General features: G+C 30.8%; 306 protein-coding genes, 2 tRNA genes and 6 pseudogenes (2 of these 314 only partly in view). 42 read left to right on the plus strand and 272 right to left on the minus strand.

Annotated elements, in window-relative coordinates:
• The 5 genes from CLOCEL_RS11735 to CLOCEL_RS11755 all read right to left on the minus strand — a co-directional run.
• Positions 1-21 carry the start of a DUF6075 family protein gene (locus CLOCEL_RS11735; RefSeq protein ID WP_010075404.1) on the minus strand. It extends 396 nt beyond the left edge of the window, so only the first 21 of its 417 coding nucleotides appear in the window; it begins with the start codon at positions 19-21; the stop codon falls past the left edge of the window.
• Positions 22-23: 2 nt separating this feature from the next.
• Positions 24-1001, minus strand: coding sequence for a DUF3991 domain-containing protein (locus CLOCEL_RS11740; RefSeq protein ID WP_010075405.1), 978 nt, complete (start codon positions 999-1001; stop codon positions 24-26).
• A gap of 279 nt (positions 1002-1280) precedes the next feature.
• Positions 1281-1667 (minus strand): VOC family protein, encoded by a 387-nt coding sequence (locus tag CLOCEL_RS11745; protein ID WP_010075406.1) that lies wholly within the window; start codon positions 1665-1667, stop codon positions 1281-1283.
• A gap of 245 nt (positions 1668-1912) precedes the next feature.
• Entirely contained in the window at positions 1913-2188 is a 276-nt protein-coding gene (locus CLOCEL_RS11750) for a hypothetical protein (protein ID WP_010075407.1), read from the minus strand.
• Positions 2189-2289: 101 nt separating this feature from the next.
• Positions 2290-2556 carry a hypothetical protein gene (locus CLOCEL_RS11755; RefSeq protein WP_010075408.1) on the minus strand — a complete coding sequence of 89 codons (267 nt, stop codon included), beginning with the start codon at positions 2554-2556 and terminating at the stop codon, positions 2290-2292.
• A 415-nt stretch (positions 2557-2971) separates the two neighbouring features.
• Here CLOCEL_RS11755 and CLOCEL_RS11760 point away from each other — a divergent pair, with 415 nt between their 5' ends.
• The gene (locus CLOCEL_RS11760) at positions 2972-3448 is read left to right on the plus strand and encodes a hypothetical protein (protein ID WP_010075409.1); all 477 of its coding nucleotides are present in this window, start codon (positions 2972-2974) and stop codon (positions 3446-3448) included.
• Between the two features lie 95 nt (positions 3449-3543).
• Here CLOCEL_RS11760 and CLOCEL_RS11765 read toward each other — a convergent pair whose 3' ends face one another.
• The 7 genes from CLOCEL_RS11765 to CLOCEL_RS23115 all read right to left on the minus strand — a co-directional run bounded on the left by CLOCEL_RS11765 (position 3544) and on the right by CLOCEL_RS23115 (position 15079).
• Entirely contained in the window at positions 3544-4521 is a 978-nt protein-coding gene (locus CLOCEL_RS11765; protein ID WP_010075410.1) for a hypothetical protein, read from the minus strand.
• A gap of 59 nt (positions 4522-4580) precedes the next feature.
• Complete coding sequence (locus CLOCEL_RS11770; RefSeq protein WP_010075411.1) at positions 4581-6395, minus strand: reverse transcriptase domain-containing protein; 1815 nt, start codon at positions 6393-6395, stop codon at positions 4581-4583.
• A gap of 546 nt (positions 6396-6941) precedes the next feature.
• Positions 6942-12272: a DEAD/DEAH box helicase family protein gene (locus CLOCEL_RS22800; protein WP_049785859.1), complete on the minus strand. Its 5331-nt coding sequence runs from the start codon at positions 12270-12272 to the stop codon at positions 6942-6944.
• A 10-nt stretch (positions 12273-12282) separates the two neighbouring features.
• A complete protein-coding gene (locus CLOCEL_RS11780; RefSeq protein WP_010075415.1) occupies positions 12283-13263 on the minus strand; it encodes a ParB N-terminal domain-containing protein in 981 nt (326 codons plus the stop codon).
• Positions 13260-14039 carry a ParA family protein gene (locus CLOCEL_RS11785; RefSeq protein WP_010075416.1) on the minus strand — a complete coding sequence of 260 codons (780 nt, stop codon included), beginning with the start codon at positions 14037-14039 and terminating at the stop codon, positions 13260-13262. The genes CLOCEL_RS11780 and CLOCEL_RS11785 overlap by 4 nt, the downstream gene beginning before the upstream one ends.
• 720 nt (positions 14040-14759) lie before the next feature.
• Entirely contained in the window at positions 14760-14909 is a 150-nt protein-coding gene (locus CLOCEL_RS23110) for a hypothetical protein (protein WP_010075417.1), read from the minus strand.
• A 32-nt stretch (positions 14910-14941) separates the two neighbouring features.
• On the minus strand, positions 14942-15079 hold the full coding sequence (locus CLOCEL_RS23115; protein ID WP_010075418.1) for a hypothetical protein: 138 nt from the start codon (positions 15077-15079) through the stop codon (positions 14942-14944).
• A 304-nt stretch (positions 15080-15383) separates the two neighbouring features.
• Between CLOCEL_RS23115 and CLOCEL_RS11795 the strand changes: the two genes are divergently transcribed.
• Positions 15384-15749, plus strand: coding sequence for a helix-turn-helix transcriptional regulator (locus CLOCEL_RS11795; RefSeq protein ID WP_010075419.1), 366 nt, complete (start codon positions 15384-15386; stop codon positions 15747-15749).
• Positions 15750-16047: 298 nt separating this feature from the next.
• Here CLOCEL_RS11795 and CLOCEL_RS11800 read toward each other — a convergent pair whose 3' ends face one another.
• From CLOCEL_RS11800 to CLOCEL_RS11825, 6 genes are all read right to left on the minus strand, one after another.
• Positions 16048-18936, minus strand: a complete 2889-nt coding sequence (locus CLOCEL_RS11800; protein WP_013291737.1) for a calcium-binding protein — start codon at positions 18934-18936, stop codon at positions 16048-16050.
• 270 nt (positions 18937-19206) lie between these two features.
• Complete coding sequence (locus CLOCEL_RS23695) at positions 19207-20904, minus strand: calcium-binding protein (RefSeq protein ID WP_013291738.1); 1698 nt, start codon at positions 20902-20904, stop codon at positions 19207-19209.
• Positions 20855-23617: a calcium-binding protein gene (locus CLOCEL_RS23520; RefSeq protein WP_341271464.1), complete on the minus strand. Its 2763-nt coding sequence runs from the start codon at positions 23615-23617 to the stop codon at positions 20855-20857. Before CLOCEL_RS23520 ends, CLOCEL_RS23695 begins: the two co-directional genes overlap by 50 nt.
• Positions 23614-24045, minus strand: coding sequence for a calcium-binding protein (locus CLOCEL_RS23525; protein ID WP_013291740.1), 432 nt, complete (start codon positions 24043-24045; stop codon positions 23614-23616). Before CLOCEL_RS23525 ends, CLOCEL_RS23520 begins: the two co-directional genes overlap by 4 nt.
• Positions 24046-24160: 115 nt before the next feature.
• The gene (locus CLOCEL_RS23130) at positions 24161-27460 is read right to left on the minus strand and encodes a calcium-binding protein (RefSeq protein ID WP_013291741.1); all 3300 of its coding nucleotides are present in this window, start codon (positions 27458-27460) and stop codon (positions 24161-24163) included.
• A 270-nt stretch (positions 27461-27730) separates the two neighbouring features.
• A complete protein-coding gene (locus CLOCEL_RS11825; protein ID WP_013291742.1) occupies positions 27731-29410 on the minus strand; it encodes a calcium-binding protein in 1680 nt (559 codons plus the stop codon).
• 289 nt (positions 29411-29699) lie between these two features.
• Here CLOCEL_RS11825 and CLOCEL_RS11830 point away from each other — a divergent pair, with 289 nt between their 5' ends.
• Positions 29700-31427 carry a recombinase family protein gene (locus CLOCEL_RS11830; protein WP_010075424.1) on the plus strand — a complete coding sequence of 576 codons (1728 nt, stop codon included), beginning with the start codon at positions 29700-29702 and terminating at the stop codon, positions 31425-31427.
• Here the strand turns inward: CLOCEL_RS11830 and CLOCEL_RS11835 are convergent.
• From CLOCEL_RS11835 to CLOCEL_RS11925, 19 genes and pseudogenes are all read right to left on the minus strand, one after another.
• Positions 31404-32192, minus strand: a pseudogene (locus CLOCEL_RS11835) (FAD-dependent oxidoreductase); the annotation flags it as partial. The gene CLOCEL_RS11830 and the pseudogene CLOCEL_RS11835 overlap by 24 nt on opposite strands.
• Positions 32189-33169, minus strand: a complete 981-nt coding sequence (locus tag CLOCEL_RS11840; protein ID WP_010075426.1) for a sulfide/dihydroorotate dehydrogenase-like FAD/NAD-binding protein — start codon at positions 33167-33169, stop codon at positions 32189-32191. The pseudogene CLOCEL_RS11835 and the gene CLOCEL_RS11840, both read right to left, overlap by 4 nt.
• Positions 33170-33324: 155 nt before the next feature.
• The gene (locus tag CLOCEL_RS11845) at positions 33325-34689 is read right to left on the minus strand and encodes a CCA tRNA nucleotidyltransferase (RefSeq protein WP_010075427.1); all 1365 of its coding nucleotides are present in this window, start codon (positions 34687-34689) and stop codon (positions 33325-33327) included.
• A 320-nt stretch (positions 34690-35009) separates the two neighbouring features.
• A complete protein-coding gene (locus tag CLOCEL_RS11850; protein WP_010075428.1) occupies positions 35010-36083 on the minus strand; it encodes an undecaprenyldiphospho-muramoylpentapeptide beta-N-acetylglucosaminyltransferase in 1074 nt (357 codons plus the stop codon).
• A 107-nt stretch (positions 36084-36190) separates the two neighbouring features.
• A complete protein-coding gene (locus CLOCEL_RS11855; RefSeq protein WP_010075429.1) occupies positions 36191-37855 on the minus strand; it encodes a sensor histidine kinase in 1665 nt (554 codons plus the stop codon).
• A gap of 91 nt (positions 37856-37946) precedes the next feature.
• Positions 37947-39743, minus strand: a complete 1797-nt coding sequence (gene recJ / locus CLOCEL_RS11860) for a single-stranded-DNA-specific exonuclease RecJ (protein WP_010075430.1) — start codon at positions 39741-39743, stop codon at positions 37947-37949.
• Positions 39744-39769: 26 nt separating this feature from the next.
• Entirely contained in the window at positions 39770-40810 is a 1041-nt protein-coding gene (gene hydE, locus CLOCEL_RS11865) for a [FeFe] hydrogenase H-cluster radical SAM maturase HydE (RefSeq protein WP_010075431.1), read from the minus strand.
• Positions 40811-40832: 22 nt separating this feature from the next.
• On the minus strand, positions 40833-42971 hold the full coding sequence (locus tag CLOCEL_RS11870; protein WP_010075432.1) for a heavy metal translocating P-type ATPase: 2139 nt from the start codon (positions 42969-42971) through the stop codon (positions 40833-40835).
• Between the two features lie 24 nt (positions 42972-42995).
• Positions 42996-44210 carry a M16 family metallopeptidase gene (locus CLOCEL_RS11875; RefSeq protein ID WP_010075433.1) on the minus strand — a complete coding sequence of 405 codons (1215 nt, stop codon included), beginning with the start codon at positions 44208-44210 and terminating at the stop codon, positions 42996-42998.
• A 98-nt stretch (positions 44211-44308) separates the two neighbouring features.
• Positions 44309-44872 carry a DJ-1 family glyoxalase III gene (locus CLOCEL_RS11880; RefSeq protein ID WP_010075434.1) on the minus strand — a complete coding sequence of 188 codons (564 nt, stop codon included), beginning with the start codon at positions 44870-44872 and terminating at the stop codon, positions 44309-44311.
• Positions 44873-44890: 18 nt separating this feature from the next.
• Entirely contained in the window at positions 44891-47761 is a 2871-nt protein-coding gene (locus CLOCEL_RS11885; RefSeq protein ID WP_010075435.1) for a DNA topoisomerase IV subunit A, read from the minus strand.
• Positions 47762-47775: 14 nt separating this feature from the next.
• Positions 47776-49707, minus strand: a complete 1932-nt coding sequence (locus CLOCEL_RS11890; protein ID WP_010075436.1) for a DNA gyrase/topoisomerase IV subunit B — start codon at positions 49705-49707, stop codon at positions 47776-47778.
• Between the two features lie 217 nt (positions 49708-49924).
• On the minus strand, positions 49925-51982 hold the full coding sequence (locus CLOCEL_RS11895; protein ID WP_010075437.1) for a polysialyltransferase family glycosyltransferase: 2058 nt from the start codon (positions 51980-51982) through the stop codon (positions 49925-49927).
• 236 nt (positions 51983-52218) lie between these two features.
• Entirely contained in the window at positions 52219-52563 is a 345-nt protein-coding gene (locus CLOCEL_RS11900; RefSeq protein ID WP_010075438.1) for a hypothetical protein, read from the minus strand.
• Positions 52564-52661: 98 nt separating this feature from the next.
• Complete coding sequence (locus CLOCEL_RS11905) at positions 52662-53492, minus strand: flagellin N-terminal helical domain-containing protein (protein WP_013291744.1); 831 nt, start codon at positions 53490-53492, stop codon at positions 52662-52664.
• 377 nt (positions 53493-53869) lie between these two features.
• Positions 53870-54694: a flagellin N-terminal helical domain-containing protein gene (locus CLOCEL_RS11910; RefSeq protein WP_013291745.1), complete on the minus strand. Its 825-nt coding sequence runs from the start codon at positions 54692-54694 to the stop codon at positions 53870-53872.
• A gap of 159 nt (positions 54695-54853) precedes the next feature.
• Positions 54854-55678, minus strand: a complete 825-nt coding sequence (locus tag CLOCEL_RS11915; protein ID WP_013291746.1) for a flagellin N-terminal helical domain-containing protein — start codon at positions 55676-55678, stop codon at positions 54854-54856.
• A gap of 319 nt (positions 55679-55997) precedes the next feature.
• Entirely contained in the window at positions 55998-56339 is a 342-nt protein-coding gene (locus CLOCEL_RS11920) for a hypothetical protein (RefSeq protein WP_010077577.1), read from the minus strand.
• A gap of 259 nt (positions 56340-56598) precedes the next feature.
• A complete protein-coding gene (locus CLOCEL_RS11925) occupies positions 56599-57423 on the minus strand; it encodes a flagellin N-terminal helical domain-containing protein (protein WP_013291747.1) in 825 nt (274 codons plus the stop codon).
• Between the two features lie 403 nt (positions 57424-57826).
• Here CLOCEL_RS11925 and CLOCEL_RS11930 point away from each other — a divergent pair, with 403 nt between their 5' ends.
• Positions 57827-58768, plus strand: a complete 942-nt coding sequence (locus CLOCEL_RS11930; RefSeq protein WP_013291748.1) for an IS982 family transposase — start codon at positions 57827-57829, stop codon at positions 58766-58768.
• 103 nt (positions 58769-58871) lie between these two features.
• On the opposite strand, the gene neuC is transcribed toward CLOCEL_RS11930, so the two are convergent.
• The 11 genes from neuC to CLOCEL_RS11985 all read right to left on the minus strand — a co-directional run bounded on the left by neuC (position 58872) and on the right by CLOCEL_RS11985 (position 69807).
• On the minus strand, positions 58872-60032 hold the full coding sequence (gene neuC / locus CLOCEL_RS11935) for a UDP-N-acetylglucosamine 2-epimerase (RefSeq protein ID WP_013291749.1): 1161 nt from the start codon (positions 60030-60032) through the stop codon (positions 58872-58874).
• Positions 60029-61024: an N-acetylneuraminate synthase gene (gene neuB, locus CLOCEL_RS11940; RefSeq protein ID WP_010074445.1), complete on the minus strand. Its 996-nt coding sequence runs from the start codon at positions 61022-61024 to the stop codon at positions 60029-60031. The genes neuC and neuB overlap by 4 nt, the downstream gene beginning before the upstream one ends.
• Positions 61014-61688, minus strand: a complete 675-nt coding sequence (locus CLOCEL_RS11945) for an acetyltransferase (protein WP_242655152.1) — start codon at positions 61686-61688, stop codon at positions 61014-61016. The genes neuB and CLOCEL_RS11945 overlap by 11 nt, the downstream gene beginning before the upstream one ends.
• Positions 61689-61737: 49 nt before the next feature.
• Positions 61738-62793 carry a nucleotidyltransferase family protein gene (locus CLOCEL_RS11950; protein ID WP_010074443.1) on the minus strand — a complete coding sequence of 352 codons (1056 nt, stop codon included), beginning with the start codon at positions 62791-62793 and terminating at the stop codon, positions 61738-61740.
• A gap of 17 nt (positions 62794-62810) precedes the next feature.
• Entirely contained in the window at positions 62811-63980 is a 1170-nt protein-coding gene (locus tag CLOCEL_RS11955) for a LegC family aminotransferase (protein ID WP_010074442.1), read from the minus strand.
• Positions 63981-64017: 37 nt separating this feature from the next.
• A complete protein-coding gene (locus CLOCEL_RS11960) occupies positions 64018-64998 on the minus strand; it encodes an NAD-dependent 4,6-dehydratase LegB (protein ID WP_010074441.1) in 981 nt (326 codons plus the stop codon).
• Between the two features lie 160 nt (positions 64999-65158).
• Entirely contained in the window at positions 65159-66970 is a 1812-nt protein-coding gene (locus tag CLOCEL_RS11965) for a motility associated factor glycosyltransferase family protein (RefSeq protein WP_010074440.1), read from the minus strand.
• A gap of 399 nt (positions 66971-67369) precedes the next feature.
• Positions 67370-67639, minus strand: coding sequence for an acylphosphatase (locus CLOCEL_RS11970; RefSeq protein ID WP_013291750.1), 270 nt, complete (start codon positions 67637-67639; stop codon positions 67370-67372).
• A gap of 28 nt (positions 67640-67667) precedes the next feature.
• Positions 67668-68066, minus strand: coding sequence for an RrF2 family transcriptional regulator (locus CLOCEL_RS11975; RefSeq protein WP_010074438.1), 399 nt, complete (start codon positions 68064-68066; stop codon positions 67668-67670).
• 194 nt (positions 68067-68260) lie between these two features.
• Positions 68261-68335: transfer RNA gene (locus CLOCEL_RS11980), tRNA-Gln, on the minus strand.
• 245 nt (positions 68336-68580) lie between these two features.
• A complete protein-coding gene (locus CLOCEL_RS11985; RefSeq protein ID WP_010074437.1) occupies positions 68581-69807 on the minus strand; it encodes a hypothetical protein in 1227 nt (408 codons plus the stop codon).
• 358 nt (positions 69808-70165) lie between these two features.
• Here CLOCEL_RS11985 and CLOCEL_RS11990 point away from each other — a divergent pair, with 358 nt between their 5' ends.
• Both CLOCEL_RS11990 and CLOCEL_RS11995 read left to right on the plus strand, forming a co-directional pair.
• On the plus strand, positions 70166-71296 hold the full coding sequence (locus CLOCEL_RS11990) for an FIST signal transduction protein (protein WP_242655154.1): 1131 nt from the start codon (positions 70166-70168) through the stop codon (positions 71294-71296).
• Positions 71297-71312: 16 nt separating this feature from the next.
• Positions 71313-72296 carry a methyl-accepting chemotaxis protein gene (locus tag CLOCEL_RS11995; RefSeq protein ID WP_010074435.1) on the plus strand — a complete coding sequence of 328 codons (984 nt, stop codon included), beginning with the start codon at positions 71313-71315 and terminating at the stop codon, positions 72294-72296.
• A gap of 123 nt (positions 72297-72419) precedes the next feature.
• Here CLOCEL_RS11995 and CLOCEL_RS12000 read toward each other — a convergent pair whose 3' ends face one another.
• Together CLOCEL_RS12000 and CLOCEL_RS12005 are read right to left on the minus strand one after the other, a co-directional pair.
• Complete coding sequence (locus CLOCEL_RS12000; RefSeq protein WP_010074434.1) at positions 72420-73424, minus strand: bifunctional glycosyltransferase family 2/GtrA family protein; 1005 nt, start codon at positions 73422-73424, stop codon at positions 72420-72422.
• Positions 73425-73450: 26 nt separating this feature from the next.
• Positions 73451-74368, minus strand: coding sequence for a phosphodiester glycosidase family protein (locus CLOCEL_RS12005; protein WP_010074433.1), 918 nt, complete (start codon positions 74366-74368; stop codon positions 73451-73453).
• A 287-nt stretch (positions 74369-74655) separates the two neighbouring features.
• Between CLOCEL_RS12005 and CLOCEL_RS12010 the strand changes: the two genes are divergently transcribed.
• Entirely contained in the window at positions 74656-75369 is a 714-nt protein-coding gene (locus tag CLOCEL_RS12010) for a YukJ family protein (RefSeq protein WP_242655155.1), read from the plus strand.
• 126 nt (positions 75370-75495) lie between these two features.
• Here CLOCEL_RS12010 and CLOCEL_RS12015 read toward each other — a convergent pair whose 3' ends face one another.
• The 12 genes from CLOCEL_RS12015 to CLOCEL_RS12070 all read right to left on the minus strand — a co-directional run bounded on the left by CLOCEL_RS12015 (position 75496) and on the right by CLOCEL_RS12070 (position 92500).
• Positions 75496-76119, minus strand: a complete 624-nt coding sequence (locus tag CLOCEL_RS12015; RefSeq protein WP_010074431.1) for a hypothetical protein — start codon at positions 76117-76119, stop codon at positions 75496-75498.
• Between the two features lie 311 nt (positions 76120-76430).
• Positions 76431-79040 carry a bifunctional acetaldehyde-CoA/alcohol dehydrogenase gene (adhE, locus tag CLOCEL_RS12020; protein ID WP_013291751.1) on the minus strand — a complete coding sequence of 870 codons (2610 nt, stop codon included), beginning with the start codon at positions 79038-79040 and terminating at the stop codon, positions 76431-76433.
• Between the two features lie 716 nt (positions 79041-79756).
• On the minus strand, positions 79757-81586 hold the full coding sequence (gene glmS / locus CLOCEL_RS12025; protein ID WP_010074428.1) for a glutamine--fructose-6-phosphate transaminase (isomerizing): 1830 nt from the start codon (positions 81584-81586) through the stop codon (positions 79757-79759).
• 539 nt (positions 81587-82125) lie between these two features.
• Positions 82126-83538 carry a PTS mannitol transporter subunit IIBC gene (locus CLOCEL_RS12030; protein ID WP_010074427.1) on the minus strand — a complete coding sequence of 471 codons (1413 nt, stop codon included), beginning with the start codon at positions 83536-83538 and terminating at the stop codon, positions 82126-82128.
• Between the two features lie 163 nt (positions 83539-83701).
• Positions 83702-84865, minus strand: coding sequence for a mannitol-1-phosphate 5-dehydrogenase (locus CLOCEL_RS12035; RefSeq protein WP_010074426.1), 1164 nt, complete (start codon positions 84863-84865; stop codon positions 83702-83704).
• 1 nt (position 84866) lies between these two features.
• The gene (locus CLOCEL_RS12040; RefSeq protein WP_010074425.1) at positions 84867-85301 is read right to left on the minus strand and encodes a PTS mannitol transporter subunit IIA; all 435 of its coding nucleotides are present in this window, start codon (positions 85299-85301) and stop codon (positions 84867-84869) included.
• A gap of 1 nt (position 85302) precedes the next feature.
• Positions 85303-87363: a BglG family transcription antiterminator gene (locus CLOCEL_RS12045; RefSeq protein ID WP_010074424.1), complete on the minus strand. Its 2061-nt coding sequence runs from the start codon at positions 87361-87363 to the stop codon at positions 85303-85305.
• 297 nt (positions 87364-87660) lie between these two features.
• On the minus strand, positions 87661-88080 hold the full coding sequence (locus CLOCEL_RS12050) for a GNAT family N-acetyltransferase (protein WP_010074423.1): 420 nt from the start codon (positions 88078-88080) through the stop codon (positions 87661-87663).
• 101 nt (positions 88081-88181) lie between these two features.
• Positions 88182-88961: an HAD family hydrolase gene (locus tag CLOCEL_RS12055; protein WP_010074422.1), complete on the minus strand. Its 780-nt coding sequence runs from the start codon at positions 88959-88961 to the stop codon at positions 88182-88184.
• A gap of 309 nt (positions 88962-89270) precedes the next feature.
• Positions 89271-90206, minus strand: a complete 936-nt coding sequence (locus CLOCEL_RS12060) for an adenosine deaminase (RefSeq protein ID WP_010074421.1) — start codon at positions 90204-90206, stop codon at positions 89271-89273.
• 350 nt (positions 90207-90556) lie between these two features.
• Positions 90557-91144 (minus strand): CAP domain-containing protein, encoded by a 588-nt coding sequence (locus tag CLOCEL_RS12065; protein WP_010074420.1) that lies wholly within the window; start codon positions 91142-91144, stop codon positions 90557-90559.
• A gap of 222 nt (positions 91145-91366) precedes the next feature.
• Complete coding sequence (locus tag CLOCEL_RS12070; protein ID WP_010074419.1) at positions 91367-92500, minus strand: hypothetical protein; 1134 nt, start codon at positions 92498-92500, stop codon at positions 91367-91369.
• A 575-nt stretch (positions 92501-93075) separates the two neighbouring features.
• Here CLOCEL_RS12070 and CLOCEL_RS12075 point away from each other — a divergent pair.
• Positions 93076-93516 carry an Arm DNA-binding domain-containing protein gene (locus CLOCEL_RS12075; RefSeq protein ID WP_010074417.1) on the plus strand — a complete coding sequence of 147 codons (441 nt, stop codon included), beginning with the start codon at positions 93076-93078 and terminating at the stop codon, positions 93514-93516.
• A 1216-nt stretch (positions 93517-94732) separates the two neighbouring features.
• Here the strand turns inward: CLOCEL_RS12075 and CLOCEL_RS12080 are convergent.
• The 38 genes from CLOCEL_RS12080 to CLOCEL_RS12265 all read right to left on the minus strand — a co-directional run bounded on the left by CLOCEL_RS12080 (position 94733) and on the right by CLOCEL_RS12265 (position 130251).
• Positions 94733-95269, minus strand: a complete 537-nt coding sequence (locus CLOCEL_RS12080) for a fasciclin domain-containing protein (RefSeq protein WP_010074416.1) — start codon at positions 95267-95269, stop codon at positions 94733-94735.
• Between the two features lie 574 nt (positions 95270-95843).
• Positions 95844-96152 (minus strand): hypothetical protein, encoded by a 309-nt coding sequence (locus CLOCEL_RS22005; protein ID WP_013291754.1) that lies wholly within the window; start codon positions 96150-96152, stop codon positions 95844-95846.
• 42 nt (positions 96153-96194) lie between these two features.
• The gene (locus CLOCEL_RS23530) at positions 96195-96461 is read right to left on the minus strand and encodes a GNAT family N-acetyltransferase (RefSeq protein ID WP_087943105.1); all 267 of its coding nucleotides are present in this window, start codon (positions 96459-96461) and stop codon (positions 96195-96197) included.
• 971 nt (positions 96462-97432) lie between these two features.
• Positions 97433-99526, minus strand: a complete 2094-nt coding sequence (locus CLOCEL_RS22010) for an SNIPE associated domain-containing protein (protein ID WP_013291755.1) — start codon at positions 99524-99526, stop codon at positions 97433-97435.
• Between the two features lie 1089 nt (positions 99527-100615).
• Positions 100616-103117 (minus strand): DEAD/DEAH box helicase, encoded by a 2502-nt coding sequence (locus tag CLOCEL_RS12100; protein ID WP_013291756.1) that lies wholly within the window; start codon positions 103115-103117, stop codon positions 100616-100618.
• 1 nt (position 103118) lies between these two features.
• On the minus strand, positions 103119-104579 hold the full coding sequence (locus CLOCEL_RS12105) for a trypsin-like peptidase domain-containing protein (RefSeq protein ID WP_013291757.1): 1461 nt from the start codon (positions 104577-104579) through the stop codon (positions 103119-103121).
• Positions 104572-105852 carry an MBL fold metallo-hydrolase gene (locus CLOCEL_RS12110; RefSeq protein ID WP_013291758.1) on the minus strand — a complete coding sequence of 427 codons (1281 nt, stop codon included), beginning with the start codon at positions 105850-105852 and terminating at the stop codon, positions 104572-104574. The genes CLOCEL_RS12105 and CLOCEL_RS12110 overlap by 8 nt, the downstream gene beginning before the upstream one ends.
• A gap of 671 nt (positions 105853-106523) precedes the next feature.
• Positions 106524-107438 carry an N-acetylmuramoyl-L-alanine amidase gene (locus CLOCEL_RS12115; RefSeq protein WP_010074649.1) on the minus strand — a complete coding sequence of 305 codons (915 nt, stop codon included), beginning with the start codon at positions 107436-107438 and terminating at the stop codon, positions 106524-106526.
• A 41-nt stretch (positions 107439-107479) separates the two neighbouring features.
• Positions 107480-107920, minus strand: coding sequence for a phage holin family protein (locus CLOCEL_RS12120; RefSeq protein ID WP_010074650.1), 441 nt, complete (start codon positions 107918-107920; stop codon positions 107480-107482).
• Between the two features lie 60 nt (positions 107921-107980).
• Positions 107981-109000, minus strand: a complete 1020-nt coding sequence (locus CLOCEL_RS12125) for a hypothetical protein (RefSeq protein WP_010074651.1) — start codon at positions 108998-109000, stop codon at positions 107981-107983.
• A 3-nt stretch (positions 109001-109003) separates the two neighbouring features.
• Positions 109004-110107 (minus strand): siphovirus ReqiPepy6 Gp37-like family protein, encoded by a 1104-nt coding sequence (locus tag CLOCEL_RS12130; protein ID WP_010074652.1) that lies wholly within the window; start codon positions 110105-110107, stop codon positions 109004-109006.
• Between the two features lie 3 nt (positions 110108-110110).
• The gene (locus CLOCEL_RS12135) at positions 110111-110971 is read right to left on the minus strand and encodes a phage tail family protein (protein WP_010074653.1); all 861 of its coding nucleotides are present in this window, start codon (positions 110969-110971) and stop codon (positions 110111-110113) included.
• A gap of 63 nt (positions 110972-111034) precedes the next feature.
• A complete protein-coding gene (locus CLOCEL_RS12140) occupies positions 111035-113485 on the minus strand; it encodes a phage tail tape measure protein (protein WP_010074654.1) in 2451 nt (816 codons plus the stop codon).
• Positions 113486-113500: 15 nt separating this feature from the next.
• Complete coding sequence (locus tag CLOCEL_RS22830) at positions 113501-113647, minus strand: hypothetical protein (RefSeq protein ID WP_010074655.1); 147 nt, start codon at positions 113645-113647, stop codon at positions 113501-113503.
• 55 nt (positions 113648-113702) lie between these two features.
• On the minus strand, positions 113703-114083 hold the full coding sequence (locus tag CLOCEL_RS12145) for a hypothetical protein (RefSeq protein ID WP_010074656.1): 381 nt from the start codon (positions 114081-114083) through the stop codon (positions 113703-113705).
• Between the two features lie 22 nt (positions 114084-114105).
• Positions 114106-114660 (minus strand): major tail protein, encoded by a 555-nt coding sequence (locus tag CLOCEL_RS12150; protein ID WP_010074657.1) that lies wholly within the window; start codon positions 114658-114660, stop codon positions 114106-114108.
• Positions 114661-114675: 15 nt separating this feature from the next.
• Positions 114676-115002 carry a hypothetical protein gene (locus CLOCEL_RS12155; RefSeq protein WP_010074658.1) on the minus strand — a complete coding sequence of 109 codons (327 nt, stop codon included), beginning with the start codon at positions 115000-115002 and terminating at the stop codon, positions 114676-114678.
• 1 nt (position 115003) lies between these two features.
• Positions 115004-115384, minus strand: coding sequence for an HK97 gp10 family phage protein (locus tag CLOCEL_RS12160; protein WP_010074659.1), 381 nt, complete (start codon positions 115382-115384; stop codon positions 115004-115006).
• A gap of 2 nt (positions 115385-115386) precedes the next feature.
• Positions 115387-115683: a phage head closure protein gene (locus CLOCEL_RS12165; protein ID WP_010074660.1), complete on the minus strand. Its 297-nt coding sequence runs from the start codon at positions 115681-115683 to the stop codon at positions 115387-115389.
• Positions 115673-115948, minus strand: a complete 276-nt coding sequence (locus CLOCEL_RS12170; RefSeq protein WP_010074661.1) for a head-tail connector protein — start codon at positions 115946-115948, stop codon at positions 115673-115675. The genes CLOCEL_RS12165 and CLOCEL_RS12170 overlap by 11 nt, the downstream gene beginning before the upstream one ends.
• Before the next feature lie 104 nt (positions 115949-116052).
• A complete protein-coding gene (locus CLOCEL_RS12175; protein ID WP_010074662.1) occupies positions 116053-117111 on the minus strand; it encodes a hypothetical protein in 1059 nt (352 codons plus the stop codon).
• A 157-nt stretch (positions 117112-117268) separates the two neighbouring features.
• Positions 117269-118471: a phage major capsid protein gene (locus CLOCEL_RS12180; RefSeq protein ID WP_010074663.1), complete on the minus strand. Its 1203-nt coding sequence runs from the start codon at positions 118469-118471 to the stop codon at positions 117269-117271.
• Between the two features lie 20 nt (positions 118472-118491).
• Positions 118492-119091 (minus strand): HK97 family phage prohead protease, encoded by a 600-nt coding sequence (locus CLOCEL_RS12185; protein ID WP_010074664.1) that lies wholly within the window; start codon positions 119089-119091, stop codon positions 118492-118494.
• Positions 119051-120253, minus strand: coding sequence for a phage portal protein (locus tag CLOCEL_RS12190; protein ID WP_010074665.1), 1203 nt, complete (start codon positions 120251-120253; stop codon positions 119051-119053). The genes CLOCEL_RS12185 and CLOCEL_RS12190 overlap by 41 nt, the downstream gene beginning before the upstream one ends.
• Before the next feature lie 15 nt (positions 120254-120268).
• Positions 120269-121927, minus strand: a complete 1659-nt coding sequence (locus tag CLOCEL_RS12195; RefSeq protein ID WP_010074666.1) for a terminase large subunit — start codon at positions 121925-121927, stop codon at positions 120269-120271.
• Positions 121924-122295: a hypothetical protein gene (locus tag CLOCEL_RS12200; protein ID WP_010074667.1), complete on the minus strand. Its 372-nt coding sequence runs from the start codon at positions 122293-122295 to the stop codon at positions 121924-121926. Before CLOCEL_RS12200 ends, CLOCEL_RS12195 begins: the two co-directional genes overlap by 4 nt.
• Positions 122296-122384: 89 nt before the next feature.
• On the minus strand, positions 122385-122723 hold the full coding sequence (locus tag CLOCEL_RS12205; RefSeq protein WP_010074668.1) for a hypothetical protein: 339 nt from the start codon (positions 122721-122723) through the stop codon (positions 122385-122387).
• Positions 122724-122740: 17 nt separating this feature from the next.
• Positions 122741-123055 (minus strand): hypothetical protein, encoded by a 315-nt coding sequence (locus tag CLOCEL_RS12210; protein ID WP_010074669.1) that lies wholly within the window; start codon positions 123053-123055, stop codon positions 122741-122743.
• A 130-nt stretch (positions 123056-123185) separates the two neighbouring features.
• On the minus strand, positions 123186-123374 hold the full coding sequence (locus CLOCEL_RS12215) for a hypothetical protein (protein ID WP_010074670.1): 189 nt from the start codon (positions 123372-123374) through the stop codon (positions 123186-123188).
• Between the two features lie 209 nt (positions 123375-123583).
• Complete coding sequence (locus tag CLOCEL_RS12220) at positions 123584-124156, minus strand: tyrosine-type recombinase/integrase (RefSeq protein ID WP_041707262.1); 573 nt, start codon at positions 124154-124156, stop codon at positions 123584-123586.
• Positions 124157-125405: 1249 nt separating this feature from the next.
• Positions 125406-126161, minus strand: coding sequence for a DNA adenine methylase (locus CLOCEL_RS12235; RefSeq protein WP_010074674.1), 756 nt, complete (start codon positions 126159-126161; stop codon positions 125406-125408).
• A 231-nt stretch (positions 126162-126392) separates the two neighbouring features.
• A complete protein-coding gene (locus CLOCEL_RS12240; RefSeq protein ID WP_010074675.1) occupies positions 126393-126770 on the minus strand; it encodes an ArpU family phage packaging/lysis transcriptional regulator in 378 nt (125 codons plus the stop codon).
• An 18-nt stretch (positions 126771-126788) separates the two neighbouring features.
• Complete coding sequence (locus CLOCEL_RS23135) at positions 126789-126947, minus strand: hypothetical protein (RefSeq protein WP_010074676.1); 159 nt, start codon at positions 126945-126947, stop codon at positions 126789-126791.
• A 29-nt stretch (positions 126948-126976) separates the two neighbouring features.
• On the minus strand, positions 126977-128263 hold the full coding sequence (locus CLOCEL_RS12245) for a replicative DNA helicase (RefSeq protein WP_010074677.1): 1287 nt from the start codon (positions 128261-128263) through the stop codon (positions 126977-126979).
• Between the two features lie 21 nt (positions 128264-128284).
• On the minus strand, positions 128285-129157 hold the full coding sequence (locus tag CLOCEL_RS12250; protein WP_010074678.1) for a replication initiator protein A: 873 nt from the start codon (positions 129155-129157) through the stop codon (positions 128285-128287).
• A gap of 216 nt (positions 129158-129373) precedes the next feature.
• Positions 129374-129679 (minus strand): hypothetical protein, encoded by a 306-nt coding sequence (locus tag CLOCEL_RS12255; RefSeq protein ID WP_010074679.1) that lies wholly within the window; start codon positions 129677-129679, stop codon positions 129374-129376.
• A gap of 14 nt (positions 129680-129693) precedes the next feature.
• The gene (locus CLOCEL_RS12260) at positions 129694-129996 is read right to left on the minus strand and encodes a hypothetical protein (RefSeq protein ID WP_010074680.1); all 303 of its coding nucleotides are present in this window, start codon (positions 129994-129996) and stop codon (positions 129694-129696) included.
• 57 nt (positions 129997-130053) lie between these two features.
• Positions 130054-130251: a helix-turn-helix transcriptional regulator gene (locus CLOCEL_RS12265; RefSeq protein WP_242655156.1), complete on the minus strand. Its 198-nt coding sequence runs from the start codon at positions 130249-130251 to the stop codon at positions 130054-130056.
• A 208-nt stretch (positions 130252-130459) separates the two neighbouring features.
• Between CLOCEL_RS12265 and CLOCEL_RS12270 the strand changes: the two genes are divergently transcribed.
• Genes CLOCEL_RS12270 through CLOCEL_RS12280 form a run of 3 tightly spaced genes read left to right on the plus strand, consistent with a single transcriptional unit; the run spans position 130460 to position 132522 of the window.
• Positions 130460-130819, plus strand: coding sequence for a helix-turn-helix domain-containing protein (locus CLOCEL_RS12270; RefSeq protein ID WP_010074682.1), 360 nt, complete (start codon positions 130460-130462; stop codon positions 130817-130819).
• A 21-nt stretch (positions 130820-130840) separates the two neighbouring features.
• Positions 130841-131320 (plus strand): ImmA/IrrE family metallo-endopeptidase, encoded by a 480-nt coding sequence (locus CLOCEL_RS12275; protein WP_010074683.1) that lies wholly within the window; start codon positions 130841-130843, stop codon positions 131318-131320.
• A 26-nt stretch (positions 131321-131346) separates the two neighbouring features.
• The gene (locus CLOCEL_RS12280) at positions 131347-132522 is read left to right on the plus strand and encodes a tyrosine-type recombinase/integrase (RefSeq protein WP_010074684.1); all 1176 of its coding nucleotides are present in this window, start codon (positions 131347-131349) and stop codon (positions 132520-132522) included.
• 178 nt (positions 132523-132700) lie between these two features.
• Here the strand turns inward: CLOCEL_RS12280 and CLOCEL_RS12285 are convergent.
• Positions 132701-132775: transfer RNA gene (locus CLOCEL_RS12285), tRNA-Glu, on the minus strand.
• 364 nt (positions 132776-133139) lie between these two features.
• Here CLOCEL_RS12285 and CLOCEL_RS23140 point away from each other — a divergent pair.
• Positions 133140-133313, plus strand: coding sequence for a hypothetical protein (locus CLOCEL_RS23140; protein ID WP_010074686.1), 174 nt, complete (start codon positions 133140-133142; stop codon positions 133311-133313).
• Positions 133314-133329: 16 nt separating this feature from the next.
• Here the strand turns inward: CLOCEL_RS23140 and CLOCEL_RS12290 are convergent, their stop codons facing one another.
• From CLOCEL_RS12290 to CLOCEL_RS12385, 20 genes are all read right to left on the minus strand, one after another.
• Positions 133330-136809 carry a multifunctional 2',3'-cyclic-nucleotide 2'-phosphodiesterase/3'-nucleotidase/5'-nucleotidase gene (locus tag CLOCEL_RS12290; RefSeq protein ID WP_010074687.1) on the minus strand — a complete coding sequence of 1160 codons (3480 nt, stop codon included), beginning with the start codon at positions 136807-136809 and terminating at the stop codon, positions 133330-133332.
• 208 nt (positions 136810-137017) lie between these two features.
• Positions 137018-138730 carry an ABC transporter ATP-binding protein gene (locus CLOCEL_RS12295; protein WP_010074688.1) on the minus strand — a complete coding sequence of 571 codons (1713 nt, stop codon included), beginning with the start codon at positions 138728-138730 and terminating at the stop codon, positions 137018-137020.
• A 276-nt stretch (positions 138731-139006) separates the two neighbouring features.
• A complete protein-coding gene (locus CLOCEL_RS12300; RefSeq protein WP_010074689.1) occupies positions 139007-140287 on the minus strand; it encodes a hypothetical protein in 1281 nt (426 codons plus the stop codon).
• Complete coding sequence (locus CLOCEL_RS12305) at positions 140280-141401, minus strand: DUF58 domain-containing protein (RefSeq protein WP_013291762.1); 1122 nt, start codon at positions 141399-141401, stop codon at positions 140280-140282. The genes CLOCEL_RS12300 and CLOCEL_RS12305 overlap by 8 nt, the downstream gene beginning before the upstream one ends.
• A gap of 8 nt (positions 141402-141409) precedes the next feature.
• Positions 141410-142369, minus strand: a complete 960-nt coding sequence (locus CLOCEL_RS12310; protein ID WP_010074691.1) for an AAA family ATPase — start codon at positions 142367-142369, stop codon at positions 141410-141412.
• A 463-nt stretch (positions 142370-142832) separates the two neighbouring features.
• Positions 142833-149276: a calcium-binding protein gene (locus CLOCEL_RS23535; RefSeq protein ID WP_013291763.1), complete on the minus strand. Its 6444-nt coding sequence runs from the start codon at positions 149274-149276 to the stop codon at positions 142833-142835.
• A 327-nt stretch (positions 149277-149603) separates the two neighbouring features.
• Positions 149604-150101: a metallophosphoesterase family protein gene (locus CLOCEL_RS12320; protein WP_010074694.1), complete on the minus strand. Its 498-nt coding sequence runs from the start codon at positions 150099-150101 to the stop codon at positions 149604-149606.
• Positions 150102-150270: 169 nt separating this feature from the next.
• On the minus strand, positions 150271-151440 hold the full coding sequence (locus tag CLOCEL_RS12325) for a patatin-like phospholipase family protein (protein WP_010074695.1): 1170 nt from the start codon (positions 151438-151440) through the stop codon (positions 150271-150273).
• A 154-nt stretch (positions 151441-151594) separates the two neighbouring features.
• Positions 151595-153148 (minus strand): MutS-related protein, encoded by a 1554-nt coding sequence (locus tag CLOCEL_RS12330; protein ID WP_010074696.1) that lies wholly within the window; start codon positions 153146-153148, stop codon positions 151595-151597.
• A gap of 368 nt (positions 153149-153516) precedes the next feature.
• A complete protein-coding gene (locus CLOCEL_RS12335) occupies positions 153517-154512 on the minus strand; it encodes an isocitrate/isopropylmalate dehydrogenase family protein (RefSeq protein WP_010074697.1) in 996 nt (331 codons plus the stop codon).
• 126 nt (positions 154513-154638) lie between these two features.
• On the minus strand, positions 154639-155790 hold the full coding sequence (nifV, locus tag CLOCEL_RS12340) for a homocitrate synthase (protein ID WP_010074698.1): 1152 nt from the start codon (positions 155788-155790) through the stop codon (positions 154639-154641).
• 338 nt (positions 155791-156128) lie between these two features.
• Entirely contained in the window at positions 156129-156623 is a 495-nt protein-coding gene (locus CLOCEL_RS12345) for a histidine phosphatase family protein (RefSeq protein ID WP_010074699.1), read from the minus strand.
• 33 nt (positions 156624-156656) lie between these two features.
• Complete coding sequence (locus CLOCEL_RS12350; RefSeq protein WP_010074700.1) at positions 156657-157193, minus strand: ribonuclease FAU-1 family protein; 537 nt, start codon at positions 157191-157193, stop codon at positions 156657-156659.
• A 128-nt stretch (positions 157194-157321) separates the two neighbouring features.
• Positions 157322-158203 carry an SPASM domain-containing protein gene (locus CLOCEL_RS12355; protein ID WP_010074701.1) on the minus strand — a complete coding sequence of 294 codons (882 nt, stop codon included), beginning with the start codon at positions 158201-158203 and terminating at the stop codon, positions 157322-157324.
• 222 nt (positions 158204-158425) lie between these two features.
• Positions 158426-159040, minus strand: a complete 615-nt coding sequence (locus CLOCEL_RS12360) for a P-loop NTPase fold protein (RefSeq protein WP_013291764.1) — start codon at positions 159038-159040, stop codon at positions 158426-158428.
• 333 nt (positions 159041-159373) lie between these two features.
• Complete coding sequence (locus CLOCEL_RS12365; RefSeq protein WP_010074703.1) at positions 159374-159685, minus strand: DUF6483 family protein; 312 nt, start codon at positions 159683-159685, stop codon at positions 159374-159376.
• A 20-nt stretch (positions 159686-159705) separates the two neighbouring features.
• Positions 159706-160629 carry a cysteine synthase A gene (gene cysK, locus CLOCEL_RS12370; RefSeq protein WP_010074704.1) on the minus strand — a complete coding sequence of 308 codons (924 nt, stop codon included), beginning with the start codon at positions 160627-160629 and terminating at the stop codon, positions 159706-159708.
• A gap of 24 nt (positions 160630-160653) precedes the next feature.
• A complete protein-coding gene (locus CLOCEL_RS12375; RefSeq protein WP_010074705.1) occupies positions 160654-161085 on the minus strand; it encodes an RrF2 family transcriptional regulator in 432 nt (143 codons plus the stop codon).
• 90 nt (positions 161086-161175) lie between these two features.
• Positions 161176-162336 carry a tRNA uracil 4-sulfurtransferase ThiI gene (thiI, locus tag CLOCEL_RS12380; protein WP_010074706.1) on the minus strand — a complete coding sequence of 387 codons (1161 nt, stop codon included), beginning with the start codon at positions 162334-162336 and terminating at the stop codon, positions 161176-161178.
• Positions 162333-163472: a cysteine desulfurase family protein gene (locus CLOCEL_RS12385; RefSeq protein ID WP_010074707.1), complete on the minus strand. Its 1140-nt coding sequence runs from the start codon at positions 163470-163472 to the stop codon at positions 162333-162335. Before CLOCEL_RS12385 ends, thiI begins: the two co-directional genes overlap by 4 nt.
• A gap of 187 nt (positions 163473-163659) precedes the next feature.
• Between CLOCEL_RS12385 and CLOCEL_RS12390 the strand changes: the two genes are divergently transcribed.
• Entirely contained in the window at positions 163660-164526 is an 867-nt protein-coding gene (locus tag CLOCEL_RS12390; protein WP_010074708.1) for a YitT family protein, read from the plus strand.
• 222 nt (positions 164527-164748) lie between these two features.
• Here the strand turns inward: CLOCEL_RS12390 and CLOCEL_RS12395 are convergent, their stop codons facing one another.
• The 15 genes and pseudogenes from CLOCEL_RS12395 to CLOCEL_RS12455 all read right to left on the minus strand — a co-directional run bounded on the left by CLOCEL_RS12395 (position 164749) and on the right by CLOCEL_RS12455 (position 247032).
• Positions 164749-165450, minus strand: a complete 702-nt coding sequence (locus CLOCEL_RS12395; protein WP_010074709.1) for a TraX family protein — start codon at positions 165448-165450, stop codon at positions 164749-164751.
• A gap of 421 nt (positions 165451-165871) precedes the next feature.
• Positions 165872-195448, minus strand: a complete 29577-nt coding sequence (locus CLOCEL_RS12400) for a non-ribosomal peptide synthetase (protein WP_013291765.1) — start codon at positions 195446-195448, stop codon at positions 165872-165874.
• A 446-nt stretch (positions 195449-195894) separates the two neighbouring features.
• Positions 195895-197196, minus strand: coding sequence for a diaminobutyrate--2-oxoglutarate transaminase (gene ectB / locus CLOCEL_RS12405; protein WP_010077592.1), 1302 nt, complete (start codon positions 197194-197196; stop codon positions 195895-195897).
• 104 nt (positions 197197-197300) lie between these two features.
• Complete coding sequence (locus CLOCEL_RS12410; protein ID WP_010077593.1) at positions 197301-199034, minus strand: ABC transporter ATP-binding protein; 1734 nt, start codon at positions 199032-199034, stop codon at positions 197301-197303.
• Complete coding sequence (locus CLOCEL_RS12415; RefSeq protein ID WP_010077594.1) at positions 199012-200823, minus strand: ABC transporter ATP-binding protein; 1812 nt, start codon at positions 200821-200823, stop codon at positions 199012-199014. Before CLOCEL_RS12415 ends, CLOCEL_RS12410 begins: the two co-directional genes overlap by 23 nt.
• A gap of 242 nt (positions 200824-201065) precedes the next feature.
• On the minus strand, positions 201066-205247 hold the full coding sequence (locus CLOCEL_RS22015; protein ID WP_341271465.1) for an amino acid adenylation domain-containing protein: 4182 nt from the start codon (positions 205245-205247) through the stop codon (positions 201066-201068).
• Positions 205248-205294: 47 nt separating this feature from the next.
• Positions 205295-214876, minus strand: a pseudogene (locus CLOCEL_RS22020) (non-ribosomal peptide synthetase); the annotation flags it as partial.
• Between the two features lie 14 nt (positions 214877-214890).
• Positions 214891-227499 (minus strand): annotated as a pseudogene (locus CLOCEL_RS23870) (amino acid adenylation domain-containing protein); the annotation flags it as partial.
• Positions 227500-227682: 183 nt separating this feature from the next.
• The gene (locus tag CLOCEL_RS12425) at positions 227683-237378 is read right to left on the minus strand and encodes a non-ribosomal peptide synthetase (protein ID WP_242655157.1); all 9696 of its coding nucleotides are present in this window, start codon (positions 237376-237378) and stop codon (positions 227683-227685) included.
• 682 nt (positions 237379-238060) lie between these two features.
• Positions 238061-239572 carry a HAMP domain-containing sensor histidine kinase gene (locus tag CLOCEL_RS12430; protein WP_010075445.1) on the minus strand — a complete coding sequence of 504 codons (1512 nt, stop codon included), beginning with the start codon at positions 239570-239572 and terminating at the stop codon, positions 238061-238063.
• On the minus strand, positions 239562-240257 hold the full coding sequence (locus CLOCEL_RS12435) for a response regulator transcription factor (RefSeq protein ID WP_010075446.1): 696 nt from the start codon (positions 240255-240257) through the stop codon (positions 239562-239564). Before CLOCEL_RS12435 ends, CLOCEL_RS12430 begins: the two co-directional genes overlap by 11 nt.
• A 195-nt stretch (positions 240258-240452) precedes the next feature.
• Entirely contained in the window at positions 240453-242111 is a 1659-nt protein-coding gene (locus tag CLOCEL_RS12440) for an FMN-binding protein (RefSeq protein ID WP_010075447.1), read from the minus strand.
• Between the two features lie 94 nt (positions 242112-242205).
• On the minus strand, positions 242206-243246 hold the full coding sequence (locus CLOCEL_RS12445; RefSeq protein ID WP_010075448.1) for an FAD:protein FMN transferase: 1041 nt from the start codon (positions 243244-243246) through the stop codon (positions 242206-242208).
• Positions 243247-243625: 379 nt separating this feature from the next.
• Positions 243626-245950 (minus strand): putative bifunctional diguanylate cyclase/phosphodiesterase, encoded by a 2325-nt coding sequence (locus CLOCEL_RS12450; RefSeq protein WP_010075449.1) that lies wholly within the window; start codon positions 245948-245950, stop codon positions 243626-243628.
• 161 nt (positions 245951-246111) lie between these two features.
• Positions 246112-247032, minus strand: coding sequence for a chemotaxis protein (locus tag CLOCEL_RS12455; protein WP_010075450.1), 921 nt, complete (start codon positions 247030-247032; stop codon positions 246112-246114).
• Between the two features lie 621 nt (positions 247033-247653).
• Between CLOCEL_RS12455 and CLOCEL_RS12460 the strand changes: the two genes are divergently transcribed.
• Positions 247654-250587 carry a YhgE/Pip domain-containing protein gene (locus CLOCEL_RS12460; protein WP_010075451.1) on the plus strand — a complete coding sequence of 978 codons (2934 nt, stop codon included), beginning with the start codon at positions 247654-247656 and terminating at the stop codon, positions 250585-250587.
• Positions 250588-250706: 119 nt separating this feature from the next.
• Here CLOCEL_RS12460 and CLOCEL_RS12465 read toward each other — a convergent pair whose 3' ends face one another.
• The 9 genes from CLOCEL_RS12465 to CLOCEL_RS12505 all read right to left on the minus strand — a co-directional run bounded on the left by CLOCEL_RS12465 (position 250707) and on the right by CLOCEL_RS12505 (position 258419).
• Positions 250707-251414, minus strand: a complete 708-nt coding sequence (locus CLOCEL_RS12465) for a DUF421 domain-containing protein (RefSeq protein ID WP_010075452.1) — start codon at positions 251412-251414, stop codon at positions 250707-250709.
• A gap of 247 nt (positions 251415-251661) precedes the next feature.
• Complete coding sequence (locus CLOCEL_RS12470; protein WP_029169222.1) at positions 251662-251943, minus strand: hypothetical protein; 282 nt, start codon at positions 251941-251943, stop codon at positions 251662-251664.
• Positions 251940-252173 (minus strand): hypothetical protein, encoded by a 234-nt coding sequence (locus CLOCEL_RS12475; RefSeq protein ID WP_029169223.1) that lies wholly within the window; start codon positions 252171-252173, stop codon positions 251940-251942. The genes CLOCEL_RS12470 and CLOCEL_RS12475 overlap by 4 nt, the downstream gene beginning before the upstream one ends.
• Before the next feature lies 1 nt (position 252174).
• Positions 252175-252528: a hypothetical protein gene (locus CLOCEL_RS12480; RefSeq protein ID WP_010075453.1), complete on the minus strand. Its 354-nt coding sequence runs from the start codon at positions 252526-252528 to the stop codon at positions 252175-252177.
• Positions 252529-252540: 12 nt separating this feature from the next.
• The gene (locus CLOCEL_RS12485; RefSeq protein ID WP_010075454.1) at positions 252541-252777 is read right to left on the minus strand and encodes a hypothetical protein; all 237 of its coding nucleotides are present in this window, start codon (positions 252775-252777) and stop codon (positions 252541-252543) included.
• Between the two features lie 225 nt (positions 252778-253002).
• Positions 253003-253407: a hypothetical protein gene (locus CLOCEL_RS12490; protein WP_010075455.1), complete on the minus strand. Its 405-nt coding sequence runs from the start codon at positions 253405-253407 to the stop codon at positions 253003-253005.
• A 474-nt stretch (positions 253408-253881) separates the two neighbouring features.
• Positions 253882-255735 carry a methyl-accepting chemotaxis protein gene (locus CLOCEL_RS12495; RefSeq protein ID WP_013291770.1) on the minus strand — a complete coding sequence of 618 codons (1854 nt, stop codon included), beginning with the start codon at positions 255733-255735 and terminating at the stop codon, positions 253882-253884.
• A gap of 100 nt (positions 255736-255835) precedes the next feature.
• The gene (ilvA, locus tag CLOCEL_RS12500; protein ID WP_010075457.1) at positions 255836-257074 is read right to left on the minus strand and encodes a threonine ammonia-lyase; all 1239 of its coding nucleotides are present in this window, start codon (positions 257072-257074) and stop codon (positions 255836-255838) included.
• 163 nt (positions 257075-257237) lie between these two features.
• A complete protein-coding gene (locus CLOCEL_RS12505) occupies positions 257238-258419 on the minus strand; it encodes a Wadjet anti-phage system protein JetD domain-containing protein (protein ID WP_010075458.1) in 1182 nt (393 codons plus the stop codon).
• A gap of 268 nt (positions 258420-258687) precedes the next feature.
• On the opposite strand from CLOCEL_RS12505, the gene CLOCEL_RS12510 reads away from it, so the two are divergent.
• A complete protein-coding gene (locus CLOCEL_RS12510; RefSeq protein ID WP_010075459.1) occupies positions 258688-260067 on the plus strand; it encodes a TrpB-like pyridoxal phosphate-dependent enzyme in 1380 nt (459 codons plus the stop codon).
• Positions 260068-260172: 105 nt separating this feature from the next.
• Here the strand turns inward: CLOCEL_RS12510 and CLOCEL_RS12515 are convergent, their stop codons facing one another.
• From CLOCEL_RS12515 to CLOCEL_RS12525, 3 genes are all read right to left on the minus strand, one after another.
• Positions 260173-261114, minus strand: a complete 942-nt coding sequence (locus CLOCEL_RS12515) for an IS982 family transposase (protein ID WP_010077629.1) — start codon at positions 261112-261114, stop codon at positions 260173-260175.
• Between the two features lie 190 nt (positions 261115-261304).
• Positions 261305-261466 carry a rubredoxin gene (rd, locus tag CLOCEL_RS12520; protein WP_010075460.1) on the minus strand — a complete coding sequence of 54 codons (162 nt, stop codon included), beginning with the start codon at positions 261464-261466 and terminating at the stop codon, positions 261305-261307.
• 191 nt (positions 261467-261657) lie between these two features.
• Positions 261658-263718: a beta-galactosidase gene (locus CLOCEL_RS12525; protein ID WP_010075461.1), complete on the minus strand. Its 2061-nt coding sequence runs from the start codon at positions 263716-263718 to the stop codon at positions 261658-261660.
• A gap of 108 nt (positions 263719-263826) precedes the next feature.
• Here CLOCEL_RS12525 and CLOCEL_RS12530 point away from each other — a divergent pair, with 108 nt between their 5' ends.
• The 3 genes from CLOCEL_RS12530 to CLOCEL_RS12540 all read left to right on the plus strand — a co-directional run bounded on the left by CLOCEL_RS12530 (position 263827) and on the right by CLOCEL_RS12540 (position 267559).
• Positions 263827-264654, plus strand: coding sequence for an AraC family transcriptional regulator (locus tag CLOCEL_RS12530; protein ID WP_010075462.1), 828 nt, complete (start codon positions 263827-263829; stop codon positions 264652-264654).
• Positions 264655-264764: 110 nt separating this feature from the next.
• Complete coding sequence (locus CLOCEL_RS12535; protein WP_010075463.1) at positions 264765-266282, plus strand: alkaline phosphatase; 1518 nt, start codon at positions 264765-264767, stop codon at positions 266280-266282.
• Positions 266283-266506: 224 nt separating this feature from the next.
• On the plus strand, positions 266507-267559 hold the full coding sequence (locus tag CLOCEL_RS12540) for a YibE/F family protein (RefSeq protein WP_242655158.1): 1053 nt from the start codon (positions 266507-266509) through the stop codon (positions 267557-267559).
• A 218-nt stretch (positions 267560-267777) separates the two neighbouring features.
• Here the strand turns inward: CLOCEL_RS12540 and CLOCEL_RS12545 are convergent, their stop codons facing one another.
• The 5 genes from CLOCEL_RS12545 to CLOCEL_RS12565 all read right to left on the minus strand — a co-directional run bounded on the left by CLOCEL_RS12545 (position 267778) and on the right by CLOCEL_RS12565 (position 274898).
• On the minus strand, positions 267778-269889 hold the full coding sequence (locus CLOCEL_RS12545) for a glycoside hydrolase family 36 protein (RefSeq protein ID WP_010075465.1): 2112 nt from the start codon (positions 269887-269889) through the stop codon (positions 267778-267780).
• A gap of 253 nt (positions 269890-270142) precedes the next feature.
• Positions 270143-270583: a hypothetical protein gene (locus tag CLOCEL_RS12550; RefSeq protein WP_010075466.1), complete on the minus strand. Its 441-nt coding sequence runs from the start codon at positions 270581-270583 to the stop codon at positions 270143-270145.
• Positions 270584-270802: 219 nt separating this feature from the next.
• Positions 270803-273394, minus strand: coding sequence for a 3'-5' exonuclease (locus tag CLOCEL_RS12555; RefSeq protein ID WP_242655159.1), 2592 nt, complete (start codon positions 273392-273394; stop codon positions 270803-270805).
• A gap of 292 nt (positions 273395-273686) precedes the next feature.
• Positions 273687-274274, minus strand: a complete 588-nt coding sequence (locus tag CLOCEL_RS12560) for a hypothetical protein (RefSeq protein ID WP_010075469.1) — start codon at positions 274272-274274, stop codon at positions 273687-273689.
• A gap of 285 nt (positions 274275-274559) precedes the next feature.
• Entirely contained in the window at positions 274560-274898 is a 339-nt protein-coding gene (locus CLOCEL_RS12565) for an arsenate reductase family protein (RefSeq protein WP_010075470.1), read from the minus strand.
• A gap of 285 nt (positions 274899-275183) precedes the next feature.
• Here CLOCEL_RS12565 and CLOCEL_RS12570 point away from each other — a divergent pair, with 285 nt between their 5' ends.
• The gene (locus CLOCEL_RS12570; RefSeq protein ID WP_010075471.1) at positions 275184-275615 is read left to right on the plus strand and encodes a GNAT family N-acetyltransferase; all 432 of its coding nucleotides are present in this window, start codon (positions 275184-275186) and stop codon (positions 275613-275615) included.
• 219 nt (positions 275616-275834) lie between these two features.
• On the opposite strand, the gene CLOCEL_RS12575 is transcribed toward CLOCEL_RS12570, so the two are convergent.
• The 24 genes from CLOCEL_RS12575 to CLOCEL_RS12680 form a co-directional block, all read right to left on the minus strand.
• A complete protein-coding gene (locus CLOCEL_RS12575; protein WP_010077600.1) occupies positions 275835-277052 on the minus strand; it encodes an IS256 family transposase in 1218 nt (405 codons plus the stop codon).
• A gap of 312 nt (positions 277053-277364) precedes the next feature.
• Complete coding sequence (locus CLOCEL_RS23250) at positions 277365-277517, minus strand: hypothetical protein (RefSeq protein WP_010075472.1); 153 nt, start codon at positions 277515-277517, stop codon at positions 277365-277367.
• Positions 277518-277600: 83 nt separating this feature from the next.
• Positions 277601-278047, minus strand: a complete 447-nt coding sequence (locus CLOCEL_RS12580; RefSeq protein ID WP_010075473.1) for a GNAT family N-acetyltransferase — start codon at positions 278045-278047, stop codon at positions 277601-277603.
• A 115-nt stretch (positions 278048-278162) separates the two neighbouring features.
• A complete protein-coding gene (locus CLOCEL_RS12585) occupies positions 278163-278843 on the minus strand; it encodes a DUF5680 domain-containing protein (RefSeq protein WP_010075474.1) in 681 nt (226 codons plus the stop codon).
• A 105-nt stretch (positions 278844-278948) separates the two neighbouring features.
• Positions 278949-279995 carry a S66 family peptidase gene (locus tag CLOCEL_RS12590; protein WP_010075475.1) on the minus strand — a complete coding sequence of 349 codons (1047 nt, stop codon included), beginning with the start codon at positions 279993-279995 and terminating at the stop codon, positions 278949-278951.
• A gap of 61 nt (positions 279996-280056) precedes the next feature.
• Positions 280057-280554 carry a hypothetical protein gene (locus CLOCEL_RS12595; protein ID WP_242655160.1) on the minus strand — a complete coding sequence of 166 codons (498 nt, stop codon included), beginning with the start codon at positions 280552-280554 and terminating at the stop codon, positions 280057-280059.
• Between the two features lie 359 nt (positions 280555-280913).
• A complete protein-coding gene (tnpA, locus tag CLOCEL_RS12600) occupies positions 280914-281387 on the minus strand; it encodes an IS200/IS605 family transposase (RefSeq protein WP_013291772.1) in 474 nt (157 codons plus the stop codon).
• 189 nt (positions 281388-281576) lie between these two features.
• Complete coding sequence (locus tag CLOCEL_RS12605) at positions 281577-282485, minus strand: helix-turn-helix transcriptional regulator (protein WP_013291773.1); 909 nt, start codon at positions 282483-282485, stop codon at positions 281577-281579.
• Positions 282486-282544: 59 nt separating this feature from the next.
• On the minus strand, positions 282545-283108 hold the full coding sequence (locus CLOCEL_RS12610) for a hypothetical protein (RefSeq protein ID WP_010075478.1): 564 nt from the start codon (positions 283106-283108) through the stop codon (positions 282545-282547).
• A 264-nt stretch (positions 283109-283372) separates the two neighbouring features.
• Positions 283373-284116, minus strand: coding sequence for a protein kinase family protein (locus CLOCEL_RS12615; RefSeq protein WP_013291774.1), 744 nt, complete (start codon positions 284114-284116; stop codon positions 283373-283375).
• Positions 284117-284120: 4 nt separating this feature from the next.
• On the minus strand, positions 284121-284522 hold the full coding sequence (locus tag CLOCEL_RS12620) for a zinc ribbon domain-containing protein (RefSeq protein WP_010075480.1): 402 nt from the start codon (positions 284520-284522) through the stop codon (positions 284121-284123).
• Positions 284523-284720: 198 nt separating this feature from the next.
• A complete protein-coding gene (locus CLOCEL_RS12625) occupies positions 284721-285974 on the minus strand; it encodes a 4Fe-4S dicluster domain-containing protein (RefSeq protein ID WP_010075481.1) in 1254 nt (417 codons plus the stop codon).
• A gap of 234 nt (positions 285975-286208) precedes the next feature.
• A complete protein-coding gene (locus tag CLOCEL_RS12630; RefSeq protein WP_010075482.1) occupies positions 286209-287396 on the minus strand; it encodes an MFS transporter in 1188 nt (395 codons plus the stop codon).
• The gene (abc-f, locus tag CLOCEL_RS12635; RefSeq protein ID WP_010075483.1) at positions 287380-289284 is read right to left on the minus strand and encodes a ribosomal protection-like ABC-F family protein; all 1905 of its coding nucleotides are present in this window, start codon (positions 289282-289284) and stop codon (positions 287380-287382) included. The genes CLOCEL_RS12630 and abc-f overlap by 17 nt, the downstream gene beginning before the upstream one ends.
• Positions 289285-289627: 343 nt before the next feature.
• On the minus strand, positions 289628-289786 hold the full coding sequence (locus tag CLOCEL_RS23255) for a hypothetical protein (protein WP_010075484.1): 159 nt from the start codon (positions 289784-289786) through the stop codon (positions 289628-289630).
• A 315-nt stretch (positions 289787-290101) separates the two neighbouring features.
• Positions 290102-291385, minus strand: a complete 1284-nt coding sequence (locus CLOCEL_RS12640; RefSeq protein ID WP_010075485.1) for an O-acetylhomoserine aminocarboxypropyltransferase/cysteine synthase family protein — start codon at positions 291383-291385, stop codon at positions 290102-290104.
• Between the two features lie 345 nt (positions 291386-291730).
• A complete protein-coding gene (locus CLOCEL_RS12645; RefSeq protein WP_010075486.1) occupies positions 291731-292357 on the minus strand; it encodes a DUF2812 domain-containing protein in 627 nt (208 codons plus the stop codon).
• Between the two features lie 28 nt (positions 292358-292385).
• A complete protein-coding gene (locus CLOCEL_RS12650; protein WP_010075487.1) occupies positions 292386-292700 on the minus strand; it encodes a PadR family transcriptional regulator in 315 nt (104 codons plus the stop codon).
• A 359-nt stretch (positions 292701-293059) separates the two neighbouring features.
• Positions 293060-296779 (minus strand): family 43 glycosylhydrolase, encoded by a 3720-nt coding sequence (locus CLOCEL_RS12655; protein ID WP_010075488.1) that lies wholly within the window; start codon positions 296777-296779, stop codon positions 293060-293062.
• Positions 296780-297545: 766 nt separating this feature from the next.
• The gene (locus tag CLOCEL_RS12660; protein ID WP_013291775.1) at positions 297546-303938 is read right to left on the minus strand and encodes a family 43 glycosylhydrolase; all 6393 of its coding nucleotides are present in this window, start codon (positions 303936-303938) and stop codon (positions 297546-297548) included.
• On the minus strand, positions 303910-304230 hold the full coding sequence (locus tag CLOCEL_RS12665) for a response regulator (RefSeq protein ID WP_013291776.1): 321 nt from the start codon (positions 304228-304230) through the stop codon (positions 303910-303912). The genes CLOCEL_RS12660 and CLOCEL_RS12665 overlap by 29 nt, the downstream gene beginning before the upstream one ends.
• A 10-nt stretch (positions 304231-304240) precedes the next feature.
• Positions 304241-305275 (minus strand): response regulator, encoded by a 1035-nt coding sequence (locus tag CLOCEL_RS12670; RefSeq protein ID WP_010075510.1) that lies wholly within the window; start codon positions 305273-305275, stop codon positions 304241-304243.
• Positions 305247-306452: an HDOD domain-containing protein gene (locus CLOCEL_RS12675; protein WP_010075511.1), complete on the minus strand. Its 1206-nt coding sequence runs from the start codon at positions 306450-306452 to the stop codon at positions 305247-305249. The genes CLOCEL_RS12670 and CLOCEL_RS12675 overlap by 29 nt, the downstream gene beginning before the upstream one ends.
• A complete protein-coding gene (locus CLOCEL_RS12680; RefSeq protein WP_010075512.1) occupies positions 306445-307743 on the minus strand; it encodes a PAS domain-containing sensor histidine kinase in 1299 nt (432 codons plus the stop codon). Before CLOCEL_RS12680 ends, CLOCEL_RS12675 begins: the two co-directional genes overlap by 8 nt.
• A gap of 253 nt (positions 307744-307996) precedes the next feature.
• Here CLOCEL_RS12680 and CLOCEL_RS12685 point away from each other — a divergent pair, with 253 nt between their 5' ends.
• Positions 307997-309745 carry a methyl-accepting chemotaxis protein gene (locus CLOCEL_RS12685; protein WP_010075513.1) on the plus strand — a complete coding sequence of 583 codons (1749 nt, stop codon included), beginning with the start codon at positions 307997-307999 and terminating at the stop codon, positions 309743-309745.
• 248 nt (positions 309746-309993) lie between these two features.
• Here CLOCEL_RS12685 and CLOCEL_RS12690 read toward each other — a convergent pair whose 3' ends face one another.
• The 9 genes from CLOCEL_RS12690 to CLOCEL_RS12730 form a co-directional block, all read right to left on the minus strand.
• Entirely contained in the window at positions 309994-310713 is a 720-nt protein-coding gene (locus tag CLOCEL_RS12690; protein ID WP_010075514.1) for a lysoplasmalogenase family protein, read from the minus strand.
• Positions 310714-310777: 64 nt separating this feature from the next.
• Positions 310778-311812 carry a protein-glutamate methylesterase/protein-glutamine glutaminase gene (locus CLOCEL_RS12695; RefSeq protein ID WP_010075515.1) on the minus strand — a complete coding sequence of 345 codons (1035 nt, stop codon included), beginning with the start codon at positions 311810-311812 and terminating at the stop codon, positions 310778-310780.
• Between the two features lie 9 nt (positions 311813-311821).
• Entirely contained in the window at positions 311822-312637 is an 816-nt protein-coding gene (locus CLOCEL_RS12700; protein WP_010075516.1) for a CheR family methyltransferase, read from the minus strand.
• 130 nt (positions 312638-312767) lie between these two features.
• Positions 312768-314495, minus strand: coding sequence for a methyl-accepting chemotaxis protein (locus CLOCEL_RS12705; protein ID WP_010075517.1), 1728 nt, complete (start codon positions 314493-314495; stop codon positions 312768-312770).
• A 21-nt stretch (positions 314496-314516) separates the two neighbouring features.
• On the minus strand, positions 314517-315005 hold the full coding sequence (locus CLOCEL_RS12710) for a chemotaxis protein CheW (protein WP_010075518.1): 489 nt from the start codon (positions 315003-315005) through the stop codon (positions 314517-314519).
• Positions 315006-315023: 18 nt separating this feature from the next.
• Positions 315024-317039, minus strand: a complete 2016-nt coding sequence (locus CLOCEL_RS12715; protein ID WP_010075519.1) for a chemotaxis protein CheA — start codon at positions 317037-317039, stop codon at positions 315024-315026.
• A gap of 56 nt (positions 317040-317095) precedes the next feature.
• Positions 317096-317449: a response regulator gene (locus CLOCEL_RS12720; protein WP_010075520.1), complete on the minus strand. Its 354-nt coding sequence runs from the start codon at positions 317447-317449 to the stop codon at positions 317096-317098.
• A gap of 234 nt (positions 317450-317683) precedes the next feature.
• Entirely contained in the window at positions 317684-319375 is a 1692-nt protein-coding gene (locus tag CLOCEL_RS12725) for a methyl-accepting chemotaxis protein (RefSeq protein ID WP_010075521.1), read from the minus strand.
• A 62-nt stretch (positions 319376-319437) separates the two neighbouring features.
• A complete protein-coding gene (locus CLOCEL_RS12730; protein ID WP_010075522.1) occupies positions 319438-320352 on the minus strand; it encodes a DUF2804 family protein in 915 nt (304 codons plus the stop codon).
• A 534-nt stretch (positions 320353-320886) separates the two neighbouring features.
• Between CLOCEL_RS12730 and CLOCEL_RS12735 the strand changes: the two genes are divergently transcribed.
• Positions 320887-322302: a UDP-N-acetylmuramoyl-tripeptide--D-alanyl-D-alanine ligase gene (locus CLOCEL_RS12735; RefSeq protein WP_010075523.1), complete on the plus strand. Its 1416-nt coding sequence runs from the start codon at positions 320887-320889 to the stop codon at positions 322300-322302.
• Positions 322295-322639, plus strand: coding sequence for an LNS2 domain-containing protein (locus tag CLOCEL_RS12740; protein ID WP_010075524.1), 345 nt, complete (start codon positions 322295-322297; stop codon positions 322637-322639). The genes CLOCEL_RS12735 and CLOCEL_RS12740 overlap by 8 nt, the downstream gene beginning before the upstream one ends.
• A gap of 144 nt (positions 322640-322783) precedes the next feature.
• Here the strand turns inward: CLOCEL_RS12740 and CLOCEL_RS12745 are convergent, their stop codons facing one another.
• The 9 genes from CLOCEL_RS12745 to CLOCEL_RS12785 form a co-directional block, all read right to left on the minus strand.
• Positions 322784-324145: a UDP-N-acetylmuramoyl-tripeptide--D-alanyl-D-alanine ligase gene (locus tag CLOCEL_RS12745; protein WP_010075525.1), complete on the minus strand. Its 1362-nt coding sequence runs from the start codon at positions 324143-324145 to the stop codon at positions 322784-322786.
• Between the two features lie 43 nt (positions 324146-324188).
• Entirely contained in the window at positions 324189-325508 is a 1320-nt protein-coding gene (locus CLOCEL_RS12750) for a YheC/YheD family endospore coat-associated protein (RefSeq protein ID WP_010075526.1), read from the minus strand.
• 16 nt (positions 325509-325524) lie between these two features.
• Positions 325525-326829: a YheC/YheD family endospore coat-associated protein gene (locus CLOCEL_RS12755; RefSeq protein ID WP_013291777.1), complete on the minus strand. Its 1305-nt coding sequence runs from the start codon at positions 326827-326829 to the stop codon at positions 325525-325527.
• An 81-nt stretch (positions 326830-326910) separates the two neighbouring features.
• Positions 326911-328287 (minus strand): YheC/YheD family endospore coat-associated protein, encoded by a 1377-nt coding sequence (locus CLOCEL_RS12760; RefSeq protein ID WP_010075528.1) that lies wholly within the window; start codon positions 328285-328287, stop codon positions 326911-326913.
• Positions 328284-329570, minus strand: a complete 1287-nt coding sequence (locus CLOCEL_RS12765; RefSeq protein ID WP_010075529.1) for a YheC/YheD family protein — start codon at positions 329568-329570, stop codon at positions 328284-328286. The genes CLOCEL_RS12760 and CLOCEL_RS12765 overlap by 4 nt, the downstream gene beginning before the upstream one ends.
• 282 nt (positions 329571-329852) lie before the next feature.
• Positions 329853-330353 (minus strand): GNAT family N-acetyltransferase, encoded by a 501-nt coding sequence (locus CLOCEL_RS12770; RefSeq protein ID WP_010075530.1) that lies wholly within the window; start codon positions 330351-330353, stop codon positions 329853-329855.
• Between the two features lie 160 nt (positions 330354-330513).
• Positions 330514-330960 (minus strand): hypothetical protein, encoded by a 447-nt coding sequence (locus tag CLOCEL_RS12775; protein ID WP_010075531.1) that lies wholly within the window; start codon positions 330958-330960, stop codon positions 330514-330516.
• A 157-nt stretch (positions 330961-331117) separates the two neighbouring features.
• Complete coding sequence (locus CLOCEL_RS12780; RefSeq protein ID WP_010075532.1) at positions 331118-331528, minus strand: YkvA family protein; 411 nt, start codon at positions 331526-331528, stop codon at positions 331118-331120.
• A 137-nt stretch (positions 331529-331665) separates the two neighbouring features.
• Positions 331666-333438, minus strand: coding sequence for a hypothetical protein (locus tag CLOCEL_RS12785; protein WP_010075533.1), 1773 nt, complete (start codon positions 333436-333438; stop codon positions 331666-331668).
• 402 nt (positions 333439-333840) lie between these two features.
• On the opposite strand from CLOCEL_RS12785, the gene CLOCEL_RS12790 reads away from it, so the two are divergent.
• On the plus strand, positions 333841-334782 hold the full coding sequence (locus CLOCEL_RS12790; protein WP_010077629.1) for an IS982 family transposase: 942 nt from the start codon (positions 333841-333843) through the stop codon (positions 334780-334782).
• 149 nt (positions 334783-334931) lie between these two features.
• On the opposite strand, the gene CLOCEL_RS12795 is transcribed toward CLOCEL_RS12790, so the two are convergent.
• From CLOCEL_RS12795 to CLOCEL_RS12815, 5 genes are all read right to left on the minus strand, one after another.
• On the minus strand, positions 334932-335330 hold the full coding sequence (locus CLOCEL_RS12795) for a hypothetical protein (RefSeq protein ID WP_010075534.1): 399 nt from the start codon (positions 335328-335330) through the stop codon (positions 334932-334934).
• Positions 335331-335742: 412 nt separating this feature from the next.
• Entirely contained in the window at positions 335743-339495 is a 3753-nt protein-coding gene (locus CLOCEL_RS12800; protein WP_010075535.1) for an alpha-L-arabinofuranosidase C-terminal domain-containing protein, read from the minus strand.
• Between the two features lie 267 nt (positions 339496-339762).
• Entirely contained in the window at positions 339763-341610 is a 1848-nt protein-coding gene (locus CLOCEL_RS12805; protein ID WP_010075536.1) for an APC family permease, read from the minus strand.
• Positions 341611-341843: 233 nt separating this feature from the next.
• Positions 341844-342698, minus strand: coding sequence for a DUF2971 domain-containing protein (locus tag CLOCEL_RS12810; RefSeq protein ID WP_010075537.1), 855 nt, complete (start codon positions 342696-342698; stop codon positions 341844-341846).
• A 277-nt stretch (positions 342699-342975) separates the two neighbouring features.
• Complete coding sequence (locus CLOCEL_RS12815) at positions 342976-344337, minus strand: dockerin type I domain-containing protein (RefSeq protein WP_010075538.1); 1362 nt, start codon at positions 344335-344337, stop codon at positions 342976-342978.
• 296 nt (positions 344338-344633) lie between these two features.
• Between CLOCEL_RS12815 and CLOCEL_RS12820 the strand changes: the two genes are divergently transcribed.
• Positions 344634-345482, plus strand: a complete 849-nt coding sequence (locus CLOCEL_RS12820) for an AraC family transcriptional regulator (RefSeq protein WP_010075539.1) — start codon at positions 344634-344636, stop codon at positions 345480-345482.
• A gap of 39 nt (positions 345483-345521) precedes the next feature.
• Here CLOCEL_RS12820 and CLOCEL_RS12825 read toward each other — a convergent pair whose 3' ends face one another.
• Both CLOCEL_RS12825 and CLOCEL_RS22835 read right to left on the minus strand, forming a co-directional pair.
• Positions 345522-346379 (minus strand): hypothetical protein, encoded by an 858-nt coding sequence (locus tag CLOCEL_RS12825; RefSeq protein WP_010075540.1) that lies wholly within the window; start codon positions 346377-346379, stop codon positions 345522-345524.
• A gap of 74 nt (positions 346380-346453) precedes the next feature.
• Entirely contained in the window at positions 346454-346612 is a 159-nt protein-coding gene (locus CLOCEL_RS22835; protein WP_010075541.1) for a hypothetical protein, read from the minus strand.
• 849 nt (positions 346613-347461) lie between these two features.
• On the opposite strand from CLOCEL_RS22835, the gene CLOCEL_RS12830 reads away from it, so the two are divergent.
• Entirely contained in the window at positions 347462-349588 is a 2127-nt protein-coding gene (locus CLOCEL_RS12830) for an RICIN domain-containing protein (RefSeq protein WP_010075542.1), read from the plus strand.
• Between the two features lie 182 nt (positions 349589-349770).
• On the opposite strand, the gene CLOCEL_RS12835 is transcribed toward CLOCEL_RS12830, so the two are convergent.
• The 4 genes from CLOCEL_RS12835 to CLOCEL_RS12850 form a co-directional block, all read right to left on the minus strand.
• Positions 349771-350244, minus strand: a complete 474-nt coding sequence (locus CLOCEL_RS12835; protein WP_010075543.1) for an NUDIX domain-containing protein — start codon at positions 350242-350244, stop codon at positions 349771-349773.
• 344 nt (positions 350245-350588) lie between these two features.
• Positions 350589-351128, minus strand: a complete 540-nt coding sequence (locus CLOCEL_RS12840; protein ID WP_010075544.1) for a hypothetical protein — start codon at positions 351126-351128, stop codon at positions 350589-350591.
• 104 nt (positions 351129-351232) lie between these two features.
• Positions 351233-351709: a chemotaxis protein CheX gene (locus CLOCEL_RS12845; protein ID WP_010075545.1), complete on the minus strand. Its 477-nt coding sequence runs from the start codon at positions 351707-351709 to the stop codon at positions 351233-351235.
• Between the two features lie 490 nt (positions 351710-352199).
• On the minus strand, positions 352200-352517 hold the full coding sequence (locus tag CLOCEL_RS12850; RefSeq protein WP_010075546.1) for a hypothetical protein: 318 nt from the start codon (positions 352515-352517) through the stop codon (positions 352200-352202).
• Between the two features lie 327 nt (positions 352518-352844).
• On the opposite strand from CLOCEL_RS12850, the gene CLOCEL_RS12855 reads away from it, so the two are divergent.
• Positions 352845-354587: a glycosyl hydrolase gene (locus CLOCEL_RS12855; RefSeq protein ID WP_010075547.1), complete on the plus strand. Its 1743-nt coding sequence runs from the start codon at positions 352845-352847 to the stop codon at positions 354585-354587.
• A gap of 33 nt (positions 354588-354620) precedes the next feature.
• The gene (locus CLOCEL_RS12860; RefSeq protein ID WP_010075548.1) at positions 354621-356954 is read left to right on the plus strand and encodes a glycoside hydrolase family 9 protein; all 2334 of its coding nucleotides are present in this window, start codon (positions 354621-354623) and stop codon (positions 356952-356954) included.
• An 87-nt stretch (positions 356955-357041) separates the two neighbouring features.
• Here CLOCEL_RS12860 and CLOCEL_RS12865 read toward each other — a convergent pair whose 3' ends face one another.
• Positions 357042-357407 (minus strand): response regulator, encoded by a 366-nt coding sequence (locus tag CLOCEL_RS12865; protein WP_010075549.1) that lies wholly within the window; start codon positions 357405-357407, stop codon positions 357042-357044.
• A gap of 711 nt (positions 357408-358118) precedes the next feature.
• Here CLOCEL_RS12865 and CLOCEL_RS12870 point away from each other — a divergent pair.
• Positions 358119-359609, plus strand: coding sequence for a methyl-accepting chemotaxis protein (locus tag CLOCEL_RS12870; protein WP_010075550.1), 1491 nt, complete (start codon positions 358119-358121; stop codon positions 359607-359609).
• Positions 359610-359905: 296 nt separating this feature from the next.
• On the opposite strand, the gene CLOCEL_RS12875 is transcribed toward CLOCEL_RS12870, so the two are convergent.
• Together CLOCEL_RS12875 and CLOCEL_RS12880 are read right to left on the minus strand one after the other, a co-directional pair.
• Positions 359906-362755 (minus strand): response regulator, encoded by a 2850-nt coding sequence (locus CLOCEL_RS12875; protein WP_010075551.1) that lies wholly within the window; start codon positions 362753-362755, stop codon positions 359906-359908.
• Between the two features lie 17 nt (positions 362756-362772).
• Complete coding sequence (locus CLOCEL_RS12880; protein ID WP_010075552.1) at positions 362773-363843, minus strand: HD-GYP domain-containing protein; 1071 nt, start codon at positions 363841-363843, stop codon at positions 362773-362775.
• Positions 363844-364336: 493 nt separating this feature from the next.
• Between CLOCEL_RS12880 and CLOCEL_RS12885 the strand changes: the two genes are divergently transcribed.
• Positions 364337-364810 carry a complex I 24 kDa subunit family protein gene (locus tag CLOCEL_RS12885; RefSeq protein WP_010075553.1) on the plus strand — a complete coding sequence of 158 codons (474 nt, stop codon included), beginning with the start codon at positions 364337-364339 and terminating at the stop codon, positions 364808-364810.
• A gap of 16 nt (positions 364811-364826) precedes the next feature.
• On the opposite strand, the gene CLOCEL_RS12890 is transcribed toward CLOCEL_RS12885, so the two are convergent.
• The 17 genes from CLOCEL_RS12890 to CLOCEL_RS12970 form a co-directional block, all read right to left on the minus strand.
• Positions 364827-365582 (minus strand): ATP-binding protein, encoded by a 756-nt coding sequence (locus tag CLOCEL_RS12890; RefSeq protein WP_010075554.1) that lies wholly within the window; start codon positions 365580-365582, stop codon positions 364827-364829.
• A complete protein-coding gene (locus CLOCEL_RS12895; RefSeq protein WP_010075555.1) occupies positions 365579-366325 on the minus strand; it encodes a 2Fe-2S iron-sulfur cluster-binding protein in 747 nt (248 codons plus the stop codon). Before CLOCEL_RS12895 ends, CLOCEL_RS12890 begins: the two co-directional genes overlap by 4 nt.
• 46 nt (positions 366326-366371) lie before the next feature.
• Positions 366372-366887, minus strand: a complete 516-nt coding sequence (locus CLOCEL_RS12900) for a 4Fe-4S dicluster domain-containing protein (RefSeq protein ID WP_010075556.1) — start codon at positions 366885-366887, stop codon at positions 366372-366374.
• A 2-nt stretch (positions 366888-366889) separates the two neighbouring features.
• Positions 366890-368767 carry an anaerobic carbon-monoxide dehydrogenase catalytic subunit gene (cooS, locus tag CLOCEL_RS12905; protein ID WP_010075557.1) on the minus strand — a complete coding sequence of 626 codons (1878 nt, stop codon included), beginning with the start codon at positions 368765-368767 and terminating at the stop codon, positions 366890-366892.
• Positions 368768-368838: 71 nt separating this feature from the next.
• Positions 368839-370689: an NADH-quinone oxidoreductase subunit NuoF gene (nuoF, locus tag CLOCEL_RS12910; protein WP_479723141.1), complete on the minus strand. Its 1851-nt coding sequence runs from the start codon at positions 370687-370689 to the stop codon at positions 368839-368841.
• 607 nt (positions 370690-371296) lie between these two features.
• Positions 371297-371527, minus strand: a complete 231-nt coding sequence (locus CLOCEL_RS12915) for a hypothetical protein (protein WP_010075561.1) — start codon at positions 371525-371527, stop codon at positions 371297-371299.
• Positions 371514-372611, minus strand: a complete 1098-nt coding sequence (locus CLOCEL_RS12920; RefSeq protein ID WP_010075562.1) for an aldose epimerase family protein — start codon at positions 372609-372611, stop codon at positions 371514-371516. The genes CLOCEL_RS12915 and CLOCEL_RS12920 overlap by 14 nt, the downstream gene beginning before the upstream one ends.
• Before the next feature lie 594 nt (positions 372612-373205).
• A complete protein-coding gene (locus CLOCEL_RS12925; protein WP_010075564.1) occupies positions 373206-374015 on the minus strand; it encodes a response regulator transcription factor in 810 nt (269 codons plus the stop codon).
• A gap of 3 nt (positions 374016-374018) precedes the next feature.
• Complete coding sequence (locus CLOCEL_RS12930; protein ID WP_242655161.1) at positions 374019-375647, minus strand: sensor histidine kinase; 1629 nt, start codon at positions 375645-375647, stop codon at positions 374019-374021.
• Between the two features lie 178 nt (positions 375648-375825).
• Positions 375826-377094 carry an extracellular solute-binding protein gene (locus CLOCEL_RS12935; protein WP_010075566.1) on the minus strand — a complete coding sequence of 423 codons (1269 nt, stop codon included), beginning with the start codon at positions 377092-377094 and terminating at the stop codon, positions 375826-375828.
• A gap of 233 nt (positions 377095-377327) precedes the next feature.
• Positions 377328-378914 carry a glycoside hydrolase family 43 protein gene (locus CLOCEL_RS12940; RefSeq protein WP_010075567.1) on the minus strand — a complete coding sequence of 529 codons (1587 nt, stop codon included), beginning with the start codon at positions 378912-378914 and terminating at the stop codon, positions 377328-377330.
• A 71-nt stretch (positions 378915-378985) separates the two neighbouring features.
• Positions 378986-380011 carry a sugar ABC transporter substrate-binding protein gene (locus tag CLOCEL_RS12945; protein WP_010075568.1) on the minus strand — a complete coding sequence of 342 codons (1026 nt, stop codon included), beginning with the start codon at positions 380009-380011 and terminating at the stop codon, positions 378986-378988.
• 55 nt (positions 380012-380066) lie between these two features.
• Positions 380067-381098: an ABC transporter permease gene (locus CLOCEL_RS12950; protein WP_010075569.1), complete on the minus strand. Its 1032-nt coding sequence runs from the start codon at positions 381096-381098 to the stop codon at positions 380067-380069.
• Between the two features lie 2 nt (positions 381099-381100).
• The gene (locus tag CLOCEL_RS12955) at positions 381101-382594 is read right to left on the minus strand and encodes a sugar ABC transporter ATP-binding protein (RefSeq protein WP_010075570.1); all 1494 of its coding nucleotides are present in this window, start codon (positions 382592-382594) and stop codon (positions 381101-381103) included.
• A gap of 1163 nt (positions 382595-383757) precedes the next feature.
• On the minus strand, positions 383758-385716 hold the full coding sequence (locus tag CLOCEL_RS12960) for a X2-like carbohydrate binding domain-containing protein (protein ID WP_010075571.1): 1959 nt from the start codon (positions 385714-385716) through the stop codon (positions 383758-383760).
• An 805-nt stretch (positions 385717-386521) separates the two neighbouring features.
• Positions 386522-387046, minus strand: a complete 525-nt coding sequence (locus tag CLOCEL_RS12965; protein WP_010075572.1) for a 3-isopropylmalate dehydratase small subunit — start codon at positions 387044-387046, stop codon at positions 386522-386524.
• A 15-nt stretch (positions 387047-387061) separates the two neighbouring features.
• A complete protein-coding gene (locus CLOCEL_RS12970; RefSeq protein WP_010075573.1) occupies positions 387062-388348 on the minus strand; it encodes a 3-isopropylmalate dehydratase large subunit in 1287 nt (428 codons plus the stop codon).
• Between the two features lie 573 nt (positions 388349-388921).
• Here CLOCEL_RS12970 and CLOCEL_RS23540 point away from each other — a divergent pair.
• Positions 388922-389242, plus strand: a pseudogene (locus CLOCEL_RS23540) (substrate-binding domain-containing protein); the annotation flags it as partial.
• A gap of 953 nt (positions 389243-390195) precedes the next feature.
• Here the strand turns inward: CLOCEL_RS23540 and CLOCEL_RS12980 are convergent.
• The 11 genes from CLOCEL_RS12980 to CLOCEL_RS13020 all read right to left on the minus strand — a co-directional run bounded on the left by CLOCEL_RS12980 (position 390196) and on the right by CLOCEL_RS13020 (position 403126).
• Positions 390196-390858, minus strand: a complete 663-nt coding sequence (locus tag CLOCEL_RS12980; protein WP_242655272.1) for a hypothetical protein — start codon at positions 390856-390858, stop codon at positions 390196-390198.
• 256 nt (positions 390859-391114) lie between these two features.
• Positions 391115-391429, minus strand: coding sequence for an RHS repeat-associated core domain-containing protein (locus tag CLOCEL_RS23875; RefSeq protein WP_081446454.1), 315 nt, complete (start codon positions 391427-391429; stop codon positions 391115-391117).
• Positions 391405-391686, minus strand: coding sequence for an RHS repeat-associated core domain-containing protein (locus CLOCEL_RS23780; RefSeq protein WP_010075576.1), 282 nt, complete (start codon positions 391684-391686; stop codon positions 391405-391407). The genes CLOCEL_RS23875 and CLOCEL_RS23780 overlap by 25 nt, the downstream gene beginning before the upstream one ends.
• A 34-nt stretch (positions 391687-391720) precedes the next feature.
• A complete protein-coding gene (locus CLOCEL_RS23785; protein WP_010075577.1) occupies positions 391721-392485 on the minus strand; it encodes a hypothetical protein in 765 nt (254 codons plus the stop codon).
• A gap of 26 nt (positions 392486-392511) precedes the next feature.
• Positions 392512-393372, minus strand: coding sequence for a hypothetical protein (locus tag CLOCEL_RS12990; RefSeq protein WP_157629741.1), 861 nt, complete (start codon positions 393370-393372; stop codon positions 392512-392514).
• Complete coding sequence (locus CLOCEL_RS12995; protein ID WP_010075579.1) at positions 393293-394309, minus strand: DUF6531 domain-containing protein; 1017 nt, start codon at positions 394307-394309, stop codon at positions 393293-393295. The genes CLOCEL_RS12990 and CLOCEL_RS12995 overlap by 80 nt, the downstream gene beginning before the upstream one ends.
• Positions 394310-394375: 66 nt before the next feature.
• Positions 394376-394864, minus strand: a complete 489-nt coding sequence (locus tag CLOCEL_RS13000) for a DNRLRE domain-containing protein (protein ID WP_010075580.1) — start codon at positions 394862-394864, stop codon at positions 394376-394378.
• A gap of 80 nt (positions 394865-394944) precedes the next feature.
• Positions 394945-395613: a hypothetical protein gene (locus tag CLOCEL_RS13005; RefSeq protein ID WP_010075581.1), complete on the minus strand. Its 669-nt coding sequence runs from the start codon at positions 395611-395613 to the stop codon at positions 394945-394947.
• Positions 395614-396026: 413 nt separating this feature from the next.
• Positions 396027-398837, minus strand: a complete 2811-nt coding sequence (locus CLOCEL_RS13010) for a cellulase family glycosylhydrolase (RefSeq protein ID WP_010075582.1) — start codon at positions 398835-398837, stop codon at positions 396027-396029.
• 635 nt (positions 398838-399472) lie between these two features.
• Complete coding sequence (locus CLOCEL_RS13015; protein ID WP_010075583.1) at positions 399473-401446, minus strand: glycosyl hydrolase; 1974 nt, start codon at positions 401444-401446, stop codon at positions 399473-399475.
• A gap of 363 nt (positions 401447-401809) precedes the next feature.
• Positions 401810-403126, minus strand: coding sequence for a hemolysin family protein (locus CLOCEL_RS13020; protein WP_010075584.1), 1317 nt, complete (start codon positions 403124-403126; stop codon positions 401810-401812).
• 471 nt (positions 403127-403597) lie between these two features.
• Between CLOCEL_RS13020 and CLOCEL_RS13025 the strand changes: the two genes are divergently transcribed.
• Entirely contained in the window at positions 403598-404431 is an 834-nt protein-coding gene (locus CLOCEL_RS13025; protein ID WP_242655273.1) for a substrate-binding domain-containing protein, read from the plus strand.
• A gap of 93 nt (positions 404432-404524) precedes the next feature.
• On the opposite strand, the gene argC is transcribed toward CLOCEL_RS13025, so the two are convergent.
• Positions 404525-405472 carry an N-acetyl-gamma-glutamyl-phosphate reductase gene (gene argC / locus CLOCEL_RS13030; protein ID WP_010075587.1) on the minus strand — a complete coding sequence of 316 codons (948 nt, stop codon included), beginning with the start codon at positions 405470-405472 and terminating at the stop codon, positions 404525-404527.
• Between the two features lie 338 nt (positions 405473-405810).
• On the opposite strand from argC, the gene CLOCEL_RS13035 reads away from it, so the two are divergent.
• Positions 405811-405999, plus strand: coding sequence for a hypothetical protein (locus CLOCEL_RS13035; RefSeq protein ID WP_010075588.1), 189 nt, complete (start codon positions 405811-405813; stop codon positions 405997-405999).
• A 126-nt stretch (positions 406000-406125) separates the two neighbouring features.
• Here the strand turns inward: CLOCEL_RS13035 and CLOCEL_RS13040 are convergent, their stop codons facing one another.
• From CLOCEL_RS13040 to CLOCEL_RS13050, 3 genes are all read right to left on the minus strand, one after another.
• Entirely contained in the window at positions 406126-407301 is a 1176-nt protein-coding gene (locus tag CLOCEL_RS13040; RefSeq protein ID WP_010075589.1) for an amidohydrolase, read from the minus strand.
• A 604-nt stretch (positions 407302-407905) separates the two neighbouring features.
• On the minus strand, positions 407906-409711 hold the full coding sequence (locus CLOCEL_RS13045) for a Kelch repeat-containing protein (RefSeq protein ID WP_010075590.1): 1806 nt from the start codon (positions 409709-409711) through the stop codon (positions 407906-407908).
• Positions 409712-410406: 695 nt separating this feature from the next.
• The gene (locus CLOCEL_RS13050) at positions 410407-410823 is read right to left on the minus strand and encodes a VOC family protein (protein WP_010075591.1); all 417 of its coding nucleotides are present in this window, start codon (positions 410821-410823) and stop codon (positions 410407-410409) included.
• A gap of 279 nt (positions 410824-411102) precedes the next feature.
• On the opposite strand from CLOCEL_RS13050, the gene CLOCEL_RS13055 reads away from it, so the two are divergent.
• Entirely contained in the window at positions 411103-412155 is a 1053-nt protein-coding gene (locus tag CLOCEL_RS13055; protein WP_010075592.1) for a galactose ABC transporter substrate-binding protein, read from the plus strand.
• Positions 412156-412279: 124 nt separating this feature from the next.
• Here CLOCEL_RS13055 and CLOCEL_RS13060 read toward each other — a convergent pair whose 3' ends face one another.
• The 10 genes and pseudogenes from CLOCEL_RS13060 to CLOCEL_RS13100 all read right to left on the minus strand — a co-directional run bounded on the left by CLOCEL_RS13060 (position 412280) and on the right by CLOCEL_RS13100 (position 422243).
• Positions 412280-412978, minus strand: a complete 699-nt coding sequence (locus CLOCEL_RS13060; protein WP_010075593.1) for a DUF1905 domain-containing protein — start codon at positions 412976-412978, stop codon at positions 412280-412282.
• Positions 412979-413294: 316 nt separating this feature from the next.
• Positions 413295-413417: a hypothetical protein gene (locus tag CLOCEL_RS23700; protein ID WP_278184397.1), complete on the minus strand. Its 123-nt coding sequence runs from the start codon at positions 413415-413417 to the stop codon at positions 413295-413297.
• 44 nt (positions 413418-413461) lie between these two features.
• Positions 413462-415516 (minus strand): DUF2264 domain-containing protein, encoded by a 2055-nt coding sequence (locus tag CLOCEL_RS13065; RefSeq protein WP_010075594.1) that lies wholly within the window; start codon positions 415514-415516, stop codon positions 413462-413464.
• Between the two features lie 18 nt (positions 415517-415534).
• Positions 415535-416656, minus strand: coding sequence for a glycoside hydrolase family 88 protein (locus tag CLOCEL_RS13070; RefSeq protein WP_010075595.1), 1122 nt, complete (start codon positions 416654-416656; stop codon positions 415535-415537).
• 118 nt (positions 416657-416774) lie between these two features.
• Positions 416775-417569, minus strand: coding sequence for an AraC family transcriptional regulator (locus CLOCEL_RS13075; protein WP_010075596.1), 795 nt, complete (start codon positions 417567-417569; stop codon positions 416775-416777).
• A 557-nt stretch (positions 417570-418126) separates the two neighbouring features.
• On the minus strand, positions 418127-418633 hold the full coding sequence (locus CLOCEL_RS13080) for a hypothetical protein (protein WP_010075597.1): 507 nt from the start codon (positions 418631-418633) through the stop codon (positions 418127-418129).
• A 200-nt stretch (positions 418634-418833) separates the two neighbouring features.
• Positions 418834-419469: a nuclease-related domain-containing protein gene (locus tag CLOCEL_RS13085; RefSeq protein ID WP_010075598.1), complete on the minus strand. Its 636-nt coding sequence runs from the start codon at positions 419467-419469 to the stop codon at positions 418834-418836.
• A gap of 35 nt (positions 419470-419504) precedes the next feature.
• Positions 419505-420425 carry a MutS-related protein gene (locus CLOCEL_RS13090; RefSeq protein ID WP_010075599.1) on the minus strand — a complete coding sequence of 307 codons (921 nt, stop codon included), beginning with the start codon at positions 420423-420425 and terminating at the stop codon, positions 419505-419507.
• Positions 420426-420966: 541 nt separating this feature from the next.
• Positions 420967-421434 (minus strand): annotated as a pseudogene (locus tag CLOCEL_RS13095) (TY-Chap2 family putative peptide chaperone); the annotation flags it as partial.
• 320 nt (positions 421435-421754) lie between these two features.
• A complete protein-coding gene (locus CLOCEL_RS13100; protein WP_010075601.1) occupies positions 421755-422243 on the minus strand; it encodes a GNAT family N-acetyltransferase in 489 nt (162 codons plus the stop codon).
• A 585-nt stretch (positions 422244-422828) separates the two neighbouring features.
• Between CLOCEL_RS13100 and CLOCEL_RS13105 the strand changes: the two genes are divergently transcribed.
• The gene (locus CLOCEL_RS13105) at positions 422829-423377 is read left to right on the plus strand and encodes a DUF6512 family protein (protein WP_010075602.1); all 549 of its coding nucleotides are present in this window, start codon (positions 422829-422831) and stop codon (positions 423375-423377) included.
• A gap of 81 nt (positions 423378-423458) precedes the next feature.
• On the opposite strand, the gene CLOCEL_RS13110 is transcribed toward CLOCEL_RS13105, so the two are convergent.
• The 13 genes from CLOCEL_RS13110 to CLOCEL_RS13170 form a co-directional block, all read right to left on the minus strand.
• Positions 423459-428153: a non-ribosomal peptide synthetase gene (locus CLOCEL_RS13110; RefSeq protein ID WP_010075603.1), complete on the minus strand. Its 4695-nt coding sequence runs from the start codon at positions 428151-428153 to the stop codon at positions 423459-423461.
• Entirely contained in the window at positions 428150-428476 is a 327-nt protein-coding gene (locus CLOCEL_RS13115) for a phosphopantetheine-binding protein (RefSeq protein WP_010075604.1), read from the minus strand. Before CLOCEL_RS13115 ends, CLOCEL_RS13110 begins: the two co-directional genes overlap by 4 nt.
• 24 nt (positions 428477-428500) lie before the next feature.
• On the minus strand, positions 428501-430108 hold the full coding sequence (locus CLOCEL_RS13120) for a non-ribosomal peptide synthetase (RefSeq protein ID WP_010075605.1): 1608 nt from the start codon (positions 430106-430108) through the stop codon (positions 428501-428503).
• Positions 430109-430142: 34 nt separating this feature from the next.
• Positions 430143-430997: a 3-hydroxyacyl-CoA dehydrogenase family protein gene (locus CLOCEL_RS13125; RefSeq protein ID WP_010075606.1), complete on the minus strand. Its 855-nt coding sequence runs from the start codon at positions 430995-430997 to the stop codon at positions 430143-430145.
• A gap of 32 nt (positions 430998-431029) precedes the next feature.
• Positions 431030-431263 (minus strand): acyl carrier protein, encoded by a 234-nt coding sequence (locus CLOCEL_RS13130; protein ID WP_010075607.1) that lies wholly within the window; start codon positions 431261-431263, stop codon positions 431030-431032.
• Positions 431264-431275: 12 nt separating this feature from the next.
• On the minus strand, positions 431276-432262 hold the full coding sequence (locus CLOCEL_RS13135) for an electron transfer flavoprotein subunit alpha/FixB family protein (RefSeq protein ID WP_010075608.1): 987 nt from the start codon (positions 432260-432262) through the stop codon (positions 431276-431278).
• Between the two features lie 5 nt (positions 432263-432267).
• Positions 432268-433014, minus strand: coding sequence for an electron transfer flavoprotein subunit beta/FixA family protein (locus CLOCEL_RS13140; protein WP_010075609.1), 747 nt, complete (start codon positions 433012-433014; stop codon positions 432268-432270).
• Between the two features lie 11 nt (positions 433015-433025).
• The gene (locus CLOCEL_RS13145; RefSeq protein ID WP_010075610.1) at positions 433026-434159 is read right to left on the minus strand and encodes an acyl-CoA dehydrogenase family protein; all 1134 of its coding nucleotides are present in this window, start codon (positions 434157-434159) and stop codon (positions 433026-433028) included.
• Positions 434160-434172: 13 nt separating this feature from the next.
• Positions 434173-437367: a beta-ketoacyl synthase N-terminal-like domain-containing protein gene (locus CLOCEL_RS13150; protein WP_010075611.1), complete on the minus strand. Its 3195-nt coding sequence runs from the start codon at positions 437365-437367 to the stop codon at positions 434173-434175.
• An 80-nt stretch (positions 437368-437447) separates the two neighbouring features.
• The gene (locus tag CLOCEL_RS13155; protein ID WP_010075612.1) at positions 437448-437831 is read right to left on the minus strand and encodes a phosphopantetheine-binding protein; all 384 of its coding nucleotides are present in this window, start codon (positions 437829-437831) and stop codon (positions 437448-437450) included.
• A gap of 46 nt (positions 437832-437877) precedes the next feature.
• Entirely contained in the window at positions 437878-439104 is a 1227-nt protein-coding gene (locus tag CLOCEL_RS13160) for an ACP S-malonyltransferase (protein ID WP_010075613.1), read from the minus strand.
• A gap of 45 nt (positions 439105-439149) precedes the next feature.
• A complete protein-coding gene (locus CLOCEL_RS13165) occupies positions 439150-440145 on the minus strand; it encodes a 3-oxoacyl-[acyl-carrier-protein] synthase III C-terminal domain-containing protein (protein WP_010075614.1) in 996 nt (331 codons plus the stop codon).
• Positions 440146-440177: 32 nt separating this feature from the next.
• Positions 440178-440567, minus strand: a complete 390-nt coding sequence (locus CLOCEL_RS13170; RefSeq protein ID WP_010075615.1) for a hypothetical protein — start codon at positions 440565-440567, stop codon at positions 440178-440180.
• A gap of 128 nt (positions 440568-440695) precedes the next feature.
• Here CLOCEL_RS13170 and CLOCEL_RS13175 point away from each other — a divergent pair, with 128 nt between their 5' ends.
• Positions 440696-440875 (plus strand): transposase, encoded by a 180-nt coding sequence (locus CLOCEL_RS13175; protein WP_010075616.1) that lies wholly within the window; start codon positions 440696-440698, stop codon positions 440873-440875.
• A gap of 741 nt (positions 440876-441616) precedes the next feature.
• Here CLOCEL_RS13175 and CLOCEL_RS13180 read toward each other — a convergent pair.
• Positions 441617-442117: a hypothetical protein gene (locus CLOCEL_RS13180; RefSeq protein ID WP_010075617.1), complete on the minus strand. Its 501-nt coding sequence runs from the start codon at positions 442115-442117 to the stop codon at positions 441617-441619.
• 341 nt (positions 442118-442458) lie between these two features.
• On the opposite strand from CLOCEL_RS13180, the gene CLOCEL_RS13185 reads away from it, so the two are divergent.
• Complete coding sequence (locus CLOCEL_RS13185; protein ID WP_010075618.1) at positions 442459-442629, plus strand: zinc-ribbon domain-containing protein; 171 nt, start codon at positions 442459-442461, stop codon at positions 442627-442629.
• A gap of 338 nt (positions 442630-442967) precedes the next feature.
• On the opposite strand, the gene CLOCEL_RS13190 is transcribed toward CLOCEL_RS13185, so the two are convergent.
• A complete protein-coding gene (locus CLOCEL_RS13190; RefSeq protein ID WP_010075619.1) occupies positions 442968-448634 on the minus strand; it encodes a pectinesterase family protein in 5667 nt (1888 codons plus the stop codon).
• Between the two features lie 527 nt (positions 448635-449161).
• Between CLOCEL_RS13190 and CLOCEL_RS13195 the strand changes: the two genes are divergently transcribed.
• Both CLOCEL_RS13195 and CLOCEL_RS13200 read left to right on the plus strand, forming a co-directional pair.
• On the plus strand, positions 449162-450022 hold the full coding sequence (locus CLOCEL_RS13195) for a helix-turn-helix domain-containing protein (protein WP_010075620.1): 861 nt from the start codon (positions 449162-449164) through the stop codon (positions 450020-450022).
• A gap of 72 nt (positions 450023-450094) precedes the next feature.
• Positions 450095-450424 carry a hypothetical protein gene (locus CLOCEL_RS13200; RefSeq protein WP_010075621.1) on the plus strand — a complete coding sequence of 110 codons (330 nt, stop codon included), beginning with the start codon at positions 450095-450097 and terminating at the stop codon, positions 450422-450424.
• 69 nt (positions 450425-450493) lie between these two features.
• On the opposite strand, the gene CLOCEL_RS13205 is transcribed toward CLOCEL_RS13200, so the two are convergent.
• Both CLOCEL_RS13205 and CLOCEL_RS13210 read right to left on the minus strand, forming a co-directional pair.
• A complete protein-coding gene (locus tag CLOCEL_RS13205; protein ID WP_010075622.1) occupies positions 450494-451306 on the minus strand; it encodes a hypothetical protein in 813 nt (270 codons plus the stop codon).
• A gap of 102 nt (positions 451307-451408) precedes the next feature.
• Positions 451409-451657: a hypothetical protein gene (locus CLOCEL_RS13210; RefSeq protein ID WP_010075623.1), complete on the minus strand. Its 249-nt coding sequence runs from the start codon at positions 451655-451657 to the stop codon at positions 451409-451411.
• A gap of 260 nt (positions 451658-451917) precedes the next feature.
• Here CLOCEL_RS13210 and CLOCEL_RS13215 point away from each other — a divergent pair, with 260 nt between their 5' ends.
• Positions 451918-452160: a hypothetical protein gene (locus CLOCEL_RS13215; protein ID WP_010075625.1), complete on the plus strand. Its 243-nt coding sequence runs from the start codon at positions 451918-451920 to the stop codon at positions 452158-452160.
• Between the two features lie 564 nt (positions 452161-452724).
• Here the strand turns inward: CLOCEL_RS13215 and CLOCEL_RS13220 are convergent.
• The gene (locus CLOCEL_RS13220; RefSeq protein ID WP_010075626.1) at positions 452725-455013 is read right to left on the minus strand and encodes a protein kinase domain-containing protein; all 2289 of its coding nucleotides are present in this window, start codon (positions 455011-455013) and stop codon (positions 452725-452727) included.
• 138 nt (positions 455014-455151) lie between these two features.
• On the minus strand, positions 455152-456156 hold the full coding sequence (locus tag CLOCEL_RS13225) for an SEFIR domain-containing protein (protein ID WP_010075627.1): 1005 nt from the start codon (positions 456154-456156) through the stop codon (positions 455152-455154).
• A 304-nt stretch (positions 456157-456460) separates the two neighbouring features.
• Here CLOCEL_RS13225 and CLOCEL_RS13230 point away from each other — a divergent pair, with 304 nt between their 5' ends.
• The 3 genes and pseudogenes from CLOCEL_RS13230 (at position 456461) to CLOCEL_RS23790 (ending at position 458237) form a co-directional block, all read left to right on the plus strand.
• Positions 456461-456859 (plus strand): helix-turn-helix domain-containing protein, encoded by a 399-nt coding sequence (locus CLOCEL_RS13230; protein ID WP_010075628.1) that lies wholly within the window; start codon positions 456461-456463, stop codon positions 456857-456859.
• A gap of 193 nt (positions 456860-457052) precedes the next feature.
• Positions 457053-457415, plus strand: a pseudogene (locus tag CLOCEL_RS13235) (ImmA/IrrE family metallo-endopeptidase); the annotation flags it as partial.
• A gap of 624 nt (positions 457416-458039) precedes the next feature.
• On the plus strand, positions 458040-458237 hold the full coding sequence (locus CLOCEL_RS23790) for a hypothetical protein (RefSeq protein ID WP_029169231.1): 198 nt from the start codon (positions 458040-458042) through the stop codon (positions 458235-458237).
• 226 nt (positions 458238-458463) lie between these two features.
• On the opposite strand, the gene CLOCEL_RS13245 is transcribed toward CLOCEL_RS23790, so the two are convergent.
• Both CLOCEL_RS13245 and CLOCEL_RS13250 read right to left on the minus strand, forming a co-directional pair.
• Complete coding sequence (locus tag CLOCEL_RS13245) at positions 458464-461349, minus strand: DEAD/DEAH box helicase (RefSeq protein WP_010075631.1); 2886 nt, start codon at positions 461347-461349, stop codon at positions 458464-458466.
• Positions 461350-461351: 2 nt separating this feature from the next.
• A protein-coding gene (locus CLOCEL_RS13250) for a DNA methyltransferase (RefSeq protein WP_341271449.1) crosses the window boundary here: on the minus strand, positions 461352-461373 show its 3' portion. The gene runs 1778 nt beyond the window's last position; only the last 22 of its 1800 coding nucleotides appear in the window; the start codon falls outside the window, past its right edge — the gene reads right to left on this strand; the stop codon is at positions 461352-461354.

A 461373-nucleotide genomic window follows, 5' to 3' on the forward strand; every position in this document is an offset into this window, starting at 1 on the left:
CCCATTGTTTAAAAATTTCACTTTTATACCTCCATCTCCATTACTTCATTTTCACAATACAAAGTATTTAAATTTTTCTTACTTTCTAAGTTCAAAACTTCCAGATGTCTTAGTAGATCCTCGTTAAAATCTTTACTCTTTGGCTTATGTCTTGAAATTTCATAACTGTCTTTATACTTGTTATAGATTTCTTTACAAGCAAAATGCCCTGCTTCGTCATTATCGAGGCAGAGCATTATCTTATCTATATTCGGATTTTCTTTTAAATAGTACTCCAGTGCTTTATCAGAAACACCACCAAGAGAAATACAATGGCTGCTAAAGTTATCTATGTTATATAACTTGATTAAGGTAAGATAACTTAGTAGATCAATAGGAGCTTCAAATATGCATAAGGTTTTATTCTTTCCTTCCATTGAGAAAGGATAGGATTTATCTGAGTTTTTAACATCACACCTAAAGGATTTACCTACCGTATTGGTACTTCTTATGCTTGCATACTTTGGAACTCCTTCTTTGTCATAACCTAAAAAAACACAACTTTTATGAGTATTCTCATAAATTTTGTGTTTTTGTACAAACTCATTAACTATAGCTTTATCGATTCCCCTGGTATGTATTAAGTAAGCAAAAATATGTTTATAAGTATTGTTTTTCTCTGGTAGAATAAATTCTCCTTTTTCTTCTTCCTCATGAACTTCTGGTGGCTCGTATTTAACAATTTCATCAGTGTTTCCAAGAAGATGTTTTACAGCTTCAACCCAGGTTCTACCTTCTAATTGCATAACAAATTGAATTATTCCACCACCCATATTCTGCGAAAACCAATTCCATTTACGTCCATCAGCATTTATGTATAATCCTCCAAAACCTTCTATTTTAAAGGTTCTCGGTGTAGCTTGTTTAACATTGTATCCCATTGATGTAGCATAGCTGATAATATTGATATCATTGGCACGAGCTATTTCTTCATCTGTAAACAGTAGCTCTTGTTTTTTCATTGCTTATCACCTCCTTTCATTTTGATTTAATACTTATATATCAAATTTCAAATCTCGAAACCTGGAAGATTTATTGTATATAAAACTTCTCACTAGTTTAGTATTACGTAGTATCTTAAATAAAAAATATCGCAAATCTATTCTTCATTCCTGAATAGTGCGATATTCTAATTTATTATTAAATTTTTAGATGTAACAATACTTATATCCTACTGTATAAATTGAAATTTGTTAGTTTCGTGTTTTGCTCATTTTACTCCTATTACTCCAAAAGTCGCCCTACACAAATAAGCACCATCTAATGCCATATTTATCAATGAAATCTGCCATAAGTGAACTGTATTCACATGGTGCAAGCGGCATTAAAATTTTAGCATCAGTTTTTAACACTTCATATGCTTTCCGCACCTTTTCTTCGTTACCTTCTCCATAATGCAAACAAAACTGCATTACGTTGCCCGTAACCGTTTCCTCACCAATAATGGCATATTCTGAATTTCGTTCTGCCACAGCTAAAATTTCCCCTTGAATATCAAGCTCTGAATGAAAAAATGTTCCATCTTCATTTGGATAACTGCTAATGAGAACAGCATCAAAAGCCTTTTGGTAAAGGGCTACCGCCTCATCACTTCTTGTAACATATGCTTGCATCATTGATCTTTTCATAACGACCAATCCTCCCTTTATTACATATATAATTTTTTTAGTTATTCCTTTGTCATCTACACAAATATAATAATCCACAGTTCAAAAACAAATTACTATTTGCTTTTTAGTTAATTATATCATATTTTGTAAACACCTCACTATTTAGTTTTCAAAGAAGATTTTATAATTTACTGTGTGAAATATACCAATTGTACAACAAGTACACATTACTCCATATTTAATATTGCACCTATATGCATAATTTATAATTGATATTCTGCTTCCTTTTCTAAACTGTCTTCATCTTCCGTTGATTTAGCTGCATCTTCATCTATAATAACCTCATTATCCTTTTTATCCATATCAAGCAAAGCATTTAGTTCAAATTGACGAGCAAGCTTTACCTTTAATTCTTCCTCATATTGAAATGGTTTCGCAAATTCAATCTTTGATTGTTCTAAATTTCTTTCATGCTCTAATACCTTTCCTTTCTGTTTTTCTACCCTACTTTCAAGATTACTTAAAGTATTTTCAATCATGCTTAAAAACCTTCATCCTACTAAAATTACGTAAAAAAATATCGCAAATTCATTTTTGAATAATGCGATATATGCTCTGTTATTTTATCAATTTATAAATATTAAAATACTGATAATATAGGTGGATAGATAGCACAAGTTATCATGAATACTAATAATATCACTGCTGACATTATTAGTGCTATTCCTATGATTTTTATCTGATGCTGATAATATTTGTTTGTTGCTTTTTTATATTTCGGTATATAAAACCATTTATACTTAGACCAATAAAAATCTGCACCTACTATATCTGGCTTCCGTAACGAAAGTATACCCAAGAGCGTTAAAATTATAGTTGTAACTATCAAAACTTTAATTATTTCCAAAACATTGCCTCCCTTATAGTTTCTTGCTCAAAAGCTTCTGAAATTATATTTATTATAATATTTTCATTAATATGTAAATATTATATCACATTTATTTAGCTATTGTCGTTATGGATTCCCGAGTATATGTTAGTTCTGGATCTTTCTTACGCCTGCATATTAATATAACTTTGTTCATTTTATACCCATATCTTTAGAAAGTTTTAATTATTATTTTTATTGCTAAATAATTAATATCTTCATTAATTTACATCTTCTTTGCTTCTAAATACATTCATATTCCTTTTATTTAGAGAAATTCATAGCACACTTTATACATTTATTGTATAATTACATAATTAATATCAATAAATTACATACATAGAAAATCTCTTAGTAATTATTATTGAAATTTATTTAAAAAGGTGGAATTCTGTTGAAAAGAAATTATGTACGAATTATATTGATACCGCTATTAATAGTAAGTCTAATTTTAAACATCTATAATTATATTGACAAACAAGAAAGAATACATCGAGCAAACGATACATTTCAATATGCTGTAGGTATAACTAGTAGTTGTTTTGGAAATGGCTATAATGAAAAGGATGAAGAAACCAAAATCGATAGTTATATGAGGCTATTGTCTAATTTAGATACTGCATCATCTATATATCCATTTACTTCTTATTATGATAAAGGTAATTCTAATGACGAAATATCCAATTCATTACACTATCTCAAACTTTGTGTGAATACTCCTGATAAGAGATCCACTCTAATTATTGAAAAAGGTGAATCACTCTCTAACCATCTGACTTACATCATTACAAATATAGATGATAAAAAAAGTTGGCAAGCAGTTTTTGAAATAGCCTATGAAACTTTTACTGGTATTAAGCCAACTTTTTGATTTAAAAGGTAGATCTAAAAACTCTACCTTAATTACTTCTTTCTATTTTTGTTTATATCAAATCATCAAACCTATCTATGTTTTCAAGTTTATATTTAAGCTAATTCAAGCTCATCATACACTTCTGAAATATTTTCTTCCTGTTGTTTAACTACATCATCATCCATAATCACCTCATCATCCTTTTTATCCATATCAAGTAATGCATTTAGTTCAAATTGACGAGCAAGCTTTATTTTTAAATCTTCTTCATACTGGAATGGCTTTTCAAATTCAACCTTTGATTGCTCTAAATTTCTTTCATGCTCTAATACCTTTTCTTTCAATTTTTCTACTCTGCTTTCAAGATTACTCAATGTATGTTCAATTCTAAGCATATTACCATGAGGACTATCTCCAAGCTCTATTGAATACCTTAACTGTCCCTTAATGATAAGTTCATAGGTTTCATAAAAGTTTTTCCTTTTTAGCAACAGGTCAAAAGCTCCAATTGTTCCAACTTTAAGTTCTCCCTCTTTAGGAACTTTTTCATAGATACTTTGAAGCATTAAACCTGCCTTTTCTCTTTCATCAAAAGTTATGCCGTTAATAACAATAGAAAACTCTTCGCTTTTGCTTAAATCTCTATTTTTAATATCTTCAGTAATAGCTTTTATTTTCTCCTTAGCTTCTTCTATAAGTTTTGGATACTTATATGTAAAGTTATCTTCCATAGTATATTTCTTGCTGTCATAGGCTGATTTAAGCACTCTTAATCTAGATATATCATTATCTATGTCCATCTTTTCTTTTATCATAGGATTACCTGTTGCTAATGCTTTAACTTCCGCAAAGGATAAAACAGTTTCATCGATATCTTCACAGTTTCTTGCCACAGATTTTGAAGTCATTATTTGAGTTATGAATCTTTGCTTTTGCTCTACAATATTCCATAAATAAGCGTCAAATGTATTCTTCGTAACGTATCTATAAATATTAACCTCACTATTCATATTACCTTGCCTTATAATTCTTCCCTCACGCTGTAGGCTAAGCACCCAACGCCTTTCCATATTTCTATGGTAGGTTTTCAAGTACTCGCCCCCAAACCGTACTTACACCTCTCAATGTATACGGCTTTCCATTTATAAACTTAATCTAACTTGCCACAATGTAATTTTTTATGACATTCTAAACACAGTGCCAATGTTTTTCGTCTCCTTGCTATCATAAGAGTTTCCCAGAAATTTTTTCCTTGTAAGTCCTTTAATTTCCTTATGTGATGTATTTCTATTGTGGCATTTTCTTTGCCACATATTTCACATTTATTTGCTCTTAACCTTTCAATTAGACTTGTGCTGCTAAAATATTTAATACCATCTGGTATTAAATCAGCATTTTTCCTTAGACATTCCTTTTGTCTCTTAAACCCTTCATTATAAAAAAGTCTTACTCTTTCAATACCTTTTGAATTTTTATATCTAATTCCAAAGTCTTTATTAATTCTAAACTTTTCTATAATATCTGCTTTTGTAGTTCTATATTTTGTTGCATAGGTTTTATACATACTATACTCCATAATATATTTGAAACTGTTAATAATTGAACTGTTATTGGCAATGCAATAATAATTATAAAATCCTCGAATTTCAGAATTATATCTATCTAAAATTTCTAAATCATCACAATCTTTCATATTATATCGTGCAGTAGGTTTCCAAACTTCCTTATCTTGGTGATAAGTTAATTTCATGGCACTATAATCAATCAAACGCTTTTTTATTATATCTGTTGATACCTCTAAGACCACCCTACCAGTATAATTCCTAACTAATCTGCCAGCCTTATCACGTTTACTTAGATTGCTTTTTCTAACATATATTTTATAACTTAGAAAATTTGCTTTATCTTTTGCATTAGTAATTAGCGTTTTTTCTTCTGATAGTTCAAGTTGTAGTTTTTCAGCTAAGAAAGTTTTAATATCTTCTTTGATTTTTCTACATTCTTCCTTACTACCAATTACGCCGCATAACCAATCATCTGCGTAACGGATATATATTAACCTTTTATATTCCGTATCCATAGGATTTCCATATGGTATAAAAACTCTTGCTTTTTCCAACTCTCTTATTTTTGTTATTGCTTTATATTTTTCGGTTTCATTAACAGCTTTACTAAATTCTACCCTGGCAAGTCTAAGAGCATCTTTATTTTGACGGTATTCTAAGGTTACTTCTCTTCGTTTACCATTTCTAAATAATTTAACATATTCTTTCATGTACTTATCAAATTTATCTAAATAGATATTTGCAAGTATTGGACTTATGATTCCGCCTTGAGGGCAACCAGAAAATGTCTTATGAAAAGTCCATTCTTCCATATATCCTGCATTTAAAAACTTCCGTATTAGCCTCATAAATCTTTGATCATTTATTCTTTCGCTTAAAATGTTAATCATTTTATCATGATTAATGTTATCAAAAAAGCTTTTAATATCGCCTTCAATAAACCATTTTACACCAGTAAAAGTTGCTTGTATTTTAGAAAGTGCAGTATGACAACTTTTGTTTGGTCTGAAACCGTGTGAAGTTTCTTCAAAATATCCTTCGTAAATTGACTCAAGTATCATTCTAATGACTTCTTGTAGCAATTTATCTTCAAAAGAAGGTATTCCAAGAGGACGTAATTTCCCATTTTTCTTAGGAATATATGTCCTGCGAGATGGTTTAGGTTGATAACTTTCATTTCTTAGCGAATTTATTATATTAGTTATTCTTTTCAAGCTCATACCATCAATTGTTTGATTGTCTGTGCCTTTTGTCATGTTTCCTTCATTTGTATAGATTCTTTGATAAGCAGTTAAATACATTTCCTCATTATAAAGTAAGCGATATAATCGTTCATACTTATAATTCTTATTATTACTGTGTTTTGTTAGACTTATTAACATGTTTTGAGGATTTCTCATAGTGTCTCACACACCTTCCTTAATTAATGTTAATGTTATAAACTGTTCTCCTTCGCCACGTACAAGGCTTTCCCTTGCTCAGACTACTACGAGAACTCCGTTACCATATCAAATATTCATAAGCCTTTTGCTTAATAGCTTGAATTTCAAGCATTTTGATTTAGGTAATCTCCGTTTAGTTACATAATAACTTAGCTTGATAAATTGTCGGATACGACTTTCACCCTTTTATGCTTATTGCATATATGCTGTAAATTCCTATGCCCCTAATCCTCGAACAGTGAAAAAGGGGATTTACAGTATGAGGATTTATAGCTATCTTACCTCACAGTCCCGACACAGACCATTTAGGCTATCGTTCAATCAGTTTAGATTTTATCCTCATATTTATCATTTCATCCTACCATTCAGTCGTGGTTTGATAACTAACCAACTTATGGCTTTTACCGACATGCTATTTTCCTTGATATTTGATTTCTCTCACAAGTCAATCGGTAGATGACAGACTATCTAGGACATGTCTGCTACTTTGCTAAAGTAGATTTATTATGCACCCATTACGGACGCACGTTCTATATCGCTTGGTCGATATGGACAATCTAAATGATGAAGTGCTATAAGCCTGTCCTGTATGTTTGTTCCTGTGCCCATTTTAGGGGTACTCCCTATAATCACTCTTTTATTACCTGACCTCATATCAGAAAACATTTGCTCACGCTGAACTTCATTTTTAGCATCATGTATAAAGCAGACTTCATCTTCCTTCATTCCTAGATTTATAAGTTCTTGCTTTATGTAAGGATAAATAGAAAAACGCCCATCATTATTAGGCGTTCCAACATCACAGAATACTATTTGGGTTCCTTTTATATCTTGAGATTTTATGTACTCTTCATATATATTTTCTATACATTTATTAACCTTTGATTCTGGATCATTATCTGCACTGCTTACTAAAAGTCTTGGATCTGTTCCCAGAATTCTTGCTTCATTTGTAATTTTCAGCATGTTGTCAAAGGCTGGGTCAACTGCTCCATTTCTTATTCTTTCTGCTCTAGTTACAAAGTCTTGCATAATATCTTTTGTAAATTCACTAGGTTCAGAAGCTACTAAAATATACTTATCATTCTTTAACTTTGGAACTGGCAGCTTTAACATATCTGCTGTTTGAACATCTGCCATATCCTTAAATAAAGTCATTAACTCAGGAAGATTTGTAAACTTTGAAAATCTACTTCTAAATCTATAACCAGATCCTTCAGGTGCTAGCTCTAAAGAAGATACTACTTCACCAAAGTTAGCTGCCCAGGCATCAAAATGATGTATACCTCTTTTTTCAAGCTGATGATTTTGAAGATATCTCTGCATTACATACATTTCTACCATAGAATTTGATAGGGGAGTTCCTGTTGCAAAAATAACTCCACGACCTTCATTAAGTTCTTGAATGTACTGACACTTCATAAGCATATCACTTGATTTTTTAGCTCTTGTATTGGATATTCCAGCAACATTTCTCATTTTAGAAAATGTGGCACAATTCTTATACGAATGTGCCTCATCAACAAAGAGACAATCAATACCTAGTTCCTCAAAATTTATAACATCATCTTTTCGTGATTCATCGAGTAAGCTCTTTAGATCTGTTTCAAGAGACTTTTTAAATCTCTCCATTTGCTTAATTGACCAATTCTCACCTCGTTCTCTTTTAGTTTCTTCAATGGCATAAGTCATTTGATTAATTTGATCATTAAGCATTCTTTCTTGTCTTTCCTTTGATATTGGTATTTTCTCGAATTGAGTATGACCGATAATAACAGCATCATAAGCTCCTGTAGCTATTCTGCTTACAAATCTTCTGCGATTCTGTTTCTCAAAATCTTTCTTCGTAGTAACAAGGATATTGGAAGAAGGATAAAGCCTTAAAAACTCTGCCCCCATTTGTTCTGTTAAATGATTTGGCACTACATAGATACTCTTTTTAGCAAGTCCTAATCTCTTAAGCTCCATTCCACTGGCAATCATCTCGAAGCTTTTCCCAGCACCAACACAATGTGCTAGTAGTGTACTTCCTCCATAAAGAGTTCTTGCTATAGCATTAACCTGGTGTTGTCTAAGCTTAATATCTGGATTCATTCCTGGGAATGTAAGATGTGAACCATCATATTCTCTAAGTCTGATATTATTGAAGTTTTCGTTATAGAAATTAACATACTTCTTTCTTCTTTCAGGGTCTCTAAATATCCAACTCTTAAACTCTTCCTTAATTTGATTTTGCTTTTCTCTAGCTAACATGGTTTCCTTTTGGTTAATAACATATTTTACTTTATCACCATCATCAACTCTATCCTTTACCGTTACGGTTCTAAGATTTAAGCTTTCCTCAATGATATAATAACCACTTAGTCTTTTCGTTCCATAAATTTCTGTTGCTAATATAGAATTACTATCTACACCTTTATTCTCTATGGTCCAGGAAGCGTTATAACTATTGTAATGCACCTGAACTTCATTGTTAGCATAACGTGAATTAAAGTTCTGACAATATCTCGGAGTTCCTAAAGTCTCATAGATAAACTTTTCTATATCAGCTTCTTCAATCCAAGTAGTACCTATTCTAATATCAATTTCACTAGCTTCAAGATTCTTTGGTTTAACTTTTTCTAAGGCATCAATGTTACTATCAAATAACTCAGGATTTGTTTCTGCATAAATTTTAGCAATCTTTAGTTTTTGTCTTACATTGCCACTTAGATATTGATCTTGTGTTTCCCATCCTAGTAAAGAATTATCTTTATCATAGTGTTCAGGATTTAAAAAGATATGTCCTTTAAGTTCTGACAATAATTCTTCCTCACTTTTATGATAAAGCTGTGTCATTAAAGGTATATCAACTTTACCTTTCTCATTTAAGCTAACAGTAAGAGCTTCTAGTGCTGTATCTACCGATGTGATTTTCTCCAGTGGTCTTATGGTTTGCTTAGTGAACATATCAGCTTTTTTAACATTTCCATCGTCGTCTACGATTTCTAAGGATGAAAGCAATGGATAGTCGTTATCCTCCCTAAAAGCCGAGTTATTTGTTTTTGATGTTATAAATCCTAGCTTTTTTACAAAGTTATCATATCTTTCATTTAATACTTCTTGCTTTAATTTTAATTCTTCCTTTGTGCAGCCTTTTGTTTGAATATCAATAATTTTTCTTGTTATTTCTCTTATACCATGAAGCCCTTTAATTCTGTCTAATGCTTTCCCTGTAATATCACACTTCCTCATAATCGCATTTTCTCGATAATATAGTTTGCCTTCAACAAAAGTGTAAGTATAGTTTCTTACGTTAGGGTCAGCAGAAATAACATCTTCTTGGCTCTCTTCTTTTCTTTCATAACCTTCAATATTAGCACTTAAATTTTTAACAGCTTTATTTAAAGAATCGGAAAGATTAAAGTTTTCATCTTCATTAATCAATGTTGTATATCTGCTGTTTTCACCAAACATCCTTTTATCGAAAACCATTTTACCAAGAAGCATTTCTGGATTATCAATAAAGTATTCATTTACTGGAATCTTATCTTCTGTTAATCCAACATGAAGCCAATTAGGTTCACTTACAGCTACTCTTTCTCTCTTTTGTAGAAACAATATATCTGCTGTAACTTCTGTATTTGCATTAGCTTTAAAGGCTGTATTCGGAAGCCTTATAGCTCCAACTAAATCAGCTCTTTGAGCAATATATTTTCTAACTGAAGGATTTTCCTTATCAAGAGTTCCCTTGCTAGTTATAAAAGCAATTATCCCTCCTGGTCTTACCTTATCTAAAGCCTTACCAAAAAAATAATCATGAATCATGAAATTATGCTTATCATAAGTTGGATCATAAAGCTTGTAATCTCCAAAAGGCACATTTCCAATGGCAACATCAAAGAAGTTATCTGGATAATCTGTTGTTTCAAAACCTTGTATCTTTATGTTTGCCTTTTGATAAAGCTGTTTTGCTATTCGTCCTGAAATATCATCAAGCTCTACACCATAAAGTTTTGATTTATTCATTGTATTTGGAATCATTGAGAAGAAATTTCCTACACCCATTGCAGGCTCTAAAATATTTCCTTCCTTAAAACCAAAATTCTCTAAAGCTTTATAAATATTCTCAATGATTAATGGATCTGTATAGTGAGCATTAGGGGTTGATGCCCTTGCACTGTTGTATTCTTCTTCTGATAATAAACCTTTAAGTTCCGCATATTCATTACTCCATGAACTAGAATTTTTATCAAAAGCTTGTGGCATTCCACCCCAGCCAACATATTTTGCAAGTGTTTTCTGCTCCATTGCAGTTGCAAGTCTCTTTTCTTTTTCAATTGCCTTTAAGGTTTTTATGGCTTCAACATTATTCTTAAATTTTGTCTTAACACCGCCAACTCCAATTTCATCTTCTGGACTATATCTATAGTTCATTTTATCTTCAATAGGAGTTTTTAATTGTCCTAAATCAACTTCTTTTGGCTCAATGTTTTTATCATCAAAGTGGTTGCTCTTATTATCATCAGCTCCATTAACTTCACTGTTTTCAATCCAATTTAAAACTCCTGGCTTATAATTATCAAGAGCATTATTTTTATAAGCTTCCCAGGAACTTTCTTTAATCTTTTCCTGGTCTACTGTGATTTCAGTTTCTTTTTCATTATTTTCATAAATAAAAAAAGAGCCACTACTATGTGACTCAAAAATATCTAGCTGCTGTTGATTTATCTCTCTTTGAACACTATTTCCTTCAGAACTATTTCCTCCGCTGCTGCCTTCACTTGTTCCCTGTGTCTGTAGGTTTCCATTGTGTTCTCTGGATTCTTTATTGGATTTTCCTTTAACATCTGTTCCATGATTATGTTCAGTCTCTGATGAGCTTCTTCGTTGACCTTGTGCATTGTCTCCATCAGTTCCCCTTTCATCAGCAGAAGACTGTATCTCTGATAATGATTGTCCTTTAAATAATTCATCGCCATCTGTCCGTATTTCCCTAGTGGTTTCTGGTCGTCCTTCTCTTCCTTGGATATTTGAAGCTTCGGATAAAGTATTCCATCCACTTCCTCGTATTCTAGCTCTAGTGGTTCTTTCATTGTTCTTCACCATCCTTTTTTCTTTAATGATTTCAGTTATTTCTTGCTCAAATTCCTTAAGTATTTCTCTTGAAACACTTAAAGCAGCATTGCCCAATTTTAAAGTAAAGGGCAATGTATTAAAATGACTTACAAGATTAAAACAATCAACATTCTTATATACCCTTGATTCTATTCCACATCTTTTAGCTACAATATAATGAATACTATCAATAACTGTATCCATAAAGTTTTGTCTTACACCTTGATCTGGAAGATTATTCAGCCAAGAAGCTTCTATATCTCCTTTAAAATCTGTGATATATTCTGGTATATTGATGTTTACCTTAAGCTCTGCTAAATCACTTATTATATTATCTAGCTTATCATAATTAACCCCATATTTCATGTTAATTCTTCCTATCAGTTCCTTTTCAATATCTTTATCCAAGGACCATAGTTTAGGAATTGTATTAGGATAACCATGGGTATCACTAATATCAAATAAGTAGTCTAGCTTTAGATTCTGTCTCCTTGTATCAAAAACTGCTATACTTCTAACACCTTTGTTTATGTACCTACCTATTTTCTTATTCCAAATATCCATTGTAGCTACCATAGTTGCATTAGGTCTTTGAGCATAAATTAAAATAGCATTGTCAAAGTTATATTTGTATACTTTTGATGCAAAGTTTAAAAAGTCTTTCCATTCATCCTTGCTACTGGTTACTGTTTTAGTAATCTTAGCATAAATGTCTTTTACTTCGGTAATTCTCTTCATCTAACCCTCCTTATTTTTCATTGTAAAAATATAATTCCAAAGCTCTTTCAATAGTTTCTTCAATCTCTGTCTGCTTTGTTTCTGCCGTAAAAAACCTATTGATAAGCTTAGGTTTCAATTTAATAGTTCCTGGTTTATTTGTTTTTGGTTTCTTATTTAAATCTCCTGAGAGAATAGAATAAGCTGTTTCTTGGTTTAACTTTTTACTTTCTGAATAGATCCTTAAGGTTTCTGCTTTTTTCATATCAACCTTAAAGTTGTTTTCTGATAAAATTTCTTCTACAATATCTTGCTCTTCATTATTTAAATATGAAAGTTCTACTGCTGCAACAAAGGGTATTTCTTCAACATCTAACCTTTCTTTCAATTCCAGTATAAGGTTACATATTCTCAAATACCTTGATACAGTTCTTCCTGAAAGCTTATAACTTTTTCCTGTTTCATCAACACTTGTTAACTTCTCGCCAAGTTGGCGAGAAGTTTCCTCAGCCTTGATTTCATCAGCCTTGAGATAGGTTTCAATTTCTTTTAAAATATCTGTCCTTTTACCTTGAGAAGCTAAAGCTTTATGATGTTGTTGCAATGCAGTTGCTCTTTCAGAATGAAGCATATCACTAAAAGAACGCTGCATTAAATTAGTTTTAGTCACAATAAGCATAGCTTCATCATCTTGAAGGCTGTCCTTAATTATAACTGGAACTTTTAATAACCCAGCTTTCTTAGCTGCATTCACCCTATTGTGTCCTGACAAAATCTCATATTCTGTTCCAATTGGTCTTATAATTATAGGAACAATAACACCAAACTCCTTTATACTCTTGACCATATTATCAAAGCGTTCATCATCATATAATTTGAAAGGATGATTCCTGTACGGAATTAGCTTTTCTATTTCAACTTCATCAACTGCTACTTCATTTTCTCGTTCATCTTTAGATTCATCCATGCCAAACATGTCTGCTGCTAAACTCATCAGTTTCTTTTCACTCAAATTTCAACAACCTCCTTTGCAAATTCAACATAAGCTCCAGATACTTTATTCTTAGGATCATACTCAATAGTACTCTTGCTTTTCATGTTAGCTTCGCCAACCCTAACAGAAGTAGGTATCTTATTTCTAAATATATTGATATGGCTTCCGTAAGCTTCCTGAATTATCTTCAAAACCTCCTTTGATAACTTCATTCTTTCTGCGTACATAGTTAAAAGTATTCCATCTACCGATATCTTAGGATTGATTCTTTTCTTAACCCTAATGATATTTCTTAAAAGTAGCTCTAAACCTTTAGCAGAAAGATATTGAGGAGTAACAGGTATCATTACACTATCACAAGCAGCTAAAGCGTTTATAGTTAACATCCCTAGTGATGGAGAACAATCAATAATCACATAATCATAGCCATCTTTTATCTCATCAATTATGGATCTTAGCACTTGCTCTCTACTCATCACATTAACTAACGCTACTTCAATAGCTGACAACTCTAAGTTACATGGAATTAAATCAAGATTTCCCATTGATATTATGTAATCTTCTTTACTTGGTAAATTCTTTTCCTCAATAGCCAATGCCATAAGATTATATATAGTAGTTTGAATATTATCAGTGTTATCATAACCAAAACATACCGTTAAGCTACTTTGTGGATCAAAGTCTATAAGTAAAACTTTCTTTCCCATTTGAGATAATGCATATCCTAAGTTAAGCGTCGTAGTAGTTTTTCCGACGCCTCCTTTTTGATTTACGATAGAAATTACCTTACCCATTTTGTTTATTCCACCTTTCCTAAATTGATATTAAACCAAGAAATTCTATAATCTAAAATTCCTTGGTTCAGTATCAATAGATAAGGTCAAGAAAATCTCCTTGACCTTATAAACCATTGACAGTATTGTATTTTTTCTTACCCCAATACAAGGAACATTCCAAGCTACTTGTGATTAGCAAGTATCATAAGCTTTTCAATTAAAGCCTCAATCACTATGTGAAAGCTATCTTCCATAGGATACTTAGGACTAGATAGAAGTATCATTATTTCCGTGGATAGATTATCGCAAGCAGATTTATCAAATCTGTTTTTAGTAGGAGTTTATCGCTCTTTTCACATTAGTAAAAGTCCTGGCGTTCCCCTTTCATCGCTTTCAGAATTCCTCTGCTATCCAGTAACGTACTTGAAATGTTGTATCAAATTTTCAAAGAACAGGTAAGAACATATGTAAAAATGTCCTCACTGTATAGCCTTGGGTTAAAAAATAGGTTTATGAACATCTAATTGGGGTACAAGATGCCATAAATACAGGTGCTCTCCTAAATTTCTTTTTTCATGTTACAAGGCTATATAGTGAGGACACTTATGATCTACTCATAAGTTTGCGTGCCCTCTCAAGGTCATATCTATCTTCTATTAATGGTGACTTATTGTTTCCAGTATCTTATTTGATTTATAATTCCAACTTTCTATTGAATGACTAAATTAATCTCTATCTTTATGCCGTTTGACCATTTTCTAATACTTTAATTAAAAAGCCTAATTGCTCCGTAGTTAATTTTTCTGCTACTATACTTGCCATAACTTCAGCATATTTTTCTTCAAGCTCAGTCATATCTTTAGGAAGTATTACTGTAACTGTGCTCATATTGTAATCCCCTTATCTTTTAATACTTATAATTAAATTTTATGTTTGTCCTCAATTTTGGTTACAGATGTTTGTGTGATTTTTCTCTCGTTTTGAGTGTGTGCTTCTGCTAAAAAATCAACTTCCTTAAGAAGTTGTTCCTGCCTTATTAGAATATCTTTAGTTTTCATATGTTCCCTCCTTGTACATGGGTTGTACAATTTCCATTCAACTATTATGAAATAAAAAAAGTTCACTTTTATATTTATACTTTTCAATACTTTTCTTAAGTTATCAATAAATTCTTATTTAACTATATTTTCTCTCATTTTGAGAGAAAAGTAAAACAACCAATTTGCCTGAAATGGAAAAATATTTTCATTATACTTCAAATTGCTCTTAATATCTATTTTTCTCTCGTTTTAAGAGAAAAATAGATATTTTCTCTTGATTTGTGAGATTTTTTAAATTATCATATAAAATGAGGTGGAAAATATGAGCACAATATTCTCAAAGAAATTGAAGGATTATCGTAAAGAATTAGAAACCAAACATCAAGAAAAGTTTGGGCAAGTTAGATTAGCAAATGAATTGGGTATCAGTAAAGGTATTATTGGAGATTTAGAACGTGGGACAAGATTACCATCTAAAAAAGTATTAATAAAGTTAGTAGAGCATAGTGGTAAATCAATAAACTATTGGATGGATGGCATAGAAGAATACGAAGCCCCAAACAGTGTAGATTTAGTTCTAGACAAAATGATTGAAAAAGGCTTAATAAAGGATATTAACATTGATGATGATGCATGGGAAATCATTAAAAAAGCAGTTTTATTAGAAATTGAAAGAAAGCTTAAGTAAGCAGGAGCTATTTTTTTCCTGCTTTTCTTTTTTGTATCAATTTATCTATCTCTAGCAGTAGCTCTAGTTGTTTCTCGGTTAACGTCTTTTTTTTCATATGTAACCCCATCAATATCTAGTGGCTAAATTTATTATACATCAACCGAACATATGTTTGCAATATTTTTGGATTATTTTTCTTTATCTAGACATTATTTTTATGGATTACAAGAATAATCAATTAAAGATATTTCATAAAATATAAGAAGCCCTGGAATATAAAACTTCAGAGCTTCTTAATTAAAAACTAAATATTATTCTAGTTATTCATATTTACTAATATATCTGTTGTTATATCTGAGGAAGTTGATGTGCCAGTAATATTAGACACGCTTGAATTTGGAGTTCCACTTAGTATTTCAACAGCTTTTTCTAAGTTAATATTATAAGTTGAAACATACTTACCTGCTATTACATTATTAACATCTTCTGATGTTAAAGTTTCACTATTCATAAATTCTATCCCTTCCAAAGAATATTTGCCATAGTTGAAATATCCTGAAATAGTCGCTGAATCAGTAGTCTCATTTAGTTTTATGATCAAATCTGTATTAGTTTTTATGAAAGTAGTCTCAGATAAATTAACATCAGTAAATGATAGTTTGTCATTATCAGTGTCTAGACTACTTGAGTTGTATATTATATCTTGGCCGTCTCCTTTTCTAAATACATAAACGTCTTGTCCGGCTTCGCCATATAGAGTATCATTTCCAAGTCCACCTTCTAAGATGTCATCGCCTACTCTTCCATATAAAATGTCATTTCCTACTTCTCCGTATAAACTATCATTTCCGGCTCCTGCTATTATTGTGTCTATTCCGGCTCCGCCATATATCTTGTCATTTGCATTTTCTGTCCTTAATGTATCATCTCCACCATAACCATTCATCGTTACTGGTCCTGCTGCATATAAGCTATCTTTTTCTTCAGTTCCATTTGCGTATACTATGCTATTCCTAATGGTATTGATGTCCCATGTTGTTCCATCTTTGAATTGAATATTTTCTATTTTATACAAGTCTGCTGTAAAGTAATTCTGTATTCTCACGCTATCTGTACTATCGTTTACAGCAATAATTAAGTCGTATCCAGTACAATTTAAGGACACTTCACTTGCAGCAATATCTTCAAATTTTAAGGTATCAATAATTGTGTTAGCTTCCCCTGAATAATCAACTATGATATCTTGTCCGTCTCCTTTTCTGAATACGTAAGTATCACTTCCTGCTCCGCCAGTTAGTGTATCATTTCCTTTTTCACCATCTAAAATATCATCCCCGATTTCTCCGTTTAGAGTGTCATCCTCACTTCCACCCTTTAAGATGTCTTTTCCAGCACTTCCTCGTAGAGTATCTTTTCCGGCTCCGCCTTCTAAAGTATCGTCTCCATTGTTTCCAACTATTGTATCGTCTCCATTGCCTCCGTATACTTTATCATTACCAGCTGATCCATTTAAGGTATCATTGCCATCAAATCCATTGATTATTACATTTCCTATAAATTCATTTTCTCCTGAACAATATCCACTTATTTGTTCGTTTGAATTTGTTCCATTTATGTATACGTAACCTTTCATAATTGCATTAATATCTAATACCACACCATCTTGGAATTCTATCTTTTCAACTTTATAATCATTGCTATAAAAATAGCTCAGTATCCTTACGCTATCGCTACTTCCATTTACAGTAATGACTAAGTCATAAGCACTCTTATTCAAAGTTACTTCTGTTGAGTCGATATCTTCGAACCTCAACGTATCTATAATTGTATTATTTTCCCCTGCAGTATCGTTTATAGTATCTTGTCCATCACCTTTTCTAAATACATAAATGTCTTGTCCGGCTTCGCCATATAGAGTATCATTTCCAAGTCCACCTTCTAAGAGATCATCTCCTTGTCCTCCGTGTAAAATGTCGTTTCCTTCGCCTCCATATAATAAATCGTCTCCGCCATATCCATAAACTGTATCATCAGAAGCTAGAGCAAATATAGTCTCGTTTTTACTTGAAACTGTTATTATATCTTTGTCAGGAGTACCATATACTAACAAAGTATTTATCGCTTTTCTATCAAAAATAATCCCATCAGCTAAAATAAACTTTTCTATTTGATAATTTGTGCTTTTGTAAAAATTATTTATTACTAATTTATCCTCAGTACCTTTAATCGTAATCTCTAGGTTATCAACACTCCTGATAAAACCAATACTATTTATATCTATTCCTTCTCCAAACTTTATTGTATCAATAACACCTGTGGCTTCATCATAATCCTCAATTACCATGGTTCCATAGCCAAGGTTAAATATATATGTATCATTTCCAACTCCACCATTTATATAATCACTTCCGCCTTTTCCATCTATAAAATCTGCTCCAGATAAGCCACTTATTTGATCTGTATTCACACTACCAATTATATTATTCTTTCCTATAGTTCCTTCTATAGTTCCGTTCCCCGTAACATATGTATAATATGAAGCAATAAACTGACTATTCCAAACGCTTTCGTCATAAAAATCAATTTCCTGTATTTTATAATGTTCAAGTGAATAATAATTTTTTACTATTATCTTATCACTTATACCTAATATTCCTATCTCTAAATCATTACCTGTCTTTGTAAAAGCTATATTCTTAGGTAATATTCCTTGTCCAAATCTAATGGTATCTATAATTTCTGAAGCTTTCTCATCATCCTCAATAATAATTACACCAAAACCGATATTATAGATAATAGGTTCCTTTTTAATTCCACTTAATTTTTCTATAGTGCTTTTATCCCATATAGTTCCATCATAAAATTGAATTTTTTCTATTCTATATTTTTCATCATAGTAGTAATTTGAAATAGTAATGTAATCATCTGTTCCGATAATTGATATTCTTAAATTGTCTCCAACTCTTTTAAACTGTAAGTCACTATTAGTAATATCTTCCCCAAAGATTATTGTATCAATTATACCAACAGTGCTATCAGAATCCATTATTAAATCATGACCATACCCACGTTTAAATATGTATGTGTCATTTCCCTTTCCTCCTAGTAAAAGGTCATTTCCTAATCCTCCATCTAAAAGATCATTTCCTATGTTGCCGGTTAGTTGGTCATTATTTTCTGTTCCTATTAATTGATAATCTTTCATAATTTCTCCCCTTTTCTACAATTTATATCATTTTATTGATATACTTGTATTTTAACATCATATATATACTAATACAATTTATTGATATTTAATTATAATTTGTAATAAACTCATTAGTATACGGTGAGTTTATATATTTAAACTTGAGTTCCATCGAAAAGCTTTTGGATATAAAAGTTACTACCAATTTAATAAATGCATCATAACAAAAGCTCTGAAATATAAAATTTCAGAGCTTCTGGAGTAAAAGAGTAAATACTAAGTATTATTCTAACTATTCATATTTAATAATATATCTGTCATTATATCTGAGGAAGTTGACGTGCCAGTAATATTAAAAATGCTTGGGTTCGAAGCTTCGCTCAGTATTTCAATGGCTTTATCTAAACTAATGTTATACTGTGGTATTGTATGAGAAACATACTTTCCTAATATTACATTGTTCACATCTTCTGGCGTTAAAGTTTCGCCATTCATAAATTCTATTTCTTCCAAAGAGTATTTTCCATAGTTAAAATATCCTAAAATAGTTACTGAGTCAGTAGTCTCATTTAGTTTTATGATTAAATCAGTATTGGATTTTATGAAAGCAGTTTCAGACAAATTAACGTCATTCAATGATAGTTTATCATTATCAGTATCTAGGCTACTTGAGTTGTATATTATATCTTGTCCATCACCTTTACTAAATATGTAAGTATCATTTCCGGCACCACCCTCTAAATAACCACCTCCGTTTTTACCATCTAAAAGGTCATTGCCATTTTCTCCATACAGGTAATCTTTTCCTTCTCCTCCGTCTAAGATATCATCACCATTTCCACCATATAGTTTGTCGTCACCGTCCTCTCCATATAAAAGGTCATTTCCTCCATTTCCATAGACCTGATCATTTCCAGTGCCTCCATAAATTTTATCATTACCTGCTCCGGATCTTAGTGTATCATCACCTTCATATCCATTCATGATCACCTCACCTTCTGCATTTAGACTATCAATACCGACTGTTCCATTTGAATATACTAAACTGCTCTTAATTGTATTGATATCCCATACTGTTCCATCTGCAAATTGGATTTTTTCTATCTTATGCAAATCTGAAGAGAAATAGCCTTGTATTGTTATGCTATCCTTACTCTCATTTAACTTCATTATTAAATCATATCTATTGCAATTTAAGCTTATTTCATTTGGATTTATATCCTCAAGTTTTAATGTATCAATAATTGTATTAGCTTCCCCTGAATACTCGTATATGTTTACTTGTCCATAACCTTTTCTAAATATATAAGTATCAACTCCAGCTCCACCCTCTAAATAACCACCTCCGTTTTTACCATCTAAAAGGTCATTGCCATTTTCTCCATACAGGTAATCTTTTCCTTCTCCTCCGTCTAAGATATCATCACCATTTCCACCATATAGTTTGTCGTCACCGTCCTCTCCATATAAAAGGTCATTTCCTCCATTTCCATAGACCTGATCATTTCCAGTGCCTCCATAAATTTTATCATTACCTGCTCCGGATCTTAGTGTATCATCACCTTCATATCCATTCATGATCACCTCACCTTCTGCATTTAGACTATCAATACCGACTGTTCCATTTGAATATACTAAACTGCTCTTAATTGTATTGATATCCCATACTGTTCCATCTGCAAATTGGATTTTTTCTATCTTATGCAAATCTGAAGAGAAATAGCCTTGTATTGTTATGCTATCCTTACTCTCATTTAACTTCATTATTAAATCATATCTATTGCAATTTAAGCTTATTTCATTTGGATTTATATCCTCAAGTTTTAATGTATCAATAATTGTATTAGCTTCCCCTGAATACTCGTATATGTTTACTTGTCCATAACCTTTTCTAAATATATAAGTATCAATAATTGTGTTGGCTTCCCCTGAATAATCAACTATGATATCTTGTCCGTCTCCTTTTTCTGAATACGTAAGTATCACTTCCTGCTCCGCCAGTTAGCGTATCAGTTCCTTTTTCACCATCTAAAATATCGTCCCCAATTTCTCCGTTTAGAGTGTCATCCTCACTTCCACCCTTTAAGATGTCTTTTCCAGCACTTCCTCGTAGAGTATCTTTTCCAGCTCCGCCTTCTAAAGTATCGTCTCCATTGTTCCCAACTATTGTATCGTCTCCATTGCCTCCGTATACTTTGTCATTACCAGCTGATCCATTTAAAGTATCATTGCCATCAAATCCATTGATTATCACATTTCCTATAAATTCATTTTCTCCTGAACAATATCCACTTATTTGTTCGTTTGAATTTGTTCCATTTATGTATACGTAACCTTTCATAATTGCATTAATATCTAATACTACACCATCTTGGAATTCTATCTTTTCAACTTTATAATCATTGCTATAAAAATAGCTCAGTATCCTTACGCTATCGCTACTTCCATTTACAGTAATGACTAAGTCATAAGCACTCTTATTCAAAGTTACTTCTGTTGAGTCGATATCTTCGAACCTCAACGTATCTATAATTGTATTATTTTCCCCTGCAGTATCGTTTATAGTATCTTGTCCATCACCTTTTCTAAATACATAAATGTCTTGTCCGGCTTCGCCATATAGAGTATCATTTCCAAGTCCACCTTCTAAGAGATCATCTCCTACTCTTCCGTATAGAATGTCATTTCCTACTTCTCCGTATAAACTATCATTTCCGGCCCCTGCTATTATTGTGTCTATTCCGGCTCCGCCATATATCTTGTCATTTGCATTTTCTGTCCTTAATGTATCATCTCCACCATAACCATTCATCGTTACTGGTCCTGCTGCATATAAGCTATCTTTTTCTTCAGTTCCATTTGCGTATACTATGCTATTCCTAATGGTATTGATGTCCCATGTTGTTCCATCTTTGAATTGAATATTTTCTATTTTATACAAGTCTGCTGTAAAGTAATTCTGTATTCTCACGCTATCTGTACTATCGTTTACAGCAATAATTAAGTCGTATCCAGTACAATTTAAGGACACTTCACTTGCAGCAATATCTTCAAATTTTAAGGTATCAATAATTGTGTTAGCTTCCCCTGAATAATCAACTATGATATCTTGTCCGTCTCCTTTTCTGAATACGTAAGTATCACTTCCTGCTCCGCCAGTTAGTGTATCATTTCCTTTTTCACCATCTAAAATATCATCCCCGATTTCTCCGTTTAGAGTGTCATCCTCACTTCCACCCTTTAAGATGTCTTTTCCAGCACTTCCTCGTAGAGTATCTTTTCCGGCTCCGCCTTCTAAAGTATCGTCTCCATTGTTCCCAACTATTGTATCGTCTCCATTGCCTCCGTATACTTTGTCATTACCAGCTGATCCATTTAAAGTATCATTGCCATCAAATCCATTGATTATTACATTTCCTATGAATTCATTTTCTCCTGAACAATATCCATTTAATTGCTCATTGGAATTTGTCCCATTTATGTATACGTAACCTTTCATAATTGCATTAATATCTAATACTACACCATCTTGGAATTCTATCTTTTCAACTTTATAATCATTGCTATAAAAATAGCTCAGTATCCTTACGCTATCGCTACTTCCATTTACAGTAATGACTAAGTCATAAGCACTCTTATTCAAAGTTACTTCTGTTGAGTCGATATCTTCGAACCTCAAAGTATCTATAATTGTATTATTTTCCCCTGCAGTATCGTTTATAGTATCTTGTCCATCACCTTTTCTAAATACATAAATGTCTTGTCCGGCTTCGCCATATAGAGTATCATTTCCAAGTCCACCTTCTAAGAGATCATCTCCTACTCTTCCGTATAGAATGTCATTTCCTACTTCTCCGTATAAACTATCATTTCCGGCTCCTGCTATTATTGTGTCTATTCCGGCTCCGCCATATATCTTGTCATTTGCATTTTCTGTCCTTAATGTATCATCTCCACCATAACCATTCATCGTTACTGGTCCTGCTGCATATAAGCTATCTTTTTCTTCAGTTCCATTTGCATATACTACGCTATTCCTAATGGTATTGATGTCCCATGTTGTTCCATCTTTGAATTGAATATTTTCTATTTTATACAAGTCTGCTGTAAAGTAATTCTGTATTCTCACACTATCTGTAGTACCGTTCACAGCAATGATTAAGTCGTATCCAGTACAATTTAAGGACACTTCACTTGCATCAATATCCTCAAATTTTAAAGTATCAATAATTGTGTTGGCTTCCCCTGAATAATCAACTATGATATCTTGTCCGTCTCCTTTTCTGAATACGTAAGTATCACTTCCTGCTCCGCCAGTTAGCGTATCAGTTCCTTTTTCACCATCTAAAATATCGTCCCCAATTTCTCCGTTTAGAGTGTCATCCTCACTTCCACCCTTTAAGATGTCTTTTCCAGCACTTCCTCGTAGAGTATCTTTTCCAGCTCCGCCTTCTAAAGTATCGTCTCCATTGTTCCCAACTATTGTATCGTCTCCATTGCCTCCGTATACTTTATCATTACCAGCTGATCCATTTAAGGTATCATTGCCATCAAATCCATTGATTATTACATTTCCTATAAATTCATTTTCTCCTGAACAATATCCACTTATTTGTTCGTTTGAATTTGTTCCATTTATGTATACGTAACCTTTCATAATTGCATTAATATCTAATACCACACCATCTTGGAATTCTATCTTTTCAACTTTATAATCATTGCTATAAAATAGCTCAGTATCCTTACGCTATCGCTACTTCCATTTACAGTAATGACTAAGTCATAAGCACTCTTATTCAAAGTTACTTCTGTTGAGTCGATATCTTCGAACCTCAACGTATCTATAATTGTATTATTTTCCCCTGCAGTATCGTTTATAGTATCTTGTCCATCACCTTTTCTAAATACATAAATGTCTTGTCCGGCTTCGCCATATAGAGTATCATTTCCAAGTCCACCTTCTAAGAGATCATCTCCTACTCTTCCGTATAGAATGTCATTTCCTACTTCTCCGTATAAACTATCATTTCCGGCCCCTGCTATTATTGTGTCTATTCCGGCTCCGCCATATATCTTGTCATTTGCATTTTCTGTCCTTAATGTATCATCTCCACCATAACCATTCATCGTTACTGGTCCTGCTGCATATAAGCTATCTTTTTCTTCAGTTCCATTTGCGTATACTATGCTATTCCTAATGGTATTGATGTCCCATGTTGTTCCATCTTTGAATTGAATATTTCTATTTATACAAGTCTGCTGTAAAGTAATTCTGTATTCTCACGCTATCTGTACTATCGTTTACAGCAATAATTAAGTCGTATCCAGTACAATTTAAGGACACTTCACTTGCAGCAATATCTTCAAATTTTAAGGTATCAATAATTGTGTTAGCTTCCCCTGAATAATCAACTATGATATCTTGTCCGTCTCCTTTTCTGAATACGTAAGTATCACTTCCTGCTCCGCCAGTTAGCGTATCAGTTCCTTTTTCACCATCTAAAATATCGTCCCCAATTTCTCCGTTTAGAGTGTCATCCTCACTTCCACCCTTTAAGATGTCTTTTCCAGCACTTCCTCGTAGAGTATCTTTTCCAGCTCCGCCTTCTAAAGTATCGTCTCCATTGTTCCCAACTATTGTATCGTCTCCATTGCCTCCGTATACTTTGTCATTACCAGCTGATCCATTTAAAGTATCATTGCCATCAAATCCATTGATTATTACATTTCCTATAAATTCATTTTCTCCTGAACAATATCCACTTATTTGTTCGTTTGAATTTGTTCCATTTATGTATACGTAACCTTTCATAATTGCATTAATATCTAATACCACACCATCTTGGAATTCTATCTTTTCAACTTTATAATCATTGCTATAAAAATAGCTCAGTATCCTTACGCTATCGCTACTTCCATTTACAGTAATGACTAAGTCATAAGCACTCTTATTCAAAGTTACTTCTGTTGAGTCGATATCTTCGAACCTCAAAGTATCTATAATTGTATTATTTTCCCCTGCAGTATCGTTTATAGTATCTTGTCCATCACCTTTTCTAAATACATAAATGTCTTGTCCGGCTTCGCCATATAGAGTATCATTTCCAAGTCCACCTTCTAAGAGATCATCTCCTACTCTTCCGTATAGAATGTCATTTCCTACTTCTCCGTATAAACTATCATTTCCGGCTCCTGCTATTATTGTGTCTATTCCGGCTCCGCCATATATCTTGTCATTTGCATTTTCTGTCCTTAATGTATCATCTCCACCATAACCATTCATCGTTACTGGTCCTGCTGCATATAAGCTATCTTTTTCTTCAGTTCCATTTGCGTATACTATGCTATTCCTAATGGTATTGATGTCCCATGTTGTTCCATCTTTGAATTGAATATTTTCTATTTTATACAAGTCTGCTGTAAAGTAATTCTGTATTCTCACACTATCTGTAGTACCGTTCACAGCAATGATTAAGTCGTATCCAGTACAATTTAAGGACACTTCACTTGCATCAATATCCTCAAATTTTAAAGTATCAATAATTGTGTTAGCTTCCCCTGAATAATCAACTATGATATCTTGTCCGTCTCCTTTTCTGAATACGTAAGTATCACTTCCTGCTCCGCCAGTTAGCGTATCAGTTCCTTTTTCACCATCTAAAATATCGTCCCCAATTTCTCCGTTTAGAGTGTCATCCTCACTTCCACCCTTTAAGATGTCTTTTCCAGCACTTCCTCGTAGAGTATCTTTTCCAGCTCCGCCTTCTAAAGTATCGTCTCCATTGTTCCCAACTATTGTATCGTCTCCATTGCCTCCGTATACTTTGTCATTACCAGCTGATCCATTTAAAGTATCATTGCCATCAAATCCATTGATTATTACATTTCCTATGAATTCATTTTCTCCTGAACAATATCCACTTATTTGTTCGTTTGAATTTGTTCCATTTATGTATACGTAACCTTTCATAATTGCATTAATATCTAATACCACACCATCTTGGAATTCTATCTTTTCAACTTTATAATCATTGCTATAAAAATAGCTCAGTATCCTTACGCTATCGCTACTTCCATTTACAGTAATGACTAAGTCATAAGCACTCTTATTCAAAGTTACTTCTGTTGAGTCGATATCTTCGAACCTCAACGTATCTATAATTGTATTATTTTCCCCTGCAGTATCGTTTATAGTATCTTGTCCATCACCTTTTCTAAATACATAAATGTCTTGTCCGGCTTCGCCATATAGAGTATCATTTCCAAGTCCACCTTCTAAGAGATCATCTCCTTGTCCTCCGTGTAAAATGTCGTTTCCTTCGCCTCCATATAATAAATCGTCTCCGCCATATCCATAAACTGTATCATCAGAAGCTAGAGCAAATATAGTCTCGTTTTTACTTGAAACTGTTATTATATCTTTGTCAGGAGTACCATATACTAACAAAGTATTTATCGCTTTTCTATCAAAAATAATCCCATCAGCTAAAATAAACTTTTCTATTTGATAATTTGTGCTTTTGTAAAAATTATTTATTACTAATTTATCCTCAGTACCTTTAATCGTAATCTCTAGGTTATCAACACTCCTGATAAAACCAATACTATTTATATCTATTCCTTCTCCAAACTTTATTGTATCAATAACACCTGTGGCTTCATCATAATCCTCAATTACCATGGTTCCATAGCCAAGGTTAAATATATATGTATCATTTCCAACTCCACCATTTATATAATCACTTCCGCCTTTTCCATCTATAAAATCTGCTCCAGATAAGCCACTTATTTGATCTGTATTCACACTACCAATTATATTATTCTTTCCTATAGTTCCTTCTATAGTTCCGTTCCCCGTAACATATGTATAATATGAAGCAATAAACTGACTATTCCAAACGCTTTCGTCATAAAAATCAATTTCCTGTATTTTATAATGTTCAAGTGAATAATAATTTTTTACTATTATCTTATCACTTATACCTAATATTCCTATCTCTAAATCATTACCTGTCTTTGTAAAAGCTATATTCTTAGGTAATATTCCTTGTCCAAATCTAATGGTATCTATAATTTCTGAAGCTTTCTCATCATCCTCAATAATAATTACACCAAAACCGATATTATAGATAATAGGTTCCTTTTTAATTCCACTTAATTTTTCTATAGTGCTTTTATCCCATATAGTTCCATCATAAAATTGAATTTTTTCTATTCTATATTTTTCATCATAGTAGTAATTTGAAATAGTAATGTAATCATCTGTTCCGATAATTGATATTCTTAAATTGTCTCCAACTCTTTTAAACTGTAAGTCACTATTAGTAATATCTTCCCCAAAGATTATTGTATCAATTATACCAACAGTGCTATCAGAATCCATTATTAAATCATGACCATACCCACGTTTAAATATGTATGTGTCATTTCCCTTTCCTCCTAGTAAAAGGTCATTTCCTAATCCTCCATCTAAAAGATCATTTCCTATGTTGCCGGTTAGTTGGTCATTATTTTCTGTTCCTATTAATTGATAATCTTTCATAATTTCTCCCCTTTCCTACAATTTATATCATTTTATTGATATACTTGTATTTTAACATCATATATATACTAATACAATTTATTGATATTTAATTATAATTTGTAATAAACTCATTAGTATACGGTGAGTTTATATATTTAAACTTGAGTTCCATCGAAAAGCTTTTGGATATAAAAGTTACTACCAATTTAATAAATGCATCATAACAAAAGCTCTGAAATATAAAATTTCAGAGCTTCTGGAGTAAAAGAGTAAATACTAAGTATTATTCTAACTATTCATATTTAATAATATATCTGTCATTATATCTGAGGAAGTTGACGTGCCAGTAATATTAAAAATGCTTGGGTTCGAAGCTTCGCTCAGTATTTCAATGGCTTTATCTAAACTAATGTTATACTGTGGTATTGTATGAGAAACATACTTTCCTAATATTACATTGTTCACATCTTCTGGCGTTAAAGTTTCGCCATTCATAAATTCTATTTCTTCCAAAGAGTATTTTCCATAGTTAAAATATCCTAAAATAGTTACTGAGTCAGTAGTCTCATTTAGTTTTATGATTAAATCAGTATTGGATTTTATGAAAGCAGTTTCAGACAAATTAACGTCATTCAATGATAGTTTATCATTATCAGTATCTAGGCTACTTGAGTTGTATATTATATCTTGTCCATCACCTTTACTAAATATGTAAGTATCATTTCCGGCACCACCCTCTAAATAACCACCTCCGTTTTTACCATCTAAAAGGTCATTGCCATTTTCTCCATACAGGTAATCTTTTCCTTCTCCTCCGTCTAAGATATCATCACCATTTCCACCATATAGTTTGTCGTCACCGTCCTCTCCATATAAAAGGTCATTTCCTCCATTTCCATAGACCTGATCATTTCCAGTGCCTCCATAAATTTTATCATTACCTGCTCCGGATCTTAGTGTATCATCACCTTCATATCCATTCATGATCACCTCACCTTCTGCATTTAGACTATCAATACCGACTGTTCCATTTGAATATACTAAACTGCTCTTAATTGTATTGATATCCCATACTGTTCCATCTGCAAATTGGATTTTTTCTATCTTATGCAAATCTGAAGAGAAATAGCCTTGTATTGTTATGCTATCCTTACTCTCATTTAACTTCATTATTAAATCATATCTATTGCAATTTAAGCTTATTTCATTTGGATTTATATCCTCAAGTTTTAATGTATCAATAATTGTATTAGCTTCCCCTGAATACTCGTATATGTTTACTTGTCCATAACCTTTTCTAAATATATAAGTATCAACTCCAGCTCCACCCTCTAAATAACCACCTCCGTTTTTACCATCTAAAAGGTCATTGCCATTTTCTCCGTACAGGTAATCTTTTCCTTCGCCTCCATCTAAGATATCATCACCATTTCCACCATATAGTTTGTCATCACCGCCTTGTCCATATAAAAAGTCATTTCCTCCATTTCCATAAACTGCATCATTTGAACCTAAAGCAATTATTGTTTCATTTTTATCTGAAGCCCTTATTGTGTCAGCATTCGGTGTTCCATACATAATTAGACTATCAAAAACATTTTTATAAAATGTACTTCCATCATTAAAGATAAAATTTTCAATCTGATATCTTTTATCTTTGTAAAAATTACGAACTATTAATTTATCATTTGTACCTTTAATGCTTATTTCTAAATTATCAATAATCCTTAAGAAAGTAATATTTTCAATATTTATTCCTACTCCAAATTTTATTGTATCTATAGCTCCTATCGCTTCATCATAATCCTCTATTGTTATAACTCCATAGCCACGATTAAATATATATGTATCGTTCCCCCTTCCTCCTATTAAAAGATCATTTCCTAATCCTCCATCTAAAATATCATTTCCTGTATTGCCAGTTAGTTGATCGTTGTTTTCTGTTCCTATTAATTGATAACCTTTCATAATTTATCCTCTTTTTTCCTATAATTTATATCATTTTATTGATATACTTGTATTTTATCATCATATATACTCCAATACAATTTATTGATATTTGGTTATTAATTTGAAATAATGTAATTAATACTAAGAATCTCAATATATTTTAATGAAGAAATATCCTTATAACTTATATGTTATTGACTTACAATAAACCCAATCTTATAATTAAACTATATCGAACTTGTGTTCTGATATTTATTATCTTAAATTTTTCAATATATACTAGTTTTAAAAGAAAGGATTATTAAAAATGAAAACCGTAGCAATATATAGTAGAAAGTCAAAATTCACAGGCAAAGGAGAATCTATAGAAAACCAAATTCAAATGTGCAAAGACTATATTACACAAAAATATGGAAATAGCCTTACTTTTCTTGTTTATGAGGATGAGGGCTTTAGCGGTGGATCACTGGAGAGACCCAAATTTAAAAAACTTATGAAGGATATAGCTACTAAGAAAATAGATGCATTAGTATGCTATAGATTAGATAGAATCTCTAGAAATGTATCAGATTTTTCTTCGACACTTTCTCGTCTTCAGGATTATAATTGTGCTTTTATAAGTATTCGTGAAGAATTTGACACTTCTTCTCCAATGGGCCGTGCTATGATTTATATAGCTTCAGTATTTGCACAACTTGAACGTGAAACTATAGCAGAAAGAGTTAAAGACAATATGCTGGAATTAGCTAAGGCAGGTAGGTGGACAGGTGGAAAAGTACCTCTTGGTTTTGTATCTGAGCGCATTAAGAATATTGATGAAAATGGAATGCAACGTGAGTATACTCTACTAAAGATAAATAAAGAAGAAATGAACTTTGTCGAGTTTTTGTATAAAAAATATCTAGAATTAGGAAGCTTACATAAGTTAGAAGGTTATATAACCGAAAATGAATTAAAGTCTAGAAATGGTATTATGTTTGAAAAATCTACTTTAAAGATCATATTACAAAATCCTATATACGTAAAAGCAAACAATGAAGTAGTAGAGTATTTAAATAGTAATGATTGGACTGTATATGGAGAAGCTGATAATATCCATGCTTTTTTGAGTTATAATAAAACAGAACAAACATTTAGAAACGGAAAATATACAAAAAGGCTCAAGGATAAAGAAGAAAGATTTGTTGCATTAAGCTCTATTGAAGGATACATTGAACCTGCCCTATGGTTAGATGTACAAAGACAATTTGATAGAAATAAAGATAAGTTTCCTCGACTTGGGAAAACTCACAATGCTTTATTAGTTGGTAAATTACTTTGTGGTGAGTGTAACGAATATATGCTTGTTCAACATGGTAAACTTTCACCAGTGACTGGGAAAAAGAATTTTTACTATAATTGTTCATTAAAAAGAAAATCCCATAAAAAATTATGTTCTAATAAAAATGCGAAAGCTGATTATATAGAAAAACTAGTACTCAATAGTTTAAAGCTTATTGGGAAATCAAAAAAGGTCTTCTTAGAAAAGTTAAAAATAGAATATAAAGCTAGACTAAAGGATATAGATTCTACAACTGAAATCATTTCATTATCAAAATCTCTTGAAGAAAAGAAAAAACAAATTGATAACTTAGTAACTAAGCTTTCCTTTGCTAGCGATATAGAAGATATCCTTCTTGATAAGATAAAGTTATTAAAGAGTGAATGCACCGATATTGAAACAAAAATTAGAAAGATTGAAGACAAAAATAAGAAAACTAAGATAGATGACCTAAATGCAGATATTATACTTTCACTTTTAAGTGAATGTGAGAGAATTGATACGCTTTCAAGGGATGAGCAAAGAAAACTTATATGTATGCTTATTGATAAGGTATATTGGTATGGATCGGATAATGAAAGTGGCAATGGAAAAGTTAAAATTAAATTCTTAGTTGGCAATGATGATAATTCTATAGAGTTTGATATACCTGAAGGAAATCTAGGTGAAAAAAAGTTGCAGTTTTGTTCACCTAGCATTTCCAGTATCAAGTAAAATTAAGTTTTCAGCAAACTCCTTAAGTGCATATTGTTGGCATACCTTACTCTTTAACTTATCCATGTTTACATCTTCCTCTGGCACCTTTAAAATAACCAAACCTTTTTCATCAAGTTCTTTTACTATTTCTTCAGATAAAGTTTCCTTCATCAATTTACATGATCCACTCATTGCACCAAAAATATCATCAGCTCTCATGCCTTGTAAGTCTGGTATACCAGCTCTAGCACTTAAACTTACTCTCGGTCCAAAGCATGGACACCTTAAGATACACATAACACAACCATTTCCATACTTTAAGCAGTTTCCCATTGGGCCTGTAGAACCCGTAGCTTCTATAAATACATCAGCATTTATACTAGTTCCATCACTTAACACGACAGATTCAATTTTTCCTTCACTGCACTTTACGTCAATTGCTCTTGTTCTGAGAAATATATTAATTCCTTCATCTTCTAATTTCTTTTTTACTAAAGGCTCTATTTTGTTAACGTCGTATAATGAGGCATGGTCATTTCCAGGAAAATATACATTTGTATGTCTAGAGGTACTATCACAAATTTCTACCAAATCACCAGCCCCGAGGGCTATAAGTTCTTCTGCTGCTGTATACCTCCCATTATTTCTTATAATTCCACCTACATTTCCAAGTCCAAGAAGCATATCTGTCTTTTCATATAGTTCCACTTCAGCGCCTATCTTCTTAGCTACCAAAGCTGCAGAACATCCGCCCCAACCGCCTCCTATAACTACAACCTTCATAATAGCCATCTCCCCTCAAAGATATATTTTGGGTCAACTTGTACTTTACATAACTTCTTAATGATTCGCCCATCATATCTAGCAGTACAAGAACCACAAACTCCTTCACCACAACACATTTTTGCATTGTTAGAGCATCCGTACTTAACTACATCTCCAAATTTATTTATAATATTACTAATAAGAATATCAGGACCAGATATATAAATTAACTTTATGTCATTCTTAATTAGATCTTCTATTTCCTCTACAACTTCCCCTGATAAATCTGCGTCATTCATTGTATTTAAACTCTTTATTTGTACATTAAAATGCTTTAAGTAATCAAGTATTTTTTCTTCCTTTATATCGCTAGGATCAATAATTACTTCTAACTGGTTATTGTTTGCTAACATTCTTTTTATAACTTGGGTTGTGCAAGCAAATCCAATTCCTCTAAATATTATAGCTGCCTTCTCATTTTTAAGATTTTTTATATTTTTTAAGCCTAAAACTCCATTCCAATATGGGCCTCTAACAAATAATTTATCGTTAATTTCTAACTTACCAATTGCTTTTGTTTTTACTCCTCTAATTTCTAGCGCCATGTAAAGAATATCTTCCTCATCGTCTGCTTCAATTATGGATATTGGAGCATCAAAAAAAACACTACTATTTTTAGTTCTCAAAAAAACAAAGCTTCCAGGATCTTTAAGTTTTTCTACAAGGTGATGAGGTACTTTTACCTCTATAGCAATATAATTATCTCCTATAATACTTTTATTAACTATTGTACCTTCATAAGTTGATCTTCTTTTTACCGCTTTATTTCCATTAGTTTTAAGAGTATTGTATACGCAGACTCCCTTCCAGTTCTTGCAATCGCAAAAAGTAGAACCTTGGAGATGACTACAGATTATGCAATCATGGGATTCTGCCAACGGACAGGGACAATATTCAGTACCACTATCAATACAATCCTTTATTTCATAGTCCATTATTTTTCCTCCATACACTTGCACTCAATATTAGTTTATTCATCGAATTAATTATGGTGATTATTGAAATAAGAACAAGTTCTATTGATTTAAATAGACTAAAAACCTCTACTGACTTTTTATGTCCATGTAGAGGTTTTTATAACAATAATATCTCAAATTTCTCTTGTATCCATTTGCTCTTTGACTTTACCAATAAGAATATGTTTTTCATTTATCTCTGGTTCATTAATTACCATATCTAATAACGTATTAAGAATTTCTCCAATGAATTTTCCCGGTTTTACCCCAAGCTTAATTATATCTTCTCCTTTTACCGCTAAATCTTTTATAGTAAAGCATTGGTTACTAGAAATTATTTCATAAAATTCTTCTTTAATTCTTACAATTTCTTTCATACCTTCATTAATATCATTTTCACTTTGTAATTTGATTTTTGCTTCTTTTATCTCAACTAAAGCTTTGAAATTTTCAATTCCTGTTGTATTCAGAATTCTTTTTATAGCTACTTTATCGCTTATTATAACCTCTTGATATTTCGCTAAAACTAAAACTCTCTCTATTGTTTTATTATCATATTTCATTCTTTTTAATATGTTACTTGCACAGTCTTGTGATGTAGTGGAATATTTACACTGATTTGGCTTTACTAAAGTATCTTCTAGATTATATGAAAATTCATTTATGTAATTAATTAATATCGCCCATCTTAAAGAAAGTTCTTTTTCAATTGACTGTAGAAGTTCTATTAAATATACATGTGAATATATACTGATATCTCCTTTTTTCTTAGACCTTTCAAAACAATTAGCTAATTCACCAAAAAAATGTTGCAAAAGTCCATTTTCATATAGTTGAAATAATTGCACTAAATTATTTGACAAAAGAATCTTATTAAATTCTTCTCTAATTCTCTCTATAGATACCTGCCTAATATTGACGCTTAAAGCTTTAATGGCTTCACTAGTTTCTTTTTCTATTTTGAATCCTAATTGAGCTGAAAACCTATGTGCTCTCAACATTCTCAATGCATCTTCTTCAAGTCGTTTTTTAGGTTCCCCTACAGCTCTAATGAGTTTTTTATCTATATCTTCTTGTCCATTAAAGTAATCAACTAACCCAACTTTATCATTATATGCCATAGCGTTAATAGTATAATCTCTTCTTTTTAGATCTTCTTCTAAGGATTTAGTAAATTTAACTTCACTTGGATGTCTAGAATCTTTATATTCACCATCTATTCTATAAGTTGTAATTTCAAAAGGTTCCTTCTCTATAACAACCGTTATCGTCCCATGCTTTATTCCCGTTGGAACAGTAGTACAGCCTTCAGAATTAAATAATTCGATAATTTCTTCTGGTTCTGCACTTGTGGTAATATCCCAATCCTTTGGTTTTATTCCTAAAATGCTATCTCTAACACATCCACCAACTATGAATGCTTCGTGATTAGATCTATATAAAATTCCCACTATCTTTTTCACTTTATCAGGCATTTTAATATTAATATTTCTTGTCATGTATACTCTACCTTTCACAATTGTATAATCATCACACTATATGATTTCCATTATTAAAACTTCCTCAGAGTCCTATAGACATATTGAAAAATCAATATAACCTACGAATCTTTTTTATTAAAACTTATATATATACTACAATAATGTCTCTACATTAAGTACATATAACGTTTATCAAATCAATGTCGATTTTTAATCAGATCATATATAAATAAGTAACTAGCTTCGGCTTAAATAGTACTTATATTATACTTCAATAAAAATAATGAAGTCCAGCTTAAGTAAATTAATTAATCTACTTAAGTCTGGACTTCTTATAATTATTTTTTAGTATAGGAAGTTATAACTTTAATAATATTATCTACACCATTTTTTTGAGCAGATTTCTTCATAGCCTCAATATAGTGTCCTTTACTTATATTAAGTTTATCAACTTTTTCAAGGAGAAGTTGTTTTGTTAAATCTTCTTCTTGTATAACCATGCTATATCCATTCTTTTCAAAGGACTCAGCATTTAATATTTGATCTCCTCTACTAGATGCTTTAGATAAAGGAATCAAAATGTTTGGTTTGCATAAAGCAAGTAGCTCAAAAATTGCATTTGCACCAGCTCTTGATATAACAAGATCAGCTGCAGCCATATAATGCTTTAGTTCCTCTTTCACATATTCAAATTGTTTATAACTACAATTATTTTTAATAGATATATCTATATTTCCCTTACCACAAATATGAACAATGTCATATTTAACTGTAAGCTCATTAAGAGCTTCTCTAATGATATCATTAATAGCTTTTGAACCAAGACTTCCACCAATTACAAGTATAACTGGCTTGCTACCAGTAAATCTTAGAAGCTTCAAGCCTTTAGTCTTGTTTCCTTCCATTATTTCTTCTCTTATTGGTGTTCCAGTAATGACTCCTTTGTCATTTTTTATATGTTTAACAGATTCCGAAAAAGTTACACATACTTTTGTACAATATGGTATCGAGATTCTGTTTGCAAGGCCGGGAGTCATATCAGATTCATGAGCTATCGTTGGAATCTTTAAAAAACCTCCAGCTATTATAACTGGTACTGCAACAAAACCACCTTTTGAGAAAATGATATCTGGCTTTTCTTTTCTAATTATTTTTATGCTATCAAATAGTCCTTTTATTACTTTAAAAGGATCTGTAAAATTTTTAATATCAAAGTATCTTCTTAACTTTCCGCTTGAAATAGGAAAATATTTAATTTCTTCTGCTTCTATAATTTCTTTTTCTATTCCATTCTTTGATCCAATATAAACAACATCATAACCAAGATCCTTTAGCTTTGGAATTAATGCTAAATTAGGGGTTACATGCCCTGCTGATCCGCCTCCGGTCATGATTATTTTATACTTACTCATGGTATCAACTCCTTAGTATTACTGCTTACTATTATATAAGGGTTGTAACCTTGTTACAAATATATTTTTAAATTTTATAGTTTATTATAAATATATGTAGTAATTTTTTATTTTATCACATCAGAAAATTCAATTATAGCTTTTTTCCCTAAAGCACTATCTGAAATTTCTTTAAGTTCTTCTTGAACATCGCCTTTACTTATCCTTGGTAATTTTACTGTAAATGTAGTGCCCACACCTTCTTCGCTATCTACAGAAATCTCTCCATCCATAAGGTCTACTAACTTTTGAACTAAAGATAAGCCAAGGCCAGTACCTTCTGCATTTCTAGTAAGTGAATTATCCACTTGATAAAACCTATTAAAAATAGTGCTTATTTTTTCTTTTGGAATTCCAACACCTTGATCTTTAACTGATAAAATAAAATGATTTTCTGTAAAATCCATAGTTACAAAAATCGATTTGTTATCATTTGAAAATTTAATAGCGTTGGATAATAAGTTCAAAACTATTCTCTCATATTTTTCCTTATCGACATGCACATATACTTCTTCTTCATAAGTATCAAAAACTACATTAACATTTTTCATATTTGAATGATAAATTACTGATTCTACAATATCTTCAGTATTGCTAACGATTTCTGTATTAGTAATATTTAAAACCATATATCCTGCTTCTAACTTGGAAATATCCAAAATATTATTAACAAGCTTTAAAAGCCTTCCTGTATTTTTATTGATTCTAGTTAACGTCTTGTCCAAATTTTCAGTTATTTCAGTTTTATATATCTCGTTAGCAAGCTGAATAGATGAATATATTAATGTAAGGGGCGTTCTTAATTCATGCGATATAAGATTAAAAAATTCATTTTTCATAAAATTTACTTTTTCTAGTTCTAAACTATGTTTAATTTCCTTTGTCACGTCTATTCCATATAAGTAAACATATTTTATTTCACCATCACGATTTTCATAAGGTATAAACTTTAACCTATAATATACTGTCTTATTATTTTCATCAACTACAGCAATAGGGTCATAATTCTTAGGACAGCGAGTAGCATCAAGTTCCTTGAAAACCTCCATTAAGGTTTCATGCATGGTTTGATCTTGGACTTTAAAAATATTATTGATATATCCGGAATTTAATCTCATTGCTTTCTTCATTTTTTCATTTATGTACTTCATTTCTCCAGATGGAAATAAGTACACACATAGTGGCAAATCAATATTATTAACGATTTCATCGATGAAAAATTTTTGTTCTTCTGAAATCATCTCATTAATAGTAGCTTCAGTTACATCATTAAGTGTAATAATAGTTTTAGAAGTTTGCAAACTATTATCTTTTTCTTCCACGATTGTAGAAGAAATGCTTATATATTTTACTTTATCTTTAACTTGTATTTTTATTGCCTTCTTTTTCAAGATTTCATGTTTAAGAATGTATTCATCATATATATTTATTATATCTTTTGAGTATTTTTTAATTTCTTCTCTATTTTTATATGTTAAATCCTTTTCAATACTTACGTCATTAAATTGGAATATTTCTTTTGCAGCTTTGTTTAAAAAATTAATTTTAAACTCCTCGTCTAAAAGTATAAAGCCCTCAGATATGCTATTAAGAATAAAGCTTAAATCTAAATAATTCTCTTTATTTTTATTTTTTGCTCTTTTCATAATATCGTAATTGAACTTTAATTGAATAGAATAGTCTATCAGCTCTTCTATCTTTATATCTCGAATTTCGTCATTTTGAGATTTCATTGAAAACCTCCTTAAAAATATAATAAGCTTTGATAGTCTAATTCTACTCTATTTTTATGGAAAATTAAACACTTTTTTTGAAATATTTTGATTATTTTGATATTCTTAACTCATGTACCTTGAGTTGAATTTTCTTATTTCCTTTATATTCGTTAAATTCAGGGGTATATATTATGTCTAATCTTAAATCTTGTGGTATATTTATTAAATATCCAGTACTATATGGTAAAAGTTCTCCATAATTGTCATTTACCCAATTTTCTTCTATTATTTCCATTAATTCTAGATATTTTTTAAAGGCTACTGCATCAATCCTTCTTCCTTGAACATTGAAAACTAGTTTTAAAACTCCGTTATCACTTCCAAAGACCATTGCCTTTTCTAATAAAAGATTCTTATCTCCAAATAAAGGTGTGCTATTGCCTTTGCCAAAAGGAGCAAGTTCACCTATATCATAAATAATGCTATCATCTATCTTATGTGAACTTAGTGGGAAATCAATAACAACCTTTGGTATCATATCTTCATCAGTAAGAATGCACTTGCCGTTTAGTGTCTCTCTTAAAGGCTCAATATTTTCTTCTTTGAGAGACATTCCTGCAGCCATGGGATGTCCTCCAAACTTATCTAAAAGATTTTTACACTTTAATAATTCTTCGTAAATATTATATTCCTCAATGGACCTTGCGGAGCCTTTAACCCCTTCTACAGCTTTTGTCAAAATTATTGTAGGTTTATTATACTTTTCTCTTATCCTACCAGCAATTATTCCAGCAATACTTTCGTGAATTGTCGGTTCGTAAACCACAAGTACTTTATCATTATAATAATCACCTAATTCGATTTCTTTAACAACTTTTTCAACACCTTCAGTGGTCATATCTTGTCTTGTTTTATTTAGATCAACAAGTTCTTTGGCCAAATTCTCGGCTATTTCCAATTCTTTTGTTAATAGTAACTCAACTGCCATTTTAGCATTTTCAAGCCTACCTGTAGCATTTATACAAGGTCCCATAACAAATCCTATGGCATAAACAGAAATTTCTTTATCTAAACTTAACGTAAACTTCCTTAATGAATTAATTCCAATATTTTTACTATTATTTATGGATTTCAATGCATTTTTTAGAATAACCCTATTTTCATCAATTAAATCAACTACATCACACACTGTTGCAATACCTGCAAATTGCAGATATTCATTATAAGCTTCTTTATAGTCAATCTTTCTTTTTATAAATAGAGCAACTGCAAATTTAAATGCTATCGATGCACCACACAAGTATTTAAAAGGATAATTACAATCGCTTCTTTTGGGGTTTATTATAGCATCGGCATTAGGCAATATTTCTTTTCTCTCACCTTTTTCATTTTCTTCAAAAGGCAAGTCATGATGGTCCGTTATGACAACTTGGAATCCAATTTCCTTAGCATATTTTACTTCTTCAACAGCAGCAATTCCATTATCTACTGTTATAATTACTGAATTTCCTTGTTCCCTTAAGACCTCTATAGATTTTTTATTTAATCCATAGCCTTCTTTCTCTCTATCAGGGATGTGATAAGTAACTCTAGCACCAACTCTTTTTAAAGCCTTAAACATTATCACAGTACTAGTAACGCCATCAACATCATAATCACCGTATATTACTATTTTTTTTTCTTCAAAAATAGCTTTTATAATTATTGATGTAGCTAAATCCATATCTTTCATGAGAAATGGATCATACATCTCATCTATACTTCCTTTTAAAAACTTCTCAACTTCATCTTTATCTCTAATTCCCCTGTCCCACAATAACTTTGCTATAATTGGAGAAATAAAAGAATCCGTTGCTAATTTCTGAGCTGCCTTTGTCATGGGCTTAATAGTCCATCTTTTTATCATAGTTCTACACTTCTTTCTCTAGGTGTTTATACATCAGAATTCAACTGTTTTCTTCTAAAACCTTTTGTTTTAGAAATAGCCTTTCCTGCTCTTAAGATTTTTCCAGTTATACATGAAACACAATGTGAAGGTGTATCTCCTATACATATCTTACCAGGGTATAGTGCATAAAGTGCTCTATATTCCCCTTCTGTTATGTTTGGCATAACTACATTTGCACCACTTTTTAAAGCTAAAATTCTACCTTCTTTCTCTAAAGTCTCCATTGCAGTAGTAGCTGGGATATTTATATCTGGCATTAAAAGCCTCATAATTGCCATGATTTTTCTAGCTGTTTTAAAATCTCCGCCCTTTGCATCTTTCAAAGGAGTATCTTCATTTGGTATAAAGGGTCCTATTCCAACCATATCCATGTCTTCTTCTTTAAAGAAAAGAATGTCTTCAGCATAAGATTCTAAAGTTTGTCCAGGCAGCCCTACTAAGATTCCTGAACCAACTTCATATCCTAAAGCTTTTAAATCTCTTAAACACCTTTTTCTTTCATCATGACTCATCCCTGGATCCATATCCTCATAAAGTTTTTTATCTGTAGTTTCTATTCTAATCAAATATCTGTCAGCACCAGCTTCCTTCAAAGCTTTATATTCTTCATAACTTTTTTCGCCTATACTCAAGGTTATTGCTACATCTAATTGCTTTATTTCTTTTATGATTTCACTTAATCTTTCTACTGTAAAATAATCATCTTCTCCGCCTTGGAGTACAATTGTATTGTAGCCATAGCTAACAGCTTTCTTGGAAAAATCTAAAATTTGTTCCTTTGATAATCTATATCTCTCTATATTGTTATTTTCTCTTCTTAAACCACAATATAGACAATTTCTTTTACATACATTAGTAAACTCTAAAAGTCCCCTTAACTCAACTTGATTTCCTAGATATTTTTCTGTGACTCTATTTGCTGCTGAAAAAAGTTCCTCATCATATTGATCATTTTCAAGAATCAAAACTATTTCTGACTTCGATAGACAATGGGTTTCTTCAGCTTTTTTTATTAAATCTAACATCTGATCCTCTCCTAAATTCAGTTTACTTTATCTTAAATGTTGAACTTTTTATCCTCATACAGTTTAATACAGCTAAAAGTGTCACTCCTACATCAGCAAATACAGCTTCCCACATAGCGGCAACACCAAAAGCACCTAGGACTAGAACCACGCTTTTTATACCTAATGCTAAAATAATATTTTCTATGATAATCTTTTTTGTATATTTAGATACTTTTATTGCATAGCTAAAGCTTTCTAAGTTATCCCTTAATAAAACAATATCAGATGCTTCAATTGCCGCATCAGAACCAATATTTCCCATAGATATACCTATATCAGCTCTTGCTAGCACCGGTGCATCATTTATACCATCACCGATAAAAACCACTGTACTATTCTTTTTAGTGATGATTCTCTCCATCATCTCCACCTTATTCTGAGGAAGTAACTCAGCATACATCTTGTTAATGCCCAACGCTTTTCCTACTAACTCTGCACTTTGTTTTTTATCTCCAGTAAGCATAATTATATTATTTATTTTCATTTTTACAAGGTCCTTAATAACCTTTTTTGATTCTTCTCTGATTATATCATCAAAAACAACTTTACCTAAATATTTATTTCCTAAAGCTATATATACAATAGTTCCTTTTATATCATCTATACAAGAAATATTTAACCTTTTCATAAGCTTTATACTTCCTAAAATTAGTGTCTCATCCTTATATCTCACCTTTACACCATAACCAGGTATCTCTACATAATCTTTTAATAAGTTTTTGTCTACTTTCCCTTTATAGTTATTCAACACAGATTTTGCGATTGGATGGTTTGAATAAAATTCGCCATGTGCCAAAATTTCTAGCAACTCTTCTTTTTTAATATTGCCACTCGGAATTATCTTAGAAATATCAAATACTCCTTTTGTTAAAGTACCTGTCTTATCAAAAACAACCGTATCTACTCTAGACAGACCTTCAAGATAATTTGATCCTTTTATAAGAACACCATTTTTAGAAGCAACCCCTATCCCCATGAAATAACATAGTGGTATAGATAAAATCAATGCACATGGACAAGATGCAGCTAAAAAAACCAGTGCTCTATGAAGCCATAATTGAAAACTTCCTATTTGTAAGAGATAAGTAGGAACAATTATCAATAATAAAGCCAGTGCTACAACAATAGGAGAATAAATTTTCGAAAACCTAGTTAAAAACCTTTCTGTTTTGGCTTTATTATCCGTAGAGTTTTCTACTAGTTCCATTATTCTTGAAACTGTAGAATCCTCGTACCTTCTTATAACTCTTAACCGCACAGGAGAAGATATATTTATAAATCCGCTAAGTAAAACTTCCTGGGGTTTAATTTTTTTAGGTAAGCTTTCACCAGTAAGTGAAGAAGTGTCCACAGTAGTATTTCCATCAATGACAATTCCGTCTATAGGTACTCTTTCTCCTGGCTTAATCAAAATAGTATCATTGACCATTAACTTTTCTGGACTTATATTAATTATTTCATCATCAACTATCTTATTAGCACTTTTAACCTTCAAATTTAAAAGTTCTCTTATGGAGGCTCTAGATTTTGTTACTGAAAAGCTTTGAAACAGTTCACCAGCACAGTAAAAAATCATTACAGCTGAAGCTTCTGGAAATTCCCCTAAATATATGGCACCTAAAGATGCTAAGGTCATTAAAGTATTCTCATCAAATATTTCGCCTCTAAAAAGATTTCTTAAAGCTTCTCCTATAACAGGATATCCCGATATTATGTAAGCTCCTAGGTAAAAAATTATCTTTTGTGTATTGCTAAATATACTCATCAACGGCAACATAAACATAGCCGTTGCTACAGCTATCCTTATTATCTCACTAATACTAATTTCTTGTTCACAATGACTACAACCGCAACTACAATGTTCATGGTGATGCTTTTTTACATCACAGGTACAATTACTGTGACTATGCTCATGATCATGACCACAACTGCATTTAGCTTCTTGCCTCTTTTCACTTTTCCCCAATACTCTATCTTCAATTTCATTACTATGATCCATAGAATTTAATTGTTTATATCTATTTTCTTTTATTTCATAGTCTTTATCTCTATTAAAATTCTCTTTTGTATCATGGTAATCTTTTAGAAGTATAATCTTCCCCTTGAATTTATCGGTCATTTTACCTCCCTTATGGGGTATTTGCTAATCATGTCCTCTTAGTATTTCAATAGTAGCATTATTAAACACTTTATTTACAACCTTAATTATATCTTCTCTTGTAATACAATCTAATTCTTGAACTTCTTCATAAAATATTTCACAGTTATCAAACATCGTTTCATAGGTCGATAATTCCTTTGCTAGTTGAATTGACTTTTCTATGAATAGTTCCCTTTTTACCATAAAGGATTTTCTAATATCCTTCAATCTTTCATTATCTATAATTAATTCCTCTTTTGAATTTTTAATCAGTCTATCAATCACTTCCACAACATCATCTATATTCTTAGTAGAGGTTGAAACATATAGATTATATGTTTTTATATCTCTTTCATATCGTATAGCTGATGAAACATCATAAGCAAACCCTTTTAAGGTTCTAATATTATGGTACAGCTTACTACTAGTTCCTTGTGCAAAGTAAGCATCAAACAATCTTAATGCCTTCATTTCTTTTTGATTTAAATGATGGATAGGAAATGAATACTGAATTTTGCTACCACTAAAAACTTTATTATCAATAAATACCCCTGGTTTATTAGTTTCATAATAAGGTTTATGTATAGTGCTTGGTGTTTTATTCCAATTCTCAAGATATTTTCGTGAAATATCCAAAACCTCTTTTTCAGAAAGGGAAGTTACAAAAGCAATTACACAATTAGACGGAACATAGAATTTATTATAAAATTCTTTTATATCTGATAACTTAATACCATTCAATGTTTCTTCATTACCAATTATTAATTCCTTAATTCTTCTTTTACTAAAGGAGTTTTTATAAAGTAAATCCTCACAATGTTGATCATTATCCTCTGACCATTCTTGTAATTCTTCCTTAATAACATTCATTTCTTGCTGAAAACCCTCTTCTTTAAATGATGGATTTACTAATATATCACTATAGACCATAAAGGCATTGTCTAAATCTTCATTTAAGGCAGTGCCATAATATATAACATAAGGATAATTTGTCATTGCATTATTAAATCCAAAATACTTATCGCATAGAGTATTTATTTCTAATTCATTTTTAGTACTTGTTCCCTTAAAAACCATATGTTCTGTAACATGTGCTAGTCCTAGCTTTTCATCTTCTCTCACAGCACCAGCATCTAATGAAATGCAAAATGACGTCAAGTTTGTATTTCTATATTCATAGATAATCTTAATACCATTTTCTAAATAAAACTTTTTCAAAGTTACCTCCTAAAATAAAAGGCTGTCTCTAGATATAAGCTAATAAAACTTACAGAAAGCTTATTAACTTAACTTACAGACAACCTTATATTATATTTTTAAATATTCTTATTGTAGAAATTCACCATCATACCTTCTCTAAGAGCTTCTGATTGATGCTTACCTATTAGTAATTCAATAAGCTTTAACGAAAATTCTATAGCTGTAGCTGGACCTCTACTAGTTATTAAATTTCCATCAACTACAACTATCTCTTCCTTATAGTCAAAAGCATTTTGATTTTCAAGACTTCCTGGATAAGATGTAATTTTCCTTGTTCCCACAACTTCAGCTTTTTCAAGAACTATAGGTGCTGCACATATTGCCCCAATAAACTTATTTTTATTATTAAAATCCTTAACTAAGTTTATAACTCTATCATCTGCTCTAAGATTAGTGGATCCTGGCATTCCACCTGGTAAAACTATTATGTCATAATCTTTAAAGTTAACTAAGTCAAAATCTTTATCTGTTTTTATTTCAATAGCATGGGCGCCGACTACATTTTCACCATATAATGAAACCATATCGCATTGAACCTTACCTCTTCTTAAAACATCAACTACAGTTAATGCTTCTATTTCTTCAAACCCTGTAGCAAATAACACTGCTGCTTTTTTCACATTTATCACCTCTCAAAATTATTTTTGGTTTATCTTAATTATATAATCTTCAAGTCCAGCAATAAATATATTTTTACCTCTTGTAGCACGATTTTGAATCGGTAAATCGCTGAGATTATAATCTTTTTCCTCTTTATTTTTTGTAGTTATCTTAATATAATGATCATTATCACTTATAGTATTTCCATAAATAACAAAATCCTCATCTTTTAAGGATATACCAATAACTCCTGAAGCAATTTTACCCATTTCATTCACATCGTTGCAATTAACTCTTATGGCCATTCCTTTTTGGGTTACCAAAACAAAATTTTCAGCTTCATTTTTTATAAGAGAAGCACCAACTAATTCATCACTATCGTTTTTAAGCTTATAACCTTGAGAGCATAAATATTCTCCCTGATATTCTTTTAAGGATGTCTTTTTTACATAACCTCTCTTAGAAAAGAAAATAATATAGCTGTCCTCTTTAAAGTCACTTACATTGATTATTCCAATAAATTTATTAGATTTATCAATTTCCCCAAAGCTATTTACGATATTAAATGGTTCCGTAACATTTTCTAATACATTTGACGCAATATTAAGTACATTTCCTTCACTAGTTATGATGATTAATCGAGCTTCACTATCAGTATAAACTGCCTTAGAATTTTCTTTACCCTTTGCACCAACTTTAAGTTCACCTTTACTTGTAAGTTCAACTCTAAATCTCTTTATCTCAGGTTTTATTTCTATATACTCAGCTTTTTCTATGGAATCCTTAGCTGGTATAGTAGCTAGCATAGTTCCTTGAATCATTCTGTCACTATCATCAAGCTTTGGTTCATTAACTGTAAAAGTTAGACCTTGGCTTGTTAAGATTTGTACAAATCTTTCTTCTCTTTCACAATCAAAAATCTCTACAGACACAAGCTTTTGGTCTTCCTTCAGTTTAATAGCCATAAGTTTCGTATATGAAGAGGCGAATTTACTCAAAGAAGTTTTCTTTATAATACCTTTATTGGTTATAAACTGAACATTAAATGGTCCGCTAAAATCTTTTATAGATAAAGCAGTTACTATTCGCTCGCTATCAAGATTCATTCCTTTAATAATAGTATCAAGTCTTTCGCCCTTTTCCTTCCACCTAAGTTCTGGAATAGCATTTCCTTTGAATTGATACATATTTCCGTTATCAGTGAATACTAATATGGTTTCAAGAGTATTAGAACTTATAATAAATCTATTGTAATCTCCTTCTCTATACTCTATATCTTGAGGATTAGAATTTGATCTCACATAAGTCTTTTGAGGAACTCTTTTAATATATCCTTCATTAGATAGAGTTATTACAATATCTTCAACTACTATCAATTCGTCCATATCTATTTTAGCTTCATTTTCATCATCTATAATCTGTGTTCTTCTAGCATCTGCATATTTGTCTTTTATTTCTAAAAGTTCCTGCTTTATAACATTTAAAAGTTCTCTTTCACTATCCAAAATATTTTTTAGCTTCCTTATCAATTTACTTAATTCTTTATATTCTTTCTCAAAGGCTGTTATCTCCAAACCTGTAAGCCTATAAAGCATAAGTTCTAATATTGCTGTAGCTTGAAGTTCTGTAAAATCAAATTTTGCTATAAGGTTTTGTGAAGCATCACTTTTAGACTTAGAAGATCTTATAGTTTCGATTATTTGGTCCATAATATTTATAGCTTTTATAAACCCTTCAACAATATGGAATCGTCTTTCAGCAATCTCTAATTCTTTTCTAGTCCTCCTTGTTACAACCTCTTTCTGATGCTCTATATAATGCCATAACATAGTTCTTAATCCCATTGTTTCAGGCTTACCACTAGCAATAGCAACCATATTAAATGGAAGGTTAACTTGTAATTCTGTCTTTTTCAAAAGATATTTTAGTATTTTATCCCCTTGCATTTCATCAACAGATTTTTTAAATTCTATTACAGCTCTAATTCCTGTCCTATCTGATTCATCTCTTATATCTGCTATTCCTTCTAAAGCCTTAGAATGTTTCTTATCAGCAGTCATTTCAGAAATACTCTGTAGTAATCTAGCCTTATTTTTTCTAAATGGGAATTCAGTGATTACAACTCCCAATCTTCCGTTTTCTAATTTTTCTATTTTTGTTTTTGCTCTTAAAGTAACCCTTCCATTACCACTTTCGTAAGCAGATAATATTGAATCCTTACCTATCAAAATTCCACCAGTAGGTAAATCTGGACCTTTAATATGGTTCATTAGTTCCTTTGTAGTAATATCCTTATTATCGATAAAAGCTAAAGTTCCATCAATAACTTCTCCTAAATTATGAGGTGGTATATTTGTAGCTAACCCAACAGCGATACCGAATACTCCATTTACAAGGAGATTAGGATATTTTGCTGGTAAAACTTCTGGCTCCAATTCCGAATCAGAGTAGTTATTAACCATATTAACAACATCTTTATCTATATCCTTTAGCATTTCAAGAGCTAAAGGAGTAAGTCTAGCTTCAGTATAACGCATAGCAGCGGCACTATCTCCATCTATAGAACCCCAGTTACCATGTCCATCGATTAGTGGCTTTCTTGTAGTGAAATCCTGAGCAAGAATTACCATTGCATCATAAACAGAGCTATCTCCATGAGGATGAAATTTTCCCAAAATGTCTCCGACAATTCTTGCAGACTTATAATAAGGTCTATCAGGATAAGCTTTTAGAAGATGTGCTCCATAAAGAATCCTTCTGTGAACAGGTTTTAATCCATCTCTAACATCCGGTAGCGCTCTATCTCTTGCAACCTCAACTGCATAAGGAAGGTAATTTTCAGGCATCGCTTCTTCAAGAGGAACCTGTATGATGTTACTATCAGTAGGTATATCAATCTTTTTAGCCATAGCATTGTTCCTTTCTAAAATTCAGCATATTTATACATATAATTTTTTCTCGGCTCAACAACTTCTCCCATTAGAAGTGATACCATTTTTTCTGCCTTTGCTGCATCTTCTATGGTTATCTGATAAAGGGTTCTAGTTTCTGGATTTAAGGTTGTTTGCCAAAGTTGTTCTGGATTCATCTCCCCAAGTCCTTTATACCTTTGTATTAAAGCACCTTTTCCGATCTCCTTTTTAACACTTTCTAACTCATCATCACTATATGCATATTTATGTATTTCACCTTTTTTACTTTCCTTATAAACCTTATATAACGGTGGTTGCGCCATATATAAATGTCCATTGGCAATAAGAGGCCTCATATATCTATATATATAAGTCATCCAAAGTGTTCTTATATGGTATCCATCTACGTCTGCATCACTCATTATTATTATCTTATCGTACTTCAAATCCTTTTCATCATAAGCATCAAGTATACCTGTTCCTATAGCAGTATTGAATATCTTTAATTCCTCACTACCTAAAACATTCTCAAGCTTTTGCTTTTCCGTATTCATTATTTTACCCTTTGAAGGCATGATTGTCTGGAAACGCCTATCTCTAGCTTGTTTTGCTGAACCACCAGCAGAATCTCCCTCAACAACTATAAACTCACTTATAGCTTTATCTTTTGATGTACAAACTGCGATTTTACCTGCAAGTGGAGCAGCTCCTTTACCAACCTTTTTTCTCTCAAGTTCATTAATCTTTTTTATCTTCTCTTTTCTTGCAGCTGTTGCTAGAGCGTTATTGATAAACATAGAAGCTAACTCTTTATTATCCTCTATCCACTGACAAAGCTTAGTATAAGATAAATCATTCATCATAGTAGTAGCTTCACTATTACCTAACTTTGTTTTCGTCTGGCCTTCAAAGATAGGGTTTGTAAGGTTTATTTTTACTATTGCAGTAAGCCCTTCTCTTAAATCTTCTCCGTCAAAATCTTTATCCTTTATAATACCAAACTTTTTCCCACAATCTTTAAAGGCTCTTGTCATGCCAGTTTTAAAACCTGTCTCATGTGTTCCTGCCTCTGTAGTTGGTATATTATTTACATAGCTCATTATTGTTTCTGTAGTTGAATCTGTAAATTGCATACATACCTCAGCATACATTTTTACATTTCCTATTTCTCTTTCTCCAGAAATCAATATAGGCTCTTTATGAAGGCATGTCTTAGCTTCGTTTAAGTAATCTATAAAATCAAGAAGCCCTCTTTCTGAAAAATACTCTTTTCTTACTTGTTCCTCGCCTCTATCATCTATCAATTCAAGAAAAATACCTTTATTTTGGAAAGATATTTCTTTTAACCTTTCATCTACTGTATCAAACTTAATATCTATAGTAGAAAACACTTCTTTATCAGGTAAAAATGTTACCTTTGTTCCTGTCTCATTTGTTTGACCGATTACCTCAAGGTTGGTAACAGCTGTACCTGGCATAACCTTCTTAAGCTTTTTATCATAAGCATATTCAAATCTTTGCTTAAATATTTTTCCATCCTGACATACTTCTACTTCTAACCACTTTGATAAAGCATTAACTACAGCTGCACCAACACCATGAAGTCCGCCAGAAGTTTTATAGTTACTAGAATTGAACTTTCCACCAGTATGAAGTTCTGTATAAACCATTTCAACTCCAGTTTTTTTCTTTATTGGATGAATACCTGTAGGAACTCCCCTACCATTATCCATTATAGTAATACTCTTATCTTTATTTAATATTATCGTAACCTTATTACCATACCCATTAGTAATCTCATCTATAGAGTTATCCAGAATCTCCCAAAGGCAATGATGAAGCCCTTTAGATCCTGTTGAACCAATATACATACCTGGTCTTACTCTTACTGGTTCTAATTTCTCAAGAGAGGTTAAGGATGTAACGTCATAACTATTTCCCATCTCCTTAGGTCTCCTCCTATTATTTAATCACAATAGATATTTTAATGTATTGTTAAGCTATAGTAAAGAGATTTTCAATAATTACAAGAACAAAAGTTCGTTACTTTATAAAATATCACTATCTACTACAAAAATTTCTGACAAGACCTCAAAATACTTTAAGTAAAAAATAAAGCCATTATAGATGATCTTCAATCTATAATGACTAACTTATTTCTTACTTTACTTGTTCAAAAACTTCTGATAATTGATCTATTGTTTCAGGTAAATAAATCTTTTTGTGAAAATTATTTTCTAATTTTTCAATAATCTTATATAAAAATTTTAAATCTTCATGGTATCCAAATTCTTTAATAATTTTTTCAAGTAATATATAACTATTATTTTCTGCACTATACTTTTTTCCTATCATAAAGTCTGTAAGAATAGCAGTAGAAAAATATGTAACAAAAACCCTTGGTTTTGATTGATTCTCCATAAGTTCATTAAGTCTTAATAATTCCCAAGGCAAATCAGAATTCTCCATTATAGTAATACTAGTATTATTATACTTACTTATATCAATCCTTGGATGCTTTTTAACGAAAGTTTTCTGCTTATCTAAAACATTTAAGATCGATGCTTGCATAGTAATTTCATCTTCTTTGGTAAATAATTCTGAATATTCAAAATATTGATCGAAAAATAATACGCCCTCCTCCATTGGTTTTGGATTATAATTAAATAATAAATTTAACTTTTGTACTATTGGCTTTAATTTTTCTTTTTCGGGCATCTGAATCTCCCTTACAGGTTGCTCAAATTCAGAGATAATTAAATCCTTGTTATAAACCCATACTTCATCTGCAAAATCTAATTTTATCTGACGTGCTGTATATCCTCGATTTATTATATACCCTGGAAGAAATTCTTTTATAAAATAGGTCATAAGACCTTCATCAGTTAAAATCATCTTTGTATTTGGATTTATTAAAGAAATTATCGATTCATTTAAAGGTGTTCCAAAAGTAAAATAATGAAGAGTTCCACACTCTAAAAAAAGTTCTTTATACTCCTCTGCTGAATGGCTATCCAAAACTCTTTTTTCATCAAATAATATCACTTGGTCCCAAATACAAGATTTTTTAAGATTCTCATATAATTTTTCCGCACTTTCAATGAGGTTGCTAAGAATTAAAACTTTTTTCTTATCCTTATAATATATTTCAGATAAGATAGCTGATGTAAATAAGTGATATACAGTAACACATGAAAATAGAACCTTATCCCTATCGATATTTGCTATGCAATACTCTTCATCTAAAGACTTTATAGCAGCTAATGCTGTGTTAGGAACTTTAAGTGTTTCGTCATTTTTTACAAACTCAGAAATATCAGCTAACAACAAAGGAAGCCTATAGTCCTTATTTTTTTTCTTTTCACATTTAAATCCTGCTATATCTTCAGCTATAGAATAAAATAAACTTTCACACCATTGATTTATGAGTGCGTCTTTCTCAACATTAGTCATCAACTTTAAAACAGTATAATACACCCAACTTTCTTCACTACTTCTCTCCAAATAGGTAAAAAATAATTCTTGCTTCTCATGAGAAGCTATCAATTGTCTATTAACATAAAAACCATGGCCAAACTTCATAAATTCAGACCATAATCTAAAATAATCTACTTTATAATTATCTAAAAAAGTTTTTTTAAATGAACTTTTAAATATAACTCCACTACATTGATTTAAAAAATTAACTTTATGATCCTTCAATAGTTCAGCAATAGTATTTTTAGAAATCAAATTTCCAAGCACAGAGTTATCGTTTTCATTTTTAGGTTTAAATATTTCATCCTCTATATTATTTAAATCTGCATTATCACTAGCAACAAAAATAATTTTCTCACTTTCTAAAATAATATTCATCATTGTTTCTATTCTTTGTGTTGAAAATTGAACTTCTGATAATATTATATTCATATACTCGCCAAGAGCTCTATCAGATAATTCTTTTATTGACTCATCGATATTGTCATATTTTTCATAAATAATTTTTCTATCACTACTTATGTACGCTGTGAGTTCTGTATCATCTTCTATACAACAATCCCCCACTAGTATTTCGACTTTTCTATATGTTTCATCTTTTATACTATTTATAATTGGCATAATATTTTTATTTTCTTCATGCCTTATTATTATTATAGATACCAAAGAAACGTCATAATTAATTATCTTTTTCTTTAAGTGATGTTTTATTTCTTTTATACTATTTAGATGTTTTGCCATTTTGTCCTTACGTTACGCAAGTAACGACTCCTTTTAGTGATATTACACCTAGTCTATTGTTACTATATGATAAACAAATAGTTAAGTTTTAGTTAAGTTTTATAACTGTATTATAACTCAAATAGATTTTGTATGTCTATATAAAATAAAAAACAGTACCATAGATACTGTTTTCTTACTTTATATTGAATTCTACATTTATATTATTACAGCTTAAACAATTTTCAATATGTTTATTAATCAATAAATTCCTCTTCAATTTTAGTAATAATCGGCTCTATCTCATAAGTCAATAAGTCAGCAATTAACGTATAATCCCCTGATTCAATGGCTAAAACCAATTCTTCTAGTATAGGATTTATACTCTCTATATCTAATATCCCTAAAAATAAAGTAGAAGCGCCACTCAAGATAATATTAATATCATCAATTATATTAATTATTCCTAAGTTGCCTTTTGGAATATCATCTTCGCGATAATAATTTGAAACTTCTTTTATACTATCTTTAACACTTTTTAAAAATTCAAGGGTAGTGTCTTTTTCTTCAGGTGCTATTTGATCTTTCAAATGGTTACTCATCTATAAATTAGTCCTCCTTTTATGTTATCTATAAAAATGTATATTCTTTTGAAATAAAATAAACCCTGCCACATGGCAGGGCTTATATGTACTATAAATTATCTTAATAATTGAAGTACGTTTTGTGGTGCTTGGTTTGCTTGAGCAAGCATAGCTTGTGCAGCTTGTTGAAGAATATTATTCTTTGTAAAGCTCATCATTTCTTTAGCCATGTCTACGTCTCTAACTCTTGATTCTGCTGCTTGTAAGTTTTCTGAAGCATTATCTAAGTTAGCTATTGTGTGCTCTAATCTGTTTTGGTTAGCTCCAAGATTTGATCTTTGAGTTGAAACTATTTTTATAGCATCGTTTATTTTTGATATTGAATCTGTTGCTGAAGTATTTGTAGATATTCCTAATGATGATACTTTTAATGTTGATGCAGCCATACATCCAATGTTTACTTCTAATGTTAAATTAGCATCAGAGTTTGCTCCGATTTGTAATTTAACTCCAGTACCAGGAGAAGATAAAGAACCATTTAATAAGTTCTTTTCATTGAATTGAGTTGTGCTAGCTATTCTATTGATTTCTGTTGCTAGAGTTTTTATTTCAGCACCGATAGCTTGTCTATCAATAGTAACGTTTGTATCGTTAGCTGCTTGAACTGCTAATTCTCTCATTCTTTGTAGTATGCTTTGTGTTTCATTTAAAGCACCTTCAGCTGTTTGAATTAAAGAAATACCATCTTGAGCATTTCTTGAAGCTTGGTTAAGACCTCTGATTTGAGCTCTCATTTTTTCAGAGATTGATAAACCTACAGCGTCATCTCCAGCTCTGTTGATTCTTAAACCTGAAGATAATTTCTCCATTGATTTTGCAGCACCACCATTATTGATGCTCATGTTTCTTTGTGCATTCATTGCATTTAAATTGTGATTAATAACCATAGTAAAATTCCTCCTTGATTTTTACTCAGCACTTCCATGTGCCTATATTTTTTTAGCAAGGTTTCCCTTACATTAACTATATCGTATGCTATTTTATTTACTTTACACCTTTTTTTATTTTTTTGAAATAATTTTTACTTTTATACAATTAATATTACAGTTAATTATTCTAATAACTGTAATATACCCCTGCAAGTATTGTCAATTACGATACCTCCTAACCTCCTATATTTTTTTCTTTTGCCATTATTAATAATTTGCATATTTTATAAAAGTTTTTTGTTCAGCACTAAAACATTTTCTACGCTGGCATAGAAAATGTTTTTCAGCTATAAATAAAAAACTCACCATAATAGGTGAGTTTTTTATTATATAGACTATCTTAATAATTGAAGTACGTTTTGTGGTGCTTGGTTTGCTTGTGAAAGCATAGCTTGTGCTGCTTGTTGAAGAATATTATTCTTTGTAAAGCTCATCATTTCTTTAGCCATGTCTACGTCTCTAACTCTTGATTCTGCTGCTTGTAAGTTTTCTGAAGCATTATCTAAGTTAGCTATTGTGTGCTCTAATCTGTTTTGGTTAGCTCCTAAGCTTGATCTTTGTGTTGATACTGTCTTTATAGCAGTATTTATTGATGTTATTGCAGCTGTTGCACCGCTGTTTGAAGAAACTGTAATTGAACTTATTGATAGAGCAGCCGAATCCATTTTTCCAATTTTAACTTCTAGTGTTAAATTAGCATCTGAATTTGCTCCAATTTGTAGCTTTACTCCTGTAGTAGATAAAGAACCATTTAATAAATTCTTTTCGTTGAATTGAGTTGTATTTGCTATTCTATCAATTTCAGTTGTTAATGTTGTAAGCTCTGATTTTATAGCATCTCTATCAACAGCAACATTTGTATCATTTGCTGCTTGTACTGCTAATTCTCTCATTCTTTGTAGTATGCTTTGTGTTTCATTTAAAGCACCTTCAGCTGTTTGGATTAAAGAAATACCATCTTGAGCATTTCTTGAAGCTTGGTTAAGACCTCTGATTTGAGCTCTCATCTTTTCAGAGATTGATAAACCTGCAGCGTCATCTCCTGCTCTGTTAATTCTTAAACCTGAAGATAATTTTTCCATTGATTTTGCAGCACTACCATTGTTGATACTCATGTTTCTTTGTGCATTCATTGCGTTTAAATTGTGATTAATAACCATTGTTTTTTCCTCCCTGATTTTACATTAGCACTTCCATGTGCTTCTATTTTATAGTCTATTTTTAACATTATATTTTTTATAGTTTTTTCAATACTTTTGACACATCAATAATTCAGTTTCTAATCATTAATAATAACTTTATTTATAAATATAAATTGACTATCTTAATAATTGAAGTACGTTTTGTGGTGCTTGGTTTGCTTGTGAAAGCATAGCTTGTGCTGCTTGTTGAAGAATATTATTCTTTGTAAAGCTCATCATTTCTTTAGCCATGTCTACGTCTCTAACTCTTGATTCTGCTGCTTGTAAGTTTTCTGAAGCATTATCTAAGTTAGCTATTGTGTGCTCTAATCTGTTTTGGTTAGCTCCTAAGCTTGATCTTTGTGTTGATACTGTTTTTATAGCACTATTTATTGATGTTATTGCAGCTGTTGCAGTACCGTTTGATGCAACATCTAACCCTGAAATTCCTAGTGCTGATGCAGCCATTGAACCTATTTTGATTTCTAGTGTTAAGTTAGCATCTGAGTTAGCTCCGATTTGCAGTTTAACTCCTGTAGCTGCTAAAGAACCAGTTAATAAATTCTTTTCGTTGAATTGAGTTGTCTTAGCTATTCTGTCAATTTCAGTTGTTAATGTGTCAAGCTCTGATTTTATAGCAGATCTATCAACAGCAACGTTTGTATCATTTGATGCTTGTACTGCTAATTCTCTCATTCTTTGTAGTATGCTTTGTGTTTCATTTAAAGCACCTTCAGCTGTTTGAATTAGTGATATACCATCTTGAGCATTTCTTGAAGCTTGATTAAGACCTCTGATTTGAGCTCTCATTTTTTCAGAAATTGATAAACCTGCAGCATCATCTCCAGCTCTGTTAATTCTTAATCCTGAAGATAATTTCTCCATTGATTTTGCAGCATTACCATTGTTTATACCCATATTTCTTTGTGCATTCATTGCATTTAAATTGTGATTAATGATCATTGCTTTTCCTCCCTGATTTTGCTCAGCGCATCCTTGTGCTTTGTATTTTGTAAGTTCGCCCTTACACTACATTTATCGACATAATTTATTTCTACTTTACACTTTTCGACACATTTTTTCTTTTAATTTTCTTTTTATTTTTTTCATTTAATCAAAAACGTTTCACAACCTATATTGCATCCATATTTAAGTCAATATTTGGTTTCAATTTAAAGTACTATATTGAAACTGATTTTCTCCTTAAATAATAAAAGAACCCACATTAAAGTGAGTTCTTTTATTATTAATTATCTTAATGATTTGAATTATGTTTTTTAATTTATTCTATTTGTTCTTCAAAGTTTTCCGCAAGTTTAGAAATTATTGGAACAAATTCATAAGTTATTACATCTCCAATCAATATATTATCCTGAGATTCCATAGCCTCAAATAATTGGCCAATCAAAGAATTAAAAGCTTCTGAATCATATTTTTTATAAAATATATTATTAGCTCCCGATATTATAATATTAAAATCATCTATAATGTTTATAATATTACTATTACCTTCAATTAGGTTATTTTCATAATAATATTCAGCAACTTCTTTAAGCTTTTCATTAAGATTTCTTAAGAATAAAATAGTTGTTTCAAGTTCCTCATTCGCTAATTTATTGTCCATATAATAAAGTCCATCCTTTCGTCTACTGGGAAATTAAATTATACCGTGCTACGTTTCAGGTATATAATTAAAGTTAACTAGTTTATATCTAGTATTATTCTAATCTCGATTTTTATTATATTGTTTTTATGCTTATATAAATCTCTAGTAATAAAGTATCCATATTCTTAATGAGATTAATTTTAGTAATATATTTAAATAAAAGCCTTGCATAGCTCAAGAAATTCTTGGTCTATAACAAGGCTTTTATTTGATCAAATTATCTTAATAATTGAAGTACATTTTGTGGTGCTTGGTTTGCTTGAGCAAGCATAGCCTGTGCAGCTTGTTGAAGAATGTTATTCTTTGTAAAGCTCATCATTTCTTTAGCCATGTCTACGTCTCTAACTCTTGATTCTGCTGCTTGTAAGTTTTCTGAAGCATTATCTAAGTTAGCTATTGTGTGCTCTAATCTGTTTTGGTTAGCTCCTAAGCTTGATCTTTGTGTTGATACTGTTTTTATAGCACTGTTTATTGATGTTATTGCAGCTGTTGCAACACCATTTGATGCAACATCTAATCCTGAAATTCCTAGTGCTGATGCAGCCATCGAACCTATTTTAATTTCTAGTGTTAAATTAGCATCTGAGTTAGCTCCGATTTGCAGTTTAACTCCTGTAGCTGCTAAAGAACCAGTTAATAAATTCTTTTCGTTGAATTGAGTTGTCTTAGCTATTCTATCAATTTCAGTTGTTAATGTGTCAATCTCTGATTTTATAGCAGATCTATCAACAGCAACATTTGTATCATTTGCTGCTTGTACTGCTAATTCTCTCATTCTTTGTAGTATGCTTTGAGTTTCATTTAAAGCACCTTCAGCTGTTTGGATTAAAGAAATACCATCTTGAGCATTTCTTGAAGCTTGATTAAGACCTCTAATTTGAGCTCTCATTTTTTCAGAAATTGATAAACCTGCAGCATCATCTCCAGCTCTGTTAATTCTTAAACCTGAAGATAATTTCTCCATTGACTTTGCAGCAGAACCATTATTGATGCTCATGTTTCTTTGTGCATTCATTGCGTTTAAATTGTGGTTAATAATCATTATATTTTCCTCCTTGATTTTGAAAATCGCACATCCTTGTGCTTTTATTTAGTAATTTTGCCCTTACACTGTATTTATCGACAGTATTCAACTTTACTTTACACCATTCTATGAATTTCTTCATTATTTTTTCATCATTTCGCCAATCCCTTATATATAATCACTTTTTATCTTCTGATTTTAATTTATATCAATAATAAAAAAAAACAATTCTCTATCTATAATAAATAGATAGAGAATTGTTTCTTTTCCTTAATATTTATTTAATACATTGTTAAATGCTAAATTAACCCGTTGTGCTAGTTAAATACGCTGGCAATACTTACAAATAGAAAAACTCCAGCATATTTGCTAACCTATCATTAAAAAACACCACTAATCTAATGATAGGAGGCTAACCTATATGCCAGAGTTTAATAAAGATTCTACCATAACAATAAATGACTTAAAAGATTTTATTGTTGTCACTTATGTTATAATTGATGACTTTTACCAAAAAGTAACTCCAACATTTATTAAAAATCGTCGTAACATCGCTAAATCAGTAATGACTGATAGCGAAATAATTACGATTTCTTTAGTAGGTGAACTCTTAACCATTGACTCTGAAAAAGCATGGTTTGGATTTTGCTCTAAAAACCTACGAGACTTATTTCCCAACTTTTGTAGTAGGCCGAGGTTTCATAGAGTTAGAAAGTCATTATTTCGAGTCATTGATGAAATTCGTAAAGAGTTAACGAAATTTCTTAACTATCAATATGACCGAATAAGAATTGCAGATAGTATGCCAATTCCTGTGTGTAAGTTTGGGAGAGCTCATTTCCATAAAGCTTTTAAGCCGGAGGCTGCCTACGGGCGATGCGCTTCGAAAAAAGAAACATATTATGGATTCAAATTACATGCTTTAGTAGCCCTCGATGGCTATATCACAGATTTTACTGTAACAGCAGCAAATATTGATGACAGAGATGTCGTCTGGGAACTCACAGCTAATTCAGAGATTGATATACTAATAGGTGATAAAGGATATATAGGTCAAAAAGTTGCTTCGCAATTAAAAGAAACAAGGTACATTCGTCTTTTAACAATAAATCGTAACAATAGTAAAACTAAACTTTTAAAACCTTTTAGGCAGTTGATATTCAAGGCTCGTCGTAGAGTAGAAACTACTTTTTCTCAGCTCTCCGAGCAATTAAATATGCAGAGGGTTCTTACAAAATCAACTTGGGGATTTGCCACAAGAATATCAAATAAAATATTAGCTCATAATCTTTGCTATTTTATAAATAAATTTTTTAATATAGGTATAGAAATATCAAAGATTAAAGAATTAGTATTCGGATAATAATTTCCAAAAACAGTATATGAGACAATAGGATAGGACTGCCTAAAATCATGGTATAAATATCCTTTTAATGAAAACTTATCTGCTAGCACAACAGGTTAAATTAAAAGTTTATATCATAAAAGCTTTTCTTTAGTTCTATCGTTTCTTTAAAAGTTCTTTTAATTATATCTATAATACTAGAAGAAGTATTACCTTCCCCGTATGGATCTGACATCTTTTGCATTTTTATTATAAACTCATCTGACATCATTTTTTTAATAGCTTCATAAATGCTATTTATATCAATGTCACAATCTATAATAGACGCCGTTCTAAGTCTTCCTTTTTGTCTATCTCCAATATTAACTGTTGGCTTTTTAAATATTGGTGCTTCAATTATACCACTAGAAGAGTTACCTAATACAAAACCACAATGCTTCATTGCACTTAAATACTTCATTTGTCCCATTGATGTAAATGCTATAGCTTTTTTAGGATTTTCTATAACATACTGATCAATCATTTTATTAATTTCTCTCCCATTGGTATCAGCATTAGCCTTTGTAAATATCATATTCAAATCTTGAAATTTATCTAAAACTTTTAACAAATTAGCAAATTGTTCCTTTGGAGAAGCCTCATCTAAAGTAACTGGATGATAAGTTATTAGAGCCGTTTTATTTGTAACTTTAAAATCAATAACTGCTTCAAGCTGTTCTTTTGTTAATAACTTTAGATTCTTTATATTTTCAGCGCCTAACGCACCTACATTAAAAACCCTAACTGGATCTTCACCTAATTGAATAATACGTTTTTTATATTCCTCTGCACATGCAAAATGAATATAACTCATTTTAGTTATACTATGCCTTATAGCATCATCAAAAGCACCTTCAGTAAGTTCTCCTCCATGAATATGAGCAATAGGAATTTTCATAATCATCGCAGCTTCCGCCATAGCTAAAGCTTCATACCTATCCCCTAAAATTACAATCAAATCTGGTTTAATTCTTTCAAGCACATCTGCAAAACTAATTAATCCAAGTCCCATAGATTTTACTATGCTAGTTGAGGTATCTGAACTTAATAACATTTCTACCTTCTCATCAATGTTGAAACCATCTTCTTCAATTTCCTTATATGTAAGTCCAAACTCCGTGGATAAATGCATTGCTGTAACCACAAGTTTAAGTTCTAATTCATTATCTAAAGATATTTTTTTTATCAACGGCTTTAAAAGTCCATATTCCGCTCTAGTTCCTGTTAATACACATATTCTCATAATTCGATCAACTCATCTTCATCAAAATCTCTTTTAGCAAAAGTTCCAATTACTCCATCCCATTTCATTGGACTAATGCCATTTCCCGGTCTTTTAACAGTAAGGTTTTCTTCCGTAAAAATCTCACCTTTCCTTATAGACCTTTTAGCAACAATACTTTTTCTAGCTATATCTTTATTTTTAATTTCTGAAGAAGACGGCATTTTCGACTCACTACCTAATGCACTTTCAATATTCCTAATGGCCTTAACCATTGCTTCAAGCTCATCTGGTTCTAAACTTGCTTTATGATCAGGGCCCTCCATTGTTTTATCTAATGTGAAATGTTTTTCTATTACTGTTGCTCCTATTGCTACTGCCGCAATAGGAACTTCTATACCTAAAGTATGGTCAGAATATCCTATTTCCACATTAAAAGTATTTTTAAGTACATTCATAGCCCTAAGATTTACATCTGTCATTGGAGTAGGATATTCAGTATTACAATGAAGTACTGTTACCTTTGGGACATCTGTTAATTTTTCTAAAGCTTCTTGAATTTCTTTTAAATCACTCATACCAGTAGATATTATCACTTCTTTTTTTAGTGAATTTATCTTTCTTAAATACGGTAAATTAGTAATTTCTCCAGAAGGAATTTTAAACAATTTCATATCTAAATTATCTAAAAAATCAATGCTTTCCATATCAAAAGCAGTGGAAAGAAACATTATATCACTATTCTCGCAATAAACTTTTAAAGCTTTAAAGTCTTCATAAGAAAGTTCAAGTTTTCTAAGCATTTGAAGTTGACTTTCTTCTGAATTTGTTGCTTTCTTTTGATACTCTGCTTTATTTGCAAATTTAGAAACTAAATTTGCAGATTTAAAAGTTTGGAATTTTACTGCATCAACACCAGCTTTTTTTGCTTCATCTATCATTTTGTAAGCTAAGCCAATATCTCCATTATGATTAACTCCAGCTTCAGCTATTATAAAAACTTTATTCTCCATGCTTACCTCCGTCCAAAATCTCTGCTGGTTTACACACAACAGTAGTATTTGCTAAAACATCCTTTACCACAAAAGCACCTAGCCCAACAATGCTACCTTCTCCTAAAGTACATCCTTGCATTATAGAAGCTCTAGCCCCTACAAGAACCTCTTTTTCTATAGAGACATTTCCAGATACAGCACTTAAAGGATTGATAACAGAAAAATCATCAATCCTTGTATCATGACCTATTGTGCAATTATTATTTATAAGTGAGAAATCTCCAATCGTTACATCATTAGAAATAGTTACTCCTGGAGCAATTACATTACCATAGCCAAGACTAACTCTTGATAATATATTTACTGATGGATGTATTATATTAGGGAAAACAATACCTGGCAGATCTTTTAATACTTTCTCAAAAACTTTTCTTTTAACTTTTGGAAAGCCTAAAGGTAAAACAACTCCTACAACTGGATAATCTTTTATAAATGTTATTAAATCATCGTCAGAAACAACAGAATACCCATGAATTTCACTTATACTTTTATTGTCAACAAAAGCAAGAAATTTATAAACATCATTTCTGTTGTATTTATTTATATCATCAATAATATCTTTGGCCTCCATAGAAGTGCCACCAGTTCCAATTATTAAAGTAGGAAGTCCTTCCCATTTCATTTTTTCACCAACCATTCAATTATTCTTTAAAAAGTGCATATAATATTACTTATTGAACACCTAGAGCATTTAACATATTTTCCATTTCTTCTATCTGTCCCATATCAAGCCATGATTTATCACTTACAGGATATACTCCGACTCTTTTACCTATTTTAATATAATCTTCCGCTAAAGTTGGGAGATCATAGAAAGTATCTTCTGGAACGTCAAAAAGAACTTCTGGTTCTAAGATATACATCCCTGTGTTAATTAAATAGTTAAACTCTGGTTTTTCTGTTGAACCTTTCATTGATCCATCATTATTTAATTTGATAACTCCATAAGGAATAGTAATATTTTTTAAGGAAGATACAATAGTAATCTTATTTTCTTGCTTTTTATGAAAATCTAAAATATCTGCATAATCAGCATCAATTAACACATCACAATTAGACACAAAAAATGTTTCTCTTATCGTATCTTTAAGCAATGATAAGCTTCCCCCAGTTCCAAGTGGCTTTTCTTCCTCTACATAAAAAACGTTATAATTCTTATCAACTTCTGAAAAATAAGATTTAATCATATTTTTTCTATAGTTCACTGTTAAATGAAAATCCTTACACCCAAACTTGTTAAAATTATTAATAATCCTTTCAATAATAGGAGTATCACCTATAGGAATTAATGGTTTAGGAAGAATCTTTGTATATGGGTATAATCTAGTACCTTTACCTCCAGCCATGATAACCACTGGGTTATCAATAGTTCTCGAGTTTTTAATATGTTCACCCATTTCATCATTCCAAAAAACTACTCTTATAACGACTTTTTTCTCATCAACTATAGGTAATGCGGTAATAAGATATTGTTGCATTACGTCCTTAGCTCTATATTCCTCATTACTCATCAAGTATTTTGGTTCTCTATTCATGATGGTTTTCACAGGAGCATTCAAGTCTCCATTTTTCAAAATCCATCTTCTTATATCTCCATCAGTTAATGTTGCTATTAATGCCATACTTTCATCAACAACGAAAAGTATCTTTCTTGCGCTGGTATCAATTTTCTTTAGTGCAGCAATAATAGTCATTTCCTTATCTATCATCATATTAGCAATATCCATAACATACTCCTCTACTGTTATTCTGATAATTCTTTTAAAATTGATAATACATACTGTACATCATCATCTGATAAATTACTGCTACATGGAATACTTAAAATCCTATCAATATAATATTTTGCTTTTTCGATGTTATAAGCAAAGGATTCTTTATAGGGTTGTTGTTCATTTATAAGTCCCCATATTGGTCTTGTTTGAACACCTTTTTCATTTAAATGCTTTAACAATTCATCCCTACTATACTTAAAATCATCTGCAATAAATAAAGAGTAAAACCACTTATTTGATCTTATATTTTTGTTAAAAGGTAGAATACTTAATCCTTTAATATTCTCTATTCCCTTTTTATATGCTTCATAATTCTTCTCTTTTGTTTTGATAAAATCTTCTAATTGCTGAAGTTGTGCTTTTCCTAAAGCAGCTTGTAAATTAGTCATTCTATAATTATATCCAATATCATTATGAATATAATATAGTACATCATCCTTTGCTTGAGTTGATAAATATTTCGCCTTTTTCAGTAAATCATTGTTTGTACTAACTAGCATACCACCACCACCAGTAGTAATGATTTTATTTCCATTAAAAGAGTAAGCACCAAAGTCACCGATAGTTCCTGCAAACTTACCCTTATATTCACCAGTTTCATAATAACTACCTAAGGCTTCAGTAGCATCTTCTATAACTTTAATATTATAAGCCTTAGCGATTTTCATTATTTCTTCCATATCAGCTAAGTTTCCAAAAACATGAACTATTACAATTGCTTTAATATGCCTTTTAGAAATCTTATTTATCAATTTTCCGTTTACAAAATCGCATTGCGTATCAATAAAACTCTGAAGCTTTATTACATCTATGGTTAAAGAATCATCACAATCCATAAAAACTGGCTCTGCATGTAAATACTTCACAGGGTTTACTGCTGCAATAAATGTTAAAGTAGGAACAATTACTTCATCATCACTTTGAACGTCAGCTAATCTAAGTGATAAATGTAATGCTGCAGTACCACTTTGGCAAGCTACTGCTTCAGGCATCTTAAGATATGAAGCAATATCCGTTTCAAAATCCTCAATATATTTTCCGCCTGTGGAAACCCATTCACTTTCAACAGCGTTAGTCACATATTCTAATTCTCTTCCATTAAAATTAGGTACACTAAGTGGGATAAATCTTTTCTCCATATATTTCACTACTTTCTTTTTTCGTAATCATTATGTACTAAATGTTGTAAATATCTATCTTATATTTATCTAAGTTATTTTTTAACCAATTAATTGTCTCAGCAATTCCTTCTTCAAAGGAGTACTTTGGCTCCCAATTTGTTAAAGACTTAATCTTTTTATTTGAACCTAAAAGTCTTTCTACTTCACTCTTTTCTGGTCTTATTCTGTCATCATCACAGATAATTTTAGCCTTAGGATTGATTTGTCTTATTAATTCACTGGCAAGTTCCCCAATTGAAATTTCATTTTCAGTTGCTATATTTATCTCTTCTCCAATAGCTTTTTCTGATTTTGCTATCTCAATAAATCCTCTCGCTGTATCCTTAACATAGTTAAAATCTCTTGTTGGTGTTAATGACCCTAATCTAATTTCTTCTTTTCCCGCCAATAACTGAGTTATGATAGTTGGTATTACAGCCCTTGCTGATTGTCTTGGTCCATATGTATTAAAAGGTCTTACAATGGTTATTGGCATATTGAAACTTCTATAAAATGATTCAGCAATTCTATCCGCTCCAATTTTTGTTGCAGAATAAGGAGACTGACCTTGGAAAGGATGTTTTTCATCAATAGGAACATATTGTGCTGTTCCGTAAACTTCTGAGGTCGATGTAACGAGTACTCTTTCAGTATTCAAATCCCTCGCTGCTTGAAGCACATTCAACGTTCCTTTTATATTTGTATCAACATAAGAATCTGGTGAGTGATAACTAAATGGAATCGCTATTAATGCTGCTAAATGAAATACTTCATCAATTCCTTCCATTGCTTTTCTTACACCATTTGGATCTCTTATATCTCCAGTAAATACATCAATTGAATTTAATTTATCCTTTGGAAGAGTATCTAGCCACCCCCAAGTATTAAAAGAGTTATAATAAGCAAAAGCTCTTACATCATATCCCTCCTCTAAAAGAAGCTCCGTAAGATGACTTCCTATAAATCCATCTGCACCTGTTACTAATACTTTTTTCATTGCTGTCCTCCATTTATACTTATTCTTAAAACTACAACAAATTTCTATATGACTATTCAAAAATCAATATGAAATATGAAGAGTCTTTAGTGAAACATCTATACTATAAATATTTTACCAACAATTACATTGCTTTAACTAAAATACTATAATATTATCTTTAATTATTTAACTTATCTAATTCGTCTTTTATAATCGGAATGGCATATTTTACCTGATCATTAATACCTTTATATAAAAGTTTTCCATGATTATATATTTTATCGATCTTCTCTTTATAAGTTTCTTTTCCATTAAGCAAAAACTTTGAATCATTAATTGCTCGATGTACTGTATCAGCTAATAGATAATCTACAAATACCACTTTGTCATTTCTTTCCATTATGAATTCATCAATTTTATCAAGTTTCTTCAATGTACTATCAACTTCTGCAGTTTTAAACCTATTAATCGTTTTTAATTTTTCATTAAGTTCTAGAGCTTTATTCATCTTGCTAGAAACTTTTTCGAGATAACTTAAACTATCATCCAAAACTTTTTTAACTATATCAAGATCCAAGATATCCGCTACTTGGCCAAAGCTTGGAACTTCAATTTCTTGTCTATCATAATATTCTTCTATAGTTTCTTTTAACGTTCTAACTTCTGTGCCCTTAATATGAGCACCACCCTCAGTAGCATTTATGTACTTGAACTCTTTATAATACTCTAGTATATCCTCTAGAACTAATCTAAAATAATCTAAAGACTGAGAAGTTCTTACAAGACCACCAAAGACATCTTTTACGTATTTATCCATATCTCCTGCAACTTTTTCAAATTTTTCTGCATCCGCAAACTTTTCTTGAATAAATTTTGCATTATCAGCATGGACTTTTTCATTTGTATACGCCAAATCTTGACCAATGAATATTATAGGATTACATCCACAGTGAATTGCAAACCTGGTGCAGGAGTGAGCAACAGAACCTCCGATCGAAATGTTTTCAGTTTCTTCCTTGGCAATTTTATTAATGAAACCAGAATGAGAATAGAATATTCTTTTACCTTTATGCAATTCTAAAACCTTATGTGAAATTATTTCTGAATGAATTAAAGGTATATCATATTTTTCTAGTAAATCTGAGACTAAAGCGTTAGATTGTTCAGAGTTATCAATAATACTCATATAATCTGGGATTATACCATTCTCAACTAGAGGTCTTAATGTTCTTCCGCCACATATTATAATAAATTTTCCTTTAGCTTTTTTTAGTTCTTTAATATTTTTATCTAAGGAAGGTCCAGCAGATACTATAACAGCTGGAATATTTTCATGAATATTTTTATATCTATTTATAGAAGTTTCATTACATAGATATCTCAAATTTCTTACAGTCGATTCGAACCACGCTTTAGAAAACTTCACAGCAGTATTTTTATTAAATATCGCACTTCTTATACCATCTCTAATTAATCCTGTAATCTCCAAAACCTCTTTAGGAAATATAGTAGTATATCCTGGATGATTAATAATCTTAAATTGATAAAAAGCATTTTTTTGTATACTCTCTTCGATATTTATGGTTCTACCTTTCTCAAAACAAAAAATATTTATATTTTGTCCATTCAAGCAATCTACATTTCCATCTGTATCCTTGTAGAATTCTTGTAACTCTGAGTACTTTTCGCTTTTAGCATATGTTTCAAATATTTCTTTGTTTGGCTCTACTACTAAAAGTTTCATAGTAGAATTCATCTTATCTTTTAGCCGTTTTATATATTCTCCAGTTCCAAGTCCTATGACTAAAACAGTAGCAAAATCTTCCAGTTCCCCAATATCTTCGATAATTTTATTTATATCATTCTCAGCATTATATTTACTTCCTAAGTATCTTGATTTATTTTCTATGCTTAATTTAACGATATCATAACCGTCTTTACTTTTTTCATAAACTACTTCTATTTTTTCATCTAAACTATGTTCTTCCATATTTCCTCCCCAAAATTAATATGTTTAATATATCGTTTAATCTTATAAATTCTTTATAAATAATCCCTGTGACTATGTTACATAAAGGGAATAGTTTGCATTATTGAAAATTATACTATACCTTAATTATAATAACAAATAAATATTACAATAATTATAACAAAGTAGTTATTCATTTTAAAAGATATTCCCGCATTTATTCTTTTCCTCTTATACATTCCTTATACAAGAGACTACCCACCATAAAATATAGGAATTATTAAATATATAATATCCATCTTCTCAGTAATATTATTCATAAAATAAAATATAGAGACTATAACATAGTATTATTGATACCTGTTCCTAAATCTCCATATTTTTAAATCATATACAATTTCAGTTCAAAACTATCAACAGTTATCTTACTTTCATTTCTTTTTCAGTATGTATAATAGGAATTTCTTTCATAGAATAATCCTCTACTTTTGAAAAACCATTACCTGATTTTACTGCATCGAAAAACAAGTTTAAATTTCCCTCTGTTCCTTGGGCTTCCATTTGAACCAATCCATTTTCTAAATTCTTTACCCAACCAGTTATTGAAAACTTCATAGCACTTGTAGCACAAAAATACCTAAAACCCACAAACTGCACTCTTCCAGTAAAAAATAGCAAATACCTTTTCATCTGACACACCAAAACCTTTCAAAAATCATTATAACAAATCGCTAATTTTTCTCGATCTTAGTTCTTTTAATAAACTTTCTTGAATTTTCCTAAGTTCCATACTTATATTGCATTTTCCTTTGCGGTTATTTGAACAAAGTTCCTTATCTTGAATACACTTATTAAGAATAATTGGACCTTCAATTGCTTCTATAACACTGGCCATTGTTATATCCTCTGGGTTTGTAGCAAGAGCATATCCACCATTTATTCCTCTATAAGACCTTACCACATGTGCTTTGGTAAGTTTTCTAAGTAATTTAAGAAGAAATCTTAAAGGTATATCACAACTTTCTGCTATTACCTTTGCCTCAATTTTATTTGGATATTTTTCCGCAATATTTACTACAGCTCTTAATGCATAGTCACTTTCTTGTGTAATTTTCATAGTTATCACCTTTTTGAGTATTTATTTATACATAATGTATTAATCTTAAGATGCTACTTTCATCTTAGCTATTCATATTATAAATTAAATCACACCAATTATGTATAGTAAATATAATTATTGAATTTACTATAAAAAAAACAGCATCTTCAAGTTAATCTTAAAAATACTGCTTTTATAATGAGTTTTATGTATGGCTGGGATAGTAGGATTCGAACCTACGGATACCAGAGTCAGAGTCTAGCGCCTTACCGCTTGGCGATATCCCAATAACAATTCATTAAACGATTAAAAAACATATCATTCAAATGACATTAATTATATTATCATAATAATTACATTCTCGCAACCCTAAGATTATTAAGGATATTACAATTTAATATGTTCCCCTATAAAACAATATATTCATACATAAAACGATAACTAGAAAAAATAAATACATTTAAACCTTGATAAAAGTCACTTTTGAATATAGCTTGTCTTTGAATGGTTAATAAAAACACACACAAGGAAATTATTCGATGATATTTTTCACAATTGCCTTTGAACTTTTATCCATTACTACAAATGATTCTCCATTACTATTTTGAGCTGAAATATTATTTATAATATATGATGAGTTACTAATTATAACACCTTCACTTTTGCCAACAGGGAAACATTTTATATTGTCTATTCTAACACTTTTAGTGTTTTTACCTTTCCCTACTTCATCTAAAAATACATCGCATTTCACATTAGGTCTTATAGTATTTACATTTTTAACTGTTATATTTTTAATTATTGTATCACTACATTTATTTAACCAAACACCTTTTAACTCTTTGCTTTGCTTTATACTGTCACTATCTTCTATACTACTCTTCATCTTATATGCATCTGCTCCATATTCATCTACTTGAATCTCACCTATGATATGCCTATTTCCTGTAAGGTATACCCCATGCACATCAGATTTTTTAACCCAAATCTTACCTATAAATAAATTAGAAGGGTTATTACTTGCTCCATCTATTTCTACTGCTGCCACGTTGTTATGTCCTGCAGAATCCAAATCATCTACTTCGATTAATTTACACTTCATATTTGTAGTACCAGGACTAATATGAACCCCTCTACCTTTTATATTAGGGTAATCTGTAGCTTTTAACCCATCTGATTTGACATGTATAGCATCTACTGTAAGACCATCAACATTACGAGTTCCAAATCTGTCATATGTAACTATCGTTCCTCTTATAGTTATGTTCTTAATTTTGTTTTTACTATTTTCAACAAAGATGTGAACTAATCCTGTTAACTCTGCACCTTCTTCAAATCTTATGACTAAATTACTTTGAGAAATATTGAGTTGTGTTTTATATAGACCTTTAGGGAAAAAAACCTCATAACCTAGGTTTCTTGCATTGTCTAAAGCATTTTTCACAAGTTTATAATTATTCAATAATGAATTATCATATGGGAATACTCCATACCTTCTTACGTCACCATAGCTGTAACGTTCATCAGTAACTCCAATCTCATTTGCTTGTAGTGGATAATCTCCCAGTGATCTAGATATTATTTCTTTTGATTCTTCTTTATTTTGTACATATGTGCTACTTTGATTTATTTCCTTAGTTTTTTCAACTTCACTATATTTATTTTCTGAGTAATTGTATATGCACGCAAAGCTAAAAAGTAACAAGCTAAAAATCAGAAACCTAATTTCAAATTTCTTTCTATTTCTTAATTTTATCATCCACTCGCTTCCTTTAATATGAAAAACTTAAATTATATTCAAGTATATATTTGAAACTAATTATAAAATATTACATTTTATAAGTCAATTATAAGTAAAATAAAAAAGGTAGCAAATTTCTTAATTTTCATTTCAGAATAACTAATTTTGGACGATAATAATATTATATGTAATTAAAACAATAAATTATAAAATAACCTAATAATTATATATAATACTTTTTTAGCAAACATATCTGCTAATTACAAAATAAATAATATTAAACTGTACATATTTTTTTATTACGAAAAACTCTAATTACAATTATAAAAAGAAAGGAGATTATCAAAGGAATTACAAAACTTTGGTAAATTTAAAAATGAAAATTAAACATTTCTTTTCTAAGAGTAAAAATACAGAAGAAGCAGCAAAAGAAATTATATCTAATATTAAACAAATAGATGAAAAGTTAATTATTTTTTTCGCGTCACCTACTTATGATTTTTCTCGTCTATCTGAAATTCTCTACAGTGCTTTCTCTCACTGTGAAGTAATTGGATGTACTACTTCAGGAGAAATATCTGAAAAAGGGTTTTCTGATGATTCTTTAGTAGCTATGTCTATGGCATCCTCAAATTTAACTGTTAAATCTGTTCTTTTTGAAGATGGATATAAGCATCCCATATTAAAATCTGATGAAATAAAAACAACCCTTCAAACCCTTGGCTTTAACCCTGAATCTCAGAATATTGAAAAAGAAGGATTTGCTCTTACATTGTTTAATGGCTTATACAATCTCGAAGAAAAACTTCTTTCCGTAATATATTCTATAATAAGAAATAAAAACTTTAATGTTTTAGGTGGGACCGCTGGTGATAATCTAGCCTTCAAAGAAACCCTTATATGTCATAACGGTAAAATTATTAACAACGGAGGCTTAGTCACCTTTGTAAAAACAACCGAAAAATTTATGGTATATAAAGAAACGATTTTTAAACCTATGGGCAAATTACTTATCGCTACAAAAGTAGATGTAAGAAATAGAATAGTTTATGAATTTAACAATAAACCTGCTACTACAGAGTATGCTAAAGTCTTAGGAATAGATGAAAGAAATTTATCTGAACATTTTACTATAAATCCGCTAGGCAGAGTCCTTGGTGATGATATATACATATCTACCCCCTTTCAGATAAACTCTGATAAATCCATCTCGCTTTACTGTCAAATTCTCGAAAACTCTACAATTGAAGTTTTAGAACCCTTAGATCCCATTGAAGTTTCAGAAAAAACTGTAGCTTTTATTAAAGAAACTATGCCATCAGCAAACTTTGCCCTTATGTTTAATTGTATCTTAAGAACTCTGTACTTCAAAGAAACACTTATAACTGATAAGTTAACAAAGGTAATTGCTAAAGGCATTCCAAGATTTGTAGGTTTTACGACCTATGGTGAACAACTAAGAACTAGACATTTTAATCAAACCTTAGTTATGATTGTTTTCGAATAAAGGTAGGTGTATATATATGAGACTATTCAAAAATAAAAAAACATTAGCTGAAACAGCAGTAACAATTGCTGAGGATATTCCTAAAGAATCTGATGATTCTTTATACTCTATTAATAAAAATTTAATTAAAGGAACAGAAACCCTAATCACAGCTAATAATCATGCTATTAGCGAAGCAGCAATACATAACTCTGATTTTAACTTTAAAGTAAGAGATATAATGAATTCTTTAAAAAGAGAAGACTCTTTATTAGAAGAACAATCTAATATTGTAGAATCAATTTCCACATCCAACGTCTCAGTAGTAGATTCAGCTAAATTAGTAAAAAATCTTGTTACTGTCACAGATGAAACTATAGAAGAAGGAAATGTTACCTTAAAAAAATTTAAGGAAGAAATATTTGAAATCTCAAGGAGTATTTCTAATTTTAATGTAGTATTCGAAAGTTTGAGTGAAAAAATGGCTCAAATAAATGAATTTATATATATAATTGAAAATATATCCACCCAAACAAACCTTCTTTCTTTAAATGCTAGCATTGAAGCAGCAAGGGCTGGCGAAGCTGGAAAAGGTTTTGCAGTGGTAGCTAATGAAGTAAGAATTCTTGCTGAACAAACTAAAACAGCTTCAACAAAAATTAATACTGCAGTTAATGAAATAAACCAGGAGACTGAAAATATTAGTTCTGAAATAAATACTAGAGTAGAACGAATTAAAGATTTGAGTGTAATTTCTGATGAAACAGTGAAGTTTTTTTCATCAATCAAGAATGCTAATAAAACTACTTTTGAAAGCTTAGAGGATATAATCAAATTAATTGGAGATAATGATAAAAAAGTCAAAGACATGACAAAAATGTTAACTTCCATGACAGAACAATCTGAGTTAAATAAAAGCCATATAAATAACGCTATAAAATCAGCAAGGAATATTTCTGATTGCATTGATGAAATGGCTACTTATAATATTCAATTGGAAGATCTAATTAAAGACTTCTAATTCTTTTATTACTATGGCTTATAACATACATTGCATTTTAAATATTTTGTATAAGAAGAGTGTCCTATCTTATAATCTTTATTCTACTATAAGATAGAACACTTTTTTAGCTAATATATTCTTTCAATTAAAAACAAACTTCCGTTGACTAATGTAGCTAAATAAAAATAAGATTGCTTCTGTAATTACCTTCGATAATACCAATGGTAACATAAGAGTTGATGTAAACAAGGACATCATAACATAGTTACATACAAGAACTACTAGCACAAGAAAATAATATTTTACAAAAGAGTTTACTTTTCCTTTACTATTGAAAACGAGATTGCGGTTACAACCATAATTAAATAGTGAGCTACATAATCTTGATAAGAACACAGCAACAAACAGATTCCCAAGAATTTTTTCTATTCCTAATAATAATACAAAATCCAATACCCCAGAAAGAAGTGAAACAGCACTAAACTTTATCATAGGAATAAATACACGAATGGAATCTAACAGTGGCCTAAAATGAGACCCTTTATTGTTGCCATCATAAATAGTATCAATAGGAATTTCAATAATTTTATATCCAGATTCCTTCACCTTAAGTAACAAATTTAGTTCATATTCAAAACGTTCACCTTCAATACTACAAAGCCAAGGAAGCATAAATGAAGGATATCCTCTTAATCCAGTTTGTGTATCAGAAATATAATTTCCTGTAACTAATTCGAAAATTTTTCTAATTATCTTATTCCCTATCATACTTCTAAAAGGCACTTTACCAACAAATTTTCTAACACCTAAAATCATACGATCTTTATAATTCAAAATATTTTTCGCTATATTTTGAATATCTTCTGGTGAATGCTGTCCATCACAATCAACACAAACCACCCCTTCTGAATCTCCTGAATTAATAACTTCTAGAAAAGCAGTTTTAAGAGCAGTTCCCTTTCCTAGATTTATATTATGCCTAAGTACATTGCACCCTAATTTTTCAGCAGCTTTAAAAATTTCTTGATACTTTTCACCACTTCCATCGTCTACAATTATTATTTCCATATCCATTAAATCTTTAATTCTCTTTATTAAATCCAAAAATTTTTCACTTGGTTCATAAGCTGGAATAATGATCTTCATAGCTGTTCACTCCTTCATTCCTATTTTTATTTTATATAAAGAATATCACTTACGCCTCTTTCTCTACTTTTACCAAGAGGGTTATTAACTAATCTTCCATTAAAATACATAGTTGATGACCCGCCACCATCTAGGTTATAAGCTTCAGTACAACCTAAATCTATAAAAAGTTGTGCAACTTCATCTAAAGTCATCCCTCTACTGTAACCAGAACTTCTCCCATCGACTACGACAAATATGAAATGATTCTCATCGATTATACCTACTCCAGTTCTTGGATTTGAAGCTTCAATAGACCTATTGCCAAAATTTTTATCTATCTGTACTTTAGAAAAATCTCCAATAACTTTTCCATCTTCCACTAAAGCAGGTCCGAAAGATACTGTATTCCATACTCCTTGGTCGAGTAACTCCTGTGCACTTATTTCTTTCTCATCATAGATTTTCATAGAACCATCTTTGAAAAATGCAAGTCCTGTTCTCGCTGGTTCATTTCTATACAAAACTCCATTTCGTATCACAACACCATCAGATCTAAACCCGTAGTAATCTCCATTAATTGCAAAAATTGCATCCTGATCTTTTGCAATTTCTGAAGTATATTCAATAATATTAGTTCCAAACTCATTTTTAGCGAAAGCTGAAGCTAATTGTGTAGCATCTGAAACTTTAACATCTGCAACATAATAAGTTATTTTATCTTCTCCAGAACCTTTTACTACTTTTTGAATTTTTATAGTTTTACTGTCGCTGCCATAACTCCAATCATCCGATGAATAATTCTCATCTACCACGGCAGTACTAGTTGTTACTGTTACCACTTTTTCAGCATGTTCAATTAAATATCTATTAGCTAGTAAATATAAAATCATTCCAATAACAATAAATAGTGCTATTAGCGTTAACAAAATCATTCTAAATTTTTTCTTCTTTACCCCATTCATGAAACCTAAAAACCTCCTTGAACTTTTCTATGTTATTGATTCTATAATCAATTTCTTAAATTGCCCTTAAATATGATCAATAAATCAGCAAAACGAACTTATGAAAGTCACATTTCCTCGAAATTTTTATATTTCAAAACAAACAATTTATTTATTTTATATTAGAAGAATTAATCATAAAAACCATTTGAAAACTTTAATATTCTATTCCCATTAGAATAATTGCTAGTATAAGATAGTTATCTAAGCTCAATAATAATTAAGTAGTATAGATATAAATAAAGGAGATGAGTATAGTGGCAATAAATCCATATGGCGTTTTGAAGGGTAAAATTATGAATATACGACCAGCTGATACCGATGATAAAACTCCTCATTATGAAGTTCATATCAAAGGAAATAATGAAGATTATAGAATAGCAATTAATATTGCATCTAGAGAGTGGCCATCAGAAGTTTTATATTTGGTTGGCGAGGATTTTCATTCTGAACAATTAGATATGTTGCCAACATTATCAGAAGGATTTAAAAGAATTCACGATAGACATGATGAATTAGCAATAGATTATATAAGAGGTGGATTATTTGCCCCTTCAAAAATGATTGATCTGCCTGCATCAGCAGCTGGAGCAAATAATGAATTAAATGAAAAAGTTAATAAATATTTTTTAGAAGCAAAAGAAAAAGGTGCAATGGTGTATGCCTTTGGAGAAAAATATGAGCATGAAAAACGTGGCGATGAATACTTTGGATTTTCTCCAAACAGAGGTATCCATGACCTTCACATGAATCAAGGAAATCATACAGAATATCAAAAGGATGATGGTATTTGGCAAGATGGTGCAGTTCTTATACATTTTGAAGCAGAAAATCGTTGGGTAGGAATGTTCATAGCCTTCCAATCTCAATCCTGGAGTACAGATGATAGAGGCCGTGTTGAACGACCTGTAAATAGATGTAATCACAAAACAGTACGTGAGTATATAGCAACACCTCATTAGAATCATGTGAATTTCCATAATATAACTAATATTAGAATCTCTCTTCAAATAAGCAGAGTTTTAAAAATATATAAATTCAACCCCAGTGAAAATTGCTTTCCACTGGGGTCATTTTAACACGTAATTTTATAATTGATCTTCAAATATAAATAGAAAATTTTCTATATGGTATGGTAAGAGTCTATTTAAAGGATAAGGAAAATCCTTTAGTTCAAGGTAAGGAAATTCTTTTTTATTATCCCAAGGATGATATTTGGGCATATATGGTATGCTTAGGCTTTGAAATAAATTTTGTGCTCCATTTTTAGATACATTATGAATATAGATATAATCAGGTAAGGTTAAGTTTTTCTTAGTTTCTACATCTGGGTTTAAAGTTACAGATGTGTTAACACCAAAGCGCAAACAACTATCATATATATCTACAGGCTCAAATCCCGTAATTAAATTAATTTGCATAGGGTAATGTAATATTTTTAACAATTCATCAAACTTAATACAATTAAACAAACTAATTCGAACATCTGTTTTTTTACAATAGTTACTCATATCAGACAGTGAAGTACTGTCAATATTATATTGATTGGATTTGTCTAAACTATGTTTAAACCTATAATCATTACACATTGACATTGTTAAAAGTTCATCAAGAGTTTTTGTATCATTATAGGAATAGAGTTCATTATCAAATGCATTGATATAATAATCTTCATAATCTGAGACGAGTTGAGACAATGGCTGTTTTAACATAAAAATCATTCTCCTATTTAAAATTAATTACAATTAGACTATAGGGTTTACAAGGTATCTATTTATATCGCATAAAATTCTATATCAAAAGTATTTATTATATTTATTCTTTAAATTAAATACTCCTATTTACACCTTATTTAATTAACTTAATCTAATATATACTTAATATAGCATATCATAATATATTTTAACACATTATACAGAAACCCTATACTTTCTATATTTCATTAATAAAAAAATAAGGTGCTATTCCTTAAAGTAAGCACCTTATTTATGGTTTTTTATAATATAGCAACCTTGCTAATTAATTACTCTTCTCTTATCACTGTCTCTTGTGTATTATCAAAAACATTAATAAACATTTTCTTTATTTCACTTATCAATGGATATCTTGGATTTGCTCCTGTACATAAATCATCAAAAGATAATTCTGACATTTTATCTAAAGATGCATAGAACTTCTTCTCTGAAACTCCAGCTTCTTTAATGGTCATTGGAAGATTTAATTTTAACTTTAATTGATCAATGGCGTTTATTAATGCTTCAATCTTTTCATCTTCCGTTCCTCCACCTAATTGTAGGTAGTCAGCCATTTTTGCATATCTTGATTTAGCATTTGGATACTTGTACTGTGGGAAAGCAGCTTGCTTTCTTGGATCTTCTACTGAATTAAACCTGATTACTTCATTTATTAGTAATGCATTTGCAGTTCCATGTGGCACATGGTGTTCTGCTCCTAATTTATGTGCCATAGAGTGGCATACTCCAAGAAATGCGTTAGCAAATGCCATACCTGCTATTGTTGAAGCATGAGCCATTTTTTCTCTAGCTTTTATATTGGTTCTTCCTTCAGTGTATGCTAACGGTAAATATTTAAAAATTAATCTTGCTGCTTCTAAAGCTAAGCCATTAGTATAGTCGGATGCAAGAACTGATACATAAGCTTCAATTGCATGTGTTAACGCATCTATACCTGATGCAGCAGTTAGACCTTTTGGCATATTCATCATTAATTCAGCATCAATTATAGCCATACCTGGAGTTAATTGATAATCTGCTAATGGATACTTCACTCCAGTCTTTTCATCTGTGATAACTGCGAACGGTGTAACTTCTGAACCTGTACCTGCTGAAGTTGGTACAGCGACAAAAGTAGCTTTCTTACCAATCTTAGGCATATTGTATATCCTCTTTCTAATGTCCATAAAAATCATTGCTAAATCTTCAAAGGCTACATCAGGTTGTTCGTAAAGAACCCACATAATTTTAGCTGCATCCATTGGTGACCCTCCACCAACTGCTATTATTGTATCAGGTTCAAAGTTAATCATTTCTTTCGCACCTTTTCTCGCACTTTCAAGTGTTGGATCTGGCTGTACATCGTAGAATATTCTATAATCAACACCTATTTTGTCTAATACTTTTGTTACATTATCGAGAACGCCTAAGTCATATAAAACCTTATCTGTTACAATAAATGCCTTCTTCTTTTCCATATCTTTTAGTTCTTCAAGAGCCATCCCCAAACAACCATACTTAAAGTAAATCTTTTCTGGCACCTTAAACCAAAGCATATTTTCTCTCCTTCTAGCTACACTCTTAACATTTAACAAGTGTTTAACTCCAACATTTTCTGATACTGAGTTTCCGCCCCAAGAACCACAACCTAGCGTAAATGATGGAGGAACTTTAAAGTTATAAGTATCACCTGCAGCACCATGTGAAGCTGGCATATTTATAAAAGTTCTTGAGGTTTTCATCGCTGCGCCAAAACTTTCAATTCTATCCTTACATAGTAATTCATCAGTGTATAAAACAGAAGTGTGTCCCATTCCACCATAAGCTAAAAGCTTGGTAGTCTTCTGAAGAGCTTCATCAAAGCTTCTTACCTTATACATAGCTAAAACTGGAGATAACTTTTCATGTGACAATGGTTCTTCTGGCCCTATTAATTCAACTTCTCCAATTAAGACCTTAGTTGCTTCTGAAACCTCAATTCCTGCTAATTGAGCTATTTTATAAGCAGTTTGACCAACAATATCTGGATTAACAGCACCATTAATCATTATAGTTTTTCTAACTTTATCTAATTCATCATCCTTTAAAAAATATGCCCCTCTTTCTATAAACTCATTTTTAACCTCATCATAAATTTTATCTATTACAACAATGGCCTGCTCTGATGCACAAATGACGCCATTATCAAAAGTTTTTGAAAGAAGTATTGAGTTAACTGCCATTTTAATATGAGCCGTTTCATCAATTATTACTGGCGTGTTACCTGCACCAACTCCAAGTGCCGGTTTGCCAGATGAGTATGCAGCCTTAACTAAGGCTGATCCCCCTGTTGCTAAAGTAATATCTGCTTCTTGCATTACAATTTGTGAAAGTTCAATTGATGGTTCATCGATCCATCCTATTATTCCTTCTGGTGCTCCAGCTTTAACCGCTGCATCAAGAACTATTTTAGCTGCCGCTATAGTTGATTTCTTTGCCCTAGGATGTGGAGAAAAAATTATACCGTTTCTAGTTTTTAATGCAATCAAAGATTTAAATATCGCTGTTGAAGTTGGGTTTGTAGTTGGAACTATTGCAGCAACAACTCCAATTGGTTCAGCTACCTTTGTAATACCAAAAGCATCATCTGTTTCTAAAACTCCACAAGTTTTTTCATTTTTATACTTATTGTAAACATATTCTGATGCTAAATGATTTTTAATAACTTTGTCCTCAAATACTCCCATGCGAGTTTCTTCAACTGCCAGCTTTGCTAAGGATATTCTTTCATTTAGAGCAGCCATAGCTGCTTCTCTAAAGATTTTATCAACTTGTTCTTGTGAAAACTCGGCAAATTTCCTTTGAGCCTCTCTTATTTGCGCAATCCTTTTTTTTAACTGTTCAACGTTAGTAACTTTCATAAACTTACCCCTCTTTCATTTTTGAAATATATTTAATAAATCCTATATATTAAAACAGCATACACTTGTATATCCAGTAGATGCTAATTTAATTACTTGTAAACTTCTTAAAGATTTCTGCTATTTATAAAAGTACATTTCAACAACAAGAGTCATCTTTGTTATTAATTTAACAATAATAATTATGCCTAATCATTATCAAAAATGCATAAAAACATTTTAAATAACATTTTTAATAAATCTTTAATGCATTAATCAAGTAGCGATATTATAATTTTATAATTCATAGATTTCTAAGATTAGTCTATGTTATTTTTTTAACATTTGCTATTTAATAATATAATAATTTATATTCTCTTTCACTTCAATTTATATAAGTTTAAAATTATGAGCATTTTTTACTGACAATTTTAAACTTCTTCTTTCAAAGATAAATTATAGTATATCCATAAACACAAATTCACATATATAAGTTCCACCATTGAAACTTTATCGAAATCCTATGTACATATTGAAAAATCAATATAACCTATCAAAATTCTTTATCAAAACTTATATAATAAAAAATCATGAATGGTTTTAGGATTTCTCCTTCATTCCACTCATGATTCTTAATTCAATCTTATTATATTCAACTTTTTAAATTAGGTATTAATAATTTTCAAGCTATCAAGCTTTGTTTCAAAGCCACACAGATTTCAAAACAACTATCCTTATTATTCAACAGTAACGGATTTTGCCAGATTCCTTGGCTTATCAACATCGCATCCTCTTTGTACTGCAATATAATATGCTAATAATTGTAACGGAATTACTGTTAATACTGGTAATAATATATCTTTAACCTTTGGAATATACATTGCAGAACCAACAGTCTTTTCAATTTCCGTATTTCCTTCAGCTGCAAATCCTAGAACTTTAGCACCTCTAGTTGTTACTTCTCTAATATTACTAACCATTTTTTCAAATAAATCACTTTGGGTAGCAAGTGCAATAACTATTGTTCCTTCTTCAATTAACGCTATTGTTCCATGTTTTAATTCTCCGCCAGCATATGCTTCTGAATGAATATAAGATATTTCCTTTACTTTTAAAGATCCTTCCATAGCAACAGCATAATCTAATCCTCTTCCTAAGAAGAACATATCTTTGTGAGAATAAGTATTTACAGCAAACTTTTGCATTACTTCTTTATGCGTTAACATTTCTTCTGCCAATTCTGGTAACTTGAGCATGTCTACCTTAATTTCTTCAATTTCTTCCGAAGAAACTGTGTTTAAGTTTTCAGCGAAGAATAATCCTATCATATACATTGTTAATAATTGAGTAGTATAAGCTTTAGTTGATGCAACTGCAACCTCTGGTCCTGCCCAAGTATAAATAACGTCATCAGCTTCTCTTGATACTGAACTACCAACCACATTAGTGATTGCAATAACTCTAGCCCCTTGTGCTTTTGCCTCTCTAAGTGCGGCTAAAGTATCTGCTGTCTCACCAGATTGACTCATTACTATCATTAATGTTTTATCGTTTATAATTGGATTTCTGTATCTAAATTCAGATGCGATATCAACTTCAACTGGTATTCTTGCGAGATTTTCAATTACATATTTACCTACAACCCCAGCATGATATGCAGTTCCGCATGCTACTATATATACTCTGTTAATATTTTCAATTTGTTCTTTAGTAAGAGTTATCTTATCTAAACTAATTGGGCTACCTGGAACAACTCTGGATGATAAAGTATCTCTAAAAGCTTTAGGTTGCTCATGTATTTCTTTGATCATGAAATGTTCATATCCACCCTTTTCTGCTGCATCAGCATTCCAAGTTACATGATGAACTTCCTTATTAACTCTTTGTTTTTCAGCATCATATATTTCTATGCCGTTTTTTGAAAGTACTACAAATTCTTTATCATTTAAATAGTAAACATCTCTCGTATAATTTAATATTGCTGGAACATCTGAAGCAATATAGAATTCACCTTCTCCGATTCCTGCAATAAGTGGGCTGTCTTTTCTAACTGCTACAATTTTATCTGGTTCATTGATGCATACTACCCCTAGTGCGTAACTTCCTTCAATTTTTGTAGTAGCCATCATTACTGCATCTAATAAATCACCTTTATAAAAATAATCAATAAGATTAGGAACAACCTCTGTATCTGTTTCTGAAATAAAAGTATATCCCTTAGAAGTTAACCATTCTCTTAGGTGCAAATAGTTTTCAATAATACCATTGTGAACTACACTAATTGTATTATTACTATTTGTATGTGGATGTGAATTTATATCCGATGGCTCACCATGAGTTGCCCATCTTGTATGGCCAATTCCAATTGTTCCATTTAAAGGCATTTCCTTTAATTTTCCCTCTAAATTTGCAAGTCTACCTTTGCTCTTACTGACATTCATCTTTCCATTTTCGTCCAGAACCGCAATACCCGCTGAATCATATCCTCTGTATTCAAGCTTGCTTAGTCCATTGATTAAAATTGAAGAAGTTTGTTTTTTTCCGATATAGCCTACTATACCACACATAATTTTATTCCCTGCCTTTCAACTATTTTGTTTTAAGGCTTTTAGGTACCTCCTAGAGTTTGTACCAAAAATCGCTTTTTGCTTTTCACTAGGTTTCCGGTAGTACCATACCGCAGGGCATCCGCCGAAATTTCGATTCTCCCTGTCCTCGTCAACTTAAGCGTGTGTTTCCAATAAAGAAAATCCACTTATATTTACTCACCGAGTAAATTTAACTGACTGAGCCAAAGATTCAGAGAACCAATTGTTCCACTCTCATTCACTCGCTGAGTAAGTTCGTCTAACTGAATCGAAGATTCAGAGACTTTCACTTGCTCGACTCACATCCGTTCGCTGAGTAAGTTCGTCTGACTGAATCAAAGATTCAGAGACTCACTTAAGTTCTGGCGCTTTGTTATATAGTTAAAAGCCTACAACACATTATATTATAGATATAGAAATTTGACAAATGAATTTAAAAATATCTGAAATTTAATAATATTTTTATAATTCTTTATATCCTAAGTATTATACACCTCACAATTGTGAGGTGTATAGTGTTATTTTAATCCATCAATAAATTCAACGTATTTAGCACGATCTAAGAAGTTCTTAACAGTGATTATAGTCGCATCACTAGAAGCTGATTTTTTTGCTCTTTCAACTAAACTTTCTTGTGTAAATACTACATCAGCAGTTTTTGGTATATCGTCAACTGGTGAATGCTTTACATCAATATTAGTGATTCCTGCATCTTTTAATGCCTTTTTAAGAATAGATTCTCCCATCGCTGATGATCCCATACCAGCATCACAAGCAAACACGATTAAGCTTATATCTGATTTTGAAATTTCTGTTTTTGCTAAAGTTTGACCTTTACTTTCTGCCTTCATTGCTTTTACTTTTGATTGTGCTTCTTCTAAATCTTCTTGTGATTCAGGATTTCTCTTAATAATTAATGCTGCTACTAAGAATGAAGCAACTGTTGCTACCGCTACCCCTGCAAGTACTGGTAAAAGCCCACCTTTTGGTGCCATTGCTATTAATGCAACTATACTTCCTGGAGAAGGTGATGCTACTAACCCTGCTCCTGTTGCTACAAAAGTTAAATTTCCAGCTACTCCACCAGCTATAACTGCTAATATTAATGCTGGTTTCATTAGCACATATGGGAAATATATTTCGTGTATACCACCTAGGAAATGGATGATTATTGCACCTGGGGATGATTGCTTTGCTGTACCTTTACTATAAAACATATAAGCTAATAATATTCCAAGTCCCGGACCTGGGTTTGGTTCAAGTAAGAAGAAAATTGATTTACCTACTTCTTGTACTTGTTGTACTGCAAGTGGTGAGAATACTCCATGGTTTATTGCATTGTTCAAGAATAAAACTTTAGCTGGTTCAACTACAAAAGCTATTAAAGGTAATAACCCTGCATTTGTTATTGCTTGTGCTGCATTACCAAGGCCAGTTGAAATACCTGATACTACTGGTTCAATAACTGAATAAGCTAATAGTGATAAACCACCGCCTAATATACCTGATGAAAAATTGCTAACTAACATCTCAAAGCCTGTTGGAACTTTTCCATCAACTAATTTATCAAATTTCTTGATTAAATATCCTCCAAATGGTCCCATAACCATTGCACCAAGGAACATTGGCATTGACGCTCCTACTACAACACCTGCTGTTGCTATAGCACCTACAACACCGCCTCTTTTACCATATACGATATTACCGCCTGTATAACCAATAAGAAGTGGTAATAAATAAGTTATCATTGGTCCAACTAGTTTTTCAAAATATTCGTTTGGATACCACCCCTTCGGAATAAATAATGCTGTTATTAATCCCCAAGCTATAAAAGCTCCAATGTTAGGGATTACCATACTACTTAAAAAATTACCGAACTTTTGAATTCTTTCTTTGCCTGATGCTTTAGTTCTTCCTGAAACATTTTGCATATATGATTCCTCCTATAGTTTAATTATTATCTCCTACACTTAATATGATACGGTTTACAATACCTGAATTCAATTTATACAAATTCAATTTCAGGATACGTTTTCATTGACAACTTTGAAGTAAAAAACTAAATTGTTTCTTTTAGTTTTTTAACTCCGGTATTTACTTAAGATAGCAAACTTTTAATTCTTCATATTTCCTGACAATATCTGTGATTACTTCATCATCTTGTGACAATCCAGTTACATCACTGACAGTCTTTACAATCCCATTAGTCCTAATATTATTTTGAATTCCTTGTGCTTTTTCGTCATCTTCAAAATCAAATAAGAATCCTGCTGCGATACCAGTTAAAATATTGTTAGCCTCTAAACCTAATTCATAACAAAGTTTTAATGGTGTTACTAATCTGTCATTAGCTGATAATTTTCTTACTGGGTCGCGACCTACACGGCTTAATTCATCTTGAAGATATGAATTTTCAAATCTACCTATTATTTTTTTAGAATAATTCTTTAACTCCTCAACGCTAATACCATGTTTAACACTTAGAGCTTTAATTCCCTCATTGTGAAACCCTATAGCTGCATTTCTTATGACTTCATCCATTGTTACAGCCTCATGGATAAATTTATAGTTTTTAATGTATCCCAAATATGCTATAGTTGCATGAGCACCATTTAATAAGAATAATTTTCTTTCAAGGTATGGTCCTAGCTTGTCCACATATTCAGCACCCTTAATTTCTGAATTGATCTTTATCTTGTCTTTTTCTATATCCCATTCATAAAAATCTTCTACTGCAACATCGATAGGCAATTCTTTTTCAATATTAACATTTGGGACAATTCTATCAACTGCGCTATTTGGGAATCCAACTTTCTCTTGTAAGTATTCAGTTAGTTCTATACTAGCCCCATCAAAAATAGACCTTTTGAGGATATCCGTAGCAAATAATGCGTTTTCGCAAGCAATTATATCAAGTTCTTTTTTATTAACTTGTACTCTTTTTTCTAAAAGATCTCTTAAAACGTTTCCAGTACTAGCCAAATTATTAGCACCTATTGACGTTGTTATTAGGTCAGCTTCCGACACTGCTATTTCCAAAGCTTTAATATCTTTTAAATGTATTGCACTAACATTTTTAACTTCTTCTTTATTTTCTGAAGTACTTAAGGTTATAACTGTATAATTCTTATACTTATTAATAGCATCTACTAAGAAATCTGAAATATCCACAAAAGTAACATCATAGCCTGATTTATATTGTAAGTACCCAATAAAACCTCTTCCTATATTGCCAGCACCAAAATGAACTGCTTTCATATTACATTTCCCCCTCTTCAATTATAGAAATTATTTCTTCTGGAGAACTTGAGTTTTTTAGTCGTTCAACATTCTCTTCATATTGTACTGTTAATGCAATTTGAGATAATATCTCCATATGGGCATCACCTACTCCAGCTATGCCTATAACAATATAAGCAATATTTCCATCACCAAAATCTACACCACTTGGATATTGAAGTATTACTATTCCTGAGTTTAAGATTTCTTTCTTATATTCATTCATTCCATGAGGAATGGCTACTCCGTTTCCAATATAAGTAGTGACTTCTTCCTCCCTAGCTTTCATACCTTCTATATAATTTTCTTTCACATACCCATTTACTACCAACAACTTACCTGCTCTTTCGATAGCTTCATGTTTTGATTCTGAAGCTAAGTTAAGTACAATATTTTGTTTTGATAAAACTTCCATCCTATTTGTCCTCCTCAATATTTACAATATTAATTAAATAGTCCCTAATATCTTTTAAGTTTCCTATTTTTAACATTTCAACAAAATCATCATATTCTATTAATGCTGAACTAACTTTGCCTAACATCTGCAATATATAATTACTTTCTGAGTTTCTTGCAAGTAATACTAAAAATGTATCCACATCTTCTGTTGTAAAACCTACACTTCCCATAGAAAGTGATTTTTCAAGTCTATATACTCCTATTAGAGGAGTGCTCATTTCATCGCTCCGAGTATGAATTAATGCAATGTTACTACCTGGAACAACTACATTTCCCTTTTCTTCTCTTTTAAATATGAGTTCTCTTACTACTTCCTTATCTTTAATAAATTTTTTGTCTGCTAAGTCGTCAACAACATGATTTATCAAATCTACGAAAGTCTCAACATTTGCTTTTTCTAATTGAAAGTTTTTTATTACTGAATTAGCTATCTCATACTCAGTATTTGAAATTTCATTTTTATTTGTTTCATTTTTAGTATCAGTAAATTTTTCTTTACTGATAGCATTGACTTTTAAATTAAAAATGAAATTGCTTATCTTCTCAATATTTTCTTGAGTTAAAAATGGAGATACTTCTATAATATTACTTGCCTCATTTGACATTACCGGAACAGTAGCTAATATTAAATCATATTTATTTTCTAAATTTGAATCGTTTATATCATGTAAAGATCCAATAGTAATATCCTCTATATCCGGAAAAAGAGATTTTATCTTATTATTTATAATTCTTGATGTAGCTATTCCCCCCGAGCATACAATGAGTACCTTTATTTTTTTTAATATAGACTGCTGTCTCTGAATTGCAACCTCAATATGCATAGTTATATATCCAACTTCTTCTCGAGGAATTTTTAGATTGTACCTAGAAAAAATCAATTTACATTTTTCGTTAATTATCTCGAATAGTTGTGAATAATGTTCTTCTATCTCGTTTATTAATGGGTTAATAACCTTAACCCCTAAGTTCAGCGTATAGAAAGTTTGTTTAAAATGCTGAGTTAAATCTTTTATCAATTGGTCATCTATTGATAAATTTGAGTTTATTTTTTTTGAAACTTCTGTTACAAGTTCTCTAACTACATCTCCATAATCAATATCTGACTCTGTACTATTCCCTGATTTTTTATATAAATATTTATAGTCACTTAAATATAAATAGAGGTAACCTAGTTCATCTTCTGGCAGTACGATACCCCTTTGCTTTAAACTTTCATCTAAAAATTTTATACTTTCATAGTCTACTAAAACTCTAATATCTTCTTTCACCTTCTGCGGCAAAAGTATATTGTCGGAATTTTCTGTCTTTTTTATCGCCAACAACACCTGAATGAAAAAGCTTAGGTATTTAACATCATTTATTTTTAAAGATTGAAATTTGTCTTCATTTAATACATCTTTCACTAGATTAATTGTTTTACTACCAAAAATGATCTCGAAGAACGATTTCACTACTGAGTCAATTTTTCTGTTATAAAAATACGATAACAAATCGTCAAAAGTTTTAAACTCAAATAAAAGATCAACAAAAGCATTTCTTTTATTCCATTCAGATCCTCCAATAGATATACCGTAACTCCTTTTTTTAATTAAACATAGATTCTTTGTAATCAGAACTTTTTCAATGCTGTCTAGATCCAAGCTAATACTCCCCATTACCACATTAAATTTGTGACTAAAATAAGAAGCTTTTAATGGTTCTTTACTAACTAATAATTCACAAGCAATAATTATCTGCCTTTGTTCTTTTGTAAATAACCATTGGACTGGAACTGAGTTTAATGATGCTTTTATCTCTTGAATATTTTCTTTATTCCCTGCAATGTTTAAATCCATCTTTTCATCGTTAAATATTTTAATACTAGACTTCTTTAACTCTGCATTCAGTGAAGCTATCTCTCTTAATATTGTTCTGGAACTTACATTTAGTTGCCTTTCAAGACTATTAATATTAATTGATCCTTCATACAACACTTTGTTTAGTACAAATTGCTGTCTAGGAGTTAAATTATTCATGTTAATCACCTAGCTAATCATAGATTTTATATCTTTATGATAATTTATCTTAATCCTCAATTCAATTTCAACAAGTTCAAAATAGTGTTACGTTTTCAATGACAAATTTAAAAATAAAACAACTATTAATATACATTCCTATAAGTACACTAATAGTTGTTACCATCTTTATTATATTTATTCTTTATTCATAGCCGTTAAAGGCCTATTCAACAGATTTTAACCATCCTCTTGTTTTACCTAAAATATGTTCAATTTTAACCTTCATTATTTTAACTACATTTATGAATATGTCCACTAATAGACTTTTCGAAACCCTTTCACACTATCTATAAAACCAACATTTTCATAAAACTTATGAGCCTCTTTTCTAAAACCAGATGATACAAGGATTGAATAAGCACAATTATTCTTTTTAGCAAATTCATCAAGAGCTTCCATAAGTTTTCTTCCAATTCCTTTTCCTCTCAAACCTTCTTTAACAATCACATCTTCGATTACCAAGAAAGGAACTGTCAAACTTTTGCAGCATATTCCAAGTACAGAGCCTAGAAGTTCATTGTCTTCCTTAGCAACTAATAAATGATAACTTTCATCCTTTAACATTTGCTTATATACTTCAAAAGAGTTTTCAATTGAAAGTTCAAATGGAACTAGACTACTATATAACTCCAATAAATGTGGAATATCCTCTGCCTTTAACTTATCTATAACCATAATTTGAAATACCCCTCTCCACTTCACTATTTCCATAAGCGAAAATATATTTCTAATTATATCATATAGGGTTTAGTTTTGTTTTAACTGAAATTTTATATCTAATATAAATCATTTTTCATAAATTTATCAAGAAAAACTGCAATTCCATCTTCTTCATTAGTTGTTGTTACATATTTGGCAATATCTTTTACCTTTTCAATTGCATTCCCCATTGCTACACCTATACCACATTCTTTTATTAATTCAATATCGTTAACATCATCTCCAAAAAACATCACTCTATCAATACTTGTATCTAGTCCCTTAAGAATATACCTTAATGAATTTAACTTATTTACTCCTTGAGCCATAATCTGACCTAATTTTCCGTTATCAGTTATAATCAAATTACAATCTAAAGGTAAGTATAATTTGAAATCATTAATATCTTGTATATTGCTCATATCTATTAAAACCTTAGTAGGAGCTTCTAACTTAAAAGTATTTAAATCGATTGTCTCAAACTTAGTAGTTCCAAAAATACTATCATTTTTAAAGTTAGTATACAATTTATTGTTGATCTCAAAACCTACCTTACATTGAGCATACTTTCTTAGTATTAAATCTTTAATACTTTCAGCTGAATCTAATGATATATTTTGTATATATATTCTTTTATTGTTTTGATAAATTTTTGCTCCATTATAAAATATCATAAATTCCCGTTGCAATTCTGCTGGAAGCCTTATTACTTCTAATCTTGGCGATCTGGCTGTAACAATAACTATTTGTTTGCCTAGTTCTTCACACTTTTTCAAGGCTTCTATTGTTTTTTCTGAAACTGTCTTGTCGTTTTTTAATAAAGTTCCATCTAAATCAAGCGCAATTACATCAAACATTAAATTATTCTCACCTCTTATTCTATAAAATACTTGCAGGTTCTATTTCTTTCGTGCATTTATGTAATGATATTTGCACTCTAACTTATTTGAGTCTATGTAGCAGTAATCTATGTGCCGTATTCTTTCTATATAAGTTTCAATAATAAAAATACATTTAAAATTTTGAGCTATAGCGGCAAATCTTGATAAGTTGTGAATGAACTTTATTGCAACATATATATATCAAAATTACGAAATAAATCTAAAATCTCCTCACGATTAGCATAAAAGTATGGTACATCTTTATCTGGTCCATCTAATGTATATTTAAATACCCGCTCTCAATCCATTTTCTCTTATTTCATTTAATTCTTCAGCAGCAAATATCCCTGCATTATAAAGGTTAAAAAACTCTTCTGAAACACTTGCATCAAATATTATCATATCATCTGTATTTACCGTTACTTTTACACCATTGTCATACAATATTTTAATAGGGTGTACATTATAATCCTCAACCCTGCTAAGATAAACATTACTTGTTGGACATACATTAAGTATAATTTTATTGTCTGAAAGCCATCTCATAATACTTTTAGAATTTGCTGCAGCTATGCCATGTTGAACTTGATTAAGCTCCAACTCTTCTACAGCACGTTGAACCAATTCAGCACTTCCAAATTCCCCAACATGCGCTTTCAATATTAATCCTTTGTCTTTAGCCTTTCTAAATAAACTTTTAAATTTAAGTGCATCCTCTTCTTCACCATAAATATCAAGTGATTTAAAATAATCTTGTGCCAAAAATTCTTCCAATCCCCTACTCATCTCATCCATAGGATAATAGGAACCCAGCGCAATTCCTGGTATAAAAGTTACATTAGGGGCAAATGTATTATGAAGGCTCTTTAACGCTTGTACCATTCTTTCAACTGAACCTCCAAATTCAGAAACTTCGCCAATTTCAAAACACATATCTAACACTTTAACGCCATCATTCTTAGCTTGAACAAAAGCTGCTTCTATTCTTTTTTTATAGCCTGCTCTTCCTTTGATAAATGGCTTTATATTTTGTGAATTCCATTGATTCATTTCATGAAGATTATTAAACTTGGGATGTTTTGGTATGGTAATCCCATAATATTTTCCAATATATCTTTTATTTCCACCTCTTGTTGCATGATTATGTAAATCACTTTTTGGTATCTTTTTCATTTCGGGCAAATCATTATTTTCTAATGCTTTTATAAATTCGTGCTTCACATTATCGCTCCTTTTTACTGCACCTAACTTAATAATAACCAATCCAACAAATCGTTATTTTTCTACTGATTATATAAATAATCTTTTTCCACAATTAATTACAATCAATAATTAATCTTACATGTAAATTATACAATTACTTTACTTAAAATTACATATACTTATCAAAAATATTCCATTATTATCTCTGACGTAACATAATAATTCAACTCATCACTACTGTGAATACTAATGTAAATCTAATATGTTCATATATCTTTTTAGATAATATAAAAGCAGGGATTTAACCCTGCCTAATAACATTTTTATTAACCCCCTACAAACCCCAATATTAAACTTAATAAGATCCATTATTTAGATATGAACATTTGTGTCCAATAGTTACCATTAGGAGAATATCCAACTCCAATATGCGTAAAACCAGGATTTAGTATATTGGCTCTGTGTCCGCTTGAATTCATCCATGAATTAACAACTTGTTGTGCTGACCTTTGACCTTTAGCAATGTTTTCGCCTGCACTACGATAATTAATACCGAATGACTTTATCATCTTAAATGGAGATCCATAGGTTGGTGAAGTATGACTGAAATAATTTTTCTGAGACATATCCTGTGACTTAAGTCTTGCTATCCTTGATAACTTTAAATCCTCACTTAATGGCTTTAAACCACGCTTTGAACGTTCCAAATTACTTAATCTGATAACTTCCTTTTCAATACTTTTAGTAGCGCTAATATTAGTTATGTTTGACTTCTGCATTAGGTACATTTTATTAGAATCGAGTACTTGTTCATTGATAGTCTTAGATAAGTAAGTTTGATCTTTCACTTCACTATTGCACATTATATCTTCAGATTTTTCAGCATAGGTTTCTGCTGAAGCCATTGACGGAACGAACATCAATAATAGTAATAACATCTTAGCTATACGTTTCATAGTATCACCTCCTATATATAGGATTACCTCAACAGCTTTTTAAATTCGATAAAATAGTTGGAATTAGTTATCATCTTGCCCTATGAAGGTTATCTTTGTAATTTAACACATTTTACTTACTACAATGTATATTGGCGTAAAAATTCTATTTACTCAGTATATAATATACATTTATTATTTCTATAAATGAAAAGCTTCTTTGTTATCACTAAGAAGCTTCTATTATTTTATTGTTTCCTGTACAAATTGTTTTATTTCTAAAATGAAAATTCGAAGGTCCTCAAAACCAATTTTATTCATTTTAAATTTTAACTTTCCATGACAAACATCTTTATGGTTATCCCTTAATTTATACTTTGTTCTTGCCAAACAGTTTTTATAGCACCCCACACAATCATCTAAATTCGAAAACATACGTTCCGCAAAATTCGGTGATTTAAGGAATAGCCTATCAAGTATTTCTTCCATTACATCTGCTTTTCTATGCCACGTCTCTGGCTTCCCATTAGTTATAATATACCATTGAAGAGAATGATCAAAAACATCATTACTTAAATATATAGCATAAGAAAATCCATACTGAGACTCAATATAAGTTATTTTATTTCCGTTTTTTTCTATAGTCCTTTTAAATTTCAATGGTTTTAAAGTTTTAAAATATTCATCAATATCAGTAATTTCACTTTGCATATCCAAAGGAAGAAGAGAGATACATTTCTCAAAGGTTGGCTTTTCACCCTGTGCAATAGCTTCATTTTTTGTAATTGCAACAGGTAGTTCTATCTTTGAATGATAAATCCCACATGTATCCTTATATTCAGTTATAGAAACCGACTTTACACATAAATTTACAAGTTTATCGCAGGCTATTTTTACTTCAAACCCCTTTGTATTAATTTCTGTGAATCCTTTGAATTTCATGTATTTTTCTTTTTTTGAATAATACCGTTCCTCTCCATTAATCATAATTTGCATTTCCTTAAAATCATATATTAAAGAAATATTCGTAAACTCGTTAAGATTAATATGATTATGATAATGAAATGTCTTTCTCACTGGAGATACAATGTCATCTATTCGTCTATTGTCTGACCATAAAGTACCAAAATTCACGTGTCCTTTTCCTAAAAGTATATATAACCCAGGAGCATCAATTTTTGCTACTATATCAATTCGTAAAGGCAATTTATATTTGATAGGTAGACTAATATAGGAATTTATTGATAAATGCTCCTTATCAAAACGTTGAGTCGGTATTGATCTATTAGTGGTCATATAAAGTAAATTCTCCTTATACTCATATGTAACTTGTCCTTTTGGTATGAATTTCTTTAAATCTATATTATGCTTTATCACTTAAATTCCTCCTATTAGACATAAGAGAACTAGAATATAGTTGTTCTCCCACATGTAAATTATATCATTAACTTGCTATGGTCTGGCATATCCGCAAATAAAGATATCCCGTTTATAGCTAACTTTCTATGATTATTAGCTGTTAGTATTAAATAATTAAGCATTATAAATATTAAAAAACTCCTTGAGAACATTTTGACCAAACACAAGTATATCATCAAATCTAACTGATTGTGCTACTGAATATACAAAAAGCATTTAAATGATTAATTTTTTTATTTGATTCGTCAGAATATGAGACATAAAAAAAGCCCTCAAACCGTTCACAACAACAGTTTGAAGACAATTTTTTGACCCCTAGGAGAATCAAACTCCTGAGTCAAAAAAATTGTTTTTACACTTGTCCATCATCAGCTAAAAGTGAGACTTTTCAAGGCTTTAGATTTATATAAATTTCTAGTCTATTTTAAACTTGTGTGGATTAATGTTTATAAAGCTACATACACACATTAGTATCACTAATGTGTGTATGAGTATCTTAAAGCATAACTATCTTTATAGAATTTTACTTATCTATGAAAAGCCTCATTATAGACTTAGTCTTAATTGATGGGAAAAGAAAACAATTTGAAAAAGGTGGCTTTACTTTAAAAAAGGAAGCTGAAAAAAGCACCAAATTAAGTGCTTCATATGTTAAAAGCTTATACAATCTTTTAGTAGTTGTTTTTAATTATGCAAAAAGAATGGAATATCTAAAAGTCTCACCCTTAGATAAGGTTATTCCACCGAAATTGAACTCAGATGGTCAAATAAAAATATACACTGAAGAAGAATTAGTGAAATTAAGTACTCGACTTAAAAGTACAAGCTTACATCTAGCATTTCAATTAGGAATAAATTTAGGTCTTAGAACTGGTGAATGTTATACATTAAGATGGTCAGACTTTGACTTTAATAACAATACTGTTAATATTGATAAAAAATTGCAATATTATCCTCAACTTTATAATTTTTGAGTTTGTTTATTAATAGCTCATAGAAAGCATAACACTTAATAAAAGAATGGGAAATTGGTTATATCCGGATATTATTAATAATATCATTTAGTGCTTTAAAACCATAACTGCAAAAGACACCCGAATTTTACATGTGGAAGTATATAGAAACAATAGGGATATGGTTCATTGTTGCATGTAAAATACCTTGCTATTTTATTAATAAATCCTATTTGTATTTTTGTAAATAAAATGATAAAATTCAAATATACTTGAAAGGTAGCGATATTGCAGTAAAAAGTAGTCTATAGTATTATATTCTCTATAGTAATCCTAAAGGAGTGGACAAAAACTCCTCTTTTTTATCCTATGAATAGCACACCTCCCAAAAAGGTAATATACCGTTGAGTTATTTCACAGTTTTCATTTATAATGTACTAAAGACAACCCATCAGGGTTGCTTTTTAATTTCAACGTTATTCTTAAACATAGCTTAAATTAAGTATAAAACCACGGACTTACTTCAATAGGAATTGTTCAGCTTCGTTGGATACACAGAACTAAAATACTATCCGTTAAAACCTTCTTCTGGTCTTGATTTTAACCTATAAATAAGCAAATAAAAATGACTGTAACCCATTGATACACAATACTTTGAGAAGATATACTGTGTATAGTATGCTGTGTATGACGGCTTAAGCCACAAATAACATTCTGTGTTCAATACATTACAATACCCCTTGTAAACACTAAGTTTTCAGGGGGTTCTGACTGTCATTTATATTTAGTTAAAATATCTATTTAATAATCCTTTAAAGGCACTTCCATGTCTTGCTTCATCTTTACACTTATGCTTTCACACCTCTCTATTACTGGATTTAACCGATGTTTTTAATGGCTTTTCAACAATTTGCCCACAACGGTTTGTAGTTGTGGGCAAACTCATTTTTATACTCTATTTCACAAATTTTAGTATTTTCTTATATGTTATAAAGAAGGTTGCAAAGTTACTATTGCTCCATCCGTTGATGCATGACCTTTAAAATCCACCCATAAAATATACAATAATACATCTAGACTTATTATCAATCTCTAATAACTTCTTTTAATACAGCAAATCCTCAATAAATATACACAACAATGACTATATTCATACATAATAGATAAAATACCATATTTAAAACTAATATTTCTTAAAAGAAAATGCCTTTATCATTTTATAATACGTACTTATTATTTATGGCATCATAACTGTATCTATTACATGTATTACTCCATTTTTAGCCATAATATCAGTAATTACAACCTTAGCTCCATCAATATATACTTCATTATTTTTCATTTCTATTTTAGCATTTTCCCCATTTGACATTTTTAACTCCTTACCATTTAACTTTAATATTTCTGCTGCAGTGAGCTTTTGAGGTGCAACATGATAAGTTAAAACCTTTACGAGTGCCTCCTTATTTTCTGGTTTTAAAAGATCGTTGACGGTGTTGTTTGGAAGCTTTGCAAACGCATCATCTGTAGGTGCAAACACTGTAAATGGACCTTGCCCTTTAAGTGTATCAACTAATCCTGCAGCCTTTAAAGCAGTTACTAAAGTTTTAAACCTATTGTCTCCAATAGCAATGTCAACAATATCCTTTGAATTATTTTGTTGTTCCTGAGCTAAATATGTAACTTGTGCATAAGCATGACAATTTCCCCCCATAATATTAAATAATAATAACATTATTGGTAAAGCTATAAGTTTAGTAATTTTCTTTTTCATAATATATCTCCTTTCTTAATTTATATTTACTAACTTAGTATGCACAATTACTATTATATTTATTAAATAATTTAAATTTTTTATTTGATATACAGCCAAAATGACCACTGCCAAACAACACTTTCACCTCCGCATAAATACCTTTCTTCATCTCTATCCTAAAATTATGCTCTTGATTTTTAAAAGAAATATCTCCATATCTAGTTAGATGTTCAAAAATGAGAAGAACTGAGTTTATATTAAGTAAATATAAATCCTTAGATCCTAGAAAGAAAGATATTCAGCTAAACTTTTAAAGCTAATCTTGATTTTTATAATGAATTTATTTCTATAAAATAAAAGACCCACGAAAATCCAAATTTTAGATTTTCGTGGGTTTCATGGTGGTGGTGGAGGTGAAGTTCACAACGAATATATCTAGGTATAGACATATATTAACCTCCACTAATTAGTATTTATTATCTATATCCACATATTAAATAGATTTATAATTTTAATGTTCTGTTTAATTCTTTTACTATTTCTGATATTTTATTTCTTATCATATCATTTTACTCATTTTTATTACATATTATTAAATTCTATTTATATAATCAATGCAATCATTCAAAATAGAATAAACATCCTGAATATTCCCTGTTCTCATATACACTGGATTATCCCATTGAAAGTTTCTAACAATAACTATCTTAAGCTTTCCAAGAGGGTTAAATTCAGGATACCAACCCATATCAATTATGTATATATTTCTATATTTATCAAAGTACTTTACTTGTAATAAATCTTCCTTTAGTTCCCATAACTGATTTCCTAATGGCTTTTCTATAGCTACACTAAATTCATCATAAACTACTATACCATTTTCAAAACACACATTTTTCATAACTATTCACTCTTGCAATCAATTAACTTCTATGAATTAATACTATATATTATTTTCAATTAAAAACATTCCAGCACCAAACATTACTGAGGGTCTTCTTTCAAATCCAAGCTTCTCATAAAAAACTTCTTTTCCTGAAGCACTCATAAGTTCAACACAAAACTTCCATCCCTTTGGTGTTTTCTCTTTAATAAAAGCTATCATATCATTAATAAGAAGTTTTCCAATACCTTTGCCTTGATATTCAGGAGAAACTACTACATCTTTTATAAAATAAGACATGCTATTATCTCCAAACATTCTTCCCATTGCAACGACTCTATTACAATCTACAACACAAGCAGTTATAGTGAATTTTTTAATGCTATCTCTACTTGCTCAATAGTTGGATGTCCCCATCCTACAGATTCTACTAAAACAATAAATTGTTCTGCTGTCAAAATACCTCTTTTTATTTCAAACAAATATATCACCTACTTATTCATAATAAGTTTCTATTGTAAATTAAATTTATTAGCTAATTATATCATAAGTATCCTACTCTCATAATGCCCTTAATGCTTATGTCTATATATATCGTTTTGTTTCCTCAATGTATATATGCTCTAAAAGCTCTTTAATAGCAACTATCTCTATATAACTACGTCCTCAAAGTATCTCATTTTAGTCCATATAAAAAGAACCCATTTCTGAGTTTTTCTTTAATCAACTTAATTCTTAAAATTTTTCATAAACATCAGTGATTTATATTTTCACTTCTCTCAAATCTAAGACAATTCAATACTTCCATGAATATAACTTACTTCTCTATGATTATAATAAAATTGAATAATTAATTTTTTCTTTTACTACATCATTTTAGAAGAAACTATATCTCTCACTAAAAATTTCACACCTACCCTATCTTAAAGTTTCTATTTAGCATTTCCTAACTTTCATCGAAAACTTGTGTGGGAAAAGTGTGGGAAAATCTCATTTTTAGCCCTTCAAAATGGCATAAAAAAAGCCCGCAAACCGTTGCTATCAGCAGTTTGCAGACAATTTGGTGACCCCTAGGAGAATCGAACTCCTGAGTCAAAAAAATTGTTTTTATACTTGTCCATTATTAGCTAAAAGTGAGGTTTTTCAAGGCTTTAGAGGACTTTATATTTATATAAATTTCTAGTCTATTTTAAACTTGTGTGGGAAAAGTGTGGGAAAATAAATCTCTTATTGTACGGACATCAAATTTATTTTGATGTTCGTGCAGTATCTCTTAAATATCAACATTTGCTTATGTATTATTGTGCAATTAACTTTAAGTCTGCTTGCTTTATCAACAAAGACTGCCTATATTCTTTTGCCTCAAAGCCATACGTATATTTTACATCAGTGATACCTAATTCTTCAATTATTTCTTTAATTTCCTCAAGCTCAACTTCAAAAAATTCTTTTCTTAAATTTACCCTATTAACTCTTCTTTGAGATAGCATTTTATGAATTGTCAATTCAAGCTCTGGTGCATTTTCTGTAAAAATCATGGCATGTACATCAAATGGAAATGGCATTGATGAACTGCTTAACTCCCGTATTCGCTCATTAGGATCAATTCTCCTTGTCATTCCAATTTTATAAATATTTTCACCCAAAGAACCAATGTTACTTATTATATATACGTGTCCAGACTTGGTTATTTGAGCTTGTGATATTGCTCTCTTATTTTCTTCAGCTTCTTGTAATTTATTTTCCAATTCTATAATTATATTTTCAAGTTTATATACTTTTTCCCCAGTCGTTCTTTCGAGTTCTTGTCTTACTTGAACTAAAGCTTTATTATATCGTTCTGCTTCTTTTTCAGCTTCAATAAGTGCTTTTTGGAATTCCTTTTGAGCTTTTTCTTCTTCAGCAATTTGCTCTTTGATAATTCTTTGTTTTTCTCTTTCTTGATATACTTTTTCTTGATACTCAAATACAAGGTATAATTCTTGCCTCTTCAAATTAAAATATTGATAGGTAATCTCACAATTTAATTTTTTACCTATATCGTTTATATACTCAAAAACAATTTCAAGTTTTTTCTCAACTAATTCAATATTTTTATAGTTTACATTTTCTATAGCATTACTACACTCTAGATTAAATGCTTTTAGCATGAGCTCAGAATAACTATATATAACACTTCTCCCTATTCCTATGCTATGAATTACTGATATTGGATCATTACAGATACATGCTTTCTTTAGTAAAAATAATTCTTTCTCTTTTACTCTTATTTCTTCAAGTTTTTCTTCATATAAGTTTAAATTTTCAAAATTATATTTCAACTCATAAATTCCAATTTCATGTAAACTTATTTCATTTTCTAATTGTTTATATTTAGTTTCTAACTTTTTGACATGCTCATCAATATTCAATAATTTTTCTTCCCTAAATCTAAGCATGTTATCATAAGCCCTTAAATCTTCTTCTTTTTCTAATAATCGTTGTTTTCTAAGCTCTAAACTATTTGACTCTTGTATAAGTTCATTATACAACTTATAATACCTAGCTTTTTTTATTTTAGCATCTTCAAACTCAGACTTGAATTTATTTATGATTTCAGTAGCAGCACTTTCTAAATCTTTATTTTTATCTCTAAGCTTAATGTCATAAGATTTTAAAGTTTCTTCCATATCTAACAATTCACGTTCTTTATCTAACAATTCTTGTTCTTTAAGCTTTAATATCTCATGCTTTTCAACAAATTCATTATATAAAATTTTATATTTAGTGTTCTGTTTTTCTGTATCTTCAAGTTCAGATTTTAGTTTACCTATAATTTCAGTATCACTTTTTAAATCCTTATCTTTATCGCTAAGCTTAATGTCATAAAATTTTAGTTTTTCCTCCATATCTAATAATTCTCGTTCCTTAAGTTTCAATATATCAGGCATTTCAGCGAGTTCATTATATAAAATTTTATATTCAGTTTTTTGTTTTTCTGCATCTTCAAGTTCAGATTTTAGTTTATTTATAATTTCAGTATCACTTTTTAAATCTTTATTTTTATCGCTAAGCTTAATGTCATAACATTTTAGATTTTCCTCCATATCTAACAATTCTCGTTCTTTAAGTTTCAATATCTCATACTGTTCAACAAACTTATTATATAAAGTTTGATATTTAGTTTTCTGTTTTTCTGTATTTTTAAGTTTAAATTGTAACTCATTTAGGAGGTCGTCTTTATCCAATAACTCTTTTTCTCTAAGTTCTAATATATTATTTTTTTTATTAATTTCAGCATTTAATTCGTTATACATTCGTTTACTTTCTTCAATATCAGAATAATTTTTTTTATATTTATTTCTATAATTTAATGTAAGCAAACATAAGATACCACAAATAAATAGCCACATAATCCTACCTCCTCTTTCTATGCAAGTAATTAATGGCTAATTACCTTACGATGACCATTCTGATATAAATATTGTTTAATCCCACATACTGAACTGTCCTCTAATATGTTCATAGTTGTTTTTTATTTTTTCCATAGACTATTTCTAAAAATGTTTCTTTATCCTTCAATGTTGCTTCTAAAAGTCTATCTTTTCTTAAAGAAACATAAACAGTTGCCGCTCTTGCCTAGCAATTCATCGACTTATCTCGATTAAAAACAATATCAGTAAATATATTGTTTTTATCGTTGTTAAATAAAGGTTTTGCAGTTCTAGCAAGTATATAATTTATACTAATTTGGAACTTCTAATATCCTAAAAACCTTGTTGTATTTAAGCCATTTTTAAATTTTTCTGTAATCATGTTTTAACGTAAAATAACCGTAAAAAATTCTATTTGGACGGTTGAAGGACGGTTTTAATTATTGGTTTTGGGTTTATTTAATTCATATTAGTAAGCATTCTAGGAAACGAATTCCTGAGTTAAAATAATTGTTTTTGTACTTGTCCATAATCAGCTAAAAGTGAGACTTTTCAAGACTTTAGCGGATTTTATATTTATACAATTTTCTAGCCTATTTTAAACTTGTGTTGGAAAATAAATTTAAAATCATCTATTATTCTATGCTTACTGATAGAGTTAAAAACAGAACGAATATACTTAAATAACTACTTCAAAGAAGAGTTTCATTTTTATATCTTAGTAACTTCATAATTTCTGTTTCTAACTAAAATCTTTTATAAACTCCATTTGCCGATAAATTGGCATCTTAACTCTGTTAAAATCAGAACTCTAGAAAGTTCACTTCAACCTAGGAATACTAGTGAAGAGTTCATAAGATAATAAACCATCTAATTGAAATAATTTTCATATTTTACTTACAGTATATAAATATTTCTTAACAAACTATATGAATAGCAATTCTTCAATATTAATATAAATAAATTCATATTAATATTGAAGAATTTAAGATTTAAAAGATAAGTTTAACTAAGCAAGTATAAACATATAATTTATTAAAACGAAAATATCAGAATAACTCATTTTTATTATATAGTCTTAATAAAATCTGATAATTTTTTCCTTAAATAATTGTTTTTTATACGTTGTAAATCTATTCTCTTTAAGTCTTTAATAATGCTATTTTCTCTAACCTTGTATTTATCAGTAATTTCTACTGCAAACTCTCTATTCATCCCAATTGATATCAATTCTATCGTTGGTTTCCTACAAGCTCCTATTTCCAAATACATAGGTATATTTATTATATTCTCTAATAGCTCGTCTTTTCCAACTTGCTTTAGGTACGATTTTAATATTTCTCCATATGCGTAAAATCCCTTTACTAGTTTAAATCTAATATTATTATTTAGATACTTTACTTCCCTTTCGATGATTTTAGAAATATCTTTATCAGGTAATGAATTTTGCAAACCATTTTTACTTATTTTATGCATTAATATATTTCTCAGTTTATCTTCCATAATCCATGAATATGACATTAAGGGTAGTTTAATAGCATCATATTCATTGAATAACTTTTCATCCATTAAAAATTCATTAATATTTCTAATAGCTTTCATATATATACTCATAAAAGTATCTTTATCCACACTAAATGGATGTGGTATCAACAATTCATTTATTATATTATCATTTTCTTTAAAATAATTCCACAGCAGTTCTATATTGGAATACTTTATACCAACAAGACGAGTTAAAAGTTCCTTAGGCGGACTAAAATTTTTAATAATTTGATCCACCATAAGTTCTAAATTTTCATATAACAATGAATCTTTACACTCTATATTGCTCACTAAATCTTGCCCATTAATTCTATCTATAATAGTTGAACTAATTATATAATCATCAATTTCATCACTATACCCTATATTATTTATATCTTCACTACTTTCAATCATCTGTGTTAAATTTTCAATACTTTTATATGTGTCTGATAAAAACTCTACTGTAGTACATTTGTTATCATATTTATCTATATCAGTCCAGTAATCATTCTGAATTAATATGATATTACCACAAAAATCATATCCCATCCTACCAGCTCTGCCTACTAAATTCCAAAACTCCAAATTAGTTAATTCTATATCATCTTTACATGGATTGTAGATATATATATTTTGAGCAGGAAGATTTACTCCTTGAAGCAAAGTTGATGTGCAAGCTATAACTTTAAAACATCCTGATGCCGCCAATTCTTCTATACCACCTCTTATAAAAGGGGGTAAATTTCCGTAATGATATACTATTCCTTTTCTTATATATTTACTCAATAAATATTTCTTGCTGATAGAATATTCAATAAAATCTGCAAAGTCTTCCAAATCTTCATTATCCAAATCTTCGTATAAGCCAGAATCATATAATTTTTCACAAACTTCAACAGCTAAGCTTGTCTTATTGCAATATATAATTGAGTTTTCTCCATTGTTAAAATTCAACACCACATTTGCTATATTACTTGGTATGGAACCTGACCTATTTATCTTAACTTTCTCTTTAATTACTTTTTTATTAGCTACAACTTTGTATCCTCTCGTGTCTTTATACAATTTAATGATATTTTGTCTTACTGTTGGTTGTTTTATATTCAGAAATCCATTTGTATTATCTTTAGAAAATCTTTCATTAAACTTTTCTGGGTTGTCGATTAATGGACTTAAGAAAACAATTTTTAAATTATCCCATAATCTTTTAGCATACTTAATACTATATTCTAATAAAATTCCTCTAGTGCCATTTATAACATTTTGTGCTTCATCTACAATAAGTATGTCTACTATTAATTCATTATTATTGCACAACTGATAGAACCTCTCTTGAGTTAATATTAGTATAGTCTTTTTTTCTTTATCAAGATTGCTTATATCTGATGATGATGATAAATTAAATTGTATATCAAGTTTCATTCTACTTATTTCTTTTCTTAAATCATTTATTACCTCTGTTATCAAAGCTCGAGATGGTACAATATATACACATGTATTTGCACCTTTTAAAAGTAAATCTATTAATGTTCTCTTAACTATGAAAGACTTTCCAATAGATGTTGGAGCTGAGACACTAACTATATTTTTATGCATTACAAGATCATAAAAGTCTAACTGGAAATCATTCAATAAAAATTTATTATTAGCTATTTTAACTGTATTATTATTTTTATATATGATTTCTTTTAACATATCAAATGGGGATATTTTATTAGACAAACTATTCTCTAGTTTTTTATCTAAAAGTTCTTGGCTCTTAAAATTTTTTATTCTTCCTAATATAATACTTGAAATTAAGTTTAATTGACTGTTATAAACTGTTTGTTTTGCTATAAGTGTAGCTATTTTAAGTGCCCTCTCTTTATTTGCTAAACTCCTAGAATCTGCTAAAATAAGAGCTTTTTCTGCCAAAAAAGCTAGTTCCTTTATATTTACTTTATTTTTATCATATTCTTCTAAAAAATCTTTTTTTATCTCAATTTCGATATATTTAATTATTAATTCATCTATGAGCTTAAGATACTCTCTATTTATAATCATATTAGTCCTCCGCTCCATGCTGAATTATATTATGAAATAACTCTAAAGACTCACATGGTAAAGATATCCACATGATTTGTTTGGATTTTATCCATTTGAATTTTGAGCATATTTCTACAATTTTTTTATTATACTGATCAAGTTCTGCTTTACAAAAATTTTCCGCTATTTTATTAGTATTGTTACTTTTCTTATAAATATTTTTCTTATAAATATTACTATCATATGAATGTAGTATAACTATTTCTAAATTAACCTTTTCACCACTCTGCTCTTTTTTTTGCAGTTCTTCTACATGCAATCTATTATAAATATCTAAATAGTTAATAGCTAATTCATCCCAAATAAAGATTTTCTGTTCATTAGTTCCTATTTCTTTATCAATTTCAATAAGAACTTTTAATATTGATTGCATTAGGTCTTTTTTCATCTCTGTATAACCAATTGATACTTTAATGCTATCTGCACTCCTAGAAATATAAATATCTTGTTTTATTTCATTTTCCATAGAATAAGCTGTAGCCACCCGAGGGGCTTGAAATACACCCTCCAATATAATCCAAAGAAGAGCAAACCCAAGCTTATTGCTCTTTATCAATATCCTTTTTAATTCTTCTGCAGCATATTCATTTCTCTTTTCTTGTTTACGTCTATTTATCATATTATTGTTTTGCTCATTAATTATTTCTTGCATACTATTTGCATAATCTTTTAGAAATAAATCTATTATATATACAAGGTCATTAATTTCGCTCTCAGGTTTTAATATTAAACAATTTGAAATGAAATCTTCTCCGACATATTTGTAAGAAAAAAATATATCATTACATTCTTTATTAAATGTTTCTATTCGCTCACTGAGTAAATTTTTTCTCCTATAAGATAATATTTTTAATACTTCAGTTTCATTACATAAAAATCCAATAATTTTTTCCATACTTATAGCTTTTAATTTTGTTTTAAGGCTAGAAGTTCTTTCTTTTAAAACAATTCCACATATTTGATCGTTTACTATCAATGGAGAACCTGATATTCCCTGCCATTCACTTACTTCCTTCTGATCATTAATAGATAACTCCAAGTCTGGTAATTGATCTTCTATGTATCTATTTATAGTTCCATTTACATATAAACGTTCATCATTTTCATATTCATCTGGATATCCACTTGTTTCCCAAAAATCACCTTGTTCAACAGCTATAATAGTATCTATATCACAATACTCAATAGCCTTTTTAATATCCTTATTCAATTTTATAATCGCCAGATCTATATCTTTCTCATTATAAAAAAAAATACTTTCAACTTTTCTTGTCTCACCAATGACTTGAAATTCAATTTTTACATTGTTTTTATTTTTAATTACATGGTATGCCGTTAATACATAAGATGGAGTAACTAAAAAACATGTTCCTAATAAGTCCTCATTACATGTAACCCTTCCTATAATTTTTTCATTCATTTCTTTCACCCTTTGATTCTATAACTTCATCTGTAATATCTATTTCCATAATTTTTTTACCTTTCAAACTTTCATTTTCATATTCAATTTTAAAGTTATTTGTTTCATCCAATTTATTTTTTTCTACAAAATTCATCAATCTCTTCTGTTTATAATTAAATTTTATTAGTTTATTTTCTTTTTGCATGCATATTATTTTATATATAGATTCAAAATCTGGATGATGATGTCCATAACCGTTGGTAGATATAATATATCTATCACTTGTTACTATATCAAAAAACTTTTTTGATATATTGTATTTACTTCCATGATGTGATACTTTAACTAAATCAAATTTTAATTTTTCATCTTTCATATCTTGTCCTATTTTTTCTAATACTTCATCATAATCAATTGGACTACTATCCCCTAAAAACAGCATGGATTTATCATAAAATTTTAAAATAAATGAAATAGAGCTTCTATTTTCTAAACCTGTATCGCACTCATTAAATTCTAGTAACTCTTCAAGCTTTGTAGCTACTGAACACTGTTTTTCCTTAACTGTTTGTATATTCATCTTTTCAACCTTATTTACATAAAAAAGTTCAAAAGCTTTAGCAATTTCTTTTGATTTAACTATTTCTTTATTAAATCCCTTTTTCTTTAGATAACTTCTCCATTCATATACTAATTGTTGCAGAATCTCTTTTTTAGGACCTAATATTATTAGTTCCACTTCATCATTTATTCTCTTGCTTTTTATCTCATGCTTATTTTCTATAAACACTCCATTTGTAAATGATTTATTAAGTTTTTTATATATCTTTTCATTTTGCAGGTAATCTACTAAAATATTTGCTGTTTTATATCCTACAAAGTTTTCTTCATTTTGATTTGGATCATTAGGATATTTTTGTTTTATAATTGTTTGTAAAATTTTAAATTCCTCTTCACATTCCTCTATACTATTATTATTATTTTCAATATCGTAAATACTAAAATAATCATTGTACCAAACTTCAGAAATTTCACATATCCTATCATTTATATAGTCTGCAAATATACATCTAGCTCCATTAATATGATCATTATCTATGTGTGTTAAAACCACTAAATCTAACTTCTCATTATTTTCTTTTAATTTATGTAATTCTTCCTTTATAATTTTATATGTTGATACATAACCACAATCTATTAATATATTAGTAACTCTCTTTCCTATAAATTTTATTAAAATGCATTCTCCATTTGATGCAGGAAAAACCTTAACTTGTATAAATATTTTCATTTTTTTACACGTCTTTCTAATATAAAATTTTCTTATATTTTTCTTCACAAAGCAGAGTTTTCATAACCTATAACATACCTTACGATCGGAAACCAGATTATTAACCATCTATCCAACTTCAGCATTAATGTTGTTTTTCACTCCACTTTCTTCCAGGTATCGCATAATCGTTTAATAAAATTTTATTTTCTAACCTATTTGTTTTCATTGTTTCAATTTTATTAGAAAGTATATCAACCTTATAGTTTTTAATATCCTTAACTCATATCATTCATCAAGGAATTAACTTTAATATTTTTTACAATTAAATCTTCTTAAAAACTTCATACCTCTTTTATTAGTCTAGATATTTTAATTTAGACACAATATTTTTGAGATTATACACTTATTATGCTTATATATCTATAATATCATTATATTTCAAATAATTTCAACTTATTATAATATACCTAAACTTATACTAAATTATAACAAAATATACTAAATGATTTCCATCTTAAATACAACATGTTTCAAGTATGTTTTTCATTTTTTTCTTACACGTGCGGTAAATATTTGATTTAGAAACTCTTAATAGGTGCTTTTTTGATTCAAAAAAAGTTCAAATTCCTAAGCAATAAAAAAAAGTGGGTATCAAGTATGATTTCTCCTACTTGATACCCATTAAATATCTAATTATTATATGCTACTATAAAACTATTAAACCCAACTTTTTTTAATTCGGTTATTCTTTTCTCAGCCTTCTTCTTATCCTTAAAAGACCCCGCAATAACCCTATAAAACGCTTCTCCTTTTTGATCCAAAATAACTGTTGCCGCCTTAATATTCTGAACATAATTCCACTTTCTACCCTCTCTCCACCCAAACTCATAATAATGATCTAGTCCACTAACATACTCCCCTCTATTTATTGCATCAACAACATCAGTATTACATATTAAATATCCTGCATCAGTAAAATCCTTTGGCTTTGGTGGCAGTGGTTGTCTACCTTCTTTTTTCCCATAGCTTAAATAATGTTGATATGGATCAAGTCCTGACTTTAATACATCTGGGTATTGTGCTAAGTACCATGTTCTACTGAATATTCTTATCTTCATTTCATCTTCCTCCACTTCATTAACTATCTTGTTTTTGAACTCTGTCCATCTTGCCCAATTGTTGCTGCTAAAAGGACTTGGACAATTCTTTCTACTGGCATCATAATGCCTTACTACGTTTTCTATTTGAACACCATACTTTTTCATAAGAAGTCTTATTAAATTTCTAGCATTCTTTGCTGTGGTTTCTGAGATATCTCCATTAGCTCCACACATTTCAATTGAAATAGAATTATAATTTGTTATCCCATAAGCTCCATTGCCATCGCCACAATGCCAACTGGCATTATACTCCTCTACCACTTGTCTTATTTCATTGTTATCAACAAAATAATGTGCTGAAGCCTCTCTGTCACAACTTCCGAAATAGTCAGCATTATTCTTTGCTGTGTCATTATCATTGCCTGTAAAATGGCATACAATGAATTTTATATTGTTGCCTTCCGAATAATTGAAATTGCTTATTTGTTTTATAATTGGCACCATATTACTTCATCCTCTCCATAAGAAAAGAGCAGCTAAAAAGGCTACTCTCTACTTTCACTTTTATTCTTTAATACATCTATTGCATTAGTTACTGCTTCTGGTAGCTTTATTCCCATAAGTCCTGCGTTTTCAATCAAAGATAAAACCTCGTTAGCTATAAAACCCATGATGGCTGCATCTCTTAAAAAACCATTAGTATTTGTAACTATATCGATTTGATTTATTACTACAATTAAAATTAATACAAATATCTTTTTAACTATACCAATAAACCCTGCTTTGCTTTGTGCTGCACCAGTTTCTGTTTTAGTAGAATTTTTAAATACCAAAGCTACTATTAACCCTGTTATGTAGTCTGCAATCATACAAATAAGTAAAGCCATTAATATCTTGTCAAATCCACCTAATACATCACTAAACATTCCTCCAAACACTGCAACTACTGCGAAAAGTCCTGTTTTAATATTGATAAACTTATCCATTTCAATTCCTCTTTTCTATTAATTTTTTATATTAAAAAAGCACTAGATTTCTCTAATGCTTTATATGACAGTAATTCCTGGCTGTTGAATTACTCCTTCAACTATATAAGTTATTTTTGCTCTTACAATAATATCTGAAATTACATCCTGTGGCTCTTCATTTGGCTTTACTGAAAATACAACATATTTATTAACTGAATCTACAGATAAGCTTGCTGTTATTGAATAGCTTGTAACACCAGAAGTTTGAACACTTGCACTTCCAACACTGATTCCATTACTTGCAAAGACATTGCCACTGGCATCAGTTAAACCAACACATTTAATACTTTGTTCCAGTATTGCTCCTTGTCCACTTATATTCCTTGTAGAAACTATAACTTCTGCTTCAATAGCAACTCTAGCATTATTAGGCATATATACTTTGAATATACCTTGATTTACTTCATCAGTTACATTTAGTTTTTTAACCTCTAATTCTGTATAAGTTTTTCTTGGAATTATTGTATATGCTGCCACATCTTCGGTCGCTTTTATACACATATCAACTGTAGAACCTAGTTCATCAATTTGACTTTGTAGTGTACCTTGAGGAGTTGTACAAATTCCACAGAAGTTTGGATTATATCTTGTATCTGTTATATTGCTTTGTGTATAAAAAGATGTTCCTGCTCCAATATAAACCTGAGCCAATATTAACTCCCAAACATATTGATTACGTACTGGAACATATAAAGAACCACTATAGCTGCCCATTTCACTTCTTAAAGTCACTGTCTTTGCTGTTATATCCATTTTTAAAACTATACTATCTGTTCTATTTCTTGTAGCATCTGAAGGTTGCAAAGTTACTGTTGCTCCATCCGTTAGTTCAAAGTAATGTCCGTTAATCCATGCAACTCCACTGTATACATTAACTGCATTACTAGCACTTGCTTGTAGTACCTTCAGGCAACTATCAGATTCTATTCCTGTTTCATCAATAGGACTTACACCTGTTGTAATAATACCTGCTAATGCTACTGCCATATCTGAACTATTATAGGCAACTCCATCATAAAAGTAAGTTTTACTTCTCATTTTTTAATTTCTCCTAATTTCTCTTTTTATTTTTTGTATTTCTGTTGGAATGTTGTTCCCAAAGGTTATATCTAGTACCATTGAATTATTTTGGTATACTTCCGTTATCTCTGTAATTTGAGTATCAAGAGTAATTCCCCACTTTTTATCTTGTCTTGTTACCCAATCCCCAAGATCATAATCAACTCTATATTCTAGCCCTGCGTTAGTATTTATCTGTCCTTCAAAGGTTTGAATTACTTGACATTCTCCAAGCTTTTCATTACCTCTTGAAGTTAAAATTGTTTGATATTGTACATCGGTCATAGTTACATTATTATTTGTTCTTTGCAGATCCTTGGCATCACAAAATAATTCAACTCGATTTCTTCCATCTAAATAATCATTTACATAAACTTTAGCTCTTACAGCTCCTTCACCTTCGCCTGCAACAATGGCACAGTTCTTCAAATTACTATCGCTGTCATAATAATCTTGAGAAATTACATTGTCGTAATCTATATCAAATATTACTGGTGGTAATATTTTTTGATTTATAGTCCTGTTTGTACCTTTATAACAATTAAAGATCATCACATTACTAACGGTTGTCCACTGTATTCTAAAACCTATTTGATTAGCTGTGCCAATACTTTCAATAGTATCTAATAAATTATCATAGGATACTTGCATGTTTACATTTCCAGTATAATTATTTAAAACTCCTAATTCTAAATTAGTTATCACTCTTTGAGGTTTAACTGGGTTAATACATTCACTGTTAACTAAATCAAACATTATCTTCTCAGCTGTCCAAGTAGTTCCTAGATAGTTTTTAGTTCCATCTATACAGCGTATTTTTAAAACTCCTGTTATCATGTACCCTTTAACTGTAATCTCTTCTTTTGTACCTTCCTTTGCTAGTTCAACAGTTTCTATAATGGCTGCTTCAGTATGAGATTTGTAAATCATATTATCTTTCTTAAGTAAATTAATATTATTTTCTGTAGCTGTGACTTTTAGTTCAAATTCCCCTGCTGTATAGTGTTTTCTTGTCCATCTTAAAGACGTGAAAACATCCACTACACCAATAAATTGATAATATCTGTCGTATATTCTTAAATCCATAGCTTACACCCCCAAATATTTAGGAGTATATTCTATATCAACATCTAAATAAGTATAGCCACTTGTAGCACTGCTTTTTAATTGATTTCCTCCAAGTTCAAGCTGTAGAAAGGTGCTGCCGTATTCCATAAGATTAGTTATATTGGTTTCAGTGTTATTTTGAATGAAAGTTATCTTCTTTTGTCCTGTATTTGTATTAACTTTTATAACCTCTCCTGCCGCCATAGCCTTTAATACTTTCATATATTGCCCATTGATTGGATTAATCAAAGTGGGATTAGTGACACTTCCATTAGCTTTAAAGTAAATTATCATTCCTGTGTCTACGTCACCAACATTATTTAAAATCGTTGGAGTAGTAGCTTGAACACCAAATTTGAAATTAGTCATAACTAAAGGAAATGCAAAAGTTTTAGTCCATGATCCTGCACTAGCAATATTGCTTGATATGTCTTTCCAATAAGGATCTTCACATAGTAACTCCACTGAAAATCTTTTAATGTTTTTAAATCCTGTATTTTTAAATTCCACTGTTGATTGTGGCTTGCATTGTATGGATTTTATTAAGCCTCCAATATAATAAGTTAATGTTCCTTCTAAATTAGGGTTAAATATCTTTATCATACTACGCTTTAAATCCTCTAAGATGTTTACATCATCACCTTTAATGGTTCCTGTAATAACTAACTCCCTTTCCCCTAAACTGCTGCCAGTAATCTGTTTTCCATCTTGCTTATAGTTTTTTATAACATCTATTTCATTGGCTACCTTATCTGCTCCATTAATATCTTCAAAGCGAAAGGGGAAACTATCGTTAATATTGATAGTCACCCCTTTACTATTTGTATATGTAATTATGTCCATGAGTACCTCCTTACCTGCTCATATTGTAGCCCTAATAAATATTGGGCATTTTTATTTATTGATTTATCTTGTAGCTTTTCTCATTGCCTTAAAGGTTTCATAAGGATCTAACTCTCTAGGTGCATTTACTGTATAATAATTGTTTGTGCTGCTTGAGCCTATGCCTTGAAGTGTTGTTTCTGGTAGGTTAATCTTTGGTACAGCTAAATTAGCCATTTCTGCACTTTGTCTTTTTAACTGGCTCATAGTAGATTTTATACCGTTTATTAAACCTTCCCCTGTATAAACTCCTAACTGCATCATTACCCTACTTGGGGAATGTATGCCTAGAATATTTTTCACTATGCTTGGTAGGTTATCAGCTAAGTTAGATATAACATTTTTTGCAGCTTCTATTTTATCCTCTATACCTTGTTTTAAACCATCAATAATATTACTTCCAAGTTCAAGAAATCGTGAAGGCAGACTTTTAAAGAATCCTACTATATCCTCAAATTTTTGCTTAACAGAATCAACTATTTCAGTTGCTTTATTTGCGATACCTTCTTTCATATCTAAAAATAATTGAACTGAATTTGTAAGTATTTCTAAAAACTTTTCTTTTATCCCATCTTTAAGCTCAATAAATTTCTCTACAGCTTTATCTTTAAGCTCTATTACTTTTCCTATTATTTTATCTTTTAACTCAATTACCTTTGCAACGAGATTTTGAACTAATTCTATAGCTTTAGCTTTTATTTCATCCCAATGATTATAGAGTAAAATTCCTATAGCTATTACTGCTGCTATAGCTAATATAATTAATGTTATTGGACTTGTTAAAAAAGCAAATGCCGTACTTAATGCCCCTGTTGCAATGGTGGCTGTTCCTGCTACCCATTCCCACAAAGTAAGTCCTGCACTTGCTAATGCTTGTTGGATATTAAAAGCAATAATTAAAGCTGTGACAGCTCCAATGGCTACTCCTAATAATTCAACAGTTTCTTTATTATCGCTGATCCATTGAGGTAATTCTTTTAGACTTTCTAAAACATCTTTTATCTTTGGTGCTATCTCAGCAAATTTTGTTACTAATATTTCCATGAAAGGAGTTACATCTTGAGAAATAATATCTGCTAATGGCTGCATTGCAGGAGCAATGGCATCTTGCATTTTCCTCATTGCACTTTCTAATTGCATAGCAGGATTATTTTCTGTCATTGCCTGACTTGCTTTATCTGTGGCTCCTTGAAAGCCATCAACTCCTTGCATACCTTCTGCCATAGCAGTTACAACTTTTCCTCTTAAGTCTTCCCACTGAGTTCCGAATAAAGCAACTCCTGCTGCATTTTGTTGCACTGGATCTTTTATTCCTGCTAAAGCTGTAATTGTTGCAGTAAATGCATTTTGTGCATCTGTTCCCCCTTTAGCAATAGCTGCACCCATTTGATCTGCACTTAAACCAATCATTGCAAAGCCTTCTTGCGTGGTGGTACTTCCATCCTGAGCACGTATATTAAACTCTTTCATGGCATCTCCGACTTTGTCTAAATTAAATGCACCTGCTTGAGCACCTTTAATTAAAATACCCATAGCTTGATTCATTGAAATTCCCATGGATGAAAATTGTGGAGAATATTCTCTAACCGTATCTAATAATTCACCACTGAAATTCCCTCCATTTTGAAAACCATAGGTAATTAAATCAAGTGCTTCTTGACCACCTACACCAAAGTTTTTCATTGCTATGGAAGTAGTATTTATAACACTGTTAACATCTTCACCAAATACATCAGAAATAGTCATAGCTCCTTCTGCTATTTCATCTATCTGTCCAAAGGGTAAATCTTTCATACTTTGCTTAACTGCAATTATAGCTTGAGTTGCTTCATCTAAATTTTCACCAAAGCCATCCTTCCAAACCTTATCAGCTTTCATTTGAAGTTCACTAGCTTCTTCTCCTGTTAATCCTAAACTTGCTTGTAATTTACCTACGCTTTTATTCCAATCTAGGTTATTTTTTATTCCTGCTGCTCCTAGTCCTGCTATAGCTGCAGCTCCAACTGCTAAACCTGTTTTAATCTTTTCTCCTATAGTTCCAGCTACTTCACCAAGCTTTCCAAGGATTCCTTTAGTTTTTTCTGTATTATCACCTACTTCAACAGTTTCTTTGCTAGTTTGCCTTAATTGACTTCGATAATTTTGCATTTGCTGCTCTGTTTGTGCAAGCTCTCTTTGAAAAGCTCTGTATTGACCTGCAGTAATATCACCATTTTGAAATTGCTTTTCTACTTGTTCTTGTGCTGTCCTTAAAGTAGCTAGTTTCTTTCTAGTATTCTCCACAGCATCAGCTAATAACTGTTGCTTTTGAACAATTAAATCTGTATTGCTTGGATCAAGTTTTAAAAGATTTTGAACTTGCTTTAATTCCCCTTGAATATCTCTAGATTTTTTATCTACATCACCAAGAGCCTTTGATAAACCTGTGGTATCTGCTCCAATTGTCACATTAATACCCTTTATTGTTTCTGGCACATTTATCACCCCTTTCTATGAAAAGAATTGTTTATCAATATCACCTTGAGTTGCCTTTGTGGTTGTATTATTTGCTTCTTTATAATCCTGTGTCCATATATCTGCAAAGGTTAAAAACTCACTTATAGAAAAGTTATTTAACTCTTCTAAAGTTAGCTTCATTTGTTTAGCTATAACCAGTATTCTAATATCAAAGTTCTTATCAAATACCTCATCACTACTGTTTTGTGGCTGGGTGCTTATTTCTAGATTTTGCTCTGGGAAACAAACCGTCTATAGCTTCCTCCACTATCGTTCCCATTACTTCTAAATCAAAGCCATCTGCATCCTCTTGAAGCCATTTTTCAAAGGTAGGAAACTCTGAGCCTGAACCAAATTTATATGTTTTATTCATTATATAAGCTAGTTGTAATATCACTACAGTGTCAAAGGCTTCAAAGTTAATGTCCTTTGATCCATCTTCTTTTGTTTTTTCAACCTCTATAAATTTAGCTATATCAGCCATTATGTCTCTCTTAAAATCTTTTTTATAAAGGTGAGGACTTAAAGCAGTTGCCTTAAGTCCCATTTCCTTTTCATTTAATTGTATTGTCCTCATAAACTTGTCCCTCCGTTATCCTTTAAGCGGCAATATACACTTTATCAAAGAATGAATTGTATATCTCTGCATTAGTATCATTTAACTCTAAAGTATATTTAACAGCGGATTTACCACTAATAATTGTAGGTGCTATTGTCACACTTAAGGTTTCTGTAGTTGGCTCTTTTGTCTTTTCTGTTGTCTTATGCTCTTGCTTTGGTCTACTTGCTTTACAAGAATAATAAACAAATCTCCTATTTCTAACATCGCCATCAACCTGTGCTAAAATAGCAAATTCTGCTTGCTCTCCGTTAGAAAGTTCTAATAATCCACCATTAGCATCAATTACACTTCCAATCATTCTTGCTAAAATTTCATCTGGTATCAAGGCACATTCTAAATCTGCTGTATAACCATTGTTTGCTGTTGCACTATAATATAATCTATTGTCAGCGTAGAATTCCACGCTATCCCCTGCAGGCTCTGGTGAATATCCTACAACACCTTCAACTTTTATTGGTATTTCATAGGTTCCATCTGCTTTTCTAAAAGCAATATGTAAATTACTTAATCCATATCTAACTTTGTTTGACATAATATTTTCACTCCTCTAAATCTGTATTTCATAAAGTATTTGATACATTTTCTCTGTCTCAATATAAGTTTCTGTTTTTCTATAAGGTATCTTTAATTCTTTAAATTTATCTTGTAATAACCTTTCTTTCTCAGGCTCTTTAAACTCTGTATATAGTTCAATATGATAAACTCCTATCTCAAAATAATTAGTATTGTCAGCGATTAAATCATTATCTTCTATAAATCTATAAGTTATAAAGGGCAATGATGGAGGTGGATTATCATCATCAACTATAAAATGATCGTAGGCAACAGGAAAATTAAAGCTCTTTAGGTTTTTATATAAGTCTTCTTGTGTCATTCTATCTTCCTCCGTTTTGAATAATGCTTTTTATCCTATCTTCTAAATCCCCAGCTACAGAATCAAAAGCTGGCTCTACGTGTTTTACAGCCTGCACCCTTCCACCGTTTCTTTTAGCATGTCCAAACTCCAACAAATGAACTAATCCACTATATTTTTTATTCCAAATAACATTTTTAACTTGCCCACGTTCTTTTATTTTAGTTATCTTAAAACCCTTTTTATATTTACCTCTATCACTTGGCGAAGTCTCTCTTATCTTTTTTAAAGTGTCCTTTGTGGTTTGATTTACTTCGACTTCTATAGCTTCCGATATCTCCTCCGTATAACTGCCAATGGTTTCTGTAATTGTTGCTGCTAATCTACTTATATCTATATCCATAGTTACACCTTCTCACAAATTAATTCTGTATAATCTAATGAAGGCTCATAAGTTCTTAGTACTTTGTAGCGTTGATTTTCAAACTCAACAATTTTCTGTCCCTCATATTCAAAGGTATTTACTACAAAAACTATTGAAGGCTTTAATCCAGTTGAGTTGGCATTGTAAAACTCTGCTCTAGAAATAGATTTTTTATTGCAGTATACTTCTGTCTTTATATCAGTTGGTGTTGGTTTCTTATTACCAATAGAATCTGAATCATGTTTTTGTTTAATAAGTATAAGTAAATCACTCCACATTGTAATCACCACATAAGGCTAAACTTTGTTTAAGTGACTCATAAGAAAGCTTGTATCTATCACTATCTTTATTGTCTAAACCAAAGTTTGCTTTGCAATATAGTTTTATGGCTTGTTGAATTAGTGGATCTGTATCAGGTATTCTTTTAACTCCACTTAATAATAAATCAGCTTTGCAAGCTTCAATTAAATCAGTTATTTCTGTGTTCATTTCTTCTGAGTTGTTTTTGATTCTGAGTGATGTTTTAATTTTGTCTAATGACATCTAAAATCCTCCTACAACGAAAAAAGAGAAGCCGTAAAGACTTCTCTTCTTAATAATATTGGTTAATTTTCCTTTTTACATAATGACACCAATATCTCTAAGTATCAATTTTCTTCCTTTAGTTTATTTAAAAATTCTGAAATCATCATTACACTAATTAATTTTTGTTCATTCCATTTAGCCTGTTGCAAATCAGGATTATTCTTAACTTTTTCCCAATCACTTTGTGATTTTTTGTCTAAATCTAATTGAAATTCTAAAAATGATACAGTTAAATCTCCAAACAAAGTAATTACATCATCAAAATAAAATTTTCCAGTCTCCGTTTTCTGTTTTTTAGGATCCAAGAATAGTAAATTAATTGTTTCTTCTAATAACCAAACGTTCTCAGTGAACTTACTATAACGCTTATGTCCGCACATAGATGTTGTTAGTAAAATTGCATCTAGATTCTTATATCTTTCTGCTGGAACAAAAGAATTATTGGTGAACACACCTTCATTACCAAATATATATGAATACCATTCATCCAAATCTGATACTGCATCTAAACTAACTGCTAAAATGTTGAAATTTGTATCATCTGATATTGGAAATTTGTCAGACGCACCAGTAACATAATCTTTAAGTTTATTATCAAGCCTACTTTGTTCTTCAACATCAATATAATTATTACATATATTGGGTTTTAGTATTTCCTTTACTTCATTCACTATTGTTTTATATTCTGGAATTCTTTCAGGCATACATATTTTTAAAGTATTGTGTCTCTCGCTTTCTATCCTCTTTGTCAAATCAGGACATTTTACCTCTATATTAATTATTTTCCCATTATGCTCAAAACAACATTCTGGATTTTTATTTCCATTGTATTTCGGCTCATATACAAATCTATTATTATACTTTCTTAATATGTAGTATAGCACATTTATTTCTGAAACATTTTGAAGATACTGAGCTTCATTATATTTACTAGCTAACCTTATTTTATTATCTAACAGATCCTTCATTTCATCATAATCTAAACTTTTATAAAGTGTATCTAACATTTCGAGGAAATCATTATAATATCTAAATTTATTCTCATATGATATCTTAATTGGATTTTTATCATCTGCTTTTTCGAGTCTCTCTTTTATCATTTCATTGATGTTAATGGACATTCTATACCCCCTAATATGGTTATATTGTTTTTTAATTCCTACATCAAGTGATTATTTTTTCTAGTCCTCATATAAATGCTCTTTACCACAAAACTGGTATTTTAATCACTTTATTTAATTATTATATAATTTATTTATTTATTTTACAATATTCCCCCTAATTAGTACCTTTTTTTATAAGAAGCACCCCATTAGCATCCCTTAACTTACCATCCCCAAGTAATGTTGCCTTATCAATCCATTCATCTGTATCTTCGTCAAAATATCTTTTCAAAGTCATTTGCAAGTTTGAATTAAAGATATATTCACTTAAATCAACAAATACTGCAAAAACATCTCCTGCTACAGCTGATTCATAATTTGGAATATAATCAGCTTCCACACAAAGAACATCATACCCTCCGAATCTTCTAACAGGTGCTCCAGTTATTCCATAGTTTGCTCTTGCGATAGGCTGTCCATTTGCATCTACCATTCCATCAATGTATCCTTCAAAGGTTGCCTTTGTCATGATCCAGATTCCATTACCTTCATAAGCTAAAGGAATTTTTGCAAAGACATTCTTTTTCCACTTTGACCAATCACTAATATCTGCTGCAGCTATAGTTATTTGTTGGTCTTTAGGAATTTCTGTTGTATGTTTGATTATTCCCTTTGGTTCCCCTGTTCCTGATCCACTGATAACTGATTGCTCTATTGCCACAACAATAGCTTCTGCCATATCTGCTGCTATAGTAGCTTCAAATACTGGAAGTGCTACGGTATCAGCTTCTAAGCTTGTTGCAATTCTGCATTGTAGTTTATAATAGCTAAATTCAATAAAGGTTTTAACTGTTTTCTTTTGTTTATCTGAAAGAGTTCCTTCAGCTTTCCATGTTGCCACTGGCTTAACAGATGCAGTTGGTATTTTAACCCCACCTTTAAAAGCTGTTTTTCTTATTCTGCTGTAAATTTGCCCATAAGATTTTAGCTTTTGTATAATTTCATTCATTACAGTTGTAGGAATTACTGCACCTAAATCTGTTGTCATGGTAGTTGCATCGGCTCTTAATTCATTTGAAATAACGCCTGTCCTTGCATAGTTCATAAATGCTTTTCTATACTCAAGGCTTGAATACTTATCATCTCTTTCCTCTAAATTTTCTTTATTTCCTATAATAAAATTCTCTCTTACTTCGCCAGTATTACCTTTGTTTATTTCTCCTGCCTCCTTTATAAGCCTTTCTCTTTTTTCAAGTTGTCCTTGTTCTTCGTTTAGTTCTCTTAATTCAATTTCTATTGCGTTTAAATCTGCTTTAGGCTCTTCTAGCATTGTTCTTAATTCTGCTTTTCTTGCAATTATTTGTTGTAATGTTTTCATATATAAAACACCTTCCTCTTTTATAATAAAGTTTGAATTATTAATTTCTTTCTAAGTTCTTCACGTTTTTTAGTTTCTTCTTTAAAGGTTTCTAGACTTCTACAGCTCATTTCTGAGCTATCATAGGCTGGGAATGTACAAGGACTTACTTCAAATAAATTTGCTTCTACAATACTTCTTTTGTAGATTTCTCTGCCTTCAAACTGAACCTTTGACCATACATCATTAAGGCACATAAAACCAAAGGATGAACCATCTACATCACCACGTTTTACGCTTTCATAAGCATCATTACCATAAGTATTGTTAGGTAAATCAATATCATAGTTTAATCCCGAAGTATCTGAGTTAAATCTAAGTGTTCCTGCCGATACACTCCCTAAAGGTTTAGAAGTATCATGATTCCATAATGCCTTTTGGTTTCTGTTTTGCAGGGATTTATCAAAAGCTCCTGAAGCTATTTCCTCTAAGAATTCATCACCCCATCTATCCCTCATTAAGGTTGGAGAATTATATTTAACAGCATATCCTCCAATAGTCTTTTTTTCACTCTCTCCAAATTCCCTAACCTCAATTTTTTCAGTTATTAACTGCCTCGTCTCCTTTTCCACTATTCTCATCACCCCCTTTCACATCATTTACAACATCAGTATCTAATCTTCTTATAGGCTTATCTCCACCTGCAATTGGACTTAAATTCATAACCTCTCTCCATTCATTTGGTAGTAAAGCTCCTCTATCAACCATTTGTACTAAATTAAGCTTTGTTGCCATGCTTGCATATTGCAGACTGTTGGCTTCAAATATTATTGAATTACCAAAGCCTCGTTCTTTTCTGCTAAATATCTTTCTTGTAAACTCTCCACTTAATTGCTTTGATAGTGGCTCTATTTCTGATTCAAAATAAGAGTTCCATTCATCCTCTGTAAATCTACTTTGTATAATCTTTTCATTGGTATTAAAAAAGCTATATATCCTAACAACGCTTCTATCCATTTGAGCTGCGTTAGGTATATAGCTTTCATTTTTTATTTGTTCTAAATCATATTTAGGATCTGTTGCTGCAACCCCTTTTCCTTTACTAATACTTAAAAAGGTATCAACAAACTTTTCAACTTCCTTGTCCCTGTCTTCTGGTCTTATAACGCTTTTAAACTTCATAAGCCATTTTATAACCATTGAACTTTTAATAGCTTTTACAATTCCTTGGTCTGTGGTATTTACAACTTCCATGAGATTCTTTAAAGTTTCCTGTGGAGCATCGCCAAAGAAATCACTTTCATTAAAGTCCCTTCTTAAATGAATGATGTCCTCATATGGTACTGTCATTCTTTTGCCTGTTACAAAGGTAAACTTTAAAAATAAATCCCCTGACTTTCCTTCTATAGCTTCCACTGATGTGGCAGGAATGGGATATACTTGGCTGGCATAACCAAAGTCATCACGTTTTATATAGATAAAAGCATTATGATTTAACATTAGCTGAGTTGTAACTTTTTCAAGCATCATCTGCATTGTCATAAAAGGGTTTGGCTCTTCTAATAAAAATCGAATATATGGCTGAGGATTTACCTTTAATGTATTATTAAACCTTAGGATATGTTTAGGATTTAATTTACCAATGGCTTGTGCCTTTGGTCTTATGGCTGATCTAATGATGTCACTTTTATATAAATTGCCATCCCAACCATAAAAGCCATTTCCATAGTCGGTTATCATTTCGAATCTGTTTGTGCTTTGTGGAGAGCTTTTATTCCCAAAGATATTTTGAAATAATCCCATAAGCTTCACCCCCTTCTAAATCATATTTTCATACTCAATCATTTTATCTTTGAGAACTACATAACCAATAATTAAAGATACTGCTCCATCAATTCTTTTCCTATTATCCATGCCCTTTATCGGCTGAATATTAGCGTTAATATCGGTTTTTATTTCTGTATTAGACAGACACCATTTATCAATTGGATTATTGTTATATATGACTTTATGTGCACACAAATCGGCTCTCAATTCTTTCATTGGAGCTGATAAAGTATATACACCTTGCCTAACCTTAATCATAGTTTCTTTTCCAAACTCATCTTCGTAAGCTTTTAATAAACTATCGTCAACATGCCAAGGATCATAGCCAATCCAAGGAATATAAATATCAAAAACATCTCTAATCTCTTTAAACCATTCGAGGATATGATACTTATTAACTTTGTTACCTTCACAAATTCTTAGTAACCCTTGCTTTTCCCAAAGTCTATAAGGAACACTATCATCTTCTTTGTTGTCCTCTTCTTGATTTAGCTTTTCCTCTGGGATAAAGTACATTGATAGAATATAAATATTTTCATCCTCTGGTCTCATACAAATTACTTTTGCTGAAGCTAAGTCCGTTGTCTCTGCCAAGTCAAAAGCACCGATACCATAACGGAAGCCCATTTTTTTAATATCAAATTTACTTTCGTTATTAAGCTCTTCCCATCTAAGCCATGCACTAGAAGAATTTTCTTTCATGTTGAAATCCTTAACCATTACCGTAGCTTTAAAAGCTGGGTCTGATTTAGCTTTATTTACGCAATCCCTTAGAAACTCAAACTTTTTAATCGTCCCTAGTCCTGGGTTTGCTTTTATCCAACACTCTTCTTTGTCCCATTCGTCTCTATCATCAAGTTCATATATAAAAGCTAAGAATCTATCATCTTTCACTTTCCCATCTAGCACATTGCAAGCATATTCATATTGAGCATCAAAGATAGAGTTTCGTACAAAGCCATTAGTTGTAATACAATCTAATAAAGGCTGTCTTCTAGATGACATTGATTGTTTCATTAAATCATAAATATCTCTATTTTTTATTGCTGCTAATTCATCTATAGTGACCATATGAGAGTTTAGTCCATCAAGTCCATTTGAGTTTGAAGCCAAAGCTTGGATAGTTCCGAAGTTACTGGCAAAATAAATATCTGACTTTCTTTTCTTAAGATGTTTGTTTAATAAAGGTGATTGTTGCACCATTTTATAGCACTCATTAAAACCTTTTTTAGATTGATCTAATTTTGTAGCTATAATGTAACACTCTGGCGAACCTTCACCATCACCAACAAGCATATATAATTCGTCTGCTGCTAGTTCGGTGGTTTTACCATTCTTACGACCTCTAATATCTAAAACTTCTTGATATTGTCTAAGTCTTGTTTGTTCATCGACAAAACCAAAAACAGCTTGATGTTTTGCTTTCTGAAATAACTGTAGTTCTAAACTTGCTCCTAATTCTCCTTGAGCTTGTTTACAAAAGGTTTCTATAAATTCAATTGGTCTATTGCCAAGTTCTTCATCAAAAACCCAATTATCCTTGGGATTATAAAGCCTATCCACTAACATAGTGTAAACTTGAATAATTCTTTTACAAGCAACAATATCGCCAGAAATAATTTTGTTATAGTATTCTTCTATGTAGGTCATTTGTTTAATTTTCCTTTTTTAATAAAGTCCATCAGCTGATCTGCTTCCTCTTTCTTTATTTCTGGTGGAAGTAAATCGATAAGCTGCTTCATTACTCCAGAATATCTCTGCATGAAGCTTGTATATATTTTTACCTCTGGTCTTTCACGATTGAAACTTTGTTCTCCTTGCTCAAATAATTCTGTAAGTCCCTTTTTAATTAAATCGGATCTTAATTCTTCCAAGGATATTTTCATAAATGCAGCTTCATTGATAAGTCCTTCTAAAACCTTGGCTTTATCTTTTTCAAAATCCTTATATAACTTTTTAACTCTGTTTGTTTCCTGCTTAATTTTCTTTTCTCTTTCTAATTGTTCGGAAATACTCAAAAATATACCCCCCTCCTTTTTCAAAATTTCCTGCGGAGGAAAATTGTTGTCCCCCCATCGGTACCCTGTCAGCCATCCCTAGCCTTATTTTAAGGGGGGAGTGCTGGAACTAATTGACCATCATCATTAAACCTATAATCTTCTTTAACTGGTGAAGATTTATTTTTAATCTTATCTTTGAAATGTCCTTCCTCTCTATCGTGACACCTTTTACAATCAAAGGTTAAGTGTTTATGATTAAGTGCTATCTCTGGATCATTTATATTCTCTGGTGTTAATAGTATCTTGTGATGAACTATGTAACCTAACTCTTGCTTACATACCTCACACATGCCACCATCAATTGCTCTTCTTTCATTGATATATGAAGCTCTACAATTAATCCATCCTTTGCTTTTATAAAACTTCTTTGCCCATTCCTTAGCCATTGTTGTCTAAATCAAAATCAGTTATTCTCATGAAAATATTCATATGCATACTGTTCTATTTCTCCACTATTCGTTATTTCACAATCATCTTCATCATATAATTTATAAGTTTGTTGGACATTCCCAATTGTAGCTTCACCATCTAATCCTAACAAAATTGTATACATAGCATCTGTTATAACTGTATTTATGATACTTTCCATTTGCTCTGTGTTCAAGCCAAGACTCTCTATCTTTAATCCAACTTCAGTATTTTTAAGATTGTTAAAATACTGTTTAAGCATGTCATTTTTTTCTGTATAAAATAATTCAACAAATTCCTTAGCATTCATAATTTGCACCACCTAATACATAATTTTTAATTACCCCTATTTTACTATTATTTATTAGTTATAGTCCATCTAACACTTCTGATAGCGTAATTTTTAAAAATCATACACTGGCTCTATATTTATAAGCATTTTATATCTCCTCTCTAATCTTCATTGCCAACATTTTATCTTCATAATATTTTTTAATCCTATCTTTCAAACCATCATCAATTAATATCCTCTCCTCTGTAGCTTCATCAAATAAAACTACATTATGGTTTCTATCGTCAATTCTTCTAATGACCTCTTTGATAAAAGACACATTCTCTATAAGTGCCAAAAATAATCCCCCCATTTTTTATAAAATTCTTATGTAAACAAATGAAAACAAACTCTTTAATGTTCGTGTTTTTTGATTTGAATGTTTTATTATATAGGAGAATCACACATTCATTTTTAAGTTTGTCTACATCTATATGTCTTAAATTTCTTACCTCTAATGTTAATAAGGTAATTTTTTAAACATTCATAGAGATAAAAAAAGAAATATCACCTCACAAAGTCATTTAAAGACTTACTGTACTGATGATATTTCTCTCTATCTAAACCTATATATCGTTTTGTTTCTTCAATGTTTCTATGCCCTAAAAGCTCTTTGACAGCAACTATATCTTTGTCATTATCATTGTATATCTTATAAGCATAGGTTTTCCTCATGCTATGAGCACTTATATCATATAAGCCAAAATACTCTCCTGCTTCTTTTAAGATGTTGCTAACAGCTTGGACTCCTATGTGTTTATTAACTCCCTTTCGTGATTTAAACACATACTCATAGTCCTTTCTATCTTTTGTATATTCTTTTAGCAATTTAGCTACCTTTGGTATAATCTCAACAGTTCTAGGCTTTCTATTCCGTTCCCTTATGTTTTTAGAGTTTTTCTTTTTACCTTCTAAAATAGTGAACTCATTTTTTCTTAAGGCTTCCCTTATGTCTCTTACTTTTAAGGTCACTAAATCACCAGCTCTGTATCCAGTGGTTACACCTAGAACAAATAAAACATAATCTCTTTCATTTTTGTATTTTAGGTAGTCCTGAATATCTAATACATTTTGTGTCATTATTATTGGTTTTGCTGGTCTTTTTTTCACATATAATCACCACTTTATTATATACTCATATTTAAATTGCACTGTTAAAGTACCCATCAATAAAATAAAAGTTTTAGAAAACAAATAAAAATAATTGTCAACCATTATATTTGCTTAAAAAAATCGATTTTATGCAAATATCAAAGGATTCCTCTCAAATAATACCCATTAAGCTTATTTTTATTGCATTTTAAACTATTTGCTGATATACTTTAATAAAAGCTTAAATATGGAGGATTTTTATCATGAAATTCATGCTATCTAATTTAAGCTTAATACCTACTATTGAATTTATTATAATATTAATATTTCTTTTTGTAATTCTAATTATAGTTATGCTTTTATTCATATTTATATTTTTACTTATTTCTTTTCACATCATAAAAGCACTTAAACAAAATAATACTTATAAAAAGAAATTCAAAAAGCTTAGAAAAATTTTTTTTAATTTCTTTAGAAATTCAAAGAAAAAATAGTAGTATTAAGCTGCCTTGAGGACTTAAGTCCTCCCTAGGCAGCTATAGAAAATAAATAAATACTTTTTTTCAAGATATAAAGACATCAAGTATCAGATGTCCTTATATCTTTTTTTACTATGTATTTTAATAACATTTTCCATACTATACAACCTTTATCTCTAACTTGCAAAATTGTCCGTTATCATTTTACTATTCAAAATCACTTTATCTTCCATACCTATACATATGTTTCTATTAATAAGCTAAATGTAGTCACTATATTTCTACTACATAGTTATGTTATAATACTTAAGTTATAACATAATCCGTAGATGGATGGCTACGGAGGTTTTGAACGTTTTATCCTCCTTTGGACTATTGGTGATATTTCATCATAGTTGGGAGGTGGTATTGGATATGATAGAGTTAATTATAAAAAGCATTGTTACTGTCTATATTGTTAGGCTAGTTTTAACACACAACCTTTTTGTTAATTACATAAAAATTTCAATTAGATTTATTGGTCTTAACATCGAAATTAAAAGCAAAGAAAAAAGTGCCCCATCCGACAAAGATTAGCACTTATTTCTGAAATTAATTATTTAATTTATCCAATAGCCCTAAAACAAAATAAATGTTCTAAGGATTGCTTAGTGTTACCAGCACTAAGCTTTTCTTATCTTTATTATATCAAATTTTCAATAAAAATAAACCATCTAGCTCTATTTTTAGAAAATAAATATTTAGTTATACATAATAATCTAATAGTTATATATGATTAATTCCTTATACTTTCCCCTAGCCTTTTGCTCCTTAGATACAGTATAATTTACTTCCAACTCCCTTATATTAAAATCCTTATACCATTCTCTAACCTTCTCATGGTCATTAATAGTTAATAAAAATTTTCCATTAAGCTTTGACAGCTTATCTCTTAAAAGTAAATGCTCTTTTTCTCCAAACTCAAAACCATAGCCTGCTGTTTCAAAATATGGAGGATCACAAAAGAAAAAACTGTTTTCACTATCATACTTATCAATGATCTTCTCGAAGGATAAGTTTTCAACATAAGTATTTCTTAGCCTTTCTTTTATAGCACTCAAGACTTCTTTGTGGAATATCTGTTGACTAGGTTGTCTTGTTGATCCATAGCCATAATTATTACCTCTTCCTGCAAAACTTTGAGTAATTAAATATAAAAACCTTACAGCTCTATTTATCTCTGTAAGGTTTTCTATAGTAACATTTTTATATTCCTCAAATATATCTCTGCCTGAGAATTCATATTCAAGCATTCTTTCTATTTCTGGAGCATGATATTTCATCATCTTAAATAAGTTAATCAATTCTTTATCAATATCATTAATTACTTCAACCTTTGAAGGTTCCTTACCAAAATAAACCCATCCTGCACCAAAGAACAATTCAACGTAGCAAGTATGCTCTGGTATTATTTCAATAATGTTTTTTCTTAATCGTGACTTTCCGCCAAGCCTTGTTATTGGCGATTTTAACATTTGTTTCACATCCCTCTGTTTTATCATTTGTTAGTTGATTTATAACCTAAATCAATATAAATAAAAAAGGCACTGAATTATTTAATTTCTTAAACAATTAGTACCTTATTTATCATGCTATTTTATTCCATTATATATATTATATTTATAAGTTCCTCATTTTTCAACGAGATTTTCCCTGTTTTTTCCCGAGTTTTTCCTTAATTTTTCCCGATATTTTCTGGACTCTTTTTAGCAATATCTCAAAGCCACTGCAAATTTGTCTAATGACTTATTTACCACTGTGTAATATGTATTTTTCGTTATAGAATATTCTTTTAAAATACCTTCTAAATCAAACTGCTCTTTTTCAGTAAAATACTTTCTTTCAATTATTGCTTTACTCCTGTTGTCTAATAAATCAAGAACCCCTTCAATCAGCATAATCTTATTATTAATTTCTTCGTTTTTAATTGCAATCTTCTCTACAACACTATTATTTAATGATTTACTTGTAACTATATCCCATCTAGTTGGTGTTCCTAATCCTGCTGCATTCTCTGCTAACAACCAATAAGGATAATTCCTTAAATCATTTTCAACTTTTCTTCTCGCTTCTCTTTGGGTCATGGCTTACCCCCCTATACTTTATTCCCTTGCAATAACTAAGCAAGGATGTCCTTGTTTTCTGCAATGTTCATCATCATAGGCATAGCACTCATATATCTCTTCATTTTCCTCTATGCCAACATAATCTTCATCATTGAAATTCTCTAACAACTTTTTTATATGCTTCACTTTTAACATGTTCTTTTTCTCCTGAATATAAGTTTATTTTATATCTCTAAATCTGAAATAAATTGATATTTTGCATTAAACGCAAGTCTCAAGGCTCCAACCCTACCATTACGATTTTTAGCAGTATCAGCCTCTAACACGCCTTTTTCTTCTGAGTCTGGATTATAATATTCATCCCTATATAACAGAATGACTTTATCACTATCTTCTTCAATTGAACCTGATTCTTTAAGGTCTGATAGCAATGGTCTTTTATCTATTCTCAGTTCCACACCCCTGCTTAATTGAGATAGAAGAATAACACATATATTTAATGACTTTGCCATGAGCTTACATTGCCTTGTAATTTCAGCTATTGCCAATCTTTCGTTTTCATTTGTTTTCTTCACTAATAGCAAATGGTCTATTACTAAAAAGTCTAAGCCCTGTTTCATTTTTTGCTGTTTTGCAATATTAAATATTTCAAAGATAGTTAAGTTTGTATCCTCATTAATCCATAGGTTTCTTTGACTTAAGTTATTGGCACTATGTGAAATTTTACTCCAATCGCTATCGTTAAGTTTTCCTCGGTTAATGTAATATCCATCAATCAAGGTATTTCTTGCTATAAGTCGCTTTACCATATCTGTATCACGCATTTCAAACTGAAAGTATAAACCTTTGTTTTCTTTTGCCAAGCCTTGAGCTATTTCTAAAGCAAAGGCTGTTTTACCCATTGATGGTCTAGCCCCTATGGTTACTAATTCACCTTTTTGAAATCCATTTAGGAATCTATCTAAATTTTTAATTCCTGAAGCCATACCTGTAATCTTTCCACCTGCATTATAGGCTTCCTCAATTTCTCCAACGGTCTCAATAATAACCTCTGAAATATGCTTAGGCTTTTTATTATTGTTGTCACTTATCTTCATAGCCTTGTCCGAAAAACTGCTTAAAATATCGCCAACTTTCTCTTTACCTAGGCACGCTTTTTCCATCATTTCTTTCGCAAATTTTATTATTTTTCTTTTATTGCTGCACTCTTTTACAAGCTTGGCGTAATACTTAATTTGGCTATCTTTAAATGTATTCTGGATATTTGTTAGATAGCTTATACCACCATTTTCTTTTATAAATTCGCCTATTTTGCTATATACGCTAACAATTGAAATTGGCTGTTCTTCTTTATATAGTTCAATCATTGCTGTATAAATTTGTTGATGCACTGGTTTATAAAAATCATTAGTATCAAGTTCTATTTCAGATATAGCGTTATTTTTGTTAAAAATTATAGCCAAAATTTCAATTTCAGCATTTATATTTTTCGGTATATTTATGTTTTCCATGGGCTGTTTTCCCCTTATCTTTTAATCTACTACTGCGACTTTACGTCTTACCTGTGTAAAATCACTTTTGTTATTTTTATTTTCATAATTTCCCTCGATGACCTTTGTATAATTACTTTCTTTCAATATCCAATCAAAAGAACAGTTTGTCCATGTTCCGTTTCTCCCTGAAAGAAAATCGCTTTTTTCTACTTTCTGAAATACAGTCTTTATAGCTTCCATGTTTTCCAAGGCTAAGTAAAAGGTTTTTATATTCTTACACCTTGCTTTAGTCTTTTTAAGAACCATAGGAAGGGATTTACAAGTGTTATTATAAATTTTAATTATTTCGTCATAAGGAACTTTATCATCTTTTTCATTTTCTTCTTTAGGGTTTTTGATATATATATTATTAGTATTATTAATATTAGTATTATTAGGGTAAAAATTTTTTACTTCTAGAGGTAAAGATTTTTTACTTCTAGAAGTAAAATTTTTTAACTTCTCAGGTAAAATTTCTTTACTCGATGAATTGATATACTCTGGTGTTTTTATATACTCACCATCATTTAAAATCATCCCTAGATATAACATCTTTGGAATACCTCTTCCTCTGTTTTTTTCATATAAAAGATTTACTTCCCTTAATTCTTTAAATATTTTAATTATGGTCGGCTTACTTACTCTTATTAGCTCTGCTGCTTGCTCTCGGCTAAATAGAAAATAGATATTATTACTATCATCTATCCACCCATTTGCAACTGATAATCTAAGACGATCCTTTAAGATAGCATAAAGGACGCAGGCATCATTGCTAAGGTTTGCATATCTTTTAAGCAAATATAATTCCTGTGGCAATTGATAAAATCTATAAGAATCCACATGTGTAAGCTGAAAATATTGAAATTCGCTCATGATAATGTCCTCTTTCTAATAAGCTTCATGTTCATAACATAAAGTCTATATCTTGTTTTCTTAACATATTTTTGGTATCATGAAGCTACGATGTTGCGAGCATCGTAGCTAATTAGGTTGGTCTTATACTAGGGTTTAAATCCTAGTATAAGTTTTCCAAGTGTTTCTCTATCTACTTGGAATTCTATCTTATAATCTAACTTTTTAATCTATCTGCTAATTATAATCAAAATCTTCTGCTTTTCTTAAGACATAGTCCTTATAAGAACTACCTTCATAAATATCTAAGATATAATCCTCTCTAGCTATAACTGTACATAGATTAAGATTTCCCATAAATATATCTATAAAAATATTAGCTTTATCATCAAATTCACGTTTGACAACTTCTATACGAGAAACTATTTTCTGTGAAAATCTATTTCCATTGACGCTTACTTGTACTGATTGTCCAATCTCAAAGCTATGTACTTCATCAACCTTCATTTCTACTACTTTAAATAAAACACTCTTGCATTCCATTACTATTCTCCATTCTAAGCTTGAGCTTTTAAAATGTTTAAAACATTATTCAACTTAGTTTTTAAAGCCGCATAATCTTGAAGTAATTCTAGATAATCATTTTTAGGTATCATATCTGAATTTACACTAAGCTTGATTAAAAACTGCTTGTATACTCCACCCCCTTCTGTTTCAACACAATCTAATTTACCATTCTTGCATAAGCTTAAAACTTGTCCATACGGCATACCTGTTGTTTCTGCATATTTCTTTGCTGATACCCATTGAAAATTTACCTTTATATCTTTCATGATTTCTGAAACCTCTTTTCTAATCATTTTAGTGTTTTTATTACCTCTTCTCTAATTGCTTTTATCCTCTTGATTTTTAGTATGCTAATGCTCTTCGTTGCATTTTTGGGATATATCATCAAAAAAAATTTCTATCGGATTATCTAGTTCTAATATCTTAGTTATTGAAATCACTTCATTCAATGAAAATATAGACCGTCCATTAAACTTAGCATTAAGAGTTTGAACACTCATATTAAGCTCATCCGATAATTTTTGCTGAGTATATCCAAGTTCGGTCATTCTGGATTTAATCTTATTAATCTGCACTCCTTCACCATCCTTCGTTGCATTTTTAGGACAACTTCATTATAAAACCTATTTTTTAAAAAAACAAGTCATTTATGCAATATTTTTTAGGTTTTTTATTATTTTTGTTGCATTTATGAAAAAATATTTTATAATTAAGATAGTCAGTACATTAAAAAGTTAGAGTAAGGCGGTTTAAATAATGAATGAAAATGAACTCAAACAGATAATCGAAAGGATTAAGAATAGAAGAATTGAACTTGGACTTTCATATCAAGATATGCAGGATGCAACTGGAATAAGTAAATCTACTTGGCAGAGATATGAAACAGGATTTATAAAGAACCTTGGAATTGATAAGCTAGATATTGTCGCTAAAATACTACAAACAACCCCATCATATCTTATGGGATGGGATACTGATAAAAAAGCTGAAATAGATACTTCAGGAATTCATACTATAGCTGCTCACTTTGAAGGAGAAGACTTTACAGAAGCTGATAAAGAAGATATAGAAAACTTCATAAAATTTGTTCTTTCAAAAAAGGATAAGAAGAAGTAACTTTTATAACTGGAGGTACTAATGCATACAAAAGAATTATTTGACGAAGTACAAAAGGAAAATATTTATATTCATGAAATGGATTTTAAAGGTGACCTTAAAGGTCTGTATAGTGATGGTGTCATTGCACTTGACCGTAATTTAAAAACTGATGCAGAGATAAGCTGCATTTTATCTGAGGAGCTTGGGCATCATTATACAACCTATGGAGACATTGTTGGCAAAAAGGATATACAGAGCATTAAACAAGAAAAAAGAGCTAGAAGATGGGCTTATGAAAGATTAATAGGTATTAATTCAATATTAAAAGCCTGTGAAGCTGGTACTCGTAATCTTTATGAAATGGCTGACTATTTATGTGTTACAGAAGAGTTTTTACAAGATAGTCTAGATTATTACAAACAAAAGTATGGAATTATGCTTCAATTAGACTCTTACATAGTTTATTTTGAACCTAGCTTAGTTATATTCCAAAAAAAATATAGCGAAATTAGGTTTTAATATAAATAAAACCAAGGAGGTATAATATGGCTGTTAAAACCAATTATGCAAAAAATGGAACAAACTATTACAGAATAACTGCTTCTGTAGGAAAGGATAGTAATGGAAAATTAATCAGGAAAGAATTCTATGGAAAATCAAAAAAGGATGCTGAAGAAAAAAGAGATGAGTATTTGAATGGGCTTGGAAATGGACTAAACCATGACTATGAAAAAACTACTCTAGGAACACTTATAAAAACATGGCTTTATGAAGTTGTGAGAATATCAAACAAAATCAAGCCTACCACCTTTTCACGTTATGAAGGTGTATTTAGAAATTACATAGAAACAAGCGAGTTATACAGCTTGAGATTAGGCACAATTAAATCTATACAAATTCAAAGGTACTATAACAATCTCTATGATTCAGGCAAAACTACTAGCAGCATAAAATATCTTAACAAGTTGATGAAACAATTTTTCAACTATGCTGTGGATGGTGGCTATATGCTTAAAAATCCTTGTGATGGTAAAAAGATAGTTATACCTGGAGAAGTTAAAAGTGAAACTGAAGATGAACTAGAATATTTTAGTGGTGAAGAAATAGAAAAATTAAAGTTAGCTGCTAATGATCATAGCTTAAAGGGATTAATTTTAGTTGCTCTTGGCACTGGCTTAAGACGTGGTGAACTTCTTGGAATGGATTGGTCTGATATTGATAAAGAAAACCTTACAATATCCATTGAAAGAACTGTTATAAAAACCTATATAATAGATTCTGATGGAAGTAGAGTAAGAAAAAATATAGTTCAAATTCCAAAGACTAAAACATCAATAAGGACTGTATCCTTTCCTGAAAAGCTACTTTCTATTTTTGAGGAGGTTAAAGCAAAGCAAGATGAATATAAAGCTAGGTTTCCAGAATCCTTTGCCGAAAATGAATTTGATTTTGTATTCACTTCCTCAACAGGCAATTTACTAGATTCAACTAACATATCTCATTCTTGGGACAACCTTTTAGAAAAAAATAATATCCCTCATAAAAAATTTCATGCTTTAAGACATACCTTTGCTACCCAACTTTTCTCCAAGGGAATACCTACAGAAGTTGTAAGTAAACTTTTAGGTCATTCTGATCCTGCACTAACTAGAAAAATATATATCCATGTAATACCTGAGCAAAGAGTCTCCTCTATCGCAATCCTAAATGAATTATTTTAATGTGGGAATACTGTGGGAAAATTTTAAAATGTACTCTACATTAAGGATTTTATTTAGCGTTTTCTATGTCCCATCGAAAACTTGTGTGGGAAAAGTGTGGGAAAATCTCATTTTTAGCCCTTCAAAATGGCATAAAAAAAGCCCGCAAACCGTTGCTATCAGCAGTTTGCAGACAATTTGGTGACCCCTAGGAGAATCGAACTCCTGATTCCACCGTGAGAGGGTGGCGTCTTGACCGCTTGACCAAGGGGCCTTATCTTTAACACAAGTATTATTATATATTTCACGAAAATTTATGTCAAGATTTTAATAAATTTTCATCATTTTTTCATTATTTTAAGATTTTTATGATAGATTATCATTATTCCGTTCGTAAAATTGCAAGATTTCATATTTTATGAATTTGTGCATTAGATTTCATATTTTACAATTTCATTATTTATATATATTCAAAGTTAAGAAAGTTTACTCATTAAAAAATTCCTATAAATTATTATTCTATGTATATCAATAATAAATTGAAGATAAATATTTATACAATTCATTCTGCAATATTGACTTTGTTTTTTAACATGCTATAATTCCATTAATGATTATTTTTAAAAGGAGCTAACGAAATGGAAAAAGATAAAATTGTTTTAAAAGGCGGTTTTGTTAAAGCCGGTAGAATGTTTAACAGTGATGAAATTTCAAGAGGAACAGGTATCTCAAAAGCTAAAAAGGGGAAAGGTTCATACGATAGAAAAGAAAAACATAAAAAATCACACCGCCAACTATTAGAAGCGATGTGATTTTTTTATTTTTCAATTATGCTGTCTTTTTGCTTTTCTTACTTAGCTTTAATGCACCTACACCAGCTAAAGTAATCATAGCACCTATAGCAAGTAATACTGTCATATCAACATTGGAACCTGTTTGAGGTAAACTTTCTGTAATAGTAGAACCATTTCCCCCACCTACTACAACGCCATTTCCATTTCCACCGTTGTGCTCGTCATCAATCTTTATTGGATTTAATTGTGCTCTAAGATATGATATAATACCATCTCTTATAGCTAGTCCAGTATCAACAGCACCAGTTGCTCCACTAAAGTTATATCCGTCTCCACCTGTAAACATAAAATCATTAGTAGTTACAGTATATTCTTTAGCCATATCTAACGGTGTTCCATCTTCAAGAGTTAATGCAGTGATTCTGTCACCAAAAGGTCTAGTTAAATCAACAGTAGCAATTACTCCTGAGTATTGAACAGATCCTATAGACGTGTTACCTATACCATTTTCTAGGGCTTTCTTTATTCCTGCACCTGTTAATTTCATATTTACAAAAGTATTATCAAATGGCATAACAGTATATAAATCACCTACTGTTATATCACCTTGAGCGATTGGAGCTCTTAAGCCACCACCATTTGTTATCGCTATTTGTGTATTTGTAATTTTTCTCATGATATCTGTTGTCCATTTTCCTAAAACAGAAACACCTTCTTTAATCTTATCATGAGATAATTCAATATCTGTGTACCCAATTTTTTCACCTAAAATTGGTTGTAATTCAGTATTATATTTATCTACAACTGTTTTAATAGTTGTATCTTCAGCAATAGTAGCTTTTCTTGCTGCTAAGTTGTCGATAGTTGGTGTAACAGCAACTATTTTATTGCTTGAATCAAATACAAAAGATAATTTAGCAAGATTTCTTCCATTGTAATACCCTTGTACAATTGGAGTTCCATTTACAACTCCTGCAACAGTATTATGAGTATGAGCAGATATTATAGCATCTACACCAGTATTAGCATTTGCTAAGTCTGCTGCTTCTCCTGTTATAGCTTTTGTAGTTGAATTTTGGAACGAACCTAAGTGAGTTAATGCAACAACTGCATCTACAGTTTCGCCTGCTTTACCTGACTTTAAATACTCAGTCCAATATTTTGCACTTACTGCAGGATCTTTAAAATCTAAATTTGAAACATTTTCTGGTTTCGTCTTAAATGCTGTTTCTGGAGTTGTTAAGCCTATGAATGCAATTTTTAATCCATTGACTGCTACAATTTTGTATGGTTTTGCATAAGATACAGGCGCACCTGTAGTTTTATCATAAATATTACTAGCTAAGAATTCTAAGTTACCATCTTTTTCCCATTGACTAAATAAATCTGTTCCCCAATCATATTCATGGTTTCCTATAGCTGAAACTTCTACACCCATCTCCTTAAGCATATCACTTACTGGCTTACCTTTAAGTAAGTTTGATAAAGCGCTTCCTTGATAATTATCTCCAGCTGAAACTACAACTGTGTTTGGATTTGCTGTTTTATATTCTTTTACTGCTGTTACAAGCTTAGAAGCCCCAACATTCTTTCCTTTAGGATCTTCTAATAATGTACCGTGGAAATCATTTATTGATAATATGTCAACATTCTTATAGTTGTTAACTGTAGCTAACATATTGTAAGTAACTGCTGCAACATTAGCAGTTCTACCATCAACTGAAGTTGGGATATTTATTTTTCCAGCATTTATGGCTTTTACAGCTTCTGCTCTAAAAACTGGGTTCCAGTTTGCTCCGATAACTTTCCAGTTATTTTCAAGTTCTGGAGTTATAGTTCCACCTTTAACATTCTTAACGTAGTCACCGATTAACTCTCTTACTCCACCAATTTCTATTTTTACGTCTTTTGCAAGTATAGTAGGCAGAGTATCATTTACTGGATCTGTATATGGTGTTGATTTTAAGCCTGTAATCGGATCTATACTTCCAAAGCTAGATAATTGAGAGGTTGCCCTATAATTGTTTACTGCAATTGTAAATTTATCTCCATCATTTATAGCAGTTCCATCTGCTTTTTTAAGATTTACAATTCTTTCTCCTAATGGTTTTGTTACGTCTACATCATAATTAACCCCAGAGAACATATCGTAGTTATATCCTCTTATCTTTTCGTTAAAAGATAGAGTTAAATCTCCGTCTTTATATGTATTATAGAATTGTGCTGACCATTCCATGTATTGTTTTAACTGTTTACCAGTCATTTCTAACTTATAAAGAGTATTGGCATATTTATATATCAATGAAGTATCGCATTTTCTTATAGTTCCTTCCTTGATGTTAGCTGTGGAACTAAATGCTGCAGCTGCAGAAATATCTGTACCTGCATAATACTTTTGTACATCATTAATTAATTTAATCATTGCTGTTTCTTGTGTTTGAGAAGTTGGAATTCCTTTAATTTCATCAGCAGGAACAAGATCTCCACCTTTTAACGTACCAATAGGTGTTTCTGCATCAGCAATTGCTTCATCATGATAAGATTTTAATGAGGCTTCTAATGTAGCATCAGATACTCCATTTTTTACAGAAATAACATCTGTTTGAACATCCTTAACTCTGTCATTAACCTTAAAAGTTCCATCAGCTTGTTTTGTTACCTTAATGTTTAATTGTGCCAAAGTCTGACCAGTTGGTAGGTTTTCTACAACTTTTACACCATTATATGATACCTGATTATCTTTGGAACCAACTAGCTTATGTTCGTGTGCTGCGATAACTGCATCAACACCTTTACAGGAATTTAATAGATCAACTACACCAGAGCCTACGTAATCATATTCTGCAGTTTCTCCAGCATGGTAAGAAACAACTATTACATCAGCTTTGCCTTTTAACTCAGTAATAGCAGCATTGACTTCATCAACAGGATTTGTTACTTTGCAAGTTTTTAAGTATTCAGAATCCCATCTTGTAATGTTAGGTGTTACAACACCAATAATAGCAACCCTAACACCAGCCTTTTGTATAATCTTATATGGGCTATAGAATCTATTATTGTTCATATCATATAAGTTTGCACATAAAACAGAGGCTGTTGCGTTACTCATTACATGTTGTAACATAGGAACCCCATAATTGAACTCATGGTTACCTAAAGTAATAGCATCATAGCCCATTTCATTAAAGCCTTTAATCATAACTTGTGGATTGCTGTTTAAGGATAATTCAGAAGAATTACCTTGTATAATATCTCCATTATCCACTAAGATAGTATTTGGATTTCTTAACTGATTTACCTTTGTAGAAATTTGAGTTAAACTCCCCGTTGTATCTGTTGCATTCAGTGCGTAATCATATGGCATGAATTTACCATGTAGGTCACTTGTCGCTAGGATTTGTATGTTCACCGTTTCAGTTTCTGCATTTGCAATAACTGTTGATAAGTTTATAGGTGTTAAAATCGTCGCGAACATTGCTACTGCAGCAACCTTAGAAATAAAACCTTTTAACATTTTATTCAAAATATCCACCCTTTCATCTTGTTATTCTCTGCTTTATTATACATCTTCTCTGTAAATATTTCATCAATTTCTTGTTAAAAATTATACATTTTATTGATATTAATGCAAATTTACATACCTTTATTTGTTATTTTATCAATAATTATTAAATTCAATTTCCCCACACCTTTTATTGGCACCCTATATACTTAAAATAACTTTATGCAAATTGCGAGTTATATAATCTATAATACGGTCCTTTTCTGCTCATAAGTTCTTCATGCGTACCTTCTTCTTCAACACCATTATCTGTTATTACTACGATTCTCTTAGCCTTTTTAATAGTTGCTAACCTATGGGCAATAATAAATGTTGTCCTATTTTTAGATAGTTCTTCAATTGAGTTTTGGATAATTGCTTCACTATTATTATCTAAAGAAGACGTAGCCTCATCAAGTATTAGAATTGGTGGATTCTTCAAAAACATTCTTGCTATTGATAGTCTTTGTTTTTGCCCTCCAGACAGTTTTACTCCTCTTTCACCTATATAAGTATCATAGCCATTTTCCATTGTCATTATAAATTCATGGGCATTAGCCAATCTTGCTGCTGTTTCAATTTCCTTATCACTAGCATCAAGATTTCCATAAGCTATATTTTCCTTAATAGTTCCTGCAAATAAAAATACATCCTGTTGAACTATTCCTATATTTTTTCTTAGTGATTCTATTGTATAATCCTTTATATCTAGCTCATCAATAGTTATATTTCCACTATCAATATCGTAGAATCTTGGAATAAGACTACATAATGTGGATTTTCCTGCTCCAGAAGGTCCAACTATTGCAACGGTTTCCCCTGCTTTCACTTCTAAGTTTATATTTGACAATACTTCTTTGGAAGATTCATAGCTAAAGGTTACATCTTTAAAAGTTACTGCACCTGAGAAATGCTTTGCTTCTATTGCATTTTCTTTTTCCTTTATGTCTGACTTTACACTTAAAAGTTCTTGGAATCTTTTAAAACCTGCCATTCCCTTTTGATATTGTTCTATAAAATTAGCTAGCCTCTTTATTGGTTGAGTAAACTGTCCAACATACATTAGATATGCTACAAGGTCACCTATTACAATTTCACTTTTAGCTACGAAATAGCCACCAGCAATTAAAGTTATCGCAGTAGCCATATTGGTAAAGAAATTTATTCCTGCCCCAAATCCTCCTAAGTATTTCATGGATTGCCCTCTTAGGACTTTAAATTTATAATTACCTTTATCAAACTTCTTTATTTCGAATTCTTCATTAGTAAAAGATTTTACTACTCTAATCCCACTAATACTATCTTCTATATCTTCATTAACTTCAGCCATATTTTCTTTTGTTGCCCTGAAGTTTTTTCTCATTTTTTTATTATACTTCACAGCAAAGTAAGCCATAAATGGAATAATTAAATATGTTATTATTGTAAGTTTGACACTTATAGTACATAGATAAATAAATGATCCTATTACCATTACAATTGATATAAATAAATCCTCTGGTCCATGATGGGCAAGCTCTGTAATTTCATTTAAATCATTTACTATTCTTGACATTAAGTTTCCTGTTTTATTGTTATCAAAATAACTTATAGGAAGCTTTTGAATATGAGAAAAAGTGTCCTTTCTCATATCGTATTCCATTCTAACACCTAAAAGATGTCCCCAATAACCAACAATGTACTCCATAAAAGTTCTTACTATGTATAAAACAATAAGAACGATTCCGAAAACAAAGATTTTTTGTATCTCTTTATTTGGTATTACATCATTAATAAATGTCCTTGTAATCATAGGATAAACAAGGTCTGTTATTGAAATTAGAAATGCACATATAAGATCTACTATAAATATCTTTTTATGCGGCTTATAATAATGAATAAATTGTTTAATCAAAACTCTTTCCTCCTTTGTACTTAAAAATTATAATTTTTAAGAATATTGTTTTTCACAATGGTCTAATTAAAGAAATTCAGATCCTTTAGTCCTTAACATTATAGTATATAATTAGGCATCTTTCCATAAAACATCTCTCTTTTATATCAGTTCTTATGAACTAATATGCAAAAGCTGCCTTAAATTATTTAGTTAATCTTTTCTTTCATAAAATTAGACAAAAAAATAACACCTACAAGTTACTGAACTTTGTAAGCATCATTTTCTTGTATTTTTCTATTTTAACTTCTTCATCATTTCAACCTCGTCAGTTGTTGGAGTTTCTTTACTATATCTAGCCTTTTCATATAAACTTGTTGCATCATTTATAGATATATCAAATTGATTAGTTATGTTTTTTTCAATTTCTCTTGGAGTACTAGATTTGTTTACCTCTACACCTTTTGCTATAAATGAACTTATCTTTTTATTATAAAGTCTACGAATTTTCTCTTTATTACTTCCTCTATTATTAAACCTGGAAAAAATTTTTCTACTAAAAACTTTTTCTTTTATTTCATCTATGGAAAAAACAGATTCTCTTTCTTCTAGCTTTTTTACTTCTTTATTAAATAAGCTCCTATAAAATTCAAGAATTCTTTTTGCAAGTTGCCAAATAGCTAAAATTACTACTATTGCAAGAAGGATAAAAATAACTGATTCTAAAATTTTTACTATACCTTCCGCAACTTTAGAGGGTTCACTAGTAAAAGTTTCAGAAAGAGTTTTATTTGTTTCATTGGAACTAGTATCAGCTGATTGATTTGTATTCTGTATTGAAGAAGCTCCATTGATTTTTGATAACCAGTTAATAAATCCAACCTGAATTTTATCCATAAATACAAAAACCCCACTAAAATAACTAAAAAGCATTAGTAGTACGACAGCTGAAATAATTACTGCAGAAGTAGTTATTTTGAGTTTTTTTATTCTTTCTTTGAACTTATCTTGATATAGAGCTTCCCAAGTCAGCAACTTTAGTGTTTTTTGAAAATATAGATAAACAATAAAGATAATAGAAATTATTATTGCAACTATCATTATAAAATTCATCATGAAATGATCCTTTAACCAAGCAGAGATCAAATACAAAACCACTAAAGCTCCAGCATAGCTAAGTAAAGCACTTATATTGTCGTATCTTACTACCTTCAAAGTTCTTTTATATATGGAAATACAACTACTTATAAAGATAAAAAAGAAATATCCTATCTTTTCTTCTAAATATACTGGTAAAAGAACTAAGCATCCCAATATAATTATAGAAAAGATAATATGAACATATGGTTTTTTATATTTTCTTCTAATAAAATTAGCTATAACTATAGGAATAAACAATAATAACCCTCTGAATATAACTGTAGTATCAGCAATAAGCTGGTGATTAATCAAAGCCATAAAGCTATATGCAGTTAAAAAAATCATTAAATTTTCTGCAATTTCAAAAATTATTGATTTCTTTGTAGCTACATATCCCCAACTTTCATCTGTTGCGATAATCGATATATCTTTAATCATAGTTGTTCACCTCCCATAAAAGAATTCTTCTATCAATAGGTTCTTCAACTCTATTTGTGTTCTTTTGAGGCATTATAAAGGTAACTTGGTTATCCCCTGCTTGCATTAAGTTATATTCCTCAATAATCTCTTTTGTACTGCTATAAGAGATTATTATAATGATTTCATTATGCTTTCCTGCTTCCCTATATGTTCTTAAAAGATTATCTATACTTATTTCACTTCTATCTATGTCAATTCTTGCCAAACTTTCATAAAGTGATGTTAAAGAACTTACATTACCAATAGTGATTTTTTCTAACAGCTTATTGCTTATTATATCTGTACCGTTAGTTCTTAACTCTACTTCTACTCCGTTTTTGCCATAGTCGGAAATTAACGATGCTACTAGAGTTATTGATGCTTCAATTAATTCATCATCATCCCATTCCAATCTTTTTTTACAGTTAAGAAAAATTGTTACTTTCTGTGTAGCTGTGTAATCATACTCATTTACTCTAAGGTCACCAGTCTTTGCTGTGGCATACCAATTTACTTTTTTCAAAGAATCAAAGGGCTCGTAATTTCTTATACATTTTACAAAAAATGGGTCTTCTATAAGATGACGTTTTGTTAAAGCTTCTCCACTTATACTATTAAAATTAATTTGAAATTCTTCTTTTGATAAAAGTTTTGGATAAACATAAAACTCTGTTTCATTTTGAGCTTTTGCTATTAAATGATACTTTGAAAACACATCGCTAGTAGACATATTCAATTCATCAATTCTATAGTAACCTCTTTTTTCAGCTGAAAAACCATATCTATTAGTTACCTTTTCATAGGATTTTAGAAAAACTAAATTCTTTCTATAGTTCTCCTTAGGAATTATATTTATTTCTTCATCTCGAAACCTTAAGCTTCCTGACACTGTGTAGGCTATACTCAACCACCATAAAGGAAGAAGCTTTTTATTTGTAACTGTCTCAACTATTTCTGAGAATTCTCCATTGAAAACCCCCTTATCTTTAAATTTAACAGTTACAAAAAGATTCTTAAAAGCCCACCTACAGTAAAAGTTGCTTTGTAGAGAATATACAAGAAATACAATCAGGACTATTACTATTATCCTCATAATTTCTTTTATCTCTCCTTTATATTTTCCCAATTTTCAGTTGGTACAGAAATCTCGTTTAATATATCTAGAATAAGTACTTTACTATCAACACCTTTATAACGCATAGCATCCTTTAAAATAATCCTATGAGCAAGAACATATGGAGATAGGGTTTTTATATCCTCAGGTGTTACATAATCCCTTCCATCCATTGCTGCATATACCCTAACAGCTTTTACAAGTGCTAAGGTCCCTCTTGGACTTACTCCTAAAAGAATATCACTATGATTTAAGGTTCTATCAATTATACTTAGTATATAATCCTGAAGTTCTTCACAAAGGTATACTTGTTGATATTCTTTAGCAGCTTGTATAATATCCTCTTTTGTACAAACTTCTTCTATAGTATCCATAGGGTTATCTGCCATAAATCTTTGAATTATCTTTTTACCGTCCTCTTTTGTAGGATATCCCATATTAATTTTAACTAGGAATCTATCAATCTGCGCCTCTGGAAGTGGAAAAGTCCCTTGAGTTTCAACTGGATTTTGTGTAGCTATAACAAAAAAAGGAGTATCTAGCTTATGTGTTACTCCGTCAATTGAAACTTGTCTCTCTTCCATTGCCTCAAGTAAACTTCCTTGTGTTCTAGGTGTTGCTCTATTAATTTCATCTGCTAATAAAATATTAGTGAAAATCGGTCCTCTTCTTAATACGAACTCTGAAAGCTTTTGATTATAATAGTTTATCCCTGTGATATCTGAAGGAAGTAAGTCTGGAGTAAATTGAACTCTTTTAAAATCTCCACCAATGGACTTTGCCAGAGTTTTAGCCATAACAGTCTTTCCTGTTCCAGGTACATCTTCTAAAAGTGCATGCCCTCCAGCTATTACAGTTGTAATTAAGATATCAATTATTTCATCTTTTCCAATTATCACTTTGCCAACATTTTCTTTTATTTTATCTCTTATTTCTTTTATTTTCAAAGTCTTCACCCTTTCATATGTATAGTCTAAATAACTTTATGAGGTATTGTTTTTTAAGTTTATATACACTTTAATGAAGTTTCTTTTTCCTTTGGCTATAGATATATCTCCAGTTAAGAAAAAATATTAATACTTTATAGTTGCCTCTTTGTGTTTATCTCTATAACTACTTATATTATATCGTAATGGTTTTCAAAAATGAATTCTTAAGATATCTTCTTATTGACTTTCGTATAAATTACCAATAACACCTAGCTCAATTAACTTTCTACACAAAATTCACTTCTATAAGAAAAAAATAAAAGCCCATAATTTGAGTGAACCTCAACTATGAGCTTTTACCTTATGTTCATTCTTCTTTATTAATTTAATATAAAAAATACATATATACCTTTATACCACTACAAATATATCTTTTTTACCATAACTTAGCTATTATTTAGGCTAAGTTTATTTTTATTTACTAATTACTTAAGTTAAATAGATATTGATCTGCACTTGAATTAGCAGTACTAGTATCTTGAGCTATATTTGCTACTCCACTGTCACCAGCTTCAGCTATAGTTTCTATGGATTTTTCTAATACTAAGCTATAACTATTTGTGGATGATGAACCATCAACAATACTCTTTATGTAGTCTATGCCAAGTTCTACTCCATCTTGGAATATTATTCTGTCCAAAGAAGATGTGCCACCATTGAAATAATCCTGTATCCTTACACTATCATTTGTTCCACTAATAGATAATATAAGAGAATTATCATCCTTTGATGCTATTATGTTTTCTACATTAACGCCATCCATTTTTAAGATATCTGTTTCCGTATCATTTTCGGATGTATAATTATTTATTGTATCTTGTCCATAACCTACTTTAAATATGTATGTGTCATTTCCACTTCCACCAAATAAACTATCATCACCAGAGCCTCCGTCTAGATAATCAGTTCCATCATCTCCGAATAATTTATCATTTCCATTCTTACCTTGGATTATGTCATCTCCGCCTTTGCCCATTAGTATAGTATTAAAATCATCAAATCCAGTTAAATTTTCCCCTGCATCTGTTCCTTCAATAGCTTCCAACATCGCTATTTCCTTTGTTTTAGTGATATCCCACTCTACATTATTTTCAAATACTATTTTGTTCACTGCGTATGATCCGTAATTGAAATATCCTTGAATTGTTACTTTATCATTTGTATCTTTTATAGTCAGTATGAGATCATCATTTTCCCTTAAAACCTTCACTTCTTCAGGCATTATTCCAACCATCTTTAATACATCTATATCACTACTATTAGTTCCTGAATCATAATTTTCTATTCTCTCTTCTCCATAGCCTTTTCTAAATATATATGTATCATTTCCATAGGAACCTATTAAATGATCATTTCCTTGTTCTCCATCTAAAATGTCATTTCCAATTCCACCAGTTAAACTATCATCACCATCTCCACCTTTTAGGATGTCATCGCCAGCTCCTCCAGCTAACATATCATTTCCAAGACCACCATCTAAAGTATCGGCATTAGAGCTTCCTGTAATTATATCAGTTCCACCTTTACCCAATACTATATTTTTTAATTCACTAAAGCCAATTATTGTATCAACGTTATCTGTTCCTTCTACAGTTATTGGCATTTCCTTTATTTTTGTAACATCCCATTTAACGTTATCTGCAAAAATGATATTGCTTAGAGCAGCTGAATCATAATTAAAATATCCTTGAATACTTACACTATCATTCTTTTCTTTTACTTTTAGTATAAGATCTTGTCCACTTCTTACAGCAGTTACATCTACTGATTGTATTCCAACCATATTTAATATATCTACTTCTGAATTATTTGCCCCCACATTAAGATTGTTTATAATATCTTGTCCATAATTTTCTTGGAATGTATAGGTGTCATTTCCAAGGCCTCCAACTAAATAATCATTTCCGAGACCTCCATCTAATATGTCATTACCAATACCTGAAACTAAAGAGTCATCTCCTTGCTCACCAAATAATGTGTCATCTCCTTCAGCCCCGTCTAGTGAATCATTTCCTAGTCCTCCGTATAAAGTATCATTTCCTAGTTCTCCTTTTAAGATGTCATTTCCATCATCTCCATACAAGCTATCATCTTCATTTCCGCCTGATAAAATGTCAATTCCATCGTTACCATGTATATTGTCATTTCCAGAACCACCGAATATAGAATCTTTATTGCTACCTCCAGTGATAATATCAGCTCCACCATATCCTTGTATTACATTATCAAGATCATCAAAACCTTGAATTGTATCTATTGCCTCAGTACCTTCTATATATCTTATAATTTCTTTTACCTTGTCTACATCCCATTCTACATTTCCATCAAAAACTATCTTATCTAAAGAATATGTTCCATAATTAAAATATCCTTGAATTGTTAAGCTCTCTTTTGTATCCTTAATTATTAGTATAAGATCTTTGCCTTGTCTTATCACATCTATATCTTCTACTTTTATCCCATCCATTTTTAATATATCTATATCATTAATTGTTGCAGTGTGGTTGTCTATAATATCTTGTCCATATCCTTTTTTGAATATATATATATCATCTCCAATGTCACCACTTAAAGTATCATTTCCACTTCCACCGTTTAAAGTATCATTTCCACTTCCTGCATTTATAGTGTCATTTCCATTTCCACCAACTAAAAGATCATCTCCTTGTCCACCATCCAAAGAGTCGTCTCCGTCTCCACCGTCTAAAACATCATTTCCGCTTCCGCCAGTTAAAATGTCATTTCCACCTTCACCTTTAAAATTATCATTACCGCTATCTCCAAGGATTGTATCAATTCCACCTCTTCCTTCTACTTTGGTATCGAAATCACTATAAGCATTAATCTGATCATCGCCTTCTGTTCCTTCTATTACATTTGCCATAGCCATTTCTTTCACTTTTGTTATGTTCCACTCTGCATCATCAAACTTTATCTTGCTTATAGCACTTGATCCATAGGTAAAATAATCTTGAATTCTAATGCTTTCCTCTGTTTCTTTTATAATCAATACAAGGTCTTGTCCCTCTCTTGTAGCTTTAACTTCTTCTTCTTTTATTCCGTCCATGTCCAATCTATCTAATTCAAAAGCGTTTGTTTCATTAGAGTTAATTATTATATCTTGGCCAAAACCTTTTTTAAATTTGTAGATATCTGTGCCATAGCCTCCAATTAAAGTATCATTTCCTATGCCACCATTTAAAGTATCATCTCCAGCTTCTCCTTTTAATATGTCATTTCCAATACCGCCAAGTAAGCTATCATTTCCTGTTCCTCCAAGTAAGCTATCATTTCCCATACCACCGATTAAAGTGTCATTTCCACCTTTTCCATTTAAAATATCAATTCCAGCTCCACCATCTAAGGTATCATTATTGTCACTTCCTGTAACCTCATCATCTCCACCCTTCGCTACTATTTTATTATTAAAATCACTGTAGCCTTGGATTATATCTCTTCCTTCAGTTCCTTCTATAGTAGTAGCCATTGCTACTTGTCTAGTCTTTTCTATATCCCACTCTACATTTCCATCAAATATTATTTTCTTTAAAGCAGATGAATCATAATTAAAATACCCTTGAACTTTTACATATTCACCAGTTTCCCTTATACCTAATATAAGGTTTTGACCTTGTCTTGATACCCTTACATCACTCTCTTTAAGGCCTTCCATCTTTAATATATCTACTTCTGTAATATCATTTGATGTATTTGAATTATTTATGATATCTTGTCTAAAGCCTTGTTTAAATATGTAAGTATCATTACCGTTACCACCTTCTAAAATGTCATAACCACTTCCACCAATTAAAATATCATTTCCATCTCCACCTTTTAATGTATCGTTATCGTATCCGCCGTTTAATAAATCATTTCCAGTTCCACCATCTAAATTATCAATTCCAGCTCCGCCTTCTAAAGAGTCATCGCCAACTCCAGCAACTATAATGTCATTTCCATTTCCTCCGTATAACTCATCCTTATAATTGCTTCCTGTAATATTATCGTCACCATCATATCCTTTTATTATATTGTTAAAATCACTATAACCAACCAATGTATCATTTACTTCTGTTCCTTCTATAGCACTTAACATAGCCTTTTCTTTTGTTTTTGCTATATCCCATTCTACATTTCCTTCGAATACGATTTTATCTATAGCAGATGAACCATAGTTAAAATAATCCTTGATTTTTACACCTTCACCAGTTTCTTTGACAAATATTCTAAGATCTTGTCCTTCTCTCACTGCCTTAACTTCGTCTTCAGTTATACCAAGCATCTTTAATGTATCTATTTCCGAAATATTATCTTCTAAAGTAGAGTTAATTATAGTATCTTCTCTGTATCCTTTTTTGAATATGTAAATGTCATTACCAGATCCACCTTCTAAAATATCAGTTCCGGCTCCACCTTCTAGAATGTCATTTCCTCCAAGACTCTTTAATGTATCATCTCCAAGTCCTCCATATAATGTATCAGAACCTTCTGTTCCAATTAAGGTGTCATTACCATCTAAAGGACTACTTCCTCTTTCTTGAACAACAATAGCGTTTACTTTTGCTGCATCCCATTCTACATCATCAAAAACCATTTTTCCCAAAGAATATGATCCACCCTTAAAATAATTCTGAATTCTTACACTATCATTAGTTTCTTTTATAATTAGTAAAAGATCATCGCTTTCTCTTACTGCTTTCACTTCAGATTCTTTAATTCCTATCATTTTCAATATATCTACTGAGTTACTCCCACTTGGAACAGAATTATTTATAGTATCTTCTCCATAGCCTCTTCTAAATATATAAGTATCAACTCCATAACCTCCGTATAAAAAGTCATTCCCTGTTCCACCGTCTAAAATATCATTTCCGGTCTCTGTTCCTAAAGGATTTACACTTTCTCCGTACAATTTATCATTTCCAGCTCCGCCATATAATTCATCATCACCAATTCCGCCCAATAATATGTCATCATCATTTTCTCCTCTTAATGTATCACTTCCAGAAGATCCACTTAAAGTATCATTACCAGTTCCACCATAAAACACATCGTCACCATTGTTACCTGATATTGTGTCCTCTCCGCCTTTACCATTTACTATAGTATTGAAATTACTGAAAGCTACTATTTTATCGATTTCTTCTGTTCCTTCAATGGTACTTAACATAGCTTTTTCCTTTGCTTTAGTAACATCCCACTCTACATCATCAAAAACCATTTTTCCCAAAGAATATGATCCACCCTTAAAATAATTCTGAATTCTTACACTATCATTAGTTTCTTTTATAATTAGTAAAAGATCATCGCTTTCTCTTACTGCTTTCACTTCAGATTCTTTAATTCCTATCATTTTCAATATATCTACTGAGTTACTCCCACTTGGAACAGAATTATTTATAGTATCTTCTCCATAGCCTCTTTTGAATATATAAGTATCAACTCCATAGCCTCCATATAAAAAGTCATTCCCTGTTCCACCGTCTAAAATATCATTTCCAGTCTCTGTTCCTAAAGGATTTACACTTTCTCCGTACAATTTATCATTTCCAGCTCCGCCATATAATTCATCATCACCAATTCCGCCCAATAATATGTCATCATCATTTTCTCCTCTTAATGTATCACTTCCAGAAGATCCACTTAAAGTATCATTACCAGTTCCACCATAAAACACATCGTCACCATTGTTACCTGATATTGTGTCCTCTCCGCCTTTACCATTTACTATAGTATTGAAATTACTGAAAGCTACTATTTTATCGATTTCTTCTGTTCCTTCAATGGTACTTAACATAGCTTTTTCCTTTGCTTTAGTAACATCCCACTCTACATCATCAAAAACCATTTTTCCCAAAGAATATGATCCACCCTTAAAATAATTCTGAATTCTTACACTATCATTAGTTTCTTTTATAATTAGTAAAAGATCATCGCTTTCTCTTACTGCTTTCACTTCAGATTCTTTAATTCCTATCATTTTCAATATATCTACTGAGTTACTCCCACTTGGAACAGAATTATTTATAGTATCTTCTCCATAGCCTCTTTTGAATATATAAGTATCAACTCCATAACCTCCATATAAAAAGTCATTCCCCGTTCCACCGTCTAAAATATCATTTCCAATTTCCGTTCCTGAAGGATTTACACTTTCTCCGTACAATTTATCATTTCCAGCTCCGCCATATAAATCGTCATTTCCTAATCCACCACTTAATTTATCATCTCCATCTCCACCATATAAAAGATCATTGCCATTAATACCTGTGATTATATCGTCTCCACCTTTACCTATTACTACAGTATTAGTACTAGCTATACCACTTATCGTATTATTTGCTTCTGTTCCTTCCACAGTTGTTCTTAAAACCATTTTATTTGTCTTGGCTACATCCCATGCAACATTTCCATCAAAGATTATTTTCTCTAAGGAATAGGTTCCATTATTAAAGTATCCTTTTACTACCATTTTGTCATTTGTATATTTTATATTTAATATAAGATCTTGTCCATCTCTTACTGCATATACTTCTTCTTCCCTTATTCCAACCATCTTTAAAGTGTCTATTTCAGTAGTATCATTTATTTCTGTGAAATTATTTATAATATCTTGTCCATAACCCTTTTGAAATATATATGTATCACTACCAATGCCACCTTCTAATGTATCATTTCCTTCTCCACCGTATATAGTGTCGTCTCCACCTGCTCCGTGTAAAATATCATCTCCACCATTTCCATATATCTCTTCATTATAATACTCTCCTAGATATATATCAGCCGTAGGACTTCCAAAGTAACCTCCAGTCGTGCTTGGTGGTAGTGCCTCAAAACTTTGTTGATTAGTTATATTTTCATCCATTTTTTTATTCCTCCCATTAATTTAAAACTTAATTACTTAAGATAATACACCTTTTATCCACTATGATACTTTTGAGTATTCAGCATGAGCGTATGTAATATTTTTGATAGAATTATATATTAATGCATTTTTAGAACTTTTTCAACAATTATCTATACTTGTTTATACTTTTGTAATAAATTCACTTATATTAAACGTTACTAATTAAATATATAAAAAATAAAAGCTTATATCTTGGCTTTTATTTTCTCCAAGATTAAGCTTTTATTTTTTAGTCTAAGAAGTTAATCTTAGAACCCATTGATATTTGTTTATAATAAGAACTACTTATTTTTGCTCACTGAGCCTAAAGGATACTTGGATTTTCTCCCCTAAATCTATAACCGCATAAGAATACCATCTTTCTTTTCTTTTCCTTAAAAGAGTTCCAGGATTAAGCATCATTTGTCCAAATCTACCAGTAAATAGTGGTTGATGGCTATGACCAAATATGACTAAATCTACAGCTTCATCTTTAAAACTATTATATGCTCTATCAACAGTTAGTTGCCCTATTCCTTGATGTCCGTGAATTACTCCGATTCTATATCCTTCAACTGAAAATATCTCTTTTTCCTTAAGTACTGCTCTTAAATCTTCTCCATCATTATTACCGTAAACAGCAACAGTTTTCTTAAAATTCCTTAGTACCTCTAATATTTTAAGGGTTTTAAAATCCCCACAATGAACTATCATATCCACCATTTGAAAATTATTTTCTAAAAAGTTCTGTAATTCTTCAGAATTCTTAACTAAATGTGTATCTGCTATTACTCCTATTTTCATTTCTTCACCTTCTATCTCTAGTGTATTACTTACATTGTATGTAAATTAGATGATGAAAGTCAATGAAATATATTAGGAATTATAAGTCTTTCCATAATATACACGTAGCAACATTCTGTAAATCTTGAGCAGTATTCCAAGCACCAAAATACTTTCACAGTTATAAACTCTAAAAATAACTACAATCCCTTAAATATATAATTGAGCATGCTGCTTTATAAAGCTTGCTAGCTATAAGTTTTGCAATTCCCTCAGTAGCACCTTTCAAACGTTCAGATTCAATAATCTTACTTGTATAAAAAAGAAGAGTTGTACTGTCAATGGTAGTTTTCGTTTTACTTTTTATCACTGCCATTAAATTTTCTAAAGTTAAATCAGTGTTAGGCCTTTGATTTCTCTCCTGAAGATTTTCATATGCTTCTGCAATCAACTGAATAAATTCCCTTGCCTTATATACCTTCTTTTTATCAATGTCAAATATGCTTGCAGCTTCTTCAATCCCCTCTAATATATCTGACGAGTATTTCTTTTGAAAGTTAAAGTATTCTTCAATTGTAAAATAATAATACTTCCCTTTAAGGTATCCGAAAGCCTTGTACGTATCAAAATAGCCAAATTCTATATTCGAGTTGATTGTATCTGAATTAATCTCAAAAATTCCCCCAAGATTTTCATTGCTTTTTATAGTTATTATATTTGCCCCAGCAGTGGAAATACTTTTATTGAAGCCAGGACCTTTTACATCTACTGCAATAATATTTTTTATACCTTTTGACAGAATCATAGAAATTGGTATGTTGTTTGCAAATCCTCCATCAATAAATTCTTTGTCTTCTATTATCTGCCTTTTTAAACCTGGAAAGCAACAACTTGCTATAATATAATCTATATATTTACCTCTAGGAATAGCTTCTTTAAATAACTCCATGCCCTTCCGCTCTTTCAGTGAAAAAGTAACAAGCCCATAATCTATAGGCGAATTTATAATTTTTTCTTCATCTATGTTTTCTGTAAGAAGATTTTTTAACTCCGTTGTATCTATCCCTTTATTTCTGTGTATTTCTTTAAGCAACATTGGCATATTTCTTACTTGCAAGATATTTCTAGAACAATGAAGCTTTTCAGAAAAAGTAATTATTTTTTCTGCAGTAATATTTGTCCAAAGGTCTAAGGCAAGATTAAAATCATTTTGAGCAAAGAACGCACCATTGATTGCTCCTATAGAGGTTCCTACTACTAAATCAATCTTTAGGTTCATTTCCTTTATTGCTTTCCATACTCCTATTTCATAAGCTCCCTTTGCCCCTCCTCCACCAAATACCAAACCATAGCTTTCCATAGTATCACCTCTTATTCATATTTTTTATTATATGTATTTTATAAATATTTATTGATTCTTCTAATTCACCTTGACACTAAAAAAACCGCTAACATTTTATTTTGTCAGCGATTTTATATCTTAATGAAAATTTATATTCATGTAAAATTTATTTTTATTTGTAATGCTTAATTTGTTCTTCTGTTGTATCAATGATAATTTTGGGATATCCTAACATCTTTAAAAGCTTAATAGCATTTCTTGTAGGTGATATCCCTTCTCTCAATTTATAATCAAAAGTCATTCCTCCATCCTTTACATCTTCTTTGAGATAGAAGAACTTAAAGTTATTAACCATCTTTGTAAGTTCTAAATCATGAGTCGCGATTAAAGGAAGTGCATTGTTTTCTACAAGGTAATTAGAAATATTAGCTGCTGCACTAATTCTTTCAACAGGGTTTGTACCTCTAAAAATTTCATCTATCATAGCTAATGTAGGTACCTTTAGTTTACTCTTATTTACTATTCTTAAGATTCCTTCAGCCTCTCCTAAGTAATAGCTTTTTCCTTCAACAATACTATCTTCTGGAGATATAGATGAAGATATATAAAATATACTTCCTTTATACTCTTTTGAAAAGGTAGTTAAAATTGTTTGAGCAAGAAGTGCATTTATGCCCACAGTTCTTAGAAATGTTGATTTTCCTGACATATTAGAACCGGTTATCATTATGCCATGATTATCTAAAACTACATTATTGCTTATAGGCTCTTTTATTAGTGGATGAACCATATCTGTCATCTTTAGATACTTTTCTTCAACAAACATAGGATCACTTATATTGCTTTGCATTTTTCTAAAATTAGATATGGAAAGAATGGTGTCAATTTCTCCAACGATATAATATATTTGTCTTAATTCTTCTTTTCTGCTTTTTAATTGTTTCATTATTACAAAATAGCAGTTAACCTCTAAAACAAATATGTTATTAAAAATATCAAGCAATTCGTTAAACTTAATGATCTTTGTGAGCAATCGTCCTGCTCTTTTAACACCTCTGCAGCTTTTTGTAAGTTCCTTTAAATTACTATTATAGTCACCTAAAAATTCAAGGTTTAAATCAGCTATTCTCTCAGCAGTTTTAATGGTTTCAGCTAAATAGCCTGCTATTTTAGTTCTTCCCATAAGGGCATTTTCAATTTTCATATTTAAAATGCTGTTTACAATTAAATTCGCGAAAAATAAGAATGCATAACTTGGTGCCATCAATACAATTCCTAATATAATCCATATTATAGGTGTAATAGCTAAAGCCTTGCTTACAACACTAAGTAATTCTGAATCTTGAAACTCACTCCAAAGAATGCTCTTAGAATTTGCAAAGGTTTTATCTAATTTAAATAACGTTTCTGCAACATCATCTGATGCTTTTTGATTTTTTTCAAAACTATCGATTATCTTCTTTCTAGCCTCTAACTTCTCTTTGTCGATTAATGGCCTTCTTAACATATGATATAATACTTCTTGGCCTGGTGTTGTAAATGTCTTATCGATTTTTTTGAATATATTTTTTAAGTTCAAATCATTAAAAGTAAGATCATCTATATAATTTTCTTCTTTTTCTGAATTATCACTTAAGCTACTAATTTGAGTAAAGTCAACTTTCTTCTCTTCATCATGCTCTAATTTTAATTGGATTCGAGTTTTTATCATAGAGTCATTTGTCATTTAAATATCTTCTCCTTTAAATATCTAGTGATAAAGTACTTTCCGCTTACCTATTATTTATGTTTTAATCTTTATTATTTATGTTTTAATCTTTATTATTTATGTTTTAATCTTTATTATTTCTAGATCTACTATGACTTATAAAAGATATATCCTTTTAATACTCTTAAAACTAAGTATAATATTCCAATTAGACTTTTCATAGACAATTATATAATACCATATACTACGTTACTATTCATATAATTTTCCTACCAAGAAAAATGATAAATTTTATATACAGATTATAAAGCTATAACTATCCACCATAAAAAAAGCTATCTCAGATTAGAATACTCTTTATCTTGAGATAGCTTTCTTATTAAAGCTTAAAGATTTTTTATAATTTCATCTGCAAATTCTTCTGTAGTAGCAGTTCCACCTAAATCAACTGTTAGAACTTTACCTTCTTCAAATACTTTTGCAAGAGATTTTTCTATTTTTTCAGCACATTCATATTCTCCGATATGTCTTAACATCATTACTGCTGATTGGATAATTGCTGTAGGGTTAGCAATATTTTTTCCTGCTATTTGAGGAGCACTTCCATGAACTGCTTCAAACACTGCATATTCCTTACCAATATTAGCACCTGGAATCATTCCTAAACCACCAACGAAACCTGAGCATAAATCAGATACAATATCACCATATAAGTTTGGCATAACCATAACATCATATTTTTCTGGTGTCATTACTAAGTTCATGCAACATGCATCTACTATTAAATCACTGAAATCAATAGATGAATATTTTTCTGCAATTTCCTTTGAAACTTGTAAAAATAATCCGTCAGTTAACTTCATGATATTTGCTTTATGTACAGTTGTAACAAGCTTTCTATCATTTTTCACAGAATAATCAAAAGCAAAATCAACTATTCTTTCACAAGCTGGTCTTGTGATTAGCTTTATACTTTCTGCGCCGTAATCTCCAATTTTATGTTCTATTCCCGCATATAAATCTTCAGTGTTTTCTCTAACTATAACTAGGTCAATATTTTCGTATCTTGAAGGGATTCCTTTAAAACTCTTTACAGGTCTTAAATTTACATATAGATCTAAAGTTTGTCTTAAGGTTACATTAACACTTTTAAAGCCTTTTCCAACTGGTGTTGTAATTGGTCCTTTTATAGCAATTTTATTTTTCTTTATTGAGTCTAAAACATACTCTGGTAATGGAGTACCGTATTTTTCTATTAAAGCTTCTCCAGCTTCAACAACTTCCCATTGAATTTGTACTCCTGTACTATCTACAACTCTTTTCATGGCTGCTGCCACTTCTGGTCCTATTCCGTCTCCTGGTATTAAAGTTATATTATGCATTTTTCATCCTCCTAGTATTGCATCTTTCTATTGTTTTAAAGTTCGCTAGCACTGTTAAAATTCTTTCTATGTTATATTACTTCAACCATAACTATAACTGTAGCTAGCGAATAATTATTAACATTTCTATTGGTTCTTTTCCTTAAGATAAGTATTATATAACTGAACTAATTCTTTATCGAAGAGAGTTCTCTTAAGTCTAACAGCTGTTTCTCTAACCTTCTCTAACATCCATTCTGCAGCTTGAGCATCAAGTTCGATATTATACTCTTTAAACTTGTTTACAATTCCTGCTTTTCCTGAATGCTTACCAATAACGATTTGTCTCTCAAGTCCAACTTCTTCAGGATCAAAAACTTCGTAGTTTCTTGGATTCTTTATAGCTCCATCTGCGTGTATCCCTGATTCATGAGCAAACATATTTGATCCAACAATGGCTTTCCATGCTGGTAATTCTCTACCTGATGCTCTTGAAACATATTCTGAGACTTCTTTGAACATCTTTGTGTCAACATCAACATCATATCCATATACGTGCTTTAATCCCATTAATACTTCTTCAAGGGCAGCATTTCCTGCTCTTTCACCTAATCCATTAACAGTTACACCAATATGATTTGCGCCACCCATAACCCCAGCTAATGCATTAGCTGTAGCCATTCCAAAGTCATTATGAGTATGCATTTCAATGTTGAAATCTGTTCTTTTAATTATTGTTTCAATATTAGATTTTGTTGTAAATGGATCAAGTAATCCTATAGTATCACAATATCTAATTCTATCTGCTCCTGCTTTTTTTGCTTCCGTTGCAAACTGAACAAGGAAATCCATATCTGCTCTTGAAGCATCTTCACCATTTACAGATACATACATTCCATGTTTCTTAGCAAACTCTACAGATTTAACCATACTTTCAAGAACCCATTCTCTTGTAGTCTGCAATTTATGCTTTATGTGTATATCAGATACTGAAATAGATATAGCTACTGCATCAACACCACAACTAATCGATTTTTCAATATCCGCTATTACAGCTCTATTCCAAGCCATTATGCTACTTTTTAGATTTCTCTTAACAATAGCTTTAATCGCTTCAAGCTCGTCTCCACCCATTGCAGGGATACCAACTTCAAGTTGATCTACCCCTAAATCATTAAGCATTTCTGCTATAGTTATCTTTTCATGGTTTGCAAATACTACCCCTGCCGTTTGCTCCCCATCTCTTAAGGTAGTATCAACAATAAATATTTTTTCACCGTCTTTATTTCTAACTGGCATCTAACCGCCCCCTTTTTTCTGCTCATGTTTCAATGCATAATAAGACATTTGAATTTATCTTATCTCTTTCTTGCATATCTCGTCAATACTTTTACGATTTTTTTATAAAATATTAATTTTACACGTGTTTTTATAATTAATTTTCTTACACTTGAAAGATAAACATTTTTTTTATTCATTCTAAATATGCAAGCACAAAATTATATATAATAGAACCTTCTTTAATTATTATATGCATAAAATATCCTAACAAGTTTCAAAAGTATAAAATAAATTTATTTTTGTTAACAAAAAAAGATTAACTGGATAAGAGTTAACCTTTCGCAACAAACTTACAATTAAATTTCAAATTCCGTTATAGAACAATAATCTATATCTCTGCTTCTTACTAAGGTATTAATAATCATCTCATGAGTTACTACAGTAACCTCTGAATATTCTGAGTACTTATCTAATACTTCAAGAATTCTTCCTTTAAGACTTTTTGTTTCAAGCCAAATTTTCTTTTTACCCAAATTTCTGCTATCATTTTCTTCATCCTCATCATTCATGGAAAATAGCGTGTCTGGTTGCCATTCTCTAAGCTGCATCTCAACTCTCAGTTCCATTCCCGTTTCCCTTGACAGAATCGCTGCAGTATGTAGTGCTCTTGTGTATGGTGAGGTTATAATTATTTGAGAATTTCTTATTCTCTCATCTTTTGCAAGGCGTGTAGCCTCCTTTACGCCATTCTTTGTCAGAGGTATATGGTCTACAATACTCTCCTTTAAATGATACTTATCCTTCAAGGACCATTTTGGTTCGCCGTGTCTCACTAAATAATACTTTGTCATTGTTACTAACTCCCATTTTCTTTTGACTAGGGGCTATGCTCTAATCAACCGCTCTAATTGCTGATTGCTAAACTCTTTAAGCTTGTCTATATTTGTTCCAAAAGTACCTATTACACCTTCTGCTTCTCTATAAGCTAACCTAAATTCATCTTCCGTAATGTCTTTGATTTTTAACGCTTGCCTTAGTTCGTCTTCATCTAATAAAATTATTTCTTCAGATGGTAAAATAACAACATCAAGATACAAATCATCAAAATATGGAATTCCTTTTTCATTAACTCCGCTATCCTTTATAATATCAAAATACCACTGTATTATTTTACCTTTCTCATCAAACATACTCGTTATAGCATAATGTTTATCTTCGGGAATATGACTAAGCCAAATAAATCCTTCATCTGCTATTCGATAATCCTTATTGTTCATTGTCTTAATTAAAGGATACTTTATTTTCTCTATTTTTATCATAGAGACATAACCTCTATATTCTTCATCATCTACGTAAGTTAACTTGAATTGTTTTTTTAAAACTCGTGACCAATTCGACTTATCCGCAAACTTCCTTTTCATCTTTTCATCTCCCTTTGATGACTTGTTATCTGCTAGAATCCCTCATCACTTATCATATAATCTTATTATAGCAATGAAGTAATGTGTACACAAGAACTGTAACAAGTTAGAAACTTTGCATTATCTTATTAATTACTACTGAATCTCTTTCTATATCCACATCTTTTACATAATTCCTCTGTTGCTATTCCACTGGAAAAACCCTCAATAATCATTTTCACTCTCTGAGATTCTATTATTTCACTAAAAGCTTTTTCTTTAATGTTTCCGAGATTAACAATTCCTTCACCATCAAGACAGCATGGAATTACTGTTCCATCAACTAATATTCCTATTTGATTTCTAAGACCATAACAAAATCCCTTGGAACTTATCTCTTCTATGTCTATATCAGGCCATTGAAATCGATAATCCTGATTTAAGTAAATTCTGTCTTTAAGTTTTATACCTCTACCTTGAATAATTTCTTCTTGTATCTTATATGGTAGACCAAACTGTTTCTCAATAGCTTCTAATATCTCTCTATTCTTTTTTTTCTGGAGATTTGTAATATTATCTTCATCTAAGTTCCATAACCTAAAGGATATTATCATATCTGTATCTTGATTAGCTTTAGCAGTAAAATCTAAGATATTATTTATATAGTCTCCTTTATCACCTTTTTGATTATTTCCATCAAAGCTGTGTAATGAAAAGTTTATTTGTCTTAATGCTTTTTTTGTAATTATCTTATCCTCAACATTTTTAATCAGAGTACCATTTGTAGTGATGTTGACCATAAAACCTTTTTCATAACTTACATCTAAAAACCGCTCTAATTCTGGGTGTGATAATGGTTCTCCCTTCACATGCAAATATATATAATCAGTGTACGGTCTTATTTCGTCCAATATTTTGCAAAAACTTTCATAATCCATTAACTGCGCTTTCCTTTTAGTCTTTGGACAAAAATCACAAGCCAAATTACACTTGTTTGTTATCTCTATATAAAATTTCTTAAATTTTTTCACTTAGTTTTTCATCCTATCTGTCTTTATGTTTACTTGATTATATTATATATCTTTTTTATAAAAGTAACACTGAAAATATCATAATTATTATCAATCTTTTATATATAATTCATTAATATTACTTTATTAGGTATGATTTATTTAGTATTAAATATAAATGTGGATTTTTTATTTAAATCTGGAATTATAAAACAAACTCCAAGGCACCGCCTTGGAGTCCTATCAAATTACCGAATTTAATATCCAGTCCACTACTTTGCATAAAGTCTCATCTGGTAAGTTATTTCTACTTTCAACAATAAAAGTATTTTCCTCTTCCCTAATATCTTGAAGCATTCTTTTTGCTAGCATTTTATTGCTTTCTATAACATTTTCTTCATAACCTTTCATCCTTAGTCTTTTTGTTAATTCTATGTCATCAATATTCAATAATCCATAACTTACGTTTCTTAAGTATTTAAAATTCCTTGTATTTTTTACTTCTTCAATCAAATATGATCCAATTACTAAGGTTATTTTTCCTATCTTTTCATTTATTATTGCAGAGTCAATTAACTGTTCCATTCTCCTTCTTCGCCACTGTTCTTGTTTTTCTTTTCCATCAAAGCCTTCATCGAAATCTTCAACATTTAGAAATTCTGCTTTTAATCTAATCAAATTATTAATTAGAGTTGTTTTACCAGATCCACTAACACCATTAATAAAAAAAACCTTAGGCTTAATTTCACTTCTAACTAATAGTTTCTCTATATCGTTATACCACATTATTGTCCAATTTTTTTCATCATCTCTTTTTGAACACTCTAAAATTTTATCAGCATTTATCATAGATCTCATTCAACTCCTTCAAAATATCTTTTATCTATTGTTGCAAATACTAATCTATTTGCCCTATATAAAAAATTTAATAATAAAAGGTAATGTTTTTAATTAGAGCTGAGCTTTATTAATTTTTGTTGTAAATGATTACATCCTAAGACTTTAAAATTTTATAAGACTTGAATTACCTTATTTATTTTGGAATTATAAATTACTCCGTATTTCATTATATGTTTCATTGATAAATTTGATAATAATATCTTTTTCAATTATATGGTATTAAATTTATTTTATGCATAAAATAAAAAAGCAAGGCCATACTTCCTATAGCCTTGCTTTTTTAACTTTACTCTACATATCCTTATATAACAAGTTTAAATCTTCTAATCCTTGCTCTATTTCTTCTCTAGAAAAATTTCCATTTTGTAGTTCTTCATCACTCTTCTTGCTTAAAGTTTCATAGAATTCTTTTCCTATATCCAGTATACTTTTCGTTTTTTGCTTTTCCAGTAAATCGAAAAGATAATTTTCTCCTTCATTGAAATTTCCTTCTACAATTAGCCTTCGTAAAAATACTTTATGTACGACATCGCTATCTAAAGCTTCTATGTCGCCAATTAACTCTCCAATATCATTTTCATTAAACACTTGTTTTCCAGCCATAATAATACCTTCCTAAAAAACTATTCTTCAAATATAGGTTCTGATAAATATCTAAAACCTGTATCTGGTAATATTACAACAATATTTTTTCCAACTTCTTTTTTAGCTATTTCAGTTGCAGCGTGAAGTGCGGCCCCAGAAGATATTCCTGCAAAAATTCCTTCAGTCTTTGTTAGTTCTTTCATCTTATCAAAAGCATCTTCACTAGAAACTGTGATTACTTCGTCAACTACAGATGGATAATAATTTTTTGGTATAAAACCTGCTCCTAATCCTTGTAGTTTATGAACCCCTGGTCTACCACCTGATATAACAGCTGAATCTAATGGTTCTACAGCAACTATTTTAATATTAGGATTCTTTTCTTTTAAATATTCACCAATTCCACTTATAGTTCCACCACTACCTACTCCCGCTACTACTATATCTACTGTTCCTTCAGTATCTTCATAGATTTCTACTGCAGTTGTTTCCTTATGATATTTTGGGTTATTTGGATTGTCAAATTGTTGTGGAATAAATGCACTGTCAAATTCCTTTGCTAGTTCTTCTGCCTTCTTAATAGCACCTGGCATACCCTCTAGATTAGGAGTAAGTACTACGTCTGCACCGTATGCTTTAAGAAGCTTTCTTCTCTCAACAGACATAGATTCAGGCATAGTAAGAATCATTCTATACCCTTTTACAGCTGCTATAAAAGCAAGTCCTATACCAGTATTACCACTGGTAGGTTCAATTATTACTGTACCCTTTTTTATCTTTCCTTCTCTTTCTGCTGCTTCTATCATTGCTAATGCAGCACGATCTTTTACGCTTCCAGTTGGATTATATTCTTCAACTTTAACTATTATTTTTGATTTTAACGCGTTATTCTTATTATATCTTTCGATTTCCACCATGGGTGTTTTTCCAATAAGCTCAACAAAGCTTTTTGCAATTTTCATAAATATATCTCCCCAATACAAATTTTAAATATAATACATACTTTGCTTAGTTCTGTTTCTATTATACTCATCAACTAGTTCTTCAAGATTTTTTTCTTCAAGTAACTTTTTAGTCGTCTCATCTATAACCTTCCAAACTGAAAAAGATATAATATCATCTAAATCATTATTGACATCTACCTTTGGTCTGCAAGTAAGTTCTCCTTCTAATGCAGTTAGTATTTCATAGACAGTTAATTCCTTAGGTTTTTTTGCTAATGTATATCCACCTTGAGACCCTTTTCTTCCTACGATTATCCCATTCTTTCTAAGCAATGAGAATATCTGCTCCAAATATCGCTCAGATAATCCCTGCCTTTCACATATACTCTTTATTGTTACTACTTCATTTACAGAGTAACATGCTAGATCTACTATAGCTTTTAATCCATATATTCCTTTTGTTGAAATTTTCAAAGTAACACCTCTCTTTACCGACTTTTCCGATAAACTTAACGCAAGTATAATGCAAAGCACATTTTTTGTCAATAACCTAACGGCTTTTAACTAATTATTTTCATGTTTAAGCAAAAGTATTTCTGTATTATCAACAGCTTCTTTCACTAATTCTTCAATATCTAGATTCTCCTCTGACCTACATATATATTCAAGAACAGGCTTTGTTTTAGGATGTTTAGGAACAAATATAGTACAACAATCTTCATAAGGTAAAATTGATGTATCGTAAGTTCCTACCTTTCTAGATATATCCATAATATCCTCTTTATCCATAGCAATAAGTGGTCTAAAAACAGGTCTATCTGCTACATCAGTACTTACAATTAATCCTTCCATTGTTTGACTTGCAACTTGCCCAATACTTTCACCAGTACTTACTGATTGTATTTTATTTCTTTCAGCAAGAGTACAAGAAACCCTCATCATAAATCTTCTCATTATGATTGTAAGCTCATCCTCTGGACAAAGCTCCATAATCTTCATTTGAATTTCGGTGAAAGGAACAATATAAAGTTTCATCTGCCCTGTATAAGAAGCCAAAATTTTAGCTAAATCGATAACTTTTTCTTTAGCTCTTTCACTAGTATATGGATGACTATGAAAATATACTGAAGATACTTCTGTTCCTCTTCTTGCCATTAGATACCCTGCTACTGGAGAATCAATCCCACCAGATAACATAAGCATAGTACTTCCATTAATGCCATATGGCATTCCACCAGCACCCTTTATTTTCTTCGAGAAAACATATGCATTAGCTCTGATTTCCACATATATAATTTCTTCTGGATTTTTCACACTTACAGTAAGGTCACTAGAATTATCTAAAATATATCCGCCAATTTCTCTTGATACATCAAGAGAATTCATAGGGAAACTCTTATTTGCTCTATTTGTTATAACCTTGAAGGTTTTTTTATCAAATTCCTTTGCTTGTCTTAGCGCTTCTTCGCTTATTGCCTCCATGGTTTTTTCTACCTGAACAACTTCACAAACTTCTTTTATACCAAAAATCCTTACGATTCTAGCTATAGCTTCTTCCATATCTGTAGTTTCTATAAAATATCTACCTTCATCGATTACAAACTTAAAATCTAATCCTCTCAAATTTTCTGCTATTCTTTCTCTAAGATGATTTTCAAACTTCTTCTTATTAAGTCCTTTTAAAAATATCTCTGAGGCATATTTTATTAATAATAATTTTTTCATCTTAAGATTCTCCTTAAAAATTTTAATGTGTCTTTAATGGCTGCTATTGTATAATCTATATCTTCTCTTGTTACACTTTCATCAAAGCTAAACCTTATACTTCCCTCAGCTTCTTTTGCTGTCCTTCCTAAAAATTCAAGAACACTTTTTTTCCTCTTCTTAGAAGAACAAGCTGAATCCATTGACACATATATACCTTTTTCCTCTAAACTATGAAGAATTACTTCTCCCTTTAGTCCTTGGAAAGATACATTTAATATAAATGGTGAAAATTTCATATCTCCATTATTAATATTTACTCCATCTATTTGCATCAATTGCTGAGCAAAATAAGTTTTTATCTCTCTGACTTTTTCAAAAACCGCTTCATATTTCTTATAAGTTATTTCAGCAGCTTCTGCCATTGCTGCTATGGCTGGGAGATTTTCTGTTCCTGACCTAAAACCATTTTCCTGTCCCCCACCAAGGATAAGCTGTTTTGGAACAAGGCCTTTTCTTAAATATGTAAAACCAATCCCTTTAGGTCCATGAAACTTATGTGCACTAGCTGTTATCAAATCAACCTTTAATTTTTTTACATCAATTTTATATTTACCATAGCTTTGAGCTGCATCAACATGAAACTTAGCTCTAGAACTCTTTGCTTTTATTATATTACCAATTTCCTCAATTGGCTGAACAGCCCCAATTACATTATTGACATGAGCCATAGATACTAGGACAGTATTTTTATCTATCTCTTTTTCTAATTCTTCAAGTGAAATTTCACCATCTTTATTACATTTTAAATATACTACAGTTACGCCCTCTTCTTCTAGTAATTTAAATGTACTAATTACACTTGGATGCTCTATTTCTGTAGTAATAACCTTTGAATTTTCACCTATAAAGCCTCTAATTATAAAATTATTACTTTCTGTAGCACCTGAAGTAAATATTATTTCATCACTACCTGCATTTAATGTTTTTGCAATGACTTCTCTAGACTTCTTCAATACTTTAAAGGATTCTACCCCAAGTTTATGTACTGAAGAAGGATTCCCGAAATAATTCAACATTACTTCATATTGTTTTTTTGCAACTTCCTCAAAAGGCTTTGTAGTAGCTGCATTATCTAAATATATATCTTTTTTCATTATTCTCACCAAACCTAATGTTTTAAAGTGTTTTCTTTCGGATTTGATTATATTATATATTTTGCAGATGTACAAGGACAACCTAACTGTTGTTATTTTTATATATAAAATATTATTTTAAATTTTTATCCATAATTTTTTGCTTTTTTGCACAAAATATATTTATTAACTTTAAGGAGCAAGAAATATGTTAGAGAACTTCCCATTTAAAAGTAAGATAAGGAGTATACTTCTGATTTACTTTGGTACACTTTTAGTTTCCCTTGGAATAAATTTATTTATTACTAACGCAAAGTTAGTAAGTGGTGGATTATCTGGTATTGCCCTTATAATACAGTATTTATATGGATTACCTGCTGGATATACGGTTTTGGTTCTAAATATACCCTTATTGATCTTTAGTTTTGCATTTATTGATAAAAAGTTTACCATTTATACGATTATCGGCATATTCTTTCTATCAATAAATCTTATTTTAACTGATTTTTGTACTAATTTTTTAGCAATAGATGATTCTCTTTTATTATCTGTATACGGTGGCTTTTTTACTGGCCTTGGAAACGGAATTGTTTTTGCAAATCATGGCTGCACTGGTGGTATTGATATATTAGCAGCCTTTATAAAAAAGAAGAAAGAAAATGCTAGCATTGGCACAATTTCTTTATTTCAAAACACTATTATTGTATTTATAGGAGCATTATTTTTTGGTGTTTCATCAGCTTTATTGTCATTAATAGCTATGTTTATCGCTTCAACAATGGCAGATAGAACAATTCGTGGTTTTGGTAAAAGAAGATTAGCTCTTATAATTACAGATAAAGATGATGAAGTATGTGATGCCATAATGAATGATATTAAAAGAGGGGTTACCCTTCTACATGGTGAAGGAGCTTATACTCATAAAAAACGAAACGTGATATATTGTGCCCTTGCATTATCAGAAGTTCCTAGGGTTAAGCATATAATAAGATCTTGCGATCCCTATGCATTTATCTCTATTTTAGATGCTAATGAAATTGAAGGCAGAGGCTTTAACAAGTCCTTTATTGGTTAATATTCTTATTCTATTATAAAATATGGAACCTAGCACGAGGTTCCATATTTTCATCAATATTTTAGTAAAGAACAATCACAGCATAAAAATAATTACTATATATTTTCTCATTAAAAACCTGCATTGTTTTATCAACTTACATAAATTCAATGTAAAAACATTTTGGAAAATTATATACTAAAACCTCATTACATAACTCTGTATTAGTTGTTATATATTTTCTTAAAATCCATATTTAATCAAGGCTATAATAAACAAATGAACAGGATAGAAAAAGTAAAATACCCATTTACCATATTGGGAGCTTCCTCTTTTCCCATTGTATTGTGCTAATATAGGTAAAGCTAAAAGCACACCAAACTGAAACAAGCTTTCGGTCATTCCTGTAAGAAATCCAAAGGTAAGGAACATAAAAATTGAAGTAATACTAAAAGCTATACATTGCTTTTTAAAATCTCCTCTATGCTTCCAAAAGTTAACACAATACAAAACACCAAATATCATCCAATCTGAATAAATAGTTATAGCACAACATATAAAAATTAAAAAAGTTCTGAAAAACTTATTCTCAATTTTATCATAGATAATTATCGCCATTAAACCAACAAATAGGGTAAAAATCATATTGAAATATAATATAGGCACCATTCTCCCTGTTACTTCATAAATAAAAGGGAAATATGAAATAACCGCAAATGTAAATAATCTCAAAGCATATCTATTAACATTCCTTGTATAAAAATAGCCTTCCGCTATAAAATAGCACATTATTGGTGCTGTTATTCTGCCTATTATATGCATGATTTGCCCCTGGACGCTGTATGTAGAGACAAACGCCCAAGCAATATGGTCAATAAACATAGCGAATATAGCTATGTATTTAATCATACTTCCACTAATACCTTTTCCTTGTATTAACTTCATGCACCATAACCTCCTCCATGTAATTTTAATAACATATGACTTCTTAATTACCTTTCTATAATACTATAAATACACTATTTGATATATCTAATTTTTAACTTAAGTATAAACCAGCCATAACTAAGAATATTCAAAAAATTTTTTTCTATTACCATAAAGAAGCAAGAATATAAATTTGGTTAATAAGTTAAACTTATGTTATAACGTGCATATAGATAACCACAGGTAAAGTTTAAGTAAATCGATGTATATCTTTGAAATACAGCTAAAAGTTTTCTTGAATGGTCGTGGTTATCTATAGATCCTCTAACATGGAACTTAACTTATTTGATTTTTACCATGTAAGATAAAAAAGAGTTCCTAGAATGAATATGTCTTCATTCTAAGAACTTCTTTTTCAATATTCCGTCTAAAAATTTTACTACAAAACTTTATCAATTTCTTCTGCAATTTTAGAAGAATTATCATCTCTAACCATAGTAAAATGATCACCTTTTACTTCGATACAAGTTATATCCAAATTGCCAAAATGCTTTCTCCAACCTTCATAATCCTTGTTTCCTTTTTCAGTTGGACTAAAATAATTTATCCTTATATTAATTTTGCCTTTAGGACAATATTCATCAACTGTGTTTATAATTGTTCTTATTTTGTTTATTGATTTAATTAATTGTTCCAAGTTACAACTGTGGAAATTTGGGATTAATTCAGTAAAATTTCTTGGAATAGCATTTTTAAGCTTTATTAGTTGTTCTATAGTGTTAACTTTTTCAGTTAAAGAACTAACGACTATTTTCCACATATCTTCAAGGTTATCAATCTCACTTAGTTTAGTTGTTATACTACCGTCTTCTATAACTGCTTCTATAAACTCCTTTTCTGATTCTATAGATATTTCTTTAAGCTTCGTTATATACTTAGTTTTTGGTGCCATTGTATCAATCATTGCAAAATATCCTACAGATTCATTTGCTTTCTCAAGTTGTCTTACTATTTCAAAGGCTATACTTCCACCAATACTCCAACCTACTAGATTATAAGTCCCTAATGGTTGAACTTTTTTCATAAAGCTTATGTATTTTGAAGCAATGCTTTCAATGGTTCTATCCTCTGGTGCATATCCACTAAGCTTATCTGCTCTTATTCCCCATACTTTAGAATCAGTAGTTAACCTTGTAGTTAAATCTATATAACCACCGATTTCTCCGCTTCCATCGTGAATGAAGAATAATCCGTTATCTTGGATATTGCCATCCTTAAGTAGCATACATCCTTTGTTAGACTCATCAGATACCCTTGTTTCAGAACCTCTATGATTTTCAGCATTTGCTACTAGAATATTCACAACCTTTGTAAGTTCTCGTGCAGTAGGATTTTTGAATATTTCTGCAAAGGATAGACTTACGTTAAATTCTCTATTTATTTTAAACATAAGCTCTGTTGCCTTTAAAGAATATCCGCCTATCTCAAAGAAATTATCAGTAACTCCCATTTCTTCTATTCCAAGAACCTGCTTCCAAAGTTCTACCATAATCTTTTCTTCTGAAGTTTTTGGTTCCTCATGAATTAGTTCCTTAACCACTTCATATGGTGCTGGTAAAGCCTTTCTGTCAACCTTATCGTTGGAGGTCATTGGTATAGTATCTAGTTTTATAAAGAAAGACGGTATCATGTATTCTGGTAAATCTTCTAGAAGATATTCTCTTAACTCTGATGTATTAAATGTTTCTTCTGATACATAATAAGCACAAATTACTTTTTCACCATTCTTAAGTTCTTTGTCTACTACAGTTACTTTCTTTATTCCTTCATGGGCTATTAATTTATTCTCGATTTCTCCAAGCTCTATTCTGTAGCCTCTTATCTTAACTTGATAATCTATTCTTCCTAAGAATTGAATGTTTCCATCTGGCAGCCATCTTCCAAGGTCTCCAGTTCTATATAGTCTTTCATTAGGAACTGCAATTGTTTCTATAAACTTTTCAGCTGTTAACTCTGGTCTATTTAAATATCCTCTAGCAAGACCATCTCCAGCTACGCAGATTTCTCCAACTACTCCTATTGGTGCTAAAGCTCCTGCTTTATCAAGTATATAGATTCTTGTATTAGTTATCGGCTTACCTATTGGTATTATCCCATTATCAAGCTCAGCTTCTGCCTTCCATGCAGTAGCACATACTGTGGTTTCTGTAGGTCCATAAGCATTTACATATTCAAAATCTTTTTTCCAATTTTCTAAAAGCTCTGGATTTGTAGCAGAACCTGCTGTTATAACCATTCTTAAGGTCTTTAACTTTTCTTTATCAAGGTTTTCTAAATAAGTTGGTGGAAGAGTTGCTATAGTTACTCCTGTGCTATTTAAGTAATCCTCAAATTTTCTACTGTCATTGATAGTGTCCTTAGATACCATTACTAAGGTTGCTCCATTATGCAGTGCCATAAAGATTTCCCAAACTGATGCATCAAAGGAACTACTTGCAAATTGAATTACTGTATCCTTTTCTGTTACCTTGAATTCCTTTTGGAAGAAGGCTTTTAAGTTTGCTACTCCAGTATGTTCAAGCATTACGCCTTTTGGCTTTCCTGTAGATCCAGAAGTATAAATCACATAAGCTAAATTCTCTGCTGTGGTTATTGGCTCTAAATTAGTATCTTCAAACTTATTAGTGGAATCTACTTTATCAAAGTTTTCAGTAATAGCATCAACTATATCTAAGACTTGTCCCTCAAAACGTAAACCTGAGATCTTATATTCATCATTAGTATCACCGTTATTCGGATTTTTCTCAGTAAATTCTAGTTTTAAATCTTCCATTTCTAAACCAGAATCTTCTCTGTAGCGTTCGTCTACAGACTTATCCTTTGCAACTGTAATACCCTTTAATAACGACTTATCACATAACAGTACTTTTGCTCCACTATCCTTAAGCATATATTCTTTTCTTCCCTCAGGATATGTTGGGTCAATTGGCAGGTAAGCTCCTCCTGCTTTTAATACTCCCAGAATTCCTACTATCATCTCTATTGATCTTTCAATCATTATTGCAACAATAGTTTCACCTTGAACTCCTACTTCTCTAAGGTTTCTTGCTAGAATATTAGCCTTTTTATTTAATTCTTCATAAGTGACTTCAGTATCCTCAAAGATTAACGCTATCTTATCTGGATTTTTCATAACCTCTTCTTCAAAGATTTCTTGGATAGTTGAAGTTGACTTATAAGCTTCCTTTGTTTCATTGAAATCTACTAATAGCTTCTGCTTTTCTTTCTCAAGGATTATGTCTATCCTATCTAAAGTTTCCTCTGGATTATCTACTATTTTTTCAAGAAGGTTTAAATAATGTTCTGCAAGATTTTCTATTGTTTCCTTCTTAAATAATTTAGTGCTATATTCTAAGTTAAATATAATTTCATCAGCTGATTCTTCTGCTATCATCGTCATATCGAACTTAGATATATTGCTTTCAACGCCTAAAGCTTTAACTTTTAAGCCTCCTGCTTCAATTTCTTCAGCTTCAACTTCCTCAGTTCCTGTGTTTTGCATAACAAACATCACATCAAATAATGGATTTCTGCTTAAATCTCTTCTTACATCAAGATTTTCTATAAGCTCTTCAAACTGATAATCTTGGTTTGCAAAAGCATTAAGGGAGTTAATTTTAACTTCTTCTAAGAATTCCTTGAAGGTAGCATTTCCTCTTGGATTATTTCTCATAGCTAAAGTATTTACAAACATTCCCACGATATCTTGAAGATCATTATGTGGTCTTCCTGCTGTAGGTAGTCCTACAATAATGTCCTCTTGACTTGTGTATTTGTAAAGAAGTACGTTATAGGCTGCCATAAGCGTCATATACATTGTAGTTCCAGTTTTAAGTGCTAGCTTATTAAGTCTTTCTTTTAGCTGTTTATCAGCTATGAATGCTATAGTATCTCCCTCAAAGGTCTTTATTGCTGGTCTATTGTAATCTGTTGGCAGATTTAGAACAGATATTTCGTCCTTGAACTTATCTAGCCAATATTCCTTTTGTTTGTCCATTATGCCTTTTTCAAACAATTCATTTTGCCATACTGCAAAATCCTTATATCGAAGCTTAAGTTCTGGCAGTCGATTACCATTGTAAAGTTCAACTATCTCTTTTATAAGAATTGCTTCAGAAACTCCATCTGATATTATATGGTGCTTATCATACATAAATATGCAATCACCTGATGCTAATCTTATTAATTTTACTCTCATAACAGGAGCTTTACTTAAATCAAAGGCTTTAACAAATTCATTAATCTTTGCTGATATATATTCTTCATTTTCTGCTATTTCCTCAGAGAAAATCTCTGTTTCAATGTCAAAGTCAACAAAGTCGTTAATCTTCTGTACTAATTGCCCTTGAAACATATGGAAAGATGTTCTCAGTATTTCATGTCTTTCTATAAGCTTTTGGAATACTTCTTTGAATTTTTCAAGTTTTATGCCACCTTCAATTAAATAAGCAGCAGGCATATTGTAGCTAGTATTGGATTGATCCATTCGGTTAATCATAAACATTCTTTTTTCAGTAGCAGACATAGGATAAAAATCTCTTACTTCACTCACTGGCGTAATCTCTGAATAAATAACTTTTGTTTCTGAATTAGCAATAAGTTCAGCTTGTTCCCTTATCGTTGTATGAGTAAAGATTTCTGCTAACTGGATCTCTACATCAAAGACTTTATGAATCTTTGACATAAGAATTGTAGCTTTTAATGAATGTCCTCCTAATTCAAAGAAATTATGAATAGTTCCTATGTTTTCTATTCCCAAAACCTCACTCCAAATTCCTTGAAGCTTTTCTTCTATAATGTTTTCTGGTGCTATATATTCTGTAGCTTCAGTTACTATTTCCTCCGGTGCTGGTAATAAATTTCTATCAACTTTATCATTTGAAGTCATAGGAATAGCCTCTAATTTTATAAAGTACGTTGGTACCATATACTCTGGTAGTTCTTCTAGAAGATACTGTCTTAAATCTGCAACTTTAATTTCTTCTTCAGCTACGTAATAAGCGCATATAACTTTATCGGCATTTTTAAGTTCCTTATCTACTACTGCTACCTTCTTTATTCCTTCATGGGCTATTAATTTATTCTCGATTTCTCCAAGCTCTATTCTATAGCCTCTTATCTTAACTTGATAATCTATTCTTCCTAAAAATTGAATGTTTCCGTCTGGTAGCCATCTTCCAAGGTCTCCAGTTCTATATAATCGTTCATTAGGAACTGCAATTGTTTCTATAAACTTTTCAGCTGTTAACTCTGACCTATTTAAATATCCTCTAGCAAGACCATCTCCAGCTACGCAGATTTCTCCAACTACTCCTATTGGTGCTAAAGCTCCTGCTTTATCAAGTATATAGATTCTTGTATTAGTTATCGGCTTACCTATAGGAATTATTCCATTATCAAGCTCAACTTCTGCCTTCCACGCTGTAGCACATACTGTTGTTTCTGTAGGTCCATAAGCATTTACATATTCGAAATCCTTTTTCCAACTTTCTAAAAGCTCTGGATTTGTAGCAGAACCTGCAGTTATAACCATTCTTAAGGTCTTTAACCTTTCTTTATCAAGGTTTTCTAAATAAGTTGGTGGAAGCGTTGCTATAGTTACTCTTGTGTTATTTAAATAATCCTCAAATTTTCTACTATCATTGATAGTATCCTTAGACACCATTACTAAAGTTGCTCCATTATGCAGTGCCATAAAGATTTCCCAAACTGATGCATCAAAGGAACTACTTGCAAATTGAATTACTGTATCCTTTTCTGTTACCTTGAATTCCTTTTGGAAGAAAGCTTTTAAGTTTGCTACTCCAGTATGTTCAAGCATTACGCCTTTTGGCTTTCCTGTAGATCCAGAAGTATAAATAACATAAGCTAAATTTTCTGCTTTAGTTATTGGCTCTAAATTAGTAGCTTGAAAGTTATTAGTCGAATCTACTTTATCAAAACTCTCCGTGCTAGCAGTAAATATATCCAAGACTTGTCCCTCAAAACATAACCCTAAGTTCTTAGCTTCATCATTGGCATCACAGTTATCCGTATTTTTCTGATTAAATTCTAATTTAAAATCTTTCATTTCTAACTCAGAATCTTCTCCGTGCATCTCATCTACAGACTTATCTTTTACAACTGTAATATCCTTTAATAATGATTTATCACATAATAATACTTTTGCCCCACTATCCTTAAGCATATATTCTTTTCTTCCTTCAGGATATGTTGGGTCAATTGGCAGGTAAGCTCCTCCTGCTTTTAATACTCCCAAAATTCCTACTATCATCTCTATTGATCTCTCAAGCATTATTGCAACAATAGTTTCACCTTGAACTCCTACTTCTCTAAGATTTCTCGCTAGGATATTAGCTTTTTTGTTTAGTTCATTATAGGTCAATTTAGTATCTTCAAAGACTAACGCAATATTATTAGGATTTTTCTTAACCTGTTCTTCAAAAATTTCTTGAATTGTCATTTTTGATTTATATTCTTCTTTTGTGTTATTAAAGTCAACTAAAAGCTTCTGCTTTTCTTCTTTTAAAATAATGTCAAAAGTATCTAAGGTTTCTTCTGGCTTGCTCACTATTTCCTTAAGAAGATATATATAATGTTCTGCAAAATTTTCTATGGTTTCCTTTTTGAACAATTTAGTACTGTACTCTAAGTTAAAGATTATTTCATCTTCTACTTCCGACGCTATCATAGTTAAATCAAATTTCGATATATTATTTTCAGCTTCAATAGCCTTAATCTTTAATCCTTCAGCTTCAAGTACTTCAACATCAATGTTTTGCATTACAAACATTACATCAAATAAAGGGTTTCTGCTTAAATCCCTTCTTATATCCAGGTTATCAATTAATTCTTCAAACTGATAATCTTGATTTGCAAAAGCCTCAAGAGAGTTAATTTTAACTTCTTCTAAGAATTCCTTAAATGTAGTAGTTCCCTTTGGAGTATTCCTTATTGCCAAAGTATTTACGAACATCCCAACTATATCTTGAAGATCATTATGTGGTCTTCCTGCTGTAGGGAGTCCTACAATAATTTCCTCTTGACTTGTGTATTTATAAAGAAGTACATTGTATGCTGCCATAAGAGTCATGTACGTTGTTGTTCCAGTGTTAAGAGCTAGCGTATTGAGTTTTTTCTTTAATTCCTTATCTGCTACAAAAGATATAGCATCACCTTCAAAGTTCTTAACTGCTGGTCTACTATAATCCGTTGGCAAGTTTAAAACAGAAACTCCATCCTTAAATTTATCCATCCAATATTTCTTTTGCTTGTCCATTATTCCTTCTTCAAATAAACTCTTTTGCCATAAAGCAAAATCCTTATATTGCAATCTAGGTTCTGTTAATTCTTTACCGTCATAAAGGTCTATTATTTCTTTTATAAGAATCCCTTCTGAAACACCATCAGATATTATATGATGCTTGTCATACATAAATAAGCAATCACCAGATTTAAGCTTTATTAGCTTCACTCTCATAAGAGGAGCTTTGCTTAAATCAAAGGCTTTAACAAATTCATTAATTTTTTCTATTATATATTGTTCTATATTTGATACTTCTTCAAATAACTCTTCTACTTCAATATTAAAATCCAATGAATTATGAACTTTTTGCACTAATTCTTCTTCAACTATATGGAAGGAAGTTCTTAAAATTTCGTGCCTTGCTATCAATTTCCTAAATGCTTCAGAGAATCTTTCAAAATTAATTCCGCCCTGAATTATGTAGGCAGATGGCATGTTGTAGCTAGTGCTTGACTTATCCATACGGTTAATCAAATACATTCTCTTTTCCGTAGCAGACATTGGATAAAACTCTCTTATTTCTTCCACTGGCCTAATTTCTGAATAAACAGTTCTTAACTCTGAGTTAGCTATAAACTCAGCCTGTTCTTTTACTGTAGTATAAATGAACATATCTGTTAATTGCACTTCAACATTAAAAGCCTTATGAATTTTAGACATTAAAATTGTTGCCTTTAACGAATGTCCTCCTAACTCAAAGAAGTTATGAGCTGTACCAATCTTTTGCATATTACTATGATTTATTTCCAGAACTTCTTGCCAAATATCTAAAAGTTTTTCTTCTATATAATTTTCTGGAGCTACGTACTGAGTTTCAGTAGCTATACTAAGCTCAGGTGTTGGAAGAGCTTTAATATCAATTTTTCCATTAGCGTTTAATGGGAACTTCTCTAATTGTACATAAGAAGAAGGTACCATATATTGCGGAAGAGTTTTTTGAATATGACTATTTATTTCTGCGATACTTATAACCTTATCAGCTATATAATATCCACATATTGCTTTTTCATTTTCAGCTACTTCTATGGCCACAACCAGTGCTTCCTTTATACCATCTAGTTTAACCATAGAAGCTTCAATTTCTCCAAGTTCAATTCTATAGCCTCTTATTTTAACCTGATGATCAATTCTGCCTAAAAACTCAACAGTTCCATCTGGCAGCCATTTTCCTAAGTCTCCGGTTTTATACAACTTCTCACCTAGGTTAAAGGAACTATCAATAAACTTTTCCTTAGTAAGTTCTGGTAGATTTAAATAACCTCTTGCTAAGCCTTTTCCACCTACAGAAATTTCACCTGGAACCCCTATTGGTGCTAGAGTTCCATTATTATCGATAATATACAATTTATTATTTGCAATAGGTTTACCAATGATAGCAGTATTATCTTCATCTATTCCTATAAGCGCAGTACTTGCTACACTATTTTCAGTAGGTCCATATTCATTGATAAGCACAATCTGGGGATTATTTTTTTTACTTAATCTTATTAAGTCATTATCAGCTTTTTCAGCTGCCAAAACTACAAACCTCATTGAATCTAATGTTTCTTCACCGGCCCATTCCAAAATTGCTCTATACATAGATGGTATAAAACTTACATTAGTAACCTTGTGTTTCTTTATTTCCTCTACAGCAAACCCATAGTCCTTGATTTTGCTATTTTCAAGAAGAATGATTTTTCCTCCAGTTAAAAGACTAGTATAAAAGTTTGCGCCAAACCCATCAAAAGAATAAGATACTAATTGAAGTGCCACATCTTTTTCAGTTACTTCATAGGCTGATATTCTCCAAAAAATATAATTTAAAATACTCTTATGTTCGATAATTACGCCCTTTGGCATTCCAGTTGTACCAGATGTATAAATAACATAGGCCATATTATCTTTATTACTAATAGCTTTTAAATTACTTGAATCATTGCTAAATAATTCTTCATTATCAAGAGTTAATATTTCTCCAGAAAAATCCACTACATTTACAAATTTAGCTTCAGCTAAAAGGACTTTTGCCTTACTATCTTTTAGCATATATTCTATTCTTTCTACTGGATAGCTTGGGTCTATAGGTAAATACGCTCCCCCAGCCTTAAGAACTGCTATTATAGCCACAGCTAGTTCTATTGAATTTTCACTGAAAACACCTACGATATCGTCACCTTTAACTCCTTTATCTCTTAAGACTCTTGCAAGAGAATTTGCTTTTTCATTAAGATTCTTATATGCTATTTCATTTTCTCCACAAACTATAGCGATATTATTAGGATATCTTTTTACCATTTCTTCAAATAATTCATGTATCGTCGATGGTTCTTGCCACTGGACTTGTGTATTGTTGAATGTATTTATAAGTTGCTTTTCTTTATCACCCAATATATCAATCTCTGAAAGTTTAATTTCAGGATTATTTAATACCACCTCTAACAGTTTTCTAAAATGTTCAGAAATAGCTTTTATAGTTTTTTCTTTATAAAGTTTTGTACAATATTCTAAAGTAAAATCTATAGTGTTTTCTCCTTCAACTGCAATAAAGCTTAGATCCATTTTTGAAATGTCTGAATCAATTTCATATGACTTAATACTTAAGTTTTCTAAATCAATATAATTATCTTCTGCCATATTTTGAAGCACAAGAACCGTATCGAACAATGGATTTCTACTTAAGTCTCTATTTAAGTCCAGCTTTTCTATAAGTACTTCCAATGGATAGTCTTGATTCTCAAAGGCTTCTAAAGAATTTTCTTTCACCTCAAGTAAAAATTCTCTAAAGTTCTTTTCACCCGAAGGATTATTTCGCATAGCAAGAGTGTTTACAAACATACCCATTACATCTTGAAGTTCTGGATGTGTTCTGCCAGCTATAGGTAAACCTACGATTATATCTTCTTGTCCAGTATATTTATAAAGTAAAGCATTATAGCAAGCTAATAAAACCATATACATTGTAGTATTGGTAGCTTTCATATAAGCTTTTATCTTTTCTGTAAGCTCTTCATTTATACTGAAAGTTATACTATTACCTTCAAAAGCTTTTCTTGAAGGTCTTATATAGTCAGTATAAAGATTTAAAACTGGTATTTCTCCTGATAACTTTGTGAGCCAATATTGTTCTTCTTTTACTATATAATCCTCTGGAAGCTGACTATGCCATAAAGCATAATCTTTATACTGTAATGGAACATTTGGCAACTCTCTACCTTGATAAATCCCGACAAATTCTTTAATCAAAAGCCCATTGGATACTCCATCGGTAATAATATGATGAATATCCACCATTAAAATGTAAGTTTCTTCTTTTTCTTTTAAAACTGTAACTCTCAAAAGAGGCGCTTTTCCTAAGTCAAAAGGTTTTATAAATTTCTCAATTTCATCATCTACAGATTCGTTAGAACCATCAATATATTCTACCTTAAACTCTGTATCTCTATAAATTTTTTGAACTGGTTCTCCGTCAATCAATTCAAAGGTTGTTCTAAATACTTCATGCCTAGCTATCAGTGCCTTAAAAGCATCTTCTAATCTTAGAATATCTATCTCACCTTCAAGTACAAATGTCATCGGAATATTATAGCTCGTATCAACTCCATCAAAACTATTTAAAATGTACATTCTTTCTTGTGCAGGTGATAGCGGATAATATTGTCGACTTTCAGCTTTATTAATCATCCTATAAGATATTTTTCGTGAATTTTCAATTATCTTCGCTAATTCTCTAATTGTTCGTCTTGCAAAAATTTCTCTTAGTGGCAATTGTACCTGGAATTTCTTATATATCTTTGATACTAGAATTGTAGCCTTAAGTGAATGACCTCCAAGTTCAAAAAAATTGTCTGAAGTTCCGATTCTCTCAGTTCCAAGAATTTCTCTCCATATATCAACCAACTTTTCTTCTATTTCATTTTCAGCTTCTGTATATTCAGTTTCTATAACCATAGCCTCTTCTGGTTTTGGCAGTGCCCTTTTGTCAACTTTTCCGTTTATGGTAATTGGTATTTCATCTATTAAAATGGAATAGGTTGGAATCATATATTCTGGTAACCTATGTTTAAGTTCATTCTTTACACCTATTAAATCAATATTCCGATTATCGGTAACCAAGTAAGCACATATAGCTTTTTCCTTTTGTGAAGTTTCAATAGCTATCGCAATAGCTTGTTTTATCCCTTCAATTTCATTTAAGTGCTTTTCTATTTCTCCAAGTTCAATTCTATAACCTCTTATCTTGACTTGATGATCTATTCTACCTAAATATTCAATATTTCCATCAGGTAACCATCGTGCAAGATCTCCAGTACGATATAGTTTTTCACCTTTTCTAAATGGATTCTCAAAAAACTTTTCCTTTGTAAGCTCTGGTTTATTAATATATCCTTTTGCTAATCCATAACCTCCAATACACAATTCACCATAACAACCTTGTGGCACAAGATTATTCTCGTTTAGAATATAAATATCAATATTACTTAATGCTGCACCTATAGACATTTTATCTATGACATTCAGATGATCTTTAGTTATTGTATAAACTGAAGAAACATCACAACACTCTGTAGGACCATAGACATTGCTTATTATCATAGAACTATATTCAAAGACTTTGTACATTTCTGCTACAAGGATTAAGGATAATTCTTCTCCACCTATAAGGAATTGCTTAACAGAAATATTCTTAGTAATCTCAGCTTTACCCTCAAGCATAAGTTTTAAATGCATTGGTGTCCCATCAGAAATATCTATTTTAAAGTCTTCATAGAACTTAAGAAGATTATATCCATCAAATCTTATTTCATTTGGAACTATGCATAAAGTATGTCCAAGCAATAATGCTGGGAATATTTGCTTTACTGATGCATCAAAAACGTACGGAGCAACCAAGGCAACATTGAGTTTTTCTTGGTAGTTTGAATATATTTCTTCTTCTAAACCCAAAACTAAATTTACGACACTTCTATTTTCAATCATCACGCCTTTTGGGGCTCCTGTAGTACCAGATGTATATATAACATAAGCTAAATCTGAGCAATGATAATTTATATCGGTACTAACATCTTTATCGTCTTGAAGTTCTACTGATTCTACTACTATCCTTTCACCAGAATATTCAGCTAAATCCAAGTAATTGTTCAAATGTTTTCTAATCAATAAAATCTGTGCAGAACTATCATTTAACATATAAACTATTCTGTCTTTTGGATAATCTGGATCAATAGGCATATATCCACATCCTGCTTTTAACACGGCTATGATGCTTACAATCATTTCAACAGATCTATCCATTAACAAGGCTACTACGCTTCCTTTTTCAATACCTTTTTCAAATATCCACTGAAAAACAACATTTGCTTTATCGTTTAGCTCTTTATAGCTAAGTTTTTCCTCATTATATCTTACTGCAATAGAATCTGGATTTTTCCTTACCTGCTCTTCAAAAACATCCATTATATGCTTTTCTTCAAAAGTACCTTTTCTATTAACGCTATTACTTAATAACTGAGTTTCTTCATCTTCATCCATTAATCTAACATCCTTTATAAGTGCATTAGGATTTTCTATTATGGATTTTAGTAAGTTAATAAAATATCTGCTAAAGTTTTCTATAGTCTCTTGTTTAAATAACGCTGTGCTATAAGTAAATGCAAAATTAATAGTGTCAGCTTCTTCATGAGCATATAATGTTATATCAAACTTAGATACACTATCTTCGATATCCTCAATGACATCTAATTTCAAGCTACCTGCCATTGCTATTGTTTCTACTGATTTTTCATATGAGAACATAGTGTCAAATAGAGGGTTTCTACTTAAATCCCTCTTTATTTCTAATTTTTCTACTAAGTCTTCAAACTGATAGTCTTGATTTTCAAAGGCATTTAAAGCATTCTTCTTAACTTCCTGCAAAAATTCTCTGAAACTCTTATTTTTCTCAGGATAGTTTCTTAAAACCAAGGTATTTACAAACATACCTACAATACCTTCTAAATCTTGATGTTGTCTTCCTGCAATTGGTGAACCTATAATTATGTCCTCTTGGGCGGTATACTTAGCAAGCAATACATTATATGCAGCTAAAATGAACATATATGTAGTAGTACCTGTAGCTTTTGTAGCCTCAATTAATGGCCTAAACATATTTTTTTCAAGGTTAAATTCGATAGTATTCCCTTGAAGATTTCTTTCTACAGACCTGATGAAATCAGTAGGCATATTAAGAATTGGTAATTCTCCTTGAAACTGTTGCATCCAATATTCTTCTTGGCTATGTATTTCTCCTGATATTAGCTTTGAGTTCTGCCAATCAGCAAAATCCTTATACTGAATTCTTAACTCTTGTAATTCTTCGCCTTCATATAAAGCAACAAACTCTTCTACTAAAATATCTATTGAAACTCCATCAGAAATAATATGATGCATATCCATTAACAATCCATGGACTTCATCTGAAATCTCTACAAGAGCAGTTCTAATTAATGGACCCTTACTTAAATCAAAAGGTCTTATAAAATTCTCAGCTATCTCCTTAAGATTATTTTCTTTAGCTTCAATGTGCTCAATTACAATCTCTGCACATTCGCTTATTATCTGAACTGGCTCTCCATTTCTTGTATCAAAGGTTGTTCTAAGAGATTCATGCCTTTTCACTAGCTTTTCAAAAGCAATTTTAAATTGTTCCTTATTGAGTTGTCCTTTTATCAGCAAGCTATGAGGAATATTATAAGCTGTGCTATCTAATGTAAGCTTATCGATAATATATAACCGCTTTTGAGCAGAGGATAATGGATAATACTCTTGCTGTGGCACTGGTTCTATAGCAGTATAAGCTTGCTTACTTGATCCTATAATATAATTTGCCAAAGCTCTTACTGTTTGTTTTGAGAATACTATACTTAATGGAACTTCTACCTGGAATTCCTTATGAAGTCTTGATACAAGTATCGCAGCCTTTAAGGAATGACCTCCAATACTAAAGAAGTTATCTTCAGCCCCAACATTATTAACTTTTAATATATCTTCCCATAGTTTTGCAATTTTTTCTTCTGTTTCATTCTCTAATGCAACATATTCCTGCCCAGCGTAAATATTGTCCTCTGGTTTTGGAAGTGCTTTTCTATCAACCTTACCATTTGAAGTAAGAGGTATCTTATCAAGATTTATATAAAATGAAGGTATCATATATTCTGGTAACCTTTGAGAAAGAACTTCTCTTATCTCGTTAGTTGATATCTCTCTTTCTGAAGCATAATAAGCACATAAAATTTCACCATTTATAGCTGTTACAACTGCTTCAGTTATTCCTGATATCTTTGTAATCTCCCCTTCGATTTCTTGAAGTTCAATTCTATATCCTCTAATCTTAACTTGATAATCTATTCTTCCTAAAAACTCTATATTTCCATCAGAAAGCCATCTTCCAAGGTCTCCTGTTTTATATATAGTTTCATAGCCGAATTTCTCTGTATTGATAATATTCTTTATAAATTTTTCTTCCGTAAGCTCTGGTCTATTTAAATAGCATCGAGTTACCCCTAAACCAGAAATACATATTTCTCCTGGAGTTCCTAATGGACAAAGATTATTATCTTTATCTAATATATAAATTCTATAATTAGAAATAGGTTTTCCGATTGGAATATTATTTCCTATTGCTTCTTCGTATTTATAATAAGTAGCACATACAGTCGCTTCTGTTGGACCATAAGTATTATAAATTCTTGCATGTTTTTTAAGTTCTGAAATGTACTCCAGTTTTAATACATCTCCACCACTAATGAACGTATGTACATTTTCTATACCACTAATACCATTTAATTCATTTAAAAGCAGTGGTGAACAGCTTATCATGGTTATATTATTTGCTTTGATTATCTTAGTTAAATTTTCTATATCTATTACTTGATATTTTGATGGAATAACAACCTTTCCACCATTAACAAGCACTGGATATACTTCTTCGACAAAAGCATCAAAACAGAAAGACGCTTGCTGAAGGAAAGTATCTGTGCCGCTAACTTTAAACTCCTTTAAAAATGCTTGTATATAAGCTAAAAGATTTCTTTGTTCTACTACAACACCTTTAGCTTTTCCAGTAGATCCTGATGTATAAATTATATAAGCAGCATCATTTAAACTAGTTTTTTCAAGAGAACTTTTGTTGTCCATTGATATAAATGCTTGGTTTTTAAATAACTTCTTTTCAAAGTCTATATCTTCAAAGCACAGAGTTATTCCTTCGAAGGAAGCTTTTGAAATTAAGTCTTTCTGTGTTAAAAGAATGCTACACTTACTATCCTCAAGGATATAGTTTATTCTTTCTTCTGGATAATCCTTATCAATCGGAAGATAAACCCCTCCAGCCTTTTGTACTGCTAAAATTGCTACTATCATTTCAATGGAACGGTCAACTAATATTCCTACTATAACCTCTGACTTCACTCCATTATTTGTTAGTAATGCTGCTACGCAATTAGCTTTTTCATTTAATTCCTCATAAGTTACACTCTTCTCACCTGAAACAACTGCAATTTCCCTTGGAGTTTTTAAGGCTTGCTCTTCAAATAATTGATAAACAAATTTTTCCGTTGGATATTCCATTTCAGTATCATTGAATTCAATCAATAAAGTATTCTTTTCTTCTTCAGATAGCATTTGTGTCTCTGAAATTAACATCTCAGGGTTTTCTGAAATCACAGATAGAATATTAATATAATGCTGAGCAAATCTTTCCATTGTCTCTTTCTTGAAAAGTTTTGTAGCATATTGCAATATGAACTCAATGGAATCTTTTGTTTCATTAGCGTCAAGAGATATATCAAATTTAGCGATACTTATATCTGCTTCTATAGAAGCTAATGTTATATCTGAGTCTTCTGATAAATCATCATCAATATTTTGTATAGTAAACATGGTATCGAAAATAGGATTTCTGCTCATATCTCTTCTTAACTTAAGATTATCCACTAATTCCTCGAATTGATAATCTTGGTTTTCATAAGCTTTAATAGCATTTTCCTTAACCTCTAATAAGAATTCCTTAAAGGTCTTATTACCTGATGGATGATTTCTCATAGCTAAGGTATTTACAAACAATCCTATAATTCCTTGAAGATCTTCATGTGGTCTTCCCGCAATAGGTGTTCCTACTATTATATCTTCTTGATTTGTATACTTATACAGCAATGCATTATATGCAGAAAGTAGAATCATAAATATTGTTGAACCAGTAGCTGATTCTAGGCTCTTTAACTTTCGGGCTATCTCTGGCTTTATGCTAAACTTTATCATATCTCCTTCAAAGCTTTGCACCATTGGTCTTGGATAATCCGTTTGCATATTCAAGGTTGGAATTTCTTCCTTGAACTTATCTAACCAATATTCTTCTTGTTTCTTCATCATATCTGTTTCAAGGATTTTATTTTGCCATTGAGCATAATCTTTATATTGTAGTTTTAGCTCTGGAAGTTCTTCACCTTTGTATAATTCTAAGAATTCACTTACCAATATAGATCCAGATACTCCATCAGCTATAATATGATGCATGTCAAAACAGATAATATGTCTTGAGTTATCTAAGCTTACAACTGCTACTCTTAACAACGGAGCTTCCTTTATGTTAAATGGTCTTACAAATTCTGTAACCTTTGCTTCTACCTCTTCTTCAGTCTTTGCTTCTAATTTTTCTATAGTTAAATCTATTGCATCTAAACCATGTACCTTTTGTACTACCTTATCCTCTTGAACAAAAAGGCTTGTTCTTAATACCTCATGTCTTTCAACTAATTTCAGCAGTACTTTATTAAACTTTCCTAAATTAAGTTCACCTTTTATTTCTAAAGTTTCTGGCATGTTATACGCAATGGTATCTTTGTCCATTTCTTGTATCATGTACATTCTCTTTTGTGCTGAAGAAGCTTCGTAAAATTCTCTCTCTTCTACCTTTTCTATAGCTACATAGCTTCTAGTATCAGTTGAAGATATATATTCACTAAGTCCTTTTATGGTTCCAACAGTGAATATCTCTTTTAGTGGCACTTCTACATTTAAGATTTTATGGATTCTACCAATCATTGTAGTCGCTCTTAAGGAATGTCCTCCTAATTCAAAGAAGTTATCATTTATTCCTATCTTGTCTACGCCTAAGATTTCTTTCCATATTTCCACTAACTGTTCTTCTATTTCATTTCTTGGTGCTTCATATTCTACAGCTGTATCTATTGTTCCCTCTGGTTCTGGTAAGGCTTTTCTGTCTACCTTTCCATTTGGAGATAGTGGAAGCTTTTCTAAGCTTATAAAGAAAGATGGTATCATATAATCTGGTAAGTATTTTTTAACTTCTTCCTTTAATTCCTTAGCATTATATTCTACTTCTGACACATAATAAGCACATAGATATTTGTTTCTACCTTCGCCTTTATCTATGATTACTACGTCCTTAACTCCGTCTATTGCTAGTAGTGTATTTTCTATTTCACCAAGCTCGATTCTGAAACCTCTTACTTTTACTTGGAAGTCTTTTCTTCCTATAAACTCTATATTACCGTCAGGTAACCATTTACCGATGTCTCCAGTTTTATACATTCTAACCTTGTTTTCTTCTTGGAATGGATCAAATCCGAAGGCTTCTTCCGTCTTCTCTGGATTATTGATATACCCTCTTCCTACACAAATACCTGATACACAAATTTCCCCTGGCACTCCAATTGGACAAAGTTCCATGTTTTCACTGATAATGTAGATATTTATGTTGTTTAACGGCTTACCAACTGGAATACTGCTTACATCTGTTGACTCCTCGATTATGTATTGAGTAATGTCATCAGAAGCTTCTGCTGGTCCATAAGCGTTAACCATCTTTTTATCTGGACATAAACTAAACCATCTTTGTATAACATTTGGCTTAGCAGCTTCTCCTGTTATCATAAGATATTTTAAGGAATCAAGGGTTACCTTAGTGGTTTCTATATAATCCATCATTACCATTATGTATGATGGTACTAATTCAAGAAGTGTAACCTTGTCTTTACATACTCTCTCAGTAAACTTCCCTACTTCAAGAATAAGATCATTTGGATATATTGCTGTTGTTCCGCCTAAGGCTAATGCTGCAAAGAACTGCCATACAGATATATCAAAACATTGATTTGCAGTTTGAGCGAATACTAAATTCTCATCTAATGCTAGTTCCTCTTGCTCCGCAAGAATATGATTTAGCATTCCTAGATGTTCAATCATAACTCCCTTTGGTTTTCCTGTTGAACCTGAAGTAAATAAGATGTAAGCTAGGTTATCTTGCGATACTTTTACATCAATATTTTTAGTATCCTCTGCTAAAATTTCTTCCTCTATAAGGTCAAGACAAATTATCTCACCCTTATATTCTGCTTTAAACTCTTCATCAATATATTTAGAAAGAGTTATTACAAAGTTAGCATTTCCATCTTGCAATATTCCTAATTTTCTTTGTGTTGGATATGTTACATCTAGGGGAATGTAAGCACCGCCTGCTTTCCATAAGCCCATTACACTTTCTACAAAGATTGGTGAACGATGAACCATAACACCTACAATGGTTTCCACATTGACACCTTTTCTTCTTAGGTAATTGGCAACTCTATTTGATTTTTCATTTAGTTCCTTATAAGATATCTTTTCATCTTCATATACGACAGCTATCTTATCTGGATTCTTAGCTGCGTTATCTTCAAACAGCTCATGTAAGGTTTTGCTAAAGTCATAATCAACTTTCTTACCATTAAACTCAGTTAATATCTGAGTTTTCTCTTCAGCTGTTATCAAGTTCACTTCTCTTAATTTTGCCTCCGGCTTTATAATTATTGTCTTTAATAAATTAATTAAGTGGTCTCTTATTCTTTCTACTGTTTCCTTTTTGAAAAGTGAGGTGCTATATTCTAGCTCAATTTCAATCTTGTTTTCTTCCTCAACAGCATCAAAGGATAAATCAAATTTAGCTGACTTTGAGTTGATTTCATAAGTCTTTAAAGTTAAATCTCCCATTTCTATTTCAATATCTTCGGTGTTTTGCATTGTAAACATAACATCAAAGAATTGGTTTCTGCTCATATCTCTTGGGATATTTAATTTTTCAACTAACTCTTCAAATTGATAATCTTGATTTTCATATGCCTTTAGAGCTTTTTCTTTTACTGTTCTTAGGTATGACTTAAAGCTTAACTCTTTATCAACCTTGCTTCTTATTGCTAAGGTATTTACAAACATACCTATGATATTTTCTAAATCTCTATGATTTCTTCCAGCTATTGGGCTACCTATTACGATATCTTCTTGTCCACTATATTTAGCTAATAAAACCTTAAGATTTGCAAGTAATACCATATACATAGTGCTTCCAGTTTCTTTTGCTATCTCTCTTAAGCCTTCAGTCACTGTATTATCTAATTCAAAGATTATTCTATCTCCACTGAAATCTTTAACCTTTGGTCTTGGGTAATCTGTTGGCATATTTAGTACAGGTATTTCTTCACTAAATTCCTTCAACCAATATTCTTCTTGTTTTCTAAACTCTTCACTTTCTCTTCTCTTTAACTGCCATGCTGAGTAATCTTTATATTGTACCTTTAATTCTTCTAACTCTTCCCCAGCATACAACTTACTAAACTCACTTGTAAGTATTGCCATAGAAGCTCCATCTGATATTATGTGATGCATATCAAAGCACATGATATGTCTTTCACTACTTAAACTTATGATTAATACTCTTAATAATGGCGCCTTAGTCAAATTAAAGATACTAATAAAATCATTAATCTTTTCTTCAGCTTCTTCTTCACTTTCAGCTTCTATTCTTTCAATATTAAACTCTATGTCTTCTAAGCTGTTTACCTTTTGTACAACAGTGTCTTCTTCAACAAAGAAACTTGTTCTTAAGGCTTCATGTCTTTCGATTAATTTTAAGAAAACTTCATTAAGCTTTGATACATCAAGGTTTCCTAATATCTCCAATACACCTGGAAGATTATATGCTGTACTATCTTTATCTATCTCTTGAAGCATATAAGTTCTTTTTTGAGCTGAAGAAGCTTCATAAAATTCCTTCTCTACAACCTTTTCTATAGGTTCATAGATTTTTATACCACTAGATACAATATTATTATCAACTAACTCTATATACTGGCTGATACCTTTTATGGTTCCAAGTTTAAATACTTCTTTTAAAGGCACTTGCACCCCTAATTCCTTGTGAATTCTTCCTACTAAAGTAGTAGCCTTTAATGAATGTCCACCTAGCTCAAAAAAGTTATCCTTTGTTCCTATTTTCTCTACACCCAGAATATCTCTCCATAGTTCTACTAAAGCTTCTTCTATTTCATTTATTGGAGCTACATATTCAACAGCTATATTTATATTTCCCTGTGGTTTTGGAAGAGCTTTTCTATCTATTTTTCCATTTGGTGATAATGGTATTTTATCTATTTTCACAAAAAAGCTTGGAATCATATAATGTGTAAGCTCTTTTCCTAGAAAATCTTTTAAATTTGAAATTTCCAGTTCAACCTTTGAAACATAGTAGGCACAAAGATATTTTTTATTATCTTTATCTTCCCAATCAACTACTATAGCTTCTTTTATAGAAGGATGCTTCATAATAACTTCTTCTATTTCTCCACATTCAATTCTGAAACCTCTGATTTTCACTTGAGTATCTATTCTTCCAATATACTCAACAGTTCCATCTGAAAGCCATCTGGCTAAGTCTCCAGTTCTATACATCCTTATATTTTCATCAAAAGGACAAGGAATAAATCGCTCTTCAGTTAATTTAGAATTATTTAAATACCCTCTTGTAACACTTTCCCCAGCTAAACAAAGCTCCCCGGGAACCCCAATTGGAGTCGTCTGCATATTATTATCAACAATAAATATCTTATTATTGGCTATAGCTTTTCCAATGATATGTGTATTTTTAGGAGTCATGCCTATATTATAAGTTCCACCGATAGTATTTTCCGTAGGACCGTATTCATTAATAATCACTAAATTAGGATTTAAGCTATTGCTATCATCAATTAAACTACCTTCGGTTTTTTCTGCTGCTAAGGTTATGGTTCTTAAAGACTTTATATCATCTCTACTTGCATTTTCTAAAATAGCTCTATACATAACTGGTACTAATACAGAATTAGTAACTTGTTTTTCCTTAATTACATTTCTAATATAATTAGAATCTTTTCTATTCTGCTCTTCTAATAAAATCATCTTTGAACCAGCTAATAAACTTGAATAAAAACTAGCACCAAATCCATCAAAAGAGAAGGAAAATGTCTGTAAAATTACCTCTTGCTCATTAATATGAAATCTTTTATTTTTCCATAGTATGTAGTTAGCTAAACTTTGATGTTCTACCATAACACCTTTTGGTTTTCCTGTAGAACCGGAAGTAAATATTACATAAACTAAATCTTGAGAAGAATTAATATTTTTTAAGTTATCAATATCACTCTCAATATAATCTTCTTTATTTAATCTAAGTAATTTTCCATTGTACTCTATCTTTGAATTTATATCTTCACTGACAATTAATAAAGCTATACTACCTTCTTCAAGCATATACTGAATTCTAAGCTCCGGATATTCTGGATCTATTGGTAAATAAGCCGCCCCTGCCTTTAAAACTGCAAGTAAAGAGATTACCATTTCTATAGATGGATAAATCATAATTCCAACTATTTGATTTCTTCCTACTCCTTGATTTCTTAATTTTTTAGCCAACTTATTAGCTCTATTATTAAGTTCTTTATAAGTTATAGTAGTTCCTTCATAATCAAAAGCGATGTTATCAGGCGTTCTCATCACTTGTTCTTCAAATAATTGATGAATTGTTTTATCTCTAGGATATTCCTCATAGGTATCATTAAACTCTTCTTGAAGCTTTTTCTTCTCTTCCTGAGATATAATATTTATTTCTGCTAATTTTTGTTCTGGATTTTCAAGAATGCTATCTAAAAGATTTAAATAGTGCATAAGAAAATTTTCAATGGTCTCCCTATTAAATAAATCTGTACAATATTGAAGGCTTAAGGTTAGATTATTATCGTCTTCTAACACCTCAAAGGTTAAATCAAAATTAGTCACATCACTATTAATTCTCTCTTCTATAAATCTAAGCCCAGGTAAACTGATTTCCTCATTATCCATGTTTTGCATTACAAACATAGTATCAAACAAAGGATTTCTGCTTAAATCCATATGAAGATTTAACTTTTCAATTAACTGTTCAAGTGGATAATCTTGATTTTCAAAAGCGCTTATTGAATTTTCCTTAACCTCCTGTAAGAATTCATTAAAAGTTTTATCCATCTTTGGATAGTTTCTTAAAGCAATGGTATTAACAAACATCCCTATGATATCTTTTAAATCTTCATGATTTCTTCCCGCTACTGGAGTACCAACGATTATATCTTCTTGATTTGTGTATCTATATAAAAGTACATTATAGGTAGCAATCAATGTCATAAAGGCTGTTACTCCTGTTTGTTGAGTGAAATTCCTTAAAGCTTTAACTATTTTTTCATCAACTTCTACATAGACTGTGTCTCCCTTAAAGCTTCGAGTTATACCTCTAGGATTATCTGTATAAAGTTCAAGAGTTGGTATCTCCTCACCAAACTGCTTAAGCCAGTATTTTTCTTGCTTTAAGAATTTTGCCTCAGCTTCTTTCGTACTCTGCCAAACTGCAAAATCCTTATATTGGATTCTTAACTCTGGAAGATTAGTTCCTTCATATAGACGTATAAAATCCTTTATTAAAATCCCCATAGATATTCCATCTGAAATAATATGGTGCATATCATAAATGAGTATATGCTTCTCTTCGCTGATTTTAATAACCTTAATTCTTATAAGAGGAGCTTTTGATAAATCAAAAGGCTTAACTGCTTCCTTTAAATAACCTTGAATATCGTCACTTACTCCCTCTTCAAAAGAAATATCTATTTTTGAATCCCTATGAATTCTTTGAACGATTTCTCCATCAATCATTTCAAAGGTACTTCTAAAAGCTTCATGCCTTTTTACAAGATTTTTAAAGGCATCTATCAAGGATTCCTTTTTCAAATTCCCTTCAATAATCAAGACTCCTGACATATTGTAATTGATATTTTCGCCTTCCATCTCATTTAAAATATACATTCTCTTTTGAGACGATGACACTTGGTAAAACTCTTTCTCATCAACTTTATCTATTGTTACAAACCCAGTTTCTTTTGAATCCAAAATCGCCGCTGCTAACTGGCGAATTGTTGTGGCTCTAAATACTTCTCGTAAATATATCTGTATACCAAACTCCTTTTGAATTTTCGAAACCATATTAGCAGCCTTTAATGAATGTCCTCCAAGGTCAAAGAAGTTGTCATCTATTCCTATTTTATTAACACTTAAAACTTCATGCCAAATGGCAACAAGCTTTCTTTCTGTTTCATTGGTTGCTTCAACAAATTCAGCTCCAGTACTTATATTTTTATCAGGACTTGGCAATGCTCTTCTATCAACCTTACCATTCGAAGTCATCGGTATTTTGTCTAAAAATATAAAGTAGGAAGGAATCATGTAGTCTGGAAGAGTTATTGCAAGCTTCTCCCTTATCTCTGAAGTTGTAAATTGAGTTTCTGAAACCAAATATGCACAAAGTAACTTACTTCCGTCCATATCCTCTTTAGCCAAAACAACTGATTCTTTAACTTCTTCTATAGCAGAAAGTGAAACTTCAATTTCAGAAAGTTCTATTCTAAAACCTCTAACCTTTACCTGATGATCAATTCTTCCAAGGTATTCAAGATCTCCATTTGCCATAAGTCTCGCTAAGTCACCAGATCTATATAGCCTTTCCCCTGGCTTATAAGGGTTAATAATAAACTTATCCTTTGTAAGTTGTTCATTATTCAAATAGCCTCGTCCTACACCAAGTCCACCTACACATAATTCACCAGGTACTCCAATAGGTTGAAGTTTTAAATTTTTATCCATTATATACGAAGTAAGAGTAGGAATTGGTTTTCCGATATTAGAAATCCCTGCTTCTATTTCAATATCTGTAATTTCCTTAAATGTAACGTGTACTGTAGTTTCTGTTATACCATACATATTTATAAGCTTAGTATCTTTAAATCTTTTCTTCCATGGCAATAACATTGATGGTTTTAACGCTTCTCCACCAAATATCACATATCTTAAGGATAACTTATAATTATTCTGATAAATATTTTCATCTAGATTATTTGCCCCTTGCCCTGAATAAGTTACATCTTCAACTTCACTATTTTTCTCACTTAAGGCTTCTTCAATAAAACTATAGAAAGCTGTAGGGGTTTGGTTAAGTACTGTTACAGTTTCTTTTTTAACAAGTTTATAGAATTCCCTTGTATCTTGAGCTATAAGTTTAGGCACAACCACAAGCCTTCCTCCATAAAGAAGAGCTCCATACATCTCCCAAACAGAAAAATCAAAGCAGAAGGAATGGAACATAGTCCAAACGTCTTTTTCACTAAAGTCAAATTGCATCCTATCATTAAATAAAAGCCTTACAACATTTCTGTGGCTAATCATAACTCCTTTTGGTTTTCCAGTTGTTCCAGAGGTATATATAACATAAGCTAAATCATCAGGATCATTAACATCCTTTAAGTTGCTTTCAGAATAATCACCAGTCTTTATTTCATCTATAAATATTTCTTTTCCTTGAAATTCGATTTCTTTCCCTAGTGATTCTTTTACAATCATAAATTCAGTGCCGCTATTTTCTAAAATATATTGAATTCTTTCTGGTGGATAAGAAGGATCTATTGGCAAATATGCCGCTCCAGACTTTAAGACACCGATGGCTGCTTCAACTATTTCTTCTGATCTTTCAAGGACAACAGCTACTAACTGATTTCTTTTTACCTGTGATTGTACTAAAAAATCTGCTATTTTATTTGCATTACCATTAAGTTCTCTATAGGATATTTTTTTATCTTCAAAGGAAACAGCTATATTTTCAGGAGTCTCCTTAACTTGTTCTTCAAAAATTTGTTTCATGGTTTTATCCACTGGATACATTGCTGAATCATCATTAAATCCATAGAGAATTGTTTCTTTTTCATCCTCAGATAATATATTTAAATCTTTAATAGCTTTATTTGAATCTAGAACTATTTCTTCTAGCAAATTAAAATAGTGCTTTAAGAATCTCTCCATAGTTTGTTTTTCAAATATTTTTGTACAATACTCTAATTCAAACTCAATAGCGTCATCATTTTCATTTGCTTCTAGGGAGATAAAGAACTTAGATACATTATTCTTAAACTCCATAGGTGAAACTTTAAATTCACCAACATTAATTTCTTCCTTCTCCATACTTTGAAGGGTAAATACTACGTCAAATAAAGGATTTCTACTTAAATCTCTTTTACTATTTAAATTATCTATTAAGAATTCTAATGGATAATCTTGATTTTCAACAGCCTCAATAGAAGTATTCTTAACCTCATTTAAAAATTCTGTGAAACTCTTATTATCTTCTGGGAAGTTCCTTAAAGCTAGAGTATTTACAAAAAGTCCTACAATATTATCAAGGCCTTCATAACTTCTACCAGCAACCGGTGAGCCTACTACAATATCCTCAGCTCCTGAATATTTATGTAAAAGAACATTATAAGCTGACAGCAGAAGCATATATAAGGTAACACCCTTTTCCTTTGTTAACTTTATAAGCTCTTCCTTTAATTGTCCTTGGATTTTGTCAGTTATCCTATCACCTTCAAAGCTTTGATTAATTGGTAATGGATAATCTGTTGGTATATCTACTACTGGTATTTCGTCATTAAATTTATTAATCCAATAGTCCTTTTGCTTTTTAAAATATTCTGTAGTAAGTAATGAATTTTGCCATGCTGCAAAATCCTTGTATTGTATTTGTAGTTTACTAGGATTATTAGCATTATAATAATCTTTAAAATCCCTAATTAATACGTTCATAGATATCCCATCTGAAATAATATGATGCATATCAATAAATAGTACATACTTTAATTCATCTATTTTAATCAAAGCTATTCTCATTAATGGACCTTTACTTAAGTCGAAAGGTTTGATTAGCTTCTCAATATTTTCTTCTATCTGATGTTCACCGCAAGAAAACTGTTCAAGGTGAATTCTTATATATTTGTGAATTCTTTGAACAGGTTGTCCTTCCACATATTCAAAAGTAGTTCTTAAAGCTTCATGCCTTGTTACTAAAGAATCAATTGCCAAATAAATTTTTTCTTTATCTATCTTTCCTTCTAACAGGAAGGCTTCTGGCATATTGTAAGCAGTGGCGTCTTCATTAAGCTGATTAATTACAAACAGTCTCTTTTGAGCTGAAGACACTTCATAAAATTCTTGTTCTGGTACAGGCTTTATTTCTTCAAATTGAGCATTTTTATCTTTTCCATCTATAAAGTTTGCCATTTCTCTGATTGTAGGTGCACTAAATAATTGGTTTAAGGAAATACTCTTATTTAGCTCACTGTTGATTTTTGAAATCAATCTTATAGCAAGTAGAGAATGTCCTCCTAAATCAAAGAAGTTATCTGTTACCCCTATCTTTTCTGTAGCTAATATTTTCTGCCATATATCAACTAATTGACTTTCTGTTTCACTTTCTGCAGCTACATATTCCTTTGACAAATCAAGTATACTTTCTGGTTTTGGTAAAGATTTTCTATCAATCTTACCACTGATAAGCAGTGGAAGTTCTTCTAGTTGTATGAAATATGTTGGAACCATGTACTCTGGTAAATATCCTAGAATGTAATTCTTAAGCTCTATAGCTTCTACATTTCTAGTAGCTGAGAAGTATGCACAAAGATATTTAGCACCATTTTGGTCTTCTAAATCAATTACTACTGCATCTTTTATAGCCTCAAAATCTGCTAATCTGCTTTCGATTTCTCCTAGCTCAATTCTAAGTCCTCTGATTTTTACTTGGAAATCATTTCTTCCTATAAATTCTATATTGCCATCTGATAGCCATCTTCCAAGGTCACCAGTTTTATATAATCTTTCTGCAGAGCCTTCTATAAAAGTATCCTTAAAGAATGATGCATTTGTTCTCTTTTCATCATTTATATATCCTCTTCCAACACCAATACCAGCAACGCAGATTTCTCCAACTACACCCTCTGGGCATAATCTCATATCCTTATCTACTATGTAGATTCTCATATTCGTTACAGGCTTACCTGTAGGAATATTTATATAGTTTTCTGGTAATTTGTCCATTATAAATTGAGTAACGTCGTCAGAAGCTTCCGCTGGACCATAAGCGTTAACCATTTTTATACCAGGGAACAACTCAAACCATCGCTTAATAACCTGTGGTTTTACTGCTTCACCAGTGATGATTAAATACTTTAAATTTTCAAGAGTTAATTTACTTTCTTCTAAGTAATCCATCATTACCATAAGATATGATGGTACTACCTCAAGTAAAGTCACTTGATCTTTTATTATGCTGTCTGTAAATTCTTCTGGATTTAATATCATGTCATTAGGATAAATTGCTGTAGTTCCTCCTAAAGCAAGGGCTCCAAAGAACTGCCACACTGAAATATCAAAACATTGATTTGCATTTTGAGCAAACACTAAATTTGTATCAAGATTTAATTCATCTCTTTCTGCAAATATGTGATTAAGCATACCCATGTGTTCTATCATTACTCCCTTTGGTTTTCCTGTTGAACCAGAAGTAAATAAAACATAAGCAAGGTTATTTTGTGCTATCTCTATATTTAAATTTTCAGCTTCTTCTTCAAGAATTTTATCTTCAACTAAATCAACGCAGATTATATTTCCTTTGTAGTTTGCCTTAAACTCTTCATCTATATATTCTGATTTAGTTATCACATAATTAGCCTTTGAATCTTCTAATATTCCAAGTTTTCTTTGAATTGGATAATTAGTATCTACTGGTATGTACGCTCCCCCAGCTTTCCAAATACCCATTACTGATTCTATAAACAATGGTGAACGTTCTAGCATTACTACTACAAGACTTTCCACATCCACACCTTGTTTTCTCAAATATCTAGCTACTTTGTTTGCCTTTATATTTAACTGACTATATGATATTTTTTCATCTTTAAAAATTACTGCAGTTTTGTCTTTATCTTTTACTGCATTTTCTTCGAATAATTGTGGCAATGTTTTGCTGAAATCATAATGTGTTTTTATGGCAATCTCATTGTCTGATACTTTGGATTCTTCTGTTCTATCAGAAAGCATTTCTACATTATTGAATCCGAAAAGTAATTTTTCTTTTTCTTCCTTTGTTAATATTTCTATGTTTCCTACTAAAACTTCTGGATTAGCACCTACTATTTTAGCTACAGTTCTAAAATGGCCTTCAATTGATTTTACAAATTCACTGTCATATACAGCGCTATTGTATCCAATTTGAACAACTGTATTTTCACCTGGAAGTATATCTATATTAAAATCATAATTTGTTTGTTCAAAGTTCTGTACATTACTTATTTCAAGACCTAGATACTTACATATCTCAAGGCCTCCTATAAATTCATCTAAAGGATAATCTTCTATAACTAAAATATTGTCCATAAGATTTTGTTTTAAATCTGTTTGCGCTTGTATATCCGCTAATGAACAATATTCATAGCTTTGAGCGTTAATAGAATCTTCATGAATCTTTCCTACTAACTCTTTAAAACTCATAGTTTTTGAATTCTTAACATACACAGGCACTGTATTGATGAATAATCCCATCATCTCTTCTATTCCTGGAACTTCTGCTGGTCTTCCTGCCACTACAAGTCCAAAAACAGCTTCCTCTGTATTGTTATATCTTTGTAGAATGATTCCCCAAATTCCTTGGTAAACAGTATTCACTGGAACATTTGAAGCAAGAGCTACAGCCTTCAAATCCTCTATAAGCTTTTTATCAAGGTTAAAGTTAAATTCCTTAGAAAGATATTTTTCTTCCTTACTTTTTACTGCAGACTTTGGAATACAAGTCTCATTTTCACAGCCTTCAAAGCGTTTTTTCCAGAAATTAAGTGCTTCTTTTGTATCCTGCTTTTTAAGCCAATTGATATAATTGCTAAACGGATACGCTTCTTCTACTTCTACAGGAAGTTTTTCTTTTATCGTCTTATAATTATCAAAAACATCTCTTACGATTATTCCTAGACACCATCCATCCATAATTATGTGGTGATGACTCCATATGATTTTATAAGTATCCTCAGCTGTCTTAAGTATTGATACTCTCATCAATATATCTTTTTGCAAATCAAAGCCTTTTTTTCTATCCTCTGCTTTAAAAGCTTCTATATATTGTTCCTTTTCTTCCTCTTGAAAATTCACTATATCCTCAAAATGAATTTTCATTCTTCTTTCTTTTAAAACAATCTGTATTGGTTCATCTATGTTACTATATTTAAATATTGTTCTTAATACATCATATTTTGCTATAAGTGAATTAAAGCTTTCTTCAAATAGTTCTACAGAAAAGTCTCCTTTTATATCAAAGGACATCTGCTCAAAATATGCTTCCGATTCATTATCCATTAATGCATGAAATAGCATTCCTTGTTGCATAGGCGTTAGGGGGTATATTTTTTTTATTACAGGTTTTTTCTTCATAAAAGCCTCCTAATGTTCTATTTTTTATCTTCGATCTCATCATTAAGTTTTATTTCATCAACTTTTCAAATTTAATAATTTTTGGTAATAGTGTAGATAGATTTTTAGACTCACCAATGAAATAGCTTTTCGCTATACCATCAATGATGTTTTTAGAAAAATTTTCACTTTTTAGAATTAAAGATTTTGTATATTAAAATAGCTAGCTGACTGTATATGCTGTGATATGCACTCTTTAATTTAATATAAAAAACGTTAATTAAAAATAATGCATATCACTTTCTATATTTCAACTAGCAATTTACACCTTTTACTATAGAGTTTCTAAATTAAAATTACTATAATAAGTTTCATTATTGAAGCTACATACAAAAGCCTATGGACATATTAGAAACCTATAAAGCTTATTTATTGAACCATATATTTACAACAAAAAGAAGTTTGTATTATACAGTTTCTTCAATTTTACTTTCAATAGCAATTCCATATTCACTATTACTTAAAAATTCTATAATAGATTTTTCTAGTATTTTGCAACCTTCTTCAAGAACATCCATTTCAATATTTAGTGGCGGCATTATCTTTACTACAACATCTTCACGACCTGCTCTTTCAATAATAAGATTATTGTCGAAGCATCTTGTTACTATTTCTTTCGAAGATTTTTCTCCACCTAATAATGAAAAATCAATTCCCCAAATCATACCTATCCCTCTTATATCAAAGTCCTTATGAAGAGGTTTTATTCTTTCATTAAGGAAGTTCTTAATAAATTCTTCTCTTTCTTTTGTACCTTTGTCCATATTTGTATTTTCTCTATACTCTAAAGCTGCAGTAGCTGCAACAAATGCCATTTGATTTCCCCTAAAAGTTCCGTTATGTTCACCTGGAGTCCATATATCAAGTTCAGGCTTTAACAATAACAATGACATTGGTAATCCATAACCACTTATTGACTTGGATAACACCACCATATCTGGTACAATTCCAGCTCTTTCAAAGGAGAAAAACTCGCCAGTTCTTCCACAACCAACTTGAATATCGTCACAAATTAGTAAAATGTCATGCTTATTACATAATTCACTTAAGCTTCTAAGCCATTCAACAGATGTAACATTGATTCCACCTTCTGCTTGTGTTGTTTCTACAATAATTGCTGCTGGTTTCTCAATACCAGAATGATCATCGGTTAATATAGTTTCTATATATTGTATTGTATCAATATTGCCCATGCATCCAACTGGATATGGTATGAATGTTACATTATCTAATGGTACTCCTGCACCTTGTCTACTTCCTATACCACTAGTGGCAGCAAGGCTTCCCATTGACATGCCGTGGAATGCACCCATAAAAGAAAAAATATTGGTTCTCTTTTTTACTTTTCTTGCTAACTTTAAAGCTGCTTCTACAGCATTTGTCCCAGTCGGACCGCAAAATTGTAACTTATAATTTAAATCTCTAGGTGTCAGGATAGAATCAACAAATTTTTGTATAAATTCTCTTTTTGCTTTAGTGTACATATCTAATCCATGAGTAATAGCGTCAGATTGAATATAATTAATTAATCTTTCTTTTATATATCCATTATTATGCCCATAATTTAACGCTCCTGCTCCAGCGAAAAAATCAATATATTCTTCCCCTGATTCATTAAAAAGTTTTGCTCCTTTAGCTTTGTGAAAAACTTCTGGAAAAGTCCTACAATAAGATTTGACATTAGATTCAACTGAATTAAATAACTCCATAGTATCTCTCCTCAATAATAATTATTAAATTAATTTTTACTAGAAATATGTACTTCTTTTTACTGAATTTATTACGATAACCTCAGCCTTTTAAAGCATTTCTACTATTTTATTTGACTGTGAATTAGTCCGCAATACATCCCTTCTCTCCCTATTAATTCATTATGATTTCCTTCTTCAACAACGCGTCCACCATCGATAACAAATATTTTGTCAGCATTTTTTATTGTAGATAATCTATGCGCAACTACAATCACTGTCTTACCTTTCATTAATGATTCTAATGCCATCTTTATTTTCTGTTCATTTTCTGTATCAAGAGCTGAAGTGGCTTCATCCAATAAAATAATTGGAGAATTCTTCAAAAAAGCTCTTGCAATAGCAATTCGCTGTCTTTGTCCCCCAGAAATATTTTTGCCACCCTCTTCCACAATAGTGTCATAACCATTCGGTAGAGTTTCGATGAAGTCATGAACATTTGCACTCTTTGCTGCATTGTATATCTCTTCATCTGTAGCATCATATCTACCATATCTAATGTTTTCCTTTATGGTATCTGAAAAAAGATATGACTCTTGTGGTACATAAGCGATACTATCTCTTATTTCCTCAAAACTATATTCATATAAGCTTTTACCATATAAATTAATAGCCCCTTCGTTTGCTGTATAAAAACCTAATATCAGCTTTAATAAAGTACTTTTGCCACCACCACTAGGGCCAACAAAAGCAACAGTATTACCTTTGCTAATTGTCAAGGATATTTTATCTAGAACATTATCTATTCCATTATAGCTATAAACAGTATCTTTAAATTCGATAACGGGACTTATATCACTGATTAATTCAGACTTTACTCTGTAAGCTTCTTCATCCATATCTAAAAGTTCAAATATTCTACCTGCTGAAGCTAAAGAAATCTGTAAAGTTGAAAAACATCTTCCAACACTAAGAAATGCATCACTGATATTTAACTGAAGTTGAACAATAGCTGCTAATGTTGCAAATTCAATTTCACCTCTTATAACCATAATAGTTCCAATTATCAAAGAACCAGCAAAACCAATCATACTTAGAAAAAAGTTTGTTCCTTCAAGTACTGCTGTCTTATTAACTCTCTCTATAGCTAATCCTGTAACTTCATTATTATATTTAATGAATCTTTTCTTAACTATATTCTCAGTTTTGAACATTTTTACTATAAAAAATCCAGCTAATTGATCAGTAAATCTTTCTGTCAATAATCCATTATGGGTTTGTATCTTATCACTTAGATTACGTATTGGTTCTGCAAACCTCATATTTATAACTGATAGTAAAAGTCCAAGTCCAAGAAGAGCTAAAGTTATCTTCCAATCCATTAAAAACATTATTACTGCCGAACCTATACCTAAAACAGCAGTAGTTATAATTTCTCTTAATCCTTCTGTAAAGGCCTTTTCTGCTAACAGTGTATCATTATTAAAACGTGAGATTATATTTCCGCTATGATTCTTATCAAAATACTCTATAGGCAATTTTTGTATCTTATCAAATACTTCTTTCTTAATTTCTACCATTGTAGTTCTTACTGCTTTTTTATAGTAGTAGAAAAATATAGGTAAAAAAATCACTAGCAGCAATACTGTACTTCCTATAAGCTTCAATGATTGAAAAATAATGCTCATATTTCCTTCGTCAGCAGCCTGTACTAAATCCTTAAGCACAAAGGCCAAAATTATGTATATTATCGCGTTTCCTATGCCTTGTCCAAATAAACCTATTAAGTAAGATTTCATTCTAGGTTTCATATACGACATAAGTCGCTTAAACTCATTAATTCCTATCAACTTGAACATCTTCTTTTTTCTCCCTACTATTTTTATCAGCTTTTTCATTTATCTGACCTTTATATAATTGCCTATACAGGTCACTTTTTTCTAAAAGCTCTTGGTGAGTACCTCTTCCAACTATTTTTCCTTTATCAAGAACAATAATCTCATCAGCTTTCTTTATAGTAGATAATCTATGTGCTATTACTATCACTGTCTTATTTTTTGTGATTCGTTCCAAAGACTCTTGTACAAGAATCTCAGAATGTGTATCTAAAGCTGAGGTAGGTTCATCTAAAAGTAGAATAGGAGAATCCTTTAAGATGGCTCTAGCTATTGCTATTCTCTGTTTTTGTCCCCCTGATAAACTGTTGCCTCTTTCCCCGATAATACTGTTATAACCTTCTGGAAGCTTTTCAATAAATTCATGAGCATTAGCTGCCGTTGAAGCATCAATAATATCCTTCATAGCTACATTTTCTATTGAATAAGATATATTTTCAGCTACGGTACTTGGTAATAGGTATATATCCTGAGAAACTAAAGAAATATTTGATCTAACTTCTTTTAAATTTAATCCTGTCAGTGGCTTATCCCATAATTTTATTTGCCCATGACTTACTTCATAAAAGCCACAAATAAGTTTAATTATTGTACTTTTTCCACTCCCACTTGATCCAACTAAAGCTGTTGTTTTACCCTTTTGAATTTCGAAACTTAAACCATCTAATACAACCTTGCCCTCATCATATGAGAATTTAATATTCTCAAACTTAATAGGATGTTCTAAAGAAGTTTTATCTATAGAAAGTCCGCCTTCTCTTTCTATATCTTGATCCAATATTTCAAATAAATGAGCTGATACTGCTATAAAACTTTTATAATCGGTAATTATTTTTGGAAGTACCCCTGCTGAGTTTGCAAGAAAATCTAATAGATATATAAATGAAAGTAGATTTTCTGGTCTTATTTCCCCCTTAATTGAAAGATATCCACCATAAACAATACTGACTATAATCGGAACAATGCTCAATACTGTTCCTATAGATACAAGTAAAGAATTTATCTTCTCTATCTTTAGGCTTTTAAATAATGTGATATCCAATAATCTTTCATATTTGCTAAACAACTTTTTATAAAGATTGTAGGTCTTTACCAAGTATATTCCATTTACATTATCCTGATAAACTGAGTTAACCTTCGCAATATCCTTTTGTAACTCACTAATCTTTCTTTTTATTGGATTTGTTATTACAAAAGTTAGTAATAAAGCAATTACCATGGTTATTGCACTTACCAGTAACAACTTCCAATTTATCCTTATAAGAAGAATGAAAGCTCCAATAAAAAGTAATGGATGATATATAAAGTTACGTAAGTTATTCTCAAAGAACTCTTGCAATATAGCAATATTATTAGTAAGTCTTGATACAATCTCACCAGTATGATTTTTTTCAATATAACGAATATTTATCTTCTCTATGTGATTATATATACTACTCCTTATGTCTCTTATAATATATAAACTAAAACGTCCAGATGTATATTTCTCAAAATAGCTAGCGATTACCCCTAAAACAGTAATTGCAATCATTATATAAACATACTGATATGCACTATTACTATCGCCTTCTCTTAAGCTTTGCACTAAATCTGTAATAGCTTGTGATTGATAAAGATGAATCCCTACCAAAGCTAAGGACATCACTGTACTTATAAGTAAGAAATACCAATAAGGCTTCGCATATTTTACCATTCTTTTAATGGTGCCAAAGGAATTAATATCCTTCTCATTTACATTCTGTTTAGTTTGCATTATTCTTCTCCTGATTTATAAATCCTACTATTGGCTATTCTATAGGATTTCTATATTTTGAAATCACCGTTGCCATACTTAGCTTTTCTTAGCTAATATTCACCTGATTGTGCTAGCTATTGTATTTTATAAAATACATATTTCAAAACTATAAATTTTTAAGTATTAAATCTTAAACTAAATTCTTTACTGTTTTTCAAACTTAACTAGCACAATAGGTTAATAAATAAGTTTACTTATAACTAAGATTGTTTAATTGACAAATCAATTTCTTCTGCAATTTTTGAGGCATTTTCCCCTTTAACAATAGTAAAGTGATTAGCATCAATTTCATGATAACTATTGAAAGGCTTTTCAAAGTATATATCCCAACCTTCACTGTTACTACCATCATCAGATTTTGCACTAAAGTAATTAATATCAGACTTAACTTTTGCTGTTGGAACATATGTCATAGCAGCATTTATCATTGTTCTTACAATGTTTACTGATCTAATAAGTTCATCAAGGTCACAATTTTCAAAGTTCTCAACTAAAGCAGCAATATGTTTTGGTATTAATAATTTAAGTTCCTTTAATTGATTCTCTGATTTTATTTCTTCCTTCAAGTACTTCATAGCCATAAGCCATATATTCTCAACGTCACTTGATTTGTTTATTTCCTTTATTATCTCCTTATTAGCTATAAGGGATTTAATAAATTCTTTTTCTTCTTTTGCAGTTATTCCTTTAAGTCGTCTTGCATATTTAGGTTCTGGTGACATGCTATCAATCATTGCAAAATAGCCTATAGTTTCATTTGCTTCCTCAAGCTGTCTCACTATTTCAAAGGCTATACTTCCACCAATACTCCAACCTACTATATTATAAGTTCCTGATGGTTGAACTTTTTTCATAAAGCTTATGTATTTTGAAGCAATGCTTTCAATGGTTCTATCCTCTGGTGCATATCCACTAAGCTTATCTGCTCTTATTCCCCATACTTTAGAATCAGTAGTTAACCTTGTAGTTAAATCTATATAACCACCGATTTCTCCGCTTCCATCGTGAATGAAGAATAATCCGTTATCTTGGATATTGCCATCCTTAAGTAGCATACATCCTTTGTTAGACTCATCAGATACCCTTGTTTCAGAACCTCTATGATTTTCAGCATTTGCTACTAGAATATTCACAACCTTTGTAAGTTCTCGTGCAGTAGGATTTTTGAATATTTCTGCAAAGGATATACTTACGTTAAATTCTCTATTTATTTTAAACATAAGCTCTGTTGCCTTTAAAGAATATCCGCCTATCTCAAAGAAATTATCAGTAACTCCCATTTCTTCTATTCCAAGAACCTGCTTCCAAAGTTCTACCATAATCTTTTCTTCTGAAGTTTTTGGTTCCTCATGAATTAGTTCCTTAACCACTTCATATGGTGCTGGTAAAGCCTTTCTGTCAACCTTATCGTTGGAGGTCATTGGTATAGTATCTAGTTTTATAAAGAAAGACGGTATCATGTATTCTGGTAAATCTTCTAGAAGATATTCTCTTAACTCTGATGTATTAAATGTTTCTTCTGATACATAATAAGCACAAATTACTTTTTCACCATTCTTAAGTTCTTTGTCTACTACAGTTACTTTCTTTATTCCTTCATGGGCTATTAATTTATTCTCGATTTCTCCAAGCTCTATTCTGTAGCCTCTTATCTTAACTTGATAATCTATTCTTCCTAAGAATTGAATGTTTCCATCTGGCAGCCATCTTCCAAGGTCTCCAGTTCTATATAGTCTTTCATTAGGAACTGCAATTGTTTCTATAAACTTTTCAGCTGTTAACTCTGGTCTATTTAAATATCCTCTAGCAAGACCATCTCCAGCTACGCAGATTTCTCCAACTACTCCTATTGGTGCTAAAGCTCCTGCTTTATCAAGTATATAGATTCTTGTATTAGTTATCGGCTTACCTATTGGTATTATCCCATTATCAAGCTCAGCTTCTGCCTTCCATGCAGTAGCACATACTGTGGTTTCTGTAGGTCCATAAGCATTTACATATTCAAAATCTTTTTTCCAATTTTCTAAAAGCTCTGGATTTGTAGCAGAACCTGCTGTTATAACCATTCTTAAGGTCTTTAACTTTTCTTTATCAAGGTTTTCTAAATAAGTTGGTGGAAGAGTTGCTATAGTTACTCCTGTGCTATTTAAGTAATCCTCAAATTTTCTACTGTCATTGATAGTGTCCTTAGATACCATTACTAAGGTTGCTCCATTATGCAGTGCCATAAAGATTTCCCAAACTGATGCATCAAAGGAACTACTTGCAAATTGAATTACTGTATCCTTTTCTGTTACCTTGAATTCCTTTTGGAAGAAGGCTTTTAAGTTTGCTACTCCAGTATGTTCAAGCATTACGCCTTTTGGCTTTCCTGTAGATCCAGAAGTATAAATCACATAAGCTAAATTCTCTGCTGTGGTTATTGGCTCTAAATTAGTATCTTCAAACTTATTAGTGGAATCTACTTTATCAAAGTTTTCAGTAATAGCATCAACTATATCTAAGACTTGTCCCTCAAAACGTAAACCTGAGATCTTATATTCATCATTAGTATCACCGTTATTCGGATTTTTCTCAGTAAATTCTAGTTTTAAATCTTCCATTTCTAAACCAGAATCTTCTCTGTAGCGTTCGTCTACAGACTTATCCTTTGCAACTGTAATACCCTTTAATAACGACTTATCACATAACAGTACTTTTGCTCCACTATCCTTAAGCATATATTCTTTTCTTCCCTCAGGATATGTTGGGTCAATTGGCAGGTAAGCTCCTCCTGCTTTTAATACTCCCAGAATTCCTACTATCATCTCTATTGATCTTTCAATCATTATTGCAACAATAGTTTCACCTTGAACTCCTACTTCTCTAAGGTTTCTTGCTAGAATATTAGCCTTTTTATTTAATTCTTCATAAGTGACTTCAGTATCCTCAAAGATTAACGCTATCTTATCTGGATTTTTCATAACCTCTTCTTCAAAGATTTCTTGGATAGTTGAAGTTGACTTATAAGCTTCCTTTGTTTCATTGAAATCTACTAATAGCTTCTGCTTTTCTTTCTCAAGGATTATGTCTATCCTATCTAAAGTTTCCTCTGGATTATCTACTATTTTTTCAAGAAGGTTTAAATAATGTTCTGCAAGATTTTCTATTGTTTCCTTCTTAAATAATTTAGTGCTATATTCTAAGTTAAATATAATTTCATCAGCTGATTCTTCTGCTATCATCGTCATATCGAACTTAGATATATTGCTTTCAACGCCTAAAGCTTTAACTTTTAAGCCTCCTGCTTCAATTTCTTCAGCTTCAACTTCCTCAGTTCCTGTGTTTTGCATAACAAACATCACATCAAATAATGGATTTCTGCTTAAATCTCTTCTTACATCAAGATTTTCTATAAGCTCTTCAAACTGATAATCTTGGTTTGCAAAAGCATTAAGGGAGTTAATTTTAACTTCTTCTAAGAATTCCTTGAAGGTAGCATTTCCTCTTGGATTATTTCTCATAGCTAAAGTATTTACAAACATTCCCACGATATCTTGAAGATCATTATGTGGTCTTCCTGCTGTAGGTAGTCCTACAATAATGTCCTCTTGACTTGTGTATTTGTAAAGAAGTACGTTATAGGCTGCCATAAGCGTCATATACATTGTAGTTCCAGTTTTAAGTGCTAGCTTATTAAGTCTTTCTTTTAGCTGTTTATCAGCTATGAATGCTATAGTATCTCCCTCAAAGGTCTTTATTGCTGGTCTATTGTAATCTGTTGGCAGATTTAGAACAGATATTTCGTCCTTGAACTTATCTAGCCAATATTCCTTTTGTTTGTCCATTATGCCTTTTTCAAACAATTCATTTTGCCATACTGCAAAATCCTTATATCGAAGCTTAAGTTCTAGTAGTTCTTCGTCATTGTAAAGTCTGATGAATTCTCTTAAGATTATTCCTCTTGAAACACCATCAGATATTATGTGATGTTTATCATACATAAGTAAATACTTGTTTTCTGATATTTCCATTACTCCTACTCTTATCAAAGGAGCCTTGCTTAAATCAAAAGCTTTAACAAATTCATTGCCTATAGTTCTTAAAAGCTTATCACTTTCTGGACTCTTTAAATCAATAGTACCTTTAGTTTCTATCTTTATCACTTCAAACTCTACATTTTCTTCTACCTTTTGTACTGGTACACCATCTTGTAATAAGAAAGAGGTTCTTAAAGCCTCATGTCTTTCAACTAAAGCTTTAAATACATTTTCAAGTTTTTCAATGTCTAAAGTTCCTTCTACTATATAAGCTGCAGGCATATTGTAGTTTGTACTTTCTTTATCAAACTGACTTAAAGTATATACTCTCTTTTGTGCAGAAGACATTGGATATACTTCCATCTTTTCTGCTGGTTTTATCGCTGTATAAGTATTTTTATCAGCATTTAATATATACTCTCCTTGCTCTTTTATCGTAGGTGCCATAAACACTTGTCTTAATGGCATTTCTACATTGAATTCCTTGTAAATTCTTGAGGTTAATACTACTGCCTTTAAGGAATGTCCTCCAACTTCAAAGAAGTTATGCTTTGTTCCTATTCCTTCAGTTCCAAGAACTTCAGTCCATAGTTCTATAAGCTTTTCTTCTATTTCATTTTCTGGTGCTATACAAGCTCCAGTACTTGCTATACTTCCTTCTGCCTTTGGAAGATCCTTAACATCAACTTTTCCGTTAGCAGTTAGCGGAATCTTATCAAGAATTGCATAATACGAAGGAATCATATACTCTGGTAGATTTTTCACAAGTTCTGCTTTGATTTCATTAGCAAAATCTTCTTCTACTTGATCACCTACTATATAAGCACAGATAACCTTGTCTCCTAATTTGCTTTCTTGTGCAATTACTACTGAATCCTTTATTCCTTTGCATCTCTTTATAGCAGCTTCTATTTCCTTTAACTCAACTCTGTAGCCTCTGATCTTCACTTGATCATCTATACGTCCAAGGATTTCTATTTCACCAGCTTGTGTCCATCTTCCAAGGTCTCCTGTTAAATACATTTTTTCTCCTGGAACATATTGATTTATAACAAATTTCTCTTCTGTTAATTCTGGTCTATTAATATATCCTTTTGAAAGTCCATAACCTGATACTGCAATTTGTCCAATAACACCTACTGGTTTTAGTTCATGGTTCTCTCCTAATATGTAGATGCCAGTGTTATCAATAGGTCTTCCTATTACTGGTTGCTTCTTAAATTCTTCAAATTTTGAATTATCAATTCTATGAGCTATACATCCTATAGTTGCTTCTGTTGGACCATAATGATTTACAAATTCAGCTTTAGGATATTTCTTGCTATATTTCTCTACATCATCAACATTTAACTTTTCTCCACCAAGAACAACTAATCTTAGGCTGTTACACTTTCCTTCCGCCTCAAAACTATGAGTATTTATAATCGCATTGAATAAAGATGGTGTTGCTTTTATAAAGGTTATTTCTTTTCCTCTATATATCCAAGGATTTGTTCTGGATCTTTATAAGTATCCTTTGACACTATATGAAGCTCACTTCCTTTTGTAAGAGCAGAATATAACGCTGTATATCCTAAATCAAAGCTTGCTGATGACAATAGCACTGCTTTATCCTTTTCGGTCACTTCAAATTCTCTTGTAAACCAATTGATGTAGTTAACAACATTTGAGTTTTCTAGAACTACTCCCTTTGGAGTTCCTGTAGTACCTGAAGTATATATTGTGTACATTGGTGACTCTGAAACTCTTTTTATTCCAATGTTGCTTCCATCACCTTCATATAATGATGAATCCTCTAAATCTATTCTTTGAAGCATCTCTAGATTTTCAAGGTTGAACTTTTTACTTGCAAGAAGCATTTCTGCCTCACTATCCTCTAGCATATAGCTTATTCTATCAGTTGGGAATTCAGGATCTATTGGTAAGTATCCTTTTCCTGTTTTTAAGATAGCTAGCATTCCTATAACCATTTCTATTGATGGCTCAACGATTATACCTATAGGTTTCTCTATGTTTTCTGCTTTTCCTATAATAAACTTCGCCAAGTTATTTGCCTTTTTATTAAGCTCTTCATAAGTAAGAATCTGATTTTCAAAAACTACAGCTATATTATTTGGATTATTTTCTGCTGCTGCTTCAAATAATTCTATAATTGTTTCTTTCTTAGACTTTTTACTCCATGGCTTGTTAAAACTTGTAAGAATAGTTTCCGTTTCTTCTTTAGTAATCATCTCTACTTCATTTAACTTCACTTCTGGGTTTACTGCGATTTGCTCTAAAAGCTTGATGAAGTGTTTTACCATAGCTTCTATAGTTTCTTTCTTGAATAATTGAACGCTATATTCAAAATCGAAATACATTTCATCTTCTCTTTCTTGTGCATGGAATGTTATAAAAAACTTAGATACATTATGTTCCGTATCATAATTGCTCACTTTTAATTCAGTAAACTCTTCATTAACTCCAGCAGTATTCTCCATAGCAAACATAGTATCAAAAAGAGGATTTCTATTTAAATCTCTTCTTATATCAATTTTTTCTATCAATTCTTCAAATTGATAATCTTGATTTTCATAAGCCTTTATAGAATTTTCTCTTACTTCACCTAAGAATTCTTTAAAAGTTTTGTCTCCTGTTGGATAGTTTCTCATGGCAAGAGTGTTTACAAACATACCAACTATATTTTCTAACTGCTTGTGGCTTCTTCCCACAATTGGAGAACCTACTATTATATCCTCTTGTCCAGAGTATTTTGAAAGAAGTAGATTATATGCTGCAAGGAATACCATATACATTGTGCTTGCAGTTTTCATAGCTAAATCTTTTAATGCTTCTATTAATTCATCATTTAAAGCAAACTCTATTCTATCACCTTCATGAGTCTTTACTCCTTGAAGTTTATAGTCAGTTGGAAGATTTAATACTGGTATTTCTCCACTAAGAGTTTCAAGCCAATATTTCTCTTGATTTTTCATATAGTTAGCTTGTAGGAGATTATTTTGCCATACTGAGAAATCCTTATATTGAACTTGTAATTCTTCTAAATTCTCCCCTTGATATAATTTTATAAGTTCGCTTATTAAGATTCCCATAGAAGTACCATCTGTTATGATATGATGCATGTCCATCATTAACATGTGTTTCTCATGATTTATCTTAACTAAAGCAACTCTTATAAGCGGTGCTTTACTTAAATCAAAAGGTTGTATAAAGTTATCAGCTATATCATCTAATTCATCTTCTCTAGCTTCAAAGAAATCCATTTTGAAAGGTACTTGTTTTTCTATTCTTTGTACTGGCTCTCCATCAACGACAATAAATGAAGTTCTTAAAGCTTCATGTCTTAGAATAAGCTTGTTTAAAGCTTCTTCCAGTCTTTCTCTATGAAGATTTCCTTCAATTATTCCTGTATAAGGAACATTGTAACCAGTACTATTATCTACAAGGCTATCAACTATATATAATCTTCTTTGAGCTCCAGATAAAGGATAGTATTCCTTTTCTTCTACAGGCTTTATTGATAAATACTCTTTCTTATCAGCTTTCATAATATAATCAGCTAATTGTTTTATTGTTTGCAATGAGAAAATAGTTCCTAAAGGTATTTCTACATTTAGCTCTTTATGTATTGCACCAATAACCAATATTGCCTTTAAGGAATGTCCTCCTAATTCAAAGAAGTTATCCTCTGTACCAACAGTTTCTATACCAAGCACTTGTTGCCATATGCTAACTAAAATTTCTTCTGTTTCATTTTCTGGTGCTACATAAGGCTTTCCTGTTTCAATCTTGCCTTCTGGCTTTGGAAGAAGTTTTTTATCTATCTTACCATTTTGATTTAACGGCATTTTATTTAATTGTACATAGTATGATGGAATCATATATTCTGGAAGCTTCTCACTAAGGTTGTTTCTTATTTCTGAAACTACAACTTCTTTATCTGAAGTTATATACGCACATAATACTTTTTCTGTACTTTGCTCTCCAAGTGCTACTACACAAACTTCCTTTATACCATATAAACTTGAAATCTGACTTTCAATTTCTCCTATTTCAATTCTAAAGCCTCTAATTTTAACCTGAGTATCTATTCTTCCTAAGAATTCTATGTTACCATCAGGCAACCATCGTGCAAGGTCTCCAGTCTTATAAAGTCTTCCTTTGCCAGTAAATAAATCAACTACAAATTTATCTTTTGTCATCTCTTCTTGGTTAAGGTAACCTAAAGCTATTCCATCTCCACCAACCCAAAGTTCTCCTGGAACTCCTATTGGTTGCAATGCTCCTTTACCATCAACTATGTAAGTTGTAGAATTACTTATTGGCTTTCCTATTGGAATGTCATTTCCATATTTATCCTCCACCTTACAATAAGTTGAGAAAGTCGTGTTCTCTGTAGGTCCATAAACATTTAAAATATCAATGTCTGGACAACTATTTCTAACACTATTCATATGCTTTGGTGATGCAGCTTCTCCACCAGTTAAGATAACTTTAATTCCTTCAAAGGTCTTAGGATTTTCCTGTGATAATTGATTAAATAACGCTGTTGTTAACCATAGTATTGTTATCTTATATTCTTTTATAGCTTTTTCGAGAGTTTCAGCCTTTAATATAGATTCATCATCTATAAGATAAAGCTCTACTCCATTAAGCATTGAACCCCAAATTTCAAAAGTGGAAGCATCAAATACTATTGCTCCAGTTTGAAGAATTCTATCATCTTCCTTAAACTGAATGTAGTTAGTATTTTTAACCAATCTAACAACATTTCTATGGGTAACCATAACGCCCTTAGGTTTTCCTGTAGATCCAGAAGTATATATGATATAAGCTAAATCCTCAGGTGCGTTTACATTTTCTAAAACATCTATATCTTTTTCATAAAGACTCTTATCCTTTAAGTCTATCAATTGACCGTTAAAATCAACGCCTTCTTTTAATCCACTATCCGTAAGAATAATCTTTGCATTACTATCCTTTGTCATATGCTCTATTCTATCAATCGGATACTTTGGATCAATTGGAAGATACGCAGCACCTGCTTTAATAATAGCTAAAGTACCAACAAGCATCTCTATATTTCTCTTCGCAATAATACCAACTACATCGTTAGGTTTGATATCTTTTTCCCTAAGAATTGTAGCTAGAGAATTAACTCTTTTGTTAAGTTCTCTAAATGTAACTTCTTCTTCCATAAATACCACTGCTGTTTTATCTGGCGTCCTTTGAACTTGCTCCTCAAAGCATTGAGCTAAGGACATATCCCTTGGATATAAGGCTTTCGTATCGTTGAAGTTATAGATTATTTCTCTCTTTTCAGCTTCAGAAATAAGAGTTATATCTTGTATTTTTCCATTAGGATTTTCTACTATAACCTCTAATACTTTAACAAAATGCTTTAACATTCTTTCTGCTGTCTCTTTTTTAAATAGCTTTGTGCTATATTCGAAGCCTAATTCTAGTTCATCCTTTACTTCTATAGCTGTTAATGTTAAATCAAATTTTGATACTGTGTAATCAAAATCTAAAGCTTTAACCTTTAAGCCTTGTGAATCAACTTCTTCAGCTCCAGTATTTTGCATAACAAACATAACATCGAATAATGGATTTCTGCTTAAATCTCTTCTTATATCAAGATTTTCAATAAGTTCTTCAAACTGATAATCTTGATTTGCAAAAGCATTAAGGGAGTTAATTTTAACTTCTTCTAAGAATTCCTTGAAGGTATCATTTCCTCTTGGATTATTTCTCATAGCTAAAGTATTTACGAACATTCCCAATATATCCTGAAGATCATTATGTGGTCTTCCTGCTGTAGGAAGTCCTACGATTATGTCTTCTTGATTTGTATATTTATTAAGAAGAACATTATACGCAGCCATAAGAGTCATATACATTGTGGTTCCTGTGTTAAGAGCTAATTTATTAATCTTTTCTCTTAAGTCACTATTTACAGTAATAGCTATAGAATCTCCTTCAAAGGTCTTTATTGCTGGTCTCTTATAATCTGTTGGTAGATTTAGAACAGAAATTTCTCCCTTGAACTTATCCAGCCAATATTCCTTCTGTTTGTCCATTATACCTTGTTCAAACAATTCATTTTGCCATACAGCAAAATCCTTGTATTGAAGTTTAAGTTCTGGTAATTGCTCATTATTATAAAGGCTGATGAATTCTTTCAATATTATTCCTCTTGAAACACCGTCGGATATTATATGATGCTTATCGTACATAAGTAGGTATTTATTTTCCGAGATTTCCATTACCCCTACTCTTATTAAAGGAGCCTTGCTTAAATCAAAAGGTTTTATGAAATCTTCGCTAATTTTCTTAAGCTTCTCTTTTCCTTCTAAGCTATTTTCATCTAAGGATTCCTCTGTTTTACTTCTAGTTACAAAGAATTCTACATCCTCATGAACTTTTTGAACTGGCTTACCTTCAACAAGGTGAAAAGAGGTTCTTAATGCTTCGTGTCTAGCTACTAATTTCTTAAATACTTCATCTAACTTATCTAAATCTATTGCTCCATCTATTATGTAAGCAGCAGGCATGTTGTAATTTATGCTATCCTTCTCAAATTTACTTAAAGTATATACTCTCTTTTGTGCAGAAGACATTGGATATACTTCCATCTTTTCTGCTGGTTTTATCGCTGTATAAGTATTTTTATCAGCATTTAATATATACTCTCCTTGCTCTTTTATCGTAGGTGCCATAAACACTTGTCTTAATGGCATTTCTACATTAAATTCCTTGTAAATTTTCGAGGTCAATACTACTGCTTTTAAGGAATGTCCTCCAACTTCAAAGAAGTTATGCTTTGTTCCTATTCCTTCAGTTCCAAGAACTTCAGTCCATAGTTCTATAAGCTTTTCTTCTATTTCATTTTCTGGTGCTATATATGCTACTGTATTTGCTATACTTCCTTCTGCCTTTGGAAGAGCTTTAACATCAACTTTTCCGTTAGCAGTTAGTGGAATCTTATCAACAATTGCATAATATGAAGGAATCATATACTCTGGTAAGTTTTTCACAAGTTCTGCTTTGATTTCATTAACAAAATCTTCTTCTACTTGGTCGCCTACTATGTAAGCACAAATAACTTTATCGCCTAACTTGCTTTCTTGTGCAATTACTACTGAATCCTTTATTCCTCTGCATCTCTTTATAGCAGCTTCTATTTCCTTTAACTCAACTCTGTAACCTCTGATTTTCACTTGGTCATCTATACGTCCAAGGATTTCTATTTCACCAGCTTGTGTCCATCTTCCAAGGTCTCCTGTTAAATACATTCTTTCTCCTGGAACGTATGGATTTATAACAAATTTCTCTTCTGTTAATTCTGGTCTATTAATATATCCTTTTGAAAGTCCATAACCTGATACTGCAATTTGTCCAATGACACCTACTGGTTTTAGTTCATGGTTATTTCCTACTATGTAGATACCAGTGTTGTCAATAGGTCTTCCTATTACTGGTTGCTTCTTGAATTCTTCAAATTTTGAATTATCAATTTTATGAGCTATACATCCTATAGTTGCTTCTGTTGGACCGTAATGATTTACAAATTCAGCTTTATGATATTTCTTGCTATATTTCTCTACATCATCAACATTTAACTTTTCTCCACCAAGAACAACTAATCTTAGACTGTTACACTTTCCTTCCTCCTCAAAGCTATGAGTATTTATAATAGCATTGAATAAAGATGGTGTTGCTTTTATAAAGGTTATTTCTTTTTCCTCTATATATCCAAGGATTTGTTCTGGATCTTTATAAGTATCCTTTGACACTATATGAAGCTCACTTCCTTTTGTAAGAGCAGAATATAACGCTGTATATCCTAAATCAAAGCTTGCTGATGACAATAGCACTGCTTTATCCTTTTCGGTCACTTCAAATTCTCTTGTAAACCAATTGATGTAGTTAACAACATTTGAGTTTTCTAGAACTACTCCCTTTGGAGTTCCTGTAGTACCTGAAGTATATATTGTGTACATTGGTGACTCTGAAACTCTTTTTATTCCAATGTTGCTTCCATCACCTTCATATAATGATGAATCCTCTAAATCTATTCTTTGAAGCATCTCTAGATTTTCAAGGTTGAACTTTTTACTTGCAAGAAGCATTTCTGCCTCACTATCCTCTAGCATATAGCTTATTCTATCAGTTGGGAATTCAGGATCTATTGGTAAGTATCCTTTTCCTGTTTTTAAGATAGCTAGCATTCCTATAACCATTTCTATTGATGGCTCAACGATTATACCTATAGGTTTCTCTATGTTTTCTGTGTTTCCTAAGATTGCTTCTTTGGCAACTATATCTTCTAAACTTTCTACTCCTGCTGCTACTTGAAGAGAAGTTTCTAATACTTCCTTAGCTTCTTCCATTAATGTCTTGGAAATTTTTGATACTGATTCTTGGGTTACTCTACCTTCAATTTCTTTTGATGGTGTTTCTAAAGTACCTATAATAACTTTTGCTAAATTGTTAGCTTTTTCATTAAGTTCTCTATAAGTAAGAGCGTTATCCTCAAAAACTACAGCTACACTATCTGGATTCTTTTCAGCTTCAGCTTCAAATAATTCTATTATTGTTTCCGCCTTTACTTCTTTGTTCCAAGGTTTATTAAAGCTTGTAAGTATTGTTGATTTCTCATCTTCCGTGATTAAATCTATTTCATTTAACTTAGCTTCTGGATTTTGTACAATTTGCTCTAAAACTTTTACAAAATGTCTTATCATTGCTTCAATGGTTTCTTTTTTGAATAGTTGAACGCTATATTCAAAATCGAAATACATATCATCATCTTTTTCTTGTGCATGGAATGTTATAAAGAACTTAGATACATTATGTTCCGTATCATAATTGCTCACCTTTAATTCAGTAAATTCTTCATCAATTCCTGCAGTGTTCTCCATAGCAAACATAGTGTCAAAAAGAGGATTTCTATTTAAATCTCTTCTTATATCAAGTTTTTCAATCAACTCTTCAAATTGATAATCTTGATTTTCATAAGCCTTTATAGAATTTTCTTTTACTTCACCTAAGAATTCTTTAAAAGTCTTATCTCCTGTTGGATAGTTTCTCATAGCAAGAGTATTTACAAACATACCAACTATATTTTCTAATTGCTTATGGCTTCTTCCCACAATTGGAGAACCTACTATTATATCCTCTTGTCCAGAGTATTTTGAAAGAAGTAGATTATATGCTGCAAGGAATACCATATACATTGTACTTCCAGTTTCTGCTGCTATTTCTCTTAAAGCTATAATCAATTCATCTGCTAAAGTAAACTCTATTGTATTACCTTCATGATTCTTTTCACCTTGTATCTTGTAATCTATAGGAAGATTTAATACTGGTATTTCCCCATCAAGAGTCTCAAGCCAATATTTTTCTTGCTTCTTCATAAAATCAGATTCTAAAAGATTATTTTGCCATACTGAGAAATCCTTATATTGAACTTGTAATTCTTCTAAAGTTTCCCCTTGATATAACCTCATAAGTTCACTTATTAAGATGCCCATAGAAGTACCATCGGTTATGATATGATGCATATCCATCATTAACATATGTTTTTCATCATTTATCTTAACTAAAGTAACTCTCATAAGTGGTGCTTTACTTAAATCAAAAGGTTTTATAAAACTTTCTGCTATATTTGCTAGTTCAGCTTCCTCTGCTTCAAAGAAATCCATCTTAAAGTCTATTTGTTTCTGTATCTTTTGTACTGGTTCTCCATCAACCATAAGGAATGAAGTTCTTAAAGCCTCATGTCTTAAAATAAGCTCCATGAACGCTTCTTCAAGCCTTTTCTTATGAAGGTTTCCTTCAATTATACTTGTATACGGAACATTGTAACCGGTACTTTCACCTACAAGACTATCGATTATGTATAGTCGTTTTTGTGCTCCAGATAAAGGATAGTATTCTTTTTCCTCTACAGGGATTATTGACATATACTCTTTCTTATCAGCTTTCATAATATAATCAGCTAATTGTTTTATTGTTTGCAACATGAAAATCGTTCCTAAAGGTACTTCTACATCTAATTCTTTATGTATTGCACCGATAACCAATATTGCTTTTAAAGAATGTCCTCCTAATTCAAAGAAGTTATCCTCTGTACCAACAGTTTCTATACCAAGTACTTGTTGCCATATGTTAACTAAGATTTCTTCTGTTTCATTTTCTGGTGCTACATAAGGTCTTCCTGTTTCAATCTTCCCTTCTGGCTTTGGAAGAAGTTTTTTATCTATCTTACCATTTTGATTTAACGGCATTTTATCCAATTGTACAAAATACGATGGAAGCATATATTCTGGAAGTTTTTCACTTAAATTGCTTCTTAGTTCTGATGTTTTAATTTCCTTATCTGCTGTTATATAAGCACATAATACTTTTTCTGAACTTAACTCCCCTAATGCTATAACACAAGCTTCTTTAATTCCTTCTACTGTTAAAAGCTGTGTTTCTATTTCACCAATTTCTATTCTGAAGCCTCTGATTTTCACCTGTGCATCTATTCTTCCTAGGAATTCAATATTTCCATCAGACAACCATTTCACAAGGTCTCCTGTCTTATATAGATTTCCTTTTCCGCTGAAGTTGTCTGCTACAAACTTATCCTTTGTAAGTTCTTCTTGATTGAGATATCCTAAAGCAATTCCATCTCCACCAACCCAAAGTTCTCCTGGAACTCCTATTGGTTGCAATGCACCGTTTTTATCAACTATATAAGCAGTAGAATTGCTTATTGGTTTACCTATTGGTATGTTGTTCTCAAAATTATCTTCTATCCTATAACAAGTTGAGAAGGTAGTATTTTCCGTAGGTCCATATCCATTTATTATGTTAATTCCTGGGCAACTATTTCTTACATTAGCTATATGCTTTGGTGATAATATATCTCCACCTACAAGTAAATTCTTTATTCCTTCAAATAACTTAGGATTTTCTTGTGACAATTGGTTAAACAATGGTGATGTTAACCACATTGTAGTTATTTTATTTTCCTTAATAGCTTTTTCAAGTTTTTCAGCTTTTAATATAGTTTCATCCTCTACAAGATAAAGCTCTAAGCCATTAAGTAATGAACCCCAAATTTCAAAGGTAGAAGCATCAAATACTATTGCTCCAGTTTGAAGAATTCTATCATCTTCCTTAAACTCAATGTAGTTAGTGTTTTTAACTAATCTCACAACATTTCTATGAGTAACCATAACACCCTTAGGTTTTCCTGTAGACCCAGAAGTATATATTATATAAGCTAAGTCATCCGGTGAGTTTACATAATCTAAAGCTTCTGCTCCTTCTTTGTAAAGGCTAGTATCATTTAGATCTATAAGCTGTCCAGTAAAATCAACGCCTTCCTTTAAGCCACTATCTGTAAGGATAATCTTTGCATTACTGTCTTTTGTCATATGCTCTATCCTATCAATCGGATACTTTGGATCAATTGGAAGATACGCAGCACCTGCCTTGATAATAGCTAAAGTACCAACAAGCATTTCTATATTTCTCTTTGCAATGATACCAACGACATCATTAGACTTAACGCCCTTTGCTCTTAAGTTTCTAGCTAAAGCATTTGTTCTTTCATCCAGTTCTTTATAAGTTAATTTTTCATTCTCAAAAACAACTGCAATATTATTTGGCGTTTTTGATACTTGCTCTTCAAATAATTCATGTATTGATTTATCCCTTGGATACTCTGCTGTTGTATCATTAAATTCAACTAATACCTTATGTTCTTCTTCTTCATCTAAAAGTACAATATCTTTTATCTTTGTTTCTGTATCCAAAGCTATAGTTTTTACTATATTTAAGAAATGTTTTGCCATTCTTAATATAGATTCATTACTGTAAAGACTAGTTGCATAGCTTAAGTTAATGTATATTTCTTCATTTCCTTCAGCTGCAAACATTGTTATATCAAACTTTTCTACCGTATCTTTTTCATCTACTGGTTTTATAATTAAGTTCTCTACTTCCATCTCTGCATCTTCTGTATTTTGAAGTACAAACATAACATCCAATAATGGATTTCTACTTAAGTCTCTGTTTACATCAATCTTATCCACTAATTCTTCAAATTGATAATCTTGATTTTCATAGGCTAATAACGCTTTTTCTTTTACTATTTTTAAATAATTCTTAAAGCTTAATTGATTATCAACTGTAGTTCTTATAGCTAGGGTATTTACAAACATACCTATGATGTTTTCTAAATCTCTATGGTTTCTTCCAGCTATTGGACTACCTATTACTATATCTTCTTGTCCACTATATTTAGATAAAAGAATTTTGAAATTTGCAAGTAAAACCATATACATGGTACTTCCACTTTCTTTTGCTACTCTTCTTAAGCTTTCAGTGGTTTCTTTATCTAGAACAAAGCTTATATTATCTCCACTAAAGTCTTTAACCTTTGGTCTTGCAAAATCTGTAGGTAGATTTAATACTGGAATGTCTCCGCTGAATTCTTTTAGCCAATATTCTTCTTGGGCTTTAAATTCTTCGCTTTCTAGCTTCTTTAATTGCCATGCAGAGTAATCCTTATATTGAACCTTTAATTCCTCTAATTCTTTTCCTTGATATAACTGGCAGAACTCCTCTGTAAATATAGCCGTTGAAACTCCATCTGAAGCTATATGATGCATATCAAAACACATTCTATGGTTTTCATTATCAAGACTCATAACTGCTACTCTTAACAATGGGGCTTTAGTAAGATCAAATGGTCTTACAAATTCTGAAACCTTTTCTTCTACTTCTTCTATACTGCCTAATTCTATTTTTTCTATAGAAAATTCTATTTCTTCTAAGCTATGTACCTTTTGTACTACCTTACCATCATGAACATCAAAACTTGTTCTTAATATTTCGTGTCTCTCAATTAATTTTAATAACACGTCTTGAAGCTTAATTAAGTTTAAATCGCCTACTATTTCTAATGTTCCTGGCATATTGTATGCAATGCTAGTTTTATCAAACTCTTGAAGCATGTACATTCTCTTTTGTGCTGAAGAAGCTTCGTAAAATTCTCTCTCTTCTACCTTTTCTATAGCTACATAGCTTCTAGTATCAGTTGAAGATATATATTCACTAAGTCCTTTTATGGTTCCAACAGTGAATATCTCTTTTAGTGGCACTTCTACATTTAAGATTTTATGGATTCTACCAATCAGTGTAGTCGCTCTTAAGGAATGTCCTCCTAATTCAAAGAAGTTATCATTTATTCCTATCTTGTCTACGCCTAAGATTTCTTTCCATATTTCCACTAACTGTTCTTCTATTTCATTTCTTGGTGCTTCATATTCTACAGCTGTATCTATTGTTCCCTCTGGTTCTGGTAAGGCTTTTCTGTCTACCTTTCCATTTGGAGATAGTGGAAGCTTTTCTAAGCTTATAAAGAAAGATGGTATCATATAATCTGGTAAGTATTTTTTAACTTCTTCCTTTAACTCCTTAGCACTATACTCTACTTCTGACACATAATAAGCACATAGATATTTGTTTCTACCTTCGCCTTTATCTATGATTACTACGTCCTTAACTCCGTCTATTGCTAGTAGTGTATTTTCTATTTCACCAAGCTCGATTCTGAAACCTCTTACTTTTACTTGGAAGTCTTTTCTTCCTATAAACTCTATATTACCGTCAGGTAGCCATTTACCGATGTCTCCAGTTTTATACATTCTAACCTTGTTTTCTTCTTGGAATGGATCAAATCCGAAGGCTTCTTCCGTCTTCTCTGGATTATTGATATACCCTCTTCCTACACAAATACCTGATACACAAATTTCCCCTGGCACTCCAATTGGACAAAGTTCCATGTTTTCACTGATAATGTAGATATTTATGTTGTTTAACGGCTTACCAACTGGAATACTGCTTACATCTGTTGACTCCTCGATTATGTATTGAGTAATGTCATCAGAAGCTTCCGCTGGTCCATAAGCGTTAACCATCTTTTTATCTGGACATAAACTAAACCATCTTTGTATAACATTTGGCTTAGCAGCTTCTCCTGTTATCATAAGATATTTTAAGGAATCAAGGGTTACCTTAGTGGTTTCTATATAATCCATCATTACCATTATGTATGATGGTACTAATTCAAGAAGTGTAACCTTGTCTTTACATACTCTCTCAGTAAACTTCCCTACTTCAAGAATAAGATCATTTGGATATATTGCTGTTGTTCCGCCTAAGGCTAATGCTGCAAAGAACTGCCATACAGATATATCAAAACATTGATTTGCAGTTTGAGCGAATACTAAATTCTCATCTAATGCTAGTTCCTCTTGCTCCGCAAGAATATGATTTAGCATTCCTAGATGTTCAATCATAACTCCCTTTGGTTTTCCTGTTGAACCTGAAGTAAATAAGATGTAAGCTAGGTTATCTTGCGATACTTTTACATCAATATTTTTAGTATCCTCTGCTAAAATTTCTTCCTCTATAAGGTCAAGACAAATTATCTCACCCTTATATTCTGCTTTAAACTCTTCATCAATATATTTAGAAAGAGTTATTACAAAGTTAGCATTTCCATCTTGCAATATTCCTAATTTTCTTTGTGTTGGATATGTTACATCTAGGGGAATGTAAGCACCGCCTGCTTTCCATAAGCCCATTACACTTTCTACAAAGATTGGTGAACGATGAACCATAACACCTACAATGGTTTCCACATTGACACCTTTTCTTCTTAGGTAATTGGCAACTCTATTTGATTTTTCATTTAGTTCCTTATAAGATATCTTTTCATCTTCATATACGACAGCTATCTTATCTGGATTCTTAGCTGAGTTATCTTCAAACAGTTCATGTAAGGTTTTGCTAAAGTCATAATCAACTTTCTTACCATTAAACTCAGTTAATATCTGAGTTTTCTCTTCAGCTGTTATCAAGTTCACTTCTCTTAATTTTGCCTCCGGCTTTATAATTATTGTCTTTAATAAATTAATTAAGTGGTCTCTTATTCTTTCTACTGTTTCCTTTTTGAAAAGTGAGGTGCTATATTCTAGCTCAATTTCAATCTTGTTTTCTTCCTCAACAGCATCAAAGGATAAATCAAATTTAGCTGACTTTGAGTTGATTTCATAAGTTTTAAAGTTAAATCTCCCATTTCTATTTCAATATCTTCGGTGTTTTGCATTGTAAACATAACATCAAAGAATTGGTTTCTGCTCATATCTCTTGGGATATTTAATTTTTCAACTAACTCTTCAAATTGATAATCTTGATTTTCATATGCCTTTAGAGCTTTTTCTTTTACTGTTCTTAGGTATGACTTAAAGCTTAACTCTTTATCAACCTTGCTTCTTATTGCTAAGGTATTTACAAACATACCTATGATATTTTCTAAATCTCTATGATTTCTTCCAGCTATTGGGCTACCTATTACGATATCTTCTTGTCCACTATATTTAGCTAATAAAACCTTAAGATTTGCAAGTAATACCATATACATAGTGCTTCCAGTTTCTTTTGCTATCTCTCTTAAGCCTTCAGTCACTGTATTATCTAATTCAAAGATTATTCTATCTCCACTGAAATCTTTAACCTTTGGTCTTGGGTAATCTGTTGGCATATTTAGTACAGGTATTTCTTCACTAAATTCCTTCAACCAATATTCTTCTTGTTTTCTAAACTCTTCACTTTCTCTTCTCTTTAACTGCCATGCTGAGTAATCTTTATATTGTACCTTTAATTCTTCTAACTCTTCCCCAGCATATAACTTACTAAACTCACTTGTAAGTATTGCCATAGAAGCTCCATCTGATATTATGTGATGCATATCAAAGCACATGATATGTCTTTCACTACTTAAGCTTATGATTAATACTCTTAATAATGGCGCCTCAGTCAAATTAAAGATTCTAATAAAATCATTAATCTTTTCTTCAGCCTCTGCTTCACTTTCGGCTTCTACTCTTTCAATATTAAAATCTACAGCTTCTAAGCTGTTTACTTTTTGTACAACAGTGTCTTCTTCAACAAAGAAGCTTGTTCTTAGAGCTTCATGTCTTTCGATTAATTTTAAGAAAACTTCATTTAGCTTAGGAACATCAATTTCACCAACTATTTCTAATACCCCTGGAAGGTTATATGCTGTACTATCATCATCAATTTCTTGTAGCATATACATTCTCTTTTGGGCTGAGGAAGCTTCGTAGAATTCTTTTTCTTCAACCTTTTCTATTGCATTATAGGCCTTTTTATCCTCAGATAAATTATTTTCCATAGAAGCTACATATTCGCTAAGGCCTTTTATTGTTCCTATGCCGAATACTTCCTTCAATGGTACTTGAATTCCTAATTCCTTATGAATTCTTCCTACTAAGGTAGTAGCCTTTAAGGAATGTCCGCCTAATTCAAAGAAATTATCATTTATACCTATATTTTTTACACCTAAAACTTCTTGCCACATTTCTACTAGTTTTTCTTCTAGTTCATTTCTTGGTGCTTCGTATTCAACGCCTGTATCAATCTTACCTTCTGGTTCTGGTAGTGCTTTTCTATCTACCTTTCCATTCTGATTTAATGGCATACTTTCTAATCTTATGAAATAGGATGGTACCATATAATCTGGTAAAGATTTTTTAAGTTCTTCTCTTAGTAAACCTACACTATATTCCTTTTGTGACACATAGTAAGCACATAAGAATTTATTCCCTGTTTCGCCCTTATCTAGTACAATTACTTCTTTTATATCTTCTATTTTTAATAAAGCATCTTCTATTTCACCAAGTTCTATTCTAAAACCTCTTATTTTAACTTGATGATCTATTCTTCCAAGATACTCGATATTTCCATCTGGTAGCCATCTAGCTATATCACCAGTTCTATAGATAGTAGTACCTAAGTTAAATTTGTTAGGTACGAACTTTGCATTTGTAAGCTCTGTATTATTTAAATAACCCTTTGCAACACCAACACCACCTATACATAATTCTCCAATAACTCCTACTGGTTGAAGTTTATCATTTGCTCCAAGGATATAAGCTTGAAGGTTTTCCATAGGCTTACCAATAGGAACATTAATACCTTCCTTATAATCTTCAAGAGAATAAGCTGTTGAATAGATAGTCGCCTCTGTCGGACCATATATATTCTCAAGCTTTGCAGCTATATCAAAGGTTCTATATTTTTCAATAATACTTGGCGTTACTGCCTCACCTGCTAAGAAAATATATTTAAGAGATTTAGCAGACTCAATAGTTTCTTTGTCTAATAAAGTAGTGAACAAATTAAACATTGATGGAACAAAGTTTATATGAGTTACATTATATTTATTAATTGCATCGATAATCTTATCTGGTTCCTTTTCGTAGCCTTGATTTAGGATAGCTAGAGTTCCTCCATCCATATACCAACCAAAAATTTCTGCAACTGATACGTCAAAGGTATAAGCAGTTTTTAAAAGATATGTATCGTCACTATTTAATGGATATCTCTTTTGCAACGAAGATAAAATGTTTACTGCTGAACAATGAGAAATCAATACACCTTTTGGTTTACCAGTGGAACCTGAAGTATAGATTACATAAGCTGAGTCTGTGAAATCATTAGTATTCTCTATTGTTACAGCTTCACCTTGATATAGACTGCTATCTTCTAGATAAACCACCTCTACATTGCTATATGTATCCTTATTACAGTAAGTTTCCTTTGTTAATAATATATTTGCCTTACTATCTTCAAGCATAAAAGCAATTCTTTCTGTTGGATTTTCAGGATTCATAGGCATATAAGCCCCACCAGCCTTAAGTATCCCTAGTATTCCAACTATCATTTCAAAGGAGCGTTCAACCATTATTCCAACAATATCATTTGGTTTTACACCTTTATTTCTTAAAACTACTGCTAACTTATTTACTTTTTCATTTAATTCCTTATAAGTAAGCTTTTCTTCCCCATAAATAAGTGCTATACTATTTGGCGTTTTCTCAACTTGTGCTTCGAATAACTCTTGAAGTGTTCTTCTATACTCATAATCTGCTTCTGTATTATTAAAGTCTTTTAATATAAGATTTTTTTCTTCTTTATCTAAAATTTCAATGTCTGCTAATTTGCTATTAGGATTTTCAACAATACCTTTTAATAAAGTTAAAAGATGCTTAGACATATTTTCTATAGTGTGCTTTTTAAAGAGTTTTGTGCAATATTCAAATTCAAATTTAAGCTCTTTTTCATCTTCAACAGCATTTAAGGTAATGTCAAACATTGAAGACTTCACTTCATAATCATAAGGAGTAAAGGTAAATTCCTTTATATCACTTTCTTTGCTAAAGCCAGTGTTTTGCATAACAAACATGATATCAAATAAAGGATTTCTACTTAAATCTCTCTTGATTTGTAATTTATCTATTAATTCTTCAAACTGATAATCTTGGTTCTCAAAGGCTCTTAATGAATTATCCTTAATCTCAGAAACAAATTCCTTGAAAGTCTTATTGGCATTTGGGAAATTCCTTAAAGCAAGAGTATTTACAAACATACCTATTATGTCTTCTAATTCTGTTTGTGTTCTTCCCGCTATTGGAGAACCAATTATAATATCATCTTGTCCAGTATATCTATGTAATAGCACATTGAAAGCAGCAAGAACCATCATATAAGTAGTTGTTCCTGTTTCTGTAGCTAGTGCCCTTAATCTTTCTGTTAATGTTGCATCTGCAACAAAGTTTACACTGTCTCCATCAAAAGCTTGAACTGTAGGACGAGAATAATCTGTTGGTAAGTTAAGTACAGGTATCTCTCCTTTTAAGTTTTCAAGCCAGAATTCTTCTTGCTTTTTCATAACCTCAGCTTTCAGAAGTTTATTTTGCCAAGCAGAATAATCCTTATATTGTAATGTCAATGGCTTCAATTCTATGCCTTTATAAAGCATTAAGAATTCACTAATAAATACATCCATAGACATACCATCAGAAATAATATGATGCATATCTATCATAATAATGTGTTTCAATTCATTAATTTTAATAATTCCAACTCTTAAAAGAGGAGCATTTTTCAAATCAAAGGGTTCTATAAATCCATCAACTATTCCTTTTACTTCATCTTCTTTTGCTTCATATAGATCAATATTAAAATCAACTTCTTTATGTATTATTTGAACTGGGTTTCCATCTTGAACCTTAAAGGAAGTTCTAAAGGCTTCATGTCTAGCAACTAACTTTTTAATTACTGACTGGAATTTCTCAGTATCAAATTTTCCTTCAAAAATTTCTATAACAGGCATGTTATAGCTTGTATCTTCTTCATTAAGTTCATTGATTACAAACAATCTCTTTTGAGCTGAAGATACTTCATAAAATTCTTGTTCTGGTACAGGCTTTATTTCTTCAAATTGAGCATTTTTATCTTTTCCATCTATAAAGTTTGCCATTTCTCTGATTGTAGGTGCACTAAATAATTGGTTTAAGGAAATACTCTTATTTAGCTCACTGTTGATTTTTGAAATCAATCTTATAGCAAGTAGAGAATGTCCTCCTAAATCAAAGAAATTATCTGTTACACCTATCTTTTCTGTAGCTAATATTTTCTGCCATATATCAACTAATTGACTTTCTGTTTCACTTTCTGCAGCTACATATTCCTTTGACAAATCAAGTATACTTTCTGGTTTTGGTAAAGATTTTCTATCAATCTTACCACTGATAAGCAGTGGAAGTTCTTCTAGTTGTATGAAATATGTTGGAACCATGTACTCTGGTAAATATCCTAGAATGTAATTCTTAAGCTCTATAGCTTCTACATTTCTAGTAGCTGAGAAGTATGCACAAAGATATTTAGCACCATTTTGGTCTTCTAAATCAATTACTACTGCATCTTTTATAGCCTCAAAATCTGCTAATCTGCTTTCGATTTCTCCTAGCTCAATTCTAAGTCCTCTGATTTTTACTTGGAAATCGTTTCTTCCTATAAATTCTATATTGCCATCTGATAGCCATCTTCCAAGGTCACCAGTTTTATATAATCTTTCTGCAGAGCCTTCTATAAAGGTATCCTTAAAGAATGATGCATTTGTTCTCTTTTCATCATTTATATATCCTCTTCCAACACCAATACCAGCAACACAGATTTCTCCAACCACACCCTCTGGGCATAATCTCATATCCTTATCTACAATGTAGATTCTCATATTTGTTACAGGCTTACCTGTAGGGATGTTTATATAGTTTTCTGGTAATTTGTCCATTATAAATTGAGTAACGTCGTCAGAAGCTTCCGCTGGACCATAAGCGTTAACCATTTTTATACCAGGGAACAACTCAAACCATCGCTTAATAACCTGTGGTTTTACTGCTTCACCAGTGATGATTAAATACTTTAAATTTTCAAGAGTTAATTTACTTTCTTCTAAGTAATCCATCATTACCATAAGATATGATGGTACTACCTCAAGTAAAGTCACTTGATCTTTTATTATGCTGTCTGTAAATTCTTCTGAATTTAATATCATGTCATTAGGATAAATTGCTGTAGTTCCTCCTAAAGCAAGGGCTCCAAAGAACTGCCACACTGAAATATCAAAACATTGATTTGCATTTTGAGCAAACACTAAATTTGTATCAAGATTTAATTCATCTCTTTCTGCAAATATGTGATTAAGCATACCCATGTGTTCTATCATTACTCCCTTTGGTTTTCCTGTTGAACCAGAAGTAAATAAAACATAAGCAAGGTTATTTTGTGCTATCTCTATATTTAAATTTTCAGCTTCTTCTTCAAGAATTTTATCTTCAACTAAATCAACGCAGATTATATTTCCTTTGTAGTTTGCCTTAAACTCTTCATCTATATATTCTGATTTAGTTATCACATAATTAGCCTTTGAATCTTCTAATATTCCAAGTTTTCTTTGAATTGGATAATTAGTATCTACTGGTATGTACGCTCCCCCAGCTTTCCAAATACCCATTACTGATTCTATAAACAATGGTGAACGTTCTAGCATTACTACTACAAGACTTTCCACATCCACACCTTGTTTTCTCAAATATCTAGCTACTTTGTTTGCCTTTATATTTAACTGACTATATGATATTTTTTCATCTTTAAAAATTACTGCAGTTTTGTCTTTATCTTTTACTGCATTTTCTTCGAATAATTGTGGCAATGTTTTGCTGAAATCATAATGTGTTTTTATGGCAATCTCATTGTCTGATACTTTGGATTCTTCTGTTCTATCAGAAAGCATTTCTACATTATTGAATCCGAAAAGTAATTTTTCTTTTTCTTCCTTTGTTAATATTTCTATGTTTCCTACTAAAACTTCTGGATTAGCACCTACTATTTTAGCTACAGTTCTAAAATGGCCTTCAATTGATTTTACAAATTCACTGTCATATACAGCGCTATTGTATCCAATTTGAACAACTGTATTTTCACCTGGAAGTATATCTATATTAAAATCATAATTTGTTTGTTCAAAGTTCTGTACATTACTTATTTCAAGACCTAGATACTTACATATCTCAAGGCCTCCTATAAATTCATCTAAAGGATAATCTTCTATAACTAAAATATTGTCCATAAGATTTTGTTTTAAATCTGTTTGCGCTTGTATATCCGCTAATGAACAATATTCATAGCTTTGAGCGTTAATAGAATCTTCATGAATCTTTCCTACTAACTCTTTAAAACTCATAGTTTTTGAATTCTTAACATACACAGGCACTGTATTGATGAATAATCCCATCATCTCTTCTATTCCTGGAACTTCTGCTGGTCTTCCTGCCACTACAAGTCCAAAAACAGCTTCCTCTGTATTGTTATATCTTTGTAGAAGGATTCCCCAAATTCCTTGGTAAACAGTATTCACTGGAACATTTGAAGCAAGAGCTACAGCCTTCAAATCCTCTATAAGCTTTTTATCAAGGTTAAAGTTAAATTCCTTAGAAAGATATTTTTCTTCCTTACTTTTTACTGCAGACTTTGGAATACAAGTCTCATTTTCACAGCCTTCAAAGCGTTTTTTCCAGAAATTAAGTGCTTCTTTTGTATCCTGCTTTTTAAGCCAATTGATATAATTGCTAAACGGATACGCTTCTTCTACTTCTACAGGAAGTTTTTCTTTTATCGTCTTATAATTATCAAAAACATCTCTTACGATTATTCCTAGACACCATCCATCCATAATTATGTGGTGATGACTCCATATGATTTTATAAGTATCCTCAGCTGTCTTAAGTATTGATACTCTCATCAATATATCTTTTTGCAAATCAAAGCCTTTTTTTCTATCCTCTGCTTTAAAAGCTTCTATATATTGTTCCTTTTCTTCCTCTTGAAAATTCACTATATCCTCAAAATGAATTTTCATTCTTCTTTCTTTTAAAACAATCTGTATTGGTTCATCTATGTTACTATATTTAAATATTGTTCTTAATACATCATATTTTGCTATAAGTGAATTAAAGCTTTCTTCAAATAGTTCTACAGAAAAGTCTCCTTTTATATCAAAGGACATCTGCTCAAAATATGCTTCCGATTCATTATCCATTAATGCATGAAATAGCATTCCTTGCTGCATAGGTGTCAACGGATATATTTTTTTTATTTGTACTTTCTTTTTCATGTTCATAAACAATTTCTCCCCTTAGAAGTGTCCACTAGTAATAAAACCTATATCATCATTTCTTTCTAATCCATTCTTAATTCTAATTTCCATTCTCCAAAAAATGTCATAAATAAGTTTTCTACCATCATAAACATAATATAGTATCAAAGTTGCATCTTAAAAATAACAACTTTGATACTATTTTAACTATAAATCTAAATCTCCGAGCAAGTCAGATAGCTCATCTACCAAATCGTCGAATTGTTCTAAGGACATATCGCTATAACCAACATCATCAGGAGTAATTTCTGTCTCTTCTTTTCCCATACAATGAGCTATTATCGCCTTAAGAACTTCTATATAATTTGATAAAAGTTTTTCTATTGAATCCTCTGTAAATTGCTTTTTATTGAATTCAATCTTTAGCATTAATTTATTTTCAAGAATTATTCCGTTTATATCTAGAACATACTCTCTCTCTAGCTCTGGACTAACATCACTTCCAGAATTTATATCTGCAATACCAAAGTGTTTACCTGAAGCTTCTTCACCAAAATCACCAAGATAGTTAAAGCTTATTTGTGGTTTTTTCGATGATTTAAAGTTTTCTTGTGCTTCCTCTGATAAGTGCTTTAATATGCCATAACCGATTCCTTTATTAGGTACTCGTCTTAAAGTTTCCTTTGTATTCTTTAATGTAAATGAAATATCCTCAGCTTTTGCCATATCTATAAGTACAGGATATTCAGCAGTAAACCAACCTACAGTTCGAGTTATATCTATATCCTTAAATAACTCTTCTCTTCCGTGGCCTTCTAGGTTAATTAAAATCTCATCACTTCCAGTCCACTTTTTCATTGAAATTCCTAAAGCTGAAAGAAGAAGATCATTGATATCAGTATTATAAGCTGTATTACACTCCGTTAAGAGGTTCTTCGTAGCTTCTTCATCAAGGGATACTGATAATAATGCCGTATCCTTATTCTTATCAACATCAATTTTTGAAGTTTGTGGTAAATTAACTGCTTCAGAATTTTCAACTACAGTCCAATATTCCAATTCCTTAAGAAGTTCTGTGCTCTGAGAATATTCAACTAGCTTTCCTGACCATTCTTTATAAGAGCTAGTTTTCTTCGGTAATTGAATTTCTAGTCCTTCACAAAGACTGCTATAAGCATTTTCTAAATCTTCAAGAATAATTCTCCAAGAAACTCCATCAACTACTAAGTGGTGGATTACTATTGATAAATAATCCCCAATAGAAGTTTTAAACAAGCATCCTTGAACTAACGGACCGTTTTCCAAATCAACTGAACCCTGAAGTTTATTAGCTTCTTCTTGAATTATTTCTTTGTAGTTATCAGCATTAGTTAAATCTTTTACAAGGAAACCATATGCTTTAGGTTCAATCCCCTTATTAATTTGTGAAATAGCACCCTCATTAACCTTATAGCTCATTCTTAAGGCATCATGATGTTCTATTAATTTATCAAATACCTCTTCAAAATATTCTTCTTTAAGTCCATCCTTACAGAAAAGCATAACTGATTGATTATAATGATGCTTATCAGTAAAGTTGTGTTTAAAGAATCCTTCTTGTATTGGTGTTAAATTGACTTCTCCTTCAACAATTCCTTGGAAGGCTTCAACAGTATTTGATTTCACATAAGCACTTAGCTTAGAAATCACTGGATACTGGAATAAATTTCTTACCTCTAGCTTATATCCATTGTTTCCAAGAGTAGATGATACTTTAATGGCTTTTATTGAGTCTCCACCTAAGCTAAAGAAGTTATCATTAATGCCAATCCTGTCCACACCTAAAGTTTGTTGCCAAATATCAACTAATAATTCTTCAATTTCATTTCTCGGTGGAACATATTCTCTGTTTTCATCAATTTCAGGCTCTGGCAAGGCTTTTCTATCAATCTTCCCATTTGGTGAAAGAGGTAACTCTTCTAACTGAACAAAATAAGAAGGAATCATATAGCTTGGTACAAAGTTTCCAAGATATTCTTTAAGTTCTTCTTCATTGATATCAACGTCAGCAGCAAAATAAGCACAAATATAATTATTTCCTTTGCTATCCTTTTTAACTACTGCTACAGCATCTTTTACATCATTAAACTCTGCAATTCTGCTTTCAATTTCTCCTAGTTCAATTCTGAAACCTCTAACTTTTACTTGGAAGTCAGATCTACCTATAAATTCTATATTTCCATCAGGTAACCACTTACCTATATCACCAGTCTTATACATTCTAACTTTTTCATCAGTTTGCAGTGGATCGTAAACAAAAGATTCCTCAGTTTTTTCTGGATTATTAATGTATCCTCTTCCTACACAAATACCAGATACACAAATTTCACCAGCTACTCCTACAGGACAAAGTTCCATCTCTTTATTCATAATATAAATATTTATATTACTTAATGGCTTACCAATTGAAACTATATCTGTATTTGTCTCAGCATCAATTATGTATTGAGTTATATCGTCTGAAGCTTCTGCTGGTCCATATGCATTAACCATCTTCTTATCTTTAAATAACTCAAACCATCTTTTTATAACATTTGGTTTTGCTGCTTCTCCAGTTATCATAAGGTACTTTAACTGATCCAGGGTTAATTTATTACTTTCAATATAATCCATCATAACAATTAAGTATGAAGGTACTACTTCAAGAAGTGTAACCTTATCACGAACTATTTTCTCAGTAAACTTGTCTACTTCAAGAATAAGTTCATTTGGATATATTGCAGTAGTTCCCCCTAAAGCGAGTGCTGCAAAGAATTGCCATACTGAGATATCAAAGCAATGATTAGCATTTTGAGCAAACACTAAATTCTCATCTAATTGAAGTTCATCTCTTTCAGCGAAAATATGATTTAACATTCCTAAATGTTCAATCATTACTCCCTTTGGTTTTCCTGTTGAACCAGAAGTAAATAATATGTAAGCAAGATTATTGATATCTACCTTTGTATTTACATTAGAACTATCTTTATCTTTAAGTTCTTCTTCAATAAGGTCTAGACAAATAATTTCACCTTTATATTGGCTTCTAAATTCATCATCTATGTATTCTGATAAAGTTATTATATAATCAGCATTTCCGTCTTCTACTATGCTTAGCTTTCTCTGACTTGGATATTCAACATCAAGAGGAATATACGCGCCCCCAGCTTTCCAAATTGCTAATACACTTTCAACAAACCTTGGTGAACGATGAAGCATAACTCCAACTATAGTTTCAAGTTTTACATTCTTCTCAATTAAATATCTAGCGAAACTATTTGATTTTTTATTCAATGCATCATAGGATATGTTTTCATCCCCAAAAATTATTGCTGTTTTATCTGGGGTTTTCACTGCGTTATCTTCAAATAATTGATGTAAAGTCTTACTAAAATCATATGGAACCTTTTTGCCATTAAAATCACAAAGAATTTGCTTTTTCTCTTTTTCAGTAAGTAAAGTTATTTCACTTAACTTGGCATTTGGATTTTCCACTATTGAACTCAATATATTTATAAAATGATCAGAAATTCTATCTATAGTTTCCTTTTTAAATAACGCAGTACAATATTCCATTTCAAATTCAATTTTCCCCTTGTTCTCTACTGCATCCAAGGATAAGTCAAATTTAGAAACATTGAAGTCTATTCTATATGGTTTAAATGTTAAACCACCCATTGCAATTTCAAGATTTTCCGTATTTTGCATTGTGAACATAGTATCAAAAATAGGATTTCTACTTATATCCCTAGGGATATTTAATTTTTCTACCAGTTCCTCAAATTGATAGCTTTGACTTTCATAAGCTTTTAGTGAATCTTCCTTTACATTTAATAAGAATTCTTTAAATGTCATCGTTGGCTTTTGAATGTTTCTTAAAGCTAAGGTATTTACAAACATACCTATCATATTCTCAAGTTCAACTTTTTCTCTTCCTGCTGAAGGAGATCCAACTACAATATCGTCTTGTCCAGTATATTTTGATAACAATACATTATAAGCTGATAATAAAACCATATATAAAGTGGTATCTGTTTCTTTAACAAGTTTTTTAAGTTTAGTAGTTAGTTCACTATTTGCTTCGAAGAATATTCTATTTCCTTCAAAACTTTGCACTGAAGGTCTTGTATAATCTGTTGGCATAGCTAAAATTGGAATTTCTCCACTAAACTTGTTTAACCAATATTCTTCATGGATTTTCATTTCCTCGCTCTTAAGGATATCATTTTGCCAACTAGCAAAATCCTTGTATTGAACCTTAATTGGTGAAGGTTCAATTCCATTATAGATATCACTTAATTCACTGGTTAAAACATCTATAGATATACCATCTGATACTATATGATGCATATCAAAGAATAAATAATGTTTAGCTTCTTCTACCTTAACTATTCCTGCTCTTAATAAGGGTGCCTTAGTTAAATCAAAAGGCTTTATAAATTCTTTAGCTAAAGCATAAATTTCTTCTTCATCTTTTTCATCATAACTTAGACTAAATTCAACTGTTTCATATACCTTTTGATAAGGCTCATTCTCAAGGTAATGGAAACTGCTTCTCAAAGTTTCATGTCTTTCTATTATCTTCTTAAATGCATTTTCCAATTGAATTTTATCAAGGCTACCTTCTACAACCATAACTCCAGGCATATTGTACATTGTGCTATTTTCTTCAAAGCTATCAAGTACATATAATCTCTTTTGTGCTGAAGATAATTCGTAGTATTCACTCTCCTCAATAAGTTCAATTGCCTTATAATTGTCTGGTTGTGATTTTTCTATTTGTACAGCTAATTCCTTAATTGTAGGATAGATAAATATATCTTTTGTTGGAATTTTAACATTTATTTCCCTGGAAATTCTAGCAGAAAGATTTGCTGCTCTTAATGAATGTCCACCTATACTAAAGAAATTATCTGTAACGCTTATCCTATCAAGTTTAAGAATTTCCTTCCAAATCTCAAGAAGTTTTTCTTCCACTTCATTGCTTGGAAGAACATATTCTTCTGTTCTCTCAAAAGTAGGATCTGGTAAACTTTTTCTATCAACCTTTGCATTTGACAGTAAAGGTAACTGTTCCATTTCCATAAAGTACGCTGGAATCATATATTCAGGAATGTATCTTGATAAATATTCCTTAATCTCTTGAACTTCAACCTCTTCATCAGTTGAGTAGTATGCACAGATAAAGTTATTTCCTCTATGGTCATTTTTAGTTACTGCCACAACATCTCTTACACCTTTATATCCTGCAAAAACATTTTCAATTTCACCAAGTTCAATTCTAAATCCTCTAACCTTTACTTGGTAATCTCTTCTTCCTATAAATTCTATACTTCCATCTGGTATCCATTTCCCTAAGTCACCAGTTCTATATAATCTAACATTTTCACCATTGATAAATGGATCATCAAGGAAAACCTCAGCTGTCTTTTCAGGATTATTAATATATCCTCTTCCTACACATATTCCTGATACACAAATTTCTCCTACTACACCTACAGGACATAAATTCATATCCTTATCAGCTATATATAAATTAACGTTATTTAAAGGAGTTCCTATTGGAATGTTCTCAAGATTTTCTGGGAATTCATCTATAATATACTGTGTTATATCATCTGAAGCTTCCGCAGGACCATAAGCGTTAATCATTTTAATATTAGGTTTAAGAGTAAACCATCTCTTTACAACTGAATTCTTTACAGCTTCTCCAGTTATCATTAACCATTTCAAATCTTCTAAAGTTAATGTACTATCTTCTTCTACAGCATCCATAATGGTCATAAGATATGATGGTACTACTTCTAATAATGTTACCTTGTTATTAATAATTTGTTTCGTAAACTTAGTTGGTTCAAGAATAAGCTCATTTGAATATATCGCAGTAGTGCCGCCTAACGCAAGTGCTGCAAAGAACTGCCAAACTGAAATATCAAAACAATGACTAGCATTTTGTGCAAAGACCATATTACTATCAAGATTTAACTCATCTCTTTCAGCAAAAATATGATTAAGCATTCCCTTATGTTCAATCATTACTCCCTTTGGCTTACCAGTTGAACCAGAGGTAAATAACACGTACGCTAGAGAATCTATATCACTATTCAGTCCTGGGTTGTCTATTGATTGATTTAATATTTCCTCTTCAATTAAATCAAGAACTACAATTTTCCCCTTGTATTCCTTTTTAAATTCTTCATCTATAAATTCTGATAAAGTTATTATAGCTTCAGCATCACTATCCTTAAGTACTCCAATCTTTCTTTCTACTGGATGTTTGCTATCTAATGGTATATAAGCATTATTGGATTTCCAGATTCCCAGTATTGCTTCAACCATTAAAGGAGTACGTTCCATCAACACTCCAACAAGGTTTTCATTGCTTATTCCTTGACTTATTAAGTAATTAGCTATTCTATTTGATTTCTTGTTTAATTCTTCATAGCTAATTTTGCTATCTTCATAAATCACGGCAGTCTTTGTTGGATTATTTTTAGCATTTTCTTCAAAGAGTTCATGAAGAGTTTTTCTAAAATCATATTGGCACTTCTTACTATTGAACTTATCAACTATTAGCTGTTTCTCAATGTCTGAAAGCATGTCTATCTCAGCAAGTTTAACATTTGGCTCTTCTGAAACAGAAGTTAAAATATTTATAAAATGATTTTTTAAAGCTTCAATAGTTTCCTTCTTAAATAAAGCAGTACAATACTCTAATTCAAATAGAATCTTATCGTCCTTTTCTATAGCATCAAGAGACATATCAAACTTTGCTGCTTTTGAATCAATGTTATATGATTTAACCTTTAGCCCTTCAAGGTTCATCTGTGTATTTTCCATATTTTGCATTGTAAACATAGTGTCAAACAAAGGATTTCTACTGATATCTCTTGGGATATTTAAAGCCTCTACAAGATCTTCAAATTGATATTCCTGGTTATCAATAGCACTAAGAGTATTTTTCTTAACATCCTCTAAGAATTCAAGGAAGCTTAAGCTAGAAACAGGTGCATTTCTCATAGCTAAAGTATTTACAAACATACCCATAACATTTTCAAGCTCTGTTCTAGTTCTTCCAGCTATAGGTGAACCAACTATTATATCCTCTTGTCCTGAATACCTGGAAAGTAAAACATTGTATGCAGCTAACAGTACCATATACATTGTTGAGCCAGCATCTTTAGCTACCTTATTTAACTTAAGTGAAAGTTTTTCATCAAGATCAAAGTAAATCTTATCACCTTCAAAACTTTGCGTCGCAGGTCTATTGTAGTCCATTGACATACTCAATACTGGAATATCTCCACTAAATCTATCAATCCAATAGTTCTTTTGCTTTTCAACATTTCCTACAGAAAGGATTTTATTTTGCCACGCAGCGAAATCCTTATATTGTAGTTTTAATTCCGGTAATTCTTCGTTATTATAAAGTTTATTTAAATCCTTTATTAATAGATTTACTGATACACCATCTGAAATTATATGATGCATATCTATAAGTAAATAATATTTATCCTCTTTCACCTTTAATAATTTTACTCTCATAAGTGGAGCTTCATTTAAATTGAAAGGTCTTATAAAATCATTTATTATTGCATCAATATCCTTTTCATCACATTGCTCACAATTTAAATTAAATGTAACCTCTTCATGAATCTTCTGCCTTGGTTCGTCATTGACGAAAAGGAATGAAGTTCTTAAAGCTTCGTGTCTATCTATTAATTTTCTAAAGGAATTTTCTAAATGCTCTATATCTAAACTTCCTTCAAGTACCAATGCACCAGGCATATTGTACATTAATCCACCCTGCTCAATATCCTCTAAAATAAAGATTCTCTTTTGAGCAGAAGATACCTGATAATATTCTTCTTCCTCTGTAATCTTATCAATGGCAACATATTGATTTCTGTCAGCTTCATCGATATATTTAGCTAAAAGTCTTATATTTGAGCAAGAGAACATATCTGAAATAGGAATTTGAACGCTAAATTCTTTTGATATCTTATTTGATAATTCCGCAATCTTTATAGAGTTAATTCCTAAATCAAAGAAACTGTCAGTTACCCCTAATATTTCGAATTTAAAAATCTTCTTACATATGTCAACTAAAGTTTTTTCAGTCTCTGTTGAAGCCTCTTCTATAGTTCTCTCTGAAAAAACTTTACTTATTACTTCATCTAAATCTTTTACTAATTGACTATAAAGTCCCTCTTCATAATCTTTCTTAAATCTATATCTTTGAACTTTTCCACTAGTAGTCTTAGGTATCTTCTTAACAGGTAAAACATTGCTTACTTCTAAGCCCATATTTTCACTGATATATTTTTTTATTTCTAAAGCAAGCTTCGAGAACTCTGTTAAATGCTTTTTAAATAAAACAAAAACACAAATCTCTTCTTTATCTAATTCTTTATTATAAACACCGCAAGCGGCAACTCCACCACCACGTACACCTTCGATAGTTTCTACAACACGTTCTATATCATGAGGATAATAGTTTTGCCCATTTATAAATATGATGTCTTTTTTTCTTCCAGTGACCACAAGTCTTCCATTTCTTAAGAACCCTAAGTCACCTGTATCAAGCCAATTATCATCACTTATCACTGCATCAGTAGCTTCTTTATTATTAAAGTAACCGCTAGTTACATTGTTACCTTTAATATGTATTACCCCAACAAATTCCTCTTCTAAAGTATTGTTGTCTTCATCACAAATTTTAACGTAACAATTATCAACTGGATAACCTACCTCAACAAATTGCACACTATTTTCATCACTATTAGTTATCTCTACCTTAGAACCAAGAACAATAGAATCACGGACTAATTTTATAGTATGTATTTCTTCTTCAACCGGTGGGAAAGTTACTGCTAAACAAGCTTCGGCAAGTCCGTATACAGGGAAAATAACATTCCTTGAAAGATTATATTCTGCCATTATTTCTGTAAACTCATGGCATAACTCTATTGAGATAGGCTCAGCACCATTGAATATTAACCTAACACAAGACAAATCCCAATCCTTTGCAATTTCTGATTTAAACCAACTCAAGAAATATTTATATCCAAAATTAGGTGATTGAAGTATATTAGCTCTATGCTCATTTGCCTTCTTCATCCAAAGTGTAGGATACTTTATAAATAAACTCGTATGCATGTTCATTTGAAGCATTCCATTAATCAGTGGAGTTAAATGACAACCAATAAGTCCCATATCATGAGTTAACGGCATCCAAGTTAGAACTGATTCTGAAACTTCAATCTTCCCGCCCTTTATAATTGCGTAAATATTAGTAAGCAAATTATCATGGGTTAATATTACACCCTTAGGATCACCAGTTGAACCTGAAGAAAATTGTATAAACGCAATGTCCTTAGAATCAACCTTATGTAATTGTCCAATACCATCTACTTTATCTAAATTTTCTAAACTGATTAACTTATTTTCATACATTTTATCAAAATCAATAATATCATTTTCCTCGATGAATTTTTTAAAGCTAACGACAGACTTTTCATCAGCAATTAAAAATGGATTGTTAAGAATGTTTAATATCTTTACAAGCTTCAACTTATGTTCATGGTTATTACCAATGGTAACTGGCACTGGCACTATGCCACCTAAAATACATGCCCAGAACACACATATAAATTCACAATTATCATTAATTTGAAATACTAATTCATCTCCAGCATTCATACCTTCTTGTTGAAGACTATACAAATACTTAAGAGACTTAACATAAAGGTCTTTATAAGATAAATAAAATTCCTCTTTTTCACCTTTAATAAATAGAATACCTTTATCTACGGTATCTTTTCTATAGGTTATCGCTTCAGCGAGAGTCTTAAAATTAAACATAAAATTATTCTTTCCTTTCATCGTGCAAAAACACAAAATAAAAATGCAACTATAATAAAAATATAAATGAATTACATAAGGTCACAATAGGAAACTCTGATAGATTGAATATTTAAAATAAGAGATTTCTATTTCTTTAGAATAAGATGCTAAGAACTTACCATCCAACGATAAATATAAGATTCCTATAGCCTATTTTTTACGCAAAGCATAGTAATCTTTTTAATAAGACTTAATAGAATGAATAAAAAATACATCACCTTTGTATTTCTTATCAAATAAATACGATAAAAAATATATTAATATCTAAAATAATTTACATTACGACTTTAAATTCTCTTTTAGTCCTTTGATACTAATCATATCTTCCACAATAATTATATCTTCCTTAGTATTTTATGTCAATGTTTGCATCGTTAACTATATTTAACTTAAGTAAAATAAATATATAAAAAACTGTATAAAATTTATAGGTTTTATAACTTTTATATAACTTCTACACCTTATTATACTTTTATACATTAAACTAAATTTAATACATTTTTCTTTTTATAATTTTATGTCTTATAAATATATGTTTTAATAAAAATTTCTCATAGAGTATATTTACTTTTCAATATTATATTTCGACAAAAAGCTTGATAGGGCATATTGATTTTTCAATACGCCCTTAAATTTGGGGATGTAGTTTCAATGATAAAACTTATATAATTTTAAAACTTACAATAAAATAAATATATCCGCTCTCATACTTTACGTCAATTGATCCCCCTTGCATCGTTACCAAGCTCTTAGCAATGGCAAGACCTAACCCGCTGCCACCTGTACTCGAAGATCTATCCTTATCAATTCTATAAAATCGTTCAAATAATCTTTGTAATTCTTCCTCAGAAATATAACTACACTGATTTGAAATACTAACTTGTACTAAATCATTATTATTTATGATATTAATTCTTATTTCACTAGGTTTTAATGAATATTTAATTGCATTGATCAGTAAGTTTTCAAAAATTCTCACTATTTTGTCAGGGTCTAAATTAATAAGTATTTTGTCATTTATATTATTTCTCGTCATTGTTAAATTATTTTCTTCACAAACAGGAACAAGCTCCTCCATAAGCTGCGATATCAATTGGTTTAAATCTATTTCTTGATATTGAACAGCTATTTGATTATTTACTAACTTTGTATATTCAAATAAATCATCTATAAGATTTCCTAAGTTCTCCGATTTATTGTACACAATGCTTATATATTGCTCTAATTGCTCTTGATCATAATTTTTCATAGTTCTAATTACTTCTAAATATCCTCTTATTGAGGTAAGCGGTGTTCTTAAATCATGAGAAACGTTAGTAATCAATTCATTCTTAATCTTTTCAGCATTTCTTTCATTTTCAATCTGCTTTTTAAGTTCTTCAGCCATATAATTTATATTATTTGCAAGCAATGCTATTTCATCTTCACCTATTTTCTTAATTTTATAATCTAAGTTACCTTTAGAAATCTCCAAAAGTCCAGCAGATACATATTGTAAATATGTCATTTTTTTGTTAGTTAATAAAATAAAGGTACTTATAAATACCAGAAACATTGTTGTGACTGAAATTATTTGAGAATTTGTAATATAACTATCACTAATAATATGCTTCTTTGATACCTTATTATTTACCACTATATACGCTTCTTCATCAATAAAACTTATAGGATAAAAGCTTGTAAATTCCTTACCATGTCTTTCTTCTTCATGTATCCCTAACTGCATGGTATCAGGAAAAAAACCCCTAACCAAAGCTGTAATACTTATTTCTTTTTTTGTAATATTATTGTTTGTACAATATAAAATTTTTCCCTCTGTACTTACAATCATAACCTCATAGCCCTTATCAGTCTTTTGTGACTGTAATAAATGTTCAACTTGAACATTATCTTTAATACTAAGCTTTTTGTCTTCAAATTCTCTTGCTATAGTCACTGCTGGATCATTAAGTCTATTAATGATATTCCTTTGTTCTTCCTTCACTTGAATTGAACTGAGCCTAAAAGCCAAATCAACAAGTTTTCCAGCTGTAGCAGCTGTAAATATACATATTATAAAAACTAATATTATCTCCAACCTTATGCTTTTACCAAACTTATCAAGTATATAATTATATACTTTTGCTGGTATATATAATATTCTGCCTATAACCTCCGAAATATTATTTTTCAATTTTATATCCAACTCCCCAAATAGTTTTAATAAACACTGGTTTTTTAGGATTTTCTTCTATTTTTTCTCTGATGTTTCTTATGTGCACCATTATAGTATTATCAGATTCGAAAAACTCATCCTTCCAAACCTTTTCATATATCTTTTCAGTATTAAAAACTATTCCCCTATTTCTAGCAAGAAGTAATAGAATGTCAAATTCTCGTGCTGTAAGATTTATCTCTCTGTTATCAAGTTTAACCTCATGGGTATTAACATCTATTGTAAGATTATCAATTTCAATAACACCTTCTTTATTTTCACTACCTACGTTAAGTTTTTTATATCTCCTTAATTGCGATTTTACCCTAGCCAGTAATTCCAACGGATTAAAAGGCTTTTCAACATAATCATCAGCCCCAGAGGTAAGCCCCAAAATTTTATCCATATCTTGATTCTTTGCTGACAACATAATGATTGGCATATTTCTATTTTTTCTTATATTTAAACAAGCTTCTATTCCATCCATCTTTGGCATCATTATATCCAATATAATCAAGTCAACTATAGTATTCTCTAGGATTTCTAGAGTTTCTACTCCATTTGTTGCTTTTACAACTGTATAACCTTCATTCTTTAAAAATATCTCAATTAGCTCTCTTATCTCTTTCTCATCATCTACAACTAAAATTGTTCCATTATTCATAGCAAACCCCTTTTAACATATAAATAATATTTTCCCTAAAACTATCATATATAGATAGCTTTTTATTAATAACTTTAACTACCTGAGTTTCAAAGAAAAGAACTCAGGTAGTTATATCTCAAAATAATTATCACTTGAACTTTATAACTATATCATCAAGTGATAATTTACAAATGCTCACCATTTTTATCCTAATTATTGTTTTGCATTTTGTAATGCATTTGCGACAGCATTCATTATTCCTTTACTTGATCTTGTTGCTCCCGAAACTGCATCCACGCTAGTTGATTGTTCTTCTATAATTTCTTGCGGTACTACTTGAAATGGTACTTCATAAAATCCTCTTGATTCATTATGAGATGTAATTTTTATATCAACAATCTTTCCACCTGATACAGTTACTGAAACTGTTAGACCTGGTTTATATCCTCTAGCAGTACCTGTATAAGTTCCATCCTTATATACAGTAGTAGCTTCATTTGTATTATTTGTTGTAGCTTCATTTTCAGTTGTATCTTCTTGTTTCTTATTTCTTGATTTATTATTGTTTCTATTTTCTGCTTTTGTACCTTGATCCTGTGTAGGAGCTTCTTCTGATTTACTTTCTGTTGTAGAAGATGCACTGCTTTGATTACTTGAAGTATCTTGGCTATCTGAATCGCTAATGCTTCCTGTTTCTATTTTAGCATTTTTTAATGCGTTATCAACAGCAGTCATAATCCCCTTACTTGTTCTTGTAGCTCCCGAAACTGCATCTACATCTGTAGATTGCTCTTCTATAATTTCTTGTGGTACGGTTTGGAATGGTCTTTCATAAAATCCTTTTGATTCATGATGAGACGTAATTTGTATATCAGATATTTTTCCACCTGATACAGTTACTGAAACTGTTAAACCTGGTTTATAACCATTGGCTGTACATGTATATGTTCCATCCTTATAAATTGCAGTACTTTGTGATGTACTATTTGAAGATTTACTTTCAACATTACTTTGTACAAGACTATTAGTAGTTTGTCCTCCAATTGCTGTAGTTGCAGAATAAACCCCAGTAAATGCAGTAATAGCAACTGCACCTGCTAATCTTGAGTCAACATTAGTCCCAACAATATTAGCCTTTGTATTACTTCTTGGACATACATCTATACATTTAAAGCAATTTATACATTCTCCACTTGTTACTTTATCCGTTTTATATAACCTTATTCCCATAGTACAATTATTTGTACATATCCTACATGGCCCACATTTTTCTCTTGTCTTTTTAATATTAAATATTCTAAATCTTGATAATATCGCAAATATTGCTCCCAGTGGACATAGATATCGACAGAAAAATCTTTCTATAAAGAATGCTCCAATTATTATAACTGTTAATAAAATAAATCCTATTATATTTTCTAAAAGTGAATTTTTAATATCTAAAATGTTTGCAAAAGCAGTCCAAGGACTCATACCATCAAAAGCTGTACTTCCTATAGTCCAAATAACAACTACTATAAAAACTAATATAAAATACTTTATAAACTTTAGTATGTTATCAACCTTTTCATCAACTTTAATTTTTGTTTTAAATACCTTTTGCGATAAAATATAAATAAAATCATTCAAAGTTCCAAAGGCACAAATCCATCCACAAAAGAATCTGCCTAATATAATGGTAAGTGGTATTACTACTATTATGATTCCAAAATTACTTAAACTATTTGAAACTGTAAAAGTTCCATCAACTATATTTACATATAGCGTTTTAATTTGATTAAATACTAAACCTACTAATGCCGGAAGTATAAATAAAAATGCTAACTGAGATAATATTCTAAACACTTGCATCAATGAAATTTTCTTTTTCACACTGAATCATTCCTCTCATTCTTTTCTTTTAGTTATTTTTTCATTTATCATAATTATAAAAATATATAATTAAAATAAACTTAAACTTTTGTTGTTACTGAAGAATATAATCTTTATTTGTTATGTTAACTTTATTTTTGATTCCTCTAGTTAAATAAACCTTTTTATCTTTCGTTATAAAAATCGCATCAACGCCTTTAATTTTTTCAATTAATCTCATTCCTTCTTCAAGTCCTAGAACAAATCCACAGGTAGTCAAACCATCGCCATCAATTGAATTATCTGATATTATAGTTGCACTAACTATTTCATTATCACAGGGATACCCGGTTAGCGGATTAATTATATGATGATATCTTTTCCCGCCAACAAGAAAATATCTTTCATAATCTCCTGACGTAACAATTGATTTGTCTTCAACACTTATTATTCCAACAAACTTTCCAGTTGAGCTTAATGGATCTTGTATTCCTATGTTCCATAGTTTATCTTGCGCTTTTTTTCCAAGCGCATATATATTGCCTCCTAAATCAATAATGGCACTTTTAATATTCTTTTTAATAAAAATATCCCTGATTACATCTGCTGCATAACCTTTGGCAATAGCTCCTAGATCTAATCTCTGGTTCCTATTCCTTAGAATAACTGTTTTTTCTTTATCATCTAATAAAACATCTTGATAATTAATTAACTTTAGTATTTCTCTTACGTTTTGTTCACTGGGAATCTTCGGATTCTCACTATTAAATCCATATAATTCAACTAAAGGTCTTATTGTCGGTTCAAAAGCTCCTTGAGACATTTGGGCATAATAGACAGCTTTTTTTATTACTTCATAGGTCTCATTATTTATCTTTGTAGCCATGATACCTGCATTGCTATTTATTTTTGAGATATCACTTTCTTTTTTAAAAGCTGACATCATATCATCTATTTGATAAAGTTTTTTTACAGCCTCTTCAATAGCATCTTTAGCTTTTCTGCCATTTGCTTTCAACTGAATTATAGTTCCTAAAACATATATTTCTTTTGATTCATAAAACGTATCTTTATCATTTTCTGAATGAATATTCTTCATAATTATAAGAAACCCTAAAATTATAAAAGTAAGTAATATAATAATGTAATAATTCACTTTTTGACCTCCTTCTTTATCTGGAGTTTCTTAAACAATACATACTCGGAAATTCCATATATACATTTTACATAAAACTTCTAAATCTCCCCTTAAGTAATTCTGAAGATTTTCTTAAGTTTTTTCTTACATATATGTTCCGATTAAAAATTTGCATTGATTTCATAAAGATTATATTTAAATGTGGCCACATTATTGAAACTGATATATGTTCTCTTCTAAGCTATAGGTTTTGAAGAACTTTAATGGTTAATACAGAAAAAGACCTCCTTTTGTTAAGATAAATGTGGTTTCCTTAGCCAAATTTATAAAACAAAAAGAGGTCTTTCAAACTGACAACAGTAGTCTATAACATCCAAAGTACAATTCCAAGTTAAAGTTACGATAGATGTTTTATAATATGTTCCTGTTCAAAAACTTCTGCAGATACTGGTCGTCCATATAAATATCCCTGTATTTCATCGCATTCTAACTCCTTAAGCATTTCTAGCTGAGACTCTTCTTCTACCCCCTCAGCAATTGCCTTTAATCCCATACCTTTAGCCATCATAATTATAGCCTTTACAATAAGTAAAGTATTATGATCATTATATATGTTATCAACAAGTTCTTTTGCGATTTTAAGCCGATCTATATCAAACCTTTTTATATAACTCAATGAAGAATAACCTGTTCCAAAATCATCAATAGAAATACTTATTCCAATAGTTGCAAGCTTCTCAAGTATTTTTTCCATGGATTCATTACTACTCATGGCACTAGTTTCAGTTATTTCAATATCTATCCACTTAGGAGTAATTTTTTTAGCCTCTATTTTATTCATTAGATTTTCAACAAATTTATCTGTTATTATTTGTTTTGGAGACATATTTATTCCTACAACCAAATTCAAATTATATTTTTCATTCCAAATTCTTATTTGCTTCAAAGCCTCGTTTATAACCCATTCCCCAATTTTCATAATTAGAAAAGTTTCCTCAGCAATAGGAATAAATTCACCTGGTGAAATAAACCCATTTTTAGGATTATTCCATCTTAACAAAGCTTCCATACCAACTAAAGAATCATCAGAAATCCTGTACTGCGGTTGATAAAAAAGCTGAAATTCTTTATCGAAATCTATTTCTTGAAGTAACAGCTCGATACTATGTTTTCTTTGAATTTCTGCACTTATAGTATCATCAAAAAATGTATATCTTGGTCCTATATAATTTTTTTTACAATTGTACATTGCAATATCAGCGTATTTCATCAAGGTTTCTCTATCTAAAGAATCATTTGGATATGACGCAATTCCTAAACTCACGCCAACGTGAAATGTATATGGAGATATTTCTATAGTCTTCCTACACAGTTCTACTATTTCCTCACAATATAACCGTAGACTATAAAAGGAATTATCCCCTTCAACTAGTATCGTAAATTCATCACCTCCAGCTCTTGATATCTTCACATCGCTTGGACACCATTTTTGAAGCCTTGCAGCAACTTCTACCAATACCTTATCACCAATTTCATGACCATGCGCATCATTAATAGCCTTAAATCTATCGAGATCTATGCATATTACAGAAAATTTGCTACTTTCAGAGGCTTCTATTAATGAATCTATATATTCAATAAAATATCTCCTATTATAAAGACCTGTTAATACATCTTTTTTAGATAAGTTCTCTAAAATATTATTTGCATTAACTAATTCCTTAGTTCTTTCCTTAACTAATTGCTCTAAAACATCAGTCATACTCTTTTCACGTTTTAGCAGATATACATTTCTAATTGCTAATTGAACATACTTTCTAAATAAAGAATATACAATCAATATCGATACTATATGAAATAATACAAAGGAATTTATAACCTTAAAAAAATATAATATAGGTGGAACTATAAAAAGCAAAATTAGCCTGTTTGACCTACCATAGTTTTCTGGAAGTTCCATATCAATTGACATTATTGATAGGCTTGGATCTTTTGCTTTCTCCATAGTTGCAAAGGCAAATAAAACTATTGATAACATAAAAAAGCCATCAATTAATGTATTTGCATCATATTTATCTGTAAAATCGAGGTATACATAATATAAGTCTGACAAACTATAAATTATTATGCTTGATACAATTAATACTCTGACTTTATTGAAGTTTTTTCTTTTCGACGATATATAAATGATGGCCAATATAGTTATTGAGAACAAATCAGTTATAAAACACAAAAATGTACTAATAAGCTCGTTATTCAAAAGATATCTAACATTTATTTCATCACTAACCAAACTCCAAGTTGTGAAAAAAATCAAACTCCCCACAGCTATAGTATCTAAAATCAGCTGAATGAGATTCCACTTCTTAACACTGTAATAGAAATACATTGTGCAAGCTGCTGCAATAAAAATATTACTTAGCAAATATAAATACATAAAAATTGCAAGAGAATCAGGCTTTACCGATAAAAACTCCTCCACAATAAGCCATGCTAAATCCACTAATCCCCAACTAAAGGCTACGAAAAATAATTGTCTCCAGATCAACTGATAGGCAATTATTTTTTTTGATTCCTGCCATATTATAGCGGCCGACATAAACGCTACAATAGGCGATAAAATATTACCCCATATATCACTTTTCAATATTAACGTATAAATATATATAATAAATAAAATTGTTAGACTGCCGATTTTTATGTATCTTTTATTTATATACAAATCTTTTCCTCCTTAGTAAATATGGACAATTATAAAAGCACAACCATTAATTAGCATATTATCCTTTAAAATATACAAAGAGCACCCAATTAAAATAAATCGAATGCTCTTTATATCTAAATTATTAATAAGAATTATTAATAATTATCTAAACTAATTTCTTACTTCTTAACGATGAGATTGTTCTTTTCTATTAATCTATCAATCAAATCAACTAATTCCCCAACTTCAGGTTTACTTAGCTGACCATCTGCTTTAACAGATAAACCTTTATGTTTTAAATCATCTGTAATTAAGGATGAGAAAATAATAACTGGAAGTCTGCTTAGAATTGGATCTTCCTTAACATTTCTAGTTAAAGTATGACCATCCATTTGTGGCATTTCTATATCAGTAATTAATACTTGCACATCCTCAGTGAATCTCTCCCCTTTTTCCCTTACAAGATTATTTAAGTAATTTAAAGCTTGCTTTCCATCATCAAAAGTTGTTAAGCTACTAAAGCCTGCTGAATGCAAGGTATCTCTAAGTAATTCTCTTATAAGTGCTGAATCGTCTGCAATAACAAGCTTTATAGCACTCCTATCTTTAAATCCAACCTTTGAGATTCTTTCCTCGCTTATACCTGTGCTTGGATTTATATCAGTAATGATTTTTTCAAAGTCTAACATAAGTATTATAGTGTCATTCATAATGATATTTCCAACTACTAATGAATTAGTTGATATATCATCTGGTTTTAAAATCTCTTCCCATTTTATCCTTTGAACTCTTATAACGTTGTCTATTATAAATGCCACCTTTATTTTGTTGAATTCACACACAATCAATTTTGAGAACTGATCACTTTTTTTGCCCTCGATAACATATTTTAAGTCTACAACAGTTAAAATCTCTTTTCTGTTTAAAATTACCCCTGCAATAGCTTTGTGGGACTCTGGAAGTTTTGTCAACTTATCTGAACTAATATTGATTATCTCTTTAATCTTTATAACATTAATAGCATAATGCTTCTCACCGATTAAAAATTCAACTATTTCTAATTCTCCAGTACCTGATTCAAGTAATATATTACTTTTCATTTAAATTCCCCTCCCATGTTTTTATCAGTTATAACTTCAATTTTTTACAAAAGTATAAATCATATTATTGAATTTCATTAACAATCACAATAACTTTTTATTTGTTCATAAGGTTATTTTATCAGAATACGAGATAATAAACCAGTTTTTTTATAACATTAAAAAATTTATTAATTAATTCTTATTTCACTAAGTATTATCTGTACTTTTGTTTGTTTTTACACTACATTTATTTGTTGATTTTATTTATTTTATAACCAACATCTTTGGCTAATATATTTGTCAATAGAAATTCCAATGATTATTTACTAATAGTTAATGAGAGTATTTACCCTAAATAATCATGCTTAAAACTATACTTAAATTTCATCATTTAATATAAAAAACTCTACTAAATTTAAAGTTCTAAACTGTGGATTTTCAGTACCCTTAACATTTTTATTAAAGAGAGCAAAAAGTATTTTTGTATTAATAAAAATACTAGCTTTCTAAAGCAAATAAAAGCAATACTTCAATAATTAATATGTAAACGAAAAAAGTCATTATTTTTTAATGTTGACTGATAAGTCAAATGCGAGTATAAATTATACTGAACAGTCAGTCAACGAAGGAGGTTAAATAATGAATCTTTTTAAAATTGGAGGACATGATATTAAAAATATTTTTACAAAAAGATATTTAAGAATAGCAGTGCCGGCAATTATCATCACTCCACTGCTATACTCTTTATTATATCTTTACGCCTTTTGGGATCCCTACAATAAACTAGAGGACATGCCTGTCGCAGTAGTTAACCTAGACCAAGGTGCCACTCAAGACGGCAAAGATGTAAATTATGGTAAAGATATAGTAGAAAATTTAAAAGATAATAGTGAAGTAGGTTGGAAATTTGTTTCAAAAGAAGAAGCAGATAACGGCCTAGAAAACAATGAATTTTACGCCAAATTTGAGATTCCAAAGGATTTCTCAAAGAAGGTAACTAGTGCTAAAGATTCTACTCCAACAACAGCAGATTTAAACTTTGTATGTGATGAGAAAAAGAACTTTTTAGCAGCTAACTTAAATCATATCGTAGAAGCACAGTTAAAAGAAACTATAACACGTAATATATCTAATAACTATGTTTCTGGTACTTTTGATAAGTTATATGAAGTAAAAGATGGTATGGTTAAAGCAGCAGATGGTAACAAACAACTTAAAGATGGCTTAGATCAGCTAAATGGAAAGGTTCCAAAAGTTGGTGAAAAAGATCCTTCTGGAATTCCTAAATTATACGATGGACAAGTTGCTCTTAATTCTGGAATTTTACAATTAAATGATGGTTTACAACTAATGAATAATGGTAAGCCAGAACTTGAAGATGGTATAAACCAACTTTCTACTAAAGTTCCACTTTTATACAAAGGTCAAAATGACCTTAACTCCGGAATTTCACTATTGAATAATGGATTAAAGAAAATGAATGATGGCAAACCAGAGCTTGAAGATGGTATAAATCAATTATCTACTAAAGTTCCACTATTATATAAAGGTCAAAGCGATCTTAATTCTGGTATAAAGCAAATAACAGGAGGATTAGGTGTATTATTATATAAGGGAATTCCTACAATAAAAGAAGGGTCGGATAAGCTTAGTGATGGAACAACAAAATTAATTGATGGCCAAACTAAGTTAGACTCTGGAATTTCAAAATTTAATGCTTCCTTAGGAGAATTAAATAAAGGCGTCTCTAACCTAAGTGATGGGATTAGTAAAGCTAAAGATTCAACTGATCTATTATCTAAAGGCAGCAGTGCTTTATACGATGGTTTCTCAAAGAAACTGTCTCCATCAATTGATGGAATCAGTTCTGGGTTATCTCAGATGAATTCTTTAATCACTTCAGGTGCGGCTGATGTTACGAAGTTAAATAGTGGAGCTACTTCATTATCAAATGCTAGTGATTCTATAAATACTGCTTCAGATCAATCAGCCCAAGCTTTAACTAATCTTATCACGGCAGTAAAAAATATACCTGAAAGTGAAAGAATTAGTTTAGGCTTAAGTGATGCCCAATTAGCTACCTTAAAAACTCAGTTAACTGGCTATACTGATTCAGTAAAACAATATTCAACTTCAGCAAAGACGATGTCACAAGGTACAATTAATTTAACAAACACTGTACAATCAATCGGTACAAATATAGACAAATTAAATACTGGTGCATCTCAACTTAAAACTGGTTCTACTACCTTTGGTAATAACTTAAGTGATTTAAATAACGGTTTAACTGCTTTAAATTCTGGATTTTTAGTAGCTAATGAAGGTGCTAAAGCTTTAAGTGATGGTGCATCAAAAGCTTCTTTAGCTAGTTCAGAATTATTAAAAGGTTCAAACACCTTGCTTAAAAGTCAACAAGATCTAAAACTTGGTATTGATACTTATGGTTCAAGTGTTAATTCAAGTTTAACTAACAGCGTTGGGAAACTGTTTGAAGGATCATCTAATGCATTTGTTGGTTCAAATAAATTAGTTAAAGGTTCTACAGACTTAAAAGTTGGTGTTGATAAACTATCTTCAAAATCTCCAGCTTTAATTGCTGGTATTTCAGATGCATATTCCGGTTCTAATAGATTACTTAATGGATCCAATCAATTAGTTGACGGTACTACACTATTAAAAGATGGTGTTGATAGATTATCTTCAAAGGCTCCAGAATTAATTGATGGTATTACAAGAGCAGCTTCAGGTAGTGCACAATTAGCAGACGGTTCTAATCAATTAGTCAATGGACAAAAAGAAGCAAAAGACGCTGTTCAAAAGTTAGATGACGGTTCAACTGAACTTTATAACAAAACTGATGAAGGAGCTAAAAAGCTTACTGATGGTTTAAAAAATAGCTCAGAAGACATGGGTGAATTCGTTTCTGAACCACTAAGCTTTAATATTTCACCAACAAATCCAGTTCCAAACTACGGAACAGGTTTTGCACCATACTTTATAGCTCTTTCTTTATGGATTGGAGCAATAATGATGTCTTTCGTTATTCATTCAAGAACTGAAGAATTTAAAGAAGCATCAAAATTCCATAAAGTATTTGGGAAATTTATTTCCTTTGGCTTTATAGGTATACTTCAAGCAATCTGTGTTGGTGCAATAGTATTGGCTTTAGGATTACACCCTACTAACACTGTATTGTACTTTGCACTAATATTACTCTTTGCTCTAGTATTTATTTCCATTGCACAATTCTTTATATCAATGGTTGGAGATGCTGGAAGACTTATATGCATAATATTATTGATACTTCAGTTAACTGCTTGTGCAGGTACTTTCCCATTAGAACTTGTACCTGGATTCTTTAAGGTTCTCAACCCATTTATGCCATTCACATACGTGGTAGAGTCATTAAAAGAAGCAATTTCAGCTACATCAATAAATTACAGCGTAGTTGGTAAAGATGTACTTATCTTAACTATAATAATGATAGTATTCTTAACAGCAACAGTAATGTTGAGAAACTTTGGAGAAAGAACTCAAGAAGCTATTGATAGAAGAAAATCTCAAGCAAAGTAATTTAAATAAAAAAACCACCAACAAGGTGGTTTTTTATGCTTTATATTCTTTAGTTTTTATAATCACTATCTGTTTTACCTAGCAGTTTAATTTATGTATCAGAACCTATTATTAGCTATTTATTCAAACATATCACGGCTCATATTCTTTTTTATTTTTACATAAACACTTAGATCCTTCTTGTCATCACAGGTGGCAAGAAATACTTGTGAAACATCTGAAATTCCTTGATTTTTTAATTGCTTTCCAAGCCATTTCTCATCCTTACCAGTGAATTTGAGATTATCCTTCAGAACTTTACCATCTATGATTATATTTACCACTAATTTTTCTTGTTGAACCTTTAGATTTAAGTCACTTGGCGTTGCTGGTCTTTGTAATGATACTGGAAGAAAACTAATCTTCCCATTTGATTCTAAAACAGCAGTTTCAATATTAGATAAATTGAAAAATCCACTATTTCTACATTGTGTCAAAAACTCACTAAGATCGAGTTTTGCTTTCTTAAAGTTTGCTTCAAAGAGTTTTCCTTGGTCAAAAAGAATAAGGGTTTCTCCTGTTAATATTCTTCTAAACTTTATTGATTTAGAAGTTAAAATGGAAAAAGCTACTGATACTATTGCATATACTATCATTGCAATTAATGGTCTTATATAATCATCGCTTAGTGACGTAGCCATTTCTGCTGCGATAGAACCAATGGTAATTCCATTAATATAGTCAAACATACTTACTTGTGACATCTGCCGATTTCCAATGATTTTAGTCAAAATAAAAAGTGCAACAACTGATCCGATAGATGTAAGTACAACTCTCAACAACTCCATTTTTTTCATCCTTTCAAGAAAATCAATTCCTTTGTATAGGTTGCAATAAATAGTTTTCCTAATTATCTTTCTCATTTACAAAAAAAATATTATTTGACCATAACTATTTTTCACTTTAATTCTATTTTTATAAAAATAAATTATAGACACAAAAACAGCAAAGACTTTAAAAATCCTTGCTGTTTTATATTTTACAGATAATTGTTATAAAATTTTATCTTTTACTATTTAATTTTGATTTTACTTCTTAAATATACAATCCCCCACCGAGAATCATTGTTAATCCAAAAGCTATTAATACAGTTGTATCAATAAATGTACCAAACTGTGGCAATACATTGCCTACACTATCCGCTTCTCCAATAACAAATTTACTTAGGTGTGTTGTTTCAAAGGTAAAAGTATTGCTTGTGCTGTCATAGCTTCCAGCTAAATTTTCAAAGTTTTGAGTACTTTCATTATAATAGAAAACAGCTAACTTACCAGTATTTATTGCTGCTATGTCCTCAGCACTTAGATTTAATATCACTTGTGCTTTATTAGCATTACTAAATAAATGTCCTTTACTTTTCCACCATCTTTATTATATATACTTACTTCAAAGTTAAACACCTTATTGACAGCTTTAATTGATGTAGCCAAAGGGTCATTTGTATTTATTATTTGTTTGAAGGATAAATACTCCCCTTCTGATAATATAGTATAATCGATTGCACCTATTGGAAGTGCTAAATCTATCCCTGAAGTTTTAAATTGCAACTTACCTGAACCACCCAATTATAGATGATATATCTACTCTTATTTCAACTGGAATATTATCACTGGATACTCCTGTTTCTATTACATTAGTAGCATTTTTGTCTATACTATTTTTTTGTATAGTTACAATAACTGTACCATCATTAATATTTATTATGTTTACCATAGGATAAACTAATTTTTCAACATTTATGCTTGGAGTTGTAACTAAATCACCGTTGTTTACATAAATATAACTCCAATTATGAGCAACTACAAAGTGATTATTATCTACTACATTTAAATACCATAGTCTTGGATAATTAATTCTATACTTTGCTATAAAACTGTCATTTTCAAGCTTTTTAAGATCCACACCATCTTGTACTCATATAACTCCATTGCTATCTTTAGTGGTAGTTTGTATATTTACTAACCCGTTATCTGCACCATAGGTTTTAGAGATAACACCACTTCCAGTTTCATTTACTTTAAGCAATAGATCTGGTCTAGTACCTCCAATTTCTGGATCATGCATATTAAACCAAATATTATCTTCATAATCAATTTTAATTCCCTCTAAGTTTTCTATAGAATATCCATTAGTTTCTATCTTATATTTCATAATATTATTTATCAACTTTAATCAATGAAGGATTTGTTACAGACGTTACCCAAAGATTTCCTTTGCTATCCATATTAAATGTATTTACTAACAGTACTCCGTGTTCATATAGGTTTAAAATACTTTGTTTATTACCTGTTATCTTTATTAAGCAAACCTTCCCAGACCTAAAATTTTCTGTTTCAGTAGAATAACTTAAAACAATTGTACCATATTTATATATTTTTACATATCTGGGAATTTCAAAGATTGAAATCCAGTTGGAACTTGCACATCACATAGTTTTCCAATTTCTCCAGTAGTAAGATTTAATGAATTAATCGAAACACCACTAGTTCCACGAACTAAATAGTAGAAACTACCAGAAGCTGCACCTATATAATTACGGAAATCTTCAAGTTCAGTCTCAAATCTATTACTAGTCTCATCTGGATTATGTTTAATTATTTCAACTGGACTGCCCTCTGAGCTTTGTATAATGACTAAAGAAGATTTGTTATAATTCTCTAGTCTATATACATTGTTTATATCTCGGCCCAAATAACTTCCATTATAATTTAGATTACCATTTTTATCATAGCTACTTAATGGTAAATTTGTTGCATTTACTCGCTGGGCTAACAAACCCATAGGTAGAATTGTAATGATGAACACATACACCAAAATAAGACTTAATTTTCTTTTAATGATTTAATAATATTCTAATGGTTATACTTGATAATTTTGCTATAATATCTTTAAAATTTCTTATAATCTATTTTTATTCATCTCATATCATCACCTGCAAGATTAATAATGTATATATAACAAAATCTCATATATAATTTCCAATAACTTTCTACATTAAACTCATATACAGTGCTAAGACAATATATATTTTTAATCGAACCGTATATATATCCATCATTCTTGAAAAAACCAAACCTTTGGATATCTTAACTATCCAAAGGTTTGGTTATATATAAGTTTCAATATTAAAACTACATTTAAATTCTATACTATAGCCACTAAGCTTGGTAAGTTGTAAATCAACTTTATTGCAACATATATACATTAAAATTTAATTACTGATGATTATATTTAAGAATATATTTTTATATTAAACTATACATTAAAATTTGCAATCATTTTAGATAGCTTATGTACTGATGCCTTGGCTCCATTTACATTACTTAATACAACTTGAGAGTTTTCAGCAACAATAGTAGTTTTATTTGCTATGTCTGCGCTTCCATCAGCACCTTCATTATTTGCCTTTGTAATATCTTCAATTGCTAAAGTAACATTTTTAACTGCATCTAGCAATTCTCTTGATCTGATGCTAATATTCTCTGAAAGCTTGCTATAATATCCGGCATCTTTGCTGTATTGCTCACTTGTTGAAACAAGCGTCTCATAATCATTGACAACTTGAGTATCTATAAATTCTAATACTTCACTTGAACTTTGAGATAAGTTTCGAACTGATTCCAAAATTATACTTATAGTACTTTGAATATCTTTAGCAGCTTCATTTGATTCAGAAGCCAAATTTCTCACTTCATCAGCTACTACAGCAAAACCTTTCCCATGTTCCCCTGCTCTAGCTGCCTCGATATTTGCGTTCAAAGCTAAAATATTAGTTTGATTTGAAATTTGTAATATTCTATTTAACATTTCTGTTATCTTTTCAATAGATTTCGATTGTTCTAAAGCTTCAACCATCTTAATATGAGTTATCTCATAAACTTCCTTTAGTTTTTTCTGAGCTAACAATGAATTTTCATTTACCTTCTCAGCTCTAGCATTAATTTTCTCCGAGGCAGTGTATCCCTCATTAGCGATACTCGAGAATCTATTAATGTCATTTTCAATTTCAAAGGCAGAAGCATTAATTTCTTCTGTTGCAGCAGCAGTCTCTTGCATACTCTCACTGATTTCATCAGTAATTTCCGATATATCAATAATATTTTTATTCAGGTCATCAATATTTTTTGCAACAGCCCTAAACAGAGAATCTAATTCTTTTGATTGAATCATTACTGCTTTAACTATGCAATGAACATTCTCAATAAATAAATTAAAGTACTTTGACATATCTCCAATCTCATCTTTACTAATGACTTCCAAGCGCTTTGTTAAATCTCCATTTCCACTGGCAATATCTCTCAGCATCTCCGTAGTTGTTTTTATTGGCTTCGTAATTTGCTTTATAATTACTGTTGAGATAAATACAAGTAACAGTATCATTGCTATAATTAGAATTGCTGTAATAGTCATCGTCCTATTTATATACGCATTTGCTTGCTTTTCAATTCTAACATTGTTATCATTAGCTAATACTACTACCTTATCAATATTCTCTCTGTGCATATTATAAGCAACTGCTAGTTTTCCATAAGTAAGACTATTTGCAGTGTTTTTATCACCCTTTTCTATTGCAGGTAAAAACTCTGTTTTATATATATTAAAGAATTCTTCTGCTGCTACATAAGCGCTTTCAGTCATTAGAGTCTTGGTTTCCCCTTCATCTAAATTTTCGACCCAGACCTTATGTCTTTCTTCATAATCATCCTTCAACTTTTCCATCTTTTCCTTATAATCTTTAACTTTTGAATCACTTGTTTCATTTACCATCTGCATGGTAGTTAAGTACGCTTCTATGATATATTCAGGCGGCGGTAATATGTCAGCAACCAAATCTTTTCCTTCGATGATCTCATCGTAAATTGGTCCATTCACCTTAATTTTTGTCAATGTATTAATAGAATACAAAGCAAAAATACTAAATCCAAAGATAAAGATTGCAATTAAGATACTTATCTTATACTTTATTTTCAGTTTGTTGATTAAAAAACCCATTACTATTCCCCCAATGGTATATTTTACATTATCATTTTCAAATAATGTTGCCCACTCCACATCATGAATAATAAGTAAGTCAACATTTATTTTACCATGATATATAAAAAAATACAAATTGCTTTATAGTTTTGCATTACTAAATCAATTTAATTTTGTATAAATTTTTCATTGAGGTGAAAAAATAATTTAATTATCATACTAAACTGAATTTATATTAATAAATCTTCTCTACATTATATCCTTGTTCATTTAATGCTTTTATGATTTTCTCAATATGATCATGTCCATTAGTCTCTACAGTTACTTCCAAAACCACATGTTTTAATCTATCTATCGCTTTAAACTGATTATGATCAAGTTTTATTACATTTGCCTTCATATCAGATAAAATTTTTGCTATTTCTAAAAGTTGACCTGGAGTATCCTTAAGCTTAACAGAAAAACATAAAATCCTCCCCCTAGAAAGAAGACCATGGTTTAAAAGAGCAGACATAGTAACTATATCTATATTACCACCACTAATTATCGAAACTATTTTTTTCCCTTTAAAATTTAATTTATTAAGGGCTGCCAAAGACATCACTCCTGTTGCTTCAGCCACAAGCTTATGTTTCTCTAAAAGAATATAAACAGCTTCCATTAGTTCTTGGTCACTAACAGTTATGATTTCGTCCACATATTCTTTTATAACCTTAAAAGTCTGTTCTCCGGGATTTTTTACAGCAGCTCCATCAGCAATGGTATCTATTGTTTCAGCAAAAACAAGCTTCCCAAGATCAAAGGAACGCTTCATTGGATTTGCTCCATCCGCTTGAACACCAATAATTTTTATTTCCGGATTAAGTGCTTTGGCAGCAACAGCTATTCCACTGATTAATCCTCCACCGCCTATTGGTACAAGGATTGCATCTACATCCTTTAGTTCTTCAATAATTTCTAAAGCAATAGTCCCTTGACCTGCCATCACATCCAGATCATCAAAAGGATGAACAAAAGTATATCCATTTTCTCTTTCTAGCTTTCTTGCTTCTTCATAAGCATCATCATATACTTTTCCTTTAAGCACAACTTTAGCTCCATAATTTTCAGTAGCTTGAACCTTTATTAATGGCGTGGTTTCTGGCATAACAATGGTTGCTTTGATTCCTAACTTATTTGCAGCGTAAGCTATTCCTTGAGCATGATTTCCTGCTGAAGATGCTATTAGTCCTTTTTGCTTTTTATCGTCACTTAGTTTTGATATTTTATTTAAAGCACCTCTAAGTTTAAATGCTCCAGTTATCTGCAAATTCTCTGGCTTAATATAAACCTCATTTCCACTTTCTTTACTAAACTCATAACTATAAATCAAATTTGTATTTATACATATATTTCTGATTCTACTTCTCGCCTCTAATATATCATTTAAGGTTAATACTTTATCATCAACACTATTTTTAGAAAAATGCTCCATATTCCTTCTCCCTTCTTTTGTTTACTGATAAATTTAAAACTACAACTAAACTTAGTTTAAAACTTGGACATATTTAGACATATAAGGTATAAGTGTTAAATTTACAAACCTATATAAAAAAGAGAATCTTTATGATTCTCAAATTTGCATCCTATATAACAATTTAAGCTCTTTCGTATTCCAACTTAATGTTTTCTTGAAGCATAAAGTTAATTAAAGAATAAAACTCTTTGTATTTTTCATCCTCTAAAATCTCGGTTAAACATTTCCTATCATTTACACTAAGTTCTTTACAACAACTTCTATTATGAATTAACACTTCTTTTGCCATGTTAGTAGGCTGAAATTCAATATTTGTTTTTCCCCTTAAGTAATTATATATTCTTAAGCTCTCTACATCAATATTTCCGTAATAATAATAGCTACATTCTCTATTATTATTAAGAATCTTTGTTAACAGTTCTTGCCTAATAAAATTTTGCATTCCACCTAAACATATAAAGACACCATCAGTTTCATCACATTTATGAAAAGCAGTGAGACTTTCAACTACTGTTACTTGTTGGTCTAAAATCTTAATTTCTTCTATAAGAGATAAATCTCTAGAACTAAGAGCTATTCCTTCTAAAAATTCACTTATATCTAGAAAATTCTTTTTTGTCTTTATCTTAATATACCCTTTCATATGTATCTGTGAATAGTAGCTACAGATATTATAATCCCTAACATAATCTTCTTTTCCAAAATCCTTTAATACTCTTAAAACTTTATTTTCAATTTCTTCATATCTTTCTGAATTTCCAAAAACTTTTGCAGAAAACTCTTTTTTAAGTATTTCTTTTTTCTGCACCACTACATAATCTAACGCTATTAGCAGATCTTGGACATCCTGAAGCTTTTCAAGATCAAAATATTTTTTAACGGAAATCTTACTAATTATCCGTTCTGAAATCTCCCTAGAAAATTCTCCAAGCAAGTCTTCTCGCTCTAAATAGGGTACTAATATATTCAATATATCACTCTCTATAGCTGATTTTTCAATTCTATTTACATATTTATAACACTCTTTTAATTTTTCAATATTAAGAGCTACCTTTTCTATTACATTTTCCTCTGAGGTTTCTTCTCTTACAATTTCAATAAAACCTCTTTTCCCCAATTCTTCGCAGTCAGCGTCTATTTTTTTCTTATATCTTAAATCTGTGTCATCAAAATATTCTTTAATATTCTTTTTATTAAAATAAAAATATATTTTATGATCCTTTTGAGAAGTACCTTTATATAATGAACTCCTCTCATAGGAATCAAGTAATGAATTTATTAGAAATTCTTTATAACTCCTCATTGTATAAACCTCTACTAATTAGTCTTATATATCAATTATATTATATATTTCTACTAAAAACTATAGCATTTTTTTCCAATAAACTTTCAATTTTTATTTTGTCTTTCGTTAAAATTCCAAGAATTTTTTTTAATTTTCATCTATTGTAATTTAATATTTTCCAGTATTCCACAACAAATTTTGTCGCAAAATCAAAATTCTTGATTACCGATTACGTTTTCATTATAATATATATTGATGATATTTTTAGAGGAGGGCTAATTTAACAATGAAAAAAGTACCACATAGATTATACTTGACTGAAGATCAAATGCCAAAACAATGGTATAACCTTAGAGCAGATATGAAAGAACAACCAGAACCAATGCTAAACCCTGCTAACTTTGAACCTGCTAAAGAGGAAGATTTATATCCTGTATTTTGTAAAGAACTTGCAAGACAAGAAATGGATTCTACAACAAGATATTTTGATATACCAGAACCAATTCTAGATATGTACAAGATTTACAGACCATCACCACTTATTCGTGCATACAATTTAGAAAAAGCTCTTGGAACACCAGCAAAAATTTACTATAAGTTTGAAGGAAATAATACCTCAGGTAGCCATAAACTTAATTCTGCTATTGCTCAAGCATATTATGCTAAAGAACAAGGACTTACAAGTCTAACAACTGAAACTGGAGCTGGTCAGTGGGGAACTGCTCTATCAGAAGCTTGTTCTTATTATGATATACCTTTAACTGTATATATGGTAAAAGTTTCATATAATCAAAAACCTTATCGTAAAGCAATTATTCAAACCTTTGGAGCGGATGTAATTCCAAGTCCAAGTGACACTACTAATGCGGGACGTGCTATTTTAGAATCAGACCCTAATACTGGTGGTAGCCTTGGTTGTGCTATTTCAGAGGCAGTAGAGAAAGCTGTCACTACAGAAGGTTGTAGATATGTTTTAGGTTCAGTACTAAATCAAGTTTTACTTCATCAATCAATTATCGGTTTAGAAGCCAAAGCTGCTATGGATATATTAGGTGAATATCCAGACGTTGTAATAGGCTGTGCTGGTGGTGGTTCTAATTTAGGAGGACTTATCGCACCTTACATGCAAGATAAATTACTTGGAAAAGCAAACCCTAGAATTCTTGCGGTTGAACCTGCATCTTGTCCTTCATTAACTCGTGGAAGATACGCTTACGACTTCTGCGATACAGGAAAGGTAACACCACTTGCAAAAATGTATACATTAGGTAGTGGATTTGTTCCTTCTGGTAATCACGCTGGTGGACTTAGATATCATGGAATGTCTCCAGTTCTTTCAAAGCTTTATCATGATGGCTACATGGATGCAATATCAGTTGAACAAACAAAGGTATTTGAAGCAGCTGTATTCTTTGCTAAGAATGAAACAATTCTTCCAGCACCAGAATCCGCTCATGCAATCCGTGCTGCTATAGATGAAGCTATAAAATGCAAAGAAACTGGCGAAGCAAAAACTATTTTATTTGGTCTTACAGGTACTGGTTACTTCGATATGACTGCTTACACATCATATCACGAAGGAAAAATGACCGATTATATACCTTCAGACGAAGAATTAAAAATTGGTTTTAATGGCCTTCCAAAAATTCCTGGAATTCAAGAATAATAATTAACCTGTTGTGCTAGCAGATAAGTTTTCATTAAAAGGATATTTATACCATGATTTTAGGCAGTCCTATCCTATTGTCTCATATACTGTTTTTGGAAATTATTATCCGAATACTAATTCTTTAATCTTTGATATTTCTATACCTATATTAAAAAATTTATTTATAAAATAGCAAAGATTATGAGCTAATATTTTATTTGATATTCTTGTGGCAAATCCCCAAGTTGATTTTGTAAGAACCCTCTGCATATTTAATTGCTCGGAGAGCTGAGAAAAAGTAGTTTCTACTCTACGACGAGCCTTGAATATCAACTGCCTAAAAGGTTTTAAAAGTTTAGTTTTACTATTGTTACGATTTATTGTTAAAAGACGAATGTACCTTGTTTCTTTTAATTGCGAAGCAACTTTTTGACCTATATATCCTTTATCACCTATTAGTATATCAATCTCTGAATTAGCTGTGAGTTCCCAGACGACATCTCTGTCATCAATATTTGCTGCTGTTACAGTAAAATCTGTGATATAGCCATCGAGGGCTACTAAAGCATGTAATTTGAATCCATAATATGTTTCTTTTTTCGAAGCGCATCGCCCGTAGGCAGCCTCCGGCTTAAAAGCTTTATGGAAATGAGCTCTCCCAAACTTACACACAGGAATTGGCATACTATCTGCAATTCTCATTCGGTCATATTGATAGTTAAGAAATTTCGTTAACTCTTTACGAATTTCATCAATGACTCGAAATAATGACTTTCTAACTCTATGAAACCTCGGCCTACTACAAAAGTTGGGAAATAAGTCTCGTAGGTTTTTAGAGCAAAATCCAAACCATGCTTTTTCAGAGTCAATGGTTAAGAGTTCACCTACTAAAGAAATCGTAATTATTTCGCTATCAGTCATTACTGATTTAGCGATGTTACGACGATTTTTAATAAATGTTGGAGTTACTTTTTGGTAAAAGTCATCAATTATAACATAAGTGACAACAATAAAATCTTTTAAGTCATTTATTGTTATGGTAGAATCTTTATTAAACTCTGGCATATAGGTTAGCCTCCTATCATTAGATTAGTGGTGTTTTTTAATGATAGGTTAGCAAATATGCTGGAGTTTTTCTATTTGTAAGTATTGCCAGCGTATTTAACTAGCACAACGGGTTAATTAAAGACTGTATATCAATAGAATAATGAATTCTTTGATATACAGTCTTTATAATTGATTAGGTATCTCTAATTTACTCTTCTACTTCAAAATCATCTTTGCCTACTCCACACAATGGACATACCCAAGTATCTGGAATATCGTCAAAATCTGTACCTGGTTGTACTCCATTATCTGGGTCACCTTCTTCAGGATTATACACATAACCACACACTAAGCAAACATATTTTTTCATTATTTAGCCTCCTATATTTTAATACTTTTATTATTACCCAAATAATCATTTCTCTTGTACATTTTTATCTATATATTTATAAATAAAATTCTAGTATTTTATGCTAAATAATTTTCAGTTTAGTTTTGTTTATAGATTAATCCCTGATTTATGATTTTTTTAAATCTATATATTGACTAAAACTATAACTGCTATCTAGTTTCCTCTATTATTACTATTCCGAATGGTGTTAAGGATATTCTTTCTTTTAATGATTCTTTTGAAAGAAAATCTATGAATTTGCCTTCTCCAATATTAACAACAGCTTCTGCGTTATTGAAATTCATTAAGAAGATATAATTCTTTTCTCCATCTGTTCTTACTTGTGCAGTTACTCCAAGAGGAAGTTCTGTATCAAGTGCTTTTTTAACCTTAGTTTCTTCTATAAGCTTACCGTAAAATGCATCAAAGAAATCATCCTTAGTTCTTGCTGCTAAATAATAAGCTTTTCCTGTGCCAAAGTTATTAACTGTAACAGCAGGTCTGCCAGCATAAAAATCTTTATCATAATAAGCAATAGCTTTTGCTGTTTCTTCATGGATTAAATCACATAATTCAAAGGCTTCAAAAGTTCCATTTACAGAAAGCTCATTTTCTTTAAAAGTTACAGAATTTCTTTCATTATCATAAAGGGAATCTATTTCTTCTGACCAAATACCTAATACTTTTCTAAGTGGCCCTGGGAATCCTCCTAAGAAACATAAATCTGTTTCATTAACTATTCCTGACCAATAAGTTGCTACAAAAGTTCCACCATCGTTAACGAATTTTTCAATTCTTTCTGCAACACCTGGTCTCACCATATAAAGCATTGGTGCAACAAGTATTTTGTATTTTGAAAAATCTTGGTCCATATTTATTACATCTACTGGCACGCCTTTTTTCCAGAAAGTTTTATAATGGTTAACTACTGTTTCTTCGTATTTAACTCCAATGTTTCTTGGACCTCTTCCATCATTTACAGCCCATCTATTTTCCCAATCAAATATAATAGCAGTATCTGCTGGTACTGTAGTACCAACTATCTCATCCATTTTACTTAATGCATTTCCAACATCAGTTACATCTCTAAATACACGAGTGTTTTCATGTCCACAATGATCTACTACAGCACCATGGAATTTTTCACTTGCACCTCTGCTTTTTCTCCATTGGAAATATTGAACAGTATCAGAACCATGTGCAACAGCTTGAAGTGAAGATAATAAATGCATTCCTGGCTTTTTAAGTTTACTGATGCCTTGCCAATTAGTTAAGCTTGGAGTACTTTCCATTAACATAAATGGTTTTCCACCTTTTAATGATCTCATAACATCATGGTACATAGATATATACATTGCTAAATCAGCATCACTTTGACTACCATGCCATTGAGGGTAATTATCCCAAGATACTACATCCAACTCTTTAGCAACTTCCCAATAGTTTAATCCATCAAAGTATTCCATTAAGTTTGTTGTAATAGGCACTTCAGGATTTATTTCTCTAAGAGGTTTCATTTCGTGCTTCATGAAATCAGTAGTTTGGTATGTAACAAATCTCTTCCAATCCAAATTTAATCCATGAAGACTGCTATCTCCTAGTGGTCCTGGTGATTCAATTTGTGACCAAGAAGTATATCTATGACTCCAAAACTCTGTCCACCAAGCATGATTTAAATTATCAAGAGTCTCATATTTATCTTTTAACCAATTTCTGAAAGCTTCTTGACACAATTCACAATGACAGTCTCCTCCAAATTCATTTGATATATGCCATAAAAGAACTGCTGGATGTTTTGCATATCTTTCAGCTAATTTTCTATTCATTATTTGGATTTTTTCTCTATAAACAGATGAAGTGTAACAATGATTATGACGTTCACCATGATGATTCTTTTGTCTAGCAGAATTAACTCTTAATACTTCAGGATATTTTTCTGATAACCAAGCTGGTCTAGCACCACTTGGAGTAGCTAAAACTACATAAATTCCGTTTTCGTATAATTTATCTATAACATTATCCATCCAACCAAAATTAAAGTTACCTTCTTCAGGTTCTAAAGCTGTCCATGAGAAAATTCCTATACTCATAACATTACAATTAGAAAGCTTCATAAGTCTTATATCTTCTTCAAAAACTCCTGGATACTTTAACCATTGATCTGGGTTATAATCTCCTCCGTGGTAAAAGTGAGGAAAGTTTTTATTAATTGGAGCATACTTTTTAACCATATTAATCACCTCATGTAGTATAATTATATTAACATTATATATTCGTAATAATACTAATATCAATCTAAGCATTTTAAGATAAATATGAAAATATTAAGGTGGTAGACAATGAATTATATAACCTTCCCTGTAGTCACTGAATTTGAATCTAAATTGCCTGTATATCTTGTAAGTGTTGGTATAAACCATACCCAAGAGCACATTATAAGACTAAAAGGCTATCCTCATTTCCAATGGATACAATGCAGAAAAGGTTCAGGAATGTTAAAAATTAACAATCAAACTATAACTATAAATGAAAACCAAGCAATGTTATTATTCCCCCATACTTCTCATGAATATTATTCTAGTTCCGAAGAGTGGATTGTAGACTGGGTTGCCCTTAACGGCTATGCCGTTGAAGAAATCTTAAAAAATGGAGGTATACAACACTCTGAAGTTTTCTCTGTTTCTGAACCAGAACTTTTTATTTTAAGAATGGAAAAGCTTTTAGAATTAGCAGCATCATATAATACTATAAAAAGTCTTGAAAGCTCTAAAATCATTTATAGCATCTTAATGGACATCCTAGCTTATACTTCCACTGATAAAGTAGATTATATGATTAATCAATATTCTAAGCTAAGGCCAGTCCTCGATTATATAGATGATAATTATGATAAAATCATTACTTTGCAAGATTTATCAGAAGTTGCTAATGTCACTCCTGAATATCTTTGTACAGTATTTAAAAAAACTACTGGCATACGAGTCTTTGAATATATTAACAATATCCGAATTAAAAACAGCAAGGAAATGATATTAAGTAAAAAAAACATGCCAATAAAGGAAATCGCAAAAAATTCTGGTTTTGAAGACGTCAGTTATTTTTGTTCTATGTTTAAAAAAATAGAAAAACTTACTCCAAATGAATTTCGAAAACTCTACGGAATATAACTATTAATACAAAACTTTACATTAACTTAATATATCATTAATCTCTCTTTTACCTTTTAGTCCCATACTCTAATTGTCAATGCTAGTAATGCATTCAAGGAGGAAAAAAGATGAAAAGAAAGATTTTAGCAATACTATTATCTGTAACAGCTGCAGTAACAATGTTAACTGGTTGTGGAACTTCTTCGAAAAAGGAAGTAAAAAACACTGAGGTTACAGCTTCTAAATCCACAGAAGGAAAAACTCCAAAATATGTTTTCCTTTTTATTGGTGATGGTATGTCTAGTGTGCAAATTAACGCTACTCAGGTATACAGAGGAAATAACACCTCAGGACAAATAGCTACTAAACCTCTTAATTTTACAGGCTTTCCTGCCGTAGGACTTGCAACTACCTTTGATGCAACTTCCTTCTGCCCTGACTCTGCATCTACAGGCACTTCTATTTCTAGTGGTGTTAAAACCCATAGTGGAGTTATCGGTTTAAATGTAGATAAAACTACTAAACCTGAAAGTATAACAGAAAAATTAAAAGCTGCTGGTAAAAAGATTGGTATTGTTTCAACAGTTACAATAAACCACGCTACTCCAGCTGCCTTCTATGCCCATGTTCCATCAAGAAATGATTATTATGACATAGCAATGCAACTGCCAGAAAGTAACTTTGATTATTTTGGTGGTGGAAGCATCTATAAAGCAACAGGTGATAAAAAAGATAAACAGGATGCTTACGAAGTTATAAAAAGCAAAGGCTATACTATTGCGAATAAAAAAGAAGATATCCAAAAGCTTGATTCCTCATCTAACAAGGTATATGCTGTAACTCCAGTAACAGAAGATTCTGGATCAATGCCTTATACAATAGATACTAAAGACGGCGACTTAACTCTAGCAGATTATGTTTCTAAAGGCATAGATATATTAGACAATGATAAAGGTTTCTTCTTAATGTGTGAATCAGGTAAAATCGACTGGGCGTGTCACGCTAACGATGCTATGAGCGCAATTAAAGAAGTTATTGGTTTAGAAAGTGCTGTTCAAAAGGCTATAGATTTCGCTGGAAAACATCCTGATGAAACTTTAATTCTTGTAACTGGTGACCATGAGACTGGTGGTATGACAATAGGATATGCCGCTACTGGTTATAACACTGCCTTTAACATTCTAGACAAGCAAAAAATCTCTTACATTGCCTTTGATACTTTAATAAGCAAGAAGAAAGAAGCAAACCCAAATATATCTTTCGAAGAAGTTATGCCAATGATTAAAGAAAATTTTGGACTGATTGCCCCAGGTGATGCTGATGCCAATGTTGAAGCAAACAAACCATATGTTCTAACTAGCTATGAATATCAAAAGCTCCAAAATGCTTTTGCTGAATCTATGAAAAAAGCAGATCAACGTACAAAAAATGAAGAGACAGCAGTTCTTTATGGAGAATACGATCCACTTTCTGTCACTATCACCCATATTATAAATAATAAAGCTGGAATAGGCTGGACTTCTTATTCTCATACAGGTACACCAGTACCAGTTTACGCTTATGGAGCTTCTTCCGAAATTTTTGAAGGTTCATATGATAATACTGATATCTTCAAAAAACTAGTTGATGTTTGCAAAGTAAAATAAATTAGAAATACTAAGAAATCTACACGTTGTTCTTATCTGATAGCTAAAATACGTGTAGATTTCTTTACTTTCAAATGATGAAAATTTCTGCTTTTTAGAAAGGGGTAATTACTATTAAACTCTTAAAACTACCAAAAAAGAAAGAAATAATTTTTATACTTGTTTTTTTAATAATACTAACGATACTAATTTTTATACCAACAGGCTTTGAAAAGCAAATTTATGTGAATTCTGAAGGAGTCCGTGGAAAAATACTCTCTGTGGACAACTCTGGTATGTATAAGACAGGACTTATTACTCAAGGAGAGCAACGTTGCGAAATATTAATTAAAGATGGGATTCACAAGGGTGAACAAACTTCTGGCATCAATCTCCTCTCTGGGAAATTAGAGTATGATAAAGTATTTACTCCTGGAGACATAGCCTGGGTTTTATTGGAGAGAAATGCTAATAATAATATAGTGTTTGCAAATTTAATCGATCATTATAGAATCTCAAAAGAATTAATATTACTTGGAGTTTTTGCTATAATCATAATTGCATTTTTAGGTTTTACCGGTGCAAGAACATTACTTTCATTATCATTAGCTTTTATGAGTATTTGGAAAATACTTATACCTTCAATGTTAAATGGAATTAATCCTATTTTAATTGCTTTACTTGTAGGTAACTGCATTACCATCACAACCTTACTTCTAGTTGCTGGATTTTCTAAAAAAGCTTATTGCGCCATTGCTGGTTCAGTAGTATGTTCTCTAATAACTTGCTTCTTCGCAATAATTTTTGGAGAGTTATTTAATATAAATGGTGCAATAATGCAGTGGTCTGAATCACTTCTGTATGCTGGTTATGAAAATCTTAACTTAACAGCAATCTTTCAAGCAGGAATCTATCTAGCTTGTTCAGGAGCAGTTATGGATTTAGCCATTGATATCTCCGCAGCTTTAGATGAAATAGTAAGAAATAGTCCTAATATCTCAAAGAAAGAATTGATTTTCTCTGGTCTTACCATAGGAAAAGCTGTTGTAGGTAGTCAAACCTCAACTCTACTACTGGCATATATGGGAAGCTACATTTCAGTGATGATGGTATACATGGCACAAGGGACGCCTATGATAAATATCTTCACCTCAAAAACCATAGCCTCTGAAATTTTACATACCTTTGTAGGCTGTATAGGTTTGGTTTTAGTCTCACCACTGACCTCACTTATATGTGGTTTTGCGTATAAAAAGGATATAGCAACTGAACCTAAAGTAGATCTTAGTAACATATAATGATTTTCATTGAATGTATTGATTCTTTCGATTTAAACGGTATTAATATGTTCTAATAAAGATTCTTTATAGAGTATATTGATTTTTCAATTTTTCTTAAAATTTTGATGTAGTTTCAATAATGAGACTTACATATTTATAAAAACTGTAAAACACACTAGGATCAAGACTATGACGGTCTTAACCCTAGTGTGTTTTATTGTCTCAATATTTTTTTGTTATTCTTCAATTATTTCAAATAATCTTGCACTGAATTGTTTTTTAAACCTTACGCTTAATGTACCAGAAACTGAGTTCCAACGATACTCACAATCCTCAGCCTTTGGATATGCACATTTTACTGAAACATTTTTCCCTTTCAGATGCTCTATAGGGATAATGTTAGTCTCTGCTACACTATTTCTTCTCCAAACTGCCACGTAAGATTTTTTCTCTGCTTTAAGTCCAAGGCTTACCCAGGTATCAGAAAATTTTGATAGCCCCAGTGGCCAAAAAGGTAATGCTTTTTTTATGTCTAATCTCATAGTTTTATAGTAATCTAATGCTTCTTTCACAAGAACTTTTCTTTCCTCACTAATTTTTGCTAAATGTCCACTTTGATGAATACGAAGAAGCATAGCATTAATCATGTTAAATATTACTTCTTCTTTATCCCCTTCTGTAAGCGGGTATGACCATATAGCAGATTGCTCAGGGGTTAACCCAGAAGGTGAATTAGCTGCAATTGTAGCATATCTTCTATAATCATCTTGATCACTAGTTGATTGAATACTATAACGACTTAACATAGCATAATCTATTCTAAGACCTCCACTTGAACAATTTTCAATAATCAAATCTGGATATCTTTCGAATACACTATCAATCCAAGCAAGGTACGCTCTCTCATGTTCTAAAAGTCCATCTCCAATACTATCAGCCTTTAGTTCTGTCCCAATGCCAGGCTCGATATTGTAGTCCATCTTTATATAACCAACACCGTATTCACTTATAAGTCTATCAATTACCTCATTTGCGTATTTAACAACTTCTGGATTTCTGAAATCTAATTGGTAACGACTTCTATCATATACCTTTTTACCGTGGCGAACAAAGAACCAATCCTCTGGTACCTGTTGAACCTTTGGGCATTTAATACCCATAACTTCAATCTCAAGCCATACTCCTGGAATCATGTTCTTACTTCTTATATAATCAATAACTTCTTTTAGTCCATTAGGAAATCGTTCTTTACTTGGAAGCCATTCCCCAACATTATCCCACCAAAAACCAGCACTATACCACCCTGCATCAATACAGAAGTATTCACAGCCAACTTCAGCTGCAGCATCTATTAATGGAAGTTCTTTTTCTGTAGTTGGATCTCCCCAAAGACAATTCATATAGTCGTTAAAAATTATTCCTAATCCCTCATTATCTTTATTAGGTCTTCTTATAACTCTACGATACTTAGTAAGTTCACCCATTGCCACATCAAAATTTCCTAAGGATACACCTACAGCTACAGGAACTGATATAAAACTTTCATCTGGCTTTAAATTCTTAAACCAATGAGATTCCGTTTCGGTAGGTCCACTTAATTGAATGTATAAATGACCTGTTTGGTCACTGATTTCCCAATGCCAGGATCCATTGTGCTCTATTTGCCAAAACAAATTAGAATGTGTTTCTAGGTTCTCTAAATATGCCATAGGAAGATATTCTTTAGTTGACCAATTACCAGTATTAGTGGCAGCAATTACTTTTGATGAACGTTGATCTATCTCTGGTTGAGATTGAGCAATACCAAGCTTTTCTAAAGAATAGGTCTCCCATTGAATCTCTCTTTGCCAAGAATTATGAGGAATTTTTAAAGACATCTTTTCATCACGATCTAGAATTCCTTCCTTCTCTATACCAGTTAAATTAAAAGAAGAAATATATTCTAAAGTTTGAGTTTCTTTGCCTTTATTTATAACTTCACTCCAACTTCTAACTACAGAAATCTCTTTGTAAAATTGGAAATGGCTTGTTACATATATACCTGTTTCATAGTCAAAAGTAACAATTTCAAGCTTTCTACCTAGCTCATTGTAATAATCCTTATGACTATCATATTTCATTCTATAGCCTGGAGCTGTAACTATGTATTTTGTACCGTGCCTCTCAAGGGGTCTATCTAATCCTGAAATATTAATTTCTACTAGACGAAAACCAACCTTTTGCCTTTCAGCTAAAATATCTCTTTCATCAAAGGGTAATGCTGAAAAATGAAGTAGCTTTACCTCATTTTCCTTAGTAATTTCAAGAACCATATTTATGTTATTCTCGTTTATAGTTATTAAATTCATCTTTATCTCCTTATATGTATATTGACTTTTTATACAAATTTAATTAAGTAAATCTTTATATAGATAAACCAAATTATAACCTAGTTTATCTATAGTATTTTCATAATGCTAATTTAACTTTCTGCAAAATGAAAATATCTTCATTTTAATTATATCAACTATGTAAATTCATACATAGTAAATTTATATAAACCTTTATAACTTTATCTTTCAACACAGAATCACGCTGTAATTTTTTATTTTGTACAACATATTAGTTGTCTTTTTTCCAAGAAATATCAAATGACCCCTTTGTATCATTTCCAATAACTCTTATATAATAACTTCCATCTTCTTCAACTTTATATTGAAACTCATGCCTAGAATCTTCAAGAATACCCTTAATCTTCTCCTTATTTTTATTACAAAATTCAATTTCTAATGAACCTTCATTAGTTTCTGCTGAAACCCTAATACTTATTGTATCTCCTGCCTTTAATTTGATCTTTTTTGATTTTGAGCCATTAAAATTTCCATAACTCATTTTCCATGAATTTTTTCCAGAAACCTCTGTTGAGAACCGAGTAGTTGAACTATCAAAAGCAATTCCTCCATCAGCCACTTTACTAATCACCATTGTAACCACAATTGAAATGATTAGAACAATTATAATAAAAGCTATCCATATAAACTTATATTTTTTTAAAACTCCCATTAATCTTTCCTCCCTTAAACAAAATTGCTAATGCTTCCTTATCGCCATCCTTTGTTCTTTCTATTAGCTGAAATTTTTGCAAATATTATCACCCCATCTCCTTTTCATAAATAAGACAATCTATATCAAAAAAATTCATTCTAAAAAATTTTTCTATTAGAAAAAGACTATATACCTAACTAAATCTTCAATCATTAGTACATAGCCTTTAAAATATGCTTATTTCAATTCAATATATGTCTGTGGCAAAAAGTTTATAAAATCACTCTTAAAGTTTCTTTTATTATATTCATTATAGAGACAGTAACTTATAAATAATCTTTTTTTTGCCCTTGTTATTGCAACGTAAAAAGTCTTTTTTTCTTCCTCTAAATTATTTGTCTTAATTGATAAATAAGATGGAAATACATTTTGTGCAGTACCTGCTAAAAACACAGTTTCATATTCAAGGCCCTTAGCTTGATGCACTGTGATTATAGGTATTCTAGATTTTTTTGTCCTTTTTAAAATAAGTGACTCTAGTTCACCATTAGATAAGGATGTTAACTTGATAATATCAAAAAGAGAATCTCTTGATCCTTTATTTTTATCATCTATATCTCTAAGCAGTGCATAAAAGTCTCTCATTCTCTCAATTTTACCCTTCCCTTCTTCTCCAGGATATAAGGTTTTTAAATTGAAATGTTGGACTATATAATTCACAACTTCACAAGGTCTCATTTCTTCAGTTTCTTTAAAAAAATCATTAAGCTTTTCCGAAATAAAAGAAAATGCCTTAATATATTTAGACATTCCTGCAATTCTTTCCATAGAAGTAGGTATTATATCTATCTTCAATGCTCTTATTAGAAGATCCTTAGTAGCCAGGATATCATCCATGGCATCATGACTTGGTATGTTTTCAGTTTTAAAAATATCACTCAAGGTATTTAATTTATGATTAACTAAATTAGGGTAAAACCTTCTGTAGATATCTAAGGTATCATAAAAAGCTAAAAACTTCGACTTTCCAAGGTTTAACCTATGGATTTCACTTGATAAAATATTTATATCATATTGAACATTATGTCCTACTATTACAGCATTCTCTGAAAATCTTAAAAACTCCTTTATTACAGTTTCCTTATCTTCACCTTTCTCCTTTAAAAATTCATCACTAAAACCATGAATATGCTCGGAATTTTTAACAGACTTTTTAGGTTTAAGGAATCTTTCAAAGGAATCTATCACTTCACCATTTCTATTAATCCTGATAGCCGCTATTTGTATTATTTCATCTTCTGTTACATCAGTACCAGTACTTTCAACATCAAAGACTATTATATTATCATCCTTAAATTCTTTTATTAATAATGAGAACTTTTCACCATATTGCAATGTATTTGTGTCAATAAAATCTGATAAAATTATTCCTATCTTTTTATATTCATCAGATTCTATAGCTTCAAAGGTTCTGTCTCCAACCCCTGTTGGAAGCCTTTTTACGATTCGCTTTAAACTTATGGAATCATATCTATTAGCAGAAAGCTTTAAAAATGCTATTATATCTTTTATCTCTTGTCTTCTAAAAAATTTAAACTGATCAACTAAGATGAATTCGAAACCATCTTCTTCATAACTTGCAATATCCCTTAATTGATTACTCAAAGCTATGTTATATCTATTATCTCTTGTCAGTACACATATACTTGATAAATCCTCAGCCTTGTTTTTTAGGTTCTTTATCTCTTCATATATAAATTTTGCTTCTTCTCTTATGTCGTAAGCTTCCTTTAATATTATTTTTTCACCAACTTCAATTGAATTTGTAGTGATTCCTTGTTTGTATAAACTTTGAGTTTCTAAAGGAAAAGTATTATAAAGAAACTTTAAAGAAGCGTCAGTTAAATTCTTTGTTGCTCTATAATTCACATTAAAGACAATTTCCGTGACTCCATAATCCTTTTTAAACTTTTCGAAAATTTTCTCCGGCGCAGAGCCTCTCCACTTATAGATAGTCTGAAATATATCTCCACAAATTAAAACCTTATTATTCTTAAATAACTTTTCAATAATAGAGTATTCTAAAAGACTTGTATCCTGTACTTCGTCAATATTGATATATTTATACCTTTCTCTTAAAGCTGAAACCACTTGCTGATTTTCAAACAGTTCTTTTGTAAGTACAATCAAATCTGTAAAATCTAAACCATGATTTTCACTAAGAAGCCTATTATATGAACTTACAAGAATATGTCCTTTATTGATGAGAAAATTTTTCAATGCTTCATCAAGGTGGCCTTTTTCTGTGCATATATTATTAATTTTATTTTCTTCATGGGATAAAAAAATTCCAATTGCATTTTTATAATCTTCTAAGGAATTATCGCTATATATATCATATTTTACCCTTATATTTTTTACAGAATCTATAAACCTCTGCATAGGAGCTATAGAAAAGCCAGGAGGAGCACATACCTTTATCATTTCTTTACAATCCTCTTCGTCGAAGATAATAAAGTCTGTAAATATATCCGTCTTCTTTTTTGCTTCAACCTTCAAAATATCGAAACAGAAGCTATGAAAGGTTCTTATTGTAATATTTCTAGAGCTATCCCCAATTACTTTCTCAATTCTTTCCTTCATTTCTCTGCAAGCTTTATTTGTAAAAGTGATGCATAATATCTCCTCTGGCTTCCCTTTACCACTTTCAATTATTCTGGCTATACGCTTTGATAAAGTATCAGTTTTACCTGTTCCTGCTGAAGCTAGTAATAAAATATTGTTTTCGTCTTCATTTATCAACAATTGTTGTTCTTTGTTTAATTTCATATTACCTCTCATTACTCTATACTCGTAAAAGCATCAAATTTATATTATAAAAAAATATATGCCCCACTTAAAGATCCACATTGCTTTTACCAACATGTTCTGAATTAAATCTAGAAATATTATTGGAACCTATATACTTAACTATGTTAACATTATTTTTAAAAAAGAACTACTTCTGAATGTAATACTTTCCATTCAAAAATAGTTCTCCTTACTATTCCATTCCATTATAATATTGATTTTGAGACAATTTTTGCTTTGTGATTATTTCTTAGAAATCCTATAATCATTCTTACTTCAAAGTTATTCCCTCACTTCTTTCTACCCCATTTGTGTATATCTTACCATTTTCAAATATGATTCCAAAATCAAGGGTTCCAGTACCCCCATTCTTTTGCATAGCTATTGATTTAGATATAAATTTGTAACATTTAACTCCTGGAAGATACTTTTCTCCTTCATTCTCAGAATCCGGTAATACTATTAGTGATATATCGTCCCCAGCAATAAAGATTGGTTCTTCTGTTTTTTCGCTTTTCTCAATTTTTAAATCACTTTTATAGAACTTAGCTAAAAATTCTGCAGCTTCTTCTTTAGTAAACCCATTATCTTTAACTTCTGATTTTTTCTCAGCTTCCGTTTTATTCTCAACCTTTGGCTTTTTTTCAGTTTCTGTTTTATTCTCAACTTCTAATATTTCAGCTTTACTTTTATTATTATTTTCTGTATTTTTATTGTCATCACTTGAAATATGTTCAGTTCTAACTACTGTTGTATTGCTTTTATCCTCTGATGATTTATTAAAAATATATACTGTGACTCCACCAATTGCTACTAATAAGGTTATTGATAAAATTACTATATTTCTTGTTTTCTTCATATATAAACTACTCCTTAGCTTGAATCTTCTTTCTTATAGAAATCATTATAGCATGGGAAAACACGTATAAATCTAAACTTTTCCTAAAGCTTTTTGCTATGACGACTTAATAAAAGAACTTCATATACAAATAACATTGTAGCTTCATATTTCTCAATAACCTTTTTATATAAAACCTACTGAATTTTAAATTTAGTCAATTCTTACGAGATAGTTTATTATCACTTTTAACTATAACGTATGACTTCACTATAGTTATTTTTATAAATAACTAATATGATAATACTACTCCCAGTTTCCCCACACCTCAGGTTTGTAACCTAAAGTAGCTTCTTTACCATTCCTAACTATTGGGGTATTATATAGCTTTGGATTTTTAAGCAATAACTCTTCTTTTACACTGCTACTCCTAATGTTTTCTAACTTTAAAGTCTTATATTCTTTTGATTTAGCATTGATTAGCTCATTAATTGATATAGATGCTTTAACACTTTCTAGCTCTCTTTTACTTAAAGCTTTTTCGTTTAAATCAATAAATTGATATGATATTTTTCTTTCCTTGAAATATCTTTCTGCTTTTTTTGTATCAAAACACTTTTTAGTTCCAAATATTTGAATATTCATATAAACCTTAGGCTAAATATGCAAGTAATGCTACCAGCCCTTCCTCCTTTTATGATAACTTAAATTTATCTATCTCCAATACTAATTATTGTACATGAATACAATTAGTGATACAATAATATTGATCTTATTATGAAAGGAGCGATGTATTATGAAAAATAATAACTTATCATCGCTTCAGGACGTTCAAACTGTTTAATCATCAGATTGTAGTTTAACCTGAGGCTATAAAAACCATGTCTCGGGCATTTTTATGCCTAAAATTAAATTTAAAGGAGAATAAAAATGATAAAACTTCAACCTATAACCACTGATAACTTTTGGGAAACTATTAGCCTAGAGGTTCTCGATGATCAAAAAGAATTTGTTACTTCTAACGCAGTATCCATAGCACAATCAAAAATACAACCAGAGTGCATTCCTCTTGCAATATATGAAGAAGATATATTAGTAGGCTTTGTAATGTACTGTATAGATACTGATGATAGCGAATACTGGATTTATAGATTAATGATTGATAAAAATCATCAGAATAAAGGATACGGAAAAGCTGCACTAAACGATGTTATTGAAATAATAAAAAAAGATAAATCTCATAACAAAATTTTCTTAGGTGTCCATACTGAAAGTGAAGCAGCAGTAAAATTATATAAAAGTTCAGGCTTTGTTTTTAACGGACAAGTCTTTGGGAAAGAACATATTATGCAGTTAACCTAGAGCCTGTAAATTATTTCGTGTATTCTTATCTTCTTCTTGGAAATAACCATTAATTTATAGTCTTAGACAGGCTTGGATTTTTGTCTAAGTATGTATATTAGTGAAGAACAATTTATTTCCTTCATAGGTATATTATTAACATTTATTGCACATAATATACCTAAGGAAATTTACTAAAGGGACTTTAATCTTAGATTTAATTCTAGATTAAGGTTCTTTTTATGCCATTTTTTCAAACACTTCGCTAAATACTATTTTTAATTGATTGATTACTAAATCCCATTCACGATAATTTCTATTCCATTTTGTTGATATTTTTTGAACTGCTAAATATAGCATCTTTAATAAACTTTCATCATTAGGAAATATTAGCTTAGTCTTTGTTACTTTTCTAAATTGACTATTTAAGCTCTCTATTACATTTGTAGTATATATTATTTTTCTTATATTTTGAGGAAAGGCAAAGAATGTACTTAAATTATCCCAATTATCTTCCCAACTTTTTACTGCGTTTGGATACTTCTGAGACCATTTATCCTTTAAAGCTATCAAATATTCCATAGCTACTTCCTCATTAACGGCACCATATATATACTTCAGATCTGCAACAAAAGCCTTTTTATCCTTATATGGTATATACTTCATACTAGAACGTATTTGGTGTATTATGCATCGTTGAATTCTAGCGAATGGAAATGTTGCGCCAATCGCATCCTTAAAGCCGTTTAGGCCGTCAACACAGAAGATTAGTACATCTTGTACGCCTCGATTCCTAAGGTCATTTAGAACAGAAAGCCAAAACTTACTACTCTCATTTGCACCAATCCATATTCCTAACACTTCTTTTTCGCCGTCCAGGCTTACGCCTATTACTACGTAAGCTGCTTTAAGTACAATCTGTTTCTCTTCTCTTACTTTATAGTGGATTGCATCCATAAAGACAAATGCATATGTGTTTTCTAAAGGTCTATTCTGCCATTCTGATACCATTGGCAATATCCTATTAGTTATATTTGACACTGTTTCTGCACTTATATCTACATCATATAAATTTTTAACCTGTTCAGATATATCTCTTGTTGTCATTCCCGAAGCATAAAGCGATAATACTTTATCTTCAATTCCATTTATGGTTCTTTGATGTTTTGGTACTATTTTAGGTTCAAAATCTCCATTTCTATCCCTTGGAATATTCAGTTCTATTGCACCTAATTCTGTTTTAACTTTCTTTTTTGAATAGCCATTTCTACTATTATCGCTTGCTTTTTCTGTTACATCATACTTACCATAACCTAATTCTTCATCCATTTCTGCTTCCAAAGCCTCTTGTAAAACATCTCTAAACATTCCTTTTATGGCATCTAATACTTCATTAGCATTAGTAAAGTTCTGCTCCTTTATAAATTCTCTCAATAATTCTTTCGACACATTTGACATAAAAAACAACTCCTTCTTGTAATATATTGTTATTTCAATTATTACCAAGAAGAAGTTGTTTTTATTCAGTTTACACAAAATTTTTTATACGGCCTTAACCTACTAAAGCTTTACTTGTTGTAAATAACATTGTTAGAAGTTTTTAATTATATGTTAATCAGCCTAAAAGCTTCTTCGGGTTCATAATAGACCAAAATGTTATTCTCATTATAAACTTATAATGAATAAGACCTTGTAATGTTATAAAAAATAAGACCATTGATAAAGTCTCTGTAAATGTAGACTTTACCAATGGTCTTTTGAATTCTTACACTATTTATCAAATAATCCTCTTCCATTTCCAATCTTAACACCCTTTGAGCTCTTGCCAATAACTTTTTGAGCCTTTGGAGAATTATTCCTATTCATGCCATTTTTCTTTTTCTCATCGATAAGTTTTTGCATCATCTCTAGTTTTTTATCCATTTTAAACCTCTTGCTTTTAACTTTATATACAATTTTCTTTATACATATGAAAAGATTATACCATATGTTTAAATTACACGGAATTATAACTTTTTAATAAAACCTGTTTTTATTCCTCTCTCAAAGCCAGCTTCTTCATAAAATCTTAGAGTCTCTTCTTTTTTAGATCCAGTCATTAACATTACCTTATAACAATTATTATCTTTAGCAATATCCACTGCCATACTTAATACTTTTTTACCATAGCCCTTTTTTCTATAATTTGAGTCAGTAACCACATTCTCAATTAATCCATAAGGCCTTAAATTACGAGTTAAGTTGTTTATAATTGTAATATTACAGGATGACACAATGTTACCTTCTACCTCAACAACTATATAATGATAACTTGGATTATTATATATAGCAGTCCAAGCCTCTTCTAATTTCTCACTAAGGCTTACATCAGGGTCTTCTGGTTGTAATTGTTTATATAGCATTAACAGCTGTTGAAGCTCATCATATCGAATCTTTCTAACAATCTCAGCCATTTGTCCTCTCCCTTTTTTATTATGATATTATCTAGAAATTAGCAGCCTGAATATCAACGTTACTTAAAAATAATTTTCAATATAATATTGAGGATTTCAATGGCATCATATACAATTACTTAACACTGCCACCATGAAAAAAACACTCATATATTTTATTGTTATTATAAAATATTTCTTCGTATCCTTGAAACCAATTGAATTCTCCATTTACTATACAATGATAAATGTAATCACCATTTGCATATACCATAGGACCACGATAAGGATAGTCTTTAGATACTAGAGATAATGCTGCCTTTAGAAAGCTACCAGAAAAACCCTCATCGATAATTCTACCAATATAATTCATCGACCAAACTGGCACATTATCTTTCCATAATGCTTCTTCTCCGACGAACTTCTCTCCGCCTAAATATGTATCGATATATTTTAAATTTCCCTCAGTATATTCTAAATCATGAGAATTAGGTCTTGAAGAAACAGTTTCAGAACCACTACCAGCATAAGTAACCTTTTTCGCTTTACACAGAAAACATATCATCTCATTATCTGCATAATCTTTATAAGTTTTTTCTTCATTAAAGCTACAATTCTCTTTACAGTCTTTAACTAATTTATCTATACTCACTTTATATAAATTGCTTATTTCAATTAATCTATCTAAATCAGGATAGGATTGTCCTGCCTCCCATTTTGCCACTGCTTGTCTTGATACTCCTATAGTTTCAGCAAACTCTTCTTGAGTTAATCCCTTCTCTTTCCTAAGAGCTTGTAATTTTTGTTGAAGACTCATTATTATCACCTCAACTTTAGTATATAAAAACATTAAATTAATAGCTATCAATTAAAGCTAACAATCTTGTCAACCAATAGTTGCAACTTTCTATTTCGCATAATACTACGAATTTTTAACTCCAGACTCTAAAATGCTAAACTTTTTCAAATTGCAATCTACTTCTGCCATTGCTCCATAAGGAATTATAAACATTGGTGCTGTATGTCCAAAATTCATATTATATAATATAGGCAAGTCTACCAACTTTAACTCGTCCCTTACAACCTTTAATATTACGTTTTTATATTCTTCATAATACTGTTCATCGTAAGGCTTTCCAAAAATTATTCCATTAACCTTTTGTAGCACACCCATTATCCCATAATTTCGTAACCAATATTCAACTTGAGTTGGCTCTGGCTTATCTTCTGAAGTCTCAAAAAATAATATGCTGTTTTCAAAGCTTTCAAGGCTAGGCCATAATTCAGTACCTTTCATCATTTCTAATACTTCTATGCACCCACCTAATAAATGACCTTGTACTATTCCTTTTCCTTGTAGTAATTCATATCCTCTATCATCATTATTTACATTTCTTTTAATATTTTTATTTTTCTCTTCCCAAGGTAAATATTCGCTAGTCCAAGTTTCAGATGGTTCTATAGTACCTAAAAAATCATCTTCAAATAAAGCTTTATTAACCCAGTCCTTTGTATACTTAAACATCTCAACATTTTCTGCAAATTCAGCTAAAATAGAAGGTCCATAAAAGCTTGATATTCCTGCTTTTAAACATATAAAATGTGTAATTGTTGTATCAGAATAACCTATGAAAATTTTAGGATTGTTTCTTATAACTTCATAGTCTATATATGGCAATATTCTGACACTTTCATTGCCGCCAATACAAGAAAAAATAGCTTTTATAGAAGGATCTTTGACGGCCATCATCAAATCTTCTGCTCGTTTTTCTGGATGATTATATATGTATTCTGTTCCACTAAGGGTATGAGGCATCTCTACTACTTCGAGTCCAAATTCCTCCTGAAGGCGCTTCTTACCAACTTCATATCTCCATAGAATATCAGAATCCCCTGCACCACCCCAAGATAAACTAATTGTTGCTACCTTATCACCTTTTTTTAATTTACCTGGCTTCTTTAAATCCATCTCCCAATCCCCCTTACTTGTATTTTTAACCATAAATTATCTAATAATAGATAACTACCTTTTATTTGACTTCTTCAACACCGACACAGATGTGAGTATTTTTTAAATAGGCTATTTTATATTTTTTTCCTGGTTTTATTCTTTCACCAAAAATATGTTTAGTTTCGTATACCTTAAAACCACTTATCAAAATAGTATTCCGCTGCTTATTTTTATCTACACGAACAACCGTACCCACAGTATATGAATACTCATCACTAATTAAATAAGGAATCTCTTTAACAGAAGGAACATATATATCCACAAAAACAAAGCATATTGCTAGAGTACATAATATGGAAACCATCATAGAGCCTATACTCCTTTTTAGAAACTGACTCTTTCTTATATTGCTAGATTGGCTAAAATAACTTATAGTACTATCATTATGAGCTCTATATAATCGTAAGTTATTTCTTGCTATTACTATCAACATGACTACCCCTAATACTCCTCCTATTAACATAAATGAGTTAAAGAATAAATCAAAAACAACCGAATATTTTAAATTAAATTTCAACTTAACACCTCTATCTTCAGATATGCAACTCTTTTGATGAACCTTAAATTTTAAAATTCTTAACTTATTTCTAAATCCTATTAATATCAAAATTTAGTTCTATCAATAAAAACTTTTACAAATATTTAGAATTTTCATCGAGAATCTCCCTAGCTTATGAAAGCTATTTACCATTGCATAAATTATTCTTAAGCCTAAAAAATAATATATAATTATATCACTATTTACAAAATAATCAGGACCACCCGTCAAACGGGTGGTTTGCTTTAGCCCTATAAGGGCATGTTACTGGCCGTGCTACTCGCACATTGAGCGGTTTGCCAACCGCATACCTTTACTGGCTGCACCTAAAAGGTGCTTTATTTTTTGCCTTTGTTTACTGATTCACCCGTAAACGGGTCAATAAATTCTTTCAAGCTCATTTGTTCATATGCTAAATCTTCCTGTATTTGATTCTTTATGTATTCTTCTATTATCTTTTTGTTTCTTCCAACTATATCAACGTAATAGCCTTTACACCAAAATTGCCTATTCCTATATTTATATTTCAAATTTGCATGTCTGTCAAAAATCATCAATGAACTCTTACCTTTCAAATACCCCATAAACTGAGAGACACTTAACTTCGGAGGTATACTTACAAGCATATGTATATGATCCTTACATGCATTTGCTTCAATAATTTCTACTCCTTTATGTTCACATAACTTTCTAAGTATTACCCCTATATCCGCTTTTATTTTTCCATATATGATTTGTCTCCTATACTTTGGTGCGAAGACTATGTGATATTTACAATTCCATTTACTATGTGCTAAACTACTATTATCCATTACGGATATACCTCCTTTGTACTTTTGGTTGTGGTCGGCAAACCTACTACCATTTTACATTGGAGGTATTCTTTTTTTCTACTCATCGCTAGAAGCTTTTTAGAACCACAGGTAAAACCTGTGGTATTCGTAAAACAAAAAAAACCAGCCATTATAAATAGGCTGGGAAAAGTAACATTATAAAAAGCTCTAAGAATTTATCAATTTTACAGGTCTTCCTTCTATATAACCCCTATAACCCATTGGTGCAAACTGAAATCTTGGTCCCTCTTCTTCTGCCCACTTAAAGCCGTAAATTTCAGGATTATAATTTTTTATAACAGTCCATACTTCATCTATTGCTTCTCCAAATTTTTCGTCATCATAAGGCTGTCCTTGGAATACCATCATCTTACACGGCTTTAATTCAATAATTTCAAACCCCTCTGGTACTTCTCCTTTATAATCCATAGGTACTTCTACCCCTTGGGTATATATAGATGTTCCAGTTGGTCTAAGATTTTCAGGCATCCACATACCGATCGGCTCATTTAAAGCTTCTTTTATGCTACATAATACTCCCCAAACATCACAACCTAATTCTTCGCAATAGGCAAAATACTCAGCTGCCTTTTCTGCTCTTTTTAAAATCACTTTTCTTGCAGGCTTATCGATTACTTGAACAAAAACAGTATTTACATTTGATTTTTCTTTCATCTTATTATCTCCTTTTTGAAGCATATTGTAGTAATCACGGATTGAACTCGGTATGAAAAGCTTTATAGGCGGAGTATTTTTACAATAATATCTAGGGGTAATTCCAAATTCCTTTGAGAATGCCCTAGTAAAACCTTCATGTGAATCAAAAACAAAATCAAAGGCTACATCAACAATTTTCACATCTTCATCTCGCATTCTAACTGCTGCTAATGAAAGCCTTAAAGATCTGATATACTCAAATGGTGTCTTTCCTAAAAGGTCTTTGAATATTCTAGCAGAATACCAAGGAGAATATCCAGCTGCTTGAGCAAGCATATATAATGTTATAGAATTTGAGATATTCTCTTCAATGTAATCTTGCATACGTTGTACCGCTTCAATTTTTTCATAACTTTCCATGTTACCACCTCTTGAGATAATATTATCATTCCTCATCATTTTCTTCTTGACTTCTATTGCTATCTTATGGCTCTCACAGGTCTTCCTTCTATATATCCCCTATATCCCATTGGTGCAAACTGAAATCTTGGTCCATCTTCTTCTGCCCATTTAAAACCATAAATTTCAGGGTTATAATTTTTTAAAAATCCCCACATTTCTTGTATCATATCCATGAATTTTTCATCTTCATAGGGTTGACTTTTAAATACCATCATTTTGCATGGCTTTAATTTTATAATTTCGAAGCCTTCTGGAATTTCACCTTCATAGTTTAAAGGAACCTCAACTCCTTGAACGTAAACTGAAGTGCCAGGGGTTCTAAGGTTTTCTGGTAACCACATACCCATAGGTTCAGATACAGCCTCCTTTATGCTAACTAAAATTCTCCAATTATCATATCCTACTTCCTTACAATACCAAAAGTATTCAGTTGCATCTTTGCCTCTTCTCAAAATCATTTTTCTCGCTGGCTTGTCTATTACTTCCATAGAAAATCTATTAAAATTTTTCTCTTCTTTCATCCTATCTTTTTTAATTTTATGAATAAGTTTTACTAATTGAAATTTTTCATAAAGTTTCATATTACCACCTCTTGAGATAATATCACTACCCTTTTATATTTTTGATCTACATTATTTCTGATACTTTGATTTTTTTGCTATAATATTGTAAATTTATTGTAGTTTTAGCATCAAAAATTACAAATCCATTTATTTTTATATAACTGCATCAATATTTCTACAAAAAATATACTTCACATATAATTATACAGATTATAACATTCAAAATCTATATAACTATAGTGAAGTATCTATTTCATAAAAGAATCTAGTTATTAAAAGAATCTAGTTATTAAAAGCTTTTATAAAGTCTAGCTCAATATCATTGATACTTTTATACCTTTCTTCAATTCCTAATAACCTTTTTATAAACAACTTTTGATCATTAGATATATTTAATTCATCATACCATGGTACATTTTTATACCTTGGAGTTTTTTTATCTTTAGTTTCAGAAGCTGAATAAAGTAAATATAATAAAAAATCGCCTAAGAAAGAATAATCTAAATCAAAGAAATATTTCTTGTTATCTCCCCATCTTGCTAATCCAAAATCGATGAGATAAACTTTTCCATCATTTATTAAAACATTTGGAGTTCTAATATCTCTATGGACAACACCGTTACTATGAATATATTCTATTATCTTTATCAATTGAATGCCTATACTAAAGAATTCTTCCTTAGAAAATTTATAGTTCTTTTTGAATAACAGTTCTTTTACAGTATTCCCCTGTTTATATTCTAAAACAAATCCATAAAAGCCTTTTTCATTTATAACTCCTAAAAGTTCTGGTATTCTTTCATCATTAAGATTAGATAATATAACAGCCTCACTTACATTTTCATCATTACTTTTTCTTCTATTTTTTTCGAAAATCCTAAGCTTAAACTTTTTTATAACAACCTTTTCTCCTGTTTCTGAAGTTGCCAAAAAACATTTTCCATAGCGTCCTTCACCAAGAGGTTTCTCAACAATATATTTACCTAACCTTCTATTTTTATATTTTATATTTGTAAATAATTTCATCAATTTAAGAATTTATTTTCTTTCCACAGTTAAGACAGAATTTTGCGTTTGCAGGTAACTTCTCACCACATTCCATACAAAATGCTGAACCTTGCACCTTCTCCCCACATTGTAGACAAAATTTTGAACCTGCTGGTATTTGTGAATTACATCTGTTACAAACAGTCATATTTTGTCTTTGTGCTGGTTCATTATGCACTGTATGAACTGTGTGTACTGTGTGCACAGGTTTAACAACATGATGGTGATGATGTCCAAATCCACTTGATGACCAACTTCTTGATGCAATAACCTCAAGTAAACTACCTAAAACACCTTTTTTTCTATAATGGTTACCACCATAATGACCATGTCTATAATGTCCACTTGATGAACCTGAAAAAAAACTACTTATCGAAAAACTCATATTAAATACCTCTTTTCTATAAATTAAACTTTAAAAATGATTACTATATTATAATTATATATATTCCAACAAAAAAGGTTCAAATATATCTTCATTTTCAATTATATTACTATAAATCAAAAATAATTAAAAGCTTTATTCTTTAACTCTGCACTGATGAACTATATACAATTATTACTTCCATAATAGGTACAAAACTTACTTATCAAACTTACTTATCAATTTATCTAAATACACTGATTTCAATTGTTTGCTTGCAAGTGCTCTTTTCATCGGTGGTAATCTAAGAATATTTGATAAAATTGTAGCCATTGCTCTGTGACTAGCCATAGCTTTATTATCAAAAATCAATTCTTGAAGCTGTCCTTTTTCTATTGCTTGTAAAACAATCCTATGAGTAGTATTTACAGGAGTTATTATCTCCTTGTCTCTCTTCTTAAGAATTATACTTTTCTTAGGACAATTTCTTACACAAACACCACAACCAAGACATATTTCTTCATCAACAGCAGCCTTCTTGTCCTTCATAGTAATAGCACCTATAGGGCAAGCCTTTGCACATTTACCACAGCCTACGCAACCATCTTTAATTACATTTGGGATAAAGCTTGTTGTTTGTATTGGATGAAGTGCTCCAAATTTTTTCACAGCTAGCATACCTTCACAACAACAACCACAACAATTACAAAGGAAAAGTGAACCCTGCCTTACATTTTCACCGCATTGAACTAAATTATGTTCATAGCAATTTTGAAGGATCTCTAAACCTTCTGCAGCTTCGATTGCTCTTCCATGTCCATGCTTACTTAAAGAATAGGCTGCATTCCCAAAGGTTAAGCACGTCTCCATTGGCGCATCACATTCTTCACCAAGATGTTGCATTTTATGTCGGCAAAAACACATGCTTACAGTGATAAATCTTGAATTTTTGATTACATTACTTGCTCTATCATAATCCATTATCTCTACTTGATTATCCTTTGATAAAACACTTTCTTGCACAAAAACCTTACCAAACCTTGTTTCTGTGCCTAAAAAAAGATCTTTTATAAAATCCTCTTCAACATTTAGATACTGAAAATATAATTCAGATAATACCTTTTGATCTAAATCGTTTCTAGTTCTCATTAAAGTAAACTCAAAGAATCCTATCATAGGTGGTGGTAAGACGTATTCCTTTTTACCATCATAATCAACATCAAGAATTAGCGCCCTACTGCTTAGCTTTTCAAGGATCTTTTCTGTCTGAACCATATCCATTTTCCAAATAGTGCTTGCAGTCTTCAAATTAAAAGGTTTAATGGGTAACATAGAAACAAGCCTAGCTTCCTCTTCACTAAATAACATGCTTAATATCTTATATAAAGTCTTTGACGGAGGCGCTCCTTGAGGAAACCTATTTATTCTTTCCTCTAAGCTCTTGTAAGCCTCTTTATTTGAAATATGAGACACAAATTCACAACCTTTTCTTTAGATTTATATTACCATTATTTACAGATTCACTATTATATACACCTATGGTAATACTATAAATAGTCTAAGTTTCAAATTTTAAGTTTCTTCTATTATAACATACTTATTAAGAAATTTTGAATCTCAGATATACAGAAAATAAGCCTATTTTAAGCATAAAGGTTGTTAAAAAGCTGCTAAACTAACAAAAGTGAAACTATTAATATTTGCACATCATTCTCCTCGCTTTATGAATACTATTAGATTAATAATTGCTATAATATTTGCCACTATGGCAAGAATCTCAAATGCCACTTCCAGTGAAAATACATCTCCGAGCTTACCTATAATAGGAAATATAATTATCATATAAAAGCTAAATATCATACTTGCCATAGAAAGAATTGTCGCTCTCTTATCTGACGGTATTAATTTATTTATATAATCACCAACCACAACAAAAATTAAAGATTCAATACAGTTTATAGCTAAGAAAAAAATATAATGGTATCGGCTTAAAGCCACACCCCAAATACATAAGGACATTATTATCGGTAGTACTGCTAGAATAGCTCTTTCTCCAATCTTCTTTTCAATCTTGTGACCTTGAGAAGCTAGGATAGCTGCAGCTAAAGCTGAAATAGCTAAAATTATTCCTATGATTCCCTTAGAGATACCTTTATCTGATAAGTAATTCTGAAAATAAAAGAATATACTTGTATTAAACATAAAAATCCCTTGAGAAGAAAGGATTAAAAATGCTAATCTCTTATTTTTTCTTATAATATTGAAGCTATCCACAACTTGACTTTTTAGTGTATTAAAACTTTTCTCTTGAACTTCCATTTTAATCTTAGGCTCTGTGAAAAATAATGCTTGCACCATTGCTATTATAGTGATAACAATAGATACACCATAAGCATAAATATAGCTATAATTATATAGAAATCCACCAAGAATTAAGCCACAGGTTTGTGCTAGTTGCATTATCACTTCATTTTTTCCAGAAATCTTCATATAACTTTCTTCTTCTCTAATTTCTTTTAAGGAATCATATATAAGCGCGTCTCCTGCACCTGATTCTAAATTGTAGGATAAAGCTGAAAATATAAAGCCTATTACAAAACCAATATAGCTATTTGAATATACTATTAAAATTGCAGATATAAGCTGCACTGCTCTCCCAGCTATTCTACTAATTCTTCTTCCCCATATATCTGCAACAGCTCCCGTAGGTATTTCCATTAAAAATGAAGTTATATGAAATATAGCTTCTAGTATGCCTATTTCCGTTAAAGATAAACCTCTAGAAGCGAGATATATCATCCATACCCCTTGTGTAACCCCAAAGTTATTTAAAAATAAAAACAAGTAATTTTTCGATACATTCTTTTTTAATCCTTCTTTATAATTCATCTTCATTTCCCTCTATCTCCATCCATTTTTCTAAAGCTAAATCTAACCTTTCTTCAGTTATAGCGCGCTCTTTCTCTAGTTCAACCAATTTACCATAATCACTTCCATTACAATTCATTTCAGAGTTTATAGTGTTTAATCTTTCTTCAAGTTCTTGAATGGATTTTTCTAAGGCTTTTACTTCTCTAATTCTGATGTCTAATACTTGTTTTTGAGTTTTTTCCTTAACACTTTTTTTCTTTTCTTGACTATGCACTTCTATAACAATTTTCTTTGCTACTTTTTTCTTTTCCTTATAATATTCATAATCACCAAGGTATTCTATAATCCTTTTGTTTTCTATCTCGCATATCCTTTTTGCAATTTTATTTATAAAATATCTATCATGGGATATAAAAACTATAGTGCCATTAAAATCGCTCAAAGCTTCCTCAAGATTTTCCCTTGAATCTATATCTAAATGATTAGTTGGCTCATCTAATACCAATAGATTAATATCATTTTGGATTAATTTACATAGCATAAGCCTACTTTTTTCACCACCAGAAAGATTTATCACCTTCTTAAACACACTCTCTCCAAAGAATAAAAACTTAGCTAAAATTCCTCTTGCTGGACCCTCTTGAATGCTTATATCTTCCCTAAAAGCCTCAAGAACAGTCAATTCTTCATTGATAAAGGTTACATTCTGAGGAAGATAACCTATTTTTATATTAGAACCGAGTTTTGCTTCTCCAGAATCAACTTCAATTTCTCCCAAGAGAGTCTTGATTAATGTTGATTTTCCACTACCATTGTTACCTATCAATGCTACAGCTTCTCCATAACTAATATTTAAGTTTAAATCTTCTAAAACTTGTTTATTATTAAAAGCTTTATATAAACCCTTAACTTGAACAACATCTTTACCTGATCTCTCTGTATCGTTAAAGTCTAATTTGATTTTCGGTTTATCAATAGAAGGTTTGTCAATTCTCTCTATTTTATCTAACCTTTTTTGCATACTAGCTGCTCTTTTAAAAAACTTTTCATTATCAGCCTCAATAGCCCATTGCCTTAATTGTTTTATAGCCTTTTCCATAGCCTTAATTTTTTTCTGTTGGTCCTTATAAGCTTCAAATTGCTCACAAACTCGTCTCTGCTTCTCTTTAACAAAATAAGAATAATTTCCATTATAAAAATCCGTTTCTCCCTCTTCAATTTCAATTATTTTTGTTACAACTCTATCAAGGAAATATCTATCGTGGGATATAACCATAACACATCCCTTATAACCTTTAAGATATCCTTCTAACCATTCTATTGCTGACATATCTAAATGATTTGAAGGTTCATCAAGGAGAAGAATATCTGGTTTTTGAAGCAGTATTTTTCCAAGAATCGTAATAGTTTTTTCCCCTCCACTTAAGCTTATAAAGTTTCTATTTAAAAAATCTTCATCTAGCTTAAGCCCTGTACATACCTTATTGATATTTTCCTCTATATCATAGCCACCTTCTGCTTCATAGCTTGCACATAACTCACTATATTTTCTTAATGCATGGTCTAACTCTTCTCCAGTTAACTTCCCCATACTTGCTTCAAGCTGTTTTATCTCTTTGTCTATTTCATATTGAAGCTGAAAAGATGTCTTTAATACATCAATTACTTTAAATTTCTTTGGGTAATTAGGAATTTGATCTAAGTACCCAATAGTAGCATTTTTTCTAATAAACATGCTACCTCTATCCATCTTTTCTAGACCTGCTATTATTTTAAAAACTGTAGTTTTACCTGTACCATTTCTTCCTATCAATCCAACTCTTTCACCACTTTGAACTTCAAAAGTAATATTACTAAAAATTCTATTTGCTCCATAATACTTTTCTATTTCTTTTACTGCTAATTCAATCATTATTAATTCCTCCATAATTCTTTTTAAAATAATAAAACCCGAGCAAGTAATACTTACCCAGGTTTCTCTATTTAAAATATTTTAATCCTAGTGAAATTAGTAACTAATAAAAATCACAAATTTCTACCAGTGAAAAAATGTTCACAACAATAAAATCTTATTTCTTCAAGTTTTTAAATATCTTGCAAGTGCTTTATAATTTAATACGCAAGTATACTTAATCTACAATAAAACTTTAATACTCTGTTTTTGATTCTATAATTGAGAAAAAATTATTGTACTTTTCACTATCAAAAATAAAAACCCAGGCAAGTTATACCTTACCTGGGTTTTAAATAACAAATTATATTTCATTACAAGGTAAAGATAACTTACTTCTTTTTAGTGCAATATTCAATTTTGGGCAGACTTCTCCTGTAAAAGTAGCATTTACATGTGTTATTCCAAATAATGCCACTGGTAGTCTATCTAAAATTGTATTTACTAAAAAGACCTTAGCCATGGTTTTACCTCCATAATTTTCTAATAAAATAATATATTTTAATACTTCAATAGTTATTATATTTGTTCCATCAAAGTTACTTTTTAACTTATATCACTTATGATTATTGAACAAAGTCTTAAATGTAGTTTCATCTTTAAGGCTTGTATATGATAAAACCGTCTTAGTTATATAAACTAATTATGAAGCATACAAATAAAATTTTACACTAATTTTATCCTATTATCAATAATTAAATATTAGAAAAATATCTAATATACTAAAAAATGCCTCTGTTGTTACACAGAGGCAAGATAATTGCAAAATTTTAAATTATTAAAATGCTTGAGATAAATCGTAGATTATATCATCAATATGCTCTGTTCCAATAGAAAGACGAATTGTGTTTGGCTTTATTCCTTGTTCTAATAACTCTTCTTCATTTAATTGTGAATGCGTAGTACTTGCTGGATGAATTACTAATGACTTAACATCTGCAACATTTGCAAGTAATGAGAATACTTCTAATTTATCAATAAATTCTTGTGCTTCTTTAGCTCCACCTTTTACTTCAAAAGTAAATATAGAACCTCCACCATTTGGATAATACTTATTGTATAGATCATTATTTGGATGATCAGACAATGATGGGTGATTTACTTTCTCAACCTGAGGATGCTTACTTAAAAAATCTACTACTTTTAAAGCATTTTCTACATGCCTTTCTAATCTAAGTGAAAGTGTTTCTAATCCTTGTAATAGTAAAAATGCATTAAATGGACTAATTGCTGCACCAGTATCTCTTAATATTACAGCTCTTATTCTAGTTACGTATGCTGCTGCTCCAACTACTTCTGCAAATTTAATTCCATGATAGCTTGGATCTGCTTCAGTTAATTGTGGGAATTTTCCTGAACCTATCCAATCAAATTTTCCTGAATCTACAATTACACCACCTAAGGATGTTCCATGTCCTCCGATAAACTTAGTTGCTGAATGAACAACTATATCTGCACCATGTTCAATTGGTCTGAAAAGATATGGTGTTCCAAAAGTGTTATCAACGATTAATGGAATTTTATGTTTGTGAGCAATTTCTGCTAATTGGTCAACATCTATAATATTTGAATGTGGGTTTCCTAATGATTCTATAAATATCGCTTTTGTATTATCTTTAATTGCATTTTCGAAGTTTTCTAAATTATCTGGGTCCACAAATGTTGTAGTTACTCCACGTTCCACTAAGGTATGTGCTAGTAAATTATATGTTCCACCATATATAGTTTTAGCTGCTACTATATGATCTCCTGCCTTTGTTATATTTTCGAATGCATATGTTATTGCTGCTGCTCCTGATGCAACTGCAAGACCTGCTACTCCACCTTCTAATGCTGCAACACGTTTTTCCAAAACATCTTGTGTAGAATTTGTTAAACGTCCATATATGTTACCTGCATCTGCTAATCCAAATCTAGCTGCTGCATGTGCTGAATTTTTAAATACATATGAAGTAGTTTGGTATATTGGTACTGCTCTTGCATCTGTTGCTGGGTCTGGATTTTCTTGTCCTACATGTAATTGTAATGTTTCAAATTTAAAAGTTCTTTCTTGTTTACTCATAATTTTCTCCTCCAATATCTTTTAATATCCTATATATAATCTATTTATTTATATTTCAACCTTTGGCCAATAAATAAAAAACTATGTAGCAATACTCATTAATATATATTCATCAATATAACAAAAACGAATTATATCATTTCTTATTATTCCTATAAACTTGCTGTGTTACTAAGTAAATTATAGTATACATACCTATAATAAGTCAATAAGTTTTAGTAATTTTATCGGAAAAATACAAAAGTCATTTCAAAGTGTTAATAATACTAAACTTTCATTAAATAAACCTTAGTAAAAAATCACTTTAAAATGACTATTATCAATATCCCATTAATATATACTTAATTAAAAACTTCTGTTTTCTCTTTTAGCTTCTGTATATAGTTTTTTAGCTTTTATTGCAAATATGATATATAAAATCACTATTACCAAGAGGAATGCCCATGAGAAACCTCTTAAAATAACAAACGGAGTTTCAAATAAGAAAGAGAACCAAAAATTTGTTCCTTTTTTCTCCCACAACTCTGGTGTAAGATATAATAATTTGGGATTCAAAATCTTATTAATATCTATAGTACCATTGGAAAAATTCATTACTAAAAGAGGTATAAATGGAACTGAAGTACTTAACCACATATTAGATACCCTTTTATATTTTCCTGCCTTTGAAGCACTATCTGAAAAAATATCATCGTCTGTATAATCATTTATTCTTTTAAAATATTGTGTTCCTGACCATTGAGTACCTGCTATGTGATTCCAACCACTATCTTCAAATAGCGTACAGTAATCAATGAAATCCTTACGTTTATTAAAAGTTCTATAATCAATCCGTATAATTACATCTTCTGGTTCCGTTTTTAAGAATTCATATCCTAAGGTAGCATTAACGAACTTATAACCTTTTTTAGCCATATCCTTTAACCATTTTTCTTCCTTTGAATAATCAATAAAATACTTAAATACTTTCATTAAAATTCTTCCTTTCAATTATTGAATTTTATTCATTTAAGTTTTCTTTTGTTATTTCAATCATATGCTTCATTCTTTCAAAATCCAGCCTTAAAACCGACTTACCTTTTTTAGTAATTTCATATACTTTCCTACGTTTATCTTCACTTTCAACTGGTATTATAAATTTTAGTTTCATCAAATTTTCGATAGCTCCATATAACGTTCCTGCAGCTAATCTAACTTGATTGTTACTGAGTTCTTCTATCTTCTGCATAATCATATACCCATGGGCAGGCTCTAATAGAGCTAAAAGTATATAATATGTGGTTTCTGTTAATGGTAAGTTTTTATCTCTATTCATGAACTCCTCCAATTATTAAGTGTAACTATACAGTTAGACTGTATAGTTACATTATATACAGTTAAACTGTATATTGCAATAGCTAACTTCATAATTTTGTTAATTTTTAAAATCACTTCGTTTTACTGGTTAATAATTTCTTACTTATTCAGAACTTAAATAAGAAGTTTTTCCTTATGTATATATCATTTCTTAATCTTCATATAACGTTACTTCTTTAAGAATAATATAAAATTCATAAAGTAATTCGTTTCATTAACAAAAATAAAAACACAGGATACAAATCGTACCCTGTGTTTTTTACATCCCTTTGTCATTTTGTAATAATCAATAGCAATGAGTATATTTACTTTTAATTACTATGCATCTTTTTTTCTTGAAATTAACACTATTCCTAATCCAGATAGAATTATTATCAATCCAGCAACTAACAATAGGCTGCTATCAACAAAGCTACCTGTTTGTGGAAGAATAACACTAGTAGTATTTGATGTATTACTAGTTCCAGTTGCTTGAGTTTTTTCTGCTATAATAAAGTCACTAAAGTGAGGTGTTTTAAAAGTTATTTTGTTGCCATCAATAGTTGTTTCCATTTCCTCATAACTCTTTGTAACATCGTTATAATATAGAACTACAAGCTTGTTTTTATCTAAACCATTTAGCTGTTCATCTGTTAAATTAACAGATACTTCAACCAATCCACTTGCAAATTGGTGGATTACAGTTTCTTCTGTACCATTTACAACCAACATTTCAAAGCTGAATACCTTATTTATACCTTTAAGATCCTTATATAAATCACTATTTTCTTTTATAGTTGTTCTAAATATTACTTTTGAATTATCCTTTAATAATGATTTATCAATAACCTCATAAGGTAATTTTATATACATATCGCTTCCTAAGTTTATTACAAGATTTCCAGTTCCATCTTTTATTGAATTAATGTCATTGATAGTTACTTCTGTAAGAACATCCATAGCTTCTTTTGCAAGAGTTATCACAGTGTCACCATTTTTATTGTCAATAACATTAACTACTACTGGTAATACATTATCAACAACAGGCTTAATAATAATCTTTTCTATATCTCCTGTATTATCTCCACCAGTTGCATCATCACCTGTACCATCTGTATTGTCTCCACCAGTTGTAGTTGCTTGTCCACTTATTATAACTTCTGCAACTCCTGATACATTTGAACCATCATTTGCTAGAGCCACAACTTTTACAGTACCATCTTTAACAGCTGTTAATACTCCTGTCTCACTAATAGTTGCTAAATCTGTAGCATTACCATCTAAGCCAACAACTGACCAAGTTACTGAAGCGTCAGTAGCGTAAGTTGGATTAACTGTTGCAATTAATTGAAGACTTCCACCTTTTTCTGTGATGTTTAAAACATTATCCCCTGTAGAAACTGTAATTCCAGTTACTTTTGTTACAATCGATTCTACTTGTTTACCCCAAACTGCTGTGTTCCCTTGATTATAACCAGTAAACACAACTGTAGGAGCCCAATTTTCATAATCCCATGCTGGAAGTACCTTTACAGTATCCACCCAATAATCTCCTGGTGCAACACCTGGCGCATAATAATTAAGAGTTACTGTATTATCTCCTGTAAGTTCCCAATAACTTTGTCCATTTTCATCATTTATTTTCCCATTTGGATATAAAGTTATATCAGTAGAAGTAAGTTTGTTGTTGTTTAATCTGTTTTGTACAATTGTTTGCCATTTTCCTGGGATTAAGCTTTGATCGATCTTTTGTTCAACTTCTCCAGCATATCTCTCTGGTGAAACCATTGGTTTACCTTCTGCTGACCAAACAATTTTTCTTACCTGTAAATATGACCAGTTTTTATCAGCGCCACCTCTAGCATGATGAACAAGATAGAAGTTCCCGTTGTCATTTAACACTGAGTTATGACCTGGTGCTATCCAACCTGGATCAGTACCAAAAGCATAGCTTCCTATTAATTTTGTACCAATATCGTATAATGCATCTCTATCTGTTGGCGTATTCATCATTGAATTTCCACTTAAATCTGTATAAGGTCCAGTTATACTATCTGACCAAGCAACTCTGACATTATAATCAACAGCTAAGTCGTCATAAGACATAAATAGATAGTATTTTTTGAATTGAGGATTATACACAATATATGGTGCTTCCATATTTTTTCTAGTTCCCGAAGCTGATATTTGTGTGCCTTTACCTGGTGTCAATAATTTTCCTGTTGTCGTATCTATTTTTGACACAAATAACCCGCTAAAGAATGAACCATAAGATAACCATAAATCACCATTAGCATCAGTAACTATATTAGGATCTAACGCATTATCTGTATCAACTCCTAATTTAGTCTTGTAAACCTCGCCTTGATCTATCCAAGGACCTTCAATGGATTTACTTGTTGCTAGACCAATAAATGAAGTATTTGTTCCGAATGCTGAAACAGTATAATACAGATAGTAAGTATCGCCAAGCTTCACAACATCTGGTGCCCACATATTTTCTGCATTTGGAGACCAAGCTTTAGCAGCAGCAGGAATTTCATTAAACACTCTTCCAACCCACTGCCAATTAATAAGATCTTGAGATTTTCTTACCTGTAGTCCAACTCCTGTTGGTCCACCTACTTTATAGTCAGTTGAGAATACATAATACCAATCTCCATCTTTAAAAATTGAAGGATCATGAGTATTACTTGTTCCCCAAGCAGCTTCATTGTTTATATTTGGTACATCATATAAAAGTGGTTCATTTGGCGCTTGTGGAGCTATTGCTGCTAATTTTTCGTTAGCAACATAGGCTTGTCCTGTAATTGAAACTGTCATCTTTGCAGTTGCACCAGAACCATCTTTAGCTGTAGCAGTTACAACTACATTGCCATCTTTTCTTGCAGTAAGTATTCCATTAGTGTCTATTGAAGCAATATTAGTTATATTTCCATTTGTATCGGTAACTGACCAAGCTACAGATGTATCTGTTGCATTACTTGGTGATGCTGATGAAATCATTTGTAATTTACCAGCTTTAGTATCAATAGAATTTTTTCCTTCTGCTCCACTTAAAGATAATGAGTCAACCTTTTGAGTAATAGCAATTTTTGCTGAACCAGTTACTGCTTGGTTACTTTTTGCTGTAGCAACCACCATTACAGTTCCTACTTTTGCACCTGTAAGCAATCCGTTACTATCTATTGTTGCTAAATCAGTGCTTGTCCCATCTAAATTTACTACAGACCAGTTTACAGCTTCATTAGTTGGTCTAACTACAGCTGTCATTTGTAATGTTCCACCTATTGTATTGATCTTATTCTCATTTCCAGCACCATAAACTTCTACTGTGCTTTGTTCTTGAACTAAAGTGCTCAAACTCGACACCTCAGTAGCAGATAAAGCTCTATTGTATATTCTAAATTCATCCATTTGTCCAATTAGTAATGGGTCGTTAAATTTAGATTTACCAATATAGTTTTCAGTAGACCCTACTATACCACTTGGCTTATTTGTTGCATCAGTTTTTCTTGCTACTTCTACACCATTTTCATAGTATATCAATGTATTATTTGATAATGTTACTGTTACATAAACCCATTGATTATTTACCTGTACTCCAGCCGGTGCTAAATCTTGTGGAGTCGAATTAACATTTAGTCCTACATGTTTATTCTTACTTAAAAAGAAGAAATTATTAGCATCTTGTCCAAAGTCAAAAACTCTTGCCCAATCAAAAGAATTACTTTCGTAATTTACCCAAGTTGAAACAGTAATATCACTCAAGTTATCTAATAAACCATTAGGCAATTTAACATAACTACTTCCATCCAAATTTAGTGAACTACCTATTTTCCCTTGTGTATTAATAGTTGCATTTCCAAAAACAGTACCATCATTGCTATTTCCTGAAATATCAACTACCTTATTATTAACTATATCGTTAAAAGCATAATTAAGAACTAATCCATTTTGAAGGGTATCTACTGTTACAGCCTTAACAGCTGGGAATACTGATACCGTATTAATCGTAACCATAAACGCAGTTAAACATCCTAAAAATTTTTTTAACAATCGTCTTCCCCCTTATGATTATATTTTAGATAAACCTAAATCAAATATTAAAAACCCTCCCTCCTTTAATAAATATAGCAAAACAAGAAAATCGCTATATCCAAAAAATATAAACGTTTTTACGAAAAACTTTCATTAATAATAATAACTCGATTAAAGAAAATTCTTGCATATTTAACACACTTTCTAACTCAACTCATTAAGTGATCTATCTGATCCTTGCTAGTTTCATTATATACCACCAGAAAATCCACTTTAATTTCTCCTGAGAAAGGGAAACGTTTACGACAAAGTTAGATGTATTTGGTTATATCGCCCTAATTTATTTTATTTCTTTATAAATTCATTATAATTGTAGCTTTATCTTTTGTCAATTTATATTTTATATAAACATGAACCGTTTTATGTTTGTTTGTATTTACATACCAAAATCACCAACCCACCCCCGCATATATTGATCTTTATCAATTATTTTTTTATCTATTATGAATCAAATCAATTATTTTTTTATCTATTATGAATCAAAGGTAATTAAATGATTTTTAATTCTTCTATCGCTTCATTACAATTCTTCTTTAGGTTAATAGCTTTCAAATATTAACAATGATATATTTTTTGTTGATATCTGGAATACTACAACTTATTATTAACATAAACCTTTATACTCAAAGTTAAAATAATTTACTGAACATAAAAAGACACAGAGCACGCTTGCACCCTGTGTCTTTTACATTTTTTTAACCGTAATTATATGATAATTTAATTATCATCCTCGTATTGATTTTTTTCTTGATATTAGAACTACTCCTAAACCAAAGAGATAAATTATTATTCCACCTAATAATAATAGGTTACCATCAACAAAGCTACCTGTCTGAGGAAGAATAACGCTAGTTTTTTCTGTTGTTTGAGGTACACCACTAGTATTATCTGTTGTTTGAGGCGTTTGAACTACTGATTTTTCAGCAATAATAAATTCGCTGAAATGAGGAGTCTTAAAGGTTACTTTATTACCATTAACTACAGTTTCCATTTCCTCATATTTTTTTGTACTTTCGTTATAATATAAAACTACAAGTTTATTCTTATCTAAACCTTTCAAATCTTCATCTGTTAGGTTTATAGAAACTTCAGCTAATCCACTTGCAAATTGATGAATTACTGTTTCTTCTGTTCCATTTACAACTACCATTTCAAAGCTGAATACTTTATTTATTCCCTTAAGATCTTTATATAAATCACTATTTTTCTTTACATGCGTTCTAAATATTATTTTAGCTCCATTCTTTAATAATGATTTATCAATAAGGGTATAAGGTAATTTTATAGTCATATTATTTTCTAAATTAACTATAAGATTTCCTGTTCCAGTTAATATAGAATTGATATCATTAATTGTTATATCTGTGATTTCATCAATAGCTTTGTTATCAAGATTTATAACAGTATTTCCATCTTTGTTATCAATAACATTAACTATTACTTGTAATACTCCATCTACTACAGGTTTTATTATTATTTTTTCTGTATCTACTGGCTTATCGTCTGGATTAACAACAGTTGCTTGTCCTGATATTTTGATTTCTACAGTTCCAACAACCCCTGAACCATCATTAGCTGTAGCAACAACTTTTACGCTACCATCTTTAACAGCTGTCAATACACCTGTTTCATCGATAGTTACTAAATCTGTAGCATTACCATCTACTCCTACAACTGACCACGTTACAGAGCTATCATCAGCATAGCTTGGGTTAACTTCTGCTATCATTTGAAGTTTTCCACCCTTTTCTGAGATAGATAAAAGATTTTCTTTTGTTGAAACTTTTATTTCAGTTACTTTTGCATTAATTTCTCCTACTTGTTTTCCCCATACTTCTGTATTTGCTTGATTATATCCAGTAAATACTAATGTAGGTTTCCAGTTTTCATAATCCCATGCTGGAAGAACTTTAACTGTATCTACCCAGTAATCTCCTGGTGCTTTACCTGGATCATAATAATTAAGAGTTAATGTATTATCTCCTGTAAGCTTCCAGAAACTTTGTCCATTTTCATCATTGATCTTTCCATTTGCATATAAGGTTATATCCGTAGAAGTAAGTTTGTTGTTATTTAATCTGTTTTGTACAATTGTTTGCCATTTTCCAGCAATTAAACTTTGGTCAATTTTTTGTTCTTGTTCTCCAGCATATCTTTCTGGTGAAACTGCTGGTTTACCATCTGCTGACCAAACAATTTTTCTAACTTGTAGATATGCCCAGTTCTTATCAACCCCACCTCTAGCGTGGTGAACAAGATAGAAGTTGCCATTATCATTTAATACAGAATTATGACCTGGTGCCATCCAACCTGGATCATTTCCAAAAGCATAACTTCCTATTAATTTTGTACCAATATCATATAATGCATCTCTATCAGTTGGAGTTTCCATCATTGATTTTCCATTTAAATCTGTATATGGACCATCTATTTTATCTGACCATGCAACTCTAACATTATAGTCTACACCTAAGTCATCGTAAGACATAAATAAATAGTATTTTTTAAATTCTGGATTGTACACAATATATGGTGCTTCCATATTCTTTCTTGTTCCAGTAGCTGATATTTGTGTACCCTTTCCTGGAGTCACTAATTTTCCTGTTGTCTTATCTATTTTTGATACAAATATTCCACTAAAGAATGAACCATAAGCAAGCCACAAATCACCATTGGCATCAGCAACTATGTTAGGATCTAAAGCATTATCAGTATCAATGCCTTTCTTAGTCTTGTAAACTTCACCTTGGTCTGTCCATGGACCTTCAATTGATTTACTTGTTGCAACACCAATAAAGGAGTTATTAGTTCCAAAACCTGAAACAGTATAGTATAAGTAATAAGTATCACCTATCTTCACAACATCTGGAGCCCACATATTTTCAGCACCTGTAGCCCAAGCTTTAGCTGCTCCTGGAATTTCAGTGAACGCTCTTCCAACCCATTGCCAATTAATAAGATCTTTAGATTTTCTTACTTGAAGACCAACACCAGTTGCTCCCCCTACTTTATAATCTGTTGAGAATACATAGTACCATTCTCCATCTTTAAAGATAGAAGGATCATGTGTATTGCTTGTTCCCCAAGCTGCATCATTATTTATATTTTCTACATCATATAAAAGTGGTTCATTTGGTTCTTGAGGGCATATCGCTGCTAATTTTTCATTTTCAACGATTGTTTGTCCTGTAATAGTTATGTCTAATTTTGCAGTTACAGCAGAGCCATCCTTTGCTGTAGCTACTGCAAATACGCTTCCATCTTTTCTAGCCTTAACAACACCATTTTCATCAATTGTAGCAACATTTGTTATCTTTCCATCAGCATCTGTAAGTGCCCAAGTTACAGTTTTATCAGTAGCGTTACTTGGTAAAGCTTTTGACATTACTTGTAACGTTCCACCTTTAGTAGTTATAGAGGCCTTTCCTTCTGCGCCACTTAAAGTTAATGAATCAACCTTTTGGGTAATAACAACCTTTGCAAATCCATAAACTGAAGAGTCACTTTTTGTTGTAGCTACTACCATTACAGTTCCAGTCTTTTTACTTGTAAGTAATCCATTAGCGTCAATTGAAGCTAAGTCAGTAGTTCTTCCATCTAAATCTACAACAGCCCAATCTACTGATTCACCACTTGGTGTTACTGTTGCTGCCATTTGTAATGTGTCACCAACTGTATCTATTTTATTTACACCAGTTGTGCTATAAACTTCTACAGTATTTTGAGGAGCTAAAGTATTTAATTGTGTTATTTCTGAAGCAGATAACGCTCTGTTGTATATTCTAAATTCATCCATTTTTGCTTTTAATAATGGATCGCTAAACTTAGATTTACCAATATAATTTTCAGTAGCAGCTTTTAAACCACTTGGTTTATTTGTTACATCTGTTTTTCTCGCAACTTCTACTCCATTTTCATAATAAATCATTGTATTGTTTGATAATGTAACTGCCACATGTATCCACGTATCATTCACCTGTGCTCCAGCTGGTGCTAAGTCTTGTGGAGTTGAGTTTACATTTAATCCAACATGTTTGTTCTTACTTAAGAAGAAGAAGTTATTGCTGTTACTTCCAAAGTCAAAAACCCTTTCCCAATCAGCTGATCCAGATGAGTATTTTACCCATGTAGCTATAGTAATATCATTTAAATCATCTAATAAGCCGTTTGGTAGTTTAACGTATCCATTTCCATCAAGATTTAACCCTTGTCCAAACTTGCTGTCATTTGATAGATTTGCTGAATTCCCTAAAGTTCCGTTATTACTATTTCCTGATAAATCCGTAAGAGAAGAACCTACCTTATTATCAAAGTTATAATATACTTTTAGTCCAGTTTTTAAAGAATCTTCTGCTGTACCTTTCTTTATTCTTAATACAGCTACTGAATTTTCTTTTGCTGTATAAGTAAAGTTTTTTGAAAGTCCATAGATATTATTCTTTACACTAGTAACTTTAGTTTTGCTTGCAAAACTATTAACATCTGCTTGACTTGCTGATGAAACTATTTCTTCAGTACCTTGAGCTTTTACGTTATCAACACCGTTAAGATTAATTTTTACATCTTTAGCAGTTGCCGTAGTATTAACAACTTTAACAATTATATCGCCAGTCTTTGAATCAACGCTTGATGAAGTGTAAACATCTTTTTCTAATATTTCATCATTGAATTCGTTAGTTAACACACCATCAATATAACACTTAATGCTACTTCCGTTTACTTCTATTTTAATGTCATATTCTTTACCAGTAACAACATTACCGTTATATGGAGCTGGAGCTTCACTAACAACTGCTTTAGTGCCATTTAAGGATTTTTCCATTACAGTTCTTGAGTTATTCCATCCACCAATATTTAACCAATAGAAGTTACTTGTATCTCTTGCACCTACACCAATTAAGAAACCTTCATTACCGCTAGTCTTTTTAGCCTTTACACTTAAAGTGTAGTTTTGCCACTTATCATTATTAATATAAGTTCTACAATCTTCTAAAAGATCAGTTAGAACTAGCTTACCATCTTTAACAGTCCAATTTCCTGTTCCTTTTTTCCAATCAGTTTTAGCAGTACTAAAATCGTCTGAGAAGATTACTTGATTTGTTGTATTATCTTTTACAACAACATCATCATATTCTACACCTGACATCCATGATCCCAGTACGATTCCACCTTTTATATCATCTTCTATAGTTTTATATCTATTCATTGATGATTCAAGTAATTGTGTACCAGTGTTTGTACTAAATAATTTTTGTACATAATAGTTAGGAGTTGCATAACTTTCAGCACCATTGAACCAAATCATATCTGGACTCCATTGAGTGTCATCATCTTTTGCAAATAATGGTGCATATGATGCCATCTTTACAACATCAGAGTTCTTTTCTATTCCAGTAAGATATGCAGCCTCAGCTAACGCTGATTTTAAAGTATTACTTTTTGAAGCATATTCACCTATAAATACCTTTGCTCCATTTCTGTCAAAGTTGTCATATCTATGGGTATTTTCAAGGAACCATTGTGGATCCATGTAGTAATGCTCATCAACTATTGTGTCATTAGCTTTTTGTTTTATCCAATTCCAAGCATTTGTGTATTCCGTTCCACTAGCTGAAGGTCCTGAAGTAGAAATTAAGGTGATTTCTGGATGTTTAACTTTTAATACGCTTTGGAAAGCTTCAAATCTAACATAGAAATCATTTCCCCATTGCTCATTTCCTACAGATAAATATTTAAGATTAAATGGCTCCGGATGTCCACTTGCAGCTCTCTTAGCTCCCCAAGTTGTTGTAACATCACCATTTGCATATTCGATTAAATCTAAGGCATCTTGTATATACTTGTCTAATTCATTTAATGGAACTAAATATGAGCTTACTCCATTAACACCTCTAGCTTGACAAGTCATTCCAACGTTTACAACAGGCACTGGAACCGCACCTAAATCCTCACAAAGTTGAAAATATTCATAATATCCCAATCCATAAGATTGATAATATCCCCAGATATTTTCATTTAACTTTCTTTCTTCAACATTTCCAATTGTATCCTTCCAATTGTACATGTTTTCTTTTGTACTACCTTCAATTACGCACCCCCCAGGGAAACGTAAGAATTTTGGTTCCATATCATCAATTAATTGAACTAAATCTTTTCTTAATCCATACTTTCTTCCCTTCCAAGTATCTTGAGGGAATAAAGAGATCATATCAAGATTTATTTTTCCAGCATCTTTTTTGTAAACTACTAACTTTGCTTTTAAAGTATCACTATTAGCAGTTAATGTACCTTCATACTTTGTCCAATTGTTAGTAAAACCATTAATAGTTACTGTATTTGATAATACAGTTCCATCTTCTGCTTCTAATCTAACTAATAAATCTCCAGATGTATTATCTACATCTCTAGCCCATACTGAAAAATCATATACGCTGTCTTTTTTGATTGATATACCTTTGTAACCATCATTAACTATTCTAAAGCCATCACCAGCAGCAGTAGAATCAAATTCTAAATAATGAGTATTATTTGAGTTTAATGGATTTACATTTTTAACCGTTAAAGTTCCATTACTTGTACCTTTTTTATCAATAGTCCAAGAATCAAGAGATGTTTTAAATTCAAAGGAACTATTCTCAACAAGTTCAGCATATAAACCACCATCAGCACCGTGGTTTATATCTTCAAAGAACAATCCAACTAATGTATCACTAATGTCAAACTTCTCTTTATCAACATTTACATCTAGTAAATAATTTGGCACTCCACTTGGTAATACTGTAGCAGTAAAAGTTTTTGTGTCAACAGCATTTCCCTTAGAAAGAGTAGCAGTAAGTGTTACCTCCGCAGAATTACTTCCACTAGGATTTGTTACTATTCCATCATTATTAATTACAGCTTCATCACTTGAAGACCAAGCTATGGTTACGCCTTTATCTCCAGTTTTAAGCAACTGTAAGTCGCTCGTAACTTCACTTAAATCGCCAAGTTCTAATGAACTTTTTGCATTAGCAACTAATTCTGTATCAGTTACACTTTGCATCATTAGGCTGTAAACCTCATCACTTGATAAAGCTCTATTGTATATTCTAAAATCGTCTATTTTTCCTCTTAACATTAGCTCCTAATTCAAAACTTTTCTCTAAATACTTTTTATCAGTAATAGATGTAAACATTATAATGATTATATTTTTTTTACTTTTCCTAATTGTTTCTAAGGTTTCTATTCCCGTTAATCCTGGCATAACTATATCTAATAGAATAATATCTACATTTTCAGAATCTATTATGTTAAGAGCTTCTTCTCCAGAGTTTGCAGTTATAGTACTACAATTGATGCCACTAGTACTTATTACTTCTTGAGCTGTTATTATATTAAATTTACTATCATCTACAATAAGTATTTTCATGTTACCCTCCCTAACTTTGAACTTGGAAGTTGGTATTAACAGTTATCAAAAGTTTTTCAGTATTAATGATTAATTTAGCACCAATAATTTTACATATTTCCTCTAATAAATTTATTATTATTTTTGCTTGTATATCATTACTTAATTCTTCCATACTACTTTTATTTTTTATCAATAAATTTATACATAAGCTATTAGTATTTATTATATCTATGATGATATCCTGGTTATCACAATGATTACTAACTATATTAATAATGCTATCCAATACCATAGTAAAGGTTTTTTTATTGCCCCAATATGTGATATTTTTTATTGATTCATTCTGAAATATTATATTTGCACCTGATTCTTTGACTTTATTAAATCTATCATTGAATATACTTATAGTAAAAGATTCTTTAATCGTCGGAACTGTATCTATATATTCAAAAAAAGTCTTGTCTAACAAACTGTTGATTTGCTTTTTTACCTGATTGCTATTATTTGTTTCACTAGTACCTTTAGAATTTATATCTTTCAAATTCAGAAATTTTCTTGTTATTATCTTTATTGCTCCAATATCTGCTTGATTATTTCTTATTAACATATTGTTGTTATCAAGCATCTTTTTATATAGCTTATTCTTTTCTTCTAACTGAGACTTTATTATTTCATTTTCTTTTTTTAAAGAATAATACTGTAAGGCTTCTTTGATTGCGGGAAGGAATTCTCTTTCATTATCCCAAGGCTTTGTTATATATTTAAACACACCTACTTTGTTTACCGTAGCAATTACTTGAGGTATTTGAGCATAACCAGATAAAACCATTCTTATAGTATTAGGGGAAATTTCTTTAACTTTATCTAGTAATTCTAACCCGTTCATCTTAGGCATTCTCATGTCTGTAACTATAACTGATATTTCATTGTCTTCAAATAAAGCTAAAGCTGCTTCTCCATTTGTAGCAATCAAAGTTTTAAATTCTTCACCAATAGTAGCTCTCCTTATAGAATTAAGTATATTAACTTCATCATCAACAAAAAGGACATTGAGCATATCCATTCTTATTCTCCCCCTTCGTACACTGCATAGCAATTGATTCACATTCAATTTCAGATATTTCTAAATACTCAAATACTTCTCTATGCAGCATAGGAGTGTATTTAGTGTCCATTATTTTCCATGCATAATAATCTGCTATATGAACCATTGATACTAATTCTCTATTGATATCACTGCTTAACATAGGATTATGATGGTACAATGTTGTTTCTACAATCGCATAAGGTATATCCCACCAAAGTAACAAATATCCACCTAATTCTTCATGTGAAATATGAAATTTCTCTCGCTCTAGGTTATTCATAGTCTTTAAATCATAGGTATCTGCCCCTATATATATTTCGTTGTATTCTTCATTGAATATTTTTGAAAAAGCCACCTTTCCAATATCGTGCAATAATCCAGCAGTAGCATAATATTCTGGAATTTTCTTTTTTAATAGCTTTTTATATAACTCATTAAGTATTATATTTGCAAGATTAGAATGATCCCATATCGCTTGTTTATTAAATAAATCATTTTCATCATTAAAAACTTCACTGGTAGTTATAATCGTCTTTAAATTAACCAACCCTATATTCAAAACTGCTTTCTTTATTGACGCTGTTTTCAATCCATAAAAAGCAGAATTAACAATTTTCAACACTTGTGAACTTATAGTAATGTCTGATTCTATAAGTTTTATAATATCATTAATATCAGAATCCTCTTGTTCTATAATCTCATTAACCTTCATCAAAACTGATGGAATAGTTGGAAGCTTGCCAATTTCCTTGATGTATTTTAATGAAAGATTATTATTGAGTAATTCTTCTGTTTTAAAAACATCATCTATTGCTTTTCTAAAATCTTCTTTTTTCCATGGCTTAGTAATGAATAATTTAGCCAAGTTGCTATATATTGATTTGATTACTATGTTCTCATCTGTATAACCACTTAAAATTACTCTAGTAGTTGAAGGATATAATTCTTTTACTTTTTTCAGTAATTGATATCCATCCATTTCTGGCATTCTCATATCTGTTACTAATAAATCTATATGCATATCCGATAATATATCTAATGCTTCATGTCCACCTAACGCAAAATATGTATCATATGAACTATCAAAAAATTCCCTTCTAATTGAGTTTAGTATAGCTTTTTCATCATCTACAAAAAGAATTGATTTATTCATTAGTAACTCCTTCATCTTCTTTTTCTAATAAGATAGGAAGTTTAATTGTAAACTTAGCTCCAATACCTAAAGTGCTTTCTACTTCTAACTTTCCTCTATGTTTATTTACTATTGTGTCATAAGCAATACTAAGTCCAAGACCCGTACCTTTTCCTATTGGTTTCGTAGTATAAAAAGGTTCAAAAATTTTATTTTGTACTTCTTTGGGGATTCCCGTACCATTGTCTTCTATAACACAACTTACATAATCATTTTCACAATAAGTTTTTATTGTTAACTGACCAAAAAAATTAGGATCTATCTTTTGCTGTTTTTCTTTTATGGCATGAGATGCATTGATAATTATGTTTAAAATTGTCTGATTAATTTCATTTCCTTGCGCTTGTACAAATGGTATTTCTCCTAACATTACTTCCACTGTAGCATTGTATTTAAGTTCATTTTTGGCAATAACTAATGTCTGTGTTATTCCCTCATTAATATCATATTGTTGAAATTCTCCCTCTACCGTTGAATGAGCAAAATTTTTCATTGCAACTACTATTTTCCTCACTCTTTCAATTCCATCTTCAGTGTCTTTAAATAATTCAACAATATCACTAGTTATAAAATCTAAATCTACTTTTCTTTCTTCTTTATTAAGACGTTCTATTGCCTCCTCTGAAAAGCCTTCAGTTTTGAAACTGTTAATTAGATTTTTATAGGAATTAATAATTAAGAACAATTTATCAATATATTTTTCTAAAGTCCCAAAATTGCTTATAATAAACCCCAAAGGGTTATTTATTTCATGGGCTATCCCAGCAGAGAGCTGTCCTATATTGGCCATTTTATCTTCTTGTATCATACTTAATTGGACGTTACTCAACGCTTCATAGCTTTCTCGGAGCTTTTTATCTTTTTCTTCTAAATCATGTATTAATCCATGTGTATTAGCCACATCTTTGCAAATCAATATATATTTTATAATCTTTGTAAATTCATCTAGCGTGGGACAAACTATTACTTCTAATCTAAAAGTTTTTTTATTCTTATCTACTGCTATCAGTTCACCCATCCAGGTTTTTAAAGCTATAACATACTTACTTTTAGTATTCTCAAAAACACCTTGAAAATTATCATCTAGTAAAAATAGTTGGCCTATAGACAATCTTAACAATTCATCACAGGAGTAATTCCAGCTTTTTTCAGTTTGTGGATTAACATCTTCTATATTTCCTTCTGAATCTGTAACTATTATAGAATCACTAATGTATTTCTTTATATTTTTATACATATAGTTTATATCCATAAATATTACCTCCACTTTTTCTACAGATTATTTCAAATCACTTCATTTTTACATTGCGATTACTCTCATGATTCTATTATGTTCAACATTAATCTGTTTTATTTTATTGCTTAAAGTTAACTTTTAATTTTTTTTGTATTCTTTTTTAAACCTATTAAGCAAATACAAACTATATCGAAAATAAATATGCGCCCTCAATTATTCTTTACCAAATAAACGTAATTAAATTCAATTCAAAAGGAGAATCTTGTAAATGCAGAAATCGGAAGAAAAAAATTTTTCAAAAAAACAAAAAAATTTCAAGGGTCTAAAAATCATTCATTCGTTGATTATTATGGTGTTAGTATCCATATTGGGTCTAGGTTCTATTGTTTTTACTGGTATCAATAGTATGAATTCAGCAAAACAGCAACAATCAGACCTATATGATGAAATGTATTTACCAACTACAGCACTTTTAAATGCTAAAGCAACATTTTATAATCTAAGAGCTAATTATACAAAAATTTTAGACGCGGCTACATTTAGTGATGGTGCCTATGAATCTGTTCTTAAGTCTAGAGATTCACTAATGGTTTCATTAGATTCTTATACTAAAGCTGACATGGAGGAAGTTGACTTAGCTAATATTGATAATTTAAAAAAACAAGTACTTCAATATAATGAAGATACAGAAAAAATTATTCAAGTAAAAAAGTCCACTGGTACTTATGATACTGATGAAAGAAAAAGGATAAATTCAAATAGTACAGCAATAATAGATTTAATTGGAGAAATAGTTAAATATAATGATGAACAATGTACTCTTCTTATTGCAGAAACAAACTCAGAAATCAAAAATAGTATTTTCCTTTTCTCTGCTATTTCAATATTCTCACTTACGCTTTTAGTTTTAATATCTATAAGCACTATTTTAAAACTTAGATATAAATTCAAAGCTATTAATGAGCATTGTAACAAAATTACTAGCGGAGACCTTACTTGTATTATGCCGAATAAGGTAATAGAGTCCAACGACGAATTAGGTGATATGGCTAGAACTATAAACTTTATGACTAATTCAATTAAATCTGTTATAAAAAATATCATAGATGAATCAAACCATCTTGAAATAGTTTCAAATTCTACTAAAGAAAACATGAACCTATTAAATTCAGAAGTTGAAGAAGTATCTGCATATTCTGAAGAATTATCAGCAACCTCTGAAGAAACAGCTGCGACAACAGAAAGTTTAACCCAAACTACAAATAATATAAAAATAGCCATTGAAAATATTTCAGAAAAATCCATAGAAGGTGCAAAATCTGCTTCAGAAATTAGTAGCAAAGCGAATGCTTTAAAAGTAAATGCTATTAATTCAAAAAACTCAACTATAGAACTATATGAATCAACACAAGAAAAGCTTCTTGATGCTTTATCAAAATCCAAAGCTGTTGATAAAATTACTGTTCTTTCTGAATCTATACTTCAAATTGCTTCACAAACTAACCTACTAGCATTAAATGCAGCTATAGAAGCAGCCAGAGCAGGAGAAGCAGGGAAAGGCTTTTCGGTAGTTGCAGATGAAATCAGGAAACTGGCTGAAACATCTCAAGAAACTGTTGCAGAAATTCAAGCTGTTACAGCTACAGTAGTAGATTCAGTTAACAATCTTTCAGGAAGTTCCACAGAAATGCTTAAATTCATAAATGATAAAGTTATCCAAGATTATGATACATTTGTTACGTCTGGAGAAGAATATAATAACGATGCTACTTCTTTAAATAATATTACTTCGAATTTTGCTTCAACCTCAGAAAATCTTTCTTCTTCTGTAGAAGCTGTTTTAAATTCAATAACTGAAATATCTAGTTCTAATATTCAAGCGGCAGATGCGACACAAGATATATCTCATAAAGTTCTTTCCGTTTCAAATAGAGCTTCTGATGTTCTAAAACAAACTGAAGAAGTAAAACAAAGTTCTGAAAGACTTGTTGAAATGTCAAAGAAATTCAAAATTTAAATATTCATCTTTAGGATCGAATTCAGTTAAAATACTAAACATTTTTGGAAACGAATCCATTATTTGAAGTCATTTAACTTTAAAACAAATAACACTCTTAAAGTATATTATTTGTTTCTATACTAATAAATACTGATAACAATATAGGTATATATTTAAAATATTCTTAACTAAATATAAAAGGAGTTTGATAATATGCAAACTCCTTTTATATTTATAGAAATTATCCTGTTATATGCTTAAAACTTCTATGTTTTTTTCTTTATATTTAGTAATTTTTTTTCATTAATAACCACTGCTAAAAGAGTCCAACCTGGAATATATGAAGTCCAAATTACATTTGCAATAGACATTCTATAGTCTCCAGAAAACAAAGGATGAAATCTTGATAAGGCAACAGCCATGTCACAAATAAACATTAAAATTCCTGAAAAACCAATTAACAAAGATGCTTTGGTGCTATAATATCTATTAAAAATAGTAACTATAGATAACCAAGTCATTAAACATAGTACTATTCCAAATATCAAGGCACCGATAAACATAAGCCCACTGATGTATGGGCTAAGTAATATTACTGAATAAACAAAAACAATTATTAATGGTATTGCAACGATGATTTCTAATTTTGTAATCTTTAATTTTTTTCTATATACACTAATTAAACATAAATATGCAAAGAGAAAACCCATGGCTCCTAAAGGCTCAATAACTTTTGTTGTATAAACAAATGTGTCACATAAGACTAAAAAGAAATCTGCAATCACGACAAAAAAGAAGGAAAGAGCCATAATTTTTTGTTCTTTATATTGTTTTTCTACTATAATCGAGGATAAAAATAAAGTTACAATTATTGTGTATTTCAGATATATAATGATATCTTCTTTTGGGTAAGTCCTATCTAAAAAAAGTATTAACCCCGTCAATAAGATATATATTACTAATAATACCCTTTGCGTATTATTCACTCTAAATCACATCCTTATAACTTCTATTCCTTATATTATATAGACTTTTGCAAAAAAATTAACATTAACCATTTAAAAAAGAGTTTACTATCTTAGGAATATCTTCAATAGAACCTTGCTTTTCTACGGCACCAATGTTATATGCAACCTTCGGCATTCCATAAACCACTGAAGTTTTTTCGTCCTGCCCTATTGTTTTTGCCCCACTTTTTCTCATAGCAAGCAATCCTTTGGCTCCATCATTGCCCATACCAGTGAGTATAATACCTATTGTATTTTTAGGTGAAAGCTTAGCACAAGATTCAAAAAGTATATCCACAGAAGGACAATGGCCACTTACTTTTTCTCCTTTATAACATTCTGCATAATAGCCTTCCTTTTGTTTTTTTACTACCATATGCGTATCTCCTGGCGCTATTAATACCAGACCCTCATATAAAGTATCTCCATTTTTAGCTTCTCTGACCTCTAAGTTGCAAAAATTATTTAATCTTTCAGCAAAAGACTTTGTAAACACCGGTGGCATATGCTGTACAATAACAATAGGTGGCATGATCTTTGGGAATTCTTTTATAATACTATAAATTGCTTCTGTTCCTCCGGTTGAAGCTCCAATAGCTATTAGTTGATTTTTATATTTTCTTTCCATTATTGCTTTTTGTGAATCCCCATCTTTATACTTCCAATGACTAACATTTACGGTTGAAGCTATTTTTACTTTTTTTATCAATTCATTAATTAAAGTCTCAAATCCTCTAATATTATCTACGCTAGGCTTTAAAACATAATCTACGGCTCCTGCTTCAATAGCTTCTAAAAATCTTTCACTAACTGAACTTATTACTATAGTAGATATTGGATACTGCGGCATAAGTCTTTTTAAAAAATCTACCCCATTCATTTTAGGCATTTCAATATCCAATACCATAACTTCAGGAAGATATTCTATAATCATATCCCTAGCTTCATATACATCTTTTGCCGTAGCAATTACTTCTATTCCATTATCAATAGCTATTCCTCTTGATATAGCCTCTCTAAACAAAAGTGAATCATCCACAATAAGAACTTTTATTTTTTTCTTTAATTTTTGTACCATGACATTTACCTATATTTTTCTGTAAATTGCAGGACTAATATATTTGTATTTTGTTCTTAAATTACTTATAGACTCTGAATGACCAATAAAGAGATAGCCTCCAACTTCAGTATGATCATAAAATTTATTTACAATCTCTTCTTTGGTTTCGTTGTCAAAGTATATCATAACATTCCTGCAAAAAATAACTTGGAACTTTCTTTTAAAAGGATAGTACTCCTCCATTAAATTAAACCGTCTAAATATGACTTCTTTTCTAATTGAATCAACAACTTTACTTTTCTCATTGTTATAACTTTTAAAATATTTACTCTTCCATTCATTAGGAATGTTGTTTATTTGTGCTTTATCATATACACCTATATTTGCAACTTTTAGCACTTGAGAAGAAATATCCGTAGCTAAAAGTTTTGTATCCCAAGATAATCTATCATCTTTTAAAAAGTCTGCAATAACCATAGCCAATGTGTATGGCTCTTCACCACTTGAGCATCCAGCACTCCATATTCTTAAATCTCTGTCACTTACACCCCTCATTAAATATGGCAAAACGACCTTTCTAAGATAAAAAAAATGTTCTTGTTCTCTCATAAAATACGTATAATTTGTTGTAATCTTATTTACAAGATCATTTAATCTATCCCCTGTTTTATCACCAACAATATATTCTATATATTCTGAGAAGTTTTCAAAATTGTTTCTCTCAAGTTCACTGTTTAATCTTGTTTCTACTAAAGATTTTTTTTCTTTACTTAAATTTATCCCATAATTTTTCTTTATAAAATTTGATAACAAAATAAATTCTCTGTCATTTATTATTATCATAAGCTCACCCTTTAAAATTCAAATTAGTTGATAATAAAACCCATTAAGGGGATAAGTCCTTAATGGGTTTTGTATTATACTATACAACTTCCAAAATGGTCTCAAGACTAAAGCTATCTATAACTTTTCTCTAATACTTTCCAAACTCATTATCACTTAAGGATATCTTTACCTTAGATTCCATAGATTCAGTATTTGTTGAACCTTTGCTAGAGTAGCCTTCAGATTTTCTTCGTCTTTCTTTCATATCTTCTATCATTTTTAAAACTTCTAGATTTAAATCTTCTGGATTATGCGTTCCTCTTGACCTTCTAAGCTTAAACCTTGAAACCATATCTCTTAATAATTCTGCTTGACTTGAAAGTTCTTCACTAGCTGCAGCTGATTCCTCAGCAGTGGCTGAATTTGTTTGAGTTACTTGTGCAACTAATTCAATTCCTTGATTAACTTGAGTTATTGCAGTAGCTTGTTCATTTGAAGCGGATGCAATTTCATCAACTAATACAGCTACTTTTGCTACTCCATCAACTATATCATTTAGCGCTATAGCAGTTTCATTAGCAATCTTTGTTCCATCTTCTACTTTTTTAATAGAGCCCTCAATTAATGTAGTTGTTTCTTTTGCAGCGTTAGCGCTTCTAGCTGCTAAATTTCTAACTTCCTCTGCTACAACTGCAAAACCCTTTCCATGCTGACCAGCTCTAGCGGCTTCAACAGCTGCATTAAGGGCAAGAATATTTGTTTGAAATGCAATTTCATCTATAACCTTTATTATTTTCGATATATTAGACGAAGATTCATTAATTTGTTCCATTGCCTTAAGCATATTGTCCATTTGATCGTTACCTTGCAATGCACTATTTTTTACTGTTACTGCAAGTTCATTAGCTTCAAGGGCATTGTCGGCATTTTGCCTTGTTTGAGCTGCTATCTCTTCAATAGATGCTGTTAATTCTTCAATAGAAGTTGCTTGTTCTGTAGACCCCTGTGAAAGTTCTTGTCCAGAATCTGATACCTGTTTTGCACCTAGAGCTACTTGCTCTGAAGAATTATTAATTTCCTCTAATATATTATTTATAGACCCTATAATCTTGCCAAAGGATTTCATAAGTTCACCGATTTCATCCTTACTGTTTGCTTCAACAGAAACATCATAATTTCCTAAAGCAAGTTCATCTCCAACTTCTGTAAGCTTTTTAATAGGTTTACTAATCATGTTTGCAAGAAATATTCCAAGTACAATGGAAACTATTACTGCTACAAATACAACTATTATCATATCTGTAACTACTCTATTTGCAAATGACGTATTACTATCAGAAGTTTCCTTTGCCTGACTAATATTCAATTGTGTAAGTTTTTCAATTTTATCATCAATATCCTGTGCTGTTGTTAAAGCATCTCCATTCAACAATTCAATAGCTTGTTGCATTTGATTATTGATAGCATAGTTAATTATCTTCTCTTGCATTGGCCTATAATTATTTATCAAAACTTTAAGTTCTTCATATAATACCTTTTCTCCATTTGTACTATTACTTTCTATAACAGCATCTAGTTTCCCTATGTTTTCATCCATTATGCTATCAAATAAAGTAATTCTACTTTTATAATAATCTATCTTTGTTTTATCAATTAATATATTTCTAAGATTAACTCTTCCTCTTTGATAAGATGCTCCTAAATCTCTATAATAACCGATAGGCACTACATTTTTCTCATACATTTTTGAATATTTTGAGTTAATATCTTTAAGACTAACAATTCCTACAATTCCTACGATTCCAGCTATTATAGCAACAATTATAAAGCTAATAATCAATTTTACAGAAATCTTGAAATCCCTAAAAGCTTTCATTTGCCATTCCCTCCTGTCATTTTATTCAGTTATATTTTCTAATTCATTAGAATTTATTAGCTTACTAGTGTCTAAAAGAAGCTTTACTTCACTTCCAATTTTTCCTATACCACTTATATATTTATTATTAAAGCTATTGCTTACACTTGGAGGTTCAACTATGCTTTCTTTTTGTATAGATATGACGTCTGAAACACTGTCAATAATTAATCCAACGATAGTATCTTCTACGCTAATAACTATAATACAAGTCCTATCATTGTATTCTCTATAGAGCTTATTAAATCTTAATCTAACATCTATTACTGGTATTATTTTTCCTCTAAGATTTATGATGCCTTTTACATAATTAGGTAGTTCAGGTATCTCTGTAATTGGTTGAATTCCTATTATCTCTATAACATATCTAATTTCAATTCCGTAACACTCTTCACCTATAGAAAAAGTTAAATATTTGTCCTTTAAGGTATCTTCTTCAAAATCCAAAGAATCATCGAAAGCCTCTGACATAATCTACATCCCTCCTCTTTAGTAATTAATAATTGCAGGAATATCTAAAATTAAACTTATTCCTCCATCGCCAAGTAAGGTGCATCCACTGATAAATCTCCTATGATTAATATAATTTGGGAGAGCCTTTACTACAACTGGCTGCTGACCTAATAATTCATCAGCAAATAAACAAACTCCTTTACCTTCGTCTTCAACCATAATTATGATACCCTCTTGAATATTAGTGTTCTTTGGCTTGATCTTTAATAATTGGTGCAATCTTATTATTTTATAACTTTCTCCTCTAACAATAGTCATTTCCTGATCATGAGGATCAATAATCAAGTTTTCTTTTATTAATCTAAAGGACTCTTTTATTAAATTAATAGGGATTGTATATCTATTATTACCTACTGCAATATTCATTCCATCAACAATAGCTAAAGTCAATGGGATTTTAATTGCTATATGAGTCCCTCTCCCCTTTGAACTATCAATGAAGATTTTACCACCTATTTTTTCAATGTTTTCCCTAACAACATCCATACCAACGCCACGACCAGAAAATTCTGATACATTATCTTTAGTGGAGAATCCTGGCATAAATATAAAAGAGTATATATCCTTATCTGTTAGTTGATCCTCAGGTTTATTTATAAGTCCTTGTTCTTTAGCTTTACTAAGAACCTTATCCTTGTCTATTCCTCTTCCATCATCCTTTATAGAAATCCATACATCTCCACCTAGATTTTTTGCCTCTAGTACAATTTTGCCTACAGTTGGTTTATTACTATCAACTCTTTCTTCTGGTCCTTCTAAACCATGATCTATTGAATTTCTCAGTAAATGCATAAGTGGATCACCTAAATTTTCGATAATATTTTTATCCACTTCTGTCTCCTCACCAATAAGTTCTAATTCAACTTCTTTATTAAGCTTTTTACTCATATCTCTTACAACTCTATGCATTTTTTGAAAAGTTCCAGATACGGGTATCATCCTTATAGACATAACTACGTCCTGAAGTTCACCTGATATTTTCTCAAGTAATCTAGCTGCCTTCTGAAAACTATCCGATTGTAATCCTTGGACATCTGGATTTTGCACAACCATCGCCTCTGCAATAACAAGTTCACCCATCAAATCAAGCAATTTATCAATTTTGTTAACATTTACATTTATTATACTTTGCTTAATATTTTTCATTGTATGAGTTTTATCATCTAAACCCATATGTATGTTATTGACCTTTTCACTCTCACCCTGATTTATATCTTCAAGTATCCTTAATTGCACTTTGCGTATGACAGCAGTTTTTAAAAGTAAATCTTCCACTTCATTAAAGCTTTTTAAAGTTGCAAAGCTAACTTTAAATCCTTCTTTTTTTATAATTTCACAATTTTCTTTACTTTCAACTAGTTCTTTGGGAGTATATTCTATATCTTCAGCTATATTTTTCAAGCTATGAATAACTGAAAATGCTCTAATATTCTCCATACTGCAACCTTCGTCAAAAAAAATAACAGCTTCAAATCTATTTTTGCTAAAGTTCTCATCAACTTTAGACCTATTCTTTAAAGGCTGTTGTTCAATAACTTCTTCAATTAGTTCAATATTTTTTTTTACAGTTTCTACATTGTTTGAATTTTTTAGATTGACTAAGTATTGCCTAATCTCACCTTCTAAAATTGCTACGTCTCCATTAACTGGTTTATTAGTTTCAATCTTAGTCAATTCAATCTTAATAAAATCAATACCTTTAAGCACAACGTCTACAAGTGTTGAATAATCCATATGCAAGGGATTATTTTCTCTTATATAAAAGAATAAATCCTCAATAGAATGTGCCAATTTAGATATATGGGTGTACATCATCATAGCAGAGGAGCCTTTTATGGTGTGCATTATTCTAAAAATCTCATTAATATGCTCTTTGCTAAAGCCTGCATTTTTCTCACTATCTATCATTATATTTTCAAGTTGGTCAATAAGCTGAGTACTTTCAAATATAAACATTTCAAGCATAGGCTCTTTTTCAAAACTTGATGGCATCACACTTCCTCCTCACTGATTTTTTATTTTTAAGCAGACATTTTTTAATAGTCTGCTTAAATGCTGTTTAAAGTTTTAATTATATGCTCATCATTAAAAGGTTTCACAATGAATCCACTAGCTCCACTAATTACTGCCTTCATAACCTTGTCCTCTTGACCTAAAGATGAAACCATTATAATCTTAGCATTATTATCAATAGATTTTATAAGTTCCACTGCTTGAATCCCATCCATCTCTGGCATGGTAATATCCATTGTAACTAGATCAGGCTTTAATTCCTGATATTTTGCTACTGCCTCAACACCATTGCAAGCTTCACCTATAACTTCAAAATTATTATTGCTCAGTAAAGTTTTTAGAGAGAGTCTCACGAAAGCTGCGTCATCTACTATTAATATTTTTTTCATAAATTTTCCCATCCTTAAAATTTTATTGTTTCATTAAAATAGTCGTTAGAAATTCCTACAAATTCAATGGGAATGAGAGGGGAATTATACTGCTTAACCCAAAAGGAATTTAATCAACATAATAGACTATATATTCGTTAAAATAGCAAAACAAAAAGCTACTACAAAACAACTAAGATATGGTAACTTAATTATTTTATAGTAGCTTTATTTAATTCTAATCACATGCTAATTCTATACCTTAAACCTTGAAATTTCATCTTTTAATTTTGTAGCACTTTCTTTTGCATTTAAAGCATATTCTAATACTCCATTTGACTTATTGTTAATATTATAAATCCTATTTGCAATATTAGAAGTTCCCTTTGCCCCGTCATTTGATGCATTAGCTACTCCAGCAATAGTACTTAACAATTCATTTACTGAAGTAAAGAGTTTTTCTGTTGTTAGATTTAAATCCATTGAAAATTCTTTATAATATTGAGCATCTTGATTATATTCTTTGTTAGTTTCTTCAAAACCTTCATATTCTTGCAATATTACATGTTCAATAAAACTAAGTAAATTATTAGAATTAGCAGTCAATTCATCCACAGAAGCTAAGATAGTGGATGCAGTATTTTGTATTTTATTTATTGTATTACTGGATTGTTCTGCAAGTTTTCTTATTTCATCAGCAACAACACTAAATCCTTTTCCTGCTTCACCAGCTCTTGCTGACTCTATTGCCGCATTAAGGGCAAGTAAATTAGTCTGTGATGTAATATTACGTATAGACTCAGCTAACTGATTTATTTCTTCTACTGCTTTTGCTTTTTCTATAGATTTTTTTAAGTCTGCAGCAGTATCTTTAAAGATTTTCTCAGTTTCTTTTTGATTCTTTTCTGAAACAATCATTATATTTTCAGCCTTATTTCTGATATCTACAGCCTTTTTAACACTATTATGTGATTTTCCCGATATGTAATTAACATTATTTTTCATTGTTTCCGAAGTGACTGACATTTCTTCTGCAGAAGCTGCTGTCTCTTGCATATTTGCAGAAAGTTCTTCTGTTGTAGCTGACACTTCTTTCACATCATTAGCTAGATCATTAATCTCATTCTTTACGACATCTATCTTGGTTTCAATATCACTAGCCGTGTTAATAACATTACTTATTAAATCCTTCAATGAAAAACTTACGCTATTAATTGATAAAGCAATCTCTTCTATTTCATCCTTTGTCTTTATATCTATTCTTTCTGTTAAATCACCTTTGCTGATTTTTTCTAATGTTCCCTTGATTTTTGAAATATTTTTACCTAACACTTGTGAAAAAATATAAACTGCAACCATAACCGCTACAACTAAAATTACCATTACCAATACGGTAGTCTTAAATACCATACTTTTAATATTCTCAAAGACACTAGCGTCAACATCTATAGCCATAACTGATATAACCTTTCCTTGAGAGTCTTTAATTGGAGCATATGCAGAAATGAAAGTTCCGTATTCGTCAGTATATGCCTTATCAGAGACTACTATTTCTCCATCAAAAGCTTTCTTCATTGTATCAGTCATCTCATATTTATCTAAAAATCCAGATGGTTCTACTGATACATCTACTAAAAACTTAGTAGTATTATCATCAACTTTTAGTAGGGTATAGAAATTTCTTGCCACTGATCTTACTTTTGCCATACTCATAGAGTATTCTATTTTTTTGTATTCATCATTATCTTTTGATCTAGCTTCGATTACCTTTTTTAAAGTATCTCCATCAATAGATTGCTGCAATTCTATAATACAATCCTTTGTTGAAGTTTTAAGTTCTTTTTGAAATTTAGCAAAAATGTAATAATTAGTTACCAAAAGTACTATCACCACAATACTTAAAAGTATTATAGATATTTTTAAAATTTTAGTAGCCAGCTTACTCATATTTATCTCCTTTAAAAATTAATAAACAATATTTTACTTACATTTATATACAATTATAGTTCTTACCATTTCCCACAATGTTCTTCCATAACTCCATACATCTCACCTGTATCAATCCATATATTATCTATCTTAACTCGCCCATTTACTTTTACATAATATTCATCATGTTTTAAATTTATGAAAATTGGTACTATTGGGGGTATATCTTCCTTTGATTTGGAAACCATTAAAATAGTGATTTCTAACTCATTATCACAAGACGTCAGTCTCCACTTAGATTTTTTACTATATGACGTATATTCAAAAGAAACCTCTTGATTTAGCCTTATCCAACTGCTACGTCCATCCCTACCCTTCACTAAAACCTCTGTATATTTTTGTGAAAATGAACCATAATTTATTAATGATACAAATGCTAAGTTTTCATTTTGAACTGCAAGCCAATGCCAAAATGTTTTTCTTGGCACCTTTCCAAAACAATGATCATAATATCCTAATCCATTAGTTATTTTATACGTTATACCATTTGCAACTATTTGCCCCATTACTTTATTTTTCATAAAATGAAGCAACGCGTACTCATTGATAAAGTTATTATCAAACTTCGTAAAGTAAGGTTCTGTTGGCTCAATTTTCAAGGATGCGGAAAAATTTTTAGCTTGCATATCAAATACCCATCCACTTACTTCATCTCCTGAATAACTAATAAATATTTCTTTTGACCTTTTATGCAAATCTAACTTATTCTTTTTTTGAGAGCTATCTAAAAACAATTTCTTACTATATGTAAAAGGAGTATCCTTATTTAAATCAAATACTGTAAACTTAACACTGTCCAAAAACGGTACCCTAACAAAGTAAAAACTAAAATATAAATTTTCGTTTTTATCATAACAGCCAGTATACCACCACTCCTTATACCTTGGATTTGAAAATATATCTTTTCTGCGTACCTTTTTTTCTTCTAAATCCATCCTATTATCCCTCACTTTTTAGTTTCTCTAAATAATTATAGAGACCATAAATAAAATCTTAGCTTATTGAAAAATTTGCACCTTCATTGTATTTTCAATAATTGAAACTTACAGCTTTAGATTATTTATCTTTGGTTTCTATACTTACATTAATAAAACATGTGGTATATTTTTACATTCGTTTTCTTTTATTATACACCTAATTTAATGACTTCAAAGTAAAACTTCAATTTTTTTAAGCTTAATGAAGAAATTAAAACAGCAAAACTTTACATCGTTTCTTTTTACTTTAATTTATAATAACGATTTCATTGCACTACCTATAAATCACTTTTTATCTTTTTTAATTTATAATATTAATTAACCCTTACCTATATTCCTTATTTTGGTAAAATTCATTTTTTACATACCCTTTTACCTTATAGCACCTTTGACTTAATATAACATAAACTGAACATATACGTATAAATTTCTAAAAAAGCAATTAACAAGCTTATATTAAAAATTGAAAACATGAACTTGGAGGCTCAAATTATGAGAGTATATACTTGCGATGAAATATCTAATTTAGTTGATGGTATAGTTTTATATTGGGATAATAATAAATCAATCGAAAGATTTTCCAGTTATCCAAACTGCCCATTATTTCGTTCTCTTCATTTTATTAAAAATCACATAAATAATAAGGATAATTTAATATCTAGATTAGAAACATATAAGGTTTCGGGAATTATTATTGACAATTGCGATCTGATAGACCTTAAAAATCTTTCTTCTAAAGGTATTGGTGTCATTCTTGTTAAAAATTTAAACAAAGCGTATGAAGATATTGTACAGTTATATCGTAAGCAATTTGATATTCCCTTCGTACAAGTCATAGGGAGCTCAGGTAAAACAACTACAAAGGAAATGCTTGGCTCTATACTAAGGACTAAACTTAATACTTTAGTTTCTTTCGAAAACTTAAATTCACCTTCCGGTGTTGCATATAATCTTCTAAAATTAACCGCAAAGCACCAAGCTGCTGTATTAGAAACAGGCATGAGGTCAAAAGGTGTTATATCTAGATCTACTAGCATCATACAGCCTGATTATGTGATTGTAACATGTATTCATCGTGCACATCTTGTTACAGTGGGTTCTTTAGAAAATATAATTAAAGCTAAGAGTGAATTTATAGGTTTTTTATCTCCAGAAAGTTTAGTGATTATAAATGGGGATGATGAGAACTGCAAGAAGCTTCCCCTAGATCAATATCAAGGAAAGGTTCTAACCTTTGGTATGTCTAAATCCTGTGATATCTGGGCAAAAGAAATTCAGTATGATGATTTTAAAATGCATTTCAAAGCATGTACAAGGAACTTAGAAATTGATTGTACTATAAATACTATTGGCATTTATAATGTATTAAATGCACTTGCTGCAATTATACTTAGCCTTAATTTAGGCTTTTCTAAACAAGAAATTCAGGAAGGCCTATTACAATTTAAGCCTATGTACAATAGACTCCAAGTAGTTAAGAGAAATAAGAACTTTTGCATAATCAATGATACCTTTAATGCTAATCCAGATTCTACAATAGCACTTGTAGAGGAAATCCAAAACTTTGCTCAAGGTAAACCAATAATTTTAGTCCTCGGTGATTTTGAAAATCCTAATTACCAGGATACAGAATATCCTGAGTCTGTTCATTATGAAGTAGGAAAAAAAGCTGCAAGCGCAATGTTATATAGACTAATTGCCATTGGGAAATGGGCTGATTCTCTTATTAAAGGTGCTGTTGACAATGGTTATCCTATTAAAAATACAGGATGCTTTACTAAACCAGAATACGCAATTGATTTCCTTAAACAATCTATAGTAAAAAATAATATTATTATATTTAAATCTTCAGTTCATACAAACTTAACGGTATTAATAAATAGTATTAGTGGTGAGGATTATGATTGAAAAAATTGATATAAGTAAAAGTAATTGTAAAAAAGTAATAGTGGATATAGATGGAGTATTAGCTATAGAAGAAGCTAATAGATCTTACATTAGACTTCTTCCAGTAAAAGAAGCTTCTGAAGCTATAAAGACATTAAAAAAATTAGGCTATGTAATTATTCTTCATACTTCTCGTTTCGAGTTTGAAAAAAAAGTTACAATTGATTGGTTAAAAGCAAATGGCTTTATATATGATGATATCAAATTTGGAAAACCAAGGGGAGATATTTATATAGACGATAGAGGTTATCGCTTTAATTCTTGGGAAAATTTTTTCAATGATGTAAAGTTATATTAGCTAAAACTACTAAGGGACTGAAATGCATATATAATACATTTCAGTCCCTCTATTTATTAAAACAACCCTCTAACCAATGCTAAAAATACATTCTACTGGATTATCTTTTCTAAAGCCTATCTATTATATCTGTGTTACTATTAATCACTGGTTTTGTAGAAGGTAATTTGCAATTTGTTCTAACTTTAAAATCCTTCCACCATTTATCAATATAACATCGTCCTTTTGTATAATATTTTTTAAATATGAACAAGCTTCTTCCTTAGTCTCACAGTGTTTACCTTCCAATTTATCTTTGGCTTCTTCATTTATATATCTAGCATTTCCACCTACTGTTACAAGAATATCACATTTACCTATAACATACCTTCCAATTTCTCTATGAATCTCTTCAGTTAAATTTCCACAACCATACATGCTTCCAAGCACTGCAATTTTCTTATTTCCTCCAAATGATTTTAAAACATTTATACCTGCCTTCATTGAATCTAGTTCAGAAGTATAACAATCAAGAATTATCTTGGCATTGTTTTTCATTTTAACAATATTCACCCTTAAATTATCAGGTTGAAACTTAACAATCCCTCTTTTTACATCATCTACTTCTATATCAAACAAATCTCCAATTGCTATAGCAAACATGGCATTATATACATTGTGTATCCCTGGGACTTTTAACTTAAATAAATGTTCTTCACCTTTATAATCACATTTAAATTCAACGCCCTTTTCCCCTAAATCTCTTACATCCTTTGCATTATACTCCCCTTTTCCATTAAGAGAAATTCTTATTATCTTATATGGCTTTTCTTTAATAGTGGACAATAACGGATCATCGCCATTTATAATCAAAATATCATTTTTATCAAAATAAGTTGCAACTTCCATCTTAGCCTTCATAATATTTTCTTTACTTCCAAAGCTACTAATATGAGCAGTTCCAATGCTTGTAATTACTCCAATTGAAGGCCGCACTATATCAACACCTTTTTTAATATGCCCATAGGATCTTAATCCTATCTCTATGACGGATATTTGGTGTGTATCATTTATTTGCAAAGTTGTCATAGGCACACCTATGAGATCATTAACATTACTTAATGTTTTGTGTGTATTAAATCTTTCACTGAGAACTAGCGCTATTAAGTCTTTTGTACTAGTTTTTCCAGATGTTCCTGTCACTGCAATAACAGGTATATCGAATTTTTTCCTATAATGCTTACAAAGGGTCCTTAGAGCGGTATCTGTATTTTCAACGATTATTTGAGGTACCTTACAATCTATTTTACAAGGAACCATTATAGCTGCTGCTCCGTTTTTAATAGCCTGCTCAACATCTGGATTAGGATTATAGTCACTTTTACTATAAGTCAAATATATATACAAATACTCTGGCTTCACTCCAAAAACTCTTGTAGATACTGATTTAAGAATTATATCTTTATTACAATTTATTAATTTACCTCCCACAACCTTAGCAATTTCAGTTATTTTTAAAGGTTTCATTGATTCTGCCCCCTTAAAGATATAAGTTTTTTAAAAAATAATCCTAAAATCCGGCAAGAGCTTTGGCATATTCCAATGGCTTACTTACAACCTTATGATACATTTCAGTATCTTCTATTGAATACAGTGGAAATCTATGATCATGAGTTTTATTTATTTCAAGGATCCATACCTTTCTATTTTCATCTACCATCACATCAATCCCCACATCACCATAATTTCCAACACCTTCAAGCTTCTTACACGCTTCAATACATATGTGAGCAATCTCTTCTTGTTTTAAAAATGCTTCTTTTTCATTCATCTTAAATACTCTTTTAAGCGCCTCGTACCCTGTCAATGCAAATCCGCCTCCGGAAATTTTCGTAGCAATACTTCCTTTTTTACCAAAGCGTGCAATAATCCCTGTTAAACTCCACTCCATACTTTTATCCTTTTGAAGGATAACTCTTAAATCAAACATTCTATCATGATACTTTTTTAACTTTATTCCTTGTTGCATAATGTAAGCTTTTTCTTCATTTAATTCATTAATAAATTTATCTACTTCCTGTGGATTACTTATAGTCGTTGGTCCTTCTAATATATCTATAAAGCTATAACCTCCTTGAGATTTTTCTACTTTTAAGATTCCTTTAGATTGATATCCTCTTACCTGTTTTAAATAAATAGTATCAAATTTTTCTATCATTCTATCTAGTGCTTGTATGTTACTAAGCTTTTCTGTATATGGTAAGCTTTCTCTCACATTTTCATATGGTGAAAGTAACTCCCACATATCCCACTTAGTAAAAAAGAAAGAGTTGAAAATTTTATCTCCTAATTTATCTATTATATCTTCATTAACTTTTGGAGGCATATATCTTTTTTTTATCATGACCCCTGGATATGGAAATATCGCTTCTTTCCATTGGCCTTGATCATTTTCACCGCTATTATCATAGTAATATCCACCAATAGTTCTATTTTCAATATTAATTTGATCCGCTGCACAAAAATATAAAATTCCTTTTATATCCTTATAATTAATATAATAATTTTGCATACGCTGAAAATCCTTAGAAGAAATATTTTCTTTTTTAGTTTCTACTAAATAGGCTATAACAGGACCTATATGCAAATTACGTCCTTCCATACGTATTTCATATTCTACTGAATCTAATAGAGTGAAATCTTTTATCATATATTTAGAAATTCCAATGGTATTAAATTCCAGGTCATCTTTAAATTTTACTTCGACCTCTCGTCTCCATATTCCAATATTTAAAATAACCTTCCTCGGGATAACCTGAAATTTACTTAACATCTGCTTTGAAAAAAACACTTCATTTTTTAAGCTATTTGAGAAATACTTTATATACATCCGTAATCACATCCCCCTAAAAGCCAGCAAGTTTTTTAGCATATAACATATTTTGTAACCTTACTTTAAAAAACATTTGCCTATCTTTAGCATCTAATGCAATCGTATGGTTCGGATCTCTATTATTTATCTCGACAATCCACACATCTCCATTTAAATCTACTCCTAAATCTACCCCTAAATTGCCACAACTTATTCCACTTTCCTCTAATCCTCTTGCAGCATTTATAGCTATAGTACTCATTCGTTTCCTAAACTTGCTTACTTCTTCATCTGTCAGTTTTAAGATATTCTTTAAAGTAATTTGTGCAAGTTCTGCACTTCCACCAGTAGATATATTGCTGGTTATACTTCCCTTAACACCATGTCTTGCGATTATTCCAATATCACGCCACTCTCCATAATGATCTTTTACAATTAATGCCCTAAAATCAATAGTTTTCTCGTCAGTAGCTATTAAATCCAATGCCTTTTGAATAATGAATCTACTTTTACTGATATTTCTTTTCAAAAAAGTATTAAGTTCTTCAATGGTTTTAAAACATTCTTCTTTTTCTTGTCCTTGGCAGTTATAATTAGCAAAAAACCACTTACCCCTTTTCCTTACTTTAACTATACCTACACCTTGGCTTCCATATATAGGTTTTATATAAGCCGTATCATATTCGGCTAAAAAATCTCTTATATCCTTTGGAACTTCGTATAATATTGTATATGGAAGATGATTCTTTACATTGTCAAAGCACCAAAGCCACTTATGAGCTTCCCACTTATTGAATATATAGTTATTAAATAAAGTATCTCCTAAAAATGTGCGAAAATGATTTCTTAATTCCTTTACCATTCCTACTCTTTTAAAAATAGAAGCCGGATAATAATAAGTTCCTTCTTCAAAGCTTTCTGTCTCCGGATTAAAAATAAAACCTCGTATAGTTTGGGAACTTTGATCAATTCCTTCTGTTGAAAAAATTAAAATTGCGCCGCCAATTTCTTCATATCCATAAACATAGCTTTTAAGATTATTAATAATTTCTTTTAACCTTTCTTCACTTTTTTCTGTGAGCATTCCTATAAATGGTCCCATGATAATTTCACCTTTATTAAAAACCACTTCATAGAATATAAATAAAGGTAATTTTAAATATTCAATTATATCCTTCGATAGTAATATTTCATCTTTTCCTACATTATTAGATACATTTAATTTAACTTCATAAGATTTTATTCCAAACTTCACATATATAATTTTTCTGTTCTCAATTCCTATTCTCTGCGCAAGAATTGGACTAATTGATATATTTCCCTCACTTTCGAGTTCCATTATAACTTTATACCTAGGCTTCACGTCATTTCACCCCTTCAAAATCCCACCAAAGAAACTATACAGCTAGATACATCTATCTTATAACATTGCCTTTGGTTCGCTATCTCTTGCACCTTTCCCAAAACCAGCTAAAGATGCAGCATATAGTAATGGCATGTGTCTTATATGAAGATAATTTTCATAGTCCATATGCTTAAAACCTCTAAAAACTGGTCTTACATTTGCTTCAATAAACCAATAATGCTTATTAGGGTCTATGGCAAAATCAAGTCCAAATTCTGCGAAATGTTCACCACTGTTATCCATTATTTCACAAAATTTTAATGCAACAGAAATAAGTTCATTTCTAATTTTATTTGTATCAATACAAGGGCCAAATGCAAGCCTCATAGCATTATTAATACTCAGTGCTTGGCCCCCTCTGGAGATATTAGTTATCTTATTTTTTGCCCCTGCTTTTCTACATTCTATGCCTCTACAGCGCCAACGCTTATCCTCATTTTTTCCAATTACAATACGAATATCAAAAGGCGCACCGTTTATTGTAGCTAATTTAACTTGTTCTTGAATAATATAATTCTTCTGAATAAAATTATTTTCAATGAATTCATCAGCACTAGTTTTGTCCACTATATAAAACCTTGGATTATCAGAAATTCTATAATCGTATATACCAAAATTATCATTAATTCTGTGTACAAAACATATTCCTCTTCCCCTTGATAACCCTGCTGGCTTTAAAATAACATCGCTATATTTATTCATAAAATTATGAAAAAACTTAATGTCTATAAGTTCCTTAGTTTCGGGAAGATATTCCTGAAAATTCTTATGTCTTTCTAATATCTTATGCATCTCCCATTTATCAAACCTTGTAGAATTAAATACTCTATTTCCTGTAAGACGCTTTAATTCATCTACAACCTTCTGACTTGTATAAAAAGCCCTCCTAAAAACCACTGAAGGAAACGGTAGCGTTCCATATCTCCACTCCATAACCTCATTATCATAGTAAAGACCATTTATAACCATACTATTCCAATCAATAGATATATCTTTGAATGCAATAAACAGTCCTCCAATTTCATTATAAATATCCATTCCTCTAGTAAAGCCTTGCATATTTCTATTATGATAATAATAACTTTGTTCACCAAGCAAAAGACCTATCACCGGTCCAATATACAAAGTTTCATCCTTATATATCATTTGGTAAATCAGGCTTTCTTTTATATATAATTTTTGTATTATGTCTTTCCCACATAGAACTTCAATAGAATCTTCAAAAGAGTTTTTTTTATCTATAGAAGACTTTTCTATTTCGCAGAGGTTAACCTTAATTTCTTTTAATCCAAATTGAAGTGTTACTTCTTTTGGAAGTTTCTCTGCTACTTTTTTTGGAAGATATATAGTATCATCAGAAATATCTTGTTTTATAACTTTTATCCATATCATATAATGCTTCCATCCTGATTCTCGCTTTCATTAAGATATACCAAGTAATCAACAGAATTTAAAAGATACTTCTCCCAACTCTGTTTGCCATTTAATCTAAAAAGATAATCCTTTAGATCCCATCCGCCAAAGTTCAATAGAAAAGGTTTACATTTCTCATCTATAACAAAATCTAAAATACAACTTCCAAGATATATAAAATAATAATCCAAATAGGAACATATATTAAGAGAATAATTTTGTAAACTCTGCATTATATCCTCTATTTTATCTGGAACAATATCTATAAGCGTTTTCTCAAATTCATCAACTGTGGATTTATACGTGGAATCTTTAAGAAATATTTCATTTTTTGCAATGATTTCTGTAACACTCCATTTTCCAGTTATACCCTTCTGAATATATACTCTTGCTTCTAAAGGCGATCCATTCCAAAGCAAAGTTTTCTTCCCTTGTATTGCTAAATACTTTTTACTACCTATCATTTTCTTTACATAAGTATATAAATTTTTCTCACTACAGTATTGAATATTACCACCCGTTTCTATACTACAGTTACTCCTTTTGCTTGAAGAATATTTTTGAACTTTTACAGCTGGTCTATTATATAGACCTCTTTCTGGTAACAAAAATAGAGTATCCGAAGTTTCAAGATATTTTGTCATTATTGAAGGTGTAAGAGATGAAACTTGAGGAATACATTCTTTAATAGCTGGTACTGCAGACAAAACATCAAAAACAACGGCTTGATTAAAAATATTTACAGAGTTTATAACCTTCACTCCATATAGCTGATATAATTGCTTAACTTTATTAATATTTGTAACTTTAAAAAACTGACCTATATTAAAAATGCACCCTGGTATGGAAACGGTCTGATGTGTTATTAAAGAACCTACAACTAACAACCCTTCGACTAAATTTTCTTGAATATTAACATTTGATAGAGTAAAACATATTATATTAATTCCTCTTTTTTCAGATAAGTGTTGAAGATTTTTTAATATACTATTTGTATATTTCTGCTTTGCTTCATTGTATAAAAGTCCTACCAAATTAGGAATTTCCTTTACTTGCTTTAATGATCTGTATATCTCCACTCGCTTATCAATAACTTCAGCAAGAGCACTATACGGTTCCAAAATATCTTTCTTTAGTTCTTCTGGAATGCGATTATCTAAGAATAGGCTCTCTAATATTCTTTTTTCTTCCTCTAACTTATTGATAATTTCTTTATTATTATCAAATAAGGAGTCTATACCTTTCAAAAAATCATTCTCCACTTTACCGCCTCCTTACGTTATATAATATTCTATATGTTTTATATTGTGAGAGTATGAAATGTATCAGTCTAATAAAATTTATCAATAATACTGCTGTAACTCTATTCTAAAATTTATTAACCCTTGTATTATAAACGTACAGCTTTATTTTTCTAAAATAAAAGCTATTTAATTAACACTAAAATATGTTAATTAAATAGCTTTTGAATATTTATATCTTTTCAAGTTATTAAATAGTTTTTTACTCATCTTTTATTTGTTGTAACATTCTACTACATCTATTCATTTGGCACTTAAAGACATATAATATGTATTCCAAGCCTCATCCTTATACAAAAATTCTTTTTCTTTACCTGGTTCTTCAATAAATCCAAGAGCTTTATAACAATTATACGCTATAGGATTGTTATCAAACACAGACAATGTTACCTTTGAAACTTTCAATATTTTAAAAGCATATGTTATTGCTAACTTAAGCATTTCTTTGCCATATCCTTTATTTCTTTTTGAAGAATCAACTATGACAAAACATAAATGAACCCGTTCTTCATTATCAACCATTTTCATTAAAAAATGACCTAAAGGAGTTCCTATTTCATTTATTGCAGTAAACAGAAATTTTTCCGTATCATCTTCGTATTTATTTCTATATTCATGTAATACTTCTTCTGTTAATGGATAAGGAATTAAATTTGCACACCACTTAGCAAAAGTTTTTTCATCCTTTATCCAATTAATCATATACTTCGCATCGCTTATTTTATACGGTCTTAATCTTAACATAGCCCCACCACCTATCTAAATGTATATCTGTAAATGTCCAACAATGCTACTTTAGTCATATCCTTATGGACACTTTTGCTATTTGCGGCATAATAATATTATCTACCTTTTCTGAAAGCGATGTTTCAACATCAAAAGTATAATTTATTTTTCTATCCCTTTAGCTGAATTGTATATCTAACCCCTTAATATTCCATATCTTTAAAATTTCCTCACTATCATCCGTTAGAATATAACTCTCATATTCATGAGCAGTATTTGACAACCAAAGTTCATTATTCTTTATAAAAGATAAATCTTCTGGTAAATTTGGTTGAACCCATTGATGAAGAGAATTAGCCGATTCCTTTAATATTTTTTTAGCATTATCATCAGTGTGATAATAATATACTGACGCTGATATATCACTGCAAACTATTATACTTGCCCATTGAAATTGCTTTTTAACTTCTTTCAAAGAGGGATTTAATTTCTCCAAAACATAATCTACATTCTCCGTGGTACTTATATCATTTCTGACTACTAAAATAAACGTATCGCAAATTTCAAAAGCTAAATCAATTAAATCTCTGTATACCTCCCCTTTAGGATTCGTCCTAATAAACATAATATCCCCTTTCTAATTTATTATAGAATTAATTTAATACAATAAACTCTTTAAGTTTTATCCGAATAATTAGTACTGAACTTTAAAATTACATAATATAGAAGGAGGTGTCCCAAGTGCATACTATTCCTTGATACCCTCCTCTAAATGCAAAAATCTATTTACTACTATCGATTTTCTTATTTATATCTTCTAATAAACTATCATCAAAATTACCAAACCATTCTCTTAATTTTGTTCTTGCTTTATCCTTTACTTTATCATCAATAAATATAGCAACTGCCGCAATAGCCAATATTAAAGCACCTAAATCATCAGTATAACCAGCAACTGGAGTTATATCAACAATAGCATCGATTGGTGATATAAAATAACCTAATGCACCTAGTATCGTTGCTTTTGCCCACTTAGGTGTTAACGGCTTCTTCATTGTGTAGAAAAGGATCAAACCAGCATAAACTACCTTAATTCCTGCTTTTTTGGCATTTTTTATTAATTTATCAAAAAATGATTTTTCTGAATAAGCTTTTGAATATTCATTAGAAGTTAGTATTTCATATTCATCCATTGTAATTATCCTCTCACCTTCATAAGTTTTAAATTACTCTTTACTTCCATTATACCATATTAAGCCTAATTTTAGGTTTATTCTATAGGAATTGCATCAATTTTATTAATATTACAAAGTTTTTTAACATCAGCTAACTAAAAATTAACTTTCATAAGCTTTAGTGCACTAATTATCTCTTCTTCCCTTGGCACTTGTAGCATTGGTCGTGTTTTTACAATATTGTAAAAATAATTATCAACATAATCAATTATGTGATTTTCTTGATTATTACTTGCCAACAACTCCTTAAACATCTTATTAATTGCTCTATTATCAATTTCATTTAGCCTAGAAACTAATAAATGTATTTCTTTTTCTGTTAACATATAATCAATAATTAAATGATTTATGATTTCATTATACATTCTAGTAAGTCTAACTTTATCATCTTCAACAATCAAGTCACCTATTACTTTTGTTATATCACTTCCTGTTATTCCAGCAACTGCCCCTGCGACAAACCCAACAGTAGATACCATTGGTTCCGCTGTAGTTCCCAAATCTATTGCTATCTCTGATGTAGCAAAAGACGCTCCCCAAACTCCAAATCCAGCTGCTATCATTCCCCCCATTAATGAGGAAATATTTTTAAGGTATTGACTCCCAGATATTCTTTTATTCAGTACTCGATATGTATTTGGCACTGAAAAAATAATAAATGTCAACGCTTGAACAATTGCATTTAGCCGGAAAACCTTCACTAAGTGTTTTCCTAAGCTACCTCTAATAATTAAGTGTTTTCCAGCTACTTCTCTAATCGAATGTACAACAGCATGAGTTGCTTTATGACCTATTTTTTCTACAATATAATCACTAAGTTCTTTTACTATCTCATTTATTGAAGAAGCCGATATCTGAGCATCTATAAAGGAATCAATAAATGAAATTCCAAACACTTCAATCCCAGTCGCTAAAGCATATTGTAGTGCCTCCTCATTTTTTTTCCCTACTGACCTAGCAGTATTCCAAGCAACTAAAAAAGTCATTCCTAATTCAAAATAACAATTTACTGTACCATGCTCTTCATCATATGATATTTCTTTAAAGATACGTGACTTAGCAATATTTTTTGCCTGTCTATACGTTAATTTTCCTTTTCTCACAATATTAATTGCTTCTTTTGAGCTTGTTATCCCTGGAATCATACCTTCTTTAATCTTTTCTGACATAAGCTTAACAACTTCTATATATATATCTTTAGGAACTTCAATCCTAATATTTTTCACCTTTTGCTTACTATCACAAAGTAAAAAATCATTTTCTTCATTAAAGAATTGATTTATAAACTTCTCAGCACTCTCACAATAGTAAGTTTGAATTTTGACATCACCTTTAAAACTATCGATGCTACTTACGTCATTATTTATTTTTATGACTGTATCTATTGCTTCCTTTGTTGATTCCTTATTTATATCTGAAAATAAACTTAATCCATCATTGAATTCTAAAGTGTATTTTTCTATTTCCTTTTTCATCTCATTAAAATATTTAACAACATTATTGTTATTGTCCATTTCAATTAACAAATCACTGTGATAATATATTTTTAATCTTCCTTCATGTAGTTTAAGTTGAAATTTATTAACCTCTACATGGTCCCATCTTAGTATCCGAAATAGTTCTTTTTTAACATTTTCACTCTTACCTTTTTTATTTATTTCTTTTTCACTTTGTTGGTATTTTGTAACTATTCCATTATCAGTAATAACTATTCCTAATGGATTATTACCAAAGCTCATATCTGCCCAATATATCTTATAATTATTAGGTACAGGCATATATTGATATATTTTTTTTGTATTCTTATAATTCAATTCTATAGGTGATTCTCCTAATAGATCTAACTTTTCTAATACTACTTCCTTCATACAATTCCCCCTTTATCACTTCAGGTTTCAGTAAAACAGATTCCAATTGAGTATTTTTCTTGGTTAAACATATCATCCACGGATTATAACTTGCTTTTTAACAAGATTAATTAAGATTCCTAAATATGTATATTGTCTGGTCTATATTTTTATTACATTCTTTATCAGTAGCTACATTTATAAATAAAAACCACTGATCAGCAATTAAAAACATGCTAATCAGTGGTTTTTATTTAAACACAGCAAAATATAACTAATACGAACTCTTTATATGTATTGAGTAAATTAACCCGTTGTGCTAGTTAAATACGCTGGCAATACTTACAAATAGAAAAACTCCAGCATATTTGCTAACCTATCATTAAAAAACACCACTAATCTAATGATAGGAGGCTAACCTATATGCCAGAGTTTAATAAAGATTCTACCATAACAATAAATGACTTAAAAGATTTTATTGTTGTCACTTATGTTATAATTGATGACTTTTACCAAAAAGTAACTCCAACATTTATTAAAAATCGTCGTAACATCGCTAAATCAGTAATGACTGATAGCGAAATAATTACGATTTCTTTAGTAGGTGAACTCTTAACCATTGACTCTGAAAAAGCATGGTTTGGATTTTGCTCTAAAAACCTACGAGACTTATTTCCCAACTTTTGTAGTAGGCCGAGGTTTCATAGAGTTAGAAAGTCATTATTTCGAGTCATTGATGAAATTCGTAAAGAGTTAACGAAATTTCTTAACTATCAATATGACCGAATGAGAATTGCAGATAGTATGCCAATTCCTGTGTGTAAGTTTGGGAGAGCTCATTTCCATAAAGCTTTTAAGCCGGAGGCTGCCTACGGGCGATGCGCTTCGAAAAAAGAAACATATTATGGATTCAAATTACATGCTTTAGTAGCCCTCGATGGCTATATCACAGATTTTACTGTAACAGCAGCAAATATTGATGACAGAGATGTCGTCTGGGAACTCACAGCTAATTCAGAGATTGATATACTAATAGGTGATAAAGGATATATAGGTCAAAAAGTTGCTTCGCAATTAAAAGAAACAAGGTACATTCGTCTTTTAACAATAAATCGTAACAATAGTAAAACTAAACTTTTAAAACCTTTTAGGCAGTTGATATTCAAGGCTCGTCGTAGAGTAGAAACTACTTTTTCTCAGCTCTCCGAGCAATTAAATATGCAGAGGGTTCTTACAAAATCAACTTGGGGATTTGCCACAAGAATATCAAATAAAATATTAGCTCATAATCTTTGCTATTTTATAAATAAATTTTTTAATATAGGTATAGAAATATCAAAGATTAAAGAATTAGTATTCGGATAATAATTTCCAAAAACAGTATATGAGACAATAGGATAGGACTGCCTAAAATCATGGTATAAATATCCTTTTAATGAAAACTTATCTGCTAGCACAACAGGTTAAATTAATAAACATATATATGATCTTTCTACTAAGATTAAATTCTAAGATTAAATTCTATTATCAATATCCTCTATCAAACTTTCATCATATTCTTGAAACTCTTCTTTCAATTTTAGCTTGGATTTTTGTTTAACTTCCGTATCAATAAACATATCAACTGCCACAAGTGCTAATGCTAAAGTTCTTAAATCATCAATACTCCCTGGAACTGGAAATGTATTGGGGTTTTTACTTATTGATGTTGCAAAATCACCTAAAGCATTAATGATTATTGTTTTTGCCCATTTAGGTGTAAATGGTTTCTGTAAGGTATTAAATAGTATTAATCTTGCATAGGTAGCTTTGACCCCAGACATTTCTGCATTCTTAATTACTTTACTTAAAAATACCTTTTCTGAACAAACCTTTGAATATTGAGTAGAATCTAAAGTTTTCATTTCTTCCATTTAAAAGTCCTCCTAGACTGTTAATACATGTTATAAATACTATATTTTATATTTGAATTATACCATATTTTTTCATTTATTCCATCAGTAATATATACTTTTTATGTAATTTTTTATTACTAAATTCATTTTCCCTTTTTACTATTAATTGAGATTTTCATTATATTTCTCTATCAATATTACATTTCCCCAGTAATGCTTCATGTTTCTCCTTAATATATAACGATTACTCTAACTACGGGATTATCCGTTATCTTACACAAAAACAAATGTATTATAAATCTCTAACCTTTAATATTTAAGTTTAAAAAAAGTTCTAATTAACAAACATATAATTGTTAATTAGAACCTTCAGTCTATATTTTACAAAAAGTTTTTTTATAAGAATCTAGTTTATACTACAGTAAATGTTCTAAAGTTCAAAAACTAATACATTAACTGAATTTGCTGGAAGTGTTAATACTGCTGACTTATCAGTTAACTTCACTTCATATTCTTTTGGAGTAACGTATTCTTCATTTTTTCTGTTAACATTTGGTACATGAACAATAGAAGAATCTCCTGTTAATATTATCATCTTTCCTATTTCATTTACTGATAAATCTTTAAAATTAAGCTTTATAACTTTTTCAATATTATCAGCATTTACTAACTTAACATAAACATGCTTTTCATCTCTTGTAACAGAATTAAAGATATCTCTGTTGTAAGCTTCTAGTTTATAATCTAAAACTTTACTTTTACTTTCGCCATCAGTGTAAGAACAAATAAGATTTTTTCCACTAGTTCCACCATAATTTACAGTAATAGCGTACTCTTTATTATTTAAAAGTTCTTCAAAACAAGAAGTTCTTAAGTTTCCAGCAGCAGAGCTTGAAGAATAATCCCCTAGTCTATATGCCTCAATACCTTTTTTATAAACTTTTACTCCTGTTGAATTGCCGTTATATGCGATTGCATACTCTATTACATCTTTCTTATCTTGGTTAATTTCTGTTAAACCAGCACCTACATAAAAGCCTTCAATGCCAGATATCTTAGTAGCTACTACTTCAACTTTGTAATTTGTCCATGCGTCATTTATAATGTACAAACCATTTAAACCTGACTTTTGTGGCTTAAGTACTAGTCCTTTTTCATTATCAATATTATATCCTACTGATCCAGGAATAACACTCCAAGCAGAACTTAATTCTTTTGTAAAGTCTTGTTCAAAAATTACATTACCATCTATATTTGAAACTACCTTTATGCTTCTAACAAGGATTTCTGCATCTCCTGTTGCGATTTCAATACCACCACGAGGAATTAAATCCAGAGCTTCACCATTCTTATATGTTGAAAAACTTGTTCCTAATACCTTCGTACCAAGATACTTAGCAAATAATTGTTGAACATAATAATTTGGAGTACGCCATACAGTTTCATCATCAAACCAAATACAATCTGGAGTCCATCTATATGAACCATCTGTAAGAACTTTATTAAATAATGGCGCTGTTGCTGCCAATCTTACAACATCAGAATTATTTTCAAAGCCTGTCATAATTGCTGCTTCTGCTACAGCTCCTGCTAAGGTATTTTTATCTGTTGATGCATATTCTCCAACAAATACCTTTGAAGTTTCAGCATCATTTAGGCTACCATCTGCGTTATATGATCTATAATAGTAGTTATATCTATCTGCATTATTAAGTAGATATTCATTAGAACGATAATAATGTTCATCTGCAATAGTTTCCATATAATCCTTTTGGTTATTATACCAAGAAACTGTTTCTTCTTTACTTGTCTTACCATCAGTAAAGCTTACCTTTGCAGTTCCTGTTAAATTACCGCTTAAGAATTTCCAGCCTTCTTGATAAGCATCATCATCTGCTTGTGCACCTACTGTTGAAATAATATATAATTCATAACCTGGGTAATTTTTTTCCATATATTCATCTATTGCCACTTTAAATATTTCAAAGTTTGCAAAGAATTCTGTTCCCCAGTTCTCATTACCTACTCCTAAATAGTGTAAATCAAATGGTTGCTCATGGCCCATCTTTTTACGTAAGGCTGCCCATTGATTATTTTCAAAATCAATGCTTATAGCAAAATCAATTAAATCCGTAAAGTTTTTAATGTACTTATCTCTTAACTTACCACCAGCTGGATTAGCATAATCTGAACGAGCTTGACAAAGTACACCACAAGCCATAACTGGAAGCGGTGTTGCATTTAAATCTTCTGCAAGTTGGAAATATTCCATATAACCAAGACCCATAGTCATAACATATCCCCAAACATTAAAGTTCTCTTTACGAACCTCAACATCACCTACAGATTCCTTCCAATCATATACATTTTCCCAAATATAAGATCCCTCTGAAATGCATCCGCCTGGGAAACGTAAAAAAGTAGGATGTAAATCCATTAATGTTTGTACTAAGTCTTTTCTTAATCTATAGTTTGGATTTCCAAGATAATTTACATGTGCTGTTTTAGATGTTTCTTCTTCAGTAGCACCCCAAACATTTTCTGGCACTAAGGATACCATATCAATTGATATTTCACCTTTAAAAGTTAATGCAATTTGACCTAAAACTGAATCTGTTCCAGTTAAGAAAATCTTAGTATCTATACCATACTTTTTCCATGTATTATTACCTTCAACTTCAACTGTTGCTACATCACTAACTGATTCATTGTCTTTATTTAATAATTGTAATGTTATCGTTCCTTCAGATCCTGCTTTTGCCCAAATTGTGAAATTATACTTGTCACCCTTTTTAATAAGCATAGAGCAATTCTTGTTGTTATCAGCAAAGCCTCTGTTATAAATTGTAGCTCCGTCTGATACTGTTATATAAGTAGAATTTATTTCTTTATCTTCTAGGCTTAAAAATTCATTTAATCCGCCTTGATTTCGTACAATAACCTTATCTAAATCCCCAGACCAAGCATGTAATGGTTTACGCACCCTACCTGTTGACACTCCATTTTCACCTGAAGCCTGTGAGTATGTATCGAATACAAAGGACTCAAAAGAACGATTTTGAATATACTCTGCATAAATACCACCATCAGCTGCATTATTTATATCTTCATAAAATAAACCGTATAGTGTTTTACTAATATCTACAACTTCATTATTTCCCTCAATAGTCAATGTATATGGAGGTAAATCTTTTGGAAGTACAGATATAGAAAAGCTTTTTTCTTCAACATAACTTCCTTTTGTTAAAACAGCAGTAAGTGTAACACCCTTAGGAGTTTTAATTTCTTTTACTTCACCAGTATTTGAAATAACTTCTAAATCACTTGATTTCCAAGCTACAGAAACTTTTCCTCCCATAAGAGATGAAGGTAATATAATATCTTTTGTAATAATATTTGTTTCAAGAGATAAATATTTATCTTTTGCAAGTTTTATTATATCTTCATCTGTAAGTGATTCACATAGAACTTCGATTACTTCATCCTCTGTTAAACCAGCTTTATAAACACGAAAATCTGATACGGAACCACAAAAATCTGGATCAACATCAAATTTTGATTTACCTATATTGTTATCAGAGTAGTTTTCTTTATCCTCGAAGGTTTTAAACCAATGACGAAGTTTTGCATATGCACCACTTGATGTTTGGCTTATAGACCCATCAGCAACTAACTCACCATTAATATATATAATTGGTCCTGCACTGCTTAGAGTACCTCCTTTTGTACCTATAACAGTCATAGCAACATGAATCCATTCTCCCATCCCGTAAGATTTTACTGGATCTACTGCTAATTCTTCTCCTGCTGAGCATACACCACGCAAATTACGAGTCATAAATATATACGGTCCTGTAGCTCCTTTGCCAAAATCAAAAACTCTCTCCCATACATTTATAGCTTTTTCAAAGTAGACCCATGTAGATATAGTAACACCAGTATCATCACTAATATCTTTAAGTAAATCTGAAGGTAAATTTAAATAGGATGTACCACTGCTTCCCCCTGGAAATGTTATTGCATCTTTACCTGCAATCTTACTAACTAAAGGTAACTGTGAACCTTTTGCAACACCATCATTACCATTTCCTGAGGTATCTTTACCAATATTTGTTGGATCATCAAACTTATATTGAGCAATTATATTATCTTTATAAGTAACTTTATTTTCTTCGTGCCTCATAAATATCTCTTCTCCTTATCATATATTCTATAAGTTATATTTTAGATACCTTTAAAACATTTTACCTTTAAATAAAAGAACCTGTCAACTTATAATTATAAAAATCATATAAATCTAAATAAAAACATATGTAATTTGGCACTTTTCACAAAAGGAAAACACCAGGTTTAGCCCGATGTTTTTAACTAAGTAGAATTCTTTTAGTTTATCATTATCAATAATCATCATTTTACCTGATAATCATTTTATATTTTCATAAACAAATAATCAATCATCTTCTTCTTCTAAATGGTATGGATAAGTTGCAACTACAACATTTTTATTTCTCACTAAACTTTCTCTAATTATAAATCCCGTATGATTATGAAGCACCTCTCCAATCCCTTCGTGAGTTACAAATTGAGGTATCATAACTGTAATTTTTTCACTTGGAGATGCTGCATTAGCAATTAAATGAATGTAACCTAATAAAGGTGTAATAACAGCTCTATAAGTAGAGTATTTTGTTACAAGTAAAATATCAGTATTTAATTCATTCCATCTAGACTTTAGTCTATCAATTGCAGCGTTATCTGCAGAAACATTTAATGCAATAACATCTGGTGATAAACTCCTCGCATACTGGAGTGCCGCCAAAGTAGCTTTATTTAAACTTGCAATAGGAACAACTATAATATGTGTTATCTTCTTATTTAAATCAAAGTTCTTTAAATCCTTTGTTTCAACACCCAACTGAGTTGCAATGCTATTGTAATGTTTTTTTACTGACTGCATAGCATAAACAAGAACTGGAATGACTATTATAACCATCCATGCTCCATGAAGGAACTTTTCATAAGCTATTATTAAAGTTGTTATTACAGTTATAAAGGCACCAAAGCCATTGATAATAGCCCTCTTTCTCCATCCCTTCTCTTTAACTTTAATCCAATGATTTACCATACCAGTTTGTGCTAATGTAAATGAGAGAAATACACCTACAGCATACAACGGTAACAATCCATGAGTTTTTGCATCAAAAACAATTACTAATATGCATGCAACAAAACCTAATGCAACTATCCCATTTGAAAAACCTAACCGTTTTCCCCTTACCGTAAATTGCCTTGGTACATATCCATCTTTTCCAACAGTATACATTAGCATTGGAAAACCTGTAAATGCTGTATTGCAAGCCATTATAAGTATTGTTGCTGTGGCAAATTGAATTACATAAAACATAAAGCTTCGCCCGAAAACACCAAAAGCTATTTGTGCTACTACAGTCGGATATCCAATTGGTATACTTTGATAAAACCTTGCAAGAATCGATGTACCTCCAAATATAAAAAGTATTAAGCTTGATAAAAGTATCATAACAATTTTTGCATTTTTCTGCGCTGGTTCTTTAAAATTTGGTACAGAGTTACTTACAGCTTCTAACCCCGTTAATGCAGTACATCCTGAAGAAAATGCTTTTAAAATAAGAAAAATACTTAACTCTTCTGTCGCAACTACTTTAGAATGGATCATTGGCATTGGCGCTCCATATAAGGAGTATTTTATTAGTCCATATATTATCATAAAAATCATACTAACTATAAAAAGATACGCAGGAAAACTAAATATTTTAGCTGACTCACTAACACCTCTTAAATTCAAAATTGTAAGTATTATTATTATAGTAACTGCCATTAAAACTTTATGATGTCCTAAATTTGGAAAGGCAGATACTATTGCTGCTACACCAGCACTAGCACTTACAGCAACCGTTAATATGTAGTCAACTAATAGAGCTGACGCTGCCACTAGTCCTGCTTTTAAATTTATATTCTCTTTAGCAACCATATAGGCACCGCCACCCTGAGGATATGCACGTATTATCTGTATATAAGATGTTGTCAAGATAACCAATAATACAATAATCATCAGTGAAACCCAACCCAACCACTGATATGCGGCTAACCCTATTGTTGCAATTAATACAATCAGTATTTCTTCTGCTGCATAAGCAACTGATGATACAGCATCACTAGCCATAATTGCTAATCCAAAAGGAATATTATACTTTTCATGGCAACTCTTTTCATTTGGTAAAGGTTCGCCTATAAGTGTATCTAGGAATTTTTTAATCATTTAAAATACCCCCAATGTAGTTAAAAGAAACATCTTTTCTTTTAGTTAATAGACTTATTATAAATTTTTCTAAGCATTATACTAAGTACTTCACACCTTAGTTTTCCAAATACCTTCAAATTTTATTCGTAAAACATATCTAAACTATAATATATATGTTCTGATTAAAAACCTATATTGTTTTATCAACTGTATATAGATTTAATGTAGCGATATTAATTGAAACTTATATATCAATTTATTTCTTGATGAATTAATGAAAAGCTTTTATCTTTATTATTAATGCCCATTCTATAAATATGACAATTTTGCTGATTACAAATTTTTCTTAATTTTTCTTCATGTTCTTTGCTACAATTAATCCCTAAATATATTGCTGACATTTTCAGTCCTATATCGATTAAGTTTACTAAATCTCCGTTTTTCTCCTTATTGATATTTATATGTAATATTCTATATTCATCCTCATATTCCCAAGATTTATCCTTTATGCAAGCAGAATGTAATAAACTTGAAATATATTTTCTTGTGTCTTCACAAACTTTCCCTTCATTTTCCTCTAAATAATATTCATTGATTATATTAGTGATAATTACAGCTATAGGAACCCTAGAATATTCATATGATACCTTATATAAATTTGTTGGATCTATGACAGTATATTCTACACATATTCCACAATGATTATTAGCATAATGTGCCCACATAGGTAAACAATCATTTAAGTGTGTTGTAAATGAACCTATTAAAAAACTTCCCTTAAATCCTTCAAAAATTTCCTTAACTTCAGCTATAGGCCAATTATACTGATTCAATCTTTCCTCATCTATGTATAAGGCATTTAATTCAAATGGATCATTTAAATTACTGCAGGTTGAAAGCCATATTTTATTACTACTGATAGCTTCAAGTTTCTTCAAATCGTCCTGAATACTATCCTCAAAATCTTTATATCCTTTATAAGATTCACTTGATTTTAATGCTATATATTTATATATCACTTTAGGCATATTATCTATCCTATACTTATCAGCTTCTTTATATCTTTCCTCTGAAAGCAATTGTATATATTTTTTCAATTCAAACATAAACCCCTCCATTAATTACAACTTATATATTTTTTACTTATTTTCAATAAGCTTATAAAGTTTTCTTAATTCATTTTTATAGTATCCCCCTATTTTCTATATTTTTATATCTTTTTATTAATTACTCCGAAACCTAAATAAAACTTTTCTGTAACAATAAAATTTAAATCCTATGCAAAAAGACTTCTCATTGGAAACAAACAACACTCCAATGAAAAGTCTCAAATTTTCTAACTTACTAGTTATTCTTTATTGAAAACCACTTACTATAAATTTTTTATGCTTGGCTAAGAAGAATCTTTTTAAGCAATGCCAAATCTATTGCATTAACCACACTATCGTTGTTCATATCAGAAGCCTTTAAAGCATCTCCCGTTAGTCCACCTGAAAGCAAGTGTTTTTTTAGAATTGCAAGATCTATTGCATTTACTTTTCCATCATTATTCACATCACCTTTTTTAATAACGACAGTGGAATTTTTATAAACGTTAAGTATCGTTTCAGCCCATGCTTCTCTCATTCTATTGTATCCTTCAGTTGATGGATGAACATTGTCACCAGAAATGAGGGTTTGGTTTTCCTTAAATATTGTCCAAAAATCTGGCCCTTTTATTACTTGAGGATAAGCTGAATATATAGCTTCGACTTTGGCATTATAAGCAGGAACATTATCTGATACATTATTCAAGCGAGCCCATGGTATTTTTGAAACTATAGGCACCTTACCTGCCGCTAAGATTTCTTTTACAGCATACTCAATATTATTATAATAATTATCTGCTCCTGTTTGATTTCCCCATGAATCATTTGTTCCAAATGCCACGCCTACATACTTCCCTGGAAATATACTTAGGTATGATTTTATGTTTTGTACTAAATGACGGCTTAAAATACTACCAGTTCCACCACATTCAACAAGAGGATAATGATTTGGATTATATGAATTTACTATTTGTGCTATAGTACCTTTGCCATTTCCATTAAGTGCTGTGCCTCCTGCTGTTATCGAATCTCCAAGAATAATCCAAGCATCATCAGTTCCTTGTTTAGCATTATGTATATCCATATTTATGCTTATACTACCTGGAATTGAGTCTGTAATATTAATTCTTATCCAATTATAACCTGAAAAATCAAGAACATGCTCACGTGAATGATAATTATTATTTGTAACTGTCTGTAAAACTACCCATCCCGAAGCAGGTGCACTATTTCCACCACTTGCAGAGTTTCCTTCAATAGTATAACTCTTTGGCTTGTGATAAGAACTAGTATTTAATATTGAACTGTCATAATCATAAGTATCAGAATTATACCATGATAAAACTATTTTCTCCCTTTGCTCAACAGGAACATTTGATAAATCGTATGCTAACCACCCTGGAGCAGTCCCATACCATGTTGTTCCATAATTATTGTCATTAGCATTTGACGCTCCACTAGTTGATGAAAAAGCTGGAACACTACGACTTATTAGTGGCATATTTGAATGTGTGTCCTCAACTACTGTTGTTTCACTAGATGTCACTTGATCAACAGCTTTAACCTCTAATGTGGAAAATAAGCTACTAGAAAGACTTAGAGTTAACGTAGCTACCAATGTCATAGCTACTCCAACTAACTTTTTTGTTTTTAACATATAATACTTCCTCCCATAATTTTCTCCCTTATTTTACAAGACATAAAAATAACTACAAAACTAACTTATGATTGTTTGAAATACGCTCTTAAAAATCAACTGTCTTTCTCTATAAAAATTTATATTTAGACAAATTAGTTGAAGTTATTTTATGGTCTTAACACCATTTTACACCATTAAGACAATAATATACATATAAATATATTTTAAAACCATGGTATAATTCTAAATATATAATCATGGTATAATTCTAAGTATATAATTATAAAATCCACTAGAACTTGAGGTGCTTTATCATGTGGCATTGCCAATATATAATTGATACTTCTGCAGAAGCATCTAATCTTGACTTAATGCTTTATTATTGCGGAAAAGAAACATGTATACCCAATCATACATGGATGCCTAATTTAAAAGAAAGATTTTTAATTCACTATATTTTCAGCGGAAAAGGCTCTTTTGAAATTAATGGCTATACTTATAACCTAGAAAGTGGTCAAGGCTTCTTAATTTCACCTGGTGATATAGCAACTTACAAAGCAGATGACAAGGACCCCTGGACCTATGCATGGGTTGAATTTAATGGTAGGTTATCAGAAAAGTTTTTACATCAAATAGGATTATCAAGCAAAACCCCTGTGTTCTCTTGCAAAAAAAAAGATTTGTTGGAAGCTTCCTTCCAATATATCTTTGATGCTTGTAAAAAAAGTCGTAATAACAACTTATTAATATTAAGTAGCTTATATCACTTTCTTGCAATGATACATGAAGCCTCTGCCCCTGAACAAACTGAAAAAAATACTGAGAAACTTAAAGATTACTATATCCATCAAGCTATGATATTTATTGAAAAAAATTATTATAGAAATTTGTGTATTAGTGAAATGGCCAAATATCTTTCACTAAACCGAAACTATATGTCAACACTTTTTAAGGAATCAGTAGGCATAACTCCACAAGCTTATCTTATTAACTACAGAATGGATAAAGCTAAAGAGCTTATGAAAAATTCTTCCTTAACTATTGGTGAAATATCATCATTAGTGGGATATAATGACCCTCTAATGTTTTCAAGAATGTTTAAAAAGTTATTTGGAATACCACCAAAAAATTATAGAAACTCAATAAACGTACAAAAAGACTGAAAAGAAAATCTCTTTTCAGTCTTATAAAAATTACTTGCATTATTTTTTATAATAGAAGTAATCTAAAAGATTATCCCCTAAATAAGCCTCTAACTGCTTATATCTTATAGCCATCTTTCTATTTGTTCTAATTGTCGGATAAAAAAATCCTATTGCAAAAATAATAAGCCAAAACTTATAAATTCCATACCCTAAAACAAAAACCAAAACAAAATAAATAGAATATCCTATAACTGCATATATTGAATCTTTTATAAAAGTATTTTTAGCCTCACCTTCGTCTATGAAAAACCAATAACATTTTATATAGTTTAACATTAAAAATAAAACAAATAGAAGGATTGAAAGTAAAATATATAGCTTTCCTTCAATATCTAAACCTAAGCCTATTGAAAAAAACATAATAAATGACCAAAGTGCTAAAGGTTGAGCCCTTGCCATATTTCTAACATTTTGTTTTTCTTCAAGAGTAAATTCTTCCTTCTTAATATTTTCATCTATAGGATAATCAGCATATATTTTTGCTTTTTTCAACATCCTATATTCTAATATTAAGCTAACTATAAGTAACAAAAGACATATTAGATTCTGAATTATGTATCCTAACGACATATATTGAAACCTTAATGTATAGAATGACAGAAAACAAGCTATAGCTCTCATTATCCAATCAATTGTAGAATACGGCTTAAATATCTTATATTCTTTTTTATAATCGTCTGCTAATATAGGCGACGTTATTAACAATAACACTAAAGGGCTCAATCCCCATATTCCTAGTAGCCCCCAATAAGCTTGAAGTACTCCTTTATATTTTGCATAATAATACATAAACAAAAAATTGCTTATGTATGTAATAAAATTTATACCTATTAATCGTTTCGTAATTTTTTTCAAAGTACTCCTCCTATATGTGTATATTATCCTCTTGAAGCCTAGCTAAAGTTATTATATTTCCTCAGCAGGTAAAATTAAATTTTTTTACCTGTATTGATAAATTTACTTCCAACCAATCCAACAATTATCAAAGATGAAATTATTGCTAAATCTATAGTTAAAAAAGTTTTAAGAATGAAAATTAATACTACAGCAACACTAAATAAAAATATAGCTTTAATATACTTACTCATACCATCACTTATTACAAAATTATCATACTTCTGATTAAGTAAAACTTATTTTCAAAAGTTACATAATTTAAGTAATTCCCCTCCTCTTTTACTCCTACTATACTAAATTAGAACTTCACTTTGTAATATTTATCCATATATATAATTATACACTCATTTTTTTCTTATGCAAATATTTCTAATTATCTCTGAAACATTACTCTTCTAACCATTTTATAAAATTTTAAAACAATCTTGTTCTACTAATCATATTTATATTTTATTTCACATTTCTTTTAAACAATGCCGCATTTTTTTATAACTTCCTATAAAGAAAGCTAATAAAAATGTAAGAAATGTCAATTGAAAACCTATACAATAATAAGTATACTATAGGTAATATAACCTAAATGTATATAAAAAAATGATTTTTTTACTAATTATTACATGCGCGAAACACTATAATCTTCAATCATTATAGATTTATATATAATAATTGAAAAAATAACTGTTGTTAAACTCTCTAAATATCTACTTCTAATACAGAATAGCTTTAATATAACTTTGAATAACTTAAATTTCTTTATTAGAATGTATAAATACACTAAGATCACCATTGGTACTCTTTATAGCACAATAAGTTGTTTAGTTGTTAAAATATATCCAGTAATTGAATATCACGATCTCAGTCTTTCATAATTAATCTAAAATAATTGATCATTATTAACTCGCCAAAATAAAATTTCTTGTGAGTTATATGATAAAGAAAGTATCATATAAACTAAGACTTAAGGAAGGTGGTGAAATCATTAAATCTGCAGTATGATATTTTCAATAATGTAAACGTTTTTAAAATGAAAGGGGATTTCAATGAATATGGATTTTAAGTTTACTAAACTAATTAAAAATATTTCGTCCAAATTTTTAGCATTTGTATTAATATGCGCAATGTTATTCTCACTTGGTTTTACTGACAATAATATTGCATACGCAGCTGCAAGTTCTTCAACAACATCAACGACAACAAGAGTATCTGTTCATGATCCTTCAATTTTTTATGATTCAGCTACAAATAAATACTATATTTTTGGTTCACATTTAGGACAAGCATCTAGTACAGACTTAAGAAATTGGTCTTACCTAGGCACTCAAGGTTATACAAATACAAGTCTATATGGCGCACCTACCTTTGAAGGTTATTATTATATTAAAAACAAAAATAGCTCATTATATTTAGATATTACTGATGGTTCTAACGCTGATGGAGCTAAAATAAGACAATGGACATACAATGGTTCAGAAGCACAAAAGTTTAAGATAGTATACTATGGAAGTGGTTATTATTATATTTTAACTGGTGCTTCAGCATATGCTAGTTGTGTTGACATTACAGATGGCTCTACTGCTGATGGGGCTAACGTAATACAATGGAAATACTGGGGAGGTACACCACAGCTATACAAAATTCAACAAAACTCAGATGGAACCGTTTCTTTCCTTACTAAAGGAACCAATGGTGCATCTGCTCTTGATGTCTTTGAAGGAAGTACAACAGCTGGTGGTAACATCTGTCAATGGTCTTTCTGGGGCGGTGAAATGCAAAAATGGGAATTAGTAAAAGCTGGTGGTACAGGAAACCCATCAAGAAATACTAATGCTCCTTTAATCTCTGCTTTATCAACTTCATTTGGTTGGGCTGGTTATAACGATCAAGATTCTTCAGGTGGAACAGCCGTATGGGCTCCAGATCCTATATATAACCCATCATATGTTTGGGCAGATGGTTCAAAGGGTGCATACATGATGTATTATTGTACTTCCTCTACATATATCCGTTCTTGCATAGGATATGCTGTATCAAAATCAGTAACAGGTCCTTACCAATATGTTGATACTGTTATATATTCAGGATTTACGAGTTCAGATAACAATGTCACGACTACTTCTTCATTAGGTACAAAAACAGTAAATACTTCATATAAAAACACCAACATTCCTGAATTAATTGATAAAGGAATCTTAACAGGAACAAGAAGTGGTTGGTTTAATAACGGTGCATACAATAACTCATTATTTCCAAATGCTATTGATCCAACCCTTGTTTTCGATAAAAGCGGAAAACTTTGGATGACATATGGTTCATGGTCTGGTGGTATCTATATACTACAAATTGACACTGCAACAGGTCAACCAATTTATCCAAGAACAAGCAGTGGTAATACAGATGGTTACTTTGGAACAAGAATAGCTGGTGGATATGGGAAATCTGGCGAAGCTCCATATATTGTATATGATTCAGCTTCTGGATATTACTACTTATATGTAACTTATGGCTGGTTAGGAAAAGATGGTGGATATCATATCCGTTTATATCGTTCATCAACAATTAACGGTAATTATGTAGATGCAGCTGGAAACTCAGCTATTTTTACTTCTTCAACTAATCAAGCTAACATTGGTATTAAGCTATTTGGTAATTACAAATTCTCTAGTATACCTACTGGATATAAATCAGGTGGGCATAATTCAGCATTTATTGATACAGACGGACAACGTTACTTAGTTTACCATACAAGGTTTAACAATGGTACAGAGATGCATGAAGTTCGTGTTCATCAACAATTCCTAAATGCTGATAAATGGCCTGTAACAGCTGTATACGAATACCTTGGAAGTACTATTTCTTCAACCGGTTACAGTACAAGTGATATGTGTGGAACATATCAATTTATTAATATGGGAAAAGATGCAACTACTGCAAATGTAGGTATGCTTACAACTCAAAGTGTTACTCTTAACTCAAATGGAACAATTACAGGAAGTGTAACAGGTACTTGGTCTTACACATCTGGTAGCTACTATTGCTCTATGGTAATAGGTGGTGTGACTTATAAAGGAGTATTCTTTAAACAAAAGGATGAATCTTCAAGTCATACATCTGTGATGACCTTCTCATTAATTGGCACAAATAACCAATCTATTTGGGGATCAAAATAAATCAGTACAAATAGCAAGTCTCTCAGCTTCTAATTAGTGGCTGAGAGACTTTTTAATTAATAAAATATATAGCTTCGCTTTTATTCAGTTTACACAAAACTTCTTATACTATCTTCATACCTGAAGCAGTCTTATGTTTCACTATTAATAACATAAATTCTATTATTATTTTTACGCTTATCTTATTTTAAACCATATAAAGAGAAAGGCCCATTTTTCTCACTACCATCATATGGTATATCTTTAAATCCTTTGCCATTATTATCAATAACACTTATTAGCAATTTTTGGGTTAAGTCAGGCACATCAGCTCTTGTTACAGCTTCATTTATATCAATCCATACTGCTTCACTATTTTCATCCCCATCGGATTGAGCTTCTCCTCCAATATATTTAGCTGTAAAAATTACATACCAATCCTTGAAATTAAAACGGATTCCTACAACCTCTAAAGGTTCTACAGTAACTCCTGTTTCCTCAAGGATCTCTCTTTTTACAGCATCTGTAGGAGTTTCATTCAGCTTCATATAACCACCAGGAATGATAAGTTTTCCTTTCCCAGCACCATAGGTATGTCTAACTAATAAAACTTTACTTTCCTTTATTACAATTCCTGCTACAGATTTACCCCAATCAGTATTTTCTTCATTTACCATATTTAAATCTCCTAGCTTTATTTAGAGATAAGGATTTTCTAATCCCTATGATATTTCGTTTTATATCATAACCAAGTAAAAATTGTTACTTATTATTTTACCATAAAGTTGATTGTACTTCATTTGAGTTTAGAATGTACCTTAAAGGCGTTCTAATTTTTCTTAAAGATGAAACACTATTTAACTTATTGCATATCTACTTTAAGTTTATCTTGCAAATCACCTTTTATTTCATTAGCTAAGTTTCCATAATAAAGTTTATTATCCTTAGCAAATATGCATCCAAAGTAAACAATAGGATCATCAAAAGTTTTTTGATGTATCTTTTCTTTTGGTGAATTAACCTATATGTAATAAATGTCATCACAGTTATTAAAATCTTCTTTATTATATTTTATCGTTCCAAATGTCTCTTGAAGTTTAACTATCACATCTTTTTCTATTATAATCCTTGCTTCTGCTGTATCTCTATCATTACAAAGAACAAAACTATTGTATTTATCAATATTGCTCTTTATAAAACTTAAATCTTGTAAGTAATTGACCTTAGAATAACTCATAGGATTATCATCTATGACTGTAAAGTGTATATGATCCCTGTCTTCTTTCTCTACTAAAATTTCACCTACATCTAACAAAATATCATTAATAGATCTTTTATCCTTAACACCTAAATGTCCTATACTTTTTAATTCTTTGTTATCTTTAAAGTCATAATTAGATGGGAAATATATATCACCATTTAACTCTACAGGACTATATCTATAATGTTCATTTGTAACATATCTTCCTACTATTATTCCTTGCCTCTTACCATAAAAAATAACAAGTATACAAATAGCTAGTATAAGTATTGTTAATATTATCAAAACTACTTTTTTCATTCATATTACATCCTAACTAATTTTCTTGTCAACAATAATACTTTTGATAATGCAACTAAAAATGTCCTCATAATTTATAAATAGTTTTCAACTTTTCATGCTAACTATGCAATAGCCATTGATAACTCTATATCATCATTATCAACTAAATAACCTAGTGATAAGAACGGCATATCTCCATCACAAGAAATCTTTTCTCCACTTTTATCTAAATTTGCTTCTATATCAACTTTAAAATTACTAATACTTTCTCCATATTCTTGAACTTGCGTTGCAGCTGAGGCTGTTATCCAATTTGCATATTCTCCCAATGCACTAGCTGCATCCTGATCTATTTCTTCAACAGTAGAACCCTCCATTAAAAATCCAATAATTTTCTGAGCAATTTCTTTATCCATAGTAATTATTACTTTTCCATGAATTGTACTTCCACCAAATAAATCAATTATGATGCCTACCCTCTCGCTTACTTCTATGTAATTCTCTGCTTTTTTGTACTTACAAGATAAATCAAATCCCCCCTTCTCTTTCAATGTAGTTTCAAAGGCATTAACAAAACAATTTACAATTTCAGCTTTCATTTCGCACCCCTATTTATTATTAATTTTTGTTTATTTTAAAGCAGATTATATATGTATTAAATCCACCCATATAACACTATGAAAAATACTTATTAATTATCCACTTGTAAATAATTATATTTAAAATCTTGTGATAATATAATTACATTTCCATTACTTTTCTCTGCTTAGATATGGAATACATGTTAATCATATAGTTCTTTATCGAAGAATATCTAGTTAAATTAATACATTCAGTTTAATATTAATAATAACCTCTCCTTAACTACTAATAACAAAGTTTAAAATTTTACTCTATTAAATCTTAATATTTATCATATTCTGAATCCTTTTTTATCACTGATTACAAAGTATTAAAATGTGAGATAAACATTCTTAGTTTAAATTAATTAGAACAAAGCTCATAACTAACATATATAAAAATGTTAATTATGAGCTTTCGATATGTATTTTTAGTAAAACTACTATAAAAAATTATCTTCTTTTCATTTTACCAATTCTTTCCACCACGTCTCCAATCACTTCCAATAAAACCGCCAAAAATTGCATCTCGTATAGCAAAACATAATCCTAGTAATATTCCAAATACTATATCACTAAAATTGTACTTAGCTTTTACACCCGCACATAAGGTAATAAGAAAAATAAAAGTTAAATCACTATATAGTTTTTTTCTCTTCAACTCGCCTGTCCTTTTTTGGATTGAAACAAATAGTTGTAAACCACTTTTATTTAATGCACTTAGTATAATGGAAAATACTATGGCAAATATAAATGAAAATACTATTACTTTAACAAAAGATATCATTAAGGAACACCCCTTCTTTAGTTTTAATTCTTATTATATAAATTTATATGTAATTAAAGCATCATACAATTACTATAATATATTTTCAAAGATTGATAAAGCAAATATTCTTTAGATTTAATTAATTTCACTTGAAATTTTTATTTAATAAATCCTTATTACACTAAAAAAACAATAAACCTATAACAATAAATGACAAAAAATCAATTGTAAAGTCTATAGAAATGTCATAAAATAGATATATATGTGCCTATTTTATGACATTTTTAAAAAAACTTATAAAATGGGTAAATATATTATACACTATTATAAAATGGGGGGGTTTTTATGAATAAGAAAACCATTACAAAGGTTTTCTCAATACTATCGTCAACAGCGATGCTGCCGATACTGTCATCTATCAATGTAACAGCTGATACTGTCACAACAGAAGGTGTTAAGTATGAATTTGAGAAAGGTATTAGCAATGGTGCTCAAATCTATACTGATTACACAGGAACTACTGATGATGGTCTACCAATAGACCTAAAAGGAGCTTCTTGTAGCTTTATTGGTCAAAAAGGAACAAGTACTTCTGTGGATATTAACGTTGACAAAGCAGGACTATATGAACTAATAGTCAATTATGCTGAGCCGTTTGACAAAAACAAAAAAGTTCAGTACCTAAATGTAAACGGTACAAATCAAGGAGAGGTTAGTTTTCCATATTCATTAGGATGGAAAAATCTTTCTGCAGGCATTGTGAAACTTAATGCTGGAACTAATAATATTCAGTTTGAAAGTTATTGGGGATATACCTTCTTTGATTATTTAATTGTTAAACCAGCAGATGAATCTATTACAAATCTTAAAGGTGATAAAACATTAGTTAATCCTAATGCTACTAACGAAGCAAAAGCTCTAAAGAGTTATCTTGCCGATGTGTATGGCAAACATATAATTTCTGGACAACAAGAACTTTGTGGTTCACATAACTATTCTGGATCTGAAAGTGACTTTGCCTACATAAAAGAAAAGACCGGAAAAATGCCTGCATTAAGAGGGTTTGATTTTATGAATTATAGAGGAAATGGCTTACTTTGGGATGATAATTGTGCTGAACGTGTTATTGATTGGTACAAGAACCAAAATGGAATACCAACAGTTTGTTGGCATTGGTTCTCGCCTGGAAACATTGGTAAAAAAGGTGATTCAAGCTTCTACACTAAAGATACAACTTTCAGTATTTCAAAAGCATTAACTCCAGGAACAGAAGAAAATACTGCAATGATGAATGATATCGAACTTATGGCTGGAAAGTTCAAACAACTTCAAGATGCAGGAGTTCCAGTACTTTTCCGACCTCTTCATGAAGCAGAAGGTGGCTGGTTTTGGTGGGGTGCTGAAGGTCCAGAAAATTGCGTAAAACTTTATAGACTTCTATACGACCAATTCACAAACAAATACGGCTTAAATAATCTTATCTGGGTTTGGACTTCCTATACTTACGAAACATCACCTCAGTGGTATCCTGGTGATGATGTAGTTGATATTGTTGGTTATGATAAATACAACGCTAAAGATGGGAAACCTAATGGAAGTGCAATTTCTTCTACCTTCTACAACCTAGTTCAAGCTACAGGCGGAAAAAAACTAGTAACTATGAGCGAAAATGATACAATTCCTCAAGTTTCAAATCTTACAAATGAAATGGCTGGATGGTTATATTTCTGTCCATGGTATGGTTATTGGCTTACAGGAGAACAAAATAATCCAGTTTCTTGGCTTAATGAAATATACAACAGCGATTACTGTATAACTTTAGATGAGCTTCCTAATCTTAAAACCTATCCTATATCATCAACTATTGACCCTAAAATCACATATGGAGATTTAAATGGTGATACAAAAATAAACGCAATTGATATGGCTTTAATGAAAAGTTATCTACTTGGAAATATAACTGAATTCAAAGTTCCAATTGCAGCTGCAGATTTAGATGGAAATAAATCAGTAAATGCAATTGATTTGGCATTACTAAAAAAATACCTACTTGGTAATTTATCAATTTTCCCATCAAATGGAAAGTAATTAGCAAATAATTTTTAGAAAGGATGATATAAAATGAAAAAATACGGTTTCTTTTCAAAAAAAACAAAATCTTCTATCATAAGTGCTATAGTTTCTTCTGTATTACTTAGTTCTGTTAGTACAATTAATACAAAAGCAGCTGATTTAGAATTTAACTATGCAAAAGCCTTACAATATTCTCAATTTTTCTATGATGCAAATATGTGTGGTACTGGTGTTAATGAAAATGGTCTTTACAATTGGAGAGGAGATTGTCATACTTATGATGCAAAACTTCCACTCGATTCTAAAAACACTAATATGAGTGATAGTTTTATCCTAGCTAATAAAACTATCCTTGACCCTGATGGAGATGGAACAGTTGATGTTTCTGGCGGTTTTCACGACGCAGGGGACCATGTGAAATTTGGTATGCCTGAGGCATATTCTGGCTCAACCTTAGGTTGGGGATTTTATGAATTTAGAAAACAATATGAAGCCACAGGACAAGATGCTCATGCAAAAACACTTTTAAGATATTTCAATGATTATTTTATGAAATGTACGTTCTTAGATAGCTCTGGAAAGGCTATTGCCTTCTGTTACCAGGTCGGTGATGGTGATATTGATCACGCTTATTGGAACGCACCTGAAATCGATGAAATGTTTAGACGTGGTTGGTTTGCTACTGACGAACTACCATCAACTGATGTTTTAGCTGCAACAGCTGCTTCACTTGCAATAAACTATATGAATTTTAAGGATGAAGACCCTGCATATGCAGAAAAAAGCCTTAAATATGCAAAAGCTTTATTCCAATTTGCAGAAAGATCTGACACTAAAAAATGTAACGCTGATGGTCCAAAAGGCTATTATGGTTCATCTAAGTGGCAAGATGATTATTGCTGGGCTGGTTCATGGCTATACTTAGCAACTCAGGACGAGCATTATCTAAATGAAGTATTTAAATATTATGACTATTATGCAGCTTCTTGCTGGACTCATTGTTGGAATGATGTTTGGGCAGGTACAACATGTGTTTTAAGTGAAATAGATGATTTATACGATAAGGATGGACAAGTTCTTGAAAATAAATTTAGAACAGCTGCTAATAAGAGTCCATATGAAGAAATAAACTTCTGGAGCCAAATAGCAAAAACAGTAGATAATTGGATGACAGGAAAAACAGTTACTATAACACCTGGTGGATATTCATTCCTGAACCAATGGGGTTCTGCTAGATATAATACTTCTGCTCAACTATTAGCACTTGTATATGATAAACACCATGGCAACACAGCATCAAAATATAGTGAGTGGGCAAAATCTCAAATGCAATATCTAATGGGAGAAAATCCTGCTAATCGTTGCTATATTGTAGGGTACAATGATATAGCTGCGAAATTCCCACATCATAGAGCTGCATCAGGTTTATCTAAATGTGAAGATCCAGCATCACATAGATATGTACTTTACGGTGCTTTAGTAGGTGGACCAGGTTCAAGTGATGAACATAAGGATGTAACCTCAGACTATATTTATAACGAAGTAACAATAGATTATAACGCTGCATTTGTTGGAGCATGTGCTGGACTTTACAACTTCTTTGGAGATTCTTCAATGACAGTTACTCCAAACTTCCCACCAAAAGCAAGTACAGGTGATGATCCTTCTACAGGTGGAACTTCTTATTGGGTTAATGCTTTTGGAGTTGATATAGCACAAGCTGATGGACCAAAAGCTACCGAAGTAACATTATTTGTAGGTTCTGATACCAGAACACCTTCAAAGAACATATCTGTTAGATATTATTTTGATGCTACTGGAATGTCATCTCTTGCTGCTGATAAAATTGAAATGAGACAATTATATGATCAAGCAGCGGCAGAAACAACTTATAAAGCTACTCTTTCAGGCCCTAAGCAATATAAAGATAATATTTACTACATAGAAATATCTTGGCCAGGTTATGCAATTGCTAATTCTAACAAGAAATATCAATTTGCCCTTGGTACATATGCTTACCAAAACTATTGGAATCCTACTGATGACTGGAGCCATCAAGGATTAAGTATTGAATCAAGCAATTGGACAGGAACCCCTGTAAAAACAGATCATATTTGTGTTTATGATAATGGTGTCCTTGTAGGAGGAACTGAACCAGATGGTACTACTCCAAGCAAACCTGTTACACCTACGATCATAAAAGGTGATATAAACAATGATGGAAAAATAAATGCTCTAGATTTAGCATTTCTTAAAATGCATATATTAGGCACTAAAACTCTTACAGATAATGCTCTAATAGCAGCAGATTATGACTCGAACAATGCTATAAATGCGATAGATTTAATTAAGATAAAAAAATATATCTTAGGACAAGCATAAATTATTCTTATTAACTTAGAAAATAGTAAAAACCTTACTCCTAAAGTAACCTTTGGAGTGAGGTTTTTCATTTGATTTCTTATAGTCTTAAAGGTATTGTTCTATTGTTTTTAATAAAACCCCTGTATCCACTGGCTTCTTAATATAATTTTTAGCACCTAGTTTCATACATTCTTCTTTTATACTCTCATCTCCTGATGCGGTTATTATTATTACAACTGTTTCTGGATTAATTTTAATCATCTCAGTTAATACTTCCATACCTCCCCATCTATTTTCAGAGATATCTAAGTCTAAGGTAACAATATCTGGCTTTACAGTATTAAAAACATCAATAGCATAATCCTTTTCTGGTGCATCAAACACCAAGTATTTATCTGTTTTTTTGATGATCTTTGTTAGAAACATTCGCATATAAGATGAATCATCAACAACTAATATCTTCTTTTTCATAGTGATCCTTCCTATTTATTAAAACATTTTTATTTGAAAATACATCCTTAATCACTTAATTTATTTATTTCATAATGCTAATATTAATAGTTTCTCCTTCACGACAATACTTCTCAGTATAGCCTTGATACTTTTTACTAAAGCAACTGTTTTAGCTTAAGTTTCTTAATATATTTTTTCTTGACACAAAGTTAGATAGAATATTTGAATCATATCATATCCATATATATGATTCAAACTCATTCAACCTTAAAAACTTTTTTTGATTATTATGCATTTATTATTCTACAACTCTTTATAGTTTATACTTAGCATCATACACATATCTGGTTGTATCGCAAAAATGAACCTAAACCACTCTTTACTAAAAATTTATTATATTGAATTCTTGCTGAATATAAACTCTTTTCTTGCAATAATTAAAATAGCAAATATATATATTCTAAATTTAGTTTTCTATTATTCCTAAATTGGAAACCTAATCAGAAAACATTATTATTGATTTTCAAGGTATGTTTTAATGTGTATTTTAGGATCGGGGAGTTCAGATCCTTTTTGGGAACTGAGAAAATATATTTTACAATATCTGCATATAGTTATCATTACTTTTTTCGAATATATTTATTAGAAGTTATATATATCAACATACAACTTCATAATAGCTTAACACAACAAATTTAATTTAATAAAATCACTGAAAGGATGTATAATATGAACACTGAAACCTCTTCAATTTACAATGTTAAAAATGTGCACTTGGTAAACCTTGTAGTTGTAATAATTGTATCTTTACTAATTTTTATATTAACTTTGGTAAGTGATGGACTCTCTGCTTCTATACCGGTCTTTGTGGAAGATGTTGTCATTTGGGTAGTCCTCACAGCAATCTATTTTTCTAAGTTACGCGATAATGTTAAAGCATTGATTTTTAGTTTAGCCCCATTACTTGCTGGGACAATGGCATTTATAAACAATCCTGTCACTGATGTAGGAAATCATTACCTTATATTTATCTCTATAGCTATGATAACTCTATACTTTCATAATAAATTAATAGCAGCTCATCAAGTTATAACAAATGTAACCTTTATTTTTATATATATAATTAGTGGTCCCAAACTATTAATTAACCCTGAAGCTAACATATGGTCTTTTGTATATATACTAATTTGCACTAACGGTGTCTTAGCTCTACTATATTTTCTTACAAAATGGGGAAAAGGAACAGTAAATGAAGCTATAAGAAAAGAAAAGATTGCTGCAGATCTTTCCTTAAAATTAAGCAATTCCTTAGAAGAAATAAAGAATAGTTCAAATCTATTAAATGGAGTTGTTATTAACTTTGACAAAAGCATTAACTCCTCCAAAGAAGCTATATCAACCATGAATACCAACATGCAAGAGATGGCAAATGGTGTTACTGAGCAAGCTGAAAATATAAGTACTATCAATGATAAAATGAATATTGCTTCAGAGAATGTATTAAAAAATAATGAGATAACTAATGATATAAATTCTGAATCCTCTAAGATGGTTGAAGAAATCACAGATGGTTCTTCTAAGATTAAAAAAATGAATACCCAAATGGATATAATATATCAAGCAGTAAATGCATCATTTGGCACAGTAACTAACCTTCAAGATAAAATAATTGAAATAAATAAATACCTTGAAGGTATAAACCAAATTGCTGAGCAAACCAACCTTTTAGCATTAAATGCAGCTATCGAAGCTGCTAGAGCTGGAGAAAATGGTAAAGGCTTCGCTGTTGTTGCTGAAGAAGTTCGAAAATTAGCTGAAGAAAGTTCAACAACAGTAAAGGATATAAATACTATAATAAATACTATCAATCAACAGACAACGTTGGTTGTTGACAAAGTTAAATCAGGGGATACCGCTGTTGAAGTTGGTAAAAAGCTACTTTCAGAAGTAAGTGAAAACTTTTCAGTAATAGAAAATAATATGCTTAAAACCAGCAAACGTCTAGAAGAAAGCTCTGAAATAAGTAATGAAACTTCTAGAGAATTCATGGAGATACTAGAAAATGTTAATTCCATCGCTGCCATTTCAGAACAACAAGTAGCTAGCATACAGGAATTATCAGCTACAGCTGAAAGTACTAATGCAGATATTGTTATGATTAGTAATTCTGTAAATGAAATTAAAACTCTAAGTAATTCATTAGAAAAAATGGCTCATTAGGGATATCTTTAGAATTAAAATAGGGAGAGACGCTTGTGATTAAATTTTAATCACGAGCGTCTCTCCTTTCCGGTTTAAAACAAGAATTTTCCAAATACTTAAAATATCACATCAGTCATTTGAAGATTTCTGAATTTTAAGCGCACTCAAATAGACCTAGTTCTTTTATTCCTCAATTAGGCAATAATTTTTAATTCATTAAGCTAATTCTGAGTTCTTTGATTTTGTATTTTCCAATGTAATTTGTTAATGTTGTAACCAAAACAAAGCAAAATAAAATCTTTAATATAGCGAAATCAACATAATATCTTTTTCATTTCTGTGAAGAGCCTTAAGCAATCATTCGTCTGATGTTTCTTAGCTGCTTCTTCGAGCTTTATTGCTAATTCATATATAGAAGTTATTCTTAAAGTTCCAGCTGAACCTTTTAACTCATGACCAAGCTTAGCCAATTTTCTAAAATCATTACCATCAATTGCTTTATTAATTCCTTTTAGTAAACCAGGCAAACACGCTATATATTCTTCAAAGATTTCTTTTGCATCCTCTTCTCCAAGTCCTGTAACTTTAGTAAAACAATGAAGATATTTATCAATAATACTAATATAGCTGATTGAAAATTCTTGTTCTTTTATACTTTCCTCTATAATCTTAAACATTTTATTAAAATTGATTGGCTTACTGATATAATCATCCATTCCAGCTTCGATACACTTCTCACTGTCACCTTCCATTGCATTAGCAGTCATTGCAACAATCCTTGTATGCTTCTTATTCCCTTCAAGCTTTCTTATCTTAGCTGTACTTTCATATCCATCCATTGTAGGCATCTGACAATCCATGAAAATAATGTCATAATCTTTTTTTTCTACAGCTTTTAAAGCTTCACTTCCATCAACTGCCACATCACAAGTGAAATTACGTGATTTAATCATGCTTATAAAAATTTTACGATTTATTTCATTATCTTCAACTAATAAAATTTTAGGGATTAACCTATTCTTAGTTTCGCTAATAGCATCCTTAATTTCAATTTTCCTATTCTCTTCATCCTCCTTTTGTAAACCAAAGATTTTACTAATACAATTCAATAAATCTTTTCTCCTTATTGGCTTAAATAAGGAAGATAAAAATCCGTTTTCTTGTGCAACATTAGATTCTCCCTTTTGACTTAAGTTTATTAAAAGTATGAGTTTAATTTCCTTAGCAAAAGGTATAGTCTTTATTGTCGTTGCAAGCTCATAACCAGTCATATCTGACATTTGATAATCTATAATGGCTATATCTATTCTATTTTCTGTATTAGCATTTGAAATAATTATATTAATGGCATTTCCTGCATTCTTAGCTTCAAATATATTAACTCCAGTTCCTTGAAAATTTGATTTAATGATATTTATATTATTCTCATTGCCATCGACAATTATAATATTTTTACCTTTCAGTTTGTCAAATAGGCATCTTTGTTCTGATGCTCTTTTGGCAATCTTTAAATTTACATTGAATTTAAAGGTTGACCCCTCACCCAATTTACTTTCAACTCTGATATCCCCACCCATCATTTTAATCAACTCATAGGATATAGGAAGACCTAAACCAGTTCCTCCATATTTCCTAGTTGTAGACGCATCTGCTTGATTAAAAGCTTCAAACACTTTAGGGATATCTTCTGTAGCAATTCCAATTCCAGTGTCTTCTACTTCAAAATTAACTAAAGCTATTTCATGATCTTTTTCAAGATAATCCATTGAAATAGAGACATAACCCTTTTCCGTGAATTTCACTGCATTATATATAAGATTATTTAATATTTGTCTTAACCTTGATGGGTCACCAATAACCTCCTCTGGGACATCTTCTTTAATCCTCACATAAAGTTCAAGGCCTTTTTCTGCTGCTTTAGGTGCAAGAAGCGAAACAGTATCCTCTATAGCATCCCTTAAATTAAAGCTTATATTTTCCATAATCAATTTTCTAGCTTCGATTTTTGATAAATCCAAAATATCATTAATAATATGTAGCAATACTTCTGATGCAGATTTTGCTTCACGTATAAACTCCTTTTGTTCCGATGATAAATTAGTCAATTCTAAAAGTTCAAGAAATCCAAATATACCATTCATAGGAGTCCTTATTTCACGAGACATATTTGCCAAAAATTTACTTTTTGCAATATTTGCTGCCTCTGCTTCCTCCTTTGCTTTATACAATTGAGCTTCAGCACTTCTCTGCTTTGTTATATCTACTGCTGTACAAATGATGTATTTTATGTTTCCAATAGTATCTCTTTGAGGAATCCCTTTAACATTAAGTAGCCTTTTTTCCCCCTTATAATTATTTATTTCAAGTTCCTTTTCTGCTAGTTCGTTCTTTTCAAACAAATCCCAACTTAGCTGAGACAAGGCATTAGCAGTATCTATATCAAATACATCATAAAAATCTTGATATTCTAACTCAACTTTATTTTTTCCAAAGAATTTTGCATGAGTTTCGTTAACTGTAGCATAAGAGGTGACATTGCTTAAAGCCCAAATTTGTGATTGAGCATTATCAAGTAAGATTGCTTGCCCATCAAGTATTGACTCATACGCTTTTTCTCTTATAAGCCTTTCCTTCAGATATGAAAAAGCTCTTGATATATATTTAAGGGTTTTAATTCTTTCTGCTTCCCATGTTATAGGTTTAGTCAGGCTTTCATAACCAATGAATCCAATAATTTTCTTTTGACTTTTTAACGGAATCATAAGGAAAGCTTTTATTCCTTCTTTATTAAAAACTTCCGCTTCAAACATCGCTTCTTCCGGAAGTTCTTTCATATTGCTTATTGCAATATAATCATTATTCCTAATACCTCGAACTAACCATGGAAGAGCATAAACTACTTCTTCTTCAACTATCTTTCTTTTAGGTTTTATATTTTCTTTACTCCACTGAGATTCAAGTTTCATAGAAGACATGTCTTTTGAAAAGTAATATATATAAATTCTATCTAAATCAAAAAATAAACCAATTTCATTCAATGCTATTATCAACTCTGCATGGTAATTAACACTATCTACGTCTAAAAAATTTTGAAAGGTATTATTTATTAATTTTAGACACTCACTGAAATAACTATCATTTGCATATATTTCTCTATTACTCATAAAATTTCTCCCCAAAATTAAATTTCACAGGTTTTTATAATAAAGAGAGTTAATTCTGTTAATAAATCTATTTCATATGGTATTGAAAGAGTATTTCCATCTTTATCAAATATGACTCTTACGACTGGTCGTAGCGGCATTGATCTATTTTGTTTTATCACTAATCCCTTTTCATTTGAACTCAATATTACTCCACTTCCTGTTGGGAAAGCAGCTATATTCATTGTAAATTTTCTTACTACCTTTTCATCAAAATAAACGTTACTCATGCCCACAAGATATTCAGTAACTTCATAAACAGTTTTACCTTCACTTTCATTCCTGCCGCTTATTAAGTTATCAAAGGTATTGCATATAGACACTATTTTTGCAATTTGATTTATCTCTTCAGCCTTTAACTTTAATGGATATCCACTACCATTACATCTTTCATGATGCATTAATACAGCTATCTTAACATGTGCATTCCAAATATGTTGTTCTGCTAAAAAATCATATCCAACCTTAGGATGCATCATTTCAATATATTTATCTAATTCCTCATCACTTTTAAACTGCGATAAAATTTTTTTATCGTTTAAAATTTTTATTTTACCAATATCATGGAGAATTGCCCCTGTAGCTATATCCCTAAGTATTCCCATATTATATCCCATATGAGTTCCTATTATCGTAGACATAACACAGACATTTACAGAATGAGAGTATATATTTTTATCATTTGCATTTATTTCTGCTACATTTATTAAAACATTTTTATTTGAAAGCACATCCTCAATCACCGAAGTCACTGACTTCATAATACTACTATTGATAGTTTTTCCTTCTCGATAATATTTCCCAATCATTTCTTTAATAGCATGCTTACACATTTGCCTTGTCTTATTGGAGATACTCTCTTCTATAAGCACATCTTTTGATATCTCATCCTCTATATATACCGATTGTATTCCCAGTTCTTTTATCCTTTTAACATAATACTCATTTAGTTTTACTCCACCACCAAGTAAAACCCTACCTGCTTCATCAAAAATCTTCTTTCCAAGTATTTCATCCCCTTTTAAATTGGAGACATTAACCATCCTCATATAAAATCCTCCAAATTAATCGTCCATTTGTAATCGATGTAAAAACTCCATTTATATACCTCTTACTGTTAAAAACACCCAAAATCACTACAGAGCCAAATATCTTAATATATATGTTCAGATAAATAAACTACGCTTTTAAAGTTACAGTATATTAATTGATGTAGGAACCTTCTTAAAACTCATATACTTATAGAATTCCTAAATATCATCTTTATTTATTCACTAAGTTAATGTTTTTAACAAAATGTTGAAGTAATCAATAAATTTCTTTTTGAAATAATCTACGAAAACAAAATACAATAATAAGTATATTTCCCAATTTTTATACATTATTGCCGAATTAAAGATAAAACTACACAATTGATAATTTATTCTATGGAATAATTGTTGATTTATGATATCATGATCTAAAGAATACTATGAATTATATATTTTTATAATTTAGACTTGTGATAAAGACAAAACTAGCTATTATGAACGGAGGATTTACGTGAACAAAACATTTGATTTTAACTTTATTGACGGTATTATTGATGGTCTCGGATGCAAAGAAAGCTCAATTGTCCATCTCTTACAAAGTATACAAAACCACTATGGTTTTCTACCTAAAGAAGTTTTTTCATATCTCTCGCAGAAACTTGATATAAGTGAAGCAAGAATCTATAGTGTAGCCACCTTCTATAAGAATTTTTCCCTAGACCCCAAGGGGAAATATATTATAAAGGTTTGTGATGGCACTGCTTGTCATGTTAAAAAGTCCATTCCTGTTTTAGACAGACTACGTAAGGAATTAAATCTGTCAGAAGTAAAACTTACAACAGATGACCTATTATTTACCGTAGAAACAGTACATTGCCTTGGTGCATGTGGCCGAGCTCCCGTATTAATGGTTAATAATAAAGTATATCCTTCTATGACACCGGATAAAGCTATTGAACTTGTAAAAAATTTAAGCGTGGAATAAAAATCCCACGCTTAAACTATAATTTCTTTTTCAATTCTGACATTATATTTGTAAATTCCTCATCTTCGTCAAATACAGAAGTCCCTTTAAGGTCTGCATCTCTGACACTAGTACTATATGGAATAGTATAGATAATAGGAATACTTAATTTATCTTCAATAATTTTTTTCTCTATCTCATCCTTTACTTTATTCAAAATTGCCACATTATTCTTTATTCCTATATCCTTAGATAACTTATTTATTCTTTCTGCAGTTTCAACAGAACGTAGATTTGGTTCTACAACAGTTATAAGCACATCTATATTTTCTGTAGTCCCTCTTCCTAGATGCTCAATTCCAGCTTCCATATCCATTATTAAGGTATACTCCGATTCGTTTATGTAGTGTTTCAATATTTTTTTAACAAGCGTATTCTCAGCGCAGAAACATCCACTACCTCCTTGTTTAATTGATCCAGCTACTAAAAGCTTCACACCATCATTACACTGAACCCCAAATCTATCTAAAATATCATCTACGGTAAAGTTCAATTTAAACATTTGACCTTCTCCACTGCTTGGCTTTATACCCATCTTTTCTTCGATTAACTCTTCTATTTCAGACAATGGTTTCACATCACCTTGACCTCCACCAAGAGTAGTTATTAAATTTGGAGAGGAGTCTGTATCTAAAGCAATAACCTTTTCTCCTTCCCTAGAAAAAATTCTAGCGATACCTGCAGAAATAGTTGTCTTACCTACTCCACCTTTTCCCGAAATAGCTATTTTCATATTTTTACCCTCCTAAACTTCAACATAGCTTCATTTTTCTTACATTCTTCACATAAATCAAAATCTGTTTTATTAGAATAATCCTTTTGTAATTTCTCTATAATCTTCTTAGTACTAAAGAATTTTCCACATTCCTTACACTTTTTTAACTCAATTGATGTATTAAAATATTCAATATATCTAGTGGAGTCTTCATCTTTAACTTTTATAGTTCCAATAGGACAAATTTCAGCACAAGCCCCACACCCAATACAAACCTCTGAATCAATAAAAAAAGGTGTACCTACTCTAGTTTTATAGCCTCTTCCTATAAAACTTATGGCTTCAATTCCCATCTTTTCCTTACATACTCGAATACACTTACCACAATATAAGAGACACTGATAATTATCACTTTCAAATCTACTTTTTGTAACTCCTATTTTCTGAAATTTCTCTTTTAATTCTTTTGAATCTGGAATTCTTGCAAGTAACAGCTCAGCAATTAATTTTCTTTTTTCTACTATCTCTTCAGTTGACGTAGTAATTATCATACCATCTTCCAAATATCTAGTACAAGCAGTATCTAGCTTTTTACGTCCATTCTTTTCAACCTCCACAATACATAATCTACAACCACCATATGCTTCTAGCCCATGATGATGACATAAGGTTGGAATCTCAATATTCAATTTAACTGCTAATGCTAAAATAGTTTCCTTTTTTTCCACTATAACTTCTCGTCTATCAATAGTTACTTTCATTCTATCACTCCTGATTCATCTATAGCTCTACTAGCAATTATGTTACTTAACCTTGCTGCAAAACACTTAAAAATCTTTCAGTTGCAGCTTCTTTTTTCTTATTAGCTAGTTCTTCTAAAGTGATCAATTTTAAAGCCTTTGTAGGACATCCCCCCACACAAGCGGGCTCCTTCTCCTCTTGTAACCTATCTATACAAAAGTCACACTTAATTATAACGATGTCTGATTTACTTTTCTTTAATATTCCAAATGGGCAAACTTGAACACATAGTTTACATCCTACACATTTACTGTTTTCTATTAAAATTGGTCCTTCATAATCTTTTCTACCTATAGCACCTGTAGGACAAATATTTTCACAAGGAGCATCATCACAATGTCTGCATTGCCAAGGGATATTAACTCCGTTTACAAATTCTACACTCATCCTATACTCAGGTAGAGGGATCTCCTGAACAGCTACAAATAAATCCTTTGAATTAGAATGTTCAATAGCACATTCTAGCTGACAAGTACGACATCCTAAGCACTTATCTAGGGAAATGTCTATGACTTTTTTCATCTTTATCCCCTCTTCCCTAGTAACTGTATTCTTTTATTTTCTATATGTTCAATTATTAGCGCTGCCATTTTCTTAGGGTTACTTTCAACAACAAACTTACCTCCTGTAACCGCTTCTACACCTTCAGTTAATAACTCTACCACTTCACTGCTTCCTAAAATAGGAGGTACTGTCCCTAGAACAGTGAACACTCCTGAAGCAACAAAATAAGTGCCTATAGCCACCGCTTTTTCACTCATCCATTCTGGTGCTGCTCCTGCAACAGGTAAATCTGAGGTTTTTACCCCTAATGCTTCTGCAATTGCAGCTATTGTAACAAGTATTCTTGTGTTATCCACACAACTTCCCATATGTAAACAAGGTGGAATGCCAAGCTTATCACAAACAGCTTTAAGCCCAGCTCCAGCTAATTCAGCACCTTCTAACTTAAATAGACCTGCCTTCATAGCTGCAATTGACCAACACCCTGTTCCTACAACTAAAATATCATTAGCTACTAACTCTTTAGCCACTTCAACATTGCCCCTATCCTGTTCTACTTTAGGATTATTACAGCCTACAATACCTGCTATTCCTTTAATTTTACCTTCTTTAATCACATCAATTAGTGGGTTTAAGGAGCCACCTAAGGCTTCTACTATTGCCTCTAAAGAAAAGCCTACAATTCCATCCATCTTTTCTGAAGGAATTTTAATTTTATCTTTTGTTCTTGCAGGATAATTTTCAATGGCGTTTTTAACAATTTCTCTAGCAATCTCATCTGCCTTTTGTGGCTGAAACTCTATATGTTGTGCTCCAGGTATTCTTGCTTTTTCAGAAGTAGTAATCACTTTTGTATGATAACAATCAGCTACGTCTACAAGAGAAGGCATTATACATTGATAATCTACGACCATAGCATCTACAACACCAGTAGTTATAGCTAATTCTTGTTGCAGAAAGTTACCAGTTGTTGGTATACCATGCCTCATAGAGATTTCATTTCCTGTACAGCACATACCAGCTACTATAATCCCTAATGCACCTTTACTTTTAGCTAACTCTATCATTTCCTTATCTTCAGCTGCCTCAACAATCTTTTCAGATAAAATTGGTACATGCCCATGAGTAATTATGTTTACCTTATCTTCTTCTAACACCCCTAAATTCGCAAAAGTCTTAACAGGTTTAGGAGTACCAAACATCACATCTGAAAATTCAGTAGCAATTAAAGATCCGCCCCAACCGTCCCCAAGAGATGTCCTAATTCCTTGTAAGCTCAAGCTAAGGTAATCAGCATCAACGCCCATATTTGTTCGGTGCATACTTTCTGTAATTTCTCTATCAATATTCCTTGGAGCTACTTTGATACTTGACCAAATGTTTTTTAAGCTTTTAGGGGCGTAGGCATCAGCAAATGTAATAATCTTTTCGTCTTGTTTTCCAAAATCCCAAAGAGCTGTTCTTGCAACCTCTTTAGCAATTTCCGTATTTTCACTTTCTATATCAATTCCTAACTTATAAGCTATCACTTTTAACTTAGTTTCATCCTTGATCTCGTATCCCTCTAATGCTCCTTCTGCCATCGCTTTAAAGACTAATGCTACTTCTCTACCATGATCACCATGAGCTGCTGCTCCGGCTGCTATCATTCTAACTAAATTTCTTGAAACTATTGTGCTAGCTGTAGCACCACACACACCTTTTGAAGTACCTTCCCCAAAAGGATCAATTCTGCATGGTCCCATATTGCAATTCCTACAACATAACCCTAGTTGACCAAAACCACACTGCGGCTGTTGTGCTTCTAATCTATCCCAAACAGTCTGTACACCATCACAATGTGCTTTTTTAATCATTTCCTCTGTTGTATTATCATATGACTTTTTTTTATCTGCCATCGTTATACCCCTCTCCTTTATCTAATTGTTCATGTCAAATATTTCCACACAAAAGTTTAAATTCTCGTCTTTTATGTTTTAATTATGGCATCAAAAGAACAAATTTTTCTACAAGCTCCACACCTTATACATTTATCTGCGTCTATTATATGTCGGCTCCTAACTTGCCCGTTAATTGCATCTACAGCACATACATTCATGCACTTAGTGCATCCTTTACAATCATCCGTAATATAATATTTCACTAATGCGTTGCATACACCAGCTACACATTTTTTATACTTTATATGCTCCTCATACTCATGTCTAAAATATTTTAATGTGGACAATATAGGATTAGGAGCTGCCTGTCCTAACCCACAAAGAGCAGTATCTTTTATTGTTTTCGCCAAATTCTCCAATTGATCTAGATCTTCGATTTTTGCCCTACCATTTACGATTTTCTCTAATATTTCCAACATTCTTCTGGTTCCTTCACTGCAAGGAGTACACTTTCCACAAGATTCTTCTACTGTAAAATTCAAAAAAAACCTTGCCATATCTACCATACAGTTATCTTCATCCATAACTACCAATCCACCTGATCCCATTATAGCTCCTACTTGCAATAAAGAATCATAGTCTACAGGTAAATCTAACTTTTCTTCCGTCAAACACCCTCCTGATGGACCACCTATCTGAACTGCTTTAAATTTTCTATTATTAGGTACTCCCCCACCTATATCATAAATAATTTCTTTCATGGAAATCCCCATCGGAACTTCTACTAAACCAGTATTTTCAATCTTACCTGTTAATGAGAAAACTTTAGTTCCTTTGCTACCTTTAGTACCTATTGAACGAAAAAATTCAGCTCCTCTATTAATAATTATTGGAATATTTGCATAAGTTTCAACATTATTTATGTTGGTCGGCTTTCCCCATAATCCCTCTTCTGCTGGAAATGGTGGTTTAGATCTAGGCATTCCACGTTTTCCTTCTATAGATGCTATCAAAGCAGTCTCTTCACCACAAACAAAAGCTCCAGCACCAACTTTAATCTCTATATTGAAAGAGAACACTTCTCCAAACATTTCTTTTCCTAAGAATCCATACTGTTTTGCTTGATCAATAGCTTTTTCTAATCGTTTAATAGCTAATGGATACTCTGCTCTAACATAAATATATCCTTGGTCGGAACCAATAGAATATGCAGCTATTATCATACCCTCAATAACCTTATGTGGGTCTCCTACCAATATACTTTCATCCATAAAAGCACCAGGATCACCTTCATCAGCATTGCAAATAACATATTTTTTCACTCCAATACTATCCCTAGCAAGCTGCCACTTAAGTCCAGTTAGAAATCCTCCTCCTCCTCGACCTCGAAGTCCTGAATTCTTAACTTCATCAATTACTTCCTGAGGCTTCATTTTGGTTAAAACATTACCTACTGCTTGATAACCACCTTTTGATATATAAGCTTCAATACTTTCTGGATTTATTTCACCACAATTTGATAACACAAGTTTCTGCTGCTTTCTGTAAAAATTTATATCCTCATAAGAATAGATATCTCTTCCACTAATTTGATTTTTATATAATAATCTTTCTACTTTTTCTCCATTTATAAGTTGCCTTTCAACTAATTCTTTTATATCCTCAACTTGCACGTTACAGTAAAAGGTTTTTTCAGGATAAATAATTACAATTGGTCCTTTTTCACATAAGCCATGACAACCGGTTTCTATCAATCTAAACTTATCATCTAGAAAGTTAATAAGTAGTTCTTCTTTTAACTTATCTAGAATTTGTTTACAGCCACAAGAAATACAGCCAGTTCCTCCACAAACCAATATACGTGTTTTTAGATTTTCTAAATTTTCTTGAAATTCCTTCTGCATTTTTTTTAATTGTTTTAACAATTCCAACTTTTTCACCTCCTTAGCATCTCTCTTATAGCTAAGTTTTTATCTTATAGATTTTTATATTCCATTTTCTTGATATGCCAATGTGACAAATTGAAAATTTATTAATTTTATCCTATCGAGAATATTAGTTTTGTATTATTTATCGATATAGTTTATTAAAATGTAATATTGGAATAATTATACCATAATCAACAATAAACATATATTGTACAATATAAACAATTATTTTTGTAATATAGACAAATTTTTACCATATATTAGCCAATTACTTTATCATTATTTCTATATATCCGTTGTAATTTATCCATTCTTCATCATATTCTTAAATTGACAAATTAACATCAAAAAGACTAATCTTAATGAGAGATTAATTATAATCTCTTTACCTAAAATTAGCCTAATTTACAATTATCAAATATAATAATAGTTCTTGGTTCTACTGAATTCCTTCACAAAAGTAAAACTTAATTTTTACACATAAATCATATAGCTTTTAGCACTTTCCATCAAATCAACGCGGTCAACTATAATTGTATCATTTTCACTAGTGATAGATTGAATATAAAAGGGTTCAGTAATAACTAATACCTCTTTTTCATATTGATACATTTCATTTTCATACAACGCCTAAATATCTAACGATTTTTGAAAAAGACGTAATTTTATTACAATAATATTTATTAATATCATTTTCTATCTTTAATATAATATTAGGCGCAAAGATTCCCCTGTAAATTACGTCCTCTAATATTTTTGATTGTTTCTTAACTATTTCAGCTAAATTCCCAGTTATTAAATTGCCTTCTATATAGATATCAAAATTTAGTTTTTCCTCAAAAGTATGCATCCTGAATTAATACATCATTACCATTTTCTCTAATAGAAAATTTATAAATAGTTGTATAATTATAATGTGCTTCTGCTTTTAATATCGATGATGAAAGATGATTGTGCTTTAATAAATTAGGAAAATATTGAGTCTCCAAGCATAGTCCAGAATTTCTAAAATACTTTGAACCATCTTTCCCATGTTCCAATACATTAAGATAATTTCCAGAATAAAATTGTATCCCAGGCTTTGTGGTATATACCTCCATAACTCGACCACTATCTTCGTCAAAAACTTCTGCTGCTTTTTCTGGACTTTTGCCACTGACATTTAGAATATAATTATGATCATAACCATGTCCATTTATTATTTGTTCATAGTCACTAAATATCTCAGACCCTATAACTTTCTCCTTCGTAAAATCCAAAGGAGTTCCAATTACATTTTTAATTTCACCAGTAGGTATACTCTCCTCATTTATTGCAGTAAACTTGTCTGCATCAATTTTCAATTTATGATTTAAAATATTTCCTGATGAATGACCAGATAAATTAAAATATGAATGATTTGTCAAGTTTACCACTGTATCCTTATCAGATACGGCAAAATAATTAATCTCAAGAGCATTATCATCGTTTAACTTGTATCTAACTTTAACTTTTAGATTTCCTGGATACCCCTCTTCACCATCTTTACTAATATAAGACAGTTCAAGATATTCACCTTGTCCATACATTACTATTTCTGCATTCCAAAGAACCTTATGAAATCCATTAATTCCACCATGAAGATGATTTTTCCCTTCACTGCTAGTTAATTTGTATATTTTTCCATTTACCTCAATAGTAGAATCTTCAATTCTGTTAGCATGCCTACCTATAATAGCTCCAAAAAATGGAGGGTTTTCGATATATCCTTCTAGACCTTCATAGCCTAATACAAGATCATCAATCTTACCATTTTTATCCGCAACTATTAAAGAAACAATTATACCTCCAAAATTAATTATTTTAACCGACATATTGTTATTATTACTTAAAGTAAAAATATCAACATTCTCCTCCTTTGATGTTTTTCCATAAAAATCTCTTATAATACTCATCATAATATTTCCTTTCTACAACAGCCTAATTTAAATAATATTATTTTATAAACTACTTATTTCTTGGAACTTATCTTTTAAACAGTAGTATAGTAATGAAAAATCGACGTAAACGTTTTCAATAATTTCTATACTGTATCTTCTATCTTTATTAATGCTTTATTTTCAGTGTATTTTTATAACTTATATTGTCCAAGTTCATATTCTAAATAATCACATTGCTTTTTTGTTCTTTATTACATCTTAAAGTAGCATGCATTAAAACTCTATCATTTTCATCTAATGCAACTAATCCATGCATTTGTGCCCTTAGTCTGATTTCACTGATATTTTCTGCTTTAACCTAACCTTTGTCTAAGATTTCTTTTAGCGATTCTTTAGTTTCATTCCATCAATCTTCTGCGAATTGTTCTTACCACCCATCATTTACATAGCTTACCCATAACTTTTAGAAACACTATTAATTTGCATATATGATATTTGCGCTCTCTTTATGAATCTGCTCACAATATAAAAACATAATAGTTACTATATCTTTACTAATAAGAAAATCAGTGCATGCTCTTGTATTTTTAGTTTGTCCATCATCTGTAGCTATGATTTAATCAATGTTTTCTTAAATTCTTTTATAGAACTACCAGTATACTTTTTAAAACAAGTACTAAAGTAATTTGGATCATCTATACCTATTTTTCTAGCTATTTCACTTGATTTCGCATCTGAGTTTTTAAGCATATCCATAGCAATTTTCATCCTTACATTAGTAACATACTCTGAAAAATTATTGCCAGTTTTTAATTTAAATATCCTGCTTAAATAGCTTGAATTAACATAAAAATGTTCTGATACAAATTTTAATGATAAATCAACATTGGATATATTCTTTAATATAAATTTCTTTACATCTTCGATATTTAATGCTTTATCTTCATATTTTTCATTTTCATTTAAATTCACAATATCCCCAAAGGTACTTAGTCTATCTTTAGCTTGTCTATAATCCTTTTCCTTTAATCTTTCATTTAATATGCTCTCTTTCAATTTTAAAACTGTTTTTTTTAATTCATCGTCATTTATAGGTTTAAGTATAAAGTCACTTACTCCAACCTTTATAGCTCTTTTAGCATATTCAAACTCATCATAGCCAGTTATTACAACAACTTTAATATTGGGATACTTATCTAAAATATAATTACTCATATCTAGTCCATCAGTTGAAGGCATACATATATCAGTTAAAACAATATCTGGTTGATTTTCTTTTATTATTTCTATAGCTTCTTCTGAATTAGAAGCTTCTCCTATTATCTCAACACCAATTTTGTTCCAGTCTATGCAATTTTTTATTAGATTTCTAATTAAATATTCATCATCGACTGTAATCATCTGTATCACATTATTCATTAGTTAATTCACTTCCTTTTTATGAATTTTAATTATTATTTTAGTTCCAACATCTTTTTCACTTTTAATAATAAATTCGCTCTTAGCACCATAAAATACTCTTAGCCTTTCTTTTGTAGCTCTAACTCCGATCCCAGAAGTTCTGCCGTCCATAAGCTCTTTAATTTTTGATTCATCTATTCCACAGCCATTATCTTCAACACTCAGTACAATCTTCTCCCCTTCTTCATAGGTAGAAATTTTTATCATTCCCTTTTCTACTTTACTTCTAAGCCCATGATAAATAGAGTTTTCTACCAAAGGTTGTAACACTAACTTTATTATTTTAAATTCATTGCAGTTTGGATCTAAGTTATATTGGACGTCAAACTTATCATTATATCTTATATTTTGGATTACCAAATAACTCTTTATAGTATTTATCTCTTCTTCAATTGTTATTACATCTCGCCCATTGCTCAAACTTGTTCTATAAAATGTTCCTAAAGCTTTTACAATCTGATATACCCTTTTATTTTCCCCTGATAATGCTAGGGAACTTATGGAATCGAAAGTATTATATAAAAAATGAGGTTTTATTTGTGACATCAACAAATCTAATTCTGCCTTCCTTTTAAACAACTCATCTTCTCTTATTTTATCTAAGAGGAACTGAATATTTTGAACCATAATATTATATACTTTCTTCAGTTCTCCAACTTCATCATTGTAGGTTTTTCCCTCAACAATTTTAAACTCTCCATTTTTTACATCTTTCATTGACTTATGAAGTTTTGTTAAAGGCTTTGTAATCATGTTTGATATTCCAATTGCGCCAAAGACAATAAGTAAAAGACTAATGCTTATAAAAACTACCATAAAATTTTTTGTATATTTTGATTGTTCACTTAATTGACTATATTCACTGATACTAATTAAATTCCAATCATACTTTTCCATTTTTATATTTGATATAATGTAATCTTTGTAATTCAAATTTTTAATAACAAAGCCTTTATTTTTAGCAGAATATTTTTCATTTTCTGCCACTTTTAATATATTTTCTTCTATATCGGGCTTTGTTATAACTTCACCATTTTCATTTTCTATAATTAATTTGGTGCCATATTGATTGCTTACCTTTACAATATAATCGTAGAAGGCATTTTCATTAATATTTATAATTAATACTCCTACCTTTTCTTGAGTATTAATATCATTTATTATTCTTATAAAAGAGACATATGATTCATAATTACCCGTCTTATTATGAAACAATCCCCCTCCATTTAGCTTTAAGATATAACCACCATTTTCATTTAAAACTTCGTTATACCACTCCATATTTCTAATTTGATCAACTGTAAAGCTTTTATAAGTATTATTTTCAGAGTAATATTTATTGCTGTAATTATCTAATATATATATAGATGCAATATATGGGTTGAAATTTGTAAACTGAGAGAGATATTTATTAATATTATTTTGAGCCTCTAAATCAGACTTAAGATTAGTGTTTTTTAAACTATTTTGGACATCATCACTAGATACGATCATTTTCGAAGCATTAGAAACATTATCAATTATTAGGTTTATACTTGCTTTTGTACTTTCTAAAGCTTCGAAGGAACCTTGCTTTATTTTTTCCGTCATATAAGTTCTATTAATTTTCCCATAGGTAAAGTTAAGTACTAAAGTTGCTATTATAAAAATTACTGAAAAATATATAATTATCTTTAAACTTATTTTTAAATTTAAGTATTTATTTTTTAAGCTAGTAAATATATCTCTTAATTTAAAAATATTTAATCTACAAATCATAGTTTTAATTTTATTCCTCCAACTTTTTCATTTCTTCAGCAAATTCCTCAGAACTTATCTTTTTCTGGAATAACTTATAGACTAGCTCCTTGTGCTTATTTCCTTTTTCTTCACCTAAGTATATATCCCAATATAAAAGGTATTTTCCATTCTCAGTCATCTTTCTTAATTCCTTAGAAAGTTTATTTACATTTGTTTCATCATAATCGTATTTCCAAGCAGGCAAACCTGAACCAAACTCATAGTAATTTTTCGAGAGATTTTTACATATAAATTTTATAGCCTGAACAGCTTCATCTTTATATGGTGAGTTGGTGCTTACCATTAAATAGTCAACAGCTCCACCTAAAAACTCATTATTATTTCCTTTACCATCTGTCATTATAGGAAAAGTTTTAACCATAATTTTATCTTTTATTAAAGAAGTTTCCGCTTGTATTTCTCCTGTGAGCCAATTTCCTGTAAAATACATTGCTACTTTTCCTTGTTTAAAAAACACTTCCGACTCATCTCTCATAGCCCTTATGTTTGACTCATCAAATGCCTCTATATCTATAAGTTCCTTTAATCGATTAGCTGCATTTAAATATATATTACTTTTATCATTACCTGAAAGTGCACTCTTACAACCTTCTATTCCTCCATCTCTAAGAGCTAAAATATCATAATATAAAGTACCAGTCCATTTATCTTGCTCACCAACTAATAGTGGAGTTATACCTTTTTGTCTAAAAGCCTTTACAACATCTAGAAATTCATCGTAGTTGTCTGGTATTTTAATGTTTGCTTCTTCAAACAATTGAGTATTTATATAAAATGTACCTACAGAAAAAGTAAGAGGAAGTCCATATATTTTATCATAATAAGTTACATTGCTTAACATACCCTCATTAAGTTCATCCATTACACTATTATCTAAATATTCATTAATAGCTAGCACTTTCCCCGAATCTATTAATGGTTTAGAAAAATTCCCACCCCATGAATAAAATATATCTGGTAATTCATTAGTAGCAAAGGCAGTCTTTAATTTTGTTTTATATTTTTCATTTTCAACGCTTTCAACCTCAATTTGAACATTAGGATTATTTTTATTCCACTGATTTATAATGTCTCCAATAATAATTGAATTATTATCCTGAGATCTTTGTGCCCATATATGCCACATCTTAAGTGTTATTTTTTGACTTTTACTGAAATTGTTTTCAGTGTTTTTATAGCACCCTTGAAGACTTAAAAAAAATAATAATATTAAAAACACTGAAATTAACTTTTTCATGCAATCACCTCAAAGATAATATAATGGTTTTTAACTAACTTTATTTATATAGTAAAACATTATATATAAATTATTCATTATAGATATTAAATATTAAATATTAAATATTTAATTTATTAACGATCTAGTTCAAATTTAAATTGGATTTTTCTTATCTTTGTTCACTTAGTAAAAACTTAAATATGACTAAAGGCAAGGATTTTAAATATAAAAATTCCCTGCCAAGTGTCAAGTTAGTAAATCTCTTTATAAGTAAAATAATCAAAGTCAGCAGCTATACCTGTACCTGTTGCATCTTGACAGCAAATTCCAACAAATGCACCCGTGAAGAATCCTTCTCCTCTGATATAGTCATCAGATAGCTTATTTGAATCAAAAGTTATAGGAATCTCAACCCATAATTTTTCATCAAAGGAATATAAGAATCTATAGTTCTCTCTTCTAACTTCCACTTTAAAATGAACTGTCTCTAAATCTTCTGGAACCACTATTTTTTTATATTTAAGCGGCTCAGTAAATTTAAAATTATCACATTCAATTAAGTTGATAATTTTCCCAACTTCTTCATCATGGGTAACATTAATATATACCCAATTTTCAGTATTATAATAGCATACTAGCCCAGCCATTTGTTGAAAACTAGTAGGATTAAATTGTAAACCTGTTATTGCATCAAAATTAAAACTTTGCCATCTTCTTGAAACATGAGCTTGTAGGAATTTTGAAGTTAAAGATTGTTTTCCACGAAGTCTTAAGTATCCTTTTCTTTCCTTCAACGTCATCACTGATTCATCTAAAGGAACTCTTAACGTCTGAAAGTTAATATTTAATTGATCTTCTTCAAAATCATCTCTTTCAGGATAGCTCTTCTCCCATTTAACTTCCTCCATTTGTGGCGCTTCAACATATAATGAAGGTTCATTACCATTAGCTACATATGGCCAACCATTCTTCCATTCAATCTTTTGAATAGCTGTTTCTCTACCTAATGGACAACATCCTCTTTCAGTTAAAGGTCTGCCTACTAAATGTGCTAAATACCATTCATCTGTATGGGTATGAACTAAGGAGGCATGTCCAGCTTTTTGTAATGGATTAGTTGGACTATTCCAAGATGTCAAAATTGGATTTTCTGGATGAAGTTCATATGGTCCCATAATATTCTTAGATCTTGCAACTGTAACTGCATGCTCATATTTAGTTCCACCTTCTGCAACCATTAAATAATAATAACCATTTATTTTATAAATATGAGGTCCTTCAGTAAGCTTTATTTCTGTACCTTTGAAAATAACTTTTGATTTCCCAATGAGTTTTTTCTCTTCGTGACTATATTCTTGAATCATTATCCCATAAAACGGATGATTTACTTCTCTATGATCCCATACCATGTTTAATAAATATTTCTTACCATCATCATCATGATACAAGGATGGATCAAAACCTGTACTATTTAGAAAAATAGGTTCACTCCAATCTCCTGTAATAGTATCACAAGTTACTAAATAATTTAAACTATCTTTCCATGCTCCTGATAAATGCTTAACATCAGTATATATTAACCAAAACAGATTATCCGAATACGTTAGACAAGGTGCCCAAATTCCGCCTGAATCAGGATTACCAATCATATTTAATTGGCTCAATCGATCCAAAGGTCTTTTTATTAAGTTCCAATTTTTTAAATCCTTTGAGTGATGTATTTGTACTCCTGGAAACCATTCAAAGGTTGATGTTGCAATATAATAATCTTCTCCAACTCTACATATAGATGGGTCTGGATTAAAGCCTTTCAAGATAGGATTTTTGATTTTATTCATTATATTGTTTTCCTCCTAACTTTGTAAAATAAAGAGGAGTTTAAGGAAAACTCCTCTGATATTACAAATTATTATTTTGTTTCAGTTGTAAACTGTTTTTGCTTTTCTTTTCCGTACTCAACTATTTGATCTGCTGGTATCCATTTTACTGGTACTGGGTAGTTGTCGTCAATTTTCTCCCCTTTGATCTGCTTATCTAATACATCGATTACAGTCTTACCGATAGCATAAGAATCTTGGTCAACTATACCTGTAATTAACCCACTTTCTACACCATTTTCCCATGTTGGAGTATAGTCAAAACCAAAATGATATATTTTACCAGCTTTGTTTTGAGATTTAATAGCTTCCATTACACCTGTATCAGGACCTTCAGATCCTAATGAGAATACAGCAACCATATCTTGATTTGCAGTAATTTGTCCTTCTAATTGCTTTTTAGACTCTGCTGCTTGATCATTATCTTGTATTGGTTCTAACCATGTAAAGTTAGCAGCATCACTGCCCATAGCTTTTTCAAAGCCTTTCTTTATACCTTCTTGTCTATAAGTCATAGTAGTTTGAGTTAAATTTACTGCAGCTAAAGCAATTTTACCTGTTTTAATTCCTTTAGATTTTAAATATTCACCTGCTTGTTTACCAAGTTCTTCTCCTGCCAATTTATTATCAGTTCCTACATAAGCAGTTCTATTATCCTTGGTTTTTACATCAGCATCAAAAGTTACAACTGGAATATCTTCATCTTTTATTTCTTTAACCTTCTTATCAAACATATCTGGATCCATTGGTGAAACTGCTATTCCTGCAGCATCATTTTGTATAGCTTCATCTAAGAAACCTAAATGCTTTTCATTCTTTTGAGACTCATTTGAAGGTGAAGTTTTGAATACTAAATCATAGCCTAACGCATTAGCTTCATCTTGAGCTGCTTTTTTCATTGGCGACCAATATGCTCCTGTATCAACTATTGGCACAAAATAAAGTGTTTTGCTATTACTTGATGAATCTCCTTTTGTTTCCGCCTTTTGCCCACATCCTGCAAATATACTTCCTGTTATTAACACAACTGAGATAATTGCAATAATTCTTTTTTTCATTATAAAGTCCTCCTACAATTTTAAATATATAAATTCTAACTAATTATTTAACTAATTAAATTTTTATCTTTAATGTGCTGTTCTTCCTGTAAAAATCTACAATTACAGCAACTGCTATAATTCCTCCAGTAACAGCTTGTTGTATAAATGTATTTACACCCATAATGGCAAGTCCACTTTGGAAAACTTGTATTGTAAGTATACCTACTATAGCTCCGCCTATAGTACCTATGCCGCCCCCGAACTGTGCTCCTCCAATAATTGCCGCAGCCATAGCAAATAAATCTATACCACTTGCTTCACTTGGCGCTCCAACATTTAAGTTCGACATCAATAATAGACCTGCAAGTGCAGCTAAACTTCCTTCTAGCGCAAATACTTTTATAAAGTGTTTATTTACATTTATTCCAGATAATCTTGCTGCTTCTTTATTTGAACCTACAGCATAACAATAACGTCCAAATCTTGTGTTTTTCATCACAAATGCCATTAGTATAACTATTAAAATAAATATTACGGTGTTAGAATGTACTAACTTTGTTCCAATAGTTGTGTTTGAAATATTATAAAACCAATCTGGAACCCCTTTAATATAAATTCCATTTGTAAGGAATAATATTAATCCTCTTATAAGATAGCTTGTACCCAAGGTAAGTATAAATGGTTCTAATTTAAACTTTGAAATTAATGCTCCATTAAACATACCCCATAAAGCACCTATTGCTAAACATGCTGCTATAACAATAACTGGATTAAATCCTTGTACAGACATATAAGCTGCTATTGTTCCTGAAAAAGCTGCTATTGCTCCGATAGAAAGGTCAACTCCTCCAGTAATCATAATCATTGTAATAGCAACCGTGAAAATTCCAACAGTAGGTATTTGTCTTAAAAAGTTACCTATATTTGCACTACCTAAAAATTTAGGGCTAAGTCCTGAAAAGACTACTATTAAAACAATAAGCACTAAGAAAATTGAGTACTTCATAAATAATTCTTTAGGATTTAATTTATTTAAATTTTCAACGAACAATTTTTTTGATTTTTTAACAAATACATTTGATTTATTATCTATATTTTGATTCATTTTTAATTAGCACCTCCAACAGTAGCTAATGCCATTATTTTTTCTTGGCTAGCTTCTTGTCTATTAAGTTCTCCTGTTATCCTACCTTCACACATAACATATATTCTGTCAGACATACCTAAAAGTTCAGGAAGTTCTGAGGATATCATAATTACAACTTTATTTTTTCTTATCAAATCGTTCATGATATGATATATTTCAGCTTTGGCCCCTACATCTATCCCCTTAGTAGGTTCATCAAAAATAAACACCTCTGAATTTGTGTTTAACCATTTAGCTAATACTATTTTTTGCTGATTTCCTCCGGAAAGAGTTCCAGCCATAACATCAAGATTAGCTGTCTTAATAAGTAAAGCTTCCCTAAATTTATCTCCAGTTTCTTTTAAAACTTTGTGATTTAATAAAGAGTTGTTTAAATTGGTAATGTTGATATTATCATTTACACTCATAACCAAAGATAAACCTTGTTTTTTTCTATCTTCTGTTAAAAGACATATACCATTGCTTATTGCATCTTCTGGAGATTTTATTTTTACCTTTTTGCCATTTACTTTTATTTCTCCCTTACCAATCTTATCAGCTCCAAAGATTAACCTCATAACCTCCGTTCTACCTGATCCGACTAGCCCAGCAAATCCTAAAATCTCCCCTTTCCTTGCTTTAATATTAATATCTTTAATTCTTCCACTGACATCACCTAAACCATTTATTTCCAAAACTACTTCTCCTGGTTTAAAGAACTCCTTCGGAAATAAATTTTTTAATTCCCTCCCAACCATCATATTTATCAGCACTTCTTGACTTATCTCCTTAATATTGCAGCTACCAATAAGAGTACCGTCTCTTAAAACTGTTGCTCTATCACAAATTTCAAAAATTTCTTTCAATCTATGGGATATATAAATAACTGCTACCCCTTGAGATTTCAGGTGATTTATAACCTCAAACAAACTAGCAACATCTTTATTTGAGAGTGACGTTGTTGGTTCATCGAAAATAATTATATTCGCATTCAAACTTATTGTTTTAGCAATCTCAACCATTTGTTTTTTGGCTGTCTCTAAATCTGAAATTAAATCTGTAGGTTTAATATCTATCCCTAATCTCTTGATTATTATATCCGTGTCGGAATATAATTTTTTGTAATCAACAATTCCCAATGCTTTGTTTTTATATGGTAACCTACCCATAAACACATTCTCTGCAACAGTTAAAGCTTCTGATAAATTTAATTCCTGATGAACAAATCCAATTCCTAGTTCTGCAGCCTTACTCGGATTAATGAAGCCACATTCCTTATCTTCAACGTAAATTTTTCCTTCGTCTTGTTTATGAACTCCTCCAAGTATTTTCATTAAAGTTGATTTTCCTGCACCATTTTCACCTAAAAGTCCATGCACCTCTCCTTTTCTAACTTCTAACCCTGCACCTTTTAATGCATAAACCCCTGGAAATTTCTTGTGTATATTTTCCATCTTTAAGAACACTTTACTCACTTCTTTACCACCTCACCCTTCCAAAAAACGTTTTCATGTACTCTATTTTAAGACATCCTGCTAGCAAATAACATATAATAACTTTACACATACCTTTAAAATTTTTACTTAAGAATGCTTTTCCTTAGTACATCTTTAAACGTTTTCATGTATTCATTTTAAAACATTCTACTAGCAAATAATATATAAAAACTTTACATGCACCTTTAAAATTTTTACTTCTTAAAATCATTTTAACTTTATTGACAAATATTAAAGTTTTAACAAAATAAATGCTTAAGGATAATTGAATACCACTTACTTTAACTTAGATTTAGCAAGTACCCTTGAGCCATACAATATTATAGTTTCTATATCCATTTCCTTGAAACTATATTTATACGTTTATCTTATTAATTCTTTCTAATCCTATACCATCTACGGTCTTTCCCTCTTCTCCATCAGTCTTGATTTAGCTATCTTAACTGACATTTTCAATTATGATTCTTTGCAAATTTTCAATAAAATAGGAACTGTTACACTAGCAATTAAAATTGCTAGTGCAGAGTTCCTTTTTGTTTCATATTATGAAATTTAAGAAATATTTATATTAAAACTATAAACAAGTGAATCTACAAACAAACTTTACCATGTAAAATTCAAATAAGTTATACTAAGCTATTTTAAATATCTTGAAAAACGTTTCAATAGAGTTTCCTAGATTAGCTTGATTAAAACTCCAAGATACTTATTCTTTTTTTGATTCATTTCTTGCGCTCTTAAGTCCACAACTGAAATTTAATGTGCCGTCACTTACTTCTAACTTGATACTGGTTTAGTCCAAGATGTTTTTTAGTTTCTCTAAAAGAAGTTCCTATTGGCCGCCTATGTTTATAATGATCTAATAGTTCTTCTGTAGTAAGAGTTGTATCTAGAGTTATAAATGCACTTAAATACCCTTCCTTAAAAAGAGCTCCTTTAGATCAACAAAGAGCAATCAAAGAATTCTTAGCATCCGTTAAGCTTACCCCTATATGTGTAGACATAGAAAAACCTAGAAATAATGAGTTTGAGCTGTCTAGTTTATTAAGGAAAGGGCACCACTGAGCTCTCGCCCATGCTGGGCACACCTAAAAAAGCAAGCCAGAAAATTTAATTTAACTGGCTTGCTTCTACTAAAATAATTATTTAACTACTGGTAGGCTTGTAACTGTTCCCAATATATATTGCTTAAAGATAGCTAAATCTATTGCATTTACTTTGGAATCTTGATTTAAATCTACCTTCTTTAAAGTGTCCTCAGATAAAGTAGAAAGACCTAGAAGATATTTTTTAAGCAATGCAAAATCTATTGCATTAACAACTTTATCTCCGTTAACATCTCCGTAGATAATAGTTGGAGTAGGTCCGCCCACTGGAGTTGTATCACCTATTGCAACAGTGAAAATAGGATCAACACCGTTGTTATAATCAAGAGTAAGCTTTATTGTTCCTGTAGCTTGGCTTGCTAAATAACTTTTCTTAATTACTAAAGTATTACCGCTTACAATATAGTCTGTTCCAGCAACTAATGTAGCTGTACCATTCTTTATTGCAGCAAGAGTATTACTTTGTGGGCTTAAAGTAATAGTAAGATCTGCTTGTTTTTCAATATTTTTATCAAAAACTGCTACTGTTGGTGATATTGATGCACTTTGTGCTGATTCTGGACCATAAATTCCAATTTCGAAAATTGAGTACGGCCAACTATAGTTATATCTTGCCATTCCATAGACTCTTACATAACGGCCTGAACCTGTTAAACTTATATCTTCAGTTTGTCCTTTTCCACTGTATGAAGTATATATGTCAGTCCATGTGTTTGCATCATCAGAAACTTGTATCTTATATTGAGTTGCATATGCAGCTTCCCATTTTATTATTACTCTATTTATTTCTTTCTTTTCACCAAGATCTATATAAACCCAGTTTGGATCAGAAGCACTTGATGCCCATCTTGTACCAAAATCGCCATCAGTAACATTGCTTGCGCTATATGTTGTAGATTCTGCAGATGAAGCAGTTGCTGTTTTACCAGCAGCTAAATTTCCAGCCGGTAACGGTTCTTTTGGTAATTCTGGAAGAAGATTTCCTAAAATTGATGCAGGTCTTTTTGCAATATTCTTAACACTATATGTATCTGTTATAGCAACTTCTAGTCCCCAATCTCTTAGGGTAGCAAAAGTTCCATCTGTAGTCATATCTAAGAATGTTTGAGGGTTGTTACCAGGACCCCATTCCCATGCTAAATAGCCTACTTGATTTTTATAACATTGTTCCATTATAAGTTTATATGGGATCTTACCAGACTCTGTAGCTTCCCACTGATTACCGAATTCTCCAACTATTAAAGGTAAATTCATATTTACTGATTCTGCAATTTCATTTACTACTTCTTGATCTGTATGTCCATACATATATGGCCACCACATATGCACTGAATACATAAGGTTTTTGTCAGGGTCAACAGAGGTTAAATATGGTCCACAGGCTTGAAGCACGTTTATATTTTGACCCCAAGTAGGTGCATCAATGATTAAAGGTACATGTATGCCAGCTGCTCTCATTTGCTTTACTGATGTTTCATAGTTAATTTTGAAATCAGCTTCTGTTACATTACCATTACCAACTTCGTTACCGATGTTGACTAATAGGTATTCTTGGTGTTTCTTGATTACATTTACTACTTCTGGTTTTATCCAGTAGTTTATAAGGCTTGGTAACTTTGACATTTCACCAGTTGCATCATGAAGTTCAACTATAGGAATCATATGCTCTGCACGGCAATTACTAATAGCAGTATCAAGTTCTGCTGCTGTTCCATCCATAGTCCAAACAATTCTAACAGAGTTTGCTCCAGTTTTAGCTATTTCCTTAAAAGATGGGTCACCATCTTTATCTAACCAAATGACCATTTTATTTAATCCATAAAGGATTACCTTTTCCCCCGTATTATCATATAGAAATCTTCCTTCAACTCTATATCCTGGATGAGTTTCATCCACTGCTGCAAAAACTTGATTAGTCGGTATCAGCGTAAATAATAGCATTGCAAACACTGATACAAATAAACATTTCATTACTTTTAAGCAATATTTGTTCATTGTTCAAATCCCCTTCTCTTCTTTAATGATTTTCATAAAAATTTAGATCATAAAATTCATCTACCCCTCAGCTCTCCCCTGGCTAATAGTGTTGTAGATTTTACCTAAAATAAAATACTTATAATTTAATGAATACCTCCTTTCCTTAAGTACAGTTTTAATCTATAAAATTTATAAATTAACCCCTTGTGCTTATCAACTAAAACAACATATCTTACAAATAGAAAAACTCCAACACATCTGTTTGCTCTTATCTTTAAAATTGATTATATGTATATCGATGATATAGAGTAAATTTTCTTTTTATAAAAACTTATTTTATGACACAATAGGTTAAATTATCAAATTAAGTTATTAACTATTAAACTTTTACAATGTTTATTAAGAAAACCATTAATTATGTAAGTTATGGTATACTATTTCATAATATCACATCAATTACATTAATACCATATTACCAAGGTACTATTTTAACTTTATTTTAAGCATTTTTAACTTTATTTTAGGTGTTTTTGACTTAATTTTGAATATTTATAGCCCTATTTTATATATTTTTAATATTGTTTTTAATATAAATAGCTCAACCATAAATATATTCAACTTAATTTTAAATATCTTTAACTTAAATTTAGATATTACATAAGTTCTTTTCCTTATCCTTTCTAATGTATTTTCATAAACCTCTAGCTTCTCTTTAATTTCTTAGTCTCTTATTATTTCAAATTATTAACATTAAAAGACCTGTAGATATAGTTCTACAGGTCCTAAAAATAAATTACAATATATTAAATTAAATAGCTACAAATTAATAATTTTTATCAGCGTAACCTACCCAGCCGCCTTCTTTAACAAGAGTCTTGTCAAATCCACCAACTTTAAAATCAATTTCATCTGATTTTTCTGATGAAGTTACTATAATCTTATCATTATCAACGTCAATTGTTATTGAAGCATCTTTACCTGCATAATTATCGAAAAGATATTGAATCGTGTCTGATGGTAATTCTATCGCAAACATACCGCAGTTATACATGTTTTGTCTAAATATTCTAGCAAAGTTTTCTGCTATGACAACATTAATACCATTAACTTCTAAAGCCCATGGAGCATGTTCTCTAGAAGATCCACAACCAAAGTTTGCTCTTGTTACAACAACAGCTTTGCCTTCAATATCTTCTTTGTTATTAAATGTTGGAAGAGACAAATCTTCTAATAAATAAGGTTTTAATGCCTCTTTAGTAATTTCAGTAAGATACTTTGCTGGAATGATTTCATCAGTATTGATATCACTTCTATCTAAAAATAAAACTTTTCCGCTAAATTCTTTCATTTTTCCCTCCACTACCTAAGCTTTATAAATTTCTGAATTTGTTATTTTTCCTTCTATGGCTGAAGCTGCAGCAGTTGCAGGACTCATTAAATGAACTGTACCACCCTTACCCATTCTGCCGTTAAAATTACGGTTTGTTGTAGAAGCACAAGATTCCCCATTAGCAAGAACCCCATTACTCATACCAAGGCAAGCTCCGCATGTTGGATTTGTAACACAGAAACCAGCATCTTGGAAAATTTCAATTAATCCTTCTTTTAATGCTTTAGAATATATCGCTGGAGTAGCAGGGCTTACAATTGCACGAACATCATCACTTATTTTCTTACCTTTAAGAATACTTGCAGCAATTCTAAGATCTTCTATACGTCCATTTGTACAACTACCGATGTAAATCTGATTTATTGGTGTTCCAGTCATTTCACTTACAGATTTCACTTGGTCTGGTTTGTATCCAAATGTAACCATTGGTTCTAAGTTTGTAACATCATATTCTAATACTTTTTCATAAGAAGCATCTTCATCAGAAACCCACTTAGAGTATTCTTTTAAAGCTTCTTCCTTTGAACTGAATTCATCTTTTATGAAATCCCATAAGTATTCAACAGTTGTCATATCAGGGTAACATATTCCACAAGTACCACCAGCTTCAATTGCCATGTTACATAATGTCATACGTGATTCCATTGACATTGCATCGATTACTGGACCAGCAAATTCTATAACCATATTAGTTGCACCGTTCACAGTAAGTTCTTTAATTATGAAAAGTATAAGGTCTTTTGCATAAACACCTGGTTGTAAAGTTCCGTTAAGAACGATTTTTATTGTCTTAGGGAAATGGAATGCACAAACTCCTTTTAGTATTCCAACTTCAAGATCAGTTGTTCCAACACCAGCAGCAAAAGCACCAAATGCTCCATGAGTACATGTGTGGGAGTCACCCATGATAACAGTGTAACCTGGTCTTACGAATCCTTTTTCCGGGAATATCGCGTGACATACACCGTTTCTTCCTATATCAAAAAAGTCTTTGATTTCATGTCTCTTAGCCCAATCACGTAATATTTTTCCTTGCTCAGCAGTTTTTGAATCCTTTGCAGGTGTTACGTGATCTATAACAGCCTTTATTTTAGTAGGATCAAAAACTCTATCCATTCCTCTCGCCATAAGATCTGTTATCGCAATTGGAGTAGTGATTTCATGACAGAAAACTCTGTCCAATTTTAAAACATGCGTATCAGGAAACGGCATACCCACCCTGTGTGCATCAAATATTTTCTCAGCTATCGTTTTACCCATATGCTTCTCCTTTTCTTCTTTATATTACAAATTTATCAATTAACGCTTTTTATTAAAAAAATCACGATAAATTTATTTCTTTGTCTAAATTATATATCTTTTTTTTAAAATTTAAAAGTAAATTTAGATAATTTTATTAATATTACAAATATCAAACGCAAAAAATGATAAGAAATCAATTTAGATTTTAATTGTCACTTATACATTAAACAATATCGTAGAAATTATATAACTCTGCCTCCATCTACAACTCTAATAGAACTGGTTAAAGCTGTTCCTAGGGCTGCTGTTATAACTGGAGATGTTAATCAAGGTGGTACTCTTCAAGGAAAGATTTTAGTCAATTCTTGGACTACTAATAACAAAATTATAGATAAAAATAAAGATACTGTATTACAATACGTGCTGTTACAAGGCCCTTTCGATTATATAACTACAATTTCAAAAACTAAATACTTACTTAGGTCACTTAATGAAACAAGGATAAAAACTCAACAACTTTTATCTACTAATTGTAATTGGAATAAGGAATATGCAAGGATAACTATTTAATCAACATTTCTTACTCTCGGTGATAAAATTAAGGCTATAATTGCCAACAATGATGAAATGGCAATAGGCACCATTGAAGCACTTCAAAAATATAGGTACAACAAGAGTAGTACTCTGAAACTTATTCCAGTGGTTGGTATTGGGGGTTCTATTGAAGACAAAGAATTAATGGATAAAGGTATTATGACAGGCACTGTTATCGAGGATCTTCCTGCTCAAGCAAAGGCAATTTATGATGTAGGAATGAATCTAGTTTTAAGGAAAAGCAGTATATATGGAACAAACTTAAAATTTGATGAGTCTGGTATAACTATTAAAATACTGCCCATATCAGGATTATAGTATCTACTACTTTGTAAATAGTGTAATCCAGTCGCTGTATCATATCTATACCCTCTATATCTATAAAAATTCTTAATACCTGCAGTGTCTTTCATTGTTTCATCAATAGGTATAAGCTTACCCCAACTGTCATATAAATAGCTTATTACTTGAGTGCCTGTTTGGTCAAATATGCCTGCTATATCTCCTTGAGCATTTCTTATCTAATGATATTGGTTCATGGAAACAAGTTTACCTGAACTGTCATAAATATAATCTATATTATCTGTACCATTATTTTCGTTAACAGCTTTATCTCCATCAAGGTGATACTTTGTTGTAACCCCATCAACAGTTTTTTTAGTTCTTTTTCCAGAGTCATTACATTTATAGGTTATATTTTTACCATTTCCACTGATACCTGATAGTTATCTTCTAGCTTCCCATGTATATGTATATCCATCATAAGTTAATGGGTTACCTTATATTATCATAACCATCAAATTGAGCAAGCTTGTCCTTGCAATTTGTATCCTGATAGCTAATTATAACTTGCTACTACTGTCCCTAAAACGGCTACTGTTGTATACTGATACTGAGCTTTATTAAGTATATTTCAACCTGAATCATATGAGTAATTTATAGTTTTATTTAAGAATTAATTATCTTCACCAATCACTTCCTTTAATTTACTATAATCAAAAGAACTACGTAAAAACGTAGTTCTTAGCATATTTATTTAATTTTCTCTCAAGTGCCACTTCCTAAATCCAAATGGTTGAGGTTACTCATACCTTATATAAAATTAAATAAATTTTGTAATAAGTACTCCACTAAAATATACATTTAGCGGAGTGCTTGTACTTGGAAACTTTTGTTCTCCCCGGGGGTGCTAGTCAGGATTTTACTACTGACGTGCAATCAACTTCCATATTATGTAAATATAGTTCCACCATATTTCACATATTTTAGTCTCATAATTTTATTTTATAAATCACACTTAATAAGTTCAGTATTAATATTATGATTGTAACATATATAGTTCCCCTTAATTTGGAATTGTTTCTTTTTATTGTATCATCAAGACTATCTGTTATCATAATATCTGACTTTACATTTAATAACAATTCACACACGTCCACACATAAATGATTATATTCTTCTAACATAAAATGAAAAGCATAAATTAAGAAAGTTATCACAGAACCAATTATAACAGCCGTTATATTCATATGTGTATCAATATTGTATGAGATAACCATTAAAAGCATTAAAATAATAATGCTGCCAACTTCCATTATGTTTAAAATATTAGATATATATGCTGTATCTGCAGTAATATATCCTATATCTATTTCTTTCTTAAATGGTTTTTTTATTTTATACTTACTTATTATATTATGATTATTATCATTAATAATATCATGCTTAATTGTATCATATATCCATTTATAATACTTTCCTATAATCAACCATGTGGCGCATAAAATTATACTACCATTACCAACGATACAATAAAGCACAAATTCAATACTTTCTAGACCTATATCTAAACATATATAATAAAGAAATACATTAATCAGTATAGTAATTACTAATATAATGAATAAAAAACTTTTGTTTTTTTTCAAAAACATAGTCAACTTCGATACCATCCATCCACCTTCCCGTCTAAAACATCAACTACTAATGAGAAGATACCTCCTGCACCATTAAAACAACTAAAAAATACTGTTACAACTTGATCGATTTTATTGTTAGTTATACTTTTAATTGTTATACCTAACCCTGCATAAATACCTCCAATACAGACTACTAAAAGCTTTAAACTATTTCTAATTAATGCTTTTGTTGCATTCTTAGCTGCCTTTTTAAAACCCCATTTAAAGAGTCCTACAATTCCGCTCCAATCATTGGATTAATGCAAATAAAGAAATTTATAATAAAACTAAGAATCGCAACAGGAAATGCAAGGTTACCTGTAGGATCTATGTTCATTATAGGGTTATTAGTACAATAAGCAAACAAATTTGCCCCTAACAAAATGCCAGATGTCAGGTTCAGAATCGAAGAATCGTCTTCATTAATGAATCTTTGGATTTCTGGGTTATAATATCTGCTTTGTAAATAGTATAATCCAGTATCATATCTATATCCTCTATATCTATAAGGATTCTTAACACCTACAGTATAAATGCATCTATATATTTTGCTGCCTTCTCAACTGACATTTGAAAATAACCAGTTGGATCACTATTAATAGGATTTTTGCTACAATAAGGGAACAAATTTGCCCCTAACAAAATGCCAGACGTCAGATTCAGAATCGAAGAATCGTCTGCATTTATAAATCTACCCATATCAGAATTATAGTATCTGCTTTGTAAATAGTATAATCCAGTCTCGTTATCATACCTATATCCTCTGTATCTATAAGGATTCTTAACACCTACAGTGTCCTTCATTGCTCCGTCAATAGATATAAGTTTACCCCAACTGTCATATAAATAAATAACTTACTACTTGAGTGCCTGTTTGGTCAAATAGACCTGTTATATCTCCTTGAGCATTTTTGATATAATAATATTCTACACCATTTAAGTTCATACTTACAAGATTATTTGTACTATCATAAGTATAATAAATGCTGTCTGTACCATTACTTTCAAAGGTTACTCTGTCATCTACAAGATGATAATTTGTTGTAACTCCATTTACAGTCTTTTGAGTTCTTATTCCATCATCATTGTATTTGTAACTGATATTGTTGCCATTTCCGCTCATGGATTGTAACTGTCTTCCTGCCTTCCAAGTGTATGTCCAGCCATTATAAGTTAATGGGTTTCCTATAGCATCATATGTGATGGCATTTCCATTGAAACTCGTTAACTTATCCTTCCAGTTAGTATCTCCATACACATAGGAGTTAGTTTTAGTGGCTGTGGTTGGTGTTCCTGTAGTATAAGCATATTCTGTCTTGCCAGTTATATTTCCGCCAGCGTCATATGCATAAGTTATTGTTTTGTTTAAAGCCTGATTATCTTCCCTCTTCAATTCATTAAGCTTATTGTAATAATAGCTTATTATCTGTCCATTTTGAGTTATGGTTGCAATATTACCATTTTTATCGTAGCTGCAATTTATTGCGTTACTGTTATTATTAATAGAACTTATAGTATTTGAAGATGCTCCATTTATCCCTGCTGCATAGCTTAATGATGTCGTGTAGTTTGCTGTGCCTGTATTTACAACAGTGTTTGACAACCTACCTATTTCATCATAGTTTAAATTTACACTATTTTACAAATCTCTAGTGTAAGTGATATTTTTAAGCTTACTATCTTTATTATAACTGTAACTTGTTGAAAAACTTTTCCGTTTATTAATTCTGCTATTGAATTACCATTTCCATTAGGATCAAGAATATAGTTAGTTATATTTCCTAAGGAATCCGTAGTCTTTGTCAATCTATTCGATAAGTCGTAAATATACCTATAGCTAACATTGTTTACTAAATCATTCTTATATCCTAAATTACCACTAGCGTCATACTCATAAGCAGCTATATCATTTCCATTATTCTGCTTCTTAGTTACTCTGTCACTATTGTCATAACTTTGGCTAACTGTTTGTCCATTACTATAGGTTGAACTTGTAAGTCTTCCTGTTTTTAAATCATAACTATTTGTAATTAGATTTTGGTTACCTACAGAAATAGAAGTATTATTTCCTAAGGAATCATAACTAAAATTATAATTAAAACCATTATGAGTTATAGTAAATAATCTATCATTGTTATAACCATAACTGTTTGTTATAGTACCTCCATCAACAGACTTGCTTACACTTGAAAGCTTATCCATAGAATCATAACTGTAGGAAGTGGTTTGATTCTTTCCGTCAGTTACACTATTTAATAAACCTTTGACTTCATCATAGTTATAAGCTATAGTGTTTCCTAATTCATCTGTTTGAGATTTTAAGAAATTTCCAGTATTTGAATAAGTTTGTGATGTCTGAATAAATAAAGTACTGTTGCCAACTTTTGATGTTAATTGATTTCCAAAGTTATCATAGGTAAACGAACTTACTACATTTTCTCCAGAGGTAGAAGTTAATAAATGGAATCCAATCAGCATTGCTCTCTGCATTACCATTTTTCAAATAATTTATAACAGTTCTTTCAGATTTAGAATTTGACAAAAGTTTATTTGAAGAACTACCATATTTATAGTACTCTGCACTATTCTCTCCATCTTTAATACTTACGGTATTTCCGCTATTATTGAACTGATAAATATTTTTTCTTCCTATAGCATCTGTGAAGGAAGTCATATTATAACCATATGCGATATTTAGTTCACTTCCTGCTGCACCATCTGAATTACTTTCTGCAGCTTTTCTTATTCTGTAGGGAGCAACTGTATTATAAGAATACGTTACTTTATACCCATCATAGTTAGTCGCACTTACCATATTATTACTAGAATTGTAGCTATAAATTGTCTGTTTTCCATCTGGATAAGATATGGAAGTAAGTAAATTTCCAGTATATTCATAGCTTGTCCTTCTATTACTTGAATCAATTACACCTTTCAATCTGCCAGAAGTATCTGTATCTAAAGTAGATATTCTTACAGCTCCATCAGTAACACTTTTTAAAATTGTTCCTGAATAATTTAAAGTTTCAATATTGCCATTATTATCTTTAATAGTTGACAGATACCCTGAAGTGTTAAATTTTAAGGTATTATTCTGTTTGTCTGTAATTGTACTATCTGCATTAACTTGCAAGGTAGTATCTAGACCCTCAGTATTCTTATAAGTATTTGAAACAGAGTCATATTTGTAATAATGGGTAGTTCCATCTTCATCTATATGAGAATAATATTTCCCATCCGTAAAAGTTAATGGTCCACTCACTTTCTGATTTAAATTCAATCTCCATCCATTTCCATATCCTATATCACTATTTCTACTACTGCTGTTAAATACGTGCATTATATTCGCAGGTAGTCTATTACCAGCACTGCTTAAATCATTATGTGTAAAAACTAAGTTTCCGTTATAATCATTTATGTATCCCATGCCTGCTCTACCTACAGTTTGTGAATGGTATGACCAATAATTTTCAAATCCATTATTATCTATATACTAAATGGTAACAGCTATGGAACTACCTAAAGTAACCAAATTAGCCGGAGGAGGAGTTGTTGTCTGATAACCAATCTTTGCATCAGTATCTAACATCAAACCCGTATTAACATTTGAACAATACCATTTTTTTGCAATATTGTTTATATCCCAATTATATGTTGTTGTTGAATTGGAAACATAAGTATTATCTTCTATAGCACTATTGTAAGACGAATTAGAAGTTAAATTACTAGGTTCCCAACTGTTATTTACTTGATGAATCCTTACATTTGCACTTCCTGACGCACTATTTCCATTTGCAGAAAATTGTGCACTAATAACTTGCTGTGAAGATGTTAGTGTGGGTAACGTAAATTTCATGTAAGTTGCGAATCCATTTACATTATATAATTGATAATTGCCTACATTTTTACAAAAACAGGCTTTACACCCATTTGGATACCATTCTGAAGAATTACTTGGTTGAGCCCAGTATCCAATACACAAGTAGTGAAATTACTTGCAGTTATAGAAGTACTAACAGATAGATCTAATACAACTGGATAGCAAGTATTTTCATCATTTAATCAACTACTATCTGGAATTACTTGAATCACATACTGATTATTATTTTTTAATAGTTTAACATTTATCTTATTACTTGTATGATTTTTTGCATCATACATATAAGGTGCATCTATTTTATAAATGGATTTTGAACTATCTTTTTCATCATAGAAGGTTATGGTTTTATCATCATTTAATTTTGGTACGACATTTTTTAATTGTAAAGCAAATTCAAATACAGGTGAATCTATCTTTTTATTTATAATAATATTTTCCTTAACAGTATCAGACTCCAATTTATATTGCAAATCCACATTATTATATATATTTTCATAATCCACTGTTGAAGAAGTATTAGGTACAGCTTTTTTCTTTTCTTCATCAGATATCCCTACTGCAATCTTACCATTTTCCACTACATTATCTACAGCGTTCATCTTATTTACAGCATCTTCAGCAACTTTTTTATCACGTGCAATTCCCCAAGCTATTTCATATTTATCCTCCTGAATAGTTACAAGCTTACTATCATTAGACTTTTTAGCAAATTTAATTTTAAAATCATTATCTTTATTTGTAACATCAGAGCCTTCATCTACCAATGTATTATCAATATCTTTCCATACTCCATTATCTAAATAGTGCACTGGATTTTGATAAACTACTGCTTGAAAACTTCCATCATCCATTTTAAAGTTTTTAGTATTTTTTTCGCGTTTTTCAGTAACCTCTTCTACAATTTAGCTAGGTTCTTTTTCTGATTCTCTTTTGTTTGTGCAACTTGTTGTGCCTTTTTGTTTATCTCCGCTGCAAATACATTGTTTGAGAAAACATATCCACGTCATAAAAATGGGTAGGTTTGAATGGACAGGATGGATGTAGATAAGATAGAGTGTGAAATTTCCGGAGAATTTAGATTACATACCATCGAAAATGAACAATGTCAGAAATGTAAGAATATTTATAATTAATTAATAAATAAAGACAGAGCCGAGATTTAACTCTCAGCTCTGTCTTTTTATTTATTTATTGTTATATTTGTAATTTTGACCTCTCAAAGATTCCATCAAAATTTCTTAGGAATCTATTGAGTTCGCCGTAGTTATATTGTATGTTTTCTTCTTCTGAATCCAACTAAAACAATTCCTACTACAACTAAAATAGCACCAACACTTGCAAGAACAGTTCCATTGATTACTGATCCTGTTTGTGGTAATGTTACCTCAATAGTTTTTTCAGTTGAAGCTTTTTCAACTGCAAAATAATCGCTGCAATGGTCTAAAGTAATAGTTACATTTCCATTAGCATCAGCAATAGCATCAGTAATTACTTCAGTACTATCTGTATCTGCAAAATATCTATAAATTGTTACAGTTTTATTTGCAAAGCTTGAGCCAAGTGATAAAGTAATCTTAGTAGGTCCTGGAAGATATCCATCATGATTAAATGAGAATGATGAAATTTCTACATCTTTTCCTACAATAGCTTTTGCTTTAGCTTTTTCTTTGCTGTGTAATTGATCACTTACAGATTTTAAAGATAAATCAATAGCACCTGAAGGAACATTTGTTATATCCTTACCATTGAATACCCAAGTTGCACCATTTGTCACTATAGTAAGAGTTTTATCCTTACCTTTAAGTGCTTTAAAAATATCATTTACGATTAAAGGATTCGCATTAGCATCCATTGTCACTGTTGTAACAGTTTCATCGTTGATTTTATTTATAATATCCTTTATAGGATCAGCAGCTGGATTTTCATAAACTGTAAGTGTTAAACTAACTTGCTTACTAAATCCTAAAACACTCCCTTTGAAAGTATATGTTCCTACTTTGCTAGTATCAACTGTTGAAGGTGTCCATGCTACTGATACTTCCTTCTTTGATCCATCACTGTAAACTGCACTAACTGTTGTTGGCAGCGTATATGCATATCCTACTGGAACAGATGATGTTATATCTTCAATACTTGTTATAGAAGGTTTCACTGTTAAAGTTAGAAGAACACTTCTATCAAAACCTTCTACATTACCTTCAAAAGCATATATTCCTACTTTGCTAGTATCAACTGATGAAGATGTCCATGAAACTGCAAGGTCTTTCTTTGATCCATCACTATAGCTTGCACTAACTGTTGATGGTAATGTATACGTTTGTCCTTCTATAACACTTGTTGATATATTTTCTATATAAGATAAACAATTAACGTGTGTTACAACATCTCCAGCCTTAAGGAATTTACCTATCATTACTTCTCCACTTTGGAAGTGATATTTAAGAGTTATTTCACCATCTTTTGCTTCTTTAAAGAACTTATCTGTAATCGTTACTTTATTATTATCATAATCCACTTTAAATGCATAGTTATATTCTTTATAAGTTGTCCAATTTTGTGGACCAGCGCCACTTCCATCTGCATTTAAAGCTTCTAAAGTAGATAGTTTAGAACCGTTAAATTGAACTGGAATATCAAAACCTGCTGCTGTTCCTTGTCCAGCACTTAGTAATGGTGTAGCATAATGAGTTAAGTAAACATTCCACTCTTCACCACTTGAAAATTTAAATGTTAAAGTAGCATTAATTCCTAAGCTTTCAGTGATTAGATTTTTTATATAATCACCTTTTAAAGTTACTGTATTATCAACTAAAGTATAATCTTTATTAAGTGTTAATTCTGTGTTTCCATTATATATAGACTTTAATGTATTACCATTCAAAGTCAATTTCATTAGAACATCGTTGTCCTTATCTTGAGCTTTAACAAATATTCTGTCTGAGTCAGTATATGAACTACGAGTATTCCATGAAGTCTTAATCATATTTCCTAAAGCCTTATTATGCCATTCATATTTATATCTATCGATAACATTTCCATTATCCCAAAGCATTAGAGTTATGCCCTTAGCTTTTGCATAATAATTTATGTATTCCATATATTTTAGTAGTTCACCAGGTTCTATAGTATCTGCTGTTTTATCAAATCCAAGTAAACCATATTCACCACAAACTACACCTATACCATTAGCTGTAAAGTGGTTATACATTCTATCAAATGCATTATTAAGTTCTGTAACTACTGTATCATTCATAGTAGTTGTACCAGCGATATTTGTACTAAAAGGCCAGAACCCATAATAATGGAAAGTAGCAATAATGTTTGGATCATTAAATGCTGTAATTGTGTTGTATAAAGATTCGCATTTATCATCACTATCATTAGTGTTTAATGTTGGTAAAACAAGCATACGCTTTGCATTATTTCCACCAGAATTTCTAACAACATTATAGAATTCATTATTAACGGCTTCAAGTATCTTTATTTGATTTGGTGCCCCATCTACCCAAAATTGTGGTTCATTTAAAGATTCGAAACATACTTGATCGGGATAATCCTTAAAATAATCTGCTAATTGAACCCAAAGAGCTTTGTACTGTGCCATATATTCATTGCCTGGCTCAGTATTTATACGTGCTGCCCAATTCCATGAATCATGGTGTATATTTACCATTACATAGAATCCTTCATCAAGAGCCCATTGTACTACTTCAGCATAACGTGCTAAAAATGTAGGATCTATTTTATAATCTGGAGCTGCCCCAGTACGCATTACACTAGTAAATGGTATACGGATACTTTTAAATCCTTGAGCCTTAATTGTATGAATAAGTTCCTTTGTTACTACTGGATTTCCCCAAGATTGTTCTCCCTTGTCTCCACCTGTATCAAAGGAATCAAAGCTGTTACCAAGATTCCATCCTGGTTGCATTGCATCAACATAAGTTTGCGATGCACTTTTCACAGCTTCATTAGGTAGTGCTTCTGCTTTTAAAGTTGGTGCGCCTATCAAGAAAGTTGAAATAGTTAACACCAATGCCATAAAAGACATAAACAGTTTTTTTGCCTTCTTCATAAGTTAATATCCTCCCTTTTTTAAATTACATACAGATATTTACCCCTATATTTTGATATGAGTAATACCTATTAAGTTTTATATGTCAATTTAATAACATATCAAAATAAAAAAATTTAAACACTTTTAAAATTCATATGTATTGGTATTTATATTACTAAGTAAAAGCCGCTTATTTTATTATATATGTGACATATTATTATACATATATTGCAATAGCGACCGCTGTGAAAACGTTTTATTAGGTTTGTACACTCATTATAACTTGATAATTCTCGAAAAAATACTCTTAAAATTATTGATGATTTACTATAATTTTTAGATATTTATAAAAATCACCTATACCGTTTTTAACTAATAATACAATAACAACCAAATAAAACTTATAGTATCTATGTCATTCCAAAATTATTCTAATAATTAATGATATTTATCCTTTTGTAATGTTTTTCTTAACTACCATTTGTGTCTTTTTCAAATGCTTAAAATTATAGGTTTAATTTAAATTTGTAATTAAAATAAGGATACTTGTCCATGTTTGACATAGTATCCTTATTTCTTGTTTATTCCACATTCTTACGGTAATATTTTCTTGTTTCTTAGTTTCATATATTTATAGAAACTAATCCAATAAATTAGCTAAGTAATATCTTCTTTATAGATGCTAGGTCAATAGCATTTATCTTACCATCACTATTTAAGTCTGCATTTTTTAGATTTATAGTCACTGGATTTCCAAGTAAATAACTTTTTACCATTGCATAATCTATTGCATTAACTTTGCCATCGTTGTTAACATCACCAAGCATAGAAACTGAAATTGTATAAGTAGCAGTAACTACGTCTGAATTTGTCAGCCCAGCTTTAATTGCAATAGCTTTGATAGTTGTAGTTTTAGCTACTTCTATTGGCTTATCATATACAGTAGATGCAACAGTAGGCTCAGTTCCATCAAGAGTATAATAAATAGTTGCTCCTTCTGTTGCACTGCTAAGAGCTACTGTTTGAGTAACACTATATGTACCTTCTTTAACACTTAAAGTTGGTGCTTGAACTTTAGAAGAAGATGCATAAAGATCTTTTGGTAATTCATCTAAAGTAACTACATATGGGCTATTGTAGGTAGTTTTAAGAAGTACAGGATCATTATAAGTTGAACTAGTAATGAAATCACCATACCATGGACAGAAATACAACCACCAAGCTCCTTGATTAACTATATTCTGAATGTCAGGTATAACATCATTTTCAGTTAATGCAACCATCTTTGTATCATTTGTATGATTTACAAGTGTCAAAAATACTGATGTTGCAGCACTTGTTTTCCAAGTGTAAGGTGAGCCTTCATACTTATCATATCCAACGATATCTACACAATCATCTCCTGGATACCATTGAGCTGAATTTGCATAAGAATAAAGATTTACTTCCCATATTACATTATGGATACCGTACTTTTCTGTTAGGGTTGAATAAAGAAGTTTCCAAAGTTGCTTGTACACATCAGCACCGCCAGAACCCCACCAGAACCATGCTCCTGAACCATTTGTATTGTTATTACCTTCTGCTTCATGGAAAGGACGTAAAAGTACAGGAACTTTTGCATCTTGAAGAATTAGTAATTGCTTTGCAAGGTCATCAACTGCAAGCATTAAATAAGCGTATTCTTTTGATGTTTTATCAAGACAGTTAGCTGTTTTAAAACTAGCAGTAGGCTTGTATGTACAACTTTTCCAATCTAATTTATCACCTAACTTATAGTTTGTAAAATCAGATGGTACGTTGATATGCCAAGATGCAGTTGCAATACCACCACGTTCTTTAACCCACTTAATCATACGGTTTGTTGTACCGTCTTCCCATCCGTATAGAGGATTGTAGTTCATAAAATCAAAGCCTCTAATTGCAGGGTATTTGCCTGTCTTATTATAAATGTAATCAAATTCAAGTTCTGCATTACCGTCATTTCCGCCACCATAAATTTCTTGTTGGCCAGAAATAACATGATTGCCATAAACGCTAGTAAGATATTGTTTTAAGTTCTTTGTTTCTGAAGTTGCATTTACATCACATGGAGTTGGGTCAGCCTTAAGAGCTGGCATTTTAGCATTGTCAAATGTTACTGTATCATACAGTATGAAGCCCCAGCTTCCAGATGATCCAATCTCAATTTTAGCTGTACCTGCTTCAAGATAGAAGTATCCAAAGCTGTAATCAGCCCAGCCACCTTTGTTTGGAACGTAGAAATTGCCTTGTGCTGCACCATTGATGCTAAGCACTTGAAGTCTTGTGTCCCCGACATTTCCAAGATACATCCAGCATCTTGATGAAATCTCATACATACCATTTTTAGGAACTGTAACATTAAATGTTATTGTCCCTGAATTAGATGCCCACACAAATCCATTGCCAGAATAACCTGGATAGTTAGTTCCGTAGACATTTGTAGTAACAGCAGCACCGTTACTAAGAGTACAAGCTTCCGCTTCGACCTTTACAGGCAAAGAAGTTTCAGCTTTAACTGGCGTTGTTGGCATTGCCACGAAAAACGAACATACCAATGCAAACGTTGCCAACAGAGACATCGCTCTGCCGAAAATTTTTTTCATAGTAGATCCACCCCTTTAAATATTTTTTCCCTATTTCTGTTACAAAAAGGAACTTTACTGTTGAGAGGTCAATGCGATATAACCCCACAAGGTACATAATTTGTTGTTATAATCATCATATAACCCTCCACAATAAAATTGTAACATATTGAAAATATAATATCAATTACTAACTTTTTTCCACAAAAATTGAGTACTCAAAATTAAGATTCAAATGTAATTTTGCTATACCTAACGATTTTAGTTAATCAGTTTATATATTCTTTAGAGAACGGCTCGACATATATAGATTCATATTATAAAAATAGGTATAAAAAAATATCACATCTTCGTTTTGAATAATGTGATATTCTGATCCTCTATTTACATTCTTTGCACACAAACCTTTATTTTTTCAATTCTTTTTTCCTTAACTTCCTCTATATTAAATATTAAATTTCCAACCTCAATATTTTTTTCTTCAGCACTTTCCGGTATACGCCCGAGAAGTTCAATAATAAATCCACCTATTGTATCAAAATTTTCGCTTTGAATATCGACATGGAAATAATCATTAAAATCATCTAGTGAAAACATACCATCTATCATAAAAGTATCGTTCTCAATTTTGTGTATAGCAGGTCCATCTTCATCATATTCATCGTCAATGTTTCCCATAACCTCTTCAATTAAATCTTCTATTGATACTATTCCTGAAAATCCCCCATATTCATCTATCAACACTGCCATATGCTTTTTAAAGAACTGTAGTTCTTTAAATAATTCATCGATATTTTTTGTTTCTGGTACAAAATATGGTTTTTGCAATATAGTCCTAATATCTACATTCTCAAAACCATATTTTCTTGCCTCAACGAAAAAATCTTTCATATAAAGAATACCAATTATATTATCAATATCACCTTTATATACAGGTACTCTTGAATATCTTTCTTCTATTAAATCATCTAAATATTCTATCAATGGTGTATCTATATTAATTAAGTATACTTCAGTTCTCGGTGTCATAACTTCACTTGCTAATTTATCATCAAACTCGAATATACTGTTTATCATTTCTTTTTCGGTTTCATTTATTACGCCATGTTCTTGTCCAACTTCCACCAAAGATTTTATCTCTTCTTTTGATATCTTCTCATCTAATCCTGTAGTCTCTAATCCAACTAACCTAATCAGAACATTTGTTGATGCTGAGAGAAGTTTTACAAATGGCACTGTAATCTTAGATATATACACTATCGGTACTACAGAAAACATTGCTATAGTTTCTGCTTTTTGCAGAGCTACTCTTTTAGGGAATAATTCACCAAATACCAATGTGATATATGAAAGTATAATCGTTACTAAAATTAAAGCTATTTGCTCACTATAAGGGACTTTAACCCTACTTAAAAATTGTGCTAAATTTCCTGATAACCCTGTAGCAGCAGAAGCACTCGAAAAAAATCCAGCAAGAGTTATACCTACCTGAACAGTAGATAAAAACTTAGTAGGCTCTTCCATAAGCTTTAACAATAATGCAGCTTTTTTGTTGTTTTTTTCTGCAAGAGCTTTTATTTTGCTCTTATTTAAAGATACTATAGCCATCTCTGCTGATGCAAAAAAAGCATTAATCATTGTCAGAATGACTATTAAAATTATTTGCGAAGTTATATTCGCAGGTTCCGGTTCTGTTTCCATTATTTTTCCTCCAAAATTTAAAATATTGTTTCAATGATATCATACATATTTAAAATAGTAAAGCCAAAGGACCTCTCTCACATTTTGCATATCATTAACATTTTAATATGAATAATTCTTAGAATAAACAGCCACTATAATGATGAATTTTATATATTTATTGGGGGGTCAAAATAAAGTTATTAAAAACAATACTATCTTTAGTTATAATTTTTAGCTTACTTTATATATAATACTAAATTTGCTACACATGCTAAAACTCATTCGACTATAAATAAACCGGTGAATGCAGCTGTATTTATAAGAAGTTTGGAAGGTCCATTTTTTTCTGATCTAAAAAGAAACCTAGAAGTTGTTCAAAATGAAAACGAAAATAAAATTAAATTTACTTTCTTTGATTCACATTGAAACCAAGGTACTCAAAATGAATATATTGAAAAAGCACTTAATAACAATTTTAATTTTTTTATAATAAATCCAGTTACCAGCAAAAAAGAAGAAATTATAAATACTATCAATAAGGTTGTAAAAGCAAACATTCCCATCATCTTCTACTTACCTACATCTCTATCTCTGATAGAAACCTTTCAAAACACCCCTAGAACAGCTATTATTACTAGAGATGTTGAGCACTCAGGCATTCTTCAAGGTAAAATTTTATCCGATATACGGAATACCAATAAGAAATCTATTGATAGAAATAATGATAATATACTGCAATATATGATGTTACAAGGTACACCAGACGACTTAACAACTATTGCAAGAAGTAAATATTCTATTCGCACACTTAATGAGGTAAATATAAAAACTCAGCAACTTTTATCTACTGCTTGTAGTTGGAATCGAGAATGTGCAAGACGCACAATTGAATCTGCCTTTCTAGTTTATGGAGATAAAATTGATGCAATAATTTCCAACAACGACGAAATGGCACTAGGTGCTATTGACGCACTCCAAAAATATGGCTTTAACAAAGGGAATAAAACTAAATATATTTCAGCTGTAGGGGTCAATGGTATAGATGAGGCTAAAGCACTAATTAATCAAGGTATAATGACAGGCACTGTCATCGAAGATATCCCTGCTCAAGCAAAAGGAATCTATGATATAGGAATGAACTTAATTTCTGGTAATAGTATTACTCATAATACAAATTTGAAAACCATTCATAACAATGTAGTTAAGATGCCTTATTACAAATATATCGTCAATTATAAAAATAAAATTAGTCAATACATATATTTGATTATTTGTGTCTATTTTAACTTTTATTCATTCTACTTTTACTTAAATGAGCAATAGTTCTAAATTAGATATGTAAAATCAACATACAATAAGCAGTAGCAAAAACTACTGCTTATTGTATATTTAATGTGCTAAAATATAGAACTTATATTAAATATGTAGTCCTTTATCTTCTTCACAGCCTAACAAAACATTTAAGCATTGGATCGCTGCACCGGAAGCTCCTTTTCCTAAATTATCAAATTGAGATATTAATAAAATTCTATCAGAATTACCTGTAACATATATATTCATACCATCCCAGCCTGAACATACATTGCCACTGATGAAACCACCGAATTTTTCTTCAGAACCCAAAGGCATTACCTTAATAAAACTTTGATTAGCATAATAATTTGTAAAAAATTCATGTACCTGTTCCGGTGTTGTTTTATCTTTTAAGTATTCAGTATACAAAGGTAAAGACACTACCATACCACTATAATAATCAGCTACAATAGGACTAAATAATGGCTCTCTACTTAATCCAACTACTTTTTTCATTTCTTTCAAATGTTTATGCTGTTGACCTAATGCATATCCACGAGGCGCGTCATATTCAACTAATCGGTTGCTATCAGTGTATTCAGAAATCATTTTTTTTCCACCACCACTATATCCAGTAACTGAGAAAGCACTTATCGGATAATCAGAAGGGAGAATTCCATTAGATACTAACGGATAAGCTAGAGAAATTAAACCAGTTGCATGACATCCTGGCACTGAAATACGTTTTCCTTCTTTGATTTTATCTCTTTGAGTTGAATTTAATTCTGGAAAACCATAAACCCATCCTTCTGCTGTTCTATGTGCAGTAGAGGCATCAATAATTCTAACATTTTCATTTTCAACTAATGAAACGGATTCTCTAGCTGCATCATCAGGTAAACAAAGGAAAGTAATATCAGATTCATTTATCAATCTCTTTCTTTCATTAATATCCTTTCTCAACTCTGAAGAAATAGTCAATAATTCTATATCATCACGACCTTTAAATCTTTCAAAAATTCTAAGCCCAGTAGTTCCCTCACTACCATCAATAAATATCTTTGTTTTCATAATAAAGAACCTCTTTCAAAAATATATTTATTTAAATCTCACAAAGATTACTCTTATCTTTAATTCTTTTCTATTATTATAGATATGAAATTAATATGTGTCAAATTATGCTAGCGATATACTTCTTCATTTATTCCATTTATGCTTTTATATAGAACTATAGCTATTCAATGTGCTCCTCCAAAACCGTTCCTTAATAATTTTTTAAGGCTTTATTTCAAAACAGAAAAACTATTCTTATTTCATCTTTATAAATGTGAATAATATAAAGCTGTTTCGCTAATTCTAAGTTAGATAGGGGGGATATCATGGACAATAACAACAGAAATAACTAACTTATGAAAAAACTGTTGGGAGTTGCAGATAAAAGCAACTCTTATTTGCAAGAAGTTGCTATCAAAGGCAGTACAAACATTGAGTTTGTTACCACCTTTTTATTAGTCAAGATGTTACCAGTAAGCCTTCTATTAGGCAATGCATGGCTTGGGCAACTTAAAAATATATTTATAAAGCTATACTTTTTTTAATATATTTTAAAAGAATACAGACTATCTAAGTCTGTATTCAATATCTATATTCTTTTTATAAATCAGAGAGAAGATGATTTTCTTTAAATTTTCACTCCTCTTTTATACTCAAAAAGTAAATAGTATTTATGAGCGTACTCCCTCTGGCGTATAAACTATTTTACCGTCAATTATAGTATATAAAGTTTTAGTGAATACTTCCATAGGGTTTCCGTCAAAAATTGCAATATCAGCATCTTTTCCAACCTCAATACTCCCTACTCTATTAGATACATTGCATATTTGTGCTGCATTTATAGTTATTGCCTTTAATCCTTCTTCTATACCTAACCCTTCTTTTGCTGCAAAACCAGCACAAATTGCTAAATCTTGTATTCTAGTAACAGGATGGTCAGTTGTAATAGCTACTTTTACACCTTCTTTGTGTAAGATTCCCGCTGTTTTAAAATCTGAATTTAATGTTTCTATTTTGTTCCTTGTTGCTAGTGATGGTCCAACTATTGCTGGAAAACCAGATTCTTTTATTTCTTTTGCTATCAAATGTCCCTCTGTACAATGATCAAGTGTCATTTCTAAGTCATATTCTTTAGCTATGCGTATTGCAGTTAAAATATCATCTGCTCTATGCACATGTGCTTTCAAAGGAATCTTTTTATCAAACACTGGTAACCAACACTCCTTTTGAAATTCTGCACTAAAACTATCACCAGATTTCTCAGCATTTTTCTTATCTTGATAATATTGTTGAGCTTCAAATAACTCCTCACGTAACATTGCTGCTATTGATATACGAGTTGTTGGCATCATATTTTTCTCATCATAATTTGACTTAGGATTTTCTCCAAATGCAACTTTCATTGCAGAAGGTTCAAGTATAACCATTTTATCTATTGATCTTCCATATGTCTTAATAAACACCCATTGTCCCCCAACTACATTTGAACTTCCTGGGCCAACCATTACGCTTGTAATACCTGCACTCAATGCTTTATGAAAAGTAGAATCCATAGGATTAATACCATCTAATCCTCTAAGGTATGGTGTTACTGGTTCGTTCATTTCATTGCAGTCATTACCTTCAAAACCTTTTCGTTCCTCTTGAATACCTATATGACAATGAGCTTCTATAATACCTGGCATAACTAAGCAATTACTTGCATCAATTTCTTCAGAAATATCATAATTAGTTAGATCAATATTTTCACCGACCTCTTTTATTTTGTTTCCTTCTACCAAAACACTTCCATTATCATAATTTGTACCTGCCATAGTTAATATTTGTGCATTCTTAATTAATAACATAATTCACCTCATTCTTCACAAACTATTCTATTTAACAATATGTACACTTAGAATTTAATTTTAAGTAATTCTATGCTTCTATTGTTGAAACTTGAAATATAAAAAAAGACCACTCTAAGGAATAAAATATACTTTTATCTGTTCCCCAGTTGGTACAATCTATATCTATGCACAAGAAATCTATTTACAATACTCTTTAATTATTTGCACTAGCATCAGTTTAACTTTTCAAGCTTATGGTATAAACAAATTCAAGTATTATTATAAATATGCAAAATATACTGCAAATCCCTGAAATGACTTAGTTCTTAATTGCTTGGTTAACAATTCATTGATCTATCACAGGATAATATCATTGCATTACAATAATATTATTTCATACATATTAGAAATTATACTTGTTATGTACAATATTATATCTTAGGTAAGGAACTCTTATTATTTTATCTATCCTGATTGTATATATTTAATTTCTACTATGAAAATAAGTGCAAATGTTTAAGCAGTAATTATATGCTTTAACACTTGCACTTTTATATTGTTTAGATAGCAAAGATTTCTATCTCTATATTGATTCATTATGAGTAATTTTATAAACTATATTTTAACTTACTTCATATTCTTCTATATTGAAATAACTAATTTTATTATATGGTATGTAGTCTTTACTTATTATAATTGAATTCTTTGATTTATTCTGAAATATATAGTATGACTTCCCAACTCCGTTAGATCTTCCTTCATACCAGGTTAAAAATGAATCTACTTCATCCTTTGATAAATCATAAATTTTCAAATCATTATAAGGCATAACTAAAGTTAACTTTCCTCTATACTCAATAGTTTTTTCAGGAGTTACTACAACTTCACAATTTGCTGTTTTACCATCTGATGTTGTAGCTGTTATTGTAGTTGTACCCGTTCCAATTGCTGTAATTACACCACTCGAATCTACAGCCGCTATATTTGAATCATTTGATGACCAATTTACTAAAATATCAGAAGGTGTTACTGTTGCTGACAATGTATCTGTTTGTCCTATAATTATAGACATTGAAGTTTTGCTTAAGTTTATTATAGTTTCTGGTTTCACTGTAATTTGACAAGTTGCAGACAAATTGCTTCCATCTACTGCTCTTGCAGTAATACTAACAGTTCCTGGTTTTACTGCTGTCACCTTTCCATTACTGTCTACTGTTGCTATTGATGGATCACTAGAAGTCCAAGTTATCGCAATTCCTGCTGGGGTAGTCTTAGCTGTAATGATATCAGTTTGTCCAACTTTTAAAGAATCATAGTTTTTTTCAATTACCATTTTGGAAATGCTATATACTTCTACAGAAGATAATATACTACCACCATTATATCCTCCTATTGCAAATAGCTTGTTATTTAATGCAACTGAATTATGTCCAATTCTCTCTGTATTCATATCTGCTAATTTCATCCAAGTATTTGACACCACATCATACACTTCTACGGATGATGGAATTCCAGCCCCACCCATAGCATATATCCTATTATTTACTGTTACTGAAGTAAAATCTAGCCTTGCAATGTTCATACTAGCTAACGTTGTCCAGGTATTTATCACTGGATCATACACTTCTACCGATGATAGGTATCCTTTTAAATCAGCACCACCTATAACATATATCTTACCATTCATCACCACTGAGTTATGGAATGCTCTTCCCCCATTCATACTAGTTACTGTTGTCCAATTGTTTACTGCTGGATCATATACTTCTATTGATGATGATAATAATCCACCGCCTTTATAACCACCCATAATATATATTTTTCCATTCAACACAGCTGAAGTAAACGAATCCCTAGCTTCCTTCATACTAGCTACAACTTTCCAAGTATTTCTTGTTGGATCATATACTTCTACTGATCCATTTGTCCCTGAACCACCTATCACGTATATCTTACCATCCACAACAGCCAAATTAGACTCATATCTAGCCTGATTCATAGTAGGCAACATCGTCCAAGTATTGGTTTCTGGATCATAAACTTCTGCAGATTCTAAGCTTTTAATTCCATTACTCCCTCCAATAACATATATCTTATTATTTACTACAACTGAAATATGATGATGCCTAGCCTCATTCATACTTGCCATTTTCGTCCAAGTATCAGTGGCTGGATCATATACTTCCATAGATGAGAAAGGCTGTTTTCTATTATATCCACCTATCACATATATCTTTCCATTTAGTACAACTGAATTGCTATAATACTTAGCTTCATTCATACTCGCTATTGTAATCCATTTATCTGATACATCTAATGTTTCTGCTGCTTTTACATTGAAAAATTTTACACTTCCAAACAAAAATATCAGTGTACATATTATAAATATTATACTGGTTTTGATTTTCAAATTTATTTTATTTTCCATCAAATCTCCTCCATTTCATCAATACCACTGTGGGATTATCTTTTACTTGAAATAATTTTCCTTAATATTCTTGAATATTGAAATTTTCCGTTTCATCATATGTAATCCATTCTTTTTTTGTTGCAATTATACTCTATTTGCTTTTTCATTAAAATCACTTAGAGTTGGTAAATCAAATAATAATGTGCATATTACAAAGAGTATTTTCTTTATTCATTAGTATCGTAAATAAACTGGTTTTTAGATAATTTTCCCATAAGTCATAAACACTGCGCAACATAATTCCTTATATGTATATACATACTAATTATGCAAAAAATATTCATAAATTTCAATATAATTTATCCATCAAATAACTTTATAACTATCTATATTTTACATTTTTAAACATCCATGCTGATAGCCAATTTAATATAACTTAATGGTCTTTTTCATTTTATCATAGGAATTTTTTGTTCAGTGCTAAAGCCATTTTTTCCGCTGGCATATCAGTAGTTCTCAACACAAGCAAATAATGAAAGACTACCAATTCTATGAATTGGTAGTCTTTCATTATTATATTTTATATGTTGTTATACTAATACACACCAACCACACCGAATTTTTTTTGAAGTCTTCATGCTAATTGATGCATTTTAAGCTACTGATAGCCATTAATAAAATCATGCCTTCAGTATATATGTATTTTTGTTAATTTATTCTTGAGCATCGGCAGATAATTCCCACTGAACTCCAAACATATCGATGAGCGAACCATAACAAGGACTAAAAAACGTTTTAGCTAATGGGTTCAAAATTTTCCCACCCTCTTGCAAAGTTGCGAATACATGTTGGATTTCATCAATATTTCCCTCAACAGATATACAAACTAAAGAACCTTCCTTATTTGTTTTTTGGAACGAATCAGAAAGCCTAATTAAATTATCTCCTAATTGAATGGTTGCTTGAATAATCCAATTTTTTTGTTCCTCTGGAAGAGGTGGCATATTTGGATTTGATGGAATATCCCCAAATCTCATTATACCTTTTGCTTCTGTCTTGAAAGCTTTTGAATATAAATCTACCGCTCTTTGACATTCTCCATAAAAATAAATATATGGTCTTACTTTCATATTTATTACCCTCTTTCTTTAATATCTAGTGTGCGTCTATATATGCTAATTTATTTTTAATATCAAGCCAACTAACATAAAAACAATGATTTTTATATTCTCAAACTACGCTTTTTATAATAGTTGACTCATTAGTATTTTTCTATTCACTTTATTTCTATTTTTCTTTAGTTAGTTTTTCGATAATATAACCTTTTCCTAATATGTATAATTTTCAAATCAAAAGCCATCCTAAATAATGAATTTTGTTATTCACTAATTAATACATAGGAGTTTAAAATGAAGTTTTATAAAAAAATAATATCATTAGCTATCATTTATATCTTACTACTACTGAATGTTCAATATATTATAAATGCTAAAACGCCTATTACTACTGAAAAATCATTTAAAGCAGCTGTCTTTATAAGATCCTTAGATAATTATTTACTTACTGATATAAAAAAAAGCCTCGAGGATATTGAGAAAGATCAGTATAATAAAATTGATTTTAGCTTCTTTGACTCAAAATGGGACCAAGGCATTCAAAATGAATATATTGAAAAATCGATTAATGAAAACTATGACATTTTCGTAATCATCCCAGTCTCTACTAAAATTGATGAAATTAAAAATGCAATTAATAAAGTAGTAGCGTCAAATATACCATTTATTCTCTACCTTCCCACATCTTCTTCATTAATAAAAACGGTTCAAGCTACACCTAGGTCTGCAATTGTAACTAGAGATGTTGAACAATCGGGAACTCTACAAGGAAAGATTTTAGCTAAGTTATGGAATACCAATAAAGATACTATGGATAAAAGTAAAGATAATGTATTAGATTATGTGTTGTTACAAGGTTCACCAAATTATTTATCAACTATTGCAAGAACTAAATATTCTCTTCAAGCACTTACTGAAGAAAATATACACACTAAGCAACTTTTATCTGTAACATGCAATTGGGAACAAGAATGTGCAAAACGTGCTATTGAATCAGCTTTTTTAACACTTAGCAATAAAATTGAAGCAATAATTTCTAATAATGATGATATGGCAATAGGCGCTATTGAAGCACTCCAAAAATATGGTTATAACAAAAGTGACAAATCAAAATTCATTCCTGTTGTAGGAATTGGTGGTTCATCTAAAGCAAAGGAACTAATTAATCAAGGTGTTATGGCAGGTACTGTTATTGAAGATATTCCTACTCAAATAAAAGCACTCTATGACATAGGTATGAATTTAATTTCTGGTAAGAATATTACTTATGGTACAAATCTCAAAACTAACCTAGGAAATGTAATTACGATACCTTATCAAGAATATATCTATAACCCAAGGTGTTAAAATATGCCACTAAACTGCGAGCGATTTCTTTGCAAATAAGAAAACCACACCAATCTTCTTGATTGGTGTGGCTTTCTACTTTCGTATTTTCAATGCTGATGATTTCACGTTCATGTAAAGTATGTTAATCAATATTAATTATTTCAAGAAAAGACGTAATTTTACCTTCCGGATGACATTTATCCAATATACCAAACTCTGGATCATAAAATTTATCTTTATGGTGTAATACCCAGTGAGTATAATTTCGCATATGTACTGTAAGAATACTTATTTCTGAATAGTATGGATTCTTTTTCGATATCCTAATATTTTTTTCTGCATGTCTAATTTTATAATAATCTAGAGCCTCTATTATTTGCCCTATAGATGTAGAACCTCTTGTTCCCATTACTTTTGCTACCTCTTCGACATCTCTACCTGATAACATTGCTACACATGCTTGACCACACATTTGAGATGTAGGTTCTGAAACATATGATATACTATCAATCTTGAGATATGATTCATTAGATTTTTCATAGTTACAAATTTCTACTCCATCTTTTACTTTATTGTTTAAAGTGCTTATTAATATGTCCAACAAAGAGCCTCTTTGTAGTTTTAATTTTTTCTTCATATTATTAGTGAGAAAAAATGAGTAGTTTCCATTCCCTCTTGGTACAAGATTCAATTTAAATTCAACATTATTTATTACTACTTTCACAGCAATAACACCTTTCAAACCAAATACTTCCCATACATTGAATGGCAAGTCAATTAGTGTTCTACCTTTTAAAAATTGATCATCAGTTACTCTAAAATCAAATCTGTACTCAGACATCCTCTAATTACTCCTCTTTCTCATTTTTTCAAAACACTTAAATTTATACTATTCTCTAGTTCCCTATACTATATAAGCATTATACTAAACATTTTCCTAAAGTTAAAGTAATTTCATATTCTAAGAATTGCATTTTATTTATATATATCAGAACTACTGCGTGCTATAAACTATACTTTTCGGATAAGTTATAGCTGTAATCAGCCATTCCTGAACCCCAAATACTCACCATTTTAAATTGAATCATTTACCTCCTTTGGTTCCAATGATAGAGGCAATCTTAACAATTGTTACATCAAAATTTTTATCAATAAATTCACCATGAGATGAAATATGAGATTACTATTACAGCAACAATAGTAAAAGGAAGCGTAAAAACAATTCCTTTTACTCTGCTCATAAGAATTTCAGCATCTGACAAAGCATTGAATTTTCCCATTTCCTGGTGAAGATATTCTCATATTTCCCCAGAGTGTTACCACATTAAAGCTGTAGATTACCCTCTATTCCTTCAAATGCAATTCTTCTTTTTCTTCCATCAACCAAATTAACCTCTACTGGTCCATAACCCCCGCATTTTTCTTTATCTGTATATTCAACAGAGTCAATTGGGAAAATCTCATCTTCTGAAAAATCTTCATGACTTTCTTTTGTTATTACCTGGGAAATCATTATATAAGGTTCATATCCATACTGTTTCTTTCTAGTTAGCTTTCCATAAACTATAATGGACTTCTCTGAATCTGGATTTGTTCCATGGCTATATAAAAGGTCTATCTCTTCCCATCCATCATACAAAGTCATTGCAAGCTGTTTCTCTCTTCCAGTAAAATCATACCCCTTTAAGATTATCGCTTTTGCATTTCCTTTGGTAATTTTAGCTATCTCTGTGGCATTATCGGGGAATCCATAAGCACCTAAAGTCAAGGATATAGGTCTACCATATAATCTTAGTTTGTCTACTCTGATTATTCCATAAGATACAGGAAAATCTGCAAGATTCACTGCGTGCATCCATGTAGCTTCTTTGCACAACTCATAATTAAAAAACTGTCTTCGATACAGTATTTCATCTTTTTTTCCATTCCAAAAGGTTACATTACATTTTTCATAATTTCCTGTAGTCAAATCTTGAAGCACATACTGCTCAGCCTCTACATCCATTGAAGGTGCTGACTCCCAAGGATATTTACTATTGTAGCTTAATTTAGAATAATTCCACATGCCATGGTCATCTCTACAATTCTTTACGACCTTTCCAGTCCTTAAAATTGTCTCACCATTAGCTCCATGATTGGTAAAGCAAAGAGCTGGTCCATCAAGTACAGTTTCTTTCACTTGATTATCAGCCAAACTGTCCCAAGTACCGTTATTCTCCTTTGCTGTCCAAAACGGATGATCTGCTGGCAAATGCAGACATAAAAATGCTTTCCCTAGCCAAAAAGGAGACTCAGCGCAAGAATAACCCTGTACTAATGGTGTAAATTGTCCATAAAATCCCATAGTGGGAATTCCATTAAAAAGAAAGTCTTCCCTAGTTAAAAATTGGAGCAAGGAACCTGACGCAATACGTCTTGCCAGCCCTGGATTTGCTGTAGAATTCTTAAGAAGCATGTTAGCATCAAAAGAACTAGTAGCAGCATTCCTGTAAACATTACTTCTTCCCCACATATTAGTGAAGCCATCTCTATCAAAATAATCTCCATAGGTTTCCATAAGCTTATTAGAATTCTCTTCAAACCTTTGGGCAAGGTAAGGTTCTTTTTCATAACCGTACCATAAGTTCCAAATAGGAGTATAAACATTGAAAGCCCAGCAAGAATAGTAGTCAAAGGAATGACCATCACGATACCATCCATCTCCTGCATAATAATTAAGAATGGTCTGAGCATGATCCTTCATAATCTCTTCATCAATTGGATAGCCCACTTTATATAAAAAGGCCATATCTAGCATATTGAATAAGCGCCAGTTTTGTGGAACTGTGCTTGCATGAGCAAAACTAGTCAAAAATTTAGCTATAATATCCTTTTCTTCTTTGGTATACGTGTCCCAAATTTCACTTTTGCAACTCCATAAGCATACCACTAAGGCACAAGTTTCTACGGTCTGTTGAAAGGTACTATAAGGACTTGAATTACCTGTCAATTCCTGCAGTTCCTCATAACTTCCCACTGAATTACTGTCCCCTTTAGTACAAGCACGTAGTACCTGTTCTTTATAATAATCTCTAATCTTATAACCACAAATAGTGCTATCTGGATTGTCATGAATTAATGGAGCTGCTATAAAAAAGGATCTGGCAAGACCTTCAAATATCTCTGCTTTTATCTCTATTTCTTTTTGTGCTCCCGTTGCATTTTTATGAGGATAAGTAATCTCAGTTTCTTTTCTTGGCATAATAACTGGATCATGAATGGATTTTATATTATTAAAAATACCTGTTAAAAGATATTCACAGGCTTCAATCCAGCTTTGCCTAGTTAATCCTGTGTATGGACTTAAATGAAAGTCCAATGTTTTAGGCTTAAATATCATTTTACTAGTCCCCCTTTTTTACCATAGGAATAACTCCTGACCTGTCAACTTCCATATTGCTTCTATGAAAAAATAATCTCCATAAATAATTGAGAATTCATGTTCTTTATCATGAAATGCAGCTGTACACTTTTCAAGAATATTATCAATATTATCATCCCAGTTACATCTTTCTTTTTCAAGAGCTTGTAACAAACCAATTGCTGCCTCATGATAAATCTTCTTTTCTTCCTTAGAAACCGATTTTTCAATTTCTAACATACCACTTGCAGCAATTACCGCTGCTGTAGAATCCTCTAAACTGCAATCCTTAGGCTGACAAAAATCTACCGGAACTAATCCATTTTCCCAAATGTGCTCTATAAAATAATTTGCCACTTTTTTAGCTGTATCTAGGTAAAGTTTTTTCTTAGTATGCTTATAACTTAGAGCAAAGCCATATAGTGCCCAGGCTTGGCCTCTTGTCCAGCAGGACCCTTCTCCATATCCTTGTCCTCCATATGTCTTTACAAATTCTCCAGTTGCAGGGTTAAATTCAACAATATGATTCACAGAACCGTCTTCCCTAACAAAGTATTTCACTGCAGTATCTGCATGGATAGTAGCAATCTGCATAAAACGAGGATCATTTATCTCCTTAGACGCCCAATATAAAAGAGGCAGATTCATCATACAATCAATAATAGCCCAGCCGGCTACTCTGCCATCATCATCACCGTTCCAAGCACGGATAAAAGAGCCAACAGGATTAAATCGCCCTGCAAGATTATTCGCTGCTAAAAGTCCTCTGCTACGTGACTTTAAATTGCCTGTTAATCTATAATTTGCTACAGCAGTAGGAAGCCATTTAAATCCATTGTCATGGTCAAGCCCCTGTGGCTCCATTAAATTCTGATCTAGCTTTTTCTCATTTTCTTCTGCAATTTCACGAAACATTTCATTTTTTGTACCGTGATACAGTTGCCACATGATGCCTCCCCAAAACCCATTAGTCCACCAACAAATATTACCTTGAGACATATCGTCAAAGGAGCCGTCTTTCGTAGTATAAGGAATTTTATTTTTGTTTCGTTCTGCCACAAGTTCAACCTTTTTCTTGATTTTTTCCGAGACCTTCTCTGCCCATATTAATTCATCCATTTTCTCTTTCCTTTCATTCATATCTATACTTTAGCTTATATTTCAACTTGCGTTGTGCAAGATCATTAAAACTCCATTTTCAACATTAAAAACCTTTACCCAGCAGTCAGCTACCTATTTAGTTTTTCTTTACAATCATCTTTTCTCTATATTCCCTTGGAGACAGTCCAGTATGTTTTTTAAACTGCCTTGAAAAATGGATTTCATTTTTATAACCACAAATTTCTGCAATGGTGCTAATAGAAATCACTGATTGTAAAAGATAAAATTTTGCTTGTTCAACTCTGGCATTAATGACATCATTCATACTGCTAACATGAAAGGTGTTTTTATACAAATGCTGAAAATATGATTGGCTTATATTAAGCTCCCTGCACATCATGTCAATAGACCAACTTAGCTGAGGTTCATTATATATTTTTGACCGTAAGTCAACCAACTTCAAATACATTGGATGGGATTTCACTGTATCTTTCCCATTTTGAATTTGTTCAGACAAACGATAAAGTAAAATATGCATATAATGATTTAATACTTCTTCTTTATAACTGCCATTGGAATATACTTCATTAATCACTGAGCTTATTAGCATTGAAATAGAAGGTATATCATAAAGAATCACTGGCCTATTCAATGGTATTTTCAGTTGATGAAAACAATGAGCTTCCCCTACAAAATCAAAATGTAGCCAATCATTTACATACTCTCCTCTTTTATTACAATAGCTACAAGGGACATTCCTATCAAACAAAACAAAAGTTCCTGGTGGTGTTTCGTATTCCTTTCCATCAATGATAAAAGATGTCTCTGTCTTAGTTAATAGCAAAAGATAATCCTTACTGCCATTCATATGACGTATCATAAAGTTTTGTGGATGATGATTATTACACCCCCCAATATTTACTTTAATCATTCTTTGGTTACCTGCTTTCCTTTTGGTTTCATTTTAACAAATAGATTTTAACTCCTCAATGATATAAACTATTAAAACTTATCCTATCCTGCTTTTTATAAAATCTTAACCTTCTTAAAATGTTGAAAAAATCAAACTATATATAGTTATTTTCTTATCATTTACCCATAATAAAAAGCATTCAACTCTTTCATCAAAGTTGAATGCTTTTTATCTTCAAAACCATTAATCATTATAATTAATGGCAAGTAGTCTTAGTCTTTAATCTTAACCTTTTCTTCTTCTAAATCTCATGATAAATGGTACTATTCCAAACACACCATATAATCCAAATACACCAACCTTCTGTGCGGATATTGCTAAGACTATAACCATAATAATATACACGGAAGCGATCATAAAAAAATATGATTTTTTTCCTTAATAATTATGACCGCTAATCCAAAAGAACATAGCGCAAATATAAAACTTAATAAATACAACATTTTTATTTTTTCTCCTAAAATTTTTGTTATCTTATAAATACAAACTCTAATTTATGTATGCTGGCTTTATCCCTACTCATAAGAATTCTGGGGATTTGGTAAAACCTTAAATTCTTCCTTACCCGATATAATCTTATGAATTTTATCAAATAAATTCCTTAACTCCACAGCATCCTTACTTACTGATAAATTATCTTCATCCCAGTATATATTCTTTTCTTTATTGTCAAATAATACTTTTATAGAATATGTATTGAAGGGTTTTGTACTTGTACTACTTTTAGGTTTAAAATCGTCAGGATAACTACATATATTGATATCTCTCATAATTGAATAAATTTCATCCATTTCTTCATCAGATAATTTAAGATTTGTTGTTATAGGCTGTTCACCAATCATATCCTTCGTATAGGTTCCTTTAAAGGTATCCAATTGATTTTTTGCACCTATTCCATAATTTAATATAAATCCGAAATCTTTTGGTCTTTCTTGTGGAAGTTTTTGCTTACTTGTGCTACATCCAGTAATTATAACTAAGCATAATAACAAAACCGATATTAACTTTGATAAAGTTTCCATATAAAATCCTCATTTCTCAATTGAGCATACATAGCCTATTAGTTTATTTATAACATTACGAATCTCCATCATTAAATATAATTATTGGAAACTTATACATGTGATTTGCTTTTAATATTTTCAATATGTTTCTCTTTAACTGATTTATCAGCCAAAGAATGACTTTTTAAAACCTCATATATTCTAGTAATTTCATTACCTCATAAAATATTCTTTTTGCCATTAATATCTTTCTTTAATTTTGGAAGCAACGCATTTCTCTTTACGATATACACATTTTGGGATGCCACAAAGACTTTTTTCAGCTCACATCGTTCACTAAACACTATATATGAGTAAAAATAATTACTATCAATATCTCTAAGCAGCTTCATTAATGCACTTATATGGGCCTTATTCTGCCATACTGGATTGTAAAATTTATTCTTAACTTTTCCATTCAATGATTGTGTCCAATTTTTGTTATTTTCATCTCCAAATATCCATCCACTATAATTTTTTGATTCAAAAACATATATTCCTGATTTATTCAGCATTATCAAACCTATTTCTGTTGTAGTTCCATCTTCCCTTGGGATATAGACATTAGATAAAATTTTATTGCCACCTTGAAGTTTTTCAAGAGCTGTAAAAGTCAAATATTCCCCATAATTTCCTGCATTGGAAATTGCCTTTAATAAGCTATTCCCACTATCTCCTTTGTATTTTGAATTTTTATATTTTGCATTTACATATAAAACTCGTAATGCAACACCAACAATCATAAGGACAATTATAAAAATAATAAAATATAAAGAGGGTTTAAAAATCGTAAAAAATATTTCATTTGTATCCATATCTATCTCCTTTCTAATGTACATAAATCGTATTTCTAAACTACCTTCCATACTCCATTTTCTACAAACTCAGTTGCTCTACTTTCTGCTCTAGATACAATGTCATCACTATACCCCATGATATTAAGCAACTTTATAGCATTTCTTGTTTCAGATTTCCCTTCGTATAATTTATAATCAAAAGTAATCTCGCCATTATCGACATTCTCTTGAAAATGATAATTTTCATAAACTCCGTGAAGAATACTGGTAAGTTCCAAATCATGCGTTGCACTTATACATAAAGAATTACATTTAGCAATATAATTTAAAACTTCGCTAGATGCTGCTATTCTTTCAACAGTATTTGTTCCTCGTAATATTTCATCTATAAAACATAAGCAGGGAATGCTACTATTAACATTCTCTATAATTCTTTTTAAAGATTTAATTTCTACAATATAATAACTATCATTGCTTATAATATCATCTCTTAGTGCCATATAAGTGTATGTCTTAAAGTAACATGATTTATAATCCCTGGCTAAGCATGTATAAATAGTCTGTGCCAAAATAGAGTTTATAGCGACAGTTTTCAAAAATGTAGATTTCCCTGAAGCATTAGAACCTGTAAGTAAAATAGATTTATATATTTCACAAGAGTTAGCAATCGGATCTTTGATAATCGCATGATATATATCTTTAAAATCTAAGTGCTTTCTTTTATGATTATTTTCAAATATAGGTTTAGTATAATAGTCTAGACTCTTTCTATATGAAGCAACAGGTATAAATCCATCTGTTTCCTCTACAAATTCATAAATTAATTTAAAATCCTTTTTGTTATTTGCTAAAATTCTATTAATCTTCTCAAAATTTTTAACGTCAACTAGAAAAAACATTTTTATATAGTCCGTAACTATAGCAAAATCATTGGCAATGTTAGGATCAATAAAAGCAGAAGATATATTTCTCACTTTTTCAAGATTAATTAAAGCCTCTTCAACATCTAAAATATCATCTCTAAGTTCTTCTATTTTTACCTATCACTCTTTCTTGTTCCTTTTGAAGTATAATATCAGATAGAGTAATATAGAAATCTTGCTTTTCTTTTGTTTTTGCCTTTTTAAATAATTCTTCTAAATCTTTATATGAGTATTTTAAGAATGCTCATACAAATTATTTTATTCACTTGTCTTTTCCATAGAAACTCCTCCGATAAATAGTCTTTTTATTTTACTATAACCTAACCACTTACTTATATAAACCAATTTTGTTAAGTCATTATCATCTTGTCTAAATTATTCACTATCGCCGCTAGGGATTTTCTACCTTTATATTCCTTCCATAAATCAATATAAACTTCAGGATTGTTATAGACATATATACCACCCCTCAAATCTATAATTATTTTGTTTCTCGTTTATTACTACCTTCTGAACTTGCATATTTTATTATCCAAAAATTTATTGCTACTTTAGCCATTCCATCATAACTGTTTTTTTCAGGTATTTGTACTTAGACTTTACTAAAATCTTTAACCTCATCCCTACCCCAACTGCTATCATTTAATGCACCCATGATATCAACAATTTCTCTTCCTAAAGCATGTCTTTGTAATAGATTTGCAATTATTATTATCATAAAAACTTTAGGTGTCATTTTGGGTAATCCTTTATGTTCATAACTAGGAGTACCTATTAAAACCTCCAAATCATCGATAACTTCACTAGTGTCACTAGCACATAAAAATGAGCTAACGTAACTATTCTTATCAGGCCATCCTATTTCCTCGAAATTTTTTGAAAGTCTATCCCATGCTCTAAAAACATGGAAATTCCCGCTTCCTTGATTAAAATCAAAAATATGACGACCTGGAAATGTATCATTACTGATGAATATTGATAAACAATCATACATTCCTGAGCAAGGATGTAACTCCATTATATTAAAACCAGCCTTATAATTATGTCTTCTTAAAAATTCTGCTACTAGCCTCTATGTAACAGCAGTAATAACACCATAGCTATAATCCATAATCATTACCTCCAAATTTTCAAAAATGCCCTAAAAATACGTAATGACTCTACACAAAATGCAAAGTCATTTTTAAACATGTATTTACTTAAGATAAGTATACCTTAATATCATTAATTTTCAAATATATAACTTATATTTGTTGCCTGTATCAGATTATCAAACTAAAGATGTTCCCACTTCATAAGCAAACCTACTTTTGGGTTAGCTTAGCATCACAATAATAATTTCTAAACCTTATTATTTGGTAAAACCATTTGTATTTTTCTTTAAAACTCTAAAAGCATATCATACCATTCAGAACCGCCATGTTCGGATTTTGAAACACCCTTATTTTCAAAACCAAACTTTGAATAGTAATGAATGAGCTTCTCTTTACATGTTAAAATAACACCTTTGCGCACCTTTAATTTTGATACTTCTATCATATGATTCATTAATTGTGCAGCAATTCCTTGATTGCAATACTCTGGTATCACGTCAAGCCCAAAGATAGTTTGGTAATCTCCATCTGGAACATGTAGTGTAGCATCAATAAATAGTTCATCATATATAGCCGTTTCATTGATTATTGCTCCATTTATAAACCCAATTATTTTCCCATCAATTTCAGCTACAAAAAAACTTTCTGGGAATGTCTTAATCCGTTGTTCGAATAACGCCTTCATAGCAGCCTCTGCCTCTGGAAAACATCTTGCTTCTACTTCTGCTACATCATCTAAGTCTTCTATAGACACTCTTCTGATTTTAATATCCATTATAGTAATCTCCTTTTGAAATACTTAAGCTCATACTTAGTTCTGTCTTTCCACCCTAACTATACGGAATAATATAATCAACCTCCGCATCCTCTATATCCAGTATAACATTCTCACAATAGCTAAATACATACCCTTCTATCAACAATACTTTCTTATCCTAATTATTAAAGGTTCGACTATCTCAAGCTGTTGAACTTCCTACATACTTTGTAATAATATTAACCATAGTCATAATTAGCCCTGTTACTATCTTTTTACTACCAGTAACTGCATATTCTGAATTATTTAATATCCCATATTCATTGACTTGTAAAGAAAATTCTTATCTTACTATTATCAGGTAGTAATTCTGGGTAAAAAATAAGGATTATTTTCAAAACAATAAACCTACTGAATAAAGCTAATCTATTTGCAATTCTAAATTGAGTTTTTTTCTCTATATTATTAATTACTTTCAATCATATGTACAATATAACGTGCCTTTCAATAGATAAGATTATCAATATAATTACGATATAAGAATAAATTAAATTATTTTATCATATACAATTATGTAAATTATTAATATTATAGAGGAATTTTATGAGTTACAAAACACTATCTTCACCAGCGAAATGGATTCTTATAGGAATTCCAATCCTTTTTTTAGTTGGTTCCTGTTTGCATTTTTTATATGACTTTACTGGTGATAATATAATAATTGGTACTATAGCACCAGTAAATGAAAGTGTTTGGGAACATTTAAAAATGGTTCTTTTACCTATAATCCTATGGTGGACAGTTTATTATCTTGTAGTTGGGAAAATAAATAATATTGATATAAATAAGTGGTTTACAGGTGCTTTAGTAGCATTACTTACGGCCTTAATAACAATCCCACTACTATTTTATTTTTATACTAGAGCTTTTGGAGTAGAATTCTTAATAGTTGATATTTTATTATTATTTTTAGCTCTATTATTTGGTCAACTAATAGGTCTTCATTTTTATAAGTATTACAAAGGTCTAAATTCAATTATAACAATAGGTACAGTTATATTGATAATTTTTCTTTTCATATTATTTACTTTCTACCCACCACACTTACCATTATTTAAAGATAGCATAACAGGTAAGTATGGTATATTTTAGAAAATCGCACTTAACTTTTTAATTTAGTGAAGTAATCACCCTAAAAAGGAGATGTTACAAAATTGTAGCATCTCCTTTTCCCTATTTTCTAAGTTGAAAATTTCCTAATAGCATATCTAAGTTTTCACTAGTATCCTTTATGCAGTTTATGAAATAATCTCTTATATCTTCTATTCTTTTTCTATCAAACAAATTCTTTGCATAACTTAACCGAATATCTAAACTATCATCAATTTCTTTTATAGAAAACATCATCTCATAAGTAGTAGCTTCATAGTCTAAAGGTAATTCCTTAAATTTAAGACCTTCAATGCTGAAGTTGACTGTTTCTGCATTTTCCCATAGTAATAACACTGTATAAGGTTTTTTACCACCTAATTTTTTGATAAGAGAAAAAATTGGATACTCTGAATTTTCAAAAGCCCCTAGTGTCTTCTCTTTAACATCCTCAAGAAGGTCTACAAAGCTCATATCTTCTTTAAAGTATGTACGAATTCCGACCATGTTAATAAATGCACCAATAATATTATCCAGTTCAACATTTACTCTTCCCGCTACAGCACTCCCCACAGATATATCGGTCTTTCCTGTATATTTATATAACAATAATTTAATGTTAGACATAATAATCATGTATAAACTTACGCCCTTTTGTACAGCAATTTCCTTTAGCTTACTACACAATCTATCATCTAACTTAAAGAAAATATCATCTCCTGTGTAGAGCATACCTTGCGTACGTTCTCCATCCGCTGGTATATCTAAATCTGGACTTGGTGTTGCATATATTTCACTCCAATATGCCTCTTGCTTTTGAATAATGGGACCTTTTACGCGTTTTATTTTCCATGCTGCAAAATCCTTATATTGAATTTTAAGTGGTTGAAGATACTCACCTTCATATAATTTACAGAACTCTTTAACAAATACGAAAAGTGAAACAGCGTCAAATATTGTGTGATCTACATTAAACATTAAAATATTCTTATCATCTGATATTCTAATAATTTTAACTTCAAAAAGTGGTGCTTGATTAAGTTTAAACGGTCTTACAAAGTGATCGATTAAATAGCGTACTTTAACTGGATCTGTCTCTTCCACAATTCTTACTTTAAAGTCTAACTCTTCAGCATCGACAACCTCCTGAACATAACGCCCATCAATCTTGATAAATCTAGACCTAAGTGACTCTTGACGTTCTATAAGCTGCTTGAATGCCTTTTCCACTTGAATATAATTAAGTTTTCCTTCCACTTCCATTACTCTTGCTTCATTAAAAACAGTAACTCTTTCTTCACTATGGTAATTCAAAAGGTAACTCTGAGCTGGTCCCACTTCATAATATGGTGCCTCTGATAATTGTGGGATCACTTCATAAACATTTTCACCGTTTTTTCTCTTGTCAATCGTATAGTTAGCTAATCCTTTAATAGTCGGTGTATCAAAAAACTCTCTTAATGGGATATCTACATTTAAAAGTTGATGAATTCTACCAATTACTACAGTTGCTCTTAAAGAATGCCCACCTATCATGAAGAAGTTATCATTAATCCCAAAATTACTGCATTCTAATACCGCCTTCCAAATCTCAAAGATTTGCTTTTCTACTTCATTAGTAGGCGTTTCATAACATACACTTATATCAGTTTCAGCTTTTGGTTTAGGTAGTTTCTTTCTGTCTACCTTTCCATTTGAAGTCATTGGAATCTTTTCAAGTTTCATAAAATAAGCTGGAATCATATAGTCTGGTAACTGTTTGCTAAGTAACAACTTTAGTTTACCTGTTTCAATAGTTTCATTAGCTGTATAATAAGCACATAAGCACTTTGTTCCATTTTGCTCAATATCAATGACAATTGTTTCTTTTATTCCATCTTGTTGTAATAAACAACTTTCTATTTCACCCAATTCTATACGATAACCCCTAATCTTAACTTGGAAATCACTACGACCTAAAAACTCTAAGTTACCATCAACAAACCATCTAGATAGATCTCCTGTACGATACATATATTCACCGGGTACGAATGGATTAGGAATAAACTTACTTTGTGTTAATGCCTCATCATTAATATATTCTGAAGCCAAACAACTACCTCCTATATATAAGTCACCTTTTACACCGATTGGACATGGTCTCAAGTTTTTATCTAATACATAATACTTGGCATTTTGTATAGGTTTACCATAAGGAATGCTTACCCATTCTTTTTCAATTCTACTAATAGGATAATAGTTAGACCAAACCGTTGCTTCTGTTGCTCCTCCTAATGAAATAACTTGTGCCTCTTTAAAATAAGTTTTAATCTCTGCAGGCAATGTTAATGGAATCCAGTCGCCACTTAAAAAGACATGTTTTAATATATTACCTTTACAAATAATCTGTTCAAAGAATGGTACTAGTTGCTGTAAAGCCTGTGGCGCAGAGTTCCAAAGTGTAATTCTTTCATTAACCAAGATTTCCAACAAACGTTTTGGTTCTCTTAAATCATCACTTTTTGCTAATCGTATAGTGCCTCCTGCTGCTAAAATACCAAATATATCATATACAGATAAGTCAAATCCAATGGAAGTAACAAATAACGCCTTATCATTTGTCCCTATCTGAAAGGATTTATTGACCCATTCAATTAAGTTAATAACTGGACGATGTTTGACTACAACACCTTTAGGTGTTCCTGTTGATCCTGATGTAAAAATAATATACGCATTTGACATTGAGTCAACTTGTACTCCTACATGGCTTATAGGTTCTGCATCTATTTGGTTCTTACCAATCATTTTTCCATCTAGTTCAAATTCGTCATCTACGACGATAAAGTATGTACTCTTTTCTAAACCTAAGCGTTGTAATCTATATACATTATTTTTATCCGTAATTATATGCTGTACACTTAAACCAGATAAAATCTTGTTCAATCTTTCATCTGGTAAATAAGGCTCAAAAGGGACATATGCTGCTCCACACTTTAAAATAGCCAAAACACTTACAATCAACTCCATAGAACGTTCCATATTAACTGCTACTAGGCAACCTGGTTTCACACCATTTTTTATAAGTAGCTGTGCTAATTGATTTGACCTTTGCTCAAGCGCTTCATAAGTCATCTGTTCTTGATCAGAAATAATAGCAATCTGTTCTGGACATCTGACTGCTTGTCTACTAAAGAGTCCATGCATCGTTTCATTTTCATCATAACTACATGCTGTTTCATTAAAATCGTATACTACATCTTTATATTCTCTTTCTGAGATAAACATTAGCTGTCCAATTGGTTCATTTCTATGGTTTGGAATCATATCTATAATATATAGAAAATTAGCCATCATTCTTTCAATGGTAGTTTCTTTAAATAAATCAGTATTATATTCAAAGTAACCTTCTAACTGTTCTCCAGATTCCCATAAATAAATTTCTAATTCAAAGCGACTTGTCTTTCTATCAAAAACATAAGGTTCCACTTCAATGCCCTTGATTTTAAAATCAGCTTCCTTTACATCTTGTAAGACAAACATCGTTTGTACTACAGGTGAATAGCTTGTATTACGATCTACATTCAATTCTTCTACTAGCTTTTCAAAGGGAATTTCTTGATGTTCAAATGCCTCCAAGCAAGTTTCTCTTACTTCAATAAGTAGTTCATCAAATGTCATATCTTGGTGAATTTGATTACGTAATACTAATGTATTTACAAAGAAACCAAATATAGATTCACATTCTTTTTGATTACGACTTGCTACAGGTGTGCCAATACAAAGATCCTCACTCCCTGTATAAGCATAAAATAATAAGTTTGCAAAGGTTAATAAAATCATATATAAAGAAACATTTTTTTCAATGCTTATCTCTTTTAATTGTTGCGTATATGCTTTAGGTATTTGAATATACTTTCTCTTGCCATTATATGTTTGCAACTTAGGCCTAGGAAAATCACAAGGTAAACCTAATAAAGCAGGTGCTCCAAATAACTTATCTTTCCAATAAGATAAGTGCTGCTCCAAAACATCACCTTTCAAGTATTCTTTTTGCCACATAGCAAAATCTGCATATTGGATCTCAAGTGGCTCTAATGCTGCAGTTTTACCTTCTACTTCGCTTAAATACATCTCTTCTAATTCTTTAAAGAGTACTGACCATGACCATCCATCTGAAATAATATGATGTGGATTTAACATTAAAATATGTTCATAAGGCTGTAATTTAATAAGCATTCCTCTAAATAAAGGACCATTTTTTAAATTCATAGGTGTTCTTGCTTCATTAATTACCATACTATTCACTAATTCTTCTTGACGCATTCTATTTTCTTTACTTAGGTCTACCTCTTTAAAGCTCAGTGTCACATTAGTATGAATTTTCTGTATAGGTCTATTTTCTTTAAGTTCAAAAGTAGTTCTGAGTGTCTCATGACGATCTACTAGACTTTGTAAACTTTTCTTTAAAGCTATTGAATCTATTTCACCATTTAAACACCAAGCCACTGAATTGTTATAAGCCACATTTCCTGGTACTAACTGATCCAAAAACCATAGGCGTTCTTGTGCAAAAGAAAGTTCTAAATCTTGACTACGGTTAACCTTAGTCACTACTCGCTCTTCACCTTGATGTAACCCTTTTAAAAAATGTATAATTTCACCTTTACGCTCTACTAATTCGCTACGTAACTGAGGAGTTAATTCAGCCTTAGGAGCATCACATCTTAATTTTTCTCCATCTATCCAAATGCGGATATTTTTAGCTGAAAGTGAACTTATAAATTGCTCTATGCTCATCATATTTCAAACTCCTCCCTAACTTCATCTTTATTAAGATTATCGCTAGGTCCTATCAAACGATCTACTACTGTAGCTAATTCAGCTACAGTAGGTGCTTCAAACAATATTTTAGGTGAAAGAGCAATCCCAAAATATGTTTTTATACGAACTATAATCTTAATCGCAATAATAGAGTTGCCTCCTAGTTCAAAGAAGTTATCATTTACTTGAATAGCATCACTATCAAAGATTTGATCTTCACCCCATATTTTAATTAACTCTTGTTCTGTTGTACTTAACTGACAACTTTCCGTTACTTCACACTTTTTATCATCATTTAACATCTTTTACCACCTAATAATTCAAATTTATACAAGATATTTAGTTTCATATAGTTTTACAAGTGACTTTCTATCTAGCTTTCCATTTAAGGTCGTATCAAACTGATTAATATAGATAAATTTAGTAGGCATCATGTATTCTGGAATGCTCTTAGCTAAAAACTCACTAAGTTGTCTTTCATCTATTTCTTGTTCTCCAGTATAAAAGGCAACTAAATACTTATTAACTAAATTACGTTCATCTACAATTACAACACTTTTTGTAATACCTTGGTATTGCGTAATGTGAGATTCTATTTCACCTAATTCAATACGTAGTCCCCTAATCTTAATTTGAGAATCTATTCTTCCATAGTAATCGATGAAGCCATGTTCATTCCACATCACTAAATCACCTGTTTTGTAAATCATCTCATCGGGGTTAAGAGGATTAGTCATGAAAAGTTCTGCCGTTAGTTTTTCATTATTGTAGTACCCTCTTGCCACTTGGATACCACCAATAAATAATTCACCTTTTTTCCCTACTGGTAATATATTCATATTTTCGTCGAGTACATAGAGTTTAGTATTCCATACAGGTTTACCAATAGGTACACGTTCAAAACTATCATCTAGTTCATCGCAATTAAAGCTAGTTACATCAATAGTTGCTTCCGTTGGTCCATATAAATTCCACAAAGCAATCTCATGGTGTGGTTTATAAAGTGCATTAAACCTTTTAGCTGTAACTAGTGTTAACTCTTCTCCACTAACTACTACATATTTTAGTGTTTTGATACGGTCTAAATCAAATTTATACTCTGTATAACTTATAAACAACTCCAATACTGATGGGACAAAATGCAATACTGTAACCTTGTATTGCTCAATCATCTTTACAATTGACCTTGGATTCTTCTCTTTATTTGGCTCCATAATAGCTAACTTAGCACCAACCATTCCCCAACACAAAAGTTCCCATACAGATACATCGAAGGCATAAGTAGTCTTTTGAAGAAAAACAGCTTCCTCATCAAATGCAAAATTGTTAATCATCCAAGTTAAACGATTTATTAGTCCACCATGTTCAATCATAACCCCTTTTGGCATGCCCGTAGAACCAGATGTATAAATAATATAAGCTAAATTGTTAGTTTGTGCACGTCTTACTAGATTATCCTTGCTATTTCCTACCCATTCATTAGCTTTTTCCCATAAAATATATTTTACTTCTTGTATTTTTTCATCTTGGATATACTGCTCAGAAGTAAGTACTATTTGCACCTTACTATTTTGTATGTAATATTCTATTCTGTCTTTAGGATGTCGGGGATCAATTGGTAAATAGGCAGCTCCTGCCTTTAAAATAGCTAATATACTAATGATCATCTCAAAAGAGCGTTCTAACATAATACCAACAATATCATCTGGTTTAACGCCATCTGCTACTAATTTATTAGCTAGTTGATTAGCTGCTTCATTTACCTCCTTATAAGATAAAGATTCTCCTTTGAAAAATAATGCTACTTTATCTGGATATTTTTTTGCATTTTCTTCAAAGTACTCATATACCAATCTTTCATTTGCTACTGGCACTTCTGTACTATTAAATGTTCGAATGAGCTCATATGCATCATTTGATAAGTCTTGAATCATTTTAGATCCCTCCATTTATACTTAGCTACTATCACTAATCAGTATATGTATAAAAACCTTTTCCTGTTTTTACGCCTAATAAACCTGCATCAACCATTTTAGCTAATAATGGCGCTGGACGGTATTTACTGTCATGATAGCTTTCATATAGTACAATTAGCGAATTATATACTGTATCTAAACCTATTAAATCAGCTGTTTCTAATGGTCCCATTTTATGATTAAAACAATCTTTAAAAATAGTATCCACTTCCTTAGGTTGTGCAACACTATCTTGAATAGCTAATACTGCTTCGTTCATAAACAAATGAGAGATTCTATTTGATACAAACCCTGGAAAATCATTTACAATTACTGCATATTTTCCTACACTCTCTAAAAAGGCTTCAATTTCTGCAATAGTAGATTCAGATGTATGATAACCTTTAATTACCTCTACACATGGCTTTAAATAAACTGGATTCATAAAGTGCATGCCAATTACCCGCTCTGGTCTTGTTGTAATAGCACCTACTTTTGTAATAGAAATACAAGAGGTATTTACACCAAAGCACACATCTTTTCTACAGATTTGATCCAATTGTCTATATACTTTCTCTTTAATTTCCCAATTTTCTGTCACATTTTCTACTATAAAATCACACTCTCTTAATGCATTCATATCTGTTGTAAAGGTAATATTATCGATTAAATTAGCATCAAACTTTTCTTTTCTTTTAAGATACATATGAGCAAATCTTAACGATTGCTTGATGTTTTTTTTTGATCTTTCTAATACCTCTTCTGAAACGTCTACCAATACGATTTTTTTATTATAAAGCATTAAACTATGCGCAAGACTAGAACCTATATTACCTGCTCCCACAACGCCTATCTTTTCTATTTGCATTTTTATCCCACCTTATCATATATCCTGTTTACTTACATTTTCGAATAAACAAGTTCAGTAATATCTTTAACTGATTTAATTTTATCAAAATCAAGTTCTTCATCCTCAAGCTCAATATCAAATTCTTTTTCAATATATAAAATAAGTTGCATTGCAAATAATGAATGCACAAGGCCTTTTTCAAAAATATTATCTGTACTATAAATTTCCTTTGAGTTTGTTGACTTTGTTACATAAGCTAATAATTTCTCCATAATTTCTTCCATTTTTGTTTCCTCCTATTTTTCACATTCTTTTAAAATATTATTGATAAATTCTTCTGCATTTAAATTAATAAAGTAGTCACAATATTTTTTAATAGGTGCTTCTTCATCAGTATTAACTGCAATAACCTTATTTGCATTTAACATCCCTACAACATGTTGAGACGCACCTGAAACACCTAATGCAATATATAAATTAGGTTTAATAGACTTACCTGATTGTCCAATTTGCTGACTATGAAGTGCTAGTCCTTCATCAACTAAAGGTCTTGTAACACCAATCTCTGCCTGTAGTACATCTGCAAGTTTTTTAATGCGAGGCATAAACTTAATAGCACCACGTCCTACACCAATAATAACTTTGCTATCTAACTTAGATCTTTCGTTTACAGTTTCTATAGATACTTTGTCAATAAGCTTATATTTTACCTCATTAGCATTATGATTTTTGACAACCTTATGTATAATTGACTTTTCTTGATGATCACATGGCATGCATTGTGCAATAAAACAATCTTTTTTTACTGTACTCATCTGTATATCGCATCCATCACAAATAATATCTGCAATAACTGATGAACTAATTGCTGCTCTAGAAAACCTTAGTTTTCTATCACCTTGATCCATCTTAATCGCAATGCACTCTGCAACCAAACCAATTTCTAAGGCAGTAGCTATATTAGTTGCCATCTCACAATTTTGTTTGCTACTACCTGTTAAAATAAGTACAGGTGATAATACTTTAATTTCTTCTAATATAATGTCATTGATTTGTCTCATATTAAGTTGCTCATGATCTATTTTTATAATTTTATCAACACCATAATCAAAGTAAGATCCTAAAGCTCCATCACTCATATCACTTAATTGAATAAAAAGCACTTGTTTATTCCAATGCCCACCTATTGATGCGGCAATACTTGTTACTTGCTGATCAAATTCGATATCTCCATGTAAATCACCAATAACTACAATTTGTCCCAATTGTTCTTTTATATCCAAGCTATCTACCTCCTCCTTAATACCTGTAGCAACTGCTTTATGTCTTCTTGATTTTCCATATTAAGTACGGTAGCATTTCTAGCATTACGCTTATCCATTTCTTCTACACCTGCAACTTTAGTGCATGACCCTAGAAGGCCGCATCTTTCCCCATCTACGTCTAGCTCATTTGCATCCCAGACCTCATAAGCTACTGAATTTATACGTTTTAGTTGCATAATAGAAAGTGTTACTTCTTTAACCATACAATTTACTACAGAAAGTATTATCCCGCTTTCAATTTCATAAGTATAACGGTATGTTTTATCCCTACAAATGCATCTTAAGCGTTCTTCTTCTACTTCCAAGTAATCTACATTACTCAAGAAATCAAAACCTAATCGCTTAGCAAGTCCAGCCCCTACATGTCCTGTTTCACCATCTATTGCATGATCACCACAAAGAATTAAATCCACTTGACCTATTTTATTAATCGCCTTACTTAAAGTATAGGTTGTAGCTAATGTATCTGCGCCTGCAAACTTCTTATCTGAAACAAAAATAATACGATCAGCACCAAATTTCTTAAGTTCGGCAGCTATTCTTTGATCTACCACACCCATGAGTAAACAAATCACTTCTGCCTGTTTACTCTTCTTAAGCTTTACAGCTTCCTCTAAAGCACAAATATCATAAGGATTAATTGCATACTTTTTGCTAGGTTGCAAAACAAGTGTTGCTCTTACACTCTTTATACAAACAACTATTTTCAAAGGGACCCCTCCTAAATAATATCAATTAAACTAAATATAATATTTCTTTGTGTTTCTGATGTTCCTGAGTAAATAGTCGACGCTATAGAATCTCTTAATTCACTTTCTAAACCATATTCTTTTGAATAACCATAAGCACCATGAATTTGTATCGTATCCAAGCATGTTGCTACATAGCTTTCACTTACAAATAATTTAAAAATTGAAGAATCTAAAAAGATATTTTTCTTGTGATCAGCTTTCCAAGCAATCTTAAATAAAAGTAACTGAGCAAGCTCAATTTTTACCTTCATATCTACAATCTTATTACTAATTGATTGATACTCCTTAATTGGCTTATCAAATTGTTTTCTTTCATTGGCATATTTAATGCATTTCTCCATCTGTCTTTCCATTGCTCCTATATGACTCGCAAACTCAAATACACGTTCCATTTGCAGTGCATAATTAGCAACTTTCATGCCTTTATGTTCTTTATATATAATATTTTCTTTAGGTACCCTACAGTTGTTAAGGCACAACTCAGCCATCGGACAAGCTTCTAAGCCCATCTTGGAAATCTTCTTACCTATTGAAACACCGGGAAAATCTTTTTCTACAAAGAATGCTGTTAGAGTTTCTTTACCTTCTTCATTTTCTGTTTTAGCAACAACAACAAAAACATCTGCAATTGGTGCATTAGATATAAACATTTTGTTCCCATTTAATATGTATTCATCACAATCTTTTGTTGCTTTAGTTTGCATTTGAAAAACATCGGAACCTGACTCTACTTCTGTAATAGCAAAACATCCTATATATTCGCCTTCAACCATGCCTCTTAAATATTTGTCTTTCAGGGCTTGGCTCCCCATTTCATTAACAAGATTTTGGCATACCCATAAATGATTAGTGATTGCAAAAATAAATCCACTATCTTCGCAAGCATACCCAAGTGCTTGTAGCAAGATTGCACTCGTTTGATAGTCTAATCCCATTCCACCATATTCTTCTGGTACATTCATTCCTATAAGACCAAAGTCAACACACTTTTGCCACAATTCTTTAGAGAAAACCCCATGTTCTCCGTCACACAATTCATTTTTAGCGAACTTAATGACTTCTTTCTTTAAATCCTTTTGTTCTTTTGTCAATTCAAAATCCATGATTTTTTTCCTTTCATTTGGTTATTTGTGTACTCACATCATATAATATCTTTGTATATTCACACTCTAAACTAATTACTTGCTTTAATTTTTCATTTAAAGGAAGTAAGGTCTCATTATTATACTCATTAGCAAACAGGCAGTAGAACAAGGCATCTCTAATTTCTTCCCAATTATTAATAATGGTTTTTAACTGATTACATGCCTGTTTAAAGATTGGTAATTGTTCATATTTATAAAGTTCAGCACGCTTAATATTAATCAAGTTATTAAGATTTGTAACAAGATTTTGGCTATTTTCTATTAAGTTCTGCTCACTACCAAGTATCTTTTTAAAATAATCCTTAAAACAGTCAAGCACTTTATTAGACTCAGATACCTTGTCATATATTGCTAATATATTTTGTGCCGCTACCTCTGTCATTACTTGAGTTTCATCTTCTAATGGTTCACCATTTTCAATATTGAACTTGTATAAGCCATACTTAAACATGTTAGGAAAATTTTCATAACACCCTCGATAAGAATCTATTACATCTTGATAATCTAATGTACAATTTTTATAACCTAAGTTATCCTTATTGGTATGTTCTAATACATAGAATTTCTTATTTTCTACATCCATCCCGTAAATTAACAAAGTATGTGGCCAGTGTAACTTATTGTAGGTATCTTTCCTAAAAGTTTCATAATAGCAATCAATAAAGACTATTATCAATTGTTCATGACTTAAACCACTTTCTATTTCACCTACAATATCATCAACCTTTGCAAAAGTTTCATAAGTAATATGCTCCTGCTTACAAAGTGCCTCAAATCCTTGAATAACATCGTATTCTACGCTTATTAGTTGCTGATCTAATTTATAAATTGGATAAGCATTTAACATAAATGGCATAATTGACTTTTTATTTCTTTGTAAAATAGGAAAGAATGAATTGTAAAAGCAATCTCTAAAGAAAATATCATTAAAAGGTTTAATCCCCTCATATACAATCACTTTATTCATAAGTGGTGTATCATTATTTTTTGATTCTATAAAGTTGGCAATCTTCTTTACTGTTTCATACTTATTTAAATCTTTATATGAGAACTCATAGTTTAACTTCTTCATTTCAAGCTCGAACTTAATTGCTAATAAGGAGTTACCACCCAATTCAAAGAAACAATCATTGATATCCACCTGTTTTACACCTAATAGCTGATAGAAACATCTAGCAATATCCACTTCTATCTTTGTAAATGTATCTTTACCTACAAGAATAAATGCATCCTTTTCTTCTTGCTTAGCAACATACCTGTGATTTGCAAGCGTAGTTTCATCCAAATCAATCCAACATCTATTCTTCCTAAATGGATATAGTGGAAGCGTTACCTTTCTAACCAATTCGTCAGCATACATTAATGTCCAATCTATATGATTACCTTTAGTATAGCTTTCAGCAATCTGACAAGCCACTTGCTCATCTAACATTTGTTTTGTTTTAAACTGGTTAATTAATACGTCTCCATTATTTTCATTGCGCTCAGCTTTTCCAACATATACACCTTCTACTTGTCCTACTTCTTGATAAGTATTTAACTTCCTTAACAATTCATTTAAATCATTAAATACAATAGCTAAACGATAAATATAGGATTGTCTACAGCTATTAGCCGTATAACATAAATCCATTAAGTTTATTTCACGGTTTTTATTTAAAAAACTTTTATAATCTTTAACTAACTGCTTTAATACGCTTTCGTCCTTAGCAGATAGTGTCAAAATTTTTACTGCCTGTTTATTAGCAAAAAGTTCTTCTTGAGGCGGCTGATATTCTTCTAAAATAATATGACTATTGGTGCCTCCTACACTAAATGAACTAATGCAACATTTTCTTGTTTTTTTAGGATCAACACGCCATTTACATGTTTTATAATTGACATAAACAGGTGAATGCATAAAATCAATATTTTTATTTGGTATTTCAAAGTTAATACTTGGTACAATAGTTTGATGTTTTAACTGTAGGGCACATTTAATAACAGAAGCAATGCCTGCTGCACAATCTAAGTGCCCAATATTGGCTTTGACTGAACCGATAGCACAAAATTGCTTTTTATCTGTCTGTTCTTTAAAAGCAAGTGTTATACCCTGAACTTCTATAGGATCCCCTAATTTTGTTCCTGTACCATGTGTTTCAAAATATCCTATATCAGCCAAACTAACATTAGCATTTTTAGCAGCTTGAAGAATTAGTTTTTTTTGAGATAATGGATTTGGGGCTGTAAGTGCCATTGAATTACCATCTTGATTAACTGATCCACCTTTTATAACCGCATAAATTCTATCATTATTTTTTATGGCATTTGCCAAAGGCTTAATCATAATGCAGCCTACCCCTTCACCAAACGCAATACCATCTGATCGATTATCAAAAGGGAAGGTCCTTTCTGTTGATGAGCCTACTCCAAATTCAAGTTCTGATTGTAATCCCAAAATAGGAACTGCCTTTATAGATCCTACTATAGCTTGATTACATGCACCATTTCTTAAATCATCACAAGCTTTATTTAAAGCAACTAAAGATGACGAACACGCTGTATCTATTACCATACTTGGACCAATCCAATCAAATAGGTAAGAAATGCGTCCTGCCAATACAGAATACGTATTCCCTGTAGCCGCAAATCCATCTAAAGTATCCACAACATTAATCATGTCTTTGTATTCTGTTCCAAAATCAGTACTATAACCTATATAAACCCCTGTATTACTTCCCTGCAATGCTTCAAAGGTTTCTCCTGCATCTTCTACTGTATGAACAACATTTTCAAGAAGTATTCTTTGATTAGGATCCATAAGAGCTGCTTCTTTAGGAGAAATACCAAAAAAGTCATTATCAAACTTGTCTATTTCCTCTAGATATCCTGCTATTCTTAATCTTTCAGAATCAGACTTTGAAAAAACTTTAATATAGTTTTCTACACTTTTTCTTCTATCAGCAGGAAATTCTCTAATGCTTTCTTTCCCTTCTACAAGATTTTCCCAAAATTCTTCTAGGTGGTCTGCCTCTGGGAAACGTCCTGCCATACCAACGATTGCAAGATCATTTTCTTTATTATTTATAAACTTTTCTTTTATTTTATTTAATAATTCTGCTGCAGCCTCTTTTGATATATTACCTGCTTTTGTATTTTGCAAAATTAATGTATATAATTCTCTCATAGTATTCTCTTTATAATAAGTCTATTTATTATAATCCTCCAACTCACTAATTATTAAGTCTTATAATATATCACATATTTTTATTCATCTAGCAATTTTGAGAGTGCATCATCCACTGAAAAATCATCTTTCTCAAGTGCAAAAATAATATCTTCTACATGTTCTGTACTTTCTTGTGACACTTTTTCTCTCATGCTTTCTTTATCTAATTTTCCTTGTTTATCATCTATAAATTTAGCTAATGAACGAATTGAAAAGTAAGTAAAAATATCTGCTATCTCTACTACACCTGCAAATTTTTTTTGAATTTCTCTACACAAAGCAGTTACTGCTAAAGATGTTCCTCCCTGAACAAAAAAACTCTTTTCTAAATCGACATTTTCTTTTTTTAAAGCTTCTTTCCATAATTCTAATAATATTCCTTCAGTTTCAGTTAATTTTTTAACCTCAGAATTATTTACCACACGACCACCTCATTAACCTATTCTCTATTATTGTTCTAATCATTTATTAAGTTAATTGCATACTCTTTCTTAATGCCCTTATTTCATTCAACCTCTCAAGTTTTTCTTCTGTTTGTACTTTTTTTGCACCTAACACCCATTGAACCATTTGTTCTAACTGATTTACTATATCTAACGTTAAAGCACCATTACCGTTAGTTAGCTTTTCGTCTACATCTAAGACCTTATTATACATGTTTGCCACATCTTCAACAGGGTAGTTTTGGACATCACATAAATTAGGTGAACTTGCAATATGCTTTAAACACAAACCAACATAGTTTATCTGATTATAAAACTGCCATTTCTGATCTTGTACTTTAAGTAATTCTTCTTCTGTATCTAATGAATACACATCTTCTAACTTCGTACACTCTTTTATTATTTTTGATAAAACAGCATTAGGACCACATTCAATAATCATATCTGATTTTGTTCTAAGAACTTGCATCACTTTTCCCCAATAAATAGGTTGATACATTTGCTCAACCAAGTGAGTAATAATATCCTCACGACTTCTAAAAGGTCTTACTGTTCTGTTAGAAATGACATTCCACTTAGGTGCATTAATATGACAATTTTCTAAGGCACCTCTTAATTCCTCTGCTGCTTCCTTGAGCAATTTACTATGATATGGTGCACTACCTATCATAGTGATAACATTGGCGCCTTCTAATTTCACTTTCTCTAGTATCTCATCTAACACATCATTATTTCCAGAAATAAGAACCTGTTCTTCAGAGTTATAGCATGCAATAAATGCATAATGCTCTCCCTGTGAACAGACTCTACATATTTCCTCTACTCGTTTTGTTGCCATCCCATTTATGATCGCCATCCCTGCATCTTGTTTAATAGCCACTTCTTTAGCTAAATTACTTCTTAATTGAACTATATTAAGTGCTTCTTCAAATTGTAGCGCACCTGATACTGTTAATGCAGAATATTCTCCTAAGCTATGACCTGCTAGACAAGATGGTACAAAATGATATTCATCCAATAATACTCTGGCCATTGCAACACTTGTTACATAAATAGATGGTAATAAATTTTCTATTTTATTTTGCTTGACAACTCCACCCTTAAAGGAGATTTTTTCAAAGTCCTTATCTAAAATTTCTGACGCCTGTTTGTATGTATTTCTAACAACTTCATATTCATCATAAAAACGCTTCCCCATCCCCACATACTGAGAACCAGAACCTGGGAATACTATTGCAACTTTATGCTTCATCTTTTTAACTCCTATACTGATCCTATATTTATTATTATTTAATATTTAATATTTAAATAAAGTACAAATATCATCACTACCCATGCCTAATGTCCACATAACAACTAAATCACCACGCTTAATTTGTTCCTTTTGAATTGCCTCATATAACACCAAGAATGGACTAGTTGTTCCACTGTAACCGCAACTTCTAGCCACATATGGACACTTAATCTCATCTATATCAAAAAATTCCCTAAACATATTGACATATTTAAGCGAAAGCTGCGACAAACAAAATAGTGATACATCTTCAACCTTTATATTATTTTTTTTTAGTACCTCATTAATAGAAGCACGTCCATCTGCATATAATTCATCTGATTCGAATTGTTTCCATTTAAACTTAGCTGCCACAGGATTATTAGGAGTAAGTACCTTTGAAAAACCAGCTTCTGGATAGAGAACACTATTTTTCTCAATATCCTTTTCTTCAAAATGCGTTACTGTATATTTTCGATCAATCATATAACTTACATCTGTAGAACACTCAATAACTGCAGCACATGTGACATTACCATATACACCATATGCTAATGCATTATTTTCATCTTCTAAAAATCTAATATCATCACAACCAACAAGCAAAGCCTTTTTCATATGACTTCTTCCAGCAAAATAGCCATCTATTAGTTCTAATGCACTAATCATACCAATACAATTTGCATTCATATCAAAACAAAGACAGTCTTTTTTACCATTTAACTCATCATGTAACATAAGCGCTAGTTGTGGCATAGTATATTCAGGCATAAACCCAGAAAATATAAGTAAATCAATTTCATTCATTGAAGTATGTGTAGATGCTAATACCTTTTGGCATGCTTCTAATGCCATAGTAAAACTAGTTTCATCTTTATCAGCTGTACAAATGGCATCTCTCCCAAATATATATCTTAATAAAATCTCAACATCTTTTCCTTGTTTTTTAAAGTGGTCAATAAAATGCTCTACTGGTATTTTATTTTTACCTTTTACAACTTCTATCCCTGTAATTTTCATTTTTTACACCTATTACATTTTTATCTTATATCCTAAGCTTTTAAATACGCGATTGCTTCATCATAAGATAACACGTCTTTCACAGTAAAATACTTATTAAATTCTTTTTTCCACATGTTCATTTCATCTTCAATTGTTGAAACCTCATTTAAAATAAAGACTACCTTTTTACATGTCGTCTTAGACATTTCAGGTAACAACACTTTAAAGCCCCATTCTACATCCGCTTTATCATCTTCAAAACCATTTCTTGCATCTACTACAAACTGACTATCTTTATACTTCCTTAAAAGTTCTAAAGCAAAAGTTGTCGGATTTCTATAATCATCATATGCACAAAATTTTTTCCAAGTTAGCAATACAACCTTTTCGCTAGATTTGTAGATAACACTGCAAAATTCGGACTCAAACTGTTCTTTCATAAAATTTACCCCATATTTAATATTATTTCCCAAAATAGTTGGGATCATTATAATGATAGCACTTTTTGTATATTTTAGTCAACATACACCATTTAAGTTAGATTCTAGATTCTTCTTGATGTCTATATATGGTTAAAATTGTTACTGTGAAATTAGTTCTTGAATGTAATATGTCAGTTTCTGATGTAACAAAAGAACTATGGATACATTACAATTATTTGTATGTATGGATAAGTGAATATGAAGATTATGGAAAAGTGCGTTACTTGGACATAGATCCTCAATTTATTTATATTAGTATGAAATAAATAAATTCAAGCAAGAAAATCTTGAGTTAAAAAAGGGCTCCAATTATAAAAAAATACTAGGTCTTCTTGAAACAAAGGAAAAAATAAGATTTCAGTTTTTAAAAGAAAGTGGAGGTGTTTATGGTTCTATTAGGATAGTAAAAGTGTTAAAATTAAACAATAAAAAGAGAACTTATTCGAGATGCTAAATACGTAACTCCTGAACAAGTTCAAAAATAAATATTTAAATGATGATAATGAAACATCTCTTCCAAAGATATTAGATGTGAAAACAGCTATAGATTTGATTCTTACTCAACCTGGATTAATGTTAAATGTTTAAATTATGCTTATCCGTGTGGATAAGTTCTTCTACAATTCATATATAAGAATCACTTTATTCGACTTCTGATGCTTTTGAGTTATGTGAGTATCTTGGCATAAAACTTATAACAAGCGATTTAGGGAAGTATAAGTTTAATTTGGATATGTAAAGGTATAAGATAACGTAAAACAAAAGTATTCCAATAGATATTCAATAAAAAAAACCACCTTAATCAAGGTGGCAAAACATTTGCAAATTATATACTTATTTCTTTTAGCTTGTCAATTATAACATCATTACCAAAGATGAGTACTATCTTTAACTTTCTACTTATCTTCGATTTATTCACTATTAAATATTGACATCATTTCATAAAATAATGCACTTTAAAGTTTACGCAGAAAAAATTTTTTTAAGTTATTTTAATGCTAATGAATTTACTTGTTATTTGACCTCGATATCATTCCTTGTGTAATATCGATATACGACTGAGATACTTCTGGGCATGAAGACAATATCTTGTCTACAACGAAATCAATGTTATTATCATCAAGCCTCTTCAGATTAGTTAATTCAATAATTTCTTCACTATTTAAAGCATTGTAAATAATACTAACCATAGGAGATTGCATTATATCCTTATTTTCAAGGCAGCTCTCTGAAAAATAAAGCTTTCCATCAAGCACTACAAATTGTCCATAGGCATATTCCTTACTGCAAGGTGCTGAAGACTCCACCTCATCGGAAGTAGTTTGATACTGCAGATGCTCAACATGCTTCAAGTCGAATCTGTAAGCAATCTCTTTTCTCGTTAAAAAACACCTGACTTCAAGGTCCATCAATCTTTCCTTCACATGCGCTGGGAAGTCCTCCCCGAATTCTTTTATAAACATTTTTATAGATACCGCACTTTTTCTGGAATGTTTTGCTTTGAACATGAACAAGCCCCTTTCTTAATATAGTTATTAGCTTTGAGCCTCATAATTGGTAAAAAAGCCACCTCTTTTAAGGTGGCATAACACTTTCACTATTATATAAAAAGCTTACTCATAGCATTGTTTTCCTATTTAAATAGTATAACACAAAATCATAATAAAATATACACTTTCACAAAAACATGTTGTATACTTTTTCATACTGTGTTATATTAAATAAGCAGCGGATGCGAATTTGCATTTGTTGTTAAGACTTAATATGATAAACAAACATATCCTCTTTTTAGAATATACTTGTTAATCTGTTTTTGATCTTAATATTTAGGAAAAGGAGGAATGTTGAAATGGCAGATAAGACAATAGTTTGTAAAGACTGCGGAAAGGAATTCTTATTTACAGAGAGTGAACAAGCTTTCTATAAAGAAAAAGGATTCGATAATGAGCCACAAAGATGTGCTGATTGCAGAAAAGCAAGAAAACAACAAAACAACAATAATAGAGGCTTTAGAAGATAATAATCTATTTACTGTTACCCTGCAGATTTATTTCTGCAGGGTTTTTAAATTCTCCTAAAATACAGAAGCCGACAAGTTTGCTGCTGAGCTTTTGATTGATGATAATATCAATGATATTGATTGTTCCTAATTAAATGTTGAACAGATTTGTAGTTCTCTTTGTGTTCATATTAAGTTAATGAAGTATAATTTCAATTTGGATATATAAAGAAAACCAGGGATACTTGGTAAGCGTCAAAAATTCTGCGCGTGGCACTTTTAAAATTTATATGCTCTAATAGATAAAATAAAAATACATCCTTCAATTAAGAAGGACTATATTTTTATTGTCTAGCTTTTTAATTTTCTTTCTTTTTTCTTAACATTACAAAACCTATTCCCATTATAATTATACCACTTAAAACAAGTACATTTAAGTCTAGGAAAGATCCTGTTTGTACAAGAGTCTCAACCTTTTCTGATTTTGCTTCTGTGTCTTGCTTTATTTCAGCCTCAACAACTTTTGTACCTGTCATAAAGTAGTCACTGTTGTGTGTTAGTATTACATCAACAAAATAAACCTCGCCTATTTTATATGCCTTTAATCCATCACCAACAAGCTCAGCCTTTTTAGTTGTTTCATTATAATAATAGACATAAATAGGCTTAATTATGTCAAACTTATTAGTATCAACTGATATAGAAACCTTCATTGATGCTGGAAGCACTCCATGATTTTTAAAGGATATTATCTCTGCATCTGAAGCTATGCTATTGATTGCATCCTTATTCAAGATTTCTAAATTTAAGGATAAATCTACACTTGTATTTACATCCTTTATATCCTTGCCATTGAAAGTCCAAATTATTGTCTTTCCTTGAGACTGTAATCTGAAGCTCACTTCCTTATCAATTCCTTGTAATGCCTTGAATACTTCTGCACTAGCCACTTGTTTTTCTTGAGCATTAATTATTATCTTATCTTCTGGCTTAGCATTTATTACTATTTCTTTTAAAGCTTCTGGTCTAATATTGTTATCAATTATTTTATCTTCTAATTTACCTGGTTTAAGATTTGAAGCTTCCTCAACTGCCGCTTCAACATTAACTGTAATAGTAACCATTCTAGCATAACCTTCTACTATTCCTTCTACTATTTTAGTTCCTACAGTACTTGTATCTACATTTCCCCATTCTACAGCTACTTCCTTTTGAGTTTCATCACTGTATACTGCTGTTACAGTTTGTGGTAATATAACTGTATTTCCTTTAGTTACTTTTACTGCCGCTGGAGATATTATAGAAGCTATTGATACTGTTTTTGAAGCAAGTACCATATAGTCTCCTAAGATAATACTTCCATCTGCTGCTCTAGTAACTTCTGTAGGTGCAGTAACACTCTTGAAATCACTAGCTAAAAGTTGCTTTCCACTTATATTTTTAGAAGCATCATCATTACTGAAATAGAAGTAGTTATCTTCACTTGCAAGGTTTGGCATATCATCTGATATACCTGATGAAGTTCTAAAGGAAATACTGTTCTTAGCACTTGTTGTTATAGTTGGTTTTGGATTACTATAGTAGTGGAATTCAAAATTTGATTTTCCATTATCTACAGATGTAACATTTTCAATAATTACAGCTGGATCACTATTATTTGTAACTCCATTGCTCTTATTTTTAAAGGCTAAGCTGTTTCTAAGTATATGCTTAACAGCTAAACCTTCTCCACCTAGCTTAAATCCATTACCATCGCCTTTAGTCATGGTACCATTAGTTAAAGCACCATTTCCGTAGGCTACACAATTTTCAACTACTACTGGTTCTATTGGACCTGATTCAGACTTAGAATATAAATCCCATCCATCATCAGTATTGTTATGAGCTATACATCCTCTAAATACATTTCCTGCACCAACAGTAATTTTTGCTGCAAATCCGTCTGCATTGTTTTCTGAAGCATCTCTATTATCATAAGAAGTACAATTCAATGCAAGGTTGTTTGCTGGCCATTTATCCTTGCTCTCTGCAGCGGAACCGCTTATTTGGAATCCTGTATCTCCATTTTCATAAGTATTTACAAGCTCCGCAACATTGTTATTACCTGATATTCTGAATCCTGCAGAAGCAGCTTTAGTAACATCAATGCCATATACATTCCAGTAGTCACCATCTAAGTTGAAACCTTGAGACTTAGTCCCAAAATCAAATACTGGTCTTTCATTTGGATATGCTGAAAGTACTTTTAGTTTATCAGCTATTCCGTTATTTCCTCTCGCTATTATAAGAGGTACTGTTAAGTTGTAAGTTCCTCCACGAACATATATAGTTTGTCCTTCAGAAATAAACTTCGTTGCTGAGTAAATATCTATTGGATCCTTTTCTGTACCTGCAGCATTTGCAGTACCTGATGGAGAAACGTAGATTGCTCCTCCTGGAACTCCATAGTTCTTTACTGTTACTAGCTTTTTAATATTTATTGGATCAAAGCTACTAACAAATTCAGTTGAAGCTGGTGTAAATGTTATATCAAAGGTATTTTCACCATTTACTAATGTAGTGTTTAAAACAAACTCCTTGTTTCCTTCAACCTCTTTATTATAAATTTCTGTTCCAGCTAATTTTACTTGTAAATTACCTTTAACATTAGGTGTAGCCTTAAGTGCATAGCTTGTTGATGAAGTTGCATCAAGTGAAGTAGCACTTACAGCAGGTAACGTAGGTCTTGGTGGCTCTGGCACTCCCACTGGATCCGTTTCCACATTGGATGTTTTCATATCTATATTAGATACTGTTATTGAAGCAACACGAGCTGCAAATAATCCTACATAAATCTTATCTTTATCTAATACTTCTAATTGTTTTGGTCTATAGTATATTTTTTCTTTACCGTTATTTACTGATACATGATAACCTGTATTAGTTTTCTTCATTGTCAATTTATAAGTAGCTGTACCATCATTTGCAGGACGATCACCAAATTTAGTTATGTCTTCCATAACAGCACCCATACCTGAACTATCTTTTACATTGTTTCTAAATACTGATTGGATTAATGCTACGTTTTTAGATCCACCGTACCCACCTACCATTACCATGTTAGATGCGAATACACTTGCATCACCATTTTTACCAATGGAGTCTCTTGCCATTAATCCAAAGCCTTCTTGTCCATCAGGATTTGGCTTTGCAAAGTAGTTTACTTTTACATCTGCTGAAATTTCAAAGTTCTTTGAAGGGTCAATCTCAGTATAATAGTAAGATATACCATCTTGTGAACCTGTAATCTTACCACCAGTTTTAGTTCCATCCTTAAGTCCTGCAGTAACAGTTACTGTTTTATTTGTATCATCTACTACAACAGTATTATTATCTGATGAAGTTGAAGCTCCAAATTCTATAGATTTCCATTCAAAAACTTCCTTTACTGGACCAATTTTACCTGTATAATATTTTGGAATCCAACCTCCAAAATAATTTTCAATGCTTGCAATAGAAGTTTCATCACTTAATACTGGTGATCTTCTTGCTGTTGTATCTACCTTTACGTCATTATAAGTGGTATTAAATTCAGCAAAGTCAGCATTTTCAGGTGTAGCACCACTCATGTCAGTCCAACCCTTAGGATCTATTATAGAACTACTTTCAAGTTTAGTGTTTGCAAATTTAACTCTTGCCTTTGGTCCCCAAGGTCTTCCAAAGAAACCTGCTGTCTGTTTATTTTTACTCTTAGCTGTTACTGTACTATTTCTAAATAGATATCCATATGTTGCAGTATCTTTAGCAGCTGTTATATAACCAGCTGAAGCTTGGTCACTATAACCACAGAAGTTTAATTTGCAATTATCAAATACTACATTTCCATCTCCAAATATATAATCTGTATTACCTTCTATAAAACAATCTTTAAAATATTGATTGTTAGCGCCGCTAATACCAGTATAAAGTGTATCCTGACTTCCAATAAAACTGCAGTTATTGAATTCTACATTATCGGCATCAATAATCATAGCTGCGGCTCTTTCTGTAGCTGCTTTTGAAGTAACGTCTAGATTAGCTGTTCTTTCCACATTTATGCTTGTACTTTGTGGGAAAGTCTTGCAAAGAACAACTCCATCTGCTAATTCCTCTTTAGTAATATATTTGTTAAAGGAATTTTCAAAAACAATGTTTTCAGCTTTAAATTCCTTAGCAGCACTTGTTAAGTAAACTGAGCCACCCCATTTACCATCACTTACATGACGCTTTGAATATTTATCAAAAGAACGATCTTCATTATAAAATCCGTCAGCCCCAACGCTGTAGTATTCATATCCAAAGCCATAATACCAAGTAAGTTTAACCTCTTGACTTGGATTAGAATTTACAAGAGTGATATATGGAGTTGATATTTTCAATTGTGCTCTATATGTACCCGGCGCTATATGAATTGTAATTCTTTCTGCTTCACTAGTTGGATTCATCTTAGCAGCAGCATCAAGTGCTTCCTTAACTGTACTAAAGTTGTTATCCTTTGAGCTGTCACCAACATATAAATCAGGAACTCTAGGAAGTTCTTGAACTCCATCAATAACTTGATTAAACTTAATATCCTTTGTAGTATTTTGACCATTAACAACCACATGAGTACTTGTCTGGTATTTTTCAGTACATTCAGGATTTACTGTATAAGCACCATTTCTAAGACTTACAGAGTATCCTCCACCTACAACATTACCAGTGTAATTATATCCATCCTCAACGTTAGTGAAAGAAATACTTTGAATTTTAGCTGTTTCTGATAAATTTAAGAAGTTACCTGTTGCAGTATATACTGCTTTTTTAGCAACCGTAATATCTTTTGTTGTATTTGTGCTGATATTTACACTAGCACCATCTATGATTTCATAATCATTTATCCCTGATATAACAGCTGTATATTGTACTCCTTGTTCAACAATTGCTGTAAAAGTCTTAGCTGTAGTATCAACCGTAGCAGTAACTTCAGAAGATAGACTTTCCTTATCAGGTACTAATTTCATTTGAAGCTTGCTTACATTATAACTATTGTCAAACCCTTTAAAACTACCAGCAATGGTAGCCACATGATTAGCAACTACATCTAAATTGACATTACTTTTTCCTGTTAAAATATCTGAAGTTAATATTTCCACAACCTTACTTTCCTTGGATATTTTGTAGCTAATATCCCCCTTAAGAACTGCAGTATATTTATAATCAGCAGCAAGAACTGTATCAAATGTATTATCTGCTTTAACTTTTATATCTGTTGCATCGCCTGTTGTCTGATTAACAAAAGTAAAATCTGCAGAAGTAGAATTGGCATTTAAGTTTACTTTACCACTTATCTTAACTCCAGGAGTCCTAACTACTCTATGGAAATAAGGCTTACCCCCTGCAGCGGAAGAAACATAAATTCTATATGATCCAGAATATTTAGCTACTAAATCAGCCCTTGATGCTGTTATAGTAAAATCAACTGCTGTATCCTGCGTACCATCTGTACCTAAATAAAGTAAATGAATTTTTTCATTTCCATTGCTTGTACCACCATATACGCTTAACTTGTCTCCAGCAACAACATTATCAATAGTTAAAAATCTATTTGCACCTGAAAATCCGCCTGTGGTACCATTACAATAGTAACCTCCAGCTGAAGTATACCCATCATTATATATCTTTGCAGCATTGCCCCATGTACCATAGGAATTTTTACCTGGGGTACCCTCAGAGTTATTATAATAAGATCTATCAGTTATATTTGGTATTATTGATAAATCTCCAAAGGTAGTCTTTCCACCTGCAAATTTACCAGCTGTAATTGTAGTTAGATTATCAAGAGTACTTGTTGAAATAACATTGTTGTATAAATCTCCTGAAGTTTGCACTCCCCCGAAATCCCATACATCAATTTTTCTGTCATTAGCCATATCTGCAGCAAATATTGTAATATTGTTGAAAGATGTTGTAAAAAGTAATACTAATATCAATATATTGCTAATAATCCTTTTTGATTTTTTTTGCATTTTCACTCCCCCTATAAGTATATAAACTTTCACGAAATAGTATCCTTCTATTTCAAACTCAGATTGTAACCTAATTATCAACTCCCTTCATTTTGATAACAAAATTGTTTTATTTTAAAAAACCTAAGAATTATAGTTTTAAGTTTTTTCTAATAGCGCTTGTTTTAAAATTAGCAAACTGTTTTCAAAGTCTATAAAAAAGAAAACTAAAGAATTCATTGTAATCTTAATCGTTTTCATAATATAGAAAAACCTACGTCTTTTTATAAAGAAATTCATACTTTCTTCTATAGTTGTAATGAAATCTATATTGTATTATACTTTATTTGAAAAGCTATACATTTTATAACTTTCTCTAATATTAGCTACATTAAAACGATAGTACCTAAACAAAATTTGTTATTATTCAAGTTATAATTATATATATATATTCCCAATTTACCATTACATTTTTTGCGAAAATTATTAAATACAAACATATTTTGCTTTTATTAATATAAGTGTTATTAATTTTTAGAGGTGATTTAATGCTAAAGGAAGGCCTAACCCCCTACGACGATTCATTTTTTATTGAAAAAGTAAATTCAAAGGTGTTTTATACAATGCCCCGTGAACATTCCCATGATTACTATGAAATATACTATCAACTTTACGGCGAAAGATATTATATTATAAATAATCGTTCTTATTATATAAAAAAAGGTGATATTGTCCTTATAAATAAGGGAGTATTTCATAAAACAACCTACGCTGGAGCAATTAATTACGAGAGAGTGTTAGTAGGTTTTAAAGAACATATTTTAAAGGATATCATTCCTCAAGAAGAGTTCACTGAATTGCTATCTACCTTTGAAAAAGATATTTCAATAATTAACTTAAGTATACAAAACCAACACACTTTTGAAGTCCTGTTTACTAAACTGATTCATGAAAATAATAATCGCCTCTCTTCCTATGAAACTTACTCTAAGCTATTGCTTGTTGAACTTTTAATTAATATAAATAGACACTTAGAAAAGGGACATGTATCCTATTTAGAATTTCCTAGTGCCCTACATAAAAAGGTGTCTGAAATAGCTCAATATATTACGGATAATTGCGATAAAGTTTTAAATTTAGATATTTTAGCACATAAATTTCTTATTAGCCCATACTATCTTAGTAGAGTTTTCAAAGATGTAACTGGTTTTAACCTTATACAATTTATAAATAGCGAACGAATAAAAAAATCCCAATATCTTTTAATAGAAACCTCACTACCAATCTATGAAATTTGTGAAGTTGTAGGATTTAACTCAACCATACATTTTACTAGAGTTTTTAATTCCTTCACTTCTATGTCGCCATCAAAATATAGAAAACTAAATTCAAAACAAAAGGATAATTAATTGTTAGTTTTTCTAATTATCTTTTTGTTTCTGAAATAACTCTCACACACGCATAAACAGCAGTAGTTCTCATTGCTTGTTTATTCATTGCCTACAACTCCTGCATTATTGATTATATTAAAATCCTCTTCAAGTAAAAAAGCCTTCACTCTATCTGGTATAGGTGCAATTCTTGCTTCAAATCTATTTGATAAAAAGGGATTTTCATTGGTTTACCTCCTAAAAATGAGTATTAAAAAGCACCTATTTAACGCTCTTTTCCCTAGATTTCCTTCAAGTACCTTCAATGTTAACGATTTTGACTTTCTTCCTCTTGTTACCATTGTCTCACTTCTCTCAGTAATAAGAAAAAGAGCCCTAAGGCCCTTTCAAATATCTAAAACTATTATTCTAACTTCTTAGCTTTCTTTAGTAAGTTGCACCCTTCTACCTCATTTATAAGCTAACCACGAACTATTTATTAATAATCATTTATCTAATACTGAGGCTGCAAGACTCTAGCACGTCTAAAAAAACCTCTTTGTCAGCTAATGCAAATAATAGCATTTCAGTAAAAAACGGATAATTTCTTTTTTCATCCTCCCATAGTCTATTATTTATTTCTTTTACTAAATTACACATAATATCATAAGCTACTGTTTTTTTCACAAATATATTCTTATCAGAATTATCAATCATATTCTTAATTCCAAAGTTATCAATGTACCTTTCAGTTCTAGTAAGCCTGATTAATGTTGAAATATCTATAGCTGTTAATTTACTATTTCTCCCTGATGGCATAGGAAAGAAAACTTTTGCTGCACCTGTCTTTAAAATAATCCAGTTTAAGGTATAAGCTACTCTCGCATCATAGATAATATACTTCTCAGGGTATAAAAAACTTAATATTTTTGAATTACTTGAAATAGAATTAAAAAACTCGCTATTTACCTTTTTATTAACATCTAAATATTTATTAATCGTTGTATATAACTTGTCTATATTTTTAACATCAATTCCACCCCATTCTTTAACAATCCACCTATAAATATCTTTTTTAATATCTACTGAGGTGGTTTTACTAAGTACTTCTCTTAATATTTTCTTTAATTCAACATTTCTAAGAAACGTATTTTCTTGTAATGATAAAAAATTAGATTGCTCATCATTCAACACTCCACTCTCAATTGCTTTCATTAAATTTTTATCTGAGGGAGTATCCCAACTATATACCGAATCTAAATTTTCTCTAAAAGGTTTTAAATAATCTACTATCTTATCAACATCAAAAATTGTAATCCCCATATTTATCATTCCTTGCATATAAATTAATCAATATATTATTAACATTATATACTTCTGAAAAAATTGAATCAGTTTAACCTTCGGAATTAAATCGATTTAACCTCATTTAGTTATAATACCTTGCGTAGTAACATTTGTGTAAAGTACCAATGAAATAATACTTATTACTAATGCTACACCTATAACAGCACAGATTATACCAAATTCTAACTTTCTATTATTTTTATAGCAATATACCATAGCCCATAAAAATAAAATAATCCCACCTATAACTCCCAATGAACCCAAAGTAAACAGTACAATCCCTAACGCTATTAATAGCCAAGGAAAAAATCTATCAGCACTTTTCATACTTTTATCCTCCTAATTTTTAGATTTAGTGTTATATTCTTTTCTATCATCATCAGTTCATCGGAATTTCCGACATATTGAATTTTCATATAATTCATCATCAGTTTTCCTAATTATACCTTTAGCTATCTAATCTTACAATATTTTCAATATATTTTCATCTGTTTGTCTAAGTTCTTCTAAACTTCATATAAAAGAATCTTAAATAGTAAAAGTTACTCTTTTGAATCCAATAATCACTTTATTCGACTTCTGATCCTTTGGAGTTATGTGATTATCTTGACATAAAACTTACAACAAGCGATTTATTATATGAAATTAAAGGCTTCTTTCAAAGAACTAAGCATGGATATGAGATTGAAGCTGACAAGTTTACTGCTGAGCTTTTAATTGGTGATAATATCAATGATATTGATTTTTCTGAATTGAACGTGGAACAGATTTGTAGTTCTCTTTGTGCTCTTGTAAAATTGATGAAGTATAAGTTTAATTTGAATATATAAAAAACAAGGACACTTGCCCATATTGAAGGCAGTATCCTTATCCCCAAATCAGTCTTTATTTAAAGTCTTCATTTATTAAAATTTCTATACTTTTGCAAAATTTGTCCCATACTTTTGAATATGCATTATTTCCTTTACGCTCAAAGGTATACTGTCAGTAATCAACTTAACTAATGAGCGCTAACCAGCCAGTTCCATCCATAATCGTTTTTTGGGGTTGCTACTGTTTCTCCCAATCTTATACATTTAATTCATAAAGCTTATATATAAATCCTCTAAGTTCACGTTCATTTAAAGTAACTTTTTCCTATCACTAAATCCATACTCATACTGCTTTTCGATTTTAGAAAAATTCCATAAAATTGTTGAAAGGCCTTACATTACTTGCAAAGCCTTTCCATTTCGAAGTTCGAAAACAAATTTTTTCATTACATCTATAATTATTAGTATGACTTATTTCCATTATCCTACCAATATATTTTTTATATGTTTACATAAAAAGTGTTATAAGTTAAGCCCAAATACATCCACTAAAGATAAATGGTTTATCTAAAACTATAAATATTATTTTAAAAACATTTCCATTTCCCTTTTTATTCTTTCTCGTTCCTGAACAGCTGAAGCTGAGATTTGTGATGTTCCGTCTTCATTTAAAAGCCCAGTTGGGAAAACTATATCTATCAATTCCAATACATGGTCATAATTTTTTCTTGCTTGTGTATAATTTTTTTCTATAGCATAGGCTCTTGCCTTATACAAATGCGCACCATAGGATTCTGGATCATATGCTGATAAAAAAGATTCACACAATTCTATTGTAGCTTTAGTTCTGCCCATAGAAAGATTAGCAGCAACAATATATTCAAAAAGTTCTGCTATAACTTGAAAAGTTCCACGTTTTGCATAAGCAGCGCCTAAATGTACAGAACCATAATTTTGGGCACATATGTTATACTTGTCTATAAGTTCCTTATATACCTCTTGAGTCACTTGGTCTGTTGATAAAGTTCTTTCTCTCCATTGTCTCCATTCTATAAGTTCCTTGTTATTGTCATTCATTAATTGAAGATATACATTGTCTGCTTCACGATAACTATTATCGTGATGTTTCATGTATTCTTCATAATACATATAAGCTGAGTCGAAATCAGCTAACATAAATAGTATCTGTGATAAATAACAGTATAACGTCATATGATCAGTAATATTCAATGATAAATTATATTCACATAACCTATATAGTCTATGTAGTGGCTTGCGAGCCTCCACAACACGACCTAAAATCATAAGAGTTCTAGAATATTCATAAAAGTATTCTAGATTATCCTTGTCGATATCCACACATTTTTCTAATATCTCAATAGCTATATTAGGTTTGTGCAAAAGATTTAACGCCTTAACAAGTAAAAACTTTATTTTACAAATATAATGTTTGTTCTCATTATTTTTCTCAAGTTTACTAATAAAACTTTGAAACTTTTCACTGAATAAATTTAATCCCTCATTATCATCACAGTGATAATACGCTTCTATCAATTTCTCTACCCAATTAAAATTAAAGAAATTATCAAAGTTAATTACACCAAGTTTCTTAATAGCTTCTTTATATCTTCCACGTTCAATATATGATTCACAGCGTATTACCTGCAAATCAATAAATATATCATATGCATACCATTTTGATAACTTATTTTGTGCAATCTTTGGCATGGTGGCTACAATTTTTTCAAGGGCATCAATACTGTTATCAAAGCGTTGCCAGTTAAAATCTAAAAAACTTGCCAATAGCATTCCTTGAAGAATTACAGCTTCTGCTGGCACCCCAGACCACAAGAATAAATTATTTTCATAGGAAACTTTCTGTATTTTTTCAAGTTCTATATACGGTTTATTATATTCTCGAGTAACGTTAATTTCAAACATAGATCTATTTATTATAAGTCCAACTTGTGTCAATATATCTGCATGAACTTGCGGAAAAATATCCTCTGCAAATATATTGTATTGATTTTTTAAAAGTTCATCGAATATATCGTATAATTCAGTAAAACTATAATACTGCCAACCATTTGTATCCACAAACATTTCCTTTAAAGCTATACCCAGCATTTCTAAAGCTTTATCACTATCAACATGGTATTTACTTAATTGTCTTATAATTTTTATAAATGCCCAAATATCTGTTTGTTGCGTAATTTCTGAGCAACCTACTGGTAAATTTTCTTTTGTAATACCGTTAGCACCACAATCAGATATTTTCACAACATATCCAAATATACCTTTGAAACCACTCTTCTGACGACTTTTATCTAACTCAAGGAATATGTTTTCTAACTTAAGATCATGATGCACATATTCAAGACCTTGATCCCTATACGTCTTTATGCAATGTATCATACCACGACAAATTTGCAAAGCAATATAAAGTACTTCTTCGCATGTAAATCGGTAACCATTTTCTATCCACTCCAAAAGTGTTAGCCCGTAACGCGAATCACCTTTTATACAAGGCATAATTGTATATGGCACTAAATTAATCTTAACCACTCCTTTAGTATAAACAACATTGGGATGCAAAGGAATTAACATCCAATTTTTAACTTCCTTAAAAAAACCATTCAACTCACTTTGATTTCTAATATCTGCTTTCGAAGACTTTAAGGCAACCAGCTCACCAGAAATTATATCTTCACATAAATAAACAAACCCCAAGCCACCATCAGTGATGCTTTTCTCTATTTTATATTGATCGTATATTAAATACCCTTCCTTGAGTACTCTTTTGTCCTTATCATAAAACTTATAGTTGGCTTCACCAGGCTGTAACTCATCATCGAAAGACATAGATCCCATTTATTATCACACCTCATATAATGTATTTATTTACAAAACCATTTTTATGCTATTAAAAAAATAAAAAATCAACTTCAACTGGCAAGTAACATTTTTTATAGTCCATAATATTACTTGAAGTTAATAACTCTAGTATCATTACAATATCAAACCCGGGTCTGTAGTATCTTTTAAAACAGCATCAATTATTTTATCCATAAGTTCTTTTCCCAAGCTTTTGTGTATTGCATTTATCGTATCAGATTTAGTCCATTGTAATAACGCATAGGAAATATGTTTTTCTTCTATTTCATCATCTCCACTTCTTTCTCTAATATATTCAGCAACCTTTAGGTAATCTGATTTCTCACGATTAAAAAAATCATAAGAACTATCATATCTTATGCTCTTTAAAATTTTATTTTGCACATTTCTTCCACAAAAATCGCATAAATAATTGCCATATGGCCTAGAATCCCTTGATATTGCGTATTTATTAAACACTCTTAAGAGTGTACTATTTGGGAAAGTCAATAATATTTCTAATATTTGTGGTGTTTCTACACAAATATTAATCTCCCTATAACCTTCAATACATTTTTTGATATATGAATATATATCTGATTGAAATCTATATTTTACTCTTGAAATATTGCTGCTTACATCTATCAATTCCTCTTCACCTAAAAACATGGGTAATGGTTCCGTATAAATAATATTTGGAGGATCAAAAACATATTCTTCTCCATTTCTAATACGGAAAAATAACTTATCATATTTTCTAGGATTGGTTTTATTGATAAATATAATTTCCCTACCTTTTAGAAAATCAGGAACTACTTCATGAAAATTTTTATCAAATGAAACTAATATATACTTGTTAGAATTTGATTCTATTTCCGAGATAATATATTGATATTCCTGGCCAACTCCTCCAATAAATTTATCAGCCTTTCTTTTGTACTCTTTTGATAGAACTACTATAACTTTATCTGCCGCCTTAAAATTTTTAGCCATCATTTTTGGAAAATTAATTGCATTTTCTTTTTGTATATACATTACATCACATGTAGCTTCATATCCATTTTTTCTTAAGTCGTTAACAAATCTTAAAACATTATAATCAGGTTCTTCATGAATCCAAGAATAACTTACAAAAATCATATTATCACTCTCTTAAATATAATGATTTTTTAAATAAATATATATATTTTTTTTATATTTACTTAAATAAAGATTCTACATGAAACTTATTTTTTGAATAATTGTATAAATATTTATATAGCTTCATTAATGAAACACTTATATTAATATACTTATTTAATTTTATGCTGACATATATAGGGTATACATCTTCTTATAAAAATTTTTTCTCCAAAATAAAAGTGTTACTAGCCAACACTAACTTTAATTCCTTAAGTAAATCTGAACTTTTCATCTTCAATTTTAGCAAATACAAAAATATGTTATGAACATCGGTGAAAAAATAAAACAATATAGAAACTTAGCTGGATTATCAATAAGAGTATTAGCTGCTAAAGCTGATATTTCTAAATCGACGCTAGGTGATATCGAGAATGGTAAAACTAACACCTCAGTTAAAACTATAACTAGTATAGCTGAAGCGTTAAATGTTGATGTTAATATCTTAATGAATGCAGAGGCTACTGATGATAACGAAACACCTCTTCCAAAAATATTAGATGTGAAAACAGCTATGGATCTGATTCTTGCTCAACCTGGATTAATGTTAAACGGTGAAATGCTATCTAACGATAGTAAGATTGCTTTAGCAAATGCTCTGCAACTTGGACTTCAATATGCTGAGCAAATGCAAAAGAAAGAAAAAGAACTAAACCAAAAATAGCTTAACTTAGAAATAAGTTGGGAGGCCCATACATATGATAAAGAAAATTGTAGATGCTTTAAATTATGCTTATCCGTCTGGATAAGTTCTTCTAAGCTTCATATATAAAAATCTTCAATAGTAAAAGTAATTCCTTTGAAGCTAAGAATCACTTTATTCGACTTCTGATCCTTTTGAGTTATGTGAGTATCTTAATATTAAACTTATAACAAGTGATTTAGGAGATGAAATTAAAGGTTTTTTTCAAAGAACTGAGAATGGATATGAGATAGTTCATATTAATTCAAAATTGCCTGAGGAAGAAAAGAAATATATTTGTGCTCACGAGCTTGGCCACGCACTTCTTCATACTGAAATGTCTATCAGCTTTTTTATTGAGAATAGCTTACAAGTTAAGAATAAGTATGAAATTGAAGCTGACAAATTTGCCGCTGAGCTTTTGATTGGTGATAATATCAATGATATTGATTGTTCTGAATTGAACGTTGAACAGATATGTAGTTCTCTTTGTGTTCCTGTGAAATTGATGAAGTATAAGTTTAATTTGGATATGTAAAGTAAAACAAGGATACTTGTCCATATTTAAGACAGTATCCCTGTCCCCAAATCAGGCTTTATTTAAAATCCTCATTTATTAAAGTTTCTATACCTTTTTAAAATTTATTCCATACTTTGGAATATGCATTATTTCCTTCACTCTCAAAGGTATACTTGTCAGTAATCAACTTAACCGACCAACCAGTTCTATCGATAATCGTTTCCTTGGATTGGTACTGTTTCTCCCAATCTTATATACTTAATTCATAAAGCTTATATATAAATTCTCTAAGTTCACGCTCATTTAAAGTAACTTTTTCCTACGACTAAATCCATACTCATACTACTTTCCGATTTTAGAAAAACTCCTTAAAATTGCTGAAAGGCCCTGCATGATTTGCAAATCCTTTCAATTTCGAAGTTCGAAAACAATTTTTTTTTTCATTCCATCTATAATTATTAGTATGATTTATTTTCACTATTCTGTAAACATAGTTTCTATATATGGATAAAGATCACACAGAAGAGTATTACCAGTTCTATCATAAATTTTATATTACTATTTATAAATTACATAGCTATTTTCACTTTTCCTGGAAAATCTTATTTTCCCCGGAGGTGTTAGTTAGGAGGAATGACTGACTTGCTAAAGCCTAAAATAGGTGAGAACAAATTTGGTGGTGAATCTATAACCTATGAAGGTGTTGATTCCACTAAGAAATGGGGACGTCTAGAAAGCTGTGGTCCAAAATTTGTAGAAAATATTGTACAAGCCATTAGTCGTGATATCCTAATAAACGCATTGTACACCTGCTCTCATTGCTTTATCGTTGGACATTAATTATTGAATGCTGCCAAGATTTAGACCATAATGCAATCTGTGATTAAATGGGGAGTAGCCCTTCTTGATTACCAAGTATTTACTACGTGCCGATGATTATGAAACAGAATTTTATAAGAAAGACTAGAGAAAAGGCAACAGCGTTGATTAGTTTGAACCAGTGCTGTTGCCTTTTATTCATATTTAAAATTAATCCGTCAAATATATGTTTGTCAGTGGACTTCATTTAGTAATTACAAAAAAAGCCATCGGTGTCGAAGATATGGTCAAGTTCGTCATTGGTCATAGTATGAGACACTTTATCGCGGATGGAGCTTTTGGACATATCCAAACGTTTAAGCTTATTCTTACCAGCAGCATCCTTGCTCATTCGAATTAGCTGAATTCGACCTACACCTGGATTCTGTCTTGCATATTCTGCAAATCCCTTTGCTTTACCAAGATTATCCTTAAAATCAGGATTATGCGGCTCAAGAAGATCGATAACATATCCCAGACGATCATCTTTTCTAACAACAATAAAATCTGGAAATGTTGGCTTTGTTTCTCCATCGATTTCATATGGGATACAAAGTGCCCATGAAGCTCTGGATGGATTGCGAATCCAACATACAAAATCGTCTCTTCTTTCTTCTTCCTCAATTACACCGGCTTCCCAGGTGTTTAGTTTTAACTTAGCCATTCCTGTAGTGTTATTAACAAACAGATGATTCATATATTTCTTTCCGCCATCTTCGTGTGGAACTTGGATGGTTTCCGGCAAGCGGAAATTGTGCTTACTTACGACATCGCCATCAGAAACAATATTATCATACTGTCTACGGATTTTGTCTGAGTCGACAGTTGCAATGTATCTGCGATAATCGTCATTTAAACCATGGAATCGCTTTTGTGCATAGTTGTGTAACCTGTTCATACACTCGTCGTCTGCAACAAACAAAATAACATCTACTTTGAAAGCACTTGGATTATTAATATCCATGTATTTGTTTCCATATACCATACCAATTCCTTCATTGCCCAGCTTAACATTAGCAACTCTAAATTGTCTATCTATATCAGTATCTGTTGTAGTAAACAGATCATGCACTGAGTAGTTGTCTACAGTTTCTCCAAATGCATCAAAAATCTGTGTTGCTAGCTTAAATTCCTTAACCTGAAGTACAAGGTCATCGTAGGCACCTTGCATTTTCAAGTTTTCTACATAGTCATGTATCATTTGAGCAATTTCTGATTGAACTTCTCGAATAGCCTCACGATGTAAACCGGACATTGTAAGCAGATGCGCCATTTTATACAACGAGTTCAGGTAGTTGCTAATACGAACAGCTCTGATTGTATAGGACAGTAACCCCGCATCATTTATGAATTTCATTATAGCTTCGCGATCGAATAAATCTTCTGGGATATCCTCCTGATCAACTTCGTCTGCCATTGCAGCCTCCGTAATTGTATTAGGGTTCTCGGTTTTAGCTTTTGGTGAACCAATCTGACTATGGTCATCTGTTTTCTGTGGCTCTGATGCCGGTTGCGCGCTTTGATTATGTTCCTGCATATCACAAGCAAAAGAACTAGTTTCATTCGCAACATCACCTATACCAGAAGTTGTTTCAACAGCACTCTTGTCATACTGGATATCCACAGCAGGAGTTTCATTAACCTGTCCACTAAACATATTCATCGTCAATTGACCAGGAACAGGAGCATTTTCCTTTTTCTTTCTCGGTTTGACAGTTAATGTTTCAAATCTCTTACTCGTTATAGATTCACCATAGATATCCGTTGGAATATTTCCGCCTTCTGCACTTTGCAAAGCTTCGACAACATCCTTAACAGTGCTTTCGTTGAAGTATGGCAAATAAAGATGCACATCATTCAAAACATCATCAACTTGAATATGCATCTGCATAGGAGTTCTTACCATCCGTCCAAGTATCTGAGCGATATATGTGGCATCATTTGCGTGCTTGAATGACATCATGGTTTCTGCACGAGGGCAATCCCATCCTGTGGATAAATTCTCTTTAAAGAACACAACTCGGATATTTCTGTCGTCTGAAATACGCGAAGGCTCTTCATAGCGCACTTCAATTCCGTTTATTGGTATGGAAGCGTTTGTTTGACCAAAGGTATGTACAACTTGTCCTGTTTTAAATCGGAAACCTATTCGTTCTTCAATTTTCTGCAGGCAGTCATCTAAATCCGTATCCGATATTTTATTTCCGCTACCATTCAATACTTGTATTACAAAAATCGGATTTACATAAGCATAATGCTGCTCGTAGCAATACTGATGCCAGTGGTCCCATTTTTCCTTCCAGTCATCTGCAGCAGCCTGTAAAATAGCCATGTCCCTATTCACAGAGCCTTCTTCCGGATAAGTTATAACAATTCGTTCCTTCAGTAGTCCGGATGCTCGCACCTCATCTGCCGAAACAACAGATTTGTGGATGGTAGAAGATGTCCCTTCAACCAACGTATTAAATCGCTGTGTCGTAGCAGACATTCCAATTACCACCGGCACAGATGGAATTTTGTCCTCATCACTGCCTTTGATAAATTTTTGCATAATGGTAGTCGCTTTTCCGGCCTCACTGCCTTGCATACCGCGATGAGCTTCATCAATGATGAAGTAGAGGCGATCACTTTTCTCATGGACAGTATTAGCCAAAGTCTCCCAAATGTTATAGGTTCTTCCGTCACCATTTTTTGTAAGATTAGATGTCTTTGAGAGTTTTTGTGTATTCAGAAAATAGATATGCCCATCTTCAAAGAATTCTTTATCGAAAGAGTCCTCAGTGACAGTCACACACTGGCCAAGACGAATTTTATCTGCCTTGGAATCTATCTTCAATTTTGACTGTTCATTAAGCTGTGGCGAATCGGATAGCCAGATTACCACAGCATTTTGCTGCTCTGAATAATTCTCATCACCAAAGAAAATACTTTCAATCAGCGAAGCCATAATAATTGTTTTTCCTGCACCTGTAGGCGCAGTAAAGGAAACTACCTGTGGTGCATGTGTCCTATGGTAGCTGCCTAGTGCCTCTGCTGTCTTCATACGAATATCAGCAAGGGCACTTTTTTGGAATGGAAATAATTCTACTTTCATGGTTACCTCCCTATATTGATACGG

This window comes from Clostridium cellulovorans 743B (genome assembly GCF_000145275.1).
Classification (GTDB): Bacteria; Bacillota; Clostridia; order Clostridiales; family Clostridiaceae; genus Clostridium_K; species Clostridium_K cellulovorans.

Coding starts and splice junctions, on each gene's coding strand:
- CLOCEL_RS13075 (WP_010075596.1), bottom strand. CDS start 417,569: ATGATTAAAGTAAATATTGGGGGGTGTAATAATCATCATCCACAAAAC.
- CLOCEL_RS12795 (WP_010075534.1), bottom strand. CDS start 335,330: ATGGAAGAAATGAAAACTTTAGATTCTACTCAATATTCAAAGGTTTGT.
- abc-f (WP_010075483.1), bottom strand. CDS start 289,284: ATGATTGAATTAGCAGTAAAAGAAATAGAAAAGTATTATGGAGCAAAT.
- CLOCEL_RS13105 (WP_010075602.1), top strand. CDS start 422,829: ATGAGTTACAAAACACTATCTTCACCAGCGAAATGGATTCTTATAGGA.
- CLOCEL_RS12935 (WP_010075566.1), bottom strand. CDS start 377,094: ATGAAAAAGTTAATTTCAGTGTTTTTAATATTATTATTTTTTTTAAGT.
- CLOCEL_RS12165 (WP_010074660.1), bottom strand. CDS start 115,683: ATGTGGAGTGATTTACTTATACTTATTAAACAAAAACATGATTCAGAT.
- CLOCEL_RS11885 (WP_010075435.1), bottom strand. CDS start 47,761: ATGGCTAAAAAGATTGATATACCTACTGATAGTAACATCATACAGGTT.
- CLOCEL_RS12425 (WP_242655157.1), bottom strand. CDS start 237,378: ATGAAAGGAAAGAATAATTTTATGTTTAATTTTAAGACTCTCGCTGAA.
- CLOCEL_RS12120 (WP_010074650.1), bottom strand. CDS start 107,920: ATGGATAAGTTTATCAATATTAAAACAGGACTTTTCGCAGTAGTTGCA.
- neuC (WP_013291749.1), bottom strand. CDS start 60,032: ATGAGAATATGTGTATTAACAGGAACTAGAGCGGAATATGGACTTTTA.
- CLOCEL_RS12045 (WP_010074424.1), bottom strand. CDS start 87,363: ATGAATAATTTAACTCCTAGACAGCAATTTGTACTAAACAAAGTGTTG.
- CLOCEL_RS12435 (WP_010075446.1), bottom strand. CDS start 240,257: ATGAATAATGGAACAATTTTAGTTGTAGATGATGAGAAAGAGATAAGA.
- CLOCEL_RS12325 (WP_010074695.1), bottom strand. CDS start 151,440: ATGGAAAGCTATGGTTTGGTATTTGGTGGAGGAGGGGCAAAGGGAGCT.
- CLOCEL_RS12930 (WP_242655161.1), bottom strand. CDS start 375,647: ATGACGGAAAAAATAAAGCAAGGTTCCTTCGAAGCTTTAGAAAGTACA.
- CLOCEL_RS12240 (WP_010074675.1), bottom strand. CDS start 126,770: ATGACCCAAAGAGAAGCGAGAAGAAAAGTTGAAAATGATTTAAGGAAT.
- CLOCEL_RS12715 (WP_010075519.1), bottom strand. CDS start 317,039: ATGCCATCAAGTTTTGAAAAAGAGCCTATGCTTGAAATGTTTATATTT.
- CLOCEL_RS12760 (WP_010075528.1), bottom strand. CDS start 328,287: ATGATATGGATAAAAGTTATAAAACAAGATATTTCTGATGATACTATA.
- CLOCEL_RS12860 (WP_010075548.1), top strand. CDS start 354,621: ATGAAAAAATACGGTTTCTTTTCAAAAAAAACAAAATCTTCTATCATA.
- CLOCEL_RS12980 (WP_242655272.1), bottom strand. CDS start 390,858: ATGTTTTTGAAAAAAAACAAAAGTTTTTTATTCATTATATTAGTAATT.
- CLOCEL_RS12010 (WP_242655155.1), top strand. CDS start 74,656: ATGAGTATAGTGGCAATAAATCCATATGGCGTTTTGAAGGGTAAAATT.
- CLOCEL_RS13145 (WP_010075610.1), bottom strand. CDS start 434,159: ATGGATTTTGAATTGACAAAAGAACAAAAGGATTTAAAGAAAGAAGTC.
- CLOCEL_RS23530 (WP_087943105.1), bottom strand. CDS start 96,461: ATGGGAAGAATGTTTGGAGATAATAGCATGTCTTATTTTATAAAAGAT.
- CLOCEL_RS12395 (WP_010074709.1), bottom strand. CDS start 165,450: ATGAAGTTAATACAAGGAAAAGGTATTAGTGGAAGTATGATTAAATAC.
- CLOCEL_RS11890 (WP_010075436.1), bottom strand. CDS start 49,707: ATGGGAAATAGTTATGACGTTACATCCTTAACCTCTCTTGAGAAATTA.
- CLOCEL_RS12080 (WP_010074416.1), bottom strand. CDS start 95,269: ATGAAAAAGAAAATTACTAAACTTATAGCTTTACCAATAATGTTATTA.
- CLOCEL_RS12925 (WP_010075564.1), bottom strand. CDS start 374,015: ATGAATAATGTGATACAGATGATTACAGTCGATGATGAATATTTAATT.
- CLOCEL_RS11990 (WP_242655154.1), top strand. CDS start 70,166: ATGAAAATTAAACATTTCTTTTCTAAGAGTAAAAATACAGAAGAAGCA.
- CLOCEL_RS12490 (WP_010075455.1), bottom strand. CDS start 253,407: ATGGGTTTGTTAGCCCAGCGAGTAAATGCAACAAATTTACCATTAAGT.
- neuB (WP_010074445.1), bottom strand. CDS start 61,024: ATGGAGAATAAAGTTTTTATAATAGCTGAAGCTGGAGTTAATCATAAT.
- CLOCEL_RS12590 (WP_010075475.1), bottom strand. CDS start 279,995: ATGGATTTAAAGAAGCCAGGTAAATTAAAAAAAGGTGATAAGGTAGCA.
- CLOCEL_RS13015 (WP_010075583.1), bottom strand. CDS start 401,446: ATGAAAAAAATTTTCGGCAGAGCGATGTCTCTGTTGGCAACGTTTGCA.
- CLOCEL_RS12135 (WP_010074653.1), bottom strand. CDS start 110,971: ATGGACATAATTACATATACAAATAGTAAAGGGGTGACTATCAATATT.
- CLOCEL_RS12945 (WP_010075568.1), bottom strand. CDS start 380,011: ATGAAAAAAAGAATTATTGCAATTATCTCAGTTGTGTTAATAACAGGA.
- CLOCEL_RS13175 (WP_010075616.1), top strand. CDS start 440,696: ATGGTTAAAATTGTTACTGTGAAATTAGTTCTTGAATGTAATATGTCA.
- CLOCEL_RS12645 (WP_010075486.1), bottom strand. CDS start 292,357: ATGAAAGTATTTAAGTATTTTATTGATTATTCAAAGGAAGAAAAATGG.
- CLOCEL_RS12650 (WP_010075487.1), bottom strand. CDS start 292,700: ATGAATAGAGATAAAAACTTACCATTAACAGAAACCACATATTATATA.
- CLOCEL_RS22015 (WP_341271465.1), bottom strand. CDS start 205,247: ATGGAAGTATATCCAATGTCTTCTGCACAAAAGAGAGTATATACTTTA.
- CLOCEL_RS11945 (WP_242655152.1), bottom strand. CDS start 61,688: ATGAAATGGGAAGGACTTCCTACTTTAATAATTGGAACTGGTGGCACT.
- CLOCEL_RS11845 (WP_010075427.1), bottom strand. CDS start 34,689: ATGACAAGAAATATTAATATTAAAATGCCTGATAAAGTGAAAAAGATA.
- CLOCEL_RS12915 (WP_010075561.1), bottom strand. CDS start 371,527: ATGCATACTTTTGAGGAAAAACTAAATTTTGATATCTATATAGAAGGC.
- CLOCEL_RS13150 (WP_010075611.1), bottom strand. CDS start 437,367: ATGAGAGAATTATATACATTAATTTTGCAAAATACAAAAGCAGGTAAT.
- CLOCEL_RS13035 (WP_010075588.1), top strand. CDS start 405,811: ATGAAAAAACTGTTGGGAGTTGCAGATAAAAGCAACTCTTATTTGCAA.
- CLOCEL_RS13125 (WP_010075606.1), bottom strand. CDS start 430,997: ATGCAAATAGAAAAGATAGGCGTTGTGGGAGCAGGTAATATAGGTTCT.
- CLOCEL_RS12660 (WP_013291775.1), bottom strand. CDS start 303,938: ATGTTAAGAGGAAAAATAGACGATTTTAGAATATACAATAGAGCTTTA.
- CLOCEL_RS12555 (WP_242655159.1), bottom strand. CDS start 273,394: ATGAAATTAAACAAAGAACAACAATTGTTGATAAATGAAGACGAAAAC.
- CLOCEL_RS12550 (WP_010075466.1), bottom strand. CDS start 270,583: ATGGGAGTTTTAAAAAAATATAAGTTTATATGGATAGCTTTTATTATA.
- ilvA (WP_010075457.1), bottom strand. CDS start 257,074: ATGGAGCATTTTTCTAAAAATAGTGTTGATGATAAAGTATTAACCTTA.
- CLOCEL_RS12245 (WP_010074677.1), bottom strand. CDS start 128,263: ATGGAAAACATAAATATACCGAAAAATATAAATGCTGAAATTGAAATT.
- CLOCEL_RS12170 (WP_010074661.1), bottom strand. CDS start 115,948: ATGTCATTAGACAAAATTAAAACATCACTCAGAATCAAAAACAACTCA.
- CLOCEL_RS12455 (WP_010075450.1), bottom strand. CDS start 247,032: ATGAAAAGTAATATATTACTTGAATCAGGTACTGGAGAATTAGAAATA.
- CLOCEL_RS12040 (WP_010074425.1), bottom strand. CDS start 85,301: ATGGAAGTTTTATCAAAACAAAATATTGTACTTAACTTAGCTTCAGAA.
- CLOCEL_RS12710 (WP_010075518.1), bottom strand. CDS start 315,005: ATGTCAGAGGCTTTCGATGATTCTTTGGATTTTGAAGAAGATACCTTA.
- CLOCEL_RS13195 (WP_010075620.1), top strand. CDS start 449,162: ATGCTAAAGGAAGGCCTAACCCCCTACGACGATTCATTTTTTATTGAA.
- CLOCEL_RS12530 (WP_010075462.1), top strand. CDS start 263,827: ATGAATTATATAACCTTCCCTGTAGTCACTGAATTTGAATCTAAATTG.
- CLOCEL_RS13060 (WP_010075593.1), bottom strand. CDS start 412,978: ATGTCTGAGTACAGATTTGATTTTAGAGTAACTGATGATCAATTTTTA.
- CLOCEL_RS12350 (WP_010074700.1), bottom strand. CDS start 157,193: ATGAAAAGGAAGTTTGCGGATAAGTCGAATTGGTCACGAGTTTTAAAA.
- CLOCEL_RS11910 (WP_013291745.1), bottom strand. CDS start 54,694: ATGGTTATTAATCACAATTTAAACGCAATGAATGCACAAAGAAACATG.
- CLOCEL_RS11930 (WP_013291748.1), top strand. CDS start 57,827: ATGCCAGAGTTTAATAAAGATTCTACCATAACAATAAATGACTTAAAA.
- CLOCEL_RS12840 (WP_010075544.1), bottom strand. CDS start 351,128: ATGAAAAAAGTAGTTTTGATAATATTAACAATACTTATACTAGCTATT.
- CLOCEL_RS23780 (WP_010075576.1), bottom strand. CDS start 391,686: ATGAAGGACACTGTAGGTGTTAAGAATCCTTATAGATACAGAGGATAT.
- CLOCEL_RS22005 (WP_013291754.1), bottom strand. CDS start 96,152: ATGAAAAATGTGTGTTTTGAAAATGGTATAGTAGTTTATGATGAATTT.
- CLOCEL_RS11920 (WP_010077577.1), bottom strand. CDS start 56,339: ATGGACAATAAATTAGCGAATGAGGAACTTGAAACAACTATTTTATTC.
- CLOCEL_RS12050 (WP_010074423.1), bottom strand. CDS start 88,080: ATGGTTATAGATAAGTTAAAGGCAGAGGATATTCCACATTTATTGGAG.
- CLOCEL_RS12730 (WP_010075522.1), bottom strand. CDS start 320,352: ATGGATTTAGAAGAAAAAAAGGTACGCAGAAAAGATATATTTTCAAAT.
- CLOCEL_RS12525 (WP_010075461.1), bottom strand. CDS start 263,718: ATGGTTAAAAAGTATGCTCCAATTAATAAAAACTTTCCTCACTTTTAC.
- CLOCEL_RS12255 (WP_010074679.1), bottom strand. CDS start 129,679: ATGGAATGCAAGAGTGTTTTATTTAAAGTAGTAGAAATGAAGGTTGAT.
- CLOCEL_RS12900 (WP_010075556.1), bottom strand. CDS start 366,887: ATGAAAAAAGTCATAGACATTTCCCTAGATAAGTGCTTAGGATGTCGT.
- CLOCEL_RS11770 (WP_010075411.1), bottom strand. CDS start 6,395: ATGAGAAATCCTCAAAACATGTTAATAAGTCTAACAAAACACAGTAAT.
- CLOCEL_RS13130 (WP_010075607.1), bottom strand. CDS start 431,263: ATGGAAGAAATTATGGAGAAATTATTAGCTTATGTAACAAAGTCAACA.
- CLOCEL_RS12460 (WP_010075451.1), top strand. CDS start 247,654: ATGAATCTTTTTAAAATTGGAGGACATGATATTAAAAATATTTTTACA.
- CLOCEL_RS12415 (WP_010077594.1), bottom strand. CDS start 200,823: ATGCAAACTAAACAGAATGTAAATGAGAAGGATATTAATTCCTTTGGC.
- CLOCEL_RS11985 (WP_010074437.1), bottom strand. CDS start 69,807: ATGATAAAATTAAGAAATAGAAAGAAATTTGAAATTAGGTTTCTGATT.
- hydE (WP_010075431.1), bottom strand. CDS start 40,810: ATGTTAGATTTAATAAAAAAAGCTGAAGAAACCCATTGTCTATCGAAG.
- CLOCEL_RS12210 (WP_010074669.1), bottom strand. CDS start 123,055: ATGAATGCTAAGGAATTTGTTGAATTATTTTATACAGAAAAAAATGAC.
- CLOCEL_RS13055 (WP_010075592.1), top strand. CDS start 411,103: ATGAAGTTTTATAAAAAAATAATATCATTAGCTATCATTTATATCTTA.
- CLOCEL_RS11950 (WP_010074443.1), bottom strand. CDS start 62,793: ATGGATATTGCTAATATGATGATAGATAAGGAAATGACTATTATTGCT.
- CLOCEL_RS13180 (WP_010075617.1), bottom strand. CDS start 442,117: ATGTTCAAAGCAAAACATTCCAGAAAAAGTGCGGTATCTATAAAAATG.
- CLOCEL_RS22010 (WP_013291755.1), bottom strand. CDS start 99,526: ATGTGGCTATTTATTTGTGGTATCTTATGTTTGCTTACATTAAATTAT.
- CLOCEL_RS13210 (WP_010075623.1), bottom strand. CDS start 451,657: ATGAAAAGTGCTGATAGATTTTTTCCTTGGCTATTAATAGCGTTAGGG.
- CLOCEL_RS12615 (WP_013291774.1), bottom strand. CDS start 284,116: ATGAAATTATTTACAAATATAAAATATAAAAATAGAAGGTTAGGTAAA.
- CLOCEL_RS12160 (WP_010074659.1), bottom strand. CDS start 115,384: ATGGATATAGATATAAGTAGATTAGCAGCAACAATTACAGAAACCATT.
- CLOCEL_RS13160 (WP_010075613.1), bottom strand. CDS start 439,104: ATGAAGCATAAAGTTGCAATAGTATTCCCAGGTTCTGGTTCTCAGTAT.
- CLOCEL_RS12220 (WP_041707262.1), bottom strand. CDS start 124,156: ATGACACAAAATGTATTAGATATTCAGGACTACCTAAAATACAAAAAT.
- CLOCEL_RS12570 (WP_010075471.1), top strand. CDS start 275,184: ATGATAAAACTTCAACCTATAACCACTGATAACTTTTGGGAAACTATT.
- CLOCEL_RS12990 (WP_157629741.1), bottom strand. CDS start 393,372: ATGCAGAGAGCAATGCTGATTGGATTCCATTTATTAACTTCTACCTCT.
- CLOCEL_RS12130 (WP_010074652.1), bottom strand. CDS start 110,107: ATGGATTTAAGAATATACGACAGATATTATCAATTTATTGGTGTAGTG.
- CLOCEL_RS12830 (WP_010075542.1), top strand. CDS start 347,462: ATGAATATGGATTTTAAGTTTACTAAACTAATTAAAAATATTTCGTCC.
- CLOCEL_RS12685 (WP_010075513.1), top strand. CDS start 307,997: ATGCAGAAATCGGAAGAAAAAAATTTTTCAAAAAAACAAAAAAATTTC.
- thiI (WP_010074706.1), bottom strand. CDS start 162,336: ATGAAAAAATTATTATTAATAAAATATGCCTCAGAGATATTTTTAAAA.
- CLOCEL_RS11975 (WP_010074438.1), bottom strand. CDS start 68,066: ATGAAAATTACACAAGAAAGTGACTATGCATTAAGAGCTGTAGTAAAT.
- CLOCEL_RS12505 (WP_010075458.1), bottom strand. CDS start 258,419: ATGAGGAGTTATAAAGAATTTCTAATAAATTCATTACTTGATTCCTAT.
- CLOCEL_RS12565 (WP_010075470.1), bottom strand. CDS start 274,898: ATGAATATTCAAATATTTGGAACTAAAAAGTGTTTTGATACAAAAAAA.
- CLOCEL_RS13220 (WP_010075626.1), bottom strand. CDS start 455,013: ATGGGATCTATGTCTTTCGATGATGAGTTACAGCCTGGTGAAGCCAAC.
- CLOCEL_RS12205 (WP_010074668.1), bottom strand. CDS start 122,723: ATGGCTAAGGAATGGGCAAAGAAGTTTTATAAAAGCAAAGGATGGATT.
- CLOCEL_RS13170 (WP_010075615.1), bottom strand. CDS start 440,567: ATGAAAGAACAGTTTGAGTCCGAATTTTGCAGTGTTATCTACAAATCT.
- CLOCEL_RS12300 (WP_010074689.1), bottom strand. CDS start 140,287: ATGATTAAAGATATATCGATTATCGCAACAGATGAAAGTTGGGGATAT.
- adhE (WP_013291751.1), bottom strand. CDS start 79,040: ATGAAAGTTACTAACGTTGAACAGTTAAAAAAAAGGATTGCGCAAATA.
- CLOCEL_RS13020 (WP_010075584.1), bottom strand. CDS start 403,126: ATGGAAACAGAACCGGAACCTGCGAATATAACTTCGCAAATAATTTTA.
- CLOCEL_RS12790 (WP_010077629.1), top strand. CDS start 333,841: ATGCCAGAGTTTAATAAAGATTCTACCATAACAATAAATGACTTAAAA.
- CLOCEL_RS12115 (WP_010074649.1), bottom strand. CDS start 107,438: ATGGTGCCAATTATAAAACAAATAAGCAATTTCAATTATTCGGAAGGC.
- CLOCEL_RS12465 (WP_010075452.1), bottom strand. CDS start 251,414: ATGGAGTTGTTGAGAGTTGTACTTACATCTATCGGATCAGTTGTTGCA.
- CLOCEL_RS12410 (WP_010077593.1), bottom strand. CDS start 199,034: ATGTTCAAGTTGATAGGAATTAATGAGTTTAAGCGACTTATGTCGTAT.
- CLOCEL_RS12250 (WP_010074678.1), bottom strand. CDS start 129,157: ATGAGCGAATTTCAATATTTTCAGCTTACACATGTGGATTCTTATAGA.
- CLOCEL_RS12145 (WP_010074656.1), bottom strand. CDS start 114,083: ATGAGGACAATACAATTAAATGAAAAGGAAATGGGACTTAAGGCAACT.
- CLOCEL_RS12675 (WP_010075511.1), bottom strand. CDS start 306,452: ATGAATAAATCAATTCTTTTTGTAGATGATGAAAAAGCTATACTAAAC.
- CLOCEL_RS12940 (WP_010075567.1), bottom strand. CDS start 378,914: ATGAATAAAATCAAAAATCCTATCTTGAAAGGCTTTAATCCAGACCCA.
- CLOCEL_RS12150 (WP_010074657.1), bottom strand. CDS start 114,660: ATGTCAAACAAAGTTAGATATGGATTAAGTAATTTACATATTGCTTTT.
- CLOCEL_RS12755 (WP_013291777.1), bottom strand. CDS start 326,829: ATGGAACTCGAAAGTGAGGGAAATATATCAATTAGTCCAATTCTTGCG.
- CLOCEL_RS12610 (WP_010075478.1), bottom strand. CDS start 283,108: ATGAAACTTTATGAAAAATTTCAATTAGTAAAACTTATTCATAAAATT.
- CLOCEL_RS12330 (WP_010074696.1), bottom strand. CDS start 153,148: ATGACAAATGACTCTATGATAAAAACTCGAATCCAATTAAAATTAGAG.
- CLOCEL_RS11745 (WP_010075406.1), bottom strand. CDS start 1,667: ATGAAAAGATCAATGATGCAAGCATATGTTACAAGAAGTGATGAGGCG.
- CLOCEL_RS12720 (WP_010075520.1), bottom strand. CDS start 317,449: ATGAAAAAAATATTAATAGTAGATGACGCAGCTTTCGTGAGACTCTCT.
- CLOCEL_RS12510 (WP_010075459.1), top strand. CDS start 258,688: ATGAAAAAAGTACCACATAGATTATACTTGACTGAAGATCAAATGCCA.
- CLOCEL_RS12485 (WP_010075454.1), bottom strand. CDS start 252,777: ATGAAATATAAGATAGAAACTAATGGATATTCTATAGAAAACTTAGAG.
- CLOCEL_RS12995 (WP_010075579.1), bottom strand. CDS start 394,309: ATGGGATACATAAATGATTATAACGGAAACTTAGTTTTTACACATAAT.
- CLOCEL_RS12030 (WP_010074427.1), bottom strand. CDS start 83,538: ATGCAAAATGTTTCAGGAAGAACTAAAGCATCAGGCAAAGAAAGAATT.
- glmS (WP_010074428.1), bottom strand. CDS start 81,586: ATGTGTGGTATAGTAGGCTATATCGGAAAAAAACAAACTTCTTCAATT.
- CLOCEL_RS11900 (WP_010075438.1), bottom strand. CDS start 52,563: ATGAGTAACCATTTGAAAGATCAAATAGCACCTGAAGAAAAAGACACT.
- CLOCEL_RS12335 (WP_010074697.1), bottom strand. CDS start 154,512: ATGCATAATATAACTTTAATACCAGGAGACGGAATAGGACCAGAAGTG.
- CLOCEL_RS12065 (WP_010074420.1), bottom strand. CDS start 91,144: ATGAAACGTATAGCTAAGATGTTATTACTATTATTGATGTTCGTTCCG.
- CLOCEL_RS13065 (WP_010075594.1), bottom strand. CDS start 415,516: ATGATATTTAAGCCTAAAACATTGGACTTTCATTTAAGTCCATACACA.
- CLOCEL_RS13120 (WP_010075605.1), bottom strand. CDS start 430,108: ATGATTCAAGACTTATCAAATGATGCATATGAGCTCATTCGAACATTT.
- CLOCEL_RS13070 (WP_010075595.1), bottom strand. CDS start 416,656: ATGGATGAATTAATATGGGCAGAGAAGGTCTCGGAAAAAATCAAGAAA.
- tnpA (WP_013291772.1), bottom strand. CDS start 281,387: ATGGATAATAGTAGTTTAGCACATAGTAAATGGAATTGTAAATATCAC.
- CLOCEL_RS12035 (WP_010074426.1), bottom strand. CDS start 84,865: ATGAAAGCAGTTCATTTTGGTGCTGGCAATATAGGAAGAGGTTTTATT.
- CLOCEL_RS11830 (WP_010075424.1), top strand. CDS start 29,700: ATGAAAACCGTAGCAATATATAGTAGAAAGTCAAAATTCACAGGCAAA.
- CLOCEL_RS12580 (WP_010075473.1), bottom strand. CDS start 278,047: ATGGCTGAGATTGTTAGAAAGATTCGATATGATGAGCTTCAACAGCTG.
- CLOCEL_RS13185 (WP_010075618.1), top strand. CDS start 442,459: ATGGCAGATAAGACAATAGTTTGTAAAGACTGCGGAAAGGAATTCTTA.
- CLOCEL_RS12875 (WP_010075551.1), bottom strand. CDS start 362,755: ATGAGTAATAGAGAAATATATGCAAATGATAGTTATTTCAGTGAGTGT.
- CLOCEL_RS23525 (WP_013291740.1), bottom strand. CDS start 24,045: ATGAATGGTTATGGTGGAGATGATACATTAAGGACAGAAAATGCAAAT.
- CLOCEL_RS12705 (WP_010075517.1), bottom strand. CDS start 314,495: ATGAAAGCTTTTAGGGATTTCAAGATTTCTGTAAAATTGATTATTAGC.
- CLOCEL_RS12075 (WP_010074417.1), top strand. CDS start 93,076: ATGAAAAGCCTCATTATAGACTTAGTCTTAATTGATGGGAAAAGAAAA.
- CLOCEL_RS23250 (WP_010075472.1), bottom strand. CDS start 277,517: ATGGATAAAAAACTAGAGATGATGCAAAAACTTATCGATGAGAAAAAG.
- CLOCEL_RS12890 (WP_010075554.1), bottom strand. CDS start 365,582: ATGAAAATAGCTATTTCGGGAAAAGGTGGAGTAGGTAAGACAACTATT.
- CLOCEL_RS11800 (WP_013291737.1), bottom strand. CDS start 18,936: ATGAAAGATTATCAATTAATAGGAACAGAAAATAATGACCAACTAACC.
- CLOCEL_RS12265 (WP_242655156.1), bottom strand. CDS start 130,251: ATGACCGAACTTGGATATACTCAGCAAAAATTATCGGATGAGCTTAAT.
- CLOCEL_RS12620 (WP_010075480.1), bottom strand. CDS start 284,522: ATGAGTTTTTCGATAAGTAGTTTTTTTTCAGGTTCATCAAGTGGACAT.
- CLOCEL_RS12535 (WP_010075463.1), top strand. CDS start 264,765: ATGAAAAGAAAGATTTTAGCAATACTATTATCTGTAACAGCTGCAGTA.
- CLOCEL_RS11905 (WP_013291744.1), bottom strand. CDS start 53,492: ATGGTTATTAATCACAATTTAAATGCAATGAATGCACAAAGAAACATG.
- CLOCEL_RS12970 (WP_010075573.1), bottom strand. CDS start 388,348: ATGGGTAAAACGATAGCTGAGAAAATATTTGATGCACACAGGGTGGGT.
- CLOCEL_RS12365 (WP_010074703.1), bottom strand. CDS start 159,685: ATGGCTGGAAAACAAGTGTTTAATGAAAATGATATTGGAGAGTTAATT.
- CLOCEL_RS13190 (WP_010075619.1), bottom strand. CDS start 448,634: ATGCAAAAAAAATCAAAAAGGATTATTAGCAATATATTGATATTAGTA.
- CLOCEL_RS13115 (WP_010075604.1), bottom strand. CDS start 428,476: ATGTTAAATGATGATAAAAAGTGTGAAGTAACGGAAAGTTGTCAGTTA.
- CLOCEL_RS12560 (WP_010075469.1), bottom strand. CDS start 274,274: ATGAAGAAAACAAGAAATATAGTAATTTTATCAATAACCTTATTAGTA.
- CLOCEL_RS11970 (WP_013291750.1), bottom strand. CDS start 67,639: ATGAAAAGGTATTTGCTATTTTTTACTGGAAGAGTGCAGTTTGTGGGT.
- CLOCEL_RS13165 (WP_010075614.1), bottom strand. CDS start 440,145: ATGAAAATTACAGGGATAGAAGTTGTAAAAGGTAAAAATAAAATACCA.
- CLOCEL_RS23535 (WP_013291763.1), bottom strand. CDS start 149,276: ATGGATGAAAATATAACTAATCAACAAAGTTTTGAGGCACTACCACCA.
- CLOCEL_RS12190 (WP_010074665.1), bottom strand. CDS start 120,253: ATGGGATTATTTCAAAATATCTTTGGGAATAAAAGCTCTCCACAAAGC.
- CLOCEL_RS12895 (WP_010075555.1), bottom strand. CDS start 366,325: ATGAAAGTAACTATTGATAGACGAGAAGTTATAGTGGAAAAAAAGGAA.
- ectB (WP_010077592.1), bottom strand. CDS start 197,196: ATGGAGTTATTTAATTCAGTTGAATCTAATGTCAAATCTTATTGTAGG.
- CLOCEL_RS12700 (WP_010075516.1), bottom strand. CDS start 312,637: ATGATAATAATAAATGACAGAGAATTTATTTTGTTATCAAATTTTATA.
- CLOCEL_RS11965 (WP_010074440.1), bottom strand. CDS start 66,970: ATGGAAGAACATAGTTTAGATGAAAAAATAGAAGTAGTTTATGAAAAA.
- CLOCEL_RS12585 (WP_010075474.1), bottom strand. CDS start 278,843: ATGAGTCTTCAACAAAAATTACAAGCTCTTAGGAAAGAGAAGGGATTA.
- CLOCEL_RS12960 (WP_010075571.1), bottom strand. CDS start 385,716: ATGAACAAATATTGCTTAAAAGTAATGAAATGTTTATTTGTATCAGTG.
- CLOCEL_RS13110 (WP_010075603.1), bottom strand. CDS start 428,153: ATGATGAGCATAGAGCAATTTATAAGTTCACTTTCAGCTAAAAATATC.
- CLOCEL_RS13230 (WP_010075628.1), top strand. CDS start 456,461: ATGAACATCGGTGAAAAAATAAAACAATATAGAAACTTAGCTGGATTA.
- cooS (WP_010075557.1), bottom strand. CDS start 368,767: ATGGCAGATAAAAAAAAGTCATATGATAATACAACAGAGGAAATGATT.
- CLOCEL_RS12965 (WP_010075572.1), bottom strand. CDS start 387,046: ATGAAAGAATTTAGCGGAAAAGTTTTATTTTTAGATAGAAGTGATATC.
- CLOCEL_RS11785 (WP_010075416.1), bottom strand. CDS start 14,039: ATGGGTAAGGTAATTTCTATCGTAAATCAAAAAGGAGGCGTCGGAAAA.
- recJ (WP_010075430.1), bottom strand. CDS start 39,743: ATGATAAAAAGATGGACTATTAAGCCCATGACAAAGGCAGCTCAGAAA.
- CLOCEL_RS12780 (WP_010075532.1), bottom strand. CDS start 331,528: ATGGATGAATATGAAATACTAACTTCTAATGAATATTCAAAAGCTTAT.
- CLOCEL_RS12015 (WP_010074431.1), bottom strand. CDS start 76,119: ATGTTAAAACAGCCATTGTCTCAACTCGTCTCAGATTATGAAGATTAT.
- CLOCEL_RS12670 (WP_010075510.1), bottom strand. CDS start 305,275: ATGGATATGCTCAATGTCCTTTTTGTTGATGATGAAGTTAATATACTT.
- CLOCEL_RS22830 (WP_010074655.1), bottom strand. CDS start 113,647: ATGAAGCTAACTTTAGAAGAGTTAAATAACTTTTCTATAAGTGAGTTT.
- CLOCEL_RS13050 (WP_010075591.1), bottom strand. CDS start 410,823: ATGAAAGTAAGACCATATATTTATTTTTATGGAGAATGTCAAAGAGCG.
- CLOCEL_RS12290 (WP_010074687.1), bottom strand. CDS start 136,809: ATGTTAAAAGGTTTTATTTCTAAGGTTGCTGCAGTAGCAATGTTCGCG.
- CLOCEL_RS12950 (WP_010075569.1), bottom strand. CDS start 381,098: ATGAATCAAAATATAGATAATAAATCAAATGTATTTGTTAAAAAATCA.
- CLOCEL_RS12855 (WP_010075547.1), top strand. CDS start 352,845: ATGAATAAGAAAACCATTACAAAGGTTTTCTCAATACTATCGTCAACA.
- CLOCEL_RS12835 (WP_010075543.1), bottom strand. CDS start 350,244: ATGGTAAATGAAGAAAATACTGATTGGGGTAAATCTGTAGCAGGAATT.
- CLOCEL_RS12665 (WP_013291776.1), bottom strand. CDS start 304,230: ATGAAAATACTTATTGTAGATGATAGTAAATTTAATATAATAACAGCT.
- CLOCEL_RS11850 (WP_010075428.1), bottom strand. CDS start 36,083: ATGAGTAAGTATAAAATAATCATGACCGGAGGCGGATCAGCAGGGCAT.
- nifV (WP_010074698.1), bottom strand. CDS start 155,790: ATGCCAGTTAGAAATAAAGACGGTGAAAAAATATTTATTGTTGATACT.
- CLOCEL_RS13010 (WP_010075582.1), bottom strand. CDS start 398,837: ATGAAGAAGGCAAAAAAACTGTTTATGTCTTTTATGGCATTGGTGTTA.
- CLOCEL_RS12100 (WP_013291756.1), bottom strand. CDS start 103,117: ATGATTATAAATAGAGAGTATCTTAAGCTCATAGATGAATTAATAATT.
- CLOCEL_RS12305 (WP_013291762.1), bottom strand. CDS start 141,401: ATGAGGATAATAGTAATAGTCCTGATTGTATTTCTTGTATATTCTCTA.
- CLOCEL_RS11855 (WP_010075429.1), bottom strand. CDS start 37,855: ATGAAATCTCAAAATGACGAAATTCGAGATATAAAGATAGAAGAGCTG.
- CLOCEL_RS23700 (WP_278184397.1), bottom strand. CDS start 413,417: ATGGGAAAATTCAATGCTTTGTCAGATGCTGAAATTCTTATGAGCAGA.
- CLOCEL_RS12390 (WP_010074708.1), top strand. CDS start 163,660: ATGTTAGAGAACTTCCCATTTAAAAGTAAGATAAGGAGTATACTTCTG.
- CLOCEL_RS12880 (WP_010075552.1), bottom strand. CDS start 363,843: ATGAGGATGGTTAATGTCTCCAATTTAAAAGGGGATGAAATACTTGGA.
- CLOCEL_RS11840 (WP_010075426.1), bottom strand. CDS start 33,169: ATGGACTATGAAATAAAGGATTGTATTGATAGTGGTACTGAATATTGT.
- CLOCEL_RS12345 (WP_010074699.1), bottom strand. CDS start 156,623: ATGACAAAGTATTATTTAGTGAGACACGGCGAACCAAAATGGTCCTTG.
- CLOCEL_RS12640 (WP_010075485.1), bottom strand. CDS start 291,385: ATGAGTAAACAAGAAAGAACTTTTAAATTTGAAACATTACAATTACAT.
- CLOCEL_RS12575 (WP_010077600.1), bottom strand. CDS start 277,052: ATGTCAAATGTGTCGAAAGAATTATTGAGAGAATTTATAAAGGAGCAG.
- CLOCEL_RS11955 (WP_010074442.1), bottom strand. CDS start 63,980: ATGGAGAAAAGATTTATCCCACTTAGTGTACCTAATTTTAATGGAAGA.
- CLOCEL_RS12360 (WP_013291764.1), bottom strand. CDS start 159,040: ATGAGATCTATGATAAATGCTGATAAAATTTTAGAGTGTTCAAAAAGA.
- CLOCEL_RS12725 (WP_010075521.1), bottom strand. CDS start 319,375: ATGAGTAAGCTGGCTACTAAAATTTTAAAAATATCTATAATACTTTTA.
- CLOCEL_RS12740 (WP_010075524.1), top strand. CDS start 322,295: ATGATTGAAAAAATTGATATAAGTAAAAGTAATTGTAAAAAAGTAATA.
- CLOCEL_RS23115 (WP_010075418.1), bottom strand. CDS start 15,079: ATGAAAACTAAAGATATTCTAATAAGGCAGGAACAACTTCTTAAGGAA.
- CLOCEL_RS12785 (WP_010075533.1), bottom strand. CDS start 333,438: ATGAAGGAAGTAGTATTAGAAAAGTTAGATCTATTAGGAGAATCACCT.
- CLOCEL_RS12870 (WP_010075550.1), top strand. CDS start 358,119: ATGAACACTGAAACCTCTTCAATTTACAATGTTAAAAATGTGCACTTG.
- CLOCEL_RS12850 (WP_010075546.1), bottom strand. CDS start 352,517: ATGATATCTTTTGTTAAAGTAATAGTATTTTCATTTATATTTGCCATA.
- CLOCEL_RS12110 (WP_013291758.1), bottom strand. CDS start 105,852: ATGAAAATATTTATACAAGTTAAGGTTTTTCCTGCATCAAATGGAGAA.
- CLOCEL_RS12105 (WP_013291757.1), bottom strand. CDS start 104,579: ATGAATGAAAAAATTATAGGAAGGGTTACATGTAATGAGGACTTATTA.
- CLOCEL_RS11895 (WP_010075437.1), bottom strand. CDS start 51,982: ATGGCAAAACATCTAAATAGTATAAAAGAAATAAAACATCACTTAAAG.
- CLOCEL_RS13100 (WP_010075601.1), bottom strand. CDS start 422,243: ATGGATATTAAAATCAGAAGAGTGTCTATAGAAGACTTAGATGATGTA.
- CLOCEL_RS13205 (WP_010075622.1), bottom strand. CDS start 451,306: ATGGGGATTACAATTTTTGATGTTGATAAGATAGTAGATTATTTAAAA.
- CLOCEL_RS12320 (WP_010074694.1), bottom strand. CDS start 150,101: ATGAAAATAGGAGTAATAGCAGATACACATTTAGTTAAGAATTCTGAA.
- CLOCEL_RS11825 (WP_013291742.1), bottom strand. CDS start 29,410: ATGAAAGGTTATCAATTAATAGGAACAGAAAACAACGATCAACTAACT.
- CLOCEL_RS11960 (WP_010074441.1), bottom strand. CDS start 64,998: ATGAAAAAAGTATTAGTAACAGGTGCAGATGGATTTATAGGAAGTCAT.
- CLOCEL_RS22835 (WP_010075541.1), bottom strand. CDS start 346,612: ATGAGTAAGTATATTAAAGCTATATTTTTATTTAGTGTTGCTGTAGTA.
- CLOCEL_RS11925 (WP_013291747.1), bottom strand. CDS start 57,423: ATGATTATTAACCACAATTTAAACGCAATGAATGCACAAAGAAACATG.
- CLOCEL_RS12155 (WP_010074658.1), bottom strand. CDS start 115,002: ATGACACAAGAAGACTTATATAAAAACCTAAAGAGCTTTAATTTTCCT.
- CLOCEL_RS12680 (WP_010075512.1), bottom strand. CDS start 307,743: ATGGATATAAACTATATGTATAAAAATATAAAGAAATACATTAGTGAT.
- CLOCEL_RS12185 (WP_010074664.1), bottom strand. CDS start 119,091: ATGAGAATAGTGGAAAAGGAGACGAGGCAGTTAATAACTGAAAAAATT.
- CLOCEL_RS12800 (WP_010075535.1), bottom strand. CDS start 339,495: ATGAGGCACGAAGAAAATAAAGTTACTTATAAAGATAATATAATTGCT.
- CLOCEL_RS12125 (WP_010074651.1), bottom strand. CDS start 109,000: ATGAGAAGTAAAACTTACTTTTATGATGGAGTTGCCTATAATAGTTCA.
- CLOCEL_RS23130 (WP_013291741.1), bottom strand. CDS start 27,460: ATGAAAGATTATCAATTAATAGGAACAGAAAATAATGACCAACTAACC.
- CLOCEL_RS11995 (WP_010074435.1), top strand. CDS start 71,313: ATGAGACTATTCAAAAATAAAAAAACATTAGCTGAAACAGCAGTAACA.
- CLOCEL_RS13040 (WP_010075589.1), bottom strand. CDS start 407,301: ATGTTATTAATTAAGAATGCACAAATATTAACTATGGCAGGTACAAAT.
- CLOCEL_RS12180 (WP_010074663.1), bottom strand. CDS start 118,471: ATGAAAACATTACAACAAATAATTGCAAGAAAAGCAGAATTAAGAACA.
- CLOCEL_RS23140 (WP_010074686.1), top strand. CDS start 133,140: ATGGAAAAAGATAAAATTGTTTTAAAAGGCGGTTTTGTTAAAGCCGGT.
- CLOCEL_RS12735 (WP_010075523.1), top strand. CDS start 320,887: ATGAGAGTATATACTTGCGATGAAATATCTAATTTAGTTGATGGTATA.
- CLOCEL_RS13080 (WP_010075597.1), bottom strand. CDS start 418,633: ATGGAAACTTTATCAAAGTTAATATCGGTTTTGTTATTATGCTTAGTT.
- CLOCEL_RS12235 (WP_010074674.1), bottom strand. CDS start 126,161: ATGTTAAAATCGCCAATAACAAGGCTTGGCGGAAAGTCACGATTAAGA.
- CLOCEL_RS12920 (WP_010075562.1), bottom strand. CDS start 372,611: ATGAGTATTATAAGAGATTTTTATGGAAAAACATCAAAGGAGGAGAAT.
- CLOCEL_RS12280 (WP_010074684.1), top strand. CDS start 131,347: ATGGCTGTTAAAACCAATTATGCAAAAAATGGAACAAACTATTACAGA.
- CLOCEL_RS23255 (WP_010075484.1), bottom strand. CDS start 289,786: ATGGCTAAGGTCTTTTTAGTAAATACAATTTTAGATAGACTACCAGTG.
- CLOCEL_RS12820 (WP_010075539.1), top strand. CDS start 344,634: ATGTGGCATTGCCAATATATAATTGATACTTCTGCAGAAGCATCTAAT.
- CLOCEL_RS12385 (WP_010074707.1), bottom strand. CDS start 163,472: ATGAAAAAAGATATATATTTAGATAATGCAGCTACTACAAAGCCTTTT.
- CLOCEL_RS12270 (WP_010074682.1), top strand. CDS start 130,460: ATGAATGAAAATGAACTCAAACAGATAATCGAAAGGATTAAGAATAGA.
- CLOCEL_RS12175 (WP_010074662.1), bottom strand. CDS start 117,111: ATGTCCATTAACATCAATGAAATGATAAAAGAGAGACTCGAAAAAGCA.
- CLOCEL_RS12815 (WP_010075538.1), bottom strand. CDS start 344,337: ATGTTAAAAACAAAAAAGTTAGTTGGAGTAGCTATGACATTGGTAGCT.
- CLOCEL_RS12750 (WP_010075526.1), bottom strand. CDS start 325,508: ATGTATATAAAGTATTTCTCAAATAGCTTAAAAAATGAAGTGTTTTTT.
- CLOCEL_RS11740 (WP_010075405.1), bottom strand. CDS start 1,001: ATGAAAAAACAAGAGCTACTGTTTACAGATGAAGAAATAGCTCGTGCC.
- CLOCEL_RS12195 (WP_010074666.1), bottom strand. CDS start 121,927: ATGACCTACATAGAAGAATACTATAACAAAATTATTTCTGGCGATATT.
- CLOCEL_RS11795 (WP_010075419.1), top strand. CDS start 15,384: ATGAGCACAATATTCTCAAAGAAATTGAAGGATTATCGTAAAGAATTA.
- CLOCEL_RS12810 (WP_010075537.1), bottom strand. CDS start 342,698: ATGTTTGAATTGAAAAAATATATACAATTGCTTTCAGAGGAAAGATAT.
- argC (WP_010075587.1), bottom strand. CDS start 405,472: ATGAAAACAAAGATATTTATTGATGGTAGTGAGGGAACTACTGGGCTT.
- cysK (WP_010074704.1), bottom strand. CDS start 160,629: ATGAAAATTGCAAAAAGCTTTGTTGAGCTTATTGGAAAAACACCCATG.
- CLOCEL_RS12805 (WP_010075536.1), bottom strand. CDS start 341,610: ATGATTAAAAAATTCCTAGATACACTTATAGGCGAACCTTTACCAAAT.
- CLOCEL_RS12000 (WP_010074434.1), bottom strand. CDS start 73,424: ATGAAGATCATTATTCCAGCTTATGAACCAAGTGAAAAATTTTTGGAT.
- CLOCEL_RS12275 (WP_010074683.1), top strand. CDS start 130,841: ATGCATACAAAAGAATTATTTGACGAAGTACAAAAGGAAAATATTTAT.
- CLOCEL_RS12260 (WP_010074680.1), bottom strand. CDS start 129,996: ATGATTAGAAAAGAGGTTTCAGAAATCATGAAAGATATAAAGGTAAAT.
- CLOCEL_RS12055 (WP_010074422.1), bottom strand. CDS start 88,961: ATGTTTGATGTAATTGCGCTTGATTTAGATGGAACTTTATTAAAAAAC.
- CLOCEL_RS12770 (WP_010075530.1), bottom strand. CDS start 330,353: ATGTTAAGATTAAGACCGTATAAAATAAGCGATGCGAAGTATATGATT.
- CLOCEL_RS12515 (WP_010077629.1), bottom strand. CDS start 261,114: ATGCCAGAGTTTAATAAAGATTCTACCATAACAATAAATGACTTAAAA.
- CLOCEL_RS12845 (WP_010075545.1), bottom strand. CDS start 351,709: ATGAAAGCTGAAATTGTAAATTGTTTTGTTAATGCCTTTGAAACTACA.
- rd (WP_010075460.1), bottom strand. CDS start 261,466: ATGAAAAAATATGTTTGCTTAGTGTGTGGTTATGTGTATAATCCTGAA.
- CLOCEL_RS13225 (WP_010075627.1), bottom strand. CDS start 456,156: ATGATTTTTGTAAGTTATTCTTGGATTCATGAAGAACCTGATTATAAT.
- CLOCEL_RS12865 (WP_010075549.1), bottom strand. CDS start 357,407: ATGAAAAAGAAGATATTAGTTGTTGATGATTCATCTTATATGCGAATG.
- CLOCEL_RS12545 (WP_010075465.1), bottom strand. CDS start 269,889: ATGAATTTAATAACTATAAACGAGAATAACATAAATATGGTTCTTGAA.
- CLOCEL_RS12775 (WP_010075531.1), bottom strand. CDS start 330,960: ATGTTTATTAGGACGAATCCTAAAGGGGAGGTATACAGAGATTTAATT.
- CLOCEL_RS12605 (WP_013291773.1), bottom strand. CDS start 282,485: ATGGAAAGTTATGAAAAAATTGAAGCGGTACAACGTATGCAAGATTAC.
- CLOCEL_RS23135 (WP_010074676.1), bottom strand. CDS start 126,947: ATGTTAAAAGTGAAGCATATAAAAAAGTTGTTAGAGAATTTCAATGAT.
- CLOCEL_RS11750 (WP_010075407.1), bottom strand. CDS start 2,188: ATGATTGAAAATACTTTAAGTAATCTTGAAAGTAGGGTAGAAAAACAG.
- CLOCEL_RS13085 (WP_010075598.1), bottom strand. CDS start 419,469: ATGGATACAAATGAAATATTTTTTACGATTTTTAAACCCTCTTTATAT.
- CLOCEL_RS13005 (WP_010075581.1), bottom strand. CDS start 395,613: ATGGATGATGGAAGTTTTCAAGCAGTAGTTTATCAAAATCCAGTGCAC.
- CLOCEL_RS13045 (WP_010075590.1), bottom strand. CDS start 409,711: ATGGAAAATAAAATAAATTTGAAAATCAAAACCAGTATAATATTTATA.
- CLOCEL_RS12745 (WP_010075525.1), bottom strand. CDS start 324,145: ATGAAACCTTTAAAAATAACTGAAATTGCTAAGGTTGTGGGAGGTAAA.
- CLOCEL_RS11870 (WP_010075432.1), bottom strand. CDS start 42,971: ATGACCGATAAATTCAAGGGGAAGATTATACTTCTAAAAGATTACCAT.
- CLOCEL_RS12400 (WP_013291765.1), bottom strand. CDS start 195,448: ATGAAGAAAAAACCTGTAATAAAAAAAATATACCCCCTAACGCCTATG.
- CLOCEL_RS23110 (WP_010075417.1), bottom strand. CDS start 14,909: ATGAGCACAGTTACAGTAATACTTCCTAAAGATATGACTGAGCTTGAA.
- CLOCEL_RS12005 (WP_010074433.1), bottom strand. CDS start 74,368: ATGAATGGGGTAAAGAAGAAAAAATTTAGAATGATTTTGTTAACGCTA.
- CLOCEL_RS13245 (WP_010075631.1), bottom strand. CDS start 461,349: ATGAAAGTAGAATTATTTCCATTCCAAAAAAGTGCCCTTGCTGATATT.
- CLOCEL_RS11915 (WP_013291746.1), bottom strand. CDS start 55,678: ATGATCATTAATCACAATTTAAATGCAATGAATGCACAAAGAAATATG.
- CLOCEL_RS22800 (WP_049785859.1), bottom strand. CDS start 12,272: ATGAAGAGAATTACCGAAGTAAAAGACATTTATGCTAAGATTACTAAA.
- CLOCEL_RS12630 (WP_010075482.1), bottom strand. CDS start 287,396: ATGAAGATGAATTATAAAGAAGGATTAAAAAAGAATGTATCGAAAAAT.
- CLOCEL_RS12695 (WP_010075515.1), bottom strand. CDS start 311,812: ATGGTACAAAAATTAAAGAAAAAAATAAAAGTTCTTATTGTGGATGAT.